This window comes from Microbacterium sp. LMI1-1-1.1, from assembly GCF_040815675.1.
In the GTDB taxonomy this organism is placed as follows: Bacteria; Actinomycetota; Actinomycetes; order Actinomycetales; family Microbacteriaceae; genus Microbacterium.
On sequence record NZ_JBFPNN010000009.1, the window covers coordinates 1 to 347,105 of the forward strand.

Sequence of the window (347,105 nt, forward strand, 5' to 3'; positions counted from 1 at the left end):
CGCAGTCCGAAGACCGACGAGGAATAAATTGGCATTTGACAAGTGCACGCTGTTGAGTTCTCAAGGAACGGACGCACCCACAGAAACGATCTCTCGACCTACCCGTGAGGCAACTTCACTACCTTATGTGATCATCCGACCTTGTGGATCCGATCTGTGGGACCTCTCGAAGAGATCTGCGTCGTCGGCTCCGGTCGTCTGACCGAAATCCGATACCCTGGGTCTTGCGACTCGGTGGGTGTCGGGGGTGGTTCTCCGCTTGAGAGGACGCGGGGCCTTTCGGCCGCTCCGCTCTCCCCTGTGGGGCGAACAAGTAATACTTTACGTGCGTCCCCACGGTCTGGCCAATCACGCCGCATCCCGGGCGTGTCGCGGCCCAGAATCCGCGTAATCCCGCGGAAGCACCCCCTCGGGCTGCGAGAGCGTCTCAGAGCCTCCTGAGGCCGCTCACGACCTCGTCCTCCCACCGGCGGGAGGCCTCCAGAGCCCCGACGAAGATCGGAGTGTCGTGGGTGACCCCGAGGTAACGGGTGACGCTCGCCTCGACACCCGCCGCGCGGAGGGCCGCCCCATAGGCCGCCCCGTCTCCCCGGAGGGGGTCGTACTCCGCCGTGAGGATGATGGCCGGCGGCAGCCCCGCGTGGGAGGCGGCGCGCAACGGCGAGGCCAACGGCTCCCGGGCACGGCGCCATTCCCCCAGGTACGTCTGTGCGACCGACCGCAGTTCCCGGAGGGCGAGGAAGGCGGGGATGCCCAGAGCCCACGTCGCCCGGAGATCGATCCGGCGTCCCGTCAGGTCGGTCACCGGCACCTCGAGGATCTGCAGCTGCACCGGCAGTGCGTCGCGGTCGCGGTTGGCCAGCGTGACCGCCGCCGCGATGTTGCCGCCGGCCGACGTCCCCGCAATTCCCAGGCGATCCGGGTCGATACCGAGGCCGGCCGCTTCGGCGTGGAGCCACACCCACGCCGCGTACGCCTGCTCCACCGCCGCGGGGTACCGCGCCTCGGGGGCGAGGGCGTAGTCGACCGCGACCAGCACGACGCCGGACCGGTCCGCGCGACGCCGGGCGGCGGCATCCACGGTCGGGAAGTCGATGCCGCCGATCCGGAAGGCACCGCCGGCCAGGACGAGGCAGGCCGGGGCCAGATGCGGCGCGGACGCCGGGCGGTACAGCCGCACGCGGACGTCGGGGTACCCGGCCACCGGGACGACATGCTCCTCGGTCTCCATCTCCGGACCCGGACGACCGACCGTCGCCAGCTCCTTGGCATCCCATCGCCGCGCGGCACGGCGGTGCCGCTCACGCGGCGACAGGTACCGGCCGCGTGGGCGCCCCGCACTCGCGGGCGACGGGGATGCGGGAGCGCCGGGGGTCGAGCGACGCGATGGAGGAGCAGCGGGGGACGGCGACGCCGAGGGGGCGGCATCCCGTGTCCTCCGCAACCCGCGCAGGCGATCGCGGATGCGGGAGACGGCCTGGTCGAACAGGTATCGGCGGTGGACGCGCAGGCGTTCCCGGAAGAACGGGTCGAGCGGCATGTCAGGAGCTCAGCTCGTGCACGAGGTAGCTGGCGAAGAAGCCCAGCACCGCGATGAGCCCGGTGAGGGTGCGGGTCCGGCGGAACGCGTCGGGGAGCATGGTGTTGGCGAGCATCGCCAGGATCGCCCCGGCCGCGATCGCCGTGACCACGCTGCGGACCTCCCCCGGCGCGTCGCCGAGCAGCGCGTATCCGCCGACGGCGGAGAGGGTGCAGGCCGCCGCGATGACGGCCCAGACGCCGAAGACGTACCCGGCGCCGCGGCCGCTGGACTTCATGTCCGCCGTGCTGGAGAGCCCCTCGGGGAGGTTCGAGATCACGACCGCGACGAGCACGCCGATCGGCAGCGCCCCCTCGCCGGCGAGCTGCACGCCCTGGACGGCGGTCTCCGGGATGCCGTCGAGGAGCGCCCCGAGGGCGATGCCGAGGCCCGTCCCGCTCGCGGCCGCCTGGTCGTGGCGGCGCTTGCGGCGGTGACCGCTCCGCTCGAGGAGCGCGTCGAGACCCACGTAGAGCACGGCGCCGCCGAGGAACCCGGCCATCGAGGACCACAGCGTCCCGACCTCGGTGGCCTCGGCGACGAGGTCGAAGGCCAGCGCCGAGATGAGTACTCCGGCGCCGAAGGCGGTGATCGTCGCGACGAGCCACTTCGGGACGCTCACGAACCAGGCCACGGCGGCACCGGCGACGAGAGCGAGCCCGGACAGCAGTCCGGCACCGGCGGCGAGCAGGAGTTCCACGTCCGCGACGCTATTGCGCGGACCGCGATGAGGCGCGGGGGTTGCGCGCGGGAGCGCGCGCGGACATGCGAAAGGGCGGGGACCCGCGAGGATCCCCGCCCTTTCGGACGTCAGGTGCTTACCAGGACGACTTGGTCACACCGGGCAGCTCGCCACGGTGGGCCATGTCGCGGAAGCGGACACGCGAGACGCCGAACTTCGTCAGCACGCCACGGGGGCGGCCGTCGATGACGTCGCGGCTGCGCACGCGCGCCGGGGAGGCGTTGCGGGGCAGCTTCTGCAGGCCGACGCGAGCAGCCTCGCGGGCCTCGTCGGTCGCGTTGGGGTCGACCAGGGTCTTCTTCAGCTCGGCGCGCTTCGCGGCGTAGCGCTCGACGACGACCTTGCGCTGCTCGTTGCGCGCGATCTTGCTCTTCTTGGCCATGTGCTTAGCGCTCCTCTCGGAAGTCGACGTGCTTGCGGACCACGGGGTCGTACTTCTTGAGCACGATGCGGTCGGGGTTGTTGCGGCGGTTCTTGCGCGTCACGTAGGTGTACCCCGTGCCCGCGGTCGAACGCAGCTTGATGATCGGACGGACGTCCTGAGCCTTCTTCGCCATTACAGCTTCACGCCCTTCGCCTGCAGGTCACGGACGACGGACTCGATGCCGCGAGCGTCGATGACCTTGATGCCCTTCGCCGAGACGTTGAGCTTGATGTTGCGACCCAGCGACGGAACGAAGTAGGTCTTCTTCTGCACGTTCGGGTCGAAGCGGCGCTTCGTCCGGCGGTGCGAGTGCGAGATGTTGTGACCGAAGCCGGGAACCGCTCCAGTCACCTGGCACACTGCTGCCATGGTGATGTCTCCTTCTGTACCGTGACACCGGACGGTGCCACCCAAGATCCCTTGTCTGCACCCCGTCCGGGCACAGCACGAGGCCGGGATCGGATGAAGGGGTACGTACTGCGTGCTGGAGTGCGCGCAGACAAGCGGTCAGTCTAGCACGGGCGGCGTGTCGGCTTGACGGGCCGCCGCCTCCGCCGCTCCCCGGCCCCAGCGGAACGCCGAGACCGTGGGGTCGCCCGGGATCCAGAACCGCCACGGGAAGGCACCCGTCCCCGCCTCGCCCGCCACGCCGACCCGCGGGCCGGTCGCCACGTCGCGCATCGGCACGTCGGGCAGGAGGAGCCGCGCACGCGCGCCGGCGAGCTCGCCTCCCCCGACCGCGTCGATGCCGTCGTGCCGCGGGTACCGCAGGCCCACGGCGTCCCCGAGGCGGCCGGGCCCGCGGGCGAGGTCCCGCGGCGTCCGGACCGTGCCACGACGTTCGAGTCGGCGCCGCTCGGCGACGTCGGCGCCCTCCACGATCTCGCCGCCGCGGAGCAGGATTCCGCCCGCGACCCCCGCCGGGCCGCACACGACGTTGACGCACGAATGGATGCCATGGCTCAGATAGACGTAGAGGTGTCCGGGCTCGCCCCACATGGTGGCGTTGCGCGCGGTCGGGCCGCTGCGCGCGTGCGACCCGGGGTCGGGCCGGTCGCCGGTGCCGCGTCCGTGGTAGGCCTCGACCTCGGAGATGCGCACCACGACGCGCTCCCCCGACACCTCCGTCTGCAGCTCCGCGCCGAGCAGGAGCGGTGCCACTTCGACGGGCAGCCCCGCGAGGTCGGCGCGCGTGGCCGGACGGGTCATCCGGGCGGCACCTGGCACCACGAAAGGTCGAAGCCCTGGAGCGCGACGAGCTCCTCGCCCGTGTCGATCTCGACGAGATGGGTGAGCAGTCGCTCCGGCAGCGGCAGCTGATACCGGTCGAAGGGGTTGTCGACCGCCTGCGGAGCCACGAGGACCGCTGCATACCGCCCGCTCGGAGACACGCACGTCTGCAGCACGGTGTCGGTCCCGGGCACGTCGAGGAGCGTGCGCGTCGCCCCCGCATCATCCACGTGGGCGACGATCGTGGACTGGAAGCGCCCGTCCTCGGCGATGTCGGCGAAGGACCGGATCGTCCCCGCGCCGGTCCCGGGCACGGGTGTCGCGCGCCCGGGGAGGCCGGGGGCGTCCACCGCCTCGACCAGCGCGCTCTCCGATCCGTCGGTCAGGTCGATCTGACGGATGCCTTCCAGGCGCTCGACCACCGCCACCGACGATCCGCGGGCGATGCCGTCGATCGCCACCGCACTGCCCAGGGGGGCCGCGTTGCCGCCCTGCGCGTCCGTGAGCAGCAGTCGGGAGTCGAAGGTGAGGACGAGCATGCTGTCGGTGTCCGGGACGAAGCGCCAGTCGGCGACGCGGACGTCGCCGCCCGTCAGCCCCACCTCGACGGGATCGGCGGTGTCCGCGGCGGACGCGGTGAACAGGCGGCTCTCCCGTCCGCCCGCGGATCCGAGGTCGGCGTCCGAGAAGGTGAAGCCGATGCGTTCTCCCCGGTCCGCCGACTGCAGGTTGGAGACGAACCCCGGTCCCGGCAGCGCCAGCTCGCGCGCCTGGCCGCCGTCGCGATCGGTGATGAGGATCTTCGCCTCGTCGTCCTCGCGGACCGAGATCACGAGGTGGTTGGCCGTCGCGCGGAAGTCCTCGATGTGGTCGTGTGTGAACACCGCGACCCCCGCCTCGCCCTGCAGGTCGGTCCGGAAGATCGTGTCGCCGTCGGCGCGGCCTCGCTGCAGGAGGAAGGCCTGCAGCGGGGGAGTCGTGAAGGTCTCCGTCAGGGTCGACGCCGGACCCGCGCCCAGCCCCCGGACGTCGTGGACGGTGACGCGGTAGTCGCTCGCGTCGCTCAACGGCAGCGTGAAACGGATCCCGACGTTGCGGCCCGAGGTGTCGACGGTGAACGGCGTGGCCGGCTCGACCTCGACCTGCGAGGGGTCCACCTCGGCCAGGGACTGCGTCGTGGTCAGGATGAGCCGCGCCCCCGACGCGGACACGGCGGCCTCGGGATCCACCTGCACGTCTGTGACGCGGGGGCCCTGCGCGACCGCGACGACACCGCCCACGCCGCCGACGAGCAGCAGCACGCCGACGACCGCGGCGAAGGCCACGAGGAAGCCGCGGCTGCGGCGGCGACGCGCTCTGACGCGTCGGGAGTCAGTACTCATACGGGTCCGCGGGCTCGTCGATCATGGCGACGTCGTCGGCGCGCACCTCGAGGCCGCCGTCGCCGGTGGACCGGACGGTGCCCGTCACGGTGACCCACTGCCCGGTGGAGGGGGCCGAGACTTGCGCGTCGATCGGCAGCGTGGCGGTCTGCGCGTCGATGACGCAGTGCGTGATGACGAGGCGGGTCAGGTCGAACGCGGCCCCGTCCTGCCCGGGCGTGATGAATCCCGTGAGCGTGACCGGCTTGCCGTCGAACGTCTCGGGGTTGGTGGACGTGGCGAACACGGCGGACCAGTCGCCGATGCCGAACTCCGACGTGTCGCCGGACGCGGCGAGGGTGACGATGTCGGACCCGGCGAACAGCGGCGGCGCCCCGACGTCGCGCGAGATCGCCAGCTCGGCGGACAGCGACGTCGCAGGTGTCAGGAGCACCAGGACCACCGCCCCCGTGGCGAGGACGCCGCCGGAGAAGGCCGCGATCCCCGCCGGCGTGAGGCGCGGACGCGCCGCCAGCCGCTCGTGCACGTCGTGGTCGTGCGCATCGGACGGGTCGCTGTGGACGTGGTCGGCGTGCGCGAAGGCCTCTCGGCGGGCGCGGGCCTCGGCGGGGGCGTGACCGTGCTCGTGGTCGTGCCCGTGGTCCGCCTCCGCCCCGAGCGGGAGCGCGAAGGTCGCGACCGCGCCCACGACGGCGACGACGGCCATGCCGACCGCGAACCAGGCCGAGTCGGGGTTGACGTAGAGCGCGATGCGACCGGTCGCCCACAGCACGATCGTCGTGATCGCCAGGCAGGAGGACAGGCCGACACCGAGCCAGCGGGTCGCGAGAGCGGCTGATCTAGACAAGGAGGTTCACCACCGTTCCGAGAGCGAAGGCGGAGAGGAGCACGACGACGGTCAGCCCCACGAGCACCCGCGCGGTGAAGGTGGTGCGCAGCAGCGCGAGCATCTTGATGTCGACGATGGGACCGACGACGAGGAACGCCACGATCGAGCCGGGAGTGAACGTCGAGGCGAAGGAGAGCGCGAAGAAGGAGTCGACGTTCGAGCAGAGCGACACGACGATCGCGAGGATCATCATGGCCGCGATGGACAGGGCGGGATCGGAGCCGATGGCGAGCAGCGCGCTGCGCGGAACGAGCACCTGCACCGCGCCCGCGAGGACGGAGCCGATGATGAGCGCCGGCATCACCGAGCGGAGCTCGACGACGAACTGCGCGAGCGTCCGGCGCCCGCGGCCGCCCCGCTCCTGCACGACGATCTCGCAGGTCGCGAGGAAGCGCTCGGTGAGCAGGGCGTCCGGCGAAGGGTGGCGGCTGTACAACCAGCCGATGAGGTTGGCGACGAGGTAGCCGCCGACGAGACGCGCCACCAGGATGCCGTCGCTGAACCCGAACGCCGCGTGCGTGCTGATGATGACGATGGGGTTCACGATCGGCGCGGCGACCAGGAACGTCAGGGTGTCCGAGACGCCGAACCCGCGCATCATCAGACCCCGCGCGAAAGGCACGTTGCCGCACTCGCAGACGGGGATGAACATGCCCAGCAGGGACAGCACTGCCCGGCGGGCCCAGGGAGTGCGCGGCATCCATCGTTCGATCGCCCCCGGCGGGACCCACACCTGGACGATGATCGAGAGGATGACGCCGAGCACGACGAACGGCAGCGACTCGATGAGGACGCTGAGGGTGAGCGTCAGGCCGTCCTGGGCGCGCGTGGGCAGCGAGGCGCCGAAGAGGGACGGCGCGAAGGCGTCGATCGCGAAGAGCGCGGCGACCACGACGACACCCAGGCCGAGCGCGACGAGGGTGCGGGGGGCGCCGCTCCGGGTGGGCGGCGGCGCGGCGGTGCGACTAGTCGTCGCCACGCTCACGGGCGCGGTTCGCGGCGCAGGAGGCGCAGATCCCGAAGATGTCGACGACGTGCTCGGCCTCCGAGAAGCCGTGCTGCGCGGCGGTGCGCTGCGCCCACTCCTCGACGTCGTGGGCCTCGATCTCGACGGCCACGCCGCACGAACGGCAGATCAGGTGGTGGTGGTGACCGCGCGTCTCGCAGGCGCGGAAGAGGTTCTCGCCCTCGGGGCTCTGCAGCGAGTCCGCGTCGCCCTGGGCGGCCAGCCCCGCGAGCGTGCGGTACACCGTGGCGAGGCCGATGCCGGTGTTGTCGTCGCGCAGGGTGGCGTGCAGCGCCTGGGCGCTGACGAAGCCGCGCGCGTCGGCGAGGGCTTCTCGCACGCGTTCGCGCTGCCACGTGTTGCGCTGGACCATGGCGGCGATTCTATCGACGCGAGTTCGGAAACGGCTGGGACGGTCCGGGAGTTCGCCGGAGGCGCAGCCGTCTTCGCCACCGGCGTCGTCAGACGGCGCGGGTCACCCGGTCGCGGCGGGCGCCGACGAGGCGGCAGACGAGGTAGATCGCGAACGAGATCGTCGTGATGTAGGGGCTGACGGGCAGCGTGCCGGCGACGGCCAGCAGGATGCCGCCGACCGCCGAGACGAAGCCGAACAAGGCGGCCAGCACCGGGACGGCGAGGGGACCGGATGCCACCCGCATCGCGGCCGCGGCCGGGGTGACCAGCAGCGCCATGACGAGCAGGGCCCCGATGATGTGCACCGCCACCGCGACGACGAGTCCGAGCAGGAGCATGAAGACGAGCGACACGGCGGTCGTGGGGACGCCGCGCGCCGCGGCGGACTGCGGATCGAGGGAGTCGAACCGCAGGGGTCGCCACACCAGCAGCAGGGCGATGAGCACGGCGGTGCCGATCGCGATCAGCCAGCCGAGCTGAGCGCTCTGGACCGAGACGATCTGGCCCGTGAGCAGGCTGAACCGGCTCGCGCTCCGCCCGTCGTAGAGCGAGAGGAACAGGATGCCGAGGCCGAGGCCGAACGGCATCAGCACGCCGATGATCGAGTTGCGGTCGCGCGCGCGGGCGCCGAGGAGACCGATGATGGCCGCGGCGATGAGCGAGCCGACGATCGAGCCCGTGACGACGTCGACGCCGATGAGCAGGGCCGCGGCGGCACCCGCGAACGACAGCTCGCTGATGCCGTGCACCGCGAACGCCATGTCGCGCTGCATCACGAAGACGCCGATGAGACCCCCGACGAGCCCCAGCACCGCCCCCGCGATGACGGAGTTCTGCACCAGTCCGAGGATGGCCCCGTACTGACTCACCCCGCCGAAGAGCGCATCGCCGACGTCCGCCCAGTTCATTCGTCGTCCTCGTGATGGTGGTGGTGGGTGTCCTCCGCGTCCGGGGCGCCGACGACGACCAGCCGATCGCCGGCGCGGAGGACGAAGACGGGCGCCCCGTAGAGCGCGCTCAGGGTCTCCGAGGTGAGGACCTCGTCCGGCGTCCCCAACGTGAACCGCCCGTTGGCGATGTAGAGGATGCGGTCGACCTGGTCCAGCACGGGATTGATGTCGTGCGTCACGAGGAGGACGGCGGCATCCCGCTCCCGTCGATGACGGTCGATGAGCCGCACGACCGCCCGCTGGTTCGCGAGGTCGAGGCTCGTGAGGGGCTCGTCGCAGAGCAGCAGGGGCGGGTCGTCCGCGAGCGCCTGACCGACGCGGAGCCGCTGCTGCTCGCCGCCCGAGAGCAGACCCACCGGGCGGTCCGCGAATTCGCGGGCGCCGACGGCGTCGAGGAGCTCGTCGATGCGTGCGCGGTCGGCCCGGCGGGCCAGCGGCAGCCCGAACCGGTGGCCGTCGACGCCGAGACCGACGAGGTCGCGTCCGCGGAGCGGGGTCTCGCGCGGGAGCGGTCGCTGCTGCGGGATGTAGCCGATGCGGCGGTTGCCCGCGCGGCGCACCGGCGACCCGAGGGCCTCGATGCTCCCGCCGCTGACCCGCTCCAGGCCGAGGATGGCGCGGAGGAGGGTCGTCTTGCCCGATCCGCTCGGACCGAGCACGGCCACGAACTCCCCCGGCTGCACCTCGAGGTCGAGCCCCGACCACAGCTCACGTCCGCCGCGCCGCAGCGAGGCGTCGCGGATGCGCAGGGGCGAGGCCCCCGGCGTCACTCGCCGAGCGCCCCGGCGAGCGCCGCGATGTTCTCCTGCATCCACGAGATGTAAGTCTGACCCTCGGGGAGCGTCTCCGCGAACTCGATGACCGGGACGCCCTTGCCATCGGCCTCGCCGACGACCTGGGTCGTCTCCGCGCCGCCCGTCTGCGGGTTGACGATGACCACGCGCACGTCACCCGAGTCGATCAGCTGCATCGCCTCGAGGAGCGTGGCCGGCGGCACGTCCTGACCCTCCTCGACGGACTCGCTGAACTCGGACGGCGTCACGTTCTCGAGACCGGCCGCCTCGATGAGGTAGACGGGGACGGGCTCGGTCACGAAGACCCCGGCGCCGGCGTCGGCGGCCTCGATCTCGGCGAGAGAGTCCTCGAGACCCCCGATCTCGCCGACGAACGCCGTGGCGTTGGCCTCGAAGTCGGCGGCGTGCTCGGGCGCCAGCTCGCTCAGCTCCGCCGCGATGCCCTCGGCGAGGTCCTCCATCGTGTGCGGGTCGTACCAGACGTGCTCGTTGAAGCCCTCGATGTGGTCGTGGCCGTCGCCCTCCTCATGGGCGTGGTCCTCGCCCTCGTGGGCGTGGTCCTCCTCGGACTCCGTCGGCGCGGGGGAGGCCGTCTCGTCGGCGTGGGCCTCGTCGTGGGACTCAGCGCCCGGGAAGTCGTGGCTGTACTCCGCCGCGGTGATGACCGGCGCGGAGGAGCCGCTCGACTCGATCAGGGCGTCGATGAACGAGTCGTAGCCGCCGCCGTTCTCGATGATGAGGTCGGCCTCGCTGATCGTGAGCTGATCTTGGGCGCTCGGCTCGTACGAGTGCGGGTCCTGCGCAGAGGAGCTGACGATCGACGTGACGTCGACGTGGTCGCCGCCGATCTCGGACACGATCTGCCCGTAGACGTTGGTGGAGGCGACGACCGTCAGCGCGTCGGCCGCGGGCGTCGACGTCGCGTCCGCATCCCCCGCCGTGGTGCCGCCGGCGCAGCCGGCGAGCGCGAGGACGGACACGGCACCGAGGGCCGCGGGGGCGAGGAGTCGACGGGTCATGCGACGAGAGTAACGTGACTGATAATCGTTCTCAAACTCATGGTGTCAACGCTGATGCATCTCCCAGCGTGCCCGCGCCGGTTGTCTAGGGAGCGTCTCCGATCCCGGCCAGCGGGCGGTCCGTAGGGCCGGTGTAGTCCGCGAGCAGCGGCGGCGGGAGTGGCCCCTTGATGCGGCGGCCCGTGTTCCGCTCCTCCCAGGCGTGGGCGAGGATCCCGACGGACCTCGCGAGGACGAAAAGGCCTCGGGCCAGTTCGGGCTCGAAGCCGAGCTCGGCGTAGACGATGGCGCTGATGCCGTCGATGTTCATCGGCACGGCGCGTCCGGTTCCTGCGGCGAGCTGCCGCTCCAGGGCGCGGCCGAGGACGAGATACTCCCCGCCGATGAGCCCGTCGGCGACCGCCCGCTCGACGTGCGCCAGGATCACGTCTCGACGCGGGTCCACGGGATGGAACCGGTGGCCGAACCCCGGGACGAACGCACGACGGGCCCGGTGGTCGGCGACGGCCTGCGCCGCCACGTCGTCGACCTCGCGGGACTCGCGCGCCACCGTGGCGCGCATCTCCGTCAGCAGGGCGACGCACTGCTGCCCGGCCCCGCCGTGCACGTCCCCCAGCGTGTTGATGCCGTTGGCCATCGCGGAGTTGATGCCGACCCCGCACGTGATGGCCATCCGCGCGCTGGCGATCGACGGCGCCTGCGGCCCGTGGTCGACGCTCGCCACGAGGGCCGTCTCGAGAAGCCGCGCCTGGCGCGGGTCCGGCAGCTCCCCGCGCACCATGAGCCAGATCGTGCTGACGAAATCGACCTGTCCGATGAGCTCCTGCACGGGATACCCGCGGAGAGAGATCTCGCCGGGGGCGATCCGGGTGACGCCGGTCGACCACCAGGCGGTGGTGTCGGCGACGGTGGGCTCGGTCATACGTCTCCTTCGCGGTGCAGACGGTCGATCTCGGGGCTCGAGTAGCCCAGCTCGGCGAGGAGCCGGTCCGTGTGCTCTCCGAGTGTGGGCGGGGCGACGACGGGTCCGTGCGCGCGACCGTCGACATGGATGCCATGACCGAGGACGCGCAACGGTCCCCGGCCTTGGTCGGCTCCCGGGAACGGCAGCTCGTGGACGAGCTCGCGGGCGAGGATCTGCGGACTCGCGAGCATCTGCGGCACCGTGAGCACCGCACCGGCCGGGACGTTGCGGGCGGAGAGGATCTCCTCCCATTCGCGGGCGGGGCGTGCGCGCAGCACGCCCTCCAGCTCGACGGTCAGCTCCGCCCGGTGCCGCTTCCGGTCCTCCCGGTGCGCGAACCGCGGGTCGCCGACGAGATCCTCGCGGCCGAGCGCGGTGCACAGGGTCTCGAACTGCTCCTGCTTGTTCGCCGCGATGTTCAGCTGCCCTTCCGCCGTCTGGAACGTCCCGGACGGGGCTGCCGTCCCGTTCTCGTTGCCGAGACGTGCGGGCTCCGCGCCGCCGACCAGATGGTTCGAGACGACCCAGCCCAGGGCCGTGACCGCGGTCTCGAGCATCGACACGTCGATGACGCATCCCGTGCCCGTCCGCGCACGGCCGACCAGCGCCGAGCTGATGGCGAACGCCGCCGCGAGCCCGCCGAGGGTGTCCGCGATCGGGTAGCCCGCGCGCAGGGACTCCCCGTCCGGGTGGCCGGTGACGTCCATCATCCCGGAGGCCCCCTGGATGATCTGGTCGTACGCGGGGGCGTCCTTGCGGGGTCCGTCCTGCCCGAATCCCGAGATGGCGCACAGGACCAGCTGCGGGGCGATCTCCCTCACGCGCTCCGGCGAGAAGCCCAGACGGGTCAAGACGCCCGGGCGGAAGTTCTCGATCAGGACGTCCGCGGTGCGCAGGAGGTCTTCGAACACCTTCCGCCCGCCGGGGGTCTTGAGGTTGACGGTGACCGAGCGCTTCTGCGCGTTCTGGGCGAGGAACGAGATGCCGAGCCCGTCGGCGTTCAGCTGCGCATCGGTCCCGAGGTTGCGAGCGAGGTCCCCGGCCCCGGGCACCTCGACCTTGATCACGTCGGCCCCCAGGAGGGCCAGCTGATACCCGGCATATGGCCCGGCCAGCACGTTCGTCATGTCGATGACGCGGATCCCCTGCAGCAGGCTCGCCGGCGCCGCCGTCATGCCGAGACCCGCTCGGACTCGCTCCGACGCTCACGGGAGCGGCGCCGCAGGCGTCCGACAGCGACCAGCGCGATGGCGGTCGCGAGCACCGTGTAGAGGGTGATCGTGATCGGGCTGCTGACGAAGACCGTGGCATCCCCCTCCGACACCGCCAACGCACGTCGGAACTCCGTCTCGGCCAGGGGCCCGAGGATGACGCCGATGATGAGCGGTGCGAGCGGGAGGCCGTAGCGGCGCATCGCGAAGGCCAGCAGACCGACGAGGGTCATGATGACCAGATCGAGGACCTTCGCGCTCGTGGCGTAGACCCCGAGCAGCGCGAAGACCGTGATGCCGGCGTAGAGGTAGTGACGGGGAACCTTGAGGAGCTTCGCCCAGAGCGGGGCGAACGGCAGGTTGAGGATGAGCAGCACCACCATGCCGACGAAGAAGCTGGCCAGCAGGGCCCAGACGAGCTCGGGAGCCCGCTCGAACAGCAGCGGTCCCGGCTGCAGACCGTACTGCCGGAAGGCGGCCAGCAGGATCGCGGCGGTCGCCGAGGTCGGCAGTCCGAGGGCCAGCAGCGCGCCCATGGCGGTTCCGGCAGTGGCGTTTCCGGATGCCTCCGGTCCGGCGACACCCCGGATGGCGCCCTTCCCGAACATCGGGTTCTTGCGACGGGCGTCCAGGCGGCGTTCGGCGCCGTAGGAGAGGAACGTGGGGATCTCGGACCCGCCGACGGGGATGATGCCGAAGGGGAGGCCGATCGTCGTCCCCCGCAGCCATGCTGGCAGCGCGTCGCGGAACTCGTCCTTCGACAGCCACGGACGCCCGCGCGTCTGGATGACGGCGTAGTCGTCGACGCGGCCGCGTTTGCTCGCCATGTGGAACACCTCGCCGAGGGCGAGCAGCCCCACCGTCACGACGACGATGTCGATGCCGTCTGCCAGCTCCGGCACGCCGCCGGTGAAGCGCGTCGCACCGGCGATGGGTTCGACGCCGACGACCGCGATGGCCAGGCCGATCGCGAGCGCGGCCAGGCCGCGCAGCGGCGAGTCCGACACGACCGCGGAGATCGCGATGAACGCGAACAGGGCGAGGGCGAAGTATTCCGCCGGCCCGAACAGCGTCGCCAGGCTCGCCAGCGTCGGGGCGAAGAAGACCACGAGCACCGACGCGATGATGCCGCCGATGAACGCGCCGATCGCCGAGGTCGCCAGTGCTTGGGCTGCGCGGCCCGACAGCGCCATCTTGTGGCCCTCGATGGAGCCGGCGATCGCCGTCGAGTTGCCGGGGGTGTTCATCAGGATGCCGCTGATGCTGTCGCCGAAGAGCCCGCCGAACAGGATGCCGGCGAACATGACGAACGCGCCGATCGGGTCGAGGCTGAAGGTGACGGGGAGCAGGAGCGCGACGGCCATGGCGGAGCCCAGGCCGGGCAGGACTCCCACCGCGGTGCCGAGGAGCGCGCCGACGACGACCCACAGCATGTTCTCCGGGGTGAGGATCGTGAGAAAGCCCTCCCCCAGGTTGGTCAACGAATCCACGACAGGACCCCTTCCAGGATGCCCGGGGGCAGATGCAGGCCGAGGCCCGCGGAGAACGCCAGCTGCACGGCGGCCGAGAGACCGAAGCCCACGAACACGTCGAAGACGGGACGCCGGCTGCCGAGCGCCCGCGACACCCCCCAGAACGCGAAGGCCGCGGAGATGAGCCACCCCAGGGGCTGGAGAGCGGCGATGAAGACGACGATCGTGCCGAGCGCACCGAGGAGCGCGCGGACGTTGCTGCGGGGACGCAGCGGCGTGCTCTCGTCCCCGTCGATGGCGATCTCGTCGAGCCCCGCCGCGCCGAGCGCGGGGACGGTCTCGGTGCGACCGTCGTCGATGCCGCGGGCTCCCGCCTGGATGCGGGTGTATTGCGGCTCCGGATTGCGGATGAGGTCGATCGCGAGCAGAACCGCGACGACGAGGGTGCCGACCGCGATGATGAGCGGGAAGACGCGCGGTCCGGGCGGTGCCGCCGTCGTCGGGACGACCATGGTCGCCGAGCCGATCAACAGCGCGACGCTGACGGCGACGAGGATGACGGGGACGACGAGCCCGGTCCGTCGCGTCAGCCACGCGGACGCCGGACGGGCGGAGGTGGTGGTGATCACAGTCCGAGCTCCTCGATGATGTCGGCGATACGGGCCTGGTCCTCCTCGAGGAAGGCGGCGAAGTCGTCGCCGGCCAAGAACGAGTCCGTCCAGGAGTTGCGGCGGAGCGTGTCCTGCCAGGCGTCCGACTCGGACAGGCGGGTCACGATGTCGACGAGGGCGTCACGCTCGGCCTCGGACAGCCCCGGCGCGGCCACGACACCGCGCCAGTTCGGCAGCTCCACGTCGATGCCCTGCTCGATGAAGGTCGGCACGTCGATGCCGTCGATCGGCTCCTGCGCGGACAGCCCGAGGGCGCGCAGGTTCCCCGCCTCGATCTGGTCAGAGAACTCGTTGTACCCGCTGATGCCGACGTCGACCGTGCGGGAGAGCAGCGATGTGAGGACCTCGCCGCCGCCGGAGTAGGCGATGTAGTTCAGCTCGGCGGGGTCGATGTGGGTCGCCTGCATCAGCAGCCCCGCGAGGAGCTGATCGGTGCCGCCGATGCCGCCGCCGCCGACGGCCATCCCGTGCGGATCGGCGCGCCACGCCTCGATGAACTCCTGCAGCGTCTGGAACGGCGAGTCCGCGGGCACGATGACGACCTCGTAGTCGTTGGCCAGGCGGGCGATGGGGGTGGTGTCGGCGAGCGTCGCCGAGGAGCCGTTGGTGATGATGGCCCCCTCCATCACCGTACCCGTCAGCATCAGCGCCGTCGGGTCGCCCGGCACCGAGACGAACTGCGACAGACCGATCGTGCCGCCGGCGCCGGGGACGTTCACGACCTGCACGTTGCCGGACAGACCCTCCACCCGCATCGCCTGCTGCGCCTCTCGCGCGGCGAGGTCCCACCCGCCGCCGGGCGCCGCCGGGACCGTGAAGGTCAGGTTGCTGTCGGGGGTCGCTTCACCGGAGGCGCCGCTGGCGTTGACCACGGCGAAGGACACGAGCACCGCGGTGACCGCGATGCCGATCGTCCGAGCGACGACTGTTCTGGATTTCATCTCACACCTTCGTGAACTGTCCGCCAGGCGGACTAGGATGTCCGCTAGACGGTAGCAGTCCTCGCGCGGCACGACAACTGGCTACGGTGAGGGGGATCGACATGAGCGACACGGATTCCGGAACCCGCACCCCCCGCCCCGAGGGCGGCGTGCGCGCCGTCAGCAGGGCCTTGGCCGTCATCGACGCCTTCAACTCCGAGACCACCGCACTGTCGATCGCGGCTCTGGCGCGACGCGTGGGGCTGCCCCGGACGACGACCATCCGGATGGTCGAGACCCTCGTCGACGAGGGCATGCTCACCTCGGACCCGCACGGACTCCTCCGCGCCGGTCCGCGTCTCGTCCGCTGGGGGGCCCTGGCGGCGGCGTCCTGGACCCTGCCGGACGCGACGACGGACCGTCTGCGGGCGGCATCGGATGCCACCGGCGAGACCGTCAGCCTGTACGTGCGCCGCGGGCTGTCCCGGACCGTCATCGGGCAGGCGCAGAGTCGACACACGCTACGTCATGTCGTGCGCGTCGGCGATGAGCTGCCGCTGTGGGGAGGGGCAGCCGCGATGGTGCTGCTCGCCTCCGAGCCGGCCGCCGCCCGTCGCGACCTCATCGGAGCGGTGGCCGCGGCCTCCGAGGGCCGGGTCTCGGCGGCGGACCTGGGGCGCGATGTCGACCACGTCGTCCAGACGGGGCACGCGGTCTCCCACGGAGGGCGCGAGACCGGCAATAGCGGGATCGCGATCCCCCTCGGTGCGGCCGCCAGGCACGCGCCGAGGATCCCCGTCGCGCTGGCGCTCGGCGGCCCGACCGTGCGCGTCGAGGCCGCCGACACCGACGCCGTCCTCCGCGAGCTGCGTGCGGCTGCGGCCGACATCGCCGCCTCCGGCCTGCCGCCCGCGCTGTACTGAGGACGGGCGCGGCACCATCGCGACGTCGGTGCATCCCCGCGACGGCCATCGGGAACGGCATCCGCGCCTCCGCCCGTCACCGTGCGTCAGAGGGTGATATCGGCGACGTATCCCGTCGCGCATACGCCCTCGCAACGCGGGCGCGCGTGCACTGGAGCCATGGTCGAGGCATCCCTTCCCGGTCCCACTCGTCGGCGTCGTGCCCTCGTGCTGCTCGGCGCCGCGGGCGCGCTCCTGTTCGGCGGCACGCTGGCGCTCAGCGCGATGCCCGTGTCGGTGTCCGCCGCACCCGCGCCGGACGTCGTCGTCCCGGACGAGGGCGTCGTCGGGGCCGACTTCTCGCCCACGGTCGCCGACGGTCTCGTGGACGACGGGCTACCGCTGACGATCTCGAACACGTCCGCGCCCGCGATCGTCCGCCTCGACCCCGATCTCCGTCGCGCGCTGACCGAGGCGCAGGCGATGGCCGCGGACGACGGCATCCGCTTCCAGATCACCAGCGGATGGCGGAGCGAGGCGTATCAGCGCTGGCTGATGACCGACGCCATCGCGACGCTGGGGTCCGAGGAGGCGGCGCGTGAGATCGTCGCCGAGGCCGACGCGTCCAGCCACGTGACCGGCCGGGCCGTCGACATCGGCAACCTCGACGCGCAGGAATGGTTGGAGGCGTACGGCCAGGGCTGGGGCCTGTGCCGCACCTACGCGAACGAGTCCTGGCACTTCGAACGCGCGACATCGCCGGGTGGCGACTGCCCGACGATGAAGACGGACGCGCGCGGCTGACCCGGGCCGGCGGCGGTCCGCCGCCGTCAGCCGCTCGTCGACGCGGCGGCCATGGCGAACGGGCCGCCCGCGGCGAACACCCGCGCGGCGAACCGCTCGCCGATCATCGCGTGCGTCTGCGCGTCCGGATGCAGCCCGTCGGGGAGCGGCATTCGGTCTGCATCCTCCGGTCCATAGAGGCTCAGCCCGTCGAGGACGTGCAGGTGAGGGTCGTCGGCCCGGTCCGCCGCGATCGTCGCCAGAGCCTCCCGCACCACCTGGAGCGTCAGCCGGCCGAGGGCGGTGTCCCCCGGCTGTCCGGTCGCGCGGAAGCGGATCACCCCGTCCGCGAAGCCCTCGGGGTCGACGGCACCCGGACCCGGGGTGTCCTCGTGGATGGCGGCATGCAGCGGCGAGATCAGCAGGAGCGGCGCCTCGGGATGCCCGTCGCGCACAGTGTCGAGGAACCCGTGGACCGCCGGGACGAACGCGCGCAAGCGCATGGCATCCAGGTTCACGACGTTGATGCCCACCTTGACGCTGAGGAGGTCGGCCGGGGTGTCGCGCATCACGCGCGCCACGAAGGGGTCGGCGAACGCGCTGCCCCCGAAACCCAGGTTGCGGAGATGGATGCCGCTGCGCTCGGCCGCGATCACGGGCCAGATCCCGGTGGGCGTTGCGGCGTTGGATCCCTGACTGATCGAGCTGCCGTGGTGCAGCCATACCGGACGCATGTCCCGCTCGGCATGGACCGGCGCGTCCGCCCGCAACGACACGAGCTCGACCTGCTCGTTGTGGGGCAGCCAGATCTCCACGAGCTTGTCCCCCGGCGGCAGGCCGTCGCAGCGGATCACGTCGGGCTCGCCCGGCACGGACGTGCGCGTGCCCGCGGCGAGGTCGAGCTCGAGGAGATCGCCGGCGATGAGGGGGATCGACGCGACGAGCCGATGGTCGACGGTCACGTCGACGGCACCCCGCGCCCGCGCGAACCCTCGATAGGCGACGCGGGTGGCGCGCAGCGCGAGCTCGACGACGGTCGCCGCCGTGCGAAGGCTGAGGCGGACGCCCGACGGCTGCACCTCCATGAGACGGAGCTGATCGTCCGCCTCGCGCGAGCGGTAGGGCTGCGGGAGACGGTGGAGCAGGATGCCGCTCTCGCGCTGCTCCGTCTCCGCACCGCCGTGCAGGAGGTCGGGGGTGAGGGCGACGTCGATCATGCGGCCCCTCCCGCGGTCGTGCGGTTCCATCGGCGCAGCAGGGCGTCGAGCTGGAGGATCAGGACGTTCCAGCTGTCGTCGGCGGGCGGCTCGCTGTGCGCGAAGCTCCCGACGTGCTCGAGCTCGACGAAGCCGTTGATCGCGGCGGCGACCACGCGGACCGCGTGCACCTGGTCGCCCTCCTCGATGTCGTACCCGCGCAGGACGGCGAGCATGCCGCGACCGGCATGGACGGCCGCATCACTGCGGACCACCGCGACGCCGGCCCGGCGCTGCAGCGCCTCCCACCGGCCGGGGTGCTCCCGCGCGTAGCCGCGGTGGGCCTCGCAGAGCCCGCGCAGGGCATCGAGACCGGCCCGACCCGCGATCGCCTCGCCGACCCGATCGGCCAGCTCGCCCAGCGCCAGGATCGTGAGGCCGTCCCGCAGCGCGGCGAGGTCGCGGACGTGGCCGTACAGGCTCGGCGTCCGGACGGAGAGGGTCCGTGCCACCTCCGACAACGTCACCGCCGCCAGCCCCGCCGTATCGGCGAGACCGGCGGCGGCGCCGACGATCACGTTCTCGTTCAGAGGTGCTCGGGCCATACCCCGATCCTACACGTCATAGGTTTTTTCCTAATACCTTTAGCCCGCCGCGCCCGAGAACGGCACGACGAGCGTGATCCACGCCAGGGGCGGTCCGACGAGCACGATCACGCCGGAGTAGCGCAGGATGCGCTGGTAGAACGCCGCCGGGTCGACGTTCTGCGCATTGGCGAGGACGAGAGCGCCGTTGGTGGAGAACGGCGAGACGTCGACGACCTTAGCGGCGATGGCCACCGCCGAGATGGCCATGCCGGCGGCGATCGGGCTGTTCTCGATCAACGGCAGGAGCATCGGGATGGAGATGGCGATGACCGCAGTGGACGAGGCGAACGCCGAGACGACTCCGGCCATCACGCAGAGGACCAGCACGCCGACGAGTGGCGATCCCAGGCTGCCGATGCCGCGGGCGACCCACTCGATCGCTCCCGCCTCCTCGACGATGCTGATGTAGGTGATCATGCCGGCCACCAGCAGCAGCGTGGACCAGCTGATGCCCTCGACGGCCGCGGTCAGGTGCTTCTTCTCGATGAACGCGATGAGCGTGCCCGCGGCGAGCGCCAGGATGCCGATGTCGAGGTGGAACACCATCGCGCCCACGGCGAGCGAGAGGAGGGCGGCGAGGGTGAGGATCTGCGCGGGGGTCGTGCGCACCCGCGGGGTCTGCAGCGTCTGCGTCAGCGTGAGGGTCGTCCCGCGCTTCTCCTCCACGGCGATGTTGCCCGTCGCGGGGACCAGCGGACCGGCAGGAACTCGGGTCGTGCCGGCGACGCCCCCCGCTTCCGTGTCCAGCATCACCGCGCTGCGGGCCCGGGCGCGCCGCGAGCGGAGCGAGAAGTACAGCTGCGTCAGGATCGCGATGAGCGTCGAGTACACGAAGGCCGTGACGAACAGCACGGTCGGCGAGAACCCGGGGATGTCGCCCACCATGTCGCGGACCAGGAGTCCGAGCACCGAGATCGGCGAGAGCGAGCCGGCGAGGGCGCCGTAGACGACGGTCATGCCGACCGGCAGGGGGTCCATGCCGTGCTTGGCGGCGAAGCTCAACGCCACGGGGGCCACGAGCGCGACCGCCGCGGGCGGGAACGTCCCCATCGCGGTGAGGACCGTGGCCACGCCGAAGAGCACCCAGGGGACGAGCGCCGTCCGGCCGCGGACGAGACGGACGCCGCGGTCCACGATGAGATCGACGGTGCCGTTCAGCTTCGCCACGGCGAACAGGTAGGTCACGCCGACGATCGTGAGGAACAGGTCGGCGGGGAATCCGGCGAGCAGCTGGTCCTCATCGAGCCCGAGGACGAGCGTCCCGACGAGGAACGCGCCGATGAAGCCCAGGATGCCGATGTTGATCGGCCTCAGGGTCGCGATGACCACCATCGCGAACAGCGCGAGGATGGAGATGAGTTCTGGTGACATCTTTGTCTTCCCAAGGGGTCGGGGCAGCCGGGTCCGCTTCCGCGGGCCGGCCGCCTATTCGATCATCGGACGAGGAGGGCTTCCTCGGCCAGCCCCGGCACGTGACCGGGCAGTTGGTCGACCGGGAGGGTCACGGAGGCGTCCGCGAGCCGGCGGGCCGTTCGGGTGATGGCGACCGCGGGCGAGCCGTTCTGGATACCGATGCGGGTGACGATGACGCCCGACGGCGTCCGCAGCGAGACCGTGCCCTGGTCGTCGGGCGTGGCGATGCGGTGGACGACCGTCCCCGCGGTCGCGGCGGCCATGGACAGCGCGACGCTGCCGGTGATGGCGAGCGCCGGGTGGGCCTTGCCCATCGACATCATGGTGACGCCGACGACGCGTCCGCCGGGGCCGTCCGACGAGACCATCGCCACCTTCGGCACGGCCTTGCGGGCCTCCTCCGGCGTCCGGGCGAGGCCCATGCGGACGGCCGCCTCCCGACGGATCCCTTCGATCCGACGCAGCAGCTCGGGACGGCCGTCGATCTCGGCCGGGGTCTCGAGTCCGGTGAGCCCGAGCGCCTCGGCCTCGGCGATGACGACCGGCGCACCGGCGTCGACGAGCGTCACGGGGACGCCGTCGATGCGCTCGGCGGCGAGCCCGGTCGGCAGGAGCCGTCCGGTCGTCCTCCCGGCGGGGTCGACGAACCAGAGCACGACCTCGAGCCCGGCGTACGGGACGCCCACGATGCGGGCGTCCCCCGACTCGTCGAAGATCCCGCCCGGCGTGAGCACCTCGGCGATCATGAGCTGGTTCGTGTTCGTGTTGAAGATCCGCACGCGGGTCCGGTCGCCGCGCGGCAGGATCCAGCCCGCGTGAAGGGCGTAGGGCGCGATGGCGGCCGAGCAGTTGCCGCAGTTGCTGGACCAGTCGACGAGTCCGTCGGTGAGCCCGACCTGGGCGAAGGTGTAGTCGATGTCGGCGTCGTCGCGATCGCTGCGCGAGAGGATCACCGCTTTGCTGGTCGTCGACGTGCCGCCGCCGAGACCGTCGATCTGACGCTCGTCGGGGCTGCCGTACAGCCGGACCAGGATGTCGTCGACCGGCGCACCGATCCGCTCCAGCTCGTGGCGCGAGAAGACCCAGCATTTGCTGGTCCCGCCTCGCATGAGCGTCGCCGGTATGTCCAACATCGCAGCCTCCCTCGGGGTCGGCCTCCATGGTCGTCCGGCGGTGATGTTCAGCGATATCGCGATGTTCTTCACAGACATGAAGCAACGCTTCACGTTCGCGCAGCCCGCATTTCGCGGGAAGGATGCCGTTGACGGGACCTGGGGTGGTGGCATCCCTCCCCCGAATTGTGAAGCTGTGCTTCATGCGCTTCCAGTCGAAGACGTGTGGACTGTACGCTGGACGAAGCGAGGAGGCCCCCATGCTCGATGTCCGACGGCTCTCCGTCCTGGTCACGATCCTCGATCACGGCTCGCTCACGGCGGCCGCGAAGACGCTGGGCTACTCGCCGTCCGCCCTGTCGCAGCAGCTGCAGCGTCTGGAGCAGGAGGTGGGGCAGCCGCTCGTCCGCCGACAGCCCCGCGGCGTCACCGCGACCGAGGCCGGCGCTCTCCTCGCGGGGCACGCGCGCTACATCCTCCGGCGTCTCCGCGCGGCGGAGTCCGAGCTCGGGGAGCTGGCGGGCCTGCAGCGCGGACGGATCTCCGTCGGCACCTTCCCCACCATCGGCAGCACGATCATGCCGATCGCGATCAGCCGGTTCCGTCGCGACTATCCTCAGGTGCGCCTCGACGTGCACAGCGCACGGTTCGACGAGCTCGTGGCCGCCCTGCAGGAGAACGCGATCGGGCTGTCCCTGCTGTGGGACTACGAGTGGAACCGCATCCAGGAGCCCGACCTGTCGCTGACGCCGCTGTTCGAAGACCCGACGGTACTCGTCGTCTCGCAGGAGCACCGCCTCGGGCGCGCTCGGCACGTCACCATGTCGATGCTCCGGCACGAGGAGTGGATCGTCCGCAAACGCGACCACCCCGTCGCCGAGGTGCTGGAACGTAGCTGCCGTTCCGCCGGCTTCTCGCCGTCGATCGCCTTCGAGGCCAACGACTACCAGGAGGCGCTGGCGATGGTCAGCGTCGGCCTCGGCGTCGCTCTCGCGCCGCGCACCGCCGTGCAGTCCGCCCGCCCCGACGTGCGCATCGTCAGCCTCGGTCAGGAGGCGCCGTCACGGCGGATCGTCGTCGCGCACCGGAGCGACCGCGTCCGCCCGCCCGGGGAACGCGCGATGCACCAGATCCTCGTCGACGTCGCCCGGGAGCATCTCACCGCGGGATGACGCCCGCGGCGCGACGGCGCCGAGGCGGCCCGGGTCCGCCGCCGTCCCCGGGAGGGGCTCAGAGACCGGGGCCGACCGCGCGCGCGGGAGCCTCCGTGAGCTGCAGGGCCCCCCACAGCTCCGCGCGACCGGCGAACGACTCCAGGTCGAGACCCAGCAGGCGCGCGGCCGTGTCGACGCGGTGCCGCAGCGTATGGCGGTGCAGGCCGAGGGCGGCCGCGGCCGGCCCCCACGCCCCGTTGTGATCGAGCCACACCACCAGCGCGTGGCGCAGGTCCGCCGGAGCGTCCGGCCCGTCCAGCGGGAGCAGCATGCGCCGGGCGATGTCGTGCGCGCGCGTGTGCTCCAGATGGCCCAGCAGGCCCGCCCGGGCGAGGTCGTCGAACTCCGCGACGGGGTGCTGATCCGTCGCCCGAGCGAGGGCACGACGAGCCTCCGCCATGGCATCCGCGAATCCCTCCCACGTGGATGCCGCCGAGAAGCCGGCCCGCGCGCCCTGCCGGGCGAGGAGCGACGTGAGCGCCTCGCGGTCGTCGGCGGCGGTGACGGTGACGAGGAGGCCGTCCTGCTCGGCGAAGAAGAAGCCGCCCGGCCTCTCCTCGGCCAGCAGCTCGAGCGAGGAGCGGAGGACGTCGGCGGCTCCCGCGCCCGGCTCAGCGGCGAGCGCGACGCAGCCCACCCGGAGGGGGTCGGACGGGAGCGCGCCCCAGAGGTGTTCGACCGTTCGCGTCGCGGCCGCGTGCCGCCCCGCGGCGAGGAGCTCGAGCACGCCGGACCGGAGGCGCCGTCGGGCGTCGTCCAGCGTGCGGCTCTGCTCGAGTGCGATGCTCGCGAGCGCGATGACGGCATCGACGAGGTCCACGCCCGCGCGGTCGAGGGCGCTCGCCCCCACCCCCACGGCCAGGACGCCGCGCAGACGCCCGCGCTGACCGAGCGTCTGCAAGGTCGCCTCGCCGGCGCGGAGGCTGAGGCGGACCGCGGCCGTCCGCCCCCGGGAGAGGACCCCCTCGACCGCCGCGTCGACCTCGGCGACGAGCTCACCCGGGATGCCGTGCCGCGTCGGCACCGGCACGCGGCTGCCGCGCGCGTCGTAGAGGGCCACCCAGCAGTCGAGGTTGCGCTCGAGCTCCCGCAGGATCTCGGCGAGGCCGTCCGGACGCAGCGCGGCCCGCGCGACCGACCGCTGCGCCTTCAGCGAGCGCTCGAGCGCGAGCCGGTCGTCCTCCGCGACGGCATCCGAGACGAAACGGATGATGCCCATGAACGGCGTCCGCTCCGAGACCTCGATGAGCGGGAGGTCGAGCTGCCGCGCCGCCGCGATGAGGTCGTGCGGGATGTCGTCGTGGACGATGCCCGTCGCGAACCCGAGGGCCAGGATGCCGTGATCGACCAGGCGCCCGACGTAGGGGAGCGCGGGCTCCGGCTCCTGCCCGCCGAACTGCACGCCGTCCGTCAGCAGCAGGCCGCCGGCGCCGATCCACGGGGTCGGATCGGGGAGGTCGGAGCTGTGCGCCCAGGGGAGCGGCCTCGACAGCACCGCCTCGGAGGCGCCCGAGACGGGCCGGAGGTCGAACCGCGGCTCGCTCATCAGCGCGCGCAGGGTGGTGGGCATGACAGCAGTGTGACGGAACGCCGATCTGTCCGCCAGAAGCCGGCCGGTTGGACAATCCGGCGGGGATGCGGCCGGGTTCCTACCGCTCGACGAGGATGCCGTCCGCGTCCGCCCAGACGCGCTTTCCGGGGGTGAAGGTCACGCCGTCGATGACGACGGGGACGTCGACCTCGCCGACACCGTCTTTCGCGCTCTTCCGCGGGTTGCCGCCCAGCGCCTTGACCCCGATGTCGAGGGTCGCCACGACGTCGAGGTCGCGGATCGCACCGTGGACGATGAGGCCGGCCCACCCGTTCTCGACCGCCGACGCGGCGATCATGTCGCCGACGAGCGCCGACTGCAGCGACCCGCCGCCGTCGACGACGAGGACGGCCCCGTCTCCGGGCGTCGCGAGCAGCTGCTTGACGAGCGCGTTGTCGCGGTGACAGCGCACCGTCCGGACCAGCCCCTGGAAAGCCCGGCGACCGCCGAGATCCCGGAACGGGAGGGCGACGGAGTCGAGGGCGTCGCCGAGCTCGTCGTACACGTCTGCCGTTGCGAAGGTCATGCGCTTCACGCTACGGCGGCGGTCACCGACTCGACCACCCTCGGGACCGGACGCTCATGCGATGGTCAGGGGACGCCGCGGGCACCTGTGCGGCCTCTACGGCCACTGCACGGGAACGGCGAGCCGCCGACGCTCGGGCGTCGCGTCGCGCCGGGCCAACCGCTCGATGAGGAGCTCCGCCGCGGCGCGCCCCAGCTGCTCCCCGTCCACATCCACCGCCGGGACCCCGGTGAGGCCGAGCGCATCGACGATCGAGCGCTCCGAGCTGACGACGAGCCGCTCCGGGAGCGCCCCCGCCGCGAGCAGCGCGTATTGCACGCCGAGACCCAGCGCCGTCGCGTACGGCACGACCGCCGTGGCGCCGGAGGCCCGCACGGCCTCGGCCGCCGAGACCCCGGCCGCGAAGGTCGCGGGGTACGGGCCGAGCACGGACAGCTCGACCCCGCCGCGCTCGGCAGCCGCGCGCACGGCCGCGGTGCGCTGCCCGTCCTGCCACGAGCCGTCCGGGCCGCCGAGGTAGAGCAGCCGCTGGTGCCCCTCGGCCGCGAAACGCTCGACCAACCCGCCGAACGCCGACGCGGTGTCGGCGACGACGGATGCCATGCCGTCGGCCTCGCGATCGACCAGCACCGTGGGCTTGTGCGCCCCAGCCGAGAGCAGCAGATCGTCGCTGCCGCGCGGCGCGACGACGATGAAGCCGTCGACCTGCCGCGACAGCCGCTCGAACGCGGTGAGCTCCCGCACCCCCTCGAGCGGATGGACGGCCACCGTGAGCTGGAGTCCGTCCTCGTCGGCGCGGCGCTGCGCCCCGCCGATGATCGGGGTGAAGAACGCGTTGTCGAGCGTGGGGACCACGAGCGCGACGACGCCCGTGCGGCCGCGGGCGAGCTGCCGCGCCGCGGAGTTGGGGGTGAAGCCGAGCTTCGCTGCGGCCGTCAGCACCCGCGCCGCGGTGTCCGGCGAGACCACCTCGGGCCGCGAGAGCGTCCGGGAGGCGGTCGCCTTCGAGACGCCGGCAAGGGCGGCGACGTCAGCGAGCGTGGCCATGCGACTCCTTCGGTGGACTGCGCCGATCATACGGTGCCCCTGCAACCGGTCGCACGTCGCCACCCGTCTGCACGGCGGTGCCGAAACGCACTGTTCACATGGCTGACTCGAACCGGGTCCCCTCATCGGTCTACTCTCGATGCAACCGGTTACATTTCTTTTGCGGGCTTTCCGTGCCCGCCCGACACGATCAATCGGAGGGTCGCCGTGAGATCGAGGACCGCTCCCCTTCTGCTCCTGCCGGGGCTGGGCTTCCTGCTGCTCTTCTTCGTCATCCCCTCGCTCGTCATGCTGTTCGCCCCTCCCGGCACCGGCCCCGTCGAGGTGCTCGCGCGCGTCGGGGAGATGCTCACCGACCCCTACGAGCTGGGCATCATCGGCCGCACCGTCGGTCTCGGCCTGGTGGTCACGGTGATCTGCATCGTGCTCGGATTCCCCATCGCCTACCTGCTCGCCCGTTCCAGCTCGCGCTGGGCGGGCGTGCTGCTCGCTTTGGCGATCTTCCCGCTGCTGCTGAGCAACGTGGTCCGGACCTTCGGCTGGCTCGTGGTGCTGGGCAAGAACGGTGCGATCGGGCAGGCGCTCGTCGGTCTCGGACTCGTGGAGGAGGCGCCCCAGCTGCTCTACACCGAGCTGGCCATCGTGCTGGGTCTGACGCAGCTGTTCCTGCCGTTGGCGATCATCTCCTGCTACTCCGCCGTCTCGCAGGTCGACGCCGGACTCGACGACGCGGCGCGCGGACTCGGCGCGAGCCGCATCCGCACCTTCTGGGACGTCGTCGTCCCGCTCTCGCTGCCGGGCGTCGTCGTTGCGGCGACGCTGGTCTTCGCCGGCTCGGTCACCGCCTACACGACCCCCTATCTCCTCGGGGGCTCGTCCCAGCGCATGCTGAGCACGCAGCTCTTCTCCTACTCGAGCGTGACCATCGACTGGGCCGGGGCGTCCGCCACCGCGATCGTGATGACGGTGCTGGTCTTCCTGGTCTCGGGGCTCTCGTCGCTCGTCGCGCGGAAGGGAGCCGTCTCGTGAAGACCCGCCGTCCCATCGCCGCGTCGCTGGCCGTCGCCGGCTACGTGATCATGATCGTGCCGATCCTGTTCGTCGTCGCCACGGCCTTCACCGCCGGTTCGACCCTGCGCTTCCCGCCCGAGGGGCTCTCGCTGCGCTGGTTCGGCGAGGCGCTGTCCTACGACCCGTTCCTCGAGTCCTTGGCGACGAGCGCGCAACTGGCCGTGCTCGCCACCGCGCTCGCGCTGCTCATCGGCATCCCGGCGACCCTGGCGATCTATCGCGGGCGCATCCCGGGCCGCGGTCTCGTCGAGGGGCTGTTCCTGTCGCCGCTGATCGTGCCCGAGCTGGTCGTGGGGCTGGCACTGTTCCAGCAGCTGGTCGTGACGCTCGACGTCGACACCGCCCCGGTGCTGCTCCTCGGCCACACCGCCCTGCTCCTGCCGTACGCGGTGCGGGTGACCGGCGCCGCGCTCGCGACGAGCGATCCCGCACTCGAGGAGGCGGCGCGCGGCCTCGGGGCCGGCCCGCTCCGCACCTTCTTCACGGTGACGCTGCCGATCCTGCGTCCGGGGGTCTTCTCGGCCGCCCTGCTGGGCTTCGTGACCTCGTTCAACAACGTGCCGCTGTCGCTGCTGCTGCAGAGCCGCGACGCGCGGACCCTGCCCGTGACGATGCTCGACTACGTGCAGCAGAGCTACGACCCGATGGTCGCGGCCACCTCGACCCTCATCCTCGCGGCGACCGTCGTCATCGCCGTCATCGCCGAGCGCAGCGTCGGCTTCGCCAAGATCTTCGGAGGCATCAACCGATGAACGCCGCAGCGGAATTCGTCCACGTCAGCCAGGTCTTCGGCGACTTCACCGCCGTCGACGCCATCGACCTCGCCATCCCCGCCGGCAAGCTGACCACCCTGCTCGGGCCGAGCGGGTGCGGCAAGACCACGTCGCTGCGGATGCTCGCCGGCTACGCGTCGCCCACCTCGGGCCGCATCCTCATCGACGGCGTCGACAGCACCCGCCTCCCGCCGGAGAAGCGAGGACTGGGCATGGTGTTCCAGTCGTACGCCCTGTTCCCGCACCTCAGCGTGGCCGACAACGTCGGCTACGGGCTCAAGCTGCGCGGCCTCGGGCGTGCGGAGCGGCAGCAGCGGGTGACCGAGAGCCTCGAGATGGTCGGCCTCGCGCACCTCGCGGGCAGCCGGCCCCGACGGCTGTCCGGCGGCCAGCAGCAGCGCGTCGCCCTGGCGCGCGCCATCGCGATCCGACCGAAGCTGCTTCTGCTCGACGAGCCGCTGTCCAACCTCGACGCGCGGCTGCGGGTGCAGATGCGGTCCGAGATCCGCCGCATCCAGAGCGAGACGGGACTGACCGTCGTCCTCGTCACGCACGACCAGGACGAGGCGCTCGAGATGAGCGACGAGATGGTCCTCATGCGCGCCGGTCAGATCCAGCAGCAGGGTGCGCCGAGCGCGGTGTTCGGGGCGCCGGCGAACCGCTTCGTCGCCGACTTCCTCGGGTACGAGAACTTCGTCGTCCTCGGCGACGGCTCGACCGTCACCGTCCGTCCGGAGCACCTGTCCGTCTCGGCGGCCGCCCCCGCCGGTGCGGGGCTCGCGCTCGACGGCGTCGTCATCGACGTCGCATACCGCGGCGTCGACGTCCTCGTCACCGTCGCCGCGCGCGACGCCACCGGGGCGGAGGTGCGGCTCGTCTCGGACGTGCGCGCCGACGGCTCGCCGACGGTCGCCCCGGGCGATCCGGTCGTGGTCTCGGCCGCCCCCGGCCGCCTCGTCACCCTTCCCACCGCCTGACTCCCCCCGCGTCGCGACGGAGTTCCGGGGCTGTCCCGCCCCGTCCGCCGCCACGCACCCCGTGCTCCTCCCACCCCGAAAGGACCCGCCATGTCCCCCTCCTCCACCCGGCGCACCCTCGCCCTCTCGACCGGTGCCGTCGTCGGCGCCCTCGCCCTCGCCGGCTGCTCCGGTGGATCCGGATCGGATGCCGACGCGCAGACCCTCGTCGTCAGCACCTTCCCCTTCGGCGTCGAGCAGTTCCAGGAGGCCGTCGTCGATCCCTTCACCGAGGCCACCGGCATCCAGGTCGAGATCGAGACAGGCTCCAACTCCGACCGCCTGTCCCAGCTGCAGCTGGCGGGCGGCGACGACCCCGGCGTCGACGTGATGCTGATCAGCGACTACTACGCCGCCCTCGGCCAGGAGGACGACCTCTTCCAGCAGGTCGACGCCGAGAACGTCGAGACGCTGGGCGAGATCGCCGACTTCGCGAAGGAGGACGCCTACCTCGGCCCGGCCTACAGCTACCAGCTCAACGGCACCCTCTACTCGACCGACGCCCTGAGCGCGGGCGAGGCCGCCGACTGGTCGCTCTACGGCGACCCGGCCAAGGCCGGCAAGGTGGCGCTGCCCGACATCTCGGTCACCGCCGGCCAGCTGATGATCACCGGGGTCGCGGACACCGAGGGCAGCGGACCGTACGACATCGACGCCGCGCTCTCGACGCTCGCGGAGTGGGCGCCCGGCGTGCTGCAGTTCTACAGCTCGTCGACGGAGGTCACGAACCTGCTCACCCAGGGCGAGATCATCGCGGCCGACTCCCTCAGCGGGTTCGCCACCGACCTCGTCGCGTCGGGCGAGCCGATCGCCTGGACGCCTCCCGCGACCGGACGCTACATGGCCACCAACCGGGCGATGATCCCGACCGGTGCGGCCAACCTGGATGCCGCGGAGCAGTTCATCGACTACCTCCTCTCGGTCGAGGCGCAGACCTCGTCGGCCGCGATCGTCGGCGACCTGCCCGTCAACCTCGGCGCCGAGGTGCCCGACACGATCACCGCCGTCGTGGGCGACATCGCCGCCGACCCGACCGCTGCCGGCTACTCCACGCTCGACCCGACGGAGCTCGTGCCGACCCGGTCGGAGTGGGTCGACCGCTTCGCCCGCGAGGTCACCTCGAAGTAACACCTTCCCCGTGCGCGGCGTCGCCTCGACCGCGACGCCGTGCACGGGTCCGTCTGCCCCACCTGCTTCCCCGGAGATCTCATGAGCACCGCCGCCGCCACCACCGCCGCCGTCACCGTCCCGGACGAGTGGCTCCGACGGATCCCGAAGGTCGACCTGCACTGCCACCTCATCGGCACCGTGCGCGCGAGCACCTTCGCCGAGCTCGCGCGCCGCGAGGGTCTCGCGCTGCCCGCGGAGCCGGAGCGGGTCTTCGCCGACATCAACTCGCTGCCGCCGGACCCGGCGCTCTACCGCGACACCGTGGTGTCCGTGCCGCAGGGCCGCTCCGTCGACGAGCCCGAGGTCTCGTACTCGCTCTTCCAGGTGTCCGCGTGGGTCGTCCAGCTCCTGCGTTCGCCCGAGGACCTGACGCGCATCGTCTACGAGGCGTTCGAGGACGCGCACCGCAGCGGCACCCGGCACCTCGAGCTGTTCTTCGACTCCGTGCCCGAGCACCTCGCCGGGCTGGGCTACCGCGGCAGCGTCGAGGCCTACGCCGACGGCATCCGTCTCGCCGAACGCGACTTCGGGATGACCGGGCGGATGATCGCCGGCATCGACCGCAGCCGCAGCGGCGAGGAGGCGCTGGCGCTCGTCCGCGAGGTCGTCGACAACCCGCACGAGTACGTCGCCGGGATCGGCCTCGACAACCTCGAGACCGCGGGCCCGCCCGAGCGTTTCGTCGACGCCTACCGGCTCGCCGGCGAGGCGGGGCTCGGCCGCACGGCGCACTCCTCGGAGCACGCCCCCACCGCCGCGAACACCACCACGTGCCTCGACCTCCTCGGCTGCGACCGGATCGATCACGGCTACTTCGTGCTCGAGGATCCCGCCGTCGTCGAGCGGGTGCGCCGCGACGGCGTGGTGTTCACCGTGGCGTCGACGACCTCGCGCCGGTCATGGCGCCCGTGGCGCCGTGCGTCGATTCGGGCGATGCTCGACGCGGGGCTGCGGGTGACGCCGTGCTCCGACGACCCGGGGATGTTCCCCACCACGCTCACCGACGAGTACCGCCTCGCGGCAGGCCCCATCGGAGCGACGCACGCGCAGCTGCGCGACATGGTGCGGAACGGCGTGGAGGCGTCCTGGCTGCCGGAAGGCGAACGCGCTGCCCTGCTCGCGGACGTGACCGCGGAGCTCGACGCTCTCGACGCGGAGCTCGGCCTGGCCTGACCCCTGCGCACAGCTCGCAGAATGACGCCGATCTCGCAGGATCCGCCGGGGATCCAGCGAGATCCGGCGCATTCTGCGAGGTTCGGAGCACCCGCCGGGCGCCCGCTCAGTCGAGGAGCAGCGCGGGCTCCTCGAGAACGGATGCCACGTCGGCGATGAACCGCGAGATGCCGTCGCCGTCCACGACGCGGTGATCGAACGAGCCCGACACCGTGGTCACCCAGCGGGGGCGCACCTCTCCGTCGACGACCCACGGCTTCTGCCGGATGGCGCCGAGCGCGATGATGCCGGCCTCGCCCGGGTTGATGATGGGCGTCCCGGCATCCACTCCGAAGACGCCGATGTTCGTGATCGTGAACGTTCCGCCGGCCTGGTCCGCGGGGCTCGTCTTGCCCTCGCGCGCGGTGAGCGTCAGGTGCTCGAGCGCCTTCGCGAGCTCGCGGGTGTTCATGTTCTGCGCGTCCTTGATGTTCGGCACGAGCAGTCCGCGCGGAGTCGCGGCGGCGATGCCGAGGTTGACGTAGTGGCGCACGCGGATCTGCGCGCCGTCCTCGGTGTCGACCCAGGCGGCGTTGATCATGGGCGTGCGGCGCAACGCCCACATGACGGCGCGGGCCATGATGAGCAGCGGCGAGATCTTGACGTCGGCGAAGTCCGGCGAGGCCTTGAGGCGCTTGACCAGCTCCATCGTGCGGGACGCGTCCACGTCGACCCACACCGACACATGCGGCGCGGAGTAGGCACTCGAGGTCATCGCGTTGGCCGTCGCCTTGCGGACGCCGCGGACCGGGATGGACTCCTCCCGCGCGTCGTCGACCGGGGCCGGCGCGGCGGGGGCGGGGACGGAGATCGTCTCCTCGCGCACGGCGCCCCACTCGGGCGTCTCGATGTTGCGGAACACGCTCGCCTGCTCGGCGTGCTTGACGACGTCGTCGCGGGTGACCTCGCCGGCGGGGCCGCTCGGGGTCACGGCCGACAGGTCGACCCCGAGGTCGCGGGCGAGCTTGCGGATCGGGGGCTTCGCCACGACGCCGACGGATGCCTTGACGGGACGTTCCGCCGGCTTGCGGCGCCGCGACGACACCGCGCCGCCGGTGCCGTAGCCGACGAGGACCGCGCCGCCCGGGTCGCTGGGCTCCGGGACCGTGACGGGTGCCGCGGGCGTGGGGGTGGCGGCATCCATCGATCCGATCGTGATGATCGGGGCACCGACCTCGACCGTGGCCCCCTCGGATGCCAGGAGCTCCCCGACCGTGCCCGAGTAGGGCGACGGGAGCTCGACGAGCGACTTGGCCGTCTCGATCTCGACGATCACGTCGTTGACAGCGACGGTGTCACCGGGCGCGACGCGCCACTGCACGATCTCGGCCTCGGTGAGGCCTTCTCCGACATCGGGGAGGACGAACGTCTGATCGGTCACGATGGTGTCCTTTGCTCGCGAACAGCATCTCACCGACGCCGCTCGCGGTCACGAAAACAGGTCAGTAGGCGAGAGACCGGTCGACGGCCTCGAGGATGCGGTCGGCATCCGGCAGGTAGGTGCCCTCGAGCTTGGCGGGCGGGAACGGCACGTCGAACCCGGACACGCGCAGCACCGGGGCCTCGAGGGCGAAGAAGGCCCTCTCCATGACGGTCGCGGCGACCTCGGACCCGAGCGACGTGAAGCCGGGAGCCTCCTGCGCGTAGACCATGCGGCCGGTGCGGCGGACGGAGTCGAGCAGCGGGCCGTAGTCCACGGGCGACAGCGAGCGCAGGTCGATGACCTCGCAGCTGGTGCCCTCGCTCTCGGCGAGCGCCGCCGCCTGCAGCAGCGTCGTCACCATGGCGCCGTGCCCGACGAGCGTGACGTCGGTGCCGCGGCGGACGATGCGACTGGCGTGCAGCGGCAGGGCCGGGGCCTCGGTGTCGACCTCGCCCTTCTGCCAGTACTTCGCCTTCGGCTCCAGGAAGACGACCGGGTCGGGCGACGCGATGGCCTGCTGGATCATCCAGTAGGCGTCGTTCGCCGTCGACGGGCTGACCACGCGCAGGCCCGGCGTGTGGGTGAAGTAGGCCTCGGGGCTCTCCTGGTGGTGCTCGACCGCGCCGATGTGCCCGCCGTAGGGGATCCGGATGACGACGGGCATGCGGATCGCGCCCTCGTGGCGGTTCGTGATCTTCGCGAGCTGCGAGGTGATCTGGTCGAAGGCGGGGAACACGAAGCCGTCGAACTGGATCTCGAGCACCGGCTTCCAGCCGCCCATCGCGAGGCCGATCGCCGTCCCGACGATGCCCGACTCGGCGAGCGGCGAGTCGATGACACGACGCGGGCCGAAGTCCTTCTGCAGGCCCTCGGTCACGCGGAAGACGCCGCCGAGCGGGCCGATGTCCTCGCCCATGAGCAGGACGCGGTCGTCGGTCTCGAGGGCGCGGCGCAGGCCCGCGTTCAGGGCGCGGCTGATCGGGAGGTTCTCGGTCACTGCCCGCCCCCTTCCATCGACGCCTCGTAGTCGTCGAGCCAGCGCTGCTCCTCCTGGATCAGCGCGTGCGCCTCGGAGTAGACGCTCTCGAACATGTGCGTCCGGGGCAGCGACCCCAGCTCGTTCGTGCGCGTGCGCACGTCGGCGGCGAGCGCTCGACCCTCGGCATCCGCGTCGTCGAAGAACTGCTGCGAGGCCCCGCGTCCCTCGAGGAACGCCCGCATGCGTGCGATAGGGTCGCGTCCGGCCCAGGCCTTCTCCTCGTCCGAGGTGCGGTACTTGGTGGGGTCGTCGCTGGTGGTGTGCGCACCCATGCGGTAGGTCATGGCCTCGATCGCACGGGGGCCGCCGCCGGCGCGCGCCTCGTCGAGCGCGACCTTCGACACGGCGTAGCTCGCGAGCACGTCGTTGCCGTCGACCTGCAGGCTGGGGATGCCGTACCCCTCGCCGCGCTTGTACAGCGGCGAGCGCGACTGCGTCGCGACGGGGACCGAGATGGCCCACTGGTTGTTCTGCAGGAAGAACACCTCGGGGGTCTGGAAGCTCGCGGCAAAGACCATCGCCTCGTGCACGTCGCCCTGGCTGGAGGCGCCGTCGCCGTAGTAGACGATGACGGCCTCGTCGCGCTCGGGGTCGCCCGTGCCGCACTTGCCGTCGAACACCAGGCCCATGCCCAGGCCCGTGGCGTGCAGGGTCTGCGCGCCGAGGACGAGCGTGTAGATGTGCGTGTTGCCGTTCTTCGGGTCGGTCGGGTCCCACCCGCCGTGGGTGAGTCCCCGCATGAGCCGGATGATGTCGAGCGGGTCGACGCCGCGGATGCGGGTGACCACGTGCTCGCGGTACGACGGGAAGACGTGGTCCTGGGCGCGGGCAGCGCGCGCGGAGCCGACCTGGGCGGCCTCCTGCCCGAAGGACGGCGGCCACAGCGCAAGCTGGCCCTGCCGCTGCAGGTTCGTCGCCTGGACGTCGAACGCCCGGATCGACACCATGTCGCGGTAGAACGTCTCGAGCTCGGCATCGGTGAGGGCGTCGATGAGCGGCAGGTACCGCTCGGCCTCGGGCGTGGGCGCGATCGAGCCGTCGGCCGCCAGAACGCGCACGAGAGCGGGGTCGTCGAGCGGTGTCATGCGTCCACGCTAATGCCCGACTCATGCCCCTCACCGCATGAGGGACACAATGGATGCCGCGAATCACGGTCGATCATCGACAACGGCGTGCCCGTGCGTCGGGGCGTGCCGGTCCGGCAGCGGCCGCGATGCAGGAGCCACCGCGGCGGCGGCACCACACCAGCCCCACGTCGCGCGATCAGCCCCACGGGTCCTGCAGACGCGCTCGGGACGTGCGCGAGCAGCCCCACGGGTCCAGCAGACGTGCTCGGGAATGCGCCACCGGCCCCACGGGTCCTGCAGACGCGCGCGGTCGAGGCGGCCGGCGGGTCAGGGGGCGACGGCCGCGGCGACCTCGACCACGCGGTCGATCGACTCCTCTTCGCCGACGGAGATCCGCACGCCGTCGCCGGCGAACGGCCGGACGACCAGCCCGGCCTCCTCGAACGCGGCCGCGACCTCGAGCGCGCGGTCGCCGGCGGGCAGCCACACGAAGTTGCCCTGGGCGTCCGGGACGTCCCATCCCGTGGCCCGCAGGCGTTCGACGAGACCGTCGCGGCGCGCGGCGATGACCGAGACGCGGTGCAGCAGCTCCGACTCGGCGTCCAGGCTGGCCAGGGCGGCCTCCTCCCCCGCCGCGGTGACCGCGAGGGGGATGGCCGTGCTGCGGGCGGCATCCAGCACCCGGGTGTGCCCGATGGCGTACCCGACGCGCAGGCCCGCCAGTCCGTAGGCCTTGGAGAACGTGCGCAGGACCACGATGTTCGGCCGGGCGATGAGCACGCGCACGCGGTCGCCCTCGACCGAGGTCGGATCGGTGACGAATTCGGCGTAGGCCTCGTCCAGAACGATGAGGACGTCGCGCGGGACGGCGTCGACGAACGCGGCGAACTCGTCGTGCGAGACCGTCGGCCCGGTCGGGTTGTTCGGGCTGCAGACGATCACGAGACGGGTGCGATCGGTGACGGCCGCGGCCATCGCGGGGAGGTCGTGACGCGCATCGGCGGTGAGGGGCACCTGCACGCTCGTGGCCCCCGCGACCGCGACGAGGGACGGGTACGCCTCGAACGATCGCCACGCGTAGACGACCTCGTCGCCGGGTCCGGCGGTGGCCAGCAGCAGCTGCGCGAGCAGCGACACGCTCCCCGCGCCGACGTGAACGTCGTCCGCCGAGACGCCGTACCGCGCGGCCAGGCGCTCGCGGAGCCGGGAGGCGGTGGCATCCGGATACCGGTTGATGCCCGTGGCGGAGCGGATCGCCTCGACGACACCGGGCAGCGGGTCGAAGGGGTTCTCGTTGCTCGACAGCTTGAACGCGTCGGGGCTCGCCTGGCGACCCTGACGGTACGCCGGCAGGGCGGCGATCTCGGGACGGATGCGGGGCAGGACCGGCTCTTCGCTCACCAGGCGAGCCTATCCGCGCGGTCCCGCTCCGCGTCAGACCCGTCGCGGCAGGGGCGGTGGCGGGGCGGGGCGGGGCGCGGCGGGGCGGGGTGCGGTCGCGGCGGGCGGGGCCGTGAATGTGGCCCCGGGACCACACCCGGCGCCCCGGGGCCACACCGGACGCCCGCACTACGACGGACGCCAGGGCCGGATCGGGAGCCCGCGTTCGTGGATGTGGCCCCGGGGCCACACCCGGCGCCCCGGGGCCACACCGGACGCCCCGCACTACCGCGGACTACGACGGACGCCAGGGCCGGATCGGGAGCCCGCGCCCGTGAATGTGGCCCTGGGGCCACACCCGGCGCCCCGGGGCCACACCGGCCGCCCGCACCGGCGCCCGCGACCCGCCCGGCAACCCCCTGCCGGCCGGCCGCCCCCGTGGCACGATGGGCGCCATGCGCTTCCTCGTCCGCGTCGCCGTGAACGCCTTCGCCATCTGGATCGTGACGCTGCTGCCCGCACTGCAGGTGCAGCTCATCCCCTTCGCGCCCGGCGAGGGGCTGCAGGTCGCGCTCACGCTTCTCGTCGTCGGCGCGATCTTCGCAATCGTGAACGCGATCGTCGGCACCGTGGTGAGGATCGTCGCCATCCCGCTCTACATCCTGACCCTCGGGCTCATCTCGCTCGTCATCAACGGGTTCCTGCTGTGGCTCACGGCGGCGATCACGTCGGGCCTGCCCTGGGGGCTACGCACCGGCGAGTTCTGGCTGACCGTCGTCGCGGCGCTGCTCATCGGCGTCATCAACTGGGTGATGGGGGTCGCCCTGCGGCCGCGGCAGCGGGCGACCGAACGCGGGTAGTGCACGGACCGCGCTTCCCCGCCATGATGGAGGGATGACCGCGAGTGCCGACGCGCCCTTCCGCGTCGTCTTCGTCTGCAGCGGCAACATCTGCCGCTCGCCGATGGCCGACGTGGTGTTCCGCCGCTTCGCGCACACCGCCGGCCTCGGCGCCCGGATCGCCTCCTCCTCGGCGGGCACCGGCGACTGGCACGTCGGCGAGCGCGCCGACCACCGCACCGTCGCCGCGCTCGAACGCCTCGGCTACGACGGCACCGCTCACCGCGCACGTCAGTTCCGGTACGCCGACTTCGACCGCAACGACCTCGTGGTCGCGCTCGACCGCAGCCACGAGCGCGTGCTCCGCGGGTGGGCACGCAACGACGATGACAGCGACAAGATCGCGTTGCTGCAGTCCTTCGTCCCGGATGCCACGACCCTCGACGTCCCGGACCCCTACTACGCCGGCCCCCAGATGTTCGACGAGGTGCTCGGTATGATCGAACGCGCCAGCGGGGCCCTCTTCCGGCAGCTCGAGCCCGCCATCCGTTCCGCGGGCTGACCCCTTTCGCGCGATCCTCGGGAGACCCGTGTCCTCTCTGCCTCCGCAGCCCCTCAGCCCCCTCGACGGACGGTACTTCGGCACCGTGTCCGAGCTCGGCGACTACCTGTCGGAGGCGGGCCTGAACCGCGCCCGCGTCGAGGTGGAGGTCGAGTGGCTCCTGGCCCTGACCGACCGCTCGCTCTTCGGCACGCAGCCGGTCGCGGATGCCGACCGCGCGAAGCTCCGTGCGCTGTACGAGGACTTCGGCGCCGACGAGATCGCGTGGCTGAAGGAGAAGGAGGCGGTCACGCGTCACGACGTCAAGGCCGTCGAGTACCTGGTGCGCGACCGCCTCGACAGCCTGGGCCTGTCCGGACTGGCCGAGCTGACCCACTTCGCGTGCACGAGCGAGGACATCAACTCGACCGCCTACGCGCTGACCGTGCAGCGCGCCGTCGAGCGCGTGTGGCTGCCGAAGCTCCGCGCCGTCACCGCCGCCCTCGCCGAGCTCGCCGTCGCGCACCGCGACGCGGCCATGCTCTCCCGCACGCACGGGCAGCCGGCCACCCCGACCACGATGGGCAAGGAGATCGGCGTCTTCGCCTGGCGCCTGCAGCGTGTCATCGCGCAGCTCGAGGGCGGCGAGTACCTTGCGAAGTTCTCCGGCGCGACCGGCACCTGGTCCGCGCACGTCTCGGCCGAGCCCGACGTCGACTGGCCCGCGCTGACGCGCGCCTTCATCGAGTCGCTCGGCCTGGGCTTCAATCCGGTCACCACGCAGATCGAGTCCCACGACTGGCAGGTCGAGCTGTACGACCGCGCGCGTCACGCCGGTGGCATCCTGCACAACCTCGCCACCGACGTGTGGACGTACATCTCGCTCGGATACTTCACCCAGATCCCGGTGGCGGGCGCGACCGGGTCGTCGACGATGCCGCACAAGATCAACCCGATCCGATTCGAGAACGCCGAGGCCAACCTCGAGATCTCGGGCGGGCTGTTCGCCACGCTCGCCTCGACGCTGGTCACGAGCCGCCTGCAGCGCGATCTCACCGACTCCACGACGCAGCGCAACATCGGCGTCGCGTTCGGGCACTCGCTGCTCGCGCTCGACAACCTGCAGCGGGGCCTGACCGAGATCTCCCTCGCCGAGGACGTGCTGCTCGCGGACCTCGACGTGAACTGGGAGGTGCTCGCCGAGGCGATCCAGACGGTGGTCCGCGCCGAGATCGCCGCGGGGCGGTCGCAGATCAGCGACCCGTACGCCCTCCTCAAGGACCTCACCCGCGGCCGTCGCGTGGGCGCGGCCGAGCTCGCCGAGTTCGTGCGCGGACTGGACATCGGCGACGCCGCGAAGGAGCGCCTCCTCGCGCTCACGCCCGCGGGTTACGCCGGTCTGGCGTCGTCGGTCGTCGACGCGCTCTGAGCAGCGCCCTCTGACCTACGACGCGATCTGACCCGCGCCTTCCAACCTGCGGCGCGCTCTAACCCGCGCCCGCTGACCTGCGGCGAGCGCTGGCCCGCGGCGCCCTGTCCCGCTGGGCCGGGCCCGCACTCGCGCTCGCGAGGCCCGATGGCATCCAATAAACGCTCTCCGCCGGTGGAAACGTCATGACACGGCGTTTCCACCGGCGGGGAGCGTTTACTGCCGACACCTCGCACGGACTCGGGATGCCGCGGGTGCCATGTTCGCGCGAACATTCGCCCTAGACGCGGGCAGCACCCGGCCGTACAGTGTTGACGTCAACATCCCCCGACCGCGATCCGCCGCCCCCGGACGGACAACGTCGCGCCGCACCGTCGCGGCGCAGAACGGAACGACGCGATGACGCCTCGACCGCACACCCCGCGACCGCGCACCCCGCGCGAGCACACACCGCGCGAGCACGCCCCGCTCGAACAGGCCCCGCGCGAGCACACACGGCTCGAGCACACCTCGCGACCGCGCACCCCGCGCGAGCACGCCCCGCTCGAGCACACACCGCGCGAGCACGCCCCGCGCGAGCACACCCCGCGCGAGCACGCCCCGCTCGAGCGGGCCCCGCGCGAACAGACCCCGCAAGAGCGCACCCCGCGACCGGGGAGCGCGCGACCGTTCCTCCGACGCCTCTGCCGGACGGCGCTCGTCGCCGCCCTCGTCGCCGCCCTGGCCACGCCCGTGGCCGCCGTCGCGGCCGCCGGCGTCCCGACCGATCCGAACGACGGCGTGCCGCGGACGGACGTGCCAATGACGTACGACCGGTTCCCGGCCGTCACCGACCCGGGGCGCGGGGCGTCCGGGTACTTCGAGCCGAAGTGGTTCGACACCGACGGCCGGCACATCCAGGCGCACGGCGGGCAGGTCGTGACGACGGAGGAGGACGGCCGGACCGTCTACTACTGGTACGGCGAGGACCGCACGAACGGGTACTGGAACAGCCCCGGCGTCGGGGTCTACCGGTCGACGGATGCCAAGAACTGGACCAACCTCGGCACGGCGCTGCGCAGCGTCTCCACCCGCGACGAGCTGCTGACGCCGTACTTCGACGACCTCTACGACACCGTCGACGAGAACGGCCGGCCGCGCACGGAGAAGGTCGACGCCCTCGCGTACCACCTGAACTCGACGCAGAACTCGGACTACACGGCGATCTTCGAGCGCCCGAAAGTGCTCTACAACGCCGCCACGGACCAGTGGGTGATGTGGTGGCACGCGGACGGGCGCATCGAGCCCGGCGGCAGCACGTACGCCCGGTCCATGGCCGCCGTCGCCGTGTCCGACTCCCCCGCCGGACCCTTCCGGATGACAGGCGCGTTCCGCATGCCGAACCGTTCCGACTACCAGGCCTGCACGCCGTACGCGGTGCCGGGTCAGGCGCGCGACATGACCGTGTTCCAGGACGACGACGGTACGGCGTACATCTCCTACTCCTCGGAGGAGAACTACACGCTCTACATCGCCGAGCTCGACGAGACGTACACGAACGTCACCCACACGACCGACCGGGACACCCTGGACGTGAACCAGTACTCGGAGGACGGTCGCTACCCGTACGTCTTCGCCGACGGGACGCCGGAGGCGCCCGTGCGCGGCGAGGACTTCCAGATCGTCAAGGAGTGCGGCCACCTCGAGGCCCCCGCGATCTTCGAGCGCGACGGCACGTACAGCGTCGTGACCTCCGGCGCGACCGGATGGGCGCCGAACCCGCAGACGTACTACACCGCCTCGGACCTGATGGGCACGTGGATCCGCGGCGTCGAGCCGGGCGACGCCCACGAGACCACGTCCTACAACGGCATCCCGGACGGCGGTGACGGCCTGCTGTCGGTCGGCGACGTCCGCCGCTCCACCTTCGGCTCGCAGACCACGAACGTGCTCGAGCTGGAGCCGGGCAAGTTCGTCTACATGGGCGACCGCTGGAACGACGGCGCCAGCGACTCCACCTACGTCTGGCTCCCGCTCACCGTGGGTGAGAACGGCCGGCTCGAGATGCACAACCCGGCGACGGAGGACCCTGAGCGCTACGCCCACGGATGGGACGCGTCGTACTGGGACGACAAGGGCTTCGGCCACGGCACGTGGAAGGTCGTCGACGACCGCCTGCCCGACGACGTCCGACGCGGCTCGTCCCCCGCGCTGCCGACCCGCGTGACCGTCGACGTCGACGGGCGCCGATCCGAGGTGGCCGTCACCTGGTCGGCGCTCGACACCAGCCGCCTCGGCACGCGCACGCTCACCGGGTCCCTCGCCGCCGACGCGGACTTCACCGTCGGCCGGACCTTCACGCGCACGGTGGACGTGACCGAGCCGGGCATCGTCCAGATCGCGCCGGAGGCCGAGGTCACGGCATCCCATCGCAACGATCTCGCCCGCACCGTCGTCGACGGCAGCACCGGCAAGGGCTGGGACGACTGGTCCGGCAGCGGGTATCCGCGCGACAGCTGGCTGTCGTTCGAGTGGGACACCGCGCGCGCCCTGGACTCGGTCGTCGTCGACACCTACAAGGACGGCGCCACCGCCACGTGGCCCTCGCGCATCGAGGTGCAGTACCGCGACGCGAACGGGGCGTGGGCGACCTCGTCCGCGGCCGTCACCCTGGCTCAGGATGCCGCCGCGCCCGCGCCCGTGGTCGCGATCGACGTCCGCGCGGTCCCGGCGACCACGGCCCTCCGCCTTCGTCTGACGACGCAGACGAACACGTGGCAGTCGATCGCCGAGGTCGCGATCTGGGGACAGGGCGGGACGCCGAACGTCTGCCGGGCCGCCGACGCGGAGGTCACGGCGTCCGTGTGGCAGACGCGGTACGAGACGATGACGCCCGACCGTGCGTGCGACGGTCGCCGCGGCACCGCGTGGTCGACCTGGAGCGACACCGCCCTGAAGGACTCCGCGACGTTCACTCTGACCACCGATCAGCCGCACGGCATCGGCGGCGTCGAGTTCACGAACATCGAGGGCACCGTCACCGGGGTCACCGCCGAGTACCGCACCACGGACGGCCGATGGACGACCGTCACGCCGATCGGCGCGGCGCCCTCCGTCGTCACGGGGAAGAAGACGGTCCTGCGCTTCGCGCCGGTCCACGCCACCGGGCTGCGCCTCACGTTCGCGACGCCGGGGTCGTACCTGAAGATCCCTGAGATCGTCGTCCCGGAGGTGGAGGTCGCGCCGCGCGTCACCGCGGCGGCATCCCCTCGGTGCGTCGCGGGGCGCGTGACCCTGGTGACCACGGCGCGCAACGACGAGACGACACCGATCGCCCTCACGGTGAGGACCGCCTGGGGCAGCCGGACGTTCGCCACGGTGGAGCCGGGGAAGACCGTGTCGGTCGCGACGACCACGCGCGCCGCGTCGATCGCCGCGGGCACCGTCGACGTCACGGCGAGCGCGGGTGAGGCGCAGGGCACGCAGACCGTCCCGTTCGCCGCGAAGTCCTGCGGCTGAGCACAGCCGACCTCGCGAGAAACGGCCCCTGCCCCGAGAAACGCCCGCACCCGGCGTTCCTCGGGGCAGGTCGCGTTTCTCGGGCGGGCGCCCCGGCGCGAGAGGATGGATGCCATGCGCGCCATGATCATGGACACCCTCGCCGCCCCGTTGGCCGTTCGCGATGTCGCGGCGCCCACGGCCGTCCCGGGCGGCGTCGTCGTCGAGGTGCGCGCGACGGGACTGTGCCGGAGCGACTGGCACGCGTGGGCCGGGCACGACGACGTCGCACTGCCGCATGTGCCCGGGCATGAGCTGGCGGGGGTCATCGTCGAGGTCGGGGCGGGGGTGCTCGGCTGGCACATCGGCGACCGCGTCACCGTCCCGTTCGTGAACGGGTGCGGCGCGTGCGAATGGTGCCGCAGCGGCGACGCGCAGGTCTGCCCGAACCAGGAGCAGCCCGGCTTCACGCAGTGGGGGTCGTTCGCGGAGCTCGTCTCGCTCCCCGCCGCCGACACGAACCTCGTCGCGATCCCCGACGACGTGTCGTTCGAGGCCGCGGCCGCCCTGGGATGCCGGTTCGCGACGGCGTTCCGCGCGCTCACCGGACGGGCGCGGCTGCAGGCCGGGGAATGGGTGACCATCGTCGGCGCCGGCGGCGTGGGCCTCAGCGCCGTCATGATCGCCCGCGCGCTCGGCGCTCGCGTCATCGCCGTCGACCGCACGCCGGCCGCTCTCGACGCGGCGGCCCGGCTCGGCGCGGAGCACACGATCGTCGCGGACGGACGCGACATCGCCGCCGCCGTGCACGAGGTGACCGACGGCGGCAGCCACGTCGCCGTGGATGCCGTGGGGAGCGCGCAGACCGCCCGCGACGCGGTCCTGAGCCTGCGGCGGCGGGGCCGCCACGTGCAGGTCGGCCTCCTCCCCACCGCCGACGGGATGAGCGCCATGCCGATGGCGCGGGTCATCGCGTGGGAGCTGGACCTGCTCGGCAGCCACGGCATGGCCGCGGTCGACTATCCCGAGATGCTCGCGCTCATCGCCAGCGGCGCCCTGCGCCCGCAGGACCTCATCGAGCGCGTCGTCGGGCTGACGGATGCCGCCGGCCTGCTGCCCGGGATGGACACCGCCTCCCCCGTGGGCATGACGATGATCGACCCGCAGCGGGCCTGACCGGCGAAACCCTGCGACCGGGCCTGAGCCGCGGGAACCCCGCGACGGGCCTGAGCGGCCGGAACCCCCGAGACGGAACCCGCGACGCGCGGACGCTCTGCCGTCGGCAGAGGTGCGGTCGGGCTCAGGACCCCGCGGGGGGTGCCGGGCCGCGGTCGTCGTTCGTCGACGGGGACGCCGTCGGGGCGGCATCCGGGTCCTTCTTCGGGAGGAGCAGCGGACGGTCGACCTGCTTGGTGACCTGGGCGGGGTCGACCGCGAGCAGCATGAGGGCGACGCTGACGAGAACGACGATGAAGGTGACGCCGGCGACGATCAGGCCGATGATCAGCGCGCGCTGCACCTGCTCGGCCGGGCGCGACTGGAAGAACCCCATCGACACGAGGGTGACGCCCCCGGCGAAGAGGGCCGCGACGAAGGCGAGTCCGAGCAGCTGGACGGGCTTCATCAGGTCGCGGCGGGTGGGCTTGTCGGTCATGACGCAGGCTCCTCGACGGATGCGACCGGGACGGTGTCGGGGCGACGCGGCGACAGACCCGCGATGGCGAGGAAGACCGCGACGATGGCGGCGTACCCGCCGAACAGTCCGACGGCGATCGTGATCCCGGTCAGGGTGAACGATCGTCCCGCGTCCTCGATGAAGTACTCGAGGGCGTAGCCCGAGTTGGTGAAGAGCAGGGCCACGGCGAGGAGCACCGTCAGCGCGCCAACGACGAGGCCGTCGCGCGCGGCGCCGTCGACCCGTCCGGCCCGGCGGGCGAGGAGGGCGGCGGTCGCCTCGATGACGCCGCTCACGAGGGCCCACGCGATGACCACGACGAAGAAGAAGACGGTGCCGCGTCCCGCGGAGGCGACCAGTCCGGCGAGCACCGTGACCACCGCGAGCAGGACCACCGGGGCGCGCCGGCCCTTCGGGAAGGCCAGCCAGGCGCCGAGGGCGAACACGAGTCCGGTCGCGATGGCGAACCCGCTGAAGACGGACAGTCCGACCGGTGCGGAGTGGTCGGTCGAGAACGTCACCATCACGGCGGCGACGGCCGCGAAGAGCGCGCGCGCGAGCTGCAGATGGCGCACGTCGAACGCGCGCGCGGGTGAAGGAGAGGTCACGGGTGATCCTGAGGGAGCGAGGACGATGGCATCCAGTCTATTCCTCGGTTCCCGGCAGACCTCCGTGCCCCCTGTGGATGCCTCGGCGGTGGACCTTCGGGCCGCGCGACGTCGCGGTGGACATGTCCGATTGTTTACGTCGACCGGCAGCAGAAGGCTGCGCGAATTCGTCAATTGCGGCATTCTGATTGTGGGAGCGGAAGACAAATGGGGGATCAGATGATTTACGACCAGCGCCATCGCAGACCGTCCGAGGACGAACGGCTCGGCGAAAGCGCGTTCCATGCGGCAGCGTGATCCGGACGAGACTGCGCAGTCCTTCACCGACCGGCACCCCTGGATCGACGGGCGACTCGTCGACCGTGCCGTGTCCCGCGTGCTGGCGGGCGAGTCCATCGTCTTCAGCGGACCCGCGGGATCGGGGGCCCCGCTCTACGTCTTCGCGGTAGAGGCGCAGGTCAAGGCGCAGCGGCCGGACGTCTGGCGCACGGCGCAGTGGTTCCCGGATGCCGCCTCGCTGTCGACCGACGCCCGGATGAGCCTCCTCGAGACCATCCGGCGGGGCGCCACGCCCGTCGTCCTCGGGCTGTCGTCCCTACCCCGGACGGATGCCGCAGCGCCCATCGGACGTTTCGCGATGGCCCTCTCCCGGGCCTGGCTGGACGGGAGCGCGCACCGCATCGACGTCGGTCGCCTGTCGGACGACGCCCTCATCCGGCTCATGCGCGAGATCGGGTCGGCGGACCGCCTGCCGCTGGTCAGCCGCGCCCGCGTCGTCGCGTGGAGCAACGGCGTCCGCGTCCTGGCGCAGCAGCTGCACGCCGCCGCGGTCGCCGCCGGCCCGGACGCCGAGGCGCAGAGGCGCGCGATGGCGCGGCCGCATCTGGGGTCGGCGTTGTTCGACGCGTACTCCTCCCTGCTGCTGCCGCTCAGCGAGCACGACCAGCGCATGCTCGCCCACCTGATCGAGAACGGTGAGGGCACGCCCGCGGCCGAGGTGGTCGGCAGCGAGATGGCGATGCGTCTCGAGGCGGCGCGCGTCCTCTCGGCTCCGGATGCCGACGGCATGAGCCACATCCCCGAACCGCTCGTGCGCGTCGCGGTCACCATGCGCACGCTGGGCGGGCGCTCGGAGCAGGTGCAGGACGCCGCCTCCGCGCGGGACACGGGCGAGCCCATCACCGTCCCGACGGGGGCGCCGCGCCGTCCGGAGGTCGCCGCGATCTTCGAGCGGGTCCTGAACATGGACTTCGTCGGCGCCAACGACGGCGCCCGGCGCATCCTCCTCCTGCCGTCCGCCGCGCCGCGCGACCGGTACCTCGCCGCCGTCGCCGCGGGACTCTCGACGGCATACGCGGGGTCGTGGACCGAGAGCGCGCTCCTCTTCGAGCGCGCGGACACGCTGGCGGACGTCTTCCCGCACGACATCCACGGGTGGGACGAACTGCTCGGGCTCTGGCTCGAGGCGTACGCCCGCACGTTGTCGGGCGCCCCCCTCGACGGGGTCTGCACCCGGCTCACCCGCCGCGCGGTCGCAGCCGTGAACGAGGAGGACGACGGCTCGCTGCTGCTGGCGAGCGCGCTCAGCGCCTGCCTGCACGCGATGTCGGGAAACGCGGGCGCGGCCGAGCTGGAGCTCGCCGTGGTCTCGGCGAACGCCGCGGGCCTCGACGAGCACGAGTGGATCCTGCCGATGGTGCGGATCGCCGTCGCGACCTGCTTCGCGGTGAAGGGCGAGGTGGCGCGCGCCGAGGAGCTGCTGCAGATCTCGCGCGCCGCCGCCGAGAAGGTGCCGCTGGTCCGCTGGTACCTGTCGGTCGCCGACTCCGCCCTCGAGTACGCGCGCGGGTCCTCCGGCGAGACGCCGACGAGCGAGACCGCGGACCTGCTGCTGCGGACCGGGCGGGGCGGCCTGCTGCTGGAGCTGCACGCGCTGTTCCACTTCGTCACGGCTGTGCGCACCGCGGGGCCCGACCACGTCGCACGCCTGCGCCAGCTCAGCACCCTCGTCGACGCGCCGGTGTCGACCATCGTGCGCCGCTGGTCGGGCACCGGCCACGCGCGGGGCGACGGCGACCAGTCGCCGTTCCTGCTGTGGTCGGCGGGCCACTGGGCCGGGGCGACGAGCGCGGAACGCGTCGCGGGCGGCGTCGAGCTGCTCAGCGATCGCGAGCGCGAGGTGGCCGCCCTCATCGCCGAGGGCCTGTCGAACCGGCGGATCGCCGAACGGCTGTTCCTCTCGGTGCGCACGGTCGAGTCGCACGTCTACGTCGCCCGGCAGAAGGTCGGCGCCGCGACGCGGAAGGACCTCGGCGCGATGGTCGCCGCCCGGACGGCCGCCGCGAGCTGACGCGCGGCGGCGCCGCCGCGCGGCGGGTCTTCTCACCTCGCGAGATCATACGTTCGGTGTGCTTTCGACGGCGGCGGCCGCCGGCGCGGGGCGGACCGACAGACCGGCGCGCGTCAAGCGGGCCCGCCCCACGGAACGGGCCGGGTGGAATAGGGCCTCGGCGCCTTCCGTTGGAGGGCGTGTCCCCCACCCCCGCTCGGAAGGATCCCCGTGAGCCTGTTCAGCCCCACCACCGTCGGCGACGTCGACGTCCGCAACCGCGTCTCCCTCGCCCCGATGACCCGCCTCCGCTCCGGCGCCGACGGCGTCCCCGGTCCCCTCGTGGCGAAGTACTACGCACAGCGCGCGGGCATCGGCCTCCTCGTCACCGAGGGCGTGTACCCCAGCGCGGAGTCCCGCGGCTACGCGGGTCAGCCCGGCATCGTGACCGAGGCGCAGGCCGCCGGCTGGGCGAAGGTCGCGGACGCCGTCCACGCCGAGGGCGGCACGATCTTCATGCAGCTCATGAACAGCGGACGCGTGTCGCACACCGACATCACCGGCACCGACCGCATCGTCGCCCCGTCCGCGATCGCGATCGAGGGCGAGGCGCACCTGGCCGACGGCTCGAAGGTCCCCTTCCCCGTCCCGCACGCCCTCGAGACGTCGGAGCTGGCGACCGTCCGCGACGAGTTCGTCGCCGCCGCACGTCGGGCCGTGGATGCCGGGATCGACGGGGTCGAGCTGCACTCCGCCAACGGCTACCTCCTCCACGAGTTCCTCTCCCCCGCGTCGAACCAGCGCACGGACGAGTACGGCGGATCGCCCGAGGCCCGCGCGCGTTTCGTCATCGAGGTGGCACAGGCCGTCGTCGCCGAGATCGGGGCCGGACGTGTCGGCATCCGGATCTCCCCCGCCCACAACATCCAGGACGTGTGGGAGAAGGACGAGGCGGAAACCCGCGCGACCTACGAGGCGCTCATCGCCGGGCTCGCCCCGCTCGGTCTGGCCTACCTCAGCGTGCTGCACGCCGACCCGGCCGGTGACCTCATCCAGGACCTCCGCCGCGCCTTCGGCGGGACCTTCATCGTCAACTCGGGCTTCTCGAACGTGACCACGCGCGAGGAGGCCGTCTCGGCCGTGGACGGCGACATCGCCGACCTCGTCGCCGTCGGACGCCCCGCGATCGCGAACCCCGACCTCGTCGCCCGCTGGCAGAACGGGGCCGACGAGAACCAGGTCGACCAGGCCACGGTCTACGGCGGCGGCGAGCACGGCTACACGGACTACCCGTTCCTCCAGAACTGAGTCACCCGCGGGGCCCGGGTCGATCGAGTCCGGGCCCCGCAGCGTTTCACGGCGGAGGGATGCCACGGGGGCGCTGTCGCCGATGGAATGATTCGTCCATGGCATCCGCGGGACCCGACGACTCGCGCCTCAGCGCGGAGCAGGAGGCCGCACTGTCGACGCTCATCGCACACGCCGAAGGCGTCGCGGGTGACACCGCGGTGGTGCGTCGCCGTTCCCTGACCGGCCTGGCTGTCGACGTCATCGACGTCGCGCCGCACAACCCGCGGGCCGCCCATGTGGCGATCACCGCCGAGCAGTGGCTCATCGTCAGCGTGGGACGCGGCCGCTGGGAACTCGACTACTCCGACACCGACATCGCGCTGGCGAAGAGGCTGATGGATGCCGCTGTCTTCGGCCACGTGCGAGAAGCGCACGGGGAGCGGTGGAGTCGCACCACGGTCACGTTCGGCGACGGGACGAGGGAGGGCTCGGACGTCCGCACCGGGTTGTTCCCCTTCCTCCGCTGCCGACGGCGCTTCGGCATGTTCCGCGGACCCCGGGTGAGGTACGAGCCCTTCGCGGAGCCCTTCCCCCGTCCGTGACCGGCCCCTCCCCCTCCAGCGCTGACTTGCCCCATATGTACGCGCAGGGCCGGGTTTCGCGTACATCTGCGCCACCTCACGGCACTGCGGACCTGAGCCCCGCGCTTACGGCCCAACGTCGACGCTGACTTGCCCCATATGTACGCGCAGCATGGGGTTCTGCGTACATCTGCGCCACCTCACGGCACTGCCGACCTGAGCCCCGCGCTCACGACCCAACGTCGACGCTGACTTGCCCCATATGTACGCCAAGGGCGGGATTTCGCGTACATCTGCGCCAAGTCACGGCACGGCACGGCACGACACGGCACGACACGGCAGAGCGCACGAGCCCGTCGGGTCAGGAGGCAGGCCCCGCGACGGCCACGCGAGCGAGACGCTCGGCGAGGGACGCGAAAGCCGCGGACAGCTCGGGCGGACCGACGACCTCCATCGGCGCCTCGAACCGGCCGAACGCCGCGGCGAGCGCCTCCCACGACCACGACCCCGCCTCCAGCGTGCAGCGGTGCGCGTCGACCTCGGTGACGGTCCCGTCGCCGGCGAACGGGCGCACGTCCCGCGCCGGGAGGTGCAGGAGAACGGTGCCGCGGCAGGGCCAGGTGGCATCCCCTCCCCGGAAACGCGCGGAGACGAACGCGTCCACGTCGCCGCCGGGCACGGTGCGCGGCGAGAAGGTCGGCCCGTGCGGGATGCGCGGGCGGATGCGGTCGACGCGGTAGGTGCGCCAGTCGTCGCGGTCGAGGTCCCAGGCGACGAGGTACCAGCGTCCGTCGGAGGTCACGAGGTGGTGGGGCTCCGCGCGTCGCGGAGGACGGTCGTCGCCGTCGCCGTAGTCGAAGCGAAGGGTGTGCCGATCGCGGATGGCTTGCGCGAGCGTGACGAGCACGTCGAGCGGGACCTCCGTGGATGCCGCCGCCCCCGGCCGCGTCACCGTCGTCACCTCCAGGGCGTCGAGCCGATGGCGGAGGCGCGACGGCATGACCTGCCGGACCGTGCCGAGGGCACGCGCCGCCGCCTCGCCGATGCCGGCCCCGAGCGACGGGGCGGTGCGCAGCGCGATCGCCACGGCGAGCGCCTGATCGTCGTCGAACAGCAGCGGTGGCAGTTCCTCCCCCGCGTCGAGGCGGTAGCCGCCGTCCGGGCCGAGGGTGGACGAGATCCGGTATCCCATCTCGCGCAGCCGATCGATGTCGCGGCGCACGGTGCGGTCGCTGATGCCGAGCCGCGAGGCGAGGACGGACCCCGGCCAGTCCCGGCGCGCCTGCAGCAGTGACAGGAGCGTCAGGAGGCGCGAGGTGGGGGCCATGGCATCCAGGGTATTTCCAATCTAGGACAGGAACTGACCTATACGGCTGGAATCGTCGTTGTCACGAGCCGAGGGGCTCGGCTTTCGAAGGAGCGAACATGACCGTCCAGACCACCACTCACCTGAACTTCCGTGGCGACGCGCGCCAGGCGCTGGAGTTCTACCAGTCCGTCTTCGGCGGGCACCTCGCCGTCAACACGTATGCCGATTTCGGAATGCCCGCCGACATCCCCGGCGCCGACAAGGTCGTCTTCGGCGTCGTCGCCGCGGAGAACGGGTTCCGCGTGATGGGATACGACATCCCTGGCCAGAGCGAGGGCGGCATCGCGGGCGACGGCTCGACCCGTCGCGAGAACAACACGACCATCACCGACCAGGCACTGTTCGTCTCGCTCAGCTCCCCCACTCTCGAGGAGCTGCAGGGCTACTGGGATTCCCTGACGATGGATGCCACTGTCGTCGAGCCCCTCGCCGCCTCGGCGTGGAGCGCGGGCTTCGGCATGCTGACCGACCGGTTCGGCGTGACGTGGAGCTTCTCGGTCGCCGCGCAGTGACGTCGACGGGGGCGGCGGGGTGCATGCCGCCGCCCCCGGGCCGCAGCACGACGGTCGTCACCTGAGGGGGCGATAACGCTGCACGGTGATGCCCGACCGGAACTCGCGGCGCTCGATGAGCTCGAGCTCGACGTCCGCGTTCTCGAGCAGCCGCGGCCCGCGCCCGGCGATGAGCGGGTGCACGACGAACGTGAACTCGTCGATGAGTCCGGCGAGGTGCGCAGGGAGGTGCACGCCGCCCAGCGAGATCCCGCGACCCGGCCGTTCCTTCAACGCTCGGACGGCGTCGATCAGGTCACCGCCGAGCATCTCGGCGTTCCAGTCCACGCGGTCGAGGGACGTGGATGCCACCGCTTTCGGCATCGCGTCGATGACCTCGGCGAAGCGGACGTCGTCGTCGTCCATCCACTCGGGCCACGGCCCCGACGTGGGCCGGCGCCACGCGTCGCGCATCATCTCGAACGTGACGCGGCCGTAGAGGACGGTGTCGGAGCGGCGGAGCTCGTCGGTCCAGAACGCCATGGACTCCGCATCGGGCGGGAGGCCGGCCTCGTGGTGGACGCAGCCGTCGAGCGTGGTGTTGATGCCGTAGCGAAGGGGTTGGGTCATCGTGAACTCATCTCCGATGCGGCCTGTCAGCTCTGGTCGACGCTGTCCGGCGGCCGGCACGGCCGATCATCCTCCGGCCGCCGCGGTTTCGCCAGTTTCTCCCACGGTCCCTGAGGTCGCGTCGCCGCCCCGACCTCTGTCATCCTGCTCATCACTCGTCGTCTCGGAGGCTGCTCGTGGACCTGGAACACCTCACCGTCCCGGATGCCGCCGCGTGGCGCGCGTGGCTCGATGAGAACGAGGACGTCAGCGACGGCGTCTGGCTCACCCTCGCGAAGAAGGGCGTGCAGACGCCCACGTCGCTCACCTACGCGCTCGCGCTCGACGAGGCCCTCTGCAGCGGATGGATCGACGGCCGCCGCCGGGGCCGCGACAGTGAAACTTTTCATCAGCACTTCACGCCGCGGCGAGCGCGGTCGCTGTGGTCGAAGCGGAATGTCGACCTCGTCGCCGGGCTCATCGCCGCAGGCCGGATGCGTCCCCGCGGCTTCGCCGAGATCGAGCGCGCTCAGGCCGACGGCCGGTGGGACCGCGCCTACGCCGGTCCCGCCACCATCGAGACCCCCGACGATCTGCTGGCCGCCCTCCGGGAGGTTCCGGATGCCGCCACCGCCTTCACCGCGCTGACGAGCTCGGCGCGGTACTCGGTGCTCTTCGACGTGACGACGGCGGCGACATCGGAGGTGCGGGCGGCGCGAATCGCGCGGTGGGTTTCGAAGCTGCGGGCGTGAGTTCCGGCGGATGCCTCGTGGTAGCGTCGGCGCACTGCGTGTCCTATCAACCATGGCGCTTCGCGACAGGGCGGGGACTGCGGCGATACCCATCGTCACATTTCCCACCGGAGGTCGTTCCCCCATGTCCACTGTCGTCGACAAGTCTCAGGCGGGCCTCACGGCCCGGCAGTACCACATCGGCATCGCGCCCGGCGAGGTGTCGTCCGTCGCCCTCCTCCCCGGCGATCCGTTCCGCGTGCCCTTCGTGGCCGAGTTCCTCACGGACGTGAAGGAGGTCGCCCACAATCGCGAGCACCGCACGATGACCGGCTGGTACAAGGGCCGTCACATCACCGCCACCTCCACCGGGATGGGGTGCCCGTCCACAGCGATCGCCGTCGAGGAACTGGCCCGTGTGGGCGTGACGAGCTTCATCCGCGTCGGCAGCTCCGCGGGCCTGCAGCCCGGCATCGCCCCGGGCGACCTGCTCGTGAGCGAGGGCAGCTTCCGCAACGACGGGACGACGGACGCCTACGTGCCCAAGGGGTTCCCGGCGGTCCCGGACGCCGAGCTCACTCTCGCCCTCACCCGCCACAGCACGCGGCTCGCCGCTGAGGCCGGCACCCGAGCACACGCCGGCATCAGTGTCAGCGACGACGCCTTCTACGCCGAGACTCCGGAATGGATCGACCAGCTGCACCGCATGGGCCTGCTGAACGTCGAGATGGAGGCATCCGCCCTCTTCGTCGTCGCGCGCCTGCGCGGCCTCCGCGCCGGCATGGTGTGCGCCTGCTCGAGCAACCTCGTCGACGGCGCCTCGCTCTACGACGAGGCCAACACCGCCCTGAAAGACGGATGGATGCGATCGATCGAGGCCGCGCTCGAGACCGCGGTCGAGCTGGAGTTGTGAGGGCGGCGCGGGGCGCTGCTGGTGTGTGGCGCTCGCGCGTCGTCAGGTGGTCGCCGCGGACTTTTCGGTGTCTCGGGACGACTGTGAGCGATGCCGGCCGAAATTCCAGAGCGCGCCCGCCTCCTCCTGATGGCCGACGCACTCGCGTAAGCCTCCGCGTGCATGGCTACAGTCTCCGCGCTATCGCGCGGTCGCTTTCCGCGAGACCGCAGATGCCGAGACCACCTGCACCGCACTGCTCTATTCGGCGCGATACAGGATGTTATTCGACGTCACGTGGGCGCGGGCACGACTACGGACCGCTGGCGCACTCGTCCAGACAGGCATCGAAAGCTCAACCTCCGTTGCCGGGACGGAAGTTCGATCTTGGATCCTGTGAAGGGCACCACACTGCGCCTCGATGCATGGCGCTTGCCGTCCGAGGAGAAGTGGCATTGTTAGGGGCGTGCGCCCCCTTTCAGACGATGGCACCAAAGTCGATGCCGAGTTCGCCGTGGAGCCCGAAGGCGACCTGCTCTCGGTGGTTCTTGAGAGCCGCGGCGGGGCTTCGCAGGGCTCAGAACCACGGAACTCCGAATACAACATCGCGCTTGAACTCCTACTTAGACGCCTCGCGCAGCTTCGTGCAATAGTCGTCGATGCGCTCGTAGATTCCGCCCGGGCTCGTGAACTTCCTTATCGTGAGCGTCGGATCGTCGCAGAACCGATCAACTTGGACAGCCACACCGACTTATCGCGAGTCCGAGCCGAGCTGGGCAAGGCGGCCGCGGCGGTGGGTAGACCGCCCGGCGCATCGGGAGAAGGAAACCGAACGAAGCGGATCAAGCTCCTCGTCGACGTGCCGAGTCTTGGGCAGGCCAAGCACTCCGCCGCCGCGCTGGTCGCCGTACTGGCTCGCGAGTCTCTCGCGCTGGACGTCTCGCCGACCGCAGTCGGCGGGTTCCTTCGCGAGCTAATCGGGATCCCGATCACCACCGTCTCCGGCTCACGAATCAATACCATCCTCGCTGTTGATTCACGGGATGTGGTCGTTTCAACGACCCGAACTGCCGGCGGCCACGCTGTCCCGATCGGCGATGTCGTCGCCGCGATGGAGCTCATCAAGCAGAACGGTGTTGTGGACGTTACGGTCGACACCCTGGGGTACCGCAGCGCATTCATCGGTGCCGTACTACTGCAACTTCCCGGCGCGAGGATTCTTGGGTCGGCACCGGCGCGAATCATGATCGGGAACGTAACCGAGAGTGATCCGAGCGACAAAGGCATTTCGTCCGACGTTGACTCCGCGCCTTTCCAAAGGGCATTGGATCGACCGGCCACAACAAGGCAACGACGCGAACAGCAGCGCCTCCGCTTCGCTCTACTACGCGGCCGAGATCAAGCGCCATGCGCACTTTGCGGGGAGACCTACCCCGCCCGGTTCCTTCGGGCGGCCCACATCAAGAAGCGAGCCGTTGCGGCCGACGATGAAGCGCGGGACATTCCACGCATCGCGATGCTCGCATGCGTCTTCGGATGCGATGCGTTATTTGAAGACGGGTACGTAGGTGTGGAGAACGGAGCCGTGATCGGGACGGCAATGGTTGACCTACAAACCGCGATCGGGCGACACATAGGCAAGATCCGCGGTCGCGCCGTCGACGGATACGAGGATGCTGCCGTCTACTTCGACTGGCATCGAACGCATGTATTCATGAGCTAGCCAGCAAGCGAGTGAACGCAGAAATCATCTCTCATCGGCACCCGGCGGTCGGGAACCGACGCCCCGAATCTGGGCACACGCCGCCGACTACGGACCCCGCGAAGAAATTAGCCAGGGGCGCGCGGCGTGCGCGCCGTCGAGGCAGCCTTCCGCCCATCGGCGCTGTGCGACTGAGATAGTGAGTCATGCCTATTGATACGCAGCTTCTCGATCGACTGGACTTGAAGGCGGCCATCGACAAAGAGTTGTCGATGTCGAACCGCCTGATGCCCCGTCGACCAGATCGGCTCGCCCTCTCGAGCAGGTCTGAGGATCTGCGCACATTGTTCCGTAATCGCTACCGCAGAGGGTTGTTCGGTGATCCAGGCTATGTGGTCTTCATTGAGAAGAACCGGCCAGGGCGACGCCCCATCACCGAGATGAGCTTGTCGGACAGGGTGCTGTTCCGGGCGCTCGTCGACCTGATAGCCGAATCTCTCCCGCCGCACATCGTCAAGCGAACTCCAAACGCTGATTTCAAGAAGGCGCCGGTTTTAGTCCCTGGCACTCGGTACGTCAGCAAATCCGATGTCGCGTCCTACTACGAGTACGTCGATCACAATCGGTTGGCAGTAGAACTGGAAGGACAGACCGGCGAGGCGACGGCTGTCGCGGCGTTGATCGAGCTGCTCGGGGCGGTGATGGGCCGACGCGTCGGGTTGCCGCAGGTTCACCAATCGAGCGACATCCTTGGGGACACGTATATCGACCCCGCGCGCCGTCGCTTGCGGCGAGCCGGATATCATGTGACCACTTATGCGGACGACTTTCGCATCGCCTCCGCAACATTGGCGGACGCCCGGGCAGCGTTGGAGGCGTGCGCTAGAGAGGTTCGTACGCTCGGGCTCACGCTGAATGAGAGCAAGACCTTCACTTACACTTCCGTGAACTATCTGTTTTCACTCGATGCATTCGCTAAGGCGGAGAAGGAGCTGTTCGAGGACGTTGACGGGTCCTCTGAGGACCTCTCGCTGCTGTTCCTGTCCGATTACTCCGATGAGGCCGCCGGTTCTGCCGAGGACGTTGTCCGGACGCTTGCTGCGTCGGTCGCTCAGCCAGTGCTTGAAGATGACGTGCTGGAGGCGATCAAAACCGACGTGACTAGCGACGTCGCGCCGGAGCAGGTCCGCGCAGCGGAGCGGGCGTGGGAGCTATGGCTGGAAGAGGACGGGTCCGAGGAGCGTGTATCAACGACTGCCGCGGCAATCAGCGAGACCCTACTCGAAAGAGCACTTCCCATTCTGGGTCGTGCAGGGAACAGAACGCCCTTGGACCGCCTGTCGGTGGTGCTCCGTTTCGAGCCGGCACTGACTCCTCAGGTCACTGCTTACATCGTCGAGCTGGGCAAGACGGGCCCCGCCGCAAGGACTGCAATTCGACGGATTCTTGACGCTCTCGTCGAAGAAGCGAGCTTCAGTGACTGGCAGAAGATCTGGCTCGCCGAGGCGGCGGGTAGCGTCCGTCCTGCTCGCACCGACCACTCACACTACGAATGGCTCGAGCGATGCGTCTCGAGTGAGGATTCCGCGCTCGCTGCCACGGCGGCGGCCGCGCTCGGCAGGCTCCGCCGCGGCGACGCGGCAGTTCTCGGCCGCGCCCTCGATCGGGTTGGACCGGCATGGCGCACCCTGGTTTTGACGGGCATGGCGCCGCTTGACTTCCAGGCGGCCGAGGATGCGGCTGAAGATCGCCTCGAACGGATCTTGCTCGAGGAATTGAAGTCATGACGCTTCCGCCGGTGGCGAGCGAGCGGGCGGAGAGCGCCTCGCGTCTGCTGAACCTGACGCTCGGGTTGCACAGGATTCAATCGGCGACACCCGAGCGTAGCGACTCAAAGCCAAGACTGGGTGACCCTGCCTTCGACGGCGTTCAGGTGCAACGGCAAGCGACCTGGTTACGACTGATCTCAATCACGGAGACGTTCTGCGCCGACCGCCTGTTGGACGCAGCCGAAGCCGAGGTGGCCCCCGACGGCAGTCCCATTCGAGGCCTCGTCTGGGATAAGGCTTCCACGGCTGCCATCAGTTCGTGGCCGGCAATGAAGGATGCTTACAACAGCTGGTACGGCATCAAGCCCAACTGGGCAAAGGTCGAGACACTGATTGAAGTTCGCAACGCGATCGCTCACGGCCTCGGAGAACTCACACGTTTTCAGCGTCGGAAGCGGTCATCGCTAGTCACGAAGTTTAATCATGCGGGCGTCCACCTGAGCGGGAACCGAGTAGTGATTTCCGAGAACAATCTGAGTGACGTTCGAGACGGGTGCTCGGAACTGATCGTTCTGCTCGACGCCGAGGTTGCCATCAGGACCGCGCGGCCGTGATTAGCAATCCGCAGTCAACCTTCAGCTGCTTCTCGCCGCAACACGACCAGTACCCGCCTCCTCTACTGCGACGCGTCGCTTCGGCATCCGGGGTGGCGCGGCGCGATCGTGAGATTGGCGCCGGCCCGCTGGGGAGTGCAGCAGGTGAGCGTCGCAGGTGCCCTAGAGCGCGTAGACGGTTGCCTGTCGAACCCGTGAAGATTCGACACCTCGCTTCCAGCGTTTGAGGCCTCCGCGCATGCCGCCAGCGTGGGCTGTGTTTTGCCTATTATCCAGGGATGTTTCCGGAATGAAGATATGTGTGGGAGAGTGCTGTTAAACGGTTTCCGTCGCCCTGGGTGCTTGCGTGCATCGCTGTTGGTTGGCGTGGGATCGCGGGGACGGAGCTGGCGGTTCGGGTCCCCCTAGCGCGACCACCACCGCGACGTGCGAAGCGGAGCTGTTCAGAGCGGCGACCTTGAGCCGCTACGGTCTGATCATGTCTTGGGCGAGTTCCGAGGGCACTGCGCGCTCGATGCGAGCAAATCGCAGACGTGACACCGGCCCAGAACGTGCCGTGCGCAGCTTGCTGCACAGGCGAGGTCTCCGCTACCGCGTCGACTTCGCTCCCCTCGGTAAACGGCGGCGCGCGGACATCGTGTTTACCCGCCAACGCATCGCGGCATTCATCGACGGATGCTTCTGGCACTGCTGTCCTGTTCACGGAACGCAGCCACGCCTGAACGCCGAGTACTGGGAACCCAAGCTCCGCCGCAACGTCGAGCGCGACCGCGAGACCGACGACGCACTTCGCGCCGCGGGGTGGCTCGTGCTCCGCTTCTGGGAGCACGAGCCACCGGCGCTGGTCGCGGACAGGATCGTCGAGGCTCTTCGGCAGAAGGGCTGACGCCCCGCGCCGGCGACCTCAATCCCGATCGACGATCGCGCTGTCGGCGTTGTCTTCGCGCCGCACGGTGAATCCGATCCTTCCGCGAGGCGCCGATGCATACGGCATGGCGATCGAAAGGAGCGTCGCAACGCTTTCGCTCGTCATCGTCGTAGGCCACGACGCCCTCTTGACCCGCTCAGCCGCCGCGCGGCCCTCTGCGATCTCATCTGCCGTCATCGCGGGGTCATAGGCGAAGGTGAGCAGAATGGCGCCCCTCGTCGCCGTCGACAGCGCTTCGGCATCAGGGCCGGCCGCGGCACCGGGGTCAGGCTTCTGCGTGATCACTTCGAGCGTCGCGCGGTGTCGGCGCTCACTGCCTGCGTAGCCAGGCCGGTCTTTGCGCCTCTGCCGCTCGGTAACGGAGACGAGCGTACCGTCGACTTCGCGCTGGTAGGTCTCGTCGAGCACCGGCACGATGACAGCCCAGTCCTTGAGCTTCCCCTCGTCCGCGGCCTTGTGGATCATGCTGATCGTCGGCTTGAGCTGATCCGGCGAGTAAAGCCTGATCTCACCGAGGGCAGCAAGCACCGCCTCGGTAGACGCGATCGCGACACGACCCCTGAAGGAAGTCCCAGCGACGCCGTTGAATTCGAGGGGATCGGAGAGCCCTGCGAGAAGGGGCTTCAATGCGGCAAAGTGCGTAGCGTTCCGGCTGCCGTCGCCGCGATCGTCGTGGGCGTTGAAGTCCTTCACGACCCCGCCCTCGCCCTCGTACTTCAGGACCGCGTTGTACATCTTGTTCGCCCCTGTGGGCTTGAGCCACGGCAGCTGCTGGAATACGAGCGGGGGCACGTGAATGGGGCGAACGACGGGTCGGCCATCGTCCTCGATCTCTGCGAACTTCCGCAGCTGATCGCGGAACTCCTCCTCGTCCTCGATGATCGAGGTGAAGGCGTCGTAAAGGTCGTACGACTTACCGCGACCGTCGAGGATGTTCCGCGCGATGTAGAGGCGCACGAGGTCGCCGTATCCCGGGCGATACCCGAACCAGCGTCCCATCTGCATGAGCGTGTCGGCCGCGGCGGCACGACGTCGGTAGTAGGTGATTGTCAGACCCTCGACGGTGAACCCACGGCTCAGCTTCGCGCCGCCCACCATGATCCGCCAGTACGGGCGGATCTGGAAATCCATGGCGTTGTAGTCGCTGTCCTTGGACCCGTTGACGACGACCACGGGGTCGTTGTCGGCAGTGATCTCATCGACGGCCGCGCCGACATAGGGCTTCAGCACATCGAACGATCCGGGCAACGGAAGATCGGCCCAGGACTCGCGCGAGTCGTGCACGCGGAGGAAGTCGGACTCGTAGAGCCTGCGGAGCCTGGCGAGCCCCGCCGGGCTGCTGTAGGCACCCTGCGACCAGACAATCCGGAAGCGGGCCGCGAGCTCGGAGTGCTCGGTCGTCCGGACCGACTCATGCACCAGCATCGTGTGGTGGCGGAAACCGAACCTTTCGTCCTGCGACTCTCGCCACTTCTTGATCGCGCCGGTGAGCACGAATGCGTCGATGGCCTCGAGGATCTCCCGCTCCTCCGCCGCTGGATCCTGGTCTCCGTCCGCGGTCAGGTCTCGCACGAACGCCGCCTCGTTCGAGTGCGCGGGGTCGCCCTTCTGGGTCGCGTCGAGGCCCCAGAGGTCGTGGAAGTATCGCCCTCCCATGTACTGCGAGGAGGGCTGAAGGCTTACAAGGAAGTCCTTAGGGAAGAGGTCTTCGGAGTCGTCCGGCGAGATGAAGACGTTGGCGAAGGGGGTTGCCGTATACCCGACGTACTGGGCCCGAGGAAGCTCCTGGAGTAGCTCGGCGATTAGCTTGTTGATCGCCGAGCGCTTCTTGGACTCGGCGGCGATCTCCTTCTTCGATCGCGGATTCACCGTGTTGACGGATGCCTGATCGGCCTCGTCGTCGATGATGAGGGCGGGGATCTCCCGGCCCTCCGCACGGATGTTCTTGAGATCGTGCAGAAGGTTCTTGAGCGACGCAGTGTTCTTCTTCATGATCGCGATGCGTGCGTCCACCGAGTAGATGTTCTCCGGTGCGTACACCGGCTTGCCCGTGTCTCTCAGCTCGCCCGTCCGACGGAAGTCCAGCGCGTCTCGACCGAGCCGCAGCTTCTTGTAGTCGGCATCCACCGTGGTCAACCGCTTGATGGCCGGCACCTCGGGCAGCGAGTGGACATCCTGGCCGTGTCTGAGGAACCTGCCCGCGTACCAGTCCGCGTCGTGCGTACCGACGTAGTCGATGTCACGGATGGCCGATGCATCGGTGGGATCGGCACCGTCGAGGATGTTCTCCTCGCCTACGAGCTCCATGTCGAGACGGCGCTGCGTCTGTCCTCGGAGCAGCTCGATCGTGCCAGTCAGGACGATGACGAGTCGGTACCCGGCATCGATGGCCTTGGCGACGATGCCAGTGAAGTTCGCCGTCTTGCCGCTCTGAACATGCCCGACGACAAGACCCTTGGTCTGGTAGCCCTTCTGCGCGCTCGGGTCGGCGAGCCTCTGCACGATCTCGGTCGTCGAGCGGTCTAGCGTCGCGAGGGCGTCGACATCCCACCCCTTCGCCTCGAGAACGCCACGGTAGGCACGCCAGTAGAAGTCGTGCGCAACCCTGCGCTCCTCGTCGTACCAGGGCGTCCAGTTCTTCGGATCGACGATCATGGCATCCATTTGAGAAGCGCTCGGGAACTCTCTGTCGAGGACTTCGCGCATCGCGTCCGATATCTCGAGCAGTTCGTAGATCCGCTCACGACGATTGGGAGTTCCCGGCTTGGTGTCGTGGATCCACTCTGCTGTCGCGACGGAGTCCCACATGGCGAGCGCCATATGCATCGATCGGCGCACGTCATCATTGAGGTCCGACACGGCGACCGCGGCGGAGAGGTCCTTCTCGGACGCGTTGATCGGCGTCTTCCGCAGCTCGCCCTGCACGCGCCACAGGAGCTCCTCGGGACCGGTGTCCCTGATCTGGTTGAGCACCTTCTGGAGCGCGGACGCGATCTTCGGGTCGACGAAGGAAGTCATTCAGGGGCCTCGCAGAAGTCATTGAGCGGAGCGCCGATCGCGGAGTAGTCGAGATCGGTGACGTTGACACGGTACGTGACGCTTACGACATGGGTCCGCTGCGGGACCACCTGATCCAGCCGTGCCGACGTGATGGCGGGGAACTGATCGTCTATGAGGTAGGCGCGCGGCGTCGACCGGGGCTGATACTTCACTGTGTACAAGTCGGCGTCGCTGTCCCGCCACCCGAGCCCCTCCAGAGCGGCATCGAACGTGCGGCGCGTCTGGTCGAGTCTCGCACGCGTCGCTCTGACGACCTCGGGCAGCGTGAAGCCCTGCTCGGCGAGCCCGGCACGGGTGATCTGGATCGAGATGAGATACAGCGGTCGCCCGGGCTCCGGTCCCAGCTGGGTCTCGGAACCGATCACGTGCACTCGCGACTCGGACTTCGTCGTCTTGACCTCGGCATCGAAGTGAGGGAACGCGAAATCGTGCTCCTCGGCGAGCGGCCCCAGCCAGGCTGTGATGGCGCCGCTTTCGCCGAGGCCATCGATCGTATGGTTCAGGACCATGAGTTCGCCGAGCAGCCCGAGGATCTTCTCCTCCGTGAGCTTGGCGCGGCCGGCGAGCAGGTCCTTGAGCGAGGCGACCGCTTCCGAGACCGCGTGCCGGAAGGATGCCCCGGACTTCAACTGGTCGACGATCGACTCGAGTAGGACGTACGCCTCGTAGTGCATGTCGCGCGCGTCGACGACCAGGCGGAACCAATCGGCACCGTCGCGACGAATCCGCGAGAGCGACACCCGCTCCAAGGAGGTCACCTCCGGCTCCGACCCCGCGACAGGCGTCCGCAGCTCGATCTCCTCCCGCCCGGGGTCGATCTCCATGATCACGGGCGGTGAGGAGTGCAAGGGGAAGGCTGTCTTCGCGCCGAGACGGAAGTACTCCTCGACCGTGGTCGGATCGAGGTGCGTCGGATTGTCGTCAGAGGTCTTCATCGTCTCTCAGCTCCTTCTCCTGGCGTGCGGACTCGTCCCGGACCGCGGCCGTCAACAACTGGTCCCACGCCGCCAGCTCGGCCTTCTCACGCGACCCGAGGTACGAGCCCTCGAAGTACCGGGAGAAGAGGATGGTCAGCAGCGTCTTGATAAGGGGCGCGTCTTCGTTGTCGCTGCCGTCCGCGCCCGTGATCAGCGCGCGATACGCGCTGTTAAGCCAGATGGTCCTGCGCTCGAGATCGAAATGCACGGGCGACTCCGTCGGGTCGACCCACCAACGGATGTCGACCGGATCCGCGTCGACCGTCTCGACCGACTCCTCGAACGCTGCTCGCATAGATGCGCTCAGCCCGCGTCGCGGCGAGACGAGCGCTACAGGCGCCTTGACGTACCTGCGACTCTCACGCCGGCGCAACTCCGCAACCGCGAGGTAAGCGCTGAGCGAGGATCCGTCAGGCGCGAGCCGGGCGTCCATCAGCGCACCCTTAGCGTCCGCATCGAGCTCAAGCCCCGCCTTCTCCGGGTTGATGGTGACGTGACGCCCCAGCGGTCCGTCGATGTCGACCGCGATTCTCACATACTCGAGTTCGGGTCTGTCGACGGTCAGCGTGTTCCACCCCCCGATCTGGAGCAGTCTGTTGTTGCGGTAGAAGTAAAGGCCCTGGGCCAATCCTCCGGGTCGACCCCCCAACCGGAACTCGGGGAGACCGGCCTGGCTAGCGGGCCAGACATGTGCCACCGCAACGCCCGTGGTCCCGTCGATCGAGTACACGAGCTCGGTCGGGAATCTGTCGTTCGGCAAAGGCTTATAGCCGAACGGATTGAGCGGCGCGATCTTCCGCGGCACACCTGACTCCCCGAGTTGCTTGTCGAACACGTCGATGGCGATCGCGAGTCTCGAAGAGGCGAGGTGGCGGTGGAAGACGATACCGAGATGTGTTTTGAGCGCCGCGATCCGCTGCTCGAGCCACTGTTCCCGATCTCGCTGATTCCGACTGCTGAGGAAGGTCCGGGGCCCCACCCACTCGACGACGGTGCCGTGGGTCAGCGGGAAGTCGACCCGCAGGCCACCGAGCACACCGGCGACATCGTCGTGATCCAGGTCGCCGATGCTGGTCGGGTTGTCTGCGCCAATCGTCCTACCGGCTGGCAATGCCCCGTACGTCTGCGAGTACACGTTGAGCGTGTCCGCTTGGCTGAGCGACGCGGCCTTCAGTCCGAGACCGAAGTGTCCCTGATCGCCGTCCGCATAGGCGCGCTTGCGCGCGTACTGCATGGCGGAGTCGATCTGGTCGCTGTCCATGCCGCGGCCGTCGTCGATCACCTGGAGTCCGGTGATCGCACCATCGCTCTCCACAAACCGGACGAGCACCCGCGAAGCATCGGCGTCGAGGCTGTTGTCGACGAGGTCGGCGATCGCCGTCTCAAAGGTGTGGTGGCGCCCGACGGCCTTCGCGATCGACGGATCCGGCGAGGTCTGCCTGACCCTCGTGACGCGCGCCACCCCGATCATCAGATGTCCTCGAAGCGGTTGGGGTACAGGCCGAGCTGCGTTCCGTTCTCTTTGACGGTGCGCGTCACGGCATCCGGGAAACCGTCGGCCTTACTCGCGTCGATCTCGACCCGGATCTCGAGTGTGTCGGGTCCGGCGTTGCGAAGGTGCTCCAGAAGCTCCTCTGCCAGCTGCACGAATTGGAACCGCAAGTCGACGCCGGGCTTGAGTTCGACGACTCCCGCGTAGCGGGCATTCCTGACCACCGTGGGCCGAGGAGGCTGCGGCACGTCTCCCCCGCCGCTGGCCCCCGACCCAGCACCGCCTCGGGAAATGCGGTCGATCGGCGGAGGCGTCACGATGTTCCTCGCCGCCTCCTTCTCCCGCACACGCTGCTCGACCGCCAGTCGCGGGCTTACGAGCAGCATGGAGTCGGTAATCGCGGGGGGCGCGGCATCCTCAATGGGCACCCGTAGCCCGATGAAGTCGCCGCTGTCGGCGTCGTACCCGTCCGCAAGAGCGAAACCGAGCTGTTCCCATGCCGGGTCGGTCATCGCTCCCGCGATCGCGTCGAGCAGCACCCGCTTGTCGCGCAGTCGCGCCAGATAGGGGTATCGGACGTGATAGTCCCAGAGCTCGTCGACGCGCATGGAGCCCGAGTTCCATCTGCTTCGAAGGCTGTTCTGCAGCTCGACGCCGATGGACTGCATCGAGAACTGGGTGATCACCGCGTCGGCCTTCTCGAAGCGGTCGCCGACGGTGAGGAGCACCGACTCGGTGGCGCCGTCGGCCTTCATCTGCGACGTCACCCACGGCGCTCCCGCGTCGGGCTGCTGCGGATGAATTCCCCAGATCCAGGTCTCCCGTATACGCTGCTCGACCGTCTTGTTGAGCACCGTGATCCGCTGCGATGCCGTCTCGACCTGACCCTGCGTGAGATCGAGGATCTTCCGCTCGTTGTGGATGGCCTCCCAGGCGAGATACTGCCGCGACGCCTGCTCCAGGTCACTCCAGCGGGCCTGATCAGGCGCGAGCACGACGACGGTATTGACGCCCTGCCGGGGTGCATTCCCTCGCGTCGAGGCGATGCCGTAAGCGAACGCGTGAGCCTTCGAGTCATAACTCTTGCCGTCGTGAGTGTGGGCAGGACCCGCGATCACAAGGCGCACCTTGTCGGACTCGATCAATTCGCTGGAGTCCGCGGGCGCGTACACCACATCCGCGAACATCGCAGGGTTCTTCGTCTGCCGCCGCAGGCGATCGACGATAAACCGTTCGACGTCCGCAGCCGAGTAGGACTGCGCGCGCTCCGCAACGGTGCGGTTGAGCGAGACCTGCAGATCGAACCAATGACGGTCGCCCTCTGCGTAAAGGTAATTCGCGCGCTCGGTCAGGAGCTGCAGCGAGCTGCCGAAGTTGCCGATCGTGTCGCCGGGCATGGCGACGCCGAGGAACATGCGCTTGCGCTCGATCCCTTTGTGGCTCGAGCGCAGCGTCGCAGCCGATCCAATGAAGGTCGCCCGAGCGATCCGTCGTGTCAATGCACGGTTCCCGAATAGCGGCTTTTCTCGGTCGATGTGTATCGCGGTTCCGTTGGCGCCGTCGATGTCGCTCTCTACGACCGACTTCCAGCGGTCCCCCTCGTCGAGGTACCCGGTGAGTTCGTCGCGCACCCCTGCCGAGTCGAGCGGAATCGACCCTGGCATGATGAGCGGCGAGTCGTCGCCTGCGGAGTGCAGGGCGTGGACGACCGCGCTCATGAGCCGCAGTACGCCGCGCGTGCGCTGGAACTTCTCGAGCGTCGACCAGTCCCCGTACAGCCTGTCGAAGAGCTCCGGGTGGATCGGATAGGCGTCACGGATGCGGGATTCGTAGGCCGGCTCCCGCGTTTCAGGCGGGAGTTCCCCGACGCTTCTGCGGTAGTACTCGACGAACGTCTTCGCGGTCGCGTCGATTCGGCGCCGAGCCTCGGCATCCGGTTCGCGGAAGAGCCGGCGACGGACGATCTCGAACGACTCCGTGCTGCTCGCGGGCGTCCAGGGCTGGGCGATGCGAGAGACGATGTTCTGAAGGCGCTCCAACGCCGCGCGTCCGTGGGCACCACCCACTTCGAGGTCGGAGGCAACGGGCGTGTCGTCGTCGCGACGGATGTCGGATGCCGGGATCGACACGAGCAGCAGCGCGCCGGGCACTTCCTTTACGGCCTGGGTCAGCTGCTGCGCGAATGAGAACTGCGTCTCGAAGCTGCCGCCTGCCAGCGACTCCTGACCATAGAGGCCGCGGGCGTAGGCGACCCATTCGTCGATGAGGATGACCGACGGTGAGTGATCGGCGATCACCTTGGTGATCGCGGCACCGGGGTTGGTGCCGGTGCGATCGGCTCCGGCCACCTGCGCGTAGGCTGCGGCGCCGCCAAGCTGCCACGCGATCTCGCCCCAGATCGTGCGGATCTCGGTTCCATCGGGCTTCGTCCACGATTGGCCAGGCGAAAGCTCGTTGCCGACGACGGCGACCTTCCTCACATCCCGCCCGACGATCGCCGGATCGATCTCGAGCTCGCGGATGACGTCCTGGGTGCTCTGCGGGAAGTCGGTGATCTCACGACCGCTGAACAGATGCCATACCGCGAGCATCGAGTGGGTCTTGCCGCCACCGAACGCGGTCTGGAGGTTGACGACGGGCGCGGCGTTCATGTCGCCCCCAATGCGCTTCACCGCGATCCCCAGCAGAGCCTTGAGGCCCTCGGTCAGATACGTACGGTGGAAGAACTCGATCGGGTCGTTGTAGTCGCGGGATGCCTCGGCGCCCGTCGCGACCTGATGGAGGTCCGCGGCGAACTCTGCGCGCGCGAAGTCGTTGGCCGCGATATCAGAATGCGGCTGCAGTACCTCGCGCCAGGGTGCGAGGTTCGTGGACGACAGTGCTGGCATGCCCGCGCCGACCTGCGTGTCGCGTCGCGTCTCATCGGCGTACGCGGACCGCTGCACGTCGAGCCGTAAACGTCTGATGCCGTCGGCCGCGCCCACAGCACCAATCGCCTTGAGGAGACGCTCCATCGTGTCTAGCGCCCGGTAGGCATCGTCCGGGCTGAACGGCTTCCTATGCGCCCACGCGTCACGCACGCTACGGAGCTCACTCGCGAGATTTTGCTCGGCCCGAGCAAGTTCACCGTTAAAGGCATACCGGAGCGATCCCAGCGGTTCCGTGAGCGCCCGGAGCTGCACCTGAGGGTCGGTCGGCGAATAGTGCTTGCCCGCAACCCCATCCTTCGTCTCGAGCAGCCAAGTCCAGTCGGTGACGCCCTCGGGCAGATGGGGAACGAGGACACGCGCGATGAAGGGCTCCAGCGCCTCCGCAAGTGTGTCGAGGCCGCGGCCGACTCGTTCGATGTTCGAGACCACCGTCACGCCTCCAGGTTGTCGAAATCGAGTGTGGGCGCCGCCGAAACGACGGGGCGCTCGCTCGTGGATACCGCGGCGGCTCGCACCTCGGGCCACGACGAGCCGAGCGTGTTGAACAGGATGCCAGCCTGAGTGAGCCCACGCTTCTCGGAGATGGCATAGAGGAGGTAGGCGAGCTCATGTGCTGCGGTCATATCGATGCCGCGCTCCTCGGCACCGGCGAGGATTCGCCCCGCCGCGTCGAGACCTGAGTCGGAGAGTGCCCTAGCCATGTGCAGCACGACCTCCCACAGAGAGATGCGGTCGTCGGCGCGGGGGTCGTATCGAACGGGGAGCTCATCCGGTGCGAAGAGCTTGACCTTGCCGCCACCACTGGAGATCAGCCCGGATCGTGCGAGCCCTGCCACCGATGCGTTCTTCGCGCTTGCCAGAGTCTCGGCGTCGCCATACTGCGAGACCTCGAAACCATGAGTCTCGAACCACGCCACGCACCAGCGGGTGTCGTCGTCGAAGTCGCCCTCCTGCTGAGAGAGCGAGTCATCGAGCACGCCATTGATCGCCCGCAGCGCGTCACGGACGCTCATCGGCTCACCCGATGGCTCGACCACGCGCGCGTACTTCGAGAACGTCGCCATGCCCGGACCGATCGCTGCTTGTGCCATATCGACCGGCGCGACGCTCCCCTGCTGCAGGTTACGAAGCGCCTCGGGGAGGGTGGACTTCAGTTCTGCGAGGAATCCGCGACGGTCGGTGATTGCAGCATTCTCGTCACGTGGGCGGAGCGCGAGGACGATCGAAGAAGCTAGGGCATTCGTGCCCGACGCGATCATTCGACTTGCCATCTCGGATCGCGCCGGCCACGTAGCCGTAACGGTCCACCCTGCACGAACCATGCTCGCGAGCAAGGTCTCCCAGCCGGTCGATGCTGTGCCGCCGGAGTCGGTCTCCGACTGCTTGAAGGCGTAATAGACGGTGATCGGGTAGTCCTCAGTTGCGCCAACCCGAGCCCTGGTGAAGACGTCCTCAAATCCGTCCTCAAAGAACGTTCGTGCAGCGTCGCGGCCACCGTGCCGGTACGGATTCGCAACGAGCTCCTCAGCCTTTGGAACGAGCATTGTGCTGAGCAGATTCGGGTGGATGGGTCGGAGCGATCTACGCATCCACACGTAGAAGAAGTCAGATAGATCCGAGTATCCGATGTTGTCGTAATAGGGCGGATCGGTTGAAATAGCAACAGACCCGTACCCACGGCTGGCTGCATCGGCCTGGGCGGCGAAGCCGGGAAACGCAGCTGATGGCAGCGCATCCAGGACTTCGCACTCCGACTCGAGCACGGCACCGAATCCGCCCCCAGCCTGGCCTAGCGGATGCGCCTCGGCATAGTCCCAGCTCATCGGAACTGCCTGCCGCTGAAAGGACCCTCGAAGCCGGTCCATTCCGGATTCCCAGCCACACATCGTGTTGTTGCGCGCGGTGTGCTTATTAACGACGAACCCGAGGTAGGTCGCGATGGCATCAGCGTAGGCTGCGGCATCCGTCCCTCCTTTTTCGAGACGGTCGCCCTCAGGAACGCCACTGGCGATGGAGTCATGGAGGACTCGCTCGCGCGCCTCGCCGACGAGATCGCTAAACGTGGTCAGGGCCGCCAGCTGCCGGTTCGTGAATAGGGACGCGAATGTTGTTAATCCATATCGAACAACATTAATTCGCCCCGGCCAGTCGAAGAGCTCACCGGGAGGCAGGTCCGAGGCGGTCGCATCGGCAGCCACGCGCACGTGTCCCGGGTCCGCGGGCAGGTAGATGCGCGCCCGAGATCCCTCCGCCACGACCGACATTAACTGTGCGCCAAGACCGATGTCGCGGCTTCGAGAGCGGACGTATTCGAGAGGCACCGCGTTACCGCAGCCAACGCACCGTGCCCCTAACCGTCCCACGGTTCCGTCCGAATCCTTGGTCGGCGCAGCCTTGAGGTCATGTTGGATCTCGAACTCCACGCGACCGTTCACCACCGAAGGGACGACGTACGCCTCCTTGCCCTTCTTCTTTCCGAGCCACCAGGAGCGCACGAGCGGCATTTCGATCCCGCACGCAGGGTTAGGGCACGTAACGGTTCGGGCCCAGATCCACGCAATGACGTTCGCAGTAGTGCCGTCGGACAGCGTCGCCTTCGGGTAGAGGTGTCCAATGCGGCGATCAGCCTCGTCGCGCATCCACTCGCCATAGCGGCGGACGTCCTCGGCAAGCCCCGTCGCCTTCGGCCAGGAGTTGCGGGTGCCCTCGGCGCCAGGGAAGACCGGTGCGCGCCCTGCGAACTTTGGCGGGAACTCGATCAGAGCTTTGTTGATAAGCACAGCCACGGGGTTGAGATCACTCGCGTGCGCTTCGAGCCCGAGTCGCTGTGCCTCGAGCGGGATCGTCCCGCCGCCCGCGAAGGGATCGAGGATCGCAGGCGGGTTGCCGTCGGTGGATCTGCGGATCTCGGCGCGTACATGGTCGAACAGCTCCTCGTCGCCGAGGTTGTCCCAGTCGACCATGCGCGTGATGAGATTGAAAAGACGCTGGCGTTCTGCATCCACGCGGGCAGCGACATGCGCGTCAACGTCGCTCAGCTCAGCATCCACCGCTTCTCTCCGGAACTCGTCCGCGCGCTCCGACGGATCGTCGACGAGCTGCGCGAACAGCACCGCTCGCGCAGTCGCAAGCGGACGCCGGGCCCACCACAGGTGCAGCGTTGACGGGTGTCCATGCCGAATGGACTTTTCACGCGCGGACTGCGCGTTGATGGCCTCGAGCGGCAGCGCGACCTCAATCAACTTCTTCTTGGCCACAACGCTCCCCAAAGTGCTCCGACCCACTGCGGCGTCGTCGTTCGACGCCCTCCGACCTGAGTCGTCTCCTTTCTATCCCATAGAACCGGCATGCCCCACACTGCCCGCCCGCGAGCTCGCAGGCACTGCAATGTCGGGGAGTACGCATAGGCTCGCAGCCATGACAGACCGCATCGATGTCGATGGGGCCGACCTGGGGGACGGAACTGTCGTTCTCGCGCCTGATGCGTCGATCCTCGGCGCCATAGGGCGAGGGCACACTCTCGCCTCCGCGTTGGCCGATCTGATCGACAACAGCATCGACGCTGGCGCGACCCGCGTGAGCATCCGCTTCGTGACCCACGACGCCGTCGTCCGCTCGATTCGCATCCGCGACGACGGGTGCGGCATGACACTCGCGCAGCTCGAGCGGGCCATGACTCTCGGCGGGGGGAGCGAGCACTCGGGCTCGGATCTAGGGCACTTCCGAGTCGGACTGAAGGCGGCGTCGCTCAGTCAGGCCCGCATCCTCACCGTATTCTCGACCACCGGCTACTCCCCAGCCGCCGGAATGCGACTAGATCGAGCTCAGTCCGGCCCCCGGATCCGCGCGCAGGTGATCGACGCCAGTGCGGCGGCATCCGTTCTTCAGAAGCGCGGGCTCGACGCCGACTCTGGGACCGTTGTCGAATGGTCTGGCCTTGAGAGTGTCTCGGAGTCGGCGAGTTACCACGCCCGTCGGAGCTGGTTCGAGACGATGGTTGTTCACCTGCGCGATGAACTGGGCATGATCTTCCATCGGTTGGTCTCGGACGAACGGATCCGGATTGAGATCGACGAGCTCGACGAGAGCAGCAACAACTCGGGTGCGACGCGACTGGTGAAGCCGATCGATCCATTCGCATTCGAGCAATGGGGCGCAACCGGCTACCCGAAGACGCTCACTACCGAGTTGGCCGACGGCGGGCGGCTGGGCGTGACGTGCTATATCCTGCCTCCTGCTGTGAATGGGCCCAACGCCAAGTTGCTAGGCCAGCCTCGTGCAGCGTGGCAGGGGCTGTACGTCTATCGGAACGATCGCCTGCTGCACAGCGGCGGATGGCTTCACCTCCACCCCGATGGCGGTGTCGAAACGCAGCTAGCCCGAGCGATGATCGACCTGACGCCGGACGTCCTGAATGCCGTGGCGATGAACGCTGAGAAGCGCGGAATCGTTCTCCGCCCGTCCGCAATGCAGGCAATCGAACGGGCCCGTATCGACGGTTTCTCGCTAAAGGCTTTCTTCGACGACGCTCGAGAGGTCTGGCGCAGTGGACAGCAGCGAGAGCTTCGTGCTCAGCCGTTCGCTGGCCTAGGCGACGGTGCGCCCAGCGGGCTGGGCTCGCTTGTGAAGAACACGGTCGGAGTCAGGGCTGACGCTCCCTCAATCTCGTTCAGCTGGGTCGACCTGGCTCCTCGGCAGCTGTACTCTTTCGAGCCAGCCACGGGACTCGTCGGTTTCAACAGTCAGCATCGGGCGGAGCTCGAATCGGACTCATCCAGGCTGGAACTCCTCAAGACGAGCATCTTCCTTCTACTGGAGCCCCACGCCGGCAAGGAGCGCCTCGCGAACCACACCCGCGAGCGACTCGATGTGGTGCACGCTGCGCTGGCCAGTGTTGTGTATCGGGGCATGGCAGAAGAAGCCAGGGGGGGATCGCCCCACAAGCCGCTCGAAGCGCAGGCTGACGATTTCGGCGACGACGACCCCGACCGAAGCCGCGACGACGACGATTTCGTTCTGGTCGAGTCAATCTTCGTCGCGGGACGGGATCCCTACGAGCCAATGGCTGACCCCGCGCTCGCCGATGTTCACATCAACGACGACGTTCTCACGGACCTGCTGCGCCGAGCGAAGGACTATCCGCTTCTGTCCGCTGAAGAAGAGGTCGAGCTCGCGCGACGAATTGAGGTCGGTGTCTTCGCCACGGAGCGACTCGCTAGGCTCCCCTTGGCTGACCGGAACACCAGGGACGGCCTGGACCTGCGATGGCTCGCCTGGGACGGGGAGCGCGCCATAGATCAGATGGTGGGGTCGAATATGCGGCTCGTCCTTTCCATCGCCAAGGGCTATGTCAATCGTGGCCTCGACCTTGCCGACCTGGTCCAGGAGGGAGTCGCCGGCCTCATGCGTGCCGTCCAAAAGTTCGACAGGTTCCACGGCACCAAGTTCTCGACCTACTCCACCTGGTGGATCCGACAATCCATCACCCGCGCGCTCGCCGACCAGGGGCGCACCATCCGCTTCCCGGTCCATGTCGTGGAAAAGCTCCCCGCCATTATCGCGACATGGAAAGAGACCTCAGGCACGTCGACACAGCGAATCAACGAGGTCGCCGAGACCCTAGGTGAGGCACCGGCATTGGTGCGCGCAGTGGTCAACAATCTCGATGCCCCCTTATCGCTCGACTGGCCCGTATTGATCGAGTCAGCGGACGGCGGAACCGAATGGGTATCGCTCGCCGATGAGCTGGTGGATGACGACCACCTCGCGCAGGAGGACTATTTCAAGAGGGCGATGCTGCCGCTCCAAGTCAAGACGCTCCTCGAGACACTCGGCGAGCGCGGAGCCGATGTAATCCGATGGCGCTTCGGGATAGGTGGGGACGCGCCCCGGACGCTGGATGCCGTCGGCGAGTCGATCGGCGTCACGCGTGAACGCGCTCGTCAGATCGAGGCGAAGACTCTTAATGCGCTGCGCGACTCCGAGCGTGTGAAGGCGCTCAGGGCTTACCTGTGAGACGCTCCGCTCCCCCCGCTTCCCCAGCAGCCGAAGTCGCACGCCACCAGAAGGTCGCAGACATGTTCGACACGTTGAGTGTGGTTTCAGCGCCCGGGAGGGTGTCGCGTCGCAGTGGGCTGAGAACGAGCCGGCCGGCTAGGATTCTGTGCCGTGCCTCGTAACATCCGCGTCCTCGATCTCTTCGCCGGCGCCGGAGGCTTGACGGCGGGCTTCCGAGAGGGTTCGGAGCGATTCACGAGTGTTGCAGCCGTGGAGATGGACCTTGCCGCCGCTGCATCGTACGAGGCGACTTTCGGAGAGGGCATCGTGTTCGCGGGCACGATCGAGGATTGGCTCGATACTCAGCCCATGCCGACAAGCATCGACGTCGTCGTCGGTGGACCACCCTGTCAAGGATTCTCGACTCTCGGAAAGCGCGATGAGGAAGATCTTCGCAATGGGCTGTGGAGGCTCTATGGCGAGACCATCACCCGCGTGCAGCCGAAGTACTTCGTCGTCGAGAACGTCGCCGCTTTCGAGAAGTCGAAGCAGTTCCGACAGTTCGTCGAAGCTACCGAGCCTGGAGGCTTCCTGGAGGAGTACGTCTTTCAGCATCGCGTACTCAACGCCGCCGACTACGGCGCCCCCCAGGCTCGGAAACGCGCAGTATTGATCGGCCACCGCAGATCGCTGCCCTTCCCGGGTTTCCCAGAGCCGACGCACGCTCCAACTGCGACGGCTAACAAGCTGCGCTATGGGTGGGTCGAGGACGCGTTTCTCGGAATACCCGGTGAACCCGACCGCGATCACGTCTTCGGATCGAAGTCGACGGAGTTTGCGGGACGACGCTTCGCCGGACCATTCTCACCCCGCGAACTTCATTGGAGTCGGGACTATACAGACCTCTCCAAACGACGCATGGCGGCGATCCCCGCGGGAGGCAACAGATTCAATATCCGGGAAGAAGATCTCGCTCCTTGCTGGCGCGAACATCGGACAGGGTCAGCCGACGTGATGGGCCGACTACACCTTGATCGCCCATCCGTGACCATTCGTACCGAGTTTTTCAAGCCCGAGAAGGGCCGTTACCTGCATCCGACCAAGGATCGCGCGATCAGCCACTATGAGGCCGCGGTCCTCCAGGGCTTCCCCGCCGATCACAAATTCGTGGGCTCACGCACTGCGATTGCCCGCCAAATCGGCAACGCTGTACCGATCCCCCTCGGAGCAGCGATCGGCCGACAGCTTGCAAGCGTTCTCTAGAGGATAGGTTCGCTCGGAGGGCCGCGGGTGGGCGGCGAGCTTCGCGAAGTCGAACGGTGACGTATGGTAGAGCTGACCGTGCACATGCCCGAGCGGCTGTACATCAGCACGCCATCCCGCCGCCGGGCGGCAGCGCCGGCCTGGTGGCTGGCATTGTCGGGCTCCTCGCTGCAACGGGTGTCGATAGATGACATTGTGGGCGACGGGCTCACTGGCAGGCGGGTTCATTTTAGGCTGTCCGACGCGACGGCGAGCCGGTCGCTCTGATCGACGAGGCCGGCGTCGCCCACCTGCCCGTCACCAACAACTTGTCCGGGGTGTCGCGCCCCACCGGTGTGAGCACCTCACTCGCGGACGTGGTCGCCCACATGGCCGGAGTCGCCGATGATGCAACAGCAGGCTACGCCTGCCAGATCGCGGATGCTGCGGCGCACGTTGGCGGCTTCGCCCGTTTAGCCGAGCTCTGCGCAGCGGGTCCGGCGGCGGTGATCTCCGTCCTCGAGGACACCTCTCGTGAGTTCACTCCCTGAGTTTCGACGGTGCGCAATAGGTCGCCTTAAAGCACTCTGGCGAGAATGAAGTCGCTCACCAACCTGTGTATGTTCCGGTCCCGGCTCGCGTAGGCGCTCGCGAGCTCGACTCTACTGCCGTCGCGGAGGTGCAGCACGCCCTCGGTCGACACGACCGCGGCCGGTTCCCCGTCGCGAAGAAGAGCCCAGTAGTGGGCCTCGGGAACACCCCAGTCCCATGGCTCAAGCTCAACATTGCCGACCTCGGCCCTCGCGCTCGGAAATGCCTCGAGATAGTTGAGCACAGCGGGTACCTCGCCCGAGGTGTCGCAGAAAATCTGTCGCCAATCCCAAGTTCCGCGCTCATTCAGCAATGCGGTGAGGGCTGTGCTGGCCATCCTGAATGCGAGCGATCGCGGCGTCGAAGAAGGCGCCTTCGCAGTCACTTCGAGACGAGCGGCCGACTCGAGCATCTTCACGAGCGAGTGCGCGCTCGGTTGTGCGAGCGCCGCGGCTGAGTGGCACACGTCGATCTGGTCAATGCTGTTGTCTGTGCGATGGAAACTGACGCGCACGGTGCCGCCACGGTTGATCAAGATCGTCGCGTCGCGGTCGCGTAAATTGCGTGCTGGGCGAACCAGGAGGATGTCATAGAGGCCGCCGCCCGGATGCGTTTCATACACGACGTGATCTGGATGGCGGCGGACAAGTTCGGAGCAAACCCACCAGCTCTGCTCGATGACGAAACGTTGAGCCGGAACGGTCGTTCCCCACGGTGACTCATCCTGGACCGTCTGCGGGTTCGAGCTCATGATCACATCATCATTCACGACCGGGCTATCCTGCCGGAATCAACACTCCGACGTCATGGTTGCCGCCAATTGGTACGCGGTAGTAGGAGGGAAGCAGCCCGGGCGAGCGAGTCAAACCGATGGGATAGGCGATCCGCCCCACCCGCAAGCTCACGCTCATGTCCACGCATCGCGTTGTTACGCGCGTGGACCTGCCGCATCACCGTCGGGCGTAGGGTACGACTCCCAATGCCCTTCGGACACGACGCGCACCTCATCACCCACGACCGCGAGCGCCGTCTGGTCGTCGATCGCATACGCCGGTCCGCCGATGTCGGCGGCCCACTCGCGGGCCTTCTCCGTCGTGTTGGTCGACCAGCCCGGATAGTCCAGGTGGGGGAAGATCGAGAAGTCGACGATGCCGAGGGTCTCGTCGGTGCCGTCGGGCTGCCACTCGACGAACGCGGGGCCGATCCGCGGGGTCAGCACCATGCTTCCGGCGCTCACGCCAACCCACACCGTCTCCGTCAGCGACGGGAGCAGCGCGCTCAGCCCGGACTCGCGCAGCTGGTGGGCCAGGTAGACCGCCTCTCCCCCGTCGACGAGGAGGACGTCGGCGTCGTGGACCCATGGCATCCATCGGTCTTCCGGGATGGTCGGCAGCGCGAGGAGTTCGAGGACGCCGACGGACTTCCAGCCGAGGTCGGCGAGGCCCGCCTCGCCACCCCACTGGCCCGCGACGGTGCGCCACACGCTCTCGGGCGAGCACAGCGGGTGCCCCCACTGCGCCGTCGGGATCAGCAGCGCGCGCGACTCCTCGATCGGTTTGCCGAGCAGCTCGACGAGCGCGGCTCGGATGCTGCCGTTGGTGACTCCCCCCGACGTCAAAGGAAGCTTCACGATCTGCCTCGCTAAAGACCCCTGGTCACATGCCCGGGGCCATGTCGGCGAACCGGGAGTAGTGGCCCTGGAACGCGACCGTGATCGTGTCGGTGGGGCCGTTACGGTGCTTGGCGACGATGAGGTCGGCCTCGCCGGCGCGGGGGCTGTCCTTCTCGTAGGCAGCCTCGCGGTGCAGCAGGACGACCATGTCGGCGTCCTGCTCGATCGAGCCGGACTCACGCAGGTCGGACAGGGCCGGCTTCTTGTCGGCGCGCTGCTCGGCCCCACGGTTCAGCTGCGACAGGGCGATGACGGGAACCTGCAGCTCCTTCGCCATCAGCTTCAGCGCACGCGAGAATTCGCTGACCTCCTGCTGACGCGACTCGACGCGCTTGCCGCTCGTGAGGAGCTGAAGGTAGTCGATGACGACCATCTTCAGACCCTCGCGCTGCTTGAGGCGACGGCACTTGGCGCGGATCTCGACCAGCGTCATGTTCGGGCTGTCGTCGATGTAGAGGGGCGCGTCGTTGATGCGACCGCGGGTCGCGGCGACCGTGGTCCAGTCGCGGGAGTCGAGCGTTCCCTTACGCATGCTCTGCAGCGGGATCGCACCCTCGGCGCTGAGCAGGCGCATCGCGATCTCGCTGCGCCCCATCTCGAGCGAGAAGAAGATGCAGGGCGCGTTCGACTTGATCGCGGCGGCGCGGGCGAAGTCGAGCGCGAGCGTCGACTTACCCATGGCGGGGCGGGCGGCGAGGACGATCATCTGACCGGGGTGCAGACCGTTGGTCAGCTGGTCGAGACCGGCGAAGCCGGTCGGGATGCCGGTCATCGACCCGTCGCGGCCGCGAGCGGCCTCGATCTCGTCGACAGCGGCATCCACGGCCACCGTCAGGGGGATGTAGTCCTCGGCGCTGTCGTCGCCCGAGACGTTGTAGATCTCGGCCTGCGCGCTGTTGACGAGCTCGGTCGGGTCGCCCTCCCCCGCGTAGCCCATCTGCACGATGCGGGTGCCGGCCTCGACGAGGCGACGCAGCAGCGCACGCTCGGCGACGATCGACGCGTAGTAGCCGGCGTTGGCGGCCGTGGGGACGATCGAGGTGAGGGTGTGGAGGTAGTCCGCTCCCCCGGCGCGCTGCAGCTCACCGGACTTGATGAGCTCGTCCGTGACGGCGACGACGTCGGTCGGCTCGCCGTGCGAGTACAGCGTGAGGATCGCGTCGAAGATCAGCTCGTGCTTCGGGACGTAGAAGTCCGCGCCGCGCAGCGTCTCGATGACGTCGGCGACGGCGTCCTTCGAGAGCAGCATCCCGCCCAGGGCGCTCTGCTCGGCGAGGAGGTCGTGGGGCGGCGTGCGCTCGGGCTTCCGTTGCCCTCCGAGACGTTCTTCTGCGATGTCGGCGATCGACACGTGGACTCCGTTCTCGTCGAGGCGCCCCGGCGGTCGAACCGGCTGCGGCGGGCCGGAATGTCAGGGACGGGATGTGGTGGTTCCGGGATCACATCACGAACGTCCGACATGAGACGCACGATGGCACGGGTGTGCCTGAGGGGCTGCCCCCACGGTAAGGACGGCGATTCCCGCCTGCAAACGACCCTGTGGATAATTTTGTGGACAGACTGCGTGAAACGCCGCGCTGCTTGTGAACAACCCCTGTGGAGAACCCGGTGGATGAAATCTGTTTGGACGGGTTTAGCGCAGCCTGACCGGGCTTTTTGTTTTCCACAGGCCTTGGGAGGAATCGTGGTTGAACCCGTGGTTGAAGGTTGGGCCGATTTGACACGAAGCTGTGTACAACTCGGGGGATAACTCGCCAAGCGCTAGTGCCCGGGGCTCTCGGCTGTCAAGTCGATCTTCACCTGGGCGTGTCGGCCGACTACCGGTTGTTCACCAAGGGTCTTCCCCTCTCGGAGCGAGCGGCGTATCTTCATCCGCTACTGGGAACCAGCGTCGACACCGTGGGGGTGAGACATGGACGAGGCCATCGGAGGCCGACTGCCGCGCGTGCTGCGCGTGCTCGGCATCGCCGTCTTCGCCGTGCTCGCCTGGCTGGCCCTCTCGCTGTTGGCATCCCCCTCCACCGCGCACGCGGACGACGGCCTCCTCGGGGTCGTGAGCGACACCGGATCCGCGGCCGTCGAGGTCGTCGATGAGACGGCGTCGCCGGTCGTCCAGACGGTCGCCCCGGCCGCGGCCCCCGTCACGGAGACGGTCGCCCCCGCAGCGGCCCCCGTGACCCAGACGGTGGCTCCCGCGGCAGCCCCCGTGACGCAGACCGTCGCCCCCGTCGCGGAGGCGGTCGTCGAGACGGTGCCCGCGCCCGTCTCGCAGGTCGCCACCGGTGCCGTGGACACGGTCGGTTCCGTGGTGGACACCGCCGGCGGTGCTGTTGACGCGGTCGCGACCGGCGTCTCCGACCTCGCATCGTCGGGTGTCGTCGGGGCGGTCGTCGCCCCGGTCGTCGAGATCGTCGAGGCTGTCCCGGTCGTCGGCGACGTCGTCTCCGACACGGGACTGGGCGACACCGTCGTCGACACCGCCGACGCCGTGGACGACACGCTCGAGACCGTCATCGGCACCGTCCCGCCGACCGGATCCCTCCTTCCCGACCTTCCGGCGGAGACCCTCGACCCCATCCTCGACACCCCGGAGCCCGTCACGGGCGCGCCGACACGGCCCGCCGAGGCCATGGAGAACGCGAAAGAGACCGCCACGGCCGTCTCCGGCCAGATCGCCGCGGTCGTCGATGCGAAGGCGTCGCCGGGGGCCGTGGCATCCATGGTCCAGGCGCGCATCGCTGCCGCCGCCCTCTCGGTGACTCCCCCGGTGATCGACGGGACTCCCCCGGTGGACGAGTCCGCCCTCCGGGCCCTGGGCGAGGCCCTGCCCGGTTCTGCTTCTGCTTCGGGCGCCAGTGCGCTCGGAGCCTCCCTCGCGGGGACGATCGACGGCGGCGCCACGCGCGCGACGGCGATCTCCTCGCTGCTGCACCACGTCGACGACGCTCTCCCCGGCGCTCCCGTCTACGACACCGACGTCGCTCCTGACTGAGGCCGATCGCGCCGCGCCCTCGCGCGGCAGACGATCCTGCGCGCACCGCGCACCTCATTCACGAATCAGGAGAATTCTCATGCGCAAGTTGTACTCGCGTGCCCTCATCGGCGCGCTCGTCGGGGGCGGCCTCGCCGTCCTCGGAGCCGGGGTGGCCACCGCGGCCGAAACCTCCGGCACGGACGGACTGCTCTCGGGCAACCAAGGCGTCGTGTCCGTCGACGCCCCCATCACGGTCGGCGGCAACGCCGTCTCGGTCCTCGGTGACAGCGGGACCACGAATGCCACCACCACCTCACCCGCTCCCGCCCCGGCGCCCAGCGTCGAGACCGGGGGAGCGGATGCCGCCGGCTCCGGCAACCAGGGCATCGTCTCGGTGTCCGTGCCGGTCGATGTCGGCGGCAACGCCGTGTCGGTCATCGGTGACAGCACCTCGGACGGGGCTGCGACCGAGAGCGGGTCCGGCGAGTCCGGTACGGGCCACGTCTCGACCGACGGCTCGGACGGGCTGCTCGGCGGCAATCTGGTCGTCGCACCCGTGGAGGTACCGGTGAACGTCGGCGGCAACGCCGTGTCGGTCATCGGTGACAGCTCCTCGGACGGGGCTGCGACCGAGGGCGGGTCTGCCGGCTCCGGCGTTGATGATGTCACCACCGACGGCTCGGACGGGCTGCTCGGCGGCAACCAGGTCGTCGCACCGATCGATGTCCCGGTGAACGTCGGCGGCAACGCCGTGTCGGTCATCGGTGACAGCACCTCGGACGGGGCTGCGACCGAGAGCGGGTCCGGCGGGTCCGGCGGGTCCGGTACGGGCCACGTCTCGACCGACGGATCGGACGGGCTGCTCGGCGGCAACCAGGTCGTCGCACCGATCGATGTCCCCGTGACCGTCGGCGGCAACGCCGTGTCGGTCATCGGTGACAGCTCCTCGGACGGGGCCACCACCGAGGGCGGCACCACCGGAGGCACCGGCACCGGCCACGTCTCCACCGACGGAGACGACAGCCTCCTCGGCGGCAACCAGGCCATCCTCCCCGTCACCGTCCCCGTGACCATCGGCGGCAACGCCATCTCCGTCATCGGCGACAGCACCTCGGACGACGCCACCACCGACGGCGGCACCACCGGAGGCATCGACCTCGGCGGCATCACCACCGGCGGAGAGGACAGCATCCTCGGCGGCAACCAGCTGATCGTGCCGATCTCCCTCCCCGTGACCGTGGGCGGCAACGCCGTGTCGGTCATCGGTGACAGCACCTCGGACGACGCCACCACCGCGGGCGGCACCAACGGCGCCGGCACCGGCACCACCGGCGACGTCACCACCGACGGCACCGACAGCCTCCTCGGCGGCAACCAGGCCATCCTCCCCGTCACCGTCCCCGTGACCATCGGCGGCAACGCCATCTCCGTCATCGGCGACAGCACCTCGGACGGCGCCACCACCGACGGCGGCACCACCGGAGGCATCGACCTCGGCGGCATCACCACCGGCGGAGAGGACAGCATCCTCGGCGGCAACCAGCTGATCGTGCCGATCTCCCTCCCCGTGACCATCGGCGGCAACGCCATCTCGGTCATCGGCGACAGCTCGACCGGCGGCTCCAACACGGGCACCCCCGGCACCCCGGGAACCCCCGGCACCCCCGGAACGCCCGGCACCCCGGGAACGCCCGGCACGCCGGGAACCCCCGGCACCCCCGGAACGCCGGGAACCCCCGGCACGCCCGGCACGCCCGGAACCCCCGGCACGCCCGGCACCCCCGGCACGCCCGGCACCCCCGGCACCCCGGGAACCCCCGGAACGCCCGGCACTCCTGGCACCCCCGGAACCCCCGGGACGCCCGGCACCCCCGGCACCTCGGGATCGTCGGCAACGCCCATCGTGGGCTCGCCCGCCGGGTCGACCGCGACGGCGTTCGTCACGTCTGACCGCTCAACGGTGACCGCCGCCGGCACCCGCTCGCTGGCCGCCACCGGCACGGACGCCTCGGCGGCCCTCGGCATCGGGCTCCTCGCCCTGGCGCTCTCGGCTCTGGGCCTCGCCCTGACGCTGCGTCGTCGCCGGACGGCCTGACCCGTCACCACCTGGACACCGGATGCCACGGCCCTCACCGCCGTGGCATCCGGTGTCCTTCTTGCCCCCTCACCAACGTGCGTGTCCCACTTTGTGCAGATCCAGGTGCGTCAGCCTGTACAAAGTGGGACACGTCAGAGTCAGCCCCTCATGCCGGACTCCGGAGAAACGGCACCCCGCAGCCCGGAACACCGCCGCATTCAGTGAGAGCCGCGTCGGATCTCCGGAGCGCGGCACGCAGCACCAACCGAACGTCACAGCACGCCGCAGCGGCCCACCGTCCCGCCACTCCCGCCGTCTGGGGCGCGTTTCGTGCACGGGGGCACACGACGACCGCCCCCGTGCACAAACCACGCCCCGAAGCCCGAACCGAACGCCGCCACACGCACCAACACCACCCACAACCAGAACGGCCCCGCCCTGCCGAAGCAGGACGGGGCCGAAGAGGTGCAGCGAATTACTTCGCGGCGACCACCTGGAGGGTGATCACGGCGGTGACGTCGTCACGGAGGCGAACGGTCGCCTCGTGCTCGCCCACCGACTTGATCGTCGAGGTGATCTGGATCTTGCGCTTGTCGAGGTCGCCCAGACCGGCGGCCTTGACGGCGTCTGCGACGTCGCCGGTCTTGACCGAACCGAACAGACGACCCTCGGCACCGGCCTTGACCGCCAGCTTGACGGTGTTGGACTCGAGGGTGTTCTTCAGCGCCACGGCGTCCTCGTGGTCGTGGATCGCACGGGACTCGCGAGCGGCGCGGATCGACGCGACCTGCTTCTCGCCACCGCGGGTCCAGGCCACAGCGAAGCCCTGGGGGATGAGGTAGTTGCGGGCGAACCCGTTCTTGACCTCGACCACGTCACCGGCGCTACCGAGCCCGGTGACCTCATTCGTGAGAATCAGCTTTGCCATCGGGTGCTCCTTAGCGGCCGGCGCCGGCGTAGGGCAGGAGAGCCATCTCGCGCGCGTTCTTGATGGCGCGGGCGATCAGGCGCTGCTCCTGCACGGAGACACCGGTGATACGACGGGCGCGGATCTTCCCGCGCTCCGAGATGAACTTGCGGAGGGTTGCGACGTCCTTGTAGTCGATGACGCCGACGCGGATCGCCTTCGCGGGGGCGGCGTTCTTCGCGCCCTTCCGCGGCTTGCGGCGGTCGCCAGTGGCCTTTCCAGCCATGCTTCCTTCTTTCGTGTGGTTCGGACGCCGGGCCGGTCACGCGGACCGGGGGAGGGCATCCGGAATTTCAGGGGTCGTCTCGCTCGAGAGTGGGGCGAAGATCAGAACGGGGTGTCGTCTCCGTAGGAGCCAGGAGTGCTCCACGCGTCGGCGCCGCTGTTTCCACCGTTGTTCGAGCCGGGGGTCGACCACGGCTCGTCGGTGGACTGCTGCACCTGCGGGCGCTGACCGCCGCCGCCACCACCGCCGCCGGAGGCGGCACGGGTGACCTGGGCGGTCGCGTAGCGGAGCGAGGGGCCGATCTCATCGACTTCGAGTTCGATGGAAGTGCGGTTGTTGCCCTCGCGGTCCTGGTACGAACGCTGCTTGAGGCGACCGGTCGCGATGACACGGCTGCCCTTCGTCAGCGAACCGGCGACGTGCTCGGCGAATTCGCGCCACACCGAGGCGCGCAGGAAGAGCGCCTCGCCGTCCTTCCACTCGTTCGCCTGACGGTCGAACGTGCGGGGGGTCGACGCGATGGTGAAGTTCGCCACCGGCAGCCCGTTCTGCGTGTAACGCAGCTCCGGGTCAGCGGTGAGGTTCCCCACGACGGTGATGACGGTTTCGCCGGCCATCGTCGTTACTTCGCAGCCTTCTCGGCGGACTCGACCTTGCGGGGAGCGGCGGCCTTGCGAGCGGCCTTCTCCTCGGAGCGCTTGGCCTCGGCGGCGACCTGGGCGATCGCCTCTTCGGCGCGCAGGACCTTGGTGCGCATGATCTGCTCGTTCAGCTTCAGCTGACGGTCGAGCTCGTTCGTGGCCTCGCTGCTCGCGACGAAGTTGACGACGGCGTAGATGCCCTCGTTCTTCTTGCGGATCTCGTAGGCCAGACGGCGGCGGCCCCAGATGTCGATCTTGTCGATGGATCCTCCATCGGCCGTGATGACCTTGAGGAAACCGTCGAGCTTCGGAGCGACCTGGCGCTCGTCGACCTCGGGATCGAAGATGACCATGAGTTCGTACTGGTGCGTCACTAACCCACCTCCTTCGGACTAGAACGGCTGACGGGCATTTCCCGGCAGCAGGAGGGTGTGTTGCACGTCGTCTCGGTCTTATCCGCGCATGGGCGTAGCCAGACAACCTGGACAGTCTACCGGATGCCACCGGTCGAGCGGAATCATCGATGCGACCCCCGCCGACCGGACCCGCGACGGCCCGCGCGACACCTGCGTCCGGACGGACCCCGCCGCTAACGTCGACGCATGACGCGATCGGTTCCGTTCGACTCGACCCCGCTGACCGCGCCCGTCACCCGCGCGGAGGTGAAGGCGTACACGGCGCAGCTGCGCCGGGAGGGCCACCTCGGCTCCCCGGTCCTCGGCATCGTCATCCTCTGCCTCGTCGGCGCGGTGTTCCTCCTGGCGCTCGGCCCGATCCTGATCGCCGTCTTCGCGACGATCCTCGACCCGGGCGGACCCTCAGCGATCGTCGCGGGCGTCGTGCCGCTCGTGATCTTCGTGGGGATCGTCGCCCTGGCGGTCTGGGGCATCACGCGCGGCCTGGGCGGAGCCGCCGAGCGCCGGTTCCGGCTCGCGCGCTTCGCCCGGGCGAACGGGATGCGGTGGCTGCCCCGGCAGCCGGCCCCGGCCCTGCCCGGGCTCATCTTCGACCGGGGCAGCTCGCGGGCGGCATCCGATCTGATCCGCGGGGAGAACCCGCGCTTCGTCGAGATCGCGAACTACCGGTACACGACCGGGTCGGGCAAGAACCGCCAGACGCATCGCTGGGGGTACGTCGCGATCCGCCTCGACGTCCCGTTGCCGCACATCGTCCTGGATGCCACCGGCAACAACGGCCTCTTCGGCTCGAACCTGCCGCTGAGCTTCGGCCGGGACCAGCGGCTCAGCCTCGAGGGCGACTTCGACGAGCACTTCGCGCTGTACTGCCCGTCCGGCTACGAGCGCGACGCGCTGTACCTCTTCACCCCGGACGTCATGGCGCGGTTCATCGACAACGCGGCGGCGTTGGACGTCGAGATCGTCGACGACTGGCTCTTCCTCTACGCCAAGCGCGACCTGTCGACGCTCGACCCGGCGACGTGGGCGTGGCTCTTCACGACCGTCGCGGCGCTGCTGGACAAGCTCGCGCAGTGGGCGCGGTGGCGCGACGAACGGCTCGAAACGGTCCCGGCCGCGGGGGCCGTGGCATCCGGGATCCCGGGGGCGCAGAGTGCGGGCGCGCCCGTGCTGCCCCCGCCGCCCGCCGGGGTCGCGCCGGCGGGTCGACGTCTGCGCCGGGGGTTCTCGTGGGTCGCCGTGGTGCTCGTCGTCGCGGTGGGCCTGTACGTCGCGGTCACCCTGGTCGCGACCGTGCTGGGGTCCTGAGGCGGGCCGGCCGAACGTCCCCGGTCAGGACGAGGCGCGGCTCACCGCGACGGTGCTGCTGGTCGTGCCGCCGGAGCCCTGCACCGTGAGGGTGTAGACCTGGTCGGCATCCCGGCACGCGTAGGCGATGTCGGTGTATCCGTCGGCGGTGAGCGGAACCTCGGCGAACGGCTGCACGGAGGCGTCGCTCGTGGCGATCCCGATCCAGGCGCGCTCGGCACCGTCGGACGACCAGCGGAAGGTCAGCGGCACCGTGCTCTCGCGCTCGTCCGGGCAGGACACGGCGACCGTGTCGGCCTCGAAGACGGGGATCGTCGGCGCGGCCGCGGAGGCAGCGACCGGGGGAGCAGCGGCCTCGGGAGCGGCCTCGGGAGCCGTGGACGGGGACGCGGACTCCCCGGGCGTCGCGCTGTCCACCGGCGTCCCGGAAGGGGACGGGCCGGCGGCGGGGGAGGACGCACCCGGCGTCGCGAGCGCGAGAGGCGCTCCGCCCCCCGCGCCGAGGACCGCCCAGGCCCCGGCGACGAGACCGGCCGCGATGAGCACGCCGCCGACCGCGATGAGGCTCCGTCGACGCGTGGGGGAGGGGGATGCCGCGTCCTCCCGGCCGTCGTCGGGCTGCAGGAGGTCGTCGAGGTCCGCCCGTTCCGTCATGCGTGGTGCTCCGTGATGTGGGGGAGAAGAGGGGACTCCGGGGAGGGGCGAACCCCTCCCCGGAGCGGGGTCACTGCGCGCGCGAGGTGCGGCGCGCCCGACCGATGACGATCAGACCGGCTCCGACCAGGCCCACGGCGAGCGCGGCCCATCCGAGCGGCGCCGGGTCCTGACCGCCCGTGACGGCGAGGTCGTCGTCCGAGCCGCCGGCCGGCAGCCCGATCGGGGTGCTCGTCGGCGCCGGCGTCGGCGTCGGCTCGACCGGCGCGGGGGTCTCCTCGACCGGAGGCTCCTCAACCGGGGGCTCCTCGGTCGGCGGCTCCTCGGTCGGCGGCTCCTCGGTCGGCGGCTCCTCGACCGGGGGCACGACGGACACGCCTTCGCCGGCGGCCCAGAACACCGCGCGGGCGACGTCGCCGAACGCGCCGACGGGGTGCGCGCGGAACGTCGGCGACGTCCCGAACACGAAGGCCCGCGTCCCGCTGGCGCCCGTGAGGGAGACGGCGGAGGCCTGACCCGCGGCGTTCGCGACGGCACGTCCGTCCGTGGCACGCCAGTGGCCCGAGACGAACGTGTCCGACGCGGCGTAGCGCTGCTCGACCGTGACGCCGGCGGCGGGCGCGGGGAACCACGCGAACGGGTACCCGAACGCGGTGTCCTGTGCGTAGTCACCCAGGACGCCGTCCTCGGGGGTCTCGACGCGGGCGATGCCGTTCGAGCCGCTCGTCCCCGTGACCGCGGTCAGCGGGGAGACGAACGTGTTGACGAACGCCGTTCCCGCCGCGCCGCGGCCGACCACGGGCTTGCCCGCGGCGATGAAGGCGCGGACGCGATCCGCTCCCGCCGCCTGCTCCGCAGAGAAGCTCAGACCCGTGCCGACGTACAGGAGGTCGACGGTCGCCAGGTCCACCTGACCGGCGGCGAGCGCCGCGGCCGTGACGGGGACGAGGCCGGTGAAGCCGAGCTTGACGAGCGCGTCGCGGTCGCCGGCGTCGCCGACGTAGCCGACCGTGGTGCGGCGCAGGGCGGTGCTGTCCTCGTCGAGGAGCACGGTGCCGTCGCTGAGCGCGAAGTCGACACCGAAGATCGCCGCTGCCTCCGCGGCCGCGGTGCGGGACGCTTCGTCCGCACCGACGACGATCGTGCCGTCCGTCAGCTGCGAGAGGGCGATCCCCTCGGCGAGCAGCGCGTTCACCGCCTGCCAGTCGGCGACGCCGCGCGGCTCGAACGTGAGGTAGCCGGCATCCTCCGGAACCGACCCGGTGAGCGGGGCGCTGGTGACGTCCTCGGTCACGACGACCGGGGCGGCATCCGTGGTCTCGCCGATGCGCGCGACGTCCGCGCCCCACAGCAGCGCGAGGCTCCAGGCGGAGATGTCGTACATGTCGGGCACGCGGTCCGAGATGTCCGAGCCGTCGGCCAGCAGCACGTTCGCCAGACCGCGCAGCGGCTGGTGCATGTCGACGTAGTACGACCCGGCCGGGTAGTCCGTGCCGCCCAGGCGCGCGGCCGCCGTCAGGCGCTCGACCTGGATGCCGTTGACGAGGAGCTGCTGCACGAGCGTCTGCGCGTCGGAGTCCGACCGCTGGCCCGCGCCGACGGGGATGACGTACGCGCGGGGGAAGTCCGCGTTGTAGACGTCGGTCTCGTCCCAGATGTCGGTCCACTCGGCGGGCACGCCGGGGGCGAGGTCCTCGGGGGCGACGTCCGCCGGGATCTCGACGCTCGGCTCACCGGCCGTGCCGCGACGGAAGATCTCGATCTGGTTGTCGAGCAGGGCGTCGCTGTGCTCGCCGACGTAGTCCACGACCGTGTCGATGACGACCTCGGCGACGGCGATGTTCACCTTCGCGCGCGCGGGCTGGTCGCCGCTGCGGCCGAGCGGCAGCTCCACGGTGTTCGTGATGGCGCCCTGGTACGCGACGTACTGCGGCGCGAAGATCGGCGGCCAGTCGTCCCACCCGGACCGCTGGTCGCGGTAGGGGATGTTGATGAAGCCGGTGTTCGTCTCGGTGACGCTGTCGGTCGCGGGGTCGTAGTACGTGTTGCCGGGGATGTTCGCCGCGGTCACGGCGTCCTCGATCTCAAGCGCGGTCGCGTACGCGTGCGGCACGAACAGGTCGTACTCGTAGTTCTCGCCGTGCGGCGGTCCGCAGGGCTCGACCTGCAGCACGCTGGTGTAGCCGTGCAGGTCGATGAAGTAGGTCGGCTGGATGACGCCGGCGAGGTCGCGGACGAGGGATGCCTCGGCGGTGGCCCCCGTGATGAAGTCGCGGTTGGGGTCGTAGCCGTTGGCCGTGCCGCGCTGGCCGAGGGCGCGCCCGTCGGGGTTGTTCGTCACGGTGAAGTAGATGCGGTGCTCGTCGAGCATCTCCGTCGTCGCCGGATCGGTGCTCGTGGCGAGGTCCTCGATGTAGTTGAGAGTGGCATCCGTGCCCTCCCACTCGTTGCCATGGATGTTGCCGTTGAACCACATCGGCACCTTGTAGCCCGACTGCAGCGCGACGTCGGCTGCGGCGCCGATCGGGTCGGCCTTGATGCGGTCGCGCCACACGCCCTGCTGGGCGGTCTCCGCCGCGGTCTCGGGTGCCGTCACGGTGACGAGGTAGATGTCGCGGCCCTGGGCCGACAGGCCGACGACCTGCGCGGAGACGCGGTCGGTGCTGTCCATCAGCGTGTTGAGGAACGGCGCGATCTCGTCGTAGGGGCGGACGCCGCGGGCGATCGAGGCGTCGGTGGGCAGGTCGGGGAAGACCTTCAGTTCGGGCTGCACCGGGTAGCTGGTCGGCATGTCGATCAGCGGCGAGGCCGGACGCACCACGCTCAGGGGCGGTGGCGTGATCGCGGCCGAGACCGGGGCGGCGGCGAGCACGGACGTCACGGCGATGCCGACGACGACCGAGCCCGCGAGGATGCTTCTCTGCACGGGGACTCCATCAGGTTGCGCAGCGCGACTCGGAGCTTTCCGCGCGGCGGGGTGGGGGGTGGCTCGGAGACCGAACCTGGAAGCAACCTATGGATCCCCTGTTACGCGGATGTGACGGCCGTGAACCGTTTGATGTCCCGACGGGTGGTCAGACGGCGGCGGTCTCCGTCGTGGTGAGGCCTCTCAGCTCGGCAGCGGCGGCCTCACCGGTGCGCAGGCCGAGCCGCGGCGCGACCTCGGTGGCCAGAAGCTCGATCGAGCGCAGGGTGATCTCGGGCGCCGGGTCGACGGAGTGGACCTGGAACGCCACGTCGGTGGCGAGAGGGAGGGTGCGATCGGCCGCGAGCGTGGCGACGACCGCTTCCACCGTGCCGAGGTGCGTGTCGGTGAGCCGGGCGAGGTCGGCGAGGTCGCCCGTGTCGTCCTGGCCGAGGAACGTGCGGGTGAGGCGGCGCACGCCGTGATCCGCGGACGCCCACGCCTCGGCGAGACGGTCCGGGTCGACGACGACCGCCGTCCGCGACGCGAGGATGCGCGGCTCGACGCCGGCGGGGAGGCTCGAGAGATAGGCCTCGACGATCGGCACCTGCACGTCGTGCAGCGCCTGCCCCGGTTCCCGCGGCTGCGTGCGGGAGAGCAGCAGGCCGTCGCCGGCCCGTCCGGCGCGACGCCCGCCCTCGACGGAGAACGTCGCCTGCCACAGACGAACCGCCAGGTCCGGCGCTGGCGGATTCAGACGCAGGTCCGACCCCCGGATGCCGCGTCCCGCGAACGCGTCGCGGAGCACGTCGAGGTGGTCCGCCTGGATCTCGCGCCGGTCCTCCGACGCGCGGCCGAAGGCGGCGAACGCGGACGGGGTGCCACCGCTGCCCACGCCCAGCTGCACGCGGCCGTCGCTCAGCGCCTGCACGACGGCGGCATCCTCGGCGACCCGCACCGGATCCTCCAGCGGCAGGGTGACGATGCCGGTTCCGAGGGCGATGCGATCGGTCTGCACCGCAGCCGCCGCGAGGAAGGGGAACGGCGAGGGAAGGCCGCCCTCGTCGCGGTCGAAGTGGTGCTGCGCCACCCAGGCCGACGCGAAACCGTGCTCCTCGGCCGCGCGGACCTGCGCGAGCGCGGTCCGATACCGGCGTCCGTCCGGCGCGGCGTCCAGCAGTCGCGTGAAGAACCCGAGTCGTGCGCCGCTCATCGCGTCGTCCCTCCCGACCTCGCGGCCGTGAACCGGCAAAGGGGCCAGGATGCCACGGCATCCCGGCCCCTTCAAGCGGTTGTCAGCGCGCGGAGACCTCGATCGGGTCGCCGGTGCGGGCGAGGTCCGCCTCGAGCTCGCGGACGATCGGGATGACCGTCTCGCCGAAGCGCTCCAGCTCCTCCTGGAAGTGCAGAAAGCCGAGCAGGAGCAGGTCGACGCCGCGCTTCTTGTACTCGATGATGCGCTCGGCGATCTGCTGGGCGTCGCCGAACAGCTGCGTGCGGAAGCCGTCGTTGTACTGGACGAGGTCGTCGAACGACGAGTCCGCCCACATGCCCTTGCCGTCCTTGGTCGCGTTGCCGGCCTCCTGCACGCTCTTGCGGAAGCCCTCGACGGCGCCGCTGTCCGCGCCCGCGATGATGTCGCGCAGCTGCTGCTCCGCCTCGGCGCGGGAGTCCCGCTGGATGACGAAGCCGTTCAGGCCGAAGCGGGTGCGGCGGCCGTGCTCGGCGGCGATGCGGGTGACGTCGTCGTACTGCTCGGTGAACCCGTCGAAGTCCTTGCCGTTCGAGAAGTACCAGTCCGAGTAGGCGCCGCCGTTGAAGCGCGCGGCCGTCGAGTTGCCGCCCTGGAAGATGTCCGGGTGCGCACGACCCTCGACCTCGTACGGGAACGGACGCAGGGTGAACTCGTTGATGTCGTAGTACTTGCCGTGGAACGAGAACTTCTCCTGCGTCCACAGCCCGCGCAGCACCTGGATGAACTCGGCGGCGCGCTCGTAGCGCTCGTCGTGCTCGAGCCACTCCAGGCCGAGGTCCGTGTACTCGTCCTTGAACCAGCCGCTGACGACGTTGACGGCCGCACGACCGTGCGAGAACTGGTCGGCGGTGTTGATGAACTTCGCGAGGACGGCGGGATGCCAGATGCCCGGGTGGATGGCGGAGATGACCTTGAGCTTCTCGGTGGCCAGCAGCAGAGCCAGGCTGATCGACGTCGACTCGTGCTGCTGCGCCGCGCCGTAGCTGGAGGCGTACCGCACCTGGCTCAGCGCGTACTCGAAGCCCACGCGCTCGGCCGTCTGGGCGAGCTTGACGTTGTAGTCGTAGCCCCAGTCGGTGCGCTGCTCGACGGAGCTGATGACCAGGCCTCCGCTGACGTTGGGCACCCAGTAGGCGAACTTCAGCGGCTCGTGGGTGGCGTCGATGTCGCTCATGGATCCTCCTCGTCGATGCGGACCCGCACACGTTGGCATCCCTTCGTCGAGATGGTCAACCGCACATGACGGTGCATGTCGCAATGTGACGCCCGGCCCCTCCGGGGGTGACGAAGATAGAGGCATGACCTCCCCCCAGCGCGTGCGTTTCGGCTATTGGACCCCGATCTTCGGCGGCTGGCTCAGGAACGTCGACGACGAGCAGACCCCGGTGTCGTTCGCGCACATCGCCGAGATCGCCCGTGCCGCCGAGGAGGGCGGGTTCGACCTGACACTCATCCCCGAGCTGAACCTCAACGACATCAAGGGAGTCGAGGCGCCCTCGCTCGACGCGTGGGCGGTGACGGCGGGGCTCGCCGCGGTCACGTCGCGCCTCGAGCTGATGACGGCGGTGCGCCCGGGCTTCCACAGCCCGTTCCACACCGCGAAGCAGGCCGCGACCATCGACGAGATCAGCGGAGGACGGTTCACCCTCAACGTCGTCTCCGCGTGGTGGGCCGAGGAGGCCAAGCAGTACGACGGCCTGTTCAGCGCGCACGACGACCGCTACGCGCGGACGATCGAATGGGTCGAGGTGCTCCGCGGCCTGTGGAGCCAGACGCCGTTCGCGTACGAGGGCGAGTACTACCGCACCGAGGGCACGTACACGGAGCCCAAGCCCCAGATGCAGCCGCGTCTGTACGCCGGCGGCGAGAGCGAGGCCGGGCGCGCCTCCATCACGCGCTTCGCGGACGCCTACCTCACGCACGGCGGCACGCTGGAGGAACTGGATGCCAAGGTGTCCGACATGCGCCGCCGTCGCTCCGAGGCCGGCAAGACCCCCTTCGAGGCCTTCGGCATGGCCGCCTACGGGATCGTCCGGGACACCGAGGAGGAGGCGCAGGCCGAGATCGACCGCATCACGGACGTCCGCGGGGGCGCCGCCTACGGCTCGTACCAGGACTTCGTGAGCAAGTCGAAGCTCGACACCCAGGTCGACCTCAAGGAGTACTCGGTGTCGAACCGCGGCCTGCGGCCCAACCTCGTCGGCACGCCCGACCAGGTCGCGGAGCGCATCGTGGCGTTCGCGAACGTCGGCGTCTCGACGCTGCTGCTGCAGTTCTCGCCGCACCTGCCCGAGATGCAGCGGTTCGCCGCGGAGGTCATCCCGCGCGTGCGGCGGCTCGAGGAGCGCCGGGACGCCTGAGCGGGTGGGTTTCGGACGCCCGAGCGGGCCGGTTCGGGACGCCTGAGCGGGCGGGTCCCGGACGCCTGAGCGGGCGGGTTCCGGACGCCGGAGCGGGCGGGTTCCGGACGCCCGAGCGGGCCGCGGCGTCAGACCGCGACGCGCAGTGCCTGATCGAGATCGGCGATGAGGTCCGCGGCATCCTCGAGTCCGATGGACAGGCGGATGAGTCCGTCGGCGATGCCGAGCCGGTCGCGCGTCTCCTGCGTGAAGCCCGAGTGGGTCGTCGTCGCCGGATGGAGCGCCATGGATCGGGTGTCGCCGATGTTCGTCATCCGGCTGAAGACGCGGAGCGCGTCGAAGAACCGCTCCGCCCCCTCGGCGCCGCCGCGCACCGTGAACGAGAAGACCGAGCCCGGCAGCCCGCCGTAGTCGCGGACGGCGAGCGCGTGCTGCGGGTGGGACGGGAGTCCCGCGTAATCGACGCTCTCGACCCGCTCCTGGCCCTCCAGCCATTCCGCGATCTCGCGGGCCGAGGCGATGTGCTGCCGCATGCGCACGGACAGCGTCTCCATCCCCTGGTGCAGGAGGAAGCCGTTCAGCGGCGACAGGGCCGGGCCCGTGTCGTTGGCGATGCCGAACCGCAGGTACTGCTCGAACGCCCGTGGGCCGAAGGCGTCGACGTACGACGCGTGGGTGGAGAACGGCGTCGCCGTGATCCCCGGGTAGGGCCGATCGGATGCCGCCCAGTCGAAGGTCCCGCCGTCGACGATCGCCCCCGCCAGGTTCGCCCCGTGGCCGGAGAGGAACTTCGTCGCCGAGTGGACGACGATGTGCGCGCCGTGCTCGAAGGGGCGGATGAGGAACGGCGTACCGATCGTGTTGTCGACGACCAGCGGGATGCCGTGACGGTCGGCGATCCGCGCGACCGCGGCGATGTCGACGACGTCGTTCTTCGGGTTCGGCAGCGTCTCGGTGAAGATCGCCTTCGTCTCCGGGCGGATGAGCCGCTCCCACTCGTCCTCGTCGGACGGGTCCCAGAGGTACTCGACCGCGACGCCGAGCCGGCGGAAGGAGCGGTCGAAGAGCACCCGGGTGCCGCTGTAGATGCTCGCCGTCGAGATGATGTGCTCGCCCTCGCCGGCCAGCCCCAGCAGCGCCATCGTGATGGCCGCCTGCCCGGAACCGACGACGAGCGCGCCCGACCCGCCCTCGAGAGACGCCAGCCGACGCTCCGCGACCTGGTTCGTCGGGTTGGCGTTGCGCGAGTAGAGGTGGCCGAGGTCGGCGCCGGAGAACCGGTCGGCCGCCTCCTGGAATGAGGCGAACCGGTAGGCCGCGGAGAGGTGCACCGGCGTGATCCGTGCGCCGTGGGTCAGGTCCTCGGCCTCTCCGGCGTGGACCTGACGGGTCGCGAAACCGTAGCCCTCCCAGTCCAGGGTGGGCGCCGCCGGCTCAGACACGGGTGCCGACGGCCGCGTCCTGCGGCAGCAGCGATCCCAGCCAGCGGGCGATGGCACGGGGTCCGGAGCGCGGAGCCGTCGCCTCGACGTCGGGGTTGTAGTTGGTGTTCGTGTTCACGTCGTACGTGACAGTGCGGCCGTCCACGGTCTCGATGAACTCGATCCCGGCGATGCCGATGCCCTCGGCGGCGAGGAAGGCGAGGTAGCGGTCGATGAGCGCCGGGTCGACGTCGTCGCGACGGCGGAACAGCGGCTCGGGCTCGACGCCGTCGGCCCCCGGGACCGCGCACGCCTCGGCGGGGCAGAGCTCGAAGCTGCCGGCGCTGGTGTCGACGCGGACCGCGTAGACGAACTCGCCGCCGACGAACTCGGCGCGCGTGATGAACGGGGCCTTCGCGACGAGGAGCTCCTGCAGAAGCGTGACGCCGTCGGGGGAGGGCTCGAACTCGGGCCCGGCCACCCAGGCGGCGAAGGCGTCGTGCGAGTCCCAGCGGCGCACGCCGAGGCCCTTGCCGCCCTGGTTGTGCTTGCTGATGAAGGGGGCCGTGAAGGCCGCCGCCTGCGCGACCAGGCGCTCCGTGCCGAACACGGCGACCGTCCGCGGCACGTCGATGCCGGCGTGACGCAGCGCCGCGTGCTGCGCGACCTTGCTCACCTCGAGCTCGAGGACGTCGGCGCCGTTGATGACGGTGCGGCCCCACGAGGCGAGCCAGCGCAGCACGGCGCGGCCGTACTCCTTGCTCTCGCCGTGGTCCCGTGTGTGCGCAGACGCGCTCAGGCGCGACCAGAAGACGCCCTCCGGCGGCTCGGCGCCGAGGTCGATCGCACCATCCGTGAGGAGCCACTCCTCCAGGGGGACGCCCTCGGCCTCGAACGCCGCCTCGAACGGCGGCAGCCACTGGGGGTTCTCGTGAATGACGTAGACGCGACCCGACATGCCGCCAGGCTAACCCGGACGGCCGACGTCAGGGCCGCTCGGCGTCACGCGACGACACCGACGGGGAGGCGGGCCGCGGTCTCTCGTCCGCCGGAAGGACGAACCGCCGGGCGATCCGGCGGGAGAACTGGATCATCCGGTCGTTGGGCCCGCCGCGGGACGGCAGCTCGCCACCCCGGCCCATCGCCACGAGCGCCGTGCTGAGGAGCGCCGAGGACCCGGCGTCGAGATAGCTGACCCGGCCGGGGCGGTCGCCGAACGGTCCGTGCATGTCCACGGCCTCGACGTCGAGCCCGTTCACCGTGCCGCCCTCGGAGCTGAAGACGCGGGCGCCGAACCGGACCGTCGTGGGGTCCGGTCGCAGGGACAGCGCGCGTCCGACCATCGCCCACTCGTCGGCCACCGCCTCGGTCGCGAACACCTCGCCCATCGGGACGTCGATGTCGGCCGCGCGGCGCACCGTCGCCGCGATCCCCGCCGAGCCCAGCAGGACCGCGTGGGCGGCGGAGGTCCGCGTGAGCGCGAGGGCGGCCACGTTCGTCCCGTAGGAGTGCCCGACCACCGTGATCTCCGGCGCCGGTCCGCACCGGCTGGCCCGCAGGGCGCGGAGGTCGGATGCCAGGGCGACGGCCCCGACGGCGGCGCGCTCGTTGAACGCCACCGAGACCATCCCCTCGACGCTGGCGTTGTGCGGGGGACGGTAGCCGAGCCAGGCGACCACGGCGATGTCGGCGAGGGGAACGTCCGAGACCGCGGCCTGGGCCTGCCGCAGGCGGTGCGCGGCCCCGACGTAGTCGCCGATGCTCCCCGCGACGCCGACGTCCATGCCCGGCACGAGGTAGCTGACGTGCGTCGCCCGGTCGAGGTCCCCGACGGCGACCGTCGCCCGCACGGGGACCTCCAGGTCGAGAGAGACCAGCGTCTCCTCGTCGGCCGCGCGACGCAGCTCGGTCAGCGCCGCCGCCCGGAGCGCGGCCTCGCCGACCGGGTGCCGGCCGGTGATGAGCATCGCCGCGCGCAGGACCCGGGAGTTGGCGCGCGACCGCACGGCGTACGGGATGCCACCGAGACCCCCGACCAGGGCCGGCTCGTCGCGCTCGAGCGCCGCGCGCTGCGCGTCCGCAAGTCGCCGCCACCACGGCGCGATGCGGTCGGGGGCCGTCGACCGCAGGCGCGTCCGCAGACGGCCGCTGGACGCGACGAGGAGGGCGAGGGTCGCGCCCGGCGCGGCGGCGAGACCGTCGAGCAGCTCCGCTGTCGGCATGGTCGCCAGGCCGCTCGCGTCGTCCGGAGCGCTGCCGGGCCCTCGGCGAGCACCGGGACGAGGGTCGAGGAGCTTCCGCATCCCCGCAGGCTAGGAACGCTGCCTTTTTTCCGCCCTCATCTGCACCGGAAGATCACCCGATTCCTCACCCCACCTGCCCGTCGCCCGCCCCACCGCGCTCGCTAGGCTGCCCCGGGACGGAAGGGATGCCATGACCACCGACTTCATCGACGCCAATCGCGCGAACTGGGACGAGCGTGCCACCCTGCACGCCGCTCGGGACGGATCGGGCTACGGGGTGCAGCGGTACGTCGAGGATCGCGACCGAGCAGCCGTCGCCGATCCCGCTCACCTACACGATCCGCGCATCGAAGCCCGTCTGACCCGGGTTCCGATCAGGCGCTGACTCCGAACGCCGACGCCTCCTCCTCGGTGAGCATGCGGGAGCGGATGAGGAACCGCATGCCCGTCGGGCCCTCGACCGAGAACCCCGCGCCCCGGCCGGGGACCACGTCGATGGTGAGGTGCGTGAACTTCCAGTACTCGAACTGGCTCTCCGACATGTAGACCTCGATGGGGTCGTCCAGGCCCACCTCGATCGCACCCAGACGGACGTCGCTCGGCCCCGTCAGGAACATCCCCACGGGGTAGCACATGGGCGAGCTGCCGTCGCAGCAGCCCCCCGACTGGTGGAACATGAGCGGCCCGTGGGTCGCCGTCAGGTCGCGCAGCAGCGCGGCAGCGGCATCCGTCACGTCCACCCGGGACAGTCCTGGCATCCGTCTCTCTCCTTCTCCTCCGTCATGTCCCACTTCGTGCAGGATTCACCCCATCACCCTGCACAAAAGGGGACACGCCTTCCTGAACCACCGGCCCCACCGACCGGCATGTCCCACTTCGTGCAGAATTCACCCCCGAACCTGCACGAAGGGGGACACGCCTCGCCGGCGCCGGCCCGCGACGGCCTCAAAGGGGTGAGGCCGCCGCGGGGGTCGCCGATCAGAAGAAGCCCATCGCGCCTTCGGCGTAGGACACGAGCAGGTTCTTCGTCTGCTGGTAGTGGTCGAGCATCTTGAGGTGGTTCTCCCGGCCGATGCCCGACTGCTTGTACCCGCCGAACGCGGCGTGCGCGGGGTACTGGTGGTAGGTGTTCGTCCAGACGCGTCCGGCCTCGATGGCCCGTCCGGCGCGGTAGGCGGTGTCGCCGCTGCGGCTCCACACGCCGGCGCCGAGGCCGTACAGGGTGTCGTTCGCGATCGAGATGGCGTCGTCGAACGAGTCGAACGACGTGACCGACAGCACGGGACCGAAGATCTCCTCCTGGAAGATCCGCATGTCGTTCGTGCCCTCGAACACCGTCGGAGCCACGTAGTAGCCGCCGGACAGGTCGCCGCCGAGATCGACGCGCTCGCCGCCCGTCAGCAGCTTCGCGCCGCCCTGCCTGCCGATGTCGATGTACGACAGGATCTTCTCCAGCTGGTCGTTGGAGGCCTGCGCGCCGATCATCGTCTCGGGGTCGAGCGGGTTGCCCTGGCGCACCTTCTTCACGCGCTCGAGGCCGTCGCCGAGGAACTGGTCGTAGATCGAGCGCTGGATGAGCGACCGCGACGGACACGTGCACACCTCGCCCTGGTTCAGCGCGAACATCGTGAAGCCTTCGAGCGCCTTGTCGTAGTAGGCGTCGTCGGTGGTCCGGGCGACGTCCTCGAAGAACACGTTCGGGCTCTTGCCGCCGAGCTCCAGCGTTACCGGGATGAGGTTCTGCGACGCGTACTGCATGATGAGGCGCCCGGTGGTGGTCTCCCCGGTGAACGCGATCTTGCGGATCCGCTTGTGCTGCGCGAGCGGCGCCCCCGCCTCGATGCCGAAGCCGTTGACGATGTTCACGACACCGGCGGGGAGCAGGTCGCCGATGATGTCGAAGAGGAACAGCAGGGATGCCGGCGTCTGCTCGGCCGGCTTGATCACGACGCAGTTGCCCGCGGCGAGCGCCGGGGCGAGCTTCCACGCGGCCATCAGGATGGGAAAGTTCCACGGGATGATCTGGCCCACGACACCGAGCGGCTCGTTGAAGTGGTACGCGACGGTGTTCTCGTCCAGCTGGCTGAGCGAGCCCTCCTGCGCTCGCAGCACGCCGGCGAAGTAGCGGAAGTGGTCCACGGTCAGCGGGATGTCGGCCGCGAGCGTCTCGCGCACCGGCTTGCCGTTCTCCCACGTCTCCGCGACGGCGATCTTCTCGAGGTTCTCCTCGATGCGGTCGGCGATCTTGTTCAGGATGACGCTGCGCTCGGCCGGCGTCGTCTTCTTCCAGGTCGCGAAGGCCTTCCAGCCGGCCTCGACGGCGCGGTCGATGTCGGCGGCGTCGCCGCGGGCGACCTCGCAGAACGGTTTGCCCGTGACGGGCGTGATGTTCTCGAAGTACTGGCCGCTGTGGGGCTCGACCCATTCGCCCCCGATGTAGTGCCCGTACCGCCCGCGGTACTCGGCGACGGCCCCGCGGGTTCCCGGGGCGGCGTAGACGCTCGAGACGCCTTCTTCGACGATGGTCATGCGTATCTCCTTCGACGGTCATGAGTCGCCGCGTCGGCTCCGGGCGGCGATGGCCCCGACGGTACGCCGACGGAGGTTGCATCGAGTTGCACGGCCGCGGGGGCCGCGGGGCGCCGGCGGGCGTCGGGATCGCCAGGGCGAGCACCTCGAGTGCCCGCACCCCGGAAACGATGGATGCCACGACCCCGAGGCCGTGGCATCCATCCTGCTCGCGCGGGTTACGCGTCGGCGTCGACGAGGACCGACCGCAGCGGGGGCACGTTGACCTCGTGCAGGTCGATGCCGTCGAGACGCTCGATGCTCTGCACGCGCGGGGCGATGGCGCGGTCGTCGGCGACGATCCAGCTGCCGACGAGGAGGAAGCGGTCGTTGCCGGCGGTGATGGGACCGGTGAGCGCGAACGTCTGGTGGGTCGGCGTGCGGAAGACCACGCGCACGGGGGTGCCGTGGGGGAGCGTCGACGGGTCGACCACGTCGGCGTCGAGTGCGGGCTCGGGCGCCTCGATGCCGAGGTCGATGCGCTGGATCTCGGCGCTCGTGGCGAGGATGACGTCGCCGATGAGCGGCTGGCCGCCCACGCCGATGCGGACGGTGCCCTCGAGGGCGTAGAGGCCGTAGCGCGGGGAACGAACCGTGACGCGGGCGACGTCGCCCGCCTTCACCTCGGCGAGGGCCTCGCGGATGCGCCCCACGTCGCGACGTGCGCGAGCTGCCGAGAAGATGTCGAGCGCGTTTTCGTCCATATGTTCAGCGTAACGAGCACCTCCGACATCGGGCTCATGTGCGCGCACCCGATCGCACACGAGCGGAGGTCGCGATCACGACTGCTCGAGGCGCTCCAGCCGCGCGACGAGCCCCGCGCGCTTCGGCGATCGGGCGGGCAGCGATCGGAGGCACAGCCGCAGCACCTCGTCGTCGTCGCGAGCATCGGCGGTGTCGGCGAAGGCGAGCAGCACGTCGATCCCCGCCTCGGCCATCAGCGCCTCACGCAGGGTCGACCGCACCGACTCGCGCACCTCGACCACGCCGGGAGCGTCGGACTCGGGCAGCACGGGCCCGGCGTAGGCGGCGAGCGCCACCCGGTGCGCGCCGCGGTCGAGCAGCGAGAGCACGTGCTGGGCGTCGGTCTCGAGCCCCTCGGGCAGTCGATACGGGCGGGATGCCGGAACGAGACGCGGTGCGAACGGGACGAGCGCCCGGCGCAGTCGGACCATCTCGGGCCGTAGCGTCTCCACCGCCGGGTGGCCGTAGACCGCCTCGCTCAGCGCCTCGGCCGACAGTCCTTCGCGATGGGCCGCGAGCAGCAGGAGAATCTCGGCGTGCCGCGCGCTGAGCTCCAGCGCAGAACCCCCCACCTCCAGGAGCGCGCGATCCCGCCCGAGGATGCGCAGCAGAGCCCGCGCCGGCGTCGATCGCCGCGGGGGAGGAGCCTGCCGCGTGCGCAGTCGCCCCACGAGGATCTCGCTCTCGATCGCGCGAGCCGTGGCATCCACGAGCAGCTGCGCTTGCGGGGTCACCGCCTCGGGTCCTCCCGTGACGTCGATCACGCCGAGCAGCCGACGCGTCTCGGGGTCGTGCACGGGTGCCGCGGTACAGGACCAGGGCTGCACGAGACGGTTGAAGTGCTCGGCGCCGCGGATCTGCACCGACCGATCGAGGGTGAGCGCTGTTCCCGGAGCCGAGGTGCCGACGGCATCCTCCGCCCAGTTCGCCCCCGCCACGAAGCCCATGTCGCCCGTCAGCGCGCGGATCCGTCGGTCGCCCTCGACCCACAGCAGACGACCCGCCGCATCGCCCACCGCGACGATCACGCCGGACTCCTCGGCCGTGCCGGGCAGCAGCAGCGAGCGCACCATGTCCATGACCCCCGCGAGCGGGTGGGCGCGCCGATACGCCTCGAGCTCGTCGAGCGAGAGGTCGAGCGAGGGGAGTCCCTCGGGACCGACGAGGGATGCCAACGACCTCCGCCACGATTCCTGCACGAGCGGCCGCACGTCGTGGAGGCGCCGATCGTCGTTGCCCGCGATGAGCTCCTCGTGCGCGCGCGCGATGAGCAGCCCCGAGGTCTCGGGGGACACGGCCGGTCGCGACCATGGAGAGGACACGGAACTCCCATCAACGTCGACGGAGGTGGCTCTCAGTGTAGGTCCGAGTGCGCCCGCGTGGGAGGGGTCGGCGCCGGGGATGACCACCGTTTCCGATGCGGCGTGGGTGTCCGTGCGTGGCCCCGGGACCACCTGCGTCGCCCCGGGGCCACACCGCGCGCCCCGAGGCGGCCGCAGCGTCGGTGTCCCTGCGGCGGCGTGGGTGTCCGTGCGTGGCCCCGGGACCACCTTTGTCGCCCCGGGGCCACACCGCGTGCCCCGAACCGGCCGCGCCCCGAGGCCGCCGCGGCCGTCAGCTCCGCGCGGCCCACCACTCCCGCAGGCGCCGCTCGGCCTCCTCGGGTCCGACCATGCCTTCGTCCAACCGCAGGTCGAGCAGGAAGCGGTACGCCTCACCGACCTCACGGCCCGGCTTCAGACCGAGGATCTCCTGGATGCGGTTGCCGTCGAGCTCGGGCCGGATGGCATCCATCTCCTCCTGCTCCCGCAGGGTGGCGATGCGCGACTCGATGTCGTCGTAGGCGGAGGCGAGGCGCTGCGCCTTGCGCTTGTTGCGCGTCGTCACGTCGGCACGGGTGAGGATGTGCAGGCGCTCGAGCTCGTCGCCGGCGTCGCGGACGTACCGGCGCACGGCCGCGTCCGTCCAGGCCCCCTCCGCATAGCCGAAGAAGCGCAGGTGCAGTTCGACGAGCCGCGAGACCACGGTGGTGGTCGCGGCGTCGAAGCGCAGGGCCTGCAGGCGCTTGCGCGCCATGCGCGCGCCCTTCACGTCGTGGTGGTGGAAGGTGACGCCGCCGCCGGGCTCAAGTCGACGCGTCGCCGGCTTTCCGATGTCGTGCAGCAGCGCGGCCAGGCGGAGCGGCACGTCGGGGGCGGATCCAGGATGCCGCTGCCTCTCGAGCGCGATCGCCTGACGCAGCACCGTGAGGGAGTGCTCGTAGACGTCCTTGTGATGGTGGTGCTCGTCGACCTCGAGTCGCAGCGCGGGGATCTCGGGGAGGAACTCCTCGACGAGCCCCGTGTCGACGAGCACGCGGATGCCGCGGACCGGGTCGTCCGTGGCGAGCAGGCGCACGAGCTCGGCCTGGATGCGTTCCGGGCTGACGATCTGCAGGGTCTGACGGAGGTCCGTGATCGCGTGGCGCGTGTCGTCGTCGACGGTGAACTCCAGTTGCGACGCGAACCGCGCCGCGCGGAGCATGCGGAGCGGATCGTCGCCGAAGCTGACCGCCGGGTCGATCGGGGTGCGCAGCCGTCCCGCGAGGAGGTCCTCGACGCCGCCGGTGGGGTCGACCAAGGTCCGGGCGGGAACGCGCAGCGCCATGGCGTTCACGGTGAAGTCGCGACGGGTGAGGTCCGCCTCGAGCGTGTCGCCGAACTCGACGGTCGGCTTGCGGGTGACGCCGTCATAGCTGTCGGCGCGATACGTCGTGATCTCGACCTGCTCGCCTTGGACGCGGGCGCCGATGGTGCCGAACGCGCGGCCGACGTCCCACTGCACCGACGACACGGGCTTGACCAGCGCCAGGATCTCGTCCGGGCGCGCGTCGGTGGTGAAGTCGAGGTCGTGCGTCGTCCGGCCGAGCAGCGCGTCGCGGACGGGACCGCCCACGATGGCCAGATCGCGCCCGGCCGCCGCGAAGACGCGGGCGAGCGTCGAGACGACGGGGTGGTCGGCGAGCTCGCCGAGGCGCGCGACACCCTCGGACATGTTCAGCATGCTCCGAGCCTAACGAAGCCGCCGCGCTCGCCTCGTGCCCGGCCGCCTGTCGCCCCCGTGCGCCCGCGACCTGCCCGGGCGGCCGTGCGCCCGCGCCCCGCCCGTCTGCAGGACCGGCGGGACGGGTGTCGTCCCGCGGGACGCCTGAGCCGCGCCGACACGCGTCGGTCCTGCATACGCGCCGGCGCCTCACCCCTCCGCGAACGTCAGGAAGCCCGTGTCGATGAGCTCGCGGACCCGGGGGAGGAGGTCGTCGCGCAAGTGGGCGGCATCCACGTCCATGAGCTGGGCGATGGCCCCGATCAGGCTGCCGACGTCGAGATCGCCGTCGCACGCGCCCACGAGCGCGGCCAGGGCCGGGTCGACCTCGAGGGTCCGGCCGAAGCCGCCGCCCTGGCGCAGCTCGATGACGCTCGGCGCCTCTTCGCCCGGGCGGTGGTGGCGGGCCTCGGTCACGTCCGGAGCGACGAGGAGGAGGGATGCCTCCAGCCCGGCGTCGTCGAGCAGGGCCGCACGGTCGTGGGCCTCGAGGCATGCCGCCAGGTGCGGGCCGAACGAGGCCTCGCCGCCGCCCGCTACGCGCTCGTACCGCGCGAGGGTCGGACCGCCCGCGAGCGGACGCCGCAGCAGGACGTAGCCGAAGCCGACGCCGGTGACCCCGCGCGCGGCGAAGTCCTCCAGCCACGCGTCGATGAGACGCGCGTACTCCTGAGTGCCCGGCACGGTCCCCCCGTCGCGCACCCACAGTTCGGCGTACGCGAGGGGGTCCAGCACCTCGCGCTCGATGACCCAGGCGTCGAGCGCCTCGCCGGCGGCATCCACCCATCCCCTCACCCGGTCGAGGCCCGACTCCTCACCCCGGTACTCCCAGTTGCCGAGCGACTGCGCCACCCCGCCGGGGGACAGGTGCGCTCCCACCCCGCCGACCACCGCGGCGACGAGCGCGTCGCCCTCCATGCCGCCGTCGCGGTACTCGTAGGCGGGGACCCCCGCGACCCGCGGCGTGATGACGAAGGGCGGATTGGATGCCATCCGGTCGAACGTCTCGCCGGCGACGGGGTCGAACAGCGAGCCGTGGCGCGTCTCGATGCCGTCCACGTCGTTGAGAAGGGCGTTGAGACGGGTGAAGCGGAGCGCGCGCTCCGAGACGTCGGTCGCCACGACGCGGTCGACGAGCCGCCGCAGACGCAGCGCCTGGATGCCGCATCCGGTGCCGATGTCGAGTCCGGTGCCCGCACGACGCGTGAGCTGGATGCGCGCGAGGGTCTGCGAGGCCCCGCCGACGCCGAGGACGTGGTCCTCGGGGAGCGGCCCACCGAGAGCAGCCTCGTCGAGGTCGCTCGCGATCCACCACTCGACGTCGCCGTCCGCGTCCGCGAAGGCCTGCGGGCGGATGAGGACGCCCCCGCGCACGACGTCGTCGGCCGCGACGACGAGTCCCAGGGCCGTGGCTCCGTCGAGGCCGAGCGAGGGGAGCGCGGCGCCGAGCTCGGACGCGGTCGCGGTGGCGCCGAGACCCCACACGCGACCCAGGACGGCGAGGGGGTCGTCGCGCCGGCCGAGCGCCCGCAGCGCAGGCTCGCGCAGTCCGCGGGCCAGGGCGTCGTCCGCCTGCGGGCCCCAGGCGTCGCGCAGCGCGGCTCCGCTGTATCCGGCGGCACGGAGGTCGGCGGCGAGACGGCGGCAGAGGGCGGGATCGGGATGGGGGAGCACCCGTCCATTCAACCGTTCGGGCGAGGCTATCGGGGGGCTTGAAGGCAGGCGGCTCTAGACTCGTCGCGGCGTGGCCCCCGCCACCGATTCCACCACCGCATGATCGTGACCTCTCCGCCTCCGGGCTCCTCCGACCCACGGCGCTCCCGCACGCGCCGGCTGCTGGCGACCCTGGCGAGCGTGGCCCTGTCCGTCGGTCTCGCGGTGCCGGCTGCCGCCGCGACCTCCACGCCCGCCCCGACGCCGACCGCGGCCCCGGCGGAGCCGAGTCTGGCGCTGTCGCCGGTCTCCAACGGCGTCCTGCGTCCCGGGGAGTCGCTCGGGGCGACTGCCACCCTGCAGAACCCCGGGAGCTCCGCGACCGACCCCGTGCCGGTCGCCTTCCGCCTCGGGACCGCGCCCCTGCGCGACCGTTCGGCGCTCGACCGCTGGCTCGACGGGGACACCGCCGGCGTGTCCGTCGCCGAGGTCGGCGCGACCACGCTCGGTGCGGTCTCGTCCGACGACCAGGGATCCGTCTCGCTCAACGTCCCGGCGACCGACCCGGTGATCGCCGGACGCGCCCCCGGCGTCTACCCGCTCTCCGTGCAGGCCGGCGACCTCGTCGCCACGTCGGTCGTCGTCGTCCCCGACACCGCGGCCGCCGCATCGGGTCTCGCCGTGGTGTTCCCCATCACGGTCGGCGTCCGACGCGAGGGTCTGCTGACGGCCTCCGAGCTGGCTGACCTCACGGCCGTCGACGGTCCCCTGACGGCCCAGCTGGATGCCGTCGACGGCACGGCCGCGACCCTCGCTGTCGACCCCGCGATCCCCGCCGCCATCCGGGTCCTCGGCACCTCCGCGCCCCCCACCGCGATCTCCTGGCTCCAGCGGCTGCTCGCCCTGCCCAACGCCCGGTTCGCCCTGCAGTTCGCCGACGCGGACCTGTCGGCGCAGATCAATGCCGGCCTCGCCACCCCTCTCGAGCCCATATCCCTTCTGACGTATATGTCCGCGGCGGACTTCTCGACACCCGTGACGACGTCGACGGCATCGCCCACTCCCACGCCGTCGCCCTCCTCGGGCGCCCCGTCTCTTCCGGATCTCGCGACTCTCCTCGACATCGGACCGGCCACCGCGAACGTGTACTGGCCGGCGACGGGCAGCGCCGGGCCCGGGGTCGTGGGAGCACTCGCGGCCTCCGGCGACGCGGACCAGCCGGCGCGCATCCTGCTGCCGTCGTCGAGCGTCTCGGACGGGACCGTTCCGGTCGACGCCTCCGTCGGCGGCGTGTCCACCCCCGTCTACGACGCCGACGTCACGGCGGCCCTCACCCGCGCCGCCGGGGAGAACGACGTCACCCGCCGCGGGTCGGACCTCGCCGCCGCCGTCGGCATGCTCGCCCTCGCCCGCGCGGACGCGGGCGGTCGCCCCCTCCTCGTCGCCGTCGACCGCGGCACCGATCGCGCCCGCGCCAGCCTCCGCGCCACCCTCGCGGCCGCCACGACCGCGCCGGGATTCGCGGCCGTCCCCCTCGACGACGTCGTCGGGGGAGCGGCATCCGCGATCTCCCCGGCCGAGCCCGAGTCCGACGCCGCCCGGGTCGCCGAGGTGACCCAGCTCGTCTCGGACGAGGCGGTCATCGACCGTTTCGCCACGGTCCTCGAGCAGCCCGAGCTGCTCACCGGCCGCGAGCGCGCGGAGATGCTGCAGCTCCTCGGCACCTCGTGGTCCGGCGACGCCGCACGCGAGGCCGTCGCCGCCCACCGCAGCGAGACCCAGGAGACCCTCCAGTCCGTCGGCATCCTGTCGTCCGACTTCCGGCTGGTGAGCTCGAGCGCGCCGCTGCGTCCCTGGATCCGGAACGACCTGCCCTGGCCGGTCTCGGTGGTGCTGGTGGCGCGTCCCGACGACGTACGTCTCCGCGTACAGGAGCAGACCCCGATCGAGGCGCAGGCCGACGCGAACACCCGCGTCGAGGTCCCCGTCGAGGCCCGTGTCGCCAACGGCGAGGTCAGCGTCGCCCTGCAGCTCTACAGCCCCACCGGCGAGCCCATCGGCGATCCGCAGGGCGTCGACGTGGAGGTGCGCGCCGAGTGGGAGAACATCGGCCTCATCGTCATCATCCTCCTCGTGATCGGCTTCATCGGCATCGGCGTCGCCCGCACGGTCGGTCGCCGGCGCGCTCTCCGCCGCGAGGTGGCCGCCGCCCTCGAGACCCCGCTCACCGAGCCGGAGGTCCGGGATGCTGCCGGCGCCCCGGCCGATGCCCCGATCGACGGCCCGCGTGCCGACGCAGACCGCGGCGTCGAGCCGCCCCAGGAGGAACGTCCGTGAGCGGAATCGGTCGCGCGAGCGTCCTCATCGGAGCCGGGACGATCGTGTCGCGGCTCACGGGTCTGCTGAGGACCATCGTCCTCGTCGCGGCCATCGGGTCGATCAGCTCCGCGGGTGACGCCTTCGCGGTGGCGAACCAGCTGCCGAACAACATCTACGCGATCATCTCGACCGGCCTCCTGACGGCCGTGGTGGTGCCGCAGATCATCAAGGCTGCCGCTCACGCCGACGGGGGCCAGGCCTTCATCTCGAAGCTGTTCACGCTGGGCACGATGGGGCTGCTCATCTCCACCGCCCTCGCGATGATCGCCGCACCGCTGCTCGTCCAGGTCTACGCGAGCCGCTTCACCGAGGATCAGCTGGCGCTCTCCACGGCCTTCGCCTACTGGTGCCTGCCGCAGATCTTCTTCTACGGTCTCTACGCGCTCCTCGGCGAGATCCTCAACGCCCGCCGCGTCTTCGGCCCCTACACGTGGGCGCCCATCGTCAACAACATCGTGTCCATCGCCGGGTTCGCCGGGTTCATCGTGCTCTTCGGCGGTCCCCAGACCGCGGTGTCCGCCTGGACGCCCCTCATGACCGCGACCCTCGCGGCCACCGCGACCGCGGGCATCGTCGTCCAGACCGTCGTGCTGGCCTTCTTCTGGCGCCGTGCGGGGCTGACGCTCCGCCCCGACTTCCAGTGGCGCGGGGTCGGCCTGCGCCACATCGGGCGCCTGGCCGGATGGACGTTCCTCATGGTCGTCGCGGGTCAGCTGGCCGGGATCGTGCAGACGAACGTGCTGTCCGGCGCCTCCGGCGAGGACCCCGCGATCTTCGCGTCGCAGAACGCCTGGCTGCTCTTCATGCTCCCGTACTCGATCATCGTGCTCTCGATCGGGACGCCCTACTTCACGCAGCTCAGCGAGCACGCGGCCGCGGGACGCCACGAGGAGGTGCGGGCCGACATCGTCCGCAGCATCCGCACCCTGGGCCTGTTCATCGTCGTGGCCGCCGTGGCCCTGGCCGTCGCTGCCGTGCCCGCGAGCAGGATCTTCACGAACGGACCGGAGCAGGCCGCCGCGGTCGCCCCGGTGCTGCTCTGCTACCTCCTCTGCCTGGTCCCGCTCGCCGTGCTCTTCGTCGTTCAGCGGACGTTCTACGCCTACAACGACACCCGTACCCCGTTCTTCTTCACGCTCATCCAGTGCGCGCTCGTCACGGGCGGGGCGCTGGCGGCCGGTGCGGTCCTGGGCCCTGCCTTCCTCGCCGCCGGCGTCGCCCTCACCCAGTCGCTGGCGAGCATCGTGCAGGTCGTGATCGCGGCGGTTCTGCTGCACCGTCGCCTCGGCGGCATCGGGACGGCCCAGTGGCTGCCCGCCCTGCTGCGGTTCTCCCTCGCCTCCCTCCCCGCGGCCGGGGCCGGCTTCCTCGCGTACGTGCTGACCGGCGGCTACTTCGGGTGGACGTCGACGAACGCCCTTACGGGCGCACTCGGTGCCGCGCTCGTCGGGGGTGTCGTGCTCGTCGTCTATCTCGGCATCCTGGCCCTCTTCCGCGCACCCGAGCTGGCTCCCGCGCTCGCGCTCGGACGGCGCTTCCTGCCCCGGCGCTAGCCCCCTCTCGCGGAATACCGCGGCACTAGCATGGGTTTCATCCGACGGAATCAACGAAGGGAACGCGCTACCGTGCGTCACGTCATCATCATCGGATCCGGCCCCGCCGGCTACACCGCCGCGATCTACGCCGCCCGAGCCAACCTCGAGCCCCTCGTCGTCGCGAGTTCCGTCGAAGCCGGCGGCGATCTCATGAACACGACCGAGGTCGAGAACTTCCCCGGTTTCCCCGACGGCATCCAGGGTCCCGACCTCATGGCGAAGATGCAGGCGCAGGCCGAGCGCTTCGGTGCCGAGGTCCTGTACGACGACGTCGTCTCGCTCGAGCTGGACGGTCCCGTCAAGAAGGTCACCCTCGGCAGCGGCAAGGTGCACGAGGCGGCGACCGTGATCTACGCGACCGGCTCGGCGTACCGCAAGCTCGGCCTGGAGGGCGAGGAGCGCCTGTCCGGCCGGGGTGTGTCCTGGTGCGCGACGTGCGACGGCTTCTTCTTCCGTGAGCGCACGATCGCCGTCGTCGGCGGCGGTGACTCGGCCATGGAGGAGGCGAACTTCCTCACGAAGTTCGCGTCGAAGGTCTACGTCATCCACCGCAAGGACTCCCTACGGGCGTCGAAGATCATGCAGGAGCGCGCGTTCGCGAACGAGAAGATCGAGTTCGTCTGGAACAGCGAGGTCGCCGAGATCCTCGGTGACGAGGCCGTGAACGGCGTGCGTCTCCGCTCGACCGTCGACGGCACCGAGCGCGACCTCCCCCTCGAGGGCCTCTTCGTCGCGATCGGCAACGACCCCCGCACCCACCTCGTGCACGACAAGCTCGAGCTCACCGAGCAGGGCACGATCTGGGTCGACGGCCGCTCGTCGCGGACCTCGGTCGACGGCGTCTTCGCCGCCGGAGACGTGATCGACCCGACCTACCGTCAGGCCATCACCGCCGCGGGCAGCGGCACCGTCGCCGCCCTCGACGTCGAGCACTTCCTCGCGGCCCACGGCGCCGCGGGTGCGCCCGCGACCGCGGACAGCCTCATCGAGGGCCTCCCCGACGCAGCGGTGGTCTGAGGAACAAACCTCGGGCCCGCGCTGTTCGACTCTGTAACGCTTCCATCTAAGGAGATATGCACATGACCGCCAAGGCGACGACCTCCGCGACCTTCGAGCAGGACGTCCTGCAGGCTGACGGCCCCGTCCTCGTGGACTTCTGGGCCGAGTGGTGCGGCCCCTGCCGCATGGTCGCTCCGGTTCTGGACGAGATCCAGTCCGAGAACCCGGACAAGATCACGATCCTGAAGCTCAACGTCGATGAGAACCCCGACCTGGCCATGAAGTACCAGATCACCTCCATCCCCGCGATGAAGGTCTTCCAGGGCGGCGAGGTCAAGACGACCATCATCGGCGCGAAGCCCAAGTACGCACTCGAGCAGGACCTTCAGCCCTTCCTCGGCTGAGTCCGCGCGAGAATTCGACCCCGTCAGCTCCGGCTGGCGGGGTCTTCTCGTTGAATGGATGCCACACGGTGGCATCCAGCCCCGAGCATCGCGAGCGGGTTCACAGCGACGAGGCCGACGCTGCTGTCCGTTCCGCGGCGCCGTGACGGGCTCAGGAGACGTCGAGGCGGATGCTGGCGTCCCACCGGCGATGCTGCTCGTCCTCGCCGAGGATGCGCCACACGGCGCGCGTGAGGGCCGGGTAGTCGAGCGCGATCTGGCGCAGCACACGATAGTTGCGCGCGCGGTTCGGGCGGACACCGCCGTTCTCGGCGATGTTCTCCGCGCGGAGGGTCAGCACTACGAGCTCGTCGACGGTCGGCAGGTCGTCCATGAAGTCCCACGGGTCTTCACCACCGCGAAGACGCTCGTGGATGAGGACGGACAGCTCATCGGACGCCTCGGCACGCAGCAGTTCGAGACTGGCGCGGCGGCGGGAGGAGGGGTCGTTCGCTGGCACCCATCAAGGGTACGCCGGACGGCGGACACCACGGGCGGCGCGTCGTTCTCGCCCCGCGAACACGGAACGGCCCGTCGGCGCCTCAGCCCGTGTAGCCGTCTTCCCCCAGCACCGCAAGGATGCGGTTGAGGTCTTGAATGCTCGCGAAATCAATGCTGATCTGGCCTTTTTTAGCACTGAGAGAGACGCGCACCTTGGTGTCGAATCGATCGCCGAGACGGCCGGCGATGTCGTCGAGTCCGGCCTGGCGCGATCCTGCGGTCGCCTTCTGCCGGACCGGCGCGACGCCGGGCATCTTCGCAGCGGCCTCCGCTGCCCGGACGGACAGATCCTCGTTGACGATCTTGTCCGCGAGCTTCTGCATCGCCTCGGGGCTGTCGAGGGAGAGGATTGCGCGTGCGTGACCGGCGCTGAGCACACCCGCCGCAACCCGCTGCTGCACCGGCACCGGCAGACGCAGCAGACGGATGGTGTTGCTGATCTGCGGACGGGATCGGCCGATGCGGGTCGCGAGCTCCTCCTGCGTGATGCCGAAGTCCTCGAGGAGCTGCTGGTAGGCGGACGCCTCTTCGAGGGGGTTCAGCTGCGAGCGGTGCAGGTTCTCGAGCAGGGCGTCGCGAAGGAGGTACTCATCCTCGGTCTCGCGGACGACGGCGGGGATGGACTCCAGACCCGCCTCGCGCGAGGCGCGGGTGCGCCGCTCACCCATGATGAGCTCGTACGTGCCGTCCTTCTTGTCGCGGACGACGACGGGCTGCAGAACGCCGAACTCGCGGACCGAGTGGACCAGCTCGGCGAGATCCTCGGGATCGAACGTCGTGCGCGGCTGCCGCGGGTTGGGCACGATGGATGCCGGGTCGATGTGCACGAGCCGGGCACCGGGCACCGTGACGAGGTCGTCCGACGCGGGGGACGCGGATCCGGTGGCGTCCTTGACCGCATTGTCCTTGGCGGAGTTGTCCGGGAAGAACACGTCGACGGGCCGCGCCTCGGAAGGCTCCGCCGTGGGGATGAGGGCGCCGATACCGCGGCCCAGACCAGTTCTCTTCGCCATCAGGAGTCCTTCGTGGAGTTGTCGCGAGCGACGATTTCGACCGCCGCTTCGCGGTAGGCGATCGCGCCCGCCGATTGGCCATCGTACGCGATGACCGTCTGTCCGAAGCTCGGCGCCTCCGACACACGGACGGAACGGGGGATGACCGTGCGGAGAACCTCGTCACTGAAGTGCGAGCGCACCTCTTCGGCGACCTGCTGCGCGAGGCGGGTGCGGCCGTCGTACATCGTGAGCAGGATGGTCGACACGTGGAGTCCGGGGTTCAGATGCTTCTGGATCATCTGCACACTTCCGAGCAGCTGGCTCAGACCCTCGAGCGCGTAGTACTCGCACTGTATGGGGATTAGCACCTCATCTGCGGCCGTGAAGGCGTTGATCGTCAGCAGACCGAGGGACGGTGGGCAGTCGATGATGACGAAGTCCAGGTGCGTCTCGTCGAGCGCCAGGTACTCGTGGAGCGCACCGCGCAGGCGGTGCTCTCGCGCGACCTGCGATACGAGCTCGATCTCCGCACCGGCGAGGTGGATCGTGCTGGGCGCGCAGAGAAGGTTCGGAGACTCCGGGCTGGTCTGAATGATGTCCGCCAGCGGGAATTCGTCGATGAGGACGTCGTACACACTCGGCGTGTCAGCGTTATGGGGGACACCGAGTGCGGTGGAGGCGTTGCCCTGCGGATCGAGGTCGATGACGAGGACCTTCGCTCCGACAGACGCGAGCGCAGCCGCCAGGTTGACCGTGGTGGTGGTCTTCCCGACGCCACCCTTCTGGTTCGAGACCGTGAAGACCCGCGTGCGGCCACTGAGCTCGACGGTCACGGCTTCCAGCGCGCGTCGCCGGGCAGAGAGATCCGCGATCTCACGGGCGATGGGGGAGTCTTCGAGGGCTCCGGATGCCACGGAGTCGCCGGATTGTTTCACGTGAAACACACTTCCTCTTCGCCGGTGGACACTTCCGCCAGTCTAGCCGCGGCCACCGACGTTCCTCCGCGCCGGGTGGGGTTCGATGCCGTGTCGACCGCCGCCCGGCGAATGAGGAGGGCATACGCGAGCAATGCCGCGCGCGTTCACGTGAAACATTGAGCGATGCGCTCAAGGGGTAGGTCACAAGGGACGCGATGTTTCACGTGAAACGTTCGCCGGAGTACGGAGCGACTGGCGCCTCGGGGTGTGGCGTGGTGGTGTGGCCCGGATTGCCGCGTCCGTGACTTCGAAAGCGGGGCGAGCGCAGAAGATGTTTCACGTGAAACATCGCGAGGGAGCGGTGCGGGTGACCGGAGACACGTGGTTGTCCCGTGGGGAGTGGGCGAACCCCATAGCCACCGCGCCAAGGTGCCGTGCCCGAATAGCTCCCACATGTATCGCGCCCATGAAACCTCGTTTCAGCACTCAGCGTTCGTGTGTTCTCCACCTGCGATGGTCCGGTGTTTCACGTGAAACATCTGCGAGCACTCGATCTTGGCGAACGACACCTAGGCCCTGCGGAGTGACAATCCCGGCAGAGCACGCTGCGGAGTATCCTCACGTGCGGCAATGCCGGAACTTCGGCGCCTCGAGAGTCGAATCGGTCACTTTACGAAGAGGCGGCTTATCCAGCAGTACACAGCGAGTGCCGCGACCAGCCATCGCCATGCGCGGGCTTGCTCGCGTGCAATAACGCTAGGTCGGCATTGCCCAACCCGGTGCATGGGACGCCTCGCCGGGGGTTTTGACACCCTGGACGCAGTCGGAAGATTGGCGGCGACGGTGGGATGTTTCACGTGAAACAAGGGACAAGACCGCTCCACGCCGTGTATCAAGCAATGGAATGCGCACTCACCTCATCAGCTCGCGACGCGACAGTCACTCACCCACACCGGCGGAAGTGCGACCCGACCGCTCTGTTGGCGACCACCGTCAAACGACAGGCGACGCACGGATACGACCATGACGGCACACGATCCGGCCGAGACGCGTGCGATCATCGTGATCGCGCGAGGTCGGGTCACGTCCGCACTCGCCGTCGCAAGATCAACCCTCGCTGATCCGAAGCGCAGCCACCCCGACCACTGCCGCCGGCAGGACACCTTCAGGTCGAGACGACGTATTTTGAGGACGCAGGCTCCTGTGCGCTCCACACGGGCGTGTGACCTCCGCGGTATCCCCACACGGCTATCCGGGGGACCTCCAGAATCTCAGCTCACCCGTCGCACCACGTTGCGATCACGTCATCTCACCGAGAACACGCTCTCGAATGCCAAGACCTGCGCCCAGCCGACGCGACCACGCGATCCCCGCAACACGGCCGCCCCCACCACGAGCGGAGGCGCCGCCACCACGTCGCAGGCCGCCGTCCGCCGCCACCATCACCGACGCAAGATCGTCCCCACCGCCAGGAGCGTGCCTGCTCATAACCGGCACTCCCGTCACAGACGAGGGCACCGCCCCCGACCGCGACCCCCCCCAGCGCATCAGACCTGGCCGCGGACACACCCTCACAACACTTCAGGCGTGATTCTTCGGACCGTTCGTGCGACCTCGACTCCGCGCGAGCAGCGGCGCCACGGGGGAGCGACCATCATTGAGCGCCCGCAGCCAACACGCGACCGACGGCCCGCGCGGACACACGATGCCGCCGAGATCTCACGCTTCGACGCACACCGAACGTGTGCGATCGAACCGAGCGTGCGACCTCGATTCCGTCCGACCCGCAAGTCCGGGGCGGCGGGCATCACCGGCACCCGCGCCCGACACCAGCACGCGAGATCACGCGATCTTGCCGAGATCACACGCTCCCGCACATGCGAGCATGTGCGGTCAGCGAGATCACGTGATCTCGGCTGCACGACCACACCGCCGCGAGCGAGCCACGGCCGTCGCACCGCCGGCCAGTCACAACAACGGCCGGCGAGATCACAGGACCCCGCCGAGATCACTCGCTCCGACACACTCCGAACGTGTGCCCTCGAATCGAACGGGCGACCTCGACGTCTACCGAGCTAACGCACCACAGGGTCGCGCCGCCGAAGACGCCCGCAGCCTGCACGCGACATCACGCGGTCTCGCCGGAGATCACGCGCTCCCGACCACGCTGACGGGTGCGGTCGACGGGATCACCTGATCTCGCGAGAGCAGCGAGACGGCGGCATCCATCCGCACCCATCGAGCTGACAAAGACGCATGTTTACATGCGCCGCGAATCAACGTGTGACGGTGGCGACGAACACGCGCGTGGGCTCGGCGACGATGCCCTCGCCGACGACCTCGACGCGCACGTCCTCGAGCCCGAAGGCCCGCATCTGCTTGGCGGCCTTCGTGACCTCGGCGTCGACGTTCGCGCCTTTGAGGAGGACGAGACGACCGCCCGGTCGCACCAGGGGAGCGGTGAACGGGAGCAGCGTACGCAGAGCGCTGACGGCGCGGGCGGTGACGGTGTCGAACACGCGGCCCTCCGTCCATTCCTCCCCGCGCATGCGGGCGACGGTGACGTTGTCGAGGCCGAGGTCGTCGACCTGCTCCGAGAGCCAGGCCGTTCGGCGTTCCATGGGCTCGATGAGCGTCCACTGGACGTCGGGCCGGGCGATGGCCAGGACGAGGCCCGGCAGTCCTGCACCCGACCCGATATCGGCCGAACGTCCCTCGAAGAAGGGTGCTGCGACGGCGCTGTTGAGGATGTGCCGGGTCCACAGGCGAGGCACTTCGAGGGGTCCGATGAGGCCGCGCTCCTCCCCGTGGCGGGCGAGGGAGGCGGTGAACCGGCGGGCGAGTTCGATGCGGTCGCCGAACACCTCGGCCGCGCGGGGCGGCTCCGGCTCGAGAACGGAGTCGCTCACCTCAGCCGCGGCGCAGGACGGTGTGACGGTCCGCACCCTCGCCGAACGACTCCGACGAGTACCCGCGATCCGCGGCGATGTCGTGGACCAGCTTCCGCTCGTAGCTCGACATCGCGGGCAGCGACGCCTGCGACGCCCCCTCGTCGAGACGTGCGATCGCACGGTCGACCAGGTTCTCGAGCTGACGCTGACGCGCGTCGCGCGAGCCGCCGATGTCGAGGATCAGGCGCGAGAAGCGACCGGTCGAGTTCTGCACGGCGAGGCGGGTGAGCTCCTGCAGCGCCTGCACCGTGTCGGGGTGCGACAGCGTGGACAGCGCGGCCACGTCCTCCGCCTCGACCGAGACGTAGGCACGGCCGGCACGCACGTCGAGGGCGAGATCGCCGTCGATGTCGGCGATGTCAAGCAGTCCCTCGAGGTAGTCGGCGGCGATGTCGCCTTCGCTCTCGAGCTCCTCCACGGTGGCGGCGGAATCAGAGGTGATCTGGTCAGACGTCGTCATCATGTTCTCCGGGTCGTCAGGAGGTCGTCGCCGTACCGGTCTCGCCGGCGGGACGTCCGTTCTTCGTGGCCTGCTTCTTGGCGCGCTGCTTGCCCACGGGCTGCTGGCGCTTCGGGGCAGCCGCGCGAGCGCGCTCGGCCTCCTCGACGAGACGCTGCTGCTCCGCCTGGTACTTCTCGATCGGGACGACCTTGCCCTGCGCGTCGATCGCCTTGCCCTTGCGAGCCAGACGCTCCTCGCGCGCCTTGGCGGCGTCGGAACCGGGGGTCGGCATCTCGCGGATGACGACGAACTGCTGGACCATCGTCCACAGGTTGCTGACGAACCAGTAGATGACGACACCGAGCGGGAAGAAGACGCCCGAGAAGATGAAGGCCAGCGGCAGGATGTACAGCATGATCTTCTGCATCTGGTACGCCTGACCGGTCTTGGCCTCGGGCGACAGGTTCTTCGAGATGATCTGCAGCTGCGTGAAGAACTGCGACGCGATCATGAGCACGACGAGCACGAGCAGGATGATGACGGTGACCTGGCCGTCGGGCTGGGTCCACGCGGTGACGAGGTTGACGTGCATGGATGCCACGTCGAAGAGGCGCGCGTCGTAGAACTCCTGCGTCAACTCGGGGGTCAGCAGACCCACACCGCCGATGCCGGCGACCGCGTGACGGGACACGTCGTTGAGCACGCTGAAGAGCGCGAAGAAGATCGGCATCTGCACGAGGAGCGGAAGGCAGCTCGACACCGGCGTCGTACCGTGCTTCTTGTACAGCGCCATGGTCTCGCGGCTCATCGCCTCACGAGACAGCTGGTCCTTCTTGCCCCGGTACTTCTCCTGCACCTTCCGGAGCTCCGGCGCGATCTCCATCATCTTGCGCTGGCTCTTGATCTGCCGCACGAACAGCGGGATCAGAGCGGCGCGGACGATGAGGACCAGACCGACGATGGACAACACCCAGGTGATACCGGCCGCGGGAGCCATGCCGAGCAGGGTGAAGAGCTGGTGCCAACCGACCAGCACCAGCTCGACCGCCCATTTCAGCGGCCAGAGGACAATTCCAATGAGATCCGGCACGGATCAGTCCTTTCGGGAGGGCACGACGAAGCCGTGCGGAGTCAGTTCATGACGGAAGGCCCGGTGAGGACGGACGTCGTCGATGCCACCCTGAGCCCAGGGATGGCAGCGTGCGAGGCGGGCCGCGGTGAACGCGATGCCCTTCACGAGTCCATGCTGCTGCACGGCGCCCACCGAATAGGCGGAGCAGGACGGGTAGTACTTGCACACGTCGCCGTAGACGTGCGAGATGGTCGCACGGTAGCCGTGCAGGAGGGCGAGGCCCGCGTTCCGGGGGAGAAGCGGGACGGATGCCATCATCGAGGCCCATTCCAGCCGCCCGCTGCCGGTCGCAGAGGTCGGGAGAGTCGAAGCGCTCATGCGGCGGCCTTGCGTTCCAGGCACCGGATGACGTCGGCGCGGAGATCGGCGAAGTCCGCGGTCGCCGCGGAGGGCAGCGCGCGGATGACGATCGAGGCGCCCCCGCGGACAGACGGGAGCGCCTCGGCGCACACCGCCTTGAGGCGGCGGCGAATGGTGTTGCGTGTGACCGCGGAGCCGACCTGGCGGCTCACGATGAACCCGAAACGGGCAGCGGCCTGGTCACCCGTCCGACCGACGTAGGTCACGGTGTGCGTTCCGGCACAGCGAGAGCCCCGTCGGACGGTGGCTTTGTAATCCGATCCGCGGGTGAGTCGGTTCGGCTTCGCGAGCACCTGGTACGTCAGGCCGAGAGCTCGGTGCGGCCCTTGGCACGACGCGCGGCGAGGATGCCACGGCCGGCACGGGTGCGCATACGGGCGCGGAAGCCGTGCTTCTTGGCACGACGACGGTTGTTGGGCTGGAAGGTGCGCTTGCTCATGGGTCACTCCGGAGGTGGTGTCGCCCGATGCTCTTCTGCCGGGGACGGGGTCGGGACTGCCGTGAAGGCATAAGTCAACCGACTAAGGCTACGTCGTGCGAGCCGTTAACTCAAACCGACGGGCGACCGCCCATTATCCCCAACCGTTGTCCACACGCCTGGCAAAGACACGCGATGCGGCCCTACAGTGGATTTGGCTCCGCGATGCCCCCGAACTAGCGTGTCTGCGGAACTTATCCACAGGTTCGGCGTTCGTCGATCTGCCACGCGCCGAAGACCCAGGAGGGGTATGTCACTGCACGAAGTACCGGATGTCCCGGTCTGGTCGGCAGTGCTGGACCACCTCCTGACCGATGATCGCATCACCCCGCAGCTGCACGGCTTCCTGAACCTCGCGGTGCCGCAGGGCGTCATGGGCGGGACCCTTTATCTCGACGTCCCCAACGACCTGACCGCGGCGCAGATGAACAAGCGCATGCGCGCGCCCATCATGGAGGCGCTCACGCAGGTCCAGGGCCACGATCCCGAGGTCAGCACCTTCCGGGTCGTCGTGAACCCCGAGCTGATCGACTCCCACCTCTCCTCGCCCTCGACCGCGGACGACGCTCCCGCTCCCGCGGCGCCGATGAGCATGGCATCCCTCTCCCCGATCTCGGAGGCGCCGGTCGAGCCGCCGGCACCGGCCTCGCGCCAGGACACCCGCCTCAACCCGAAGTACACCTTCGACAACTTCGTCATCGGGCAGTCGAACCGCTTCGCCCACGCGGCCGCGGTCGCCGTGGCGGAGGCGCCGGCCAAGGCCTACAACCCGCTCTTCATCTACGGCGACTCGGGGCTCGGCAAGACGCACCTTCTTCACGCCATCGGCGACTACGCCGCGAGCATGTACGCCGGCATCCGCGTCCGGTACGTCTCGAGCGAGGAGTTCACGAACGACTTCATCAACTCGATCGCGAACAACCGCGGCTCGGCCTTCCAGGCGCGGTACCGCGACGTCGACATCCTCCTGATCGACGACATCCAGTTCCTGCAGGGACGCGCGGAGACGCAGGAGGCGTTCTTCCACACGTTCAACACGCTGCACGACCACGACAAGCAGGTCGTGATCACGAGCGATCTGCCCCCGAAGCAGCTGACGGGCTTCGAGGACCGTATGCGCAGCCGCTTCGAGTGGGGCCTCATCACCGATGTGCAGGCGCCCGACCTCGAGACCCGCATCGCGATCCTCCGCAAGAAGGCGCAGAGCGAGCGGCTGCTCATCCCCGACGAGGTCCTCGAATACATCGCGACGGTCGTCTCGTCGAACATCCGCGAGCTCGAGGGCGCGCTGATCCGCGTCTCCGCCTTCGCGAGCCTCAACCGGTCGACTCTCGACATGACGCTCGCGCAGACCGTCCTCCGCGACATCATCGACCAGGACGATGCGAACGTCGTCTCACCGACGGACATCATCACGGCCACCGCGCAGTACTTCAAGCTGTCCGTCGACGATCTCTACGGCTCGAGCAGGTCGCAGGCCGTCGCCACGGCGCGCCAGATCGCGATGTACCTGTGCCGTGAGCGCACGAGTCTGTCGTTGCCGAAGATCGGGCAGCTCTTCGGCAACCGCGACCACACCACGGTGATGTACGCCTACAAGAAGATCAGCGACCTGATGAAGGAGCGCCGATCCATCTACAACCAGGTGTCGGAGATCACCTCCCAGCTCGGCCGCATGCGCTGAGCGCCCGTCTCCCGAAGGGGTTCGTCCGTGTCCGCGGACGAACCCCTTCGTCGTTCTCGGCGGTGAACGGGCCTCACAGGGCTGTGGAAACCCGTTTCTGACACGGTTCTACACAGTGTGGAAAACCTGTGGATAACTCGAAATCTCTGCGGATGACCTGTGTACGACGGGCTGTTAACTGTGGAACCCGGCCGAGCGCTCCCTGTCGCCGATCGTGTTAACACCACCGGCTGTCCGCAGCGCGTCCACAGGTGGATGCCCCCGCGTTCCCTGCTGTTAACAGCGATCGTGAGACTTATCCCCAGATTCCACAGCCGTTAACAAGATGAAGAATCCAGATCTTTGTTAAGGCACATCCGATGACCTCGGGGTTCCGAGAGCGTGCATCCGAGCCGTTCCGGCGTGGGGGCTAGCATGGGGAAGCCATACCCGCCGTCAAGGGAGCGTCCGTGAAGTTCCACGTCAATCGCGATGTGTTCAGCGAAGCCGTCTCGTTCGTGGTGAAGCTCCTGCCTCAGCGCAACCCGCAGCCGATCCTCGCGGGCGTGCTCATCGAGGCCGGTGCCGAGGGTCTCTCCCTCGCCGCCTTCGACTACGAGGCCTCCGCGCGCACCACGATCGAGGCGACGGTCGACGAGCCCGGCACGATCCTCGTCCACGGCCGTCTGCTCTCCGACATCGCGAGCCGTCTGCCGAACGCCCCCATCCAGATCGCGGTCGACGACGACGGCGGCATCCTGCTCACCTGCGGCTCCGCACGGTTCACGCTCGCGTCGATGCCCGTCCAGGAGTACCCGGCCATCCCCGAAGTCACCGGAGAGTCCGGCCTCGTCCCCGCCGACGAGTTCGCGACCGCCATCGCGCAGGTCGCGTTCGCCGCCTCTCGCGACGACGTCACCCCCGTCCTCACGGGCGTCCAGCTCGAGGTGTCCGGCACGCGCCTCAGCCTGGTCGCCACCGACCGTTACCGCGTCGCCCTGCGCGAGATCCCGTGGGACGGCGGCGCCGCCGCCGGCGACGAGACCACGTCGGCCCTCGTCCCCGCCCGCACGCTGCAGGAGGTCGGCAAGACCTTCGCGCACGGCGGTGACATCTCGATCGCGTTCTCCGGCTCCGGCGACCGCGAGATCATCGCCTTCTCCTCCGGCAACAAGACGGTCACGTCCCTGCTCATCAAGGGCAACTTCCCGCCCGTGCGCCGCCTGTTCCCCGAGCAGACCGAGCACCACAGCGTCGTCAACACCGCCGAGCTCGCCGAGGCCGTGCGCCGCGTCGCCCTGGTCCTCGACCGCTCCGCGCCGCTGCGCTTCACCTTCGGCCCCGAGGGCGTGTCGATGGACGCCTCCGGCACCGAACAGGCGCGGGCGACGGAGTCCGTCGACGCGACGCTCGTGGGCGACGAGGTCACCCTCGGCCTGAACCCGCAGTACCTGCTCGAGTCGCTCGGTGCGGTCCGCAGCGAGTTCACGCGCATCACGTTCACCTCGAGCGACAACGCGAACAAGCTCAGCCCCGTGCTCGTCACCCCGCAGACCTCGGTCGACAAGGGCGGCGAGGGCACGTTCAAGTACCTGCTGCAGCCCAACCTCCTCCTGCGCTGAGCGGTCGCCCCCGGTGTCGGTGTCGGAGCCGGCGGGTAGTCTGACTCGGTGATCGTGGAGCAGCTGGGACTGAAGGACTTCCGCAATTACGCGGGTGCCGACGTCTCGCTGGCGGCCGGGGCGAACGTCTTCGTGGGCCGCAACGGTCAGGGCAAGACGAACCTCGTCGAGGCGGTCGCCTATCTGGCCACGCTCGGCTCGCACCGCGTGTCCTCGGACGCTCCGATGGTCCGCGACGGTCAGGACGCCGCGATCGTCCGGGCCCGTCTCGCCCACGGGGAGCGCAGCGTCCTGCTCGAGCTGCAGCTGAACCGGCAGGGCGCCAACAAGGCGCGCGTGAACGGGGTCAACGTCCGCACCTCCGAGCTGCCGCGGTACGCGCAGGTCGTGCTCTTCGCGCCGGAGGACCTGCAGATCGTGCGTGGCGACCCGTCCGCGCGTCGCCGTTTCGCGGACCAGCTGATCATGCAGCGGACCCCTCGCATGGCCGGGGTGCTCGGCGACTACGACCGCGTCGTGCGCCAGCGCACCGCGCTGCTCAAGTCCGCTCGCGCGCGCGGGATCCGCGGCGACGCCCTCGGCACCCTCGACGTCTGGGACGAGAAGCTCGTCGCCCTCGGCACCGAGGTGATCGAGGCCCGCCTCGCCTTGGTATCCGATCTGGCCTCCCCGGTCTCGGACGCCTACGCCGCCATCGCCGGCGCCGACCACGATCCGCGCCTGGAATGGGCGCTGTCCGTGGGCGGGGCCGACCCCGAGGAGGGGGAGTCGATGGATGCCGCCGGCTCGGGGGCACCGCTCGCCGATCAGTTCCGCGCCGCTCTCGCCCTCCGGCGCCCGGCCGAGCTCGATCGCGGTCTCACCCTGGTCGGACCGCACCGCGACGACCTCGTCCTGAAGGTGCGGGGCCTGCCGGTGAAGGGCTACGCCTCCCACGGCGAGTCCTGGTCGGTGGCGCTGGCGCTCCGCCTGGCATCCGCCGAGCTCCTGCGCGCCGAGTCCCGCCTGGGCGACCCGGTGCTCATCCTGGACGACGTGTTCGCCGAACTCGACGCCGGCCGGCGCACCCGACTGGCGGAGCTCGCGGGCGGCTACGAGCAGGTCATCGTCACCTCGGCGGTCGAGGAGGACGTGCCCGAGGGTCTGCGCGCCCACGTCGTGCGCGTCGAGGCCGGGCAGATCAAGGCCGGCGATGAGTGACGACGGCGAACTGCCGGAGACCCTGGCGACGTACCTGCGTCTCCGGGGCCTGGAGCCGTCCCCCTACCGCAAGCGCACGCGCCGCCGACGGAACACCGATGACGAGAACGCGCCGTTCACGCCCGGTCGGGACCCGCGGGGCCTCGGCGACGTCCTCTCCGCCCTCACGCAGTCGTCGGGGTGGGAGCCGCAGCTGGCGCGCGAGGACCTCGTCCGCACGTGGCACGACGTGGCCGGCGCGGACACCGCGGCGCACACCCGTCCGGTCGCCCTCGACGCCGGCACGCTGACCGTGCAGGCGGACTCGACGGCATGGGCGAAGCAGCTCCAGCTCATGCGTGCGCACATCCTCTCGGAGATCATCCGGCGCTTCCCCGAGGCGGGGGTCGAGGCGATCCGCTTCGTGGGGCCGGACGTCCCCTCGTGGAAATGGGGGCCGAGAGCCGTTCAAGGCCGCGGTCCGCGCGATACCTACGGCTAGACCCTCATCCGGATCGATCGGATCCTTTTTCAGCCCGTGACGGGGCGTACACGCGCTCGAAACGACCCTCGCGCGGTAGGATGGAGAGTCCGACGAAACCAGCTGGAGCGCGCGAACTCATGACGTCAGAGAACCCCGACATCGTTTCCGAGGAACCCGAGAAGGCATCGACCAAGGTTCCCAACGAGTACGGGGCAGACGCCATCCAGGTGCTCGAGGGTCTGGAGGCCGTCCGCAAGCGTCCGGGCATGTACATCGGCTCGACCGGTGAGCGCGGTCTGCACCACCTGGTCCAGGAGATCGTCGACAACTCCGTCGACGAGGCCCTGGCCGGCTACTGCGACACCATCGACGTCACCATCCTCAGCGACGGCGCCGTCCGCGTGGTCGACAACGGCCGCGGCATCCCGGTCGACATGCACCGCACGGAGGGCAAGTCGACGGTCGAGGTCGTCCTGACGGTCCTGCACGCCGGTGGAAAGTTCGGCGGCGGCGGATACGCCGTGTCGGGCGGTCTGCACGGCGTCGGCTCGTCGGTCGTGAACGCCCTGTCCACGCGTCTCGAGGTCGAGGTGAAGCGACAGGGCCACGTGTGGCGCCAGTCGTTCCGCGACGGCGGCGTGCCCCTGGCCCCGCTGGCGAAGGGCGAGGCGAGCGACAGCACCGGCACGACGATCACCTTCTGGCCGGATGCCACCATCTTCGACACCATCGACTTCGACTACGACACGCTGCGCACGCGCTTCCAGCAGATGGCGTTCCTGAACAAGGGGCTGCGCCTGAGCCTGCGCGACGAGCGGCCGCAGTCCGTCGTCACCGAGGGCGAGCCGGGCGAAGAGGTCACCGAGGCCCGTCACGACACCTTCCTCTACGAGCGCGGCCTCGTCGACTACGTCGAGCACCTCAACCGCGTGCGCAAGGCCGACGTCGTCAACGACGAGATCATCGAGGTCGAGTCGGAGGACACCGATCGCAAGATCGCCCTCGAGCTCGCGATGCAGTGGACCACGGCCTACACCGAGAACGTCTTCACGTACGCGAACACGATCAACACCCACGAGGGAGGCACGCACGAGGAGGGGTTCCGCGCGGCACTGACCACGCTCGTGAACCGGTACGCGCGCGCCAACAACCTCCTCAAGGAGAAGGACGACAACCTCACCGGCGATGACATCCGCGAGGGGCTCACCGCGGTGATCTCGGTCAAGCTGTCGGAGCCGCAGTTCGAGGGTCAGACCAAGACCAAGCTGGGCAACACGGAGGCGAAGGCGTTCGTGCAGAAGGTCGTGGGCGACAAGCTCGGCGACTGGTTCGACCGCAACCCCGGCCAGGCGAAGAACATCATCCGCAAGGCGATCGATGCGGCCACCGCACGTCTCGCCGCCCGCAAGGCGCGCGAGACCGCGCGTCGCAAGAGCGTCTTCGAGTCGGCCGCCATGCCCGACAAGCTCAAGGACTGCACCTCGAAGGACCCGTCGATCAGCGAGATCTTCCTGGTCGAGGGCGACTCGGCCGGCGGCTCCGCCGTGCAGGGCCGCGACCCGCACACGCAGGCGATCCTCGCCCTCCGCGGCAAGATCCTCAACGTCGAGCGCGCGCGCCTCGACCGCGCCCTGGGCAACAAGGAGGTCCAGGCGATGATCCAGGCCTTCGGCACGGGCATCGGCGAGGACTTCGACATGGCCAAGGCGCGGTACCACAAGATCGTGCTGATGGCCGATGCCGACGTCGACGGTCAGCACATCACGACGCTGCTCCTGACGATGCTGTTCCGCTACATGCGCGGGCTCATCGAGGCCGGGTACGTCTATCTCGCGCAGCCGCCGCTCTACCGCCTCAAGTGGAGCAACCACGCGCACGAGTACGCCTACAGCGACCGCGAGCGCGACGCCATGCTCGTCCAGGGGCAGGCCGCCGGTCGCCGCATCCCGAAGGACAACGGCATCCAGCGCTACAAGGGTCTGGGCGAGATGAACGACCACGAGCTGTGGGAGACCACGATGGACCCGGAGACCCGCACGCTCAAGCAGGTGACGATCGACGACGCGGCCTCCGCCGACGAGATCTTCTCGGTCCTCATGGGCGAGGACGTCGAGTCGCGCCGCGGCTTCATCCAGCGCAACGCCAAAGACGTGCGCTTCCTCGACATCTGACTCTCGCCGACTGACCACGAAACTGAGACTCCATGGCTGACGACACCCCCGGCGACGACGAGACCCGTCCCGAGACCGCGCACAATCACGGCAAGATCGACCAGGTCGATCTGCAGCTGGAGATGCAGCGGAGCTACCTCGACTACGCGATGAGCGTCATCGTCGGTCGCGCTCTGCCCGACGTCCGCGACGGCCTCAAGCCCGTCCACCGCCGCGTCATCTACGGCATGTACGACGGCGGCTTCCGTCCCGACAAGTCGTTCTCCAAGTGCGCCCGTGTCGTCGGCGAGGTCATGGGGCACTACCACCCCCACGGCGACGCGCCCATCTACGACGCCCTCGTCCGTCTCGTCCAGCCGTGGTCGCTGCGCTATCCCCTCGCGCTCGGTCAGGGCAACTTCGGCTCGCCCGGCAACCAGGGCGCCGCCGCCCCGCGCTACACCGAGACGAAGATGGCGAACCTCGCGCTCGAGATGGTGCGCGACATCGAAGAGGACACCGTCGACTTCGAGGACAACTACGACGGGCAGACGCAGGAGCCCGTCGTTCTGCCCTCGCGGTTCCCCAACCTCCTCGTCAACGGCTCCGTCGGCATCGCAGTGGGCATGGCGACGAACATCCCGCCGCACAACCTCCGCGAGGTCGCGGCCGGCGCGCTGTGGGCCCTGGAGAACCCGGATGCCACGCGTGACGAGCTCCTCGAGGCGCTCATGCAGCGCATCCCGGGGCCGGACTTCCCGACGGCCGCCCAGATCCTGGGCACCCGCGGCATCAAGGACGCGTACCGCACCGGTCGCGGCTCGATCACGATGCGCGCAGTCGTCAACATCGAGGAGATCCAGGGGCGCACCTGCCTCGTCATCACCGAGCTCCCGTACCAGGTCAACCCCGACAACGTCGCGGTCAAGATCGGCGACCTCGCCCGCGAGGGCAAGATCACGGGCATCGCGGACATCCGCGACGAGACCTCCGGCCGCACCGGCCAGCGTCTCGTGGTCGTGCTCAAGCGCGACGCCGTCGCCAAGGTCGTGCTGAACAACCTGTACAAGCACACGCAGCTGCAGGAGAACTTCGGCGCCAACATGCTGGCGATCGTCGACGGCGTGCCGCGCACGCTGTCGCTGGACGGGTTCATCAGCCTGTGGATCGACCACCAGATCGAGGTCATCGTCCGCCGCACGCAGTACCGCCTGCGTAAGGCGGAGGAGCGGATGCACATCCTGCGCGGCCTCCTCAAGGCGCTCGACGCCCTGGACGAGGTCATCGCGCTCATCCGCCGCTCGCCCACGCCCCAGGAGGCGAACGAGGGCCTGCAGAAGCTCCTCGACATCGACGACATCCAGGCGTCGGCGATCCTCGACATGCAGCTGCGCCGCCTCGCCGCTCTCGAGCGTCAGAAGATCATCGACGAGGCCAACGAGCTCGAGGCCCGCATCGCGGACTACAACGACATCCTGGCCACGCCCGCCCGGCAGCGCACGATCATCCGCGACGAGCTCGGTGCCATCACCGACAAGTTCGGCGACGACCGCCGCACCGAGATCCTGCACGGCTTCGACGGCGACGTCTCGGTCGAGGACCTCATCGCCGAAGAGGAGATGGTGGTCACCGTCACGCGCGACGGCTACATCAAGCGCACCCGCAGCGACAACTACCGCTCGCAGCACCGTGGCGGCAAGGGCGTCAAGGGCGCACAGCTGCGCGCCGACGACGTCGTCGAGCACTTCTTCGTCACGACGACGCACCACTGGCTCCTGTTCTTCACGAACAAGGGCCGGGTGTACCGGTCGAAGGCCTACGAGGTGCCGGAGGCCGGGCGGGATGCCAAGGGCCAGCACGTCGCGAACCTCCTCGCTCTGCAGCCCGACGAGGAGATCGCGCAGATCCTCGACATCCGGGACTACAACGTCGCGACGTACCTCGTGCTCGCGACCCGCAGCGGCCTCGTCAAGAAGACGCGTCTCACGGAGTACGACACCAACCGCCAGGGCGGCGTGATCGCGATCAAGCTCCGCGGACAGGCCACCGACGAGGGCGACGAGACCGAGCAGGGCGCGGACGAGCTCGTCAGCGCGCTGCTCGTCGACGAGGGCGAGGACATCCTCCTCATCAGCCGCCTGGGGATGTCGCTGCGCTTCTCGGCGACCGACAACGCCCTGCGCCCGATGGGCCGGTCGACCTCGGGTGTGAAGGGCATGGACTTCCGCCCCGGCGACAGCCTCCTCTCGGCATCCGTCGCCAAGGACGACGAGTTCGTCTTCATCGTCACCGAGGGCGGCTACGCGAAGCGCACCGCGGTGACCGAGTACCGCATGCAGAACCGCGGCGGTCTGGGCATCAAGGTCGCGCGTCTGACGGACGATCGCGGCGTCCTCGCGGGCGGGATGATGGTGTCCGAGGGCGACGAGGTCCTCGTGGTTCTTGCCAGCGGCAAGGTGGTACGCTCTGCCGTGGCCGAGGTCCCTGCCAAGGGTCGCGACACCATGGGTGTCGTGTTCGCTCGTGCGGGAGGCGACGACAGGATCATCGCGATCGCGCGCAACACCGAGCGCAACCTGGCCGAGACGACGGAGACACCTGCTGACGCCGCCGCCACTCCCGCGGACGGCTCGGCCTCCTCCTCCGAGACCCCCGAGGAAAGTACTGACGCATGAGCACGGTAGCCGACAAACTCGCCAAGAAGTCGACGCACAAGACCCCGGCCAAGCAGGTTCGCCTGCGCCTGGTCTACATCGACTTCTGGTCGGCCGTGAAGCTGTCCTTCCTGGCGGCGGTGGCCCTGGCCATCGTGACCGTCGTGTCGTTCTTCCTCGTCTACCTCGTGGTCGAGGCGACGGGCCTGATCGGTCGCGTGGACGAGTTCTTCCAGACCCTCAGCGACGGCGGCGCGTCCATCCAGGACTTCGTCGGTCTGCCCCAGGTGATGGCCTTCGCGGCCATCGTCGCCATCCTGAACCTCGTCGTCACGACGGTCATGGGCGCCGTGGTGGCGGGCATCTACAACCTCGCGGTCAAGGTCACGGGCGGTCTGCTCGTGGGCTTCACGTCCAACTGACGTCGATTCGTCAAAACCTCGGGATTCAGGTAAAGTCTTCGAGGTTGACGACGAAAAGTCGTCGGCGAGACGGGGCTATAGCTCAGGCGGTTAGAGCGCTTCACTGATAATGAAGAGGTCCCAGGTTCAAGTCCTGGTAGCCCCACCCTTCTCCTCCCTCACGGGGCCTTAGCTCAGTTGGTAGAGCGCCTGCTTTGCAAGCAGGATGTCAGGAGTTCGAATCTCCTAGGCTCCACAGTCTCACCGGCCCCGGGCCTCCCCGGTCGCCGTTCCTTCGGCCTCGTCCGTCCTCTTGCTCCATCTCAGGAGCCCGACGGATGCCACCAGCAGCAGGGCCCCGCCCACGGCGAACGCCGCGCTCATTCCCCACTCCATCACCGCGAACGGGGGAGCGAAGGCGCAGATCCAGCCGACGGCGACGGGACCGGTGGCCGCGGTCCGGCGCGGCCGGCCGATCCGCTCCACGCGGACCAGTAACGCGGACAGGGCGAGGACGACGGCGAAGGTCGCGACGAACAGGAGCGGCCGCGTCACCCACCACGTCTCGGAGGCCGGGGCAGGTGCCCCTCCCGGGATGAGCAGCAGCAGCCCGCTGAGCACGAGGATGACCGGCAGGTGCCACAGGTAGACCGTCATGAGACGTGACCCGACGAGCCAGACGACCGTGCGGAGGACGCGCGTACGCATGAGCCTCGTCAACGGCGCCTTCACCAGTCGGAGGACGCACGCCTGGGCGACTCCCAGGACGACGAGCGGCAGCGTGGGCGGGTTGAGGTCGGCGAGGAGGTCGGGCGCCCACGGTCCCCAGGCCAGCAGGCCCGCCAGGACGACGGATGCCGCGACCGCGATCGCGATCAGGACGGACGGTCGCCGTCGGTCGAACCAGCCGTCGTGGTACCAGAAGCCGATCTGCTGCACGAGCGGCCAGACGAACAACAGATTGAGCAGCCCGACCTGCTCGATGCCGGTGGAGTAGCGGGCGGCATCCACGAGGACGACCCCCGCCGTCAGCGCCAGGAGCGTCCTCCGCGGCGCGACGGCGTGCAGCCGGGCGAGGAGCGGCACCCCGGCCTGGCACAGCAGGTAGGCGGCGAGGAACCACAGGGGCATCCCCGCGCCGAGGGCGGCGGCGTCGACGATCGCCGGGTCGATCGGGAGGAGGGATGCCACCCAGAGCACGACCGCGAGGAACACGAAGAGCGGCAGAGCGGGCTGAGCGAGCCGCAGCACGCGCGATCGGACGAAGCCGGCCGCATCGCCGCCCTTCGCCGTCCACGACGACCAGCCGGCGGCCGAGGCGAACCCGCCCACGACGAAGAAGAGGGGCATGATCTGCCCGAACCACGTGGCCGCGGCGAACCACGGCTGGCTCTCCGCCGGTCGCGACGTGACGACGCCGCCGTCGGGTCCGTAGCCCACCCCGACCTGAAGGAGATGAACCACGACCACGAAGACGACGGCCGCGACGCGGGCGAGATCAAGGGTGAGATCGCGACGGGAAACGTCGGGCGTCGCGTCGGAGGAGAGGGTGACCATCGGCCCATGATGGGGTGCCGCCGGGACGGCTTCTCTCACCCGTCGGGCGGGTGAGACCTCAGCGAGGGGTGAGCTCCGTGGTGATGTCGGCCACCGTGGCGTCGTAGGCCGCGATCAAGTCGTCGGCCTCGACGAACAGGCTGTACCCGTGCGCGCCCGCTCCCATGGCGATTCTCCGCCCGACGATGCGCTCGTCGGCATACACCGGCCACGCCGTGGAGCTGCCGATGGGGACGATCGTCCCGCGCTCGTAGCCGGTGGCCGCCAGAGCGACCTCGGGCTCGGGCAGCCGGAGCTTGTTCACCCCCACGATCGCCCGCAGCTTGGGCCAGGAGATCGCACGATCACCCGGTACCAAGGCGAAGAGGAACGTGTCGTCGGAGCGCTTGACCACGAGCGTCTTCACCAGCGCGTCGGGACCGATGCCGAGGAGCTCGGCCGCCTCGTGCAGGCTGCCCGCCTCGGGCCGTTCGCGCAGATCGACAGAGAGGCCGCGCTCGCGCGCGGCCTCTCGGACTCGTTCGGTGGGATCGCTCACGCGTCGGGCGCGCGCAGCGGGTCGTCCGCCACCCACAGCTCGTCGTCGGCACGGAGCGTCTGCCATGCGGCGTACGCGACGCCCGCTGCGGCGACGACACCGAGGACGATGGCGATGACGCCGCCGGCGCCGATGCCCGAGCTCTGCTTCGGGAGCTTGGCGGCCAGGCGCTTGGTGGTCTTCTTGCCGTACTTCTCGGCACGCTTGGCGTACTTCTTGGTGTCGAGCTCGCCGAAGCCCTTGCCCTTCGCGAGGCGGTCGCGCGTGTCGTGCGCGGCATCCCAGACGGACATGGCGCCGCCGACGACGGCACCGGCCGCGGGGACCACCTTGTCGCTGAGCAGGCGGTTGCTGAACTTCACGCTCTTGTCGACGTACGGGGCGGCGTACTTGCCGTACCCGTCCTGGACGGCGGGAACCAGGTCTTCTTTGCTGTAGCGAGCAATCTGGTGGCCGGCTTCGCGAGCCACCTTTCCGCTCTCGCCGAGCAGCACCTGCTGCGACTCCCACACCTTCGCGGCGTGCTTCTGGAGCTTGCGCAGTTCCTTCTTGCTCTTGCGGCTGAGGCTCACGACTCATCCTCCCTATCGATGGGATGTACGCCAGTCATCTTGCCAGAACGACCGCCCCCGCCCGCGGACCCTTGCAGATAACTCTGAGAGAATGTAGCCATGGCCACTCACTCCGCCGTCGCGACCCTGCACACCAACCACGGCGACATCGTCGTCAACCTGTTCGGCGATCACGCGCCGCGCACCGTCCGCAACTTCGTCGGCCTCGCCGACGGCTCGCAGGAGTGGACCGACCCGGCCACCGGCGAGAAGGGGCAGGGCCCGCTCTACTCGAACGTCGTCTTCCACCGCATCATCCCCGGCTTCATGATCCAGGGCGGTGACCCCCTGGGCCAGGGCGTCGGCGGCCCCGGCTACACGTTCAACGACGAGATCCACCCCGAGCTCGACTTCTCGGCCCCGTACAAGCTCGCCATGGCCAACGCCGGCCTGCGCCGCAACGCCATCACCGGTCAGCCCGAGGGCACGAACGGCTCGCAGTTCTTCATCACCACCGACCCGACCCCGTGGCTGCAGGGCAAGCACACGATCTTCGGCGAGGTGGCCGACGACGACTCGAAGGCCGTCGTCGACGCGATCAGCAAGGTCCGGACCGCCGCGGGCGACCGACCCATCGAGCCCGTCGTGCTCGAGTCGGTCGACGTCGTGACGGTCTGACCCCCGCCGACGGTGTCCACCAGCGAGGAGTTCCGTCGCAACAGCGAGAACTTCTGTTACCGGCATCCTGACCGGCAGAGCTTCGTGCTGTGCCAGCGCTGCCTGCGGACGGTCTGCTCCGAGTGCCGCACTCCCGCGGCTGTCGGGGTCATCTGTCCCGAGTGCATGGCGCAGCAGCGTGCGGCCGAGACGCCCGCGCAGAAGAAGGCGCAGCGCCGGTGGGCATCGTCACGGCCGGTCGCGCTGGTGGCATCCGGTCGTCCGAAGGTCACGCTGGCCATCGTCGCCGTCACGGGTCTGGCGTACATCATCGGTCTGATCCCCGGTGTGGGCTCGCTGCTCACGCAGCTGCTCGCGTTCAACAGCGTCTACCTGCTGCCGCAGGTGGGTCTGCAGCCGTGGCGGCTCCTGACGGTGGGTCTCGTCCACGCCGGGTTCTTCCACGTGGGCCTCAACATGCTGGCCCTGTGGTTCATCGGCCGGAACCTGGAGCCGATGCTCGGCCGCGGGCGCTTCCTCGCGCTCTACCTGCTCGGTCTGCTCGGAGGCTCCGTCGCGGTGGCCCTGCTGGCGCCCGGCACCTGGGTCGTCGGTGCGTCGGGTGCGATCTTCGCCCTCTTCGGGGCGCTGCTCGTGATCGGGCGGCACATCGGTGCCGACATCCGGCTCATCGCGATCATCATCGGCATCAACTTCGCGCTGCCGTTCGTGCTGGCGCTGGTCAACTCCATCGGCACCGGCGACTTCATCGGCGCGCTGAACAACGTCGGCGTCTCGTGGCAGGCCCACCTGGGCGGGCTGGCGACGGGCGCGATCGTCGGCCTGATCTATGCTCGGACGCGACTTCAGCGTCAGAAGCCCGTGCAGATCGGCCTGCTGGTCGCGGTCGGCGTCGCGCTGCTGGCCGCCCTCGCGATCCCCGCCGTGGTCTACTTCAGCTGAAAGTTATCCACAGGCTCATCCACAGGTGGGGATGAATCACATCCGTGTAATTCGTCCCCACCGAGCGGGTGTCAGCGCCAGCGGGTCGTCATCAGGAATCCGACGAACGCGATGCCGAACCCGATGACGAGGTTCCAGGCACCGATCCCCGGCACGGGGAACTGCGAGTTGCTGAGGTAGAAGACGAGCACCCAGACGAGGCCGATCAGCATGAGGCCGATCATGATCGGCAGGAACCACACCGGGTTCGGGGCCGAGTTGCCCTCGTTGCGCTCGACGATCGGGTCTTCGTCGTTGCCTGTACGAGCCATGCGCACAGTCTAATGCTCAGGTCCCGCCGGACCCACGGAACTAGACTGCCGTCGTGCACACCGTTCCCCCTGCTGAGAACCGGCGCACGCGCCGCCGCGCACCGCGGCGACGTCGCGTCTCGGTGATCGGCGTCTTCGGCGAGCTCCTCATGACCGCGGGCGTCCTGGTCTTCCTGTTCGTGGCCTGGCAGCTGTGGATCGGCGACGAGATCTACAGTGCACAGCGCACCGCCGAGGCCGCGGAGCAGTCCGAGGAGTGGCAGGCCGAGTTCGAGGCATCCCAGCCCTCCCTCCCCGCCGCGGAGCCGACCCCGGACGCGCCCCAGGAGATCGAGCCGCCCGACATGCCGAAGCCGGCGGACGCCGAGGTCTTCGCGAACATGCACATCCCGCGCTTCGGCGTCGACTACGTCTACAAGATCGCGGGCGGGGTCACGCGCGCCAACACCCTCGACCCCATCGGGATCGGGCACTACAACGACACGGTCATGCCGGGTCAGGTCGGCAACTTCGCCCTCGCCGCCCATCGCACGACGTACGGCAAGCCGTTCAACCGCATCGCGGACCTGCACGTGAACGACGCGATCGTCGTCGAGACGCCGGCGGGCTGGTACACCTACCGGTTCCGCACCCTCGAGTACGTCACGCCCGACGAGGTCGACGTCCTCCGCGACGTGCCGCAGCACCCCGACCTGCCGGCGGACGGACGGTACATCACCATGACGAGCTGCAGTCCGATGTTCTCGCTCGCCGAGCGCATCGTCGCGTACGGCGTCTTCGAGTCGTACACGCCGCGCGAAGCCGGACCGCCGGCCGCGCTGACGGAAGGGGTCGCCTGATGTACGGCGCACTGTGGAGGGTCCTGCCGGGACCGTGGTTCGTCCGGCTGTTCATCGTCCTCGTGCTGCTGGTGGCGGTGCTCTACGGACTGTTCTTCTACGTCTTCCCCTGGGTGAACGAGATCGTGAACCCGCAGGAGGTCACCGTCGGGTGACGGGCTTCCGCGTCCGCGTCGTCGACAACCACGACAGCTTCGTCCACATCCTCGCCGGGTACCTGACCGACCTCGGTGCGGAGACGGAGCTCATCCCGTCCGACGCCATCACCGACGTCACCGCCGCGGTGGCCGGAGTGGATGCCGTCGTGGTGTCGCCCGGACCCGGGACGCCCGAGACGGCGGGCATGTCGATCCCGGTCGTCCGCGAGAGCGCGGAGCGCGGCATCCCCCTCCTCGGGGTCTGCCTCGGCCATCAGGCGATCGGCGCGGCGTTCGGCGCCCGCGTGACCCATGCCCCCGAGCTGCTGCACGGCATCACCAGCCGGATCCGACACTCGGGCGCGAGCGTCTTCCAAGGGATGCCGGACGGTTTCGCGGCCACCCGCTACCACTCGCTCGCCATCGACCCGGCGACGGTGCCCGACGAGCTCGAGGTCACGGCGCGGACGGACGGCGGCGTGATCATGGGCGTCGCGCACCGCGCGGCCCCGGTCGCGGGCGTGCAGTTCCACCCGGAGAGCATCCTCACCGAGGGCGGCTACACGCTGCTCGCGACGTGGCTCGAGAGCGCCGGGATGGCGGAGGCCCCCCGCCGGGCGGAAGGGCGTCAGCCGCGGGGGGTCACGCCCCCGTGCACACCGTCAGCGTGATCTCGCTGTGCACCGGCACCTCGCCCGGGGCGAGCGACTGCGTGCGCACCGTCTGAGGGTTCGTGGCCGGGCACCCCGGGTCGTCCTGTCGGACCACGGTCAGCTGGAGCCGCTCGGACTCGAGCTCGCGGATCGCGGCGTCGACGGTGTACCCGGTGTAGTCGACGATCACGACGCGACCGCTCGCGACGGTGAGGTTCACCGTCGTCCCCCGCGCGACCTGCGCGCCGGACGCGGCGCTGGCCTCGATGACCGTTCCGCGCTCCAGCGCCGGGTCGTTCTGCCGGCGGATGCTGCCGACGGTCAGGCCGGCGGACTCGATCGACGCGCGCGCCGCCTCCTCGCCGAGCCCGTCGAGGGGTGGGACGGTCGCCGTGTCGGGGCCCGTCGAGACGTAGAGGGTGACCTGCTGGCCCGCGACGACGGCCGTGTCCACCTCGGGGGTGGACCGGATGACGTTGCCGGCGGCGACGGTCTCGCTGGTCTCGTCGACGCGCGAGGCGACGAGCTCCTGTTCTTCGAGGGCCTCGACGGCGCGCTCGTAGGTCATCGAGCTCACGTCGGGCACCATGCGTGCGGTGCTGGGGACGTTGCTGCTGGGCTGGATCTGCACGACCCAGAACAGCACGGACACGAGCAGCACCGCGAGGAACGCGACGCCGGCCCAGATCCAGGCGACCGGGGGCCCGGGCTGCGTGCGACGCATGGTCGTGTCGGTGCTCAGCTGACGGAGGGAGCGGGCCGTCTCCGCGGCCTGGCGGGGGTTGGGCCCGTACAGCTCGCTCGACAGCGCGGACACCTGACGCTTGCTCGGCGCCTTGCCCTCGACCGTCGCGTCGAGGGCCTCCCGGAAGCCCGCCGCATCCTGGGGACGCTGGAACGGGTCCTTCGCGAGGGCGCGCAGGACGACGGCGTCGACGGCGCGCGGGACGCTCTCGTTCAGCTCGCTCGGCGGGACCGGTGCCTCGCTGACGTGCTGGTAGGCGACGGCCACGGGAGTGTCGCCGCGGAACGGCGGGCGTCCGGTGAGCAGCTCGTAGAGGACGACGCCGGTGGAGTAGAGGTCGGCACGGGCGTCGACGGACTCGCCCTTGGCCTGCTCGGGGGAGAAGTACGCGGCCGTTCCGATGATGGCGGTGGTCTCGGCCACGGTCGAGGACGAGTCCGACACCGCGCGCGCGATGCCGAAGTCCATGACCTTCACCTGACCGGCATCCGTGATCATCACGTTGCCCGGCTTGATGTCGCGGTGCACGACACCGGCGCGGTGCGAGTACTCGAGAGCCTCCAGGATGCCGTCGACGTAGCGGAGCGTCGCGTCCAGCGGAACCGGTCCGTCCGCGATGACGTCCTTGAGCAGACGTCCGTGCACGAGCTCCATCACGATGTACGGCACGGGCCGGTCGTGGCCGTCGTAGCCGGTCTCGCTGTCCTCGCCCGCGTCGAATACGCGCACGATCGACGGGTGGGCCATGCGAGAAGCCGCCTGAGCCTCGAGACGGAAGCGCGTGCGGAAGGCGGCATCCCCGGCGAGGTCCGCCTTGAGGATCTTGATCGCGACCGTCCGGCCCAGGGTCTGGTCGTACCCGCGGTACACGCTGGCCATGCCGCCGCGACCGATGAGGTCGTCGACGCGGTAGCGCCCGGAAAGGACGCGCGTCGTCTCAGTGGTCACGGTGGAGCTCCTGGCGTGGTGTTTCGGGGATGGTGCGTGCTTTCCGGGGGCGGGTCTCAGCCGTTGCCGTTGCCGTTGCCGTTCCCGTTCCCGTTCCCGTTCGATGCGCCGGTGTTGGTGGGGCTGGCGGACGGGGCGGGGGACGGGGTGTTGGGTGCGGTGATGGTGGCCGAGGCCTCCGACGACGGGCCGGCGGTGCGGTCGGTGCCCGAGCAGGTGACGGTGTAGGTCACGCGCAAGCTGTCGCCGACGGCGGTGCCGACGAGCAGCTGGGCGTTGCGATCGTTCGGGCCGAACGACGCGGTGGACGAGCCGTTCGCGGCGAAGGTGCCGTTCGCCGCGGTGAAGTCGTACCCCGTGACCGATCCGGTGCCCGAAGGGCACGTGTACTGCTGCCACGAGACCTGGACCGTGCTGCCGGCCTGGACCGACGAGCTCGGCAGGGTCGGAGTGCCGGGGGCCGGCAGGGCCGTCTGCTCGCCGAACACGCGGAGCGTGATGGTCGTGCCGCGCGCCACGAACCCGGTCGGGCTGACGGTGTCGACGAGTCCGACCTGGTCCGCGGTCGTCGCGGCGTTGCCCGGCTCGCAGGTCGCGCTGAGATTGTTCGCCCGGAGGGTCTCTCCGGCCGCCTCGCACGACTGCCCCACGAGGTTCAGGGCGTCGACGTCGACCAGCGCCTGCGTCTCGCTCGGCGTCGGGGTCTGCGATGGTGTGGAGGTGTTGGAGGGCTGGGGGGCCGTCGTGGTCGTCTCGACCGGCGCCGGGTCGTCCTGGTTGGTCAGCACCGCGATGAGCGTGCCGCCCAGGATGAGCAGGAGCAGGGCGATGAGGGCGACCAACGGCCACGTCCACGGGCTTCGCTTCTTCTTGCGCGGCTCCGGATCCTCCTCGACGTGCTGCTCGGTGAGGGCCGCGGTGGTCGGCATGAGGCGGGTGGCCGCCGAGGTCGCCGCACCGGCGGTGAGCAGCTGCGTCGCGTCGTCGACACCGGCGACGCCGCCCGCGATCGCGGGGACGGCGGCGGCTGCGGCCGTGAGGTCTCCGCGGCGGAGGGCGGTGGAGGCGCGCGAGACGGCGGCCGCGGACGCGGGGCGCTCCTCGGGCTTCTTGGCGATCATCGCCATGACGAGGTTCTGGACCGGCGGGGCGACCGTCGCGGGCAGCGGTGCGGGCTGCTCGTTGATCTGCGCCATGGCGATCGCGACCTGCGACTCGCCCGTGAACGGGCGCTTACCGGCGAGGCTCTCGTACGCCACGATGCCGAGCGAGTAGATGTCGGTGGCCGGCGACGCCGGGTGGCCGGACGCCTGCTCCGGCGACAGGTACTGCACGGTGCCCATGACCTGGCCGGTCGCGGTGAGCGGGACCTGGTCGGCGATGCGCGCGATGCCGAAGTCGGTGATCTTGACGCGGCCGTCCGGGGTGATGAGGAGGTTGCCGGGCTTGATGTCGCGGTGGACGAGACCGGCGGCGTGCGCGGCGTGCAGGGCGGCGGCCGTCTGGGCGACGATGTCGAGCGTCTTGTCGGTCGACAGGGTCGTCTCGCGCTCGAGGATCGTCGAGAGGGCCTCGCCCGGGACGAGCTCCATGACGAGGAAGGCGCTGCCGTCCTCCTCGCCGTAGTCGAAGACGCTGGCGATGCCCTCGTGGTTCACGAGAGCCGCGTGGCGCGCCTCCGCGCGGAAGCGCTCCAGGAAGCCCGGGTCGCCCATGTACTCGTCTTTGAGGATCTTGATGGCGACGGTCCGTCCGATGACGTGATCGGTCGCTTCCCAGACCTCGCCCATCCCCCCGATCGCGATCCGCGACTCGAGTTCGTAGCGTCCTCCGAAGGTCACACCCTGTGTCGGTCTCATCTACCCAGCACCGCCTCCATGACCTTCTTCGCTATCGGTGCGGCGATCTCGTTGCCGCTCCCGTTCTGTCCCTGTCCTCCGCCGTCCTCGACCACGACGGCGACGGCGACCTGGGGGTCGTCGGCCGGTGCGAACCCGGAGAACCAGAGGCTGTAGGGACGGGATCCGTTCTCGGCGGTACCGGTCTTACCCGCCACCTGGACCCCGTCTATTGTTGCATTCGACGCCACGCCGTCCTGGACGTTCGCCGTCATCATCGCGACCATCTCCGCCGCCAGCCCCTCGTCCAGCGCCCGGCCGAACTCGCTGCTGTCGTTGGACTCCCGCACGGACAGGTCCGGCGCGATCACGCGGTCGATCATGCGGGGGTTCATCACGACCCCGCCGTTCGCGATGCCCGCCGAGACCATGGCCATCTGCAGCGGCGTCGCCGTGACCTGCCCCTGTCCGAAGCCGCTGAGCGCGGTCTGCGGGGCGTCCAGGCTGTCGGGGTAGACCGAGGCGGTCGAGCTGAGCGGCATCTCGAACGAGGTGTTGAAGCCGTACTTCTCGGCCTCGGCGCGGATGGCGTCGTCGCCGAGCTCGACGGCGAGCTCCGCCATGGGGATGTTGCAGCTGAGGCGCAGGGCGTCGGCGATCGTCACGGTGTCGCCGCCGCCGCACGTCCCGCCGCCCGCGTTGCGGACGATGTTCGTCGACTGCGGCAGCTGGTACTCGGCGACGTTGGGGAACGTGGACTCCGGGGTGTAGCGGCCGGATGCGAGAGCCGCGGACGCCACGACGAGCTTGAACGTCGACCCTGGCGGGTTGAGGTTGCCGCCGATGGCGCGGTTGACCATCGGCTGCCGCGGGTCCGCCATGAGCTGGTTGTAGATGGCATCCACCGCCGCCGTGTCGTGGGACGCGAGCTGGTTCGTGTCGTAGCTCGGCGTGGTGACCATCGCGAGGATGCGTCCGGTGGACGGCTCGATCGCGACGACGGAGCCCTGGTAACCGGCCTGCGTGAGGGCGTCCCAGGCGGCGCGCTGCGCCGTGGCATCCAGGGAGAGCTCCACGTTCGATCCGCGCGGGGCCTGGCCGGTGATGGCGCGGTCGATGCGCGAGAAGAGCTGCGACCCGTCCGACCCGCTGAGGACGTCGTTCGCGGCGCGCTCGATGCCGGTCGACGAGTCGAGCACCGGGTTCAGGTAGCCGGTCACGGGCGCCCACATGTCGGCATCCACGTACTGGCGCTGCCAGCTGTAGACGTCGTTCGAGGGCACGGACGACGCGATCGCCGCGCCGCTGGCGATGATCGAGCCGCGCTGCACCTCGTACGAGTCGTAGAGCGCGCGCGTGTTGCCGGGGGTGTTCGCGAGGGTCGTGGCCTGCACGACCTGGATGATGCTCGTGGAGACGAACAGGGCGAGGAACATCGCCAGCATGACGACGCTGAGGCGTCGGAGCTCCTTGGTCACGGTGCCTCCTCCGGGGTGCGCGTCGGGACAGGGGTCGAGAGCATCAGCCGATCACCACCCGGGGACGGCTGCGGACGGCGTCGGAGATGCGCAGCAGCAGGGCGACGATGATCCAGTTCGCGATGAGCGAGGATCCGCCGGCCGCGAGGAACGGCGTCGTCAGACCCGTGAGCGGGATCACCCGCGTCACACCGCCGACCATGATGAACACCTGCAGGGCGATGATGAACGACAGTCCCGTCGCGAGGAGCTTGCCGAAGTCGTCCTGACCGGCGAGGCCGACGCGGATGCCACGGCTCGTGAACACCATGTAGAGGGCGAGGATCGCGAAGATCCCGACGAGGCCGAGCTCCTCGCCGAGGCTCGGGACGATGTAGTCGCTCTGCGCGAGCGGCGTGATCGCGGGACGGCCCAGGCCCAGCCCAGTGCCGAAGAGTCCGCCCTGGGCGAGTCCGAAGATCCCCTGCACCAGCTGGAAGCTGCCGCCGTCGCGGTCGATCACCTCGGGGTTGAAGGCATCCAGCCAGTTCGCGAAGCGCCCCTGCACGTAGGGCAGGACCCGGGATGCCAAGAACGCCCCGGTCGCGATCAGGACGACGCCGATGAGCACCCAGCTCGTCTTGCCGGTGGCGACGTAGAGCATCGCGACGAACATCCCGAAGATGAGCAGACCGGTGCCGAGGTCGCGCTGCAGCACGATGATGCCGAGCGAGACGAGCCACACGATGAGGAGAGGTCCGAGCTCGCGGGCGCGCGGCCAGGTCATGAAGAGGAACCGCGTGCCGGTGGACGTCAGGCTCTCGCGGGTGCGGACGAGGTACCCGGCGAAGAAGATCGCGAGGCAGATCTTCGCCAGCTCGCCGGGCTGGAACTGCACGAAGCCGAGGGAGACCCACACGTCGGCGTTCTGGTCCGTGCCCAGGCCCGGGACGAACGGCAGGAGCAGCAGGAGCACGCCGACGAGACCCGACAGGTAGGTGTACCGGAAGAGCACGCGGTAGTTGCGGACGAAGAGGATCACCACGAGCGCGACCACCATGGCGATCGCGGCCCACGCGATCTGCCGGTTGCCGGTGGCGGTCCAGCCCTCGACGTTCCGGCCGAGGTCGATGCGGTAGATCATCGCGATGCCGAGGCCCGTCAGCAGGGTCGCGATCGGCAGGACGAACGGGTCGGCGTCGCGGGCGCGCAGACGCAGCACGACGTGAATCACGAGACCGAGGACGGCGGGGACGGCCGCGAGGCTGAGGAAGCCGGTCTCGAGGACGCCGTCGACGCCCAGCTGCACGAGGGCGACGGCCGCGCCGTAGACGACGATCGCGAAGAGGAGCAGACCGAGCTCCCGATTGCGCTGGGTCGCGGGCACGCGGATCTTCTTGAGCGCCCGCAGCACGGCCGTGTCGGTGGACACCGCGTCGGTGCCCCGGGTCAGCTTCTGGTCGGTCATCCGCTGGCCTCCTCGGCGGGTCGGAGGCGGTCGACGATCAGCTCCGCGTCGCTGAGCGAGCGGGCGCTGATCGTGGCCTCGACGGTCTGGCGGTCGAAGTCGGACAGATCGGCGAGCACGATGTCGGTGTCCTCGTAGACGGTCGACAGCGAGATCGGACCGAGGGACTGCTGGATGCCGCGGTAGATCACGACCGAGTCGTCGTCGGCGCCGATGTAGTACCGGGTCTGCGTCCAGTTGTAGCCGGCGAACAGGGCGAACCCGAGCGCGGCGAGGACGACCAGCAGCGCGGCGAGCCAGCCGAGACGCCGGCGACGGGAGCGGCGGCGGTCTTCTTCGATGAGCTCCTCGAGGAACTCGGGGGCGGGCTCGAAGTGCGTGGGCTCGTTGGCGGCCTGACGTGCCGGGTGCAGCCAGTTCGACCGGCCGGGGCGCGCCGCCGGGACGACGACGCCGCTGGGGTTCGAGGCGGAGCCGACGATGGTGGGCGTGCCGATGAAGACGGGGTGCTGACCTCCGACGTCGACGAGCACGATGGTGACGTTGTCGGGGGCGCCGCCGTCGAGCGCCTGCTTGAGGAGGGCGTCGGCCGTGCGGCCGGGCGGCATCCCGAGCGCCATCGTCTTGGTCGTGTGCGGGTCGTCCACGACGCCGGACAGGCCGTCGGAGCAGAGGAGCCACCGGTCGCCGTCCTGCGTCGGCATGATGAACGTGTCGACCTCGGGGTCGGGGTCCATGTCGCCGAGCACACGCATCAGGACGGAGCGCCGCGGGTGGTAGCGGGCCTCCTCGGGGGTGATGCGGCCCGAGTCGACGAGACGCTGCACGAAGGTGTGGTCGGTCGTGATCTGCGTGAGCGTGTCGTCGCGATAGAGGTAGACGCGCGAGTCGCCGATGTGTCCGATGACGGCGTAGTCGTCCACCATGACGACGGCGCTGACCGTCGTTCCCATGCCGGCGAGCTCGGGCTTGCGCGCGACCGTCTCGATGAGCTCGGCGGCCGTGTCGGAGAGGGCCTCGCGGATCGCCCGCTCGGCCTCGACCGTGGTCGAGAACGGCTGGTCCAGCTCGGTCAGGCGGTGGATCGCGAGGCTCGACGCGACGTCACCGCCGGCGTGACCGCCCATGCCGTCGGCCACGACGAAGAGGTTGGACCCGGCGTAGCCGGAGTCCTGGTTGTTGGAGCGCACCTTGCCCGTGTGGGAGATGGCCGCGCTCGAGCCCTGGAAGACCATGGAGGCGCGTTACTTCCTCAGCTCGAAGGTCGTCGCGCCCACCTTGATCGGGGCGCCGACCTTCACCTGCACGGGCGACGCGACGCGGGTGCCGTCGTGGAACGTGCCGTTGGTGGAGTCCAGGTCCTGCAGCATCCACTGCTCGCCCCACAGGACGAGACGGGCGTGGTGGCTGGAGGTGTAGTCGTCGCGGATGACCAGGCCCGACTCGCTCGAACGGCCGATGGTGAGGGGCTCGGTGCCGAGCGGCAGCTCGAGCCCGGCCTTCGGGCCGCTCGTGATGACGATGCGCGACACGGCGGCGGTCGTGGCGAGGCCGCCGGCCGGTGCCGGGGCGGCCGAGGGACGCTTGACCTGCGTCGTCACGGCGTCGGGCGCCGCCGTGGGAGCGGGGCCCGCGGGCGCGGCCTCGGGGGCCGGCAGCTTGCGGACCTTGACCCCGAACAGGTCGGCGCGCAGCGAGTAGACCACGCCGAAGACGAAGAACCAGAGCAAGACGAGGAAGCCGCCCTGCAGGAGGAGGAGTGTCAGCGGACTCATGAGAGGGGCCCTCGTTCCCGCACGTCGAAGACGCGCGTCGCGTCGGACGGCGCGGGTCGGCGCGGCGGCTGAGCCTGCGCGACGACACGGAACACGATGTTCGTGCGTCCGATGGAGATGGTCGAATCGGGCGGCAGGGCCGCCTCGCGCACCTTCTGGCCGTTCAGCGTCGTGCCGTTGGTCGAGCCGAGGTCGCGCACCATGGCGCGCTCGCCGTCCCAGAGGATCTCGACGTGCTTGCGGCTCGTGCCCGCGTCGGGGATGGTGATGTCCGCGTCGCTGCCCCGGCCGATGACGGTCCGCGAGGAGGTCAGCGGGTGCCGCGTGCCGTCGATGTCCACGACGCCGCGCCAGGCGACGCGGCCCTCGGTGGTCTGCGAGTCGACGCGGAGCGTCCCCGTGGAGAGGGAGTCGTCGCGCTCGATCGTGATGGCGACCGGGCCCGCGAAGGAGTACCCCTGCGTGCGGGCGTGCTTCTGGACGAGCGTGTCGAGCTCCGTCGACAGCGCCGACCCGAGCGCGCTCATCTTGTCGTCGTCAGCCGGCGACAGCCGCACGGTGAACGTGTTGGGCGTCAGGATGCGGTCGCGGCTGACCACGACGGCCTTCTTGTCGAGCTCGCTGCGGAGCGCCGACGCGATCTCCACCGGCTGGATGCCACTGCGGAAGGTCTTCGCGAAGGCGCTGTTGACGGCGCGTTCGAGACCCTTCTCGAAACTGTCGAGTAGTCCCACGAGACTCCTTCAGGCAGGCAGACCAGTAGGCACATCGTAGTCAGCACGGCTGTACAGGTCATGGATGCCTCGACCTCGCGCGTTTCGTGGCAGGGTCGCGGCCGTGATATTCTCGGGAAGTTGAGTGCGCGGCATCCCGTGCCGTGCCTCGCGCGAGTGGCGGAATAGGTAGACGCGCTGGCTTCAGGTGCCAGTGCCCGCAAGGGCGTGGGGGTTCAAGTCCCCCCTCGCGCACAGAAGGCGGTCTTGATCTTTCATCAGGTCCGTTCTTTACAAATCAACAAACGAAGCCGGTCAGGACCGAAAATCCTGACCGGCTTCGTCGTTTCTGCCCGCACGTGTGTGGCTGCGGCTCATCCCACGTGAGCCGCAGCCACACCCTGCTACCTGCATCGGGCTCCTGCCCCGCGCCCTCAATCACAAGGTGAGGGGCGCCGTGGACTTCTGAAGAGCCAGCGTTCCCCCCGAGTAGCCGAGGCTCAGCGCCCCGAAACTAGCGGAGATGGAGTCGAGCGAGCCGCCCTGGTTGCCCTCGTAGATGAAGCCCGCCTGCAGCGTGTCTGTACATCCCGAGGTGTCCCATGTGACAGTAACGCGACCCTGGTCCGCGCTGTTCACAAAGCCGCTGACGGCAGCGTCGACTTCCCAGACCACAGAATTGGTCGCGACACCGCTGTTGTTCAGGACGGTTGTGTTCGTGACCGCGCCGTTCAGGTCCTGTGTAGTGGCGCGTGGGTTGGATCGAGCGCCACAGGAGGAATTGAAACCGAGTGAGGCAATATCTCGCGGATCCGTTTGACCTGCGAAGTCGTCGCGCCAATCCCAACTGCCGGTGACGTCGACGATGGGGCTCGTGCCCTGTCGGAAAGAGGTAATTGCGACGGTGAAGGAGTCTGAGGGAAGGGAGCCCGCGGCGGCCGTCACGCCGCCGTCCGACATGACGGCATTCTTTGCGAGCGCCTCTTCTGCGCCCTCGGCCGTCGTCGGTCCGGTGATGTTGGTGCTCACTTTGAACTCGCCACCGATGCTCTCGACGAACTGCTCGAGCCCGACGTAGTCGCCGGGGTGCTCGTTTTGGTAGTTCTCAATCTGGGCGATGAATTCCTCGTGTGTGAGGTCGCTCGGTGCCGCGTGCGCGGCCGGAGTTACTGCAAGAAGCCCGAGAACAAGAGCGCCGCCGCTGAGGACGGCACCCGACTTTTTGCGAATTGACATTGAAATCTCCTCGTCTTTTGTGTCGGTCGAATGACACGTTCGTTCACGAGGGTCAGCGACACAACCAGGTCGGTCGTATCGACGGGGAAAATGCATTCTTCTGCCAGGCTATTCAGAGGTCGGGTCGTGGCGGTCAGGGGTAGGCTCCGGTCCCGGCTTCCCCGCACGTGAAGCCTCCAGTTCGTCCCGGATTGCCTTGCGGACCACCCAGTACAGCGCGTATAGGGCAACCGCGGCCAGCGTGATGAGCAGCACAAGCGAGGTGATTGCGTCCATGGCCCAAGGGTTTCATGAATCCACGAGCGCTGAAACTGCAGAGCTCGTCGGCTCGCGACTGGAAAGGGGAGTTTGCTGGCGCGAGACGCGCCTAGGAAGGCGTGCCCTTATCCCTGCGCGGGAACAACGACTGTTCCAGGTCCTTCAACACGAGATACCCTGTGGCGGGTTGCCGCGCCCGCGCCGCGCTCTGCAGACGCATCACACATGCCGAGGCCGAGCCGACCCGACGCATGGCTCCGGGGTGGTCGTTAGAGGCGTCGCGCACGAGTAGAACCTCGGAGGTGTGCGCCGCCGGATATGCGGTCGTCGGCACATCACAGGCCGGACGCGCGCCGGCGGGATTGACCGCTGTGGGGCTGTCGTCAAAGTTTCAAGCGGTAGCGACAAGCTTTTGTCGTGAGCAGCGCCGAGCGCCGGTACACCCGTTAACGCTCGAGCCGTGACTCCTGCTCCAACCGAGGGGGTGAGCGCGGCGTCAGCGGATCGCGGGTGTGATGTCAATATAGCGGCGGGATCTCCGCCATGCGCCTATCCAGCTCGCACACCACGTTGTAGTAGTGGTACTCCTCTTTCTCGAGGTAATCCCGCAGGAGACCTGAAAGTGGCGGTCAGGACCGCCCCGCGGAGCCGCGCCATGACTGGGATCGCAGATAGAGAAAGAGCGCCACAGAACGACGAAGGCCCCCGGGTTCATCCCGGGGGCCATTTTCGTTTTGGCGAGTGCGCGGGGCGTGCGACGGGCGCTCGTGAGCTCGCAGAAACCGCCGAATTTCGCAGAATTCCGCGGGAGAACTGCGAAGACGAGCCCGTTCTGCGAGATCCGACCGGCGGGCGCTGGTCAGCGGGCGACATCGCGCAGCGCGGCCAGGACCGTGCGCACGGACGCGTAGGCCAGCGCGTCGGGACGGGCGAGGGCGTCGACGTGGCGCACCAGGGGAAGGTCGTCGAGCGGCCGCAGGACGAGGCCGTCGACCGCGAGAGAGGCGGCCGTCATCCGGGGCATGATCGCGACGGCGGACCCCGCCCGCACGACCTCCGCCGTCACGGAAAACTCGTTGATCCGGTGGGCGATGCGCAGAGGACGACCGACGTGGGCGGCGAGATGATCCAGGACGCCGGCGAGGGGGAACCCGCGGTGCACCGACACCCAGCTCTCGTCCGCGACGTCCGCGGCGCGCAGGCGCGGGCGGTCGGCGAGCGGGTGCGCCGCCGGGAGTGCGATGTCCAGCGGCTCCGTCAGCAGCGGCGTCACCACGACGCGCTCGGCCGGCCAGGGCTCGTCGTGCGCGAGGCGGTGGGCGATCACGATGTCGTGGTCGGCGGTCAGCCCGGGGAAGTCGCGGTGGGCGACGTCGGCATCCGTCAGCTGCAGCGGGGGAGCATCGCCGAGGGCGCGAAGCAGCGGGCCGAACAACGAGAGTCCCGCGCTGTGGAACGCGGACACCCGGACCGGTCGCCGGTGGTCGTCGAGGAACGCGCCGACCGCCTCGCGCGCGTCGGTCAGCGCCTTGTCGACGCGCATGCCGGCATCGGCGAGAGCCTCCCCGGCGGGCGTGAGCACCAGCACGCGGCCGCGCCGCTCGGTGAGGGGGACCGGCGAGTGGTTCTGCAGCACCGCGAGCTGCTGCGACACGGCGGAGGCCGACACGTGCATCGCCGCGGCGACGGCGGCCACGCTCCCGCGGTCGCGGAGCTCGCGCAGAACGCGGAGGTGGGCGGCATCCATAAGTCTGAACTTACGGGACGGTGAAGCAAGCCGTCGTTGTTCTTCCGTCACGGGGATCCGATGCTGGACGAGTGAGCCGCCGCACCCCCGAACTCGTCATCGATGTCCTGCTCGTCGCGGTCGCTGCGGTCTGGGGCGCGAGCTTCCTCGCCGCGAAGGAGCTCACGACCGAGATGGGCGTCGCGCCCGCCGTCGCCCTGCGCTTCATCGTGGCAGCGGTCGCCCTCGGCGTGATCTGCGCCGTGAGGAGGGAACGGATGCCGCGCGGTCGCGGTCTCGCCATCGCGGCGCTCCTCGGCTGCTCGCAGGCTGCGGTGATCGGGCTCGAGACGGCGGGGGTGCACCTGACGTCCGCGACGAACGCGGGACTGCTGATCAGCCTGGCGCTGATCTTCACCCCGGTGCTGGAGAGTCTCGCCGCGCGGTCCTGGCTGCCGCGGTCGTACTTCGTCGCTGCCGTGGTCTCCGTCGTCGGCGTCGCCCTGCTCGTGTCGGGCGGGGGACTGCGCACGCCGACGGTCGGCGACGCCCTCGTGGTGGCCGCGGCGGCAGTGCGGGCGGTCCACGTCACTGCGAGCGCCCGTTTGTCCCGTGGCCGGTCGGACAGCACCCTGGCGGTCGTGTTCGTCCAGCTCGTGGTCTGCGCGGCGACCTCGTGTGCGGTGGCCGGCCCCGACCTTCCCCCGGCGATCGCGGGACTGTCGGCATCCGGGTGGCTCGACGCGCTCTTCCTCGGACTGCTGTGCTCCGTGTTCGCCTTCGTGGTGCAGCTGTGGGCGGTCCGCCGGACGTCGGCGACGCGGGCGAGCATCCTCATGGGCACCGAGCCCGTCTGGGCCGTGCTCGTGGGTGTGCTCATCGGCGGCGAGGCCATCGGCGCCGCCGGGTTCGCGGGAGCCGCGCTCATCATCGCCGCAGGGTACGCAGGCCAGGCGATCGAGCGGCGGCACCGCCGCGCCGCCGGTGAGGACGTCTTGCAGCCGGTCCCGGTCCGCAGACCCAAGCCACGCGTTTGGAACAGCCCCCGGGTGCGTAGCCGGGTCTGAGCCGCACCGTTCAATCGGAGATGCCAGAACGGCCGCCCGTGAGCGGGGCGGCCGTTTCGACACTCGGCGTCAGGCGGACGGGGCGGCCGGCAGCGGCTGACCGGTCACGCCCGAGACGACGAGATCCGCGCGGGAACGGGACGCCTCGACGAGCACGGCGTTGGCGCCGTCCACGTCGCGGGCCCACGCCGTCGCCGCCTCGACGGAGCGCCCGTGCCGAGTGTGCCGATCGACGAGCCGCGCCTCGCGCTCCTCCGCCGACGTGGCGCAGAACCAGGCGGCATCGAGGCGGTCGCGGACGCCCGCCCACGGATCGACGTCCGCCAGCAGGTAGTTCCCTTCGACGACGACGATGATGGCATCCGGGTCGATCGCGATCTCGCCGGCCACGCCCTCGTCGACGACCCGCCGGAAGCTCGGCGCGTACACCGTGTGATCGCGCTCGCCGCGGACGCGGTCGAGCAGGGCGAGGAACCCCCAGCCGTCGAAGGTCTCGATCGCGCCCTTGCGGTCGCGGAGGCCGAGCCGGTCGAGTGTCGCGTTGGCGAGGTGGAAGCCGTCCATCGGCAGGTGCACGGCCGTCCCGGGCGCATCCGCGTTGATCGTCTCCACCAGGGCCTGCGCGAGGGTGGTCTTGCCGCTGCCCGGGCTCCCGGCGATGCCGAGGAGATAGCGCAGTCCCGGGTCCGCCGCGTCGGCCACCCGACGCGCCAGCTCGGCCAGCGCCGCGGGCGGCGGACCGGCGTGCGGGGACGGCGGAGCCGGCTGCGCGGGAGCCGGACCGGAGCGTGCCGGTGCCCCCACCGTGTCAGACGGCATGAGCGGTCGCGATCTGGTTCGTCATGAACGACAGCGCGTGACGCGCGAGCGCGGGGCCGTCGTTCCAGAGGTTCCGCCAGATGGCGAGATCGTTCGACAGCGTCGGCGACACGACGGCGGACGAGAAGGACTCGAAGGTCACAGGTCCGGTGTAGTCGATGTCGGCGAGGGCATGGAAGAACGACGCGAAGTCGAGGTGACCGCTGCCCAGGAAGCCCCGATGGTTCTCTCCGATGTGGACGTACCCGAGACGGTCCCCCACCAGGCGCACGGGGCGGGAGAAGTCGTCCTCCTCGATGTTCATGTGGTAGGTGTCCAGGTGGATGACGACGTTGTCGTGACCGATGTCGTCAGCCAGGCGGAGCGCGTCGGCCGCCGTGTTGATGACGTTGGTCTCGTACCGGTTGCAGATCTCCAGGCCGAGGGTCATGCCCTTGTCCTGCGCGTCGACCGCGAGGTCCTTCAGCGTGGCGACGACGTTGGCGCGACCGGCGGAGCTCAGCGCGTGCCCGTACTTGCCGAGCGCGCTGTACAGCGCACCGGTGAAGTGGGTGCCGCCGAGATCGTGCGTGATCTGCAGCGAATCGTGGAGCAGCCGTGCGCCGCGTGCCACGACCTCCGCGTCGTCGCTCGACACGTCGGCTGTGAAGGCCAGACCGCGGGAGCAGACGATGCCGAGGCCGGCGGCCTCGAGCTTGCCGCGCGCGTCGGCGACGTCGAGGTTGGGGGAGTCGTGCAGCGACAGCTCGAGGATGTCGTACCCGGCCGCCGCCGTCTGGTCGATGATGAGCGACATCTCATCGGGCGTGGTGCCTCCGGCGAAGACGAGTGCGTGGACGCCGAGCGGGTTCTGGGACATGACGGTTCTTTCTTTCGGGGGGTCAGACGGTGACGGCGACAGGGGTGAACTGCTCGCGGAGGAACTGCAGGGAGTCCGCGGCGACGGCCGACGGATCGTCCCAGAGAGGGCGCCAGAGGCCGATGTCGACAGCGGCATCCGTCCCCACGACGGCGCTCGAGAACGTCTCCACCGTGACGGGACCGGCGAAGCCCGCCGCGCGCAGATCATCGGCGAAGCGGCGCCAGTCGATCGTGCCCGTCCCGAGGCGCCCGCGGTGGCTCTCGCTCGCATGGATGTAGCCGAGGAGCGGCCCGGCGTCGCGTACGGCGTCGCCGAGGCTGATCTCCTCGACGGAGGCGTGGAAGGTGTCCATGTGGACGACGACGTTCGGCTGGTCGATCTCGCGCACGAACCTCGCGGTCTGCGCGGCGGTGTTCAGCAGGTTCGACTCGTACCTGTTGACGTACTCGACGCCGAGGGTGATCCCGTCGCGGGCGGCGAGCGTGGCGGTCCGCCGCAGGGCGGCCAGCGACCGGTCGCGATCCGCGGCGGTCGGGAGCCGCAGGTACCGGCCCATCGCCGAGAAGACCACTCCCCCCACGAAGGTCGCACCGATCTCCGCCGCGAAGGCGACCGCCTCGGCGAGGCGGTGCTCACCGCGCGCGGCGACAGCCGGGTCCGACGAGGTGATGTCGTCGTCGAAGGACAGCGCCAGCGAGACCACCGCGTCGAGGCCATTCGCGGACAGCGCTCGCCGTGTGTCGTCGGGAGGGTGGACGCTCCGGTCGACGGCGGGGATCTCGATGAAGTCGTATCCGGCGGCTGCCGCCGAGCCGATCGTCCGGGCAGCGGCATCCGGATTCCAGTCGAACCCCCAGAGGCCGGCGTGCACCCCGAAACGGGGAAGGCCCGCGCTCACGCGGACTTCGCGCCGGTGATGAGCGCGACCAGCTCGTCCCCGTCGGTCTCGGCCGCACGGCGTTCGGCCACGGCGAGACCGCCGCGCATCACCCAGACGTGGTCGGACAGGCGGAGCACCTGATCGAAGTTGTGGCTGATGAGGAGGACGGCGACGCCCTGCTCCTTGAGCTTGCGGATGATGCCCTCGACGCGTGCCGTCTCCTGCACGCCCAGCGCGGCGGTCGGCTCGTCTATGATGACGATGGACCCGCCCCACCCCGCGGCACGCGCGATGGACACCGCCTGACGCTGACCACCGGAGAGTCGACGGACCCGGCTGGTCACGGGCGGGACGTTCACGGCGAGATCCGAGACCATCTCCTGGGCCGTAGCGCGCATCGCCGAGCGGTCCAGGATGCGGAACGGGCCGAAGCCCTTGGTCTTCTCGCGCCCGAGGAAGAAGTTCTGCCACACGGTCAGGTCCTCGACCAGCGCGAGGTTCTGCTGCACCGTCTCGATGCCGCGTTCGCGGGCGGCGAGCGGGCTGTCGAAGCTCACCTCCTGGCCGTCCAGCGTGATGGTGCCGGAGTCCGGACGATGGATGCCGGAGAGGCAGCGCACCAGGGTGGACTTGCCGGCGCCGTTGTCGCCGATGAGCGCGGTGACCTCGCCGCGACGCATGGTGATCGAGGCGCCGCGGAGGGCGTGGACGCCCCCGAAGGACTTGGTGATGTTCTGGGCGGAGAAGACGACGTCGTTCCCGATGGCGGTGGTCATTTCTTCTGGAACCTCGTGAGAAGGGCCGCGAGGACGACGACGAGTCCCACGGCGAGCGGCTGGTAGAACTGGGAGACCCCGAGCAGGGTGAGTCCGTTGGTGAGGGCGGTGAGCAGCAGGGCGCCGAGTACGGGCCCGACGATCTTGCCGCGGCCACCGGTGAGCGCGACGCCGCCGAGCACGACCGCAGCGATGGAGTTCAGCAGGTAAGCGGTGTTGATGGCGGGCTCCGCCGCACCGATCCGGGCGACGAGCAGGATGGATGCCACCCCGGCGAGCATGCCGGCCAGCACGTAGACCATGATGCGCACGCGCTGCGCGCTCACGCCGTTGGCGACGGCCGCCTCCTCGCTGCCGCCGACCGCCTGGACGTGGAGACCGAACCGGGTCCGGAACATCACGAACCAGAAGACGACGGCGATGGCCGCGGCGATGAGGAACGGGAAGCCGAGGATCCACACGCGGCCGGTGGTCAGGCGGATGAGCTCGGGGCTGGTGACCGAGATCGGAGCGCCGGAGGTGAGGATGAGGGCGAGACCGGTGGCCACGGACAGCGTCCCCAACGTGGCGATGAAGTCGGTGACCTTGCCCTTGGCGATGAGGAGACCGTTGACCACCCCGACGGCGCCGGACGTGACCACGGCGATCAGGGCGGCGAGCCAGAAGCCCAGCCCGGCTTGGAAGGCCAGGCCGAAGCCGACCGCGCCGAGTGTCATCGTCGCGGAGATGGAGAGGTCGATGCCGCCCGTCGTGATCACGTAGGACTGCGCCACGGCCAGGATGATGAGGATCGCGGCGGCGATCAGCATCGCCTGGATGTTGCCGAGGGTGAGGAAGGTCGGGCTGAGGGCGGCGAAGACGATCACCAGCAGGACCAGTCCGACCGGGGCCGCGTTCTCCGCCCAGAAGCTCAGGCTGCGGGCGTCGTTCGCGACGCCGCGCAAGCCGTTCTTCGGAACGTCGAGGGTGGTGGTTTTGAGGGGCGTGGTCACGGCAGACCTGTTTCTCCTAGAGATGACCTGGGGGGAGGGAGGAGCCCCGCGCGGACGCGCGGGGCTCCCGGACGTCACTCGCCGAGCTGCTCGGCGAGGGGGTTGTCGAACTCCTCGAACGGCTGCGGGAACTTCGCGATGGCGTCCGCCGCGTTGTCCGCGGTCACCAGAGCGGTGGGCGACTCGATGTTCTTCGGCAGGTCGCCGCCCTGCAGGGCGACCTGGCAGGCCTGCACGCCGAGCGTCCCGATGGCATAGGGGTACTGGGCGACCTTGGCCGAGAGTCCGCCGGACTGGACCGACTCGAGCGCGTCCTGGTTGCCGTCGACGCTGACCACGACGATCTGACCGGTCTTGCCGGCGTTCTCGACGGCCTTGACGATGCCCAGGCCCATGTCGTCGTTGGCGGCGAAGAAGGCGGCGATGTCGGGGTTGGCGGCGATGATGTCGGTCGCCTTGGTGAGCGCGATCTCGCGCTTCCAGTCCGCGGCATCCTCCTGCACGATGTCGAGCGTGCCGTCGACGGCGGAGGTGAAGCCGTCGACGCGGGCGGCGCTGGTGACGTCGCCGGAGATGCCGCCGATGACGGCGACCTTGGACCCCGCGGGGACGGCTCCGACCACGAAGTCGCCCGCCTTGCCTCCGGCCGCCTCGTTGTCGGTGCCGATGTAGGTGGCCGGCGTGACGCCCGCCGCCTCGGCGGACTCGGCGTCGATCGGCTGGTCGATGTTGACGATCGGCGTGCCGGCTGCGGCCACCGGCGCGAGCGCCTGCACGAGGTTCGTGCCGCTGATCGGGTTGACGATGAAGCAGCCGAAGCTCTGTCCCGCGAGGGTGGTGAGCTTGTCCGCCTGCCCGGTGGTGTCGCCGATGTCGGCGGCAGCCTGCACGCTGACGTCGACGCCGTCCGCCTCGGCCGTGCTGTCGATGCCGTCCTCCATCGCCTGGAAGAAGGGGTTGTCCAAGCCCTTGATGACGGCGGCCACGGCGCTGGAGCCGTCGCCGGCCCCGGCGTCGGTGCCCGTCGAGCATCCGGCCAGTGCGAGTGCGACCGCGGCGACGGGTGCGCCGAGGAGAAGAAGCCGACGCTTCGGAGCGTGTGTGCTGAACATCAATGTCCCTCGTGATCGGAGGCACTGCCGCGTGCCGTTGGCATCAATGTAGACCCGCTTTTGAGTTTTAGCAACACAAAAGTAGGTAGCCTTTCAACCCCCTGCAAGATACGCTGAGGGCACTGACGCGAGGAGGAGACATGGACGGCGGGTCGCATGAGAGTGACGTTCTGAGCCTGTTCCGCGAGCGCGGCCAGCTCAGCAGAACGGACGTCATCGCCCTCTCCGGCTTGTCGCGGACCACCGTGAACCACCGGCTGTCGACGCTCACCGCGTCGGGCCTCCTCGTCCCGGTCGAGGGTGGCGAGTCGACCGGTGGCCGACCCTCGAGCCGCTTCGACTTCTCCGCACGCCGCGCGGTCATCCTGTGCGCCGACATCGGAGCGACGGGCTTCACGGTGGCCGCGTGCGATCTCTCCGGCGCACCGCTGGCGGATGCCGAGCGCACCATCGACGTGTGGAGCGGCCCCGAGGCGGTGCTCTCCCTCGTCCTGGAGGCCTTCCGGGCGATCGACACCGGCGACGAGGTCTGGGGCATCGCCGTCGGCGTCCCCGGCCCCGTCGAGTTCGCGGCGCACCGGGTGGTGAACCCTCCCATCATGACCGGGTGGGACCGCTTCGACATCGCGGCGTGGTTCGCCCCGCACTACGACGCACCGGTGCTGGTCGAGAACGACGCCAACGCCCGTGCCGTCGCCGAAGCGCGCGTGCACCGCCTGGACAACGTCATCGCCCTCAAGCTCGGCACCGGGATCGGGGCGGGCCTGGTCTTCAACGGCCAGATCATCCGCGGAGACAAAGGGGCGGCGGGAGACATCGGACACACGCGGGCGACGATCGTCGACCCGGAGCCGCGGGAGTGCCGATGCGGCAGCTTCGACTGCGTCGAGGCCTATGCGGGCGGATGGGCAATCGAACGGGAGCTGCGGGAGGTCGGCATCCCCGCCGCCGGCGCCCGGGACATCGTCGAGCTCGTCCGCAACGGCGACATCGAGACGGTGCGGCGGGTTCGCGCGGCGGGCCGCGTCGTCGGCGACGCGATCGCCGATCTCGTCAGCATCCTGAATCCCCGCGTGATCGCCCTGTCCGGGATGCTGGCCGAGTGCGATGAGAACCTCATGTCGGGGATCCGGGAACGCGTGTACCAGCGGGCGACGCCGCTCGTGACCCGTGACCTCACCATTGCGCGATCCACGCTGGGTGAGCACGCCGGAGTCATCGGGCTGGCCTACATCGTCAGCGACGAGGTGCTGCGGCCCTCGTCGCTGGACCGCATCCTGGCCCGAACGACCGTCCGGGTCTGAGGGACGCTCGGTCGCGCCGCTGCATCCCGCGTCGTCCGCGGCTCGAGCGTCAGCCCGCGAGCGCGATGACGAGGATCGCGGCGACCGCGAGGACCATGCCCACGATCTGCACGCCGACGACGCGTTCGCGGACCACGCCGATCGCCAGGCCGACGGTGATCGCGGGGTAGAGAGAGATGACCACGCTGGCGAGCGACAACAGACCGGTCTGGAACGCGTAGAGCATCGCCACGTTGGCGACGACGTCGAGCAGGCCGATGGCGATGGCGAGCCGGAACGTGCTGCCGCGGATGATCTCGGTGTGTCCCCGTCGCAGCGCGACCCCGATGACGACGAGAGCGGCGACGATGCGGGCCACGGCGAGGGGCCACAGTCCGCCGTCCGCCGGCATCTGGTGCGTGAAGACGAAGCTGAGGCCGAAGAGCACGCCCGCCCCGACGGTGATGCGGGCGACACGGGCGGTGAACCGCCGCACGTCGTCCTCGACGTGGGCCTGCGTGCCCTCGCGGCTGACCAGGGCGATCGCGACGACCGCCAGCGCGATCCCGCCGAACGCCAGGGGAGTCGGGCGCTCGCCGAACAGCACCCCCGCGATCACCGGGATGACGACGACCAGGACCGCCGTCACGGGAGACACGACGCTCATGGGCCCCTCGGCGAGGGCGATGTAGAACCACCAGATGGCCAGCGCCGTCGCCACGCCGGACGCGCTGCCCCAGAGCAGCGCCGGCAGCGACAGGCCGCCCCCGACGAACGGTGCCGCGACGAGGATGAGGACCGCCGAGACCGGGTAGCTGACGAGGATGACCCGCAGCGCCTCGACCCGTCGCGAGGCGAGACCGCCGAAGAAGTCGCTCGCCCCGTACGCGACGGCCGAGGCGAGGGCGAGGACGACCGACAGCACGGGTCCTCCTTCTCCGCTCCGGCGCCCCGGGCGGGACGACACGTCTGCATGCTAGCCGAGAGCGCCGGGCTCGCCCGCCGGGTCCCGGGGTGCGCACGGCGCCCGTCGCGCGGCGACCGACGGATGCCGCGGCGTCGCCGCTCAGCGCACGGCGATCGACCGCAGCATGTCGAGCTGCCCGGTGTTCCACGACAGCTCGTCCAGCACGTGCAGCAGGAGCGCGTGCGTCGTCATCTCGCGCGAGGACGACGCCACCTCGTCGAGGGGGACAGCGCGCAGGTTCTCGTCCCCGTGCTGCTGCACCTCCCGGCAGAGCCGGGCCACGGACTCGGCGGTGTCGGTCTTCCGGGCGTTCCACGAGGCCGCGGTCGAGGTCGGGACGCCGAGCTCCTTCCGTGGCCGGCCGGTGATCGCCTCGCCGAACCACACGGCCTCGACGAAGGCGGTGTGCCGCGCGATCCCGAGCATGGACGGGCGGCCGGGGACGAGCTCCTTCCGGAGGGTCTCGTCCGGGATGCCGTGCAGCGAGCTCTGGACGAGGGCGCGGGCCGCGTCCAGCCGCGCTTCGAGGTCGGCACGCATGTCCCGCGGCCGGGTGTGGTCGTGACCGGACATGTGCTCCTCCTCGTGGATGCCGCTGCTGCGCTCAGTCAACCGCGCACGGGCCCCGCGAGTCGCCCCTTGCCATCGGGCGAGAACGTCGTGCGCGACGAGACGCCGGCGGCATCCCGAGCCCGGAACGACCGCGGACGAGGTGGCGTTCCACCGCGGCGCGCACACGGTCGGCGGGGATCCGGGATCTCGGACCCCCGCCGACGGCGCCCCCTCGGGATTGGGGACCGGGATGAGGAGGTGCGGAGCGCCGCCGGTGCCGGACGACGCTCGCCGAAAAGCTAGCGACGTCCGGCGGCCGGCCGCTATACGTATTCGCTCGAATCGGTAGCGGTTCAGTGGTGCGCTCGCCGCCGGCGGCGGGATCACCGGATGCCGCTGCGCGCGAAGCCCTGCACGAAGTACCGCTGGAAGAGCAGGAACAGCACCACCATCGGGATCACCGAGATGAGCGCGAGCGCCATGCTGGCGCTGTAATCGGGGGTGGACTGCCCCTTCAGGTAGAGCAGGCCGATCGGCAGGGTGAACAGGGCCGGGTCCTTCAACGCGATGAGCGGCCACGCGAAGTCGTTCCAGCTGCCGAGCAGCGTCAGGAGGGTGAGGACGGCGATGAGCGGCTTGCTGAGCGGCAGGACGATCTGCGCGAACGTGCGCAGATGGCCGGCGCCGTCCATGCGGGCGGCCTCGATCAGCTCCTGCGGGATGCTGAGGAAGAACTGCCGAGCCAGGAAGAGCCCGAACGCGGCCGCGGCGCCCGGCAGGATGACCGACCAGTAGGTGCCGGCCAGCTGCAGTCCGGTGACCAGGCGGAACTGCGCCACCATGATCGCCTGGACGGGGATCATCATCGTGGCGAGGGCGAGGATGAACAGGATGCCGCGACCGGCGAAGCGTATGCGCGCGAAGGCATACCCCGCGAGCAGGTTCACCGTCACGGTCAGAACGGTGACGAACGCCCCGATGACGACGGAGTTCACGAACCATTCCGCGACGGGGAACCGGGCGAAGACCGTGGCGAAGTTCTCGGTGCTGAGCTGACTCGGCCAGAACTGCACCCCGCCCGGACGGAACACCTCGCCGCGCGGGGAGAACGCGATGACGAGCATCCAATAGAGGGGGAAGAACACCACGGCGGAGGCCACGACGGCCAGCGCGATCCGCACGGCGAGGCCGAGCCGGGATCCGTCTCGACGTCCGCGGCGCCGCGGCGCCGGCTCGACCGGCGCGGGCGGCTGACCGACCGGGCCGATCTGGGTGAGGGTGGAGGAGGTCATGGATGCCTCTCACTCGACGGTGTCGCGCGAACGGCTCGTGCGCCACTGGATGTAGGTGAAGAGAAGGGTGATGAGGAGGATCACGACGCCGAGGGCGGCGCCGTAGCCCTGCTCGCGGATCTGGAACCCGTTCCGGTAGGCGTACGTGCCGAGCACCGAGGTCGAGAAGCCCGGGCCGCCGCCGGTCATGACGAAGACGATGTCGAACACCTGGAACGAGGCGATGACGTTCATGATCAGCAGGAAGAACGTGGACGGACCGACGAGCGGGGTCGTGATGTGGCGGAACAGCTGCCACCGCCCCGCTCCGTCGAGTCGCGCCGCCTCGTACAGCTCGGGCGAGACGCTCTGCAGCCCGGCCAGATAGATCACCATGTTGAAGCCGATGCGCAGCCAGATGGCGGTGATCATCACCGACACGAAGGCCGCCGTCCCGTCGGACTGCCAGGCGACCGGGCTCAGTCCGACCGCCTGCAGCGTCTTGTTGATGATGCCCGAGCCCTCGCTGAAGATCGTGACCGCGATCATGCCGGACGCGACGCCGGAGATGACGAGCGGCAGCACGATGATGGTGCGGAACACGCCCTTCGCCGGCAGCACCGAGTTGAGGAGGACCGCCAGGCCGAGGCCGCCGATCAACTCCACCGGCACCGTGATGGCGGTGAAGAGGAGGGTGTTTCCGAGGCTCTGCCAGAAGACCGGGTCCGCGACCATCCGGGAGTAGTTGGCGAGGCCGACGAATTCCGGATCGCCGAAGCCCTGGAAGCGCGTGAACGACAGCTGCACCGCGAAGACGATGGGGACGAAGAGGAACAGCCCCATCAACAGCATGTTCGGCGCGATGAAGCCGTACCCCGTCAGCGTCTCGCGGACGCGCGCCCGCCGGGGCCGGGTCGCCGGGGCGACGCCGAACCGGCCGCCGGCGGACGCGACTGTCATGAGCCGGTCGCCTGGCGGATCGCCGAGGTGAGGTTCGCCAGCGTGTCGGCGGTGCTCTGCCCGTTCACGAACGCCGCCTCGAGCTGGTCCTGCATCGAGACCGCGATCGGCGCGAGGTACGGCGAGGTCAGCTGCTCGACATCGGACGGCTGGATCGTCGCCGCCTGCTCGACGAACACGGGCATGACATCGGGCCGCACGGCGAAGTCGATCGACGAGGGGTCGATGTCGACCCGCGTCGGCAGCTCGTTCGTGGCCGCGCAGAACGCCGACATGTTGTCCGCCTCGACCATGAACGTCAGGAACTCGGCCGCCAGCTCGGGCTGATCCGTCCCGCTGGTTGCGACGAGGGCGTTGCCGCCGAGGTCGGTCGCCCCGCGCTCGTCGACGGGCATCGGGAGGGCGGTCCACTCGAACCCGGCGAGGTTCTCGATGTCGGGGACGACGAACGAGCCGACGAACGCCATGGCGACCGACTCCTCCGTGAAGAACGCGTCGGCGTAGGTGGCGCCCTTGACCGAGCTGGTCGGGGGCACCCAGCCGTTCTCGAAGAACGAGCGGGTGAAGTCGAGCGCCTCGGTACCGGCGGCGGAGTCGATCGCGGGTGTTACCCCGTCCTCCTCCAGGAGCCGTCCGTCGGCCTGGAACAGCCAGCTCAACCAGCGCGGCGTGCCGCCGAGCTGCCAGTTGTAGACGAACGGATAGGTCTCGGCGGGCAGGGAGGCCTTCAGCGTCGCGGCCGCTTCGGCGAACTCGTCCCAGGTCCACGCGTCGGCCTGCGTGGTGGGCAGGTCGGTGATGCCCGCGTCCGCGAGCAGCTGGGTGTTGACCAGCAGCGCCGACACGTCGGTCTGGTGCGGGACGCCGTACGGGGTGCCGTTGTAGGAGATCGCCTCCCACATGGCCGGCGTGAACTGCGCGATCTCGTCCTCGCTGACGTACGGGCTCATGTCGAGCAGCTGGTCCTGGCTGGAGTAGACGCCCAGGTTGCCGTAGTCGACGCGGAAGACGTCCGGCGCGCTGCCGGCCGACAGCTGCGCGTCGATGTTCGTGAACATCTGGTCGTAGGGGACGACGTTCAGCTCGACGGTGACGCCGTCGTTCTGCGCCTCGAACTCGTCGACGAGCTGCTCGAAGGCGGCCTGCTCGGACTCGCTGGCCCAGGTCGTGAAGGTCAGGGTGCCTTCCGTCGTGTCGTTCCCGCCGCCGGTGAACCCGGCGCAACCGCTCAGGGCGAGGGCGGCCGCCGCCACCGTGGCGGCGGAGCCCAGCATTCGTGTGGTCTTCATCGGTCAACTTTCGTGTCGGTGAACTCGCGGCTGAGGGGCAGCCGATCGAGTTCGGACTCGACGAGCGTCACGAGGCCCTGGGGGCCGAGGATGCCGTCGAGCATGCGAGAAGGGGCTGGGTCTGCGGGGTCCGCGCGGTCCAGCGCGGCGAGGAACGCGGCGGTGGCGTCCTCGACGGCCCGGACGCAGCCGAACCGGGCGATGCGCTGACGGTCGACGACGATGTCGGTGCCGTAGCCCTCGCGGAAGAGTGCGCGGTGCGCGTCGGTGAGCGGGGTGTCGAAGAGCACGCCGAGCTCGACGAGCATCAGGTCGAGCTCCCGCGGGGCGATGGAGGCCTCGTCGAAGTCGATCAGCCAGGGGCGGCCGTCCGCATCGAGGAGGACGTTGCCCAGGTGCGGGTCGCCGTGGGTGGTGACGCGGACGGACGGTGCGCGGAGGGTCTTCAGCGCCCGCTCGGCCTCGACGAGTCGCAGCAGCCGCGGGCGGGTGGCATCCCATCTCTCCGCCAGCGCGGCGGGGGTGTCCCGGAGCGCGACGTCGACGTCGCCGACCAGCGCGCGCAGGGACTTCCGGACCCGACGGATGCCACGACGGTGGGGCCGCACGTCGGGAGGGGCGGGGTGGTCGTGCACGGTGCGCAGCATCCGGCCGAGAGAGAGCCAGTCGACGCTGTCCGGACCCAGGTCGACCGCGTCGACGCCGTCCACCCAGTCGAAGACGGTGATCAGGCGTCCGTCGTCGACGGTCCACAGACCGCCGTCCAGGGTGGGCCGGGGGTGCACGATGCCCGTCGCCCCCTCACCCGCGAGCGACCCGGCGACGGTCAGGCCGAACGTCACGTCGCGGGTCGTCACCTTGACCCCGTACTGGGCGCCGGCGGCATCCCGGCCCGTCCAGACCGATGCGGCGGGATCCCATCCACCCTCGATCGGGACGAGCTCGCGGAGAGCCAGTCCGTACCGCGCGGCGACGAGCCCCGTGAGCGCCCGCGCCTCGTGCGAAGCGCGATCCTCCGGTGCTGCATCGTCGTCAGGGCCGGACGTCATGGCTCGGCGGCTACTCGCCGCCGTTGATCAGCGTCAGCCAGGAGCCGAACGGACGGGCCGCCTGCTCGTCGGGGAGGTTCTCGGCGTCGGGGGATTCGGTCGTCATCTCCCGAGTGTGACCCCGGGGGGATGCGCCCAGACTGCGCTTGACAAACGCGCGACGGGGTCCGCCCTCACTCCAGGGTGGGAGGCAGAACGTAGACGATCTCGTCGTCGTCGCGCTCGGACTCCACGAAGCCGATCCCGGCGAGGACGTCGTGCGCGGGGTCGTCCTCGACGGAGACGCACGCGTACAGGGGCCGGGTGGCCTCGCGGGCCGTGAGCTGGCGGACGACCTCGCCGGTGACGGCCGCGTCCGTGCCGGGCAGGAGGGCGAAGACGATCTCGCGGTCGTCGTCGACGGGCAGCACGGCGGACAGTCCGCGCGGGTCGCCGTCGACCACGACCGCCTGGAGCATCACCGCGTCGTCGGTCAGCTGCTCGTCGATCCAGGCGTCGAACGCGGACCGTTCGGCGAACGCCGCGCGCCGCCACGTCGGCGACCCGTCCTGCAGGAGGGGGAAGGCGGCATCCCGGTCCTCGTCGGTCACGTCTCGCAGCTCGATTCGGGGCATGCGGTCACCCTAGGGGGCTGCGGAAGGACCCGCGCGACCCTTGCGAGTCGGCGGCGAACGGGTCCGCTGGTCAGAACCGCCCGTGCAGGGCGAGGAAGAAGACCGTCGCGTGCCGGTGGTCGCGCTCGCCGACGGCGCGGTGCAGGTCTGCGAACAGGTCCGCCCGCTCGACGGGGTCGGTGACGGAGGGGGCCCATCCCTCGAGGTTGCGGCGGACCACGAGGTCGGCCTGACGCAGCGTCTCGCGGAACACGCCGTTGCGGCTCGCGCGGGTGAAGTGGGTGAGGACCTCGAGTCCGGCCTCGACGTACTCCGGGGAGGTCTCCGTCCGGCCCATGGCCTGCAGCAGCTCCGCTCCGCGGGCCACATCGTCGTCGTTGTCCGTGCGGAGCAGGGTGACGTACATCGTCGTGGCGATCATGTGGACCACATACTCGCGCATGTCGGAACGGGCCCGCTCCGACACCGGGGACACGCGCGTGTACCGGTTGGCCGCGACCTCGACCAGGCCGATCCGTTCCAGGCGCTGCAGGGCCTCGCGGACGGGCGTGCGGGAGATGCCCATGTGCTCGGCGAGGACCACGTCCCGCAGCCGATCACCCGGCTGCAGGCGGCCGTCCACGATCGCGTCTCCGAGGGCGGCGTACGCCTCGTCGACGAGAGCGGAAGCGCGTCGGCGAGTGTTCATCAGGGGCATCTTACGGGGGCGGGGTACCACAACATTCCGCCCGACAGGCGAAATTCACAGCTTCGATGTCGCACAGCGGCTGTCTGCGGTTGTAAAGTGATCGCCGTCGCGCTTCTGCGCGGCATATCCGGGGGGATCCGTCGACGCCCGGGCCTTTGAGCGAAGCTCGGCCCGGGCGTCGTATGGGCTTCAGGGGGTTCGCGCGATCGTTCACCGTCACGCGATGCAACGTTTGGATTACGGGCTCGCGGGCGATCCGCGCTCGCCGCTACCTTTGTGGGCATCGACCGGCGCGCTCGGCGTCGGCTAGAGCGAAAAACGGCGAATCGATGAGCACGCAGGGCACCGTCAAGTGGTTCAACTCGGAGAAGGGCTTCGGCTTCATCGCTCCGGATGAGGGCGGTCAGGACGTCTTCGCCCACTACAGCGCCATCCAGTCGGGCGGCTACCGCTCGCTCGAGGAGAACCAGCGCGTCGAGTTCGAGATCGCCCAGGGCCCCAAGGGCCTGCAGGCGGAGAACATCCGCCCGCTCTGACGCGCGTCCCGCGTCCCGACGCCCGTCAGGACGCGGATGCCTCGAGTGCGTCGCTCCACGCCGCCCGAGCGGCCACGAGCGCGCTGACCGGGTCGGTGGCCGCTCGCGCCGCGGCCAGCTCCCGCCGCGCCTGCTGTCGGCGGAGCCGCGCGTCCAGCGGTCCGCCGTCCGCGGCGGTCTCTGCGGCCGTCAGCGCGGTCCGCGCGCACGCGAGCGTCCCCGGGAGAGCCGCACGCGCCGCCTCGATGCGCTGACGCGTCGTCAGGGAGCCGAGGGGCGCGGCATCCATCCGTTCCCGAGCGCGCGCGACGGCCGCGATCGCCGCTCGCGGACGGCGTGTGGCGGTCTCCGCCGCGCGATCCACGGCGCCGGCCGCGTCGGCGAGGTCAGGACGGCCGGTCAACTCGACGCGGACGGTCGCGATCTCCCGCTCGACGTTCTCGGCCGCTTGCAGCGCCGAGCGGTGCATCTCCTCGATGCCGCGCAGCGACCGCGCGAGGACGCGGGTGGCCCGCGTCGCCCGGTGCGGGCTGTCCGCCTCCCCGGCGGCGAGGGCGTCGTCCGCCGCGGCGCGGGCGTCTGCGGCCTGACGTGCCGCGGACTCGGCGTCGGCGATGTCCTCGACGTCGAACCGGCGTCGCAGCGCCTCCTGCAGCGGGGCGGGATCGCCGGTGGCGGCGAGCGTCTCGTCCAGGCGCGCCCGGGCGGCGGCGAGGCGGTCGGCGAGGGGTCGGTGCGCGTCGGCCCAGGAGTCGAGGTCCGCGCGGGTCCGCTCGACCCGCGCCACGGCGTCGCTCAGGCGCCCGCGGATGCGGACGGCATCCGCGCGCACCTCCGCGGGGATGCGGTTGGGGGCCCGGAGCGCCGCGACCTCCGTGTATCCGCGATCGCGCGTCCGAGCGGCGGCGGCGCGGGCGCGACGGAGCTCGTCCGGACCATCGATGAGGGCACCGGATGCCTCGACGGCGATGTCCAGGTCGTCGACGGCGTCGTCGAGGCGCAGCAGCGCGGTCTCGGCCTCGCGGCGGGCCGCACGGGCGGCCTCCCGCGCGCGCGGCGACCGCCGGGAGAGGCGGACGACGAGGATCGTCAGGGCGGCGGCGAAGAGGACCGCGACGAGGCCGATGCCGAGGGGCACCAGCCAGGGGAGCTCAGCCACCGACGGAGACGTCGTCGGACACGAGCAGCACCGCGCGCAACTCGTCGGCGGTGTCGACCGCGGCGACGGACCCGTCCGCCTCGTGCGGCCAGCTGAATCCCCAGCGGACGAAGACGACGGGGACGCCCGCGATGGCGCCGCCCTCGACGTCGTGATGGCGGTCGCCGATGAGGACGGGGCGGGAGACGTCGTGGCCGGCGGCATCCAGACGCCGGAGGGCCTCCTTGACGATGTCCGACTTCGCGCTCAACGTCCGCTCGTCGGGAGTGGCGCCCACTATGGCCTCGAGCACCGGAGCGAGTCCGAAGTGCTCCATGAGGGCCACGACCTGCACCTCGGGCTTGGAGCTGGCGGTGGACTGCGGCACGCCGGCGGCGTGCAGGTCGCGCACGATCTCGCCCACCCCGGGGTAGAGCTGTGCGCTGACCGTGTAGCCCTCCTTCTTGTTGAGGCCGCGGTAGAACGCGACGGCCTCGGTGGCCTCCTCTGGCGTCATCCCGACGTTCTCCTGGAACGACTCGAACATCGGCGGGCCGATCCAGCGCGACAGCTCGTCGCGGCGCGGCGCGGTACGCCCGAAGTGCTCGAGGGTGATCGTCAACCGACGGAGGATGCCCTCCGACGCGTCGACGAGGGTGCCGTCCACGTCCCAGAGGACGCACGACCAGGGGGAGCGCTCAGCCATGGACCCCACGCTACCCGCCGCCGCGTCCGGCCCGCCGCGCGGGGCGCCGTCCGCCGGGGCGCGTCAGAAGAGGCGGGGGGCGCCCGAGTCGACGCCCTTCATCTCGTCGTAATCGAGGGTGAGGCACCGGATGCCGCGATCGGTGGCGAGCACCCGCGCCTGCGGCTTGATCTCCTGCGCCGCGAAGACCCCGCTGACGGGGGCGAGCAGGGGGTCGCGGTTCAGCAGCTCGAGGTAACGGGTGAGCTGCTCGACGCCGTCGATGTCGCCGCGGCGCTTGACCTCGATCGCCACCGTGCCGCCGTTGTCGTCGCGCAGGAGCAGGTCGACGGGCCCGATCGCAGTCGGGTACTCGCGGCGGACCAGCGTCAGACCGTCGCCGACCACCGACACCTGCTCCGCGAGCAAGCGCTGCAGGTCGGCCTCGACGCCGTCCTTGATGAGACCCGGGTCGACGCCCAGTTCATGCGACGTGTCGTGGATGACCTCGTGGATGCGGACCAGCAGCGCGTCGCCGCTCTTCGCGTGCGTGACGCGCCAGCGCTCGACGACGCCGTCCTCGATGTCGGTCGCGTCGGGCTGCTCGACGGTGAGCGCGCACGGCGGGCTCATCCAGTTGAGCGGCTTGTAGGAGCCGCCGTCGGAGTGCACGAGCAGCGAACCGTCGCCCTTGTGCACCAGCAGCCGGGTGGCCAGGGGCAGGTGGGCGTTGAGGCGGCCCGTGTAATCCAGGGAGCAGCGGGCGATGACGAGGCGCACCCGACGAGCCTAATCGCGACGGACGGGCTGGGCCGTCGTCGGCTTCTCGACGGGGAGGGGTCGCGCGGCGCCGGAGAAGAGACCGGATGCCACGATCAGCACGACCACGATGAGCAGCGTCGGCAGCAGGCCGATGTGGTCGCCGATCCAGCCGAGCACGGGCGGGCCGCAGAGGAACGCGACGTAGCCGATCGTGGCGGCGGCGGCCACGCGCGAGGCGGCCTTGGCCGGGTCGTCGGCGGCGGCCGACATGCCGATGGGGAAGCCGAGCGAGGCGCCCAGGCCCCAGAGGGCGGCACCGACGAAGACGAGCGGACCGAACGGCGCGAGGATGAACAGCAGCAGGCCGCCCGCGGCGGTGGCGGCGAGGACCCGGAGGACGACGACCCGGCCGAAGCGGTCCACGACCGGTCCGCCCAGGATGCGGCCGACCGTCATCGCGACGGAGAAGACGGCGAGCACGGCGGGGCCCGCCTCCTCCGGGGCCCCGTGTCCGAAGACGACGGCCGAGGGCAGCCAGTCGTTCGCGCTCCCCTCCGCGAACGCCATGCCGAGCATGATGACGCCGAGCGTGTAGGTGCGGGGCTCGCGCCAGGCGGCCAGCGACGCGTGCAGCCGCTCGCGCCAGTGCGCGCGCTCGACCGGGGAGGCGGCATCCATCGTCCCCTCCCGCACCGGGACGTTCGCGACGGCGACCAGGGCGACGGCGAGGATGACCAGTCCGATGGCCGTGCAGTGCGCGAGGACGGAGATCTGCAGGCTCACCGCGACGAACCCGAGGCCGGCGCCGATGACCGTGCCGAAGCTGAAGAAGGCGTGCAGCAGCGGCATGATCGTGCGGCCGGTGGTCTTCTCGAGTGCGGCTCCCTCGACGTTCATCATCACGTCGACCGCGCCGTTGCCGAAGCCGAAGACGGCCAGTCCGATGAGGGCGACGCCGAAGAGCTGGACGACGTCCGACCCGATGCCGACGACGATCACCCCGACGCCGACGAGGACGAGTGCGGCGAGCATGCCGCGACGCACGCCGATCCGCGCTATCACGGCGGGCGCGATGGAGAGACCGGTGATGGATGCCACCCCCATGCCGAGCAGCAGCAGTCCGACGCCCGAGTTCTCGATGCCGAGGGACCCGCGGATGGCGGGCACGCGCGACGCCCAGGTGGCGATGCTCAGACCGCTGGCGAGGAAGATCGCGCAGATGGCGACGTGCCAGCGGATGAGCTGGGAGCGCGTCAGGGTGGTGTCCATGCGGCCATGGTACCGAATCGTTTCGGCGTCGATCGAATCGATTCGTTCCGCGGCGTGCCGCGGGGTACCCTCGGGGGGTGAGCACCCGCCGAGCGACCATCTCGGACGTGGCCCGCGAGGCCGGCGTCTCGTTGTCGACCGCCTCGGTGGTGTTCAGCGGCAAGACACCGACGTCCGAGGCCACCCGCACCCGAGTGCTCGCCGCGGCCCAGGCGCTCGGCTACACCGGGCCGGACCCCCGTGCCGCCTCGCTCCGCCGGGGACGCTCCGGCATCGTCGGCGTCGTCTTCGACCAGCACCTCGGGACGGCCTTCCTCGACCCGGTCACGACGCACATGATGGACGGCCTCGCCGACGGCGTGTCCCGCCTCGGCGCCGCCCTGCTCCTGCTGCGCGACGACGGTGAGACCGTCAGCGAGCCCTCCCTCCACACCGCGCCGATCGACGCGGCGGTGCTGATCGGCTGCAGCCCGCGGATGCGCGACTCCCTCGCGGTCGTGCGGGCCCGCGGCATCCCGGTCGTCGTCGTCGAAGGGGATGCCGGGGAGGGGATCCCGCGGGTCCTGCTGGACAACCGCGAGGCCCAGCGCGAGGCCGCCCGCCACATCGCCGAGCTCGGCCACCGCGACGTCGCCCTGGTCACGCTCCCCGCCGACGCCGAACGCCGCCGGGGCTGGATCGCCGACGATGCGGAGGTCCGGGTCGACGTGACGGCCGACCGGCTCGCGGGAGCGCGCGACGTCTTCCCCGACGCCCGCGCGCTCGCCGCGGCGACGAGCTCGATCGACGAGGGCGCCATCGCGGGCCGCACGCTCTTCGCCGACCCGGAGCGGCGTCCCACCGCGGTCATCGCGCAGAGCGACCTCCTCGCGGCCGGCGTCATCCGCGCGGCCGAGGAGGCGGGCCTCGAGGTCCCCCGGGACGTCAGCGTCACCGGCTTCGACGGGGTCGTGGTGGACGGCCTCGCCCCGCACGTGCTGACGACGCTGGTCCAGCCGGCGACGGCGAAGGGGCGTGCCGCGGGTGATGCGGTCGCCGCCATGCTCGAGGACGGCGAGCCCTCCGGTCTCGACCTCGTCTGCACGTTCCGGGCCGGGACGACGAGCGCCCCGCCCTCTACCACGTGAGATCCGGCGTCATGGGCGACGGATGCCTCCCGTAGAATAGAACGACACCCCGAGAGCCCGGGCATCCGCCCGTCGACCCCGAGGAGGCCCCACCTTGCTGGCGTTCCTCGGCGCGTTCGCGCTCGTCCCCCTCCTCCTGCCGATCCTCGTCGCGAAGATCGGTGCTCGCGCCTTCTACGTCGCCGCGATCCTGCCCCTGCTCGCGTTCGCCCACGCCATCGTCCTGGCACCGGCGGTCTTCGGCGGGTCGATTCCGTTCGAGGAATACGAGTGGATTCCGGCGATCGGCGTCTCGCTCTCGATGCGGATGGACGTCCTCGGGTGGCTGCTGACCCTGGTGGTCACCGGCGTCGGCGCCCTGGTCATGCTCTACTGCCGCTGGTACTTCCGCGGCAAGACGAACGGGGTCGGGCAGTTCTCGGCCGTCCTGCTCGCCTTCGCGGGGGCGATGTACGGGCTCGTACTGACCGACGACCTCGTGGTCCTCGTGATGCTGTGGGAGGCCACGAGCGTCCTCTCCTATCTACTCATCGGCTACTACCACGCGCGTGCCGCCAGTCGCCGTGCCGCCCTGCAGGCTCTCCTGGTGACGACCCTCGGCGGGCTCGTCATGCTGATCGGCGTCGTGCTGCTCGTCGTGCAGGCGGGGACCTCGAGCATCTCCGCAGTCCTCGCGGACCCGCCGACCGGCGCGGTCGTCGACATCGCGGTGCTGCTGCTGCTCGTCGGCGCGCTGAGCAAGTCGGCCATCTTCCCCTTCCACTTCTGGCTCCCCGGCGCGATGGCGGCTCCGACCCCGGTCAGCGCCTACCTCCACGCCGCAGCCATGGTGAAGGCGGGCATCTACCTCGTCGCGCGACTGTCGCCGGCGTTCGCCGACACGCCGTTCTGGCGACCCGTGCTCATCTCGCTCGGCGTCTTCACTATGCTGCTCGGCGGGTTCCAGGCGCTGCGCGAGCGCGACCTCAAGCGCATCCTCGCGTTCGGCACGGTGAGCCAGCTCGGATTCCTGACCGTGATGCTCGGGTACGGGACCCGGGATGCCGCCCTCGCCGGCGTCGCCCTCCTCCTCAGCCACGCGCTGTTCAAGTCGTGCCTGTTCCTCGTCGTCGGCGTCATCGACCGTCAGCTGTCCACGCGCGACATCGGCGAGCTCTCCGGCCTCGGCCGCCAGGCGCCCGTCATGGCGACGGCGTCCTTCATCGCGATCGCCTCGATGGCCGGTGTCATCCCCACCCTCGGATTCGTGGCGAAGGAGACGGCGCTGACCGCGCTCTGGCACGAGGCGACGGCGGGGTCCGCCTGGGGTCTCGTCGCCCTCTTCGGCATCGTGGCGGGCTCGGCGCTCACCGCCGCCTACGGCATCCGCTTCCTCTGGGGCGCCTACTGGACCAAGCGCGGGGTCGAGCGGACGGACTGGCCGGACCCGCCGATCGGCTTCCTCGCCTCGCCGGTGCTGCTCGCCGCGGCATCCCTCGCCCTCGGCTTCCTCGCGCCGATCGTCGACGGGTGGCTCACCCCCTACGCCGACGGCCTGCCCGCCGCGACGGCCGGGGTGCCCGAGCCGGAGTACCCGTACCACCTGGCTCTCTGGCACGGACTCGAGCCCGCGCTGTTCATCTCCCTCGGCACGCTCGCCCTCGGCGCGCTCGTCTTCTGGATCGTCCGACGCACGCAGCTGCACCGTCGCCGCCGCGTGCTGCCGTTCACGGCCAACGACGCGTACAACGCGGTCCTGCGCGCCATCGACCACTCCTCGGAATGGACGACCGCGCGATTCCAGCGTGGTTCGCTGCCGTTCTATGTCGGGACGATCTTCATCGTCCTCGTCGTCGCCGAGGGGACGGCGCTGCTCGCCTCCCGCGAGTGGCGCGCGCAGCTGGACGCCTGGCAGTCGCCGACGCAGCTGCTCGCCGCTCCCGTGATGATCGCCGCCGGCATCCTCGCGGTCCGGGCGCGCAAGCGCTTCACGGGCGTCGTGCTCGTCTCGGTCACCGGACTCGGCATGGTCGCCCTCTTCGGGACGAGCGGCGCCCCCGATCTCGCGCTCACGCAGGTGCTCATCGAGACGGTCACCCTCGTCGTGTTCGCGCTCGTCCTGCGCCGTCTGCCCGCGCGGATGGGGGAGCACAACGCCTCCGTCAACCCGATCGCGCGCGCGGCCCTCGGTGTCGGCGTGGGCGCGACCATGGCCCTCGTGGCGATCGTCGCGACCGGCGCGCGACAGGAGCTCCCGATCTCGCTCGAATGGCCGCCGCTCGCCTATGAGATCGGCCACGGACGGAACGTGGTCAACGTCGCGCTCGTCGACCTGCGCGGGTGGGACACGATGGGCGAGCTGTCGGTCCTCATCCTGGCCGCGACCGGAGTGGCATCCCTCGTCTTCATCACCGACCGCAGCGACAACCTCGCCCGCCGTTCGGGAACCGCCCGGAGCGTGGTGGGACTCGCGCGCCGCCGCCCCCTGATCGAGACCGACAGCGGGGTGCGGGCACCGCGCGAAGGCGAGTCCGACGCCCCCCGGGCCTGGCTGGTGTCGGGCTCGAAAGTGCAGCCGGAGAACCGCTCGATCCTCCTCGAGATGATCATCCGGGTGCTTTTCCACTCGATCATGGTCGTGTCGCTCTACCTGCTCTTCGCCGGCCACAACCTCCCCGGCGGCGGCTTCGCGGGCGGTCTCGTCGCGGGCATGGCCCTCGTCATGCGCTACATCGCGGGCGGGCGCTGGGAGCTCGGCGCCGCCGCGCCCACGGATGCCGGACGCCTCCTGGGTGCCGGCATGTCCATCGCCGTCCTCTGCGCCATCGTGCCGATCTTCTTCGGCTACGCCCCGCTGCAGAGCTTCACCTTCGAAGGGGAGCTGCCGCTCATCGGTCATTGGGAGTTCGTCACCAGCACCATCTTCGACGTCGGGGTGTACCTCGTCGTGATCGGGCTCGTGCTCGACGTGCTCCGCAGCCTGGGCGCCGAGGTCGACCGGCAGTCGCAGCTGCCCGAGGATGCGGAGATGGCCGCCCTATGAGCATCTCCCTGGTCCTCGTCATCGTGATGGGCGTGCTGTTCGCCTGCGGCGTCTACGCCATGCTCGAGCGCAGCCTCACGCGCGTGCTCATCGGCTTCCTGCTGCTCGGCAACGCCGCCAACCTCCTGCTTCTCATCGTCATGGGTCGACCGGGAATCGCCCCCTTCTACGACGGAGGGGAGACGGATGCCGCGGAGATGTCCGACGCACTGCCGCAGGCGCTGACGCTCACGGCCATCGTCATCACGTTCGGCATCTCGGCGTTCCTGCTCGCGCTGATCTACCGCTCCTGGCAGCTGGGCCAGGCCGACACCGTCGTCGACGACGCCGAGGACGTCGCCCTGCGCGAGCGCACGGCCGGCGAGCCCGAGGACGCCATGGACGAGGAGTCCCGTTCCGACGACGAGGACGTGACGACCGACTTCGTCGGGGACGTCGCCTCGCCCATCCGCGTGCTCCACCAGGGCGACCTGTCGTCGCTGGTCGACGACGCACCCGTCGACCGCGTGGCCGTGCGCCGCGACGGCCCGGGCGTCCGCCGCGGCTCGGACGGGACGGCATCCACCCCTCCTGAGACCGACGACGGCGCCGGGTCCGCGGACGGACGAGAGGACGGTGACCGCTCATGAGCGCGCTCGTGCCCCTGCTCGTCGGCATCCCGCTGCTCGGCGCGGCCATCAACCTCATCTTCGGCCGGCGCAAGAAGACGCAGATCGTCGTGTCGGTCGCGTCGCTGTCCGCGGTGCTCGTGCTGGGCGCCGTCCTGCTGGTAACCGTCGATACGAGCGGGCCCATCGCGGTCGCACTCGCGGGATGGGACATCCCGCTCGGCATCGTGCTGTACGTCGACGTGCTCGCGGCGCTGCTGGTGGTCGTGACCGCCGTGGTCCTGCTGGCGGTCCTCCTCTTCTCCATCGGGCAGGGCGCCGCCGACAACGACGAGGACACCCCGGTCTCGATCTTCTATCCGGCGTACCTCATCCTCGGCGCGGGCATCTTCAACGCCTTCATCGCGGGCGACCTGTTCAACCTGTACGTCGGGTTCGAGATCCTGCTCGTCGCGTCGTACGTGCTGATCACCCTCGGCAGCACCGAGCAGCGCATCCGCGCCGGCGTCGTGTACATCGTCGTGTCGCTGGTGTCGTCGATCCTGTTCCTCGCCGCGATCGCGATGGTCTACGGCGCACTCGGCACCGTCAACATGGTGCAGATCTCCGAGCGCATGGCGCAGCTGCCGCAGGACACGCAGACGATCCTGCACCTCATGCTGCTGCTCGCCTTCGCCATCAAGGCGGCCGTCTTCCCGCTGTCGTTCTGGCTGCCGGACTCGTACCCGACCGCTCCGGCGCCGGTGACCGCCGTCTTCGCCGGCCTGCTCACCAAGGTCGGCGTCTACGCCATTATCCGCACGGAGACGCAGCTGTTCGTCTCGAACGACCTGAACTTCCTGCTGATGATGGTCGCGCTGGCGACGATGGTCGTCGGGATCCTCGGAGCGGTGGCCCAGGCCGAGCTCAAACGGATCCTGTCGTTCACCCTCGTCAGCCACATCGGCTACATGATCTTCGGCCTGGCCATCAACACGCCGCTCGCGGTCGGGGCGACGATCTACTACATCGTCCACCACATCATCGTGCAGACGACGCTGTTCCTGGCGGTCGGCCTCATCGAACGCCGGGCGGGGAGCACCTCGATCCTCAAGGTGAAGGGCCTCATGCGGGGCGCGCCGCTGCTGGCGGTGCTGTACTTCATCCCGGCGATCAACCTCGGCGGTCTGCCGCCGTTCTCCGGCTTCATCGGCAAGTACGCGCTCTTCGACGCGGCGGCCCAGATCGGGACGCCGGTGATGATGGTGCTCATCGTCGGCGGCGTCGTGACCTCCATCCTCACGCTGTACGCGCTCATGCGGGCCTGGAACCTGTCGTTCTGGCGCGAGCAGGAGGACTCGCCCGAGACCGTCGAGCGCATCGCCTACCTCGGCAACGCCCCGGCGGCCGGCATCTCGACCGAGAAGCGCACGATCCCGCGCATCATGACGCTCGCCACGGCCGGCATGGTCACGGTGACGATCGCGCTGACGGTGTTCGCCGGGCCGCTCCTCGACGCATGCCTGCGCGCGGGCGAGCGCATCGCCGAGGGCGTCACCCTCGTGCAGCTGCAGGACGAGGGGGCCGAATGAGCCCGTCGCGCCGGTCCCAGATGTCGCTGTTCCTGCACCAGCTGCCGTTCCTCGTGTGGCTCATCGCCCTGTGGATGCTCCTGTGGGGGCAGTTCACTTGGCTCGCGTTCCTCACCGGTCTCGTGGCCGCGATCTTCGTGACGCGCGTCTTCCGCCTGCCGCCCGTCGAGCTGTCGGGGCGGGTCAACTTCTGGTACGGGCTGATCTTCGTGGTCACGTTCCTCGGGGCGGTCGTCCGCGGCTCGCTCATCGTCGCGCTGCAGGTGCTCGACTTCCGCCGGCAGCCCGGAGCGGCGATCATCGCCGTGCCCCTGCGGGTGAACGACGACGTCATCATGGCGCACACGGCCGTCACGGCATCCCTCATCCCGGGGTCCCTCATCGTCGACGTGGACCGCGAGGCCCGCACCCTCTACCTGCACACGATCGGGGTGCGCTCCGCGGAGGACGCCGACCACCAGCGGCGGATCGTGCTCGGCTGGGAGGCCCGCATCACCCGTGCCGTCGGGTCGAGGGAGCAGTTGGCGACCCTCCGTGCCGACATCGCCGCGGCCGACGCCGACGCCCACCACGCGGCGCAGTCCCCTCGCGACGGACGGACGCTCCTATGACCGCGCTCACCATCGTCATCCTCGTCGTCTTCGCCGTCGCCGCGGTGCTGGCGCTCATCCGCATGGTCCTCGGACCGTCGATCCTGGACCGCGCCGTCGCCGCCGACGTGCTGCTCACCGAGGTGCTCTGCATCCTCGGGGCGGACATGGTCATCAACCACCACACCCGGTCGCTGCCGGCGATGCTCATCATCGCCGCCGTGGGCGTCTTCGGCTCGATCGCCGTCGCCCGGTTCGTCGCCCGGAAGGAGAACCCGAGATGACCGGACTGGATGCCGTGTTCGACACGATCGCCCTCGTCCTGGTGCTGATCGGCGCTCTTCTCTGCCTGACCGCGACGCTCGGTCTTCTGCGGTGGCGCGACGTGCCCACCCGCCTGCACGCGGCGACCAAGCCGCAGGTGCTCGGGGTGCTGCTCATCGTCGTCGCCGTGGTGCTCTCGCTCCGCACGTGGGAGGCGCTCGCCTTCGGCATCCCGGTGATCCTCATCCAGTTCGCGACGGCGCCGCTCGCCGCGCACATGGTCGGACGGGCCGCGTATCGCAACCGCACGACCGACGAGGGATCCCTCTACGTGGACGAGCTGCAGCACCGCACGGAGGAGGGCGGCTCGATCGGGCCGGAGTCCCGTCCCGAGCGCTGACCCTGCGGGTCGTTCCCGCCGCGGTGAGCCACGGCGAAGGGCTTCGGCGGTGAGGTGGCGCAGATGTACGCCGGACCCCGCGCTTTGCGTACATACGGGGCAAGTCACGGCTAAGGGCTTCGGCGCTGAGGTGGCGCAGATGTACGCCGGACCCCGCACCTCGCGTACATGTGGGGCAAGTCACGGCGGGAAAACCCGCCCGCGGGTCAGAGTCCGGTGCTGCGGACGTCCTCGAGCGCCTCGGGCGACGGCGTCCCGCCCACGGGCTCCGGCACCTCCGGCCGCTGCACCAGTTCGCCGGCGGCGCGCTCGGCGGCCCGACCTTCGGCGAGGAACGCCAGGCGGTTCAGGCATTCGTGGTTGCGGAGACGCAGCAGCGGCGCCCACAGCTGGCGGGGGAGCCGCGCGGCGACACCGGACACCGGCTCCTCGACCATCGTCACCGCTGCACCGACGTCATGCGGCCGGACGTCGATGCGGATGACACCACGGCCCAGGACGCTCGCGCTCGGGCGGAGACGGAGCCGCTGCGGCGGCGCCCACTCGACGACCTCGGTCTCGTCGTGCAGCATGATCGGCCAGACTCCGAGGGAGTGATGGATCTGCGTCCCGACCCAGGGGAAACCGGGGTCGACGTCCCGCATGCGCGTGGCCCCCACCACCCACACCGGGTAGAGCCAGCCGTCTGAGAGGACGGCGAAGACATCGTCGGGCGTGCACTGCATCAGCCGGGTGTTGCGGGCGGCCATCGGGTCTCCTCGCGGTCGTTGTGGACCGACTGTAGCGCCCCATTTCGCGGGGGGGCCGGGACTTGACGCGCGGGCGCGGGGGACGGCAGCGAACGCCCGTCCCCCGCGCTTCGCGAGGTCACGCGTGCGTGATGTCGGCGACGACGCCCTTCGCCAGACGGAGGCGGCGACGGGCGCGACGGGCGACGGCGGAATCGTGGGTGACGACGACGAGCGTCAGCCCCTCGGCGTTGAGCGTCTCGAGCACGTCGAGGATCTCGTCGCGCATCCGCTCGTCGAGGTTGCCGGTGGGCTCGTCCGCCAGCAGGACCCGCGGCCGCTTGGCGACCGCGCGGGCGATCGCGACGCGCTGCTGCTGACCGCCGGACAGCTCGCCGGGCCGGTGATCGGCGCGATCGGCCAGGCCGACCCGCGCGAGCGACTCAGTGACGCGCCGGGCGCGCTCGTCCCGATCGAGTCCGAGCGGCTCGAGGCCCATGTCGACGTTCTCGGCCGCGGTGAGCGTGGGGATGAGGTTGAAGCCCTGGAACACGAAACCGATCTGCTCGGCGCGCACGCGTCCCAGCTCGCGGTTGCCGGCGCGGGCGATGTCGAGCTCGCCCAGCATGACGGATCCGGTGCTGGGACGGTCGAGCGCGCCGAGCATCTGCAGCAGCGTCGACTTGCCGCCGCCGGTGGGGCCCTGGATGGTGACGAAGTCGCCCGCGGCGATCTCCAGGTCGACGCCGGCCAGGGCCTGGACGGTGCGGTCGCGCTGGCGGTAGGTGCGGGTGACCCCCTGAAGGCGGTACGCGGTGGCGGTGAGAGTGGGGGCGGTGAGGGTCATGATGTCTCCTTCGAGGACGAGGGGGCCGCTCACGCGACCGAGCGGAGGGCGGCGGCGGGGCTGAGACGGGCGGCGCGCCATCCGCCGAAGGCGCCGGCGAGCACGCCGCCGAGGACGGCGATGCCGACCGCGGCGAGGACGACGACGGGGGTCACCGGGGCGCTGAGGACGATGTCGGTCGCCTGGGCCGCCGCCTGGCCGAAGCCGCCGGGAGCGCCGCCGCCGGGACCGCCCATGCCCTCCGGTCCGCCGGTGGTCTCGGCGGCCACGGACACCGTGGGGGAGATGACGTTGACGAGCAGGATGCCGCCGAGCCCGAGGATCAGGCCGGCCACGCCGCCGAGCAGCCCCTGCGCCAGGGACTCACCGGCCACCTGCCGGACGATGCGGCCGTTCGACCAGCCGATCGCCTTGAGCGTCCCGAACTCGCGGGTGCGGCGGGCGACGCCGGAGATGGTGAAGAGGACCGCGAGGGCGAGCGCCACGACCAGGACGACGATCGACAGCCAGGTGCCGAGGTTCGTGATGAGCGACGACGCGCTGGACAGCGAGCCGGACACGGTCGACGCCAGCTCGGACTGCGAGCTCACGGTGGCGTCCGGAAGGGCGGTCGAGATCTCGCTCTGGACCGCGTCGATGGCGTCCGCCGAGGCGGCCTGCACGTACACGGTCGACACCACATCACCCACGCCCGCGAGGGTCTGCGCGACATCGAGGGGAAGGTAGACGTTCGCCGCGGTGTCCGCGTCGGCGGAGGCGGAGGAGACGATCCCGACGATCTCCATCGCCGTGCCGCCCACGTCGACCGTGCCGCCGACGGTGAGTCCGGCGCTCGCCGCGTAGGTGGCGTCCACCACCGCGACGTCCGCGCCGGCGTCGCTCGCCGCGAGGGCCCGGCCCTCGGAGACGGTCACGGACGAGAGCGGACCGATGGATGCCGCCGGGTCGACCCCGAGCACGCTGAACGAGTCGACGCCGAAGGCGCTGCCGCCGTCACCGCCGGGGCCGCCGGCGGGGGGCTGGCCCATTCCCTGCCCCTCCGGGGCGGTGCCCTCGGTGCCCGTGTCCGTACTGCGCTCGGGGATCTGTCCCGAGAAGGTCGTGTTGGTCAGGGCGAGGGCTCCCGTGGCGCCGGACACGCCGTCCAGACCGGTGACGGTCGAGACGGTGGCGGCATCCAGGGTCCCCCGCATCATGTCGGTCATGAGGCGCGACTGGCTGAGGGTCGTCGTGCCGTCGCTGGTCGCCCCGTCCTCGGCGCCGAAGTCGAAGCGGGGTCCGCCCCCGCCCTCTCCCGGCTGCGTCTGCGCGCCGGTGACGGTCAGGTCGGTGCCGACGCCGTAGACCGTCGACAGCGCCTGCGTCTGCGCGTCCCGCACGCCCGCCGACAGCGCGTTCACGACGATCACGAGCGCGATGGCGATCGCCAGCCCGACCGCGACGATGACCGTCTGCTTGGTGCGGCCGGCGAGTTCGCGCCGCAGGTAGGTGCCGTACATGGTTCTCCTTCCGGACGCGGAGTGCGGCCGTCAGGGAGACGGTAGGAACGGGACCCTCACCGCTCCCTCACCGTTTCTATGAAGCACTTATGCCGCGTGGCGCGGCGGCGAGACAGCGTGCATGCTGGCATCCATGTCCTCACGCCCCCTGCCGCTCACCCGCCCCGACGGGTCGCCCATCCGCGCCGTCGTCGTCGATGACGAGGCGAACCTCAGCGAGCTGCTGCGCATGGCGCTGCAGAACGAGGGGTGGGACACGCGCACCGCGGCGAACGGCCAGGAGGCGCTGAACGTGATCCGTGAGTTCGGGCCGGATCTGCTCGTCCTCGACATCATGATGCCGGGCCTGGACGGGATGGAGCTGCTCCGTCGGGTCCGCGCGGCGGGGAACGACGCGCCCGTGCTGTTCCTCACGGCCAAGGACGCCGTGGAGGACCGCATCGCCGGGATCTCGGCCGGAGCCGACGACTACGTGACGAAGCCGTTCAACCTCGAGGAGGTCGTGGTGCGCCTGCGCGGGATGGCCCGCCGCCACGTCGCCGCCGCCGCCGAGGCGGAGACGCGGCTGCGGGTGGGCGATCTCACCCTCGACGAGGAGTCCTACGAGGTGGAGCGGGGCGGCGTCCCGATCAAGCTCACCGCCAAGGAGTTCGAGCTCCTGCGGTACCTGATGCAGAACCCGCGGCGGGTGCTGAGCAAGGCGCAGATCCTCGACCAGGTGTGGAGCTACGACTTCGGCGGCACCGGCAGCGTCGTCGAGATCTACGTGTCGTACCTGCGGAAGAAGATCGACACGCTCGGCGAGCCCCTCATCCACACGGTGCGCGGCGTCGGCTACACGATCAAGGCCTCATGAGCCGGCGCCGGTGGACCCTCCGGCGCACGCTCGTCGTCGGGACCAGCGCCCTCGTCGCGCTGGCCTTCGTGGTGATGAGTCTTGCGACGATCTTCTCGCTGCGGTCGTTCGTGCTCGACCGCCTCGACCAGCAGGTGACCGAAGGGCTCTCGTTCGTCGCCGGTCGCGGATCGGGCGAGCCGCCCTCCGACGCCGGACGGCCTCCCGGGATGGATGCCGGCGACCCGGCGCCCCGGATCGGGTCTCTGCAAGCGGTGGTCGATGCCGACGGGAGCGTCCGCATGTCGGGCTACACCCGCTCGGACGGCACCCAGGTCGACCTGAGCGAGACCCAGCTCGCGCAGCTGGAGGCGGCGGTTCCGGCGGACGGCACCGTCGAGACCGTGGACCTCGGCGGCGATCTGGGCTCGTTCCGCGTGGCCGCGGCCGACCGCGACGGCACCACGGTCTACGCGGGGACGTCGCAGGCCGACGTCACGGCGACGACGACCGCGCTCACCGTCATCCTCGTCGCGGTCTCGGCGGTGACGCTGCTGATCGCGGTCGTCGGGCTGTCGTGGCTCGTGCGGCGCAGCCTCCGGCCGCTCGACCGCGTGGCGGAGGTCGCCCAACGGGTGTCGACGCTCTCGCTCGCGGAGGGGGCCGTCGACATCCCCGACCGGGTCGCCCCGGCCGATACCGACGGCGACACCGAGGTGGGACGCGTGGGGGCGTCGCTGAACGACCTGCTCGGTCACGTCCAGGCCTCCCTCGAGGCGCGGCAGCACAGCGAGGACCAGCTGCGCCGCTTCATCGCGGACGCCAGTCACGAGCTCCGCACGCCGCTCGCCAGCGTGCGCGGCTATGCGCAGCTCTCCCTCGGCGAGGGCGCCCCGATGACGCCGACGCAGGCCCGCTCGCTCGATCGCATCGAGTCGGAGGCCCGGCGCATGGCATCCCTCGTCGAGGACCTCCTCCTGCTCGCCCGCCTGGATGCCGGTCAGCCGTTGCGCCACGACGAGGTGGAGCTGACGCTGCTCGCGATCGACGCCGTGAGCGACGCGCAGGCAGCCGACGCGACCCACGACTGGCGCCTCGACATGACGGACGACCTCATCGCCGTGACGGGGGACGAGAACCGCCTGCGTCAGGTCGTCGCGAACCTGCTGCGCAACGCGCAGACGCACACGCCGCCGGGCACGGTGGTCACGCTGTCGCTCGCGCGGGAGGGCGGGGAGGCCGTGCTGCGCGTCGCGGACACGGGGCCCGGCATCGACCCGGCGCTCGCGGCGCGGCTGTTCGACCGTTTCGCCCGCGGCGACGACGCCCGCAACCGCGACGCCGGCAGCACCGGACTCGGCCTGTCGATCGCCCGGGCCATCACCGAGGCGCACGGCGGACGCATCGCCGTCGACAGCGTCCCCGGCCGGACGGTCTTCGAGGTGCGGCTGCCCGCCTGACCCCCGCGCCGCGGCGGCTGACCCCGCGCCGCGGCGGCTGACCCGCGCCGCGGCGGCGAACCCGCGCCGGGGCGGCTGGACCGCGCCCCGCCCCGCCCGCCGCCGTCAGCCGATGAGGCTCGGCTGCAGGTCCCGCAGCGTGCGGTGGTGCGTCATCCGGGTGACCCCGATCGCGGCGACGAGGACGCCGCCCACCATCCACGCACCGAGCACCAGCAGGTCCGGTGCGACACGCGAGACGTCGCCCCCGTACATGACCTGCCGCATGGCATCCACGACGTATCCCATCGGCAGCACGTGATGAAGGGCCGCGAGCGGGCCGGGAAGGGTCTGCCAAGGGAACGTGCCGCCGGCGGTGACGAGCTGCAACACCATGAGCACGAGACCCAGGAACTGCCCGACCGATCCGAGCCAGACGTTCAGTGCCAGGACGATCGCGGCGTACGTCGCCGAGGCGAACAGCAGGATGCCGAGCGCGGCCCACGGATTGGCGAACGAGAACTGCAGTGCGACGGCGAGCACCGTGAACAGCCCGACCATCTGCAGGGCGCCGAGCCCCGCGGGCGTCAGCCATCCGGCGAGGGTGACGCGCACGGGGGAGCGCAGGGCGGTCACCGCCCGCTTGGACACGGGCTTCACGATGAGGAAGAGCGCATAGATGCCGATCCAGCCGGCCAGCGCCGCGAAGAACGGGGCCAGTCCGGCGCCGTAGTTCTGCGCCTTCGTGACGGCGCTCGTGCCGACCGCGACCGGGTCGGAGATGGCGTCGGCCTGCGCCTGCCGCGTGGCGTCGTCGGAGTCCGGGATCTGCGCGACCCCCGCGGCGAGGCCGTCGCGGAGCTGCACGGCGCCCGCGGAGAGCTGTCCGATCCCGTCGTCGAGAGCGGCCGCGCCGTCGCGCAGCCGCGCGGAGCCGTCGCGGAGCCGAGCGGCCCCGGATGCCGCGGAGGCGGCGCCGGCGGCGAGGCTCGCGGCCCCGTCGTCGGCGGAGGCCGCCCCCGTGGCGAGGGCGGCGCTGCCGGAGGCGACCTGACGTGCGCCGGCATCCAGCTGGTCGATCTGCCCCACCGTGTCCTGCACGCGCGTGTTGGCGGCGGTCAGACGGTCGCCCACCGGGCCGAGTCGGGCGAGGATCTCGTCGACACGGGCCTGATCGAGGCCGGCGTCCGTCAGGGCGGCGGCGATGTCGGCCCGTGCCTGAGGGAGCTGGGCGGCGGCGTCGCCGGCGACGGTCCCGACTTGCTGTGCCGCGGCGTCGATCCTGTCCACGCCGGCGGCGACCTGCTGCGCTCCGTCCGCCACCCGGGCGGACCCGTCGCGCAGCTGCGACGTCCCCTCGTGCAGCCGCGCGGCGCCGTCCGCCAGCTGGGCGGTTCCGTCCGCCAGCTGCGCCGAGCCGTCCGCGAGGGTCGTCGATCCGTCGACGAGCTGTGCGGACCCGTCCGCCGCGGTCGCGAGTCCGTCGACGAGCCGGGTCGCGCCGTCCGTGGCATCCACGAGGTTCACCCGGATGGTGTGGAGGGCGTCGAGCAGGGTCAGTCCCGCCTCGTCGATGACCTTCTGCGCGACGGAGGACTGGATGCGGGCGACGGCCTGCGTCCCGATCGTCGAGGCGAGGTAGTTGTTCGCGTCGTTGGTGCGCAGCTCGATGTCGGCCTGCCGCGGGGCGTCGGTCGCGAGCGAGGCGACGGCGTCGGTGAAGTCGGCGGGGAGCGTGACGACGAAGTCGAAGTCGCCGGCCGACAGTCCCGCGTCGGCCGCGTCGGACGACACCCGGTGCCACTCGAAGGTGCCGTCGTCGAGCAGTTGTGTGGCGGCCTCGTCGCCGAGGTTGCGGTCCTGACCGTTCACCTCGCCGCCGTCGTCGTCGACCACGAGGGCGACCGGGACGCTCGACAGGTTGCCGTACGGGTCCTGGTTGGCCCAGAGGTACAGGCCGCCGTAGAGGATCGGGACGGCGAGCAGCGCCACGAGGGCGATCACGGACATGCGGGTCGCGGTCAGGCGACGCAGCTCCGCCGCGATCATCTGCGGGATCCTCACCGGTCCACCTCCGCGAGCTCGAGCGCGTCGACGGCCGTGCGGGACGCCTGACCGGCGATGACGAGCACGGCGTACCCGCGGTCGGCGAACTCCCGCGCGATGCGCCACCAGGCGTCGGGCTGTCCGCCGTGACGGTCGGGGGCGACCAGGACGAGCCCCTCGACGCCCTTCCGCAGGACGGCGAGCTCCAGCAGAAGACGGACCCGGGCGGCGGGGTCGACGTTGCCCACGGGCAGCGTCCCGATCCCGGCCAGACCGATCTCCTCCAGCCAACGTGCGGCGGCGAACGGCGTGGGAGCTCGGCCGGCGAACATGAGCTCCTCGGCGACGACCCCCGTGACGGAGACGTTCGGCTCCGGCTCCGAGACCACCGGTGCGTCGACGAGTGCGACGCGCCGGCGGATCGCCGCGGCATCCGTCCGTCCGTCGATCGTGACCGTCCCGCTGTCGACCTTCATGCGACCGGATGCCACGAGCCCGAGCACCGTGGGACGTTGCTCCGTCTCGGCGACGACCAGGGTCGCGCGACCGGTCTCGACGGAGGCGGTGGTCTCGGGGAGGGCGCGCTGCGCGCGGCCCTTGGCCACCGCGTCGAGGACGATCCGCATCACGCCTCCAGGTCCGGGTTCTGGGCGAGCAGCGCGCGCGCCTCGGTCCACGACAGTCCGGCGATGCCCAGCACCGCGCACACCGCGAGGGAGCGCGCCGTGGGCGAGCCGGCGTCGACGCGGGCGACGACGGTGCGGCCGGTCTCCTCGAGCAGCCGGGCGAGCGTGGGAGCGGGGACGTCCGTGCGGAGCTCACCGGCCTCCTGGCCGCGTCGCACGATCTCGTCGATGCGGCGGCGCAGCGGCGCGAGGGCGGCGGAGGTCTCGGCGAGGTGGGCGTCGTCGAGGGCGAGCGCGGCGGCGGCCTGCACGTGGGCGGCTTCGCGCCAGAGCTCGGATGCCAGGCGGGCGAGCGCCACGCGGGAGTCGCGGTCGTCGACGGTCTCGGCGATGGCGTTGAAGCGGACGGCTCCGGCGGCGATGACCTCGCGCACGATCGCGTTGCGGTCGTCGAAGTGGCCGTACAGGGCGCGGCGGGAGAGGCCGGCGCGACGGGCGATCGTGTCGATCGAGGCGCGCGGGTCGTGCCCGATGGCCGCGGTGGCGGCGGTCAGGATGCCGGCGCGGTTCTCGACGGCGTCGCGGCGGGAGGAGGTGGTCACGGAGGTCCAGTGTACGCCGAAAGTGCACAGGGGTGTGCAACTTCCGGTTGGGGCTCGTCCTGGCGTCCCGTCCCCAGGACAGGAAGGTGCTCCGAGACATGCCGTTCCGCCGACGATCCGCCTGTTCCCGAACCATCGCCTGTCCCCGCCGCAGCGGACCGCGGAAACGACGAAGCCGGCGGCCCCGAAGGACCACCGGCTTCGCGGGTACGGGTCAGTCGGTGCCGGTGTCGAACGCGGCGGCCTCGCCCGCGGCATCCGTCTTCTCCGCCAGGCGCTCGCCGGCGGCGTCGAGGGGAGCGGCGGGCTCGATGATCTCGCGCGCGCCGCCGGCGGCGACGTCGCCGACGAGCTCGCCGGTCGGGCCGCCGATGAGGCCGAGCGAGGCGTACTGCTCGAGACGGGCGCGCGAGTCGGCGATGTCGAGGTTGCGCATGGTGAGCTGGCCGATGCGGTCGACGGGACCGAAGGCGGCGTCGCCGACGCGCTCCATCGACAGCTTCTCGGGCGAGTAGGACATCCCGGATGCCACGGTGTCGAGGATCGTGTAGTCCTCCCCGCGGCGCAGGCGCACGGTGACGGAGCCGGTGATCGTCGACCCGACCCACTTCTGGATGGACTCGCGCAGCATGAGCGACTGCGGCTCGAGCCAGCGGCCCTCGTACATGAGGCGACCGAGGCGGCGGCCCTGCTCGTGGTAGGTGGCGAGGGTGTCCTCGTTGAGGATGCTGTTGACGAGGCGCTCGTAGGTCAGAAAGAGCAGCGCCATGCCGGGGGCCTCGTAGACGCCGCGCGACTTGGCCTCGATGATGCGGTTCTCGATCTGGTCGCTCATGCCGAGGCCGTGGCGACCGCCGATGGCGTTGACCTCGCGGACCAGCTCGACCGGGTCGTCGTAGCGTGTGCCGTTGACGGCGACGGGGCGGCCGGCCTCGAACTCGACGGTGACGTCCTCGGTCTCGATCTCGACGGCGGGGTCCCAGAACCGGACGCCCATGATGGGCTCGACGATCTCGAGCGAGACGTCGAGGTGCTCGAGCGTCTTGGCCTCGTGGGTGGCGCCCCAGATGTTGGCGTCCGTCGAGTACGCCTTCTCGGTGCTGTCGCGGTACGGGAAGTCGTGGGCGACGAGCCACTCGCTCATCTCCTTGCGACCGCCGAGCTCGGTGACGAAGTCGGCGTCGAGCCACGGCTTGTAGATGCGCAGGGCGGGGTTGGCGAGCAGCCCGTAGCGGTAGAACCGCTCGATGTCGTTGCCCTTGTAGGTGGAGCCGTCGCCCCAGATGTCGACGCCGTCCTCCTTCATGGCGCGCACGAGCAGCGTGCCGGTGACGGCGCGGCCGAGGGGCGTGGTGTTGAAGTAGGTGCGACCGCCGGAGCGGATGTGGAACGCGCCGCAGGCGAGGGCGACGAAGCCCTCCTCGACCAGGGCCGTCTTGCAGTCGACCAGCCGGGAGATCTCGGCGCCGTACTGCGTGGCGCGGCCGGGGATGGAGGCGATGTCGTCCTCGTCGTACTGTCCCAGGTCGCCGGTGTAGGTGCACGGCACGGCGCCCTTGTCGCGCATCCACGCGACGGCCACCGAGGTGTCGAGACCACCCGAGAACGCGATGCCGACGCGCTCGCCGACGGGAAGGGACTGCAAGACCTTGGACATGCCCTCGATTCTATTGGGGAGGGATGCCGCCCCCCGACCCGCCGGACGGGACAAGGCGCGACGGGCCGGCGTCAGCCGATCGTCACGCCCGTGATCGTCACCGCGTCGGCCGGCGGACCGTCGGGGCCGCCCGTGCTCGTACCCGCGGCGGCGATGCCCTGCACCACCGCGAGACCCTCGGGCGAGAGCTGCCCGAAGACGGTGTAGTTCGGGTCCAGCTGCGTGTCCTCGTAGACGAGGAAGAACTGCGAGCCGTTGGTCCCCGGACCGGCGTTGGCCATCGCGACCGTTCCCGCGGGGTAGGTCTCGGATCCGTCGAGCTCGTCGTCGAACCGGTAGCCGGGTCCGCCGGTGCCGGTGGCGGTGGGGTCGCCGCACTGCAGGACGAAGATGCCCTGCGTCGTCAGGCGGTGGCACTGGGTGTCGTCGAAGTACTGCTGCTCCGCGAGGGAGACGAAGCTGCCCACCGTGCACGGCGTGCGGTCCGCGTCGAGGGTCATCGCGATCTCCCCGGCGGAGGTGTCGAGCGTGACGGCGACGTCGCCCGCGGGAAGGTCGTCTTCCGCGGGTGGCGTCACCTCGACGGAGGCCTGGCCCGACGCCGGGTACGCGCACGTCGACGCCGGTGTGCCCGCACCTCCGCCGTTCGGCGCGGCGGCGTCGGGGGAGGCGCCGGCGCAGCCGGCGAGCGCGAGAAGGGCGGAGGCGGTCAGGGCCGCGGAGAGCAGACGGGGGCGCACGTCGTCCAATGTACGACGTCAGGCGGCATCCACCACCCCTTCCAGGGTGGGTGTTCCGTCGCTCCGCGGCGCGTTCGGCGACCTCTGGACGTCGGACGGCCCGGCCAGTATGTTAGCGAGAACAAATCCCGTGACAACGTCGTTTGGGGAAGAAGCCGTCATGCCATCCCGCCATCGCCGGCGCCTGTTCGCCGGCACCGCGCTCGCTCTCGCCGCCCTGCTGTCCGCGTTCGCGACCGTTCCCGCGAACGCGGACGAGACGGTGTCGGTCCCCGGCGGGCTCATCGCCCGTTACGCGCTCGACGAGACGCGCGGCAGCACGGCGGCCAACTCCGCTCCCGGCAGCACGATCGGTGCGGGCGTGGTCGAGGGCACTCCTCAGTGGGACACGGTCTCCGGCGGCTTCGTCTTCTCGGGCGGGCCGAACGGCAGCGGCAACGCCATCCGCCTGCCGAACGACATCAACCGGGGGCTGACGTCGATCTCGGTCGACTTCGACGTGTGGATCTCGCCCGAGCAGATGAACTACTACATGATCTACGCCATCGGCAATCGCGCACCCAGCGGTGCGGGCGAGCGATACCTCTTCGGATCGGGTGACTCGTTCCACACGGTGATCACCCCCGGCGGCCAGTCGCAGGAGATCAACATCCAGCCGCCGGGAAACCCCACGCTCGCTCGCGGCGTGTGGAAGCACATGACCTACACCCAGACCGGCACGACCGGCGTCCTGTACGAGGACGGGGTGGAGCGCACGCGGAACACCCGCGTGACGACCACTCCTGCCGACCTCGGCTCGACCGTGCTCAACTACCTCGGGCGCAGCGTCTACGCGTGGGATCCGTCCTTCCAAGGCAAGCTGCGCGACTTCCGCATCTACGATCGCGCGCTCACCGCCACCGAGGTGACGACGCTCTCCACCGACGTGCTGACCGAGGCGACGACCCTGGATGCCGCGGCGATCGATCTCGGCGATCTGTCGGCGGTCACGCAGCGGCTCACGCTGCCGGTCCGGGGCGCGAATGCGACGACGATCACCTGGGCGACGTCGAACGCGGCGGTCGTCTCCGCCGCGGGAGACGTGACACGCGGGGCCGAAGGCGCCGCCCCCGCGAGCGCGACCCTGACCGCGACCGTGGAGCGTGGCGGGCAGATGACGCAGCGCACGTTCCTGGTCACCGTCAGTCCGCGGGACGATGCGGCCGACGCCCGCCAGGCCGTCCAGGCGATCGCGGTGCCCCGTCTCGACGACATCCGCGAGAACATCACGCTGCCCACCCGGAGCGGTACGGCGACGGTGAGCTGGGCGTCCTCGATGCCTGACGTCATCGCCGTCGACGGCGTGGTGACCCGACCCGCGAACGGCGCCGCACCGGTCGCGGTGACCCTGACGGCGACGGCCCGCGTGGGTGCGGCGACCGCGACGCGCTCCTTCCCCGCCACGGTCATCCCCGCGCCGCCCGCCGATGAGACCCGCGCCTACCTCTTCCCCTACTTCACCGGAGAGGGCTCGCCCGAGGACGAGAAGATCCGGTACGCGGTGTCGAAGGGGAACAACGCCCTGGACTGGGTCACGGTCAACGATGACGAGCCCGTGCTCGAATCGAACCTGGGGGAGAAGGGTCTGCGTGATCCGTTCGTCATTCGTTCGCACGAGGGCGACCGCTTCTACATGCTGGCGACCGACCTGAACGCCTATCGCACCGGGTTGGACGGCTCGCAGGTCTTCGGCAGCCGCTACATCGAGGTGTGGGAGTCGACGGACCTGGTCACCTGGAGCGAGCAGCGCCACGTGCTGGTCTCGGACGCCGAGGCCGGCAACACCTGGGCGCCGGAGGCGTACTACGACGAGAGACGCGGCGAGTACGTGGTCTTCTGGGCGTCGAACCTGTACCCGAGCGGCAGCGCCGACGTCCCGCGCGACCCGTGGTCGAACTACAACCGCATGATGTACGCCACGACGCGCGATTTCGTCACCTTCAGCAAGCCCCGGGTGTGGATCGACGAACAGCAGCCCGGCGCGGGCAACGGCACGATCGACTCGACCGTCATGGCCGAGGACGGGTGGCTCTACCGGTTCACGGTGACCGAGTCGTCGAACATCCCGCGAGTGGATCGGACGAAGGACCTCACGTCCCCCATCACCCCGAGCAACAACCCCTGGAAGGGCGCTCAGGGGAGCGCCTGGGAGCCCCGGCAGTCCGCCGTCGGCTTCGGGCAGACCTACACCGGGACCTCGGGACGGTCCATCTTCTTCGACGAGGGCGAGGGTACGTCGCTTTTCCGTCCCAACACCGGCGACGTCAACGGCGATGACGGCGTGTACGCCTTCATCGACCAGGCTCCGTACTACGGCGGCGACGGCTACGTGCCGTTCAAGGCCAGCAGCCTCGCGGCCGGCGACTGGACGATCGTCCAGGACCGCAACCTGCCCCGCTCGGCACGCCATGGAACCGTGCTGCCGATCACCGTCCGCGAGTACGAGGCCATCCTCGAGCGTTATCAGCCCGACCGCCTCATCTCCGCGGCCGACGTCGCCGTGAGCACCCTCCCCGGCGTCGTCCCGACCCTGCCGGAGACCGTGTCCGCGGTCCAGGGCCGGGGCACCGCGTCCGAGCGCGATCTCGGTCCGACGGCGGTGGCGTGGGAGGGCCTGGATGCCGCGTCCCTGACGGCCGGCGCGACGGTCACCGTGCGCGGAACGCTGGCCGGGCACGGATTCGTCGAGGCGAGGGTGGACGTGCGCGACGTGACGGTCAGCGTGACGTCGCGCTGCGTCGCCCGCAAGGTCTCGCTCGTGACCCAGGTGCGCAACGGGGAGGACGCACCCGTGACCGTCGAGGTCGTCACCCCCGCCGGCGCGCGCAGTCTCACCGTCGCGCCGGGGGCCCGTTCGTCCGTCGCCTCGACGACCCGGATGGGGAGCATCGCGGCGGGAGACGCCGCCGTGTCCGTGTCCCCCGCGGGGGGCGGCGGCACGGCCACGACGGGCACGGTGGCCTACGCCGGGAGGACGTGCTGAGGGAGCCGTGGCATCCGGGGGCGGTCCCCCGGAGGTCCGTCGGCGATCACATGCCGCCCCACCACCAGCCCGAGAGGATGTAGCCGCCGGCGATGAGGATCAGCACGACGATCCAGCCGAAGAGGGCGATCGCGTTGAGGGCGATGCCCCAGCCGGACATCGTGCGCGCCTGCGGCTCGCGACCGCGTGACTTCACGCCGAGGACGAGGCCTACGAGCGGGGCGATGAAGATCCACCCGGCGATCAACGAGCAGATGCCGAGGACGAAGCTGGCGGTCGCGTAGGTGGTGCGGCCGGTGAGGGAGGCGTTTCGATTGGTCATCCCGGCACCGTAGGACGTCTGCGGGACGACATCGTCCGGCCCCCGGCTGATCCCCTGCGCCCGGGGAATGATCCGCGGTCCGCCGAGGGACGACGGTTCCCCGGTCAGGCCGCCCGTGCACGGGGGGAGGGGGAGACCCGGATGCCACGCCTCCGGCCGACCGCGACCACGCCGACGGCCACCACGACGATGCCCACGGCGATGCCGACGATGTAGGGGATCACGCTGCCCCAGCCGCCGTCGTTCGGGTCGAGGAACGGGTACGGGTACCAGTACGGCAGGCCGTTCGTCGGGTTCGTGATGAGGGGTGCGCGCAGCAGGGTGTAGGCGATCCAGACGAGGGGGAAGGCGGCCGCGCCGACGGCGGCGCCCCACGGCAGACGGCGGCGGTTCGGGCCGACGAACAGGTCGATCAGCAGGAAGACGGGCGCCCAGACGTGCATCACCTCGTTCGACCAGCCGACGGTGTCGGGCCCGATCGAGATCGCCCGCAGGAGCGTGTTGTAGACGACGCCGGTGATGACCATGTACGTCGTGACCCAGGCGAGGGCGGCCGCGATCGCCGGCGGCTCGGGGGCGACGCGCCGTCCGCGACGCAGGAACCAGACGGCCGCCGCGACGAGCACCGCGGCCGAGGCGGTGTTGGACAGGATCGTGAAGTAGCTGAAGAAGTTGGCGACCGTCGTGGGCATGTCCCGCCCCTCGGCGGCCGCGTTGGTCGTCGTGGACAGGAACTGCGCGACGATGGCGGCGACGATGAGCGCGGCGATCGCGAGGCGGGCGACACTCCACCCGGTCGCCCACCCACGGGACTTATACATTTCACCAGGGTAGGGAGGCGGCATCCCGGATCCGAGGGGTTGCGGCGGGGGTGTCGGCGCCTCTCGATAGGATGGGGTGTACCGCCCGGAACACACGCGAGGAGCGCACATGCCCGGAATCGTGATCGTCGGCGTCCAATGGGGAGACGAGGGCAAGGGCAAAGCCACCGACCTCCTCGGGGAGCGCACCGATTGGGTCGTCAAGTTCAACGGCGGCAACAATGCCGGCCACACCGTCGTCATCGGTGACGAGAAGTACGCGCTGCACCTGCTGCCCAGCGGCATCCTGTCGCCCGGGGTGACCCCCGTCATCGGCAACGGCGTCGTCGTCGACCTCGAGGTGCTCTTCAACGAGCTCGAGGCGCTCAACGCGCGCGGCCTGGACACCTCGCGACTGAAGATCAGCGCCAACGCGCACATCATCACGCAGTACCACCGCACGCTCGACAAGGTGACCGAGCGATTCCTGGGCAAGCGGCAGATCGGTACGACCGGCCGCGGCATCGGCCCCGCCTACGCCGACAAGATCAACCGCGTCGGCATCCGGGTCCAGGACCTGTTCGACGAGAACATCCTGCGCCAGAAGGTCGAGGGCGCCCTCGACCAGAAGAACCACCTGCTGGTCAAGGTCTTCAACCGCCGGTCCATCACCGTCGACGAGATCGTCGAGGACCTGCTCTCCTACGCCGAGCGCGTGCGGCCGATGGTCGCCGACACCGGACTTCTCCTGAACGACGCCCTGGACGCCGGCGACGTCGTCGTGTTCGAGGGCGGGCAGGCCACCATGCTCGACGTCGACCACGGCACCTACCCGTTCGTCACGTCGTCGTCGGCCACCGCGGGTGGCGCGTCGACGGGCTCGGGCGTCGGCCCCAACCGCCTCGACCGCATCGTCGGCATCGTCAAGGCGTACACGACCCGTGTCGGCTCCGGTCCGTTCCCGACCGAGCTCTTCGACGAGAAGGGCGACTGGCTGCGCTCGCGCGGCTTCGAGTTCGGCACGACCACCGGCCGGCCGCGCCGCGTCGGCTGGTACGACGCCCCGATCACGCGCTACGCGACCCGCATCAACGGCATCACCGACCTCGTGCTCACCAAGCTCGACATCCTCGGCGGCCTGGAGCAGATCCCCGTCTGCGTCGCGTACGACGTCGACGGCGAGCGGTACGACGACCTGCCCGTCAACCAGACGGACTTCCACCACGCGAAGCCGATCCTCGAGTACCTGCCCGGGTGGAGCGAGGACATCTCGAACGCGCGCACCTTCGCGGACCTGCCGCAGACCGCGCAGGACTACGTGCTGGCACTCGAGGAGATGAGCGGCACGCGGATCTCGGTCATCGGCGTCGGTCCGGCGCGCGACCAGGTCATCGTGCGCCACGACCTCATCGACTGACGTGCGCTTCTGGGTCGGCGCGTACGCGCCCGCGACCGGCTCCGCCGAGGGCATCGGCGTGCTGCAAGCGGGGGACGTCGACTCCGCGTGGGCGTCCGGCCCGCTCGGCATGGTCGGCACCGCGGTGGCTGCACCGGGATCCCCGTCCTGGGTCGCAGCGCACCCGGTGCACGACATCCTCTACGCCGCGCTGGAGTCCGACGGCACCGTGCAGGCATACCGGCGCACCGGCGAGGCGCGGCTGGGGCCGATCGGCTCCGCGGTGCCCGTCGGAGATGCGGTCTGCCACATCGCGGTTTCGCCGGACGCGTCGTTCCTCGTCGCGAGCTGCTGGGGTGACGGCCGCGTCGTCCGCATCGACCTCGACGCCTCCGGACGTCCGTCGTCCACGCCCGTCGTGGCCCCGGCGGCCACCGACCCCTTCGGGGCGACGTCGAACGGCGACGAGATCGCGACGGGAGCGACGGTGTCGGGGGCGGCCGTCCCCGATCTCGCCGCGGCCGCCCGCGCCCTCCGCGAGGCCGCGGGAGAGGAGTTCTCCCACCTCGTCCCCGCCTACGACGCCGTCCCCGAGACCGACGCCGAGACCGAGGAGGCGCGTGCCGGCGTCCGCGTCTCCCGTGCGCACGAGGCGATCTTCCTCCCCGGCGGCGTCGTCGCCACGACCGACATGGGCTACGACCTCGTGCGGTTCTGGCGACCCGGCGGCGGCGGCCTGCGGCTCCGGCAGGAGGTGGCGCTGCCCCGCGGCAGCGGCCCGCGCCACGGGCTGTGGCATCCCTCCGGTCACCTCTACGTCGTGACCGAGCTCAGTCGCGAGGTGTTCGTGCTGGCTCCGGATGCCGCCGGCTCCTGGCGCGTGATCTCGGGCGTTCCCCTGCTCGGGACGCTGGAGGACGACACGGCGGCCGAGCTCTGCGCGAGCCGCGACGGGTCGGTGCTGTACGCCGGGGTGCGCGGCAGCGACACGGTCGGCGTCCTCGCCGTCCGCGGCGCCGGGGAGGCGCTGCAGCTCACCGCGCTCGCCGAGGCGGGCACGCACTGGCCCCGTCACCACGTCGTCGTCGACGACACGCTCCTGGTGGCCGGCCAGCTCGCGCACGAGATCGTCTCGCTGCCGCTGGACCCCCGCACCGGCGTCCCCGGTCGCGTGCGCCACCGCACGCCGTCGCCGTCGCCCACGCGGCTGCTCCCGATGCGCTGACCGGGCGGGCGAGCCCTACTTCTTGGCGTCCTGCCGCGGGATGACGACCTGCGTGACGATCAGCAGCAGGGACGCGGTCACCGGGATGGCGACGAGCGCCCCCAGCAGACCGAGCAGCGTGCCGCCGACGAGGGCGCCGATGACGACGAGCGAGCCGGGGATCGAGATCGTGCGGTTCATCACCCGCGGCGTGAGGAGGTATGCCTCCACCTGCATATAGACGAGGTAGACGCCCGCGAAGATCAGTCCCGACACCGGGCTGACGATGAGGGTGAACAGGGTCGCGGTGATCCAGAAGAGCACCGAGCCCACGAGCGGGATGAGCGTGATGCCGAACGCCAGTGCCGCGAGGAGCGCGGCGAACGGCTGCTGCAGGATCGTCAGCACGATGAAGGCGAACACCGCGTTGCACAGGGCGAGGACGACCATCCCGGCCAGATATCCGCCGACGGAGTCCGCGATCTGACCGGTCATGTCCGCCACCGTCGCGCGACTGCGCGCGGGCGTGAGGCGCACGAGCGAGTTCTTGATGCGGGGGAGGGATGCCAGGAAGTACAGGCTCAGCACCAGCACGATGATCGCGCCCGAGATGCCCGTCGCGATGTCGACGCCGACCTGCAGCAGCCCGCCGCCGATCGCGGCGATGTTGGCCGGGTTGGTGACGAACCCCTGGATCTCGGTGAGCATGTCGCCGAGGCTGTCGCCGAAGTTCGTCTCGACGAACCGGACGGCGTCGCTGTCGATGACGTCGTTGACGAAGCTCGGGATGTCGCTGACGAACTGCTCGATCTGCCGCACGACGGGCGGGATGAGGATGTAGAGGGACCCGGCGAGGATGAGGGCCAACCCGCCGAAGACGATCACGATGCCCCAGGCGCGCTTGACGCCGTGCCGCACGAGGAAGCGCACGACCGGGTCCAACGCCAGAGCGACGAACAGCGCGATCGTGATGTAGATGAGCACCGTCGAGAGGTTGCTCAACGCCAGGCCGAGCAGGATCGCGGTGAGGCCGCCCAGGGTCAGGAAGAACCCCGCGGCGTAGGGTCGCGACAGCGCCGACCACATCGGCCGGTCGCGGGTGGTGGTCTCCCCGGCGGTCGCGCCCTCGGCGGTGGGATCGGGGCGCGTCGTTCGACTCATGGTCACACTGTAGGGCGCGCCCTCCGCCGGTCCGGCCCCCTGGCGCGCGCACGGTAATGTCGGACCGATCTCGGGAGGACTCATGACCGACGCCGACCCCACGACGATCCTTCAGGGTCTCCGCGGCAGCATCGACAACATCGACGCGGCCCTCATCTTCCTGCTCGCCGAGCGCTTCCGCTGCACCAAGCAGGTGGGTGTGCTGAAGGCGCAGCACGAGATGCCCGCGTCGGACCCCGTCCGCGAGGAGCAGCAGATCGCCCGGCTGAAGCGTCTGGCCGCCGAGGCCGACCTCGATCCGGAGTTCGCCGAGAAGTGGTTCAACTTCGTCGTCGCCGAGGTGATCCGGCACCACCGCACGGCCGCGGGCGACACCGCGGCCGGCTGAGTCGGCGGGCGGCCGGCTGAGCCGGCCGCCGCCCGGCGTCGACCGCCGTCCGGCGTCGACCGCGATGGCGCGACCCGGGCGTGGCTCGATGGGGTGGCATCCATCGTCCGGATCACCACGACACGCCCGGGTTGACATCTGCGATGCCCGACGGAGCCGCCCGCCGGGCGCATGGCACGCGGGCGCGCGTGCCACGATCGCCGCGCTTCTGCAAGCCGCGGTGCGATTTGCCAGCCGATCCATGGGCGGCAATGCTGGATGAGGCCCTTTCGGGCCGTTCACCCGACCAGTCCGCGGTCGCCGGTGCCGACTCGGGGGAGTCGACGCGGCGGGCGTACGGTCGGTGGCCTGGGCGCCGGATCCGACATCCTGCGCCGACGCGCACGCCCCCGATCGTGCGCCGACGGCCGCCACCCGGGCGTGACCGATGCGGCTCCTCCAGCGGCCGCCGAGGTACGCACAGTGACCCATCCGCCTGCCCTCGAGGCGAAGAACCTCTACAAGGTCTTCGGCCGGAATCCCCAGGCCGCCGTCGAGAAGCTCCGCGCGGGCGCCTCGCGCGACGAGATCGCCGACGCCGGGACCGCCGCTGTCATCGACGCGAGCTTCTCCGTCCAGCCGGGCGAGATCTTCGTCATCATGGGCCTGTCCGGCTCGGGCAAGTCCACCATCATCCGCATGCTCAACGGCCTGCACGACGCGACCGCCGGCACCGTCGAGGTGCAGGGCGATCCCATCACGGACGTCGCCCCGGGCCGTCTCCGCTCGCTGCGCCGCGACCGCATCGCCATGGTCTTCCAGCACTTCGCCCTGCTTCCGCACCGCACGGTCGCCGCGAACGTCGCCTACCCGCTCGAGATCCGCGGCGTCGGCAAGACGGAGCGCCTCGCGAAGGCGCACGAGATCCTGTCGCTCGTCGGACTGGAGGGATGGGGCGACAAGCTGCCCTCCGCCCTCTCGGGCGGCATGCAGCAGCGCGTCGGCATCGCCCGGGCGCTCGCCGCGGACACCGACATCCTGCTCATGGACGAGGCCTTCAGCGCCCTCGACCCTCTCATCCGTCGGGAGATGCAGGAGCAGCTCCTCGAACTGCAGCGCACCCTGAAGAAGACCATCGTCTTCATCACCCACGACCTCAACGAGGCGATGTTCCTCGGCGACCGCATCGCGGTCATGCGCGACGGCCGGATCGTCCAGATCGGCACGCCCGAGGACATCCTGACCGACCCGGCGAACGACTACGTCGAGCAGTTCGTGCAGGACGTCGACCGCGCCCGCGTGCTCACCGCCGCGAACGTCATGGAGCGCCCGCGCCCCCGCGTCGACGCCTCGGCCGGACCGCGCACCGCGCTCCGCCAGATGCGCGACGCCTACATGTCGGCCGTCTACGTCACGGACCGCGACCGCCGGCCGCTCGGGATCGTCACCGACCGCGACGCCGTGAAGCTGGTCCGCGCCGGGGAGAGCTCCCTCGTGAGCAGGCTCAAGCCGATCCCGCAGAGCGTCCGCGAGGACGACGTGCTCATGAACCTGTTCGTCCCGTCCGTCGAGTCCCCGCTGCCGCTGGCCGTGCTGGACGCCGACGGACGTCTGACCGGCGTCATCCCGCGCGTCACGCTGCTCGCCGCGCTCGGCCCCGGACCGAACGCGACCGAGGAGATCACCGTGCTGCCCCAGCCCGTGCCGCAGGCCGAGATCGACGCGGTGCTCGCCGGCGAAGCCGCGGCACCCGAGACCGAGGCGGTGCGCTGATGGACGGGTTCCGCATCCCGGTCGGCACCTGGGTCGACGCCGGCGTGGACTGGGTCCGCGACAACCTCTCCGGCGTGCTCGACGCCGTCGCCGTGGTGGTCCGCTTCCTGGTCGGCGGGCTCAGCGACGTGCTGCTCGCCGCGCCGATCATCGTCGTGATCGTCGTCGCCGCGCTGCTGGCGTGGCTCGTCCGCTCCTGGAAGCTCGCCGTGGGCACGGTGATCGGCTTCGCACTGATCCTCGCGATGGGGCAGTGGGTGACCGCGCTGCAGACCCTCGCCCTCGTGCTCGTCGCGACCATCGTCGCCGTGGCCATCTCGGTGCCCCTCGGCATCTGGTCGGCCCGCAACAGCACCGTGCGCGCGGTCCTCAAGCCCGTGCTCGACTTCATGCAGACGATGCCCGCGTTCGTCTACCTGATCCCCGCGATCACGTTTTTCAGCATCGGCGTCGTGCCCGGTGTCGTCTCCACGGTCATCTTCGCGCTGCCCCCGGGCGTGCGTCTGACCGAGCTCGGCATCCGCGGTGTCGACTCCGAGACGGTCGAAGCGGGACATGCGTTCGGGGCCACGCCCGGGCAGATCCTCCGCCGCATCCAGCTGCCGCTCGCCATGCCGACGATCATGGCCGGCGTCAACCAGGTCATCATGCTGGCGCTGTCGATGGCGGTCGTCGCCGGAATAGTCGGCGCCGACGGCCTGGGCAAGGAGGTCGTGCAGTCGATCTCCACCGTCAACCTGCCCAAGGGCGTCGAGGCGGGCCTCAGCGTGGTCATCCTCGCCGTCTACCTGGACCGTCTCACCGCGGCCCTTGGTAGTCCCGCGGAGCACCGGTCGTCGCTGCTCGGGACGATCGGGCGTCGCCGTGCCGCGCGCGCCACGACCACCGCGGCCGCGGCCCCCTCGGCGCCGCACGTCGACACCGCGTCGGCGGACGCCGCCCGCGAGGCCGAGCGCGAGAAGGCCGCGCCGCGTCGGGCGCCGGTGTCGACGGGGCGCTGACCCCCGGCATCCCGCCCCTCCCTCCCGCGGCGGGGTCGGTCCCGCCCGCCGGACCCGCTCCCGTGACGCGGGACGATCCCTCCCGCGCGGAGGCATCCGGAATCACACACGAAACGGAAGAGAACACAGCATGCAGAAGCGACACCTCACCGCGACCCTCGCCCTCGGCGCCGTCGGCGCGCTCACCCTCGCGGGCTGCGCCAGCGGCAACCAGGCCGACGGCGGCTCGGGCGACGGCGGCGACCGCGGCACGATCACGCTCGGCTTCCTGCCCTCGTGGACCGACGGCCTGAGCACCGCGTACCTGCTCGAGGACCAGCTCGAGAAGCTCGGCTACTCCGTCGAGATGCAGACCCTCACCGAGGCCGGCCCGCTCTACACCGGTCTCGCCCAGGGCGACGTCGACATCTACCCGTCGGCCTGGCCCGAGCTCACGCACAAGTCCTACATGGACACCTACGGCGACGACATCGAGGACCTCGGTGCGTACTACGACAACGCGAAGCTCACGATCGCGGTGCCGAGCTACGTCGACATCGACTCCATCGAGGACCTCGCGGCGAACGTCGACCGCTTCGAGGGGCGCATCTACGGCATCGAGCCCGGGGCGGGCCTCACCGCGCAGACGCAGGACAGCATGCTCCCCGGCTACGGCCTGGACGGGCGGTTCGAGCTCGTGACGTCGTCGACGGCGGCCATGCTGACCGAGCTCGACAACGCGATCGCGGCGCAGGAGGACATCGCGGTGACCCTCTGGCGGCCGTTCTGGGCGAACGACGCCTACGACGTCAAGGACCTCGAGGACCCGCAGGGCCTCATGGGCGACCCCGAGGCGCTGCACTTCCTCGGCACGGCCGGCTTCGCCGAGCAGTACCCGGATGCCGCCGAGCTCATCGCCGGCATCCAGCTCGACGACGAGCAGTACGGCGCCCTCGAGGACCTCGTCGTCAACGAGTACGGCGAGGGCCGCGAGGCCGAGGCCGTCGACGCCTGGCTCGAGCAGTACCCCGACGCGTTCTCCACGCAGCGCAGCTGACCGTCGCGTCACCGAGACCCTCCCCGCCGTCCGTCCCCGGGCCCGGCGCGGAGGGTCTCGTCCTGTCAGCGGACGGAGGGATGGATGCCGCGGGCGGCCGAGAACCGCGTGATGAAGCCGGGGTGGCCCGCGGGCATCGCCAGCACCGAGTCGGGGGCCCGACCCGCGAGCCCCGGAAAGCCGGCGTCGGCGAGCAGGTCGTCGTCGAGCACGTCGATGTCGGCCGCGACGAGCGGCCACGGCTCGTGGCTGTTGGCGGCCCAGATGGTCCGGCCCAGGTGCCGCTCGTGGAAGCCCCACCGCGCCGTGAGGAAACGGGAGAGGGGCGTGTCGACCGTCTCCGTGCCGAGGGTCGCCCGGAGGCGCGTGCCCGCACGCGTCCCGCCGTGGCGGCGCGACCGGTACTCGATGCGCCGTCCCTCCGTGCGCACCCCCGCCCGCGCCCAGCGGTACGGGAGGCCGAACAGCGCGTGCGCAGCCAGGACCGGGGCGAGGTGCTCGGCCTCGAGCGTGCGGAAGACGACGCCGCGGCGCCCGTCGTCGTCGATCGCGTACGTGCGGACGTTGATCTCCGTGAACGAGCCGACGAAGGGCACCGGCGGCAGCGGCAGGAAGCGGAACTCGCTCAGCACGAACGGCACCAGGCCGACCCACGCCGAGCCGTCGTGGACGTCGGGGCGGGTCCCGGGCGGCAGCAGCGGAGCCACGTGGGCGGGGTCGACGCGCCAATGCGCGAACACCGCGCGGTTCCACCGCTGCGCGATGACGGCGCGGCCGGGCAGGTCGGGGGCGTGGCGTTCGGTGATCACCGGGTCATTCTGGCCCGGGCGGTCCGGTGCGGAGGGAGACTGGACAGGTGAGCGCGACGTCTGATGCGGACCCCCGGCTCGTGGCATCCATCCGCGAGCTGCTGGCCGCGCGCGACGCCGGCAAGACGATCTGCCCGTCGGAGGCGGCGCGCGCCGTCGGCGGCGAGGACTGGCGCGACCTCATGCAGCCGGCGCGCGACGCGGCCCGGGCCCTCGTCGACCTCGGCGAGGTCGAGGTGACGCAGCGGGGCGAGGTCGTCGACGTCGAGACGGCGCGCGGGCCCGTGCGGATCCGCCGCGCGCGGTAGCCGCTTGCCGCCGTCGCCGCGTCGCGCCGTCGCCGCGTCGCCGCGTCGCGCTGGCGTCGCGCCGCGCCGGAATCGGATCGGGGCGTCGGAATCGGACGCGGGAGCGGAAACGGTCCGAATCCACGGCGTTCGTCCGATTCTGGAGCGAGCCGGGCGCGGCCGCGCGGCGCGGGCCGGCCCGAGATCAGACGGCGGGCTCGGGGCCCGCGGGGGTGCTGCGCTCGCGCGGGAGCTCGAGGGCGACCTTCTTCTCCAGCTCGTCGACCGCGGCATCCGACAGCCAGATCAGGCCGTCGAGCTCCTCACGCACGCGCTTGTAGGCCAGCTGCCGCTCGTGCGGCGTGGCGGCCTGGTCGATCGCGACCCCGAGCAACTGCTTCGCGGTGTCGAGGCGCTTGCGCTCGGCATCCGAGAACGCGGTGTCCTTCATCCGGCGGGCGTCGCGCTCGGCGACGTCGAAGGCCACCTCGTAGTCGGTGACCGCGTCGCGGTACTCCTTCAGCTGCTCCGCGGTGACGGTCTCGCCCGGCGCCGGACGCAGGTTGTCGGCCACTTTCTTCGCCCGCAGGAACGCGGCCGTCAGCGGCTGCCTCCCGTCGCTCATGGCGGGATAGGCGATGAGCTTCGACACGTCGAGCTCATAGTCGAGCCAACGGTGCGTGACGTCGTCGTGGGCTGCGGTGAGCCGGTCGACGGGCTGCGGTGCGATCGCGCTCGGCGGAGCTGCGGCCGGCGGGAGCTGTCCGCCCTGGGCGCGCAACAGCTCGAGCTTCTCGCGATGACGGCGGCGGGCCCGGATCTCCTTGCGATTGTGCGCGGCGCCCAGCCCTCCCATGACCATCCCAAACAGCGGGAAGGCGAGCCACCACTTGTCGGCGACGAACATCCAGAACTCGCTCACGGGCCTCATGCTACGCGCCGGGTCCGGAACGGTCAGGTGGTCGGCGGCTCCGGACGGTCGCGGCCGGGCACCGGCCACACGTGGTCTTCGGAGGTGGATGCCGAGGGGGTGGCATCCGGAGTCGCCTTCTTGCCCCGGCGGGTCGAGCGCTCCTGCCACTTCTCGGCAGCGACCCGTCCCATCGACTCCATCGAGCGGGCCAACGCACGCTGCGCCGTCTCGGCGAGGTCGGATGCCACCTGGCTCCAGGCGTCGGGGGTCGGCCCTGCCGCGTCGTGGGGCCGCCGGCCGCGGGCCACGCCCTCGGCGTGTGCGAAGGTGTGCGACACCCGCCGGACGGCGTCGCGGTAGGCGAGGAAGTCGCGGGGCGTGAGGCGGACGGTCACCGAGGCGGGGCGCAGCCACTGCGCGTGCTCGTGCGCCCGGAGGAACTCCGCGAGAAGCGGCGAGCGGGCGTCGGTCATCTCCGGGTGAGCGATCGCGAGGGCCGGGTCCGTCTCGTACTGCATCCATCGGGCCAGCACCGCGTCGTGCTCCGCGAGCAGACGCGCGACGGGGAGCGGCGCCGTGCCCGTGCGGATGGCCGGCAGCATCGCCTTGGCGGCGCGGACCCCCGCCCGCCGGGCGCGGACCTCGGCGGCCGTGGCCCGCAGCTCGCGCTGGGCGTCCTGCAGCCGGCGCCGGGCCGCGGCGACCGTACTGGTCCCGGTGCGCGCGGCGGCCGCGTCGGCCTGCGCGCGGACCACCTCGGCCTCGGCCGCCTTGACCTCGGCGCGTCCGCGGACGATCGCCTGCCGCGTCATCTGCAGGTCGAGGGTCGCGGCGTCGAGCTCGAGGCGCCGCGCCGCGTTCTTGCCGAGCGGTCGCGTCTGGGCCGCGCGGGCGACCCGGGCGGTCGTGCTCCGACCGGCCGGGAGAGCGAGGCGACGCTGCGATGCGCGCACTCCGACCCAGCCGAGTGTGCCGGCACCGGCCGCTGCGGGTCCGATCCACCACCACTCGGCGAGCATCACCAGGAGCGGTTCCACCCCTCCATGCTAAGCGCCGCCCCCGACACGGCGCCGGGAGTCCGGCCGGAACCCGTAGCGACGGCCTCTTCCGCGGCCGGGTGCCGGGTGCCAGGCTGAGCCCCAAGCGACGGGGGAGGTCGTCATGAAGGTCATGCTCCTGATGTGGTCCGACGGCAGCTATGCGGGCGGGGACGCCGAGGAGGACTACGCGGCGTGGATGGAGTACGAGAAGACGCTGCGCGACGACGGGGTGTTCGCGGGCGCGGCGCAGTTCGCGGAGACCGACGAGGTCCGCGCGACCACGACGGCGATCTCCACGCCGCCGGCGGATCCGCCCCGCCCCGCCGCGGGGCTGTCGGGCTTCTACCTGGTCGACGTGGCCGACGCCGACGCCGCGGAGGACTACGCCCGCCGGGCGCCGCTGTACGGGTACGTCGAGGTCCGGCCGATCGCCGAGTACTGACGTCCGGCGCGGGACCCCGCAGAAAGCCACGGAACTCGCTGGGATTCGCGCCCGGACGGCGAGGTTCGCGCGATCCTGCGAGATCCGCGCGGGGTCGGACGGGACCAGGGATGCCACGGGGTGGCATCCCTCCCCGGTCAGCCGAAGATGAGGGCGAACACCGTGGCGCCGCCGCCGGTGATGATGAGCGCGGCGATCACGACCCACGCCGTGATCTTCACCCGGCGCTGACGCCGGTCGCTGAAGACGGTCATGTCGTCGTCGTCGTCGATGCTCATTCCGCGTCCTCTCTGCCGCTGCCCCGGAAGGTCAGGCGACGGGCTCCGACACGGTCGGCCCGAACACGGCGGGCAGCGTCTCGGTCGACAGGCGGCGCAGCTCCGACACCGGGACGGTGAACACGTCCTGGATCTCGAGGGAGGCCTCGACGCCCGGCTCGATGTCCGTGACGCCGATGCGCAGCACCGGGTAGCCGCGACCGTCGCACAGGCCGCGGAACTTCACGTCCTCCTCGCGCGGCACGCTCACGAGCACGCGGCCGGTGGACTCGCTGAACAGGGCGGCCGTGGCATCCACGCCGTCCCGCTCCATGAGCTCGGTGAGCCAGACGCGGGCGCCGACGCCGAAGCGCAGCACGCCCTCGGCGAGGGTCTGCGCCAGACCGCCGGACGACAGGTCGTGCGCGCTCGAGACGAGGGACTGGGAGCCAGCGGCCTGCAGCAGCTCGGCGAGCTTGCGCTCCTGCGCCAGGTCGACCTTCGGCGGGCGCCCGCCGAGGTGGCCGTGGATCGTGCCCGCCCACTGCGAGCCGTCGAGCTCGTCGGCGGTGGTGCCGAGGAGGTACAGGTTCTCGCCGGCATCCTGCCAGCCGCTCGGGATGCGGGCGGCGACGTCGTCGATGATGCCCATCACGCCCACGACCGGGGTGGGGTGGATCGGCTGGTCGCCGGTCTGGTTGTAGAACGACACGTTGCCGCCCGTGACCGGGATGCCGAGCTCGAGGCAGCCGTCGCTCAGACCCTCGACGGCCTGGCTGAACTGCCACATGACCTCGGGGTTCTCGGGGCTGCCGAAGTTCAGGCAGTCGGTGACGGCGGTGGGCACCGCGCCGGTCACGGCGACGTTGCGGTACGCCTCGGCGAGGGCGAGCTTGGCGCCGGCGTACGGGTCGAGCTGGCAGTAGCGGCCGTTGCAGTCGGTCGCGATGGCGAAGCCGAGGCCGGTCTCCTCGTCCACGCGGATCATGCCCGCGTCGTCGGGGAAGCTCAGCGCGGTGTTGCCGAGGACGTAGTAGTCGTACTGGTTCGTGATCCAGGAGGTGTCGGCGAGGTTGGGGCTCGCGACGAGGGTCGTGAACTGGTCGCGGAGGGCCGCGGCATCCGTGGTCCGCTCCAGGGTCGCGGCGGTGTCGTCGTTGAGGGCGTCGATCCACGTGGGATAGGCGACGGGGCGCTCGTAGACGGGGCCGTCGACCGCGACGGTGGACGGGTCGACGTCGACGATGCGCTCGCCGTACCAGTCGATGACGAGACGGCCGTCGCCGGTGACCTCGCCGAGGACGCTGGTCTCGACGTCCCACTTGCCGACCACGGCGAGGAACGCGTCGAGCTTCTCGGGCGCGACGATCGCCATCATGCGCTCCTGGCTCTCGCTCATGAGGATCTCCTCGGGCGTGAGCGAGGGGTCGCGCAGCAGGACCTTCGACAGCTCCACCTTCATGCCGCTGTCGCCGTTGGCGGCGAGCTCGCTCGTGGCGCAGGAGATGCCCGCGGCCCCGAGGTCCTGGATGGCCTCGACGAGGTCGTCGCGGTAGAGCTCGAGGCAGCACTCGATGAGCACCTTCTCGGCGAAGGGGTCGCCCACCTGGACCGCGGGACGCTTGGTGGGGCCGCCGTCGGCGAAGGTGTCGGATGCCAGGATGCTGGCGCCGCCGATGCCGTCGCCGCCCGTGCGGGCGCCGAACAGCACGACCTTGTTCCCCGCACCGCTCGCGTTGGCGAGCTTGAGGTCCTCGTGGCGCAGGACGCCGACCGCGAGCGCGTTGACGAGCGGGTTGCCCTGGTAGACGGCGTCGAACACCGTCTCGCCGCCGATGTTCGGCAGGCCCAGGCAGTTGCCGTAGAAGGAGATGCCGCTGGTGACGCCGTGCACGACGCGCGGGGTGTCGGGGTGGTCGATCGCGCCGAAGCGCAGCTGGTCCATGACCGCGACGGGGCGCGCGCCCATCGAGATGATGTCGCGGACGATGCCGCCGACGCCGGTCGCGGCGCCCTGGAACGGCTCGATGTAGCTGGGGTGGTTGTGCGACTCGACCTTGAAGGTGACCGCCCAGCCGTCGCCCACGTCGACGACGCCGGCGTTCTGGCCCATGCCCACCATGAGGCGGGTCTTCATCTCGTCGCTGACCTTCTGCCCGAACTGGCGCAGGTAGATCTTGCTCGACTTGTAGGAGCAGTGCTCGCTCCACATGACCGAGTACATCGCCAGCTCGCCGCTGGTGGGGCGGCGGCCCAGGATCTCGCGGATCTTGGCGTACTCGTCGTCCTTCAGACCGAGGGCGCCGTACGGCTGATCCTTCTCCGGCGTGGCGATCGCGTTGTCGACCGTGTCGGCGAGGGCCGTGCGGTGGGCGGGTGCGGCGGATTCGGGTGAGTTGGTCACGCGGCTGAGCTCCAAGAATCGCGGGGGCCGGACGGCATCAGTCTAGTTGGGCGGTCGTCCGGCTCCGTGCCCCGGCCGGCTCGGCCGTCGCCGGAATCGGAGCGGGGCGTCGACCGTCGGCCATCGCCGGATTCGGATAGGGGCGTCGGAATCGGATGCCGTGGCCGAAACGGTCCGAATCCGCGGCGCGGCTCCGAATCCGCGGCGCGCGCGGGTCAGGCCGTCTTCCCGATGCGCACGCGGATGTCCTTCATCAGCGGCTGGTCGCTCTGGCGGCTGTAGTCGTCCGGCCCGAGGAGCACGTTCATCTCGGGGAAGTACCCGGCCGCGCTGCCGCGCGGGGTGTCGTACTCGAGTGCGCGGAACGCGGTGACGCTGCGCACCGACCCGTCGAGCGAGGTCGCGACGATGTCGACGAGGTCGCCCTCGGCGATCCCGCGCTCGCGCATGTCGCGGCGGTTCATGAAGACGAGCTCCCGGATGTTCCGGATGCCGCGGTAGCGGTCGTCCGCCGAGTAGATCGTGGTGTTCCACTGATCGTGGGAGCGCATCGTCTGGAGGACGAGGACGTCGGCCTCCTCGGGGATGACGTTCGGCAGCTCCGCCCGGGAGAACTCCGCCTTGCCGGACGGGGTGCGGAAGTCGCGCTCGCGCGCCGGCTGCGGGATGCGGAAGCCGTAGCGCTGGCGCACGAGCTCGTTGAAGCCCTCGAAGCCGGGGAGCACCTCCGCCATCGTGTCGCGGATGCGGTCGTAGTCGGCGACGTACTCCTCCCACGGCGTCCGCGACGCGGGCATCGTCGCGCGGGCGATCCCGGCGATGATCGCGGGCTCGCTGAGCAGGTGCGGCGACGCCGGCCGCCGGGACCCGAGCGAGAGCATGACGGAGCTCATCGCGTCCTCGGTCGAGATGGACTGCAGACCCGACTCCTGCTCGTCGCGCTCCGTGCGCCCGAGGCACGGCAGGATGAGCGCGGCCTTGCCGTGGACGATGTGGCTGCGGTTCAGCTTCGTGCTGACGTGGACGGTGAGGTCGGTGCGCGACATGCCCTCGGCCGTCAGCGCGGTGTCGGGAGCCGCGCGGACGAAGTTGCCGCCCATGCCGACGAACACCTTCAGGTCGCCGCGGTGCAGCGCCGCCACCGTGTGCACGGTGTCCAGACCCGGCTCGCGCGGCGAGACGATGCCGCAGACCTCGTCGAGCTTCGCGAGCCAGTCCTCGGTCGGCTTGTGGTTGATGCCGCACGTGCGGTTGCCCTGGACGTTGCTGTGGCCGCGCACCGGCGACGGACCGGTGCCCTTCCGGCCGACGTTCCCGCGCAGCAGCAGGAGGTTGACGATCTCGCGGACGGTGTCCACGCCGTGCCGGTGCTGGCTCACGCCGAGGCACCAGCTGATGACCGTGCGCTCGGCGGAGAGGTACACGTCGGCGGCGCCGCGGATCTCGGCCTCGGTCAGACCCGACTGCTCCACGAGCTCGTCCCACGACGTCGCCTCGACCAGGGCGCGGTACTCGTCGAGCCCGTCCGTGTAGCGGGCGAGGAAGTCGCGGTCCAGCGCGGTCGGATCGGTCTCGGACGCCTCGAACACGACCTTCGCCATGCCGCGGACGAGAGCGAGGTCGCCGCCGGGCCTCACTTGGAGGTCCATCGTGCTCGTCGGCGTCGCGTGGAAGGTCGCCATGTCGACGATCTCGTGGGGGACGATGGTGCTGCCGGACGCGGCCTCGCGCAGCGTGTTGACGTGCACGACCTGGGCGCCGCGGTCGATCGCCTCGGCGATGGTCGTGAGCATGCGGGGGGCGTTCGAGGCGGCGTTGACGCCCAGCACGAACAGCGCGTCGCAGGTCTGCCAGTCCTCGAGGTCGGCCGTGCCCTTGCCCGTGGCGAGCGACGCGGTGAGGCCGCGACCGGAGCCCTCGTGGCACATGTTCGAGCAGTCGGGCAGGTTGTTGGTGCCGAGCTCGCGGGCGAACAGCTGGTACAGGAAGGAGGCCTCGTTGCTGAGGCGTCCGGAGGTGTAGAACGCCGCCTGGTCGGGGGAGTCCAACGCCTGGATGTGGTGCGCGATGGTGCGGAACGCATCGTTCCACGAGATGGGCACGTAGTGGTCGGTGTCGGCGTCGTAGGCCATCGGGCCCACCAGGCGGCCGGCGTCCTCGAGGTCGAAGTCGGTCCACTCGGCGAGCTCCGACACCGAGTGCGCGGCGAAGAACTCCTTGCCGACGCGCTTGTGCGTCATCTCCCACGTGACGTGCTTGATGCCGTTCTCGCAGATGTCGAGGGCGACGCCGCGGTCGTCGGGCCACGCGCATCCGGGGCAGTCGAAGCCGCTCTTGCGCTGGTTCATCGTGAACATCGCGCGCGTTCCCGCCAGCGGCAGGCGTTGCTTGACCAGCACCTCTCCGACCGTGATGGCCGCACCCCAGCCGGCGGCCGGGTGGTCGTAGGTCCCGCTGCTCGTCCAGGCCCCGGACGACCGCGGTCCGAGACCGCCCTGTCGCGGAACGTCCTTCATCAGACCGAACGCGTCACCCATGCTCACCCTCCGCTGGTCACGGCGCCGGGGTGGTGGCATCCATCCCCCGCATCCCGGGTCAGCGTACGCCCGGGAGGTCCGCCTCGGCCCGGGTTGCGGAACCGATGCCGGTCGTGTCCACGCGGTCGGCCCGGGTGTAGACGTTCATGCTGCCGTTGCGGACGAACGCGGCGACGGTGAGGCCGGCACGCTCGGCGAGCTCGATGGCGAGCGACGACGGCGCCGAGACGGCCGACAGGACCGGGATGCCGGCCATCACGGCCTTCTGCACGAGCTCGAAGCTGACGCGGCCCGAGACCTGCAGGACCGTCCCGCGGAGGGGGAGGCGGTCGTTGAGCACCGCCCAGCCGACGACCTTGTCGACGGCGTTGTGACGTCCGACGTCCTCGCGCACCACGAGCATCTCGCCCGTGGCGACGTCGAACAGCGCGGCCCCGTGCAGTCCGCCGGTCTTGTCGAAGACCTTCTGCCCCTCGCGCAGGCGGTCCGGAAAGGCTGCGATGTCGAAGGCGGACACCTGGATGCCGTCACTCGCGACGTCGTGGGACGAGACCTTCTCGACCGCGTCGATCGAGGCCGTGCCGCACACGCCGCAGGAGCTGGTCGTGTAGAAGTTGCGGGCGATGTCGGGGGAGGGGAGGGCGACACCCGGGGCCAGGGTGAGGTCCAGCACGTTGTACGTGTTGCCGTCGGCCCCGCCGGTGCCCGGTCCGCCGCAGTGGATGGCGCGGGAGAACTCTTCGCCGCGGCTGATGACGCCCTCCGAGACGAGGAAGCCCGCCGCGAGCTCGACGTCGTGGCCCGGGGTGCGCATCGTCACGGCCAGGGGCGAGCCGTGGACCCGGATCTCAAGCGGTTCCTCGACGGCGACGGCATCCGGTCGCTGCCGGTTCGCGCCGGAGAGCGTGATGCGGGTGACGCGGCGGGAGGCGGTCAGGCGTCCCATAAGCGTGCCGTCCTCGTGGCATCCATGGTCCCGACCTTAGCCCCGCCGGGAGGGGGGTCTGCCGGTGCCGCGGGTCAGGGGAGGGTCTCGAGGTACCGCCGGGTCGCCCAGGACTGGACGAGGCGGCCGACGGGGGCGCCGATCCGCGTGAACCAGCGGCCGGGCGCCGAGAAGGCGACGATGAGGAAGGTCACGTCGCCGTTCTCGTGGAGGGTCAGTTCGAAGCGCTCCTCGCCCCGTTCGGGGTGACCGGGGAGCGTGCCGTACGCGAAGCCGGCGTGGTGGTCCGTGCGCTCGGCCCAGACGACCATGCACGGGGCGGTGAAGCGCAGCGGTCCGAGACGCAGGCGCATGTCGACGCGGGTCCCGACGCGCAGCGGCGTCTGCGACAGAGTGATCTCCGCCCCCGCGCGACGCTGCACCGCTCCGTGGAACAGCGCATCCGCCGCCTGCTCGAAGACGACGCGGCCGCGGCCGATCGTGCGGGCCCGGCGGACGTGGTGATACCCGGACGGCAGGTCGCCGGCGGTCGCGCCGACCTCGCTGTACGTCAGGTCGCTCATGGCGCTCACGGTAGCGCGGGGTCGGGGGTCGCGGGGAGGAGATGTCGGGAAGGGAGGACTCCTCACCGGCCCGACGTCCTCCCCTGGTGGCATCCCCTCCCGTCCCGCTCCGCGCCCGCACCTACGCTGGGGGCATGGGTGCGCAGGACGGAACCGTCGACGTCGCGGAGCACCTGGCGTCGATCCTCGCCGTGGTCGAGCCGTTCGCCCCGGTCGACCGACCGATCGCCGAGGTGCGCGGTCGCATCCTCCGCGCGCCCGCGCCCGCCGCCGTCGACGTGCCCGCCTTCGACAACTCCGCGATGGACGGCTTCGCGGTGCGCTTCGCCGACGTGCAGGACACCCCCGTCACCCTGCGCGTGGTCGCCGACCTGCCCGCCGGCACCGCCGAGGACCCCCGGATGGATGCCGCTGAGGCCGCGCGCATCATGACCGGTGCGCCGCTGCCGACCGACGCCACCGCCGTGGTGCCCTTCGAGGACACGCGCGCCGGTCTGGCGGGTGGGCTCGAGGCGGTGACCGTCGAGCGTCCGCCCCGCGCCGACGGCGCCCACATCCGTCGGCGGGGGTCCGACGTGCGCGCGGGGGATGTGGTGGTCGCCGCCGGGCTGCGGCTCACCGCGGGACGTGTCGCCGCGCTCGCCGCGGCCGGCATCCCGTCCGTCCCGGTCAGCCGTGCGCCGCGCGTCGCGGTCGTGTCGACGGGGTCCGAGCTCGTCCCGCCGGGGGAGCCGCTGCAGCGCGGGCGGATCCCGGAGTCGAACAGCCTGCTGCTCGCCGGGCTCGCGGAGGAGGCCGGTGCCGAGGTCGTCCTGCGGGGCAGCGTCGACGACCAGGGCGACGGACTGCGACGCGCGATCGCGGACGCGGCGGCCGCGGGCGCCGACGCGGTGGTCCTGTCGGGAGGAGTGAGCGCGGGCGCGTACGAGGTCGTGCGGATGAGTCTCGGCGGGGTGATGCGCTTCTCGCAGGTGCGTATGCAGCCCGGGAGACCCCAGGGATTCGGATATTCCCCGGACGGAATGCTGCTGTTCGGACTGCCGGGGAATCCGACCGCCGCCGCGGTGTCGTTCGAGCTGTTCGTCCGTCCGGCGCTGTCGGCGCTCGAGGGGGCGAGCGATCTCGGACGGCCCACCCTCGCGTTGACGCTGGCGCGATCGTGGCGCGGGCGCTCCGGCCGGACGCAGTACGTGCCGGTGGCGATCGACCGCACCGACCCGGCGACCTGGCGGGCCGTTCCGCCCGCTCCCGGTGCCGGCGGCTCCACGCGCGGGTTCGCGGCGGCGGCGGGACTCGCCGTCATCCCGCCCGACGGCCGCGACCGCGAGGCGGGCGACGCCGTGGACGTGATGCTGTGGTGACCTCCGGCGGGGATGCCGCGGTGAGCGCCGACGCGATCCTGCTCGCGGGCGGGCGCGGGTCCCGCCTCGTCGGAACGGGGATGCCGCGGTGAGCGCCGACGCGATCCTGCTCGCGGGCGGGCGCGGGTCCCGCCTCGGCGAAGCAAGGATGCCGCGGTGAGCGCCGACGCGATTCTGCTCGCGGGCGGGCGCGGGTCTCGCCTCGGCGGCGCGGTCAAGCCGCTCCTCACCGTCCGGGGCACGACGCTGCTCGCGGCCGCGGTCGCCGCCGTCCGGGCCGTCGGGGTGGACCGGGTCGTGGTCGCGGCGCCGGTGCTCGACGCCGGCCTCGCCGTGGACTGGGTCCGCGAGGACCCTCCGTTCGGCGGCCCCGTCGCGGGGATCGTCGCCGCCCTTCCGCGGGTGGGGGCGGCGGAGGTGTGGCTCCTCGCCTGCGACCTGGCCGACCCGGGCGCCGCCGTGACGGCGCTCGCCGCGGTCGAGATCCCGGGCGACGGCGTCTGCCTCGGCGACGGAGAGAGTGCGCAGTGGCTGATCGGCCGTTATCGCACGGACGCCCTGAGGCAGGCGGCATCCCTCCTTCCCGACCGGGGACGGGATGCCTCGATGCGGGCGCTCCTCGGACGGCTCGAGGTCGAGGTGGTCCCCGTGGCGGCCGCGCTGACGCGGGACATCGACACGTGGGACGATCTGAACGACGTCCGAGGAGGAACGATGACCGATTCCCGCACGCTGCCGCCCGAGGCGCTGAACGACTGGAGCGCGGCGCTCGCCGAGCGCTTCGGCCTCGCCGACGGGGACATCCCGATCTCGCTCGTGCTCGACCTCGCCCGAGACGTCGCGAACGGCGTCGCCCGCCCGGCCGCCCCCCTCAGCGCGTTCGTGGCCGGACTCGTCGCGGGTCGCGCGGGCGGGTCGCCCGCGGACACCGAGGCCGCGATCGCGGCGGTCGTCGAGCTCGCACGGTCCTGGGACGGCGGCACGACCGGTCGCTGAGGCCGGCGCGGCGCGGCGGGTGTGCGCGGAATCGGATGACGGCCGCGGATTCGGATGAATCGGCCGGTGGAATCCGATTCTGGGGACTGGATCCGATTCTGGGCGGAAGTCGGCCCCGGGCATGGTGCGGGGTCCGCGGGCCACCGCGTCAGGCGGCGGGCACCGCGGCGTCGATGAGCGTGACGGCGGCGGCGCGCGCGTGCCGGGCGGCATCCGGGGTCCCCGCGATGGCGGCGGTGGTCTGCGCGCCCTCCGCGAGGATGGCGAGCTGCGGAGCGAGGGTCCCGGGCGCCCCCGCGTCGTCCACGAGCCGGGCGACGTAGCGCTGGAACTCCGCCTTGTGTTCGCGGACGGTCCGCGCGACGTCCGCGTTGGCCGCTCCCAGCTCACCGAAGGCGTTGATGAAGCCGCATCCGCGGAAGTCCGCTTCCTCGAACCACCCGGCGAGGTAGTCGTACACCGCGAGCAGCCTGCCCCGATCGTCGTCGATGGCCTCCACCGCGGCCGTCACACCCGACGTCCACAGCGCGTGCCGCTTCTCGAGCACCGCCATCACGAGCTCGTCCTTCGAGGGGAACGCCTTGTAGAGCGCCCGGAGGGAGACGCCGGCCGCGTCGCGAACGGCATCCATTCCGACCTGTCCGATGCCGCGCCCGTAGAACAGCGTGTCTGCGGCGTCGACGATGCGCTGGCGAGGGTCGTCCGTCATGGGGTGAAGTCTACTTGACGCGAGAACGATCGTTCTCTACAGTCGGCCATATCGACGAGAACGACCGTTCTCGCCCCTCGATCCACGAGAAAGGTCACGATCATGTCCGGTAACCCCCACGGCATCGCCCTCGAACCCGCCGCCCAGGAGTTCGTGGATGCCACCAGCGAACCGCCGTTCCTCTACCAGCTGCCGCCCGCCGAGGGGCGTGCCGCGGTCGACGGCGTCCAGGACGCGCCGATCTTCAAGCCGGACGTCGACGAGGAGTGGATCGAGGTGCCCGGCGGCCCGAGCGGATCGGTCAAGGTCCGCATCGTCCGCCCGCAGGGGGCCACCGGCGCGCTCCCCGTCGTGATCTACATCCACGGCGCCGGCTGGGTCTTCGGCGACGCCCACACGCACGACCGCCTCGTGCGCGACATCGCCGTCGGGACCGGCGCGGCCGTCGTCTTCCCCGAGTACGACCGTTCGCCCGAGGTGCGCTACCCGCACGCGATCGAGCAGGTGTGGGCGACCGCGCAGTGGATCGTCGCCGAGGGGGCGACCAAAGACCTGGATGCCACGCGTATCGCCGTCGCGGGCGACTCCGTCGGCGGCAACATGTCGGCCGCGATCACCCTGCTGGCGAAGGAGCGGGGTGGCCTCGACCTGACCGCGCAGGTGCTGTTCTACCCGGTGACCGACGCGGCCTTCGACACCGAGTCGTACCACCGGTTCGCGGAAGGCTACTTCCTCTCGCGCGACGGGATGAAGTGGTTCTGGGACCAGTACACGACGAGTGAGGACGACCGCGCGCAGATCACGGCCTCGCCGCTGCGAGCGAGCCTCGACCAGCTGTCGGGCCTCCCGCAGGCGCTCGTCATCACCGCCGAGGCCGATGTGCTGCGCGACGAGGGCGAGGCCTACGCCGCCAAGCTGCGTCAGGCCGGGGTGCCCACCACCGCCGTGCGCTACCAGGGCATCACGCACGACTTCGTGATGGTGAACTCGCTGCACGACACGTACGCGGCGAAGGCGGCGGTGGCGCAGGCGGTCGCGTTCCTCTCCGCGGCGTTCGCCGAGTAAGAGCCGCGGGGCGCCGGTCGGCGGGGTGGGGGCCCCGGTCCGACCGGCTCGCGGAATCGGACGGCGACGCCGGAATCGGATCGGGATGCCATCGGCATCCGATTCCGGTCCGTGTCCGATTCCGCGGTGGCCGAGTCGGCGGCGGGGCCGACGAACGGGGCACGTCCCGGCCTGGGCCGACAGGGAGGTGCGGTCGGCCGCCGCCTTCGTGGCACAGGAAAGACCGACGCGTACGGCGGGACGTCGGGTGGCTGCGTTGGCGTCCGCTTGCTTACGCGGGGGAGTGGTCGTCGAGTTGCACGATCATGACGACGAGCGGTTCATCACCGATGACGCCGGAATCGTGCCCGACCCGTCCGGTGCTGTCGGGCACAGCATTGGTGTCGTCTCCGAGGTGCGCCTCGCCGGGGCCCATCTCGGTCCGAACGCCGTCTTGCGTCTCGACCCACCAGCGTCCGCTGATGGGCATGACCCACTGCCGGCTCGGGTTGCGATGCCATCCACCACGCCAGCCCGGCGGCAGGGTCCAGATCGACCACGACTGCACATCGGCTTGCGGGTCGCTGGCCCAGATGGGCGGGATGCCCTGCCCGACGGGTCGCATCGTCATCTCGGGAGCAGGAAGGCGCTCCGTCACCGTCAGCCCGTCGGGACCGGTGGTGACGTGGATGAGTTCGACGGTCGGCGCGGTCTCGGCCATGAGGTCTCCTGGAACTTCGAGAAGGGGCGAGCGTCGGCAACGCCCGTGGGAAGGGAAAGGGGGAGGGCGGGATGCGAGATCGCTTCCCGCCCTCTGGGGTGATCAGTCGTCGATCTTGCCGGTGACGACGATCGTTGCGCGTCCGAGGATGTGAGTGGCCATGTTGAAGCCCAGAAACGCGGGGGTGGCGTCGGTGGGGACGCCGATGTCGGCGACGTCGAGGGCGTGCACGGTGAGGAAGTAGCGGTGCTCACCGTGCCCGGCCGGCGGGGCGGCGCCGATGTACTGCGCGGCGCGAGCGTCGTTGGGCAGCTGGAATGCACCCTCGGGGAGGAGGTCGCCGGCAACGCTTCCGGCACCCAGGGGCAGCTCCGTCGTCGTCGCGGGGACGTTGGCGACGGCCCAGTGCCAGAACCCCGAGCCGGTGGGCGCGTCGGGGTCGTACATCGTGACGGCGTAGCTCTGGGTCCCCTCGGGGGCACCCGACCACGACAACTGGGGCGAAACGTCTTCGCCACCGGGGACTCCGAAGGCTCCCGAGTACTGGGGCGTCTCGAAGGCACCGCCGTCGGCAACGGTCTCGCTGGTCAGCGTGAAGCTGGGGACCTCGGGGAGGCGGTCAAAGGGGTTGTTCGGCATGACAGTTCCTTTCGTCCCACCCACGATAATCGATTATCTGCCAAACAGTCAATTATTTTGGATCTTCTAGGATGGCAACGTGTCGGAGGAGTCCGTGAAGAGCCGCGCCCGCGGCCGCGATGTCTACGAGATGCTGCGGCGGGCCATCCTGCACGGGCATTACGAGCAGAGCAGCGCTCTGCGCCCGCAGCAGATCGCGTCCGAGCTCGAAGTGAGCCTCGCCGTGGTGCGCGAGTCGCTCTTGCGGCTCGTGGGCGAGGGCCTGGCGGTGCGGCTTCCCAATCGGGGCTTCGCGGTGCCGACCCAGGATGCGATGCGGTGGCAGCAGATCGCCGAGGCGCGCGTGCTCACCGAGCCCGTCGCGCTGCGGCTGGCGATCGAGCGCGGGGACCTGCGGTGGGAGTCTCGCGTGCGTTCCGCGCACCACCTCCTTGCCCGACTTCCTCAGTACGACGACGACGGTCAGGTGTCCGAGGAGTGGTCCCGTGCCCACCGCGATTTCCACCGGGCCATCCTCGAGGGCGGCGGCAACGAGGTCCTGCTCGAGACCTTCGACCGCATGTGGACGGCGAGCGAGCTCGCGCGGCGCTGGTCGGTGGCATCCACTCCCGACCGCGATGTCGCGCAGGAGCACCTCCTCCTGGAGGAGGCAGCGCTCGCCCGGGATGCCGATGCGGCATGCGACGTGCTCGTCCGGCACCTCAGCCTGACCGCAGCCGCCCTCACGCACGGCCCCGACGACGCGAAGGCTTAGACGTCGGCGTCGAGGTCGCGCGCCAGAAGGTCCGCGATCGCGTCGACCGCAACCTGCTCCTGGCCGCTGACCTCGACCTCGTCTCCGCCTTTCACTCCGAGGGTCATGAGCGACAGCAGCGAGGCGGCGTTGACGCCCTCTTCACCCGCGCGGCCGATCTGCACGGGCGAAGAGCCGGACGCCGCGGCGCGAGCGACGATCTGAGCGGGCCGAGCGTGCAGCCCTTGAGGGGAGGCGATGACGACGGTGCGAACGGGCACGGGGTTCCTTTCGGGGGGTCAGCTGGCGCCGAGCAGGCGAGCGACGTGGATGGTCAGATAGGCGACTTCCTCTTCGGAGACGCGCAGGGAGACGCGGGACTCGATGAGGTACGCCAGGCGAAGTGCCGTTTGGTACGCCTCGGGCTGCTCTTGGATGAGTGCGGCGAGGACGCCGCTGACCGATGTCGTGGCGACCTCCGGCCGGTTCAGCCGGAGGAACAGATAGCGCAAGTGACTGACGAATCGGGAGGTCGCCATGGCGTCCTCGCGGACCTCGCGGCCCGCGGTCGCGCTGACGACATCGAGCAACTCGGAGATCAGCCGCGTGACAGCGATGGTCGTCCGCACCCCCTCTGCCTCGATCGTGGCGGTGATGATGTGCAGCGCGAGGGCGACGGCCTCGCTCTCGGGCAGGCGCACACCGGTCGATTCTTCGACGAGGGCCAGCGCCGAGCGTCCTACCCCGTACTCTTCGGGATAGAGCTGCTGCACTTCCCACTGCAGGGGATGCTCCTCGCGCGGGCCCGGTGCGCGCTGGATCGCGAGATGGAGGTGGTCGGCGATCGGCACCACCGCGCTCGGGCTGACCTTCGCGGTGAGCATCTGATTGGCGTGGGCGGTGATCGTGGTGGCGAGTACGAGCATGTCGAGCGGGAGGGATGCCACCATGGCGTTGACCCGTTCCAGCTCGGCCGGCGACGTCACCGAGAACCACTGCTCCACGGCGTCCGGCGTCAGCTCGGAGCCGGGCTTGGCGGAGAAGCCGATGCCTCTGCCGAGCGCGACCCGCTGACCGCCCGCCTCGTCTTCGACGAGCACGACGTTGTGCCCCAGCTGGCGGATGGTGCGCATGCCTCTACCCCAGATCCTCGCCGTTGCTGGCGATGATCCGACGGTAGGTCTCGAAGCTGTCCTTGCGGATGCGGCGCAGCTGTTTCGCATCCAACTCGTCCCGGTCGACGTACACCAGACCGTATCGCTTGGAGAAGCCGCTGCTGGAGCTGACGATGTCGATGAACGACCACATGTTGTACGACAACACCTCGACACCTTCGGCGACCGCCCGCCGCATCTCGCGGATGTGGTCTCGCAGGTAGAGGGAACGGTAGTCGTCGTGCACCGCTCCGTCTTCCGAGACCACGTCGGCGGTGCCGATGCCGTTCTCGGTGATCATCAGCGGCAGACGGTATCTCTCCCACAGGTCGAACAGCGAGGTGCGGAAACCCACCGGGTCGATCTGCCAGCCGTACTCCGTCGCCTCCAGGAACGGGTTGGGAACGTAGCGGAACCGCCCGGGGACGACCAGCGCGAGGATCGCGGTGTAGTCCGCCGCAGCATCGGGCGGGCACCGTTCGGCAGCGAATGTGACGTAGTAGTTGAAGCCGAGGAAATCGCACGTCCCGGCCGCCAGCACGGCCTCGTCCTCGGCTGTGATCCCCGGCTCCCACCCGTGTTCCCGCAGCCAGAAGAGGTAACGCTCGGGGTAGGCGCCGCGGACGTAGACGTCGGTGGCGTAGTAGTTGTACAGGTCGTCGGCATCCCGAGCGGCCCGTACGTCGTCGGGGTGCGCGGTGGCCGGGTAGCTGGGCAGCCACGCGATCGTGGGCGCGATGCGCGCGTCGGGCAGCAGTTCGTGGCACAGCGCGACGGCGCGCGCGTTCGCGAGGAACATGTGGTGGTTCATGCGGTGGCGCGAGCGCTCGCGCTCATCGCCCTCACCCCGGGGATGCATGATCTTGTCTTTCCGGGCAAGGAGGTTCTGCTCGTTGATCGTCAGCCACCACTTGACCCGGTCGCCGAAGTGATCGAAGCACGTCCGGGCGTAGCGGACGAAGTGCTCGATCGTCTCGCGTGACTCCCACCCTCCGAGGTCCTCTTCGAGACCGAGCGGCAGGTCGAAGTGGTAGAGGGTCACGATGGGTTCGATGCCGTAGCGCGCGAGCTCGTCGAAGACGCGATCGTAGAAGGCGAGTCCCTGCGCGTTCGGCTCCGCCTCCGTACCGTGCGGGTAGATGCGGGTCCAGTTGATCGACATCCGGTAGCTCTGCAGGCCGAGTTCGGCCATGAGAGCGATGTCCTCCGGGTACAGCTCGTAGAAATTCGCTGCGACCGAGGTGTCGGCGTAGACGTCGGCCTTGGCGCGGGCGGCGACATCGGCGACGGACAGGCCCTTGCCGCCGGCGGTGAGCCCGCCCTCCACCTGGAAGGCGCTGGTGCTCGCACCCCAGAGGAAGGCGGGCGGGAAGACGGACTCAGACGCCACTGGTCGCCACCTTCGTCGACACCGACAGCACACGGTCGCCTTCGGCCACCGGACCGCCGACCACGGGGCTGACCGCGTAGTTGTTCGCATTGGACACGACCACGTACGTCTCGGTGTCGTAGCCGGCCGCGCGCACGATCTCGGGGTCGAAGTCGACCAGCGGTGCGCCTGCGATCACGCGGTCGCCCTTCTCGACGTGCGCGGTGAAGCCGCGGCCTTCGAGCTTGACGGTGTTGACGCCGACGTGCACGAGGATCTCCGCACCGTCGTCCAACCGCAGACCCACGGCGTGCTTGGTGGGGAAGACCATCACGACCTCGCCGGTGACCGGCGAGACGATGCGGCCACCCTCGGGGTGGATGACGAACCCGGCGCCGAGGGTACCGCTCGCGAACGCACGGTCGCCGGCCTCGGAGATGTCGGCGACCCGGCCCGCGGCGGGGGCGACGATGTCACCTGCCGCCCCGGGGGCGCTCGCAGGCGTCTCGACGTTCTCCTTGATCCCCAGCACGAGGGTCATAACGAAGGCGATGATGAAAGCGACGGCGATGGCGATGAGGTACGACACGAAGCCCGCGCCGATGAAGGCCGGAATGGTGAGGACCGAAGGAATTGCCACAGCGTAGGCGTGCGCCCCGCCGATACCCGCGATGGCGCCACCGACCGCGCCGCCGAGGAGCACACCGATCATCGGACGCTTGAAGACGAGGTTGACGCCGTAGAGGGCCGGCTCGGTGATCCCGCAGAGAGCGGTGAGCGAGGCGGCGAAGGCGACCGAACGGGTCGCCTTGTTCTTGGTGATGATGCCCACAGCAGCCGAGGCCCCCGCGTCGGCGAAGTTCGAGGGACCCGTGAAGGCCCAGAGCGCCGTCTGTCCGGTGCGGGCGACCTCGGCGATGCCGACAGGAACGAGCGCGCGGTGCAGACCGAACATGACCAGCAGCGGGTACGTGCCACCGAAGATGATGCCGGCGACCAGCGGAGAGAGCTCGGTCAGCCAGGTGAAGCCCGAGCCGATGGCGTTGCCGACGAGCGTGCCGACGGGTCCGAAGACGATGAGGGTCAGCGGGACCATGACCGCCAGCACGATGGCGGGCGTGATGACCAGCCGCACGGGCCCGGGCAGCACACGATTGAGCCCGCGCTGCAGGAACGAGGCGATCCACACGGCGAGGATGATCGGGATCACCGACGAGGCGTAGTTGGCGCCGAAGACCGGGATGCCGAAGAAGTCTGTCTGCGGGTTGTCGCCGAAGTAGGTGACGAGGCTCGGAAGCAGCAGGCTTCCGGCGATGACGAGCGCGACGGGGATGTCGACCTTGAAGTACTTGGCGGTCGTGTAGGCCAGCAGGACCGGGATGAAGTAGAACACCGCATCCGCCGCGGTGTTGAGGATCGTGTGAGTGCCGGTGGTCTTGTCCATCCAGCCGAGCGAGACGGCGAGGACGAGAAGACCCTTGATGATGCCGCCACCGGCGAGGGCGGGAACGATCGGGGTGAACAGCTGCGCGATCGTGTTCAGCACGGCGGTGGCGGGGTTGCTCTTGCGAGTCGGCTCGGCTGTGGACCGACGCGTCGCTCCGCCGCCGTCGACCATCGGCGCGAGCGCGGCGTAGACATCGGGGACGCGGTTGCCGATCACCACCTGGTATTGGCCGCCGGCCTGTACGACGCCGAGGACGCCGGGGGTCTTCTCGAGTTCGGCCTTCTTCGCGGCGGCCTCGTCTTTGAGGTCGAATCGCAGACGCGTCACGCAGTGGGTGACGGAGGTGACGTTGTTCGCGCCGCCGACCAGGTCGAGGACGGTGCGCGCCAGTGCGCTGTCAGACATGATGCTCTCCTTTGCAAGCGGTCCATTCCGCTCGACGGGACCGCCTTGGTCCCGAAAACGACAAAGACCTGTCGCGCACGTAGGGGTACGTAGCGCGCCAGGTCTGCCTCCGGAGAGTCACAGCCTCGGCTGGTCTTCACGCAGCAGAGAAGCTAGCACCGGCACGAAGAGCCGTCAAGCAAACCGCTTCTCACTCGTGAGCGTCGGTGTTGTGTCGCGCGATCAGCTGCGCCGCGCGGTCGCCATCCCGGTCGGAGAGGGCTTCCACCAGGTCGTCGTGCAGATCGGTGCGCGCCCGCAAGTACGCGCGCAGGTCTTCGTCGCTCTCCGTCTGACCGGTGACCGACACGGTGTGCGCCTCGATGAGGTCGAGTAACGCCCGGTACATCGTGCGCAGCACGGGGTGCGGGCTCGCGTCCGCGATGCGCGCGTGGAGGGCCCAGTTGGCCAACAGGAATGCCTTGCCGTCGCCATCCGCGGTGGCGGTCCGCATGGCATCCACGTGCTCGCGCATCTCCGCGATGTCGGCGGGGCTGGCATGCCAGAGCGCGTCCTCGACGAGAAGGGGGTCGAGCGCATTGCGGATGCGAATGGCCTCGCCCACGTCCGCATGCTCGCCGTCGAGGGAGAGGACCGTGGAGCCCAGTCGCACCCGAGGTGCGGGCTCGGCCGCGAACACGCCGCCACCAGGCCCCGGGCGCAGCACGACGGCCCCCCTGCTCTGCGCGAGACGGAGCGCTTCGTTCATCGTGCCGACGGAGACGCCGGCGCTCTCGCGAACAGACTCCTTCGTACCGAGGCGGGTGCCCGCCGGGACCGTGCGGGCCAATGCCTCCAGATCGTCGGCGACGCGCTCGGCGCGGCTCGTCTCCCGTCCGCCCGCCCCCTGCGTGGGTGCGAGAACGCTTCGGTCCATGAGACCCCCTCCCTCGACCACTCCCGGTCGAGCCATCTTGACAGCGCGCGAGCGAACGCCCACAATCGCTATCAATCATTATCAATATGCTTGAAAGGCGAAGCAATGCGGGTAGCGAATCTCCAAGGTCGGTTGGTCGTCGTCACCGGTGACGGCACGGCCGTCGACGTCGAGCAGGCCAGCGCCGGTCGCTTCTCCGCCGACCCCCAGGCCATCTACGCCCAGTGGAGCGAGTTCTGCGAGTGGTGGGGTGCCTTCGACGCCTCTGCAGCGTCGGCCGTGACTTTCGTTCCGACCGACCTCGGCTCGCCCGTTCCGGCGCCGCGTCAGCTGCTCGCCATCGGCCTGAACTACCGAGAGCACGCCAACGAGGTCGGCATGGGCATCCCCGACGGGCTGCCGCCGGTGTTCACCAAGTTCGTCTCGTCCCTCACGGGCCCTGATGTCGACGTGGTGCTGCCCGAGGGCGACGTGGACTGGGAGGTCGAGCTCGCCGTGGTGATCGGCCAGGGGGGCCGCAACATCGACCGCGCCGACGCGTGGAACCACGTCGCCGGGCTGACGGTCGCGCAGGATCTGTCGGAGCGCGTCCTTCAGATGTCCGGCCCGTCGCCCCAGTTCAGCCTCGGCAAGTCGCACGACGGCTTCTGCCCGATGGGCCCCTGGGTGGTCAGCGTCGACGAGATCGACGACCCCGAAGCCCTCCGCCTCACCTGCGTGGCCGACGGCGAGACCTTGCAGGACGGAACGACGGCCGAGATGATCGTCCCCGTTCCCGTGCTCATCGAGCGCCTGTCCGCCGTGGTCGAGCTGTACCCGGGCGACGTCATCCTCTCGGGCACGCCCGCCGGCGTCGGGTTCGGACGGTCGCCGCGACGCTACCTGCACGCCGGAACCGAGCTCGTCAGCGCCATCGAGGGCATCGGCGAGATCCGTCAGCGCTTCGTCACCGCCTGACCATGCGTGCCCGCACCCTCGCCGTCGTCTCCCTCGGTCTCGCCAGCGGCGCCTGGGTTGTCGCGCGCGACTACCAGCGCTGGCTGTCGCTCGGCGTCGGCGGGGTGCCCAGCACGCCGTGCGGCTGGCTGAAGGTCACGCGACTGCGCCTGCAGAAGCTCGAGGCGCGGGATCCCCGCGCCTTCGGCGCCATCGCGGGAGGTCCGCACGACCGGACCTGGTTGCCGGAGCTGCCCTCCCGCGAAGGACCCCGCCCCGACGTGTGGCCCTACCCGGTGCCTCATCGTCAGGCATCGCAGCCGGGGACGCCTCACGGGCGTGCCCGCACGATCGACATCTTCGACGAGCACGCGGCCTACGACCGCGCCTCCGTCACGTACCGTCGGAGCTTCTTCGAGAAGAACGGTGAGGCTCTCACCGTCGTGGACACCGTGGACAGTCCGCCCGAGATCGTCACCGCGCAAGGCGAGTTCGCCCACATCCACGCGGCCGACGGCTCCATGCACGTCATCCTCAGCCCGACCGATGCCGCGCAAGTTCTCTCGCGAGGATGGGGAGAGCGGCATCCGCTCGCCGGATCGTGGCCGGCGATGCCGCTCAACTACGTGCTGCTGTATTCGCCCCGGTCGGTCGACGAAGCCGAGGTGGTCGGGAGCATCGTGCAGGCGGCCGAACGTTACGCGCGGGGCTCCACACAGGAGCCGACCGCTCCGCGGGACTGAAGACGGCGTCGGACGCACGGTGGCATCCGACAGAGAGCCCGAGGAGGCAGGCCGGTGACGGATTTGGAGCACTTGGCGCGGATCTTCACGGCCTTGGGCCACGGCAGGCGCCTCGAGCTGATGTCTCACGTCATGTCGACACCGCCGGACGAGCTGCGCTCCGTCTCATCCCTCGCGGCCGCACTCGAGATCTCTCGATTCACGGCTTCTCACCACCTTGCGATCCTGCGGGCCGCCGACCTCATCGACGCGCGCAAGGTGGGGCTGACCGTGGCACACCGCGTCAAGACGGACACCCTCCTGAAGGTCGAAGACTGGTGCATCTCGCTCGTCGATGTGTAGCGGCACGCATTGGCGGTTCCCGTCAGCTACGTCGATGATCGCGCCGCCCGCGAGCAGGCGCACACATGCCGGTAGTGGATCTTCTGTCGGTTTCCTCGGTTCTCGCCGCGACCCGACGGCGCATCGGCTCCTGCGTCATGGCGAGGAGGTGGCATCCGCCCCGAGCTATGCGACGGCCGTGGTCGACCCCGTCAGCGCCGGCGACGCGTTCTGCGCCGCGCTCGTCGTCGGGCTGATCTGCGGCGACGAGGAAGCGCTGGGTAACCGTCGCGCGGCTACGGCTGTTTCAGCGCGCGGGAGAAGGATCAGTTCAGGAGGTCGACGCCGCTGAAGAAGCCGATCGAGATCGACAGCAGGAACGCGGCGACCCCCGAGATGAAGCCGGCCGCGGCCAGCTCGCGGGCCATACGGGCGTTCAGGCTCAGGATGCCGGCGACGAACGAGACGCCGGCGAGGACCCACATGCTGATCTGGATCCAGAAGAGCTGATCGAGGTCGGCGACCGCGCTGACCGAGACCAGGAAGACGTACCAGAGGACCACGGTCGAGCCGGTGACGATCGCGACGATCGACGCCACGCGGAGATCGCCCTTCGGCGTCGGCGGTGCGGGCGGCTGCGGGCGCGGGGCGACGCGCATACCGGGCTCGAGGGAGTCCGGGAGGTCGTCGTCTGCCATGGGTCGATCTTGGCAGCCGCGCGGCATCCGCCGCACCGGCTTGACCCGTGGCGGACGGACGGCCCACGGCGCGACGGCCCGGGCGCCGTCGGGCACGACGGCCCGGGCGCCCTCAGGCACGACGGAGGCGACCGCGTCGTCCGGCGCGACGGCCGCCCTCCTCAGGCGCGGACGACCTCGATGCCCGCCTCGCCGATCGCGGCCGCCGCAGCGTCCGGGAGGGCGGCGTCGGTGATGACCGTCTGCAGCTCCGACAGGCGGAGCGCCCGGTACTTCGCGAAGCGCCCGTACTTCGAGCTGTCGGCGATGAGGACCGACCGCTCGGCCGCCTCGACCGCGGCGCGCTTGGCCTCGATCTTCGCTTCGACGGGCGTCGTGATGCCGTGGCCGAGGTCCCAGGAGCTCGACGAGATGAACGCGAGGTCGAGCGACAGCTCCGCGAGCGAGAGCCGCGTGAGGCGCCCGATCGTGGAGAGGTTGGTCCGGTCGACCCGGCCGCCGACGCAGATGAGGTCGGCGCTCGGGTGGTCGATGAAGGACTGCACCGTGGCGAGGTCGTTGGTCACGACGGTCAGGTCGCTCACCTGCTCCAGGAACGGCCGCATGGCCTGCGCGGTCGTCCCGGCGTCGAGGTAGACCGTCATCGTGTCGTGGACGAGGGATGCCGCCGCCTGCGCGATCGCGCTCTTCTCCGCGACCTCGCTCGCCGCCTTCTCGGCGCGCGTGGGCTCCAGGACGAGCCGCGGGGCGAGCTTGGCCCCACCGGCCGTCGAGTGCACGAGGCCCTGCTCCTCGAGGACCGCGACGTCGCGTCGGACGGTCATCTGGCTGACCCCGAGCAGGCTGCTGAGCTGTCGGAAGCTCAGCACGCGCTCGCGGTGCAGGCTCTGGACGATGCTCGCGCGGCGCTGTTCGGGGATCATCGGAGCTGCGTCGGTCATCGGGGCCTCTCGGTCCCGGTCAGCTTACTGAAGCGGTCTCGGACCACGGCGTGCCCCAGCGCTCCGTCAGCGCACGCACCTGCGCGGGGGCGATCAGCCGCCGCTCCCGTCCGTCGGTGAGGAGGGTGATGCGGCAGGCCTCCTCGAGCTCGATCGTGCTGTCGACGGCGGAGGGCAGGTCGACGCCGCTGACGACGGCGCCGTGGTTGGCGAGCAGCGCACCGCGGAACGGGAAGGGGCAGTCGCGAACGAGATCGCCCATCGCGGGATCGCCGGGAGGGGCGAACTCCAGGAGCGGAACCTGGCCGACGCGCATGAGCGAGTAGGGCGTGAGGGGCGGCACCGCGCTGTGCGGAGCCCACGGCTCGAGGCACGAGACCGCGACCGTCGAGGGCGAGTGCACGTGCACCACCGCGGTGTGCTCGGGCGTGCGCGCGTACATGGCGACGTGCAGCGGCACCTCCTTCGACGGCCGCGCACCGCTCAGCGGGTGTCCGTCCAGGTCGAGGACGGCGATGTCGTCGGGTCCGAGGGCGCCCAGGCGCGTACCGGTGCCGGACATGAGGATGCGGTCACCCTCCCGCACGCTCACGTTGCCCGAGCTGCCCGGGCTGAGACCCGCCTCGACGAGGGCGCGCCCCGCGGACACGAGGTCGTCGATGGCGCTCATGCGAGCTCCTTCCAGGCGGCGGAGAACAGGTCGACGGCGCCGAAGTTCCCGCTCTTCAGAACGAGGGCGACGGAGACTCCGGATGCCGCCGTCCCGACGCTCCAGCACACCCCCGGCGCGAGCTGCGGGCCGATGTGGAGCGCGGTGACGCCGAGCGCCTGGACCACGGCCCCGCTCGTCTCGCCGCCCGCGACGATGACGCGGTGGACGTCCCCCGCTCCGACGAGGTCGGCGACCAGCGCGGACAGCACGTGCTCGACCGCGGCGGAGGCGTCCGCCGAGCCGACGCGCACGTCGGTCAGGACGCCGACGGAGTACACGAGGGGGAGGGCGTCGTCGGGCAGCCGGCGCACCCAGTCGGCGAGGGCCGCGGCCTCCGCGCGGGGGTCGGCGAGGGCGGCATCCACGTCCACCTGCCGCGCGGCGGCACCGCGGTCGATCGCGTCGCGGATCTGCGCCCGCGTGGCCGCGGACGCCGAGCCGCAGACGACGAGGCGGCCCGCGCCGACGTCGGGCAGGGCGCCGGGCGAGGTCCCGGCGGGGGCGTCGAGGGCGGCGGCCAGGGCGGCACCCCCGGAGAGGACCCGCAGGTGGGCGGTGGCGGCGGCGATCGCCGCGAGGTCCTCGTCGGTGACGGCATCCATGATCAGGTATCCGGCGGGGGCGGCGTCGATCGCGGAGCGCAGCGCGACGGGGCCGGAGCGGACCGTCGGCAGGTCGATCTCGGTGAGGGCGGTGCGCGTCTGCGGCGCGAGGATGTCGCGGAGACGGGACTTCGTCATCGGCGTGAGCGGGTGGTGGCGCATCGAGGAGTCCTCCAGGAGCGTCCCGCCGACGAAGAGGCGTCCGTCGCGGACGGTCCGGCCGTTGCCCGGGAACGAGGGCACGACGACCGTGCGGTCCGCGGCGACGCGGTCGAGGACGGCGTCGAGCACGGGGCCGATGTTGCCCTCGTCCGTCGAGTCGAAGGTGGAGCAGTACTTCACGTAGAGCCGATCGGCGCCGGCCTCCGTCAGCCGGTCGGCGGCGCGGACGGACGCGGCCACCGCCTCGTCGACCGGGGCCGTGCGCGACTTCAGCGCGACCACGACGGCGTCGGCGTCGGACGGGATGTCGTGGTCGCCGATGACGACCGTCGTGCGCAGTCCGCGTTCGCGCAGCGCGGTGGCGACGTCGGTCGCTCCGGTGAAGTCGTCAGCGATGGCGCCGATGTACATGCAGGACCTCTTCATTGGTGTCATGCTCGCGCGGCGCGAGCCCGAGGACAGTGTATGTGATTATTTGAGACGATACTTTGACAATCTGTGAGAGAGCGTTACAGTTGCGGAGCACCCGAGGTGCGCCCGGCGCGCACGCCACGACTTTCGACGACGTAAGAGGAACAACGGTGATCCACAGCTCGGCCCCCCGCCGCCCGGCCCCGATCCGCATCGCCCTGACCGGCGCGAACGGCGGGTACGGCCGGACGCTCCTCGACCAGTTGCGCCGTCTCCCCGACATGGTCGCGGTGCAGCTCGTGGACCCCGACGTCGACGGCGTCCGGCGCATGCTGACCGATCTCGAGGTCGCCCCCGAACGGATCGTCGTCGTCGCCGACGCGGCCGACACCGTCAGAGCGGTGGAGGGCGGGCGGATCGCGCTCGTGTCGGCGGCATCCCAGGTCGCCTGGTCCCACGTGGACGTCCTCGTCGAGGCGACCGGCCGGATCGACGCGGGTCACGCGTACGCCGACGCCGCCCTCGAGGCCGGGGTGCACGTCGTCATGGTCAGCAAGGAGGTCGAGACCGTCGCCGGTGTCGCCCTCAGCGCGAAGGCGCGCGAGCGGGGTCTCCGCTACCTGCCCGGCGACGGCGACCAGCCGGCGAACCTGCTGCGCCTGGTCGAGTGGATCCTCGCGACCGGCTTCGACATCGTCGCGCTCGGCAAGTCCAGCGAGTACGACCTCGTCTTCGACCCGGCCACCGGGACCGTGAACCAGAACGGCGTCGAGCAGCAGGCGCCAGCGCTGTCGGGTCTGCTCGAGCGCGGAGACGACCTGCGCGCCACCCTCGACGCCCGCGCCGCCGCGGTCGCGGGGCTCAAGCGCGCCGCCGCCGCCGACTCGTGCGAGATGAACGTCGTCTCGCTCTACACCGGCGCCGTCGCCGACGTCGAGACCATGCACTACCCCGTCGTCCGCCCCGACGAGCTCGCCGACGTCTACGCGGAGCGCGCCGACGGAGGGATCCTGGATGCCACCGGCGTCGTCGACGTGTTCTCGATGCTCCGTCTGCCGGGCGAGGCCAGCTTCGCGGGCGGCGTGTTCGCCATCGTCCGCACGGGCGACGACACCACGTGGGAGATCCTCCGCGGCAAGGGGCACGTCGTGAGCCGCGACGGCCGATACGCCTGCATCTACTGGCCGTACCACTTCATGGGGGTGGAGACGCCGCTGACCATCGCCGCGGCCGTCGACGGCACGGCCACGACGGCCGAGCCGCGCCAGCACACCGTGCTCGCCGCACGCGCGTCCGGCGATCTGCCCGCCGGCACGGCGTTCCGCGTCGAGGGGCACCACCACGAGATCTCCGGCGTGGCGCCCGTGATCGTCGCGCCCGACGCGGGCGACATCGCCCCGTACTACCTGCTGTCCGGTGCGCGCCTGCGCGCCGACGTCCCCGCGGGCGCCCTCGTCCGCTTCCACGACCTCGAGGGCGTGCCCGACGCCGTCGAGGCGGCCTACCGCACCGGCCTCGCGCTGGGTGCCTGACCCCTTCCCTCTCGACCATCAGGAGATCGACGACGATGCACCGTGAACAGAACCCCCCGACCCGGCCCTGCGGGGTGACGGCATGAACGTGGAGGTCATCGCCCTCATCGTCCTCGTCGCGGTCTTCGCGATCTCGGCCATCCGCAACGTGCACATGGGCGCGCTCGCCCTCGTCGCCGCGTGCATCATCGGCGTCCTCGTCGTCGGCGAGTCGCTCGACGACGTGCTCGGCGGCTTCCCCGTCGACGCGCTGCTCATCCTGCTGGGCATCACCTACCTCTTCGGCATCGCCCGCGCCGTCGGGACCATCGACTGGCTGGTCGACCGGTCGGTGCGGCTGATCGGGGACCGCGTCGCCCTCATCCCGTGGGCGATGTTCGCCGTCGGGACGCTCGTCGCGTGCCTCGGCACCTCCCACGCCGCCTTCACGCTCGTCCCGATCGCGATGAGCCTCGCGCACAAGCACCGCATCCACTCCACGATGATGGGCATCGCGATGAGCTCCGCGATCGTCGGCGGCGCCCTCGCCCCCACGAGCATCGTCGGCATCACCGTGCTGACGGTCGCCACGACCGCCGGCATCCCCTACAACGCCGCACTCATGTTCGGTCTGTCGGTCGGCATCAACACGCTCATCGTCGCGGTCGCGTTCCTCATGTTCGGCGGACGCGAGCTCATCGCCCGCGGCCGTGCCGCCAAGGCCGCGTCGACCGAGCTCGGCACCGGCGGCGGCCCGGGCGGCACCGGCGGCGGCTCCGGCGTCACCGGCGTGCTGACGCAGACCACGGCGCAGAAGCTCACCGGCTACCAGCTGATGACCCTCGTCTCGATCCCCGTGCTCGTCATCGCGTTCTTCACGCTCACGCTGAACGACGTCGACCTCAACCTCGGCGCCGTCGCGCTGACCCTCGCCGTGCTGCTCGCCTTCATCAACCCGAAGGCCGGCCGCGAGGGCCTGGGCAAGGTCGACTGGAACACGATCCTGCTGCTCGGCGGCATCATCACGTACGTCGGCGTCCTCACCCGCCTCGGCGCCATCGACCAGCTCGGCGAGTTCGCCCGCTCGGTGAACGAGCCGCTCGTCGCCGCGCTCGTCCTCTGCATCATCGCCGGCCTCGTCTCGGCCTTCGCCTCGACGATCGGCATCATCGGCGCTCTCGTCCCCCTCGCGGTGCCGCTGCTGCTGCCCGGCGGCGGACTGGAGATGACCGGCTTCATCTACGCGCTCGCGATCTCGGCGTCCCTCGTCGACTGCGCGCCGTTCGGAACGACCGGTGCGACCATCGTCGCGTCGGCTCACGAGGACGACCGGCCCCGCCTCTACCGTCACCTGACGATCTGGGGGCTGTCGATGGTCGTGATCGGCCCGGTGATCACGATCGCCGTGCTGGTCGTCCCGTTCCTCGGAGGTTAATCCCCCCACAGCCTCCGCGGGAGACGGCCCGGATCGCCTCGGCGGTCCGGGCCGCTCTCGTTCTCGGGGCGGCAGGGCCGCTGACATGGCGCAGATGCACGCGCGGTGGGACCTCGCGCGTACACCTGTGACAAGTCAGCGCCGAGAGCCGAGGCCGCGGGACCTAGGCTCGTGGGGATGAGAACCGTCGGAGTCGACCTCGCGGCCGGTACCCCCGGGACGGCGCTCGCCGAGATCCTCTGGACCGGCAGCGCAGCCCGGCTCGCCCGGCTCGAGATCGGGATCCAGGATGCCGACATCGTGGCATCCGTCTCCGCCGGCGACGCGTGGCTCGGGATCGACTGCCCGCTCGGCTGGCCGGACGCGTTCGTCGACTTCGTCGGCGCGCACCACGCCGACACGACGCCGTCGCTCGGGCCCGTCGACGGCGGCCCGGACTGGCGTCGCCCGCTCGTCTACCGCCGCACCGACCACGTGGTCTTCGAGCGCATCGGCCGGTGGCCGCTGAGCGTCTCGACCGACCGCCTCGGCGTCACCGCCCTGCGCGGGGCGGGCCTGCTGCGACGGCTGGCCGAGGCCGGCTTCCCCGTGGACCGTGCGGCCGAGGGGCGCCTGTTCGAGGTGTACCCCGGCGGATCGTTGCGCCTGTGGGGCTTCGAGACGAAGGGATACCGGGTGGATGCCGGCCGCCGCCGCACCCTGCTCGACGTGCTGGCCGCGCGGGCTCCCTGGCTCGACCTCGGCGGGTTCGCGCCGCTGGCGATCGCGAAGGCGGACGCCTTCGACGCGCTCGTCGCCGCGTTGTCGACCCGCGCGGGAGCGCTCGGGATGTTCGCGCGTCCGGCGTCCGGTGCTCTCGACGTCGCCCGCCGGGAGGGGTGGGTCGTCCTGCCGGACGGGGCGGTGGAGGATCTGGCGCCGGGGGTCGTCGGGAGGGTGTCGCCGAACTCCTGAGACCTGGCTCGCGGGCGGCGCGCCGGTCTGCTGCGTGTGCGGCGGGGTGGCGTCGCCGAACTCCTGAGTTGTGGCGCGCGGGCTGCGCGCGGGTGTGTTGCGTGTGCGGCGGGGCAGTGTCGCCGAACTCCTGAGTTCCGGCGCCCGGGCCGCGCGCCGTGACGCCCGCGCCGCGGGATTCCGGCGGATCGCCGCGTGACCTCGTCGCTCTCGTGGCCGGACTCAGGAGTTGTGCGGGCGCCGGCGCCGCGGGATCTCGGCGGATCGCGGCGTGACCTCGTCGCGGGACTCAGGAGTTGCGCGGGCGCCGGCGCCGGAGGATCTCGGCGGATCGCGGCGTGACCTCGTCGCTCTCGTGGCAGGACTCAGGAGTTGCGCGGGCGGCGTGCCCGGCGCAGGTGCGGGCGGCGCTCGACCTGCGCCGGTCGGATTACGCCCGTGATCCCAGGTTCGTGCCCGACGACGGCTAGAGCATGGGAAGGCGGCGTGGCCGGGATCCCCGCGGAAAGGCCGCATCGATGCGTGCGATCTCGGCATCGGTGAGATGCAGGGTTCCGGCTCCCGCGTTGTCGTCGGCGTGGGCGGGGTTGGACGCCTTGGGGATCGCGAAGACCGACGGATGCCGGACGAGGAAGCGCAGCGCCACCTGACGCGGAGTCGCCCCGTGCGCTGCGGCGATGTCTTCGAGCACCCGGCCGCCCGGCGTCTGCGGACCCGGGAAGTCGCCGTGCCCGAAGGGGCTGTACGCCACCACTGCGACGTCGTGCTCCGCACACCACGGCAGCACCGCGTGCTCGATCGCGCGTTCGCCGAGATGGTAGAGCACCTGGTTGGAGGCCAGCCGGCCCTCCCCGCCCGCTCCCCAGGCCTCGTCGAGGTCGGCGTCGTCGAAGTTGCTGACGCCCCACGACCGGATCTTCCCCTGCTCGCGCAGGCGCTCGAAGCCGGCGAAGGTCTCCTCCAGCGGATGGGAGCCGCGCCAATGCAGCAGATAGCTGTCGAGCCGGTCGGTCCGCAGGCGGCGGAGGGATCGCTCGCACGCGGCGATCACCCCGTCCCGGGAGGCGTTGCTCGGGAGGACCTTCGAGACGAGGAAGACCTCCTCCCGCCGGCCGGAGATGGCCTCTCCGACCACGATCTCGGCGTCGCCGTACATCTCGGCGGTGTCGATGTGCGTCATGCCGCGGTCCAGTCCTCGTCGCAGCGCATCCACGGCGGTCGGCCGGTGGGCGTCGTCGATGTACCAGGTGCCCTGGCCGATCACCGCGACATCGGAGGGAAGGGGCCCGAACGGGCGGTGCTCCATGGTCGCCCCCCTACGCGGGCTGCTTCTCGGCGACGACGTCCACCTGTTCGAGTGAGCGCACCTCGAACAGCACGCCCGTGTTCTCGCCGAGCGCGGCGGCGACCTCGCCGGACAGGTGCGCCTGGCGACCGTCCTCGTCGGGGAAGGCGTCGAAGATGCCGAACGACGTCGGCCCGAACTGCAGGCCGAACCATCGCACGGTCTTGGGCTCGCCTTCGACGATGGACAGCCCCTGGTTCAAGAAGGCCCGGACGTCGTCCTCCTTGCCGGGCAGGGCTTCGAGACGGACGAGAAGTGCGGTGCTGACCGATGTGGACATGAGGGTCTCCTGTGCTCGGGGTGTCGTCCGCCGAGCTTGCTCCTCGCCCCGCAGCTCACGCCACCTGTCTTGACGGAGGTCCGGGCGCCTGTTAGCGCCGCCCCGATTTACGGCAGCACGGCGTAGACCTCCAGCTCGACCAGGACGTCGGGCTCGAAAAGGAAGTCGACGCCGATGGCCGACAACGGCGGGAGCGGGGAGGGCAGCTGCAGCTCGACACGGACCGCCTCGATGCCGGCCATGAAGTCCTCGAACATCTCGGGGCGGGAACGGGTGAGGAAGAACCGCATCCGCACGACGTCGTCGAAGCTCGCTCCGGCGGCGGCCAGTCCCTTCGCCGCGTTCCGGAAGGCCTGCCCGACCTGCCCGACGAGGTCGTCGGGAAACAGGCGGTCGGCCTCCTCGTTGCGCGAGATCTGACCCGCGACATGGATGTGACGGGTGCCGGTCCCGACGGCGACGTGGTGGTACGGAACGGGCTGGAACATCCCCGGCGGGGTGAGTCGATCGACGGACACGGGTCCTCCTCGTAGGTAGTTCCTCTGGTCTACCTGGTGTAGGAAGAGCACTTCAACGAGACTAGGTTCCGTGAACGACACCGCGTCCGCCGACCTGCTGTACGTCGAGGCTCCGCATCGGCAGCTTCTCGACGAGATCCTCGACAAGTGGTCACTGCAGGTACTGGACCGTCTGTGCGAACGACCGCACCGGTTCAACGACCTGCGCCGGGAGGTCCCCGCCATCGGCCAGAAGTCGCTGACCACGACCCTTCGACGCCTCGAGCGCAACGGCATGATCACGCGCGTGGTCATCGACACGCGGCCCATCGCCGTCGAGTACCGCATCGCGCCGCCGGGCACGTCGCTGAACCGCCTGATCGAGTCGCTGCTGTCGTGGACGACGGAGAAGCTCCCCGAGGTGGAGGCGGCCCGAGCCCGGTACGACGCGATCGAGGGCGCGGCATCCTGACGTCTCCGGCCCGACGCCGACGTCCCGGGGAACGCCTTCGAAGACCTACGCGCTGGCCACCGGCCGGTGGATGCGAAAAATATACTGATGAGGCCTTTGTTTCGGGAGATCATGCGAATGCTCGCCTACATGCTCCCATTGGCGGCTCCGCCGATATGGATCGCGCCGCTACCTCTCAGCGTCAAGATCTGGGCGACTGCAGGATTCGTCGTCGCGATAGTCTTCGCGAATTGCTTGTCCTTCCTGGTCGAGCGGCAAGACCCACGAGATGCCGGCACGCCGCCTCCTCCCATGAGGGGCGTCTCAAACCGCGACTGGTCAAGGCAACGGCGACGCGATCTTCGCAGATGAATCACCTGCGGGCGCCCATGGCGATTCGACGACGTCAGCTCGACGCATAGGGGAGTTCGCTGCCACAAGCCGCAGCAGGGCGGTGCCGCGTTGGACCGGAGCGGCCTAGCACCGCCCCTATAAGCAGCGGACTGGGGGCGTTTCCAGAACACGGGTCGCGTCGCGGCTGTGCACGGCGTGGACGACGTCAGCGAACGAAGGGGTGGCCGCCAGTCGCTTTTCTCGCCGCGGCCCTCTTGCCGGGGTGCGGCGGCGGTGCTAACGTGCAACCAAATGGTTGAACAACGGACAGCCGACGACGCGGAGATCGATCGCGTGTTCCACGCGCTCGCCGATGCGACGCGACGCGACATCGTGCGACGCACGCTCGTCGCCGAGCAGTCGGTGTCCGATCTCGCCGCGGGCTACGCCATGTCGTTCGCGGCCGTGTCCAAGCACGTCGCGGTGCTCGCCGCGGCGCGCCTCATCACCAAGCGAGCGGAGGGGAGGACCCGACTCGTGCGCGCCGACCCCGCGGGCCTGGAGCGGGCGCAGCGACTGCTGCGGTCGTACGAGGACCTGTGGCGCGGCCGGATCGACCGGCTCGACGCCCTTCTGGCCGAAGAACCCCGCGACCCCGCATCCGACGGCTGACCGCCGACGGAGCGGCATCCCTCCGGCATCACCGATTTCCGAAGTAGCAGACACACCGCCCTCCGAAGAAGGAGTACGTCATGCCCGTCACCTCCGTCACCAGCGACGTCGAGTCGCTCACGATGACCCTCATCGCCGACTTCCCGGTCGGACCCGAGCGGCTGTGGAGCGTCTTCACCGATCCGCGGCAGCTCGAGCGGTTCTGGGGCCCTCCCGGATGGCCCGCCACGTTCGACACCTTCGACTTCAGCCCGGGCGGCTGGGCGAAGTACCACATGACCTCCCCGCAGGGGCAGAACGCCGGCGGGACCTGGCAGTTCACGGACATCGACGCCCCGCGGGGCTTCGAGGTCGTCGACTCCTTCGCCGACGCGGACGGCAACATCATCGAGGACCTCCCGGGGTCGCGGATGACGTTCACCTTCGAGGCGACGCCGCAGGGCTCACGGCTGACGAGCGTCAGCCACTTCGCGTCCGCCGAGGCCCTGGAGCAGATCATCGCGATGGGCGCCGTCGAAGGCTCGACACTCGCGCTCAACCAGCTCGACGCCGTGCTGCAGGACCTGCGCGACTACGCCCAGGGCAAGGGCACGCGGATCGAGGTGCTCAGCGACCAGCACGTGCGCATCACCCGCCTCATCGACGGGCCGCGCGAGCTCGTCTGGCGCGCGCACACCGACCCCGACCTGATGCGGCGCTGGATGCTCGGACCCGACGGCTGGCGCATGACCCACCGCGAGGTCGACCGCCGCGAGGGTGGGAAGTACCGCATCGCGTGGGAACCCGAGCCCGGCACCGAGGGGGAGGCCTTCGGCTTCGACGGCGAGATCCTGCTCATCGACGAGCCGCGCCGGATGGTGCAGACCGAGCACATGACCGGAACCGACTACCCCTCGACCGTCAACGACCTGTCGCTGTACGAGGAGGACGGCGCGACGCTCCTCACCCTGCTCATCGCGTACCCCGACGCCGCGACCCGCGACATGGTCCTGGCCACGGGCATGGTCGACGGCATGGAGAAGAGCTTCCAGCGGCTGGAGCGCGAGCTGGTGCACTGAGGCGGGATGGATGCCTCCGCGCGAGGCATCCCTTCTCCCCTTCCCTCGCGGGTCGGGGTCAGGCCGCGGGCGCGGCCCGGCGCACCTGGTCGCGGATGCGCTGCTCCACCTCGGGCGTGACCTCGAGGACGGCGAAGGACACGGGCCACATCGGGCCGTCGTCCAGCTGTGCGGTCTCGTCGAAGCTGACGGTTCCGTAGCGCGTCGAGAACTTCGACGCCGGCTGATAGAAGACGACGACCTTGCCGTCCTTCGCGTAGGCCGGAAAGCCGTAGAACGTCTTCGGGTTCAGGTGCGGCGCCTCCTCGAGCACGATCACGTGCACGCGCTCGGCGATCGCGCGGTCGGTGCCCTCGAGCTTCTCGATCGCGTCGAGGCAGGCCTCGTTCTCCTTCTGCAGCTTCGCCAGGCCCTTGAGGCCTTTCATCGCCGCGAGCTCCTCGGCGCGCTGTCTCATCGCCGCGCGTTCCTGGTCGCTGAATCCTGCTCCGCCGGTGGCCATGGCATCCCTCCGTGTCGTCTGACGAGAGGCTAGCGCTGCGCGGCAGGCCTGTCGCGGAATCGGATGCGAGCGGCGGAATCGGATGCCACGGGCATTCTGCTCCGAATCCGGCGCGGCCGTCCGATTCCGGCGCGTGCTGAACCGGGCCGGAGCGGTGCGGCGGGGGCTCGCGGGTCAGGCCTGGCGGAGGCCCTCTTCGAGCGCGACCCACGCGAGCATCGCGCACTTCACCCGCGCGGTGTACTTCGAGACGCCCGACAGCGCGGACGCGTCGCCGAACGTCTCCTCGTCGAGCGGGATCTTCCCGCGGGAACGCAGCGCCTCGCGGAACCGGTCGATCAGCGCCTGGGCGTCGGGGAGCGGCATCCCGTCGTCTCCTCCGTCCTCGCGCAGCAGGGCGACGAGCATCGACGCGGACGCCTGCGAGATGGAGCAGCCGGCGCCTTCCCAGGTGACGGAGGCGACGCGGTCGTCGGAGGTGGTGACGCGGAGGGTGATCTCGTCGCCGCAGATCGGGTTGCGCTGGTGCACGGTCGCGCTGTGCGCCCCGGGCTCGTCGAGGCCGAAGCCGCGCCGGTTCTTGGCGTGGTCGAGGATGAGCTCCTGATACAGCGCGTCGAGCCCGCTCATGCGGCGACCCCCGCCCCGAAGAAGGACCGCACGCCGGAGACCGCGTCGAGGAACGTGTCGACCTCGTCCGTCGTGGTGTGGATCGCCGCGCTCGCGCGGACCGACGCCGTCAGCCCGAATCGGCGGTGCAGCGGCTGCGCGCAGTGGTGCCCGACGCGCACGGCGACGCCGCGGCTGTCGAGGAACTGCCCCACGTCGTGGGCGTGCACCCCGTCGACGGCGAAGGCCTGCAGGGCGACGCGCTCGGCGGCATCCGTGTCTCCGAGGAGACGGATGCCGGGGATCGACCGCAGCCCCTCCCGCATGCGCCTCTCGAGCGCGGCCTCGTGCGCGTTCGCGGCGGCGAGGTCCTGCGCGCCGAGCCAGCGGAGGGCGGCGGCGAACCCGACGGCCTGCGACACCGGCTGCGTGCCGGCCTCGAAGCGCTGCGGCGGCGGCAGGTACTCGGCCTCGTCCAGGGTGACCGTCGTGATCATCGAGCCGCCGGTCGTGAACGGCGGCAGGGCGTCGAGCACCTCGTCGCGGCCCCACAGCGCGCCGATGCCGTACGGCCCGTAGACCTTGTGGCCCGAGAACACGGCGAGGTCGACTCCGGATGCCGAAAGGTCGAGGGCCAGGTGGGGTGCGGACTGGCAGGCGTCGAGCACGGTCAGCGCGCCGACCGCCTGTGCCCGCGCGACCAGATCGGCGACGGGGTTAACGATGCCGAGGACGTTCGAGACGTGCGGGAAGGCGAGGACCTTGGTCCGAGCGCCGATGAGGGAGTCGGCGGCATCCATGTCGAGGGTGCCGTCCTCGCGGACGGGGATGTGGCGCAGTCGTGCGCCGGTGCGGCGGGCCAGCTCCTGCCAGGGGATGAGGTTCGCGTGGTGCTCCGCCTCGGTCACGACGATCTCGTCGCCCTCGCGCAGGCGACCGGCGTACCCGAGCGACCCGGCGACGAGGTTGAGACCGCCGGTGGCACCCGAGGTCCAGACGATCTGCTCCGGCTCGGCGCCGACGAACTCGGCGACGGTGACGCGGGCGTCCTCGAACAGCTCCGTCGCCTCGGCCGCGAGGGTGTGCGCGCCCCGGTGGACCGCCGCGTTCGCCCGGGACAGGAAGTCGCGCTCGGCATCGAGGACGGCGCGGGGCTTCTGGCTCGTCGCGCCGGAGTCGAGGTAGACGAGCGGGTGGCCGTCGACCTCGGTCTCGAGGATCGGGAAGTCGGCGCGGACGGCGTCGACGTCGAAGGGGAGTGTCACCCTCCCAGGCTACTGCGCGGCGGGAGGGGTGGCGCCCGGGGTGGGCCGCCGGGCGTCGGTCAGGGACCGAACGTGCGTCCGACCCACTCGCGGCTGGCGCGAGCACTGGCATCCGGGTCCCCGTGCACCTGGTCGACCTCGATGATGATCCAGCCGCCGAAATCCTCGGGAAGCGCGGCGATGACGCCGTCGACGTCGAGGTCGCCGCGGCCCGGCTCGCGGAAGAAGTCCTCCAGGGCCACGTCGGTGTAGGGCCGGGGCTCCCGCCGCCACCGCTCCACGGCCTCGCCGGGCAGGTCCTTCACGTGCAGGTCGAGGATGCGATCGGCGTGACGGCGCGTCATCTCGACGGCATCCATTCCCGCCCAGGCGAGGTGCCCGATGTCGAAGGACGCGCCGAGCAGGTCGGGCCCGATCGCGTCGAGCACGGTCTCGATCTCGTCCTCCGTCTCGATCCACGTGCCCACGTGATTGTGGAGGCCGGCGCGCACGCCCTCCTCCTGCAGGATGCCGGCGGCCTCGGCGAGGACGTCGATCTGCCGCTTGAGGCGATCGGGGTCCGCCCGGTGTCCGACCGCCGCCCGCTCCGACCATCGCGGCAGGACGTAGTTCACCTCCGGCGCGAGGAAGACGGAGTCGAGCCCGAAGAAGTTCGACTCCTCGGCCTTCCGGCGGACGGGGGTGAACCAGCGGATCCATTCCGCCGTGCCCGGCCGGAGATCGAGGCCGTGGTCCTCGGGCAGGCCGATCGATGCGTATCCCGGGGCCGGTCGCAGTCCGGCGTCGGCGATCATGCGCGCGTACTCCTGGAGGGTCTGGGTGTCCAGGACCTCCATCATCGTCGCGTCGAAGCCGGCTGCCGCGACCGCCCGCAGCACGTCCGGGTACTCCGAGCGGAACGAGGGCTCGCCGTAGCGCCAGCGGCTCTTGCTGCCCGGCACGGCGGGGTCGGGCGGGAGGCTCGTCCACTGGATGGGATTGAGGGCGACGCGGGAGCGGGAGATCATGCGGGTCCTTTCGGGGGAGGGGTCACTTGATGCCGGTCGCGGCGATGCCCTGGACGAAGTACTTCTGCAGGAACAGGAAGAGGACGAGAACCGGCAGGAGAACGACCACGGCGCCGGCCAGCAGCACGCCGTACTCGGTCGTCTGATTCGCCTGCGCGGCGATGGCGAGGCCCACCGGCAGTGTGTACGTCGACTGGGACTGCGCGATCACGAGCGGCCAGACGAACGCGTTCCATGCGCTGAGGAAGGTGAGCACGCTGACGGTCGCCAGGGCGGGGGTGAGGAGCGGGAGGAAGATCGTCGCGAAGACGCGGACGTCCCCCGCGCCGTCCAGCCGGGCCGCCTCGAAGAGCTCCTCGGGGATGGAGTGCGCGAACTGGCGGATGATGAACACCGAGATGGGCAGGACCAGCATCGGGAAGGCGATCCCGATGAGGGTGTCCACGAGTCCGAGCTGCACCGCGACGAGGAACTGCGGCACGAACACCGCGACGATCGGCACCATCATCGTCGCCAGCACCATCACGAACACGAACCCGCGTCCGCGGAAGCGCAGCTTCGCGAGGGCGTAGCCGGCCATCGAGCCGAACAGCAGGTTGGCGAGGACGACGATCACCGCGACGATGACGCCGTTCGCCAGGTACGTGCCGAAGCCGCGGTCGAAGAGCGCGACGAAGTTGTCGACGTTGCCGAAGGAGCGCGGCAGCCAGGCCCCCGGGTCGGAAGTGAACTCGCCCTGGCTCTTGAACGCGCCGAAGAGCACCAGGGCGAACGGGAGGAGCATGAGCGCGCAGACGATCGAGATCGCCGTGTAGAGGAGCGCGCTGGTGAGGTGTCGGGTACGCATCAGTGCTTCGGCCTCAGGATCCGGAACTGCACGACGCTCACCACGGCCACCAGGAGGATCAGGACGAACGACCCGGCCATGCTGGCCGCGATGTTGCCGAACCCGAACTGCTGGTACACCCAGAGCGAGATCGATCGGGTGGACCCGAGCGGACCGCCGCCGGTGAGGAGGTACGGCTCCTCGAAGATGTTCATATACATGACGGTGATGAGCACCGAGACGAGCAGGGTCGTCGGGCGCAGAAGCGGCAGCGTCATGTGGACGATGCGCCGCCAGGCTCCGGCCCCGTCGATCGCCGCGGCCTCGTAGACCTCCTCCGGGATCGCCTGCAGTCCGGCGAGGAAGAGGACCATCGCCGTTCCCACGTTGCGCCACACCGTCAGCAGCATGACGCTCGTGACTCCCCAGGCGGGGTCGCCCAGCCAGTTGGGGCCGGCCAGCCCGATGCTCGACAGGGCCTCGTTTATGGGCCCGTCCAGCGAGAGGGCGTACTTCCAGATGATGGACGCGGCGACGATGTTCGCGATCACCGGGAGGTAGATCGCCGCGCGGAAGACGGGTCGCAGGCGCCGGATGCCGGTGTTGAGCAGGATCGCCAGGGCGAGGCCGCAGGCCATCGTCGCCGGGACGCCGATGACGACGAAGAGCGCGGTGTTCAGGACCGAACGCTGGAAGTCGGGGGCGGCGAGGACCGCGGCGAAGTTGTCGAAGCCGACGACGTCGACGCCGAGAGGGTCGCGCAGGTCGCGCAACCCGACGTCGGTGAAGCTGAAGGCGAGGGCCGCGATCACCGGGACGACGGTGAAGAGAGCGACGACGACGAGGGTCGGCGTGAGGAACGCCCACGCTGTGAGCGACTCCTTGGCCGCCCCGAGGCGACGGCTGCGACGGGTGACGGGGGGACCGGGGTCCGGGTCGAGGCGGCCGGTGACCGCCTCGACCCGCACCGGAAGGGCGGTGACCATTCCTACTCCACGCCCGTCCCGATCTGATCGGCCTTGGCCTGCGCGTCGGCGAGCACCTCTGCGGCGGTCGCCTGGCCGCGCGCGACGCGCTCCATCTCGGCGCCGAGCATCGCGGCGACCTGGCTCCAGCCGGGGACGGCCGGAACGGAGGATGCCAGCGGAATGGCCTCCTTGATGGTCGTCAGCAGCGGGTCGTCCGCGATCGCCGGGTCCTCCCAGGCGGACTCCACGGCGGGGAGGTTGCCGAAGGTGTCGTACCAGGCCAGCTGCGTCTCGGGCTCGGACATCCAGCGGACGAGCTTCCAGGCGGCATCCGCGTTCTCGGCGTCGTCGAGGACCACGAGGCTGCCACCGCCGAGCGCTGAGGTGGAGCCGCCGGGGCCGGCGGGCAGGAGGGCGACGCCCACGTGGTCGGCCGACCAGCCCTCGCCATTGGCCTCGTCGAGCCAGCCCGGGAACCAGGGTCCGGTGACGTACGACGCCATCTGACCGGAGCTGAACCACGGCGTGGTGTCGAGGAAGGTGGGGCCGTCGGCCGAGGCGTACCCGTCGGCGACGAGCCCCATCAGGGTCTCCATCGCTTCGACGTTCTCGGGGGTGTCCAGCGTCCAGCTCTTCTGGTCGTCCGAGATGAGAGCGCCGCCTCCCTGGATGCTGAAGTCGTTGAACTGCTGTGCGCTGTACTGGTTCCACTCGGCCGACAGGCCGATGCCCCAGGTGGCGCCCTGCCCCTGGACGCCCTGGGAGAACGCGGCGTAGTCCGCCCACGTGGCGGGCGCCTCGATGCCGGCGGCCTCGGCGAGATCCTTGCGGTAGTAGAGGGCCTGCGCGTACGTGTACCACGGCACGGCGTGCGCGGCGCCGTCGTACTGGGCGGCCTCCCACATGTTGTCGAAGAAGTCGTCGCCGTCCACCAGGTCGCTCGGGACGGCCGCGAACGCGTCCGTCGCCAGCATGCTCGCTTGGGTCTGCGAGTACAGGAAGGTCATGTCCGGGACGCTGCCGGAGGCGATGGCCGCCGTGATCTTGGTGTCGATCTCGGAGTCGGGCACCGAGGTGATGTTGACGGTCACGTCGGGGTTGTCGTCGGTGAAGGCGGTGAGGAAGCCCTTGAGGGCCTCGCCGTCGGCCCCACCGGCCCAGAACTCGATGGTTCCGGTCGCGGGGGAGTCGTCGATCGTCACGTCGGCGGCCGCGGCGGATCCGGTGTCGGCGGAGCGGCCGCAGCCGGCGAGGACGACGGCGGCCGTGAGGACGGCGCCGGTCGTCAGCAGTGCGCGTCGTGCGCGGAGAGCAGGGGGCATGAGGAACCTTTCCAGCGGGGCAAGAGGGGGCGGGCCGGGTGGAGCTCAGTCGGGTCGGCAGCGGCAGAGCGCCGTGCGTGACCAGGGTATGCATGCAACTCAGAGGCAAAACCTCGATTGTTGATAGAATTTACATTCACGACATCGCGGCGCGGCATCCGTTACACCTCGGAAACCTCGGTGCCGCGAGCCCCGGTGGCGTCCGTGACAATGTCGATCGCAGTCCGGAATCGACACGTACAGGAGAGGCGCATGCGCACCGAAGTAGCCATCGTGGGAAGCGGAATCATGGGGGCGATCGTCGCCCGGGAGGTCCTGCGGCGGCGACCGGGAACGCGCGTCACCGTGATCGAGGCCGGCCCTCTCGGCGGGGAGGAGCCCGGCCGCCACCTGCACAGCGCCAGTGATCCCGGCACGCGGAACTCCTATCGAGAACATGTCGCCGCGGGCGTGCAGTCGATGTACGTGGGGGCGGCCACCGCGGGGGCGTTCGAGAGCGCCGCCTCCGCCACCCCGGGGCTGTACACCTTCTCCGCGCTCGGTAACGACGCTGCCGAGATGCCCGCTGCGGCCAGCGCATGGAACGTCGGCGGGATGGGATCGCACTGGACCGCCGCCTGCCCGACGCCGTGGGGGACGGAGATCCCCGCGGCCGCCGCGGAGGACTGGGATGCCGACTACAGCCGCGTCCGCGAGCTCCTGCACATCACGACCGACCGGTTCGGCCCCACCCCGGCGGGCACGGCGGTCCTGGAGGCGCTCGACGCGGCATTCGGTCCGGTCTGCGCACCGGGGCGCCACCCGCAGGTCATGCCGATGGGGGTCTTCGCCTCTCATGACGCCGACCGGCGGCGCACCGATCCCTCGACGATCCTCCCGGGGCTCGGCACGCCGGAGAGCCCCGTCACCCTTCTCGCGGACACGCTCGTCCGTCGCATCGTGCACGAGGACGGACGGGCGTCCGGGGTGGAGACGGAGGATCTGCGCACCGGCGAACGACGTGTCGTCCTCGCTGATCGTGTCGTCGTGGCCGCGGACGCCCTGCGCTCGCCGCAGCTGCTCTTCGCCTCCGGCATCCGTCCGCCCGCCCTCGGCCGCTACCTGAACGAGCACGCGTTCGTGACGGGCCGCGTGTTCGTCGAGCCGCAGCGCCTCGGCGACGTCGAGGTGCCGATACCGGGCGAGGGGGAGTGGATGAGCGATTCCCTGTGGATCCCGCACAGCGGAGACGCGCAGCCGTTCCACTGGCAGATCGGCATCGGCCCGATGTACTCCGAAGACCTCTCCCGCGCCGAGGCGATGTCGGTGGGGATCAGCGTCTACGTCCCCACCGAGGTGCGGGCCGCCTCGCGCATCAGCTTCTCCGACGCCGACACGGACGCCCTGGGGATGCCGCGGGCGACCATCCACTACGACTACACGGACGCAGACCGTGCGCTCATCGAGCAGGCGACCCGGGCGCAGCGCGCGGCCTTCGAGGCGATCGCCGGACCGGATGCCGTGGGCAACACCTTGCTGCTCCCGCCGGGCTCCTCGCTGCACTACTCCGGTACCGTCCGGTCGGGCGCCGCGGACGACGAGACCGCGGTGGTCGACCCGGACGGTCGGGTCCGGGGCGTCGACGGCGTGTACGTCGCGGGCAACGGGGTGCTGCCGACCGCGGTCGTCGGGAACGTCACGTCCGCGGGCGCGGTGACCGCGGTGCGGGCGGCCCGTGCCCTCGTCCGCGAGCTGGACGTGTGAACGACGGCGCCCCCGCACGAGGTGCGGGGGCGCCGAGGGGCGTCAGCTCACCTGCCGTAATTAGCGCGGATGCGCTCCAGCAGGTAATCGCGGGCCGTGATCGGCTCCCAGGCCCCGCTGGGGCTCTCCATCATCACGTCGCGGTTCGCCTGCGCGAAGTAGGCGATGCTGTACCGGGCGTCCTGGTTGTCGCCGGCGCGCGGACCGCGCACGCGATGGAAGTTCGACGGCAGCGCGTCGTCGCTCCAGCGCATGAGCATGTCGCCGATGTTGCACGTGATCGAGTCGCTGGTCGGCTCGACCGGGGTCCACGACTCGGTCGACATCTCCCGGCCGGGCAGCACTTCGAGCCCGCCCTGACCGTCGCGCTGATACAGCAGCGTGAGCACGTCGAAATCGGTGTGCGCGCCCGCACGCCAGGGGGCGTCCTCGCTGCGCGCCTCCGGCGGGACAGCGAAGTAGTGCAGCAGTCGGAGCGTGCTCTGGTAGTTCGGCGACGCAGGGTCGTGCGCGCGCTCGAAGAAGTCGGTGTCGAACGCGAGCTTCTGCGCGAAGCACGAGAGCACCTTCATCGCGAGCGCCCAGGACCGCCGCTCGAAGTCGAGGATGGCGTCGCGGAAGCCGGGGAGCTCTTCCTCCGTCGGCCACAGGTCCCCCATGTGGGGGAGGGTCACCTGATACGACTCCTTCTGGTCGGGAACGCCGATGGAGGGGCGCACCTGGGAACGGAACTCGTAGCCGGCATTGTCCTGCTTCCGGAGCGGGTACTGGTCCTTGACCTCACGAGGAAGCGCGAAGAACCGCTGCGACATCTCGAACGCCCGATCGATGACGTCGGTGGGGATGTCGTGGTTGACGATCTGGAAGAAGCCGATGTCGGTGGCGGCGGCCCAGAGCTGGTCGGTGATCTCGTCGCGGCGCGCGTCGAAGTCGCCGAGGTCGATACGGCGCAGTTCGCGCGTGCGGTCGATCGTGCCGTCGCCGCCCATGCGGCGCTCTTTGTCCAGCTCGATGAGGGAAGAGGTCTCGCTCATGATGATCCGTTTCTGCCCGAAGGCGGAGGAATCGACGCGCTCCTCGAGCGCGCCCGGCGCGAATACATGTAATTCAGCGCCCGCATGGACGATCTTCGTCGCTCAGGGGTGCATTTGAGCTTCGGCTGCGTGAATTACATGTTAATTTGAACCGAGCGCCGACGTCGGACTGCCAGCGAGCGGACATGGGCCGCGGCCAGCTCCCCGGCAGCCTGCGCGTCACCCCGCCGCACCGCGGCGAGGATCTGCTCGTGTTCCTCGATCGCCGGGGCGCTGTTCTCCGGCTTCCCCCACATGTCCGCGGAGATGAGATGCCCCAGAGCCTCGAGGCGCACCAGCGCCATCGTCAGCGGCTCGCTGCCGGCGGTGTCGCGCAGAAGCGCATGGAACCGTACGTCGAGCGCGGCCATGCGCGCGGCATCCGCTCCCTCCTCACGGGCACGGTGCGCGTCGGCGACTGCGCGTTCGAGGTCGTCCATGACGGTGGGACTCACACGCGTCGTCGCACGGCGCGCGGCGAGGGCGTCGAGGCTCTCGCGCAGTTCGAAGACGTCGTCGACGAGGTCCTCGTCGAGGGCGCGGACCCGTGCGCCGGCGTACGGCACGTGCACGGCCAGTCCCATCGCGATGAGCTGCTGCACGGCTTCTCGCACGGGGCTGCGGCTCACGCCCAGATCGGTCGCCAGCCGGGGGACGCTCAGGGCGGCTCCCGGCGGGATGCTGCCGGTCAGGACGCGCTCCTGAAGTCGCTGGTACACCTGCTCCGCGAGCAGCGGATCCTCGGTCGTCGTCACGTGTCCCCTCTCGACGGCGGCGGCCGCTCGAACGATACGCTAACCGCCCCCGCCGGGGCGCCGGAATCCCCCGTCGGAGGCTGACATGTCGGAGAACTCGCCCACGGTCTTGAGGAACGCGACCCTCGCGGACGGGAGGGCCGTCGACGTCCGACTGGAGCAGGGACGGGTGGACGACGTCTCGCCGGCGGCCGGTCGCGCGGGCCGAGGAGAACTCGACCTCGAGGGAGCCCTCCTCGTGACCGCGGGCGCCGAACCGCACACGCACCTGGACAAGGCGCTCGTCTTCGACCGTCTCCGACCCGCGTACGGCGACCTCCTGTCCGGCATCCGGCAGTGGCAGGAGCACGCACGCGACCTGGCCGAGGACGACTTCGTCGACCGGGCGATGGCGCTCTCGCGCATGTTCCTCGGCAACGGCGTGACCGCGGTGCGTACGCACGCGGAGATCTTTCCGTCCGGCGATCCGCTGCGGTGCGTGCGGGCGCTCGCCCGGGTCCGCGCGCGTCTCGCCGACGTGATGGATCTTCAGGTGGTGGTCCTGCCGAAGGGCGACATCGGCGACGACGTGGTGGAGGCCGCCCTCGACGCCGGCGCGGACATCGTCGGGGGCTCGCCCCACACCGCACCCGACCCCGATGCCGAGCTCGACCGTCTGCTCGCTCTCGCGCGGCGCCGCGGCGTGGGGATCGACATCCATGCCGACGAACGGCTCGACGCGTCGTCGCTGACGATGTGGCGGATGGCGAAGGCGCTGCGGGCACAGCCCCTCGCGGCGGGCGCCACGGCCATGGCGGGGCACTGCGTGAGCCTGGGACTCCTGGATGCCACGGCCCTGGGGCCCGTCGCGGACGACCTGCGCGAGGCCGGTGTGTCCGTTGCTGCTGCCCCGCTGACGAACCTCTACCTGCAGGCGAAGGACCGCCTCACCGGACCCGTTCCGCGGGCGATCGCCCCGGTGCGCGCGCTCCGGGCCGCCGGTGTCCGCGTGTGCGCGGCCGGGGACAACGTGCGCGACCCGCTCAACCCGCTCGGCGCGGCGGACCATCTCGTCACCGCGGGGCTGCTCGTCGCCGCCTCGCACCTCACCATCGAGGAAGCCCACATCGCCGTGACCGATGACGCCCGCGCGGCCATGGGACTCGAACCCGCCGGGGTCGAGCCGGGGCGGGTCGCCGACCTGCTCGCGATCCGCGCCCCCTCCCTCGCCGCGGCCGTCGCGGGCGGCGCCTTCGACCGGACGGTCCTCTCGCGCGGGCGCGTCGTCTCGCGCCGCGTCGTCACCGAGCACTCCGTCCTCTCCTGACCGCCTCCCCCCATGAAAGGCCCCTCATGACCCAGGAAAGCGCCACCACCTCATCCCCCGCGCGTCTGAGCGCTCAGACCCTCATCGATCTCGCGACGCCGTACCTGAACCCCGAGCGCCGCGACTCCCGCGGCTCGGGCGACGTCGCCGCTCTCCTCGTCACCGCGGAGGGCACGCACTTCTTCGGGCTCAGCATCGACGTGCCCTGCAGCATGGGCTTCTGCGCCGAGGCGGGGGCCATCGGGGCGATGATCACGGCTCGGCAGTCCGAGATCGCCCAGGCGGTCGCGGTCGCCTTCGGCGCCGACGGCGAGGTCGTCGTGTATCCGCCGTGCGGCCGGTGTCGCGAGTTCCTGTACCAGATCGACCACCGCAACCGTCGCACCGAGATCGTCCTCGGCGCCGACCGCACCGTCCTCCTCGAGGAGCTGCTGCCCGAGCTCTGGAACTGAGGGCCGCCGCGTTCGCCCGCCGCGGTTCCGTGAGGAACGCCGCCGCCGCCGTTCGGGAACCGTGAGCGGACCGCATCCGCCTCGCCCCACCGCGTAGACCGGACGCATGACCCTCACCGCACTCCTCCCGACACTGCGCGCCAGCATCCCCGCGCCCTTCGACGCGACGGCCTGGCCCGCCGGCTCGGTCCCCACTCTCGACGACGTCACCGTGCGCGCGATGTCGATCGGCCGATACGCCGACCTCTGCGGCACGCCCTGCGTCTGCACGGGCCCGGCCGTGATCCCGGCGTCGGGCGGGGTGGCATCCGGAGTCCTCTCGACCACCGTGGTGGTGACGACGGTGATGGATGCCACCCCCGACGCGCTCCGGATCGACGCGAGCCTCGGCGACCTGGGCGTGCTGTGGCGGGAGGCGCGGCTGCTCGGCCGGGTGTCGCACGCGTACGACGAGCCGTTCGCCGTCCTCGACGCGCACGGGGCCGAGGTGTGCGGCCGGGCGGTGCTGCCGGGCGACGTGCGACCGGGGGACCGGATCGCCGTGCCGTGCCCCGGATGCCACACGGTCGGGGAGGTCCGCTGATGCTCCTGCACTCGATCGTCTTCGCCTGCCGCTGCGCCCGGGTACAGGCCGAGGTCGACGCCTGCGCCGACGAGGACCCCGCGGCCCTTCCTGACCCCGGCCTCGGGCGCTGACTTGCCGCAAACGTACAGCGCAGGTGCCCTCGCGCGTACGTTTGCGGCAAGTCAGCGCAGGAAGATGGGCCCACGGGTTTGCAGCAAGTCAGGCCCGCAGGGGGCCCCGGGGGTTAGACCACCAGCCGGTAGCCCATCCCCTGCTCGGTCAGCAGGTGCACCGGGGCGGAGGGGTCGGCCTCGAGCTTCTTCCGCAGCTGCGACATGTACAGCCGCAGGTAGCCGCTGTCGGCCACCTGTTCGCTGGCCCAGATCTCCTTCAGCAGCGTCTGCCGCGTCACGAGCGAGCCGGGGTTGCGGGCGAGGAACTCCAGCATCCGCCACTCCGTCGGCGTGAGGTGCACGCGGGCGCCGTCGCGCGAGACGGCCTTGGCCGCCAGGTCGACCTCGACGTCGCCGAAGCGCACGACGACGTCGCCCGAGGCGGGGACGGACCGGCGCGCGTGCACCCGCAGGCGTGCGAGCAGCTCGTCGATCTGGAACGGCTTGGTGACGTAGTCGTCGGCTCCCGCGTCGAGGGCCTCGACCTTGTCGGCCGATCCGGTGCGACCGGACACGACGATGATCGGTGCCGACGTCCACCCCCGCAGCGCCTCGATCACCTGCACGCCGTCGAGGTGCGGCATCCCGAGGTCGAGCAGCACGATGTCCGGGTGGGCTTGCGCGGCGAGCGTGATGGCGGCGGCGCCGTCGGCCGCGGCCACCACGTCGTAGCCGTGCGCGGCGAGGGTGATCCGCAGCGCCCGCACCAGCTGCGGGTCGTCGTCGGCGATCAGGACCTTCACGTCGTCCTCCTGTCGATTCCGGATGCCACGGCCTCACTGCCGACGACGGGGAGCGCGATCACCATCGTGAGCCCGCCGCCGGGGGTGTCCTCGGGGGTGAGGGTCCCGCCCATGCCCTCCGCGAAGCCGCGCGACAGGGCGAGCCCGAGGCCGAGCCCCGCGGTGTTGTCGGTGTCGCCGAGACGCTGGAACGGCGAGAACATGTCGACCCGCCGCTCGGGCGCGATCCCGGGGCCGTGGTCGATGACGCGGATCTCGGCCGTGCCGCCCAGGCGGCTCGTCGCGACGCGGACCCGTACCCCGTCGGGGGTGTACCGCTCAGCGTTGGTGAGCACGTTCACCAGCACGCGCTGCAGCAGGACGGGGTCCGCGCTGAGCGCCGGCAGGTCCGGGTCGAGGGCCAGCTCGACGTCGTCCGGCCCGAGCGACAGCTCGTCGAGCGCGGCGAGCACGACGCCCGCGGCGTCCACCGGGGCGAGGGAGACGGCCAGCACCCCGGCCTGCACCCGGCTCACATCGAGCAGGTCGGTGACGAGCACCGACAGCGTCGCGAGGCTCTCGTCGGCGGTCTCGAGCAGCTCGCGGCGGTCGTCCGCCGACAGCTGGTCGCCCGCCGCGCGCAGCCCGCCGAGGGCGGCGACGGCCGCGGCGAGGGGACGGCGCAGGTCATGGCTGACCGCCGAGAGCAGGGCGGAGCGCACCTGGTCGGTCTCGGCCAGCGCCCCCGCCTCGGCGGCCGTCTCGACGAGGTCGGTGCGTTCGAGGGCGGCCGCGAGCTGCGTGACGACGACGTCGAGGAGGCGACGCTCGGAGGCGTCCAGGTCGCTCCCGTGCAGCTCGAGGACCGCGCGTCCGTCGCCGACCGGGATGGAGACGCGCCGGTCGTCGCGGACCGGTTCGCCGTCGGTGGCGAGCACCGAGCCGTCGGCGGCGACGAGCCGGACGCCGGCCAGGCCGAACGCCTCCCGCGCGCGGCTGACGAGGGCGGGGACAGCGGTCTCGCCGCGGAGGATGCTGCCCGCGACCGTGGCCAGCAGCTCGGACTCGGCGGCGGCGCGGCGACCGGCCCGGGCGCGGCGGGCCGCCTGGTCGACGACGACGCTCACGAGCACGGCGATGACGACGTACAGGACGAGCGACAGGGCGTGGTCCGGGTCGTCGATCGTGACGGTGAAGAGCGGGTCGATGAAGAGGAAGTCGAGGGTGAGTCCCGACAGGACGGCGGCGAACACCGCCGGCCAGATGCCGCCGATGAGCGCCACCACGACCACGAGCAGCTGGTACGCGAGGACGTCGGTGGTGATCGAGTCGGCGGAGCTCGTCGCGAAGAGCAGCCATGACAGCAGCGGTCCGCCCGTGAGCGCTGTGACGAAGCCGAGGATGCGCCGCTTCGCGCTCAGCGCGGGGCCCGCGAGGCGGGGCAGGGCGAAACGCCCGCCCGCGCGAGCGTGGTTCACGATGTGCACGTCGATGTCGCCGGACGCGCGGATCACGGTCGCGCCGATGCCGGGGCCGGTGAGGGCGGCGGCGACGCGGCCGCGGCGGCTGACGCCGATGACGAGCTGCGAGGCGTTGACGGACCGGGCGAAGTCGACGAGGGCGGTGCCGACGTCGTCGCCGACCACCTGGTGATAGCTGCCGCCGAGCTGGTCGACGAGGGCGCGCTGTTCGGCCAGGGCGCCCGGCGCGGTCGCCCGCAGCCCGTCCTGGCTGGACACGTGCACCGCCAGCAGCTCGCCGCCGGCCGAGCGCGCGGCGATGCGCGCCCCGCGGCGCAGCAGCGTCTCGCCCTCGGCGCCACCGGTCAAGGCGACGACGACGCGCTCGCGCGCCTGCCACGACCCCTCGATCCCGTGCTCGGTCCGGTAGGTGCGCAGTGCCGAGTCCACCTCGTCGGCCAGCCACAGCAGGGCCAGCTCGCGCAACGCGGTGAGGTTCCCGAGCCGGAAGTAGTTCGACAGGGCGGCGTCGATGCGTTCCGCCGGGTAGACGAAGCCGGCCGACAGGCGGTCCCGCAGCGACTGAGGGGCGAGGTCGACGACCTCGATCTGGTCGGCGGCGCGGACGACCGCGTCGGGCACGGTCTCGCGCTGGACGACGCCGGTGATCTTCTCGACCACGTCGTTGAGCGACGCGATGTGCTGCACGTTGACCGTCGTGATGACGTCGATCCCGGCCGCGAGGAGCTCCTCGACGTCCTGCCACCGCTTGTCGTTGCGCGAGCCGGGCGCGTTGGTGTGCGCGAGCTCGTCGACGAGGGCGATCCGCGGATGCCGCGAGAGGACGGCATCCAGGTCCATCTCGTCGAGCGCCACCCCACGGTGCGCGATCGCGCGGCGGGGGACCACCTCGAGGCCCTCGGCCTGCGCGGCGGTCGCAGCCCGCCCGTGCGTCTCGACGACGGCGATGACGACGTCGCGGCCCTCGGCGGAGAGGCGCCGGCCCTCCTCGAGCATCTCGTACGTCTTGCCCACACCGGGTGCGGCTCCGAGCAGCACCCGCAGGCGCCCACGCCTCACGAGAGGGCTCCCGCCGACGCGGCCGACCGCCGCCGCGCACGGGGCACGGCGGCGGAGGAGCGGACGAAGTGCATGTCAGCGATTCTCGTCGCTCATGACGCGTCGAGCGCGCGGTTGAGCTCGAAGACGTTCACCCGCGGCTCCCCGAGGAAGCCGAGGTCGCGCGGCACGGTGTGCTCCACGATCAGCGCGTCGACGTCGGACACCGGGATGCCGCGGGCCTCCGCGACCCGCGCCGCCTGGCGCTCCGCGTTCGCGACGGAGATGTCCGGGTCCAGGCCCGAGCCCGAGGCCGTGACGGCGTCCGCGGGGATGTCCCCCGTGCCGTCGAGAGCGCGCGACGCGGCCTGGCGCTCCTCGATGGCGGCGACGAGGTCCCCGTTCTCGGGACCCAGGTTGGAGCCGCTGGACGCGGCGGCGTCGTACCCGTCGCCGGCCGCGGACGGCCGGGACTGGAAGTACTCGGGCAGCGCCGCGCCGGACGCGTCCTGGAACGACTGGCCCACGAGCTCGGACCCGACGACCTCGCCGTCGGAGGACCGGACCAGCGACCCGTCCGCCTGGAACGGCATCGCCACCTGCCCGATGGCCGTGATGAGCAGCATGTAGCCGACGCCGAGGACGGCGGTGAAGACGAGCATCGCGCGGACGGCGACGCCGGCGGTACGCAGGGTGATGCGCATGACGGGGCCTTTCAGAAGCCGGGGAGCAGGCTCACGACGAGGTCGATGAGCTTGATGCCGATGAAGGGGACGAGGACGCCGCCGAGCCCGTAGACGAGCAGGTTGCGGCTGAGGATGCTCGACGCGCTCGCCGCGCGATACTTCACCCCGCGCAGGGCGAGGGGGATGAGCACGATGATCACGATCGCGTTGAAGACGATCGCGCTGAGCACGGCCGAGGCCGGCGACGACAGCTGCATGATGTTCAGCACCGCCAGCCCCGGGAACACCCCCATGAACATCGCCGGGATGATCGCGAAGTACTTCGCGATGTCATTGGCGAGCGAGAACGTCGTGAGGGCGCCGCGCGTGATGAGCAGCTGCTTGCCGATGCGGACGATGTCGATGAGCTTGGTCGGGTCGGAGTCGAGGTCGACCATGTTGCCGGCCTCCTTCGCCGCCGACGTGCCCGTGTTCATCGCCACGCCCACGTCGGCCTGGGCCAGCGCCGGGGCGTCGTTCGTGCCGTCGCCGGTCATGGCGACGAGGTTGCCGCCCTGCTGCTCGCGCTGGATGAGCGCGAGCTTGTCCTCCGGCGTGGCCTCGGCGAGGAAGTCGTCGACGCCGGCCTCGGCGGCGATGGCCTTGGCCGTCAGGGGGTTGTCGCCGGTGATCATGACCGTGCGGATGCCCATCGCGCGCAGCTCGCCGAAGCGTTCGCGCAGTCCGTCCTTGACGATGTCCTTGAGGTGGATGACGCCGAGCACCTGTGCCGTCCCTCGCGTAACTCCGGAGGGATCGGGGGTCGACGTCGCGACGACCAGCGGAGTTCCGCCGGACTCGGCGATCGCGTTCGCGGAACTCAGGAGTTCGGCGCGGGTGGCCTCGGGCACCGCCGCGCGGGAGTCGTCGAGCCAGGCCAGGATGGCGGATGCCGCTCCCTTGCGCACCTGGGTGCCGTCGGCGAGGTCGAGCCCGCTCATGCGGGTCTGCGCCGTGAACGGCACCGGCTCCGCACCACGGGGCATCTCGGCCACGATGCCCTGGGCGGCGGCCAGCTCGACCACCGAGGTGCCCTCGGGTGTGGGGTCGGCCTGCGACGACATCGACGCCGCCTCGGCGAGCAGCGGGGCACCGACCCCGGGCATCGCGACGAACGCCGACGCACGGCGGTTGCCGTAGGTGATGGTGCCGGTCTTGTCGAGCAGCAGGGTGGTGACGTCTCCCGCGGCCTCCACCGCGCGGCCCGACATCGCGAGGACGTTCCGCTGCACGAGACGGTCCATGCCCGCGATGCCGATCGCGCTCAGCAGTGCGCCGATCGTCGTGGGGATGAGGCACACGAGCAACGCGATCAGCACGGGGATCGATACTGGGGTCGCGGCGTACGAGGCGATGGGGTTCAGCGCCAGCACGACGACCACGAACACGATCGACAGGCTCGCCAGCAGGATGTTCAGCGCGATCTCGTTCGGTGTGCGCTGGCGCGCCGCTCCCTCGACGAGCGCGATCATGCGGTCGACGAACGTCTCGCCGGGCTTGGACGTGATCTTCACCACGATGCGGTCGCTCAGCACGCGCGTCCCGCCGGTGACGGCGCTGCGGTCGCCGCCCGACTCGCGGACGACCGGGGCGGACTCGCCCGTGATCGCCGACTCGTCGACGGTCGCGATGCCGTGGACGATGTCGCCGTCACCCGGGATCAGCTCCCCGGCCTCGACGAGCACCACGTCGCCCAGACGAAGATCACCGGAGGACACCTCCTCGATCGCGGCGCCGTGGGCGGCGGCATCCGTCTTCTCGTCGTATCCGCCCACCCGGCGGGCCGTCGTCGTCGAGCGCGTCTGCCGCAGGGTCGCGGCCTGCGCCTTGCCGCGGCCTTCTGCCACCGCCTCGGCGATGTTCGCGAAGAACACCGTCAGCCACAGCCAGGCCGCAATGGCCCAGGTGAAGCCGAATGGGAGCGGGGTCGCGGTCTCGGTCGTCTCGAGGAACGGCTCGGCGATCGCGATGACCGTGGTCAGGGCGGCGCCGATCCAGACGAGGAACATGACGGGGTTCCGCCACTGTGCGGCGGGGTTCAGCTTCTTCGCGGCGCCGGGCAGGGCCGCGACGATCTGTGCGGTGCTGAACGCGCGGCGGGGGGCGGCGGGGGCCTCCTCGGCGGCGGCCGGGGGGTGGGTCAGCGTGGACATGGTCAGACGAGTCCTTCGGCAAGGGGTCCCAGGGTGAGGACCGGGAAGTAGGTGAGAGCCGTGACGATCACGGCGACGCCGGCGAGCAGGCCCGCGAACTGCGGGCGGTGCGTCGGCAGGGTCCCGGAGGTGGCGGGCACCGCATCCTGCGCGGCGAGCGAGCCGGCCAGGGCGAGCACGAACACGATCGGCAGGAAGCGTCCGAGCAGCATCGCCACGCCGAGCGCGGTGTTGAACCACGGGGTGTTGGCGGTCAGGCCCGCGAAGGCGGAGCCGTTGTTGTTCGCGGCCGACGTGAACGCGTACAGCACCTCGCTCAGGCCATGCACGCCCGGGTTCCAGATCGAGGTGGACTCCACGTCCTCCCGGATGCCGGGGAGCGCGAAGCTCAGCGCGGTCCCCGCGAGCACCAGCGTGGGCGTGACGAGGATGTACAGGCTCGCGAGTTTGATCTCGCGCGGACCGATCTTCTTGCCCAGGTACTCCGGCGTCCGGCCGATGAGCAGCCCGCCGACGAAGACGGCGATGATCGCGAGGATCAGCATGCCGTACAGGCCCGAGCCGACACCGCCGGGCGCCACCTCGCCGAGCATCATGTTGATCATCGGCATCATGCCGCCGAGCGCCGTGTAGCTGTCGTGCATCGAGTTGACCGCGCCCGTCGAGGTCAGCGTGCTGGTCGACCCGAAGAGAGTGGAGCCGAAGATCCCGAACCGGACCTCCTTGCCCTCCATCGACGCACCGGCCAGCTGCGGCGCGGTCCCGGCGCCGGTGAGCTCCGCCCAGGTGAGAAGGGCAGTGGATGCCACGAAGATCACGGCCATGACGGCGAGGATCGTGTACCCCTGACGGGTGTCGCCGACGATGCGGCCGAAGGTGCGGGGCAGCGAGAACGGGATCGCCAGCATCAGGAAGATCGAGAGCAGGTTCGTCCAGGGGGCGGGGTTCTCGAACGGGTGTGCCGAGTTCGTGTTGAAGAAGCCGCCGCCATTGGTGCCGATCATCTTGATCGCCTCCTGCGAGGCGACCGGCCCGCCGGGCAGCGACTGGGTCGCGCCGGCCAGGGTCGTGGCATCCGTGAATCCGTTCAGGTTCTGAATGACGCCCCCGGCGACGAGGACCACGGCCACGACCACGGCGAACGGCAGGAGCAGGCGGAACGTGCCGCGGACGAGGTCGACCCAGAAGTTGCCGATGACGCCGCTGCGGCGGTACGCGAAGCCCCGGACCAGGGCGATCGCGATGGCGATGCCCACCGCGGCGGAGACGAAGTTCTGCACCGTCAGTGCGAGGAACTGCACGGTGTAGCCGAGCGTGGTCTCACCCGAGTAGGACTGCCAGTTGGTGTTCGTGACGAAAGAGACGGCGGTGTTGAACGACAGCGCCTCACCCGGGGCGGTCAGGCCGAGCGAGAACGGCAGCAGGGGCTGCAGGCGCATGATCGCGTAGACGAACACGACCCCCACGACCGAGAAGAGCAGGACCGAGCGCAGGTAGGCCTGCCAGGTCTGCGCGCCCCGCGGGTCGACGCCGATGAGACGGTAGACGCCCCGCTCCAGGGCGAGGTCGCGCTCGCCGGTGTAGATGCGGGCGATGTAGTCGCCGAGCGGGCGGTGCGCCAGCGCGAGGGCGGCGACGAGCGTGAGGCTGGTCAGGACGATGGACCAGATGGATGCCGCGTCCACGTCAGAACTTCTCGGGTCGGACGAGCGCGACGACGAGGTAGGCCACGGCGGCGATCGCGAGGATCGCGGCGATGACGGAGAGGACCATCACGGGCGGTTCCTCCCGGCGCTCTCACGGGTGGCGGAGGGCTGGACGTCCAGCTTCTCCACTCCCTTGGCGACGAGGACGATGAGCGCGAACAGCGCGCCGATCGCGGCGAGGAAGACGACATCGAGCACGACGACTCCAGATTCGGAACGGTCCGCACGGGGCGGGCGCCGCGGGGCGGCACGTCTGTCGATCCAACTCCCGGGGATGTCTTCGCTGCGGCGTCCTCACGCTTTCCCTACGGATCCCTGACGGACGCATACGGTGCCCTTACGCGGGGCCGACGGCGGTGGAGGCACCCCGACCGTCGACCATGCGCCGAAGTGCTGACCGCCGTCGGGTGGACGACGGTCAGCACGCGTCGGAGGGGAGTCAGTCCAGGCCGAGGGCGGTCACTGCCGCATCGGTCGTCGCGGAGGCGAAGACAAGGGCGGCGTCGAACGCCGCCGTCCCGACGTCCGTGAGCGCACTCTGCGATCGGATGCGGAGCGTTGCGGTGTCCGCCTCCGCCTCCCAGCGCACGATGGCCGCGTCGGCCGACCGCAGCACGCCGCCGGCCGCGGCCTCGACACAGCACTCGTCGACGTCCGCGGCCGTCACGCGCTCCACCCGGAATCCGACGTCCGTGGTGGCGGGAAAGATCATCTCGGGCACCTGACCGTCGACGTGCGTCAGGGCCACGGCTCGATAGTCGGAGCCGAGAGATCCGGCCAGAAGACTGCCGGCAGGGTACGCGGTCAGCACCCCGTCGAACACGACCGGCGTCTTCTGGATGTGGTTGTTGTGCGCGACGTACGCGATCCGCCCGCCGGCGGGAAGCGCGCGGACTTCGTCGACGATCCGCCGAGCCACGAAGGCCTCGCGGATCGTCGTATCGTCGATGCGCCCGACGCCGGAGAACAGGTCGGCCATCGCTCGGAGCATGACGTCGGTCGTGACAGCCGCATCGACCAGCGCGCCGGCTTCTCGCCATAGCTCCGCGTCACCGCCCCGTTCGTGAACGGCACGGAGTGCGTCGACGCGGGCTCGGAGGCGAGTCATCGCCACCGTGAGAGAGTCCTGGTCCGAGCGGTCGAGGGCGAGCCACGACGCGGCGCTGGCCGCAGCGGAGCCCCCGACGATCCGTCGTGCCAGCTCTCTCGCCGACTGCACGAGCTCGGCGGCCGCGGGGTCGACCACGGCGAGCACGTCGGCCAGCGGGGCGATGCTCGGTTCGATCGTGAGGGAGTTCGGCAGATCCACGCCCAGCACGCGGATGTTGTGGTCGGGGGCCAGTCGAGCTCGAAGATCCTCGAGGAAGGTTCCGTACAGCGCCGCGGTGAGCGGTCCGACGACCGCCCGCAGCGCCCCGGGCCGCCGTCCCGCGAGCCATTGCTCGACGAGAGGCGCCTCGTCGTGGCCGATCTCGAGAGCGAGACTGCGGACATCGGCATCGCGGATGAGGGCTTCGACGAGGGTGGCGCGACCGGCGTTGAGCTCGGCGATGAAATGAGCCGACTCGCCGACGGCGATGACGCGGGCGCGGGAGACGATCTCACGCAGCGTCGTGTCTGCGCTTCGGTGTCGCGCGTCCCAGACCGCGACGGTGAAATGTGGTGCCGCGGGCGCGGCGGGGTGAACGTGGTGAGACATGCGGAAAGCACTCCTTCAAAACAGAAACGGCATGCGAAGAAGACCGGACGAGCCGGTCGAGGACGACGCGATGCCGAGTCAGAGAAGGATGCTTGCGATCACCCCTCGATCGTAGCCACTCGTTCTCCGGCCGGGCCGGACGGCGCGTCGGCCGTCACGTCGCGCGTCGACGGGTCGCCGACCGCGGCGGGGATGCGCGGAGGTGGGTGGTGACGCGTCCGAGGATGCGGGCGAGGTCGTCTGCGTCCTCGTCGTCGAGGGTCGCGAAGAGGAGCCCGTGAACCGTGGCGATGTGGCCGGGGAACACGGTCCGGAGGATGCCGCGACCGGCGTCGGTGATCGACGCGACGGTGCTGCGCTCGTCGTCCGGTGACGGTGAACGGGTGATGAGGCCGCGTTGCTCGAGCAGCTGCGCCTGATAGGTGAGTCCGCTGCGGCTGTAGACGACGCCGTCGGCGAGGTCGGTCATTCGGAGACGGCCATCAGGGGTGTCGCCGAGGCGGGCGAGGAGCTGGAACTGGATGTAGCTGAGGTCTCCGGCGTCGCGCAGCTGCTTCTCGACCGCGGGACGCAGCAGGCTGCCCACCTCCGTGAAAGAGAGGTAGGCGCTGAGCTGCGTCGGCGTCAGAGCCGCGGGTGGATCGGACATGCTCCGACCATATCAGTTGCTTCGAGTTCGAAGCAGTGCTACCGTCGCCGCCGATGCTTCGAATTTGAAGCAATGACGAAAGGCGAGACCATGAAGGCTGTGCAGTACTCCGAGATCGGCGGACCCGAGGTCCTCCACTACCGCGACGTCGAGAAGCCCGTTCCGGCGGCAGGGCAGGTGCGGGTGCGCGTCGCGGCGTCCGCGTTCAACGCGGCCGACGCCGGTATGAGGGGCGGGACGATCCCGATCCCGGTCGAGCTCCCTCACATTCCGGGCTACGACGTCTCCGGCACGATCGACGCGGTGGGTGAGGGGGTCGACGGGCTCGCCATCGGTGATGCCATCGTCGCGTTCCTGCCCATGGTGCGCGACGGGGGCGCCGCCGAGTACGTGCTGGCTCCCGCCGACGCCGTCGTCGCCGCTCCGACGACGATTCCTCTCGCCGACGCGGCCGCTCTGCCGTCGGTCGCTCTGACCGCCTGGCAGGCGCTCTTCGACGAGGGCCGGCTCGAAGCCGGCCAGCGGGTCCTCATCGTCGGTGCGGGCGGGGTCGTCGGCAAGTACGCGATCCAACTCGCGAAGCGCGCCGGCAGCCACGTCATCGCGACGGCCAGTCCCCGCAGCAGGGACGCCGTCCGTGACGCCGGAGCCGACGAGATCATCGACCACACCGAGACGGACCTCCTGACAACCCTCGACGCGCGGGTCGACGTGCTCCTGAATCTGGCCCCCCTCGATCCCGATCAGTTCGCGTCGTACGTCGCCGCGGTGCGCGACGGCGGGGCCGTCGTCAGCACCACGGCGTTCATCGCCACTCCCGGCGATGACTCCCGCGGAGTGCGTGCGGCGACCGTCTTCGTTCTTCCGAACCGCGAGCGTCTGTCCGAGCTCGTCTCCCTCGTCGACGACGGGAGTCTCACGGTAGAGGTCGGTCGGCGCATCTCGCTCATCGACCTGCCGGCGCTCCACGCCGAAGCCGCGGCGGGCCGCATCGCGGGGAAGGTCATCGTCCTCCCGTGAGTGCACCGTTCACACGGAGCCGCGTGTGTCCCGCGCCTGCGCGTCAGCGCAGCGAACCCGGCTGAGCCGCATGATCCGCGGCTCAGCCGGCGGCGGACGCCTCGGGGGAGGACTCGGGCGAGCTCGTGGGCTCGAAATGCCCGAGCGACTTCTCCTGCAGGAACGCGCACACCTCGGCCGCGATCTGCAGCTCGTGCGTGAGCCCGTTGAGCTCGAAGCTCGTGAGCTCCAGCGTCTCGGTCGACGGCTCGATGAGCACGTGCCAGGTGAGGTCGTCGCCCGTGGCGCGCGGCTCGATCCACACGGTGTTGGGCGCGTTCTCGAGGGGGACCACCACCAGACCGGTGTCCTGCCCGCCATCGCCGTCCTGCACGGCCACGCGGATCTCCTCGCCGCCGCTACGGGCGTCGACGAACTCGGCGATCCAGTGCTCGAGTGTGCGCTTGCTGTGGAAAGGCATCGGGGGGTCCTCACGGCGTTCGGTGCAGCGATGAATTGTCGCACGGACGGACCTGCGCATCACCCGTGCGCCGGCCTGACGGACACCCCCGTGCGCCGGCCTGACGGACACCCCCGTGCGGCGGCTCCTGCGCACGCAGCGATGCCCCCGCAGGCGGGGCGGGGCATCGTTCGAGGCCTAGGACGAGGGCGACTCGCTCCCCGCGGACTTCCGCGGACGATGCGCCGGCACCTCGGCGACCGGCTGTCCACCGCGCTGCTGGCCCGGGAGCGGGCGGGAGCGACGGCCGTAGATGAGCTCGGACGAGTCCAGCAGCCACGGGACGAGCGTGATCGAGACGCCGTGCACGAGCATCAGCTGGTGGGCGAGGCGCCGCGAGCGGCGGTTGTGCAGGATCGACTCCCACCAGTGGCCCACGATGTACTGCGGCAGGTAGACGGTGACGACCGAGGCGCCGTGCTTCTCGCGGTACTTCTTGATGAAGGCGGTCACCGGCGACGTGTAGGCGCGGTACGGCGACTCGATGATGACGAGCGGAATGGGCATGTCGCGCGCCGCCCAGTCCTTCTGCAGCGCCGTCGACTCCTCCTCCGTGATCGCCACATGGACGGCGAGCGTCTTCTCGTGGTTGGCGGCGAGGGCGTAGTCGATGGCCTTCATGACGGGCTTCTGCAGGCGGTTCACGAGGATGATGGCCACGTCGCCCGACGAGCCGAAGTGCACGCTGTCATCCATGCGGATCTCGTGCTCGACGTCGCGGTAGTACCGGTTCACGCCGATCATGAGGACGGCGAGGATCGGGATGGCGATGAAGATCAGCCAGGCCCCGTGGACGAACTTCGTCACCGTGACGATCAGCAGCACCACGACCGTGAGGCTCGCGCCGACCGAGTTGATCCACAGGCCGGAGATCGCCGAACGGCGCTCGTACTGCGCCGACTGCTGCCGGCGGGCCTCCTCCGGAAGCTTCTGCATGTCGCGGAGCGCCCGGCGCCAGTGACGGACCATCCCGATCTGCCCGAGCGAGAAGGAGACGAAGACGCCGATGATGTACAGCTGGATCAGCGTCGTGAGGTTGGCCTGGTAGACGATCAGCACGCCGATGGCGACGATGCCGAGGATGACCATTCCGTTGGAGTACACGAGCCGGTCGCCGCGGGTGTTCAGCGCCTTCGGCGCGTATCCGTCGCGCGCCAGGACCGAGCCCAGCAGGGGGAACCCGTTGAAGGCCGTGTTGGCCGCCAGGAGCAGCACGCACGCGGTGGCCGCCTGGATGACGAAGAACATGATGCTGCCCGACCCGAAGGTGGCCGCCGCGACCTGCGCCATGAGGCTCGGCTGCGGGTTGTTGGCGCAGTCGAAGCCGATGAGGTTGCAGGGGTTCTCGGCGTAGTGCACGTTCGCGATGAGCGCGAGCGCGGTCAGACCCGAGAACAGCAGGATCGCGATGGTGCCCATGAGCGTGAGCGTGGTCTGCGCGTTGCGGATCTTCGGCTTGCGGAACGCGGGCACGCCGTTCGAGACGGCCTCGACACCGGTGAGCGCGGAGCAGCCGCTCGAGAACGCGCGGAGCACGAGCAGGATCAGCGCCACCTGGGTCAGCGACTCGGCCTCCACGCCGAACCCGGCGCTCGAGGCGACGGGCGCGTCGCCGAGCAGGGTGCGCCCGAGACCCACGACGATCATCAGTGCGACCGAGCCGATGAAGACGTACGTCGGGATCGCGAACACCGACGACGCCTCGCGCACGCCACGGAGGTTCACGATGACGATGAGGATGACGAACCCGACGGCGAGCTCCACCCGGAGCGGGTTCAGCTCGGGGATGGCCGAGATGATGTTGTCGACTCCGGATGCCACCGACACCGCGACCGTGAGGACGTAGTCGACCAGCAGCGCGGCGGCCACCACGACGCCCGGCACCTCGCCGAGGTTCTTGCTCGCGACCTCGTAGTCGCCGCCGCCGGACGGGTACGCCTTGATCAGCTGCCGGTAGCTCAGCACCACGACGATCAGGAGGACCACGACGGCCACCGCCACCCAGGGGCTCAGCGTCAGCAGCGCCGTCCCGCCGATCAGCAGGATCATCAGCAGCTCCTGTGGCGCATAGGCCACGGAGGAGAGGGCGTCGGACGCGAAGATGGGGAGCGCCATCTTCTTGGGGAGGAGCTGTTCGTCGAGTTTCTCCGACGTCAACGGCTCGCCGAGGAGGATGCGCTTGGCCATCGGCGTCTCCACGCCGGGCTCGCGACTTTCGTCAGTCACGGCGCGCGACATTACGCCTGCGGGACGTTCGGCGCAACGTGACGCCCCGGCGTTCACTCCACGGTTGACGGATCGAGACCTCCCGGCCCCCGCGCGCAGGTCTCCGCGGCCCGCGTCCCCGGCCCCGGCGCAGGCCCCTCGCGCGGCGAACGCCGCCTCAGGCGCGGGCTGCTCGCGCGGCGAACGCCGCCTCAGGCGCCGGCCGCTCGCGCGGCGAACGCCGCCACGGCGTCCGCCCCGGCGTGGTCGTCCGCGGTGACCGTGACGACGGCGCCCGCCGCGAAGACGACCAGCTGGCCGTGGGCGCCGTGGAGCCGCCAGGCGTCGCCGGGACCGTCCCAGCCGGCCATCGCGTAGCGGCGGTAGCCCTCGCCGGTGCTGCCCGTCTCGACCCACCCGGAGTGCAGCGCGGCCGCACCGGCGGCCGACACCAGCCGCCGACCGTCGACGACGCCCCCGTCGCGGACGAGGTGCCCGAGACGGGCCATCTCCTCGGTGCGCAGAGCCAGTCCCTCCCCGGCGAGCACGCGCCCGTTGGGGCAGCGGGCCCATGTCACGTCCCCGAGGCCCAGGTGGTCGAGCAGCCGCGGACGGATGTACTCCTCGATGTCGCCCACCCGACGGGCGAGCACGTGCATGGCGGTGTACGTGCTCGCGTTGGAGTACTGGAAGACGCGTCCGCGGGTGGGACGGGAAAGGAACTCGGCCGCGAGATCCGGCCAGTCGGTCATCATCGTGGGCGACCAGGGCAGGTCGATTCCGCTCGTCATCGACAGCAGATGCCGCAGGGTGATCCGCTCCACCCCCGGTCCGAGGGGAGCGTCGCCGAGGATGTCGCGCATCGGCTCGTCGAGCGACACCGCGCCCTCGTCCACCGCAATGCCGGCGGCGAGAACGCACACCGCCTTGGCGACAGAGTGGATCTCCTCCCGGACGTCCGGCGTCCACCGTCGCTGCGCGGTCTCGTCGCCGACCCGGACATGGATGCCGTGGGCTCCGAACCCGGTGCGGTCGATCTCGTCCGCGAGTCGGTCGCGGAGGTCGGCGGCGCGTGGCATCCCTCCAGGCTACGCGCCGCCCTCCGCAAGGCCTCTCGGCGACGGAATGGGTGAGAGATCGGGTGATTTATGGGCCGCTGAGAAGGTGAGGTGCCTTGCCGCTCCCTAGCATCGCGGCGTGAACAACATCCTGGGCTCCGGCCTCATCGCCGTCGTCGCGGGCGGCGTCGTGGCGGTTTTCGCCTTCGTCCCCTTCGTCGCCGTCAGCTACCGCCGGCGGGGCGGGCTATCGGTGCCGCGCACCCTGCTCTGGGTCGCGGCGGCCGTGTACTTCTGGGCGATCTGGAGCTACACGCTGTGGCCGTTCCCCCTCGAGGACCAGTACGCCTGCGCCGGGCTCAACCTTCAGCCCTTCCACTTCATCGACGACATCGTCACCGAGCTCGCGAAATCCCCGAACCGGGGACTCGCCGCGGTGCTGCAGGTGGTCTTCAACATCGTGCTGTTCCTGCCCCTCGGCTTCCTCCTCCGCGTGCTCGGCGGCCGCGGCGTGGTGGTGGCCGGTCTGACCGGGCTCGCCGTGAGCGGCGTCGTCGAGACGTCGCAGCTCACGGCCGTGTGGGGCGTCTTCCCCTGCCCGTACCGCGTCTTCGACGTCGACGACCTGATGGCCAACACCGCCGGCGCCGTGATCGGGTCGGCCATCGCCCTCATCGTCCCGCCCGAGCACCGCGGGGCCGAGCGCCCCGCCGACGCCGACAAGCCCCGCCCGGTCACCCGCCGTCGGCGCTTCCTCGGCATCGCGTGCGACGTGCTCGGCTTCTCGCTCGTGTCGCTGGCCGCGTGGGTCACCGCCGAGATGGTCTTCAGGACGGTGTTCCCGGAGTCCGGTCGTGGGCACGCCGTGGCGGGGATCCTCAGCATCAGCGCCCCCGTCGTGCTCTGGCTCCTCGTCGTCCTCGCGACGGGACGATCGATCGGCGACCTCGCCACCCGCGTCAGGTACACCGACGGTCTCCTGCCGGCCTGGCTCGCCCGCCCGCTGAGGTTCGTGCTGGGGGTGGGCGGGGTCAGCCTCCTTCTGGCACTGGGGCTGCCGATCGCCGTGCTCGGCTTCACGCTCGCGCTCGCGCTCCTCGTGCTGCTGCCCGTCTGGCCCGACGGCCGAGGGCTGCTGGGCTGGATCGGCGGCCGCCGGCTCGTCGACGACCGCGCCGCGACGCTGGACTCCCCGAGTCGCGTGTGAGCCCGGGGGAGGGATGCCACCGGGGTGGCATCCATCCTCCCGAGACGGCCGCGGTCAGAGGCTCGTGGCCGGGATCGTCAGCGTGTCGCAGGCGTTCACGCCGCCCGCGCGTCCCTCGTCGAACCAGCGCTGACGCTGCTCGCTGGAACCGTGGGTCCAGCTCTCCGGGGTGATCGGGCGGCCCGCCTCCTCCTGGATGTGGTCGTCGCCCACGGCGGCGGCGGCGCCGAGGGCGTCGCTGATCTGCTGCGCGGTCGGGGTCTGCAGGTACGGTGTGCCGGCCTCGTCGACCTGCTCCTCGCCGGCGGCCACCCACGCGCCGGCGAAGCAGTCGGCCTGCAGCTCCGTCCGCACGCCGTTGCTGGCCGGGCCGCTGCCGTCGCGCGGGTACTGGTCGAAGACGCCCGTCAGCTGCTGGACGTGATGACCGTACTCGTGGGCGAGGACGTAGAGCTGGGCCAGCGGCCCCGCCGTGGTGTCGTACTGCTCGCGCAGGAGGGCGAAGAACGTCGGGTCGACGTACACGGTCTCGTCGGGCGGGCAGTAGAACGGACCGGTCGCGTTGGAGGCCGTGCCGCACGACGTCGACGTGGCGCCGTCGACGATGATCAGCTGCGGTTCGCGGTACCCCTCGAGACGCTGCTGCCAGAACTGGTCGATGTTGAGCGAGGCCGCGGCGAGCCGGCAGTCGTCGCTGCGATTCGCGTCGCTGCCGGTGTCGCAGTTCGCGATCGCCTCGCCCCCGCTCTGCGGGCCCGCCTGCCCTCCGCCGTCGCCGAGGAGGCCCGTGAGGTCGGTGCCGGTGAAGAGGGAGATGAGCAGGACCGCGATCCCGCCGAGGCCGATGGCGCCACCGCCGACGGCGGCGACGGTGCCGCCCCGGCGGCGTGCGGAGTTCCCGCCGACGCGGGCATTGTCGTTGAACGTCACGGACTCACCGTAGGGCCGTCGAAACGGGGCGACGAGGGGGTGGAAATCCGCCGCGGATCCACTCCACCGTCTCCGCGCAAGCCCCCCGTCGCCGCTTGACTGCTCGGTATCGTGCGCGGGGAGAGCAACGCATGCCCCGGCGTCCGCTTTCGTTGAAAAACGATCGGAGTCCGCTATGCCCGTCACTCGTCGTACCTTCCTCGTCGGAGCGGGGGCCCTCGCTCTGCCCGTCGTCCTCGCCGGCTGCGGTTTCGTGCAGTCCGCGCCGGCCGAACGGCGCACCGGGACGCTCACCTTCACCACGTGGGGCACGGACGCGGAGCTCGCCGGCTTCCGCGCCGCGATCGCCGCCTTCGAGGCCGCGAACGACGGCGTCACCGTCGAGCTCAACGCCGTGCCCTACGAGCAGATGTTCACGAACATCGACGCGCAGCTGCAGGCGGGGAACCCGCCGGACATCTTCCGCGTGCCGTACTACACGTTCGGCGCCTATGCCGGGCGCGGGCAGCTGCTCGACCTCGGTCCGCTGCTGTCGGCCGACCGGGAGAGTCAGTTCACGCCCCAGGCGTGGGCGGCCGTCCAGAACGGCGACGGCACGTTCGGCCTGCCGCACCACACCGACACCTCGGCGATCCTCGTCAACCTCGGCCTGCTCCGGCAGGCGGGGATCGACGCCTCCGAGATCCCGACCTCGCCGGACGACGCCTGGACGTGGGAGGAGTTGGACGCCCTCGGCGAGCGGCTGCGTGCCGGGCTGCCCGCCGACCGGTGGCCGTGGGCGTACAACTGGCAGGGCAACGGCGTCACGCGCTGGCTCAGCCTGCTGTTCCAGTCCGACGGGGCGTTCCTCGAGTCCGACCAGCGGACCCCCGCGATCGACTCCGACGCCGCCCGCGAGGCCGTGGAGTTCTCCCGCTCGTTCTTCACCAAGGACTACGTGCCCGCCAACAACACCATCGCCTCGTCGAGCTACGCAGCCGAGTCGTGGTTCTCGCAGTCCGTCGCCATGGTGTGGTCGGGCGCGTTCCAGCTTCCCGACGCGGACAGCACCGCGGACTTCGAGTGGACGGCGACCTACGCCCCCCGCAACGTCCGGGCGGGCGGCGACTTCGGCGGGAACGCGCTCGTGGCCACCGCGAACACGACGCAGCCCGAGCTGGCCGCCGCGTTCCTCGAGTTCGTCACGGACGCACAGCCGATGCGCGACTTCTGCCGCGCGGCATCCCTCCTCCCCACCCGCGCGGACCTCCTCAACGACGACCTCGAGTTCGACGTGCGATCGGACCTCGCGCCGGTGTTCGCCGCGCAGGCGTCCGTCGTGCAGCCGCAGGACGTGGCCCAGGTGGCCAGCCCGTCGATGTCGGCGATCATCCCGGTGCTGAAGGAGCAGCTCGACCTCGCCTTCACCGGCGCCCAGGACACCGCCACCACCGTGACCAACCTGCAGTCCGGCATCGGGGCAGCCACCGGTGCCTGACACCGCGGTGGCGTCGGCGCGGACCGCCGTCCGGCCCGATCGTCCGGCGTCGGGGGAGCGTCTGCGCAGCCGCCGCCCGGGCGCCCGCCGCGAGACCCTCGCTGCGTACGGGTTCCTCGCACCGAACTACCTGCTGCTGCTGGTGTTCGTGCTCGTGCCGCTGGTCGGCGCCTTCGTCGTGAGCCTGCAGCGGACGGACGGCTTCGGCGACGGCACCTTCGCCGGTCTCGACAACTACGCGCGGCTCGCGAGCGACCCGCTGTTCTGGCGGGCGCTCGGCAACACCGTGCTCTTCACCGTTCTCGTCACACCCCTGTCGATGCTGCTCGGTCTCGTCGCGGCCACCCTGCTGAACGCGGCGCTGCCCGCGCGGCCGCTGTGGCGGTCGCTGCTGATCCTGCCCATGGCGGTGTCGGGCGTGGCCACCGCGCTCATCGGGGTGCTCGTGTTCGACCAGAACAGCGGCATCCTGAACCGCATCCTCACCGCGGTCGGGCTGTCGCCGGTGACCTGGCAGTCCGATGCGGTGCCGGCCTTCGCCACGATCGTGCTGGCGACGGTCTGGTGGCGGACGGGCTTCAACATGCTCATCTACCTGGCGGGGCTGCAGGGCATCGGCCCCGACCTGTACGAGGCGGCCACCCTCGACGGGGCGAACCGCCTCCAACGGTTCCGGCACGTGACCGTGCCGCTGCTCGGGCCGACGACGTTCTTCCTGGTCGTGCTGAACGTCATCTTCTCGTTCCAGGTGTTCGACATCGTCTTCGTCCTCACCGGGGGCGGCCCCGCGGGGGCGACGTCGGTGCTGGTGACGTACGCGTACGAGACCGGCTTCGTCACGCGCGACCAGGGGTACGCCGCGGCGATCGGCATGGTGCTGTTCCTCTTCGCCCTCGTGTTCGCCGCGGCGCAGTACCGTGCCTCCCGGACGAAGGACGTGGTCGAGTGAGCATCGACGAACGACGGGATGCCGCTCGGGCGGCGCCCCTCGCCCCGCCGGCGCCGAGCCCGGGTCGACGGGCCCGCGACCGGTCGCGGCGTGGGGGAGTCCTCGTGCGGACGATCATCGTGGCCGTCATCGGCCTCGCCGCGGTGTCGCCGCTCTACTGGATGCTCGCCGTGGCCTTCTCGACGCGTGCGGAGCTGCTCGGCGGACGCGATCTGCGGCTGTGGCCCCGCGAGGTGACGTTCGAGAACTTCGCGCGGGTGTTCGCCTCGTTCCCTGTCGCGACCTGGTTCGGCAACTCCGTCGCGATCGCCGTGGTCGTGACGCTGATCTCGGTGACGACGAGCCTCCTCGCCGGCTACGCCTTCGCGCAGCTGCGGTTCCGCGGGTCGACGACGTTGTTCTTCCTGGCGCTGGCGACCCTCGTGCTGCCGGTCCAGGTGATCATGGTGTCGCTGTTCCGCATCGTCACGATGACCGGGCTCTACGGCACGTACTGGGCCGTGATCCTCCCGGTGTCGGCGTCGGCGTTCGGTCTGTTCCTCGCGCGGCAGTTCATGCTCGGCATCCCGCGCGAGCTCATCGAGGCCGCCCGCCTCGACGGGGCCGGTCACCTGCAGACCTTCACTCGCGTCGTGCTGCCCCTGTCGAAGCCGCTCATCGCGGTGCTCGTCTTCATGAGCCTGCTGTCGTCGTGGAACGACTTCGCCTGGCCGCTCATCGCCCTGCGCGAGAACCGGCTGTTCACCCTGCCGATCGGCCTGCTCTACCTGCAGGGCCAGTTCGGCAGCGACTACGGCGCCACGATGGCCTACGCCCTGCTCAACGTCGTCCCGATCGCGATCGTCTTCCTGGTGTTCCAGCGGTACTTCGTGGCCGGGTTCGCGCGCAGCGGGATCAAGTAGGGAGGGATGGATGCCACGGGGGTGGCATCCATCCCGTCCGATCAGGCGAGGAACTCCCGGGCGGCGACGACGAGGTTCTCGACACCGCGGTCGAGGGTGGGCTGCATCACCGGCGCGAAGTAGGGGGAGTGGTTGGTCGGGATGTCCCGCTCGATCGTCCCTCCAGCCATCGCGGCCGCGAACGTCTGCGGGTCGACCCCGCCCCAGAACCAGAACACCAGCGGGGCGCCGGACTCGCGGGCGAACCACGAGACGTCCTCGCTGCCGGTGAACATGCCGGGGTCGACCACGCTGGTCTCGCCGAACGCCCGGCGGAACGCCTCGGTGAGGCGGGCGGTCGCGTCGGGGTCGTTGATCGTCGGCGGCAGGGTGTGGTCGGTCGAGATCGTCGGGGTCTGCTCGGCGCCCGAGGCCTGCGCCTCGGCGCGGACGATGCGCTCGACCTTGGCCATCACGCGCTCGCGGGCGGCGTCGTCGGGGTAGCGGAGGCTGAGCTCGAGCTTGGCCTCCGCGGGGATGATGTTGTTCTTCAGGCCGGCGTGGATGGAGCCGACCGTGACGACGGCGACGTCGCGGGGGTCGACCTCGCGCGAGACGACGGTCTGCAGGCGCATGACGGTGGCCGCGGCCATGACGACCGGGTCGATCGTTGAGTGCGGGCGCGAGCCGTGGCCGCCGCGACCGTGGAGGACGACGGTCAGCCCGTCCGACGCGGCCATCTGCGTCCCGGGGCGGACGCCGATCGTGCCGGTCGGCAGCGGGGTGACGTGCTGGCCGAGGACGATGTCGGGACGCGGGTAGCGGTCCAGCACGCCGTCCGCGATCATCGCCTGCGATCCGGCGCCGTACTCCTCCGCGGGCTGGAAGACCGCGACGATCGTGCCCGACCACTCGTCGGTCGTGGCGGCCAGGCGCTCGAGGGCGCCGATGAGGGCGGTCACGTGCATGTCGTGCCCGCACGCGTGCATGACCGGGACGGCGTTGCCGGCGGGGTCGACGCCGCGGGCGGTGCTGGCGTACTCCAGGCCGGTCTGCTCCTCGACGGGGAGGCCGTCCATGTCGGCGCGCAGCCAGACGACGGGCCCGTCGCCGTTGCGGATCGTCGTGACGAGGCCCGTGCGGCCCACACCCTCCTCGACCTCGAGTCCCAGGTCGGTCAGGTGGCGGGCGATGACGCCGGCCGTCCGTGTCTCCTGGAAGGACAGCTCGGGGTGCTTGTGGAGGTCGGTGTACAGGCTCTCGAGATCGACGCTCATACTCCGAGCCTAGTTCGCCCGGGCGGGTGGCGTCCGGGGTCGCCGGTGGGCGGTCCGGGACGGGTTCCCGCGGCCGGGGCGCAGGATCCGCGCCCCGAGAGCGAACTCCCCTCCGACTACCGGATGGGGCCGCCGCTGTAAAGCCGTCCTTCGTGTTCAGGCTCGGCCGGGAGGCTGACGCCATGTCCAGCACACACTTCGACTACCTCATCGTCGGCGGCGGAATGGTCGCCGACACCGCCGCTCGGGGGATCCGGGAGGTGGATGCCGCCGGGACCATCGGCATCGTCAGCGACGACGTCGACGAGCCGTACACGCGTCCCGCGCTCAGCAAGAAGCTGTGGACCGACGACGAGTTCACCTGGGACCAGGTCCCGCTGGGCACCGCGGACGACACCGGCGCGCAGATCCTGCTCCGCACCCGGGTCACGGCCGTGCGACCGGACGCGCACGAGGTCGACACCGACGCCGGCGACACGATCACCTACACGCGCCTGCTCCTCGCGACCGGCGGCACCCCGATCCCGCTCCCCGTGGACGACCGGACCGACGGCGAGCGGGCGCTGAGCTTCCGCACCGCCGAGGACTACCGCCGCCTGCGCGCGCTCGCGAAGGACGTCGACCGCATCGCCGTCGTCGGCGGCGGATACATCGGCTCCGAGCTGGCGGCCGCCCTCACCCAGAACGATGTGCACACCGTGCTCATCCACACCGGTTCGGTGCTCGGCGACGCGGTCTTCCCGCCCGCTCTCGCTGAACGTTTCGAGGCCCTCTTCCGCGACCACGGCGTCGAGATCGTGGCGGGCTCCAAGGTGACCGGGGGAGAGGTGGATGCCACCGGCGCACGGCTCGAGCTGGAGAACGGCGACGAGGTGCGGGCCGACGCGGTCGTCAGCGGTCTCGGCATCCAGGTCGCCAGCGACCTCGCGGAGCACGCCGGACTCGACGTCGGGGACGGCGTGGTCGTGGACGCGCAGCTGCGCACCTCGGTCGACGACGTCTTCGCCGCGGGGGACGTCGCGAGCTACCCAGACCGGATCCTCGGGCGCCGGCGCGTGGAGCACGTCGACAACGCGAACGAGATGGGCAAGGCCGCCGGCCGCAACCTCGCCGGTGCGCGGGAGCCCTACACGCACACTCCTTACTACTACTCGGCCGTCTTCGGGGTCCGGTACGAGGCGGTCGGCACGCTCGACGCGTCGCTCGAGACCGTCGAGGACTGGGCCGACGCCGACCGCGGCGTCGTCTACTACCTCGACGACGGACGAGTCGTCGGCGTCCTGCTGTGGGCCGTCGAGGACGCCCGCGACGCGGCGCGCGCCGTCCTCGCCGAGGGCGACACGCTCACGCGCGACGACCTGATCGGCCGCATCCGCCCGGCCTGACGTCAGCGGCCTCTCGCCTGCCCGCCTGCCCGTCCGGGCCCCCGCCCGCCTGCCCGCCCGGGCCCCGGTCCGCCAGGCTCCCGCCCGGGCCCCGGGCCCCGGGCTCCCGCCCGCCCGGCCCGGGTCAGGCGGGCGGCGGGGCGGTCGAACCGCGGTCGTGCAGCTCGAACGGGAGGGTGCCGCGCCGGCGTTCGGGCTCGGCGCCGTCGATCTCCGCGAGGACGGCCTCGGCGGCCCGCCCGCCCTGCCCGCGCGCGAACTGGTCGACCGTCGTCAGCCCGAACCAGCGCCCCAGCTCGTGCCCGTCGACGCCGATCACCGACACGTCCTCGGGCACCCGCAGTCCGGCCTCCCGCGCGGCGAGGATCGCGCCGATCGCCATCTCGTCCGACGCGGCGAACACCGCCGTGGGGCGCGTCCGCCCCGTCAGCAGTCGTGTCGCCGCGGCCGAACCGCCCTCGATCGTGAAGTCGGCCGGCTCGAAACGGGGCTCGGCGTCGGCGGCATCCCTCATCACCTCGTCGAAGCCGCGCCGACGGAGCGCGGGGACGGACGCCTCGGACGCGAGATCCGCGCCGATGTGCGCGATGCGCCGGTGACCGAGGTCGAGCAGGTGCGTCGTGGCGACGCGGCCGACGGCCCGGTCGTCCACGGTGAGGGTCGTCAGCAGGGGGTTCGGGCCGCCGATCGACACCACCGGGATGCCGAGACCGCGAACGAGCGCGGACTCCTCGGCATCCAGGTCCAGCGCGATCGTGATCACGGCGTCGATGCGCCGACGCCGCAGGTTGTCGCCGAAGACGCGGCGGCGCTCGTCGCGGTCGGACGTCACGCTATAGAGGGTGATGTCGTAGCCGTGCCGGACGAGACCGTCGGAGATCCCGGCCAGCACCGTGCTGAAGAACCAGCGGTCGAGGAACGGCACGACCACACCGATGGCGCGCGTGCGACCGGTGGCCAGACTGGATGCCGCCGCCGAGACGACGTAACCGAGCTCGTCGGCCGCCGCGACGACACGTTCGCGGGTGCGCGCCGACACCGGGCCGCGCCCGCTCAACGCCCGCGAGACCGTGGCCGTCGAGACGCCCGCGCGCTGGGCGACGTCGTCGATTCCGGCCACGGTCTCGTTCTCAGCGGGGGAGGGATGCCACGGCTCAGGCCGCGGCGATCCACACGGTCGTGTCGGTCGGCAGCCGATCGCCGTCGAGCGGGCCGCTCGCGATGAGCACCTCGCCCGCAGGCAGCTCGACGGCGTCCGCGCCGAGGTTGGCGACCACGAGCAGGGAGCCGTTGCGGAACGCCACCACGTCGTCGCCGTACCCGTCGAGCCACTCGAGGTGCCCCCCGCCGAGGTCGCGCGCGCGGCGCTCGGCGAGGAGCGACCGGTACAGCGTCAGCGTCGACGACGGGTCGTCGACCTGGACGTCGTGCGCCAGCTCGGCCCACTCCGCCGGCTGCGGCAGCCACGACTCGCCCGTGGTGTTGAAGCCGTACGCGGGCGCGTCAGCCGTCCACGGGATGGGCACGCGGCATCCGTCCCGCCCGTAGCGCTCGCCCTCGGTGCGGAACCAGGTCGGGTCCTGGCGGGCGTCGTCGGGCAGGTCGATGACCTCGGGGAGTCCGAGCTCCTCGCCCTGGTAGAGGTACGACGAGCCGGGCAGCGCCAGCATCATCGACGTCGCGGCGCGGGCGCGGCGCAGGCCCACGACCGGGTCGGGCTGGCCGGGCGACTTCGGGCCGATACCGGCGCCCTGCGGGTTCTCCGCCGTGAGCGCGAGCCGCGAGGCGTGGCGGACGACGTCGTGGTTCGACAGGACCCAGGTGCTCGGAGCGCCGACGGCACCGTACTCCTCGAGCGAGTCGGTGATGACGTCGCGGAGGGCCGCGGCATCCCATTTCGTCTCCAGGTAGTGGAAGTTGAAGGCCTGGTGCATCTCGTCGGGGCGGACCCAGAGGGCCGTCTGCTCGACGGTCGGAAGCCACGCCTCGGCGCACAGAGCGCGGTCGCCGTCGTACGCGGCGAGCACCTCGTGCCACTCGCGCCACACGTCGTGGACGCCGGGCTGACCCCAGTACGGGACCTCCGCGGCGTCGCCGCCCATGGAGCCGCCCTCGGGGTCGGGCGTGAAGTCGGGCAGCCCGTCGGCCTTGATGAGGCCGTGCGCCACGTCGACGCGGAAACCGTCGACGCCGCGGTCGAGCCAGAAGCGCAGGATGTCGCGGAACTCCGCGCGCACCTCCTCGTTGGTCCAGTCGAAGTCCGGCTGGCTCTCGTCGAAGATGTGCAGGTACCACTGCCCGGGGGTGCCGTCGGCCTCGGTGACGCGCTTCCACATGCCGCCGCCGAAGACGGACTCCCAGTTGTTCGGCGGGAGCTCGCCGTTCTCGCCCTTGCCGTCGCGGAAGATGTAGCGCGCCCGCTCCGGGCTCCCGGGCGCGGCCTTCAGCGCCTCCTGGAACCAGACGTGCTGGTCGCTGGAGTGGTTCGGGACGAGGTCGACGATGACCCGGATGCCGCGGTGGTGGGCCGCGGACAGCATCTCGTCGAAGTCGTCGAGCGTGCCGAAGATCGGGTCCACGTCGCGGTAGTCGGCGACGTCGTACCCCGCGTCCTTCTGCGGCGACGTCTGGAAGGGGCTCAGCCAGATGGCATCCACTCCCAGGTCCTGCAGGTCGTCGAGGTGCGCGGTGACGCCCGCGAGGTCGCCGAGGCCGTCGCCGGAGGCGTCCGCGAAGGAGCGGGGATAGATCTGGTAGATGACGGCGGTGCGCCACCACTCCGAGCCGGGCGCGGACTCGAGGTCGGCGCGCGCGTCCTGCTGCGTGAAAGTCATGCGCCCACGCTAGTGCAAGCGCTTGCAGTGCGGTCAACCCCCGGGCGGTGGGGCGTCGGCGGGGGGAGGGGATGTGGCCGGGGGAGGAGGAGGGATGCCGCGGGGCTCCTCCCTTCGCGACATCTCCTCCCTTCGCGGGTCGCGAGGTGATGTGGCGGGGGGAGGGGATGTGGCCGGGGGAGGAGGAGGGATGCCGCGGGGGTCCTCCGTTCGCGACATCTCCTCCCTTCGCGGGTCTCCTCCCTTCGCGGGCGGCGGAGGTGATGTGGCGGGGGGAGGGGATGTGGCCGGGGGAGGAGGAGGGATGCCGCGGGGGTCCTCCCTTCGCGACATCTCCTCCCTTCGCGGGCGGCGGAGGTGATGTGGCGGGGGGAGGGGATGTGGCCGGGGGAGGAGGAGGGATGCCGCGGGGGTCCTCCCTTCGCGACATCTCCTCCCTTCGCGGGCCGCGAGGGCGCGCGATTAGGGTGGGGCGGTGACGAACCCCGCGCTCGACCGTGCCGAATCGCTCATCGGCAGCATCCCCGACTACCCCGAGGCGGGGGTGGTGTTCCGCGACATCTCACCGTTGCTGGCGGATGCCGCCGCGCTGCGCGCGACCATCGATGCGCTGATCGAGCCGTTCGCCGGCCGGTTCGACGTCGTGGCGGGGATCGAGGCGCGTGGCTTCCTCCTCGCCGGGGCCGCGGCGATCGCCGCCGGCGTGGGACTCGTCCCGATCCGCAAGGCCGGAAAGCTCCCCCGCCCCGCCGCCGCGGTGTCGTACGCGCTCGAGTACGGCACCGCCGAGATCGAGATGCACGACGACATCCCCCGCGGCACGCGCGTGCTGCTGCTCGACGACGTGCTCGCGACCGGCGGCACGCTCGAGGCGGGGCGCAAGCTCGTCGCGCAGCTCGGCGGCGAGGTCACGGGCACGGCGGTGCTGCTGGAGATCGACGCGCTCGGCGGGCGCGCGGTGCTCGGCGGCGACGTGCACACGGTCTTCCACGTCTGACCCCGCGGGTGCGCCGGCCGGGTGTTTCGTGCTCCGGCGCTCGGACGGACGCCGGGTGTGCCGTGCTCCCGTGCTCGGACCGATGCCGGGTGTGCCGGGCCCCGGCGCTCGGACCGACGCCGGGTGTGCCGGGCTCCCGTGCTCGGACCGACGGCGGGTGCCCGGCCGGGTGCGCCGGGCTCCGGCGCTCCGCCCGCGGAACCGGCCCGAACGGCAGCCGGAACGCCCACCTGGATGCTTTTCTTCGGAGCGCGGCGCGGGCGGCGGCAGGGCTCTCGCACAACTCCTGAGTTCTGGCCTGCCCTAGGGGCCTCAGCGCGCAACGGCCGCTCTTCCGCCGAAGCGCCGAACCCCCGCCGCTCGAGACTCAGGAGTTGCGCGAGAGCGGGAGGGGCGGCCGGGGCCGTCTGTGGCGGGACGGATGAAATGCCGCGGTCGGACGGGTGAATGCCCGCCACACCCGCGAGACGTGCCCCCTAGCGTGGCGGCGTGGACGATGACGCACCGGTCAACTCGTCGGTCCCCGGCCGCTATGTGCAGGTGGACCGAAGCTCTCGGCGAGCCGAGTCATTGACTCCGGAGCAGCGCGCCGACAGCACAATCCTCGGCATCGGGCTGTCGGTCCTGGTCATCTTCGGCGTCCTGTTGGGGGCGGTGCCGCTCTGGTTTCTCCTCTGGATCGGCCTCTTCGCTCCTTGGCTTCTCCTGCTGTGGCTCGTCGCTCCTGTCGCGCTGGTCGTCATGGCCTTTTTCGCCGCGAACCGGGCGTATCGAGGCGGTCGCTCGGGGGCGATGGTTCTGGCCGTCACTTCCGTGGTCTTCGCGCTCGCCTTGTTCAGTATCCCCGCCGTCGTGAACGCGCAAATCGCCGGGCTGCACCCGTGACGCCGGACGGTCGGTCACCGCGGGTCAGAGGCGGAGGCGGGCGGCCGTCTGCGCCAGAGCCGCGGCGACGGCCTCGGCGACGCGGTCGGTCTGGCGCAGTGAGAGCGAGTCCGACTTCGGGCGGGTGAACGCTCCCGCCTCGGTGCTCGACGTGAACGGCCCGAGGGCGAACAGGCGGGAGTGCGGAACGCCGTCGCGGGCGACGACCCGCCCGTCGGCGTCGACCTCGACGCGGCCCAGCGAGCCGCTGAAGGTCGCGTCGCTGACGCTGACCTCTCGCCCGTGCCGGGTGGCGAGCTCGCGCAACGCGGGATTGTCGCTGGATGCCGCGGCGGTGCGCGGCAGCCAGGCGTCCACGAGCGCGTCGGCCGCGATCTCCCCGCCGACCCGGGGCGACGACGCGACGAACCGCCCCGCCTCCACGCGGACGGACAGCTCCGGACCGGCGAAGCGGACGACACCGGCGTCGGCGAGGGCCAACAGCTCCTCGAGCCGGTGCCCGGGCGGACCCGACGCGACGTAGCTGAAGAAGGTGTGCCACGTGACGGGCAGGTCGACGGCGCGCGAGCGGGCGCTCCAGCGCTCCGTGGGGATGTCGGCCAGCGCGAGGAACGACCCCAGCACCGTCAGGAACAGCGCCTGCGCCGTGCTGCGCTCCGGGGCGGTCCGCAGGTGCAGGTCCTCGCCGATGTGCCGCCGCACGCGCTCGTGCACCGTGGTCGCGTCGGCGAAGGTCTCCGCGCCGAGGGGCAGGTCGAGGGATGCCACGTCGAACCGGTCCAGCGGATCGGGCACGACCGCGGCGACCTCGCGGCGGAGGGCCTCGGTGTCGCCGTCGACGGCGCGCAGCGTGGACCGGAAGTCGTCCCAGGAGGTCCGCACGCGCTCGGGGAAGGCGGTGAACAGCTCGCGGTAGTGGCCCCACACGAGCTCGCGCGCGATGAGCGGCCAGACGTCGTCGACGAAGTCGACCGCCCCCGGTCGCGCCAGCAGGTCCGCGATCGCCGCGGGGGTGAGCACCTCGCGCGCGACGGGCGCACCGCGCAGGACGGAGGACACCTTCGACCGGTACGGCACGCCGCGCCGCGACCCCAGGTGCAGCCGCGGCTCGTCTCCTGACGGGACGTAGCGGAGGCCGCCGTCGGGGAGCCGCTCGAAGCGTCCTCCCCGCCCGTGGGTGAGGAGCACGACGGCATCCACCGAGGCCAGTCCCATGCCGCGCACGATGACGTCCGCGCCCGGGGTCAGGCCGCGGAGGTCCGCGTCGGCGGTGAACGCCGGGGGGATGTAGACCAGGTCGTGGCGGGCGGCCGCGGCGAGCAGCTCGCGGGTCTCGCCCTCCGGGTCGCGCCCGTTGTGGCCGAGCGCGTACACGACGACGTCGGCGGGCAGACGGATGCCGTCGGCCAGCGCCACCTCGTAGCCGTCGAGCGACTCGTCGACCCACTGCACCGTCCCCTCCTGCCAGCGCACCTCCACCCCGGGCGGGGCGATGGCGACCGTGCGGCGCCAGAACCAGTCCAGGTAGGCGCTCTGCAGCCGCCGGGTGGGGAAGCTGTCTCCGCGCAGCGCGCGGAGCTCGGCATCCAGATCGGGATCGTCGATGCGCGCGTCGGGGATCGCTCCGACGCGGACCCGCTCGGCCCACTCGATGAGCGAGGGACCGGAGCGCACCGGCCCCGCGATGGTGGAGGTCTCGTCGGTGAAGACGGTCACGTCGCGGGCCATCGAGTTCAGCTTGAGGAGGGACGACTGCTCGCGGCGCCAGATCCGGCCGGCCCCCGGCGGGTAGGGGTCGACGAGGGTGAGGCGCAGCGGGGTCACCGACGCGGGGGTGCGCCGGGCGAGGAGACGCTCGACGAGCATCACCGCGCGCGGGCCCGCCCCGACGACGACGAGATCGGTCATCGCACCGCGACGCTCGGGAGGACGGGCGGGAGGCCCAGCAGGTCGTGCAGGGTCGCGCCCTCGTCGTAGGACCGCCGGTACGAGCCGCGCTCCTGCAGCAACGGGACGACCCGGTCGGCGAACTCGTCGAGACCGTGCGGGGTGACGTGGCCCACGACGGTGAACCCGTCCGTCGCCCGCTCCTGCACGTACCGGTCGATCTCGGATGCCACGTGCTCCGGGGTCCCGACGAAGGTGTGGTTCGCGGTGAGGCGGATGACGAGCTCGCGGATGCTGAGGTTCTCGGCACTGGCCTGCGCGCGGAGCTGGCCGACGCGGGCGCGGATCGCGGCGTGGCGTCCGGCGAAACCCTGCGCGGTCTCGACGCCGGTGTCGGGCTCGATGTCGGGGAGCGGGCCGTCCGCGTCGTATCCGCTGAGGTCGCGATTCCAGATCTGCTCGAGGTAGGTGATCGCCGTCTGCGGGCGCACCTGGGCCAGGGCGATCTCGCGCGAGCGCTCCCGCGCCTCGCTCGCGCTGTCGCCGAGCACGAAAGTGGCCGCCGGGAGGATCTTGAGCGAGTCCTCCTCGCGGCCGTTCGCGGCGAGGCGTCCCTTCACGTCGCGGTAGAACTGCTGCGCGTCGTCGAAGGCGGTGTGCAGCGAGAAGATCACGTCAGCGTGCTGCGTGGCGAAGTCGCGGCCGTCGGGGGAGTCGCCGGCCTGCACGATCACGGGCCGGCCCTGGGGGGAGCGCGGCACGTCGAACACCGCGTCGACATCGAAGAGGCGGGATTCGTGCCGCACGCGCGCGACGGCATCGTCGCGCAGGAACGCGCCGGTCTCGGCATCCGCCTCGATCGCGTCCTCCCGCCACGACGACCACAGCGCCTTCGACAGGGCGGCGAACTCGGACGCCCGCACGTAGCGGTCGGCGTGGTCGAGATAGCCGCCGCGGCGGAAGTTCGCGCCGTGGAACGCGTCGGAGCTCGTCACGGCGTTCCACCCGGCGCGGCCGTTCGACAGCAGGTCGAGGGTGCCGAGCTGGCGGGCGAGCTCGTAGGGCTCGTTGAAGGTGGTGTTGAGCGTGCCGACGAGGCCGATGTGCTCGGTCACCGCAGCCAGGGCGGTGAGGATCGCGAGGGTGTTCGGCCGCCCGGCGACGTCGAGGTCGTGGAGCTGCCCGCGGTGCTCGCGCAGCCGCAGTCCCTCGGCGAGGAAGAGGTAGTCGAACAGGCCGCGTTCGGCCGTGCGGGCGAAGTACTCGAACGACGAGAAGTCGATCTGGCTGCCCGCGCTCGGATCGGTCCACACGGTGGTGTTGTTCACCCCGGGGAAGTGCGCGGCGAGATGGATCCGACGGCGGGTCATGCGCCGACCTCCTGACGGGCGTAACGGCTGGCGAGGCGGGGGAGTCCGACCCGCTCGCGAAGTGTGGGCGCGCCGTCGTCGGGGCGCAGCAGTCCGGCGGCCGCCGCGCGGGGCACGACGTGCGCGGCGATCGCGTCGAGATCGGCGGGGAGTCGGGCGGGGCGCAGGCGGATGCCGTCGACTCCGGCCTCCGCGAGCGCGCGGATCTCCTCGACGACGTCGTCGGCGGTCCCCACGACGACGCGGGCGTCGGTGGTGAGGAGGGCGCGCTCCTGGAGCCGTTCCCAGGTCGCCCGGGCGGCGGGAGCGGTGTCCTCGACGAGCACGAGCAGATCGGCGAACACGCGGAGGTCATCGCTGCCGTCGAGTTCGCTCAGGATGCCGCGGACCGCGGCCGCATCCCGAGGGGTGACGAACACGAGGTCGGCGTGCTCCGCGGCGAAGCGGTAGGGCACCGTCTGATGCGCGAGGGCCGTGATGAGCGGCGCGCCCTGCGGGGACCGCGGCACGATCGACGCCCCGGTGATCGAGAAGAACTCGCCCACGAACTCGACGTTGTGCACGCGGTCGCGGTCGAGGAACTTCCCCGTCTCGAGGTCGCGCACGATCGCGTCGTCCTCCCACGAGTCCGCGAGGAGACGGATGACGTCGGCCACTTCCCCGGCCTCCCGGAACGCGGCCAGCAGGGCGGGGTCGTCCTCGACGCGACCGGATGCCGGGAGTCCGTCCGGCCCCTCGAGGCGGCGTCCGAAGTTGGCGCGCTCCTGCGCCGTGGACCCCGCGACCAGGCGTACGCCCGCGCGACCGTGGCTCACGTGGTCGAGGGTCTGCAGGCCGGTCGCGAGATGGAAGGGCTCGGGGTGCGTCGTCGTCGCTGTCGGGATGAGACCCAGGCGACGCGTCGCCGGGGCCAGGAACGAGGCGAGCAGCACCGCGTCGAGGCGTCCGCGGACACGGTCGCGTCGGGTCTCGGCATCCGGTTCCGGGGATCGGCCGCCGAGGCTCAGGGCGTCCTCGATCGTCGCGAAGAGCAGGCCGGCCTGGTCGGCGGTGCGGGCGAGACCGCGCCAGTAGGCGGCCGAGGTCAGCGCGGTCGGCCGGGCCGAGGGCTCGCGCCAGGCGGCCGGGTGCCAACCGGCGCCGTCCAGGGCGACAGCGAGGGGGATGCGGTCGGGCATCGGGACTCCTTCTCTCCGGGCACGTCCGTCGGGCGACGTGCTGATCACTGTCGTCGGGTGTCCCGGCGGTCTCAATCCCCGGCGTAACGCAGCGCCTCGAAGCGTGCCGACGGAGGGGACGGCGCGGAACCTAGCGCCGACGCCGCCCGGATGCACGCCTCGTCCTCCGATATGACGCTCCGCGACGCACCGTGTCCGACCGTGACCCGTCGCTACGGACCGTGTCGCCCGAGGTGAGGGCGGCGACCGGCCCGCCTACGTTCGGCCGGAGCGCCATCCGATCCGCCGACCGACCGAGAGAGGTCCCTCCATGAGCGTTCCCACCGCGATCGCCCCGACGACGGGGCTGTCCGCCCTGCTCGACGACGTGCGCCGCGAAGCGCCCGACATCGAGGTGCGCCCGCCCTCCGCCGCGACGGCGGAGTTCTCACACGACGCCGGCACCGCCCCGCGTCGAGGGGCGGCGGTGACCGACGGTCCCGCGGTGGCCTTCCCCGCCACGGTCGCCGAGGTGCAGCGTCTCGTGCGCCTCGCCGCCCGGCACGGCGTGAGCGTCGTCCCGCGGGGTGCGGGCACGGGCCTGTCGGGCGGCGCCACGGCGCACACCGGTCAGCTCGTGATCTCGACGGACCGCCTCGACCGGATCGTGGAGATCGCCCCCGCCGACGAGGTCGCCGTCGTCGAGCCCGGGGTCCTGAACGCGGCGCTGAACGAGCGTCTCGCCCCGCTCGGTCTCTTCTACGCCCCCGACCCCGCGAGCTGGCGTATCTCGACCATCGGCGGCAACATCGCCACCAACGCCGGGGGCCTGCGGTGCGCGAAGTACGGCGTGACCCGCGAGTCCGTGCTCGCCCTCGACGTCGTCCTCGCCGACGGCAGCCTCGTCTCGGTCGGGCACCGCTCGATCAAGGGCGTCACCGGCCTCGACCTCGTCTCGCTCTTCGTCGGATCCGAGGGGGTGCTCGGCATCGTCGTCGGCGCCACCGTGCGCATCCGGCCGCTGCCGGTCGCCCGCCGCACCGTGACGGCGTTCTTCGCCTCCACCGCCGCGGGCGCCGCGGCGATCGGCGCGATCACGGCATCGCGCGTGCGCCCGAGCGTCATCGAGTTCCTCGACGAACCCACGCTCGCGGGCATCGACGCGGCTCAGGACGCCGGTCTGCGCGCCCGGGGCGCCTCGCTCCTTCTCATCGAGCTCGACGGCTTCGGCCTCGAGGAGCAGACGACCGAGCTGACCGCGGCGCTGGAGGCCGTCGGCGCGCACGTGCGGGTGGAGAGCGAGACGGATGCCGAGACCCTCTGGGAGCTGCGGCGATCCGGCCGCCGCTTCGACGAGGGGTCGTGGTTCGCCGGCGGCGACGTCGCCGTCCCCAAGTCGCGCATCGCCGAGGTCTTCGACCGGTTCCCCGCGATCGCGGCCCGGCACGGCGTGGCCGTGAGCGCCGTCGCCCACGCCGGGGACGGCAACCTGCACCCGGTCATCACGCGCGAGATCCCCGCCGGCGCCGACCCGTCCGCGGTGCCCCCGGCCCTGCACGACGCCGCGGACGAGCTCGTGCGTCTCGCACTCGGACTGGGTGGCACGGTCAGCGGCGAGCACGGCATCGGCACCGTCAAGCGCGCGCTCGCCGCCGAGGAGCTGACCGCCCGCGTCCGCGCGGCTCAGCTCGCCGTCAAGGACGCCCTCGATCCCGCCGGTCTCCTCAACCCCGGCAAAGCCCTCTGACCCGACCTCCCAAGGACCCTCATGACCATTCGATTCCGGCGCCTCATCGGTGCCGCCTCCGCCCTCACCGTCGGAGCCGTCCTCCTCAGCGGGTGCGGCGCCGGAGCGACCTCCGCCCCGGCCGTGGACGCCGTCCCGCAGCCCGGCGGGGACCTCGTCTTCCTCATCGACTCGCTCGGGGCGACCTGGATCCCCAACAACAGCTCGATCTCCAGCTACCAGGGCCACATCTGGGGCAACGTCACTGACAAGCTCGTCTACGTCGACGCCGAGGGGAACCTCAGCCCGTGGATCGCGGAAAGCTGGGACGAGAACGCCGACAAGACGGAGTTCACCCTGCACCTCACGGAGGGCGTGACGTTCTCGGACGGCAGCGCGCTCGACGCGGCGGCGGTCGTGGCGAACATCGAGATCTGGGCGAAGGGACGACCCGACGAGGGCATCAACCGCATCGGTCTGTTCCCGTCCGCGAACTACGTCGGGGCGGAGGTGGTGGATGCCACGACCGTGAAGGTCTCGTTCTCGGCCCCCACCCTCAGCTTCATCCCGACGCTGGCGTATCACGGGTCGATCCTCCTGTCGCCCGAGACCCTCGCCTTGCCCGCCGAGCAGCAGGCCGACCTCACCCAGGACATCGGCAGCGGCCCGTTCGTCGTCGAGAAGGTCGCCGAAGGCGACAGCGTCGTGCTCAAGAAGCGCGACGACTACGACTGGGGTCCGGAGGCGGTCGGGCACGAGGGTGCCGCCTACCTCGACACCATCACCTACAAGCAGGTCGCCGAGCCGTCGCTGCGCACCGCCTCGGTCGAGTCGGGGCAGGCGCAGGTCGCCTACAACGCCAGCCCCCAGGACCTGGAAGCCCTGAAGGAGGAGGGGCTGACCGTCGAGACGCCGCGCTACCTCGGCTTCGTGAACGGCTACGCCCTGAACACCACCGTCGCGCCCTTCGACGACATCGCGGTGCGGCGGGCCGTGCAGCACGGCATCGACCGCGACGAGATCCTCTCGACCGTCTACACCGAGGACTGGCACGCGGCCGAGTCGTTCATCCAGAGCACGGTGCCCGAGGCGACCGACCACAGCGCCGAGTTCGCCTACGACCCCGAGCAGGCGGCATCCCTCCTCGACGAGGCCGGCTGGACGCCGGGCGCCGACGGGGTGCGCACGAAGGACGGTGAGAAGCTTTCGTTCACGCTGTATCCGAACCCGTACCTGCAGGCCTCCCAGGCGGTCGATGAGCTCGTCGACCAGCAGCTGACGGCCCTCGGCTTCGAGGTGAACCTCGAGACCTACGACGTGCCCACCTACGGGCAGAAGGTCATCGGCAACGCCGCGATCCCGGCGACCGAGATCACGCGCAGCTTCGTCGACGTCGGAACGGTCGCGGGTGTGCTCACTGCGCAGAAGAAGGGCGACGAGGACTGGTTCAAGGTCGGCACCTCGGACGCCACCCTGAACGACCTGTCGACCAGGATCGCGACCGCCACCGATCGCGACTCCCGCGCGCAGGTCGCCGACGAGCTCCAGGGGTACGTGCTCGACCAGGGCTACTTCGTGCCCCTCACGCAGATCGTGCAGCGCGTGTACGTCCAGGCGCCGGAGGTCAGCGGTGTCAGCTACAACGGCCTGGCCTACGCGTACTACCTGGACGCCTGGCTCAACGACTGAACACCCGGGGAGGGATGCCACGGCCTCCCTCCCCGGCCCGGTCGCCGCATCCGCGGGCGACCTCCATTCCCGCACCGAGAGGAGGACGACATGCTCCGGACCTACGGCCGGTTCGCGCTGCGGCGCACGGGCCAGGCGGCCGTCGTCGTGCTGCTGGCGTACCTGTTCACGTTCTTCGTGATCAGCATCCTGCCCGGCGACCCCGTCACCAGCACGCTGCGCAACCCCGATAACGGCTTCACGGAGGACGACATCGCCCGCATCGTGGCGTACTACGGTCTCGATCAGCCCTGGTGGGTGCAGCTCGGGTCGTCGCTCGGGCGTTTCGTCACCGGCGACCTCGGGGTCTCGCTCCGGTCGAACCTCCCCGTCGGCACCCTCGTTCTCGACGCGCTCGGGTCCACCCTGAGCCTCGCGGCCGCGGCCCTGTCCGTCGCCGTGGTGCTGGCCGTCGCCATCGCCTACGGCACGCAGTTCCTGCCGGCGCGGTTCGGGCAGGGGGTGCTGCGCGCGCTGCCGTCGCTGTTCCTCTCGGTGCCCAACTTCGTGATCGGCCTGCTGCTCATCCACGTCTTCGCGTTCGGTCTCGGGCTGTTCAGCATGATCGACACGGAGACGCCCTGGGGCACCTTCTTCGCGGCGGTGGCCCTCGGCATCCCGGTGTCCGCTCAACTGGCGGAGGTGCTGATCTCGTCGCTCGATCACGAGTCCCGCCAGGAGTACGTCGCGGTCGCCCGCTCGCGCGGCCTGCGATCGGGGGCGCTGTTCCTCCGCCACCTCGTGAAGCCGTCGGCGCTGCCAACGGTGACGGTGCTCGCCCTCATCGTGGGGGAGCTGCTGGGCGGGGCGCTCATCACCGAGGCCATCTTCGGTCGAGTGGGGATCGGCACGCTGGTCGAGTCGGCCGTTGCGAGCCAGGACCTGCCGGTGCTGCAGGCGGTGGTCTCGCTCGCCGCGATCGTCTTCGTCGTCGTGAACCTCCTCGCCGACCTCGCCTACCCGCTGCTCGACCCGCGGGTCTCCGTGGGGCGCACCGGCCGGGCCGCGGCGGCTGTCCCCCGGACCGACCCCGTCCCTCTCGCGCGGGAGGAGGTGAGCGTCGTATGACCGCCCTGCTCACCTCGGCGCCGCGCTCGGCGGGGGCGCGGGTCCGCGGCATCCGGTGGTCCGTCCCCGTCGGCGTCGTCGTGTCGTTCGTCGTCGTGGGCGTCGTGCTGGTGTTCTCGCTCGCGCCGGGCCTGTTCACCGCCCAGGACCCCGCTCAGGGAGTGCCGGCCGACAAGCTCCAGGCGCCCAGCGCGGCCCACCTGCTGGGGACGGACCATCTCGGCCGCGACCTGTTCGCGCGCATCGTGTACGGCTCGCAGTCCTCGGTGACCAGCGCTCTGGTGGCGGTGGCCATCGGGGTCGTCGTGGGCGGTCTCATCGGACTGCTCGCGGGTTTCCTCGGCGCATGGACCGACGTGGTGCTGGCGCGGTTCGTCGACGTGCTGCTGGCCATCCCGGCGTTCCTGCTCGCCGTCGTGATCGTCAGCTCCCTCGGGTTCCAGACCATCAACGCCGCGATCGCGACCGGGGTGTCGGCCGTGGCCGTGTTCGCCCGCGTCATGCGGTCCGAGGTGCTCCGGGTGCGGTCGTCGGTGTTCGTCGAGGCCGCACGCCTCCAGGGCGGCTCGACCCTGCACGTGCTGTTCCGTCACGTGCTGCCCAACGCTTCGCGCTCCCTCATCCCGCTGGCGGTCCTGCAGTTCGGGCTGTCGATCCTCGTCATCGCCGGGCTCGCGTTCCTCGGCTACGGGGACCCGCCGCCGGCATCCGACTGGGGCCTGCTCATCTCCGCGGGCAAGGACTACCCGCGCGCGCCCTGGCTCGTCGTGTGGCCCGCGCTCGTCACCGTGGCCACCGTGCTCTCGATCAACCGCATCAGCCGCTGGCTCCGGAGGACGTCATGACCGCTCACCCCCTTCTGCGCGTCGAGGACCTCTCGGTCGCCTACGGGCGCACCCCGGTGGTGCACGACGTCTCGTTCGCGATCCCGCGCGGGGGGAGCCTCGCGCTCATCGGCGAATCGGGTTCGGGCAAGTCGACGATCGCGCGGTCCGTGCTGCGGCTGCTGCCACGCGCCGCGGGCCGGGCGACCGGGCGCGTCGAACTGGACGGCACCGAGGTGCTCGGCCTTGCCGAGGCGCGGTTCCGCCCCTTCCGCGGACGCCGGATCGGTTTCGTCCCGCAGGACCCCGCCCACGCCCTGAACCCGGTGCGCACGATCGGCTCGCAGGCGCACGAGGCCGCTGCGCTCGCCGGCCTCACGGATGACGCGGCCGCGCGCGCGGCCGTGCTCGACGTGCTCGCGCGCGTCGGGCTGCCGGACCCGCGGCGCGTGTACGACTCGTATCCGCACCAGCTGTCGGGCGGCATGCTCCAGCGGGTGCTGATCGGGTTGGCGGTGCTCCCGCGGCCCGAGCTGCTCGTCGCCGACGAGCCGACGAGCGCCCTCGACGTCACGATCCAGAAGCGCATCCTCAACCTGCTCGACGAGCTGCGTCGCGACCTCGGGATCGGCCTGCTGCTCATCACGCACGACCTGGCTATCGCGGCCGAGCGCACCGAGGAGATCGTCGTGCTGAAGGACGGGCGGGTGCAGGAGGCGGGACCCACCCGCGAGGTGTTCGCCGCGCCCGCGTCGGCGTACACCGTCCAGCTGCAGGCCGACGCCCCCGCCCTGAACCCCGACCGCTACCGCCGCGACCTGGACGAGCGCGGAGTCGACGCGTGGACCACCGACACCACCGCCGCCCGCGTTGAGGTCCGCGGGATCTCGAAGAGCTTCGTCGTCGACGGGACGGCCCGCGCGGCGGTATCGGACGTGTCGTTCCGCATCCCCGCGGGCACCACGCACGCCCTCGTCGGCGAGTCCGGCTCGGGCAAGACGACGACGGTGCGGCTGCTGCTCGGGCTCGAGACGCCCGACGCCGGCGAGATCCACGTCGACGGGGCGGCGGTCGGCGGGCGGACGCCGGCGGAGCTCCGCGGCATCCGTCGTCACCTCCAGCTCGTCTACCAGAACCCGTTCACCTCGCTCGATCCCACCTGGAGCGTCGGGCGCATCGTCCGCGAACCCCTCGACCAGTACCGCGTCGGGACGCGCACCTCGCGCGCGGCGAGAGCGGCGGAGGCCCTGGATGCCGTGGGCCTGTCGCCGCACCTGGCACGACGCCGTCCCGACGCACTGTCGGGGGGCCAGCGTCAACGCGTGGCCATCGCTCGAGCCCTTGTGCTCGAGCCCGACGTCATCGTGCTCGACGAGCCGACCTCCGCGCTCGACGTCACCGTGCAGGCCGGGGTGTTCGACGTGCTCCGCCGCCTGCAGCGCGAGCGCGGCCTCACCTACCTGTTCGTCTCGCACGACCTCGCCCTCGTCCGGCAGATCGCCGACACCGTCTCGGTGCTGAAGGACGGACGGGTCGTCGAGGCCGGCCGCGTCGCCGACGTGCTCTCGCACCCGCGCGAGGAGTACACGCGGGCGCTCGTCGACGCCATTCCCGTCCCCGACCTCCGGAGCCCCCGATGACCCTGCTCTCCCCTCCCCGCTCCCGCCCCGCGCTCGTCGCGGCCTTCACCGCCCCGAAGGGGTTCGGCGACCAGACCCTCCGCGATCGCCGTCCCGACGCGATCGAGCTGCTCGGCGGCATTCCGGATCCCTCCGTGCTGCCGACGGCCGAGCTCGCCGAGGCGACCGCCCGGGTGCTGGCGCAGCCCGGTGCGCCGTCGCTGCAGTACTCGCGGACCGAGGGCATCCCGGCGCTGCGCGAATGGATCGCCGCGCACGAGGGCGTCGCCGTGGACCGCGTCCTCGTCACCAACGGCGGCTTCCACGGTCTGTCGATCGCGGTGCAGACGGTGCTCGAGCGCGGCGACCTCGTCGCGGTCGACAACCCCGTCTTCCCGCTGTTCCTGCGCGGTCTGCAGCTCGCGGACGCGCGGGTGCTGCCGATCCCTGTGGGCGCCGACGGCCTCGACGTCGACGCGCTGGCGGCGCAGCTGCGCGCCGGCGCCCGCCCGGCCGCGGTCTACACCGTGCCCGAGTTCCACAACCCGTCGCAGTCGTCGCTGCCGACCGCGCGCCGCCGCGACCTCGTCGAGCTGGCCGAAAGGTACGGCTTCGTCGTCTTCGCCGACGACCCCTACCGCGAGCTGCGCTTCCACGGCGAGGCGGAGTCGCTCGCGCCGTTCCACGACTCCGATCACGTCATCCACGTCAACACCTTCACCAAGACCATCGGCCCGGGCCTGCGCCTGGGGTGGGTCGTCCTGCCGGACCGTCTGATCCCGGATGCCGTGGCCTTGCGCAGCCGTCAGGACGGGCACTCCTCGACCTTCGTGCAGGCCGTCGTGGCGGAGCTGCTCACCAGCGACACGGGGCTGTTCCCGCGGGTGCTCAGCGAGGCGCGGGCGCTGTACCGCTCCCGCGCGCACGCGCTGGCGGACGCGCTCTCGACGGCGGCGCCGGGAGTCTTCGACGTGACGGTTCCCGACGGCGGGCTGTTCCTGTGGCCGCGGCTGACCGACGACGCGCTCGACGCCGACCGGCTCGCCGCCGACGCGACCGTCGAGGGCGTGGAGTACCAGCGGGGGTCGTTCTTCCCCTCGGGACCGGGGACGGATGCCGACCGGCACCTGCGCCTCGCCTACGGAGACACGTCGGAGGAGTCGTTGCGCGAGGCGGCGGCGCGGCTGGCCAGGGCGGTGGCGCGGCAGAGGTGAGGGCGGTGCGGGCGGTCGCGTTGCGGCCGTGGTCGCGAGCCGGCATCCGGGGTCGCCGGTGGGGCGATGACCGTCCGCGCGGCGCGGCGCTGACCGCGCCGTGGCGGCGCGGCGCCGACCGCGGGGCGGAACGCGCAGAAGGGCGCCGACCTCCCAGGAAGGCGCGGACCTCGCAGAATGTCGGCCGGAAGCTGCGAGGAGCGGCCGATTCTGCGAGATCCGGGTCGTCGCCTCAGGCGGCGGGTCCAGCGGCGGCCGAGGCGATGATCTCCTGCGCCCGCGCGAGCGCCTCCTTCGCCTCCGGAAGCTGAGGCACGGCGACGAAGACGTGGAACGCGTCGGGGTACAGGTGCAGCTCGACCGGCGTCCCGGCCGCCGCCGCCCTCTCGGCGAAGAGCTGGACGTCGGGGGCGAAGATGTCGACGCCGCCCTGGAAGACCGCCAGCGGCGGGAGGCCTGCGAGCGTGTCGGTCAGCGGGCTCAGCCACGGGTCGGCGAGGGGCCGGCCGCCGGCCCACTTCTGCGCGGCCCACACCAGCCCGGCCCTGCCGAGGACGGGGTCGTGGGCCTCGATGTCGGCGATCGCCGGGTTGGTCATGCGCGCGTCGACCCACGGGGCGAACAGCAGGAGCGCCGCCGGCGAGCCGAGTCCCTCGTCGCGAGCGCGGAAGACGGATGCCACGGCGAGGGTCCCGCCCGCCGAGTCCCCCGCGACGACGAGGGGCAGGCCGGACGACGCGAGGCCGTCGTAGACGGAGTGGAGCGCCGGGAACGTCTCGTCGCAGGTGTGCTCGGGCGCGAGCGGGTAAAGGGGGACGGTCACCCGCACGGGTGTCTCTGCGGCGAGGTGCTCGATGATCTGCCAGTGCAGGTCGATGAGGGGGTGCACGTACGCGCCGCCGTGCAGGTACAGCAGCTCGCCGGTCGGCGCCGAGCCCTTCGGCGACAGCGTGAGCACCGGCATCCCGTCCACGACCGAACGGACGATGTCGTGGCTGCGCTCGAGGCTCGACGGGACATCGGCGTTCACACGGTCGTGGGCGACCTCGGCGGCGATCGCCTCGGCGGAGGCGAGGGGCTTCGGCCGCAGGTGCAGGAGCGTGACGAGGGCCTTGGTGGGAAGCGACATGCGGATTCTCCTCTCCGGAAGCGTCGGGGATTGAGGGTCAGGCGGCGGGCGATCGCCAGCCGAGCAGAGGTCCGAGCCGTCCCGCGATGTCCTCGAGGATCTGCGCGTAGTCGTCGGGGGCGAAGTCGAACGGCAGAGCGAACGCCACCTCGTCGACCTGCGGGAAGGAGCGCGACGACAGCAGCCGCTCCGCGATCTGCTCCGAGGTGCCGACGATGTCTTCCGCGAAGAGCAGTCCCTTGGGGCCCTGGGGGATCCCGACCCGTCCGCGTCGCGCCTCGGCGTAGGCCTCGTAGCGTCGGACCCGCTCCGGGGTCGCCGAGTCGGTCGGGACCACGACCAGGCCCTGCGACACCCGCGCGCGCTCGCCGTCCGGGTGCGTCTCGCGGTACTGGCGGATCTGCGCGTCCTGCTCGGCGTCGAAGTCGGTGGAGTGCACGGACTGGATGACGCTGCTCGTCAGCAGATGGAAGCCGTTCTCGGCCGCCCAGGCCGTGGACGTCGGACTGCCGGCGCCGTACCAGAGGCGGTCGGAGAGACCGGCGGCGTGCGGCTCGATGCGTTCGGAGTACTCCTCGATGCCCTCCGTCCCCGCGAACGGGCTGACCTGCGCGCCGGCGAGGAAGCGGCGCAGGCGCGCGAGGCGTTCGTACCCGAAGTCCTCGCGGTCGGCCGTGTCGGGGTAGAGCGCGGGGGCGATCTCCTCGAGGCGACGCGGCGGCCCGACCGAGAAACCGGGCTCCAACCGGCCGCCCGAGAGCACGTCGACGGTCGCGAGGTCCTCGGCGAGGCGGAGCGGGTTCTCCCATCCGAGCGGGATGACCGCGGTGCCGAGGCGGATGCGGCTCGTGCGCTGGGATGCCGCGGCCAGCACGGCCACGGGCGAGGAGATGCCGTACTGCAGGTGGCGGTCGCGCAGCCAGGCGCTGTCGAAGCCGAGGCGCTCGCCGCGTTCGATGATCGACAGCGTGGTCTCGTGCCCGGCGCGGGGGTCGTCGCGGTCGAAGAGGCCGATGGTGAGGAAGCCGAGGGAGCGCAGCGGTCGGGTCACATCGCCACGCTAGCCGCGGCGGTGCCCCCCTCAGCGCTGACTTGTCACAGATGTACGCGCGGGGCTGCTTCTGGCGTACATCTGCGCCAAGTGACGGCCCCTGTTCCGCGTTGGTCGCACCCGGCGCTGACGTGTCGCAGATGTACGCGCGGGGCTGCTTCTGGCGTACATCTGCGCCAAGTGACGGCCCCTGTTCCGCGTTGGTCGCACCCGGCGCTGACTTGTCGCAGATGTACGCGCGGGGCTGCTTCTGGCGTACATCTGCGCCAAGTGACGGGCCTGGAGGGGACCCGCGCGGGGGTCAGGCGGGGGTGCGGACCGCGGCGAAGCGGTTGCGGCGACGGAGCGCGAAGCCCAGCTTCTCGTACGCGGCGATCGCGTTGACGTTCGTCGCCGCCGCGTGGAGCAGCGCCCGGTCGCCGCGCTGCTGGATGTGGAAGGCGACGTCCAGCACGAGGCGCGAGGCGAGGCCCTGGCGCCGGTGATCTGCGTCGACCGCGACGGCGCTGATCTCCGTCCACCCGGTGGGGTGCAGGCGCTCGCCCGCCATGGCGACGAGTCGGCCCTCCCGGCGGATGCCGATGTAGCGGCCGAGCTCGTAGGTCCGGGGCCGGAACGGACCGGGCTGATTGCGGTCGACGATCGCGAGCATGTCGGCCGCGTCCGCGGCATCCAATTCGACCGCCTCGTCGTCGGGGCGCGTCTGCAGCGCGTCGGTCTCGACGAGCTGGACGCCCTCACCGCCGCCGACGTACTCCCAGCCGGCGGGGATCTCGCCGTCGTACCCCGACAGGCCCACGTCGGCGCCGGGTCCGACGAGGTCGCGCAGCGCGTCCCACACGCCGGGTTCGTCCCACGTGCGCACCGCGACGAAGGGAGCGACGTCGGCCGGGTAGCGCCGCACGAGGTCCCCGCCGATCGCGAACGACGCGTGCGGGCCGGCCAGCGAGTGCCAGGCGGCGTTGTCGAGGACGGTGGCGTCGGCGTGCGGGATGTCGAGGGTCGAGGCACAGGTCACCGGGCCACTCTGCGCCTCTCTGCCGCGGCGGGCAAACCGGCGCGGCGAGGGCGTCCGTTCTGTGTCGGCCCGTGAACCCGCGCGTCGCCGCGTGACGAGACGTCGAACGGAGCGCGACCGGTGTTACCCGCCGTTTCCGCGCGCGCACGGCGACACCGCGGCCCCGGCGATACTGACGGGATGACGACGGGGCACGCGACCTGGATCATCGAACGCGTCGACTGGCACGACGAGCGCGCCGTCGCGCTGCGCGCGGCGATGGACGACGAGATCGGTCCCCGGTACGCCCCCGTCTTCGCGGAGTTCGACGAGCAGACCCGGGCCGTCCTGGCGGAGGACTTCGCCGTCGATCCCGCGACGATCGTCGACGTCGTCCTGGTGAGGGATGCCGCGGGGGAGCCGGTCGGCCACGCGGCCCTCCGCGCCCTCGGGGGCGAGCTGGAGGTCAAGCGGGTCTTCGTGCAGCGCCGTGCTCGAGGCCAGGGCGCCAGCCGTGCCCTCATGTCCGAACTCGAACGCCTCGCCCTCGCGCGCGGCGCGTCGCAGCTCATCCTGCAGACCGGCGACCGGCAGCCCGAGGCCATCGCCCTGTACGAGCGGATCGGCTACCGTCCGATCGAGGTCTTCCCGCCGTACACGCGCTTCCCGGCCTCGCGCTGCTTCGCCAAGCCGCTCGCGGACACCGCCTCATAGGACGAGAACCGGACGGCCGCTGTCGCGCACGGCATCCCGTCCTGTCAACGCCCGAACGGAGCCCGCCGCCGTCGCCGTACGGTGACCCGATGGCGGTGAAGCGACTCTGGCTGGTTCGACACGGGGAGAGCGAAGGGAACGTCGCGGCGACCGCGGCCGACCGGGCGGGGGCGGAGGTGATCGACCTCGCCGCGCGCGACGCCGACGTGGAGCTCTCCGCCGTCGGGCGCGAGCAGGCGCAGGCGCTGCGCACCTGGTGGGCGTCGTCGGGGCGGTCCGTCGGCGAGTGCTGGGTGTCGCCCTACCGTCGCGCCCGTCAGACGCTCGAGCTGGCCGTCGGGGACGACGCCGTGCCGGTGATCGTCGACGAACGGCTGCGGGACCGGGAGCTCGGCATCCTGGATCTCCTGACCTCGCGCGGGGTGGAGGCGCGTCATCCCGACGAGGCGGCGCGGCGCCGCCACCTGGGCAAGTACTTCTATCGACCGCCCGGCGGGGAGTCGTGGGCCGACGTCGCCCTGCGGCTGCGGTCCTTCCTCGGCGAGCAGCTGGATCGGCCGGCGGACGAGGTCCTCGTCGTCGCCCACGACGCGGTGATCATGCTGATCGTGTCGGTGCTCCTTCCCCTCGACGAAGAGGCGCTGCTCGACTTCGCGGCGACCCGCACCGTGCGCAACGCCTCTGTGACGGAGCTCGTGCGTACCGCGGAGGGGTGGTCCCTGGCCGCCTTCTCCTCGGTCGAGCACCTCGCCCGCGAGGGCGCCGACATCACCGTCCACGCCGGAGAAGACGATGCCCACCCCGCCTGAGCCGGTCACCCTGGCGCTGCTGCGCGAGTGGGGGCGTCCCGATCCGACCGGCTCGAAGAAGTCCCGCGGCCAGGTCGTGGTCGTCGGGGGATCGCCGCGGTCCGCCGGCGCGCTGCTGCTCTCCGGCGAGGCGGCCCTCCGTGTCGGCGCGGGGCGTGTCGGCCTGGTCGGCCCGGCTGAGGTCGCGCCCGGTCTCGGCCCCGCCATGCCCGAAGCAGGCGTGTACGTCCTGCCCGCGGGGTCGCAGCCGCTCGACGACGCCCTCCGGTCCGCCGTGGAGTCGGCCGATGCGGTCCTTCTCGGCCCGGGATTCGATGATCCGGATGCCACCCGGGCAGCGCTCGCCGCGGTGACCGCCGCCGACGTGGGTCGGCTCGTGCTGGACGCGTTCGCCCTCGGCATCCTGCCCGACGTCGATCGCGCCACCCTCCCGGACGAGCTGCTGATCAACGCCAACGAGGAGGAGGCGGCGCTGCTTCTCGGGCGGGATCTCGGAGACGACCGCGCACGGGACGTCGCGGAGATCGCCCGCCGGTACGCCGCCGTGGTCCACTGCTTCGGCACCGTGGCGACGCCGGACGGGCGCTGCTGGCAGGCGGAGCCGGGCGGGTCGGGGCTCGGCACCGCCGGGAGCGGCGATGTGCTGTCGGGGACGATCGCCGGGTTCGCGGCGCTCGGCATGGAGCCCGAGCGCGCGGCGGTCTGGGGCGGGTGGACGCACGCCCGCGCGGGCGACCGCCTGACCGAGCGGCTCGGCATCGGCTACCTCGCACGCGATCTGCTGCCGGAGCTGACCGCGGTGGTGCACGACAGCTGATCCCGGGCGGCAGCGCTGCGCGCGGGTGCGCCGGCCCGGTCGGCGCCGCGTCCCGGCCGCGCCGTCAGAGGTCGAGGGCGAACGCCCGCAGGTCGAGGAAGCGGCCCGGCTCGACCTCCACCGGATGCTCGCGCTCCGTCAGGCGGCGGAAGCCGAGCTTGAGGTAGAGCGCGTGCGCGCCGAGCATCTCCGGCCCGCTGTTCATCACCACGCGACGGGCGCCGCGCTCGCGCGCCAGCGCGATGACGTGGCGGGTGAGGGCCGCCCCGACACCGCGGCCGCGAGCGGCCGGCGCGACCGCGAGCTGGCGGAAGTCGAGCTCGCCGTCCTGCGCGAGAGGCGACAGGCGCTCGCCGGGGCGGGGGACCCACACCGTGCCGACGATGGCGTCGCCGTCGACGGCGACCCACACCTCCCCCTGGGCGACGCGGCCCGCCACGTCGGCGAGCGACGCGAGATACCCCTCCGTGAGGCCGTTGTAGCTCTGCCGGTAGGCCTCGGCGGTCACCCGCCCGGCCTCGTCGAACTCCTCGGGGGCGACGAGCCGGATGGTCAGGTTCCCGGCGGGCGCGGTGTCGGGGGTCGTGAGCGAGGAGGTCATGGCATCCATTCTCCGAGGCGGGACGCGGGTGCGGCCCGGTCCGCGGAAGACCGGGCCGCACGGGCGCTCAGGACTTCGGCAGTCCCGGCGGGTTGATCTGCGAGGACTCGACGCCCTCGGACTCGAGATTCCACGCCTCGAGCACCTCGGCGTAGGTCCCGTCCTCGATGAGCTGCGCGAGCACGATCTGGACCGGCTCGATGAGGCCGTTGCCCTTCTTCGTGCCCGCGGCGATGTCGGCCTGCAGCGGCCAGCCGCCCGGGATGATGCCGACGAGCTTCGTCTCGCCGGTCTCCTTCGCGGCCCACGCGGCGGTGGCGTTCGGACCGAACGTGGCGTCGGCGCGGCCCGACTGGAGCGCGAGGGTGGCCGCGGCGGTGTCGTCGTAGTACTGCAGCTCGGCGGGGGCCTCGCCGGCGGCGGCGAGCTCCTCGTTCCAGCTGAGGAGGACCTTCTCCTGGTTGGTGCCGGAGCCCACGACGACCTTCAGCCCCGAGATGTCCGCGGCATTCTCGATGCTCTCGATCGGGCTGTCGGCGCGAACGTAGAAGCCGAGCAGGTCCTGACGGTAGCTGGCGAAGTCGTACAGCTCCTTGCGCTCCTCGGTGACGGTCACGTTCGAGGTGATGAGGTCGTACTTGCCGGACTGGATGCCGAGCGGCCAGTCCGCCCACGCGACGACGACGGGGTTGTACTCGAGGCCGAGACCCTCCGCGATGAGCGAGCCGATGTTCGGCTCGGTCCCGGCGGGGAGCGTCTCGCCGTCGGGCACGTAGCTCAGCGGCGGGACGAACGCGCCGACGGCGACGGTGAGCTTGCCCGGCTCGATCGGCTGGAAGCCGCTCTCCTGCAGCGCGGCGACCGCCTCCGGAACCTCCTCGGTGTGCACCCAGGTGATGTCGGGGGCAGGGGTGGATGCCGCCGGCTCGGGCGCCGCGACCGCCTCCGCGGGGCGGTTCACGCCGATCGCGACGCCGACGCCGATGACGGCGACGACCGCCGCCGCGATCACGCCGACCGCGATGCCTTGCTTCTTGCTCAGTGCCATGCTGTGTCTCCTTGTGCGAGTGGGATGTGAGTGAGGAGGCTGCCGCCGGGAGGCGTCAGCCGAGCACCTTGGCCAGGAACTCCCGCGTGCGGGGGTGCTGCGGACGGCTGAGGACCTCGTCCGGCGTGCCCTGCTCGACGATGCGGCCCTGGTCGAGGAACACGACGCGGTCGGCGACCTCACGGGCGAAGCCGATCTCGTGCGTGACGATCACGAGGGTCGTGCCGAGCTTCGCCAGGTCGCGGATGACGTCGAGCACCTCGCCGACGAGCTCCGGGTCCAGGGCGCTGGTCGGCTCGTCGAACAGCAGCACCTGCGGGTGCAGCGCGAGGGCGCGGGCGATCGCGACCCGCTGCTGCTGCCCGCCGGACAGCTGCCGCGGGTAGGCGTCGGCCTTCTCGGCGAGGCCGACCCGCTCGAGCAGGCCGAGGGCGCGTTCACGCGCTTCCGCCCGGGTGAGGCGCCGCAGCGCGAGGGGCGCCTCCGTGATGTTCTCCAACGCCGTGAGGTGCGGGAACAGGTGGAAGTTCTGGAACACGATCCCCACCCGCGTCCGCCGCTGCAGGATCTCGCGCTCGTGCAGCTCGTGCAGGCGGCCGTGCCGCAGCTGGTACCCGATGAACTCGCCGTCGACCGTGACGGATCCGGCATCCACCCGTTCGAGGTGGTTGATCGTCCGCAGCAGCGTCGACTTGCCGGAGCCGCTCGGACCCAGCAGGGCGACGACCTCCCCGGGGCGCACGGTCAGGTCGATGCCCTTCAGTACTTCGGCGCCGTGGAAGGACTTGTGCACGTCGTGGATCTCGACGAGACCCCGGGCGGGTGCCTCCGTGGTGATGCTCATGCGCGGCTCTCCTTCGCCTCGGCGGTGTCGCGGATGGATGCCACGGCGGTGGCATCCGTCCCCGTCGTGGCCCGCGAACGGGGCTCGTGTCTCGTCCCGCCGGGCGGAGCGGGGTCGTCGCCGAGCCGGGCCCACTGCGTGCCGACCCAGCGGCGGGCGCGTTGCAGCGGGGTCGGGGGGAGTGCGCGCGCGGACCCGCGGGCGTAATGCCGCTCGATGTAGTACTGGGCGACGCTGAGGATCGTGGTGATGAGGGTGTACCAGACCACCGCGACCAGCAGCAGCGGGATGACGCGGCTGTTGCGGTTGTAGATCACCTGCACCGCGTAGAACAGCTCGGGGATCGCGATGACGAACACCACCGATGCGCCCTTGACGAGGCCGATGACCTCGTTGGTGGCGTTCGGCACGATCGAGCGCATGGCCTGCGGCAGGATGATGCGGAACAGGCGACGGGATGCCGGGATGCCGAGGGCCGCCGCAGCCTCGTGCTGTCCGGGGTCGACGGAGACGAGCCCGCCGCGGATGATCTCGGCCGAATAGGCGGCCTGATGCAGGCCGAGCCCCAGGATGGCCGCGGCGAATGCGCTGATCAGCTGCACCGTGGGGAACTCGACGATCCAGAAGTCGGTGGTGAACGGCGTCCCCAGGCCCAGGGTCGGGTAGAGGTAGCCGAGGTTGTACCAGACGATGATCTGCACGACGAGGGGCACGGACCGGAAGAACCAGATGTAACCCCAGGCGGCGGCGTTCAGCAGCGGCGACGGCGAGAGCCGGCCGAGCGCGAGGATCGTGCCGAGGACGAAGCCGACGACGGTCGAGATGGCCGTCAGCGCCAGCGTGTACCCGATCCCGATGAGCACCGGCTCCGAGAAGAAGTACTGCGCGAAGGTGCCCCACATGTAGCGGTCGTTCGTGACGAGGCTCCAGGCGAACTGCGCGACGACGAACACGAGCAGCGCGGTGAGGATCCAGCGCCACCAGTGGCGCGTCGGGACGACGGCGATCGTGCCGAGGTCGACCTTCGCGCGAGGTGCGGGCGTCGCCGAGGCGGCGGCGGCGGCCGGCGCGGTGGTGGTCATGGCGTGCTCCTCTGAGTCGGACCGGCGCGGGGCCGGCGGGTCAGGGGAACGCTACGACCGCGTCCGAGGGTCGGCGAGGCGCCGTTTCACACGTCGAAACGGCCGGTCATCCGTTGAAACGGATCGCCACGCGAGGTAACACGGCGGCGGATCGGCGGCGGACGTGCAAGGGCAGCGGGCCCGCCGGCGCGAGGAGACCTGCGCCCCGCGGGTGCGGCTCGGCGCGGGGGCCCATGCCCCGCGGGTGCGGCTCGGCGCGGGGGCTATGCCCCGCGGGTGCGGCTGGGCGCGAAGCCGCTATGCCCCGCGGGTGCGGCTGGGCGCGAAGCCGAAGTGCTGGCGGTAGGCGCGGGCGAAGCTGCCGACGTCCTGGAAGCCGGACGCGTGGCACGCCCACTGCACGCTCTGCCCCTGCGCGAGCAGGACGCGCGCGTGCTCCAGACGGTGCAGGCGGATCTCGGCGGCGGGGGAGGTCCCGACCTCGGCGAAGATGGCCTGGACGGAGCGCACCGACAGGTGGGCGTCGTCGGCCAGGGTCGCGGGCGAGAACGACGGGTCGGTGAAGCGGGCGGTGATCGCCTGCTGCATCTGCCGGAGCAGCCGCGCCCGGGTCTCCTCCCGCGTGGCGCGGGGTGGAACGAGCGCTCGCCGTCCGCCGCCCGGGCCGGCCGGCAGCGGGCCGAGGGAGGCGAAGCTCAGCAGCACGCTGCCGGTGCCGGCCACGGGCCGGGTCGACCACTGCACCGGACGGACGTCGCCGGCACGGGTGACGAACCACTCGGACGAGGCCAGCGGCTGCTTCGCGTGGATGATCGGGCACTCGTGCGTCGGGTACGGTGACCCGTCCGGACGGTGCCGGTGCAGCAGGTCGTGGCTCGCGCCGCCGCGCAGGTCGGTGCCCTGACGGTGACCGAGGAAGCGGAGGGCGGCGTCGTTCGCGAGCGCGACCAGGCCGTCCTCGTCGATGACCCAGAGCGGCACCGGGGCGCTCTGCAGGACGGTCGACAGGAACATCGCGTCCTGCGGACGCGTCGCGTCATCGGTCGCCGGGCCTGCCACGGGATCACCGTAAACGCCGTTCCGGCGCCGCCCTGTTGCGGTGTCGTTTCGTGCGTGTGAATGCTTCGTCGCCGTGCGCAGATCGTCGGATGCCGTGCGCGGAAAGCCTGCTCGACCAGGCGCCGCCGGCCGGACAGTGGGGTCACTGACCGATCGCACGACCCGTCCGATCGACCGACCCGAGGAGACCAGACATGACCGAGTGGAACGCACGCCGCGACCAGGCGACCGACGCCGTCCGGAGGGCCGTCGCGGGCTCCGAGCACTCGTGGGCCGACCTCGCCGGAGCGCTCGACCGGCCGCTGCTGTGGACCATCGCGGCGCTGCTCGGCTCGCACGCCCTCCCGGCGGAGCTCGCCGTCCAGGCGGGGGAGCTGCTCGGGCTCGACGACGAGACCGTCGCCGCTCTGCAGGTGCAGCCGTACCGCACCCGCGGCGACGAGCTGCGCGCGGACCCGACCATCTACCGCTTCTACGAGCTGCTCGGGGTCTACGGCCCGGCGCTCAAGGAGGCGATCCACGAGGAGTTCGGCGACGGCATCATGAGCGCGATCAACTGCAACATCGAGATCGACCGGCGCAGCGACCCCGACGGCGACCGCGTGCGGATCGTCATCGACGGCAAGTTCCTGAAGTACCAGTGGTGACGGCGGAGAGGACACGACCATGAGCTACGTCGCACCCAAGGACTTCGCCGTCCGCATGATCGACGCCGGGCAGGCCAAGGTCGCGCTCTCGGCACGGGACACCCTCATCCGCGCCTACATGGCCGGCGCGATCCTCGCCCTCGCGGCGGTGTTCGCCGTGACCGTCAGCGTGCAGACGGGGTCGCCGCTGATCGGCGCCCTGCTGTTCCCCGTCGGCTTCGTCATGCTCTACCTGCTCGGCTTCGACCTGCTGACCGGTGTGTTCACGCTGGTGCCGCTCGCGCTGCTCGACCGGCGGCCCGGGGTGACCCTGCGCGGCATGCTGCGCAACTGGGGCCTCGTCTTCCTCGGCAACTTCGGCGGGGCCCTCACCGTCGCCCTCCTCATGGCGATCGTCTTCACGTACGGCTTCTCGACCGACGTGAGCGAGGTCGGTCAGGCCATCGGCCACATCGGCGAGGGGCGCACCGTCGGCTACTCCGAGTTCGGCGCCGCGGGCATGCTGACCCTGTTCGTCCGCGGAGTCCTCTGCAACTGGATGGTCTCGACCGGCGTCGTCGGCGCGATGATGTCCGACAGCCTCCCCGGCAAGGTCATCGCGATGTGGATGCCGATCATGCTGTTCTTCTACATGGGCTTCGAGCACTCGGTGGTCAACATGTTCCTGTTCCCCATCGGCCTGATGCTCGGCGCCGACTTCACCATCGGCGATTACCTGATCTGGAACGAGATCCCCACGGTCCTCGGCAACCTCGTCGGCGGTCTCACCTTCGTCGGGCTCGTGATCTACGTCACGCACGCGAAGACGGCGCCTGCCCGGAAGCTGCGCGAGAAGGTCCGGCCCACGGTCTCCGCCTGACCGCGGCGACGACCCCGGGTCCGGCCTCGCGCCCCGCCCGGGTCGTCGTATGCCCGGCTCCGGAGAAGTCGACCGACCGGCGGCGGGGGCAGCGGAGGACCCCGCGGCAGGGGCTGCTCCTCCGGAGCCCGGCCCCCTTGGCATCCCGGGTCAGGCGTCGCGGAGGATCCGCGCGGTCACCCGGGTGCCGAAGTGCAGGGCCTCGACCGGAACGTGCTCGTCAGCCGTGTGGAACTGCCCGAACACGTCGAAGTCCGCCGGCACGCGGAGCGGCACGAAGCCGTAGCCGCGGATGCCGAGCCGGGCCAGGTGCTTGTTGTCCGTGCTGGCCGGCAGCAGGTACGGCACGACGGTGCCGCCCGGGTCCTCCGCCGAGACGGCCTCCTGCAGGATGCCGACGAGCCGGGTGTCCACGGGCGACTCGATCGCCCGCACCTCGCGCCCCCACGCGATCTCGATGTCGGGACCGACGAGCTCGGCGAGCTGCGCCCGCAGGGCGTCGTCCTGCCCGGGCAGCACGCGGATGTCGAGTCGCGCCGAGGCCGACGAGGGGATGACGTTCGTCTTCCCGCCCGCCTGCAGCACGGTCGGCGACGCGGTCGTGCGCGTCCCGGCATCCAGGAGGGATGTCGCGAACCCGAGGTCGTCGACATCGCCGCCCGCCCGGGCGTACAGGTCCAGGAACCGCTCGAGCGTGGCCGTGCGAACGACCGGGAACCGGTGCGCGCCGACCGCCGCGACAGCCTGCGCGACGCGCACGACGGCGTTGTCGGCCGTGGGGAGCGATCCGTGCGCGGCGTGCCCGCGCGCGGTGAGCGTGGCCCAGGTCACGCCCTTCTCGGCGGTGGCGACGAGGTAGGCGCGGCGGTCGTCGGGCAGCGGCAGGGAGAAGCCGCCGACCTCGCTGAGCGCCTCGGTCGCCCCGGCGAACAGCTCGGGACGGTTCTCGACGATCCAGCGGGCGCCCCAGACGCCGCCGGCCTCCTCGTCGGCGAAGAACGCGAAGATCAGGTCGCGGCGGGGGACGACCCCCTCGCGCCGGAAGGCGCGCGCGATCGCGAGCAGCATCCCCGCGAAGTCCTTCATGTCCACCGCGCCGCGTCCGTAGAGCATGCCGTCGTGGATCTCGGCGCCGAACGGCGGGTACGACCAGTTCTCCGCCTCGACCGGTACGACGTCGAGGTGGGCGTGGGCGACGAGGGCACCGGCATCCGGATCCGCCCCCGCCAGACGCGCGATCAGGCTCGCCCGCCCGGGGCGCGGTTCGACGAGGACCGTCTCGTAGCCGACCTCCTCGAGGCGCTCCTTCACGAAGAGCGCGGCGCGGGTCTCGCCGTCCCCGATCGTCGCGGCCTCGCCGGTGTTGACGCTGTCGATGCGGATGAGCGCGCGGATGAACTCCAGCGCCTCGGCCTCGAGCGGGGAGACGACGGATGCCATCAGTGCTGGTGCGGGCGGGCGTCGTCGGCGAGCTTGAACGCGAGGCGCCCGTGCGCGTAGCCGCCGCCCGCGCGGATCGCGGTGGCGACCCAGGCCGCCTCGGCCAGCTCCGCCTCGGTGGCGCCCGCCCTGACCGCGTTCTGCGAGTGCCCGTCGATGCAGTACACGCACTGGGTGGTGATGCCGACGGCGAGGGCGATGAGCTCGCGGTACTTCAACGGGATCGCGCGGCCTTCGGGGGCGAACACCGCCTGGTCGAACGCGGCGAACGCAGCGAGGATGTCGGGCGTCTCGGCCTTGTAGACCTTGGTGTAGGTCTTGTCGGCGGTGCGGTCGAAGTACTCGGTCACGTTCTCTCCAGAGGGGTGATGGATGCCTCCCCCCACGCTGTCACGCCCGATGTCGCTCGTCAGCGTGCCCCTGTCACACGCCGACACACGCCGGGGTGGCCTGCCGCCCCTGCTGTGCCCCTGCCGCTGCTGGCGTGTCCCACTTTGTGCAGATCAGGCCCCGCGGGGCCGCACATAGTGGGACATGCTGCCGGAGAGCCGCTGTGCTGTGCCCCTGCCCCTGCTGGTGTGTCCCACTTTGTGCAGGAAGTGCCCTGCTTTGTCGCACATTGTGGGACATGCCGGCGCGGGGACCCTCTCAGCGCAGGACGCTCGCCCCCAGCTCGACGGGGCTGCCCTCGATGTTCCCGACGATGCCCCGGATGACGCCGGTCCCGTCCTCGTGCCGCAGGCCGTCGTACCAGGCCTGCGTCGCGGCCACGTCGAAGGCGTGCGTCTCGTGGGCGCGCTTGCGCGCCCGCAGCACCAGGTCGCCCGCCCGCTCGGCACGGATGCGCGCGTAGCGCGTCAGCGAGTCCTCGATGCCGAGGGTCGACGTCGCGAAGACGATGCCGAGCGCGAAGCTGTCCTCCAGCGCCGAGCACGCCCCCTGGCCGATGTCCGGCGCGGTGTTGTGGGCGGCGTCGCCGAGGATCGCCACGCGTCCGCGCACCCACGTGTTGAACGGGTCGATGTCCCAGATCTCGACGCGGTTCAGCGACTCGTCCGGGTCGATGCCGTCCAGCAGCGCCCGCACGCCCGGCGCACCCCACGATCCGAACGCGTCCTCCAGGGCCGCCATGCGGTCCTCGATCACGCCCGACGGTCCGGGCACGTCGACGAAGAAGTAGAAGCGGTCGCCCGCCACCGGCATCACCGCGCAGCGCTTGCCGTCGCCGACGTAGGTGGTCCACTGGTCGAGAGGGCCGATGCGCTCGTCCGTGGCGACGAGGCCGTTGAAGTTGACGTATCCCGAGTACCGGCGTTCCGGACGGATGCCACCGGGCTCGGTAACGTAGTCGCGGACGATCGACCGGGCGCCGTCCGCGCCGATGAGCATGTCGGCCGTGTCCGTGGAGCCGTCGGCGAAGGTGGCGGTGACCGTGACGCCGTCGTCGGCGAGACCGACCAGCTGTTTGCCGAGGCGGATGTTCGTCGGGCCGACGGCATCCATCATCAGCTGCTGCAGGTCGGCGCGGGCGACGGGGTAGGGGCGCTGACCGGTCTGCGCCGTGACCGGGGCGAGACTGAAGCGGCACAGTTCCTCGCCGGTGTGGCCGTCGTAGTAGGCCATGTCGTCCATGCGGCCGCCGAGGGCGGCGACCTGCGGGCCGAGACCGAGCCAGTTGAGCACCTTCACGCCGTTCGACCACAGCGACAGCGCCGCGCCGACGGGGCGGTTCTCGCGCATGCGGTCGTAGACGACGACCTCGTGGCCGAGCTTCTGCAGCGCGAGCGCCGCGGAGGTGCCGCCGACGCCGGCGCCGATGACGATGACCTTCATGGGCGTTCTCCTCAGCTGCCGCGGTAGGTCGAGTAGGCGAAGGGACTCAACAGCAGCGGCACGTGCAGGTGCGCCTCGCCCGAGACGGTGAATGCGATCGTCGCGACGGGATGGAACGACGGGACGCCCCGCTCCCGGAAGTAGGACCCCGTGCCGAAGGTCAGCGCGTAGTCGCCGTCCTCGAGACGGTCGGGGCCGAGGGCCAGGCGGCCGTCGTCGTCCGTCGTCGCGGAGTCGATGGTCGGTCCGTCGAGGTGCGCGAGGGTGACCGCGACGCCGGACGCGGGCGTTCCCGTCGCGGCATCCAGGACGTGCGTGGTGAGGTGGGTCATTCCGCGGGCTCCGGTTCTGCCGTGGCGTCGTCGGCGAACGTGGTGCGCAGGCGCAGCAGCGCGATCTCCGCGAGCTGCCGTGTCGCCTCGATCGTCTCGGCGTCGGGGGTGTTGTGCAGCCGGCGCTCCAGCTCGGCGCGCATCTCACCGGGGGTGCGACCGGCGGCGCGGATGAGGAAGACCCGTCCGAACCGCTCCTCGTACGCGACGTTCCCGGCGGCGATCGCGGCGACGTCGTCGTCGGCGGCGGTGCTCATCGAGCCCTGTTCCCGACGGGATGCCGCCGCCTCGGCGCCGTCGCCGGCGACCTTCGCCCCGATGCGCGGATGGGCGTGCAGCGCAGCGGCGAGGTCGTCGGGGGACCAGGCCTCGGCGAGGGCGCCGGCGTAGGAGGCGAGAGCGTCGACGTCGGCGTACGGGCGGGCCGCGACGACGGCGTCGACCCACCCCGGGACGTCGGCCCAGACGCGCACGACGGCGACGGCTTCCGCGTCGTCGGCGACGTTGAAGTCGGAGAGGTGCATGCCGTCCACGCTAGGCCGCGTGCGTTACGGCGCTGTGGCGCGATGTGTCGGCGATGTTGCTGTGGGGAACATTCCGGGGGCTCGTCGCTGTGTCGAAGTGGCCCCGGGGCGCGCAAAGTGGCCCCGGGGCCACGCGCGGCCGCGCGTCGCTTGCGGCCGCGCGTCGCTTGCGGCCGCGCGTCGCTTGCGGCCGCGCGTCGCCTGCGGTCGGCGGCATGCCGGACGCGGCGGGTCGCGCGGGTCGCGCGGGTCGAAGTGGCCCCGGGGCGCGCAAAGTGGCCCCGGGGCCACCTGCGGCCGCGCGACGGTGCGGCTCAGGCGTGGACGATGAGCCAGTGCGCCACGGCATCCACGTCCCCGGCGTTGTGCAGCCGGTGGGGCACGGAGCAGGGGTAGCTGATGGCGTCGCCGGCGCGGAGGACGACGCGCTCGGTCTCGAAGTCGATGGTGAGCTCGCCGGCGACGACGGTGCCGACCTCGTACCCCTCGTGGTGGAACAGCCCGTCCGCCCCGTGCGCGGACGCCCCCGGCGGGTAGATCGACTCGAAGTAGTCGACGCCGGGCGAGGTGCCGGGGGTGAGCCGACGGAACGACACCCCGCTGTCCAGGACGATGTCAGCCGACTGCCCGGCACGCTGCAGCGTGAACCCGGACGGACCCACCGGTTCGGACGGGCGACCGGATGCCGGATCGAAAGCCGCCACGAGGGGGACGCCGAGGGCGTCGGTGATGGCGATGAGCCGCGAGACGCTCGGCTGCAGGACCCCGCGCTCGATCTGCGAGACGGCGCTGGGGGAGATGTCCAGGGCAGCGGCGAGGGCGCGGGCCGAGATGCCGCGCGCCTGCCGGAGCTCGCGGATCCGCGTCCCCACGCTCGCGGGGGCCTCGGTGGCGGTCGACGACATGCCCCGAGTCTAGAAGCGACCGCAGCGTGAAGGCCCGACTTCACATGCTCGTTACACACGCGAAACCGACCGAGAGGCGTGAACCCATAACTTCACATCAGTGCACCACTCTGGCCGCGGACTCCACGTCGTGGCATCCATCGTCCTGAGAGGAAAGACATGACCACGACACCGCTCACCGGTCCCCACGATCTCGTGGAGGCGGCCGGACACCCCCACGGGGGCGGCAACATGAAGCCGCAGTACGACGACCGGCTCGCCAACGAGGACCTCGCCCCGCTGCGGAAGCAGAAGTGGTCGAGCTACAACATCTTCGCGTTCTGGATGAGCGACGTGCACTCCGTCGGCGGCTACGTCACCGCCGGCTCGCTGTTCGCGCTCGGCCTGCAGTCCTGGCAGGTGCTCGTGGCCCTCATCGCCGGCATCGTCATCGTCCAGGTCTTCGCGAACATGGTCGCCAAGCCGAGCCAGAAGACGGGCGTGCCCTACCCCGTCATCAACCGCGTGGTGTTCGGCATCCGCGGGGCGAACATCCCGGCGATCATCCGCGGGCTCATCGCGATCGCCTGGTACGGCGTGCAGACCTTCCTCGCGGCGGAGTCGCTGAACATCGTGTTCCTCAAGTTCGTCCCGGGCTCGGCCGCGCTGCTCGACGTCTCGTTCGCGGGGCTGTCGGCGCTGGGCTGGATCTCGTACGGCATCCTGTGGTTCGCGCAGTTCCTGCTGTTCTGGAACGGCATGGAGGTCATCCGCCGCTTCATCGACTGGGCCGGTCCCGCCGTGTACCTCGTCATGATCGTGCTCGCCGTCTACCTGGTCTCGCAGGCCGGCATCCAGAACATCTCCTTCACCCTGTCGACGACGCAGCTCGACTTCTGGGCCTCGATCCCGGTGATGTTCGCGGCGATCGCCCTCGTGGTGTCCTACTTCTCGGGGCCGATGCTGAACTTCGGCGACTTCGCCCGCTACGGCAAGAGCTTCGAGGCGGTCAAGAAGGGCAACTTCTGGGGCCTGCCGATCAACTTCCTCTTCTTCTCGCTGCTCACCGTCATCACGGCATCCGCGACGGTTCCGGTGTTCGGCGCGCTGATCACCGACCCGATCAAGACGGTCGAGCAGATCGACACGCCCTTCGCGATCCTCCTCGGCGGCCTGACCTTCGTCACCGCCACGGTCGGCATCAACATCGTCGCGAACTTCATCTCGCCGGCCTTCGACTTCTCCAACGTCGCCCCGAAGAAGATCTCGTGGCGCGCGGGCGGCATGATCGCCGCCGTCGGCTCGACCTTCCTCATGCCGTGGAACTGGTACTCCAACGCCGACGCCATCCACTACTCGCTCGGCGTCCTCGGCGCGCTGATCGGCCCCCTCTTCGGCATCCTGATCGCCGGTTACTACATCGCCGCCCGTCAGCGCGTGAAGGTGGATGCGATGTTCACGATGGATGCCAAGGGCCCCTACTGGTACCGGAACGGCTTCAACCCGAACGCCGTCAAGGCCGTCATCGCGGCCGGTGTGCCGACCGTGGCGATCGCGATCTTCCCGAAGCTCTTCGCCGACCTCGGCCTCTTCAATGTGGCCGCCGTCAGCGACTACAGCTGGTTCATCGGCTGCGGCCTCGGCTACGTCCTGTTCCTCCTCTTCGAGCGCATGGACCCGCGCATCCCCACCTTCGACGGCGAGACCGAGGGCATCTCGGACGGCACCGTCGACGGGGCCGCGGCCACCGCGGCCTCCGAGCCGGCGGCCATCTCCGGAGCGGTCCCGGTCGCGTCGACCTCGACCGCGGCGCCGGTCGGCTCCGCCGCGACGCCCCCGGCGACGGGCGCGCCGGCGTGAGGATCCTCCTGATCAACCCCAACACCTCCCGGGCGATGACCGCGAAGATCGCGGACGCCGCCCGGGGGGTGGCGGGACCCGACGTCGACATCGATGCCGTGTGTCCCCTGACGGGCGCCGACGCGATCGAGAGCCACACCGACGAGATCGCGGCCGCCGCCGCGGTGGTCGAGCTGATCGCGGCGGACCGCGACGGCGGGGCCCCGGCCGACGCGTACGTCATCGCCTGCTTCGGTGATCCGGGCCTGGATGCCGCTCGAGAGCTCGTCTGCGTCCCCGTGGTGGGGATCGCGGAGGCGGCGATGCACCTCGCGGCGGTCTCGGGCCGGCACTTCGGTGTCGTGACGACGCTGAGCCGCACGCTCGGGCGCGCGCACGACCTCGTCGCGCGCTACGGGATGGAGCGAGCCTGCGTGTCGCTGGCTGCGACCGGCATCCCGGTCCTGGACCTCGAGGACACCGGATCGGATGCCGTGACGACCATCGAGCGTGCGAGCGCCGAGGCCGTCGCGGGCGGGGCCGACGTCGTGGTCCTCGGCTGCGCCGGAATGGCCGACCTGTGCGCGGAGCTGACGCTCCGGGTCGGCGTGCCGGTCGTCGACGGGGTCGCGGCCGCGGTGGGGATGGCATCCGGGATGGTGCGCATGGGCCTCGGGACGAGCAAGCGCGACGAGTACGCGCTGCCGCCCCGCGCGTTCGCGGGTGGCCCCGCGGCCACCTCCGGCGCCCCGGGGCCACTTTCGGACGGTGCGACGCCGCCTGCCGTCACGGCCTCGACGTCGCCGGGTGGCCCCACCTCTCCTCCCCAGGTGAAGAATGCGGCGGTTTTCGCATGAATGTTGATGACGGTTACATCTGCGAAACGCACGGCGCATAGCGTGGTCGGCATGAGCACACGAATCGCCGCCCGACGGGTCTTCGTCGACGGGGTCTTCTCTCCCGCGACGGTCGTCGTCGACGACGGCGTCATCACCGCGGTGACGCCCTTCGACCCCGCCGCCGACCGGGTGCTGGCCGACGACGAGGTCCTGCTGCCCGGCCTGGTCGACTCGCACGTGCACCTCGACGAGCCCGGTCGGACCGAGTGGGAGGGATTCGCCACCGGCACCGCCGCCGCGGCGGCCGGGGGAGTGACGACGGTCGTCGACATGCCCCTCAACAGCTCGCCCGTCACCACGACGGTGGAGGCCCTGGATGCCAAGCGCGCCGCGGCCGTGGGCAAGCTCGCGGTCGACGTGGCCTACTGGGGCGGCGCCGTCCCGGAGAACCTCGGCTCCCTGCGGGCCCTCGCCGACGCCGGCGTGGTGGGCGTCAAGTGCTTCCTGTCCCCGAGCGGGATCGACGAGTTCGGTCACCTCGATGCCGAGCAGCTCGACCGATGCCTCGCCGAGCTCGCGGAGTTCGACGGCCTGCTCATCGTCCACGCCGAGGACCCCGCCCACCTTCACGACGAGGGCGCCCTCGGCCCGCGCTACCGGGACTTCGAGGCCAGCCGCCCGCCGATGAGCGAGCGGGCGGCGATCCGGCGGGTCATCGACGCCGCGCGCCGCACGGGCGCTCGAGCGCACATCGTGCACGTCTCCGACGGCGAGGCGCTCGACGACGTACGTGCGGCGAAGGCGGAGGGCGTCCGGCTCACCGTCGAGACCTGCCCGCACTACCTGACCCTGGATGCCGCGGAGGTGCCGGACGGCGCGGGCGCCTTCAAGTGCTGCCCGCCCATCCGCGGCGCCGGCAATCGCGACCTCCTCTGGGCGGGCGTCGTCGATGGGACCATCGACGCGATCGTCAGCGACCACTCGCCGGCCACGGCCGAGCTGAAGGGCAACCCCGACTTCGGGCTCGCCTGGGGCGGCATCGCGGGACTTCAGACGGGGCTCTCGTCGGTGCACACGGCCGCGCTGTCCCGCGGCATCCCGCTATCCACCCTCCTCCCGCTGCTGACCACCGGCCCGGCCCGCATCGCCGGACTCGATGGTCTGGGCGTCATCGCCCCCGGCGCGCCGGCGCACCTGGCCGTCTTCGCCCCCGAAGAGGAGTTCGTCGTGGATGCCGCCGCCCTCGAGTACCGCAACCCGGTCTCGCCGTGGCACGGCCAGACGCTGACCGGTGTGGTCCGCGAGACCTGGCTGCGCGGGGAGCCCGTCTACCGTCGGGGAGACGCGGTGACGCGTCGTGCGGGACGGGAGCTGCTGAGCGCGGCCTCCGTGGTGGACGCGTGAGCGCCGCCGAGACCGCAGTGGCCGGGTCCACAGGAAACGCCGTCTCCCGCCCGGCGGCCGGACCGGTGCCGATCCTGCAGCCCGGGGTGGGCCCCATCCCCGGCGACCACTACGTGCGCGCCACCCCGGAGACCGTGCTGTGGGGCCGACTGCCCTGCGCCTCCGACGCGGCGGTCCTCGAGATCGCCTCCGGTGAGAGCGTCACCTTCGACACCGTCAGCCACGAGGGCATCCTCGACGACCAGGGCAAGGACCCGCGCGGGTTCTTCGCGGGGCACGGCGTCCCCGCGGACGAGGTCCTCGACGACGCGATCGAGATCGCGGCATCCGTCGCCCGCGACCCCTTCGCCGACGGTCCGCACGTGGTCGTGGGCCCCGTGCACGTGCGCGGTGCGCGACCGGGCGATCTGCTGCGGATCACCGTCGAGGCGCTGGTCCCGCGCGTGCCGTACGGCGTCATCTCGAACCGTCACGGCAAGGGCGCCCTGGTCGGTGAGCTGCCCCGCAGCGAGCGCAACGTCAGCGTCTTCTCCGCGGTGGCCGTGCGCGACGGCGTGCTGCACGGGACGCTGCCCGTGGCCGCGGGCGCCGAACCGGTCGTGGCGTTCCCGCTCGCGCCGTTCCTCGGCACCATGGGCGTCGCCGTCGCCGGCGACGACCGGCCGCACTCCGTCCCGCCCGGGACGCACGGCGGCAACATCGACATCAACCTGCTCGTGGAGGGGACGACGCTGTTCCTGCCCGTCCAGGTCGAGGGGGCGCTCGCCTACGTCGGCGACCCGCACTTCGCGCAGGGCGACGGCGAGGTCGCGCTCACCGCGCTGGAGGCGTCGCTGCGGGCCACGTTGCGGTTCGACGTCATCCCCGCGGATGCCGCCCGCGCGGCATTCGGCGAGGTCACCGGACCGCTCGTCCGTACCCCCGAATACCTCGTGCCGACCGGCCTCGATCCCGATCTCGATGCCGCGATGCGTGCGTGCGTGCGGGCGTCGCTCGCCCTGATCGACGGCCGCTGGGGCATGGACGAGCACCTGGCCTACGCGTATCTCAGCGCCGCGACGGACTTCGACATCTCGCAGGTCGTCGACATCGTCTCGGGTGTCCACGCACGCATCCGCGAGTCCGACTTCGCGGGCGTCCCCGCCGTCGAACCCGAGCCGCTCCGCGAGGGGACGCCGACTGCTGCGCGCGAGGCCGCCGGAACGCCGGAGGTCCCCGGCCGAGAGGAGGCCTGATGACGCTCCGCAGCGAGGACTCCGCCGTCGCGGCGCCGGCAGCGCCCGTCGCTCCGTCCACCGGGCCGCACCCGTCCCTGCCCGACGACCTCAAGGCGGCGTTCGACGCGTACGAGCGCGCGATCATCGCGAACGACCTCGATGCGCTCGACGCGTCTTTCGCCCCGGGCACGGACACCCTGCGCGGCGACGCGGCGGGGCTGCTCGTCGGGCACGACGCCATCAGCGGCTTCCGCTCGCTGCGCGGGGGCGTGCCGCCGCGCGAGATCTCCGAGATCCACTACCGCCCGCTCTCCACCGCCGCCGTCGGGGGTCCCAGCAGCGACGGCGACGTCGCCCTGCTGGTGTCGGTCTCGCGCTTCCACGGCGGGGGTCGGGGCCTGCAGACGCAGGTGTGGAAGCGGATCGACGGGCACTGGCTCATCACGGCCGCGCACGTGACGCCCCGGACGCCCGCCCTGGACCGCACGATCTGGCGCAGTGTCGGCGACCCGTTCCTGCAGGGCGCGTGGGAGGGCCCGCTCGCCGGGCTCACCGTCGCGGTGAAGGACCTCTTCGCGATCGCGGGATTCCGCATCGGCGCCGGCAACCCCGCGTTCCTGGAGGAGGCGCGCCCCGAGAAGGCGACGGCGCCCGCGGTCGCCGATCTGCTGCGCGGCGGAGCCTCCCTCCGCGGCATCGCCCGCACCGACGAGTTCGCCTACTCGATCGCCGGCGACAACGTCCACTACGGCACCCCGCCCAACGGCGCGGTGGTCGGGGCGCTGCCCGGCGGCTCGTCCAGCGGACCCGCCTCGGCCGTCGCCGCCGGGCACGCCGACATCGGTCTCGCGACCGACACCGCCGGCTCCATCCGAGTCCCCGCTTCCTATCAGGGCCTCTGGGGACTGCGCACGACGCACGACCTCGTCCCGCGTCAGGGCATGCTGCCGCTGGCGCAGTCGTTCGACACGATCGGGTGGCTCGCCCGCGACGGCGAGACGCTGCAGCGCGTGGCCGACTGGTGCCTGAGCTACGACTCCTCGGCATCCACCGAGAACGTCCTCGGCGCCTCGCAGGACGACCTGCCGTGGCGCTTCCTCGTGCCGGACGAAATCCTCGCGTGCGCCGAGCCCGCGACCCGGGAGGCCTTCTCGCGCCTGTTGGCGGCGCTCTCCGCCTCGGACGACCCGCCGTCGTTCCGCGCCGTCCACACCGGCGACCTGGATGCGGCCTTCGCTGCGTTCCGCATCGTGCAGGGAGCCGAGGCGTGGCGCAACAACGGCGACTGGGTGCGCGCCCACCCGGACGCCATGGGTGCCGCCGTCGCCGACCGCTTCCGCCTCGCGTCCGGCATCACCGCCGCCGAGGAGTCCGCCGCGCGGGGCGAGCTGGAGTCCATCGCCGCGCACCTGACCGAGCTCGTCGACGGGGCCGTGATGCTGTTCCCGACCGTTCCCGGTCCGGCGCCCCAGCGCACCGCCGACATCGACGCCGCGCGGTCCGCGACGCTGCGCATGACGGCGCCCGCCGCCGTCGCGGGGTTGCCGTCGATCTCGGTGCCGCTGCTGACCCTGCCGACCGCTGCCGGCCCCGCGCCCGTCGGCGTCTGCCTCGTCTCGCGCGCCGGCACCGACATCGCCCTCGTCCGCCTCGCCCGACGTGTCGCCGCACTCGTGGCATCCATCCGCTCTCGTCCCACGGAGATCTCGTGAACAGCACCATCCCCGGCCCGATCGACCCGCCCGCCCGCCTGCTCATGGGGCCGGGACCGATCTCGGCCTACCCGAGCGTCCTGCGGGCGATGGGCGCGCCGCTCGTCGGCCAGTACGACCCGTTCATGACCTCGACGATGAACGAGACGCAGGAGCTCTACCGCCAGGTCTGGGGCACCCGGAACGAGGCCACGCTGCTCATCGACGGCACGAGCCGCGCGGGCATCGAGGCGGCGATCGTGTCGCTCGTGCGCCCCGGCGACCGCGTGCTCGTCCCCGTCTTCGGCCGGTTCGGCCACCTTCTGGCGGAGATCGCCGAGCGCGCGCTCGCCGAGGTGCACACGATCGAGGTGCCGTGGGGGCAGGTGTTCCCCGTCTCCGCCATCCGCGAGGCGATCGAGCGCGTGCAGCCGCACCTCGTCGCCTGCGTCCAGGGCGACACGTCCACCACGATGCTGCAGCCGCTCGACGAGATCGGCGAGATCTGCCGCGCGCACGGCGCCCTGTTCTACACGGACGCCACCGCCTCGCTCGGCGGCAACCCCTTCGAGATGGACGGATGGGGACTGGATGCCGCGACCGCGGGCCTGCAGAAGTGCCTGGGCGGGCCGTCCGGTTCGGCGCCCATCAGCCTGTCGGAGCGCGCCGTCGAGGTCGCGCGCTCGCGCGCCCGTGTCGAGGCCGGGATCCGCGAGGAGGGGGACGCCGTGTCGTCCGACTTCATCCGTTCCAACTACTTCGACCTGGCGATGATCCTCGACTACTGGGGTCCGCGGCGCCTCAACCACCACACCGAGGCCACGACGATGCTGTACGGCGCACGCGAATGCGCCCGCGTCCTCCTGCTCGAGGGTCGGGATGCCGTCATCGACCGCCACCGCCTGCACGGCGACGCGATGCTCGCCGGGGTGAAGGGTCTGGGCCTCACCGTCTTCGGCGACGTCGCGCACAAGATGACCAACGTCGTCGCGGTCGAGATCCCCGAGGGCGTCGTCGGCGACGCCGTGCGGGCCGAGCTGCTGACCGACTTCGGCATCGAGATCGGCACCTCGTTCGGGCCCCTGCACGGCCGGGTCTGGCGCATCGGCACGATGGGATACAACGCCCGCACGGACGCCGTTCTCACCACGCTCGCCGCTCTGGAGGCGGTCCTCCGCCGGCACGGCGCGGCGGTCCCCGCGGGCGGCGGCGTCGAGGCGGCTCAGGACGTCTACGGAGCGGCCCTCTGATGGCGCTCGCCACGCGCCTGCAGGTGCCGCCCGAGCTCATCGCGGCGGCGGCCCGGCGCGTGATGGCCCGGTGCGAGGAGCTCGCGCGCGTCACGTCCACGCCCGGGAGCATCACGCGGGTCTACCTCTCGCCCGAGCACGCCCGCGTGAACCGGCTCGCGGCCGAATGGATGCGCGAGCTCGGGATGACGACGCGGCAGGACGCCGCGGGCAATCAGGTGGGACGCCTCGCGCCCGTCGGAATCCCCGACGCCCCGGCGCTCCTCCTCGGATCTCACCTCGACACGGTTCCGGATGCCGGCCGCTTCGACGGCATCATCGGCGTTCTCATGGCGCTCGAGGTCGTGCGGCTCGTCCGTCGACGGGACGACGACGGGGTGGCATCCAGTCCCTTCCCGTTCGCGCTCGAGGTCATCGCCTTCAGCGACGAGGAGGGCACGCGCTTCGGCAAGGCGCTGCTCGGCTCCTCCGCCGTCGCGGGGCAATGGGAGGCGTCGTGGTGGGATCTCGCTGACGAGGACGGCGTGACCCTGCGCGAGGCGTTCCGCGAGTTCGGTCTCGACCCGGGGCGCGTCGGCGAGGCCGCGCGGCGACCGGACGAGCTCGTCGCCTACCTGGAAGCCCACATCGAGCAGGGACCGGAGCTGCACCGCAGCGGCCAGGCGCTCGCCGCGGTGTCGTCGATCGCGTCGGCACGCCGGTTCCAGCTGATCGTCGAAGGGGAGGCGCGCCACGCCGGCGGCACCCCCTACGACATGCGCCGCGACGCCCTGCTGGGGGCGAGCGAGGCGGCACTCGCCGTCGAACGCATCTGCCGCGGCGAGCACCACATCGTCGGCACCGTCGGGCAGCTGGAGGCGTTCCCCGGAGCGGTCAACGTCGTGCCGGGGGAGGCGCACTTCTCCCTCGACCTGCGCGGCGAGTTCGACGACACCCGTGACCACACCTGGGACGAGATCGCCCGGGAGCTGGATGCCATCATGGGACGCCGCGGGCTGAGCTGGCAGGCGCGCGAGGTGCACAGCGCCCCCGCCGTGTTCTGCGCCCCGCTGCTGCAGGACGTCGTCCGCGCCGGCATCGGCGGGGAGGCCCCGACGCTCTTCAGCCGCGCCGGACACGACGCGATGTCCATCGGCGCGATCACCGACGTCGGCATGCTCTTCCTCCGCAACCCCGACGGCATCAGCCACCATCCCGACGAGGCCGTCTCCGGCGACGACGTCGCCGTCGGCATCCAGGCCCTCGCCGAGGCGGTGCTGCACCTCGCCGCCGAGCCTCGCTGACCGATACGTCCACGCGTCGGCCGGTGGCCCCTCGCCTATCGCTGCGAGAGCGGGAGAATCGACGGATGACCGACGCCCCCGCCCTGCTCGAGCTCCTCGCCTTCGCCGCCGAACCCGGCGGCGGCAACCCGGCCGGCGTCGTCCTCGACGCGCGGACCCTCACCGTGGCCGACATGCAGCGCATCGCGGCCGACCTCGGACATCCCGAGACGGCCTTCGTCGGGGCCCGGGACGGACGGCGCGTCGACGTGCGCTACTTCTCTCCCGACGCCGAGGTCCCGTTCTGCGGGCACGCCACCATCGCGACCGCCGTCGCGCTCGCCGAGGCGGAGGGCCCCGGGGCGTTCCTCTTCGACACCGCGGCCGGAACGGTGGAGGTGATCACCGCCCGCGCCGACGACGGGCACGTGACCGCCGGGTTCACCAGCGTGGAGCCCTACGTCATCGACCTCGAGGACGACGTGGCGGACCGCCTGCTGACGCTCCTCGGACTGACCCGGGACGACCTGGACGACCGGATGCCGCTCGCCCAGTCTTTCGCCGGCAACCTGCACCCCGTGGTCGCGATCGCCTCCCGCGTCGTCTTCGACTCTTTCGCCTTCGACCCGGCCGCCGTTCGCGCCCTGCTCGACGAACGCGGCTGGAAGGGCACGGTCATCGTCGTGCACGTCGACGCCGACATCGCCGACGGCGTCGTCATCGAGGCGCGCAATCTGTTCCCCGTCGCGGACATCACCGAGGACCCCGCCACGGGCTCCGCCGCGGCCTCGCTGGGCGCGTACTTTCGCGACCGCGTCGGCGTCCCGGCGCCGTTCGGCTTCACCGTGCGGCAGGGTCGGCACATCGGCCGGCCGAGCGTGCTGGAGGTCGAGGTCCCGGCATCCGGTGGCATCCATGTGCGGGGGACGGCGACGCCCCTCTGACCCCGCGCCGGCCCGGACCGGCATGTCCCACTTCGTGCAGGTGGGAGGGCTGTTCCCTGCACAAAGTGGGACACGCCCCCTCTCACCCCGTCCGGCACTTGTCGACAAGTGGGGCCCGAACCGTTCGCCCTGCGAAATGACACTGCAACACAGGGCGGACAGGATGGGAGACATCCCCCTCGCCCCACCCGACTTGTTCACAAGGAGCCCCGTGACGACCGACCACACCGACGACCTCGCCCCGGCTGATCTGGCGTTCGTCCGCCAGAGCATCGCGGTCGCAGAACGCTCCCGCGACGAGGGCGCCCACCCGTTCGGCGCCATCGTGGTGACCGCGGCCGGCGAGGTCGTGAGCTCCGCCGGCAACAATTCGCTTCCCCCGGAGGGCGACCCCACGCAGCACGCCGAGATGCGCGCCGTCGCGGCCGCGTTCCGCGCGCTCGGACCGGACAACATGGCGGGGACCACCCTCTTCACCAGTGCCGAGCCGTGCGCCATGTGCGCGGGGGCGGTCTACTGGTGCGGCATCGATCGGGTCGTCTACGCCCTGTCCGAGGAGCGTCTGCTGGTGCTGACCGGAGACCACCCCGAGAACCCGACCTTCTCGCTGCCCTGTCGCGAGGTCTTCGCCCGCGGCCAGCGGACGATCGAGGTCGTCGGGCCTCTGCTCGAGGACGAGGCCGCCCGGGCGCACGAGGGCTTCTGGGTCTGAGGCGGTCGCGCCGCAGACCCAGAAGCCCTGGTCGCTGTCGGAGCGGTCCGAGTCGGACCCCGCGGCAGGCCGGAGCCCCCGGGCCGTCAGCCCCGCGGCGGCCGCGCCGCCCCGCCCCACGGCGGGCGGACCGTGCGCACGACGGCGTAGGACACCAGCGTCGGGTCGTGATACTCCCGGCTGTGCAGCAGCCGCCGGCCGCTGGCACCGATGCCGATGACCTCCAGGGTCATGACGGGGGTGCCCACGGGGCGTTCGAAGAGGTCGGCCAGGGCGGGATCGAGCGCCAAGACCCCCGGTGTGGCGACCTCCCAGATGATCGGCTCGCCCCAGACGCGCGCGGCGACGGTGAAGACCGACTCCGCGGCATCCTCCGGCATCTCCCCCGCGAGCGGCACCACGTCGTCGGCGATCATCGCCACGGTGCCGTCGGCCCGCCAGCGCTTGCGGACGCCCAGGGCGGGGGTGCTCGGGGCGAGCTCCATCACGGCCGCGGAGTCGGCGCCGAGCTCCACCTGGCGGACCGCGAGGGTTTCCACCTCCGCCCGGTACCCCAGCCGGTCCAGCAGCTCGGCGTGGTCGAACTGCTCCTCCAGCCGCACGCTCAGACGCAGCGCGATCGGGTCGACGGTCGTGACCGACCCCTGACGCCGCCGGACGATCCCCTGGGCTTCGAGTGCGGCCATCGCGCGGCGCAGCTGCTGGCGGGTGCAGCCCAGCCGGGCGGTCAGATCGAGCTCGCCCGGGAGCGGTGCGCCGGATGCCGCGGCCTCACGCACATGACGGAGCAGACCGTGCTGCACTCGCAGGCTCTCGCCCTCGGCCCGAGGCGGGGGAAGGGGCGGGAATGCGGTCACAGCGGCCTCTCGGTCGTCGGCGGGGCGGCGCCGCCGGTCACACGGTAGCGGGTGGGGACCCGCCGCCGCCGGTCACACGCTAGCGGGTGAGGATTCGCCGGCCATCGGCCACACGGTAGCGGGTGGGGCCCCGGCGCCGCCGGCCAGCCGCCACACGCGGTCGCGCGAGAAGGGGAGCTCGTATCCCCGCCGCCCGAGCGCGCGGGACACGGCGTTGCCGATCGCCGCGCCGACCGGGTTGTACGGCGACTCGCTCATCGACTTCGCGCCGAACGGGCCGAGGCTGTCGTCGGTCTCGGCGAAGTACACCTCGGTGTCCGGCACGTCCGCGAACTGCGGCACCCGATACGTGCGGAACACCGGGTTCAGCACCACGCCGTCCTCCACGTACACCTCCTCGTACAGCGCGCCGCCGAGGGCCTGCGCGGCGCCGCCCTCGATCTGCCCGCGGCACTGCGCCGGGTTGATCACGACGCCGGCGTCGGCGGTCTGCACCGACTGCAGCACCTTCACCGTCCCGGTCTCCGGATCGACCGCGACCCGCACCGCGTGCACGTTGAACGCCAGCGAGCGGAAGTCGCCGAACTCGGCACCGTCGGCAGTGAGACCCGTGGCATCCACCTGATCCGCCGGGGCGGCCGCGATCACGCGCGCCCACGGGACGACCTCGTCGCCGACGCGGACCCCGGATGCCACGAGCGTGGCCCCCGCGGCATCCGCCCCGACGAGTTCCGCGGCGATGTCGATCATCCGACGGCGCAGCACGGTGCACGCGGCGTGCAGGGCCTTGCCGGCGACGGTGGTCCCGGCCGACGCGAACGCTCCCGTGTCGTGCCGGACGGCGTCGGTGTCGGCGGCCCACAGCTCCAGTCGGTCGGGCGCGGCATCGAGGACGGTCGCCGCGATCTGCCGGTGCACGGTGGAGGTGCCGTTGCCGAACTCCGCTGTGCCCACCCGCAGCAGGAAGGTCCCGTCGGGGCGGAGCGTCGCCGTCGTGTGCGCGATGTGTCCGCGCGGGGCCATCGTCGCGATCATCGCCGCGGCCATGCCCACACCGACCCGCCATCCCGCGGGGGCGTCGACGCCGTTGCCGCGCCGCAGCGCGTCCTGCGCCAGGTCGAGGCACTGGTCGAGCCCGTAGCTGCCCCAGACGAGGTCCTCCTCGTGCGACTCCTCGCCGACATCGGGGTGGAGCGAGTCGCCCTCGCGCACCGCGTTGAGGCGGCGGAGATCGAAGGGGTCGATGCCCAGCTCGACGGCGAGGGCGTCCATTGCCGACTCGACGGCGAAGACGACCTGCCCGAGGCCGTACCCGCGGAACGCGCCCGACGGCGGGTTGTTCGTGTACACGGCCTCGGCGTCGATCCACTTCGTCGGGACGCGGTACAGCGTCGTCGACTCCGCGCACGAGTGGAACAGCACGCCGATGGCGTGGTTGCCGTAGGCGCCGGTGTCGCTGAGCACGTCGAGCTTCATGGCGGTGAGGGTGCCGTCGGCGTCCGCTCCCAGGGTCGCCCGGACGCGCATCGGATGCCGCAGCGACGCGCGGACGAACTGGTCGGTGCGCGCGTACTCGTACGCGACCGGCCGGCCGAGGGCGAGCACCGCCAGGGCGGTGAGGTCCTCGGTGAAGAGCTCCTGCTTGCCCCCGAAGCCGCCGCCGACGCGGGGGGCGTAGACGCGGACGCGGTCGGGCGCGAGGTCGAAGATGTGCGCGAGCTCGTCGCGGACGAGGAACGGCACCTGCGTGGAGGATCGGACGACGAGCCGGCCGTCGTCGTCGAGCCAGCCGACCGCGCCGTGCGTCTCCAGGGCGGCGTGCGTGACGCGCGACGAGCGCCACTCGCCGGTCACCGTCGTGTGGCTGGCCGCGAGGGCCGCGTCGATGTCGCCGCCGTGGCCGAGGTGGAATCCGGCGACGACGTTCCGGCCGGCATCCATCACCCGCTCCTCGGGCGTGCGGTCGGGATGCAGGAGAGGAGCGCCGGGCGTGCGGGCCTGTTCCGGATCGAACACGGCGGGCAGGACCTCGTATGCGACCGTGACGGCGCGGCATCCTGCGTCCGCCGCCTCCGCCGTGTCGGCGACGACCGCCGCGACGCGCTGCCCCACGTGCCGCACGACGTCGTCGAGCATGCGCGTGTCGTCGGGGTCGTCGGTGCGGTGCTCGTGGCGTCCGGTGGAGTAGCGGACGTCCGGGACGTCCTCGTGCGTGAACACCGCGACGACGCCCGGGACGGCGAGGGCGGCGGCCGTGTCGATCGACACGATCCGCGCGTGCGGGTGCGGCGACGTGACGACGCGGAGCACCAGCGGGGGCCCGCCGGGCACGGGCTCGTCGAAGGTGTACGGCTCGCGTCCCTGCACGATCCGGCGGGCGGCCTCGGGAACGACGGAGCTGCCGACCTTTCCTCCCCCGGGGATGCCATGGCCGTGACTTGGCGCAGATGTACGCCCGGCGCCGGGTTCGGCGTGCGTTTGCGCCAAGCCATCGCCGGGGGCCCCGGGGATGCCATGGCCGTGACTTGGCGCAGATGTACGCCCGGCGCCGGGTTCGGCGTGCGTTTGCGCCAAGCCATCGCTGCAGCGCGCAGCCTCGGGAGCTGCGGGGGTCACGCAGGCGGAGCCGCCGGACGCGGCGCCGCCGGTCTCGCGCACCGGCCCGAGCACCGACGCGCGGATCGCCTCGCGGATCGGCCGGTACCCGGTGCAGCGGCAGAGGTTGCCCTTCATCCGGCGATCGAGGTCCGGCAGGTCGTCGGCGGTGAGCGTGGATGCCGTCACGCTCATGCCCGGCGTGCAGAATCCGCACTGGAAGCCGAAGCCCGTCGCAAGAGCCTCCTGCACCGGGTGGAGCTCGTCGCCGGGAGCGAGGCCCGCCGCCGTGGTGATGGACCGCCCGTCCAGCCGCATGGCCGGCACGATGCACGAATGCGTCGGCTCGCCGTCGAGGAGGATCGAGCACGCGCCGCAGTCGCCGGCGTCGCAGCCCTTCTTCACCTCGACGTGGCCGGTCTCGCGCAGGAGCGTCCGCGCGCACTGACCCGGACGGGGATCCGTCTCGACGACGGCCCCGTTGACCTCAAACCTCACGCGGCGGCCTCCTTCGCGAACTGCGTGCGCAGCCGCTCGGCCAGAACGACGCTCACCCCGCGGCGCCAGTCGGCGCTGCCCAGCGGGTCGGTGTAGAAATCGGTGGCCGAGGCCACGGCATCCCGTAGCTCTCCCGGTCCCGGCACACGCGCGAACCGCAGCACGCGCGGCCGGCGCACGGAGGCGGTCACGACGAACACGGCGGCACCGTCCGGGTCGACGCGGGCGGTGACGACGGCGCCGGAACGGCCGAGCTCGGCGAGCGCGATCTTGCGCAGGCCGACCCGCGACCGCAGCGCGTGCGCGGGGACGTCGAGCGCGCGCAGCACCTCCCCGTGTGCGAGCGAGGTCGCCTGGTTGTCGATCACCAGGTCGGCGACGGCGACCCGGCGCTCGCCACCGTCGGGCGTCCACACCACCGCCGTGGCATCCAGGGTGGAGAAGAGGGAGATCATCGCCCCGGCCGCGAAGGCCTGGCAGACGTTGCCGCCGACGGTGGCGGTGTTCCAGATCTTGAAGGAGGCGAGCAGCGCATCGGCGGCGGGCCGGGCGAGGGCGAGAGACGTCCAGTCCGCCGGGGCCTCGCGCTCCACCCACGCGAGCAGACGCGCGATCGTGCAGGTCGCGCCGATGCGGAGGCCGTCGGCGGAGATCTCGATGTCGGGCCAGGCGAGCGTGGTCAGGTCGACGAAGCCGGTGGTCTCGGGCTGCGGCTCGCTCATGAGCCAGGTCCCGCCGGCGATGACGACCTCTCCCGGGCGCAGGGCGAGGTCGGCGCGGGTGCGGGCGGCGCGATACGACGTGACGGTGGTGATGTCCATGTCAGTCCGCCGCCGTCTCGTGGGCACGGCGCGCGACGTCGACGGGCGACCGCCGCATCGGCGTCAGCGGGTCGTCGACGAGCGCGACGGTCTCGACGACGTCGGGACCGAACGGGATGCCGGCCGTGATCATGTCCACCTCCGGGAAGCTGCAGCAGTGCCGAGCGTAGGCAGGCCGCGTTTCGGCGATGTTGCCGCCACGAACATTTCCTGCATCGACGGCGACGCCGGTGGGTGGCGCACCCGGCGCGGGGCTCGCCCAACTCCTGAGTTCTGACGCGGAGCGCCGTGCCGGGCTCGGGGGTTCCCCGTCTTCCCGGGCCGAGGCCCGACCGCGCGAGTTCCCGCCGCCGGTTTCTCCGGAGTTCGGCGCGGCGGCGGCAGCAGCGTCACCGCGGCGGCGCCACCGACCCCCGCTCGATGAGCTTCTGGTCCAGCACGCGCACCACGGGCGGGCCCGCATCGCCCCGCACGCGACGCAGCAGCAGACGAGCGGCCTCCGCGCCGATCTCATGGATGGGCTGCGACATGACGGTGACACCGGGGGTCGACACCCACGTCCAGTCGGCGTCGTCGAAGGCGATCAGCGACAGATCGTTCGGGATGCCGAGCCCCAGCTCTCGCGCGACACGGAAGACCTGCAATGCGATGAGGCTGTCGGATCCGATGACCGCCGTGATCCCGGAGCCGTCGGTCAGCAGCCGCCGCGCGATGGTGTCGACACCGTCGCGGCGCGCGTTGAGATGGACGAACGACGCGGGATCGGCGACACCGGCTTCGGCGAGGGCGCTCACGAACCCGTCGACGCGCTCGGCGACCGACGACATCGTGAGCATCGCCCCGGCGCGGTAGACGTCGTCGTGCTCGAGCGTCGAGATCATCGCGATGCGCCGGTGGCCGGCATCCAGGAGCAATCTCGTCGCGGTGCGGGCTCCACTGCGGTTCGCCGCGATCACGGCATCCACCTCGACGCCCTCGACCACCCGGTCGAACAGCACGACGGGGCGCCCGGCGTCGAGGACGCTGCGGAGATTCGACGGGTCGGTGGACGACGCGGGGGCCAGCAGCAGGCCGTCCACGCGCTTGGCGAGCTGGACGGCGATGGCCTGCGCCTCGACGCCCGGGTCCTCGTCGGAGTTGGAGAGGATGAAGTCCAGCCCGGCGGCGCTCGCGACGTCGGATGCGCCCCGGGTGGCCTGCGCGAAGAACGGGTTCTCGATGTCGCCGACGACGATGCCGAGGGTGTTCGACCGGCCGGTGCTCATCGTGCGGGCCAGAGCGTTGGGGCGGTAGCCGAGACGATCGGCGGCCGTCAGGACTCGGTCGCGCACGCTGTCGCTCACGGCGCCGTAATCGCCGAGAGCACGCGCCGCGGTCGCCTTCGCCACCCCGGCGGCCTCCGCGACGTCGGCGACCGTCACCTCCCGGCGGGAGGTACCCGTGTCGCTGTCGTGAGACATCGCTTCGCTTCCGGTGTCGTGAGTTGACGATCCCCGCCATCTTGGCGTACGTTGCGGGAAACCAATTGAGACCGGTCTCAGCCTACCGGATTGAGACCGGTCTCAGGTCGAGAAGCACCGCCGCTCCATCGCACCACCCGCATCACGACTGCACCTCGGGGCCGCCAGGCGTCGCACCACCCCGCACCGCCTTCCGGAACCGCGCACCACCACAGCACCGCCGCTCCACCCGCGACGCATCCGCGCCTCCCGCCCCGTCGCGTCATCCCGTGCACCACCTCCCCGCATCCGAGAGGACCCACCGTGATCACCCGCAAGAACCTGCGTCGCACCCTCGTCGGCGCCCTGGCCGCCGCTGCCGCCATCGCCCTCACCGCGTGCAGCGGCACCGCCGCTTCGTCGTCCGGCGAGGACAACCCGTACGGCCTCATCACGCCGGGACAGATCCGCGTCGCCAGCCTCGGCGACTCGAAGCCCTACACGTTCACCGACGAGAACGGTGAGTTCACCGGCTTCGACGTCGAGCTGTTCACGGACGTCGCGTCGCGCATCGGCATCGACGACGTCGTCTTCACCGGCCAGGACTTCTCGGGCCTGCTCGCGGCCGTGTCCAACGGTCAGTTCGACGTGGGCGTCGCCGCGATCGGCATCACGGCCGAGCGGGAGCAGACCGTCGACTTCTCCGACGGCTACCTCGCCGGCTACCTGACGGTCATGGCGAGCCCGTCCGCCGGCATCGACGACGTCGACGGCCTCGCCGGCAAGCGCCTCGGCGTCGTGCAGGGCACCCTGCAGGAGGCCTACGCCGTGAAGAACTTCACCGAGACCGAGCTCGTGCGCTTCCCCGACAACAACTCGGCGATCTCGGCGGTGAACAGCGGCTCCATCGACGCGCACTTCCTCGACTACGAGGCCGCCAAGGAGTACGCCGCCCAGTACGGCCTGGTGAACGCGATCGACATCCCCTCGTTCGACGCCCCCGCCGGCTTCGCCATCGCCAAGGACCACGAGGCGTTCAAGGACGCCCTGAACGAGGGTCTGCACGCCGCGATGGAGGACGGCACGTGGAAGGAGCTGTACCAGAAGTGGTTCCCGGGCTCGCCGATGCCGGAGCAGTACCTGCCCTCGTCGGAGCAGACCTCGAGCCCCTCGCCGTCGGCGAGCAACTGATCGGCCGCTTCGCGGCCATCTGAAAGGAGCCCCCGATGGACTGGCTCGACAACCTCGTCAAGACGTTCCTCGATTTCGAGGCGATGGCGCAGGTGCTTCCGCAGCTGCTGGGCACCGGCCTCGTCAACACCCTCGTCATCTCCGTCTGCGCCACGGTGATCGGGATCGTGCTGGGCATGGTCGTGGCCATCCTGGGCATCTCGCCCTCGCGGTGGCTGCGCACCCCGGCGCGCATCTACACCGACGTCTTCCGGGGGCTCCCCGCGATCCTCACGATCCTGCTGATCGGTCAGGGCTTCGCCCGGCTGAGCCAGCAGCTGTTCGGACCGTCACCGTATCCGCTCGGCATCCTGGCCCTGTCGCTCATCGCCTCGGCGTACATCGGCGAGATCTTCCGCGCCGGGATCCAGAGCGTCGACCGCGGTCAGCTCGAGGCGTGCCGCGCCCTGGGGATGAGCTACGGCAAGGCCATGCGCCTGGTCGTGGTGCCCCAGGGTGTGCGGCGGGTGCTGCCCGCGCTCGTGAACCAGTTCATCGCGATCGTCAAGGACTCCTCGCTGGTGTACTTCCTGGGTCTGCTCGTGTCGGAGCGCGAGCTCTTCCGGGTGGGACAGGATGCCGCGGTTCTCACCGGCAACCTGTCGCCGCTCGTCGCGGCGGGCGTGCTGTACCTCGTCATCACGGTTCCGCTGACGCACCTCGTCAACTACTTCGACAACCGCTTCCGCACCGGCCGGCGCAAGCCGACCCCGCCCAAGAGCGGCCTCGATGAGGTCGAGGAGACCACCCCCGGCCCCGCCCTGACCTACGGAGCGAACACATGACGTACACCTCCCCGGTCCCCGTCACCGACGGGCACCTCTACGAAGGCTCGAGCCTCGAGCTCCGCGATCTCACGATGGCGTACGGCGACATCGACGTGCTGCGCGGGGTGAGCCTCGAGGTCAAGCCCGGCACCACCACCTGCATCATCGGCCCCTCGGGCTCGGGCAAGTCCACGCTGCTGCGCGGCGTGAACCGCCTCCACGAGCCCAAGTCGGGCGACGTGCTCCTGGCGGGTAAGAGCGTGCTGACGCAGAAGCCGGATGCCGTGCGCCGGCGCATCGGCCTGGTGTTCCAGCACTTCAACCTCTTCCCCGACCACACCGCGCTCGAGAACGTCGCGCTCGCCGTACGCCACGTGAAGGGGCTCTCGGCGTCCGAGTCGCGGCGGATCGCCGCCGAGCGTCTCGCCGAGGTGGGCCTGGCGGAGCGCAGCGATCACCGTCCGCGCGACCTGTCGGGCGGCCAGCAGCAGCGCGTCGCGATCGCGCGGGCCCTGGCCATGGAGCCCGAGGTCATGCTGTTCGACGAGGCGACGAGCGCCCTCGACCCCGAACTGGTGAAGGGCGTGCTCACCCTCATGGCGGGCCTCGCGCAGCGCGGGATGACGATGCTCGTCGTCACGCACGAGATGGGCTTCGCACGGAAGGTGGCCGACCAGGTCGTCTTCATGGACGAGGGCCGCGTCGTCGAGGCGGGTGCCCCCGCCGACCTGTTCGAACGGCCGCAGAGCCCGCGCCTGCAGCGCTTCCTGTCGGAGGTGCTGTGATGACGGCGCACACCGACAGCGCCCCCCTCCGCACCGCGGTCATCGGGTTCGGCGTGTCGGGGCGGGTGTTCCACGCCCCCTTCCTCGACGCCGACCCCGACTACCGGCTCGACCTCATCGTCACCGCGAACCCCGAGCGTCGCGCGGAGGCCGAGTCCCGGCATCCGTCCGCCCGGGTGATCTCCGACGTCGAGGCCGTGTGGGCCGCAGCCGACGAGCTCGACCTCGTCGTCATCGGCTCGCCCAGCGGCACGCACGCCCGGCTGGCGGAACGGGCATTGGATGCCGGCCTCGATGTCGTCGTCGACAAGCCCTTCGCCGTGACCGCCGAGGAGGGCCGTGCGCTCATCGCGCGTGCCGAAGGTCTCGGCCGCACGATCACCGTGTTCCAGAACCGTCGGTGGGACGGCGATTTCCGGACCCTGCGCGCCCTCGTCGACAGCGGGGAGCTCGGCGAGGTGCGGCGCTTCGAGTCGCGCTTCGAGTGGTGGAATCCCGACCCGTCGTCCTCGTGGAAGACCGAGGCCGACGTGGCCGAGGGCGGCGGCATCCTGTACGACCTGGGGACGCACCTCATCGACCAGGCCGTGCAGCTGTTCGGTCCGGTCGACGACGTCGCCTCGGAGGTGCACCGTCGCCGGCAGGCCACCGCGGCCGACGACGACGTGTTCGTCGCCCTGCGGCACGCCTCGGGCACGACGTCGCACCTGTGGATGAGCGCCGTCGCTCCGCTCAGCGGCCCGCGGTTCCACGTGCTCGGCTCGCTCGCCGGCTGGACCAGCTGGGGCCTCGACCCGCAGGAACCTGCGCTGATCGCGGGCGCCCTCCCCGGCGATCCCGGCTTCGGCGAGGTTCCGGAGGAGCGTTGGGGCACTGTCGGCGCGGGCGACGACACGCGGACTCACCCCACCCTCGCGGGCGACTACGGCGCTTTCTACCGCGCTCTCGCCCCGGCCCTCCGCCGCAAGGGGCCGCTGCCCGTCGACCCGAACGATGCCGTCGCGGTGCTCGAGATCATCGAGCGCGTGCACGCCGCGGCATCCGTCACCGCCTGATCCTCCCCCGAGAGAAAGACATCCTCATGACCACTCCCACGCACGTCGCCGTCATCGGCGGGGGCATCCTCGGCGTCTCGACTGCGGCGCACCTCGTCCGCGCCGGCGCACGCGTCACCCTGCTCACCGAGGGCTCCTGGGCCAGCGGCGCCTCGGGGCGCTCGATCGCCTGGCTCAACTCCTCCGGCGACCGCTCCGCTGCCTACCACTACCTGCGCATCGTGGGCATCGACCGCTACCGCTCATGGGGCGCGCACCACCCGGGCAGCGAGCGGTACCTGCGCTTCGACGGAGCCCTCAAGTGGGCGGGACCCGACGAGAGCTTCCGCGAGACGTTCGACTTCGAGCGCCGCAACGGCTACGACGCGGTCTGGGTCGAGCGCGCCGACATCGCCACGATCGCCCCCGATGTCGACCCCGACTCCGTGGCCGCCGAGGGCGCCATCTTCAACCCCGGCGAGGGATGGGTGAGCATGCCCGACCTCATCGCCGCGCTGGTGGCCGACGCCGTCGCTGCCGGCGCGATCGTTCACGAGAACGTCGGCCGCGCGCGCGTCGATGTGCAGGACGGTGTCGCGACCGGCGTCGTGCTCGCGGACGGCAGCCGTATCGAGGCCGACCACGTCGTGCTCGCCACCGGCCCCGCGGTCCCCGCCGACCTCGCCGCTCTCGGTGTGACGATTCCGGATGCCACCCCCGCGGCCTTCGTGCTCTTCACCGACCCGGTCGACGTGCCCGTGCAGACCGTGCTCAACACCCCGCGCGTCGCCGTGCGGCCCACGCCCGATGGGCGTCTCGTGCTGGATGCCGACTGGGCCGAGCAGTCGGTGCGGGTCGCCGACGACGGCTCGCTCACGGTGCCGGAGGAGTCGGTCGCGGGCCTGCTCGAGGAGGCCTCGCGCGTGCTCGCCGGTCACCCCACGCTGACGGCGTCCCGCGTCGGGGCCGGTCTCAAGCCAATTCCCGGGGACGGCGACCCGGCCGTGGGCGAGGTCCCCGGCATCCGGAACCTGTCCGCCCTCTTCACGCATTCGGGGGCGACGCTGGGGCTGATCCTCGGAGAGCTCGTCGCCGAGGAGATCGTCGCGGGCGCGCCGTCGCCGCTGCTCGACGACTTCCGGTTCGCGCGCTTCGTCGGAGAGACGGTCTCGGAGCCGGTGGCGACGGGGGCGTGGTCACCGGTCGGCGAGGACTGAGTCGGAGCCGAGGGGCGCGGCCGAAGGGTCGCGCCCCTTCAGCATCCCCCCGCCGGCCGCCGCCAGAACAGGCGATGGCACCGGGACAGGGCGATCTGCGCCGCGTCCGCCTGTTCTCGCCGCATCGCCTGTTCTCGCCGCGGGGCGCTGCCCGCCCGCCGCGCCGCAGCGCCAGCTGTCGCCGCGGGGCGGGCGCCACCGCCCGGCAAGACCCCGCAGCCCCCGCAGCCCCGCCCGCGGCTCCCGCAAAACCCCCGCCGCACGCGTGGAACACCGCCGAAACACGCGATTGTTACCGTCATCAACATGTCGCTCCTGGTCCTCAACGCCCGTCTGATCACCGTCCCCGCGGGGACGGACGACCCCGGCTACATCGAGCGCGGGTACATGCTCGTGCGGGACGGCCGCATTGCCGCGATCGGCGCCGGCGACCCCGACCCGGGCGTCACGGCCGACGAGATCCTCGACGTCGACGGCAAGTTCGTCGCTCCCGGATTCGTCTCCTCGCACAGCCACCTCTTCACCAGCGGCTCGCGCGGTCTGGGCGTCGACCAGACGCTCTACGGGTGGTGCACGTCGATGTTCAGCGTCCTGACCAACGGCTCGCCGGACCACATCTACTGGGCGACGCTGCACGGCTCGTTCGACTTCCTCGCCAACGGCGTCACGACCGCCTACAACTTCACCGATCCCCTCCTGCCGTGGGAGCCGATGGTCGAGGGCAAGCGCGCCGACGGCGGCGGCGTCCTGCGCGACCACGCCTGGCACACGCGCCAGAGCGACGGATGCCTCGACGCGGGCCTCCGCTTCGTCGACTCGATCGCCCTGGACGCCACCGTCGGCACGGACGAGGAGATCTTCGCCCGCTTCGAGGCCTCGCTCGACCACGTGCTCGCCATGGATCCCGACATCGCGCTGGGCGCCTCGATCATGGGCCAGGTGCAGTGGTCGACCCGACCGGATGCCGCGGAGATCGAGGTCGCGGTCATGGACCGGTTCGGCGTCACCAACCAGGCGCACTTCCTCGAGACGTACGAGGCCATCGAGCACCAGCAGTCGAAGTTCCAGCTCTACAAGCGCGCGGGCGCGCTCCGCCCGGGCATGATGTTCGGCCACTTCATCCAGACGACGCCGGAGATCATCCAGGATGCCGCCGCCGCCGGCGCCAGCATGTCCTGGCAGCCTGCGTCGAACGGACGTCTCGCGTCGGGTGTCGCACACGTCCCGGAGATGCTGGATGCCGGGATGAAGGTCGGCATGGGCCTCGACGACCAGGCGTGCACCGATGTCGCCGACCCGTGGCAGAACATGCGGACCGGCATGTTCATGCAGCGGGCCCGCACCCACGACCCGCTCTCGATGATGCCGGAGCGCGTGCTGCGCCTCCACACGCTCGGCGGGGCCGAGATCATGGGCGTCGACGACCGCGTCGGCAGCCTCGAGGTGGGCAAGTTCGCCGACTTCGTGGTCGTGGACCCCCGCAAGCCGGACGTCGGGCCGCTGTGGAACCCCGTCCGCAGCTACGTGCTGGCGTGCGGCCTGCGCAACCTGCAGCAGGTCTACGTGGGCGGGAAGCTCGTCAACGAGAACGGCGTCTCGACCAACCCGCTCGCTGAGGAGGCGTCGCGCGTCCTGCACGAGGAACTGCCGGCGCTGGTCGACCAGTACGGCATCATCCTCTGACCCGCGGCCTCGCGGCGGCCGGGTCCGACACGTCGGAGGCGCGGCCGGAATCGGACGTGGGCCGCAGATTCGGACGCCGCAGCCCATCCGGTCCGATTCCGCGGCCCCGCTCCGATTCCGCGGCCGGGTGCCCGGCCGCGCCGGAATCGGATGACGGCCGCAGATTCGGACGCCGCAGCCGATCCGGTCCGATTCCGCGGCCCCGCTCCGATTCCGCGGCCGGGCGCCCGCCCACGACCCGCCCGCGACCACGCCCCCGGCTCACCCCGACGCGGCCGGCGCGAGCCGGTACAGCAGCCGCGGCCGACCGCGCGCGCCGTAGCGGTGCGCCAGGTCGATGACGCCCGCGGCGACGAGGTGCTCGAGGTAGCGCTGCGCCGTCGCGCGAGACACGCCGCTGGCCGCGGCGACGTCCTCGGCGGAGACGAAGGTCACGGGGTTCAGGGCCGCCTGCACGCGGTCGAGGGTCACGGTCGCGAGTCCCTTCGGCAGCGCCGGGGCCGCCCGCGGCGCGGGCACCCGCACGGTCCCGGTGTCGAGCAGCCGGTCGATGTCGCCCTGACTCAGACGCCGCTCGCGGGCGGCATCCGTCCGTTCCCGGCGCTCCGCGCGGTACGCCTCGAGACGCCGGTGCAGCACCTCCTCCGTGAACGGCTTGACGAGGTAGCCGACGACGTGGGCGGCCAGCGCCTGCCGCACGGTCACCTGGTCCTGGGACGAGCTGATGACGAGGACGTCCGGGCCGTCCGCGCCGAGCGTGCGGAGCCGATGCAGCACCTCGACACCGCTGATGTCCGGCAGCCGCATGTCCAGCAGGACGAGGTCGACGCCCGCCTGCGCCTGCGTCACGGCGGCCGTGCCGGTCCCGGCGGAGCCGACGACCGCGAAGCCCGGCGCCGCGGCGACGAACCGGCCGTGCAGGGCGCGCGCGGCGGCGTCGTCGTCGCAGATGAGCACCCGGATCATCCCCGCGCCTCCATGTCGAAGGCGAACCGCGCCCCGCCCCACGCCGAGCGGGAGACGAGCAGCTCGCCGCCGCGGTCGGTCACCGCGCGTCGGACGACGGCGAGTCCGATGCCCCGCCCCGTCCCGATCCGGTCCGGCTTCGACGAGAAGCCGAGACCGAACGCCCGCTCCTGCTCACGCGGGTCCAGGCCGGGGCCGTCGTCGTCGACGGCGCCGTGGAGGATGCCACCCACCTGCGCGAGCGAGCACCGCACCCTCGTGGCGCCGGCCTCGGCCGCGTTCCGGCAGAGGTTGCTGAGGATGAGCACGACCGTCTCGTCGATCGCGACGTCCGGGTCGATCTGCGTCTCCAGCCGCGCGCCGAGGGCCGCGACCTCGCTGCGCAAAGCCTCGACGCTCGCGCTCACGAGGGATGCGCCGAGCCGGCTGTCCGCGGTCGGACGCGGCTCGAGACCCGGCATCGCCGCGGAGATGTAGGCGACGGCATCCTGCGTGTCGCCGTGCGAGACGAGACCGTGCAGGACGTGCAGGCGGGTGCCGAACTCATGGGCCTGCTCCCGCAGCGCGGCCATGGTGCGCGCGGTCTGCTCCTGCTCGGCGGCGAGGGCGTCGAGGCGGCGGAAGCGCCGCTCGATCAGCGCGGCCAGGACGGACGACGCGAGCGTGCCCGCCACGAGCGCGCCGAGGGCCCACGGCATCAGCTCGCCCAGGGCCTCGTCGCGCTCGGTGAGGATGCTCGACTGCAGGACGCCGACGGCGACCATGCCGACCACGTCCCCGCCGTCGCGGACGGGCACCTTCGCGCGCAGCGAGCTGCCCGAGGGGCCGGTCTCGACGCCGAAGAACGGTGTCCCCGCCAGGACGCTCGCGTTGGCGGTCTCCACCTGCCGTCCGCGCTGGTCCGCGGACGGGTGCGTGATGCGCACGCCCTCGTCATCGGTGATGACGACGTAGAAGACGCCGGTGGTCCGTTCGATGAGGTCGGTGAGCGGCTGCAACGCCGCCGTCGCGGGCGCCAGGTCGGCGGCATCCGCGAGGTCCGTCGCGCTCCCGGCGGGGGACATGGATGCCACGGTGCCGCGCACCTCGTCGAGCTCGGCGATGCTCGTGGCCACCTCCGAGACGCGCTGCGCGGTGTCGTCGTGGATCCGCCGCTCCTGCACCCCCGCGGCGATGACGGTGGTGAGGCCGACCGCGGCGAGGACGATGACGCTAGGAAGCACGACGAGTCCCCACCGCGCCGCGCGCGCGGCGGTCGAGCGGGCATCGCGCACGGCCGGGTCCTCTCTGACGCGAGTTATGAGCACAAAGCGGGCGGGGGGTGCGCCGCGGGCGTCCTCCTGGGAGCGTCATCACATTCTGCGAGACGACGACGTTCGCAAGGAGGAGTTGTGATGACGGAGCCTACGCCTTCATCTGTCCCAGACCACACGCCGACGGGTCCCCCCGCCCGGCGCCGGTGGATCGGCCGTGTCCTGGGCGGCGCCGTCGCCGTCTCGGCGATCGCGATCGCGTCCTACGGCTCGATCACCTCGGCATCCGCGGGGGACGACATCCACGCCTCGATGACGATCATCGCCCCGGCGGCCGCGGGCGGCGGCTGGGACGGCGTCGCCCGCGAGCTGCAGCAGGCGCAGAAGGCCAACGGCCTGGTGAACAACGTGCAGGTGGTCAACATGCCGGGCGCGGGCGGCACGATCGCCCTCGGCAACGTCTCGGTGCTCAACGGGCAGGCCAACAACCTGCTCGTCGGCGGGACCGGCCTGCTCGCGGCGACCGTGCAGTTCGACTCCGCGGCGACGCTCGACGACGTGACGCCCCTGGCCGTCATGGTCGAGGAGTACGACGTCATCGTCGTCCCCGCGAGCTCGCCGTTCCAGACGCTCGACGACCTCGTCGCGGCGTGGAAGGCCGACCCCCGCGCCCTGCCGTGGACCGGCGGCGGCTCGTTCGACCAGCTCGTCGTGGCCGAGCTGGCGCTCGCCGCCGGCATCCCTCCCGTCGAGATGACCTACATCTCGTCCGACGGCGGCGGCGAGGCGATCCAGGCCCTGCTGAACGGCACGGCGCGGGCCGCGGCGGGCGGTTACCCCGACAACATCGACCAGATCGAGTCCGGGCGTCTGCGCGCGCTGGCCCTGGTCGCGAGCGAGCCCCTCGACGGCATCGACATCCCCACGGCCGTCGAGCAGGGGTACGACATGGGCCTCACCAACTGGCGCATGCTCGCCGCTCCGAGCGGCCTCGACGACGAGCAGGTCGCCGGGCTGACGGACCTCGTCCTGGACTCGACGGCGACCCCGGAGTGGGCCGACGCCCGCGCCCGGTACCACTGGACCGAGCGCATCATCACCGGCGACGACCTCACGGAGTTCCTCGCCGAGGAGCGCACGCGCATCGAGCGCCTCTACGAGGAGATGGGCCTGTGATGCCGGCGAACAACCCCACGTCCGTGTCGGCGACCGTCGGCAACCGGCTGCGGCTCAGCCGCGGCGGGGGACTCGTCGGTCTCGCCAAGTCGCTGGCCATGCCGCTCGTGCTCGCGGCGTTCGCCACCTACCTCATCGTCGGGATCGTCACGATGCGGGTGCCCCCGAACGCGGCCTTCCCCGGTCCGCAGTTCTTCCCCGGCATCATCGCGGCGGGCCTGTACGTCTTCGCGATCGTGCTCGGCATCGGCGCGGTGCGCGCCATCGGCGGGACCCCGGATGCCGCGGAGCCGGACGAACGGGCGGTCGGGGTGGACTGGCGGTCCTTCGCCTGGGTCGTGGGGTCGTTCCTCGCGTTCGCGTTCCTGCTCGGCATCCTGGGCTGGATCATCGCCGCTGCCCTGCTGTTCACGGGAATCGCCCGCGGTTTCGGGCAGCGCAACGTGCTGTTCGCCCTGTTCGTCGGCGTGACGATCAGCTCTCTCACCTACATCGCGTTCGACATGGGGCTCGGCTTGTCCTTGCCCTCCGGCATCCTGGGATGGGCCTTCTGACATGGACGTTCTCGTTCTCCTCGGCGAAGGATTCGCCGGCGCCCTCACCTGGCAGAACCTCATCTGGGTGCTCGTGGGATGCGTGCTCGGCACGGCGGTCGGCGTCATGCCCGGCCTCGGCTCGTCGATGGCGGTGGCCCTGCTGCTGCCGGTGACGTTCTCGCTCGACCCGACCGCGGCCTTCATCATGTTCTCGGGCGTGTACTTCGGCGGCCTGTTCGGCGACTCGATCACCGGCATCCTGCTGAACACCCCCGGGCAGGCATCCGCCATCGCGTCGACGTTCGAGGGGCACAAGATGGCGCGCAACGGACGGGCGGCGCAGGCCCTCGCCACCGCCGCGATCGGCGCCTTCATCGGCGGGATCATCGCGTCGATCCTCCTCGTGTTCTTCGCGCCCCTGCTCGCGGACCTGTCGAGCAGCTTCGGGCCGGCGGAGTTCTTCGCCCTCGCGGTGTTCGCCTTCGCCGCGACCTCGTCGGTGGTGACGGACAGCGCCGTGAAGGGCCTGGCCTCGCTGTTCCTCGGGCTCGGCATCACCGTGATCGGCGTCGACGGGGTCACCGGGGCGCCGCGGTTCACGATGGACTCCCCGAACCTCTTCGACGGCATCTCGCTCATCACCGTGACCGTCGGCATCCTGGCCCTCGGCGAGGTCATCTACGTCGCATGCCTCGAACGGCATGTGGCGAACAAGACCATGATCCGTCCGACGGGTCGGCCGTGGCTCTCACGCAAGGAGCTGAAGGAGGCGACGCCCGCCTGGCTGCGCGGAACGGCGATCGGTCTGCCGTTCGGCGTGATCCCGGCCGGCGGATCGGAGATCCCGACGTTCCTCGCTTACGGCCTCGAGAAGCGCCTGGACTCCCGCCGAAGGAAGCCGCGCTTCGGCACCGGCGCGATCCGGGGTCTGGCGGCGCCGGAGGCGGCGGGCAACTCGACCACGGGCATGGCGATGGGCTCGCTCCTCGCGCTCGGGCTGCCGGTGTCGGCGACCGCGGCGATCATGCTCGCGGCGTTCCGCCAGTACGGTCTGCAGCCGGGGCCGCTGCTGTTCGAGCGGGCGCCGGACCTCGTCTGGGCACTCATCGCGAGCTTCTTCCTCGCGATGGTGGTGCTGCTGATCCTCAACCTCCCCTTCGCGATGGTGTGGGCGAAGCTGCTGCTCATCCCGCGTCCGTACCTGTACGCCTCGATCGCCCTGTTCTGCGGTCTCGGCATCTACGCCACGTCGGGGGCGACGTTCGACCTCGTCCTGCTGCTGGGCATCGGTCTGCTCGGCTTCCTGCTGCGCGCGAACGACTTCCCGCTGGCGCCGCTCATCATCGGGATGGTGCTGGGACCGCTGGCCGAGACGAGCCTCCGGGATGCCGCGATGAGCGCCAACGGCGACCTCACCACGCTCTTCCAGGGTCCGATCGTCCTGACGATCTACGCCGTGCTCGTCGTGGTGCTCGCCGTGGCCGTGCGCAACCGCGTGGTCGCACGCCGCGCGGCGGCCCGGACGCCCGAGCGCGAGAGCGTCGACGCGTCCTGACCCGTCGGCGGGCGGCGACCAGCCGTCCTGACCGGTCGGCGGGCGGCGACCAGCCGTCCTGGAATCGGATGACGGCCGCAGAGTCGGACCGGGAGACAGATCCCGTCCGACTCTGCGGCGTCGATCCGATTCTGCGGCCCCGACTCCGTGGCCCCGACTCTGCGGCCCCGACTCCGTGGCCCCGACTCCGTGGCCCCGGATTCCGCGGCCCCGATTCCCAAGCGCGGCTCAGGGGGTGCGGCCGGCGCGGCGGCCGGCGACCGCCGTCGACAGCCGGCCGACGAGGGCGAACACGCCCACTCCCGCCAGGCACGCCGCGAGGGCGGCGGCGAACAGCTCGGCGCTCCGCAGGTCGACGGACCCGAGGGCGAACATCTCGTGCGGCATGGGCAGCACGAAGCCCGCGCCCGCCGTGGAGAGCATGATCGAGACGGCGTACCAGGCGCCGACGAGGACGACGAGCACGGCCGCCGCCGTCCCCAGCAGGACGGCGCGCGCACCGAAGTCCCGTCGCCCGCCTTCCGCGCGGGGGTGCGGCGGCTCGACGGGGGGAAGGGATGCCGCGGGCTCCGACAGCGGGGACATGACGACGTCGGCAGCGGTGATGCTCATGGGTGTCCTCCCGAGGAAGCGGCGACACCGGGTGGTGATGGACCCGACATCCGGTGCTTCTCCGATGCTAGGAACCACCTGTTTCCGGGGCGTTTCCCCCGCGTGACCCTCCGGTCGCCGTCACGGCGGGACCGGGCGGCCGCACCCGCGTCAGGCGTCGCCGTCGGGCGCGTCCCCTCCGTCGGCGTGCACGATGTCCTTCACGATGAGCAGCCGATAGGTCGTGCCGTCGGGGGAGTGCCACCGGTGGGGCGTGCCCGAGCGGCAGTACACCGAGTCGCCGACGACGAGCGTCCGCTCCCCGAACGCCCCGAACGAGATGACGATCGATCCCTCGAGCACCGTGAGGAACTCGTCCTCGTCGTGGACGTAGTGGTCGCCGGGCTCGGCGTTGGACCCGGTGAACTCGAGCGGCTCGAAGCGGCGCGGGCCCGTGACGAGGACGCGGGCGGTCCCCTCGGCGTAGGGGCCGATCACGCCCTCGTCCGCGCCGACGAACGACGGCTCGGGGTCGTGGTCGGCGCGGGGCGGCTCCGAGCCGGCGATGAGCTGGACACGGCTGGCGCCCAGGGCGCGCGCCAATCGCTCCAGGCTGGCCATGCTCGGGCGGGCCAGGCCGCGCTCGAGCTGGCTGAGGAAGGGGTGCGACAAGGTGGCCGCCTCCGCCAGCTGCATCAGGGTGAGGCCGCGCGCCTTGCGGAGGCTCCGCAGATGCGCCCCGAGTCGCTCGTCGCTGGTGGGGGAGACGGGGGTCGCCGAGGCCATAGAGGTCATCGTGCCACCCTCCCGGACGGTCGCGCGACGAACGCCGCGGGGACGCGCACGACGACGACGCTCACGCGCTCCTCACCGCGCAGGAGCTCTCCGGCGCCGTGTCGTCCGCGATGAGATGCAGACGCGTCCCCGGCAGCTCGCGCAGAGGGCGGGCGCCGGCGGCGTTGCGGGATGCCACGATCTCCGCGATCACGGAGAGGGCGGTCTCCTCGGGGGTCGAGCCCCCCAGGTCGAGGCCGAGGGGGGAGTGGAGGCGGGAGAGCTCGGCATCCGTCACTCCGGCCCCACGGAGGAGCGCGGCGCGCCGGGCGACGGTGGCCCGCGCCCCCATCGCACCGACGAAGCCGACCGGCAGGCGCAGGGCCGTGCGCAGGGCGGGCACGTCGAGCCGCTCGTCATGGGTGAGGACGCAGACCGCCGTGCGCGCGTCGGGCGAAGGGAGGCCGGCGAGGTACTCGTGCGGCGCGGCGACCACCAGCTCCGTGGCGTCGGGGAAGCGCTCGCGCGTCACCAGCAGGGCCCAGCCGTCGCAGACGGTGACAGCGAAGCCGGCAGCGGCTCCGAGGCGGCACAGCGCGGCGGCGTGCTCACCGGCGCCGAGGATGACGAGTCGCGGGGGAGCGGCGTGATGGAGCTCCAGCGGGACGCCGTCGAGGTCGAGCCGCAGCGTCGCCTCGCGCCCGGCGCGGACGTCTTCGAGGGCCGGTCGCATCGTCTCGTCGAGGCGGTAGGCCACGACGTCGACCGCGCCGCCGCAGGCGAGACCGGCCGCGATCGGCGTGACGGCGCCGTCGTCGGTGAAGCCGAACCGGGCCCGTCGGATGCCGCCGGTGCGCAGGACGTCGAGCCCGAGCATCACGGCGTCGCTCTCGACGCACCCGCCCGAGATCGAGCCGAGCACGCGCGCATCGCGCGTCACGGCGAGGCTGGCCCCGACGCCGCGCGGTGCGCTGCGCGCCACACGGGTGACCGTGACGGCCGCGACGGGGACGCCCGCGTCGAGCAGCGGCACCAGGTCGGCGGCCAGTTCGAGCATGGACGCGACGGTAGTCGGGGCGTGTTTCGCGCACGCTACGCTGTCGTGACCATGCCCTCCGCGCCCGCTGGACCCGTCTTCGGTCTCGTGCTGGCCGCCGGTGCCGGGCGCCGATTCGGCGGCCCCAAGGCCCTCGCCCGGACTCCCGCCGGTACGCCGTGGCTGGCCCTCGCCGTCCGGGCACTGCGCGACGGGGGATGCGCCGAGGTCGTCGTCGTCCTCGGCGCCGGTGCCGAGGAGGCGCGGGGCCTCGTGCCTGAGGGAGCGACCGCCGTCACGGCGAGCGGATGGGAGAGCGGGGTCGCGGCATCCCTCCGCACCGGCGTCACCGCGCTCGAGTCGTCGGGAGCCGTGGCGGCGGTCGTCGTCCCGGTGGACACCCCCGACCTGCCCGTCGCCGCCGTGGCCCGCATCGTGCGTCGCGCCGGCGCCGACGCCCTCGTCCAGGCGACGTACGCCGGGGCGCCGGGTCATCCCGTGCTCCTCGGCCGCGCGCACTGGTCGCCGCTCGCCGCGAGCGTGCGCGGCGACGTCGGCGCCCGGCCCTACCTCATCGCTCAGGGGGCGGAGTCCGTCGAGTGCAGCGACCTGTGGACGGGCGTCGACCGCGACACGCGTTGAGCCTCCGAGGTCGCAGATCACGGTCCGGCCACGGACCGGGGCAATTTTGTCGTGCCTCTAGACAAAACCCCTCGGCGGGGATAATTTTTCGGAGCCGTCATAATCCGACGGTCCACAGAGCCGGGACATAGACGTACCCGATCCGACGCCCGGGAGGCGCGGGTACGACCTCGGGGGTCCCTGCCGTTCAGAGAGGAACGCAGATCACATGCTCAAGAAAATCCTGACCGGTGCGGCCATCGCCGCGCTCGCCGTCGGTCTGGGAGCGTGCAGCTCCACCCGTCCGGCGGACGGGGGCGCCGCCGCCGGCGGCAGCGGGGAGTGCAACGTCGGCATCGCGATGCCGACCCGCAGCCTGGAGCGCTGGATCAACGACGGTGAGCAGCTGCAGCAGAAGCTCAGCGACGCCGGCTGCACCGTCGACCTGCAGTACGCCGATAACAAGACCGACCAGCAGATCAGCCAGATCCAGAACCAGATCTCCGGCGGGGCGAAGATCCTCGTCATCGCGGCGATCGACGGCTCGACCCTGGGGCCGGTCCTCGAGGAGGCCAAGGCGCAGAACGCCACGGTCATCGCCTACGACCGCCTCATCAACGGCAGCGAGAACGTGGACTACTACGCCACCTTCGACAACTACAAGGTCGGCACCCTCCAGGGCCAGTACATCGAGGAGCAGCTCGGCCTGAAGGACGGCGCGGGCCCCTTCAACCTCGAGCCCTTCGCCGGCAGCCCCGACGACAACAACGCCAAGTTCTTCTTCGCCGGCGCCTGGGACGTCCTCCAGCCCTACGTCGAGAAGGGCCAGCTCGTGGTCCCCAGCGGCAAGTCGCCCGCGAACGACGACGCCTGGGCCTCCATCGGCATCCAGGGCTGGGCCTCCGACAAGGCGCAGGCCGAGATGGACAACCGCCTGTCGTCGTTCTACGGCGACGGCAAGAAGGTCAACGTCGTGCTGTCCCCGAACGACAGCCTGGCGATCGGCATCGAGGCCTCCCTCAAGTCGGCCGGCTACACCGCGGGCACCGACTACCCGATCATCACGGGCCAGGATGCCGACAAGGCCAACGTCAAGGCGATCCTCGAGGGCACGCAGGCGATGACCGTCTGGAAGGACACCCGCGCCCTCGGCGACCGCGTCTTCGAGATGATCCAGCAGATCAAGGACGGCGACGAGGTCGAGGTCAACGACACCGAGACCTACGACAACGGCGAGAAGGTCGTCCCGTCCTTCCTGCTGACGCCCGAGGTCGTCGTCAAGGACGACGTGCAGTCCAAGCTCATCGACTCGGGCTTCCTCAAGGCCTCCGACGTCGGACTCTGATCCGTTCCGCGGCGGGGCGGGAGCGATCCCGCCCCGCCGCTCGACCCTGCGCCCGGCGGGCGAGGGAGGAAAGACCATGACCGAACCGATCCTGCGCATGACGGGGATCTCCAAGTCGTTCAACGGGGTCCCGGCGCTGGCCGACGTGTCGATCGACGTGTACCGCGGCGAGGTCCACGCGGTGTGCGGTGAGAACGGCGCCGGCAAGTCGACGCTCATGAAGGTGCTCAGCGGCGTCTACCCCGCCGGCAGCTTCGAGGGGACGATCGCCCTCGAGGGCGAGGAGATGGCCTTCCGCTCCATCAACGACAGCGAGGCCGCCGGCATCGTCATCATCCACCAGGAGCTGGCCCTCAGCCCGTACCTCTCCATCGCCGAGAACATCTTCCTCGGCAACGAGAAGTCCCGGCGCGGCGTCATCGACTGGAACGCGACGAACACCGCCGCGGCCGAGCTGCTCAAGCGCGTCGGCCTGCGCGAGAACCCGGCGACCAAGATCTACGAGCTGGGCGTGGGGAAGCAGCAGCTGGTCGAGATCGCGAAGGCGCTGGCCAAGGAGGTCAAGCTCCTCATCCTCGACGAGCCCACCGCCGCCCTCAACGACGACGACTCGGCTCATCTGCTCGACCTCATCGACCAGCTGCGCACCCAGGGCATCACGTGCATCATCATCAGCCACAAGCTGAAGGAGGTGCTCCGCATCTCCGACCGCATCACGATCATCCGCGACGGCCGCACGATCGAGACGATGCTCCGCTCCGACCCCGAGACGGACGAGGGCCGCATCATCCGCGCGATGGTCGGCCGCGACCTGAACAGCCTCTTCCCGCCGCGGGAGCCCGACATCGGCGACGAGCTGTTCCGGGTGGAGAACTGGACGGTGCACCACCCCGTCGACACCGAGCGCGTCGTCATCCAGAACGCGTCCTTCATGGTCCGCGCCGGCGAGATCGTCGGCTTCGCCGGGCTCATGGGCGCCGGCCGCACCGAGCTGGCGATGAGCATCTTCGGCCGCATGTACGGCACCGGCATCTCCGGTGAGGTCTACAAGAACGGCAGGCAGATCGACGTGCGGACGGTGGACGCCGCCATCAAACACGGCATCGCCTACGCGACCGAGGACCGCAAGAGGTACGGGCTGAACCTCATCGGCGACATCCAGGTCAACGTCTCGGCATCCGCCCTGGCCCGTCTCGCCCGGCTCGGGGTCGTGGACCGCTACCGCGAGTACAAGGTCGCCGACTCGTACCGCTACAAGATGAACATCAAGGCGCCCAGCGTCGCCGCGATCACCGGACGCCTCTCCGGCGGGAACCAGCAGAAGGTCGTCCTGTCCAAGTGGATGTTCACCGGACCCGACGTGCTGATCCTCGATGAGCCCACCCGGGGCATCGACGTCGGGGCCAAGTACGAGATCTACGGGATCATCAACGAGCTCGCGGCCCAGGGCAAGGCCGTCATCGTCATCTCGTCGGAGCTGCCCGAGGTCATCGGCCTCTCCGACCGCATCTACACGATCTCCGAGGGACGCATCACGGCCGAGGTCGGCCGCGACGACGCCACGCAGGAGAACCTCATGCGGCACATGACCGCCGGAAGGAACTGACAGCAATGGCCACCGCATCCACCCAGACGGTCGAGGCGCCGACGCAACCGGGGCCGCGACGTCGCGGCATCCTGGCGCGCATCAACTTCCGTCAGTTCGGCATCCTCGCCGCCCTCGTCATCATCATCGCGCTGTTCCAGGTGCTCACCGGCGGCCGTCTGCTGCTGCCCGGCAACGTCAACAACCTCATCCAGCAGAACGCGTACGTGCTGATCCTCGCCATCGGCATGGTGATGGTCATCATCGCGGGCCACATCGACCTGTCGGTGGGCTCCGTCGTCGCGATGGTCGGCGCGATCGCGGCGATCTCGATGAACCAGTGGGGCCTGCCGTGGTACCTGGCGGTGGTGCTCTCGCTGGTCGTCGGTGCGATCGTCGGCGCGTGGCAGGGCTTCTGGGTCGCGTTCGTCGGCATACCGGCCTTCATCGTGACCCTCGCCGGCATGCTGCTCTTCCGCGGACTCACCCTCGTGCTGCTGACCGGCGGCACGATCAGCGGCCTCCCCGACGGCTTCACGGCCATCGGTGCCGGCTGGCTGCCGCCCGCGCTCGGCTACCTCGGCAACTGGGACGCCCTGACGCTCGTGCTCGGCGCGATCGCCAGCGCCGCGCTCGTCGTCCAGCAGCTGCGCACCCGTGCCACGCTCCGCCGCCTCGACCTGCCGCGCGAGGTCGCCTGGTCGTTCTGGCTGAAGAACGCCGCCGCGGTCGTCGTGATCATGGCCGCCGCCTTCACGCTCGCGACCTACAACGGCACCCCGATCGTGCTCATCATCCTGGCCGTGCTCGTGCTCGCCTACACGTTCGTGCTCAATCGCACGACGTTCGGCCGGCACATCTACGCCATGGGCGGCAACCTCTTCGCCGCGATCATGAGCGGCGTGAAGACGAAGTGGGTCAACTTCTTCATCTTCGTGAACATGGGTGCGCTCGCCGGTCTCGCCGCCGTGGTCAGCACCGCGCGCGCCGGCAGCGCCGTCGCCGCCGCCGGGCAGAACTACGAGCTCGACGCCATCGCCGCGGTCTTCATCGGCGGCGCCGCGGTCCAGGGAGGCATCGGCACGGTCGTCGGAGCGGTGGTCGGCGGCCTCGTCATGGGCGTGCTGAACATGGGTCTGTCGATCCTGAGCGTGGATGCCGCCTGGCAGATGGCCATCAAGGGCATCGTCCTGCTGCTGGCGGTGGCGTTCGACATCTTCAACAAGCGCCGCAACGGCGGTGTCTGACGGGGATGGGGAGCGCGGCCGCGGGCCGCGCTCCCCATCCCTCCCCGCGTCGGTCCCTGCGGTCCGCGGCCACGCCGATCATCGGGTCGGCGGCGTTCGGCTTCCGGTGGGTGGGATGATGGGGGAGGTGCGCCCCTCATGACCCCTGCCGTGTTCGAGCCCGCGACGCCGCTCGCACCCCCGGCCGGTCGTACGACCAACGACCTGATCCGCCAGCAGAACCTCGCGTCCGTGCTGTCGTTGCTCCACTCCAAGGGAGCGCTCTCACGCGCGCAGCTGGGGGCTACGACCGGTCTCAACCGCTCGACGGTGACGGGGCTCGTGATGGAGCTGACCGAGCTGGGGCTCGTCCGCGAGGCGCCGGGCGGGGAACGCACCGGCAAGGTCGGGCGCCCCATCCTCGACATCGAGCCGGAGGACCACGTCGCGGCGCTGAGCGTCCGGGCGGAGCCGCACGCCGTGACCGTCGCCCTCGTCGGTCTCGGCGGCGTCGTGCACGCGCGTCTCCGCCATGACACCGCCAGCGCCCCCTCCCCGCGCCGCTTCGTGCAGATCGTCGCCTCGTCGGTCGAGGCCATGCGCGCCGACATCGACCGCCACTACCGCGTCGTCGGCGCCGGGCTGGCCGTCCCCGGCCTCGTCAACGCCAACGGCTCGGTGCTCGTGTCGCCGACGCTCGGCTGGAAGCGCGACCCCGTGTCTGCGCGCCTGTCCGACGAGCTCGGCATGCCCGTCGCCGCGGGCAACGACGCCAGCATCGGCGCACTCGCCGAGTCCCGCTTCGGCGTCGGCGTCGGCGTCGGCAACCTGCTCTACCTCGGCGGCGCGATGCACAGCATCGGCGGGGGTCTCATCATCGACGGCACCCTCCTCCGCGGGACGTCGGGCTACGCCGGCGAGCTCGGTCACACCGTGGTGGACCCGCGAGGGCGTGCCTGCGTCTGCGGACGCCGGGGATGCCTCGAGGCCGAGGTGAGCCTGGACATCCTCGAGCCCCTGCTCGGTCGGCGCAAGCTCGACGAGGACGAGCTGGACGTCGAGCTCGGCGTGGCCCGCGACCCCCGGGTCATGACCGAGGTCACCCGCCAGGTCGAGATGCTCTCGCTCGCCCTGACGAACTTCGTGAACGCCTTCGCCCCCGAGACCGTGGTGCTCTCCGGCTACCTCGGCGCGCTGCTGTCCGTCAGCCGCGAGCGTCTGGCCGACGCCGTCCGGGTGCACCCGCTCGGCGCGGAGGGGCGGGCGATCCGCCTCGAGCGCGCGCACCTGCGGTCGCGGCTGATGCTCGTCGGACCGGCGGAGCTGGCCTTCGCCGACCTGCTGTCCAACCCGGCCGGCTTCCGCGGCTGACCCCGGCGGGCCCGACTCCTTCCCGGCGTCGACGTCCGTCCTGCGGAGTCGGAGGCCGACACGCCGTGAGGGCCGTCCTGCCGCACGGCGTGTCGTCCCGAAGTCCGCACGACGGTTCTCGAAGCCACCCGAATGGATGCCGCGGGCCCGACCGACTCCGGAGGACGGACCCGGAAGGACCCGGCGTCAGCCGCCGATCACCACGTTCAACGGTTCCTCGCCGCGGTGCAGTCGCTCGATCTGGCGCCGGACGAGCCGGGCGATGCGGGGGCGCATGGCATCCGTCGCCCCTCCTACGTGCGGGGCGATGAGCACGCCGTCGAGGCTCCACAGCGGGTGGTCGGCCGGGAGGGGCTCCGGGTCCGTGACGTCGAGGGCGGCGCGGATGCGGCCGCGGCGAACGTGGTCGACGAGCGCGTCCGTGTCGATGAGAGGGCCGCGGCCGACGTTCACGACCAGAGCGCCATCGGGCAGGGCGGACAGCGCATGGTCGTCGATGACGTGGCGGGTCGCGTCGCCGCCGGGGAGCGAGGCGATGAGGATGTCGGTCTCGGCGAGCACCTCGTCGAGCTTGCCGAGGGGGAAGACCTCGACGTCGTCCTGCAGGCGTCCGTGCGAGGCGACCGCGCGCAGCTCGACCTCGAAGGGCTTCAGCCGGGCGGCGATCGCGCGGCCCACACCGCCGAAGCCGAGGAGGGTCACGCGGGCGTCGGCGAGGCCGGCAGCGCTGCCGCCGGTCCAGTCGCCGCGGTCCTGCGCGCGCACGAAGTCCGGGATCCGACGCTGGGCGGCCAGGGCGAGCGTCACGGCGAGCTCCGAGGTGGCGGTCTCGTGCACGCTCGAGGCGTTCGCGAAGACCATGCCTTCGGGCAGTCGGCCTTCGATGTTGTCGTAGCCGATCGACTGGCCCTGCACGAAGCCCACCTCGACCGACGAGAGGCTCTCGATGACGTTGTCCATCGACATGTACGGCGGGACGACCATGTCGAAGCGCTCACGCGGAGCCGGGCTCTTCATGTCCCACACCACCACCTCGACGCCGTCGGGGAGGTCGCCGAGGTCGTCGGCGAGCTGCGTGGAGGGGACGGACACGACGAGGGGGGTGGAGGAGGTCACACGTCCACGCTAACTCGGCGCCCTGCGGACCCCGGCGGGGGTTGCGGCGGGAGTCGAGCGGGTCGGACGGAGGGGATGCCGCGAAGGGAGGGCCGTATGCGGCGGTGGCATCCTCCGCTCCCGACATCTCCTCCCCTCACCCCGCGGCAGAGGGACAGAGGCCTCGCCCGGGGCGTGACGGGATGCCGCGGAGGCGCGGCCGCGCCGGCTGCCGAGGGGGGCGGGTGAACGGGCTGGTGAATTGAGCGACGCTCCGGTGCTTCCACGGGACGCTGTCCGGATAATGGCGCTCGGGGAATTACTGGTGAGGGTGCTGGGAAGGATCCTTCACATGGGTATTTGCAACACGCGGTTTAGGCTTCTGAGGAGGGCGAGGGTTGTCCTTCTGGCAGTGTCTCTGGCGGCGGGCTCGCTGCTGTTCACTGCCCCGGCCGCTTATGCAGGAGATTGCAGAGGGATATTCTGCGGTCGGATAACCAACGCAAATGACTCGCGTTACACCATTCTCATCGGCGCAGATTGGGATGCCAGCCAGGGTAGGCCTACTGGAAGCACCCGCAACTTGCGTCCTGGCGAGAGTTCAAGCGATTTCATCAGAGATGTGGACGGTTACCTTCTCGTCCGGGGGGTTTGCGCCTGGTTCTACGGTTCGGGCGGAACTACACAAGCAAAAAATTACATCACAGGCGACGGAAAATGGCACAAGATAAATGACACATTCAACTACACGCTGCACACCTACAAGTGTTGAGGCGAAATGATTCGCGAACGGGTCATGTGGATTGCGCTGCTGAATTTGTCGGCGGGGGTGACGATGCTTGTCTGCCTCACCTTGCCGGCGATCGTGGCGGCGACCTTCACGGCGGGTGATATTCCGGCCGCCGTAGCTCCGCTATCGGCAATTCTCTGCGTCATCGCGCTGGTCGCGCATGCCACAGTCATCGCGGGCGTGGCACGGTCGCGAGACTGACGGCCCCGCGCCGAGAGAGTGGACATCCGGATAGGACAACCGCTCATTGTCAGTGGTGCGCCGCTCGCTCCCACCAACCGCCCCGTCAGCGGACGGATCCATGTTGCAGCCGCCGCCTGATTCATCCCAGCGGGAGGTCCGTAGACGAGGTCTTTGCGAGCAGGTCTTCCCTGTCGGGTAGGAGCGGGCGGCGCTACGGCGCCCACGAGAGAAGGGAGACAGGATGCCGCGAAGTCGCGCCCCCTGTCCGCCGACGGGCGCGGGGATGAAGGAGGCGCGGCGGCGGCCCCCGAAGAGGACCGCGGGACGACGTCAGGCCGCGGCGCCGACCACCGCGGCGACCGCCGAGGTGAAGAAGCCGAGGCCGTCCACGCCGGAGCGCATGGCCGCGGGGGTGGCGGGACCGAATCCCGGCTCGACGGCGTGCTCCGGGTGCGGCATGAGGCCGACGACGTTGCCGCGCTCGTTGGTGAGGCCGGCGATGTCGTCGAGCGACCCGTTCGGGTTCACGCCCAGGTACCGGAACGTCACGAGGCCCTCGCCGGTCACGCGGGCCAGGGTCTCGGCATCCGCGATGTATCCGCCGTCGGCGTTCTTCAGGGGGATGACGATCTCGTCGCCCTCGGAGAAGTCGCTCGTCCAGGCGGTCGAGGCGTTCTCGACGCGCAGACGCTGGTCGCGGCGGATGAACTGCTGGTGGGCGTTGCGGATCAGTCCGCCGGGCAGCAGGTGCGCCTCGACGAGCATCTGGAAGCCGTTGCAGATGCCGAGGACGGGCATGCCCTTGGCGGCGGCGTCCTTGACCTCGGCCATGATCGGCGCGAAGGCGGCGATGGCGCCGGCGCGCAGGTAGTCGCCGTAGCTGAAGCCGCCGGGCAGGACGAGCGCGTCCACGCCCTTCAGATCGTGCTCGCCGTGCCACAGGGCGACGGGCTCGCCGCCGGCGAGGCGGATCGCGCGCTGCGCGTCGCGGTCGTCGAGCGACCCCGGGAAGGTGATGACGCCGATACGGGCGGTCACTCCACGACCTCGATGTTCACGACGTCCTCGATGACCGAGTTCGACAGCATCTCGTCCGCGAGCTCGCGTGCGCGGGCCAGGGTGGCCTCGTCGACCTCGCCCGCGACGGTCAGCTCGAAGCGCTTGCCGATGCGGACGTCGGAGAAGCGGTCCTCGCCGAGACGCGACAGGGCGCCGGCGACGGCCTTCCCCTGCGGGTCCAGGAGCTCGGCCTTGGGCATGACGTCGACGACGATGGTGGGCATTGCAGCTCCAGGGTCGGGAGGGGTGTGGATGCCATTCTACGCAGCGCCCGCTCCCCGCGCTGCGCCGCCGCCCCCTGCCGGCCACGGCAATGCGCCGGGGACAGGCGACGCGTCGGAGACAGGCCGATCCCGACGTTCCCCGCCTGTCCTCGCTGCCCCGCCTGTCCTCGACGCGGGCACCGACCGTCCGCGGCGCAGCATCGAGGACAGGCGACGCGTCGGAGACAGGCCGATCCCGACGTTCCCCGCCTGTCCTCGCTGCACCGCCTGTCCTCGACGCGGGGACCGACCGCGACTCCGACGACGGTCGCCCCCACGGCATCCCGTCTTGACGCCCGCGAGGTCATCCCCTACCTTCGAGCAGAGCCGTGAGAGCGCTCCCACGCCGCGCGCTGCCGCGCCGCCCGGGGCGCCGGCCGCCCGTCTCCACGGTCGCGCGTCGATGGCATCATGCAAGGGGCGGTCGAGGAACGACCCTCGCGCCCACGGAAGGAACACCATGTCCCAGTCCCGTTCGTTCCCCGACGGCTTCCTGTTCGGCGCCGCCACCGCCGCCTACCAGATCGAGGGCGCGGCCTTCGACGACGGGCGTCGCGCGTCGATCTGGGACGCCTTCTCGCGGGTGCCCGACGCCGTCATCAACGGCGACAACGGCGACGTCGCCTGCGACCACTACCACCGCTACGCCGACGACGTGCAGCTGATGAAGCGCCTCGGGCTGCAGACCTACCGCTTCTCCACGTCGTGGTCGCGCGTGCGGCCGGACGGCGGGGCGCTCAACCCGAAGGGCGTCGACTTCTACAAGCGCCTCGTGGACGAGCTGCTCGCCGCGGACATCCTGCCGTGGCTCACCCTCTACCACTGGGACCTTCCGCAGGCTCTGCAGGACCGCGGCGGCTGGACCGTCCGCGAGACCGCGGAGCGCTTCACCGAGTACGCGCTCGACATGCACGACGCCCTCGGCGACCGAGTGAACGTGTGGACGACCCTCAACGAGCCGTGGTGCTCGTCCTTCCTCAGCTACACGGCGGGCGCCCACGCGCCGGGGCACTACTCGCAGGCCGAGGGCATGCTCGCCGCGCACCACCTGCTCCTCGGCCACGGACAGACCGTCCGCGAGCTGCGCTCCCGCGACGCGTCGCTGAACCTCGGTCTCACGCTGAACCTGACCGTCGCCGAGGCCGTCGACCCGGCGGACTCCGCGGACCTGGATGCCGCCCGTCGCATCGACGGGCAGTTCAACCGCTGGTTCCTCGACCCGCTGTTCCGCGGCGAGTACCCGGCCGACATCATCAAGGACTTCCGCGACACCGACGCCGAGGCCGTCGTGCGCTGGCAGGCCGCCGTGCAGCCGGGCGACCTGGACGTCATCTCGACCCCGATCGACACGCTGGGCGTCAACTACTACCACGGCGAGTTCGTCGGCGGCACGCCGCCCGAGATCGACCCGCCCGCGGGCGACGCCCCCACGCCCCGTCCGATCGGCAAGCCCTTCCCGGCGCACGAGAACCTGTACTGGCACGACCGCGGGCTGCCGCGGACCAACATGGGCTGGGAGGTGCAGCCCGAGGGCCTCACCCGTCTGCTGGAGCGCGTCAGCGAGGAGTACTCGGCCGCCGCCGGCGTCGCCCTCTACGTCACCGAGAACGGTGCGTCCTACGACGACGAGCCCGTCGTGGACGAGGGCGAGACGCGGGTGCACGACGACGCGCGCGTCGAGTTCGTGCGGGCGCACCTCGCGGCGGTCCTGGATGCCGTCGAGAAGGGCGTCGACGTCCGGGGCTACTTCTACTGGTCGCTGATGGACAACTTCGAGTGGGCCTGGGGGTACGCCAAGCGCTTCGGCATCGTCTATGTCGACTACGAGACGCAGGAGCGCACGGTGAAGGACTCCGGCCGGGAGTACGCTCGCATCATCGCTGAGCGCGCGCTGGTGCCCGTACCTGCGCGGTAAGCCGTGCCCGAGGGAGGGCCCATGGAGGTCGCACCGGTGCGAGGTGCCGCGACCATCGAGGAGGTCGCGGCGCGGGCCGGGGTCTCGCGCTCCACCGTGTCGCGGGTGGTGAACGGCTCCACCGCGGTGTCGCCTGCGGCGCTCGAGGCCGTTCAGCGGGCGATCGCGGAGCTCGACTACGTGCCCAACCGGGCGGCGCGCTCGCTCGCGAGCCGGCAGACCCGCGCGATCGCGCTGGTCATCCCGGAGCAGACGGACCGCTTCTTCGGCGACCCGTTCTTCGCCGCGATCGTCGCGGGCATCAGCGAGGTGATCAGCGCGTCCGACTACGTCGTCAACATGCTGATCGCCAGCGACGACGCGGACGGCAAGGCGGTCCGCTACCTGCGGAGCGGGAGCGTCGACGGGGCGATCGTCGCGTCGCACCACACGAGCGACACGTTCATGGAGCGGGTCGCCGACGTGGTGCCGGTGGTCTACGGCGGGCGGCCCGGGCGACTGCGCCCGAGCGACTGGTTCGTCGACGTCGACAACGTCCACGGCGGGCGGACCGCGACGGAGTACCTCCTCGCCCGCGGCCACCGGCGGCTGGCCACCATCTGCGGGCCGTCCGACATGACGGCGTCGATCGACCGGCTCCAGGGCTTCCACGACGCCCTCGCGGCGGCGGGCCTCCGACCGGCAGCCGTCGAGGACGGCGACTTCACCGAGGAGGGCGGAGCGGATGCCATGCGGCGCATCCTCGCGGTGGGGGAGCCGCCCGAGGGGCTCTTCGTGGCGAGCGACCTCATGGCCCGCGGCGCCTACACGGCGCTGCAGGAGCACGGCCTCGTCGCCGGCCGGGACATCGCGGTCATCGGCTTCGACGACTCGTCGGCCGCGACCTCGGTCACGCCCGCGCTCACCACGGTCCGGCAGCCCTCCCTCGCGCAGGGCCGCCACATGGCATCCGTCCTCCTGGACATCCTGGCCGGACGCCCCACCGCCCACCGCACGATCCTGCCGACCGAGATCGTCGAGCGCGCCTCCGCCTGACGCGCGCGCCGCCCCCTCACCAGGGCGAGCGCTGCCGCGAGGACAGGGGATGCCACGGGAACAGGCCCCGGCAGCGCCGATCGTCCTGTGCTCGGCGCGCAGCCTGTCCTCGTGACGACGGACTCAGTTCGTGTCCGCGCGCCGCGGCTGCTGGTACACGTCCGGGATGTCGTCGCCGTCGGCATCCACGGCCTCGGCGAGGGCGAGCTGCTTGTAGCGCCGGTTGCGCACGAGCAGCACGGTGGAGGCGAGGACGGATGCCAGGAGCGACGCGGCCATGATCGCGATCTTCGCGTCGTCGGTGTGGACAGAGCCCTCCGGGAAGCTGAGCTCGGCGATCAGCAGCGACACGGTGAAGCCGATCCCGGCGAGCAGTCCCACGCCCGCGAGGTCGATCCACTTGAGCGCCGGGTCCAGGCGGACCTTCGTCACGAGCGTGAGCAGGCGCACCCCCAGCAGGATGCCGAGGGGCTTGCCGAGCACGAGGCCGGCGACGACGCCGATGGTGACGGGATCCGTGATCGCACGGACGAGTCCCTCGCCGCCGCCGACGGAGACGCCCGCAGCGAAGAACGCGAACACGGGCACGGCGATGCCCGCCGACAACGGGCGGAAGCGGTGCTCGAACTGCTCGGCGAGATCCATGCCGCGATGCACCGGCTGCCGGCGCGACGGGGCGACGGGGATGGTGAAGGCCAGCGCGACGCCGGCGATCGTGGCGTGGACGCCGGACGCGTGCAGGAACGCCCACGCTGCGAAGCCGATCGGCAGCAGCACGACCCACGCGGCCCCGCCGTTGCGCGCGAACCAGGCGCGACCGCGGTGGGCGATGACGCCGTAGAGCGCGATGATCGCGGCGGAGACCGCCAGCGGGAGCAGCGAGATGTCGCTCGTGTAGAAGATCGCGATGATGGCGATCGCGATGAGGTCGTCCACCACGGCGAGGGTCAGCAGGAAGATGCGGAGGGGGCCGGGCAAGTGCGAGCCGACGATGGCGAGGACCGCCACCGCGAACGCGATGTCGGTCGCGGTGGGGATCGCCCACCCCGCCAGGAGACTCGGCTGGGTGTGCACGATCGCGACGTAGATGAGCGCCGGCACCGCGACGCCGGCGAAGGCGGCGGTGACCGGGACGATCGCCGTGTCGAGGCGGCGCAGGCTGCCCGAGACGATCTCGCGCTTGAGCTCGAGGCCGACCAGGAAGAAGAAGACGGCGAGCAGCCCGTCCGCCGCCCAGGCGCCCAGGCTGAGCTCCAGGTGCCACGGCTCGTAGCCGACCCGGATGTCCCGCAGCGCGAAGTAGACGTCCGAGGCCGGGGAGTTGGCCCAGACGATCGCGATGAGCGCGGCGACGACGAGCAGCATGCCGCCCACGGACTCCCGCCGGAGGAGCGTGGTGACGCGATGGACCTCGGCGTAGCCGGGCCAGTGCGGAGCGCGGGCGGTGTCGTGGCTCATGAAGCCTCCAGAGGGGTCGGTCGATGAGATGTCGACCAGACTTCCCGACGCACCGGCATCCATCCTACCGGTGGGGTTCCACGCCCTCGGACCCGGCGCCGTCGTGCGGACATCCGGCCGACACGCCGCCTGCACCCCTGACTGGGGCGGCGTGTCGGCCGCGGAGTCCACACGACGGCTCCCGACGCGCCCCCGCCCCCCCCCCCCCCCCCCCCCCCGGGGGGGAACCGGAAAAACCCCCGGCCCCCCCGGGGGGGCGCCGCCGGGGGGGGGGACGCCCCG

General features: G+C 70.9%; 319 protein-coding genes and 3 tRNA genes. 133 read left to right on the forward strand and 189 right to left on the reverse strand.

Features of this window, described 5'->3' with window-relative positions:
• Positions 1-427: 427 nt before the first annotated feature.
• The 18 genes from MRBLMI1_RS13425 to MRBLMI1_RS13510 all read right to left on the reverse strand — a co-directional run bounded on the left by MRBLMI1_RS13425 (position 428) and on the right by MRBLMI1_RS13510 (position 15,688).
• Complete coding sequence (locus MRBLMI1_RS13425) at positions 428-1,540, reverse strand: alpha/beta hydrolase (protein ID WP_367733716.1); 1,113 nt, start codon at positions 1,538-1,540, stop codon at positions 428-430.
• Between the two features lies 1 nt (position 1,541).
• The gene (locus MRBLMI1_RS13430; protein WP_367733717.1) at positions 1,542-2,279 is read right to left on the reverse strand and encodes a ZIP family metal transporter; all 738 of its coding nucleotides are present in this window, start codon (positions 2,277-2,279) and stop codon (positions 1,542-1,544) included.
• Between the two features lie 118 nt (positions 2,280-2,397).
• A complete protein-coding gene (gene rpsN / locus MRBLMI1_RS13435; protein ID WP_022878196.1) occupies positions 2,398-2,703 on the reverse strand; it encodes a 30S ribosomal protein S14 in 306 nt (101 codons plus the stop codon).
• Between the two features lie 4 nt (positions 2,704-2,707).
• Complete coding sequence (gene rpmG, locus MRBLMI1_RS13440; protein ID WP_013584775.1) at positions 2,708-2,878, reverse strand: 50S ribosomal protein L33; 171 nt, start codon at positions 2,876-2,878, stop codon at positions 2,708-2,710.
• Positions 2,878-3,114: a 50S ribosomal protein L28 gene (rpmB, locus tag MRBLMI1_RS13445; RefSeq protein ID WP_055832508.1), complete on the reverse strand. Its 237-nt coding sequence runs from the start codon at positions 3,112-3,114 to the stop codon at positions 2,878-2,880. The genes rpmG and rpmB overlap by 1 nt, the downstream gene beginning before the upstream one ends.
• A 138-nt stretch (positions 3,115-3,252) precedes the next feature.
• Positions 3,253-3,954: a DNA-3-methyladenine glycosylase gene (locus tag MRBLMI1_RS13450; RefSeq protein ID WP_367733721.1), complete on the reverse strand. Its 702-nt coding sequence runs from the start codon at positions 3,952-3,954 to the stop codon at positions 3,253-3,255.
• A complete protein-coding gene (locus MRBLMI1_RS13455; RefSeq protein ID WP_367733722.1) occupies positions 3,951-5,357 on the reverse strand; it encodes a hypothetical protein in 1,407 nt (468 codons plus the stop codon). The genes MRBLMI1_RS13450 and MRBLMI1_RS13455 overlap by 4 nt, the downstream gene beginning before the upstream one ends.
• Positions 5,347-6,204, reverse strand: coding sequence for a DUF1980 domain-containing protein (locus MRBLMI1_RS13460; RefSeq protein WP_367733723.1), 858 nt, complete (start codon positions 6,202-6,204; stop codon positions 5,347-5,349). The genes MRBLMI1_RS13455 and MRBLMI1_RS13460 overlap by 11 nt, the downstream gene beginning before the upstream one ends.
• Positions 6,197-7,231 carry a permease gene (locus MRBLMI1_RS13465; protein ID WP_367733725.1) on the reverse strand — a complete coding sequence of 345 codons (1,035 nt, stop codon included), beginning with the start codon at positions 7,229-7,231 and terminating at the stop codon, positions 6,197-6,199. Before MRBLMI1_RS13465 ends, MRBLMI1_RS13460 begins: the two co-directional genes overlap by 8 nt.
• A complete protein-coding gene (locus MRBLMI1_RS13470; RefSeq protein ID WP_367733726.1) occupies positions 7,212-7,625 on the reverse strand; it encodes a Fur family transcriptional regulator in 414 nt (137 codons plus the stop codon). The genes MRBLMI1_RS13465 and MRBLMI1_RS13470 overlap by 20 nt, the downstream gene beginning before the upstream one ends.
• Before the next feature lie 88 nt (positions 7,626-7,713).
• Positions 7,714-8,574 (reverse strand): metal ABC transporter permease, encoded by an 861-nt coding sequence (locus tag MRBLMI1_RS13475; RefSeq protein WP_367733728.1) that lies wholly within the window; start codon positions 8,572-8,574, stop codon positions 7,714-7,716.
• Complete coding sequence (locus tag MRBLMI1_RS13480) at positions 8,571-9,386, reverse strand: metal ABC transporter ATP-binding protein (RefSeq protein ID WP_367733730.1); 816 nt, start codon at positions 9,384-9,386, stop codon at positions 8,571-8,573. The genes MRBLMI1_RS13475 and MRBLMI1_RS13480 overlap by 4 nt, the downstream gene beginning before the upstream one ends.
• Positions 9,383-10,429 (reverse strand): metal ABC transporter substrate-binding protein, encoded by a 1,047-nt coding sequence (locus tag MRBLMI1_RS13485; RefSeq protein ID WP_367733731.1) that lies wholly within the window; start codon positions 10,427-10,429, stop codon positions 9,383-9,385. The genes MRBLMI1_RS13480 and MRBLMI1_RS13485 overlap by 4 nt, the downstream gene beginning before the upstream one ends.
• 85 nt (positions 10,430-10,514) lie before the next feature.
• Entirely contained in the window at positions 10,515-11,351 is an 837-nt protein-coding gene (locus tag MRBLMI1_RS13490; protein ID WP_367733733.1) for a citryl-CoA lyase, read from the reverse strand.
• On the reverse strand, positions 11,348-12,568 hold the full coding sequence (locus tag MRBLMI1_RS13495) for a CaiB/BaiF CoA transferase family protein (protein WP_367733734.1): 1,221 nt from the start codon (positions 12,566-12,568) through the stop codon (positions 11,348-11,350). Before MRBLMI1_RS13495 ends, MRBLMI1_RS13490 begins: the two co-directional genes overlap by 4 nt.
• The gene (locus MRBLMI1_RS13500) at positions 12,565-14,094 is read right to left on the reverse strand and encodes a tripartite tricarboxylate transporter permease (RefSeq protein ID WP_367733735.1); all 1,530 of its coding nucleotides are present in this window, start codon (positions 14,092-14,094) and stop codon (positions 12,565-12,567) included. Before MRBLMI1_RS13500 ends, MRBLMI1_RS13495 begins: the two co-directional genes overlap by 4 nt.
• The gene (locus MRBLMI1_RS13505; RefSeq protein ID WP_367733736.1) at positions 14,082-14,705 is read right to left on the reverse strand and encodes a tripartite tricarboxylate transporter TctB family protein; all 624 of its coding nucleotides are present in this window, start codon (positions 14,703-14,705) and stop codon (positions 14,082-14,084) included. The genes MRBLMI1_RS13500 and MRBLMI1_RS13505 overlap by 13 nt, the downstream gene beginning before the upstream one ends.
• On the reverse strand, positions 14,702-15,688 hold the full coding sequence (locus tag MRBLMI1_RS13510) for a Bug family tripartite tricarboxylate transporter substrate binding protein (RefSeq protein WP_367733737.1): 987 nt from the start codon (positions 15,686-15,688) through the stop codon (positions 14,702-14,704). The genes MRBLMI1_RS13505 and MRBLMI1_RS13510 overlap by 4 nt, the downstream gene beginning before the upstream one ends.
• A gap of 101 nt (positions 15,689-15,789) precedes the next feature.
• On the opposite strand from MRBLMI1_RS13510, the gene MRBLMI1_RS13515 reads away from it, so the two are divergent.
• Both MRBLMI1_RS13515 and MRBLMI1_RS13520 read left to right on the forward strand, forming a co-directional pair.
• Positions 15,790-16,590, forward strand: coding sequence for an IclR family transcriptional regulator (locus MRBLMI1_RS13515; RefSeq protein ID WP_367733738.1), 801 nt, complete (start codon positions 15,790-15,792; stop codon positions 16,588-16,590).
• A 159-nt stretch (positions 16,591-16,749) separates the two neighbouring features.
• Positions 16,750-17,373: a M15 family metallopeptidase gene (locus tag MRBLMI1_RS13520; RefSeq protein ID WP_367733739.1), complete on the forward strand. Its 624-nt coding sequence runs from the start codon at positions 16,750-16,752 to the stop codon at positions 17,371-17,373.
• Between the two features lie 26 nt (positions 17,374-17,399).
• Here MRBLMI1_RS13520 and MRBLMI1_RS13525 read toward each other — a convergent pair whose 3' ends face one another.
• The 4 genes from MRBLMI1_RS13525 to MRBLMI1_RS13540 form a co-directional block, all read right to left on the reverse strand.
• Positions 17,400-18,569: a GDSL-type esterase/lipase family protein gene (locus MRBLMI1_RS13525; RefSeq protein WP_367733741.1), complete on the reverse strand. Its 1,170-nt coding sequence runs from the start codon at positions 18,567-18,569 to the stop codon at positions 17,400-17,402.
• Positions 18,566-19,153, reverse strand: a complete 588-nt coding sequence (locus tag MRBLMI1_RS13530; protein WP_367733742.1) for a TetR/AcrR family transcriptional regulator — start codon at positions 19,151-19,153, stop codon at positions 18,566-18,568. The genes MRBLMI1_RS13525 and MRBLMI1_RS13530 overlap by 4 nt, the downstream gene beginning before the upstream one ends.
• Before the next feature lie 39 nt (positions 19,154-19,192).
• On the reverse strand, positions 19,193-20,566 hold the full coding sequence (locus MRBLMI1_RS13535; protein WP_367733743.1) for an SLC13 family permease: 1,374 nt from the start codon (positions 20,564-20,566) through the stop codon (positions 19,193-19,195).
• 62 nt (positions 20,567-20,628) lie between these two features.
• Positions 20,629-21,741, reverse strand: a complete 1,113-nt coding sequence (locus MRBLMI1_RS13540) for a PrpF domain-containing protein (RefSeq protein ID WP_367733744.1) — start codon at positions 21,739-21,741, stop codon at positions 20,629-20,631.
• Between the two features lie 239 nt (positions 21,742-21,980).
• Between MRBLMI1_RS13540 and MRBLMI1_RS13545 the strand changes: the two genes are divergently transcribed.
• On the forward strand, positions 21,981-22,892 hold the full coding sequence (locus MRBLMI1_RS13545) for a LysR family transcriptional regulator (RefSeq protein WP_367733746.1): 912 nt from the start codon (positions 21,981-21,983) through the stop codon (positions 22,890-22,892).
• A gap of 58 nt (positions 22,893-22,950) precedes the next feature.
• On the opposite strand, the gene MRBLMI1_RS13550 is transcribed toward MRBLMI1_RS13545, so the two are convergent.
• The 3 genes from MRBLMI1_RS13550 to MRBLMI1_RS13560 form a co-directional block, all read right to left on the reverse strand.
• On the reverse strand, positions 22,951-24,504 hold the full coding sequence (locus tag MRBLMI1_RS13550) for a PucR family transcriptional regulator (protein ID WP_367733750.1): 1,554 nt from the start codon (positions 24,502-24,504) through the stop codon (positions 22,951-22,953).
• Between the two features lie 79 nt (positions 24,505-24,583).
• The gene (rraA, locus tag MRBLMI1_RS13555) at positions 24,584-25,051 is read right to left on the reverse strand and encodes a ribonuclease E activity regulator RraA (RefSeq protein ID WP_367733751.1); all 468 of its coding nucleotides are present in this window, start codon (positions 25,049-25,051) and stop codon (positions 24,584-24,586) included.
• Between the two features lie 96 nt (positions 25,052-25,147).
• Positions 25,148-26,098: a LacI family DNA-binding transcriptional regulator gene (locus tag MRBLMI1_RS13560; RefSeq protein ID WP_367733752.1), complete on the reverse strand. Its 951-nt coding sequence runs from the start codon at positions 26,096-26,098 to the stop codon at positions 25,148-25,150.
• A 207-nt stretch (positions 26,099-26,305) separates the two neighbouring features.
• Here MRBLMI1_RS13560 and MRBLMI1_RS13565 point away from each other — a divergent pair, with 207 nt between their 5' ends.
• The 5 genes from MRBLMI1_RS13565 (at position 26,306) to MRBLMI1_RS13585 (ending at position 31,301) form a co-directional block, all read left to right on the forward strand.
• A complete protein-coding gene (locus MRBLMI1_RS13565) occupies positions 26,306-27,127 on the forward strand; it encodes an ABC transporter permease (protein WP_367733755.1) in 822 nt (273 codons plus the stop codon).
• Positions 27,124-27,921, forward strand: a complete 798-nt coding sequence (locus MRBLMI1_RS13570; RefSeq protein WP_367733757.1) for an ABC transporter permease — start codon at positions 27,124-27,126, stop codon at positions 27,919-27,921. Before MRBLMI1_RS13565 ends, MRBLMI1_RS13570 begins: the two co-directional genes overlap by 4 nt.
• Positions 27,918-28,919, forward strand: coding sequence for an ABC transporter ATP-binding protein (locus MRBLMI1_RS13575; RefSeq protein WP_367733758.1), 1,002 nt, complete (start codon positions 27,918-27,920; stop codon positions 28,917-28,919). The genes MRBLMI1_RS13570 and MRBLMI1_RS13575 overlap by 4 nt, the downstream gene beginning before the upstream one ends.
• A gap of 90 nt (positions 28,920-29,009) precedes the next feature.
• Positions 29,010-30,086 carry an ABC transporter substrate-binding protein gene (locus MRBLMI1_RS13580; RefSeq protein WP_367733759.1) on the forward strand — a complete coding sequence of 359 codons (1,077 nt, stop codon included), beginning with the start codon at positions 29,010-29,012 and terminating at the stop codon, positions 30,084-30,086.
• 81 nt (positions 30,087-30,167) lie between these two features.
• Positions 30,168-31,301 (forward strand): adenosine deaminase family protein, encoded by a 1,134-nt coding sequence (locus tag MRBLMI1_RS13585; protein WP_367733760.1) that lies wholly within the window; start codon positions 30,168-30,170, stop codon positions 31,299-31,301.
• Between the two features lie 106 nt (positions 31,302-31,407).
• Here the strand turns inward: MRBLMI1_RS13585 and MRBLMI1_RS13590 are convergent, their stop codons facing one another.
• The 4 genes from MRBLMI1_RS13590 to MRBLMI1_RS13605 form a co-directional block, all read right to left on the reverse strand.
• Positions 31,408-32,721, reverse strand: a complete 1,314-nt coding sequence (locus tag MRBLMI1_RS13590) for a dihydrolipoamide acetyltransferase family protein (RefSeq protein ID WP_367733761.1) — start codon at positions 32,719-32,721, stop codon at positions 31,408-31,410.
• A 61-nt stretch (positions 32,722-32,782) separates the two neighbouring features.
• Positions 32,783-33,760 (reverse strand): alpha-ketoacid dehydrogenase subunit beta, encoded by a 978-nt coding sequence (locus tag MRBLMI1_RS13595; RefSeq protein WP_367733763.1) that lies wholly within the window; start codon positions 33,758-33,760, stop codon positions 32,783-32,785.
• Positions 33,757-34,887 carry a thiamine pyrophosphate-dependent dehydrogenase E1 component subunit alpha gene (locus tag MRBLMI1_RS13600; protein WP_367733765.1) on the reverse strand — a complete coding sequence of 377 codons (1,131 nt, stop codon included), beginning with the start codon at positions 34,885-34,887 and terminating at the stop codon, positions 33,757-33,759. Before MRBLMI1_RS13600 ends, MRBLMI1_RS13595 begins: the two co-directional genes overlap by 4 nt.
• A 309-nt stretch (positions 34,888-35,196) precedes the next feature.
• The gene (locus tag MRBLMI1_RS13605) at positions 35,197-36,270 is read right to left on the reverse strand and encodes a histidinol-phosphate transaminase (protein WP_367733766.1); all 1,074 of its coding nucleotides are present in this window, start codon (positions 36,268-36,270) and stop codon (positions 35,197-35,199) included.
• Positions 36,271-36,704: 434 nt separating this feature from the next.
• Here MRBLMI1_RS13605 and MRBLMI1_RS13610 point away from each other — a divergent pair, with 434 nt between their 5' ends.
• The 5 genes from MRBLMI1_RS13610 (at position 36,705) to MRBLMI1_RS13630 (ending at position 43,711) form a co-directional block, all read left to right on the forward strand.
• Positions 36,705-37,109 (forward strand): phage holin family protein, encoded by a 405-nt coding sequence (locus tag MRBLMI1_RS13610; protein ID WP_367733767.1) that lies wholly within the window; start codon positions 36,705-36,707, stop codon positions 37,107-37,109.
• Between the two features lie 34 nt (positions 37,110-37,143).
• Positions 37,144-37,650, forward strand: a complete 507-nt coding sequence (locus tag MRBLMI1_RS13615; protein WP_367733768.1) for a low molecular weight protein-tyrosine-phosphatase — start codon at positions 37,144-37,146, stop codon at positions 37,648-37,650.
• 28 nt (positions 37,651-37,678) lie between these two features.
• Positions 37,679-39,058, forward strand: coding sequence for an adenylosuccinate lyase (purB, locus tag MRBLMI1_RS13620; RefSeq protein ID WP_367733770.1), 1,380 nt, complete (start codon positions 37,679-37,681; stop codon positions 39,056-39,058).
• A 399-nt stretch (positions 39,059-39,457) separates the two neighbouring features.
• Complete coding sequence (locus tag MRBLMI1_RS13625) at positions 39,458-42,556, forward strand: glycoside hydrolase family 43 protein (RefSeq protein WP_367733771.1); 3,099 nt, start codon at positions 39,458-39,460, stop codon at positions 42,554-42,556.
• Positions 42,557-42,670: 114 nt separating this feature from the next.
• Positions 42,671-43,711 carry a zinc-dependent alcohol dehydrogenase family protein gene (locus tag MRBLMI1_RS13630; RefSeq protein ID WP_367733772.1) on the forward strand — a complete coding sequence of 347 codons (1,041 nt, stop codon included), beginning with the start codon at positions 42,671-42,673 and terminating at the stop codon, positions 43,709-43,711.
• A gap of 124 nt (positions 43,712-43,835) precedes the next feature.
• On the opposite strand, the gene MRBLMI1_RS13635 is transcribed toward MRBLMI1_RS13630, so the two are convergent.
• Positions 43,836-44,189: an amino acid transporter gene (locus tag MRBLMI1_RS13635; protein ID WP_367733773.1), complete on the reverse strand. Its 354-nt coding sequence runs from the start codon at positions 44,187-44,189 to the stop codon at positions 43,836-43,838.
• Positions 44,186-44,818, reverse strand: coding sequence for an acyl-CoA synthetase (locus MRBLMI1_RS13640; protein ID WP_367733774.1), 633 nt, complete (start codon positions 44,816-44,818; stop codon positions 44,186-44,188). The genes MRBLMI1_RS13635 and MRBLMI1_RS13640 overlap by 4 nt, the downstream gene beginning before the upstream one ends.
• Positions 44,819-45,101: 283 nt before the next feature.
• Between MRBLMI1_RS13640 and MRBLMI1_RS13645 the strand changes: the two genes are divergently transcribed.
• The 3 genes from MRBLMI1_RS13645 (at position 45,102) to MRBLMI1_RS13655 (ending at position 49,039) form a co-directional block, all read left to right on the forward strand.
• Positions 45,102-47,168 (forward strand): helix-turn-helix transcriptional regulator, encoded by a 2,067-nt coding sequence (locus MRBLMI1_RS13645; protein ID WP_367733775.1) that lies wholly within the window; start codon positions 45,102-45,104, stop codon positions 47,166-47,168.
• Positions 47,169-47,378: 210 nt separating this feature from the next.
• Positions 47,379-48,455 carry an alkene reductase gene (locus MRBLMI1_RS13650; RefSeq protein ID WP_367733776.1) on the forward strand — a complete coding sequence of 359 codons (1,077 nt, stop codon included), beginning with the start codon at positions 47,379-47,381 and terminating at the stop codon, positions 48,453-48,455.
• A gap of 98 nt (positions 48,456-48,553) precedes the next feature.
• Positions 48,554-49,039 carry a hypothetical protein gene (locus tag MRBLMI1_RS13655; protein ID WP_367733777.1) on the forward strand — a complete coding sequence of 162 codons (486 nt, stop codon included), beginning with the start codon at positions 48,554-48,556 and terminating at the stop codon, positions 49,037-49,039.
• 340 nt (positions 49,040-49,379) lie between these two features.
• On the opposite strand, the gene MRBLMI1_RS13660 is transcribed toward MRBLMI1_RS13655, so the two are convergent.
• The gene (locus MRBLMI1_RS13660) at positions 49,380-50,345 is read right to left on the reverse strand and encodes a helix-turn-helix transcriptional regulator (RefSeq protein ID WP_367733778.1); all 966 of its coding nucleotides are present in this window, start codon (positions 50,343-50,345) and stop codon (positions 49,380-49,382) included.
• Between the two features lie 98 nt (positions 50,346-50,443).
• On the opposite strand from MRBLMI1_RS13660, the gene MRBLMI1_RS13665 reads away from it, so the two are divergent.
• Positions 50,444-50,899 (forward strand): VOC family protein, encoded by a 456-nt coding sequence (locus MRBLMI1_RS13665; RefSeq protein WP_367733779.1) that lies wholly within the window; start codon positions 50,444-50,446, stop codon positions 50,897-50,899.
• A gap of 57 nt (positions 50,900-50,956) precedes the next feature.
• On the opposite strand, the gene MRBLMI1_RS13670 is transcribed toward MRBLMI1_RS13665, so the two are convergent.
• Positions 50,957-51,508, reverse strand: coding sequence for a dihydrofolate reductase family protein (locus MRBLMI1_RS13670; RefSeq protein WP_367733780.1), 552 nt, complete (start codon positions 51,506-51,508; stop codon positions 50,957-50,959).
• A gap of 176 nt (positions 51,509-51,684) precedes the next feature.
• On the opposite strand from MRBLMI1_RS13670, the gene MRBLMI1_RS13675 reads away from it, so the two are divergent.
• From MRBLMI1_RS13675 to MRBLMI1_RS13700, 6 genes are all read left to right on the forward strand, one after another.
• Entirely contained in the window at positions 51,685-52,239 is a 555-nt protein-coding gene (locus MRBLMI1_RS13675) for a YdeI/OmpD-associated family protein (protein WP_414685896.1), read from the forward strand.
• A gap of 124 nt (positions 52,240-52,363) precedes the next feature.
• Positions 52,364-53,131, forward strand: coding sequence for a nucleoside phosphorylase (locus tag MRBLMI1_RS13680; RefSeq protein ID WP_367733781.1), 768 nt, complete (start codon positions 52,364-52,366; stop codon positions 53,129-53,131).
• Between the two features lie 445 nt (positions 53,132-53,576).
• A complete protein-coding gene (locus tag MRBLMI1_RS13685) occupies positions 53,577-54,833 on the forward strand; it encodes a hypothetical protein (protein ID WP_367733782.1) in 1,257 nt (418 codons plus the stop codon).
• Between the two features lie 185 nt (positions 54,834-55,018).
• Positions 55,019-56,599, forward strand: coding sequence for a reverse transcriptase domain-containing protein (locus tag MRBLMI1_RS13690; RefSeq protein WP_367733784.1), 1,581 nt, complete (start codon positions 55,019-55,021; stop codon positions 56,597-56,599).
• Positions 56,596-57,195, forward strand: coding sequence for a hypothetical protein (locus tag MRBLMI1_RS13695; RefSeq protein WP_367733785.1), 600 nt, complete (start codon positions 56,596-56,598; stop codon positions 57,193-57,195). The genes MRBLMI1_RS13690 and MRBLMI1_RS13695 overlap by 4 nt, the downstream gene beginning before the upstream one ends.
• A 478-nt stretch (positions 57,196-57,673) precedes the next feature.
• Entirely contained in the window at positions 57,674-58,081 is a 408-nt protein-coding gene (locus MRBLMI1_RS13700) for a very short patch repair endonuclease (RefSeq protein WP_367733786.1), read from the forward strand.
• Positions 58,082-58,099: 18 nt separating this feature from the next.
• On the opposite strand, the gene MRBLMI1_RS13705 is transcribed toward MRBLMI1_RS13700, so the two are convergent.
• Genes MRBLMI1_RS13705 through MRBLMI1_RS13725 form a run of 5 tightly spaced genes read right to left on the reverse strand, consistent with a single transcriptional unit; the run spans position 58,100 to position 69,839 of the window.
• Positions 58,100-61,141 carry a Z1 domain-containing protein gene (locus MRBLMI1_RS13705; RefSeq protein ID WP_367733787.1) on the reverse strand — a complete coding sequence of 1,014 codons (3,042 nt, stop codon included), beginning with the start codon at positions 61,139-61,141 and terminating at the stop codon, positions 58,100-58,102.
• A complete protein-coding gene (locus MRBLMI1_RS13710) occupies positions 61,138-62,118 on the reverse strand; it encodes a PD-(D/E)XK motif protein (RefSeq protein ID WP_367733789.1) in 981 nt (326 codons plus the stop codon). Before MRBLMI1_RS13710 ends, MRBLMI1_RS13705 begins: the two co-directional genes overlap by 4 nt.
• Positions 62,105-63,631, reverse strand: coding sequence for an ATP-binding protein (locus tag MRBLMI1_RS13715; protein ID WP_367733790.1), 1,527 nt, complete (start codon positions 63,629-63,631; stop codon positions 62,105-62,107). The genes MRBLMI1_RS13710 and MRBLMI1_RS13715 overlap by 14 nt, the downstream gene beginning before the upstream one ends.
• The gene (locus MRBLMI1_RS13720) at positions 63,631-67,017 is read right to left on the reverse strand and encodes a Swt1 family HEPN domain-containing protein (RefSeq protein WP_367733791.1); all 3,387 of its coding nucleotides are present in this window, start codon (positions 67,015-67,017) and stop codon (positions 63,631-63,633) included. Before MRBLMI1_RS13720 ends, MRBLMI1_RS13715 begins: the two co-directional genes overlap by 1 nt.
• Positions 67,014-69,839, reverse strand: a complete 2,826-nt coding sequence (locus MRBLMI1_RS13725; RefSeq protein ID WP_367733793.1) for a DUF1156 domain-containing protein — start codon at positions 69,837-69,839, stop codon at positions 67,014-67,016. The genes MRBLMI1_RS13720 and MRBLMI1_RS13725 overlap by 4 nt, the downstream gene beginning before the upstream one ends.
• 160 nt (positions 69,840-69,999) lie before the next feature.
• Between MRBLMI1_RS13725 and MRBLMI1_RS13730 the strand changes: the two genes are divergently transcribed.
• Positions 70,000-72,597 carry a sigma-70 family RNA polymerase sigma factor gene (locus MRBLMI1_RS13730; protein ID WP_367733794.1) on the forward strand — a complete coding sequence of 866 codons (2,598 nt, stop codon included), beginning with the start codon at positions 70,000-70,002 and terminating at the stop codon, positions 72,595-72,597.
• A gap of 153 nt (positions 72,598-72,750) precedes the next feature.
• On the forward strand, positions 72,751-73,842 hold the full coding sequence (locus tag MRBLMI1_RS13735) for a DNA cytosine methyltransferase (RefSeq protein WP_367733796.1): 1,092 nt from the start codon (positions 72,751-72,753) through the stop codon (positions 73,840-73,842).
• Positions 73,843-74,398: 556 nt separating this feature from the next.
• Here MRBLMI1_RS13735 and MRBLMI1_RS13740 read toward each other — a convergent pair.
• From MRBLMI1_RS13740 to dnaB, 3 genes are all read right to left on the reverse strand, one after another.
• On the reverse strand, positions 74,399-75,163 hold the full coding sequence (locus tag MRBLMI1_RS13740) for a hypothetical protein (protein WP_367733798.1): 765 nt from the start codon (positions 75,161-75,163) through the stop codon (positions 74,399-74,401).
• A 177-nt stretch (positions 75,164-75,340) separates the two neighbouring features.
• Positions 75,341-76,042 carry a Type 1 glutamine amidotransferase-like domain-containing protein gene (locus tag MRBLMI1_RS13745; protein WP_367733800.1) on the reverse strand — a complete coding sequence of 234 codons (702 nt, stop codon included), beginning with the start codon at positions 76,040-76,042 and terminating at the stop codon, positions 75,341-75,343.
• A 25-nt stretch (positions 76,043-76,067) separates the two neighbouring features.
• A complete protein-coding gene (gene dnaB / locus MRBLMI1_RS13750; protein ID WP_367733802.1) occupies positions 76,068-77,435 on the reverse strand; it encodes a replicative DNA helicase in 1,368 nt (455 codons plus the stop codon).
• 561 nt (positions 77,436-77,996) lie between these two features.
• Here dnaB and MRBLMI1_RS13755 point away from each other — a divergent pair.
• Both MRBLMI1_RS13755 and MRBLMI1_RS13760 read left to right on the forward strand, forming a co-directional pair.
• Positions 77,997-79,076, forward strand: a complete 1,080-nt coding sequence (locus tag MRBLMI1_RS13755) for a hypothetical protein (RefSeq protein ID WP_367733804.1) — start codon at positions 77,997-77,999, stop codon at positions 79,074-79,076.
• Between the two features lie 79 nt (positions 79,077-79,155).
• The gene (locus tag MRBLMI1_RS13760) at positions 79,156-81,153 is read left to right on the forward strand and encodes a beta strand repeat-containing protein (RefSeq protein ID WP_367733805.1); all 1,998 of its coding nucleotides are present in this window, start codon (positions 79,156-79,158) and stop codon (positions 81,151-81,153) included.
• 457 nt (positions 81,154-81,610) lie between these two features.
• Here MRBLMI1_RS13760 and rplI read toward each other — a convergent pair whose 3' ends face one another.
• The 4 genes from rplI to rpsF all read right to left on the reverse strand — a co-directional run bounded on the left by rplI (position 81,611) and on the right by rpsF (position 83,343).
• Positions 81,611-82,063, reverse strand: a complete 453-nt coding sequence (gene rplI / locus MRBLMI1_RS13765; RefSeq protein ID WP_367733807.1) for a 50S ribosomal protein L9 — start codon at positions 82,061-82,063, stop codon at positions 81,611-81,613.
• 10 nt (positions 82,064-82,073) lie between these two features.
• Positions 82,074-82,328 carry a 30S ribosomal protein S18 gene (gene rpsR / locus MRBLMI1_RS13770; RefSeq protein ID WP_013584646.1) on the reverse strand — a complete coding sequence of 85 codons (255 nt, stop codon included), beginning with the start codon at positions 82,326-82,328 and terminating at the stop codon, positions 82,074-82,076.
• Positions 82,329-82,429: 101 nt separating this feature from the next.
• Positions 82,430-82,945, reverse strand: a complete 516-nt coding sequence (locus MRBLMI1_RS13775) for a single-stranded DNA-binding protein (protein ID WP_367733810.1) — start codon at positions 82,943-82,945, stop codon at positions 82,430-82,432.
• A gap of 5 nt (positions 82,946-82,950) precedes the next feature.
• Positions 82,951-83,343 carry a 30S ribosomal protein S6 gene (gene rpsF / locus MRBLMI1_RS13780; RefSeq protein WP_367733812.1) on the reverse strand — a complete coding sequence of 131 codons (393 nt, stop codon included), beginning with the start codon at positions 83,341-83,343 and terminating at the stop codon, positions 82,951-82,953.
• Between the two features lie 228 nt (positions 83,344-83,571).
• Here rpsF and MRBLMI1_RS13785 point away from each other — a divergent pair, with 228 nt between their 5' ends.
• The gene (locus tag MRBLMI1_RS13785; protein ID WP_367733813.1) at positions 83,572-84,693 is read left to right on the forward strand and encodes a hypothetical protein; all 1,122 of its coding nucleotides are present in this window, start codon (positions 83,572-83,574) and stop codon (positions 84,691-84,693) included.
• A 24-nt stretch (positions 84,694-84,717) separates the two neighbouring features.
• Here MRBLMI1_RS13785 and MRBLMI1_RS13790 read toward each other — a convergent pair whose 3' ends face one another.
• The 4 genes from MRBLMI1_RS13790 to sfnG all read right to left on the reverse strand — a co-directional run bounded on the left by MRBLMI1_RS13790 (position 84,718) and on the right by sfnG (position 90,681).
• On the reverse strand, positions 84,718-85,347 hold the full coding sequence (locus MRBLMI1_RS13790) for a hypothetical protein (protein WP_367733815.1): 630 nt from the start codon (positions 85,345-85,347) through the stop codon (positions 84,718-84,720).
• A 70-nt stretch (positions 85,348-85,417) separates the two neighbouring features.
• Positions 85,418-88,273, reverse strand: a complete 2,856-nt coding sequence (locus MRBLMI1_RS13795) for a M14 family zinc carboxypeptidase (RefSeq protein WP_367733817.1) — start codon at positions 88,271-88,273, stop codon at positions 85,418-85,420.
• 148 nt (positions 88,274-88,421) lie between these two features.
• On the reverse strand, positions 88,422-89,465 hold the full coding sequence (locus MRBLMI1_RS13800) for a putative FMN-dependent luciferase-like monooxygenase (RefSeq protein ID WP_367733819.1): 1,044 nt from the start codon (positions 89,463-89,465) through the stop codon (positions 88,422-88,424).
• Positions 89,466-89,547: 82 nt separating this feature from the next.
• Positions 89,548-90,681 carry a dimethylsulfone monooxygenase SfnG gene (sfnG, locus tag MRBLMI1_RS13805; protein ID WP_367733820.1) on the reverse strand — a complete coding sequence of 378 codons (1,134 nt, stop codon included), beginning with the start codon at positions 90,679-90,681 and terminating at the stop codon, positions 89,548-89,550.
• Positions 90,682-90,805: 124 nt separating this feature from the next.
• Here sfnG and MRBLMI1_RS13810 point away from each other — a divergent pair, with 124 nt between their 5' ends.
• Positions 90,806-91,867, forward strand: coding sequence for an LLM class flavin-dependent oxidoreductase (locus MRBLMI1_RS13810; RefSeq protein WP_367733821.1), 1,062 nt, complete (start codon positions 90,806-90,808; stop codon positions 91,865-91,867).
• 128 nt (positions 91,868-91,995) lie between these two features.
• Here MRBLMI1_RS13810 and MRBLMI1_RS13815 read toward each other — a convergent pair whose 3' ends face one another.
• The 3 genes from MRBLMI1_RS13815 to MRBLMI1_RS13825 are packed head-to-tail and all read right to left on the reverse strand — an operon-like array spanning position 91,996 to position 95,591.
• The gene (locus MRBLMI1_RS13815; RefSeq protein WP_367733822.1) at positions 91,996-93,309 is read right to left on the reverse strand and encodes an O-acetylhomoserine aminocarboxypropyltransferase/cysteine synthase family protein; all 1,314 of its coding nucleotides are present in this window, start codon (positions 93,307-93,309) and stop codon (positions 91,996-91,998) included.
• Positions 93,302-94,246, reverse strand: coding sequence for an ATP-grasp domain-containing protein (locus tag MRBLMI1_RS13820; protein ID WP_367733824.1), 945 nt, complete (start codon positions 94,244-94,246; stop codon positions 93,302-93,304). The genes MRBLMI1_RS13815 and MRBLMI1_RS13820 overlap by 8 nt, the downstream gene beginning before the upstream one ends.
• 28 nt (positions 94,247-94,274) lie before the next feature.
• On the reverse strand, positions 94,275-95,591 hold the full coding sequence (locus tag MRBLMI1_RS13825; protein ID WP_367733825.1) for an alpha/beta hydrolase: 1,317 nt from the start codon (positions 95,589-95,591) through the stop codon (positions 94,275-94,277).
• Between the two features lie 130 nt (positions 95,592-95,721).
• Here MRBLMI1_RS13825 and MRBLMI1_RS13830 point away from each other — a divergent pair, with 130 nt between their 5' ends.
• A complete protein-coding gene (locus MRBLMI1_RS13830) occupies positions 95,722-95,916 on the forward strand; it encodes a hypothetical protein (RefSeq protein WP_367733826.1) in 195 nt (64 codons plus the stop codon).
• Here MRBLMI1_RS13830 and MRBLMI1_RS13835 read toward each other — a convergent pair.
• The 6 genes from MRBLMI1_RS13835 to MRBLMI1_RS13860 all read right to left on the reverse strand — a co-directional run bounded on the left by MRBLMI1_RS13835 (position 95,906) and on the right by MRBLMI1_RS13860 (position 103,598).
• On the reverse strand, positions 95,906-96,289 hold the full coding sequence (locus MRBLMI1_RS13835; protein ID WP_367733828.1) for a DUF779 domain-containing protein: 384 nt from the start codon (positions 96,287-96,289) through the stop codon (positions 95,906-95,908). The genes MRBLMI1_RS13830 and MRBLMI1_RS13835 overlap by 11 nt on opposite strands.
• A gap of 220 nt (positions 96,290-96,509) precedes the next feature.
• On the reverse strand, positions 96,510-98,060 hold the full coding sequence (locus tag MRBLMI1_RS13840; protein WP_367733829.1) for an aldehyde dehydrogenase family protein: 1,551 nt from the start codon (positions 98,058-98,060) through the stop codon (positions 96,510-96,512).
• A gap of 218 nt (positions 98,061-98,278) precedes the next feature.
• Complete coding sequence (locus MRBLMI1_RS13845) at positions 98,279-98,803, reverse strand: hypothetical protein (protein WP_367733831.1); 525 nt, start codon at positions 98,801-98,803, stop codon at positions 98,279-98,281.
• Between the two features lie 75 nt (positions 98,804-98,878).
• Positions 98,879-100,165: a GAF domain-containing protein gene (locus tag MRBLMI1_RS13850; protein WP_367733832.1), complete on the reverse strand. Its 1,287-nt coding sequence runs from the start codon at positions 100,163-100,165 to the stop codon at positions 98,879-98,881.
• A 292-nt stretch (positions 100,166-100,457) separates the two neighbouring features.
• Positions 100,458-101,885, reverse strand: coding sequence for a CCA tRNA nucleotidyltransferase (locus MRBLMI1_RS13855; protein ID WP_367733834.1), 1,428 nt, complete (start codon positions 101,883-101,885; stop codon positions 100,458-100,460).
• Positions 101,886-102,074: 189 nt separating this feature from the next.
• Positions 102,075-103,598, reverse strand: coding sequence for a DUF7059 domain-containing protein (locus MRBLMI1_RS13860; protein WP_367733837.1), 1,524 nt, complete (start codon positions 103,596-103,598; stop codon positions 102,075-102,077).
• A gap of 105 nt (positions 103,599-103,703) precedes the next feature.
• On the opposite strand from MRBLMI1_RS13860, the gene MRBLMI1_RS13865 reads away from it, so the two are divergent.
• The 4 genes from MRBLMI1_RS13865 to trxA all read left to right on the forward strand — a co-directional run bounded on the left by MRBLMI1_RS13865 (position 103,704) and on the right by trxA (position 108,954).
• Positions 103,704-105,914 (forward strand): DUF6049 family protein, encoded by a 2,211-nt coding sequence (locus tag MRBLMI1_RS13865; RefSeq protein WP_367733839.1) that lies wholly within the window; start codon positions 103,704-103,706, stop codon positions 105,912-105,914.
• Complete coding sequence (gene murJ, locus MRBLMI1_RS13870; protein WP_367733840.1) at positions 105,911-107,509, forward strand: murein biosynthesis integral membrane protein MurJ; 1,599 nt, start codon at positions 105,911-105,913, stop codon at positions 107,507-107,509. Before MRBLMI1_RS13865 ends, murJ begins: the two co-directional genes overlap by 4 nt.
• A 72-nt stretch (positions 107,510-107,581) precedes the next feature.
• Positions 107,582-108,568 (forward strand): thioredoxin-disulfide reductase, encoded by a 987-nt coding sequence (trxB, locus tag MRBLMI1_RS13875; RefSeq protein WP_367733841.1) that lies wholly within the window; start codon positions 107,582-107,584, stop codon positions 108,566-108,568.
• Positions 108,569-108,630: 62 nt separating this feature from the next.
• The gene (gene trxA / locus MRBLMI1_RS13880; protein WP_367733843.1) at positions 108,631-108,954 is read left to right on the forward strand and encodes a thioredoxin; all 324 of its coding nucleotides are present in this window, start codon (positions 108,631-108,633) and stop codon (positions 108,952-108,954) included.
• Between the two features lie 151 nt (positions 108,955-109,105).
• Here the strand turns inward: trxA and MRBLMI1_RS13885 are convergent, their stop codons facing one another.
• From MRBLMI1_RS13885 to rpmH, 9 genes are all read right to left on the reverse strand, one after another.
• Positions 109,106-109,453 carry a tryptophan synthase subunit alpha gene (locus MRBLMI1_RS13885; RefSeq protein WP_367733844.1) on the reverse strand — a complete coding sequence of 116 codons (348 nt, stop codon included), beginning with the start codon at positions 109,451-109,453 and terminating at the stop codon, positions 109,106-109,108.
• A gap of 82 nt (positions 109,454-109,535) precedes the next feature.
• Positions 109,536-110,507, reverse strand: a complete 972-nt coding sequence (locus tag MRBLMI1_RS13890) for a ParB/RepB/Spo0J family partition protein (RefSeq protein WP_367733845.1) — start codon at positions 110,505-110,507, stop codon at positions 109,536-109,538.
• The gene (locus MRBLMI1_RS13895; RefSeq protein ID WP_367733846.1) at positions 110,507-111,433 is read right to left on the reverse strand and encodes a ParA family protein; all 927 of its coding nucleotides are present in this window, start codon (positions 111,431-111,433) and stop codon (positions 110,507-110,509) included. Before MRBLMI1_RS13895 ends, MRBLMI1_RS13890 begins: the two co-directional genes overlap by 1 nt.
• A gap of 2,249 nt (positions 111,434-113,682) precedes the next feature.
• On the reverse strand, positions 113,683-114,315 hold the full coding sequence (gene rsmG / locus MRBLMI1_RS13900; protein WP_367733847.1) for a 16S rRNA (guanine(527)-N(7))-methyltransferase RsmG: 633 nt from the start codon (positions 114,313-114,315) through the stop codon (positions 113,683-113,685).
• A 1-nt stretch (position 114,316) separates the two neighbouring features.
• Positions 114,317-114,820, reverse strand: a complete 504-nt coding sequence (locus tag MRBLMI1_RS13905; RefSeq protein ID WP_387054932.1) for a protein jag — start codon at positions 114,818-114,820, stop codon at positions 114,317-114,319.
• Between the two features lie 13 nt (positions 114,821-114,833).
• Positions 114,834-115,889 carry a membrane protein insertase YidC gene (yidC, locus tag MRBLMI1_RS13910; protein WP_367733850.1) on the reverse strand — a complete coding sequence of 352 codons (1,056 nt, stop codon included), beginning with the start codon at positions 115,887-115,889 and terminating at the stop codon, positions 114,834-114,836.
• A 3-nt stretch (positions 115,890-115,892) separates the two neighbouring features.
• Positions 115,893-116,249 (reverse strand): membrane protein insertion efficiency factor YidD, encoded by a 357-nt coding sequence (gene yidD / locus MRBLMI1_RS13915; protein WP_367733852.1) that lies wholly within the window; start codon positions 116,247-116,249, stop codon positions 115,893-115,895.
• Complete coding sequence (gene rnpA, locus MRBLMI1_RS13920) at positions 116,246-116,584, reverse strand: ribonuclease P protein component (protein ID WP_367733853.1); 339 nt, start codon at positions 116,582-116,584, stop codon at positions 116,246-116,248. Before rnpA ends, yidD begins: the two co-directional genes overlap by 4 nt.
• 8 nt (positions 116,585-116,592) lie before the next feature.
• Positions 116,593-116,730, reverse strand: a complete 138-nt coding sequence (gene rpmH / locus MRBLMI1_RS13925; protein WP_013584598.1) for a 50S ribosomal protein L34 — start codon at positions 116,728-116,730, stop codon at positions 116,593-116,595.
• 412 nt (positions 116,731-117,142) lie between these two features.
• Here rpmH and dnaA point away from each other — a divergent pair, with 412 nt between their 5' ends.
• The 9 genes from dnaA (at position 117,143) to MRBLMI1_RS13970 (ending at position 127,178) form a co-directional block, all read left to right on the forward strand.
• Positions 117,143-118,453, forward strand: a complete 1,311-nt coding sequence (gene dnaA, locus MRBLMI1_RS13930; protein WP_387055263.1) for a chromosomal replication initiator protein DnaA — start codon at positions 117,143-117,145, stop codon at positions 118,451-118,453.
• 449 nt (positions 118,454-118,902) lie between these two features.
• Positions 118,903-120,054 carry a DNA polymerase III subunit beta gene (gene dnaN, locus MRBLMI1_RS13935; protein WP_367733855.1) on the forward strand — a complete coding sequence of 384 codons (1,152 nt, stop codon included), beginning with the start codon at positions 118,903-118,905 and terminating at the stop codon, positions 120,052-120,054.
• Between the two features lie 48 nt (positions 120,055-120,102).
• Positions 120,103-121,254 carry a DNA replication/repair protein RecF gene (gene recF, locus MRBLMI1_RS13940; protein ID WP_367733856.1) on the forward strand — a complete coding sequence of 384 codons (1,152 nt, stop codon included), beginning with the start codon at positions 120,103-120,105 and terminating at the stop codon, positions 121,252-121,254.
• Positions 121,247-121,735, forward strand: coding sequence for a DUF721 domain-containing protein (locus MRBLMI1_RS13945; protein ID WP_367733857.1), 489 nt, complete (start codon positions 121,247-121,249; stop codon positions 121,733-121,735). The genes recF and MRBLMI1_RS13945 overlap by 8 nt, the downstream gene beginning before the upstream one ends.
• Positions 121,736-121,854: 119 nt before the next feature.
• Positions 121,855-123,888 carry a DNA topoisomerase (ATP-hydrolyzing) subunit B gene (gyrB, locus tag MRBLMI1_RS13950; RefSeq protein ID WP_367733859.1) on the forward strand — a complete coding sequence of 678 codons (2,034 nt, stop codon included), beginning with the start codon at positions 121,855-121,857 and terminating at the stop codon, positions 123,886-123,888.
• A gap of 32 nt (positions 123,889-123,920) precedes the next feature.
• Positions 123,921-126,542, forward strand: a complete 2,622-nt coding sequence (gyrA, locus tag MRBLMI1_RS13955) for a DNA gyrase subunit A (protein ID WP_367733860.1) — start codon at positions 123,921-123,923, stop codon at positions 126,540-126,542.
• On the forward strand, positions 126,539-126,943 hold the full coding sequence (locus tag MRBLMI1_RS13960) for a DUF3566 domain-containing protein (protein WP_367733861.1): 405 nt from the start codon (positions 126,539-126,541) through the stop codon (positions 126,941-126,943). The genes gyrA and MRBLMI1_RS13960 overlap by 4 nt, the downstream gene beginning before the upstream one ends.
• Positions 126,944-127,014: 71 nt before the next feature.
• A tRNA-Ile gene (locus MRBLMI1_RS13965) sits at positions 127,015-127,088 on the forward strand.
• A gap of 17 nt (positions 127,089-127,105) precedes the next feature.
• A tRNA-Ala gene (locus tag MRBLMI1_RS13970) sits at positions 127,106-127,178 on the forward strand.
• Between the two features lie 5 nt (positions 127,179-127,183).
• Here the strand turns inward: MRBLMI1_RS13970 and MRBLMI1_RS13975 are convergent.
• The 3 genes from MRBLMI1_RS13975 to MRBLMI1_RS13985 are packed head-to-tail and all read right to left on the reverse strand — an operon-like array spanning position 127,184 to position 129,589.
• Positions 127,184-128,479 carry an acyltransferase family protein gene (locus MRBLMI1_RS13975; protein ID WP_367733862.1) on the reverse strand — a complete coding sequence of 432 codons (1,296 nt, stop codon included), beginning with the start codon at positions 128,477-128,479 and terminating at the stop codon, positions 127,184-127,186.
• A gap of 58 nt (positions 128,480-128,537) precedes the next feature.
• Positions 128,538-129,017: an aminoacyl-tRNA deacylase gene (locus MRBLMI1_RS13980; RefSeq protein ID WP_367733863.1), complete on the reverse strand. Its 480-nt coding sequence runs from the start codon at positions 129,015-129,017 to the stop codon at positions 128,538-128,540.
• Positions 129,014-129,589, reverse strand: coding sequence for a DNA helicase (locus tag MRBLMI1_RS13985; RefSeq protein ID WP_367733864.1), 576 nt, complete (start codon positions 129,587-129,589; stop codon positions 129,014-129,016). Before MRBLMI1_RS13985 ends, MRBLMI1_RS13980 begins: the two co-directional genes overlap by 4 nt.
• 99 nt (positions 129,590-129,688) lie before the next feature.
• Here MRBLMI1_RS13985 and MRBLMI1_RS13990 point away from each other — a divergent pair, with 99 nt between their 5' ends.
• Both MRBLMI1_RS13990 and MRBLMI1_RS13995 read left to right on the forward strand, forming a co-directional pair.
• Positions 129,689-130,246 carry a peptidylprolyl isomerase gene (locus tag MRBLMI1_RS13990; RefSeq protein WP_367733866.1) on the forward strand — a complete coding sequence of 186 codons (558 nt, stop codon included), beginning with the start codon at positions 129,689-129,691 and terminating at the stop codon, positions 130,244-130,246.
• 12 nt (positions 130,247-130,258) lie between these two features.
• Positions 130,259-131,188, forward strand: coding sequence for a rhomboid family intramembrane serine protease (locus MRBLMI1_RS13995; protein WP_367733867.1), 930 nt, complete (start codon positions 130,259-130,261; stop codon positions 131,186-131,188).
• Between the two features lie 71 nt (positions 131,189-131,259).
• Here MRBLMI1_RS13995 and MRBLMI1_RS14000 read toward each other — a convergent pair whose 3' ends face one another.
• Positions 131,260-131,499 carry a cell division protein CrgA gene (locus MRBLMI1_RS14000; protein WP_367733868.1) on the reverse strand — a complete coding sequence of 80 codons (240 nt, stop codon included), beginning with the start codon at positions 131,497-131,499 and terminating at the stop codon, positions 131,260-131,262.
• Positions 131,500-131,552: 53 nt separating this feature from the next.
• Here MRBLMI1_RS14000 and MRBLMI1_RS14005 point away from each other — a divergent pair, with 53 nt between their 5' ends.
• The 3 genes from MRBLMI1_RS14005 to MRBLMI1_RS14015 are packed head-to-tail and all read left to right on the forward strand — an operon-like array spanning position 131,553 to position 133,146.
• On the forward strand, positions 131,553-132,338 hold the full coding sequence (locus MRBLMI1_RS14005; protein WP_367733870.1) for a class E sortase: 786 nt from the start codon (positions 131,553-131,555) through the stop codon (positions 132,336-132,338).
• Complete coding sequence (locus tag MRBLMI1_RS14010) at positions 132,338-132,493, forward strand: hypothetical protein (RefSeq protein WP_367733871.1); 156 nt, start codon at positions 132,338-132,340, stop codon at positions 132,491-132,493. Before MRBLMI1_RS14005 ends, MRBLMI1_RS14010 begins: the two co-directional genes overlap by 1 nt.
• Positions 132,490-133,146: an anthranilate synthase component II gene (locus MRBLMI1_RS14015; protein WP_367733873.1), complete on the forward strand. Its 657-nt coding sequence runs from the start codon at positions 132,490-132,492 to the stop codon at positions 133,144-133,146. The genes MRBLMI1_RS14010 and MRBLMI1_RS14015 overlap by 4 nt, the downstream gene beginning before the upstream one ends.
• Here MRBLMI1_RS14015 and pknB read toward each other — a convergent pair.
• From pknB to MRBLMI1_RS14050, 7 genes are read right to left on the reverse strand one after another with little or no spacing between them, the layout of a single operon-like run.
• Positions 133,118-134,821: a Stk1 family PASTA domain-containing Ser/Thr kinase gene (pknB, locus tag MRBLMI1_RS14020; RefSeq protein WP_367733874.1), complete on the reverse strand. Its 1,704-nt coding sequence runs from the start codon at positions 134,819-134,821 to the stop codon at positions 133,118-133,120. The two genes, MRBLMI1_RS14015 and pknB, sit on opposite strands and share 29 nt — an antisense overlap.
• A gap of 56 nt (positions 134,822-134,877) precedes the next feature.
• Complete coding sequence (locus MRBLMI1_RS14025) at positions 134,878-136,680, reverse strand: protein kinase domain-containing protein (RefSeq protein WP_367733876.1); 1,803 nt, start codon at positions 136,678-136,680, stop codon at positions 134,878-134,880.
• Positions 136,677-138,137 (reverse strand): peptidoglycan D,D-transpeptidase FtsI family protein, encoded by a 1,461-nt coding sequence (locus MRBLMI1_RS14030; RefSeq protein WP_367733877.1) that lies wholly within the window; start codon positions 138,135-138,137, stop codon positions 136,677-136,679. The genes MRBLMI1_RS14025 and MRBLMI1_RS14030 overlap by 4 nt, the downstream gene beginning before the upstream one ends.
• A 43-nt stretch (positions 138,138-138,180) precedes the next feature.
• Complete coding sequence (locus tag MRBLMI1_RS14035; RefSeq protein ID WP_367733878.1) at positions 138,181-139,584, reverse strand: FtsW/RodA/SpoVE family cell cycle protein; 1,404 nt, start codon at positions 139,582-139,584, stop codon at positions 138,181-138,183.
• Entirely contained in the window at positions 139,581-140,819 is a 1,239-nt protein-coding gene (locus MRBLMI1_RS14040; RefSeq protein ID WP_367733879.1) for a PP2C family protein-serine/threonine phosphatase, read from the reverse strand. The genes MRBLMI1_RS14035 and MRBLMI1_RS14040 overlap by 4 nt, the downstream gene beginning before the upstream one ends.
• Before the next feature lie 9 nt (positions 140,820-140,828).
• On the reverse strand, positions 140,829-141,359 hold the full coding sequence (locus tag MRBLMI1_RS14045) for an FHA domain-containing protein FhaB/FipA (RefSeq protein ID WP_367733881.1): 531 nt from the start codon (positions 141,357-141,359) through the stop codon (positions 140,829-140,831).
• The gene (locus MRBLMI1_RS14050) at positions 141,356-142,093 is read right to left on the reverse strand and encodes an FhaA domain-containing protein (protein WP_367733883.1); all 738 of its coding nucleotides are present in this window, start codon (positions 142,091-142,093) and stop codon (positions 141,356-141,358) included. Before MRBLMI1_RS14050 ends, MRBLMI1_RS14045 begins: the two co-directional genes overlap by 4 nt.
• A gap of 150 nt (positions 142,094-142,243) precedes the next feature.
• Here MRBLMI1_RS14050 and MRBLMI1_RS14055 point away from each other — a divergent pair.
• A tRNA-Leu gene (locus MRBLMI1_RS14055) sits at positions 142,244-142,327 on the forward strand.
• A 183-nt stretch (positions 142,328-142,510) separates the two neighbouring features.
• On the opposite strand, the gene MRBLMI1_RS14060 is transcribed toward MRBLMI1_RS14055, so the two are convergent.
• From MRBLMI1_RS14060 to MRBLMI1_RS14070, 3 genes are all read right to left on the reverse strand, one after another.
• Positions 142,511-143,308, reverse strand: a complete 798-nt coding sequence (locus MRBLMI1_RS14060; RefSeq protein ID WP_367733885.1) for a hypothetical protein — start codon at positions 143,306-143,308, stop codon at positions 142,511-142,513.
• Between the two features lie 108 nt (positions 143,309-143,416).
• Positions 143,417-143,584 (reverse strand): hypothetical protein, encoded by a 168-nt coding sequence (locus tag MRBLMI1_RS14065; protein ID WP_367733886.1) that lies wholly within the window; start codon positions 143,582-143,584, stop codon positions 143,417-143,419.
• 841 nt (positions 143,585-144,425) lie between these two features.
• Entirely contained in the window at positions 144,426-145,313 is an 888-nt protein-coding gene (locus MRBLMI1_RS14070; protein WP_367733887.1) for a LysR family transcriptional regulator, read from the reverse strand.
• A 71-nt stretch (positions 145,314-145,384) separates the two neighbouring features.
• On the opposite strand from MRBLMI1_RS14070, the gene MRBLMI1_RS14075 reads away from it, so the two are divergent.
• The gene (locus MRBLMI1_RS14075) at positions 145,385-146,359 is read left to right on the forward strand and encodes a DMT family transporter (RefSeq protein ID WP_367733888.1); all 975 of its coding nucleotides are present in this window, start codon (positions 145,385-145,387) and stop codon (positions 146,357-146,359) included.
• A gap of 69 nt (positions 146,360-146,428) precedes the next feature.
• On the opposite strand, the gene MRBLMI1_RS14080 is transcribed toward MRBLMI1_RS14075, so the two are convergent.
• The 6 genes from MRBLMI1_RS14080 to MRBLMI1_RS14105 all read right to left on the reverse strand — a co-directional run bounded on the left by MRBLMI1_RS14080 (position 146,429) and on the right by MRBLMI1_RS14105 (position 151,800).
• Positions 146,429-147,178 (reverse strand): nucleoside/nucleotide kinase family protein, encoded by a 750-nt coding sequence (locus MRBLMI1_RS14080; protein WP_367733889.1) that lies wholly within the window; start codon positions 147,176-147,178, stop codon positions 146,429-146,431.
• Positions 147,168-148,037, reverse strand: a complete 870-nt coding sequence (locus MRBLMI1_RS14085) for a sugar phosphate isomerase/epimerase family protein (protein ID WP_367733890.1) — start codon at positions 148,035-148,037, stop codon at positions 147,168-147,170. Before MRBLMI1_RS14085 ends, MRBLMI1_RS14080 begins: the two co-directional genes overlap by 11 nt.
• A gap of 22 nt (positions 148,038-148,059) precedes the next feature.
• On the reverse strand, positions 148,060-148,938 hold the full coding sequence (locus MRBLMI1_RS14090; protein ID WP_367733891.1) for a sugar phosphate isomerase/epimerase family protein: 879 nt from the start codon (positions 148,936-148,938) through the stop codon (positions 148,060-148,062).
• Positions 148,935-149,696 carry an ATP-binding cassette domain-containing protein gene (locus MRBLMI1_RS14095; protein WP_367733893.1) on the reverse strand — a complete coding sequence of 254 codons (762 nt, stop codon included), beginning with the start codon at positions 149,694-149,696 and terminating at the stop codon, positions 148,935-148,937. Before MRBLMI1_RS14095 ends, MRBLMI1_RS14090 begins: the two co-directional genes overlap by 4 nt.
• Complete coding sequence (locus MRBLMI1_RS14100; RefSeq protein WP_367733894.1) at positions 149,693-150,688, reverse strand: ABC transporter permease; 996 nt, start codon at positions 150,686-150,688, stop codon at positions 149,693-149,695. Before MRBLMI1_RS14100 ends, MRBLMI1_RS14095 begins: the two co-directional genes overlap by 4 nt.
• A 74-nt stretch (positions 150,689-150,762) precedes the next feature.
• The gene (locus MRBLMI1_RS14105) at positions 150,763-151,800 is read right to left on the reverse strand and encodes a substrate-binding domain-containing protein (protein WP_367733895.1); all 1,038 of its coding nucleotides are present in this window, start codon (positions 151,798-151,800) and stop codon (positions 150,763-150,765) included.
• 140 nt (positions 151,801-151,940) lie between these two features.
• On the opposite strand from MRBLMI1_RS14105, the gene MRBLMI1_RS14110 reads away from it, so the two are divergent.
• The gene (locus tag MRBLMI1_RS14110; RefSeq protein WP_367733896.1) at positions 151,941-153,104 is read left to right on the forward strand and encodes an ROK family transcriptional regulator; all 1,164 of its coding nucleotides are present in this window, start codon (positions 151,941-151,943) and stop codon (positions 153,102-153,104) included.
• A gap of 49 nt (positions 153,105-153,153) precedes the next feature.
• Here the strand turns inward: MRBLMI1_RS14110 and MRBLMI1_RS14115 are convergent, their stop codons facing one another.
• The 8 genes from MRBLMI1_RS14115 to MRBLMI1_RS14150 all read right to left on the reverse strand — a co-directional run bounded on the left by MRBLMI1_RS14115 (position 153,154) and on the right by MRBLMI1_RS14150 (position 160,473).
• Complete coding sequence (locus MRBLMI1_RS14115) at positions 153,154-154,008, reverse strand: EamA family transporter (protein ID WP_367733897.1); 855 nt, start codon at positions 154,006-154,008, stop codon at positions 153,154-153,156.
• A gap of 141 nt (positions 154,009-154,149) precedes the next feature.
• Entirely contained in the window at positions 154,150-154,662 is a 513-nt protein-coding gene (locus MRBLMI1_RS14120) for a DinB family protein (RefSeq protein ID WP_367733899.1), read from the reverse strand.
• A gap of 323 nt (positions 154,663-154,985) precedes the next feature.
• Positions 154,986-155,894, reverse strand: coding sequence for a carbohydrate ABC transporter permease (locus MRBLMI1_RS14125; protein WP_367733900.1), 909 nt, complete (start codon positions 155,892-155,894; stop codon positions 154,986-154,988).
• A 9-nt stretch (positions 155,895-155,903) separates the two neighbouring features.
• Positions 155,904-156,833: a carbohydrate ABC transporter permease gene (locus MRBLMI1_RS14130; protein ID WP_367733901.1), complete on the reverse strand. Its 930-nt coding sequence runs from the start codon at positions 156,831-156,833 to the stop codon at positions 155,904-155,906.
• Entirely contained in the window at positions 156,830-158,122 is a 1,293-nt protein-coding gene (locus MRBLMI1_RS14135; protein ID WP_367733902.1) for an ABC transporter substrate-binding protein, read from the reverse strand. Before MRBLMI1_RS14135 ends, MRBLMI1_RS14130 begins: the two co-directional genes overlap by 4 nt.
• A complete protein-coding gene (locus MRBLMI1_RS14140; protein WP_367733903.1) occupies positions 158,119-159,171 on the reverse strand; it encodes a phosphotransferase enzyme family protein in 1,053 nt (350 codons plus the stop codon). The genes MRBLMI1_RS14135 and MRBLMI1_RS14140 overlap by 4 nt, the downstream gene beginning before the upstream one ends.
• A 173-nt stretch (positions 159,172-159,344) precedes the next feature.
• On the reverse strand, positions 159,345-159,785 hold the full coding sequence (locus MRBLMI1_RS14145) for a hypothetical protein (RefSeq protein WP_367733905.1): 441 nt from the start codon (positions 159,783-159,785) through the stop codon (positions 159,345-159,347).
• 70 nt (positions 159,786-159,855) lie between these two features.
• On the reverse strand, positions 159,856-160,473 hold the full coding sequence (locus MRBLMI1_RS14150) for a GntR family transcriptional regulator (RefSeq protein ID WP_367733906.1): 618 nt from the start codon (positions 160,471-160,473) through the stop codon (positions 159,856-159,858).
• A 329-nt stretch (positions 160,474-160,802) separates the two neighbouring features.
• On the opposite strand from MRBLMI1_RS14150, the gene MRBLMI1_RS14155 reads away from it, so the two are divergent.
• Positions 160,803-161,009 (forward strand): cold-shock protein, encoded by a 207-nt coding sequence (locus tag MRBLMI1_RS14155; RefSeq protein WP_228162004.1) that lies wholly within the window; start codon positions 160,803-160,805, stop codon positions 161,007-161,009.
• 25 nt (positions 161,010-161,034) lie between these two features.
• Here MRBLMI1_RS14155 and MRBLMI1_RS14160 read toward each other — a convergent pair whose 3' ends face one another.
• From MRBLMI1_RS14160 to MRBLMI1_RS14175, 4 genes are all read right to left on the reverse strand, one after another.
• Positions 161,035-162,168 carry a hypothetical protein gene (locus MRBLMI1_RS14160; RefSeq protein ID WP_367733907.1) on the reverse strand — a complete coding sequence of 378 codons (1,134 nt, stop codon included), beginning with the start codon at positions 162,166-162,168 and terminating at the stop codon, positions 161,035-161,037.
• Positions 162,161-162,853 (reverse strand): HAD hydrolase-like protein, encoded by a 693-nt coding sequence (locus MRBLMI1_RS14165; RefSeq protein WP_367733909.1) that lies wholly within the window; start codon positions 162,851-162,853, stop codon positions 162,161-162,163. The genes MRBLMI1_RS14160 and MRBLMI1_RS14165 overlap by 8 nt, the downstream gene beginning before the upstream one ends.
• 63 nt (positions 162,854-162,916) lie before the next feature.
• The gene (nucS, locus tag MRBLMI1_RS14170) at positions 162,917-163,612 is read right to left on the reverse strand and encodes an endonuclease NucS (RefSeq protein WP_367733911.1); all 696 of its coding nucleotides are present in this window, start codon (positions 163,610-163,612) and stop codon (positions 162,917-162,919) included.
• A 9-nt stretch (positions 163,613-163,621) separates the two neighbouring features.
• On the reverse strand, positions 163,622-164,863 hold the full coding sequence (locus tag MRBLMI1_RS14175; protein ID WP_367733912.1) for an MFS transporter: 1,242 nt from the start codon (positions 164,861-164,863) through the stop codon (positions 163,622-163,624).
• A gap of 77 nt (positions 164,864-164,940) precedes the next feature.
• On the opposite strand from MRBLMI1_RS14175, the gene MRBLMI1_RS14180 reads away from it, so the two are divergent.
• The 7 genes from MRBLMI1_RS14180 to mnhG all read left to right on the forward strand — a co-directional run bounded on the left by MRBLMI1_RS14180 (position 164,941) and on the right by mnhG (position 172,445).
• A complete protein-coding gene (locus tag MRBLMI1_RS14180; RefSeq protein WP_367733913.1) occupies positions 164,941-165,990 on the forward strand; it encodes a LacI family DNA-binding transcriptional regulator in 1,050 nt (349 codons plus the stop codon).
• Between the two features lie 94 nt (positions 165,991-166,084).
• Entirely contained in the window at positions 166,085-169,012 is a 2,928-nt protein-coding gene (locus tag MRBLMI1_RS14185) for a Na+/H+ antiporter subunit A (RefSeq protein WP_367733914.1), read from the forward strand.
• A complete protein-coding gene (locus MRBLMI1_RS14190) occupies positions 169,009-169,641 on the forward strand; it encodes a Na(+)/H(+) antiporter subunit C (RefSeq protein WP_367733915.1) in 633 nt (210 codons plus the stop codon). The genes MRBLMI1_RS14185 and MRBLMI1_RS14190 overlap by 4 nt, the downstream gene beginning before the upstream one ends.
• Positions 169,638-171,191, forward strand: coding sequence for a Na+/H+ antiporter subunit D (locus tag MRBLMI1_RS14195; protein WP_367733916.1), 1,554 nt, complete (start codon positions 169,638-169,640; stop codon positions 171,189-171,191). The genes MRBLMI1_RS14190 and MRBLMI1_RS14195 overlap by 4 nt, the downstream gene beginning before the upstream one ends.
• Positions 171,188-171,802 (forward strand): Na+/H+ antiporter subunit E, encoded by a 615-nt coding sequence (locus MRBLMI1_RS14200; protein ID WP_367733917.1) that lies wholly within the window; start codon positions 171,188-171,190, stop codon positions 171,800-171,802. Before MRBLMI1_RS14195 ends, MRBLMI1_RS14200 begins: the two co-directional genes overlap by 4 nt.
• Positions 171,799-172,065: a monovalent cation/H+ antiporter complex subunit F gene (locus tag MRBLMI1_RS14205; protein ID WP_367733918.1), complete on the forward strand. Its 267-nt coding sequence runs from the start codon at positions 171,799-171,801 to the stop codon at positions 172,063-172,065. Before MRBLMI1_RS14200 ends, MRBLMI1_RS14205 begins: the two co-directional genes overlap by 4 nt.
• A gap of 5 nt (positions 172,066-172,070) precedes the next feature.
• The gene (mnhG, locus tag MRBLMI1_RS14210; RefSeq protein WP_387055265.1) at positions 172,071-172,445 is read left to right on the forward strand and encodes a monovalent cation/H(+) antiporter subunit G; all 375 of its coding nucleotides are present in this window, start codon (positions 172,071-172,073) and stop codon (positions 172,443-172,445) included.
• A 206-nt stretch (positions 172,446-172,651) separates the two neighbouring features.
• Here the strand turns inward: mnhG and MRBLMI1_RS14215 are convergent, their stop codons facing one another.
• From MRBLMI1_RS14215 to MRBLMI1_RS14225, 3 genes are all read right to left on the reverse strand, one after another.
• Positions 172,652-173,194, reverse strand: a complete 543-nt coding sequence (locus MRBLMI1_RS14215; protein WP_367733920.1) for an SRPBCC family protein — start codon at positions 173,192-173,194, stop codon at positions 172,652-172,654.
• A gap of 118 nt (positions 173,195-173,312) precedes the next feature.
• Positions 173,313-174,020: an ABC transporter ATP-binding protein gene (locus tag MRBLMI1_RS14220; protein ID WP_367733921.1), complete on the reverse strand. Its 708-nt coding sequence runs from the start codon at positions 174,018-174,020 to the stop codon at positions 173,313-173,315.
• Between the two features lie 29 nt (positions 174,021-174,049).
• Complete coding sequence (locus MRBLMI1_RS14225; protein WP_367733922.1) at positions 174,050-175,519, reverse strand: ABC transporter permease; 1,470 nt, start codon at positions 175,517-175,519, stop codon at positions 174,050-174,052.
• 133 nt (positions 175,520-175,652) lie between these two features.
• On the opposite strand from MRBLMI1_RS14225, the gene MRBLMI1_RS14230 reads away from it, so the two are divergent.
• Positions 175,653-176,375 (forward strand): response regulator transcription factor, encoded by a 723-nt coding sequence (locus tag MRBLMI1_RS14230; RefSeq protein ID WP_367733926.1) that lies wholly within the window; start codon positions 175,653-175,655, stop codon positions 176,373-176,375.
• Positions 176,372-177,814 (forward strand): sensor histidine kinase, encoded by a 1,443-nt coding sequence (locus MRBLMI1_RS14235; RefSeq protein WP_367733927.1) that lies wholly within the window; start codon positions 176,372-176,374, stop codon positions 177,812-177,814. The genes MRBLMI1_RS14230 and MRBLMI1_RS14235 overlap by 4 nt, the downstream gene beginning before the upstream one ends.
• 105 nt (positions 177,815-177,919) lie before the next feature.
• Here MRBLMI1_RS14235 and MRBLMI1_RS14240 read toward each other — a convergent pair whose 3' ends face one another.
• The 5 genes from MRBLMI1_RS14240 to MRBLMI1_RS14260 all read right to left on the reverse strand — a co-directional run bounded on the left by MRBLMI1_RS14240 (position 177,920) and on the right by MRBLMI1_RS14260 (position 183,464).
• Entirely contained in the window at positions 177,920-179,857 is a 1,938-nt protein-coding gene (locus MRBLMI1_RS14240; RefSeq protein ID WP_367733928.1) for a YhgE/Pip family protein, read from the reverse strand.
• Entirely contained in the window at positions 179,854-180,465 is a 612-nt protein-coding gene (locus MRBLMI1_RS14245; protein ID WP_367734215.1) for a hypothetical protein, read from the reverse strand. Before MRBLMI1_RS14245 ends, MRBLMI1_RS14240 begins: the two co-directional genes overlap by 4 nt.
• Positions 180,465-181,067 (reverse strand): TetR/AcrR family transcriptional regulator, encoded by a 603-nt coding sequence (locus MRBLMI1_RS14250; RefSeq protein WP_367733929.1) that lies wholly within the window; start codon positions 181,065-181,067, stop codon positions 180,465-180,467. The genes MRBLMI1_RS14245 and MRBLMI1_RS14250 overlap by 1 nt, the downstream gene beginning before the upstream one ends.
• A 214-nt stretch (positions 181,068-181,281) precedes the next feature.
• The gene (argG, locus tag MRBLMI1_RS14255; protein WP_367733930.1) at positions 181,282-182,724 is read right to left on the reverse strand and encodes an argininosuccinate synthase; all 1,443 of its coding nucleotides are present in this window, start codon (positions 182,722-182,724) and stop codon (positions 181,282-181,284) included.
• Positions 182,725-182,795: 71 nt separating this feature from the next.
• Positions 182,796-183,464 carry a peptidylprolyl isomerase gene (locus MRBLMI1_RS14260; protein ID WP_367733931.1) on the reverse strand — a complete coding sequence of 223 codons (669 nt, stop codon included), beginning with the start codon at positions 183,462-183,464 and terminating at the stop codon, positions 182,796-182,798.
• A gap of 160 nt (positions 183,465-183,624) precedes the next feature.
• Here MRBLMI1_RS14260 and MRBLMI1_RS14265 point away from each other — a divergent pair, with 160 nt between their 5' ends.
• Positions 183,625-186,486 (forward strand): immunoglobulin-like domain-containing protein, encoded by a 2,862-nt coding sequence (locus MRBLMI1_RS14265; protein ID WP_367733932.1) that lies wholly within the window; start codon positions 183,625-183,627, stop codon positions 186,484-186,486.
• A gap of 46 nt (positions 186,487-186,532) precedes the next feature.
• Here MRBLMI1_RS14265 and MRBLMI1_RS14270 read toward each other — a convergent pair whose 3' ends face one another.
• Together MRBLMI1_RS14270 and MRBLMI1_RS14275 are read right to left on the reverse strand one after the other, a co-directional pair.
• Positions 186,533-186,808, reverse strand: coding sequence for a hypothetical protein (locus MRBLMI1_RS14270; RefSeq protein ID WP_367733933.1), 276 nt, complete (start codon positions 186,806-186,808; stop codon positions 186,533-186,535).
• Positions 186,809-186,912: 104 nt separating this feature from the next.
• Positions 186,913-187,629 (reverse strand): Pr6Pr family membrane protein, encoded by a 717-nt coding sequence (locus MRBLMI1_RS14275; RefSeq protein ID WP_367733934.1) that lies wholly within the window; start codon positions 187,627-187,629, stop codon positions 186,913-186,915.
• 109 nt (positions 187,630-187,738) lie between these two features.
• Between MRBLMI1_RS14275 and MRBLMI1_RS14280 the strand changes: the two genes are divergently transcribed.
• Entirely contained in the window at positions 187,739-189,025 is a 1,287-nt protein-coding gene (locus MRBLMI1_RS14280; RefSeq protein WP_367733935.1) for an adenylosuccinate synthase, read from the forward strand.
• Between the two features lies 1 nt (position 189,026).
• A complete protein-coding gene (locus tag MRBLMI1_RS14285) occupies positions 189,027-190,229 on the forward strand; it encodes a lactonase family protein (RefSeq protein ID WP_367733936.1) in 1,203 nt (400 codons plus the stop codon).
• 15 nt (positions 190,230-190,244) lie between these two features.
• Here MRBLMI1_RS14285 and MRBLMI1_RS14290 read toward each other — a convergent pair whose 3' ends face one another.
• Positions 190,245-191,369: an AI-2E family transporter gene (locus MRBLMI1_RS14290; RefSeq protein WP_367733937.1), complete on the reverse strand. Its 1,125-nt coding sequence runs from the start codon at positions 191,367-191,369 to the stop codon at positions 190,245-190,247.
• An 82-nt stretch (positions 191,370-191,451) separates the two neighbouring features.
• Here MRBLMI1_RS14290 and MRBLMI1_RS14295 point away from each other — a divergent pair, with 82 nt between their 5' ends.
• The 4 genes from MRBLMI1_RS14295 (at position 191,452) to MRBLMI1_RS14310 (ending at position 195,546) form a co-directional block, all read left to right on the forward strand.
• Positions 191,452-191,757 (forward strand): chorismate mutase, encoded by a 306-nt coding sequence (locus MRBLMI1_RS14295; protein WP_367733938.1) that lies wholly within the window; start codon positions 191,452-191,454, stop codon positions 191,755-191,757.
• A 462-nt stretch (positions 191,758-192,219) separates the two neighbouring features.
• Positions 192,220-193,509: a quaternary amine ABC transporter ATP-binding protein gene (locus MRBLMI1_RS14300; protein ID WP_367733939.1), complete on the forward strand. Its 1,290-nt coding sequence runs from the start codon at positions 192,220-192,222 to the stop codon at positions 193,507-193,509.
• Positions 193,509-194,510 carry an ABC transporter permease gene (locus MRBLMI1_RS14305; protein WP_367733940.1) on the forward strand — a complete coding sequence of 334 codons (1,002 nt, stop codon included), beginning with the start codon at positions 193,509-193,511 and terminating at the stop codon, positions 194,508-194,510. Before MRBLMI1_RS14300 ends, MRBLMI1_RS14305 begins: the two co-directional genes overlap by 1 nt.
• Positions 194,511-194,640: 130 nt before the next feature.
• Positions 194,641-195,546: a glycine betaine ABC transporter substrate-binding protein gene (locus tag MRBLMI1_RS14310; protein WP_367733941.1), complete on the forward strand. Its 906-nt coding sequence runs from the start codon at positions 194,641-194,643 to the stop codon at positions 195,544-195,546.
• Between the two features lie 65 nt (positions 195,547-195,611).
• Here the strand turns inward: MRBLMI1_RS14310 and MRBLMI1_RS14315 are convergent, their stop codons facing one another.
• Complete coding sequence (locus MRBLMI1_RS14315; RefSeq protein WP_367733943.1) at positions 195,612-196,355, reverse strand: YqjF family protein; 744 nt, start codon at positions 196,353-196,355, stop codon at positions 195,612-195,614.
• Between the two features lie 47 nt (positions 196,356-196,402).
• On the opposite strand from MRBLMI1_RS14315, the gene MRBLMI1_RS14320 reads away from it, so the two are divergent.
• A complete protein-coding gene (locus MRBLMI1_RS14320) occupies positions 196,403-196,663 on the forward strand; it encodes a DUF3253 domain-containing protein (protein WP_367733944.1) in 261 nt (86 codons plus the stop codon).
• Between the two features lie 184 nt (positions 196,664-196,847).
• Here MRBLMI1_RS14320 and MRBLMI1_RS14325 read toward each other — a convergent pair whose 3' ends face one another.
• Positions 196,848-197,564 (reverse strand): hypothetical protein, encoded by a 717-nt coding sequence (locus MRBLMI1_RS14325; RefSeq protein ID WP_414685906.1) that lies wholly within the window; start codon positions 197,562-197,564, stop codon positions 196,848-196,850.
• A 32-nt stretch (positions 197,565-197,596) separates the two neighbouring features.
• Positions 197,597-198,592, reverse strand: a complete 996-nt coding sequence (locus MRBLMI1_RS14330) for a hypothetical protein (RefSeq protein ID WP_367733948.1) — start codon at positions 198,590-198,592, stop codon at positions 197,597-197,599.
• Between the two features lie 124 nt (positions 198,593-198,716).
• Here MRBLMI1_RS14330 and MRBLMI1_RS14335 point away from each other — a divergent pair, with 124 nt between their 5' ends.
• Positions 198,717-199,037: a YciI family protein gene (locus tag MRBLMI1_RS14335; protein ID WP_367733949.1), complete on the forward strand. Its 321-nt coding sequence runs from the start codon at positions 198,717-198,719 to the stop codon at positions 199,035-199,037.
• A 137-nt stretch (positions 199,038-199,174) separates the two neighbouring features.
• Here the strand turns inward: MRBLMI1_RS14335 and MRBLMI1_RS14340 are convergent, their stop codons facing one another.
• The 5 genes from MRBLMI1_RS14340 to MRBLMI1_RS14360 form a co-directional block, all read right to left on the reverse strand.
• Positions 199,175-199,315, reverse strand: a complete 141-nt coding sequence (locus MRBLMI1_RS14340; protein ID WP_367733950.1) for a hypothetical protein — start codon at positions 199,313-199,315, stop codon at positions 199,175-199,177.
• 31 nt (positions 199,316-199,346) lie between these two features.
• The gene (purL, locus tag MRBLMI1_RS14345) at positions 199,347-201,698 is read right to left on the reverse strand and encodes a phosphoribosylformylglycinamidine synthase subunit PurL (RefSeq protein ID WP_367733951.1); all 2,352 of its coding nucleotides are present in this window, start codon (positions 201,696-201,698) and stop codon (positions 199,347-199,349) included.
• 215 nt (positions 201,699-201,913) lie between these two features.
• Entirely contained in the window at positions 201,914-204,235 is a 2,322-nt protein-coding gene (locus tag MRBLMI1_RS14350) for an FdhF/YdeP family oxidoreductase (RefSeq protein ID WP_367733953.1), read from the reverse strand.
• A gap of 58 nt (positions 204,236-204,293) precedes the next feature.
• The gene (fdhD, locus tag MRBLMI1_RS14355; protein ID WP_367733954.1) at positions 204,294-205,181 is read right to left on the reverse strand and encodes a formate dehydrogenase accessory sulfurtransferase FdhD; all 888 of its coding nucleotides are present in this window, start codon (positions 205,179-205,181) and stop codon (positions 204,294-204,296) included.
• A gap of 74 nt (positions 205,182-205,255) precedes the next feature.
• Positions 205,256-205,744, reverse strand: coding sequence for a DUF1990 family protein (locus tag MRBLMI1_RS14360; RefSeq protein WP_367733955.1), 489 nt, complete (start codon positions 205,742-205,744; stop codon positions 205,256-205,258).
• 134 nt (positions 205,745-205,878) lie between these two features.
• Between MRBLMI1_RS14360 and glp the strand changes: the two genes are divergently transcribed.
• Positions 205,879-207,105 carry a gephyrin-like molybdotransferase Glp gene (glp, locus tag MRBLMI1_RS14365; protein WP_367733956.1) on the forward strand — a complete coding sequence of 409 codons (1,227 nt, stop codon included), beginning with the start codon at positions 205,879-205,881 and terminating at the stop codon, positions 207,103-207,105.
• Positions 207,106-207,261: 156 nt separating this feature from the next.
• The gene (locus MRBLMI1_RS14370) at positions 207,262-208,101 is read left to right on the forward strand and encodes a DUF6457 domain-containing protein (RefSeq protein WP_367733957.1); all 840 of its coding nucleotides are present in this window, start codon (positions 207,262-207,264) and stop codon (positions 208,099-208,101) included.
• Between the two features lie 148 nt (positions 208,102-208,249).
• On the opposite strand, the gene MRBLMI1_RS14375 is transcribed toward MRBLMI1_RS14370, so the two are convergent.
• Positions 208,250-208,810: a TetR/AcrR family transcriptional regulator gene (locus MRBLMI1_RS14375; protein ID WP_367733958.1), complete on the reverse strand. Its 561-nt coding sequence runs from the start codon at positions 208,808-208,810 to the stop codon at positions 208,250-208,252.
• Between the two features lie 102 nt (positions 208,811-208,912).
• Between MRBLMI1_RS14375 and MRBLMI1_RS14380 the strand changes: the two genes are divergently transcribed.
• Positions 208,913-209,875: an alpha/beta hydrolase gene (locus MRBLMI1_RS14380; RefSeq protein WP_367733960.1), complete on the forward strand. Its 963-nt coding sequence runs from the start codon at positions 208,913-208,915 to the stop codon at positions 209,873-209,875.
• A gap of 271 nt (positions 209,876-210,146) precedes the next feature.
• Here the strand turns inward: MRBLMI1_RS14380 and MRBLMI1_RS14385 are convergent, their stop codons facing one another.
• Together MRBLMI1_RS14385 and MRBLMI1_RS14390 are read right to left on the reverse strand one after the other, a co-directional pair.
• Entirely contained in the window at positions 210,147-210,575 is a 429-nt protein-coding gene (locus MRBLMI1_RS14385) for a hypothetical protein (RefSeq protein ID WP_367733962.1), read from the reverse strand.
• A 102-nt stretch (positions 210,576-210,677) separates the two neighbouring features.
• Positions 210,678-211,214, reverse strand: a complete 537-nt coding sequence (locus tag MRBLMI1_RS14390) for a YbhB/YbcL family Raf kinase inhibitor-like protein (RefSeq protein ID WP_367733963.1) — start codon at positions 211,212-211,214, stop codon at positions 210,678-210,680.
• Positions 211,215-211,293: 79 nt separating this feature from the next.
• Here MRBLMI1_RS14390 and MRBLMI1_RS14395 point away from each other — a divergent pair, with 79 nt between their 5' ends.
• Positions 211,294-211,968 carry a GntR family transcriptional regulator gene (locus MRBLMI1_RS14395; RefSeq protein WP_367733965.1) on the forward strand — a complete coding sequence of 225 codons (675 nt, stop codon included), beginning with the start codon at positions 211,294-211,296 and terminating at the stop codon, positions 211,966-211,968.
• Here the strand turns inward: MRBLMI1_RS14395 and MRBLMI1_RS14400 are convergent.
• The 5 genes from MRBLMI1_RS14400 to MRBLMI1_RS14420 all read right to left on the reverse strand — a co-directional run bounded on the left by MRBLMI1_RS14400 (position 211,965) and on the right by MRBLMI1_RS14420 (position 217,070).
• Entirely contained in the window at positions 211,965-212,228 is a 264-nt protein-coding gene (locus tag MRBLMI1_RS14400; RefSeq protein WP_367733966.1) for an HPr family phosphocarrier protein, read from the reverse strand. The two genes, MRBLMI1_RS14395 and MRBLMI1_RS14400, sit on opposite strands and share 4 nt — an antisense overlap.
• A gap of 18 nt (positions 212,229-212,246) precedes the next feature.
• A complete protein-coding gene (locus tag MRBLMI1_RS14405; RefSeq protein ID WP_367733967.1) occupies positions 212,247-213,080 on the reverse strand; it encodes a PRD domain-containing protein in 834 nt (277 codons plus the stop codon).
• 4 nt (positions 213,081-213,084) lie between these two features.
• Positions 213,085-214,491, reverse strand: a complete 1,407-nt coding sequence (locus tag MRBLMI1_RS14410; protein WP_367733968.1) for a glycoside hydrolase family 1 protein — start codon at positions 214,489-214,491, stop codon at positions 213,085-213,087.
• The gene (locus MRBLMI1_RS14415; protein ID WP_367733969.1) at positions 214,481-216,322 is read right to left on the reverse strand and encodes a beta-glucoside-specific PTS transporter subunit IIABC; all 1,842 of its coding nucleotides are present in this window, start codon (positions 216,320-216,322) and stop codon (positions 214,481-214,483) included. The genes MRBLMI1_RS14410 and MRBLMI1_RS14415 overlap by 11 nt, the downstream gene beginning before the upstream one ends.
• Positions 216,323-216,512: 190 nt before the next feature.
• On the reverse strand, positions 216,513-217,070 hold the full coding sequence (locus MRBLMI1_RS14420) for a FadR/GntR family transcriptional regulator (RefSeq protein ID WP_367733970.1): 558 nt from the start codon (positions 217,068-217,070) through the stop codon (positions 216,513-216,515).
• A gap of 273 nt (positions 217,071-217,343) precedes the next feature.
• Here MRBLMI1_RS14420 and MRBLMI1_RS14425 point away from each other — a divergent pair, with 273 nt between their 5' ends.
• From MRBLMI1_RS14425 to MRBLMI1_RS14435, 3 genes are read left to right on the forward strand one after another with little or no spacing between them, the layout of a single operon-like run.
• Positions 217,344-218,195 (forward strand): fumarylacetoacetate hydrolase family protein, encoded by an 852-nt coding sequence (locus tag MRBLMI1_RS14425; RefSeq protein WP_367733971.1) that lies wholly within the window; start codon positions 217,344-217,346, stop codon positions 218,193-218,195.
• A gap of 2 nt (positions 218,196-218,197) precedes the next feature.
• Entirely contained in the window at positions 218,198-218,917 is a 720-nt protein-coding gene (locus MRBLMI1_RS14430) for a hypothetical protein (RefSeq protein ID WP_367733972.1), read from the forward strand.
• A gap of 54 nt (positions 218,918-218,971) precedes the next feature.
• Positions 218,972-219,259: an ArsR/SmtB family transcription factor gene (locus MRBLMI1_RS14435; protein WP_367733973.1), complete on the forward strand. Its 288-nt coding sequence runs from the start codon at positions 218,972-218,974 to the stop codon at positions 219,257-219,259.
• A gap of 305 nt (positions 219,260-219,564) precedes the next feature.
• Here the strand turns inward: MRBLMI1_RS14435 and MRBLMI1_RS14440 are convergent, their stop codons facing one another.
• The 4 genes from MRBLMI1_RS14440 to otnK form a co-directional block, all read right to left on the reverse strand.
• Positions 219,565-219,936 (reverse strand): hypothetical protein, encoded by a 372-nt coding sequence (locus MRBLMI1_RS14440; RefSeq protein ID WP_367733974.1) that lies wholly within the window; start codon positions 219,934-219,936, stop codon positions 219,565-219,567.
• A 161-nt stretch (positions 219,937-220,097) separates the two neighbouring features.
• Positions 220,098-220,877, reverse strand: a complete 780-nt coding sequence (locus MRBLMI1_RS14445) for a DeoR/GlpR family DNA-binding transcription regulator (RefSeq protein WP_367733975.1) — start codon at positions 220,875-220,877, stop codon at positions 220,098-220,100.
• A gap of 19 nt (positions 220,878-220,896) precedes the next feature.
• Positions 220,897-221,547, reverse strand: coding sequence for a class II aldolase/adducin family protein (locus MRBLMI1_RS14450; RefSeq protein WP_367733977.1), 651 nt, complete (start codon positions 221,545-221,547; stop codon positions 220,897-220,899).
• A complete protein-coding gene (gene otnK, locus MRBLMI1_RS14455) occupies positions 221,544-222,764 on the reverse strand; it encodes a 3-oxo-tetronate kinase (RefSeq protein ID WP_367733979.1) in 1,221 nt (406 codons plus the stop codon). The genes MRBLMI1_RS14450 and otnK overlap by 4 nt, the downstream gene beginning before the upstream one ends.
• A 170-nt stretch (positions 222,765-222,934) precedes the next feature.
• Between otnK and MRBLMI1_RS14460 the strand changes: the two genes are divergently transcribed.
• The 3 genes from MRBLMI1_RS14460 (at position 222,935) to MRBLMI1_RS14470 (ending at position 226,664) form a co-directional block, all read left to right on the forward strand.
• Positions 222,935-224,296 (forward strand): homoserine dehydrogenase, encoded by a 1,362-nt coding sequence (locus MRBLMI1_RS14460; protein ID WP_367733980.1) that lies wholly within the window; start codon positions 222,935-222,937, stop codon positions 224,294-224,296.
• A gap of 82 nt (positions 224,297-224,378) precedes the next feature.
• A complete protein-coding gene (locus MRBLMI1_RS14465) occupies positions 224,379-225,710 on the forward strand; it encodes an SLC13 family permease (protein WP_367733981.1) in 1,332 nt (443 codons plus the stop codon).
• 177 nt (positions 225,711-225,887) lie between these two features.
• Positions 225,888-226,664, forward strand: coding sequence for a DUF429 domain-containing protein (locus tag MRBLMI1_RS14470; protein WP_367733983.1), 777 nt, complete (start codon positions 225,888-225,890; stop codon positions 226,662-226,664).
• Between the two features lie 466 nt (positions 226,665-227,130).
• Here MRBLMI1_RS14470 and MRBLMI1_RS14475 read toward each other — a convergent pair whose 3' ends face one another.
• The 3 genes from MRBLMI1_RS14475 to MRBLMI1_RS14485 all read right to left on the reverse strand — a co-directional run bounded on the left by MRBLMI1_RS14475 (position 227,131) and on the right by MRBLMI1_RS14485 (position 228,807).
• On the reverse strand, positions 227,131-227,970 hold the full coding sequence (locus MRBLMI1_RS14475; protein ID WP_367733985.1) for an aldo/keto reductase: 840 nt from the start codon (positions 227,968-227,970) through the stop codon (positions 227,131-227,133).
• A gap of 10 nt (positions 227,971-227,980) precedes the next feature.
• A complete protein-coding gene (locus tag MRBLMI1_RS14480) occupies positions 227,981-228,289 on the reverse strand; it encodes a putative quinol monooxygenase (RefSeq protein WP_367733987.1) in 309 nt (102 codons plus the stop codon).
• 107 nt (positions 228,290-228,396) lie between these two features.
• Complete coding sequence (locus MRBLMI1_RS14485; protein WP_367733988.1) at positions 228,397-228,807, reverse strand: Rid family hydrolase; 411 nt, start codon at positions 228,805-228,807, stop codon at positions 228,397-228,399.
• 70 nt (positions 228,808-228,877) lie between these two features.
• Here MRBLMI1_RS14485 and MRBLMI1_RS14490 point away from each other — a divergent pair, with 70 nt between their 5' ends.
• The 3 genes from MRBLMI1_RS14490 (at position 228,878) to MRBLMI1_RS14500 (ending at position 231,300) form a co-directional block, all read left to right on the forward strand.
• On the forward strand, positions 228,878-229,258 hold the full coding sequence (locus MRBLMI1_RS14490; RefSeq protein WP_367733990.1) for a winged helix-turn-helix transcriptional regulator: 381 nt from the start codon (positions 228,878-228,880) through the stop codon (positions 229,256-229,258).
• Positions 229,259-229,882: 624 nt separating this feature from the next.
• On the forward strand, positions 229,883-230,242 hold the full coding sequence (locus MRBLMI1_RS14495; protein WP_367733991.1) for an ArsR/SmtB family transcription factor: 360 nt from the start codon (positions 229,883-229,885) through the stop codon (positions 230,240-230,242).
• An 80-nt stretch (positions 230,243-230,322) separates the two neighbouring features.
• Positions 230,323-231,300: an SRPBCC family protein gene (locus MRBLMI1_RS14500; RefSeq protein ID WP_367733992.1), complete on the forward strand. Its 978-nt coding sequence runs from the start codon at positions 230,323-230,325 to the stop codon at positions 231,298-231,300.
• Between the two features lie 58 nt (positions 231,301-231,358).
• Here the strand turns inward: MRBLMI1_RS14500 and MRBLMI1_RS14505 are convergent, their stop codons facing one another.
• From MRBLMI1_RS14505 to MRBLMI1_RS14535, 7 genes are all read right to left on the reverse strand, one after another.
• On the reverse strand, positions 231,359-231,802 hold the full coding sequence (locus tag MRBLMI1_RS14505; RefSeq protein ID WP_367733993.1) for a hypothetical protein: 444 nt from the start codon (positions 231,800-231,802) through the stop codon (positions 231,359-231,361).
• Positions 231,803-231,976: 174 nt separating this feature from the next.
• Positions 231,977-232,432: a Fe-S cluster assembly sulfur transfer protein SufU gene (gene sufU, locus MRBLMI1_RS14510; protein ID WP_367733994.1), complete on the reverse strand. Its 456-nt coding sequence runs from the start codon at positions 232,430-232,432 to the stop codon at positions 231,977-231,979.
• The gene (locus MRBLMI1_RS14515) at positions 232,429-233,676 is read right to left on the reverse strand and encodes an aminotransferase class V-fold PLP-dependent enzyme (protein ID WP_367733996.1); all 1,248 of its coding nucleotides are present in this window, start codon (positions 233,674-233,676) and stop codon (positions 232,429-232,431) included. Before MRBLMI1_RS14515 ends, sufU begins: the two co-directional genes overlap by 4 nt.
• Positions 233,677-233,735: 59 nt before the next feature.
• Positions 233,736-234,683 (reverse strand): sugar phosphate isomerase/epimerase family protein, encoded by a 948-nt coding sequence (locus MRBLMI1_RS14520; protein WP_367733998.1) that lies wholly within the window; start codon positions 234,681-234,683, stop codon positions 233,736-233,738.
• A 22-nt stretch (positions 234,684-234,705) separates the two neighbouring features.
• On the reverse strand, positions 234,706-235,530 hold the full coding sequence (locus tag MRBLMI1_RS14525) for a carbohydrate ABC transporter permease (protein WP_367734000.1): 825 nt from the start codon (positions 235,528-235,530) through the stop codon (positions 234,706-234,708).
• Entirely contained in the window at positions 235,530-236,495 is a 966-nt protein-coding gene (locus MRBLMI1_RS14530; RefSeq protein ID WP_367734009.1) for a carbohydrate ABC transporter permease, read from the reverse strand. The genes MRBLMI1_RS14525 and MRBLMI1_RS14530 overlap by 1 nt, the downstream gene beginning before the upstream one ends.
• Before the next feature lie 2 nt (positions 236,496-236,497).
• Entirely contained in the window at positions 236,498-237,799 is a 1,302-nt protein-coding gene (locus MRBLMI1_RS14535) for an extracellular solute-binding protein (protein ID WP_367734011.1), read from the reverse strand.
• 252 nt (positions 237,800-238,051) lie between these two features.
• On the opposite strand from MRBLMI1_RS14535, the gene MRBLMI1_RS14540 reads away from it, so the two are divergent.
• Positions 238,052-239,542, forward strand: a complete 1,491-nt coding sequence (locus tag MRBLMI1_RS14540) for a GMC oxidoreductase (RefSeq protein WP_367734013.1) — start codon at positions 238,052-238,054, stop codon at positions 239,540-239,542.
• A gap of 47 nt (positions 239,543-239,589) precedes the next feature.
• Here MRBLMI1_RS14540 and MRBLMI1_RS14545 read toward each other — a convergent pair whose 3' ends face one another.
• Both MRBLMI1_RS14545 and MRBLMI1_RS14550 read right to left on the reverse strand, forming a co-directional pair.
• A complete protein-coding gene (locus MRBLMI1_RS14545; RefSeq protein ID WP_367734015.1) occupies positions 239,590-240,576 on the reverse strand; it encodes an isopenicillin N synthase family dioxygenase in 987 nt (328 codons plus the stop codon).
• Between the two features lie 134 nt (positions 240,577-240,710).
• Complete coding sequence (locus tag MRBLMI1_RS14550) at positions 240,711-241,370, reverse strand: GntR family transcriptional regulator (RefSeq protein ID WP_367734017.1); 660 nt, start codon at positions 241,368-241,370, stop codon at positions 240,711-240,713.
• 85 nt (positions 241,371-241,455) lie between these two features.
• On the opposite strand from MRBLMI1_RS14550, the gene MRBLMI1_RS14555 reads away from it, so the two are divergent.
• From MRBLMI1_RS14555 to MRBLMI1_RS14565, 3 genes are all read left to right on the forward strand, one after another.
• Positions 241,456-242,676, forward strand: coding sequence for an amidohydrolase family protein (locus tag MRBLMI1_RS14555; protein ID WP_367734019.1), 1,221 nt, complete (start codon positions 241,456-241,458; stop codon positions 242,674-242,676).
• Between the two features lie 26 nt (positions 242,677-242,702).
• Positions 242,703-243,128 carry a cytidine deaminase gene (locus MRBLMI1_RS14560; protein ID WP_367734021.1) on the forward strand — a complete coding sequence of 142 codons (426 nt, stop codon included), beginning with the start codon at positions 242,703-242,705 and terminating at the stop codon, positions 243,126-243,128.
• Between the two features lie 106 nt (positions 243,129-243,234).
• Positions 243,235-243,711, forward strand: coding sequence for a hypothetical protein (locus MRBLMI1_RS14565; RefSeq protein WP_367734023.1), 477 nt, complete (start codon positions 243,235-243,237; stop codon positions 243,709-243,711).
• Between the two features lie 226 nt (positions 243,712-243,937).
• On the opposite strand, the gene MRBLMI1_RS14570 is transcribed toward MRBLMI1_RS14565, so the two are convergent.
• From MRBLMI1_RS14570 to MRBLMI1_RS14610, 9 genes are all read right to left on the reverse strand, one after another.
• A complete protein-coding gene (locus MRBLMI1_RS14570) occupies positions 243,938-244,609 on the reverse strand; it encodes a response regulator (protein ID WP_367734025.1) in 672 nt (223 codons plus the stop codon).
• Complete coding sequence (locus MRBLMI1_RS14575) at positions 244,606-247,128, reverse strand: DUF4118 domain-containing protein (protein WP_367734027.1); 2,523 nt, start codon at positions 247,126-247,128, stop codon at positions 244,606-244,608. The genes MRBLMI1_RS14570 and MRBLMI1_RS14575 overlap by 4 nt, the downstream gene beginning before the upstream one ends.
• A 92-nt stretch (positions 247,129-247,220) precedes the next feature.
• Positions 247,221-247,811, reverse strand: coding sequence for a K(+)-transporting ATPase subunit C (gene kdpC, locus MRBLMI1_RS14580; protein WP_367734029.1), 591 nt, complete (start codon positions 247,809-247,811; stop codon positions 247,221-247,223).
• A gap of 11 nt (positions 247,812-247,822) precedes the next feature.
• Positions 247,823-249,985: a potassium-transporting ATPase subunit KdpB gene (kdpB, locus tag MRBLMI1_RS14585; RefSeq protein ID WP_367734032.1), complete on the reverse strand. Its 2,163-nt coding sequence runs from the start codon at positions 249,983-249,985 to the stop codon at positions 247,823-247,825.
• Positions 249,986-249,987: 2 nt separating this feature from the next.
• Entirely contained in the window at positions 249,988-251,655 is a 1,668-nt protein-coding gene (kdpA, locus tag MRBLMI1_RS14590) for a potassium-transporting ATPase subunit KdpA (RefSeq protein WP_414685915.1), read from the reverse strand.
• A gap of 16 nt (positions 251,656-251,671) precedes the next feature.
• The gene (locus MRBLMI1_RS14595; protein ID WP_367734217.1) at positions 251,672-251,758 is read right to left on the reverse strand and encodes a potassium-transporting ATPase subunit F; all 87 of its coding nucleotides are present in this window, start codon (positions 251,756-251,758) and stop codon (positions 251,672-251,674) included.
• Positions 251,758-251,889, reverse strand: coding sequence for a hypothetical protein (locus tag MRBLMI1_RS14600; protein WP_367734038.1), 132 nt, complete (start codon positions 251,887-251,889; stop codon positions 251,758-251,760). Before MRBLMI1_RS14600 ends, MRBLMI1_RS14595 begins: the two co-directional genes overlap by 1 nt.
• A gap of 241 nt (positions 251,890-252,130) precedes the next feature.
• Complete coding sequence (locus MRBLMI1_RS14605; protein ID WP_367734040.1) at positions 252,131-253,390, reverse strand: erythromycin esterase family protein; 1,260 nt, start codon at positions 253,388-253,390, stop codon at positions 252,131-252,133.
• 154 nt (positions 253,391-253,544) lie between these two features.
• Positions 253,545-254,039: a MarR family winged helix-turn-helix transcriptional regulator gene (locus MRBLMI1_RS14610; RefSeq protein ID WP_367734042.1), complete on the reverse strand. Its 495-nt coding sequence runs from the start codon at positions 254,037-254,039 to the stop codon at positions 253,545-253,547.
• A 90-nt stretch (positions 254,040-254,129) separates the two neighbouring features.
• Here MRBLMI1_RS14610 and MRBLMI1_RS14615 point away from each other — a divergent pair, with 90 nt between their 5' ends.
• Positions 254,130-255,059 carry an NADP-dependent oxidoreductase gene (locus MRBLMI1_RS14615; protein ID WP_367734044.1) on the forward strand — a complete coding sequence of 310 codons (930 nt, stop codon included), beginning with the start codon at positions 254,130-254,132 and terminating at the stop codon, positions 255,057-255,059.
• Positions 255,060-255,141: 82 nt separating this feature from the next.
• On the opposite strand, the gene MRBLMI1_RS14620 is transcribed toward MRBLMI1_RS14615, so the two are convergent.
• From MRBLMI1_RS14620 to MRBLMI1_RS14630, 3 genes are all read right to left on the reverse strand, one after another.
• The gene (locus MRBLMI1_RS14620) at positions 255,142-255,519 is read right to left on the reverse strand and encodes a hypothetical protein (protein ID WP_367734046.1); all 378 of its coding nucleotides are present in this window, start codon (positions 255,517-255,519) and stop codon (positions 255,142-255,144) included.
• A 177-nt stretch (positions 255,520-255,696) separates the two neighbouring features.
• The gene (locus tag MRBLMI1_RS14625; protein ID WP_367734048.1) at positions 255,697-257,796 is read right to left on the reverse strand and encodes an APC family permease; all 2,100 of its coding nucleotides are present in this window, start codon (positions 257,794-257,796) and stop codon (positions 255,697-255,699) included.
• Between the two features lie 179 nt (positions 257,797-257,975).
• On the reverse strand, positions 257,976-258,842 hold the full coding sequence (locus MRBLMI1_RS14630; RefSeq protein WP_367734050.1) for a serine hydrolase domain-containing protein: 867 nt from the start codon (positions 258,840-258,842) through the stop codon (positions 257,976-257,978).
• A 118-nt stretch (positions 258,843-258,960) separates the two neighbouring features.
• Between MRBLMI1_RS14630 and MRBLMI1_RS14635 the strand changes: the two genes are divergently transcribed.
• Positions 258,961-260,028, forward strand: a complete 1,068-nt coding sequence (locus MRBLMI1_RS14635) for a VanZ family protein (RefSeq protein ID WP_367734052.1) — start codon at positions 258,961-258,963, stop codon at positions 260,026-260,028.
• Positions 260,029-260,082: 54 nt separating this feature from the next.
• On the opposite strand, the gene ypfJ is transcribed toward MRBLMI1_RS14635, so the two are convergent.
• A complete protein-coding gene (gene ypfJ / locus MRBLMI1_RS14640; RefSeq protein ID WP_367734054.1) occupies positions 260,083-260,958 on the reverse strand; it encodes a KPN_02809 family neutral zinc metallopeptidase in 876 nt (291 codons plus the stop codon).
• A gap of 175 nt (positions 260,959-261,133) precedes the next feature.
• Here ypfJ and MRBLMI1_RS14645 point away from each other — a divergent pair, with 175 nt between their 5' ends.
• The 3 genes from MRBLMI1_RS14645 to MRBLMI1_RS14655 are packed head-to-tail and all read left to right on the forward strand — an operon-like array spanning position 261,134 to position 264,286.
• Positions 261,134-262,435: an ABC transporter substrate-binding protein gene (locus MRBLMI1_RS14645; protein ID WP_367734056.1), complete on the forward strand. Its 1,302-nt coding sequence runs from the start codon at positions 261,134-261,136 to the stop codon at positions 262,433-262,435.
• Positions 262,428-263,384: a carbohydrate ABC transporter permease gene (locus MRBLMI1_RS14650; RefSeq protein WP_367734058.1), complete on the forward strand. Its 957-nt coding sequence runs from the start codon at positions 262,428-262,430 to the stop codon at positions 263,382-263,384. Before MRBLMI1_RS14645 ends, MRBLMI1_RS14650 begins: the two co-directional genes overlap by 8 nt.
• Positions 263,381-264,286 (forward strand): carbohydrate ABC transporter permease, encoded by a 906-nt coding sequence (locus tag MRBLMI1_RS14655; RefSeq protein ID WP_367734060.1) that lies wholly within the window; start codon positions 263,381-263,383, stop codon positions 264,284-264,286. The genes MRBLMI1_RS14650 and MRBLMI1_RS14655 overlap by 4 nt, the downstream gene beginning before the upstream one ends.
• A gap of 41 nt (positions 264,287-264,327) precedes the next feature.
• On the opposite strand, the gene MRBLMI1_RS14660 is transcribed toward MRBLMI1_RS14655, so the two are convergent.
• A complete protein-coding gene (locus tag MRBLMI1_RS14660) occupies positions 264,328-265,542 on the reverse strand; it encodes an amidohydrolase (RefSeq protein ID WP_367734063.1) in 1,215 nt (404 codons plus the stop codon).
• 182 nt (positions 265,543-265,724) lie between these two features.
• On the opposite strand from MRBLMI1_RS14660, the gene MRBLMI1_RS14665 reads away from it, so the two are divergent.
• Positions 265,725-266,927: an NAD(P)/FAD-dependent oxidoreductase gene (locus tag MRBLMI1_RS14665; protein WP_367734068.1), complete on the forward strand. Its 1,203-nt coding sequence runs from the start codon at positions 265,725-265,727 to the stop codon at positions 266,925-266,927.
• 124 nt (positions 266,928-267,051) lie between these two features.
• Here MRBLMI1_RS14665 and MRBLMI1_RS14670 read toward each other — a convergent pair whose 3' ends face one another.
• Together MRBLMI1_RS14670 and MRBLMI1_RS14675 are read right to left on the reverse strand one after the other, a co-directional pair.
• Positions 267,052-268,047 (reverse strand): LacI family DNA-binding transcriptional regulator, encoded by a 996-nt coding sequence (locus MRBLMI1_RS14670; RefSeq protein ID WP_367734070.1) that lies wholly within the window; start codon positions 268,045-268,047, stop codon positions 267,052-267,054.
• Positions 268,048-268,081: 34 nt separating this feature from the next.
• Positions 268,082-269,761 (reverse strand): glycoside hydrolase family 13 protein, encoded by a 1,680-nt coding sequence (locus tag MRBLMI1_RS14675; protein WP_367734072.1) that lies wholly within the window; start codon positions 269,759-269,761, stop codon positions 268,082-268,084.
• Between the two features lie 475 nt (positions 269,762-270,236).
• On the opposite strand from MRBLMI1_RS14675, the gene MRBLMI1_RS14680 reads away from it, so the two are divergent.
• Positions 270,237-270,758 carry an adenine phosphoribosyltransferase gene (locus MRBLMI1_RS14680; protein WP_367734074.1) on the forward strand — a complete coding sequence of 174 codons (522 nt, stop codon included), beginning with the start codon at positions 270,237-270,239 and terminating at the stop codon, positions 270,756-270,758.
• 489 nt (positions 270,759-271,247) lie between these two features.
• Positions 271,248-271,643, forward strand: a complete 396-nt coding sequence (locus tag MRBLMI1_RS14685; RefSeq protein ID WP_367734076.1) for a hypothetical protein — start codon at positions 271,248-271,250, stop codon at positions 271,641-271,643.
• A 24-nt stretch (positions 271,644-271,667) separates the two neighbouring features.
• Here the strand turns inward: MRBLMI1_RS14685 and MRBLMI1_RS14690 are convergent, their stop codons facing one another.
• The 3 genes from MRBLMI1_RS14690 to MRBLMI1_RS14700 are packed head-to-tail and all read right to left on the reverse strand — an operon-like array spanning position 271,668 to position 276,078.
• Positions 271,668-273,551, reverse strand: coding sequence for an FAD/NAD(P)-binding protein (locus tag MRBLMI1_RS14690; RefSeq protein ID WP_367734078.1), 1,884 nt, complete (start codon positions 273,549-273,551; stop codon positions 271,668-271,670).
• Positions 273,548-274,900, reverse strand: a complete 1,353-nt coding sequence (locus MRBLMI1_RS14695; RefSeq protein WP_367734086.1) for an NtaA/DmoA family FMN-dependent monooxygenase — start codon at positions 274,898-274,900, stop codon at positions 273,548-273,550. Before MRBLMI1_RS14695 ends, MRBLMI1_RS14690 begins: the two co-directional genes overlap by 4 nt.
• Positions 274,897-276,078, reverse strand: a complete 1,182-nt coding sequence (locus MRBLMI1_RS14700) for an LLM class flavin-dependent oxidoreductase (protein ID WP_367734089.1) — start codon at positions 276,076-276,078, stop codon at positions 274,897-274,899. The genes MRBLMI1_RS14695 and MRBLMI1_RS14700 overlap by 4 nt, the downstream gene beginning before the upstream one ends.
• Before the next feature lie 310 nt (positions 276,079-276,388).
• Here MRBLMI1_RS14700 and MRBLMI1_RS14705 point away from each other — a divergent pair, with 310 nt between their 5' ends.
• The 6 genes from MRBLMI1_RS14705 (at position 276,389) to MRBLMI1_RS14730 (ending at position 284,236) form a co-directional block, all read left to right on the forward strand.
• On the forward strand, positions 276,389-277,804 hold the full coding sequence (locus MRBLMI1_RS14705; RefSeq protein ID WP_367734091.1) for an FAD-binding oxidoreductase: 1,416 nt from the start codon (positions 276,389-276,391) through the stop codon (positions 277,802-277,804).
• Between the two features lie 21 nt (positions 277,805-277,825).
• Entirely contained in the window at positions 277,826-279,472 is a 1,647-nt protein-coding gene (locus tag MRBLMI1_RS14710) for an ABC transporter substrate-binding protein (RefSeq protein ID WP_367734093.1), read from the forward strand.
• Positions 279,473-279,562: 90 nt separating this feature from the next.
• Positions 279,563-280,579, forward strand: a complete 1,017-nt coding sequence (locus tag MRBLMI1_RS14715) for an ABC transporter permease (RefSeq protein WP_367734095.1) — start codon at positions 279,563-279,565, stop codon at positions 280,577-280,579.
• Positions 280,576-281,424, forward strand: a complete 849-nt coding sequence (locus tag MRBLMI1_RS14720) for an ABC transporter permease (RefSeq protein ID WP_367734097.1) — start codon at positions 280,576-280,578, stop codon at positions 281,422-281,424. The genes MRBLMI1_RS14715 and MRBLMI1_RS14720 overlap by 4 nt, the downstream gene beginning before the upstream one ends.
• Positions 281,421-283,043 carry a dipeptide ABC transporter ATP-binding protein gene (locus MRBLMI1_RS14725; protein ID WP_367734102.1) on the forward strand — a complete coding sequence of 541 codons (1,623 nt, stop codon included), beginning with the start codon at positions 281,421-281,423 and terminating at the stop codon, positions 283,041-283,043. Before MRBLMI1_RS14720 ends, MRBLMI1_RS14725 begins: the two co-directional genes overlap by 4 nt.
• Complete coding sequence (locus tag MRBLMI1_RS14730; RefSeq protein WP_367734104.1) at positions 283,040-284,236, forward strand: PLP-dependent aminotransferase family protein; 1,197 nt, start codon at positions 283,040-283,042, stop codon at positions 284,234-284,236. The genes MRBLMI1_RS14725 and MRBLMI1_RS14730 overlap by 4 nt, the downstream gene beginning before the upstream one ends.
• A gap of 232 nt (positions 284,237-284,468) precedes the next feature.
• On the opposite strand, the gene MRBLMI1_RS14735 is transcribed toward MRBLMI1_RS14730, so the two are convergent.
• From MRBLMI1_RS14735 to MRBLMI1_RS14745, 3 genes are all read right to left on the reverse strand, one after another.
• Positions 284,469-285,365: an alpha/beta hydrolase gene (locus tag MRBLMI1_RS14735; protein ID WP_367734106.1), complete on the reverse strand. Its 897-nt coding sequence runs from the start codon at positions 285,363-285,365 to the stop codon at positions 284,469-284,471.
• A 37-nt stretch (positions 285,366-285,402) separates the two neighbouring features.
• Positions 285,403-286,416 carry an LLM class flavin-dependent oxidoreductase gene (locus tag MRBLMI1_RS14740; protein ID WP_367734108.1) on the reverse strand — a complete coding sequence of 338 codons (1,014 nt, stop codon included), beginning with the start codon at positions 286,414-286,416 and terminating at the stop codon, positions 285,403-285,405.
• Between the two features lie 301 nt (positions 286,417-286,717).
• Positions 286,718-287,434: a GNAT family N-acetyltransferase gene (locus tag MRBLMI1_RS14745; protein ID WP_367734110.1), complete on the reverse strand. Its 717-nt coding sequence runs from the start codon at positions 287,432-287,434 to the stop codon at positions 286,718-286,720.
• 180 nt (positions 287,435-287,614) lie between these two features.
• Between MRBLMI1_RS14745 and MRBLMI1_RS14750 the strand changes: the two genes are divergently transcribed.
• The 3 genes from MRBLMI1_RS14750 to MRBLMI1_RS14760 all read left to right on the forward strand — a co-directional run bounded on the left by MRBLMI1_RS14750 (position 287,615) and on the right by MRBLMI1_RS14760 (position 289,753).
• Entirely contained in the window at positions 287,615-288,127 is a 513-nt protein-coding gene (locus MRBLMI1_RS14750) for a GNAT family N-acetyltransferase (RefSeq protein ID WP_367734112.1), read from the forward strand.
• Between the two features lie 89 nt (positions 288,128-288,216).
• Positions 288,217-288,936 carry a histidine phosphatase family protein gene (locus tag MRBLMI1_RS14755; protein WP_367734114.1) on the forward strand — a complete coding sequence of 240 codons (720 nt, stop codon included), beginning with the start codon at positions 288,217-288,219 and terminating at the stop codon, positions 288,934-288,936.
• Positions 288,920-289,753 carry an ADP-dependent NAD(P)H-hydrate dehydratase gene (locus tag MRBLMI1_RS14760; RefSeq protein ID WP_367734116.1) on the forward strand — a complete coding sequence of 278 codons (834 nt, stop codon included), beginning with the start codon at positions 288,920-288,922 and terminating at the stop codon, positions 289,751-289,753. The genes MRBLMI1_RS14755 and MRBLMI1_RS14760 overlap by 17 nt, the downstream gene beginning before the upstream one ends.
• Positions 289,754-289,817: 64 nt before the next feature.
• On the opposite strand, the gene MRBLMI1_RS14765 is transcribed toward MRBLMI1_RS14760, so the two are convergent.
• The 5 genes from MRBLMI1_RS14765 to MRBLMI1_RS14785 form a co-directional block, all read right to left on the reverse strand.
• A complete protein-coding gene (locus MRBLMI1_RS14765; RefSeq protein ID WP_367734118.1) occupies positions 289,818-290,354 on the reverse strand; it encodes a GNAT family N-acetyltransferase in 537 nt (178 codons plus the stop codon).
• Between the two features lie 67 nt (positions 290,355-290,421).
• On the reverse strand, positions 290,422-291,402 hold the full coding sequence (locus MRBLMI1_RS14770; protein ID WP_367734120.1) for an ABC transporter substrate-binding protein: 981 nt from the start codon (positions 291,400-291,402) through the stop codon (positions 290,422-290,424).
• A gap of 55 nt (positions 291,403-291,457) precedes the next feature.
• Positions 291,458-292,246 (reverse strand): amino acid ABC transporter ATP-binding protein, encoded by a 789-nt coding sequence (locus MRBLMI1_RS14775; protein ID WP_367734122.1) that lies wholly within the window; start codon positions 292,244-292,246, stop codon positions 291,458-291,460.
• Positions 292,243-293,328, reverse strand: a complete 1,086-nt coding sequence (locus tag MRBLMI1_RS14780; protein ID WP_367734123.1) for an amino acid ABC transporter permease — start codon at positions 293,326-293,328, stop codon at positions 292,243-292,245. Before MRBLMI1_RS14780 ends, MRBLMI1_RS14775 begins: the two co-directional genes overlap by 4 nt.
• A 297-nt stretch (positions 293,329-293,625) precedes the next feature.
• On the reverse strand, positions 293,626-294,387 hold the full coding sequence (locus tag MRBLMI1_RS14785; protein WP_367734124.1) for a helix-turn-helix domain-containing protein: 762 nt from the start codon (positions 294,385-294,387) through the stop codon (positions 293,626-293,628).
• Positions 294,388-294,581: 194 nt separating this feature from the next.
• Here MRBLMI1_RS14785 and cynS point away from each other — a divergent pair, with 194 nt between their 5' ends.
• Positions 294,582-295,034, forward strand: coding sequence for a cyanase (cynS, locus tag MRBLMI1_RS14790; protein ID WP_367734125.1), 453 nt, complete (start codon positions 294,582-294,584; stop codon positions 295,032-295,034).
• A gap of 19 nt (positions 295,035-295,053) precedes the next feature.
• Positions 295,054-295,893, forward strand: a complete 840-nt coding sequence (locus MRBLMI1_RS14795; protein WP_367734126.1) for a formate/nitrite transporter family protein — start codon at positions 295,054-295,056, stop codon at positions 295,891-295,893.
• A gap of 150 nt (positions 295,894-296,043) precedes the next feature.
• Here MRBLMI1_RS14795 and MRBLMI1_RS14800 read toward each other — a convergent pair whose 3' ends face one another.
• The 6 genes from MRBLMI1_RS14800 to MRBLMI1_RS14825 form a co-directional block, all read right to left on the reverse strand.
• On the reverse strand, positions 296,044-297,333 hold the full coding sequence (locus MRBLMI1_RS14800; protein ID WP_367734127.1) for a M20/M25/M40 family metallo-hydrolase: 1,290 nt from the start codon (positions 297,331-297,333) through the stop codon (positions 296,044-296,046).
• Positions 297,333-297,683, reverse strand: coding sequence for a carboxymuconolactone decarboxylase family protein (locus MRBLMI1_RS14805; RefSeq protein WP_367734128.1), 351 nt, complete (start codon positions 297,681-297,683; stop codon positions 297,333-297,335). The genes MRBLMI1_RS14800 and MRBLMI1_RS14805 overlap by 1 nt, the downstream gene beginning before the upstream one ends.
• A 298-nt stretch (positions 297,684-297,981) precedes the next feature.
• Complete coding sequence (hpxO, locus tag MRBLMI1_RS14810) at positions 297,982-299,166, reverse strand: FAD-dependent urate hydroxylase HpxO (protein WP_367734130.1); 1,185 nt, start codon at positions 299,164-299,166, stop codon at positions 297,982-297,984.
• 11 nt (positions 299,167-299,177) lie between these two features.
• Positions 299,178-299,498, reverse strand: a complete 321-nt coding sequence (gene uraH, locus MRBLMI1_RS14815; RefSeq protein ID WP_367734133.1) for a hydroxyisourate hydrolase — start codon at positions 299,496-299,498, stop codon at positions 299,178-299,180.
• Positions 299,495-300,022, reverse strand: coding sequence for a 2-oxo-4-hydroxy-4-carboxy-5-ureidoimidazoline decarboxylase (uraD, locus tag MRBLMI1_RS14820; protein ID WP_367734134.1), 528 nt, complete (start codon positions 300,020-300,022; stop codon positions 299,495-299,497). Before uraD ends, uraH begins: the two co-directional genes overlap by 4 nt.
• Positions 300,023-300,336: 314 nt before the next feature.
• Positions 300,337-300,927 (reverse strand): helix-turn-helix domain-containing protein, encoded by a 591-nt coding sequence (locus tag MRBLMI1_RS14825; RefSeq protein WP_367734135.1) that lies wholly within the window; start codon positions 300,925-300,927, stop codon positions 300,337-300,339.
• A gap of 159 nt (positions 300,928-301,086) precedes the next feature.
• Here MRBLMI1_RS14825 and MRBLMI1_RS14830 point away from each other — a divergent pair, with 159 nt between their 5' ends.
• The 9 genes from MRBLMI1_RS14830 (at position 301,087) to MRBLMI1_RS14870 (ending at position 312,064) form a co-directional block, all read left to right on the forward strand.
• Positions 301,087-302,766, forward strand: coding sequence for an NCS1 family nucleobase:cation symporter-1 (locus tag MRBLMI1_RS14830; RefSeq protein ID WP_367734136.1), 1,680 nt, complete (start codon positions 301,087-301,089; stop codon positions 302,764-302,766).
• Positions 302,763-303,602 carry an aspartate/glutamate racemase family protein gene (locus tag MRBLMI1_RS14835; protein WP_367734137.1) on the forward strand — a complete coding sequence of 280 codons (840 nt, stop codon included), beginning with the start codon at positions 302,763-302,765 and terminating at the stop codon, positions 303,600-303,602. The genes MRBLMI1_RS14830 and MRBLMI1_RS14835 overlap by 4 nt, the downstream gene beginning before the upstream one ends.
• A 51-nt stretch (positions 303,603-303,653) precedes the next feature.
• A complete protein-coding gene (gene allB / locus MRBLMI1_RS14840; RefSeq protein ID WP_367734139.1) occupies positions 303,654-304,988 on the forward strand; it encodes an allantoinase AllB in 1,335 nt (444 codons plus the stop codon).
• A gap of 17 nt (positions 304,989-305,005) precedes the next feature.
• Entirely contained in the window at positions 305,006-306,223 is a 1,218-nt protein-coding gene (locus tag MRBLMI1_RS14845) for an acetamidase/formamidase family protein (RefSeq protein WP_414685917.1), read from the forward strand.
• The gene (locus MRBLMI1_RS14850; protein ID WP_367734141.1) at positions 306,223-307,917 is read left to right on the forward strand and encodes an AtzH-like domain-containing protein; all 1,695 of its coding nucleotides are present in this window, start codon (positions 306,223-306,225) and stop codon (positions 307,915-307,917) included. The genes MRBLMI1_RS14845 and MRBLMI1_RS14850 overlap by 1 nt, the downstream gene beginning before the upstream one ends.
• Positions 307,918-307,961: 44 nt before the next feature.
• Complete coding sequence (locus tag MRBLMI1_RS14855) at positions 307,962-309,146, forward strand: pyridoxal-phosphate-dependent aminotransferase family protein (protein ID WP_367734220.1); 1,185 nt, start codon at positions 307,962-307,964, stop codon at positions 309,144-309,146.
• The gene (locus tag MRBLMI1_RS14860) at positions 309,146-310,429 is read left to right on the forward strand and encodes an allantoate amidohydrolase (RefSeq protein ID WP_367734143.1); all 1,284 of its coding nucleotides are present in this window, start codon (positions 309,146-309,148) and stop codon (positions 310,427-310,429) included. Before MRBLMI1_RS14855 ends, MRBLMI1_RS14860 begins: the two co-directional genes overlap by 1 nt.
• A gap of 65 nt (positions 310,430-310,494) precedes the next feature.
• Positions 310,495-311,352 (forward strand): PhzF family phenazine biosynthesis protein, encoded by an 858-nt coding sequence (locus MRBLMI1_RS14865; protein WP_367734145.1) that lies wholly within the window; start codon positions 310,495-310,497, stop codon positions 311,350-311,352.
• 211 nt (positions 311,353-311,563) lie between these two features.
• The gene (locus MRBLMI1_RS14870; RefSeq protein ID WP_367734147.1) at positions 311,564-312,064 is read left to right on the forward strand and encodes a nucleoside deaminase; all 501 of its coding nucleotides are present in this window, start codon (positions 311,564-311,566) and stop codon (positions 312,062-312,064) included.
• An 86-nt stretch (positions 312,065-312,150) separates the two neighbouring features.
• Here MRBLMI1_RS14870 and MRBLMI1_RS14875 read toward each other — a convergent pair whose 3' ends face one another.
• From MRBLMI1_RS14875 to MRBLMI1_RS14895, 5 genes are all read right to left on the reverse strand, one after another.
• Positions 312,151-312,921 carry a GntR family transcriptional regulator gene (locus MRBLMI1_RS14875; RefSeq protein WP_367734149.1) on the reverse strand — a complete coding sequence of 257 codons (771 nt, stop codon included), beginning with the start codon at positions 312,919-312,921 and terminating at the stop codon, positions 312,151-312,153.
• 72 nt (positions 312,922-312,993) lie between these two features.
• Positions 312,994-316,014, reverse strand: a complete 3,021-nt coding sequence (locus tag MRBLMI1_RS14880; protein ID WP_367734151.1) for a molybdopterin-dependent oxidoreductase — start codon at positions 316,012-316,014, stop codon at positions 312,994-312,996.
• The gene (locus tag MRBLMI1_RS14885) at positions 316,011-316,835 is read right to left on the reverse strand and encodes an FAD binding domain-containing protein (protein ID WP_367734153.1); all 825 of its coding nucleotides are present in this window, start codon (positions 316,833-316,835) and stop codon (positions 316,011-316,013) included. The genes MRBLMI1_RS14880 and MRBLMI1_RS14885 overlap by 4 nt, the downstream gene beginning before the upstream one ends.
• Position 316,836: 1 nt before the next feature.
• The gene (locus MRBLMI1_RS14890) at positions 316,837-316,974 is read right to left on the reverse strand and encodes a hypothetical protein (RefSeq protein ID WP_367734155.1); all 138 of its coding nucleotides are present in this window, start codon (positions 316,972-316,974) and stop codon (positions 316,837-316,839) included.
• A 250-nt stretch (positions 316,975-317,224) separates the two neighbouring features.
• Entirely contained in the window at positions 317,225-318,295 is a 1,071-nt protein-coding gene (locus MRBLMI1_RS14895; RefSeq protein ID WP_367734158.1) for a LacI family DNA-binding transcriptional regulator, read from the reverse strand.
• Between the two features lie 306 nt (positions 318,296-318,601).
• Here MRBLMI1_RS14895 and MRBLMI1_RS14900 point away from each other — a divergent pair, with 306 nt between their 5' ends.
• From MRBLMI1_RS14900 to MRBLMI1_RS14925, 6 genes are all read left to right on the forward strand, one after another.
• A complete protein-coding gene (locus MRBLMI1_RS14900) occupies positions 318,602-319,465 on the forward strand; it encodes an ABC transporter substrate-binding protein (protein ID WP_367734222.1) in 864 nt (287 codons plus the stop codon).
• 35 nt (positions 319,466-319,500) lie between these two features.
• The gene (locus MRBLMI1_RS14905; protein ID WP_367734160.1) at positions 319,501-320,289 is read left to right on the forward strand and encodes an amino acid ABC transporter permease; all 789 of its coding nucleotides are present in this window, start codon (positions 319,501-319,503) and stop codon (positions 320,287-320,289) included.
• The gene (locus MRBLMI1_RS14910; protein ID WP_367734162.1) at positions 320,286-321,056 is read left to right on the forward strand and encodes an amino acid ABC transporter ATP-binding protein; all 771 of its coding nucleotides are present in this window, start codon (positions 320,286-320,288) and stop codon (positions 321,054-321,056) included. Before MRBLMI1_RS14905 ends, MRBLMI1_RS14910 begins: the two co-directional genes overlap by 4 nt.
• Positions 321,056-322,111 (forward strand): Gfo/Idh/MocA family protein, encoded by a 1,056-nt coding sequence (locus MRBLMI1_RS14915; RefSeq protein ID WP_367734164.1) that lies wholly within the window; start codon positions 321,056-321,058, stop codon positions 322,109-322,111. The genes MRBLMI1_RS14910 and MRBLMI1_RS14915 overlap by 1 nt, the downstream gene beginning before the upstream one ends.
• 26 nt (positions 322,112-322,137) lie before the next feature.
• On the forward strand, positions 322,138-323,307 hold the full coding sequence (locus MRBLMI1_RS14920) for an NAD(P)/FAD-dependent oxidoreductase (RefSeq protein ID WP_367734165.1): 1,170 nt from the start codon (positions 322,138-322,140) through the stop codon (positions 323,305-323,307).
• A 306-nt stretch (positions 323,308-323,613) separates the two neighbouring features.
• Positions 323,614-324,990 carry an amidohydrolase family protein gene (locus MRBLMI1_RS14925; protein ID WP_367734167.1) on the forward strand — a complete coding sequence of 459 codons (1,377 nt, stop codon included), beginning with the start codon at positions 323,614-323,616 and terminating at the stop codon, positions 324,988-324,990.
• Positions 324,991-325,251: 261 nt separating this feature from the next.
• Here MRBLMI1_RS14925 and MRBLMI1_RS14930 read toward each other — a convergent pair whose 3' ends face one another.
• Together MRBLMI1_RS14930 and MRBLMI1_RS14935 are read right to left on the reverse strand one after the other, a co-directional pair.
• Positions 325,252-325,956, reverse strand: coding sequence for a response regulator (locus tag MRBLMI1_RS14930; protein ID WP_367734171.1), 705 nt, complete (start codon positions 325,954-325,956; stop codon positions 325,252-325,254).
• Positions 325,953-327,230, reverse strand: coding sequence for a sensor histidine kinase (locus tag MRBLMI1_RS14935; protein WP_367734175.1), 1,278 nt, complete (start codon positions 327,228-327,230; stop codon positions 325,953-325,955). The genes MRBLMI1_RS14930 and MRBLMI1_RS14935 overlap by 4 nt, the downstream gene beginning before the upstream one ends.
• Positions 327,231-327,350: 120 nt before the next feature.
• Here MRBLMI1_RS14935 and MRBLMI1_RS14940 point away from each other — a divergent pair, with 120 nt between their 5' ends.
• Genes MRBLMI1_RS14940 through MRBLMI1_RS14950 form a run of 3 tightly spaced genes read left to right on the forward strand, consistent with a single transcriptional unit; the run spans position 327,351 to position 330,476 of the window.
• Positions 327,351-328,385, forward strand: a complete 1,035-nt coding sequence (locus MRBLMI1_RS14940) for a tripartite tricarboxylate transporter substrate binding protein (RefSeq protein ID WP_367734223.1) — start codon at positions 327,351-327,353, stop codon at positions 328,383-328,385.
• Positions 328,385-328,939: a tripartite tricarboxylate transporter TctB family protein gene (locus MRBLMI1_RS14945; RefSeq protein ID WP_367734177.1), complete on the forward strand. Its 555-nt coding sequence runs from the start codon at positions 328,385-328,387 to the stop codon at positions 328,937-328,939. The genes MRBLMI1_RS14940 and MRBLMI1_RS14945 overlap by 1 nt, the downstream gene beginning before the upstream one ends.
• Before the next feature lies 1 nt (position 328,940).
• Positions 328,941-330,476 carry a tripartite tricarboxylate transporter permease gene (locus tag MRBLMI1_RS14950; protein WP_367734179.1) on the forward strand — a complete coding sequence of 512 codons (1,536 nt, stop codon included), beginning with the start codon at positions 328,941-328,943 and terminating at the stop codon, positions 330,474-330,476.
• A gap of 228 nt (positions 330,477-330,704) precedes the next feature.
• On the opposite strand, the gene MRBLMI1_RS14955 is transcribed toward MRBLMI1_RS14950, so the two are convergent.
• From MRBLMI1_RS14955 to MRBLMI1_RS14965, 3 genes are all read right to left on the reverse strand, one after another.
• A complete protein-coding gene (locus MRBLMI1_RS14955) occupies positions 330,705-331,088 on the reverse strand; it encodes a hypothetical protein (protein ID WP_367734181.1) in 384 nt (127 codons plus the stop codon).
• A 150-nt stretch (positions 331,089-331,238) separates the two neighbouring features.
• Positions 331,239-331,862, reverse strand: coding sequence for a helix-turn-helix domain-containing protein (locus MRBLMI1_RS14960; RefSeq protein WP_367734185.1), 624 nt, complete (start codon positions 331,860-331,862; stop codon positions 331,239-331,241).
• A 61-nt stretch (positions 331,863-331,923) separates the two neighbouring features.
• The gene (locus tag MRBLMI1_RS14965) at positions 331,924-332,898 is read right to left on the reverse strand and encodes an XdhC family protein (RefSeq protein ID WP_367734187.1); all 975 of its coding nucleotides are present in this window, start codon (positions 332,896-332,898) and stop codon (positions 331,924-331,926) included.
• 51 nt (positions 332,899-332,949) lie between these two features.
• Here MRBLMI1_RS14965 and MRBLMI1_RS14970 point away from each other — a divergent pair, with 51 nt between their 5' ends.
• The 5 genes from MRBLMI1_RS14970 (at position 332,950) to MRBLMI1_RS14990 (ending at position 339,025) form a co-directional block, all read left to right on the forward strand.
• Positions 332,950-333,519: a nucleotidyltransferase family protein gene (locus MRBLMI1_RS14970; protein ID WP_367734188.1), complete on the forward strand. Its 570-nt coding sequence runs from the start codon at positions 332,950-332,952 to the stop codon at positions 333,517-333,519.
• A 208-nt stretch (positions 333,520-333,727) separates the two neighbouring features.
• Positions 333,728-334,843: a multiple monosaccharide ABC transporter substrate-binding protein gene (chvE, locus tag MRBLMI1_RS14975; protein WP_367734189.1), complete on the forward strand. Its 1,116-nt coding sequence runs from the start codon at positions 333,728-333,730 to the stop codon at positions 334,841-334,843.
• Positions 334,844-334,919: 76 nt separating this feature from the next.
• Positions 334,920-336,449: a multiple monosaccharide ABC transporter ATP-binding protein gene (gene mmsA / locus MRBLMI1_RS14980; RefSeq protein ID WP_367734193.1), complete on the forward strand. Its 1,530-nt coding sequence runs from the start codon at positions 334,920-334,922 to the stop codon at positions 336,447-336,449.
• A 5-nt stretch (positions 336,450-336,454) separates the two neighbouring features.
• Complete coding sequence (mmsB, locus tag MRBLMI1_RS14985; RefSeq protein ID WP_367734195.1) at positions 336,455-337,675, forward strand: multiple monosaccharide ABC transporter permease; 1,221 nt, start codon at positions 336,455-336,457, stop codon at positions 337,673-337,675.
• 138 nt (positions 337,676-337,813) lie between these two features.
• Complete coding sequence (locus MRBLMI1_RS14990) at positions 337,814-339,025, forward strand: ROK family protein (RefSeq protein ID WP_367734197.1); 1,212 nt, start codon at positions 337,814-337,816, stop codon at positions 339,023-339,025.
• A gap of 186 nt (positions 339,026-339,211) precedes the next feature.
• Here the strand turns inward: MRBLMI1_RS14990 and MRBLMI1_RS14995 are convergent, their stop codons facing one another.
• Positions 339,212-340,141, reverse strand: coding sequence for a 2-hydroxyacid dehydrogenase (locus MRBLMI1_RS14995; protein WP_367734199.1), 930 nt, complete (start codon positions 340,139-340,141; stop codon positions 339,212-339,214).
• 241 nt (positions 340,142-340,382) lie between these two features.
• Between MRBLMI1_RS14995 and MRBLMI1_RS15000 the strand changes: the two genes are divergently transcribed.
• Positions 340,383-340,892, forward strand: coding sequence for a hypothetical protein (locus MRBLMI1_RS15000; RefSeq protein WP_367734201.1), 510 nt, complete (start codon positions 340,383-340,385; stop codon positions 340,890-340,892).
• 6 nt (positions 340,893-340,898) lie between these two features.
• Positions 340,899-341,111: a hypothetical protein gene (locus MRBLMI1_RS15005; RefSeq protein ID WP_367734203.1), complete on the forward strand. Its 213-nt coding sequence runs from the start codon at positions 340,899-340,901 to the stop codon at positions 341,109-341,111.
• A gap of 312 nt (positions 341,112-341,423) precedes the next feature.
• Here MRBLMI1_RS15005 and purQ read toward each other — a convergent pair whose 3' ends face one another.
• Positions 341,424-342,131: a phosphoribosylformylglycinamidine synthase subunit PurQ gene (gene purQ, locus MRBLMI1_RS15010; protein ID WP_367734204.1), complete on the reverse strand. Its 708-nt coding sequence runs from the start codon at positions 342,129-342,131 to the stop codon at positions 341,424-341,426.
• Positions 342,128-342,376, reverse strand: coding sequence for a phosphoribosylformylglycinamidine synthase subunit PurS (gene purS, locus MRBLMI1_RS15015; protein ID WP_367734206.1), 249 nt, complete (start codon positions 342,374-342,376; stop codon positions 342,128-342,130). Before purS ends, purQ begins: the two co-directional genes overlap by 4 nt.
• 499 nt (positions 342,377-342,875) lie before the next feature.
• On the opposite strand from purS, the gene MRBLMI1_RS15020 reads away from it, so the two are divergent.
• Together MRBLMI1_RS15020 and MRBLMI1_RS15025 are read left to right on the forward strand one after the other, a co-directional pair.
• The gene (locus tag MRBLMI1_RS15020) at positions 342,876-344,330 is read left to right on the forward strand and encodes a glycoside hydrolase family 1 protein (protein ID WP_367734208.1); all 1,455 of its coding nucleotides are present in this window, start codon (positions 342,876-342,878) and stop codon (positions 344,328-344,330) included.
• A 21-nt stretch (positions 344,331-344,351) separates the two neighbouring features.
• Positions 344,352-345,365 carry a LacI family DNA-binding transcriptional regulator gene (locus MRBLMI1_RS15025; protein ID WP_367734210.1) on the forward strand — a complete coding sequence of 338 codons (1,014 nt, stop codon included), beginning with the start codon at positions 344,352-344,354 and terminating at the stop codon, positions 345,363-345,365.
• Between the two features lie 123 nt (positions 345,366-345,488).
• Here the strand turns inward: MRBLMI1_RS15025 and nhaA are convergent, their stop codons facing one another.
• Positions 345,489-346,823, reverse strand: a complete 1,335-nt coding sequence (nhaA, locus tag MRBLMI1_RS15030) for a Na+/H+ antiporter NhaA (protein ID WP_367734211.1) — start codon at positions 346,821-346,823, stop codon at positions 345,489-345,491.
• Positions 346,824-347,105: the final 282 nt, after the last annotated feature.

Bases quoted from the DNA above. Each gene is read 5' to 3' on its own strand.
- MRBLMI1_RS14630 (WP_367734050.1), bottom strand. From the start codon at position 258,842: ATGCCACGCGCCGCCGACCTCCGCGACCGACTCGCGGACGAGATCGAC.
- MRBLMI1_RS14040 (WP_367733879.1), bottom strand. From the start codon at position 140,819: ATGGTCTTCCAGGGCTCGAGCGCGGCCATCTCCCACACGGGCAAGGTG.
- MRBLMI1_RS14595 (WP_367734217.1), bottom strand. From the start codon at position 251,758: ATGGTCCTCTCCGTCATCGCCGCGATCCTCGCGATCGCCGCCGTGGCC.
- MRBLMI1_RS14775 (WP_367734122.1), bottom strand. From the start codon at position 292,246: ATGAGCATCACCACGGAGGCACCCGCCCGGGGTCTCGTCGAGATCCAC.
- MRBLMI1_RS13690 (WP_367733784.1), top strand. From the start codon at position 55,019: ATGCCTATTGATACGCAGCTTCTCGATCGACTGGACTTGAAGGCGGCC.
- hpxO (WP_367734130.1), bottom strand. From the start codon at position 299,166: ATGAAGGTCATCGTCATCGGCGCCGGCGTCGGCGGCACCTCCGCGGCG.
- MRBLMI1_RS14540 (WP_367734013.1), top strand. From the start codon at position 238,052: ATGCGCACCGAAGTAGCCATCGTGGGAAGCGGAATCATGGGGGCGATC.
- MRBLMI1_RS14920 (WP_367734165.1), top strand. From the start codon at position 322,138: ATGACCACTCCCACGCACGTCGCCGTCATCGGCGGGGGCATCCTCGGC.
- MRBLMI1_RS13835 (WP_367733828.1), bottom strand. From the start codon at position 96,289: ATGCCAGGACTGTCCCGGGTGGACGTGACGGATGCCGCTGCCGCGCTG.
- MRBLMI1_RS14225 (WP_367733922.1), bottom strand. From the start codon at position 175,519: ATGTACGGCACCTACCTGCGGCGCGAACTCGCCGGCCGCACCAAGCAG.
- purS (WP_367734206.1), bottom strand. From the start codon at position 342,376: ATGCCCACCATCGTCGTCGACGTCATGCCCAAGGCCGAGCTCCTGGAC.
- MRBLMI1_RS13630 (WP_367733772.1), top strand. From the start codon at position 42,671: ATGCGCGCCATGATCATGGACACCCTCGCCGCCCCGTTGGCCGTTCGC.
- MRBLMI1_RS14010 (WP_367733871.1), top strand. From the start codon at position 132,338: ATGTACGGCGCACTGTGGAGGGTCCTGCCGGGACCGTGGTTCGTCCGG.
- MRBLMI1_RS13490 (WP_367733733.1), bottom strand. From the start codon at position 11,351: ATGACCGAGCCCACCGTCGCCGACACCACCGCCTGGTGGTCGACCGGC.
- MRBLMI1_RS14145 (WP_367733905.1), bottom strand. From the start codon at position 159,785: ATGCCCCGAATCGAGCTGCGAGACGTGACCGACGAGGACCGGGATGCC.
- MRBLMI1_RS14705 (WP_367734091.1), top strand. From the start codon at position 276,389: ATGAGCGTTCCCACCGCGATCGCCCCGACGACGGGGCTGTCCGCCCTG.
- MRBLMI1_RS14800 (WP_367734127.1), bottom strand. From the start codon at position 297,333: ATGGCATCCGTCGTCTCCCCGCTCGAGGCCGAGGCGCTGGAGTTCATC.
- MRBLMI1_RS13760 (WP_367733805.1), top strand. From the start codon at position 79,156: ATGCGCAAGTTGTACTCGCGTGCCCTCATCGGCGCGCTCGTCGGGGGC.
- MRBLMI1_RS14735 (WP_367734106.1), bottom strand. From the start codon at position 285,365: ATGTCGCTTCCCACCAAGGCCCTCGTCACGCTCCTGCACCTGCGGCCG.
- MRBLMI1_RS14470 (WP_367733983.1), top strand. From the start codon at position 225,888: ATGAGAACCGTCGGAGTCGACCTCGCGGCCGGTACCCCCGGGACGGCG.
- MRBLMI1_RS14280 (WP_367733935.1), top strand. From the start codon at position 187,739: ATGCCCGGAATCGTGATCGTCGGCGTCCAATGGGGAGACGAGGGCAAG.
- MRBLMI1_RS15005 (WP_367734203.1), top strand. From the start codon at position 340,899: ATGATTCGCGAACGGGTCATGTGGATTGCGCTGCTGAATTTGTCGGCG.
- MRBLMI1_RS14495 (WP_367733991.1), top strand. From the start codon at position 229,883: ATGGTTGAACAACGGACAGCCGACGACGCGGAGATCGATCGCGTGTTC.
- MRBLMI1_RS14195 (WP_367733916.1), top strand. From the start codon at position 169,638: ATGAGCGCGCTCGTGCCCCTGCTCGTCGGCATCCCGCTGCTCGGCGCG.
- MRBLMI1_RS13540 (WP_367733744.1), bottom strand. From the start codon at position 21,741: ATGTTGGACATACCGGCGACGCTCATGCGAGGCGGGACCAGCAAATGC.
- glp (WP_367733956.1), top strand. From the start codon at position 205,879: ATGGGTGCGCAGGACGGAACCGTCGACGTCGCGGAGCACCTGGCGTCG.
- MRBLMI1_RS13585 (WP_367733760.1), top strand. From the start codon at position 30,168: ATGAGCACCGCCGCCGCCACCACCGCCGCCGTCACCGTCCCGGACGAG.
- MRBLMI1_RS14620 (WP_367734046.1), bottom strand. From the start codon at position 255,519: ATGCCTTTCCACAGCAAGCGCACACTCGAGCACTGGATCGCCGAGTTC.
- MRBLMI1_RS13695 (WP_367733785.1), top strand. From the start codon at position 56,596: ATGACGCTTCCGCCGGTGGCGAGCGAGCGGGCGGAGAGCGCCTCGCGT.
- MRBLMI1_RS13785 (WP_367733813.1), top strand. From the start codon at position 83,572: ATGACGCGATCGGTTCCGTTCGACTCGACCCCGCTGACCGCGCCCGTC.
- rpmG (WP_013584775.1), bottom strand. From the start codon at position 2,878: ATGGCGAAGAAGGCTCAGGACGTCCGTCCGATCATCAAGCTGCGTTCG.
- MRBLMI1_RS14245 (WP_367734215.1), bottom strand. From the start codon at position 180,465: ATGCGGATCGTCCTCGACGCGGTGGCCAAGGGCCGCGCGCAGCGCGCC.
- MRBLMI1_RS13615 (WP_367733768.1), top strand. From the start codon at position 37,144: ATGACCGCGAGTGCCGACGCGCCCTTCCGCGTCGTCTTCGTCTGCAGC.
- MRBLMI1_RS14865 (WP_367734145.1), top strand. From the start codon at position 310,495: ATGACCGACGCCCCCGCCCTGCTCGAGCTCCTCGCCTTCGCCGCCGAA.
- MRBLMI1_RS14500 (WP_367733992.1), top strand. From the start codon at position 230,323: ATGCCCGTCACCTCCGTCACCAGCGACGTCGAGTCGCTCACGATGACC.
- MRBLMI1_RS13545 (WP_367733746.1), top strand. From the start codon at position 21,981: ATGCTCGATGTCCGACGGCTCTCCGTCCTGGTCACGATCCTCGATCAC.
- MRBLMI1_RS14945 (WP_367734177.1), top strand. From the start codon at position 328,385: ATGCCGGCGAACAACCCCACGTCCGTGTCGGCGACCGTCGGCAACCGG.
- MRBLMI1_RS13665 (WP_367733779.1), top strand. From the start codon at position 50,444: ATGACCGTCCAGACCACCACTCACCTGAACTTCCGTGGCGACGCGCGC.
- MRBLMI1_RS14335 (WP_367733949.1), top strand. From the start codon at position 198,717: ATGAAGGTCATGCTCCTGATGTGGTCCGACGGCAGCTATGCGGGCGGG.
- MRBLMI1_RS14140 (WP_367733903.1), bottom strand. From the start codon at position 159,171: ATGACGTCCGGCCCTGACGACGATGCAGCACCGGAGGATCGCGCTTCG.
- MRBLMI1_RS13645 (WP_367733775.1), top strand. From the start codon at position 45,102: ATGCGGCAGCGTGATCCGGACGAGACTGCGCAGTCCTTCACCGACCGG.
- MRBLMI1_RS14065 (WP_367733886.1), bottom strand. From the start codon at position 143,584: ATGGACGCAATCACCTCGCTTGTGCTGCTCATCACGCTGGCCGCGGTT.
- MRBLMI1_RS14755 (WP_367734114.1), top strand. From the start codon at position 288,217: ATGGCGGTGAAGCGACTCTGGCTGGTTCGACACGGGGAGAGCGAAGGG.
- MRBLMI1_RS14730 (WP_367734104.1), top strand. From the start codon at position 283,040: ATGACCCTGCTCTCCCCTCCCCGCTCCCGCCCCGCGCTCGTCGCGGCC.
- MRBLMI1_RS13680 (WP_367733781.1), top strand. From the start codon at position 52,364: ATGTCCACTGTCGTCGACAAGTCTCAGGCGGGCCTCACGGCCCGGCAG.
- MRBLMI1_RS13530 (WP_367733742.1), bottom strand. From the start codon at position 19,153: ATGGCCCGAGCACCTCTGAACGAGAACGTGATCGTCGGCGCCGCCGCC.
- MRBLMI1_RS13515 (WP_367733738.1), top strand. From the start codon at position 15,790: ATGAGCGACACGGATTCCGGAACCCGCACCCCCCGCCCCGAGGGCGGC.
- MRBLMI1_RS14305 (WP_367733940.1), top strand. From the start codon at position 193,509: ATGGACGGGTTCCGCATCCCGGTCGGCACCTGGGTCGACGCCGGCGTG.
- MRBLMI1_RS14960 (WP_367734185.1), bottom strand. From the start codon at position 331,862: ATGACCTCTATGGCCTCGGCGACCCCCGTCTCCCCCACCAGCGACGAG.
- MRBLMI1_RS13775 (WP_367733810.1), bottom strand. From the start codon at position 82,945: ATGGCCGGCGAAACCGTCATCACCGTCGTGGGGAACCTCACCGCTGAC.
- MRBLMI1_RS13715 (WP_367733790.1), bottom strand. From the start codon at position 63,631: ATGATCGGGGTGGCGCGCGTCACGAGGGTCAGGCAGACCTCGCCGGAT.
- MRBLMI1_RS14970 (WP_367734188.1), top strand. From the start codon at position 332,950: ATGCCCTCCGCGCCCGCTGGACCCGTCTTCGGTCTCGTGCTGGCCGCC.
- gyrB (WP_367733859.1), top strand. From the start codon at position 121,855: ATGACGTCAGAGAACCCCGACATCGTTTCCGAGGAACCCGAGAAGGCA.
- MRBLMI1_RS14535 (WP_367734011.1), bottom strand. From the start codon at position 237,799: ATGCCCCCTGCTCTCCGCGCACGACGCGCACTGCTGACGACCGGCGCC.
- MRBLMI1_RS14425 (WP_367733971.1), top strand. From the start codon at position 217,344: ATGCGGGTAGCGAATCTCCAAGGTCGGTTGGTCGTCGTCACCGGTGAC.
- MRBLMI1_RS14125 (WP_367733900.1), bottom strand. From the start codon at position 155,894: ATGACCTCCTCCACCCTCACCCAGATCGGCCCGGTCGGTCAGCCGCCC.
- MRBLMI1_RS14380 (WP_367733960.1), top strand. From the start codon at position 208,913: ATGTCCGGTAACCCCCACGGCATCGCCCTCGAACCCGCCGCCCAGGAG.
- MRBLMI1_RS14855 (WP_367734220.1), top strand. From the start codon at position 307,962: ATGGGGCCGGGACCGATCTCGGCCTACCCGAGCGTCCTGCGGGCGATG.
- MRBLMI1_RS14690 (WP_367734078.1), bottom strand. From the start codon at position 273,551: ATGACCGATCTCGTCGTCGTCGGGGCGGGCCCGCGCGCGGTGATGCTC.
- MRBLMI1_RS14720 (WP_367734097.1), top strand. From the start codon at position 280,576: ATGACCGCCCTGCTCACCTCGGCGCCGCGCTCGGCGGGGGCGCGGGTC.
- MRBLMI1_RS14715 (WP_367734095.1), top strand. From the start codon at position 279,563: ATGCTCCGGACCTACGGCCGGTTCGCGCTGCGGCGCACGGGCCAGGCG.
- MRBLMI1_RS14850 (WP_367734141.1), top strand. From the start codon at position 306,223: ATGACGCTCCGCAGCGAGGACTCCGCCGTCGCGGCGCCGGCAGCGCCC.
- MRBLMI1_RS14465 (WP_367733981.1), top strand. From the start codon at position 224,379: ATGAACGTGGAGGTCATCGCCCTCATCGTCCTCGTCGCGGTCTTCGCG.
- MRBLMI1_RS14385 (WP_367733962.1), bottom strand. From the start codon at position 210,575: ATGGCCGAGACCGCGCCGACCGTCGAACTCATCCACGTCACCACCGGT.
- MRBLMI1_RS14825 (WP_367734135.1), bottom strand. From the start codon at position 300,927: ATGTCGTCGACCGCCACCGAGGCCCCCGCGAGCGTGGGGACGCGGATC.
- MRBLMI1_RS14390 (WP_367733963.1), bottom strand. From the start codon at position 211,214: ATGCCGAACAACCCCTTTGACCGCCTCCCCGAGGTCCCCAGCTTCACG.
- MRBLMI1_RS14275 (WP_367733934.1), bottom strand. From the start codon at position 187,629: ATGTATAAGTCCCGTGGGTGGGCGACCGGGTGGAGTGTCGCCCGCCTC.
- MRBLMI1_RS14215 (WP_367733920.1), bottom strand. From the start codon at position 173,194: ATGGCCGCCCGCAACACCCGGCTGATGCAGTGCACGCCCGACGATGTC.
- MRBLMI1_RS14340 (WP_367733950.1), bottom strand. From the start codon at position 199,315: ATGAGCATCGACGACGACGACGACATGACCGTCTTCAGCGACCGGCGT.
- MRBLMI1_RS14450 (WP_367733977.1), bottom strand. From the start codon at position 221,547: ATGAGCGCCATCGACGACCTCGTGTCCGCGGGGCGCGCCCTCGTCGAG.
- MRBLMI1_RS14270 (WP_367733933.1), bottom strand. From the start codon at position 186,808: ATGACCAATCGAAACGCCTCCCTCACCGGCCGCACCACCTACGCGACC.
- uraD (WP_367734134.1), bottom strand. From the start codon at position 300,022: ATGCACCTCTCCGACTTCAACGTCGCCGACGACGCGGAAGCCGTCGCC.
- fdhD (WP_367733954.1), bottom strand. From the start codon at position 205,181: ATGGGACGCCTGACCGCCTCCCGCCGCGTCACCCGCATCACGCTCTCC.
- argG (WP_367733930.1), bottom strand. From the start codon at position 182,724: ATGTCCAAGGTCTTGCAGTCCCTTCCCGTCGGCGAGCGCGTCGGCATC.
- MRBLMI1_RS14940 (WP_367734223.1), top strand. From the start codon at position 327,351: ATGACGGAGCCTACGCCTTCATCTGTCCCAGACCACACGCCGACGGGT.
- MRBLMI1_RS13670 (WP_367733780.1), bottom strand. From the start codon at position 51,508: ATGACCCAACCCCTTCGCTACGGCATCAACACCACGCTCGACGGCTGC.
- MRBLMI1_RS13485 (WP_367733731.1), bottom strand. From the start codon at position 10,429: ATGACCCGTCGACTCCTCGCCCCCGCGGCCCTCGGTGCCGTGTCCGTC.
- MRBLMI1_RS14095 (WP_367733893.1), bottom strand. From the start codon at position 149,696: ATGACCACCGCCATCGGGAACGACGTCGTCTTCTCCGCCCAGAACATC.
- MRBLMI1_RS14220 (WP_367733921.1), bottom strand. From the start codon at position 174,020: ATGACCCTCACCGCCCCCACTCTCACCGCCACCGCGTACCGCCTTCAG.
- rpmB (WP_055832508.1), bottom strand. From the start codon at position 3,114: ATGGCAGCAGTGTGCCAGGTGACTGGAGCGGTTCCCGGCTTCGGTCAC.
- rpmH (WP_013584598.1), bottom strand. From the start codon at position 116,730: ATGAGCAAGCGCACCTTCCAGCCCAACAACCGTCGTCGTGCCAAGAAG.
- sufU (WP_367733994.1), bottom strand. From the start codon at position 232,432: ATGAGCGGGCTCGACGCGCTGTATCAGGAGCTCATCCTCGACCACGCC.
- MRBLMI1_RS14950 (WP_367734179.1), top strand. From the start codon at position 328,941: ATGGACGTTCTCGTTCTCCTCGGCGAAGGATTCGCCGGCGCCCTCACC.
- MRBLMI1_RS14420 (WP_367733970.1), bottom strand. From the start codon at position 217,070: ATGAACGAAGCGCTCCGTCTCGCGCAGAGCAGGGGGGCCGTCGTGCTG.
- MRBLMI1_RS14045 (WP_367733881.1), bottom strand. From the start codon at position 141,359: ATGAGTCCGCTGACACTCCTCCTCCTGCAGGGCGGCTTCCTCGTCTTG.
- MRBLMI1_RS14110 (WP_367733896.1), top strand. From the start codon at position 151,941: ATGGACGGCGGGTCGCATGAGAGTGACGTTCTGAGCCTGTTCCGCGAG.
- MRBLMI1_RS13945 (WP_367733857.1), top strand. From the start codon at position 121,247: ATGAGTGACGACGGCGAACTGCCGGAGACCCTGGCGACGTACCTGCGT.
- MRBLMI1_RS13580 (WP_367733759.1), top strand. From the start codon at position 29,010: ATGTCCCCCTCCTCCACCCGGCGCACCCTCGCCCTCTCGACCGGTGCC.
- MRBLMI1_RS13610 (WP_367733767.1), top strand. From the start codon at position 36,705: ATGCGCTTCCTCGTCCGCGTCGCCGTGAACGCCTTCGCCATCTGGATC.
- MRBLMI1_RS13830 (WP_367733826.1), top strand. From the start codon at position 95,722: ATGACCACCGACTTCATCGACGCCAATCGCGCGAACTGGGACGAGCGT.
- MRBLMI1_RS14060 (WP_367733885.1), bottom strand. From the start codon at position 143,308: ATGTCAATTCGCAAAAAGTCGGGTGCCGTCCTCAGCGGCGGCGCTCTT.
- MRBLMI1_RS14150 (WP_367733906.1), bottom strand. From the start codon at position 160,473: ATGAACACTCGCCGACGCGCTTCCGCTCTCGTCGACGAGGCGTACGCC.
- MRBLMI1_RS13820 (WP_367733824.1), bottom strand. From the start codon at position 94,246: ATGTCGGGTCGCGTCTACGTCATTCACGAGAACCCCCAGTGGCTGCCG.
- MRBLMI1_RS14025 (WP_367733876.1), bottom strand. From the start codon at position 136,680: ATGAGACCGACACAGGGTGTGACCTTCGGAGGACGCTACGAACTCGAG.
- MRBLMI1_RS13625 (WP_367733771.1), top strand. From the start codon at position 39,458: ATGACGCCTCGACCGCACACCCCGCGACCGCGCACCCCGCGCGAGCAC.
- MRBLMI1_RS14560 (WP_367734021.1), top strand. From the start codon at position 242,703: ATGACCCAGGAAAGCGCCACCACCTCATCCCCCGCGCGTCTGAGCGCT.
- MRBLMI1_RS14760 (WP_367734116.1), top strand. From the start codon at position 288,920: ATGCCCACCCCGCCTGAGCCGGTCACCCTGGCGCTGCTGCGCGAGTGG.
- MRBLMI1_RS14990 (WP_367734197.1), top strand. From the start codon at position 337,814: ATGACCCCTGCCGTGTTCGAGCCCGCGACGCCGCTCGCACCCCCGGCC.
- MRBLMI1_RS14175 (WP_367733912.1), bottom strand. From the start codon at position 164,863: ATGGACACCACCCTGACGCGCTCCCAGCTCATCCGCTGGCACGTCGCC.
- MRBLMI1_RS14360 (WP_367733955.1), bottom strand. From the start codon at position 205,744: ATGAGCGACCTGACGTACAGCGAGGTCGGCGCGACCGCCGGCGACCTG.
- MRBLMI1_RS13525 (WP_367733741.1), bottom strand. From the start codon at position 18,569: ATGATCGACGTCGCCCTCACCCCCGACCTCCTGCACGGCGGTGCGGAG.
- MRBLMI1_RS14725 (WP_367734102.1), top strand. From the start codon at position 281,421: ATGACCGCTCACCCCCTTCTGCGCGTCGAGGACCTCTCGGTCGCCTAC.
- MRBLMI1_RS14530 (WP_367734009.1), bottom strand. From the start codon at position 236,495: ATGGTCACCGCCCTTCCGGTGCGGGTCGAGGCGGTCACCGGCCGCCTC.
- MRBLMI1_RS13600 (WP_367733765.1), bottom strand. From the start codon at position 34,887: ATGACACCGCTCGACGACCCCGCTCTCGTGCGCGTTCTGGCGGCCGAC.
- gyrA (WP_367733860.1), top strand. From the start codon at position 123,921: ATGGCTGACGACACCCCCGGCGACGACGAGACCCGTCCCGAGACCGCG.
- MRBLMI1_RS14700 (WP_367734089.1), bottom strand. From the start codon at position 276,078: ATGCCCGACCGCATCCCCCTCGCTGTCGCCCTGGACGGCGCCGGTTGG.
- MRBLMI1_RS14525 (WP_367734000.1), bottom strand. From the start codon at position 235,530: ATGCGTACCCGACACCTCACCAGCGCGCTCCTCTACACGGCGATCTCG.
- MRBLMI1_RS13840 (WP_367733829.1), bottom strand. From the start codon at position 98,060: ATGACCATCGTCGAAGAAGGCGTCTCGAGCGTCTACGCCGCCCCGGGA.
- MRBLMI1_RS13550 (WP_367733750.1), bottom strand. From the start codon at position 24,504: ATGCCCACCACCCTGCGCGCGCTGATGAGCGAGCCGCGGTTCGACCTC.
- MRBLMI1_RS14795 (WP_367734126.1), top strand. From the start codon at position 295,054: ATGAGCTACGTCGCACCCAAGGACTTCGCCGTCCGCATGATCGACGCC.
- rplI (WP_367733807.1), bottom strand. From the start codon at position 82,063: ATGGCAAAGCTGATTCTCACGAATGAGGTCACCGGGCTCGGTAGCGCC.
- MRBLMI1_RS13800 (WP_367733819.1), bottom strand. From the start codon at position 89,465: ATGAGCGGCGCACGACTCGGGTTCTTCACGCGACTGCTGGACGCCGCG.
- MRBLMI1_RS13845 (WP_367733831.1), bottom strand. From the start codon at position 98,803: ATGGACGAAAACGCGCTCGACATCTTCTCGGCAGCTCGCGCACGTCGC.
- MRBLMI1_RS14000 (WP_367733868.1), bottom strand. From the start codon at position 131,499: ATGGCTCGTACAGGCAACGACGAAGACCCGATCGTCGAGCGCAACGAG.
- MRBLMI1_RS14710 (WP_367734093.1), top strand. From the start codon at position 277,826: ATGACCATTCGATTCCGGCGCCTCATCGGTGCCGCCTCCGCCCTCACC.
- MRBLMI1_RS14765 (WP_367734118.1), bottom strand. From the start codon at position 290,354: ATGACCTCCTCGCTCACGACCCCCGACACCGCGCCCGCCGGGAACCTG.
- MRBLMI1_RS14155 (WP_228162004.1), top strand. From the start codon at position 160,803: ATGAGCACGCAGGGCACCGTCAAGTGGTTCAACTCGGAGAAGGGCTTC.
- MRBLMI1_RS14440 (WP_367733974.1), bottom strand. From the start codon at position 219,936: ATGGCAGACGACGACCTCCCGGACTCCCTCGAGCCCGGTATGCGCGTC.
- MRBLMI1_RS14265 (WP_367733932.1), top strand. From the start codon at position 183,625: ATGCCATCCCGCCATCGCCGGCGCCTGTTCGCCGGCACCGCGCTCGCT.
- chvE (WP_367734189.1), top strand. From the start codon at position 333,728: ATGCTCAAGAAAATCCTGACCGGTGCGGCCATCGCCGCGCTCGCCGTC.
- MRBLMI1_RS13470 (WP_367733726.1), bottom strand. From the start codon at position 7,625: ATGGTCCAGCGCAACACGTGGCAGCGCGAACGCGTGCGAGAAGCCCTC.
- MRBLMI1_RS13535 (WP_367733743.1), bottom strand. From the start codon at position 20,566: ATGTCACCAGAACTCATCTCCATCCTCGCGCTGTTCGCGATGGTGGTC.
- MRBLMI1_RS13960 (WP_367733861.1), top strand. From the start codon at position 126,539: ATGAGCACGGTAGCCGACAAACTCGCCAAGAAGTCGACGCACAAGACC.
- MRBLMI1_RS14965 (WP_367734187.1), bottom strand. From the start codon at position 332,898: ATGCTCGAACTGGCCGCCGACCTGGTGCCGCTGCTCGACGCGGGCGTC.
- MRBLMI1_RS14910 (WP_367734162.1), top strand. From the start codon at position 320,286: ATGACGTACACCTCCCCGGTCCCCGTCACCGACGGGCACCTCTACGAA.
- MRBLMI1_RS14625 (WP_367734048.1), bottom strand. From the start codon at position 257,796: ATGTCGCGCGCCGTGACTGACGAAAGTCGCGAGCCCGGCGTGGAGACG.
- MRBLMI1_RS14520 (WP_367733998.1), bottom strand. From the start codon at position 234,683: ATGATCTCCCGCTCCCGCGTCGCCCTCAATCCCATCCAGTGGACGAGC.
- MRBLMI1_RS13810 (WP_367733821.1), top strand. From the start codon at position 90,806: ATGACCTCCCCCCAGCGCGTGCGTTTCGGCTATTGGACCCCGATCTTC.
- MRBLMI1_RS14955 (WP_367734181.1), bottom strand. From the start codon at position 331,088: ATGAGCATCACCGCTGCCGACGTCGTCATGTCCCCGCTGTCGGAGCCC.
- MRBLMI1_RS13560 (WP_367733752.1), bottom strand. From the start codon at position 26,098: ATGGCCACGCTCGCTGACGTCGCCGCCCTTGCCGGCGTCTCGAAGGCG.
- MRBLMI1_RS14605 (WP_367734040.1), bottom strand. From the start codon at position 253,390: ATGTCTCACCACGTTCACCCCGCCGCGCCCGCGGCACCACATTTCACC.
- MRBLMI1_RS13855 (WP_367733834.1), bottom strand. From the start codon at position 101,885: ATGCTGAACATGTCCGAGGGTGTCGCGCGCCTCGGCGAGCTCGCCGAC.
- MRBLMI1_RS14930 (WP_367734171.1), bottom strand. From the start codon at position 325,956: ATGATCCGGGTGCTCATCTGCGACGACGACGCCGCCGCGCGCGCCCTG.
- MRBLMI1_RS13790 (WP_367733815.1), bottom strand. From the start codon at position 85,347: ATGACGGAACGGGCGGACCTCGACGACCTCCTGCAGCCCGACGACGGC.
- MRBLMI1_RS14080 (WP_367733889.1), bottom strand. From the start codon at position 147,178: ATGCCGTCTGACACGGTGGGGGCACCGGCACGCTCCGGTCCGGCTCCC.
- MRBLMI1_RS14310 (WP_367733941.1), top strand. From the start codon at position 194,641: ATGCAGAAGCGACACCTCACCGCGACCCTCGCCCTCGGCGCCGTCGGC.
- MRBLMI1_RS14350 (WP_367733953.1), bottom strand. From the start codon at position 204,235: ATGGGTGACGCGTTCGGTCTGATGAAGGACGTTCCGCGACAGGGCGGT.
- MRBLMI1_RS14165 (WP_367733909.1), bottom strand. From the start codon at position 162,853: ATGGCTGAGCGCTCCCCCTGGTCGTGCGTCCTCTGGGACGTGGACGGC.
- MRBLMI1_RS14070 (WP_367733887.1), bottom strand. From the start codon at position 145,313: ATGGATGCCGCCCACCTCCGCGTTCTGCGCGAGCTCCGCGACCGCGGG.
- MRBLMI1_RS14780 (WP_367734123.1), bottom strand. From the start codon at position 293,328: ATGACCACCACCGCGCCGGCCGCCGCCGCCGCCTCGGCGACGCCCGCA.
- rpsR (WP_013584646.1), bottom strand. From the start codon at position 82,328: ATGGCTGGAAAGGCCACTGGCGACCGCCGCAAGCCGCGGAAGGGCGCG.
- MRBLMI1_RS14905 (WP_367734160.1), top strand. From the start codon at position 319,501: ATGGACTGGCTCGACAACCTCGTCAAGACGTTCCTCGATTTCGAGGCG.
- MRBLMI1_RS14750 (WP_367734112.1), top strand. From the start codon at position 287,615: ATGACGACGGGGCACGCGACCTGGATCATCGAACGCGTCGACTGGCAC.
- uraH (WP_367734133.1), bottom strand. From the start codon at position 299,498: ATGACCCACCTCACCACGCACGTCCTGGATGCCGCGACGGGAACGCCC.
- MRBLMI1_RS13455 (WP_367733722.1), bottom strand. From the start codon at position 5,357: ATGAGTACTGACTCCCGACGCGTCAGAGCGCGTCGCCGCCGCAGCCGC.
- mmsB (WP_367734195.1), top strand. From the start codon at position 336,455: ATGGCCACCGCATCCACCCAGACGGTCGAGGCGCCGACGCAACCGGGG.
- MRBLMI1_RS13450 (WP_367733721.1), bottom strand. From the start codon at position 3,954: ATGACCCGTCCGGCCACGCGCGCCGACCTCGCGGGGCTGCCCGTCGAA.
- MRBLMI1_RS13705 (WP_367733787.1), bottom strand. From the start codon at position 61,141: ATGACTTCCTTCGTCGACCCGAAGATCGCGTCCGCGCTCCAGAAGGTG.
- MRBLMI1_RS14445 (WP_367733975.1), bottom strand. From the start codon at position 220,877: ATGACCGACGCAGCTCCGATGATCCCCGAACAGCGCCGCGCGAGCATC.
- MRBLMI1_RS14830 (WP_367734136.1), top strand. From the start codon at position 301,087: ATGACCACGACACCGCTCACCGGTCCCCACGATCTCGTGGAGGCGGCC.
- MRBLMI1_RS14290 (WP_367733937.1), bottom strand. From the start codon at position 191,369: ATGAGTCGAACGACGCGCCCCGATCCCACCGCCGAGGGCGCGACCGCC.
- MRBLMI1_RS13425 (WP_367733716.1), bottom strand. From the start codon at position 1,540: ATGCCGCTCGACCCGTTCTTCCGGGAACGCCTGCGCGTCCACCGCCGA.
- MRBLMI1_RS14925 (WP_367734167.1), top strand. From the start codon at position 323,614: ATGTCGCTCCTGGTCCTCAACGCCCGTCTGATCACCGTCCCCGCGGGG.
- MRBLMI1_RS14695 (WP_367734086.1), bottom strand. From the start codon at position 274,900: ATGACCCGCCGTCGGATCCATCTCGCCGCGCACTTCCCCGGGGTGAAC.
- MRBLMI1_RS14610 (WP_367734042.1), bottom strand. From the start codon at position 254,039: ATGTCCGATCCACCCGCGGCTCTGACGCCGACGCAGCTCAGCGCCTAC.
- MRBLMI1_RS14565 (WP_367734023.1), top strand. From the start codon at position 243,235: ATGACCCTCACCGCACTCCTCCCGACACTGCGCGCCAGCATCCCCGCG.
- kdpB (WP_367734032.1), bottom strand. From the start codon at position 249,985: ATGTCCACGCTGACCCACCCCCCGGCCGCCGCCGAGGAGGCCCCCGCC.
- MRBLMI1_RS13730 (WP_367733794.1), top strand. From the start codon at position 70,000: ATGACAGACCGCATCGATGTCGATGGGGCCGACCTGGGGGACGGAACT.
- MRBLMI1_RS14660 (WP_367734063.1), bottom strand. From the start codon at position 265,542: ATGAGCGTCGATCTCGAGAGCCTGTACACCGACCTCCACAAGCACCCC.
- yidD (WP_367733852.1), bottom strand. From the start codon at position 116,249: ATGAGCGCTTCGACTCTCCCGACCTCTGCGACCGGCAGCGGGCGGCTG.
- MRBLMI1_RS13575 (WP_367733758.1), top strand. From the start codon at position 27,918: ATGAACGCCGCAGCGGAATTCGTCCACGTCAGCCAGGTCTTCGGCGAC.
- MRBLMI1_RS14230 (WP_367733926.1), top strand. From the start codon at position 175,653: ATGTCCTCACGCCCCCTGCCGCTCACCCGCCCCGACGGGTCGCCCATC.
- MRBLMI1_RS14615 (WP_367734044.1), top strand. From the start codon at position 254,130: ATGAAGGCTGTGCAGTACTCCGAGATCGGCGGACCCGAGGTCCTCCAC.
- MRBLMI1_RS14375 (WP_367733958.1), bottom strand. From the start codon at position 208,810: ATGACGGACGACCCTCGCCAGCGCATCGTCGACGCCGCAGACACGCTG.
- MRBLMI1_RS13975 (WP_367733862.1), bottom strand. From the start codon at position 128,479: ATGGTCACCCTCTCCTCCGACGCGACGCCCGACGTTTCCCGTCGCGAT.
- MRBLMI1_RS14295 (WP_367733938.1), top strand. From the start codon at position 191,452: ATGACCGACGCCGACCCCACGACGATCCTTCAGGGTCTCCGCGGCAGC.
- MRBLMI1_RS14645 (WP_367734056.1), top strand. From the start codon at position 261,134: ATGCCCGTCACTCGTCGTACCTTCCTCGTCGGAGCGGGGGCCCTCGCT.
- MRBLMI1_RS13825 (WP_367733825.1), bottom strand. From the start codon at position 95,591: ATGCGGAAGCTCCTCGACCCTCGTCCCGGTGCTCGCCGAGGGCCCGGC.
- MRBLMI1_RS14480 (WP_367733987.1), bottom strand. From the start codon at position 228,289: ATGTCCACATCGGTCAGCACCGCACTTCTCGTCCGTCTCGAAGCCCTG.
- rraA (WP_367733751.1), bottom strand. From the start codon at position 25,051: ATGACCTTCGCAACGGCAGACGTGTACGACGAGCTCGGCGACGCCCTC.
- MRBLMI1_RS13710 (WP_367733789.1), bottom strand. From the start codon at position 62,118: ATGAAGACCTCTGACGACAATCCGACGCACCTCGATCCGACCACGGTC.
- MRBLMI1_RS14105 (WP_367733895.1), bottom strand. From the start codon at position 151,800: ATGTTCAGCACACACGCTCCGAAGCGTCGGCTTCTTCTCCTCGGCGCA.
- MRBLMI1_RS14035 (WP_367733878.1), bottom strand. From the start codon at position 139,584: ATGACCGACCAGAAGCTGACCCGGGGCACCGACGCGGTGTCCACCGAC.
- MRBLMI1_RS13755 (WP_367733804.1), top strand. From the start codon at position 77,997: ATGGACGAGGCCATCGGAGGCCGACTGCCGCGCGTGCTGCGCGTGCTC.
- MRBLMI1_RS14430 (WP_367733972.1), top strand. From the start codon at position 218,198: ATGCGTGCCCGCACCCTCGCCGTCGTCTCCCTCGGTCTCGCCAGCGGC.
- MRBLMI1_RS14860 (WP_367734143.1), top strand. From the start codon at position 309,146: ATGGCGCTCGCCACGCGCCTGCAGGTGCCGCCCGAGCTCATCGCGGCG.
- MRBLMI1_RS14915 (WP_367734164.1), top strand. From the start codon at position 321,056: ATGACGGCGCACACCGACAGCGCCCCCCTCCGCACCGCGGTCATCGGG.
- trxA (WP_367733843.1), top strand. From the start codon at position 108,631: ATGACCGCCAAGGCGACGACCTCCGCGACCTTCGAGCAGGACGTCCTG.
- dnaA (WP_387055263.1), top strand. From the start codon at position 117,143: ATGGGCGGGACCCTTTATCTCGACGTCCCCAACGACCTGACCGCGGCG.
- MRBLMI1_RS13655 (WP_367733777.1), top strand. From the start codon at position 48,554: ATGGCATCCGCGGGACCCGACGACTCGCGCCTCAGCGCGGAGCAGGAG.
- MRBLMI1_RS14665 (WP_367734068.1), top strand. From the start codon at position 265,725: ATGTCCAGCACACACTTCGACTACCTCATCGTCGGCGGCGGAATGGTC.
- MRBLMI1_RS13660 (WP_367733778.1), bottom strand. From the start codon at position 50,345: ATGGCCCCCACCTCGCGCCTCCTGACGCTCCTGTCACTGCTGCAGGCG.
- MRBLMI1_RS13495 (WP_367733734.1), bottom strand. From the start codon at position 12,568: ATGACGGCGGCGCCGGCGAGCCTGCTGCAGGGGATCCGCGTCATCGAC.
- MRBLMI1_RS14235 (WP_367733927.1), top strand. From the start codon at position 176,372: ATGAGCCGGCGCCGGTGGACCCTCCGGCGCACGCTCGTCGTCGGGACC.
- allB (WP_367734139.1), top strand. From the start codon at position 303,654: ATGAGCACACGAATCGCCGCCCGACGGGTCTTCGTCGACGGGGTCTTC.
- kdpC (WP_367734029.1), bottom strand. From the start codon at position 247,811: ATGCGCATCACCCTGCGTACCGCCGGCGTCGCCGTCCGCGCGATGCTC.
- MRBLMI1_RS13890 (WP_367733845.1), bottom strand. From the start codon at position 110,507: ATGGCGAAGAGAACTGGTCTGGGCCGCGGTATCGGCGCCCTCATCCCC.
- rpsN (WP_022878196.1), bottom strand. From the start codon at position 2,703: ATGGCCAAGAAGAGCAAGATCGCGCGCAACGAGCAGCGCAAGGTCGTC.
- MRBLMI1_RS14135 (WP_367733902.1), bottom strand. From the start codon at position 158,122: ATGAAGACCACACGAATGCTGGGCTCCGCCGCCACGGTGGCGGCGGCC.
- MRBLMI1_RS13635 (WP_367733773.1), bottom strand. From the start codon at position 44,189: ATGACCGACAAGCCCACCCGCCGCGACCTGATGAAGCCCGTCCAGCTG.
- sfnG (WP_367733820.1), bottom strand. From the start codon at position 90,681: ATGAGCGACATCGACGCCACCCACGAGCCGCTGAAGTTCGCCTACTGG.
- MRBLMI1_RS13700 (WP_367733786.1), top strand. From the start codon at position 57,674: ATGTCTTGGGCGAGTTCCGAGGGCACTGCGCGCTCGATGCGAGCAAAT.
- mmsA (WP_367734193.1), top strand. From the start codon at position 334,920: ATGACCGAACCGATCCTGCGCATGACGGGGATCTCCAAGTCGTTCAAC.
- cynS (WP_367734125.1), top strand. From the start codon at position 294,582: ATGACCGAGTGGAACGCACGCCGCGACCAGGCGACCGACGCCGTCCGG.
- MRBLMI1_RS14555 (WP_367734019.1), top strand. From the start codon at position 241,456: ATGTCGGAGAACTCGCCCACGGTCTTGAGGAACGCGACCCTCGCGGAC.
- MRBLMI1_RS14505 (WP_367733993.1), bottom strand. From the start codon at position 231,802: ATGGCCACCGGCGGAGCAGGATTCAGCGACCAGGAACGCGCGGCGATG.
- MRBLMI1_RS14190 (WP_367733915.1), top strand. From the start codon at position 169,009: ATGAGCATCTCCCTGGTCCTCGTCATCGTGATGGGCGTGCTGTTCGCC.
- MRBLMI1_RS14675 (WP_367734072.1), bottom strand. From the start codon at position 269,761: ATGACTTTCACGCAGCAGGACGCGCGCGCCGACCTCGAGTCCGCGCCC.
- MRBLMI1_RS14415 (WP_367733969.1), bottom strand. From the start codon at position 216,322: ATGTCTGACAGCGCACTGGCGCGCACCGTCCTCGACCTGGTCGGCGGC.
- MRBLMI1_RS13990 (WP_367733866.1), top strand. From the start codon at position 129,689: ATGGCCACTCACTCCGCCGTCGCGACCCTGCACACCAACCACGGCGAC.
- MRBLMI1_RS14885 (WP_367734153.1), bottom strand. From the start codon at position 316,835: ATGGACATCACCACCGTCACGTCGTATCGCGCCGCCCGCACCCGCGCC.
- MRBLMI1_RS14895 (WP_367734158.1), bottom strand. From the start codon at position 318,295: ATGTCTCACGACAGCGACACGGGTACCTCCCGCCGGGAGGTGACGGTC.
- MRBLMI1_RS14475 (WP_367733985.1), bottom strand. From the start codon at position 227,970: ATGGAGCACCGCCCGTTCGGGCCCCTTCCCTCCGATGTCGCGGTGATC.
- MRBLMI1_RS13905 (WP_387054932.1), bottom strand. From the start codon at position 114,820: ATGATGACGACGTCTGACCAGATCACCTCTGATTCCGCCGCCACCGTG.
- MRBLMI1_RS14205 (WP_367733918.1), top strand. From the start codon at position 171,799: ATGACCGCGCTCACCATCGTCATCCTCGTCGTCTTCGCCGTCGCCGCG.
- MRBLMI1_RS13510 (WP_367733737.1), bottom strand. From the start codon at position 15,688: ATGAAATCCAGAACAGTCGTCGCTCGGACGATCGGCATCGCGGTCACC.
- otnK (WP_367733979.1), bottom strand. From the start codon at position 222,764: ATGTACATCGGCGCCATCGCTGACGACTTCACCGGAGCGACCGACGTC.
- MRBLMI1_RS14405 (WP_367733967.1), bottom strand. From the start codon at position 213,080: ATGCGCACCATCCGCCAGCTGGGGCACAACGTCGTGCTCGTCGAAGAC.
- MRBLMI1_RS14545 (WP_367734015.1), bottom strand. From the start codon at position 240,576: ATGAGCGAGACCTCTTCCCTCATCGAGCTGGACAAAGAGCGCCGCATG.
- MRBLMI1_RS13520 (WP_367733739.1), top strand. From the start codon at position 16,750: ATGGTCGAGGCATCCCTTCCCGGTCCCACTCGTCGGCGTCGTGCCCTC.
- MRBLMI1_RS14200 (WP_367733917.1), top strand. From the start codon at position 171,188: ATGAGCCCGTCGCGCCGGTCCCAGATGTCGCTGTTCCTGCACCAGCTG.
- MRBLMI1_RS15025 (WP_367734210.1), top strand. From the start codon at position 344,352: ATGGAGGTCGCACCGGTGCGAGGTGCCGCGACCATCGAGGAGGTCGCG.
- MRBLMI1_RS13740 (WP_367733798.1), bottom strand. From the start codon at position 75,163: ATGAGCTCGAACCCGCAGACGGTCCAGGATGAGTCACCGTGGGGAACG.
- MRBLMI1_RS14770 (WP_367734120.1), bottom strand. From the start codon at position 291,402: ATGGCACTGAGCAAGAAGCAAGGCATCGCGGTCGGCGTGATCGCGGCG.
- MRBLMI1_RS15020 (WP_367734208.1), top strand. From the start codon at position 342,876: ATGTCCCAGTCCCGTTCGTTCCCCGACGGCTTCCTGTTCGGCGCCGCC.
- MRBLMI1_RS14130 (WP_367733901.1), bottom strand. From the start codon at position 156,833: ATGACAGTCGCGTCCGCCGGCGGCCGGTTCGGCGTCGCCCCGGCGACC.
- nhaA (WP_367734211.1), bottom strand. From the start codon at position 346,823: ATGAGCCACGACACCGCCCGCGCTCCGCACTGGCCCGGCTACGCCGAG.
- MRBLMI1_RS14085 (WP_367733890.1), bottom strand. From the start codon at position 148,037: ATGTCCCAGAACCCGCTCGGCGTCCACGCACTCGTCTTCGCCGGAGGC.
- MRBLMI1_RS13475 (WP_367733728.1), bottom strand. From the start codon at position 8,574: ATGAACTGGGCGGACGTCGGCGATGCGCTCTTCGGCGGGGTGAGTCAG.